This is a genomic window from Halomonas sp. V046 (assembly GCF_052645355.1).
Genome location: NZ_JBQXYF010000001.1, coordinates 1 through 461373 on the forward strand (window position 1 = coordinate 1; position 461373 = coordinate 461373).

At 64.5% G+C, this 461373-nt stretch carries 381 protein-coding genes, 9 tRNA genes, 1 pseudogene and 1 riboswitch; of the genes and pseudogenes, 156 read left to right on the forward strand and 235 right to left on the reverse strand.

Features of this window, described 5'->3' with window-relative positions:
- From ACUN9Y_RS00005 to kdgD, 7 genes are all read right to left on the reverse strand, one after another.
- A partial coding sequence (locus tag ACUN9Y_RS00005) for an aldehyde dehydrogenase family protein (RefSeq protein ID WP_445458621.1) occupies positions 1-418 on the reverse strand: 418 nt, incomplete at its 3' end.
- A gap of 154 nt (positions 419-572) precedes the next feature.
- Positions 573-1898 (reverse strand): enolase C-terminal domain-like protein, encoded by a 1326-nt coding sequence (locus ACUN9Y_RS00010; protein WP_445458622.1) that lies wholly within the window; start codon positions 1896-1898, stop codon positions 573-575.
- A 36-nt stretch (positions 1899-1934) separates the two neighbouring features.
- Entirely contained in the window at positions 1935-3494 is a 1560-nt protein-coding gene (gene garD, locus ACUN9Y_RS00015) for a galactarate dehydratase (RefSeq protein ID WP_445458623.1), read from the reverse strand.
- Entirely contained in the window at positions 3484-5049 is a 1566-nt protein-coding gene (locus tag ACUN9Y_RS00020; protein ID WP_445458624.1) for a tripartite tricarboxylate transporter permease, read from the reverse strand. Before ACUN9Y_RS00020 ends, garD begins: the two co-directional genes overlap by 11 nt.
- A gap of 12 nt (positions 5050-5061) precedes the next feature.
- A complete protein-coding gene (locus ACUN9Y_RS00025; protein WP_445458625.1) occupies positions 5062-5505 on the reverse strand; it encodes a tripartite tricarboxylate transporter TctB family protein in 444 nt (147 codons plus the stop codon).
- Between the two features lie 127 nt (positions 5506-5632).
- Positions 5633-6688 carry an ABC transporter substrate-binding protein gene (locus ACUN9Y_RS00030; protein ID WP_445458626.1) on the reverse strand — a complete coding sequence of 352 codons (1056 nt, stop codon included), beginning with the start codon at positions 6686-6688 and terminating at the stop codon, positions 5633-5635.
- A 61-nt stretch (positions 6689-6749) separates the two neighbouring features.
- Positions 6750-7688 (reverse strand): 5-dehydro-4-deoxyglucarate dehydratase, encoded by a 939-nt coding sequence (gene kdgD / locus ACUN9Y_RS00035; RefSeq protein WP_445458627.1) that lies wholly within the window; start codon positions 7686-7688, stop codon positions 6750-6752.
- Between the two features lie 259 nt (positions 7689-7947).
- Between kdgD and ACUN9Y_RS00040 the strand changes: the two genes are divergently transcribed.
- Entirely contained in the window at positions 7948-8907 is a 960-nt protein-coding gene (locus ACUN9Y_RS00040) for an AEC family transporter (protein ID WP_445458628.1), read from the forward strand.
- A 231-nt stretch (positions 8908-9138) separates the two neighbouring features.
- Here the strand turns inward: ACUN9Y_RS00040 and ACUN9Y_RS00045 are convergent, their stop codons facing one another.
- The 16 genes from ACUN9Y_RS00045 to ACUN9Y_RS00120 all read right to left on the reverse strand — a co-directional run bounded on the left by ACUN9Y_RS00045 (position 9139) and on the right by ACUN9Y_RS00120 (position 28082).
- Positions 9139-9459, reverse strand: a complete 321-nt coding sequence (locus ACUN9Y_RS00045) for an antibiotic biosynthesis monooxygenase family protein (RefSeq protein WP_445458629.1) — start codon at positions 9457-9459, stop codon at positions 9139-9141.
- A 51-nt stretch (positions 9460-9510) separates the two neighbouring features.
- Positions 9511-9999: a phosphohistidine phosphatase SixA gene (gene sixA / locus ACUN9Y_RS00050; RefSeq protein WP_445458630.1), complete on the reverse strand. Its 489-nt coding sequence runs from the start codon at positions 9997-9999 to the stop codon at positions 9511-9513.
- Entirely contained in the window at positions 9992-11059 is a 1068-nt protein-coding gene (locus tag ACUN9Y_RS00055) for an NAD(P)H-dependent glycerol-3-phosphate dehydrogenase (protein WP_445458631.1), read from the reverse strand. The genes sixA and ACUN9Y_RS00055 overlap by 8 nt, the downstream gene beginning before the upstream one ends.
- A gap of 94 nt (positions 11060-11153) precedes the next feature.
- Positions 11154-12596, reverse strand: a complete 1443-nt coding sequence (locus tag ACUN9Y_RS00060) for an NAD(P)(+) transhydrogenase (Re/Si-specific) subunit beta (RefSeq protein WP_445458632.1) — start codon at positions 12594-12596, stop codon at positions 11154-11156.
- Positions 12597-12612: 16 nt separating this feature from the next.
- Positions 12613-14184: a Re/Si-specific NAD(P)(+) transhydrogenase subunit alpha gene (locus tag ACUN9Y_RS00065; protein ID WP_445458633.1), complete on the reverse strand. Its 1572-nt coding sequence runs from the start codon at positions 14182-14184 to the stop codon at positions 12613-12615.
- Between the two features lie 436 nt (positions 14185-14620).
- Positions 14621-15916, reverse strand: a complete 1296-nt coding sequence (locus ACUN9Y_RS00070) for an adenylosuccinate synthase (protein ID WP_445458634.1) — start codon at positions 15914-15916, stop codon at positions 14621-14623.
- 166 nt (positions 15917-16082) lie between these two features.
- The gene (locus tag ACUN9Y_RS00075) at positions 16083-17285 is read right to left on the reverse strand and encodes an ATP phosphoribosyltransferase regulatory subunit (protein WP_445458635.1); all 1203 of its coding nucleotides are present in this window, start codon (positions 17283-17285) and stop codon (positions 16083-16085) included.
- Positions 17286-17646: 361 nt separating this feature from the next.
- Complete coding sequence (hflC, locus tag ACUN9Y_RS00080; RefSeq protein ID WP_445458636.1) at positions 17647-18531, reverse strand: protease modulator HflC; 885 nt, start codon at positions 18529-18531, stop codon at positions 17647-17649.
- On the reverse strand, positions 18532-19758 hold the full coding sequence (gene hflK / locus ACUN9Y_RS00085; protein ID WP_445458637.1) for an FtsH protease activity modulator HflK: 1227 nt from the start codon (positions 19756-19758) through the stop codon (positions 18532-18534).
- A 112-nt stretch (positions 19759-19870) separates the two neighbouring features.
- On the reverse strand, positions 19871-21187 hold the full coding sequence (gene hflX, locus ACUN9Y_RS00090) for a ribosome rescue GTPase HflX (protein WP_445458638.1): 1317 nt from the start codon (positions 21185-21187) through the stop codon (positions 19871-19873).
- Between the two features lie 16 nt (positions 21188-21203).
- On the reverse strand, positions 21204-21449 hold the full coding sequence (hfq, locus tag ACUN9Y_RS00095; RefSeq protein ID WP_445458639.1) for an RNA chaperone Hfq: 246 nt from the start codon (positions 21447-21449) through the stop codon (positions 21204-21206).
- A 126-nt stretch (positions 21450-21575) separates the two neighbouring features.
- Complete coding sequence (miaA, locus tag ACUN9Y_RS00100) at positions 21576-22517, reverse strand: tRNA (adenosine(37)-N6)-dimethylallyltransferase MiaA (RefSeq protein ID WP_445458640.1); 942 nt, start codon at positions 22515-22517, stop codon at positions 21576-21578.
- Position 22518: 1 nt separating this feature from the next.
- On the reverse strand, positions 22519-24570 hold the full coding sequence (gene mutL / locus ACUN9Y_RS00105) for a DNA mismatch repair endonuclease MutL (RefSeq protein ID WP_445458641.1): 2052 nt from the start codon (positions 24568-24570) through the stop codon (positions 22519-22521).
- Complete coding sequence (locus ACUN9Y_RS00110; protein WP_445459072.1) at positions 24567-25991, reverse strand: N-acetylmuramoyl-L-alanine amidase; 1425 nt, start codon at positions 25989-25991, stop codon at positions 24567-24569. Before ACUN9Y_RS00110 ends, mutL begins: the two co-directional genes overlap by 4 nt.
- A 35-nt stretch (positions 25992-26026) precedes the next feature.
- Entirely contained in the window at positions 26027-26518 is a 492-nt protein-coding gene (gene tsaE / locus ACUN9Y_RS00115; protein WP_445458642.1) for a tRNA (adenosine(37)-N6)-threonylcarbamoyltransferase complex ATPase subunit type 1 TsaE, read from the reverse strand.
- Positions 26499-28082: an NAD(P)H-hydrate dehydratase gene (locus ACUN9Y_RS00120; protein WP_445458643.1), complete on the reverse strand. Its 1584-nt coding sequence runs from the start codon at positions 28080-28082 to the stop codon at positions 26499-26501. The genes tsaE and ACUN9Y_RS00120 overlap by 20 nt, the downstream gene beginning before the upstream one ends.
- Positions 28083-28188: 106 nt before the next feature.
- On the opposite strand from ACUN9Y_RS00120, the gene queG reads away from it, so the two are divergent.
- A complete protein-coding gene (queG, locus tag ACUN9Y_RS00125) occupies positions 28189-29313 on the forward strand; it encodes a tRNA epoxyqueuosine(34) reductase QueG (RefSeq protein ID WP_445458644.1) in 1125 nt (374 codons plus the stop codon).
- A gap of 41 nt (positions 29314-29354) precedes the next feature.
- Here queG and orn read toward each other — a convergent pair whose 3' ends face one another.
- Complete coding sequence (gene orn / locus ACUN9Y_RS00130; RefSeq protein ID WP_445458645.1) at positions 29355-29942, reverse strand: oligoribonuclease; 588 nt, start codon at positions 29940-29942, stop codon at positions 29355-29357.
- A gap of 111 nt (positions 29943-30053) precedes the next feature.
- Here orn and rsgA point away from each other — a divergent pair, with 111 nt between their 5' ends.
- From rsgA to asd, 3 genes are all read left to right on the forward strand, one after another.
- Positions 30054-31094 carry a small ribosomal subunit biogenesis GTPase RsgA gene (rsgA, locus tag ACUN9Y_RS00135; RefSeq protein WP_445458646.1) on the forward strand — a complete coding sequence of 347 codons (1041 nt, stop codon included), beginning with the start codon at positions 30054-30056 and terminating at the stop codon, positions 31092-31094.
- Positions 31095-31134: 40 nt separating this feature from the next.
- Complete coding sequence (locus ACUN9Y_RS00140; protein WP_445458647.1) at positions 31135-31965, forward strand: sulfurtransferase; 831 nt, start codon at positions 31135-31137, stop codon at positions 31963-31965.
- A 176-nt stretch (positions 31966-32141) separates the two neighbouring features.
- The gene (gene asd / locus ACUN9Y_RS00145; protein WP_445458648.1) at positions 32142-33014 is read left to right on the forward strand and encodes an archaetidylserine decarboxylase; all 873 of its coding nucleotides are present in this window, start codon (positions 32142-32144) and stop codon (positions 33012-33014) included.
- A 242-nt stretch (positions 33015-33256) separates the two neighbouring features.
- On the opposite strand, the gene epmA is transcribed toward asd, so the two are convergent.
- Both epmA and efp read right to left on the reverse strand, forming a co-directional pair.
- Positions 33257-34243, reverse strand: a complete 987-nt coding sequence (epmA, locus tag ACUN9Y_RS00150; RefSeq protein ID WP_445458649.1) for an EF-P lysine aminoacylase EpmA — start codon at positions 34241-34243, stop codon at positions 33257-33259.
- A 168-nt stretch (positions 34244-34411) separates the two neighbouring features.
- Positions 34412-34978, reverse strand: a complete 567-nt coding sequence (efp, locus tag ACUN9Y_RS00155) for an elongation factor P (protein ID WP_445458650.1) — start codon at positions 34976-34978, stop codon at positions 34412-34414.
- 193 nt (positions 34979-35171) lie between these two features.
- Here efp and epmB point away from each other — a divergent pair, with 193 nt between their 5' ends.
- Positions 35172-36347 carry an EF-P beta-lysylation protein EpmB gene (gene epmB / locus ACUN9Y_RS00160; protein WP_445458651.1) on the forward strand — a complete coding sequence of 392 codons (1176 nt, stop codon included), beginning with the start codon at positions 35172-35174 and terminating at the stop codon, positions 36345-36347.
- A 208-nt stretch (positions 36348-36555) separates the two neighbouring features.
- On the opposite strand, the gene leuA is transcribed toward epmB, so the two are convergent.
- The gene (leuA, locus tag ACUN9Y_RS00165) at positions 36556-38259 is read right to left on the reverse strand and encodes a 2-isopropylmalate synthase (RefSeq protein WP_445458652.1); all 1704 of its coding nucleotides are present in this window, start codon (positions 38257-38259) and stop codon (positions 36556-36558) included.
- 699 nt (positions 38260-38958) lie between these two features.
- Between leuA and ACUN9Y_RS00170 the strand changes: the two genes are divergently transcribed.
- Positions 38959-40344 carry a glycerophosphodiester phosphodiesterase family protein gene (locus ACUN9Y_RS00170; RefSeq protein ID WP_445458653.1) on the forward strand — a complete coding sequence of 462 codons (1386 nt, stop codon included), beginning with the start codon at positions 38959-38961 and terminating at the stop codon, positions 40342-40344.
- A gap of 277 nt (positions 40345-40621) precedes the next feature.
- Here the strand turns inward: ACUN9Y_RS00170 and ACUN9Y_RS00175 are convergent, their stop codons facing one another.
- The 6 genes from ACUN9Y_RS00175 to pgi form a co-directional block, all read right to left on the reverse strand.
- A complete protein-coding gene (locus ACUN9Y_RS00175; protein WP_445458654.1) occupies positions 40622-42007 on the reverse strand; it encodes an MFS transporter in 1386 nt (461 codons plus the stop codon).
- Positions 42008-42639: 632 nt separating this feature from the next.
- Positions 42640-43875 carry a phosphoserine phosphatase SerB gene (serB, locus tag ACUN9Y_RS00180; RefSeq protein ID WP_445458655.1) on the reverse strand — a complete coding sequence of 412 codons (1236 nt, stop codon included), beginning with the start codon at positions 43873-43875 and terminating at the stop codon, positions 42640-42642.
- 228 nt (positions 43876-44103) lie between these two features.
- On the reverse strand, positions 44104-46359 hold the full coding sequence (parC, locus tag ACUN9Y_RS00185; protein ID WP_445458656.1) for a DNA topoisomerase IV subunit A: 2256 nt from the start codon (positions 46357-46359) through the stop codon (positions 44104-44106).
- 376 nt (positions 46360-46735) lie between these two features.
- The gene (parE, locus tag ACUN9Y_RS00190) at positions 46736-48616 is read right to left on the reverse strand and encodes a DNA topoisomerase IV subunit B (RefSeq protein ID WP_445458657.1); all 1881 of its coding nucleotides are present in this window, start codon (positions 48614-48616) and stop codon (positions 46736-46738) included.
- Positions 48617-48885: 269 nt separating this feature from the next.
- Complete coding sequence (locus tag ACUN9Y_RS00195) at positions 48886-49521, reverse strand: YqiA/YcfP family alpha/beta fold hydrolase (protein ID WP_445458658.1); 636 nt, start codon at positions 49519-49521, stop codon at positions 48886-48888.
- Positions 49522-49709: 188 nt separating this feature from the next.
- Complete coding sequence (pgi, locus tag ACUN9Y_RS00200) at positions 49710-51380, reverse strand: glucose-6-phosphate isomerase (RefSeq protein ID WP_445458659.1); 1671 nt, start codon at positions 51378-51380, stop codon at positions 49710-49712.
- A gap of 87 nt (positions 51381-51467) precedes the next feature.
- Between pgi and cmoA the strand changes: the two genes are divergently transcribed.
- Both cmoA and cmoB read left to right on the forward strand, forming a co-directional pair.
- Positions 51468-52229, forward strand: a complete 762-nt coding sequence (gene cmoA / locus ACUN9Y_RS00205) for a carboxy-S-adenosyl-L-methionine synthase CmoA (protein ID WP_445458660.1) — start codon at positions 51468-51470, stop codon at positions 52227-52229.
- Positions 52226-53233, forward strand: coding sequence for a tRNA 5-methoxyuridine(34)/uridine 5-oxyacetic acid(34) synthase CmoB (cmoB, locus tag ACUN9Y_RS00210; protein WP_445458661.1), 1008 nt, complete (start codon positions 52226-52228; stop codon positions 53231-53233). The genes cmoA and cmoB overlap by 4 nt, the downstream gene beginning before the upstream one ends.
- A gap of 358 nt (positions 53234-53591) precedes the next feature.
- On the opposite strand, the gene ACUN9Y_RS00215 is transcribed toward cmoB, so the two are convergent.
- The 9 genes from ACUN9Y_RS00215 to ACUN9Y_RS00255 form a co-directional block, all read right to left on the reverse strand.
- Complete coding sequence (locus tag ACUN9Y_RS00215; protein ID WP_445458662.1) at positions 53592-53837, reverse strand: Rho-binding antiterminator; 246 nt, start codon at positions 53835-53837, stop codon at positions 53592-53594.
- 382 nt (positions 53838-54219) lie between these two features.
- Positions 54220-55647 carry a sulfate adenylyltransferase subunit CysN gene (gene cysN, locus ACUN9Y_RS00220; protein ID WP_445458663.1) on the reverse strand — a complete coding sequence of 476 codons (1428 nt, stop codon included), beginning with the start codon at positions 55645-55647 and terminating at the stop codon, positions 54220-54222.
- The gene (cysD, locus tag ACUN9Y_RS00225) at positions 55648-56610 is read right to left on the reverse strand and encodes a sulfate adenylyltransferase subunit CysD (RefSeq protein WP_445458664.1); all 963 of its coding nucleotides are present in this window, start codon (positions 56608-56610) and stop codon (positions 55648-55650) included.
- Positions 56611-56745: 135 nt separating this feature from the next.
- Entirely contained in the window at positions 56746-57480 is a 735-nt protein-coding gene (locus ACUN9Y_RS00230; RefSeq protein ID WP_445458665.1) for a metallophosphoesterase, read from the reverse strand.
- Positions 57481-57819: 339 nt separating this feature from the next.
- Complete coding sequence (locus tag ACUN9Y_RS00235) at positions 57820-58284, reverse strand: DUF1249 domain-containing protein (RefSeq protein ID WP_445458666.1); 465 nt, start codon at positions 58282-58284, stop codon at positions 57820-57822.
- Between the two features lies 1 nt (position 58285).
- The gene (locus ACUN9Y_RS00240; protein ID WP_445458667.1) at positions 58286-58912 is read right to left on the reverse strand and encodes an NUDIX domain-containing protein; all 627 of its coding nucleotides are present in this window, start codon (positions 58910-58912) and stop codon (positions 58286-58288) included.
- A 184-nt stretch (positions 58913-59096) separates the two neighbouring features.
- Complete coding sequence (locus tag ACUN9Y_RS00245) at positions 59097-59609, reverse strand: RES family NAD+ phosphorylase (RefSeq protein WP_445458668.1); 513 nt, start codon at positions 59607-59609, stop codon at positions 59097-59099.
- The gene (gene parS, locus ACUN9Y_RS00250) at positions 59609-60079 is read right to left on the reverse strand and encodes a type II RES/Xre toxin-antitoxin system antitoxin (protein ID WP_445458669.1); all 471 of its coding nucleotides are present in this window, start codon (positions 60077-60079) and stop codon (positions 59609-59611) included. The genes ACUN9Y_RS00245 and parS overlap by 1 nt, the downstream gene beginning before the upstream one ends.
- Before the next feature lie 168 nt (positions 60080-60247).
- Positions 60248-60907 carry a hypothetical protein gene (locus tag ACUN9Y_RS00255; RefSeq protein ID WP_445458670.1) on the reverse strand — a complete coding sequence of 220 codons (660 nt, stop codon included), beginning with the start codon at positions 60905-60907 and terminating at the stop codon, positions 60248-60250.
- A 410-nt stretch (positions 60908-61317) separates the two neighbouring features.
- On the opposite strand from ACUN9Y_RS00255, the gene greB reads away from it, so the two are divergent.
- The gene (greB, locus tag ACUN9Y_RS00260) at positions 61318-61863 is read left to right on the forward strand and encodes a transcription elongation factor GreB (RefSeq protein WP_445458671.1); all 546 of its coding nucleotides are present in this window, start codon (positions 61318-61320) and stop codon (positions 61861-61863) included.
- A 112-nt stretch (positions 61864-61975) separates the two neighbouring features.
- Here the strand turns inward: greB and ACUN9Y_RS00265 are convergent, their stop codons facing one another.
- Positions 61976-62992, reverse strand: a complete 1017-nt coding sequence (locus ACUN9Y_RS00265; RefSeq protein ID WP_445458672.1) for a methyltransferase — start codon at positions 62990-62992, stop codon at positions 61976-61978.
- Positions 62989-63936: a methyltransferase domain-containing protein gene (locus tag ACUN9Y_RS00270; protein WP_445459073.1), complete on the reverse strand. Its 948-nt coding sequence runs from the start codon at positions 63934-63936 to the stop codon at positions 62989-62991. Before ACUN9Y_RS00270 ends, ACUN9Y_RS00265 begins: the two co-directional genes overlap by 4 nt.
- A 192-nt stretch (positions 63937-64128) precedes the next feature.
- Between ACUN9Y_RS00270 and ACUN9Y_RS00275 the strand changes: the two genes are divergently transcribed.
- From ACUN9Y_RS00275 to ACUN9Y_RS00300, 6 genes are all read left to right on the forward strand, one after another.
- Positions 64129-64205: transfer RNA gene (locus ACUN9Y_RS00275), tRNA-Arg, on the forward strand.
- A 920-nt stretch (positions 64206-65125) separates the two neighbouring features.
- Positions 65126-66850: a hypothetical protein gene (locus ACUN9Y_RS00280; RefSeq protein WP_445458673.1), complete on the forward strand. Its 1725-nt coding sequence runs from the start codon at positions 65126-65128 to the stop codon at positions 66848-66850.
- Positions 66847-68544, forward strand: coding sequence for a hypothetical protein (locus ACUN9Y_RS00285; RefSeq protein ID WP_445458674.1), 1698 nt, complete (start codon positions 66847-66849; stop codon positions 68542-68544). The genes ACUN9Y_RS00280 and ACUN9Y_RS00285 overlap by 4 nt, the downstream gene beginning before the upstream one ends.
- A 290-nt stretch (positions 68545-68834) precedes the next feature.
- Positions 68835-69473 carry a hypothetical protein gene (locus ACUN9Y_RS00290; protein ID WP_445458675.1) on the forward strand — a complete coding sequence of 213 codons (639 nt, stop codon included), beginning with the start codon at positions 68835-68837 and terminating at the stop codon, positions 69471-69473.
- Between the two features lie 1090 nt (positions 69474-70563).
- On the forward strand, positions 70564-71148 hold the full coding sequence (locus tag ACUN9Y_RS00295; RefSeq protein ID WP_445458676.1) for a helix-turn-helix domain-containing protein: 585 nt from the start codon (positions 70564-70566) through the stop codon (positions 71146-71148).
- The gene (locus ACUN9Y_RS00300) at positions 71138-72370 is read left to right on the forward strand and encodes a type II toxin-antitoxin system HipA family toxin (RefSeq protein WP_445458677.1); all 1233 of its coding nucleotides are present in this window, start codon (positions 71138-71140) and stop codon (positions 72368-72370) included. The genes ACUN9Y_RS00295 and ACUN9Y_RS00300 overlap by 11 nt, the downstream gene beginning before the upstream one ends.
- 504 nt (positions 72371-72874) lie before the next feature.
- Here the strand turns inward: ACUN9Y_RS00300 and ACUN9Y_RS00305 are convergent.
- From ACUN9Y_RS00305 to ACUN9Y_RS00315, 3 genes are all read right to left on the reverse strand, one after another.
- The gene (locus tag ACUN9Y_RS00305) at positions 72875-73297 is read right to left on the reverse strand and encodes a DUF3617 domain-containing protein (RefSeq protein WP_445458678.1); all 423 of its coding nucleotides are present in this window, start codon (positions 73295-73297) and stop codon (positions 72875-72877) included.
- A 408-nt stretch (positions 73298-73705) separates the two neighbouring features.
- Positions 73706-74086 (reverse strand): YkvA family protein, encoded by a 381-nt coding sequence (locus ACUN9Y_RS00310; protein WP_445458679.1) that lies wholly within the window; start codon positions 74084-74086, stop codon positions 73706-73708.
- Between the two features lie 122 nt (positions 74087-74208).
- Positions 74209-75186 carry a LysR family transcriptional regulator gene (locus ACUN9Y_RS00315; protein ID WP_445458680.1) on the reverse strand — a complete coding sequence of 326 codons (978 nt, stop codon included), beginning with the start codon at positions 75184-75186 and terminating at the stop codon, positions 74209-74211.
- Between the two features lie 180 nt (positions 75187-75366).
- Here ACUN9Y_RS00315 and ACUN9Y_RS00320 point away from each other — a divergent pair, with 180 nt between their 5' ends.
- The 32 genes from ACUN9Y_RS00320 (at position 75367) to ACUN9Y_RS00475 (ending at position 114287) form a co-directional block, all read left to right on the forward strand.
- A complete protein-coding gene (locus ACUN9Y_RS00320; RefSeq protein ID WP_445458681.1) occupies positions 75367-76701 on the forward strand; it encodes an efflux RND transporter periplasmic adaptor subunit in 1335 nt (444 codons plus the stop codon).
- Complete coding sequence (locus ACUN9Y_RS00325) at positions 76698-79880, forward strand: efflux RND transporter permease subunit (RefSeq protein ID WP_445458682.1); 3183 nt, start codon at positions 76698-76700, stop codon at positions 79878-79880. Before ACUN9Y_RS00320 ends, ACUN9Y_RS00325 begins: the two co-directional genes overlap by 4 nt.
- A 424-nt stretch (positions 79881-80304) precedes the next feature.
- Positions 80305-81270, forward strand: a complete 966-nt coding sequence (locus tag ACUN9Y_RS00330) for a zinc-binding metallopeptidase family protein (RefSeq protein ID WP_445458683.1) — start codon at positions 80305-80307, stop codon at positions 81268-81270.
- Between the two features lie 238 nt (positions 81271-81508).
- Positions 81509-82273 (forward strand): SDR family NAD(P)-dependent oxidoreductase, encoded by a 765-nt coding sequence (locus tag ACUN9Y_RS00335; RefSeq protein WP_445458684.1) that lies wholly within the window; start codon positions 81509-81511, stop codon positions 82271-82273.
- Between the two features lie 553 nt (positions 82274-82826).
- Positions 82827-83687, forward strand: coding sequence for an ABC transporter substrate-binding protein (locus ACUN9Y_RS00340; RefSeq protein ID WP_445458685.1), 861 nt, complete (start codon positions 82827-82829; stop codon positions 83685-83687).
- Between the two features lie 60 nt (positions 83688-83747).
- Positions 83748-84416: an amino acid ABC transporter permease gene (locus ACUN9Y_RS00345; RefSeq protein WP_445458686.1), complete on the forward strand. Its 669-nt coding sequence runs from the start codon at positions 83748-83750 to the stop codon at positions 84414-84416.
- 16 nt (positions 84417-84432) lie between these two features.
- On the forward strand, positions 84433-85173 hold the full coding sequence (locus ACUN9Y_RS00350; RefSeq protein WP_445458687.1) for an amino acid ABC transporter ATP-binding protein: 741 nt from the start codon (positions 84433-84435) through the stop codon (positions 85171-85173).
- A gap of 5 nt (positions 85174-85178) precedes the next feature.
- Positions 85179-85847 (forward strand): amino acid ABC transporter permease, encoded by a 669-nt coding sequence (locus tag ACUN9Y_RS00355; protein ID WP_445458688.1) that lies wholly within the window; start codon positions 85179-85181, stop codon positions 85845-85847.
- 108 nt (positions 85848-85955) lie between these two features.
- Positions 85956-86729 (forward strand): GntR family transcriptional regulator, encoded by a 774-nt coding sequence (locus ACUN9Y_RS00360; protein WP_445458689.1) that lies wholly within the window; start codon positions 85956-85958, stop codon positions 86727-86729.
- A gap of 353 nt (positions 86730-87082) precedes the next feature.
- A complete protein-coding gene (locus ACUN9Y_RS00365; protein WP_445458690.1) occupies positions 87083-87400 on the forward strand; it encodes a non-heme iron oxygenase ferredoxin subunit in 318 nt (105 codons plus the stop codon).
- A 3-nt stretch (positions 87401-87403) separates the two neighbouring features.
- Positions 87404-87706 carry a recombinase-like helix-turn-helix domain-containing protein gene (locus ACUN9Y_RS00370; RefSeq protein WP_445458691.1) on the forward strand — a complete coding sequence of 101 codons (303 nt, stop codon included), beginning with the start codon at positions 87404-87406 and terminating at the stop codon, positions 87704-87706.
- Positions 87707-87755: 49 nt separating this feature from the next.
- Positions 87756-88787: a Rieske 2Fe-2S domain-containing protein gene (locus tag ACUN9Y_RS00375; RefSeq protein ID WP_445458692.1), complete on the forward strand. Its 1032-nt coding sequence runs from the start codon at positions 87756-87758 to the stop codon at positions 88785-88787.
- Position 88788: 1 nt separating this feature from the next.
- Positions 88789-89541: an SDR family oxidoreductase gene (locus ACUN9Y_RS00380; RefSeq protein WP_445458693.1), complete on the forward strand. Its 753-nt coding sequence runs from the start codon at positions 88789-88791 to the stop codon at positions 89539-89541.
- A 12-nt stretch (positions 89542-89553) separates the two neighbouring features.
- Positions 89554-90759 (forward strand): NAD(P)/FAD-dependent oxidoreductase, encoded by a 1206-nt coding sequence (locus ACUN9Y_RS00385; protein WP_445458694.1) that lies wholly within the window; start codon positions 89554-89556, stop codon positions 90757-90759.
- 61 nt (positions 90760-90820) lie between these two features.
- Positions 90821-92095, forward strand: a complete 1275-nt coding sequence (locus ACUN9Y_RS00390) for an MFS transporter (RefSeq protein ID WP_445458695.1) — start codon at positions 90821-90823, stop codon at positions 92093-92095.
- Positions 92096-92509: 414 nt separating this feature from the next.
- Positions 92510-93313: an IclR family transcriptional regulator gene (locus ACUN9Y_RS00395; protein WP_445458696.1), complete on the forward strand. Its 804-nt coding sequence runs from the start codon at positions 92510-92512 to the stop codon at positions 93311-93313.
- Positions 93314-93556: 243 nt separating this feature from the next.
- On the forward strand, positions 93557-94405 hold the full coding sequence (locus tag ACUN9Y_RS00400) for a VOC family protein (RefSeq protein WP_445458697.1): 849 nt from the start codon (positions 93557-93559) through the stop codon (positions 94403-94405).
- A gap of 246 nt (positions 94406-94651) precedes the next feature.
- The gene (locus tag ACUN9Y_RS00405) at positions 94652-95176 is read left to right on the forward strand and encodes a cupin domain-containing protein (protein ID WP_445458698.1); all 525 of its coding nucleotides are present in this window, start codon (positions 94652-94654) and stop codon (positions 95174-95176) included.
- A gap of 11 nt (positions 95177-95187) precedes the next feature.
- A complete protein-coding gene (locus ACUN9Y_RS00410) occupies positions 95188-96033 on the forward strand; it encodes an alpha/beta fold hydrolase (RefSeq protein WP_445458699.1) in 846 nt (281 codons plus the stop codon).
- Positions 96034-96063: 30 nt separating this feature from the next.
- Entirely contained in the window at positions 96064-96858 is a 795-nt protein-coding gene (locus tag ACUN9Y_RS00415; RefSeq protein WP_445458700.1) for an SDR family oxidoreductase, read from the forward strand.
- 17 nt (positions 96859-96875) lie between these two features.
- Positions 96876-97688, forward strand: coding sequence for an aspartate dehydrogenase (locus ACUN9Y_RS00420; protein ID WP_445458701.1), 813 nt, complete (start codon positions 96876-96878; stop codon positions 97686-97688).
- Positions 97689-97702: 14 nt separating this feature from the next.
- Entirely contained in the window at positions 97703-99169 is a 1467-nt protein-coding gene (locus tag ACUN9Y_RS00425; protein WP_445458702.1) for an aldehyde dehydrogenase, read from the forward strand.
- Positions 99170-99196: 27 nt separating this feature from the next.
- A complete protein-coding gene (locus tag ACUN9Y_RS00430; RefSeq protein WP_445458703.1) occupies positions 99197-100831 on the forward strand; it encodes a thiamine pyrophosphate-binding protein in 1635 nt (544 codons plus the stop codon).
- A gap of 791 nt (positions 100832-101622) precedes the next feature.
- Positions 101623-103308 (forward strand): arylsulfatase, encoded by a 1686-nt coding sequence (locus ACUN9Y_RS00435; RefSeq protein WP_445458704.1) that lies wholly within the window; start codon positions 101623-101625, stop codon positions 103306-103308.
- Between the two features lie 101 nt (positions 103309-103409).
- The gene (locus tag ACUN9Y_RS00440) at positions 103410-104390 is read left to right on the forward strand and encodes an HAD family hydrolase (protein WP_445458705.1); all 981 of its coding nucleotides are present in this window, start codon (positions 103410-103412) and stop codon (positions 104388-104390) included.
- On the forward strand, positions 104387-105364 hold the full coding sequence (locus ACUN9Y_RS00445) for an AAA family ATPase (RefSeq protein WP_445458706.1): 978 nt from the start codon (positions 104387-104389) through the stop codon (positions 105362-105364). Before ACUN9Y_RS00440 ends, ACUN9Y_RS00445 begins: the two co-directional genes overlap by 4 nt.
- A gap of 276 nt (positions 105365-105640) precedes the next feature.
- The gene (locus ACUN9Y_RS00450; RefSeq protein WP_445458707.1) at positions 105641-106657 is read left to right on the forward strand and encodes a DUF58 domain-containing protein; all 1017 of its coding nucleotides are present in this window, start codon (positions 105641-105643) and stop codon (positions 106655-106657) included.
- Entirely contained in the window at positions 106650-107213 is a 564-nt protein-coding gene (locus tag ACUN9Y_RS00455) for a DUF4381 domain-containing protein (protein WP_445458708.1), read from the forward strand. The genes ACUN9Y_RS00450 and ACUN9Y_RS00455 overlap by 8 nt, the downstream gene beginning before the upstream one ends.
- The gene (locus ACUN9Y_RS00460) at positions 107210-108232 is read left to right on the forward strand and encodes a VWA domain-containing protein (RefSeq protein ID WP_445458709.1); all 1023 of its coding nucleotides are present in this window, start codon (positions 107210-107212) and stop codon (positions 108230-108232) included. Before ACUN9Y_RS00455 ends, ACUN9Y_RS00460 begins: the two co-directional genes overlap by 4 nt.
- The gene (locus tag ACUN9Y_RS00465) at positions 108229-109833 is read left to right on the forward strand and encodes a VWA domain-containing protein (protein ID WP_445458710.1); all 1605 of its coding nucleotides are present in this window, start codon (positions 108229-108231) and stop codon (positions 109831-109833) included. The genes ACUN9Y_RS00460 and ACUN9Y_RS00465 overlap by 4 nt, the downstream gene beginning before the upstream one ends.
- Positions 109830-111701, forward strand: coding sequence for a hypothetical protein (locus ACUN9Y_RS00470; protein ID WP_445458711.1), 1872 nt, complete (start codon positions 109830-109832; stop codon positions 111699-111701). The genes ACUN9Y_RS00465 and ACUN9Y_RS00470 overlap by 4 nt, the downstream gene beginning before the upstream one ends.
- Before the next feature lie 162 nt (positions 111702-111863).
- On the forward strand, positions 111864-114287 hold the full coding sequence (locus tag ACUN9Y_RS00475; RefSeq protein WP_445458712.1) for a tetratricopeptide repeat protein: 2424 nt from the start codon (positions 111864-111866) through the stop codon (positions 114285-114287).
- Between the two features lie 495 nt (positions 114288-114782).
- On the opposite strand, the gene ACUN9Y_RS00480 is transcribed toward ACUN9Y_RS00475, so the two are convergent.
- On the reverse strand, positions 114783-116717 hold the full coding sequence (locus tag ACUN9Y_RS00480) for a sensor domain-containing diguanylate cyclase (protein ID WP_445458713.1): 1935 nt from the start codon (positions 116715-116717) through the stop codon (positions 114783-114785).
- A gap of 247 nt (positions 116718-116964) precedes the next feature.
- Between ACUN9Y_RS00480 and ACUN9Y_RS00485 the strand changes: the two genes are divergently transcribed.
- Positions 116965-118416: a catalase gene (locus ACUN9Y_RS00485; RefSeq protein ID WP_445458714.1), complete on the forward strand. Its 1452-nt coding sequence runs from the start codon at positions 116965-116967 to the stop codon at positions 118414-118416.
- Positions 118417-118544: 128 nt separating this feature from the next.
- On the opposite strand, the gene ACUN9Y_RS00490 is transcribed toward ACUN9Y_RS00485, so the two are convergent.
- The 8 genes from ACUN9Y_RS00490 to ACUN9Y_RS00525 form a co-directional block, all read right to left on the reverse strand.
- A complete protein-coding gene (locus ACUN9Y_RS00490) occupies positions 118545-119693 on the reverse strand; it encodes a hypothetical protein (RefSeq protein ID WP_445458715.1) in 1149 nt (382 codons plus the stop codon).
- A gap of 102 nt (positions 119694-119795) precedes the next feature.
- Positions 119796-120956 (reverse strand): porin, encoded by a 1161-nt coding sequence (locus ACUN9Y_RS00495; RefSeq protein ID WP_445458716.1) that lies wholly within the window; start codon positions 120954-120956, stop codon positions 119796-119798.
- Between the two features lie 438 nt (positions 120957-121394).
- A complete protein-coding gene (locus tag ACUN9Y_RS00500; RefSeq protein WP_445458717.1) occupies positions 121395-122840 on the reverse strand; it encodes a ProQ/FINO family protein in 1446 nt (481 codons plus the stop codon).
- Between the two features lie 171 nt (positions 122841-123011).
- Positions 123012-123554 carry a dihydrofolate reductase gene (locus ACUN9Y_RS00505; RefSeq protein ID WP_445458718.1) on the reverse strand — a complete coding sequence of 181 codons (543 nt, stop codon included), beginning with the start codon at positions 123552-123554 and terminating at the stop codon, positions 123012-123014.
- Entirely contained in the window at positions 123551-124387 is an 837-nt protein-coding gene (locus ACUN9Y_RS00510; protein ID WP_445458719.1) for a thymidylate synthase, read from the reverse strand. The genes ACUN9Y_RS00505 and ACUN9Y_RS00510 overlap by 4 nt, the downstream gene beginning before the upstream one ends.
- A 96-nt stretch (positions 124388-124483) precedes the next feature.
- Positions 124484-125275, reverse strand: coding sequence for a prolipoprotein diacylglyceryl transferase (gene lgt, locus ACUN9Y_RS00515; protein WP_445458720.1), 792 nt, complete (start codon positions 125273-125275; stop codon positions 124484-124486).
- 217 nt (positions 125276-125492) lie between these two features.
- Positions 125493-126281, reverse strand: a complete 789-nt coding sequence (locus ACUN9Y_RS00520; RefSeq protein WP_445458721.1) for a sulfite exporter TauE/SafE family protein — start codon at positions 126279-126281, stop codon at positions 125493-125495.
- Positions 126281-127384: a response regulator gene (locus tag ACUN9Y_RS00525; protein WP_445458722.1), complete on the reverse strand. Its 1104-nt coding sequence runs from the start codon at positions 127382-127384 to the stop codon at positions 126281-126283. The genes ACUN9Y_RS00520 and ACUN9Y_RS00525 overlap by 1 nt, the downstream gene beginning before the upstream one ends.
- Positions 127385-127539: 155 nt before the next feature.
- Between ACUN9Y_RS00525 and ACUN9Y_RS00530 the strand changes: the two genes are divergently transcribed.
- The gene (locus ACUN9Y_RS00530; RefSeq protein ID WP_445458723.1) at positions 127540-128385 is read left to right on the forward strand and encodes an NRDE family protein; all 846 of its coding nucleotides are present in this window, start codon (positions 127540-127542) and stop codon (positions 128383-128385) included.
- On the opposite strand, the gene ptsP is transcribed toward ACUN9Y_RS00530, so the two are convergent.
- A complete protein-coding gene (gene ptsP / locus ACUN9Y_RS00535) occupies positions 128382-130646 on the reverse strand; it encodes a phosphoenolpyruvate--protein phosphotransferase (protein WP_445458724.1) in 2265 nt (754 codons plus the stop codon). The genes ACUN9Y_RS00530 and ptsP overlap by 4 nt on opposite strands.
- A 126-nt stretch (positions 130647-130772) precedes the next feature.
- Complete coding sequence (locus tag ACUN9Y_RS00540; RefSeq protein WP_445458725.1) at positions 130773-131264, reverse strand: RNA pyrophosphohydrolase; 492 nt, start codon at positions 131262-131264, stop codon at positions 130773-130775.
- A gap of 195 nt (positions 131265-131459) precedes the next feature.
- Between ACUN9Y_RS00540 and ACUN9Y_RS00545 the strand changes: the two genes are divergently transcribed.
- Positions 131460-132116, forward strand: coding sequence for an HAD family hydrolase (locus ACUN9Y_RS00545; protein ID WP_445458726.1), 657 nt, complete (start codon positions 131460-131462; stop codon positions 132114-132116).
- A 259-nt stretch (positions 132117-132375) separates the two neighbouring features.
- On the opposite strand, the gene ACUN9Y_RS00550 is transcribed toward ACUN9Y_RS00545, so the two are convergent.
- The 10 genes from ACUN9Y_RS00550 to yrfG form a co-directional block, all read right to left on the reverse strand.
- Positions 132376-133350 (reverse strand): malate dehydrogenase, encoded by a 975-nt coding sequence (locus ACUN9Y_RS00550; RefSeq protein ID WP_445458727.1) that lies wholly within the window; start codon positions 133348-133350, stop codon positions 132376-132378.
- Positions 133351-133522: 172 nt separating this feature from the next.
- Positions 133523-134005: a sigma D regulator gene (gene rsd, locus ACUN9Y_RS00555; protein ID WP_445458728.1), complete on the reverse strand. Its 483-nt coding sequence runs from the start codon at positions 134003-134005 to the stop codon at positions 133523-133525.
- A 97-nt stretch (positions 134006-134102) separates the two neighbouring features.
- Positions 134103-134627 (reverse strand): disulfide bond formation protein B, encoded by a 525-nt coding sequence (locus ACUN9Y_RS00560; RefSeq protein WP_445458729.1) that lies wholly within the window; start codon positions 134625-134627, stop codon positions 134103-134105.
- Positions 134627-136258: a glutamate--cysteine ligase gene (gshA, locus tag ACUN9Y_RS00565; RefSeq protein WP_445458730.1), complete on the reverse strand. Its 1632-nt coding sequence runs from the start codon at positions 136256-136258 to the stop codon at positions 134627-134629. Before gshA ends, ACUN9Y_RS00560 begins: the two co-directional genes overlap by 1 nt.
- Before the next feature lie 104 nt (positions 136259-136362).
- A complete protein-coding gene (locus ACUN9Y_RS00570; protein WP_445458731.1) occupies positions 136363-138732 on the reverse strand; it encodes a Tex family protein in 2370 nt (789 codons plus the stop codon).
- Positions 138733-138787: 55 nt separating this feature from the next.
- Positions 138788-139285, reverse strand: a complete 498-nt coding sequence (msrB, locus tag ACUN9Y_RS00575; RefSeq protein ID WP_445458732.1) for a peptide-methionine (R)-S-oxide reductase MsrB — start codon at positions 139283-139285, stop codon at positions 138788-138790.
- A 210-nt stretch (positions 139286-139495) separates the two neighbouring features.
- Positions 139496-141064, reverse strand: coding sequence for a phosphoenolpyruvate carboxykinase (locus ACUN9Y_RS00580; protein WP_445458733.1), 1569 nt, complete (start codon positions 141062-141064; stop codon positions 139496-139498).
- Positions 141065-141371: 307 nt separating this feature from the next.
- Positions 141372-142247, reverse strand: coding sequence for an Hsp33 family molecular chaperone HslO (hslO, locus tag ACUN9Y_RS00585; RefSeq protein ID WP_445458734.1), 876 nt, complete (start codon positions 142245-142247; stop codon positions 141372-141374).
- Between the two features lie 76 nt (positions 142248-142323).
- Positions 142324-142710 carry an RNA-binding S4 domain-containing protein gene (locus ACUN9Y_RS00590; RefSeq protein ID WP_445458735.1) on the reverse strand — a complete coding sequence of 129 codons (387 nt, stop codon included), beginning with the start codon at positions 142708-142710 and terminating at the stop codon, positions 142324-142326.
- Positions 142703-143377 (reverse strand): GMP/IMP nucleotidase, encoded by a 675-nt coding sequence (gene yrfG / locus ACUN9Y_RS00595; protein WP_445458736.1) that lies wholly within the window; start codon positions 143375-143377, stop codon positions 142703-142705. Before yrfG ends, ACUN9Y_RS00590 begins: the two co-directional genes overlap by 8 nt.
- Before the next feature lie 96 nt (positions 143378-143473).
- Between yrfG and nudE the strand changes: the two genes are divergently transcribed.
- On the forward strand, positions 143474-144058 hold the full coding sequence (nudE, locus tag ACUN9Y_RS00600; protein WP_445458737.1) for an ADP compounds hydrolase NudE: 585 nt from the start codon (positions 143474-143476) through the stop codon (positions 144056-144058).
- A gap of 275 nt (positions 144059-144333) precedes the next feature.
- On the opposite strand, the gene ACUN9Y_RS00605 is transcribed toward nudE, so the two are convergent.
- The 15 genes from ACUN9Y_RS00605 to ACUN9Y_RS00675 all read right to left on the reverse strand — a co-directional run bounded on the left by ACUN9Y_RS00605 (position 144334) and on the right by ACUN9Y_RS00675 (position 161250).
- Positions 144334-145428 (reverse strand): oxidoreductase, encoded by a 1095-nt coding sequence (locus tag ACUN9Y_RS00605; protein ID WP_445458738.1) that lies wholly within the window; start codon positions 145426-145428, stop codon positions 144334-144336.
- 98 nt (positions 145429-145526) lie between these two features.
- Positions 145527-147371 carry a dihydroxy-acid dehydratase gene (gene ilvD / locus ACUN9Y_RS00610; RefSeq protein ID WP_445458739.1) on the reverse strand — a complete coding sequence of 615 codons (1845 nt, stop codon included), beginning with the start codon at positions 147369-147371 and terminating at the stop codon, positions 145527-145529.
- A 160-nt stretch (positions 147372-147531) separates the two neighbouring features.
- Positions 147532-148182, reverse strand: a complete 651-nt coding sequence (locus ACUN9Y_RS00615) for an ATP-binding cassette domain-containing protein (RefSeq protein ID WP_445458740.1) — start codon at positions 148180-148182, stop codon at positions 147532-147534.
- A 7-nt stretch (positions 148183-148189) separates the two neighbouring features.
- Positions 148190-149944, reverse strand: coding sequence for a thiamine/thiamine pyrophosphate ABC transporter permease (thiP, locus tag ACUN9Y_RS00620; protein WP_445458741.1), 1755 nt, complete (start codon positions 149942-149944; stop codon positions 148190-148192).
- Positions 149920-150969, reverse strand: coding sequence for a thiamine ABC transporter substrate binding subunit (gene thiB / locus ACUN9Y_RS00625; RefSeq protein ID WP_445458742.1), 1050 nt, complete (start codon positions 150967-150969; stop codon positions 149920-149922). The genes thiP and thiB overlap by 25 nt, the downstream gene beginning before the upstream one ends.
- Positions 150970-151135: 166 nt before the next feature.
- Positions 151136-153574, reverse strand: a complete 2439-nt coding sequence (lon, locus tag ACUN9Y_RS00630) for an endopeptidase La (RefSeq protein ID WP_445458743.1) — start codon at positions 153572-153574, stop codon at positions 151136-151138.
- A 335-nt stretch (positions 153575-153909) separates the two neighbouring features.
- Positions 153910-155166 carry a DUF945 family protein gene (locus ACUN9Y_RS00635; RefSeq protein WP_445458744.1) on the reverse strand — a complete coding sequence of 419 codons (1257 nt, stop codon included), beginning with the start codon at positions 155164-155166 and terminating at the stop codon, positions 153910-153912.
- A gap of 81 nt (positions 155167-155247) precedes the next feature.
- Positions 155248-155721 (reverse strand): phosphatidylglycerophosphatase A family protein, encoded by a 474-nt coding sequence (locus tag ACUN9Y_RS00640; RefSeq protein WP_445458745.1) that lies wholly within the window; start codon positions 155719-155721, stop codon positions 155248-155250.
- On the reverse strand, positions 155718-156671 hold the full coding sequence (thiL, locus tag ACUN9Y_RS00645) for a thiamine-phosphate kinase (protein WP_445458746.1): 954 nt from the start codon (positions 156669-156671) through the stop codon (positions 155718-155720). Before thiL ends, ACUN9Y_RS00640 begins: the two co-directional genes overlap by 4 nt.
- A gap of 13 nt (positions 156672-156684) precedes the next feature.
- Complete coding sequence (nusB, locus tag ACUN9Y_RS00650) at positions 156685-157188, reverse strand: transcription antitermination factor NusB (RefSeq protein WP_445458747.1); 504 nt, start codon at positions 157186-157188, stop codon at positions 156685-156687.
- Positions 157185-157694 (reverse strand): 6,7-dimethyl-8-ribityllumazine synthase, encoded by a 510-nt coding sequence (ribH, locus tag ACUN9Y_RS00655; protein ID WP_445458748.1) that lies wholly within the window; start codon positions 157692-157694, stop codon positions 157185-157187. The genes nusB and ribH overlap by 4 nt, the downstream gene beginning before the upstream one ends.
- Before the next feature lie 106 nt (positions 157695-157800).
- Positions 157801-158970: a bifunctional 3,4-dihydroxy-2-butanone-4-phosphate synthase/GTP cyclohydrolase II gene (ribBA, locus tag ACUN9Y_RS00660; protein ID WP_445458749.1), complete on the reverse strand. Its 1170-nt coding sequence runs from the start codon at positions 158968-158970 to the stop codon at positions 157801-157803.
- Between the two features lie 301 nt (positions 158971-159271).
- Entirely contained in the window at positions 159272-160447 is a 1176-nt protein-coding gene (gene ribD, locus ACUN9Y_RS00665) for a bifunctional diaminohydroxyphosphoribosylaminopyrimidine deaminase/5-amino-6-(5-phosphoribosylamino)uracil reductase RibD (RefSeq protein WP_445458750.1), read from the reverse strand.
- Entirely contained in the window at positions 160444-160974 is a 531-nt protein-coding gene (nrdR, locus tag ACUN9Y_RS00670) for a transcriptional regulator NrdR (RefSeq protein WP_445458751.1), read from the reverse strand. Before nrdR ends, ribD begins: the two co-directional genes overlap by 4 nt.
- Positions 160975-161058: 84 nt before the next feature.
- The gene (locus tag ACUN9Y_RS00675; protein WP_445458752.1) at positions 161059-161250 is read right to left on the reverse strand and encodes a hypothetical protein; all 192 of its coding nucleotides are present in this window, start codon (positions 161248-161250) and stop codon (positions 161059-161061) included.
- Here ACUN9Y_RS00675 and ACUN9Y_RS00680 point away from each other — a divergent pair.
- Positions 161249-163063 carry a sugar phosphorylase gene (locus ACUN9Y_RS00680; RefSeq protein WP_445458753.1) on the forward strand — a complete coding sequence of 605 codons (1815 nt, stop codon included), beginning with the start codon at positions 161249-161251 and terminating at the stop codon, positions 163061-163063. The two genes, ACUN9Y_RS00675 and ACUN9Y_RS00680, sit on opposite strands and share 2 nt — an antisense overlap.
- A gap of 476 nt (positions 163064-163539) precedes the next feature.
- On the forward strand, positions 163540-164349 hold the full coding sequence (dsbG, locus tag ACUN9Y_RS00685; RefSeq protein ID WP_445458754.1) for a thiol:disulfide interchange protein DsbG: 810 nt from the start codon (positions 163540-163542) through the stop codon (positions 164347-164349).
- A 184-nt stretch (positions 164350-164533) separates the two neighbouring features.
- Here the strand turns inward: dsbG and ACUN9Y_RS00690 are convergent, their stop codons facing one another.
- On the reverse strand, positions 164534-165754 hold the full coding sequence (locus tag ACUN9Y_RS00690; protein ID WP_445458755.1) for a glycosyl transferase: 1221 nt from the start codon (positions 165752-165754) through the stop codon (positions 164534-164536).
- The gene (locus ACUN9Y_RS00695) at positions 165751-166626 is read right to left on the reverse strand and encodes an HAD-IIB family hydrolase (protein WP_445458756.1); all 876 of its coding nucleotides are present in this window, start codon (positions 166624-166626) and stop codon (positions 165751-165753) included. Before ACUN9Y_RS00695 ends, ACUN9Y_RS00690 begins: the two co-directional genes overlap by 4 nt.
- On the opposite strand from ACUN9Y_RS00695, the gene ACUN9Y_RS00700 reads away from it, so the two are divergent.
- On the forward strand, positions 166610-166762 hold the full coding sequence (locus tag ACUN9Y_RS00700; protein ID WP_445458757.1) for a hypothetical protein: 153 nt from the start codon (positions 166610-166612) through the stop codon (positions 166760-166762). The genes ACUN9Y_RS00695 and ACUN9Y_RS00700 overlap by 17 nt on opposite strands.
- A gap of 243 nt (positions 166763-167005) precedes the next feature.
- Here the strand turns inward: ACUN9Y_RS00700 and glyA (ACUN9Y_RS00705) are convergent, their stop codons facing one another.
- The 5 genes from glyA (ACUN9Y_RS00705) to ACUN9Y_RS00725 form a co-directional block, all read right to left on the reverse strand.
- A complete protein-coding gene (gene glyA / locus ACUN9Y_RS00705) occupies positions 167006-168271 on the reverse strand; it encodes a serine hydroxymethyltransferase (RefSeq protein ID WP_445458758.1) in 1266 nt (421 codons plus the stop codon).
- Between the two features lie 149 nt (positions 168272-168420).
- Positions 168421-169797, reverse strand: a complete 1377-nt coding sequence (locus tag ACUN9Y_RS00710; RefSeq protein WP_445458759.1) for a hypothetical protein — start codon at positions 169795-169797, stop codon at positions 168421-168423.
- A gap of 228 nt (positions 169798-170025) precedes the next feature.
- The gene (locus tag ACUN9Y_RS00715) at positions 170026-171483 is read right to left on the reverse strand and encodes a hypothetical protein (RefSeq protein ID WP_445458760.1); all 1458 of its coding nucleotides are present in this window, start codon (positions 171481-171483) and stop codon (positions 170026-170028) included.
- Between the two features lie 203 nt (positions 171484-171686).
- Positions 171687-174260 carry an ABC transporter permease gene (locus ACUN9Y_RS00720; protein WP_445458761.1) on the reverse strand — a complete coding sequence of 858 codons (2574 nt, stop codon included), beginning with the start codon at positions 174258-174260 and terminating at the stop codon, positions 171687-171689.
- Positions 174257-174973 (reverse strand): ABC transporter ATP-binding protein, encoded by a 717-nt coding sequence (locus ACUN9Y_RS00725; protein WP_445458762.1) that lies wholly within the window; start codon positions 174971-174973, stop codon positions 174257-174259. The genes ACUN9Y_RS00720 and ACUN9Y_RS00725 overlap by 4 nt, the downstream gene beginning before the upstream one ends.
- Before the next feature lie 190 nt (positions 174974-175163).
- On the opposite strand from ACUN9Y_RS00725, the gene ACUN9Y_RS00730 reads away from it, so the two are divergent.
- Entirely contained in the window at positions 175164-175757 is a 594-nt protein-coding gene (locus ACUN9Y_RS00730) for an arylesterase (protein ID WP_445459074.1), read from the forward strand.
- On the opposite strand, the gene ACUN9Y_RS00735 is transcribed toward ACUN9Y_RS00730, so the two are convergent.
- Together ACUN9Y_RS00735 and ACUN9Y_RS00740 are read right to left on the reverse strand one after the other, a co-directional pair.
- Entirely contained in the window at positions 175736-176632 is an 897-nt protein-coding gene (locus tag ACUN9Y_RS00735) for a DMT family transporter (protein WP_445458763.1), read from the reverse strand. The genes ACUN9Y_RS00730 and ACUN9Y_RS00735 overlap by 22 nt on opposite strands.
- A gap of 158 nt (positions 176633-176790) precedes the next feature.
- Positions 176791-177060: a SelT/SelW/SelH family protein gene (locus ACUN9Y_RS00740; protein ID WP_445458764.1), complete on the reverse strand. Its 270-nt coding sequence runs from the start codon at positions 177058-177060 to the stop codon at positions 176791-176793.
- Between the two features lie 71 nt (positions 177061-177131).
- On the opposite strand from ACUN9Y_RS00740, the gene ACUN9Y_RS00745 reads away from it, so the two are divergent.
- The 5 genes from ACUN9Y_RS00745 (at position 177132) to ACUN9Y_RS00765 (ending at position 183304) form a co-directional block, all read left to right on the forward strand.
- Positions 177132-178436, forward strand: a complete 1305-nt coding sequence (locus ACUN9Y_RS00745) for an MFS transporter (RefSeq protein ID WP_445458765.1) — start codon at positions 177132-177134, stop codon at positions 178434-178436.
- A 261-nt stretch (positions 178437-178697) separates the two neighbouring features.
- Positions 178698-179126: a PAS domain-containing protein gene (locus ACUN9Y_RS00750; RefSeq protein WP_445458766.1), complete on the forward strand. Its 429-nt coding sequence runs from the start codon at positions 178698-178700 to the stop codon at positions 179124-179126.
- Between the two features lie 222 nt (positions 179127-179348).
- Complete coding sequence (locus tag ACUN9Y_RS00755; protein ID WP_445458767.1) at positions 179349-179561, forward strand: PA3496 family putative envelope integrity protein; 213 nt, start codon at positions 179349-179351, stop codon at positions 179559-179561.
- Positions 179562-179757: 196 nt separating this feature from the next.
- Positions 179758-181419, forward strand: a complete 1662-nt coding sequence (ettA, locus tag ACUN9Y_RS00760; protein ID WP_445458768.1) for an energy-dependent translational throttle protein EttA — start codon at positions 179758-179760, stop codon at positions 181417-181419.
- 562 nt (positions 181420-181981) lie between these two features.
- The gene (locus ACUN9Y_RS00765) at positions 181982-183304 is read left to right on the forward strand and encodes a DUF2254 domain-containing protein (protein WP_445458769.1); all 1323 of its coding nucleotides are present in this window, start codon (positions 181982-181984) and stop codon (positions 183302-183304) included.
- A 41-nt stretch (positions 183305-183345) separates the two neighbouring features.
- On the opposite strand, the gene lpxL is transcribed toward ACUN9Y_RS00765, so the two are convergent.
- From lpxL to ACUN9Y_RS00865, 20 genes are all read right to left on the reverse strand, one after another.
- A complete protein-coding gene (gene lpxL / locus ACUN9Y_RS00770; RefSeq protein WP_445458770.1) occupies positions 183346-184257 on the reverse strand; it encodes an LpxL/LpxP family Kdo(2)-lipid IV(A) lauroyl/palmitoleoyl acyltransferase in 912 nt (303 codons plus the stop codon).
- Positions 184258-184415: 158 nt separating this feature from the next.
- A complete protein-coding gene (alr, locus tag ACUN9Y_RS00775) occupies positions 184416-185537 on the reverse strand; it encodes an alanine racemase (protein WP_445458771.1) in 1122 nt (373 codons plus the stop codon).
- A gap of 327 nt (positions 185538-185864) precedes the next feature.
- Entirely contained in the window at positions 185865-186860 is a 996-nt protein-coding gene (gene rpoS, locus ACUN9Y_RS00780; protein WP_445459075.1) for an RNA polymerase sigma factor RpoS, read from the reverse strand.
- A gap of 156 nt (positions 186861-187016) precedes the next feature.
- On the reverse strand, positions 187017-188180 hold the full coding sequence (locus ACUN9Y_RS00785) for a peptidoglycan DD-metalloendopeptidase family protein (RefSeq protein ID WP_445458772.1): 1164 nt from the start codon (positions 188178-188180) through the stop codon (positions 187017-187019).
- The gene (locus ACUN9Y_RS00790) at positions 188173-189153 is read right to left on the reverse strand and encodes a DUF368 domain-containing protein (protein WP_445458773.1); all 981 of its coding nucleotides are present in this window, start codon (positions 189151-189153) and stop codon (positions 188173-188175) included. The genes ACUN9Y_RS00785 and ACUN9Y_RS00790 overlap by 8 nt, the downstream gene beginning before the upstream one ends.
- Positions 189150-189815: a protein-L-isoaspartate(D-aspartate) O-methyltransferase gene (locus tag ACUN9Y_RS00795; RefSeq protein WP_445458774.1), complete on the reverse strand. Its 666-nt coding sequence runs from the start codon at positions 189813-189815 to the stop codon at positions 189150-189152. The genes ACUN9Y_RS00790 and ACUN9Y_RS00795 overlap by 4 nt, the downstream gene beginning before the upstream one ends.
- Complete coding sequence (surE, locus tag ACUN9Y_RS00800) at positions 189802-190548, reverse strand: 5'/3'-nucleotidase SurE (protein ID WP_445458775.1); 747 nt, start codon at positions 190546-190548, stop codon at positions 189802-189804. The genes ACUN9Y_RS00795 and surE overlap by 14 nt, the downstream gene beginning before the upstream one ends.
- A complete protein-coding gene (truD, locus tag ACUN9Y_RS00805; RefSeq protein WP_445458776.1) occupies positions 190545-191639 on the reverse strand; it encodes a tRNA pseudouridine(13) synthase TruD in 1095 nt (364 codons plus the stop codon). Before truD ends, surE begins: the two co-directional genes overlap by 4 nt.
- A complete protein-coding gene (gene ispF / locus ACUN9Y_RS00810) occupies positions 191632-192117 on the reverse strand; it encodes a 2-C-methyl-D-erythritol 2,4-cyclodiphosphate synthase (protein ID WP_445459076.1) in 486 nt (161 codons plus the stop codon). The genes truD and ispF overlap by 8 nt, the downstream gene beginning before the upstream one ends.
- An 11-nt stretch (positions 192118-192128) precedes the next feature.
- Positions 192129-192875, reverse strand: coding sequence for a 2-C-methyl-D-erythritol 4-phosphate cytidylyltransferase (ispD, locus tag ACUN9Y_RS00815; RefSeq protein WP_445458777.1), 747 nt, complete (start codon positions 192873-192875; stop codon positions 192129-192131).
- On the reverse strand, positions 192872-193201 hold the full coding sequence (ftsB, locus tag ACUN9Y_RS00820; protein ID WP_445458778.1) for a cell division protein FtsB: 330 nt from the start codon (positions 193199-193201) through the stop codon (positions 192872-192874). The genes ispD and ftsB overlap by 4 nt, the downstream gene beginning before the upstream one ends.
- A gap of 381 nt (positions 193202-193582) precedes the next feature.
- A complete protein-coding gene (locus ACUN9Y_RS00825; RefSeq protein WP_445458779.1) occupies positions 193583-194674 on the reverse strand; it encodes a transporter in 1092 nt (363 codons plus the stop codon).
- Between the two features lie 137 nt (positions 194675-194811).
- Positions 194812-195606 carry a hypothetical protein gene (locus tag ACUN9Y_RS00830; RefSeq protein WP_445458780.1) on the reverse strand — a complete coding sequence of 265 codons (795 nt, stop codon included), beginning with the start codon at positions 195604-195606 and terminating at the stop codon, positions 194812-194814.
- 60 nt (positions 195607-195666) lie between these two features.
- Positions 195667-196371 (reverse strand): C39 family peptidase, encoded by a 705-nt coding sequence (locus ACUN9Y_RS00835; RefSeq protein WP_445458781.1) that lies wholly within the window; start codon positions 196369-196371, stop codon positions 195667-195669.
- Between the two features lie 87 nt (positions 196372-196458).
- Complete coding sequence (locus tag ACUN9Y_RS00840; RefSeq protein ID WP_445458782.1) at positions 196459-197676, reverse strand: hypothetical protein; 1218 nt, start codon at positions 197674-197676, stop codon at positions 196459-196461.
- Positions 197677-197734: 58 nt separating this feature from the next.
- On the reverse strand, positions 197735-198376 hold the full coding sequence (locus ACUN9Y_RS00845) for a hypothetical protein (protein ID WP_445458783.1): 642 nt from the start codon (positions 198374-198376) through the stop codon (positions 197735-197737).
- A 2-nt stretch (positions 198377-198378) separates the two neighbouring features.
- Positions 198379-198861: a hypothetical protein gene (locus tag ACUN9Y_RS00850; protein WP_445458784.1), complete on the reverse strand. Its 483-nt coding sequence runs from the start codon at positions 198859-198861 to the stop codon at positions 198379-198381.
- Positions 198862-198953: 92 nt separating this feature from the next.
- Entirely contained in the window at positions 198954-199433 is a 480-nt protein-coding gene (locus ACUN9Y_RS00855) for a hypothetical protein (protein WP_445458785.1), read from the reverse strand.
- A gap of 865 nt (positions 199434-200298) precedes the next feature.
- Positions 200299-201687, reverse strand: coding sequence for a sigma-54 interaction domain-containing protein (locus ACUN9Y_RS00860; RefSeq protein ID WP_445458786.1), 1389 nt, complete (start codon positions 201685-201687; stop codon positions 200299-200301).
- A gap of 113 nt (positions 201688-201800) precedes the next feature.
- On the reverse strand, positions 201801-202940 hold the full coding sequence (locus ACUN9Y_RS00865) for a GNAT family N-acetyltransferase (protein WP_445458787.1): 1140 nt from the start codon (positions 202938-202940) through the stop codon (positions 201801-201803).
- Between ACUN9Y_RS00865 and ACUN9Y_RS00870 the strand changes: the two genes are divergently transcribed.
- The 6 genes from ACUN9Y_RS00870 (at position 202939) to ACUN9Y_RS00895 (ending at position 209255) form a co-directional block, all read left to right on the forward strand.
- Positions 202939-203064, forward strand: coding sequence for a hypothetical protein (locus tag ACUN9Y_RS00870; RefSeq protein ID WP_445458788.1), 126 nt, complete (start codon positions 202939-202941; stop codon positions 203062-203064). The two genes, ACUN9Y_RS00865 and ACUN9Y_RS00870, sit on opposite strands and share 2 nt — an antisense overlap.
- A gap of 189 nt (positions 203065-203253) precedes the next feature.
- The gene (gene edd / locus ACUN9Y_RS00875; RefSeq protein WP_445458789.1) at positions 203254-205143 is read left to right on the forward strand and encodes a phosphogluconate dehydratase; all 1890 of its coding nucleotides are present in this window, start codon (positions 203254-203256) and stop codon (positions 205141-205143) included.
- 6 nt (positions 205144-205149) lie between these two features.
- Positions 205150-206121 (forward strand): glucokinase, encoded by a 972-nt coding sequence (gene glk, locus ACUN9Y_RS00880; protein ID WP_445458790.1) that lies wholly within the window; start codon positions 205150-205152, stop codon positions 206119-206121.
- Positions 206118-207065, forward strand: coding sequence for a D-hexose-6-phosphate mutarotase (locus tag ACUN9Y_RS00885; protein ID WP_445458791.1), 948 nt, complete (start codon positions 206118-206120; stop codon positions 207063-207065). The genes glk and ACUN9Y_RS00885 overlap by 4 nt, the downstream gene beginning before the upstream one ends.
- A gap of 24 nt (positions 207066-207089) precedes the next feature.
- On the forward strand, positions 207090-208043 hold the full coding sequence (locus tag ACUN9Y_RS00890; protein WP_445458792.1) for a carbohydrate kinase family protein: 954 nt from the start codon (positions 207090-207092) through the stop codon (positions 208041-208043).
- A gap of 183 nt (positions 208044-208226) precedes the next feature.
- Positions 208227-209255 carry an Rpn family recombination-promoting nuclease/putative transposase gene (locus tag ACUN9Y_RS00895; protein WP_445458793.1) on the forward strand — a complete coding sequence of 343 codons (1029 nt, stop codon included), beginning with the start codon at positions 208227-208229 and terminating at the stop codon, positions 209253-209255.
- A 368-nt stretch (positions 209256-209623) separates the two neighbouring features.
- On the opposite strand, the gene ACUN9Y_RS00900 is transcribed toward ACUN9Y_RS00895, so the two are convergent.
- From ACUN9Y_RS00900 to zwf, 3 genes are read right to left on the reverse strand one after another with little or no spacing between them, the layout of a single operon-like run.
- Entirely contained in the window at positions 209624-210286 is a 663-nt protein-coding gene (locus ACUN9Y_RS00900; RefSeq protein ID WP_445458794.1) for a bifunctional 4-hydroxy-2-oxoglutarate aldolase/2-dehydro-3-deoxy-phosphogluconate aldolase, read from the reverse strand.
- Between the two features lie 18 nt (positions 210287-210304).
- The gene (pgl, locus tag ACUN9Y_RS00905; RefSeq protein WP_445458795.1) at positions 210305-210982 is read right to left on the reverse strand and encodes a 6-phosphogluconolactonase; all 678 of its coding nucleotides are present in this window, start codon (positions 210980-210982) and stop codon (positions 210305-210307) included.
- A 1-nt stretch (position 210983) separates the two neighbouring features.
- On the reverse strand, positions 210984-212483 hold the full coding sequence (zwf, locus tag ACUN9Y_RS00910; protein WP_445458796.1) for a glucose-6-phosphate dehydrogenase: 1500 nt from the start codon (positions 212481-212483) through the stop codon (positions 210984-210986).
- Positions 212484-212759: 276 nt separating this feature from the next.
- Here zwf and ACUN9Y_RS00915 point away from each other — a divergent pair, with 276 nt between their 5' ends.
- The 4 genes from ACUN9Y_RS00915 (at position 212760) to ACUN9Y_RS00930 (ending at position 216977) form a co-directional block, all read left to right on the forward strand.
- The gene (locus ACUN9Y_RS00915; RefSeq protein WP_445458797.1) at positions 212760-213617 is read left to right on the forward strand and encodes a MurR/RpiR family transcriptional regulator; all 858 of its coding nucleotides are present in this window, start codon (positions 212760-212762) and stop codon (positions 213615-213617) included.
- A 224-nt stretch (positions 213618-213841) separates the two neighbouring features.
- Positions 213842-214699, forward strand: coding sequence for a putative selenate ABC transporter substrate-binding protein (locus ACUN9Y_RS00920; protein ID WP_445458798.1), 858 nt, complete (start codon positions 213842-213844; stop codon positions 214697-214699).
- Positions 214699-215475 (forward strand): ATP-binding cassette domain-containing protein, encoded by a 777-nt coding sequence (locus ACUN9Y_RS00925; protein WP_445458799.1) that lies wholly within the window; start codon positions 214699-214701, stop codon positions 215473-215475. The genes ACUN9Y_RS00920 and ACUN9Y_RS00925 overlap by 1 nt, the downstream gene beginning before the upstream one ends.
- Complete coding sequence (locus ACUN9Y_RS00930; RefSeq protein WP_445458800.1) at positions 215472-216977, forward strand: ABC transporter permease subunit; 1506 nt, start codon at positions 215472-215474, stop codon at positions 216975-216977. Before ACUN9Y_RS00925 ends, ACUN9Y_RS00930 begins: the two co-directional genes overlap by 4 nt.
- A 133-nt stretch (positions 216978-217110) precedes the next feature.
- Here the strand turns inward: ACUN9Y_RS00930 and ACUN9Y_RS00935 are convergent, their stop codons facing one another.
- Positions 217111-217473, reverse strand: a complete 363-nt coding sequence (locus ACUN9Y_RS00935; protein ID WP_445459077.1) for a RidA family protein — start codon at positions 217471-217473, stop codon at positions 217111-217113.
- Between the two features lie 291 nt (positions 217474-217764).
- On the opposite strand from ACUN9Y_RS00935, the gene ACUN9Y_RS00940 reads away from it, so the two are divergent.
- The 4 genes from ACUN9Y_RS00940 (at position 217765) to ACUN9Y_RS00955 (ending at position 220497) form a co-directional block, all read left to right on the forward strand.
- On the forward strand, positions 217765-218043 hold the full coding sequence (locus tag ACUN9Y_RS00940) for a BufA1 family periplasmic bufferin-type metallophore (RefSeq protein ID WP_445458801.1): 279 nt from the start codon (positions 217765-217767) through the stop codon (positions 218041-218043).
- 242 nt (positions 218044-218285) lie between these two features.
- Positions 218286-219209, forward strand: a complete 924-nt coding sequence (bufB, locus tag ACUN9Y_RS00945; protein WP_445458802.1) for an MNIO family bufferin maturase — start codon at positions 218286-218288, stop codon at positions 219207-219209.
- Entirely contained in the window at positions 219206-220000 is a 795-nt protein-coding gene (locus ACUN9Y_RS00950) for an HvfC/BufC family peptide modification chaperone (RefSeq protein WP_445458803.1), read from the forward strand. Before bufB ends, ACUN9Y_RS00950 begins: the two co-directional genes overlap by 4 nt.
- Positions 219997-220497: a DoxX family protein gene (locus ACUN9Y_RS00955; RefSeq protein ID WP_445458804.1), complete on the forward strand. Its 501-nt coding sequence runs from the start codon at positions 219997-219999 to the stop codon at positions 220495-220497. The genes ACUN9Y_RS00950 and ACUN9Y_RS00955 overlap by 4 nt, the downstream gene beginning before the upstream one ends.
- 196 nt (positions 220498-220693) lie before the next feature.
- Here ACUN9Y_RS00955 and ACUN9Y_RS00960 read toward each other — a convergent pair whose 3' ends face one another.
- Entirely contained in the window at positions 220694-221548 is an 855-nt protein-coding gene (locus ACUN9Y_RS00960) for a universal stress protein (RefSeq protein WP_445458805.1), read from the reverse strand.
- A 149-nt stretch (positions 221549-221697) separates the two neighbouring features.
- On the reverse strand, positions 221698-223188 hold the full coding sequence (locus ACUN9Y_RS00965; RefSeq protein WP_445458806.1) for a SulP family inorganic anion transporter: 1491 nt from the start codon (positions 223186-223188) through the stop codon (positions 221698-221700).
- A 736-nt stretch (positions 223189-223924) separates the two neighbouring features.
- Between ACUN9Y_RS00965 and ACUN9Y_RS00970 the strand changes: the two genes are divergently transcribed.
- The 8 genes from ACUN9Y_RS00970 to ACUN9Y_RS01005 all read left to right on the forward strand — a co-directional run bounded on the left by ACUN9Y_RS00970 (position 223925) and on the right by ACUN9Y_RS01005 (position 230925).
- Positions 223925-224815, forward strand: coding sequence for an aminoglycoside phosphotransferase family protein (locus ACUN9Y_RS00970; RefSeq protein WP_445458807.1), 891 nt, complete (start codon positions 223925-223927; stop codon positions 224813-224815).
- Between the two features lie 81 nt (positions 224816-224896).
- Entirely contained in the window at positions 224897-226129 is a 1233-nt protein-coding gene (locus tag ACUN9Y_RS00975) for an ABC transporter substrate-binding protein (RefSeq protein WP_445458808.1), read from the forward strand.
- On the forward strand, positions 226122-227837 hold the full coding sequence (locus ACUN9Y_RS00980; RefSeq protein ID WP_445458809.1) for an ABC transporter permease: 1716 nt from the start codon (positions 226122-226124) through the stop codon (positions 227835-227837). Before ACUN9Y_RS00975 ends, ACUN9Y_RS00980 begins: the two co-directional genes overlap by 8 nt.
- Positions 227838-227862: 25 nt before the next feature.
- Positions 227863-228606 (forward strand): ATP-binding cassette domain-containing protein, encoded by a 744-nt coding sequence (locus tag ACUN9Y_RS00985; protein WP_445458810.1) that lies wholly within the window; start codon positions 227863-227865, stop codon positions 228604-228606.
- 94 nt (positions 228607-228700) lie between these two features.
- Positions 228701-229396 carry a TIGR04283 family arsenosugar biosynthesis glycosyltransferase gene (locus tag ACUN9Y_RS00990; protein WP_445459078.1) on the forward strand — a complete coding sequence of 232 codons (696 nt, stop codon included), beginning with the start codon at positions 228701-228703 and terminating at the stop codon, positions 229394-229396.
- Between the two features lie 43 nt (positions 229397-229439).
- Complete coding sequence (locus tag ACUN9Y_RS00995) at positions 229440-230117, forward strand: TIGR04282 family arsenosugar biosynthesis glycosyltransferase (protein ID WP_445458811.1); 678 nt, start codon at positions 229440-229442, stop codon at positions 230115-230117.
- Positions 230114-230695: a sigma-70 family RNA polymerase sigma factor gene (locus ACUN9Y_RS01000; RefSeq protein WP_445458812.1), complete on the forward strand. Its 582-nt coding sequence runs from the start codon at positions 230114-230116 to the stop codon at positions 230693-230695. Before ACUN9Y_RS00995 ends, ACUN9Y_RS01000 begins: the two co-directional genes overlap by 4 nt.
- A complete protein-coding gene (locus tag ACUN9Y_RS01005) occupies positions 230692-230925 on the forward strand; it encodes a zf-HC2 domain-containing protein (RefSeq protein WP_445458813.1) in 234 nt (77 codons plus the stop codon). Before ACUN9Y_RS01000 ends, ACUN9Y_RS01005 begins: the two co-directional genes overlap by 4 nt.
- Before the next feature lie 386 nt (positions 230926-231311).
- Here the strand turns inward: ACUN9Y_RS01005 and ACUN9Y_RS01010 are convergent, their stop codons facing one another.
- Positions 231312-231791, reverse strand: a complete 480-nt coding sequence (locus ACUN9Y_RS01010; protein ID WP_445458814.1) for a DUF302 domain-containing protein — start codon at positions 231789-231791, stop codon at positions 231312-231314.
- A 294-nt stretch (positions 231792-232085) separates the two neighbouring features.
- Between ACUN9Y_RS01010 and ACUN9Y_RS01015 the strand changes: the two genes are divergently transcribed.
- Entirely contained in the window at positions 232086-232757 is a 672-nt protein-coding gene (locus tag ACUN9Y_RS01015; RefSeq protein WP_445458815.1) for a DUF3047 domain-containing protein, read from the forward strand.
- A gap of 227 nt (positions 232758-232984) precedes the next feature.
- Here ACUN9Y_RS01015 and ACUN9Y_RS01020 read toward each other — a convergent pair whose 3' ends face one another.
- The 9 genes from ACUN9Y_RS01020 to ACUN9Y_RS01060 all read right to left on the reverse strand — a co-directional run bounded on the left by ACUN9Y_RS01020 (position 232985) and on the right by ACUN9Y_RS01060 (position 244424).
- Complete coding sequence (locus ACUN9Y_RS01020) at positions 232985-233665, reverse strand: haloacid dehalogenase type II (RefSeq protein WP_445458816.1); 681 nt, start codon at positions 233663-233665, stop codon at positions 232985-232987.
- 94 nt (positions 233666-233759) lie between these two features.
- On the reverse strand, positions 233760-234683 hold the full coding sequence (gene purU, locus ACUN9Y_RS01025) for a formyltetrahydrofolate deformylase (RefSeq protein WP_445458817.1): 924 nt from the start codon (positions 234681-234683) through the stop codon (positions 233760-233762).
- Positions 234680-235363 (reverse strand): sarcosine oxidase subunit gamma, encoded by a 684-nt coding sequence (locus tag ACUN9Y_RS01030; protein WP_445458818.1) that lies wholly within the window; start codon positions 235361-235363, stop codon positions 234680-234682. The genes purU and ACUN9Y_RS01030 overlap by 4 nt, the downstream gene beginning before the upstream one ends.
- Positions 235356-238394: a sarcosine oxidase subunit alpha family protein gene (locus ACUN9Y_RS01035; RefSeq protein ID WP_445458819.1), complete on the reverse strand. Its 3039-nt coding sequence runs from the start codon at positions 238392-238394 to the stop codon at positions 235356-235358. The genes ACUN9Y_RS01030 and ACUN9Y_RS01035 overlap by 8 nt, the downstream gene beginning before the upstream one ends.
- Positions 238391-238741 (reverse strand): sarcosine oxidase subunit delta, encoded by a 351-nt coding sequence (locus ACUN9Y_RS01040; RefSeq protein WP_445458820.1) that lies wholly within the window; start codon positions 238739-238741, stop codon positions 238391-238393. Before ACUN9Y_RS01040 ends, ACUN9Y_RS01035 begins: the two co-directional genes overlap by 4 nt.
- 33 nt (positions 238742-238774) lie before the next feature.
- Positions 238775-240025 carry a sarcosine oxidase subunit beta family protein gene (locus ACUN9Y_RS01045; protein ID WP_445458821.1) on the reverse strand — a complete coding sequence of 417 codons (1251 nt, stop codon included), beginning with the start codon at positions 240023-240025 and terminating at the stop codon, positions 238775-238777.
- A 164-nt stretch (positions 240026-240189) separates the two neighbouring features.
- Complete coding sequence (glyA, locus tag ACUN9Y_RS01050) at positions 240190-241536, reverse strand: serine hydroxymethyltransferase (protein WP_445458822.1); 1347 nt, start codon at positions 241534-241536, stop codon at positions 240190-240192.
- Positions 241537-242139: 603 nt separating this feature from the next.
- The gene (locus ACUN9Y_RS01055) at positions 242140-243213 is read right to left on the reverse strand and encodes a GlxA family transcriptional regulator (protein ID WP_445458823.1); all 1074 of its coding nucleotides are present in this window, start codon (positions 243211-243213) and stop codon (positions 242140-242142) included.
- Between the two features lie 104 nt (positions 243214-243317).
- Positions 243318-244424, reverse strand: coding sequence for an FAD-binding oxidoreductase (locus ACUN9Y_RS01060; RefSeq protein ID WP_445458824.1), 1107 nt, complete (start codon positions 244422-244424; stop codon positions 243318-243320).
- Positions 244425-244815: 391 nt separating this feature from the next.
- On the opposite strand from ACUN9Y_RS01060, the gene ACUN9Y_RS01065 reads away from it, so the two are divergent.
- The gene (locus ACUN9Y_RS01065) at positions 244816-246099 is read left to right on the forward strand and encodes an aromatic ring-hydroxylating oxygenase subunit alpha (RefSeq protein WP_445458825.1); all 1284 of its coding nucleotides are present in this window, start codon (positions 244816-244818) and stop codon (positions 246097-246099) included.
- An 89-nt stretch (positions 246100-246188) separates the two neighbouring features.
- Here ACUN9Y_RS01065 and ACUN9Y_RS01070 read toward each other — a convergent pair whose 3' ends face one another.
- The 7 genes from ACUN9Y_RS01070 to fdhA all read right to left on the reverse strand — a co-directional run bounded on the left by ACUN9Y_RS01070 (position 246189) and on the right by fdhA (position 259936).
- A complete protein-coding gene (locus ACUN9Y_RS01070; protein ID WP_445458826.1) occupies positions 246189-249590 on the reverse strand; it encodes a putative bifunctional diguanylate cyclase/phosphodiesterase in 3402 nt (1133 codons plus the stop codon).
- Between the two features lie 612 nt (positions 249591-250202).
- Entirely contained in the window at positions 250203-251564 is a 1362-nt protein-coding gene (locus ACUN9Y_RS01075; RefSeq protein ID WP_445458827.1) for a GntP family permease, read from the reverse strand.
- A 167-nt stretch (positions 251565-251731) separates the two neighbouring features.
- Positions 251732-252880, reverse strand: a complete 1149-nt coding sequence (locus ACUN9Y_RS01080; protein ID WP_445458828.1) for a sugar diacid recognition domain-containing protein — start codon at positions 252878-252880, stop codon at positions 251732-251734.
- Between the two features lie 444 nt (positions 252881-253324).
- On the reverse strand, positions 253325-253573 hold the full coding sequence (locus tag ACUN9Y_RS01085) for a hypothetical protein (RefSeq protein WP_445458829.1): 249 nt from the start codon (positions 253571-253573) through the stop codon (positions 253325-253327).
- A 166-nt stretch (positions 253574-253739) separates the two neighbouring features.
- Complete coding sequence (gene fdhF / locus ACUN9Y_RS01090; protein ID WP_445458830.1) at positions 253740-256769, reverse strand: formate dehydrogenase subunit alpha; 3030 nt, start codon at positions 256767-256769, stop codon at positions 253740-253742.
- Positions 256766-258538, reverse strand: coding sequence for an NADH-ubiquinone oxidoreductase-F iron-sulfur binding region domain-containing protein (locus ACUN9Y_RS01095; protein ID WP_445458831.1), 1773 nt, complete (start codon positions 258536-258538; stop codon positions 256766-256768). The genes fdhF and ACUN9Y_RS01095 overlap by 4 nt, the downstream gene beginning before the upstream one ends.
- A 204-nt stretch (positions 258539-258742) precedes the next feature.
- Positions 258743-259936 (reverse strand): formaldehyde dehydrogenase, glutathione-independent, encoded by a 1194-nt coding sequence (fdhA, locus tag ACUN9Y_RS01100; RefSeq protein WP_445458832.1) that lies wholly within the window; start codon positions 259934-259936, stop codon positions 258743-258745.
- A 397-nt stretch (positions 259937-260333) separates the two neighbouring features.
- Between fdhA and ACUN9Y_RS01105 the strand changes: the two genes are divergently transcribed.
- Entirely contained in the window at positions 260334-261905 is a 1572-nt protein-coding gene (locus ACUN9Y_RS01105; protein WP_445458833.1) for a BCCT family transporter, read from the forward strand.
- 184 nt (positions 261906-262089) lie between these two features.
- On the opposite strand, the gene ACUN9Y_RS01110 is transcribed toward ACUN9Y_RS01105, so the two are convergent.
- The 10 genes from ACUN9Y_RS01110 to ACUN9Y_RS01155 all read right to left on the reverse strand — a co-directional run bounded on the left by ACUN9Y_RS01110 (position 262090) and on the right by ACUN9Y_RS01155 (position 275581).
- Positions 262090-262983: an electron transfer flavoprotein subunit beta gene (locus ACUN9Y_RS01110; protein WP_445458834.1), complete on the reverse strand. Its 894-nt coding sequence runs from the start codon at positions 262981-262983 to the stop codon at positions 262090-262092.
- Positions 262973-264481, reverse strand: a complete 1509-nt coding sequence (locus ACUN9Y_RS01115) for an FAD-binding protein (protein WP_445458835.1) — start codon at positions 264479-264481, stop codon at positions 262973-262975. Before ACUN9Y_RS01115 ends, ACUN9Y_RS01110 begins: the two co-directional genes overlap by 11 nt.
- A complete protein-coding gene (locus tag ACUN9Y_RS01120; RefSeq protein WP_445458836.1) occupies positions 264478-266505 on the reverse strand; it encodes a (Fe-S)-binding protein in 2028 nt (675 codons plus the stop codon). The genes ACUN9Y_RS01115 and ACUN9Y_RS01120 overlap by 4 nt, the downstream gene beginning before the upstream one ends.
- A 158-nt stretch (positions 266506-266663) precedes the next feature.
- The gene (gene dgcA, locus ACUN9Y_RS01125; protein WP_445458837.1) at positions 266664-268739 is read right to left on the reverse strand and encodes a dimethylglycine demethylation protein DgcA; all 2076 of its coding nucleotides are present in this window, start codon (positions 268737-268739) and stop codon (positions 266664-266666) included.
- A gap of 24 nt (positions 268740-268763) precedes the next feature.
- The gene (locus tag ACUN9Y_RS01130) at positions 268764-269324 is read right to left on the reverse strand and encodes a DUF5943 domain-containing protein (RefSeq protein ID WP_445458838.1); all 561 of its coding nucleotides are present in this window, start codon (positions 269322-269324) and stop codon (positions 268764-268766) included.
- Positions 269325-269406: 82 nt separating this feature from the next.
- Entirely contained in the window at positions 269407-270450 is a 1044-nt protein-coding gene (locus tag ACUN9Y_RS01135) for a dipeptidase (protein ID WP_445458839.1), read from the reverse strand.
- 406 nt (positions 270451-270856) lie between these two features.
- Positions 270857-271555: a monofunctional biosynthetic peptidoglycan transglycosylase gene (gene mtgA, locus ACUN9Y_RS01140; protein WP_445458840.1), complete on the reverse strand. Its 699-nt coding sequence runs from the start codon at positions 271553-271555 to the stop codon at positions 270857-270859.
- A gap of 191 nt (positions 271556-271746) precedes the next feature.
- Positions 271747-272883, reverse strand: a complete 1137-nt coding sequence (locus ACUN9Y_RS01145) for a GlxA family transcriptional regulator (RefSeq protein ID WP_445458841.1) — start codon at positions 272881-272883, stop codon at positions 271747-271749.
- 519 nt (positions 272884-273402) lie between these two features.
- On the reverse strand, positions 273403-274260 hold the full coding sequence (gene fghA, locus ACUN9Y_RS01150; protein WP_445458842.1) for an S-formylglutathione hydrolase: 858 nt from the start codon (positions 274258-274260) through the stop codon (positions 273403-273405).
- Between the two features lie 211 nt (positions 274261-274471).
- Positions 274472-275581, reverse strand: a complete 1110-nt coding sequence (locus ACUN9Y_RS01155) for an S-(hydroxymethyl)glutathione dehydrogenase/class III alcohol dehydrogenase (RefSeq protein WP_445458843.1) — start codon at positions 275579-275581, stop codon at positions 274472-274474.
- A gap of 126 nt (positions 275582-275707) precedes the next feature.
- On the opposite strand from ACUN9Y_RS01155, the gene ACUN9Y_RS01160 reads away from it, so the two are divergent.
- Positions 275708-276634, forward strand: coding sequence for a LysR family transcriptional regulator (locus tag ACUN9Y_RS01160; protein WP_445458844.1), 927 nt, complete (start codon positions 275708-275710; stop codon positions 276632-276634).
- A gap of 281 nt (positions 276635-276915) precedes the next feature.
- On the opposite strand, the gene ACUN9Y_RS01165 is transcribed toward ACUN9Y_RS01160, so the two are convergent.
- Positions 276916-277410, reverse strand: a complete 495-nt coding sequence (locus ACUN9Y_RS01165) for an RrF2 family transcriptional regulator (protein WP_445458845.1) — start codon at positions 277408-277410, stop codon at positions 276916-276918.
- 84 nt (positions 277411-277494) lie between these two features.
- Here ACUN9Y_RS01165 and ACUN9Y_RS01170 point away from each other — a divergent pair, with 84 nt between their 5' ends.
- The gene (locus ACUN9Y_RS01170; RefSeq protein ID WP_445458846.1) at positions 277495-277956 is read left to right on the forward strand and encodes a carboxymuconolactone decarboxylase family protein; all 462 of its coding nucleotides are present in this window, start codon (positions 277495-277497) and stop codon (positions 277954-277956) included.
- A gap of 96 nt (positions 277957-278052) precedes the next feature.
- Here ACUN9Y_RS01170 and ACUN9Y_RS01175 read toward each other — a convergent pair whose 3' ends face one another.
- The 6 genes from ACUN9Y_RS01175 to ACUN9Y_RS01200 all read right to left on the reverse strand — a co-directional run bounded on the left by ACUN9Y_RS01175 (position 278053) and on the right by ACUN9Y_RS01200 (position 284876).
- Positions 278053-279039 carry a branched-chain amino acid ABC transporter permease gene (locus ACUN9Y_RS01175; RefSeq protein WP_445458847.1) on the reverse strand — a complete coding sequence of 329 codons (987 nt, stop codon included), beginning with the start codon at positions 279037-279039 and terminating at the stop codon, positions 278053-278055.
- A gap of 1 nt (position 279040) precedes the next feature.
- Positions 279041-279928, reverse strand: coding sequence for a branched-chain amino acid ABC transporter permease (locus ACUN9Y_RS01180; RefSeq protein WP_445458848.1), 888 nt, complete (start codon positions 279926-279928; stop codon positions 279041-279043).
- 159 nt (positions 279929-280087) lie between these two features.
- Positions 280088-281353 carry an ABC transporter substrate-binding protein gene (locus ACUN9Y_RS01185; RefSeq protein ID WP_445458849.1) on the reverse strand — a complete coding sequence of 422 codons (1266 nt, stop codon included), beginning with the start codon at positions 281351-281353 and terminating at the stop codon, positions 280088-280090.
- Between the two features lie 88 nt (positions 281354-281441).
- Complete coding sequence (locus ACUN9Y_RS01190; protein WP_445458850.1) at positions 281442-282194, reverse strand: ABC transporter ATP-binding protein; 753 nt, start codon at positions 282192-282194, stop codon at positions 281442-281444.
- Positions 282191-283012, reverse strand: a complete 822-nt coding sequence (locus tag ACUN9Y_RS01195) for an ABC transporter ATP-binding protein (RefSeq protein WP_445458851.1) — start codon at positions 283010-283012, stop codon at positions 282191-282193. Before ACUN9Y_RS01195 ends, ACUN9Y_RS01190 begins: the two co-directional genes overlap by 4 nt.
- Positions 283013-283496: 484 nt before the next feature.
- Positions 283497-284876, reverse strand: coding sequence for an L-serine ammonia-lyase (locus ACUN9Y_RS01200; RefSeq protein WP_445458852.1), 1380 nt, complete (start codon positions 284874-284876; stop codon positions 283497-283499).
- Positions 284877-285101: 225 nt separating this feature from the next.
- Here ACUN9Y_RS01200 and ACUN9Y_RS01205 point away from each other — a divergent pair, with 225 nt between their 5' ends.
- Together ACUN9Y_RS01205 and ACUN9Y_RS01210 are read left to right on the forward strand one after the other, a co-directional pair.
- Entirely contained in the window at positions 285102-286022 is a 921-nt protein-coding gene (locus tag ACUN9Y_RS01205) for a LysR substrate-binding domain-containing protein (protein ID WP_445458853.1), read from the forward strand.
- Positions 286023-286217: 195 nt separating this feature from the next.
- A complete protein-coding gene (locus ACUN9Y_RS01210; RefSeq protein WP_445458854.1) occupies positions 286218-286859 on the forward strand; it encodes a hypothetical protein in 642 nt (213 codons plus the stop codon).
- Positions 286860-287230: 371 nt separating this feature from the next.
- Here ACUN9Y_RS01210 and rpoD read toward each other — a convergent pair whose 3' ends face one another.
- The 3 genes from rpoD to rpsU all read right to left on the reverse strand — a co-directional run bounded on the left by rpoD (position 287231) and on the right by rpsU (position 291675).
- Positions 287231-289066 (reverse strand): RNA polymerase sigma factor RpoD, encoded by a 1836-nt coding sequence (gene rpoD / locus ACUN9Y_RS01215; protein ID WP_445458855.1) that lies wholly within the window; start codon positions 289064-289066, stop codon positions 287231-287233.
- 379 nt (positions 289067-289445) lie between these two features.
- On the reverse strand, positions 289446-291311 hold the full coding sequence (dnaG, locus tag ACUN9Y_RS01220; RefSeq protein WP_445458856.1) for a DNA primase: 1866 nt from the start codon (positions 291309-291311) through the stop codon (positions 289446-289448).
- Between the two features lie 148 nt (positions 291312-291459).
- Entirely contained in the window at positions 291460-291675 is a 216-nt protein-coding gene (rpsU, locus tag ACUN9Y_RS01225) for a 30S ribosomal protein S21 (protein ID WP_013333229.1), read from the reverse strand.
- Positions 291676-292055: 380 nt separating this feature from the next.
- On the opposite strand from rpsU, the gene tsaD reads away from it, so the two are divergent.
- Complete coding sequence (gene tsaD, locus ACUN9Y_RS01230) at positions 292056-293093, forward strand: tRNA (adenosine(37)-N6)-threonylcarbamoyltransferase complex transferase subunit TsaD (protein WP_445458857.1); 1038 nt, start codon at positions 292056-292058, stop codon at positions 293091-293093.
- A 3-nt stretch (positions 293094-293096) separates the two neighbouring features.
- Here tsaD and ACUN9Y_RS01235 read toward each other — a convergent pair whose 3' ends face one another.
- Positions 293097-293684, reverse strand: coding sequence for a glycerol-3-phosphate acyltransferase (locus ACUN9Y_RS01235; RefSeq protein ID WP_445458858.1), 588 nt, complete (start codon positions 293682-293684; stop codon positions 293097-293099).
- A 146-nt stretch (positions 293685-293830) separates the two neighbouring features.
- Between ACUN9Y_RS01235 and folB the strand changes: the two genes are divergently transcribed.
- Positions 293831-294196 (forward strand): dihydroneopterin aldolase, encoded by a 366-nt coding sequence (gene folB / locus ACUN9Y_RS01240; RefSeq protein ID WP_445458859.1) that lies wholly within the window; start codon positions 293831-293833, stop codon positions 294194-294196.
- The gene (gene folK / locus ACUN9Y_RS01245) at positions 294196-294759 is read left to right on the forward strand and encodes a 2-amino-4-hydroxy-6-hydroxymethyldihydropteridine diphosphokinase (protein WP_445458860.1); all 564 of its coding nucleotides are present in this window, start codon (positions 294196-294198) and stop codon (positions 294757-294759) included. Before folB ends, folK begins: the two co-directional genes overlap by 1 nt.
- 79 nt (positions 294760-294838) lie before the next feature.
- On the opposite strand, the gene ACUN9Y_RS01250 is transcribed toward folK, so the two are convergent.
- The 8 genes from ACUN9Y_RS01250 to ACUN9Y_RS01285 all read right to left on the reverse strand — a co-directional run bounded on the left by ACUN9Y_RS01250 (position 294839) and on the right by ACUN9Y_RS01285 (position 302969).
- Positions 294839-296032, reverse strand: a complete 1194-nt coding sequence (locus tag ACUN9Y_RS01250) for a polynucleotide adenylyltransferase (protein ID WP_445458861.1) — start codon at positions 296030-296032, stop codon at positions 294839-294841.
- 3 nt (positions 296033-296035) lie between these two features.
- Positions 296036-296365 carry a thiosulfate sulfurtransferase GlpE gene (gene glpE, locus ACUN9Y_RS01255; protein ID WP_445458862.1) on the reverse strand — a complete coding sequence of 110 codons (330 nt, stop codon included), beginning with the start codon at positions 296363-296365 and terminating at the stop codon, positions 296036-296038.
- Positions 296366-296444: 79 nt separating this feature from the next.
- Entirely contained in the window at positions 296445-297275 is an 831-nt protein-coding gene (locus ACUN9Y_RS01260; protein ID WP_445458863.1) for a symmetrical bis(5'-nucleosyl)-tetraphosphatase, read from the reverse strand.
- A gap of 30 nt (positions 297276-297305) precedes the next feature.
- On the reverse strand, positions 297306-297692 hold the full coding sequence (gene apaG / locus ACUN9Y_RS01265) for a Co2+/Mg2+ efflux protein ApaG (protein ID WP_445458864.1): 387 nt from the start codon (positions 297690-297692) through the stop codon (positions 297306-297308).
- Complete coding sequence (gene rsmA / locus ACUN9Y_RS01270) at positions 297689-298516, reverse strand: 16S rRNA (adenine(1518)-N(6)/adenine(1519)-N(6))-dimethyltransferase RsmA (RefSeq protein WP_445458865.1); 828 nt, start codon at positions 298514-298516, stop codon at positions 297689-297691. The genes apaG and rsmA overlap by 4 nt, the downstream gene beginning before the upstream one ends.
- Before the next feature lie 191 nt (positions 298517-298707).
- Positions 298708-299745, reverse strand: a complete 1038-nt coding sequence (gene pdxA / locus ACUN9Y_RS01275; protein ID WP_445458866.1) for a 4-hydroxythreonine-4-phosphate dehydrogenase PdxA — start codon at positions 299743-299745, stop codon at positions 298708-298710.
- Between the two features lie 3 nt (positions 299746-299748).
- A complete protein-coding gene (locus tag ACUN9Y_RS01280) occupies positions 299749-300390 on the reverse strand; it encodes a SurA N-terminal domain-containing protein (protein WP_445458867.1) in 642 nt (213 codons plus the stop codon).
- 113 nt (positions 300391-300503) lie between these two features.
- Entirely contained in the window at positions 300504-302969 is a 2466-nt protein-coding gene (locus ACUN9Y_RS01285; protein WP_445458868.1) for an LPS-assembly protein LptD, read from the reverse strand.
- Between the two features lie 218 nt (positions 302970-303187).
- Here ACUN9Y_RS01285 and ACUN9Y_RS01290 point away from each other — a divergent pair, with 218 nt between their 5' ends.
- The 3 genes from ACUN9Y_RS01290 to ACUN9Y_RS01300 all read left to right on the forward strand — a co-directional run bounded on the left by ACUN9Y_RS01290 (position 303188) and on the right by ACUN9Y_RS01300 (position 305538).
- Positions 303188-304234, forward strand: coding sequence for an aminoglycoside phosphotransferase family protein (locus tag ACUN9Y_RS01290; protein WP_445458869.1), 1047 nt, complete (start codon positions 303188-303190; stop codon positions 304232-304234).
- Complete coding sequence (gene murU, locus ACUN9Y_RS01295) at positions 304231-304917, forward strand: N-acetylmuramate alpha-1-phosphate uridylyltransferase MurU (RefSeq protein WP_445458870.1); 687 nt, start codon at positions 304231-304233, stop codon at positions 304915-304917. Before ACUN9Y_RS01290 ends, murU begins: the two co-directional genes overlap by 4 nt.
- Before the next feature lie 201 nt (positions 304918-305118).
- Complete coding sequence (locus tag ACUN9Y_RS01300; protein WP_445458871.1) at positions 305119-305538, forward strand: OsmC family protein; 420 nt, start codon at positions 305119-305121, stop codon at positions 305536-305538.
- Between the two features lie 177 nt (positions 305539-305715).
- Here the strand turns inward: ACUN9Y_RS01300 and coq7 are convergent, their stop codons facing one another.
- Positions 305716-306360 carry a 2-polyprenyl-3-methyl-6-methoxy-1,4-benzoquinone monooxygenase gene (coq7, locus tag ACUN9Y_RS01305; protein WP_445458872.1) on the reverse strand — a complete coding sequence of 215 codons (645 nt, stop codon included), beginning with the start codon at positions 306358-306360 and terminating at the stop codon, positions 305716-305718.
- A 354-nt stretch (positions 306361-306714) separates the two neighbouring features.
- Complete coding sequence (locus tag ACUN9Y_RS01310; RefSeq protein ID WP_445458873.1) at positions 306715-307056, reverse strand: histidine triad nucleotide-binding protein; 342 nt, start codon at positions 307054-307056, stop codon at positions 306715-306717.
- Positions 307057-307301: 245 nt separating this feature from the next.
- Here ACUN9Y_RS01310 and ACUN9Y_RS01315 point away from each other — a divergent pair, with 245 nt between their 5' ends.
- Positions 307302-308588: a cation:proton antiporter gene (locus tag ACUN9Y_RS01315; protein ID WP_445458874.1), complete on the forward strand. Its 1287-nt coding sequence runs from the start codon at positions 307302-307304 to the stop codon at positions 308586-308588.
- Here the strand turns inward: ACUN9Y_RS01315 and ACUN9Y_RS01320 are convergent.
- Together ACUN9Y_RS01320 and ACUN9Y_RS01325 are read right to left on the reverse strand one after the other, a co-directional pair.
- The gene (locus ACUN9Y_RS01320; RefSeq protein WP_445458875.1) at positions 308579-308884 is read right to left on the reverse strand and encodes a hypothetical protein; all 306 of its coding nucleotides are present in this window, start codon (positions 308882-308884) and stop codon (positions 308579-308581) included. The genes ACUN9Y_RS01315 and ACUN9Y_RS01320 overlap by 10 nt on opposite strands.
- Before the next feature lie 142 nt (positions 308885-309026).
- A complete protein-coding gene (locus tag ACUN9Y_RS01325) occupies positions 309027-310463 on the reverse strand; it encodes an aminotransferase-like domain-containing protein (protein WP_445458876.1) in 1437 nt (478 codons plus the stop codon).
- A 116-nt stretch (positions 310464-310579) separates the two neighbouring features.
- On the opposite strand from ACUN9Y_RS01325, the gene ACUN9Y_RS01330 reads away from it, so the two are divergent.
- Positions 310580-311440 (forward strand): DMT family transporter, encoded by an 861-nt coding sequence (locus ACUN9Y_RS01330; RefSeq protein ID WP_445458877.1) that lies wholly within the window; start codon positions 310580-310582, stop codon positions 311438-311440.
- A 73-nt stretch (positions 311441-311513) separates the two neighbouring features.
- Here the strand turns inward: ACUN9Y_RS01330 and ACUN9Y_RS01335 are convergent, their stop codons facing one another.
- The 4 genes from ACUN9Y_RS01335 to phaR form a co-directional block, all read right to left on the reverse strand.
- The gene (locus tag ACUN9Y_RS01335; protein WP_445458878.1) at positions 311514-312386 is read right to left on the reverse strand and encodes a phosphoribulokinase; all 873 of its coding nucleotides are present in this window, start codon (positions 312384-312386) and stop codon (positions 311514-311516) included.
- Positions 312386-312820, reverse strand: a complete 435-nt coding sequence (locus ACUN9Y_RS01340; protein ID WP_445458879.1) for an acyl-CoA thioesterase — start codon at positions 312818-312820, stop codon at positions 312386-312388. The genes ACUN9Y_RS01335 and ACUN9Y_RS01340 overlap by 1 nt, the downstream gene beginning before the upstream one ends.
- Before the next feature lie 47 nt (positions 312821-312867).
- Complete coding sequence (purD, locus tag ACUN9Y_RS01345; RefSeq protein WP_445458880.1) at positions 312868-314151, reverse strand: phosphoribosylamine--glycine ligase; 1284 nt, start codon at positions 314149-314151, stop codon at positions 312868-312870.
- Positions 314152-314234: 83 nt separating this feature from the next.
- Positions 314235-314690: a polyhydroxyalkanoate synthesis repressor PhaR gene (phaR, locus tag ACUN9Y_RS01350; protein ID WP_445458881.1), complete on the reverse strand. Its 456-nt coding sequence runs from the start codon at positions 314688-314690 to the stop codon at positions 314235-314237.
- 100 nt (positions 314691-314790) lie between these two features.
- On the opposite strand from phaR, the gene ACUN9Y_RS01355 reads away from it, so the two are divergent.
- Positions 314791-315504, forward strand: coding sequence for a 16S rRNA (uracil(1498)-N(3))-methyltransferase (locus ACUN9Y_RS01355; protein ID WP_445458882.1), 714 nt, complete (start codon positions 314791-314793; stop codon positions 315502-315504).
- A 39-nt stretch (positions 315505-315543) separates the two neighbouring features.
- On the opposite strand, the gene rloA3 is transcribed toward ACUN9Y_RS01355, so the two are convergent.
- Positions 315544-316188 (reverse strand): retropepsin-like aspartic peptidase RloA3, encoded by a 645-nt coding sequence (gene rloA3 / locus ACUN9Y_RS01360; protein ID WP_445458883.1) that lies wholly within the window; start codon positions 316186-316188, stop codon positions 315544-315546.
- 63 nt (positions 316189-316251) lie between these two features.
- Entirely contained in the window at positions 316252-317538 is a 1287-nt protein-coding gene (locus ACUN9Y_RS01365) for a lytic murein transglycosylase (RefSeq protein WP_445458884.1), read from the reverse strand.
- A 569-nt stretch (positions 317539-318107) separates the two neighbouring features.
- On the opposite strand from ACUN9Y_RS01365, the gene ACUN9Y_RS01370 reads away from it, so the two are divergent.
- From ACUN9Y_RS01370 to ACUN9Y_RS01395, 6 genes are read left to right on the forward strand one after another with little or no spacing between them, the layout of a single operon-like run.
- A complete protein-coding gene (locus tag ACUN9Y_RS01370) occupies positions 318108-320981 on the forward strand; it encodes a monovalent cation/H+ antiporter subunit A (protein WP_445458885.1) in 2874 nt (957 codons plus the stop codon).
- Position 320982: 1 nt separating this feature from the next.
- Positions 320983-321327 (forward strand): Na+/H+ antiporter subunit C, encoded by a 345-nt coding sequence (locus tag ACUN9Y_RS01375; protein ID WP_445458886.1) that lies wholly within the window; start codon positions 320983-320985, stop codon positions 321325-321327.
- The gene (locus ACUN9Y_RS01380) at positions 321324-322835 is read left to right on the forward strand and encodes a monovalent cation/H+ antiporter subunit D (RefSeq protein WP_445459079.1); all 1512 of its coding nucleotides are present in this window, start codon (positions 321324-321326) and stop codon (positions 322833-322835) included. Before ACUN9Y_RS01375 ends, ACUN9Y_RS01380 begins: the two co-directional genes overlap by 4 nt.
- Positions 322832-323329, forward strand: coding sequence for a Na+/H+ antiporter subunit E (locus ACUN9Y_RS01385; RefSeq protein WP_445458887.1), 498 nt, complete (start codon positions 322832-322834; stop codon positions 323327-323329). The genes ACUN9Y_RS01380 and ACUN9Y_RS01385 overlap by 4 nt, the downstream gene beginning before the upstream one ends.
- Positions 323323-323592, forward strand: a complete 270-nt coding sequence (locus tag ACUN9Y_RS01390; protein WP_445458888.1) for a K+/H+ antiporter subunit F — start codon at positions 323323-323325, stop codon at positions 323590-323592. The genes ACUN9Y_RS01385 and ACUN9Y_RS01390 overlap by 7 nt, the downstream gene beginning before the upstream one ends.
- 12 nt (positions 323593-323604) lie before the next feature.
- On the forward strand, positions 323605-323991 hold the full coding sequence (locus ACUN9Y_RS01395) for a Na+/H+ antiporter subunit G (protein WP_445458889.1): 387 nt from the start codon (positions 323605-323607) through the stop codon (positions 323989-323991).
- A gap of 190 nt (positions 323992-324181) precedes the next feature.
- Here ACUN9Y_RS01395 and hemH read toward each other — a convergent pair whose 3' ends face one another.
- From hemH to rnr, 10 genes are all read right to left on the reverse strand, one after another.
- Positions 324182-325273, reverse strand: coding sequence for a ferrochelatase (gene hemH, locus ACUN9Y_RS01400; RefSeq protein WP_445458890.1), 1092 nt, complete (start codon positions 325271-325273; stop codon positions 324182-324184).
- A gap of 443 nt (positions 325274-325716) precedes the next feature.
- Positions 325717-326019: a DUF6482 family protein gene (locus tag ACUN9Y_RS01405; protein ID WP_445458891.1), complete on the reverse strand. Its 303-nt coding sequence runs from the start codon at positions 326017-326019 to the stop codon at positions 325717-325719.
- 573 nt (positions 326020-326592) lie between these two features.
- Positions 326593-326886 (reverse strand): hypothetical protein, encoded by a 294-nt coding sequence (locus tag ACUN9Y_RS01410; protein WP_445458892.1) that lies wholly within the window; start codon positions 326884-326886, stop codon positions 326593-326595.
- A gap of 204 nt (positions 326887-327090) precedes the next feature.
- Positions 327091-328479, reverse strand: a complete 1389-nt coding sequence (gene dnaB, locus ACUN9Y_RS01415; protein ID WP_445458893.1) for a replicative DNA helicase — start codon at positions 328477-328479, stop codon at positions 327091-327093.
- Between the two features lie 145 nt (positions 328480-328624).
- On the reverse strand, positions 328625-329071 hold the full coding sequence (gene rplI / locus ACUN9Y_RS01420) for a 50S ribosomal protein L9 (RefSeq protein WP_445458894.1): 447 nt from the start codon (positions 329069-329071) through the stop codon (positions 328625-328627).
- 15 nt (positions 329072-329086) lie between these two features.
- A complete protein-coding gene (locus tag ACUN9Y_RS01425) occupies positions 329087-329938 on the reverse strand; it encodes a hypothetical protein (protein WP_445458895.1) in 852 nt (283 codons plus the stop codon).
- Positions 329939-329949: 11 nt separating this feature from the next.
- Positions 329950-330177: a 30S ribosomal protein S18 gene (gene rpsR / locus ACUN9Y_RS01430; protein WP_013333281.1), complete on the reverse strand. Its 228-nt coding sequence runs from the start codon at positions 330175-330177 to the stop codon at positions 329950-329952.
- A 46-nt stretch (positions 330178-330223) separates the two neighbouring features.
- Positions 330224-330595, reverse strand: coding sequence for a 30S ribosomal protein S6 (gene rpsF, locus ACUN9Y_RS01435; protein ID WP_445458896.1), 372 nt, complete (start codon positions 330593-330595; stop codon positions 330224-330226).
- A gap of 143 nt (positions 330596-330738) precedes the next feature.
- Positions 330739-331464 (reverse strand): 23S rRNA (guanosine(2251)-2'-O)-methyltransferase RlmB, encoded by a 726-nt coding sequence (rlmB, locus tag ACUN9Y_RS01440; RefSeq protein ID WP_445459080.1) that lies wholly within the window; start codon positions 331462-331464, stop codon positions 330739-330741.
- 195 nt (positions 331465-331659) lie between these two features.
- Complete coding sequence (rnr, locus tag ACUN9Y_RS01445) at positions 331660-334080, reverse strand: ribonuclease R (protein WP_445458897.1); 2421 nt, start codon at positions 334078-334080, stop codon at positions 331660-331662.
- Between the two features lie 241 nt (positions 334081-334321).
- Between rnr and ACUN9Y_RS01450 the strand changes: the two genes are divergently transcribed.
- The 3 genes from ACUN9Y_RS01450 (at position 334322) to ACUN9Y_RS01460 (ending at position 334748) form a co-directional block, all read left to right on the forward strand.
- Positions 334322-334408: transfer RNA gene (locus ACUN9Y_RS01450), tRNA-Leu, on the forward strand.
- Positions 334409-334479: 71 nt separating this feature from the next.
- Positions 334480-334566 (forward strand) — tRNA-Leu (locus tag ACUN9Y_RS01455).
- Positions 334567-334661: 95 nt separating this feature from the next.
- A tRNA-Leu gene (locus ACUN9Y_RS01460) sits at positions 334662-334748 on the forward strand.
- A gap of 339 nt (positions 334749-335087) precedes the next feature.
- On the opposite strand, the gene ACUN9Y_RS01465 is transcribed toward ACUN9Y_RS01460, so the two are convergent.
- Complete coding sequence (locus ACUN9Y_RS01465) at positions 335088-335948, reverse strand: DNA/RNA non-specific endonuclease (RefSeq protein ID WP_445458898.1); 861 nt, start codon at positions 335946-335948, stop codon at positions 335088-335090.
- Between the two features lie 49 nt (positions 335949-335997).
- A complete protein-coding gene (locus ACUN9Y_RS01470; protein ID WP_163577463.1) occupies positions 335998-336273 on the reverse strand; it encodes an Lrp/AsnC family transcriptional regulator in 276 nt (91 codons plus the stop codon).
- Between the two features lie 498 nt (positions 336274-336771).
- On the opposite strand from ACUN9Y_RS01470, the gene ACUN9Y_RS01475 reads away from it, so the two are divergent.
- On the forward strand, positions 336772-337086 hold the full coding sequence (locus ACUN9Y_RS01475) for a high-potential iron-sulfur protein (protein ID WP_445458899.1): 315 nt from the start codon (positions 336772-336774) through the stop codon (positions 337084-337086).
- A gap of 200 nt (positions 337087-337286) precedes the next feature.
- Here the strand turns inward: ACUN9Y_RS01475 and ACUN9Y_RS01480 are convergent, their stop codons facing one another.
- From ACUN9Y_RS01480 to ACUN9Y_RS01525, 10 genes are all read right to left on the reverse strand, one after another.
- Positions 337287-338873, reverse strand: a complete 1587-nt coding sequence (locus ACUN9Y_RS01480) for a SpoVR family protein (RefSeq protein ID WP_445458900.1) — start codon at positions 338871-338873, stop codon at positions 337287-337289.
- 138 nt (positions 338874-339011) lie between these two features.
- Complete coding sequence (locus tag ACUN9Y_RS01485) at positions 339012-340295, reverse strand: YeaH/YhbH family protein (RefSeq protein ID WP_445458901.1); 1284 nt, start codon at positions 340293-340295, stop codon at positions 339012-339014.
- Positions 340296-340370: 75 nt separating this feature from the next.
- The gene (locus ACUN9Y_RS01490; RefSeq protein ID WP_445458902.1) at positions 340371-342293 is read right to left on the reverse strand and encodes a PrkA family serine protein kinase; all 1923 of its coding nucleotides are present in this window, start codon (positions 342291-342293) and stop codon (positions 340371-340373) included.
- 384 nt (positions 342294-342677) lie between these two features.
- Positions 342678-344690 (reverse strand): oxidoreductase, encoded by a 2013-nt coding sequence (locus ACUN9Y_RS01495; RefSeq protein WP_445458903.1) that lies wholly within the window; start codon positions 344688-344690, stop codon positions 342678-342680.
- A 508-nt stretch (positions 344691-345198) separates the two neighbouring features.
- Positions 345199-345275 (reverse strand) — tRNA-Asp (locus ACUN9Y_RS01500).
- A gap of 3 nt (positions 345276-345278) precedes the next feature.
- Positions 345279-345355, reverse strand: a tRNA-Val gene (locus ACUN9Y_RS01505).
- Positions 345356-345423: 68 nt separating this feature from the next.
- A tRNA-Asp gene (locus ACUN9Y_RS01510) sits at positions 345424-345500 on the reverse strand.
- Between the two features lie 28 nt (positions 345501-345528).
- Positions 345529-345605 (reverse strand) — tRNA-Asp (locus ACUN9Y_RS01515).
- A 43-nt stretch (positions 345606-345648) separates the two neighbouring features.
- Positions 345649-345724, reverse strand: a tRNA-Val gene (locus ACUN9Y_RS01520).
- Between the two features lie 246 nt (positions 345725-345970).
- Complete coding sequence (locus tag ACUN9Y_RS01525; protein ID WP_445458904.1) at positions 345971-346699, reverse strand: alpha/beta family hydrolase; 729 nt, start codon at positions 346697-346699, stop codon at positions 345971-345973.
- A gap of 167 nt (positions 346700-346866) precedes the next feature.
- Here ACUN9Y_RS01525 and ccoN point away from each other — a divergent pair, with 167 nt between their 5' ends.
- From ccoN to fnr, 10 genes and pseudogenes are all read left to right on the forward strand, one after another.
- Positions 346867-348291, forward strand: a complete 1425-nt coding sequence (gene ccoN / locus ACUN9Y_RS01530) for a cytochrome-c oxidase, cbb3-type subunit I (RefSeq protein ID WP_445458905.1) — start codon at positions 346867-346869, stop codon at positions 348289-348291.
- A gap of 22 nt (positions 348292-348313) precedes the next feature.
- Positions 348314-348931 carry a cytochrome-c oxidase, cbb3-type subunit II gene (gene ccoO / locus ACUN9Y_RS01535; RefSeq protein ID WP_445458906.1) on the forward strand — a complete coding sequence of 206 codons (618 nt, stop codon included), beginning with the start codon at positions 348314-348316 and terminating at the stop codon, positions 348929-348931.
- A 2-nt stretch (positions 348932-348933) separates the two neighbouring features.
- Complete coding sequence (locus tag ACUN9Y_RS01540; protein ID WP_445458907.1) at positions 348934-349146, forward strand: cbb3-type cytochrome oxidase subunit 3; 213 nt, start codon at positions 348934-348936, stop codon at positions 349144-349146.
- Positions 349143-350075, forward strand: coding sequence for a cytochrome-c oxidase, cbb3-type subunit III (gene ccoP / locus ACUN9Y_RS01545; protein WP_445458908.1), 933 nt, complete (start codon positions 349143-349145; stop codon positions 350073-350075). Before ACUN9Y_RS01540 ends, ccoP begins: the two co-directional genes overlap by 4 nt.
- Before the next feature lie 232 nt (positions 350076-350307).
- A complete protein-coding gene (gene ccoG / locus ACUN9Y_RS01550) occupies positions 350308-351735 on the forward strand; it encodes a cytochrome c oxidase accessory protein CcoG (protein WP_445458909.1) in 1428 nt (475 codons plus the stop codon).
- On the forward strand, positions 351732-352247 hold the full coding sequence (locus ACUN9Y_RS01555; protein ID WP_445458910.1) for a FixH family protein: 516 nt from the start codon (positions 351732-351734) through the stop codon (positions 352245-352247). Before ccoG ends, ACUN9Y_RS01555 begins: the two co-directional genes overlap by 4 nt.
- Positions 352248-352252: 5 nt before the next feature.
- Positions 352253-354709: a heavy metal translocating P-type ATPase gene (locus ACUN9Y_RS01560; protein ID WP_445458911.1), complete on the forward strand. Its 2457-nt coding sequence runs from the start codon at positions 352253-352255 to the stop codon at positions 354707-354709.
- Positions 354706-354858: pseudogene (gene ccoS / locus ACUN9Y_RS01565) on the forward strand (cbb3-type cytochrome oxidase assembly protein CcoS); the annotation flags it as partial. The gene ACUN9Y_RS01560 and the pseudogene ccoS, both read left to right, overlap by 4 nt.
- A gap of 190 nt (positions 354859-355048) precedes the next feature.
- Positions 355049-355735 carry a sulfite exporter TauE/SafE family protein gene (locus tag ACUN9Y_RS01570; protein WP_445458912.1) on the forward strand — a complete coding sequence of 229 codons (687 nt, stop codon included), beginning with the start codon at positions 355049-355051 and terminating at the stop codon, positions 355733-355735.
- A gap of 191 nt (positions 355736-355926) precedes the next feature.
- Complete coding sequence (gene fnr / locus ACUN9Y_RS01575; protein ID WP_445458913.1) at positions 355927-356631, forward strand: fumarate/nitrate reduction transcriptional regulator Fnr; 705 nt, start codon at positions 355927-355929, stop codon at positions 356629-356631.
- Positions 356632-356844: 213 nt separating this feature from the next.
- Here fnr and ttcA read toward each other — a convergent pair whose 3' ends face one another.
- The 6 genes from ttcA to ACUN9Y_RS01605 form a co-directional block, all read right to left on the reverse strand.
- Entirely contained in the window at positions 356845-357711 is an 867-nt protein-coding gene (ttcA, locus tag ACUN9Y_RS01580) for a tRNA 2-thiocytidine(32) synthetase TtcA (RefSeq protein ID WP_445459081.1), read from the reverse strand.
- Positions 357712-357910: 199 nt separating this feature from the next.
- Positions 357911-358150, reverse strand: coding sequence for a hypothetical protein (locus ACUN9Y_RS01585; RefSeq protein WP_445458914.1), 240 nt, complete (start codon positions 358148-358150; stop codon positions 357911-357913).
- A gap of 182 nt (positions 358151-358332) precedes the next feature.
- Entirely contained in the window at positions 358333-359010 is a 678-nt protein-coding gene (locus ACUN9Y_RS01590) for a 3'-5' exonuclease (RefSeq protein WP_445458915.1), read from the reverse strand.
- A complete protein-coding gene (locus ACUN9Y_RS01595; RefSeq protein ID WP_445458916.1) occupies positions 359007-360839 on the reverse strand; it encodes a putative nucleotidyltransferase substrate binding domain-containing protein in 1833 nt (610 codons plus the stop codon). The genes ACUN9Y_RS01590 and ACUN9Y_RS01595 overlap by 4 nt, the downstream gene beginning before the upstream one ends.
- A gap of 69 nt (positions 360840-360908) precedes the next feature.
- Positions 360909-362690, reverse strand: coding sequence for a sodium:solute symporter family protein (locus ACUN9Y_RS01600; RefSeq protein WP_445459082.1), 1782 nt, complete (start codon positions 362688-362690; stop codon positions 360909-360911).
- A gap of 38 nt (positions 362691-362728) precedes the next feature.
- Complete coding sequence (locus ACUN9Y_RS01605) at positions 362729-362986, reverse strand: DUF4212 domain-containing protein (RefSeq protein ID WP_445458917.1); 258 nt, start codon at positions 362984-362986, stop codon at positions 362729-362731.
- Positions 362987-363383: 397 nt separating this feature from the next.
- On the opposite strand from ACUN9Y_RS01605, the gene ACUN9Y_RS01610 reads away from it, so the two are divergent.
- Complete coding sequence (locus ACUN9Y_RS01610; RefSeq protein WP_445458918.1) at positions 363384-367325, forward strand: hybrid sensor histidine kinase/response regulator; 3942 nt, start codon at positions 363384-363386, stop codon at positions 367323-367325.
- A 230-nt stretch (positions 367326-367555) separates the two neighbouring features.
- Positions 367556-368833, forward strand: a complete 1278-nt coding sequence (locus ACUN9Y_RS01615; protein ID WP_445458919.1) for an Nramp family divalent metal transporter — start codon at positions 367556-367558, stop codon at positions 368831-368833.
- A 544-nt stretch (positions 368834-369377) separates the two neighbouring features.
- Here ACUN9Y_RS01615 and ACUN9Y_RS01620 read toward each other — a convergent pair.
- Both ACUN9Y_RS01620 and ACUN9Y_RS01625 read right to left on the reverse strand, forming a co-directional pair.
- Positions 369378-370934, reverse strand: a complete 1557-nt coding sequence (locus ACUN9Y_RS01620) for a protein adenylyltransferase SelO (RefSeq protein ID WP_445458920.1) — start codon at positions 370932-370934, stop codon at positions 369378-369380.
- Positions 370935-371158: 224 nt separating this feature from the next.
- Complete coding sequence (locus tag ACUN9Y_RS01625) at positions 371159-371842, reverse strand: GntR family transcriptional regulator (RefSeq protein WP_445458921.1); 684 nt, start codon at positions 371840-371842, stop codon at positions 371159-371161.
- Positions 371843-372348: 506 nt separating this feature from the next.
- Here ACUN9Y_RS01625 and ACUN9Y_RS01630 point away from each other — a divergent pair.
- From ACUN9Y_RS01630 to ACUN9Y_RS01685, 12 genes are all read left to right on the forward strand, one after another.
- Positions 372349-373344: a TRAP transporter substrate-binding protein gene (locus ACUN9Y_RS01630; protein ID WP_445458922.1), complete on the forward strand. Its 996-nt coding sequence runs from the start codon at positions 372349-372351 to the stop codon at positions 373342-373344.
- 110 nt (positions 373345-373454) lie between these two features.
- Entirely contained in the window at positions 373455-373994 is a 540-nt protein-coding gene (locus tag ACUN9Y_RS01635; protein WP_445458923.1) for a TRAP transporter small permease subunit, read from the forward strand.
- Positions 373994-375343 carry a TRAP transporter large permease gene (locus ACUN9Y_RS01640; RefSeq protein WP_445458924.1) on the forward strand — a complete coding sequence of 450 codons (1350 nt, stop codon included), beginning with the start codon at positions 373994-373996 and terminating at the stop codon, positions 375341-375343. The genes ACUN9Y_RS01635 and ACUN9Y_RS01640 overlap by 1 nt, the downstream gene beginning before the upstream one ends.
- 57 nt (positions 375344-375400) lie before the next feature.
- Positions 375401-376756 carry a malonyl-CoA decarboxylase gene (locus tag ACUN9Y_RS01645; protein ID WP_445458925.1) on the forward strand — a complete coding sequence of 452 codons (1356 nt, stop codon included), beginning with the start codon at positions 375401-375403 and terminating at the stop codon, positions 376754-376756.
- 276 nt (positions 376757-377032) lie between these two features.
- Positions 377033-378565 carry a malonate--CoA ligase gene (locus ACUN9Y_RS01650; RefSeq protein WP_445458926.1) on the forward strand — a complete coding sequence of 511 codons (1533 nt, stop codon included), beginning with the start codon at positions 377033-377035 and terminating at the stop codon, positions 378563-378565.
- Positions 378566-379007: 442 nt separating this feature from the next.
- Entirely contained in the window at positions 379008-380021 is a 1014-nt protein-coding gene (locus ACUN9Y_RS01655) for an AraC family transcriptional regulator ligand-binding domain-containing protein (protein WP_445458927.1), read from the forward strand.
- Between the two features lie 129 nt (positions 380022-380150).
- Positions 380151-382079, forward strand: coding sequence for a GMC oxidoreductase (locus ACUN9Y_RS01660; protein WP_445458928.1), 1929 nt, complete (start codon positions 380151-380153; stop codon positions 382077-382079).
- A complete protein-coding gene (locus ACUN9Y_RS01665) occupies positions 382076-383515 on the forward strand; it encodes a coniferyl aldehyde dehydrogenase (protein WP_445458929.1) in 1440 nt (479 codons plus the stop codon). Before ACUN9Y_RS01660 ends, ACUN9Y_RS01665 begins: the two co-directional genes overlap by 4 nt.
- A gap of 45 nt (positions 383516-383560) precedes the next feature.
- Positions 383561-385486, forward strand: coding sequence for an acyl-CoA synthetase (locus ACUN9Y_RS01670; RefSeq protein WP_445458930.1), 1926 nt, complete (start codon positions 383561-383563; stop codon positions 385484-385486).
- 381 nt (positions 385487-385867) lie between these two features.
- Positions 385868-387826: a DUF1302 domain-containing protein gene (locus ACUN9Y_RS01675; RefSeq protein ID WP_445458931.1), complete on the forward strand. Its 1959-nt coding sequence runs from the start codon at positions 385868-385870 to the stop codon at positions 387824-387826.
- Between the two features lie 55 nt (positions 387827-387881).
- Positions 387882-390017 carry an alkyl/aryl-sulfatase gene (locus ACUN9Y_RS01680; protein WP_445458932.1) on the forward strand — a complete coding sequence of 712 codons (2136 nt, stop codon included), beginning with the start codon at positions 387882-387884 and terminating at the stop codon, positions 390015-390017.
- A 106-nt stretch (positions 390018-390123) separates the two neighbouring features.
- The gene (locus tag ACUN9Y_RS01685; protein ID WP_445458933.1) at positions 390124-390999 is read left to right on the forward strand and encodes an SDR family NAD(P)-dependent oxidoreductase; all 876 of its coding nucleotides are present in this window, start codon (positions 390124-390126) and stop codon (positions 390997-390999) included.
- Between the two features lie 129 nt (positions 391000-391128).
- Here ACUN9Y_RS01685 and ACUN9Y_RS01690 read toward each other — a convergent pair whose 3' ends face one another.
- Complete coding sequence (locus ACUN9Y_RS01690; RefSeq protein WP_445458934.1) at positions 391129-392457, reverse strand: DUF2252 domain-containing protein; 1329 nt, start codon at positions 392455-392457, stop codon at positions 391129-391131.
- Positions 392458-392642: 185 nt separating this feature from the next.
- On the opposite strand from ACUN9Y_RS01690, the gene ACUN9Y_RS01695 reads away from it, so the two are divergent.
- The 5 genes from ACUN9Y_RS01695 (at position 392643) to recD (ending at position 404761) form a co-directional block, all read left to right on the forward strand.
- Positions 392643-394106, forward strand: a complete 1464-nt coding sequence (locus ACUN9Y_RS01695; protein WP_445458935.1) for an AlkA N-terminal domain-containing protein — start codon at positions 392643-392645, stop codon at positions 394104-394106.
- Positions 394084-394608, forward strand: a complete 525-nt coding sequence (locus ACUN9Y_RS01700) for a methylated-DNA--[protein]-cysteine S-methyltransferase (RefSeq protein ID WP_445458936.1) — start codon at positions 394084-394086, stop codon at positions 394606-394608. Before ACUN9Y_RS01695 ends, ACUN9Y_RS01700 begins: the two co-directional genes overlap by 23 nt.
- Before the next feature lie 108 nt (positions 394609-394716).
- Positions 394717-398490 carry an exodeoxyribonuclease V subunit gamma gene (gene recC, locus ACUN9Y_RS01705; RefSeq protein WP_445458937.1) on the forward strand — a complete coding sequence of 1258 codons (3774 nt, stop codon included), beginning with the start codon at positions 394717-394719 and terminating at the stop codon, positions 398488-398490.
- Positions 398487-402530, forward strand: a complete 4044-nt coding sequence (gene recB / locus ACUN9Y_RS01710; RefSeq protein WP_445458938.1) for an exodeoxyribonuclease V subunit beta — start codon at positions 398487-398489, stop codon at positions 402528-402530. The genes recC and recB overlap by 4 nt, the downstream gene beginning before the upstream one ends.
- Positions 402531-402658: 128 nt before the next feature.
- Positions 402659-404761: an exodeoxyribonuclease V subunit alpha gene (recD, locus tag ACUN9Y_RS01715; protein WP_445459083.1), complete on the forward strand. Its 2103-nt coding sequence runs from the start codon at positions 402659-402661 to the stop codon at positions 404759-404761.
- An 11-nt stretch (positions 404762-404772) separates the two neighbouring features.
- Here recD and ACUN9Y_RS01720 read toward each other — a convergent pair whose 3' ends face one another.
- Positions 404773-405132 (reverse strand): DUF427 domain-containing protein, encoded by a 360-nt coding sequence (locus tag ACUN9Y_RS01720; protein WP_445458939.1) that lies wholly within the window; start codon positions 405130-405132, stop codon positions 404773-404775.
- A 271-nt stretch (positions 405133-405403) separates the two neighbouring features.
- Between ACUN9Y_RS01720 and ACUN9Y_RS01725 the strand changes: the two genes are divergently transcribed.
- The 3 genes from ACUN9Y_RS01725 to chrA all read left to right on the forward strand — a co-directional run bounded on the left by ACUN9Y_RS01725 (position 405404) and on the right by chrA (position 407982).
- Positions 405404-405550 carry a hypothetical protein gene (locus ACUN9Y_RS01725; protein WP_445458940.1) on the forward strand — a complete coding sequence of 49 codons (147 nt, stop codon included), beginning with the start codon at positions 405404-405406 and terminating at the stop codon, positions 405548-405550.
- 395 nt (positions 405551-405945) lie between these two features.
- A complete protein-coding gene (locus tag ACUN9Y_RS01730; protein WP_445458941.1) occupies positions 405946-406674 on the forward strand; it encodes a hypothetical protein in 729 nt (242 codons plus the stop codon).
- Between the two features lie 93 nt (positions 406675-406767).
- Positions 406768-407982 (forward strand): chromate efflux transporter, encoded by a 1215-nt coding sequence (chrA, locus tag ACUN9Y_RS01735; protein WP_445458942.1) that lies wholly within the window; start codon positions 406768-406770, stop codon positions 407980-407982.
- Between the two features lie 162 nt (positions 407983-408144).
- Here the strand turns inward: chrA and ACUN9Y_RS01740 are convergent, their stop codons facing one another.
- The gene (locus ACUN9Y_RS01740) at positions 408145-408855 is read right to left on the reverse strand and encodes a DUF3581 family protein (RefSeq protein ID WP_445458943.1); all 711 of its coding nucleotides are present in this window, start codon (positions 408853-408855) and stop codon (positions 408145-408147) included.
- A gap of 254 nt (positions 408856-409109) precedes the next feature.
- Here ACUN9Y_RS01740 and nhaD point away from each other — a divergent pair, with 254 nt between their 5' ends.
- The 5 genes from nhaD to ACUN9Y_RS01765 all read left to right on the forward strand — a co-directional run bounded on the left by nhaD (position 409110) and on the right by ACUN9Y_RS01765 (position 416460).
- The gene (nhaD, locus tag ACUN9Y_RS01745) at positions 409110-410591 is read left to right on the forward strand and encodes a sodium:proton antiporter NhaD (RefSeq protein WP_445458944.1); all 1482 of its coding nucleotides are present in this window, start codon (positions 409110-409112) and stop codon (positions 410589-410591) included.
- Positions 410592-410921: 330 nt separating this feature from the next.
- Positions 410922-411380, forward strand: coding sequence for a hypothetical protein (locus ACUN9Y_RS01750; RefSeq protein ID WP_445458945.1), 459 nt, complete (start codon positions 410922-410924; stop codon positions 411378-411380).
- Between the two features lie 73 nt (positions 411381-411453).
- Complete coding sequence (locus ACUN9Y_RS01755) at positions 411454-412563, forward strand: hypothetical protein (protein WP_445458946.1); 1110 nt, start codon at positions 411454-411456, stop codon at positions 412561-412563.
- A complete protein-coding gene (locus ACUN9Y_RS01760) occupies positions 412563-415436 on the forward strand; it encodes an EAL domain-containing protein (RefSeq protein ID WP_445458947.1) in 2874 nt (957 codons plus the stop codon). The genes ACUN9Y_RS01755 and ACUN9Y_RS01760 overlap by 1 nt, the downstream gene beginning before the upstream one ends.
- 208 nt (positions 415437-415644) lie before the next feature.
- Entirely contained in the window at positions 415645-416460 is an 816-nt protein-coding gene (locus ACUN9Y_RS01765; RefSeq protein WP_445458948.1) for a PEP-CTERM/exosortase system-associated acyltransferase, read from the forward strand.
- A gap of 10 nt (positions 416461-416470) precedes the next feature.
- On the opposite strand, the gene ACUN9Y_RS01770 is transcribed toward ACUN9Y_RS01765, so the two are convergent.
- From ACUN9Y_RS01770 to nanR, 3 genes are all read right to left on the reverse strand, one after another.
- Positions 416471-417721 (reverse strand): DUF3541 domain-containing protein, encoded by a 1251-nt coding sequence (locus tag ACUN9Y_RS01770; RefSeq protein WP_445458949.1) that lies wholly within the window; start codon positions 417719-417721, stop codon positions 416471-416473.
- Positions 417721-418506 (reverse strand): trimeric intracellular cation channel family protein, encoded by a 786-nt coding sequence (locus tag ACUN9Y_RS01775; protein WP_445458950.1) that lies wholly within the window; start codon positions 418504-418506, stop codon positions 417721-417723. Before ACUN9Y_RS01775 ends, ACUN9Y_RS01770 begins: the two co-directional genes overlap by 1 nt.
- Before the next feature lie 81 nt (positions 418507-418587).
- Complete coding sequence (gene nanR / locus ACUN9Y_RS01780; RefSeq protein ID WP_445458951.1) at positions 418588-419295, reverse strand: transcriptional regulator NanR; 708 nt, start codon at positions 419293-419295, stop codon at positions 418588-418590.
- Between the two features lie 426 nt (positions 419296-419721).
- On the opposite strand from nanR, the gene ACUN9Y_RS01785 reads away from it, so the two are divergent.
- The 3 genes from ACUN9Y_RS01785 (at position 419722) to ACUN9Y_RS01795 (ending at position 423304) form a co-directional block, all read left to right on the forward strand.
- A complete protein-coding gene (locus tag ACUN9Y_RS01785; RefSeq protein ID WP_445458952.1) occupies positions 419722-420564 on the forward strand; it encodes a phosphogluconate dehydrogenase C-terminal domain-containing protein in 843 nt (280 codons plus the stop codon).
- A gap of 122 nt (positions 420565-420686) precedes the next feature.
- Positions 420687-421955 carry a ribulose-bisphosphate carboxylase large subunit family protein gene (locus ACUN9Y_RS01790; RefSeq protein WP_445458953.1) on the forward strand — a complete coding sequence of 423 codons (1269 nt, stop codon included), beginning with the start codon at positions 420687-420689 and terminating at the stop codon, positions 421953-421955.
- On the forward strand, positions 421952-423304 hold the full coding sequence (locus ACUN9Y_RS01795) for a four-carbon acid sugar kinase family protein (protein WP_445458954.1): 1353 nt from the start codon (positions 421952-421954) through the stop codon (positions 423302-423304). The genes ACUN9Y_RS01790 and ACUN9Y_RS01795 overlap by 4 nt, the downstream gene beginning before the upstream one ends.
- 17 nt (positions 423305-423321) lie before the next feature.
- Here the strand turns inward: ACUN9Y_RS01795 and ACUN9Y_RS01800 are convergent, their stop codons facing one another.
- The 14 genes from ACUN9Y_RS01800 to ltnD all read right to left on the reverse strand — a co-directional run bounded on the left by ACUN9Y_RS01800 (position 423322) and on the right by ltnD (position 438877).
- Positions 423322-424020: a nucleotidyltransferase family protein gene (locus tag ACUN9Y_RS01800; protein WP_445458955.1), complete on the reverse strand. Its 699-nt coding sequence runs from the start codon at positions 424018-424020 to the stop codon at positions 423322-423324.
- Complete coding sequence (locus ACUN9Y_RS01805; protein WP_445458956.1) at positions 424017-425018, reverse strand: XdhC family protein; 1002 nt, start codon at positions 425016-425018, stop codon at positions 424017-424019. Before ACUN9Y_RS01805 ends, ACUN9Y_RS01800 begins: the two co-directional genes overlap by 4 nt.
- Before the next feature lie 272 nt (positions 425019-425290).
- Entirely contained in the window at positions 425291-426520 is a 1230-nt protein-coding gene (locus tag ACUN9Y_RS01810) for a mandelate racemase/muconate lactonizing enzyme family protein (protein WP_445458957.1), read from the reverse strand.
- 106 nt (positions 426521-426626) lie between these two features.
- Positions 426627-427595, reverse strand: a complete 969-nt coding sequence (locus ACUN9Y_RS01815; RefSeq protein WP_445458958.1) for an NAD(P)-dependent oxidoreductase — start codon at positions 427593-427595, stop codon at positions 426627-426629.
- A gap of 83 nt (positions 427596-427678) precedes the next feature.
- The gene (locus ACUN9Y_RS01820) at positions 427679-428755 is read right to left on the reverse strand and encodes a tartrate dehydrogenase (protein WP_445458959.1); all 1077 of its coding nucleotides are present in this window, start codon (positions 428753-428755) and stop codon (positions 427679-427681) included.
- Positions 428756-428951: 196 nt separating this feature from the next.
- Complete coding sequence (locus ACUN9Y_RS01825; RefSeq protein ID WP_445458960.1) at positions 428952-430412, reverse strand: aldehyde dehydrogenase family protein; 1461 nt, start codon at positions 430410-430412, stop codon at positions 428952-428954.
- Between the two features lie 37 nt (positions 430413-430449).
- Positions 430450-431724: a TRAP transporter large permease gene (locus ACUN9Y_RS01830; protein WP_445458961.1), complete on the reverse strand. Its 1275-nt coding sequence runs from the start codon at positions 431722-431724 to the stop codon at positions 430450-430452.
- Positions 431721-432371: a TRAP transporter small permease gene (locus ACUN9Y_RS01835; protein ID WP_445458962.1), complete on the reverse strand. Its 651-nt coding sequence runs from the start codon at positions 432369-432371 to the stop codon at positions 431721-431723. Before ACUN9Y_RS01835 ends, ACUN9Y_RS01830 begins: the two co-directional genes overlap by 4 nt.
- A 172-nt stretch (positions 432372-432543) precedes the next feature.
- The gene (locus ACUN9Y_RS01840) at positions 432544-433560 is read right to left on the reverse strand and encodes a TRAP transporter substrate-binding protein (protein ID WP_445459084.1); all 1017 of its coding nucleotides are present in this window, start codon (positions 433558-433560) and stop codon (positions 432544-432546) included.
- A 150-nt stretch (positions 433561-433710) separates the two neighbouring features.
- Entirely contained in the window at positions 433711-434673 is a 963-nt protein-coding gene (gene denD / locus ACUN9Y_RS01845) for a D-erythronate dehydrogenase (protein WP_445458963.1), read from the reverse strand.
- A 105-nt stretch (positions 434674-434778) separates the two neighbouring features.
- Positions 434779-435570: a 2-oxo-tetronate isomerase gene (gene otnI, locus ACUN9Y_RS01850; protein ID WP_445458964.1), complete on the reverse strand. Its 792-nt coding sequence runs from the start codon at positions 435568-435570 to the stop codon at positions 434779-434781.
- A 315-nt stretch (positions 435571-435885) separates the two neighbouring features.
- Positions 435886-436542, reverse strand: a complete 657-nt coding sequence (otnC, locus tag ACUN9Y_RS01855) for a 3-oxo-tetronate 4-phosphate decarboxylase (RefSeq protein WP_445458965.1) — start codon at positions 436540-436542, stop codon at positions 435886-435888.
- Positions 436539-437849, reverse strand: coding sequence for a 3-oxo-tetronate kinase (gene otnK / locus ACUN9Y_RS01860; RefSeq protein WP_445458966.1), 1311 nt, complete (start codon positions 437847-437849; stop codon positions 436539-436541). The genes otnC and otnK overlap by 4 nt, the downstream gene beginning before the upstream one ends.
- Entirely contained in the window at positions 437846-438877 is a 1032-nt protein-coding gene (gene ltnD / locus ACUN9Y_RS01865) for an L-threonate dehydrogenase (protein ID WP_445458967.1), read from the reverse strand. The genes otnK and ltnD overlap by 4 nt, the downstream gene beginning before the upstream one ends.
- Positions 438878-439244: 367 nt before the next feature.
- Here ltnD and ACUN9Y_RS01870 point away from each other — a divergent pair, with 367 nt between their 5' ends.
- Positions 439245-440288: a LacI family DNA-binding transcriptional regulator gene (locus tag ACUN9Y_RS01870; RefSeq protein WP_445458968.1), complete on the forward strand. Its 1044-nt coding sequence runs from the start codon at positions 439245-439247 to the stop codon at positions 440286-440288.
- Positions 440289-440460: 172 nt separating this feature from the next.
- A riboswitch (FMN riboswitch) is annotated at positions 440461-440645 on the forward strand.
- Between the two features lie 86 nt (positions 440646-440731).
- Positions 440732-441238 (forward strand): 6,7-dimethyl-8-ribityllumazine synthase, encoded by a 507-nt coding sequence (locus ACUN9Y_RS01875; RefSeq protein WP_445458969.1) that lies wholly within the window; start codon positions 440732-440734, stop codon positions 441236-441238.
- 294 nt (positions 441239-441532) lie between these two features.
- On the opposite strand, the gene ACUN9Y_RS01880 is transcribed toward ACUN9Y_RS01875, so the two are convergent.
- From ACUN9Y_RS01880 to zapE, 4 genes are all read right to left on the reverse strand, one after another.
- Positions 441533-441736, reverse strand: a complete 204-nt coding sequence (locus ACUN9Y_RS01880) for a CsbD family protein (RefSeq protein ID WP_445458970.1) — start codon at positions 441734-441736, stop codon at positions 441533-441535.
- 380 nt (positions 441737-442116) lie between these two features.
- Positions 442117-444084: a PhoX family protein gene (locus ACUN9Y_RS01885; protein ID WP_445458971.1), complete on the reverse strand. Its 1968-nt coding sequence runs from the start codon at positions 444082-444084 to the stop codon at positions 442117-442119.
- Between the two features lie 285 nt (positions 444085-444369).
- A complete protein-coding gene (locus tag ACUN9Y_RS01890) occupies positions 444370-444846 on the reverse strand; it encodes a GNAT family N-acetyltransferase (protein WP_445458972.1) in 477 nt (158 codons plus the stop codon).
- Positions 444847-444906: 60 nt separating this feature from the next.
- Positions 444907-446073, reverse strand: coding sequence for a cell division protein ZapE (gene zapE, locus ACUN9Y_RS01895; protein WP_445458973.1), 1167 nt, complete (start codon positions 446071-446073; stop codon positions 444907-444909).
- 347 nt (positions 446074-446420) lie between these two features.
- Here zapE and ACUN9Y_RS01900 point away from each other — a divergent pair, with 347 nt between their 5' ends.
- The gene (locus tag ACUN9Y_RS01900) at positions 446421-446900 is read left to right on the forward strand and encodes a DUF2946 family protein (protein ID WP_445458974.1); all 480 of its coding nucleotides are present in this window, start codon (positions 446421-446423) and stop codon (positions 446898-446900) included.
- Positions 446901-447040: 140 nt separating this feature from the next.
- The gene (locus ACUN9Y_RS01905) at positions 447041-448402 is read left to right on the forward strand and encodes a PepSY-associated TM helix domain-containing protein (protein WP_445458975.1); all 1362 of its coding nucleotides are present in this window, start codon (positions 447041-447043) and stop codon (positions 448400-448402) included.
- 233 nt (positions 448403-448635) lie between these two features.
- On the opposite strand, the gene ACUN9Y_RS01910 is transcribed toward ACUN9Y_RS01905, so the two are convergent.
- A complete protein-coding gene (locus ACUN9Y_RS01910) occupies positions 448636-450930 on the reverse strand; it encodes an autotransporter outer membrane beta-barrel domain-containing protein (RefSeq protein ID WP_445458976.1) in 2295 nt (764 codons plus the stop codon).
- Between the two features lie 684 nt (positions 450931-451614).
- Between ACUN9Y_RS01910 and ACUN9Y_RS01915 the strand changes: the two genes are divergently transcribed.
- Complete coding sequence (locus tag ACUN9Y_RS01915; protein WP_445458977.1) at positions 451615-452292, forward strand: hypothetical protein; 678 nt, start codon at positions 451615-451617, stop codon at positions 452290-452292.
- A gap of 538 nt (positions 452293-452830) precedes the next feature.
- Here ACUN9Y_RS01915 and ACUN9Y_RS01920 read toward each other — a convergent pair.
- Positions 452831-453760 carry a DUF808 domain-containing protein gene (locus ACUN9Y_RS01920; protein WP_445458978.1) on the reverse strand — a complete coding sequence of 310 codons (930 nt, stop codon included), beginning with the start codon at positions 453758-453760 and terminating at the stop codon, positions 452831-452833.
- Between the two features lie 156 nt (positions 453761-453916).
- Between ACUN9Y_RS01920 and ACUN9Y_RS01925 the strand changes: the two genes are divergently transcribed.
- Together ACUN9Y_RS01925 and ACUN9Y_RS01930 are read left to right on the forward strand one after the other, a co-directional pair.
- Positions 453917-454213, forward strand: a complete 297-nt coding sequence (locus tag ACUN9Y_RS01925; RefSeq protein WP_445458979.1) for a hypothetical protein — start codon at positions 453917-453919, stop codon at positions 454211-454213.
- A 71-nt stretch (positions 454214-454284) separates the two neighbouring features.
- Complete coding sequence (locus ACUN9Y_RS01930) at positions 454285-454920, forward strand: glutathione S-transferase family protein (RefSeq protein ID WP_445458980.1); 636 nt, start codon at positions 454285-454287, stop codon at positions 454918-454920.
- Between the two features lie 183 nt (positions 454921-455103).
- Here ACUN9Y_RS01930 and astB read toward each other — a convergent pair whose 3' ends face one another.
- Genes astB through ACUN9Y_RS01955 form a run of 5 tightly spaced genes read right to left on the reverse strand, consistent with a single transcriptional unit; the run spans position 455104 to position 461309 of the window.
- Complete coding sequence (astB, locus tag ACUN9Y_RS01935) at positions 455104-456468, reverse strand: N-succinylarginine dihydrolase (protein ID WP_445458981.1); 1365 nt, start codon at positions 456466-456468, stop codon at positions 455104-455106.
- Positions 456465-457934, reverse strand: a complete 1470-nt coding sequence (astD, locus tag ACUN9Y_RS01940; RefSeq protein WP_445458982.1) for a succinylglutamate-semialdehyde dehydrogenase — start codon at positions 457932-457934, stop codon at positions 456465-456467. Before astD ends, astB begins: the two co-directional genes overlap by 4 nt.
- Entirely contained in the window at positions 457934-458977 is a 1044-nt protein-coding gene (gene astA, locus ACUN9Y_RS01945) for an arginine N-succinyltransferase (protein ID WP_445458983.1), read from the reverse strand. The genes astD and astA overlap by 1 nt, the downstream gene beginning before the upstream one ends.
- Positions 458977-460047 (reverse strand): arginine N-succinyltransferase, encoded by a 1071-nt coding sequence (locus tag ACUN9Y_RS01950; protein ID WP_445458984.1) that lies wholly within the window; start codon positions 460045-460047, stop codon positions 458977-458979. The genes astA and ACUN9Y_RS01950 overlap by 1 nt, the downstream gene beginning before the upstream one ends.
- A 47-nt stretch (positions 460048-460094) precedes the next feature.
- Positions 460095-461309, reverse strand: a complete 1215-nt coding sequence (locus tag ACUN9Y_RS01955; RefSeq protein ID WP_445458985.1) for an aspartate aminotransferase family protein — start codon at positions 461307-461309, stop codon at positions 460095-460097.
- Positions 461310-461373 lie beyond the last annotated feature (64 nt).

Sequence of the window (461373 nt, forward strand, 5' to 3'; positions counted from 1 at the left end):
CGCGGGGCATCGGCTGGCGCTCCGGCAGGGCCGGGTCGATGCGCACGTCGAGCCATTCACCGGCGCGGACAACGCCGGCGAACAGGCGCAGCTGGCCACAGGTGCGCCCACGCTCGCCTTCCAGGCGTGCCCGGGGCAGACCGGATTCCTGCATGGCACGGGTGATCAGGTCATCGCCGATGGCCTCGATGTTGTCGGCCACGGTCTCGAGAAACCGCGCGCGCTCCTCGAGGCTTGTCTCGCGGTAGCCGTCGAAGGCGGCCCAGGCGAGTTCGCAGGCACGCTCGACCTCGGCCTTGCCGCCGGCAGGATACCCGGGCTCGAGCCGGTCGCCGGTGGACGGATCGATCCCGTGGATGGCGGAACCCTGGGCCAGGACGGCCTGGCTACCGATCAGTTGCTTGCCTTCCAGTGTCATCATGCGTCTCCTTCGAGAATGCGACGCCACCGAACCGGCGGCATCGAACAAAAAACCGTGATGCGTCGCGCCTGACTCCTTGGATGCCTTTACGCTCAAGGGTTCACCCGGTCGGCACATTTTCTCTGCGAATCTTGCGTCAACGCGACGGGCGTCAGCGAACCAGGGCCGGACGCTTGGGATCGAACTCCCAGCCCTTGATCAGGTACTGCATGGCCATGGCGTCATTGCGTTGGGTGACGTCCAGGCCCTTGTACTTGCGATGGGCTTCCATCAGCTTGTCGTCGTCGATTTCCACCCCGAGCCCGGGCGTCGTGGGCACCGTCAGCTTGCCGCCCCGGATCTGAAATGGCGCCTTGGTGATGCGCTGGCCGTCCTGCCAGATCCAGTGCGTGTCGATGGCGGTGATCTCCCCCGGGCAGGCCGCGGCGACGTGGGTCATCATGGCCAGCGAGACATCGAAGTGATTGTTGCTGTGGGACCCCCAGGTCATGCCCCACTCATTGCACAGCTCGCCCACCGCGACGGCGCCCTGCATGGTCCAGAAATGACAATCGGCCAGCGGGATATCCACGGCATCGAGTGCAACGGCGAGCTTCAGCTGCTTGTAATCGGTGGCGATCATGTTGGTCGCCGTGGCGAGCCCCGTGCGCTTCTTGAACTCGGCCATGGTCTCACGACCGGAGTAACCGCCCTCCTGACCGCAGGGGTCTTCAGCGTAGCTCAACAGGCCCTTGATCGGCTCCAGCACCCTGACCGCTTCCTCCAGGCCCCAAGCACCGTTGGGGTCCAGCGTCAGCCGGGCCTCGGGGAACGCCTCGTGGAGCGCACGAATACAGTCAGCCTCCTCCTCACCCCGCAGCACACCGCCCTTGAGCTTGAAGTCCTTGAAGCCGTAGCGCTCATAGGCGGCCTTGGCCAGATTGGCTACGGCGTCAGGCGTCATCGCCTCGCGATAGCGCACCTCGTCCCAGGCATCGACCGGATCGCTCGCTCGCGGATAAGGGAGATCGGTCTTGTCCGGGTCGCCGAGCAAGAACAGGTAGCCAAGCGCTTCGACCTCATCGCGCTGGCGACCGTACTGGCCGAGGAGATCGGCCACCGGCATGCCAAGGGCCTGGCCGAAGAGATCGAACAGGGCCGACTCGATGGCGGTGACAACGTGCACCGCAACGCGCAGGTCAAAGGTCTGACGACCGCGCTCCTCCGGACCGTTACGCGACAGCACCTGGCGGGCCTGGCTCAATACCTTCTTGACCTCATGGACCCTTGCACCCTCGATCAGCGAGCGGCACTGCTCTAGCCCCTTGAGAATGCCTTCGCTGGAGGGGATTTCGCCGACGCCGCGGTTACCGGATTCGTCTTCCAGTACCAGCACACAGCGAATGAACCAGGGCGCGTGACCGCCACTTAAATTGAGCAGAAAGCCGTCTTCGCCGGCGACCGGTACGATGTTCATCTTGGTGATTCTGGGAAACATGCCATTGGCCTCGTGAAAAGTGTCGTATCGCCGAGCTCAGGTGACCGGCGCCGGATTGAAAAGGACCAGATCGTTGTAGAGGCCAAGGCGCTCCGCCGCGACTCGCTCGCGGCCGCTGGCGACCTCCAGGATCAGATGAAACAGCTCCCACCCCACGTCTTCGATGCTGGCCTCGCCGGTGGCAATGCGTCCGGCGTCCAGGTCGATCAGATCGAACCAGCGCCGTCCGAGGGTCGAATTGCTCGAGACCTTGATCACCGGGGCCATGGACAGGTTGTAAGGCGTGCCGCGACCGGTGGTGAAGACCTGCAGATTCATGCCGGCGGCAAGCTGCAGGGTGCCGCAGATGAAGTCACTGGCCGGCGTGGCGGCGAAGGTCAGGCCGCGCTTGCGCAGTCGCTCGCCAGGGCCGATGACGTCGACAATCGGCGAGTTACCGGACTTGATCACCGACCCCAGCGCCTTCTCGACCACATTGCTCAGGCCGCCCTTCTTGTTGCCGGGTGACGGATTGGCGCTGCGGTCGGCCTGGCCCTGGGCCAGATAGTCGTCGTACCAGGCCATCTGGTCGATCAAGGCCTGGCCGACCTCGCGATCCACCGCCCTCGGCGTCAACAGATGGATGGCATCGCGAACCTCGGTGACCTCGGAAAACATCACGCTCCCCCCGGCCCTGACGATCAGGTCCGTGGCAAAGCCCACCGCGGGGTTGGCGGTCACCCCAGAGAAGGCGTCGCTGCCGCCGCACTGCATGCCGACAACCAGCTCGGCGACCGGGCAGGTTTCGCGCCGGCGCCGGTCAAGCCGCGCCAGGTGGCGCTCCGCCATGGCCAGAATGCCATCGACCATGTCGCCGAACCCTTCGAAGCTCTCATCCTGAAGGCTGAGCACGTTGGCGTCGGGGTCGGCGGCCTCGGTGTTTTCGTAGATTTTGACCGGACGATCATCGATCAGCGTCGATGGCTGAAGCTTCTCGCAGCCGAGCCCGATCACCATCACTTCATTGCCGAAGTTGGGATTCAGGGCGATGTTCTTCAGGGTACGAATCGGTACCACCGCGGCGGGTGCATTGATCGCCACCCCGCAGCCATAGGAATGGTTGAGGCCGACCACATCATCGACGTGGGGGAAGCGCGGCAGCAGTTCACGCTTGATCCGCTGAACCACGTAGTCGACGGTGCCGGCCACGCACTGAACGCTGGTGGTGATACCGAGCACGTTCTTGGTCCCGACGCTGCCATCGGGGTTGCGAAACCCTTCGAAGGTGTAGCCTTCCAGAGGCTCGATATCGGCCACCCCACGGGTGGCCAACGGCAGTTCACCGAGGGCCGGGGCGATCGGCAGGCGCACATTGGTTTCGTTCACATGCCCGCCGCAGGCAATCGCCGCCACGGCCGTGCCGATCACCTCGCCGTAGCGAATCACGCGGTCACCTTCGTCCAGGTCGGTCAGTGCGACCTTATGGCCCTGGGGAATCGCCATCCTGGTGGTGACGTTGCCGTCGATCGCAACGCCTTCGGCGAGTCCGCCGTGCTGGACCACGATGGCGACATTGTCGCTGGGGTGTACGCGAATCACGCGAGCATTAGCCGTCATGGGTGTCGTGACCTTTTCCTGTAGCGGTTTGCGTGCTGCCGGTGACCTGGGTCAGCTCCATCTTCTGTTTGGCGCGGGACTTGAGACCCACCACGATCGAGAACGCCACCGAGGCCGCGATCAGTCCCCAGAGCACCATCGCAATCGGGCTCTTGGTGAAGAAAATCGAGTAGGTACCGAAGGATTCCAGGCTCTTGACGAAGTAGACCTCCGCCGAGCCGCCGAGGATGAAGCCGATGATCAGCGGCGCCACTTCGAGCCCGATCTTCTGGATGACATAGCCCAGCACACCGAAGATCAGCAGGGTCCAGACGTCGAACATGATGCCGTAGTTGATCGCGTAGGCGCCGACAACACACATCATCACGATGATCGGGAAGAGAATGTATTTCGGTACCAATACGACCTTGGCGATGTGCTTGATGGCGTAGAACATCAAGAAGAACATCACGACGTTGGCCACCACCAGCGCGGTCATCATGACGTACCAGGTCTCGGGGTTTTCCGGGATAAACAGTGGCCCCACCTGGATGCCTTGCAGGGTGAAGGCACCGATCAGCACGGCGGTGGTCGAGTCGCCGGGAATGCCGAGGGACAGCAGCGGAATCAGGGCGCCACCGGTCAAGGCGTTGTTGGCCGACTCCGAGGCGATCAAGCCCTGGGGCGCGCCTTTGCCCATCTCGCTTGAATCCCGCGACAGGTTCTTTTCCTGGGTATAGGCCAGCACCGAGGCGGCGCTACCCCCGACGCCCGGCAACATGCCGACGAAGGTGCCGATGAATGAGGAACGCAGCAGGTTGGTCAACCGCCCCTTGAAGATGCCAAGGGAGAAACCGCCCTCCTTGCCGATCTTGATCTTCTGCCCGGAAAGACCGCTCTTCACCCCCTGTTCTGCCTCGAGCAGGATGGTCGAGATGCCAAAGATGCCGATCAACACCGGCAGCAGCGAGAAGCCCTCGAACAGGTACGGCTCCATAAAATCGAACATCAAGCGGCTCTTGCCGTTGCCGCCATCGGACAGACTATAAGTGCCGATCAGGCTCAGCCAGATGCCGATCACGCCGCTGAAGATACCCACCAGCATATTGTTGGACATGGACGCGATGACCGTCAGCGCCAGCAAGATGATCAGAAACTTCTCGACGTAGGAGAACTTGATGGAAAACTCGGCCAGCATCGGTGCGAACAGAAACAGCACCAGGGCACTGATCAGCCCCCCGACCAGAGAGGCCACCACGCAGGTTTTCAGCGCCCGCTCCCCTTCGCCCCGCTGGGCCATCGGGTAGCCATCGAAGGTGGTGGTGATGGACGACGGGGTACCGGGAATATTGAGCAGCACAGCGGGCACCATGCCGCCGGAAATCCCCCCGACATAGAGGCCAAGCAGCAACGCCAGGCCATGGTTGAGGCCAAGGGCGTAGGTCAACGGCAAGCACACGGCCACGGCCATGGTGGCGGTCATGCCGGGAATGGCGCCGAAGATGATCCCGACCAGCGCACCGAGGGAGGCCAGCAGGAAGAAGGTGATATCGAGTAACGACAGGATGTCGAGCATGACGTGGCTCCGCTACGGCAGGGTGATGTAGAACAGCTTGGCCAGGATCACCCAGGCCAGAGTGGGGGCCACCACCGCATTGATGGCGGCGGTGATGACCTTGCGCCGGGTTCGGGTATGCATATAGGCAAGGGACATCAGAAACAGGAACACCATGGAGACAAACAGGAACCCATAGCCGGTGTAGGGAAACAGGTCGCCGACGACGGTCATCAAGTAGAAGTAGGCCGCGATCAGCGCCAGAGTGCCGAAGAAACGCCACCCATCCATGGACTCGCCGATGATCGGAAGACACTTCTCACCACGTCTTACGGCGGCGAAGAAAGGCACCACACGCAGCACCAGAACCAGGGCAAACAGAATCGCGAGAACCCAATGAATGATGGTGGGGAAGAACAAATGAGAGGTCTCGAAATCAATCGAGACGGACAGTGGAGAAGTTGGTCCAGATTCCATAGCGGCTCCGATGAAGGCTTTCGTTCAATGCGAGCCTTTCTTTAGCGTAGTGATGCGGGGACACAAGTCGGCGCCATTGCCGTGCAATGACGCCGCCTATGGACAGGCGCAGTGGTGCCGGTCCGCCTTACTGCTGAAGGTCGGTGATAATGCCTTCGTAACGCTCGGCCTTGTCACGCAGGTGGGCTTCGGCCTCGTCGGAGGGCATGAAGTCCGGAATGAAGAACGAGGTCTTCTGGGCTTCCTGAATCTCACCCTCGGCGTAGATCTCTTCTAGCGTTGCATCGATCTGTTCGACGATGGCGGGATCCATGTCCTTGTTGTAGAGGAAGAAGAACTCCTTATCGAAGGCGAAGTTCTCGCCCTCACCCATGGTCACCTCGACGTTGGGCTCGACGAACTCGAGCAGCGCCTCGCGATCGGTCTGGCCAAGACCAGCCTCGTTGGCCTGCTGAAGCGTCTCGTGGCGGGCGGTCAGCCAGACGAAACGCATGGCCTTCTGGTCGTCTTCCGGCAGGCGGGTGTACTGCTCGTTGGCCTGCACCGAACCATTGATCAGATCCGCCTGATCATCGAACAACAGCTGGTTCTTGTCCGCCTGGGAGCCGGTATTGACCGCCACCAGGTTGTCTTCCATCCCTGGGTGTTCGATGCGAATGGCATTCTTCAGCGCCGTATAGCCGATTTCCGACACCCCGCCTGGCTGGATCGCGACCCGCACGGTCTCGCCACCGCCGACGGCTTCGATGATGGCATCGAGCGTCTGGTAGGGAGAGTCCTTGGGCACCAGATAGGCGTTGCCGGGATTGATGGCGATGGTCGGACCGATGATGTAGTTCTCGAACGGATCCTTGTATCCCTCGACCCCGTAGAGATTCCCCAGAAACGACTGGTCGTGGAAAATCATCAGGGTGTTGCCCCGGGGGTCGCGATCCAACGCCCGGTAGGCGGCGCTGACGCCGACCGCATCGACCTTCATGTTGAGATCGAGCTTCTCGGCCAGGGCGTCGACGACGATGCTGGAGTTCTGGTAGGTATCACCGCCGGTGGAGCTCGACCCGATGACCACGCGGACATTGCCGCGTAGCGGACCGTCCGCGGCCATTGCCACGCCGCTGCCGATGGCCAGGGAAGCCATGACGACGGAAGCGCCGAGCCCAAGGGAGAATTTGGACATGTTCATGAGATCACCTCGTTGCGTCTCTTGTTGTTGGCTTGTCATGCTCGGGGGGAGCGACTCGCGACTAGAACGTCTTGGCGCGCTCGATGATCGCTTCCAGTTGCTGGCGCTCTTCAGGCGTGGGCATCTCGAGCGGCGCTCGCACATCACCGGATGGGCGACCGACGATGGCGGTACCGGCCTTGATCAGGCTGACCGCGTAACCGGCCTTGTGGTCACGCAGGGCGACGAAGGGCAGGAAGAAGTCGCGGGAAATGCGACGCACGGTCTCGCTGTCGCCGGCACGCAGGGCCTTGTAGAAGGTCACCGCCATGTCCGGCACGAAGTTGAAGACCGCGCTCGAATAGGTGTTCACCCCCACGGCCAGATAGGCCTCGGCGATGACTTCGGCGGTCGGCACGCCGCCGACGTAGGCCAGGCGATCGCCCACGGACTTGATGATCCGGTTGAGCGCCTGCATGTCGCCCTTGCCGTCCTTGAGTCCAACGAGGTTGGGGCAAGCATCGGCCAGGCGCTGCACGGAGGCGGCGTTCATCACACCGTTGCCGCGGTTGTAATAGATCACGCTGATCGAGGTGGAGTCACAGATCTGGCGGGCATAATCGACCAGTCCATCCTGGGGGCACTCGGTCAGGTACGGCGGCATCAGCAGGATGCCGTCGGCCCCCTCCTCCTCGGCGATCTTCGCGAACTCGGCGCCGGTGGCGACGCTCAGGCCGGCGCTGGCGATCACCGGCAGCTTGCCGTTGACGGTCTTCACCGCCAGACGAACGATCTGACGAAACTCCTCGAGAGACAGGCTGAAGAACTCCCCGGTACCACCGGCCACGAACACCGCGGAGATTTCATGGCTGACAAACCACGCCAGACGATCGCGATAACTGTCGGCGTCGAATCGCCCCTGGGCGTCGAAATCGGTAACCGGGAAGGACAGCAGGCCGTCACTGATCGCGTCTTTGACTTGTTGGTGGGAAAAGCTCACTAGGGCATCCTCAATCGTCATGGGCATATCGGAGAGCGGCGCCACGAATGCTGGCTTTGGCACCACCGCAACGTCATACATCATACAAACTATGAACTACAAACTAGCCGTCCGCCTCCTGACTGGCAAGAGTCACTGTGGTAGATTTAGACCAAAGTTCAACCACGAACCGCGAGACTCGCTATCGAGGCCAAGGCGCCCGACCGCGGGGCTGCGTGTCATTGCCTGATGCCTTGGCGCCGTTGCCCCAGGGCCCGCCTAGTCACTCCCAGGACGCAGCATGTCACTGATCGACATCTTTCTCGCCACCCTCGACGTCACCCTCCCCGTCTTCGCCATGGTGTTCATCGGCATCGGCCTGAAGCGTCTGGGCTGGATCGACCAGAGCTTCGTCAACACGGCATCGCGGCTGGTGTTTCGTGGCACCCTGCCGACCCTGATCTTCCTCAGCATCATCGGCGCCGATCTTGGCACCACCTTCAATCCATGGCTGCTCGGCTTCTTCGCCCTCGCCACCCTGGCAAGCTTTCTCGCCAGCTGGGGTTGGGCGATCCTGCGCGTCGGGCGCCCGCGCCGAGGCGTCTATGTTCAGGGCGCCTTTCGCGGCAACTGCGGTATCGTCGGCCTGGCCCTGGCGGCCGGCATGTACGGTGACGCAGGCGTCTCGACCGGGGGGTTGCTGCTGGGAGTGGTCATCCTGACCTACAACGTGTTCTCGGTGATCGCCCTCGCCGCCTACCAGCCCACCGACGGCGCCACCAAGGGACCGGACTGGGCCGGCATCTTCCGTCATATCCTGAAAAACCCGCTGATTCTTTCCGTGTTCGCCGCCTTGCCGGTGGCGCTTCTCGACCTTGATCTGCCCGGCTGGCTCGATACCTCGGGCCACTATTTCGCCTCGCTGACCCTGCCCCTGGCACTGATCTGCATCGGCGCAACGCTTTCCACCCGGGCGTTGCGCCAGAGCTATCGCACCGCGCTGAGCGCCAGCATCGCCAAGATGGTCGTGTTACCGCTGGCCGCTACCACCGCGGCCTGGCTCGCCGGCTTCGAGGGCCGCGAGCTCGGCGTGCTGTTTCTGTTCTTTGCCAGTCCGACAGCCGCCGCGGCCTTCGTCATGGCCAAGGCCATGGGCAGCGACGAAACCCTGACCGCCAATATCATCGCCCTGACCACCCTGATGGCGAGCATCACGGTCACCGCCGGCGTCTTCATTCTGCGCGTGGCGGGGCTGATCTAGGACGCTCTCGCCCCTGCCCCCCGTGCGCTATCGCGACCGAGACATGGCCGTCGCATGACCGTGACATGACCTGGCCCGCATGGCGCGGGGGTCTGTTCTGCCGCAGACAGGGTCTGAGACAGGGTCTGAGACAGGGTCTGAGACAGGGTCTGGGCGAGCATTGCGCTGGCCCTGTCAGCGGACATCCAGGCGCCCCATGGCGTTGGCAGGTAGTGGCAATCCCCGCGCGAATCAGCCCTGGCCCCGGGCCTCGGTACCCTCGACGATCTCGAACTGCTCGATGCCGCCGCCCTCGGCGGTGGCCTCAGGCGGCAACGGATTGGCATGGGCGCGCTTGAAGTCATCGCTACCGACCCAGCCGCGAAAGGCCGCCTGGCTTTGCCATTCGGTCTCCACCACGTAGGGCGCCTGATTGCCCATCGGGCGCAGCACGCGCATGGCGACAAACCCCGGCTGCTTGTCGATCTGTCCGGCCCGGGCGCGGAAGCGGGCCTCGAACTCGTCCTCGAAGCCCGGGTTCACGTAGATGCGGTTGTTGACGATAAAGCCCATGGCGATGTCCTTTTGATGATTGGCAGGAGCTCGAGTGCTCCAATGCGGGCCTCAGGCCAGCGACGACGGTGTGGTCATGCCGTTGAGCCGTGCGCACCCTGCCGCCCGGACCTCGGCCGACAGCTCGGCGATGGCCGCCGTGGCAAAGCCAACGCCGGCATCGCTTCGCCCCTCCACCAGCAGCCCGGTCAGCGCCGCCACCAGCGGCATATGGCTGACCAGCATCATCGGCCGATCGTCCGCTTCGCCGAGCAGCCAGTCGACCACCGCTTCGGGCGGGTCGTCCGGCGTGATCAGTGCCAGGGTGTCGATATCCACCGTCGTCGGGAGCGCCTCGGCCACCAGCGCCGCGGTCTGCTGGGCCCTGGCGTAGGGGCTCGCCACCAGACGCAGCCTGGCAAGCTCAAGGTCGGATCGCGAAGCCAGCCAGCGGCCCATCGCACGGGCCTCCGCCTCGCCCCGCTCGCTGAGCCTGCGGTCGGGGTCCGGGTAGCCGTGGACGGCCTGCCCGTGGCGCATGATCAAAAGGGGTTCAGCCACCTTTAGCCTCCGTATCGCGTTGGTCCTGCTTGACGTCTTCGCGGGGCAAGACGAACTCGACGTCGCTACTCTGCTCGTTTTGCATCAAGAGTTTGGCCATGTCTCGGGCCGGTACGCCACGAAACAGCACCTGGAACAGGCCCTCAGCCAGCGGCATGTAGACGCCGTCTTCGCGCGCCTTGGCGCGCACCAGCTTGACCGTATTGACGCCTTCGGCGACCTGGCCCAGGGCGTCCACGGCCTCCTTGAGACTCTTGCCCTCGCCGAGGGCCTGCCCCACGCGATAGTTGCGCGACAGCTGGGAGGAGCAGGTGACGATAAGATCGCCGACCCCGGCCAAACCAAGGAAGGTCATCGGGTTGGCCCCCCGGGCCACCGCGAAGCGACTCATCTCGGCCAGCGCCCGCGTCATCAGCATACTGCGCGTATTTTCGCCCATGCCGAGTGCCGCGGCCATGCCGGCGGCGATGGCATAGATATTCTTGAGTGCCCCACCAAGCTCCACGCCATAGCGGTCGTTGCTGGCGTACACGCGAAAGTAATCGCACCCCAATGCCGCCTGCACGCGGGAGCGGGTATCGGCATCCGTGCTCGCGATCACCGTGGCGGTAAGCTGCTTGTCGGCCACCTCACCGGCAAGGTTCGGCCCCGACAGCACGCCGACGTGGGAGAAGCCGGTCTCATCCTCGAGGATCTGGCTCATCAGCTTGAAGCCCTCTTCCTCGATGCCCTTGGTGGTGCTGACCAATACCTGATCGGCCGTCAGCCACGGCCGCGCCTGGCGCACCACATCGGCGAAGGCCTTGGAGGGAATGGCCACCAGCACCAGGGTGGCGCCGGTCAGCACCCAGTCGAGCCGATTGGAGGCGGTCACCGCGGGGTTGATGGCATAGTCAGGCAGATAGCGCGGGTTGCGATGATCGCGATTGATGCTCTCCACCAGGTCCTCGTCACGCATCCACTGGCGCACCTCGTACCCGTTGTCCGCAGCGATGCTGGCCAGCGCCGTGCCGAAGCTACCGCCGCCCAGTACCGCCACCGTCATACGCTCGTCGATCATGGTCGCCCCGATAGGAAGAAGTGTTGGTCTTGGATTGTAACGAAAAACGCCCCTCGAAAGGGGCGTTGGCAGCATCAGTGCGTGTTACCTGCGATCAATCGATCATCGGCAGCAGGCTGTCGATGGTCGAGCGGGCATCGCCATAGAACATCCGCGTGTTGTCCTTGAAGAACAGCGGATTCTCGATGCCGGAGTAGCCTGTCCCCTGGCCACGCTTGCACACGAACACCTGCTTGGCCTCCCACACCTTCAGCACCGGCATGCCGGCGATCGGGCTGTTGGGGTCTTCCTGGGCCGCCGGGTTCACGATGTCGTTGGAGCCGATCACGATGACCACGTCGGTGGAGGGGAAGTCGTCGTTGATCTCGTCCATCTCCAGCACGATGTCGTAAGGCACCTTGGCCTCGGCCAGCAGCACGTTCATGTGGCCCGGCAGACGTCCGGCGACCGGGTGAATACCGAAGCGCACTTCCTTGCCGGCGGCGCGCAGCTTGCGGACCAGCTCGCTGACCGCGTTCTGGGCCTGGGCCACCGCCATGCCATAGCCCGGCACGATGATCACGCTATCGGCGTCGTTCAGGGCGCTGGAGACACCGCCTACGTCGATGGCGACCTGCTCGCCCTCGATTTCCGCCGCCGGCCCCTTGGTGCCACCGAAGCCACCGAGGATGACATTGACGAACTTGCGGTTCATCGCCCGGCACATGATGTACGAGAGGATGGCACCGGAGGAGCCAACCAGGGCGCCGGTCACGATCAGCAGATCATTGGACAGCGTGAAGCCGATGGCGGCAGCGGCCCACCCCGAGTAGCTGTTGAGCATCGACACCACCACCGGCATGTCGGCGCCGCCGATGCCCATGATCAGGTGCCAGCCGATGAAGAACGCCAGTACGGCGATCAGCAGCAGCGTCCAGAAGCCGGCGCCATTGAGGTAAGCGATGGCCAACACCAGGGTCAGCAGTGCGGCCCCGGCGTTGAGCCAGTGCCCGCCCGGGAACTGCTTGGGCTTGCCGTCGAGCTTGCCCGACAGCTTGCCGAAGGCGATCACCGAGCCGGTGAAGGTCACCGCACCGATGAACACGCCGAGCACCACTTCGACCTGAAGAAACGTCAGCTCGGCCGGCGTCTTGTGGGCCAGGGTCGCGGCGAAGGCCGACAGCCCTTCCAGCGACTCGCCGGCAGCACGCATGGCCGCCACACGGGCACGCTCAAGCTCGGCATTCCAACCGACGAACACCGCCGCCAGGCCGACGAAGGAGTGCAGCGCCGCGACCAGCTGCGGCATCTGGGTCATCTCGACCTTCTTCGCCACGTAGGCACCGATGCCGGCACCGATGGCCATCAGCGGAATCATCAGCCAATAGTTGCCGATACCCGGGCCGAACATGATGAACAGCACCGCCAGCGCCATGCCGGCGATTCCGTACCACACGGCACGCTTGGCCTTTTCCTGGTTGCTCAGCCCCCCCAGGGAGAGGATGAACAGCACACTCGCCGCGATCGCCGCGGCGGTTACGAATTGTTGTCCTAGCATTTCGTCTCTCCGCGGTTCAGGACTTCTGGAACATGGCCAGCATCCGGCGTGTCACCAGGAAGCCACCCACGACATTGATGGACGCAATCAGCACCGAAAGCCCGGCGAGTAATGCGACCAACCAGTTACCCGAACCGACCTGGAGGACGGCACCGAGGATGATGATGCCGGAAATGGCATTGGTGACCGCCATCAGCGGCGTGTGCAGCGAGTGACTGACGTTCCAGATCACCTGGAAGCCAATGAAGCACGCCAGCACGAAGACGATGAAGTGCTGCATGAAGGACGCCGGAGCGACCATGCCGAGCAGCAGCATCACGACACCCCCGGCCGCCAGCATGCCGACCTGGCTCTTGGTCTGGGCAACGAAGGCGGCATGTTCAGCGGCCTTTCTCTCCTCGGGCGTCGGCTCCTTCTCCTTGGGTTTGGGCTTCGCCGCGGCGATGGCCTTGACCTTGGGCGGAGGCGGCGGAAAGGTGATGTCGCCCTGGTGGGTCACGGTGGAACCGCGAATCACATCGTCTTCCATGTTGTGATCGATCTTGCCGTCTTTCTCGGGGGTCAGATCGGTCAGCATGTGACGGATGTTGGTGGCGTAGAGCAGCGACGACTGGGTCGCCATGCGCGACGGGAAGTCGGTGTAACCGACAATCACCACGCCGTTATCGCTGACGACGCGCTCGTTGGGCACGGTCAGGTCGCAGTTCCCGCCCTTCTCGGCGGCCAGGTCGATTACCACCGAGCCCGGCTTCATGGCCGCGACCATGTCCTCGAGCCACAGCTTGGGCGACGGACGTCCCGGAATCAGCGCGGTGGTGATGACGATGTCGACTTCCGGCGCCTGGGCGCGGAACAGCTCGAGCTGCTTTTCGCGAAACTCGGGGCTCGAGGGCGCGGCATAGCCGCCTGTCTCGGCGCCGTCCTGACTATCCTCGAAGTCGAGAAACAGGAACTCGGCACCCATCGACTCGATCTGCTCGGCCACCTCTGGGCGCACGTCGAACGCACGCACCACGGCGCCTAGGCTAGTCGCGGTGCCGATGGCGGCCAGACCAGCAACGCCCGCACCGACCACCAGCACCTTGGCCGGCGGCACCTTGCCCGCGGCGGTGACCTGCCCGGTAAAGAAGCGGCCAAACTGGTTGCCGGCCTCGATGACCGCACGGTAGCCCGCGATGTTGGCGGTGGACGACAGCGCGTCCATCTTCTGGGCACGGGAAATCCGCGGCACCATGTCCATGGCGATGACGGATGCGCCCTTGGCCTTGCAGCGCTCGAGCATGTCCTCGTTCTGCGCAGGCCAGAAGAAGCTGATCAGGGTCTGGCCCTCGCGCAGGCGGTCGGCCTCCTGCTCGCTTGGCTCGCGGACCTTGATCACCACGTCGGCGTCGGTGAACACGGCATCGGCGTCCGCTACCACGGTAACGCCCGCCGCTTCATAGGCCTGATCGGTAAACCCGGCTCGCTCACCGGCGCCGGTCTCGATCAGACACTCATGGCCCAACTTCTGAATGTGTCCGGCACTCTCGGGAGTCAAGGCGACGCGCGCCTCTCCCTCGAACCGTTCCCTTGGTGCTCCAATTTTCACTATGGATCTCCCATATGGCCAACGTTAATGCGATTGCTTGTTATGTTTTCTTATTGTCATTGCTACCAGTGTTACCTTTTGCGGGGTATCTGCACAAGAGGTAAGCACGAGTTTTTGGTGCACCGCAGCGTAGCGGCAAACGCCTGAATCCATTAAGAGATTGCTGACAATCACAGGGTGTAACCTTATGCCTTAACGAGCCTGGCACCCGCCCTTGAGGCGTTCGTGGCGTGATCACACCATCGAAGATTAGGCAAAGCGCCACGCCGGCGCCCCATGTCTCGGCGCTGGCAGGGAAAAATGAGCAAAACAGTGTCTCGTGATGCTTTTGACCAAACAGGAAAAAGCCGGCATGAATGCCGGCCTTTGCAGGGTACGAGCAGCGCTCTTCTCGACGGCGGATGTCGCGCTTCGACATCCGCCGTCGGGCCTTGATTCAGTCGCCGAAGGGATTGCGCAGCACGATCGTCTCGTTACGGTCGGGGCCGGTCGAGATGATGTCGATCGGGGTGCCGACCTGCTCTTCGAGGAAGCTGATATAGGCGCGGGCATTGGCCGGCAGTCCGTCGACCTGCTTGACGCCGAGGGTCGATTCGCTCCAACCCGGCAGGTCCTGATAGAGCGGTTCAACGGCCTCGTAACCTTCCGAGTCGACCGGCGTATCGAGTACCTCACCGTCCTTGCTGCGATAGCCGACACAGACGCGGATGTTCTCTAGACCATCGAGCACATCGAGCTTGGTCAGGCAGATGCCGGACACCGAGTTGATCTGCACCGCGTGGCGCAGGGCCACGGCATCAAACCAGCCACAACGACGGGCACGCCCGGTGGTGGCACCGAACTCATGGCCCTTCTCGGCCAGATGACGGCCATGCTCATCGAACAGCTCCGTCGGGAACGGACCGGAACCGACACGAGTGGTGTAGGCCTTGGTGATGCCAAGCACGTAGTCCAGATACAGCGGACCCACGCCGGAGCCGGTTGCGGTGCCGCCGGCGGTGGTGTTGGAGCTGGTCACGAACGGATAGGTACCGTGGTCGATATCCAGCAGCGAGCCCTGGGCGCCCTCGAACAGGATGTTCTCGCCGTTCTTGCGCAGGTCATGGACCAGCCCCACGGTGTCGGCGACCATCGGCCGCAGCTCTTCGGCCATCTGCATGGCGCCGTCGAGCACCTCCTGAAAATCGACAGCCGGCTCGCCGTGGTACTGGGTCAGCACGAAGTTGTGATAGTCCAGCACCTCGCCGAGCTTGGACGCAAACCGCTCGCGATGGAGCATGTCGCCCAGACGCAGGCCACGACGCGCGACCTTGTCCTCGTAGGCCGGGCCGATGCCGCGACCGGTGGTACCGATCTTGGCGACACCACGGGCCTTCTCGCGGGCCTGGTCCAGGCGGACATGGTAATCGAGGATCAGCGGGCAGGCTGGCGACAGACGCAGGCGCTGACGCACCGGCACGCCCTTGCCTTCGAGCTCGCGAATTTCCTTGATCAGCGCTTCCGGCGACAGCACCACGCCGTTACCGATGACGCAGGTCTTGTCGTCACGCAGCACGCCGGAAGGAATCAGGTGCAGGACGGTCTTTTCACCGTCGATGACCAGGGTGTGGCCGGCGTTGTGCCCGCCCTGGAAACGCACCACCGCGGAAGCGGACTCGGTGAGCAGATCGACGACCTTGCCCTTGCCCTCATCGCCCCATTGGGTACCCAGTACGACTACGTTCTTGCCCATTGCTTTCTCGTCTCTCGTTGTTGCGCCGTGGCGCCCCTGAAGTGATTGCGCCACGGCGCCCCATCAGATACCGACGCCAGACTCAGGCGCCCCGAGCATCGACGGCGATTGAGCCGCCCATGCGCTTGAATGTCAGTTGTCTCTTCGCGGAACGGTGTTTCGAGTGTCAGGCCGACCGCGAGGCTGTGTCCAGTGTCTCGAGGGTCCAACCGCCATCCCCGTGCACCAGGCGTTCGCAGCAGCGATGGGCCTCGGCGTCGGTGCGTTGGCCCGGAAGCGCCTGAACCACACGACGGCCCTCGACCCGCAGTGCCTGGATGGCCTCCTGCAGCCCCTCGTTGCCGTCGTTTACCGGCGCCCAGATCCCGTCGACGGAAGGCTCTCTTGGCGCCAGCGTGGCCAGCAGCTTGAGGTCCATGGAAAACCCGGTGGCCGGCCGAGCGCGACCGAAGGCGCGACCGGTATCGTCGTAGCGGCCACCCTTGGCCAAGGCCTGACCATAGCCCGGCACAAAGGCCGCGAACATCATGCCGGTGTGGTACTGATACCCACGCAGTTCGGCAAGATCGAAGTAGCAGGCGACATGCGGGTGCTCTGCCGTGACACCGCGATGCAGCTCGCACAGCTTGTCGAGTGCGTCATTGACCGCTTGGGGGGCCTCGCTGAAGGCTTCCCGAGCCGCCTCGAGCACGTCGGGCCCGCCGTGTAGCTCACCGAGGGCACGGAACATGCCGGCCAGGGTCGGATCGGATACCGAACGTTCCACTTCGGCATCGAGTTGACCCGGCGACTTCAGTGCCAAGGCGGCCGACATCGCCTGCTGGGCATCGCGATCGAGTCCCGCGGCCTGAATCAGGCTGCGATAGATCTCGACATGGCCAAGCGCCAGGTGAATCTCGTCGGCACCTGCCGCGCCGAGACTCGCCAGGGCCAGACGCAGGATCTCGAGATCCGCGGCCAGGCTCGCGTGGCCAAACAGCTCCACCCCGACCTGAACCGGACTGCGGCCGCCCTGGTGCTGATCGGCCTTGGCCCGCAGCACGTTGGTGCAATAGCACAGCCGTACCGGCCCCTCACGCTTGAGCGAATGCGCGTCCATGCGAGCCACCTGCGGGGTGACATCGGCACTGACGCCCATCATGCGTCCGCTGAGCTGGTCGGTAAGCTTGAAGGTCTGCAGGTCCAGGTCGGTACCGGTGCCCGTCAGCAAGGAGTCGAGAAACTCCACCGGCGGCGGCATTACCTGGTCGTACCCCCAGACGTGAAAGAGATCGAGCAGCGCCCGGCGCAGCTCTTCCATGCGACTGGCCTGAGGCGGTAGCACCTCATCCATGCCGTCCGGCAAGAGCCAGCGATCAGCGATGGTCATGTCGGTCATCCTGCTTGAACAGTGGGCCTGGTCCACACGCGCACGCGAAGCCTCGCGCACTGAGGAGTCCCTGTCGGGAGATCCGGCGTGCAGGCGATGAGCGGAAGTATTCGGCCACAAAAAAACCGGGCCACGCCCGGTTGACGGATTCTATCACGTTTAGCGCCGGGATGAACCCCACGAAAGAGCACAATGCAGCTTCACGAGTGGCGTTACCCGGCAAAAGGCCCCAGAGCAAGCTCTGAGGCCCTTTGTTGGCGCTCCTTGAGCCCTGTCAGGCCTTGAGGCAGACCAGCCTCTCAGCCTTCCAAGCCCTTGGACTTCGAGCCCCCTGGAAGACCAAGGGAGCTCGCCAAGCGCCTTAGCCCTCCGGCCGCTCCGGGCTCTTCAAGTAGCGGAAGAAGTCGCTGGAGGGATCCAGCACCATCATGTTGCCCTGCTCCGCGCTGAACGTCTCGCGGTAAGCATTGAGGCTGCGCCAGAAGGAGAAGAATTCGGCATCCTGCTGGTAGGCCTCGGAGAAGATCGCGGCGGCTTCGGCATCGCCTTCACCGCGCAGCGTCTCGGAGCGCTCGTTGGCCTGGGCCAGCAGCACCTGACGGCGACGGTCGGCGTTGGCACGAATACGCTCGGACTCTTCCTGACCCTGGGCACGCCACTCGCGGGCTTCACGCTCACGCTCGGAACGCATGCGCTCGTAGACCGCCGAGGAGACGTCCTCGGGCAGATCGATACGCTTGACCCGGATGTCGAGAATGGCGACACCGAGCTCATCACGCATCAACGAATCGAGATCGCTGGTCGGACCGGTCATCAGGTCATCACGCTTCTCGGAGATGATCTGCTTCAGATTGAGCTGACCAAACTCGTTACGCAGGCTCTCGTCGACCCGCGGCTGAATCAGCCTCACGGCCATCAGCTCGTCGCCGGCCGTCGCCTCGTAGTAACGGGTGGGGTTGACCACCTGCCACTTGACGTAGGAGTCCACGATCACCGCCTTCTGCTCGAGGGTCAGGTAGCGGCTGGCATCGGTATCCAGCGTCAGCACCCGGGTATCGAACTTGCGGATGGTCTGGGTCACCGGCACCTTGACGTGCAGGCCGGGCTGAATATTTTCCTCGATGATCTCACCGAAGCGCAGCTTCACCGCGCGCTCGGTTTCATCGACCACATAGAGGCTATTGCTGGCAAGCCAAGCCACGGCGGCCAGGCCGCCGACGATGAGCAGGGATCGGTTATTGATCATTTAGCGTCCCTCCCGCTGGATGCCGGTGTCGCGGCCACTGCGACTGCTGTTGCTCGACGTACTGGACTCGGCGCGGATGCGATCGAGCACCTGCGGATCGAGCTGACTGCTGTCCGCCTCGCCGGCGGAGGCGCTGCCACTCGGCTTGAGCCGGTCCAGCGGCAACACCATCAGCGGGCTCTGCTCGCTGACATCGACCAGCACCTTGTTGGTCTGACCGAGCACCTCGGAAATGGCATCGAGGTACAGACGCTCACGCATCACGTCGGGAGAATTGCGATACTGGGTCAGCAGCGCGCTGAAGCGGTTGGCTTGACCACGCGCCTCGGCGACCACGGACTCACGGTAGCCCTGCCCCTGCTCGACCACTCGCTGGGCCTGACCCTGGGCCGCCGGGATGATCGCATTGGCGTAGGCCATGGCCTGGTTGATCGTGCGCTGACGATCCTCGCGCGCCCGGATGACGTCATCGAACGCATCCTGCACCGCATCGGGGGGCGAGGTGGATTCGACGTTCAGCGTCTGCAGGCGGATACCGGTGCCATAGTTGTCCAGGTACGACTGCAGGCGACTGGCGACCGAGGAACCGAGGATTTCACGGCCGGACGTCAGGATATCGATCATGTCGGTGCCGCCAACGACGTGGCGCAGGGCCGAGTCGAGGGCATTCTCCAGCGACAGCTCAGGATCGCGCACATTGAGGACATAGCCTTGCGGATCGGCGACCTGATACTGAGCCGAAATTTCCACCGAGACGATGTTCTCATCCTGGGTCAGCATCGACTGGGTCTGGCTCACCGAGCGCACCCGGGTCACGTTGACCATGCGCACGTCGTCGATCAGCGGCGGGTTCCACTGCAGACCCGGCGTGACGACTTCCTGGAACTTGCCGAAACGCAGCACCACGCCACGCTCGGACTGGTCGACCAGATAGAAGCCGCTGGCCGCCCACACCGCGAGGGCGATGATGATCAACAGCCCCGGCAGGGTAAAGGCGTTGCGCGACTTGCCGCCGCCGCTCTTGCCGCCATTGCCGTTGCCACCGCGCTTGCCACGGCCGCCCAGCATGCTGTTGAGCTTGTCCTGAAACTTCTTCAGGGCCTCATCAAGGTCCGGCGGCCCCTGGTTGTCTCCGCCGCGGTTGCCGCCGCCGTTTCCCCCACGTCGGCCCCCACCACCACTCCAGGGATCGTGCTGGTTGCCGCCACCAGGCTCATTCCAGGCCATACGTCGTCTCCACTCTGTGCATCCGCCGCGACGCTTGCGACGGGCATCGGTTGCGATCCGTGTCGGCGCCGCCTCGGGGCGACGCTGTGTCGACCCGATTTTCGGGTCGTCGTCAGGCTTCCCAGACGTCGCGTTCCTTGAGCGACTCGGGAAGGTAGTCGTTGGCACGCTCGCCGAGGCGAGCCATCAGCTGATTGAAGTCACGCCGCGGCAGGCGAACTTCCAGGCAGGTATGCCCGGCATCATCGAAGCGTTCATCGCGAACCGCGCCCAGTTCGTGCAACGCGGCGCGCAGCTTGCCCTGCTCCGGTGCCAAGGTCAGATCGAAGTCGATGACATCGTCGGCCAGCCGCTCCGACAAGGCCTGAGACAGTAGATCCAGCCCGAGTCCTTTCTGGGCCGACAACCACACCGTGTCCGGCACGCCGTGTTCATCGCGTTCGATGCGCGGCGCGCTGTCGAACAGATCGATCTTGTTCATTACCTTGAGGCTCGGCACCTCATCGGCACCGATTTCCGCCAGCACGGTATCCACCTGGGTGACATTGAGCTCGCGATCCGGATCCGCGGCATCGATGACGTGCACCAGCAAGCTCGCTTCCGCCGCCTCCTGGAGCGTGGCACGGAAGGCCTCGACCAGCTTGTGCGGCAGGTGGCGAATGAACCCGACCGTGTCGGCCAGCACCACTGGCCCCACGTCCGTTACCTCGAGCCGCCTCAGCGTTGGGTCGAGAGTAGCGAAGAGCTGGTCCGCCGCATAGACCTCGGCCGCGGTCAAACTGTTGAACAGCGTTGATTTGCCGGCGTTGGTGTACCCCACCAGGGACACACTGGGAATCTCGGCGCGAGAGCGAGCGCGGCGATTCTGGCTGCGCTGACTGCGCACCTTGTCCAGGCGCTTGTGGATGGCCTTGATGCGAGCACGCAACAGACGACGGTCCGTCTCGAGCTGAGTCTCGCCGGGACCACGCAGGCCGATCCCCCCCTTCTGGCGCTCGAGGTGGGTCCACCCCCGCACCAGGCGAGTCGACATGTACTCGAGTTGGGCCAGCTCCACCTGCAGCTTGCCCTCGTGAGTACGGGCGCGCTGGGCGAAGATATCGAGGATCAGGCCGGTACGATCGAGCACGCGACACTTCAGCGCCTGCTCGACGTTGCGTTCCTGGGAAGGACTAAGCGCATGGTTGAAGATCACCAGTTCTGCCTGGTGCACCGCCAGCGCCTCGCGGACTTCCTCGAGCTTGCCCGACCCCACATAGGTCCTGGAGTCGGGGCGCTGGCGAGACCCGGTGATCAGGGTGGCAGGCTCGGCACCAGCCGAGCGCACCAGCTCCAGAAACTCGCCGGGATCTTCGCGCTCCTTCTCGTCCTGAAAGTCGAGATGGACGAGTACCGCCGTTTCACCGGCGTCGGGACGTTCAAAAAACAATCAATACCTCACGCAATTAGATTTCCGGCTGCGCGGCGGGGTCTTGAGCCGGGAGGCGCACGTTACGCGACGGCACCACCGTGGAGATGGCGTGCTTATAGACCATCTGGCTGACCGTGTTGCGCAGCAAAATGACGAACTGGTCGAAGGACTCGATCTGACCCTGCAGCTTGATGCCGTTGACCAGGAAGATGGATACCGGAATGCGCTCCTTGCGCAGGATGTTCAGGTACGGATCTTGAAGGGACTGCCCTTTGGACATGTTGCTCTCCCTGAGTGTCTTAGGGGTTGAAGTTATGCCGATGCTCGCCTCTGCCGTTGGGAAGCGGCGAGCATCGAGGATTCGGCGGGGCCCGGTCAGTCGGCCACACGAACTCGATATCTTACGCTATGTCCCGGATTTGCGCACCAGTTTCCAGATTCGCTCGGCGGGATCCCCGACCAGGGGGTCGACCCAATTCAGCCGCGGCCAACTGCGCATCCAGGTCAGCTGACGCTTGGCCAGCTGACGCGTTGCCACCACTGAGCGAAAGCGTAGTTGCTCTCTATCGAACTCGCCGTCCAGATACGCCCAGGCCTGACGATAGCCGACGCTCTTCATCGACGGCAACGTCGGTGACAGGTCACCGCGCGCCCTCAACGACGCCACTTCCTCGAGGAAACCGGCGTCCAGCATCGCCCCGAACCGCTTCGCTATTCTCTCATGTAGCACGGAGCGATTCGCCGGCGCGAGACCTATGGACAGCGTGCGGAAGGGAAAGGTTTCAGGACGCTGCTCACGCCACAGTTGCGACAGCGATTTGCCACTGACCTCATACACCTCCAGCGCCCGTAGCAGACGCTGAGGATCGTTGGGATGAATCCGTGCGGCGGACTCCGGGTCGACCCGGGCCAGCCGCTCATGCAGCCCCTTGAGCCCATGACGCTCGACGTCTTGCTCAAGGGCGGCCCGCACGTCGGGGCTCGCCGACGGCAGGTTGGCGACGCCTTCCATCAGGCGCTTGAAGTACATCATGGTGCCCCCCACCAGCAGCGGCACCCTGCCTTGCGCGGCGATCTCATGCATCTGGGCCAGCGCGTCGTCTCGAAACTCCGCCGCCGAATAGGGCTCGGCGGGATCCCGAATATCGATCAGCCGATGCGGCGCCCGCGCAAGCTCTTCTGGTGATGGCTTGGCGCTGCCGATGTCCATGCCGCGATAGACCATGGCCGAGTCGACGCTGATGATCTCGCCATCGAGGGCGTCTCGGGCGGCAATGGCCAGATCGGTCTTGCCCGCCGCGGTGGGGCCCATCAACACAATCGCCAGGGGCCGAGAATCGACGCCCATGTCACTGGCCTCGCAGGAACAGTCGATCGAGCTCGCGCAGGCTCATCTGGGTCCAGGTCGGACGACCGTGATTGCACTGACCACTGCGCTCGGTATGTTCCATATCACGCAGCAGGGCATTCATCTCGGCGACGGTCAGCAGGCGATTGGCACGCACGCTACCGTGGCAGGCCATCGACGCCAGCAGTTCATTGATATGCGCCTCGATGCGGTCGGAGCGGCCATAGCGCTCCAGATCCGCCAGCATCTCACGCACCAGCGGCTCCACGTCGGCATCGGCCAAGAGGGTCGGCACCTGGCGCACCAGCAAGGTTTCGGGGCCGGCGGCATCGAGCTCCACGCCGAGCCGTGAAAATGCCTCGTGCTCCGCCTCGGCGGTCTCGACCTCGGCCGGGCTCGCCGCCAGCGATACCGGTACCAGCAGCGGCTGGGCATCCAGGGCTCCGCCATGAACCTGGTGCTTCATGCGTTCGTAGACGATCCGCTCATGGGCGGCGTGCATGTCGACCAGCACCAGCCCGTGAGCATTCTGGGCGAGGATATAGATGCCATGCAGCTGGGCGATGGCGAACCCCAGCGGCGGCGCCTGAGTGGCGTCTTCCGCGGGCATCGGCGCCGCGCTGGGCGTGCCCTCGGCCAAGGCGCCGGCGCCACCCTCGACGCCGACCATGGTCCGCGGCAAGGGGCGCACGCGCTCGCTCTGCGCCACTCCGGCGGCGTAACCGCCAGCACCAGGGGCTGCCGGCTGTGGGGTAAGCAGGCTCTCTTCATGCTCCGGGTGCAACTGGCGATAGCCATCCATGAAGGCCCGCACGCGGTCCGGCGTGACATTGGTGCCGCCCTCGTCTCGGCGCGCATGCAGCGCCATGGGCTGCTGCTGCCAGGCGCCAGGCGCGGGCTGGCCACTGGCGGGGCGCGGCTCACGAATCTCGCCGGTCTCGGGGTCGACGTCGAGGCCCTCGTGGTCGTCGTGGCTGGCGGCGGACTCGGCCTGGCCGGCGCGCGCCTCACCGAGAGCCCGGTGCAGACTGGAGAACAGGAAGTCATGAACCATGCGCCCATCGCGAAAGCGCACTTCATGCTTGGTCGGGTGCACGTTGACGTCCACCACCGTAGGGTCGACATCCAGGTACAGGACAAACACCGGATGACGACCGTGGAACAGCACGTCGCGATACGCCTGACGGACGGCATGAGCCACCAGGCGGTCGCGCACCACCCGCCCGTTGACGAAGAAATACTGCTGATCGGCCTGGGCACGCGAGTAGGTCGGCAAGCCCACCCAGCCCCACAGGCGCAGCCCCCCGGCCGCGATATCAAGCGTCAGGGCGCTGTCGAGAAAGCCCTTCCCCAGCAGCGACTTGAGGCGCCTTTCTCGGGTCTCTTCGTCGTCTGCCACGGGCAACTGATGGAGCGTCTTTTGATTGTGGCGCAGCACCCAGCCGATATCGAAGCGCGACAGCGCCTGGCGCCGGAAGGCCTCCTCGACATGGCCAAACTCGGTCTTCTCGGTGCGCAGGAACTTGCGCCGAGCCGGGGTGTTGAAGAACAGGTCGCGCACGATGACCGAGGTCCCCCTCGGGTGCGGCGCTGGCGTGACCCGGGGCTCCATGCGGCGCCCTTCCGCCACGACTCGCCAGCCCCCGCGCGGGTCGTTTTCGACGTTGGAGGTCAGCTCGAGCCGTGACACCGAGCTGATCGAGGCCAGCGCCTCGCCGCGAAAACCGAGGCTCGCCACCCCCTCGAGCTCGTCCAGCGAGGCGATCTTGCTGGTGGCGTGACGCGATAGCGACAGCGGCAGGTCGTCCTCGCCGATGCCCGAGCCATCATCGCGCACCCGGATCAGTCGCGTGCCGCCCGATTCAATCTCGAGCTCGATGCGTGTACTGCCGGCATCGATGGCGTTCTCCACCAGTTCCTTGACCACCGAGGCCGGCCGCTCGACCACTTCACCGGCGGCGATCTGGTTGGCGAGTCTCGGATCGAGGATCTGGATGCGGCGCCGTGTCGCCGTCGGGCCTGGGGTTGAGGTCGGGGTATCGGTCTCGTTCATGAGCTCGGAATCCTCAGCACCTGTCCGACGCGGATCACATCGCCAGACAATTCGTTGACCTGCTTGAGCTGGGTCAGCGGTACACTATGCCGCGCGGCGATGGCAGACAGGGTGTCACCGGGCTGAATACGGTACTCGTTGGACGCGGTGTTGCGCCCCTGATCACGCTGCCAGGCCAGCAGGCTCGCCGGAGGCGGATTCCGCTCGAAGTGGGCGCGCACACCGCCAAACACCGCGCTCATCATCCGGTCCTGATAGCCACCATCGCGCAGACGCCGCTCTTCCTCCGGGTTGGAGATGAAGCCGGTCTCCACCAACAGCGACGGAATGTCCGGCGACTTCAGCACCACGAAGCCGGCCTGCTCCACGCGCGGCTTGTGCAGGTCGTTCAAGCGACCGATCCGATCGAGCACCTCGCCACCGATGGTCAAGGAGTCATTCAGGGTCGCGGTCATGGTCAGGTCCAGCAACACGCCACGCAGCACCTGGTCCTTGTCGTCAAGCGACAGGTTGCCATCGACGCCGCCGATCAGATCGGAACGGTTCTCGCTGGCGGCCAGCCACTTGGCCGTCTCGGAGGTTGCACCGCGTTGGGACAGGGCGAACACCGAGCTACCGTGGGGCCGCGGGCTGTTGAAGGCGTCGGCATGAATCGAGACGAAGAAGTCGGCCTTCTGCTCCCGCGCGATGATAGTGCGCTGACGCAGGCCCACATAATAGTCGCCGTCGCGAATCATCACCGCCTTGAAACCGGCAGTGGCGTTGATCTGGCGCGCCAGGCGATCGGCCATCTGCAGCACCACATCCTTCTCGCGGGTGCCGCTCGGGCCCAGGGCGCCAGGATCCTCGCCGCCGTGGCCCGCGTCCACCGCGATGATGATGTCGCGCTTGGGATGGGGCTGGGCCGCATCCACCACCGGCGCCGCCTCGACCGGGTCTCGACCTTCGGCCACGGCCACGGTCTTGGCCCGCTCGGCGGCGATTTCCTGCTCGCGAATCATCGCCTCGATGGGATCGATAGGATCCTCCACGGCGCTCTCGCCGGGATACTCGAGATCGACCACGAAGCGATCACCGTATTGGGCGTTCGGCGCCAGCGAAAAATGCCGCGGCTCCACCGCCCGGCTCAGCTCCAGTACCACGCGCAGATCATCGCCTTCGCGCACGCCGGTGCGCACCGAGCTGATGGCGCTGCCCGAGAGGTCCATGCTCGAGGGCGAGGCCTTGAGCTCGGTGTCTGCCAGATCGATGACCAGACGACGGGGATTGTCGAGCTGGAAGACCGAAGCAGACGCCGGCGACGACAGGTCGAACACCAGCCGGGAGTGGTCCGGCGCCGCCCACAGGCGAATATTGTCGACGTTTCCCGCTAGGGCCAGCGGGCTAACGAGCACACCGCCTGCCAGCGTCACGACGGTCATCAGGAAAAAGCCGGCCAGACGGCCAAGACGCTGACTCATGCGTCGCCCTCCGCGGCCAGTCCGTGAGCGCCGAGCGAAGTTGCGACCCGCGCCAGTACCCGGTCACCGCGGGGCGTGTGCGCCTCAAGGCTGGCCTCGCGGCCGCCATCCCGGTGGGCCAGGGAAACGCGAACATCGGGCTCGGGCAACCAGCCTTCGCCACGCTCGGCCCATTCGATCAGGCACAGGCAATCCTCGGCGAGCAGGTCACGACCGCCGATGAACTCGAGCTCCTCGGCATCCCCGAGGCGGTACAGATCGAAATGGTAGAGCCTGACGGCATCGAGCTCGTAGGGCTCGACCAGCGTGTACGTGGGGCTCTTCACTGCGCCTTGATACCCGTAGGCACGCAGCACGCCCCTGGCGAGCGTAGTCTTGCCGGCACCCAGTTCGCCGGCGAGGTAGACGCGCCCGCGCCCCTCGAGCGCCCGCCCCAGGCACTCCCCCAGTGCGACCTGGCGGTCTTCGTCATCGAGTCGCAGCAGCATTATCCTCGCCTATCGTCGGATTGACCAAAATTCGAGCACAGGATGCCAGATCGCTCGCGAGCAGGCCACGTTCACCGCCCTGACGTGCCGCCATGTCGCCGGCCAAGGCATGCACCAGAACGCCGGTCTGCGCGGCCTGCTCCAGTGCCAGCCCCTGGGCCACCAAGGCACCGATGATGCCGGCCAGGGCGTCACCCATGCCGCCGCTGGCCATGCCCGGGTTACCGAATGGACACAGCGCCAGACCGCTCGGGCCGCAGATCAAGGAACCCGCGCCCTTCAATACGACCGTGCCACCATAACGCTGCTGCAGCGCCTTGGCCGCCGCCGGCCGGTCGCTCTCGACCTCGCCGACGCTAAGCTCCAGCAGCCGCGCCGCCTCGCCCGGGTGTGGCGTAAGGATCCAGTCGTCGCGACGCTCGCCGGCGAAGCGACTCGCCATCAGGTTGAGCGCATCGGCATCGACCACCAGCGGCACCCCGAGCCCCATGACCGCCTGGAAGATCCCCTGCCCCCAACTGTCCTGGCCAAGCCCCGGGCCGACCACGGCCACACTGAGCTGGGCCACTCGGTCATCGAGCTGGGTCGCGCCGACCACGCCCTTGACCATCACCTCAGGACAGCGGATCAGGCTCGCGGTGACGTGCTCCGGCGCGGTGACCAGCAGCACCTTGCCGGCTCCTGTGCGAGCGCAGCTTTGCGCCGCCAACAGCGCGGCGCCGCCCGTCCCCGCCCCCCCGCCGAAAATGCCGGCAAACCCGGCCGCGCCCTTGTGTGCATCCCGCTCCCGGGGCGGCAGGCCCTGCTTCAGCAGCTCAGGCGCCAAGCGCCAGGCACAGGGCTCAAGATCGGTGTGGACCAGGGCGTTGACCCCCAGCGATTCCACCACCACCTCGCCGGCCAAGGCCGCACCGCGGCCGGTGTGCAGCCCGAGCTTGTCGGCGATAAAGGTAACCGTGACGTTGGCGCGCACGGCCGGGCCACGTGCGGCCCCGCCGTCGGCGCAGACGCCGGAGGGGATGTCGATGGCCAGCACCGGACGTTCAGCGCCATTGATCGCGGCGATGGCGCTAGCGTAATCGGGGCGCACATCGCCGTGAAAGCCGGTACCGAGCAGTGCATCGACGATCACATCACCTTCGAGCCCGACGCCTTCCTGCCAGTCCAGCCAGGCGACGCCGGCGGCGTCGGCAAGCTCGGCGGCGCGCAGGGCCTCGCCGGTCAGCTTTTCTCTTGGCGGCACCGAAAGGCGCTGCACGCGCCTGCCCTCACGGGCGGCCAACGCCGCCAGAACATGGCCGTCGCCACCGTTGTTGCCACCGCCACACAGCACCGTCAGGCACTTGGTCGCCGGCCAGCGTGCCTTGAACCAGCGCCAGGCCGTGCCCGAGGCACGGTGCATCAACGCGAAGCCGTCCTGTTCCTCGGCAATCGCTCGGCGATCGAGTTCGCGTACCTGGCCGGCGCGGTACAGGGGCGTCTGGCCGGGTTTCGCCTCACTCGGCGTTGTCCCCACTGGCTTGGAGGGGTTGACGTGGGGTTGGGGGCTGGACGGGGCGCTCATGCGGTATTCCCTCCTGGCGGGATGCTTTACCATGGTGTGACGTTCCTCCCTGAAGTCTAAGGCCTTCTTCTCTCGCGCCTAAGACGCGATGGCCCACGTGCAAGGTATGTCCTCTTTTATGTCTGGTCAGTCTGCCGTTACCGACGCCTCCCCGGCCGCCGATCTGAACGCCCTGGCGACGCTGATCAAGACCTGGGGCCGAGAGCTCGGCTTCCAGCAGGTCGGCATCACCGACGTCGACCTGGCCGACGACGAAGCCCGCCTCAACCGCTGGCTCGAGGCCGGCTATCATGGCGAGATGGGCTTCATGGCCAAGCATGGCACGAAGCGCACCCGCCCGGCGGAGCTGGAGCCCGGCACCCTGCGCGTCATCAGCGTGAGGCTCGACTACCTGCCCCCCGAAGTCGAAACCACCAAGGTACTCGGTCAGCCGGCCAGGGCCTACGTCTCACGCTATGCCACCGGTCGCGACTACCACAAGCTGATGCGCAAGCGCCTGCAGAGTCTGGCCAAGCGCATCGAGGCCAAGGTCGGCCCGATCGGCTACCGCGCCTTCGTCGACTCCGCCCCGGTCATGGAGCGGGCCCTCGCGCGCAAGGCCGGCCTCGGCTGGTTCGGCAAGAATGCCATGCTACTCAACCCCAAGGCCGGTTCGCTGTTCTTTCTCGGTGAGCTGTACACCGACCTGCCGCTGCCGGTGGACGAGCCCTTCGTGGCGGAGCATTGCGGAAGCTGCAGTAGCTGTCGCAGCGCCTGCCCCACCGGCGCCATCGTGGAGGACAAGGTCGTCGATGCCCGCGCCTGCATCTCGTATCTCACCATCGAGCTCCACGATGCCATTCCCGAGCACTACCGCGAGGCCATGGGCAACCGGGTGTTCGGCTGCGACGACTGCCAACTGGTGTGTCCCTTCACCCGTTTCACCCGGGTCAGCGATGAGCCAGACTTCGCGCCACGTCACGACCTCGACCGCGCCAGCCTGTTGTCCCTGTTTGCCTGGGGCGAGGAGGAATTCCTCGAGCGCACCGCCGGCAGTCCGATCCGCCGCATCGGCTACGAGCGTTGGCTGCGCAACCTCGCCGTGGGGCTTGGCAATGCCCCCTGGAGCCAGGCGGTGGAAGCCGCCCTGCTCGTGCGCCTGGCCTATCCCTCGGACCTCGTGCGTGAACACGTGCGTTGGGCCCTCGACCGCCAGCGCTTGCGTCGCGAGCAGCGCATCGTCACCGGCTGACGACTGATGCCGGGCACGCCTTCTGCGCCTGCCCTCGCCACTCACCCTGTCGCGGCGTCGTCCTCGGCCACACGCAGGAAGGTCTTGCGATAGTGGGCAAGCTCGGCAATCGACTCCTTGATATCGTCCATCGCCAGGTGCACGTTGCGCTTGGAAAATCCGCTCAGCGCCTCCGGGTTCCAGCGCTTGGCCAGTTCCTTGACGCTGGACACGTCCAGGTTGCGGTAATGAAAGAAGCCATAGAGCTCCGCCATCTCCCGCTCGAGGAAGCGACGATCCTGATGGATCGAGTTGCCGCACATCGGCGATGAGCCTGGGGTGACGTAGGTCGCCAGAAACTCGAGCGTACGCCGTTCGGCCTCGCGCGTGTCGATGGCGCTCTTGCGCACGCGCTCAACGAGCCCCGACTCCCCGTGGGTACGGGTGTTCCACTCGTCCATGCCGGCGATCAAGGCAGCGTCCTGGTGAACCGCCATCACCGGGCCTTCGGCCACCACCTCGAGGTTGGCGTCGGTGACCAGGGTCGCGACCTCGATGATGCGTTCACGATCGGGATCAAGCCCGGTCATCTCAAGATCGATCCACACCAGCAGATCGTTGCGCGGAGTCACATTGGGGGTGTCGGTCATCTGGGGGTCCTCGGCGAAAGGGAAGCCATCGACCGGCAGGCGACGGTGTCTCACGACACTGCCCCCCGGGATGGGTACAATGCGGCTCATTGTACCGACCAACGGGTAGGCATGAGCAAACGCAATCTGAGCCGCCAGCAGCGCTGGCGCATCGAGAAGATCCAGGCCGAGCGCGCCAAGCGCGCCGAGAAACGCCAGGGTGACGATGACGACAAGCTCGCCGCCGGCGAATACGGCGCCGAACGCGATGGCCGAGTGATCGCTCACTTCGGCCGCACCCTGGACGTCGCCGAGCACGCCGGCGAGACGCCTGTGCGCTGCCACCTGCGCGCCAATCTCGAGGGGCTGGTCACCGGCGACCGAGTGATCTGGCGCCAAGGCGAGGACGGCAGCGGCGTGGTGGTGGCTCGTGGCCAGCGCGACAACGTCCTCGAGCGGCCAGACATGCGCGGTCTGCTAAGGCCGGTGGCGGCCAATATCGACCAGATCCTGATCGTCTTTGCGGTAGAGCCGGAGCCTCACGCCGGGCTCATCGACCGCTATCTGGTGGCCGCCGAATCCACCGGCATTCAGCCGGTTCTCGTGCTCAACAAGACCGACCTGCTTCCCGATGAAGGCGGCGAACTGCGCGACCTGCTGGCGCGCTACGAAGGCCTCGGCTACCCGGTGGTGGCGACCACCACCGCCAGCGATGACGGTCTCAGGGCGCTGTACACCCAATTGGCCGGGCGCACGTCGGTGTTCGTCGGCCAGAGCGGCGTCGGCAAGTCGTCGCTGATCGATCTGCTGCTGCCCGACGAGAGCCTGCGGATCGGCGACCTGTCGGTGGACTCGCGCAAGGGCCGCCACACCACGACCACCGCCCAGCTCTACCGCCTGCCGCCGCCGAGCACCGAGATCGAGGCCGGCGAGTTGATCGACTCCCCCGGCATCCGCGAGTTTGGACTCACTCACCTGGACGAGCAGAGCGTGACCGACGGGTTCATCGAGTTCCGCCCCTTCCTCGGACGGTGTCGATTCCGCGACTGCCGCCACCGCCAGGAGCCCGGCTGCGCCCTGCTCGAGGCCGTTGACCAGGGCCAGGTGCATCCCCAGCGCTTTGCCAGTTATCGTCGAATCGTCGATAGTCTGGATAATGACGGTACGCGCTAAGCGCCGACCGAGCACCGCTTGAGCCCGAGGAGGACGAGAGATGAGTTCCGAAGATAACCTGCTGCCCCTGATCGTCGAGCCGCAAGGACTGGCCGACTTGCTCGGCCATGAGGACATTCTCGTCATCGATGTGCCGCTCAAGGCACAGAGCTATACCGATGGCCACGTGCCGGGGGCGATCTTCCTCGACCATCGCCGTCTGTTGAAGGGCGATGGGCCGGTGCCCAATGAACTACCGGAGCTCGACGAGCTGTCCGAGCTGTTCTCGTCGCTTGGCCTGACCCGGGATACCCACGTGGTGGCCTACGATGATGAAGGCGGCGGCTGGGCCGGGCGCCTATTGTGGACCCTGGAGCTGATCGGCCACGGCCGCTATTCGTACTTGAACGGTGGCATCCACGCCTGGCGCGACGATGGCCAACCACTATCCCGCGATGACGTGACGCCAACTCCAAGCGACTATCGGGCCGAGATTCTCAACCCCCGCGTCGCCATCGACCGGCTGGAGCTCACCGAGCGCCTGGGCGGCGAGCACTTCGCCATCTGGGACGCACGCTCAGCCGACGAGTTCGACGGCAAGAAAGGCGACAACCAGCACCTTGGGCACCTTCCGGGCGCGGTCAACATGGAGTGGACCCTGGCCATGGATCGTGAGCGCTCGCTTCGCCTGCGCGACTACGCCGAGCTTATTACCGAGCTTCAGGCCATGGGCATCACGCCGGATATGGAAGTGGTCACTCACTGCCAGAGCCATCATCGCAGCGGCTTCACCTGGCTGGTCGGCAAGGCGCTCGGGTTCGACAACATTCGCGCCTACCCCGGCTCGTGGAAGGAATGGGGCAACCGCGACGACACGCCGATCGAGGCCTGAATGAGCACCGCGGTGTCGCGCTATCGCGGCGACCGTCAGGCCCGACGCCGTGATGGTTTAGCCGCCCCAGCGCCCGAGGCCGCGGTCGCTTGCATCAACACCCGTGCAATATCTCCACCTCCGGGAGAGACGCCAGGCGTCTCTCCCCATCCTTTTCTCTTGCAGCGAGACTGCCCGTGTCATCTGCCAAGCTGTTTGCCCTGATCCAGTACCCCCTGCCCCACCATCTGATTTCACGCCTGGTCGGGCGCCTCGCCGAGTGTCGTGTGACCTGGCTGAAGAATGCGCTGATCAAGGCGTTCATTCGCCAGTTCAAGGTCGACATGAGTCAGGCGGTGGAGACTGACTACCGCGTCTACCCCACCTTCAACGCCTTCTTCACCCGGGCCCTGGAAGCCGACGCTCGGCCGTTGGAAGATGGCTTGCTGTGCCCCGCCGACGGCACCCTGTCCCAATGGGGCGACATCGACCGCGGGCAGTTGATTCAGGCCAAGGGCCACCGCTTCAGCGTCAGCGATCTGCTCGGCGGCGATCCGTTGAAGGCCACCGAGTACGCCAGCGGCAGCTTCGCCACGGTCTACCTGTCGCCCAAGGACTACCACCGGGTGCACATGCCCCTGGCCGGTACCCTGACCGAGATGGTGTACGTGCCCGGGCGCATCTTCTCGGTCAATAGCGCCACCGCCGAGCAGGTACCCAACCTGTTCGCCCGCAACGAGCGCCTGGTGTGTCACTTCGATACCGAGCACGGCCCCATGGTGATGGTGCTGGTGGGTGCGATGATCGTCGCCGCCATCGAAACGGTCTGGTCGGGCCAGGTCACCCCCTTGTCGGGCAAGGTCGAGCGGATTCGCTTTAACACCCCGGTGCACCTCGACAAGGGCCAGGAGATGGGCCGCTTCAAGCTCGGCTCCACCGTGGTCATGGCCTTCACCCAGCGCGTCAATTTCGATGCCATCGACAACGCGCCGGGCGACGCCGCGGCGGTCCGCATGGGCCAACGCCTCGGTGCCGAGCCCGGCCAGGAAAGCGTTACGGACCAGGTGTAACCCGCACCAGGTTGGCGCGACGCGACGCAATAAGAGTGCCACGGCTGGTGCATCGCGCATCAGCCCGTGCGCTACCGGCCCCAGGCAGCATGTCAGCCAACGACGGCGAGTAGCGTGTCAGCCAACGACGACGGGTAGCGTGTCAGCCACCGGCTCCAGGTAGCGTGTCAACCAACGACGGCGGGTAGCGTGCCCGCCACCGGCTACGGATAGCATGTCAGCAGCCGACTCCAGGTAGCATATCAACAGCGTGGCGTAGAAAAGGCCATCACCTCTTCCACCCGAGCCTTGCCGAGCGCCAGCTGAATCAGGCGATCGAGCCCCAGTGCCACACCGCTGCCTTCCGGCATGCCCTCCTCAAGTGCGGCCAGCAGCCGCTCGTCGATGCCGACCTCGCCGAGTCCAAGGGCGTGTCGGGCCGCGTTGTCCGCGCTGAAGCGGGCACGTTGCTCGCCTGGGTCGGTCAGCTCGTCGTAACCGTTGGCAAGCTCGACCCCGGCCAGATAGACCTCGAAGCGCGAGGCCACCCAGGCTCCGTCTCTCGGGTCCCGATGGCGCCGTGCCAGCGCCGCCTGGCTGGCCGGGTAGTCCAGCACCACCTCGACGCCGTCCTGGCCAAGGGTCGGCTCGATCACCAGCCCCATCAGCAGATCCAGGCACTCATCCCGCGGGGCCTCGTGCATGGCGATCCCGCCACGTTCGCTGGCCTCTCGGCGCAGCGTGTCGAGGTCAACGCAGAACGGGTCGATGCCCAGGTGTTCGATAAACAGGTCCCGATAGGCGCGGCGACGCGGCGTGCCGGGCTCTCGGCCCAGCACGGCGTGGATCAGGGCCAGCGTCTCGTCGATCAGGGCATCGAGGCTCCAGCCCGGCCGATACCACTCGAGCATGGTGAATTCAATGTTGTGGCGCCCCCCCACCTCGCCGTCGCGAAAGCTGCGGGCAAGCTGAAAGATCGACCCCGCGCCCGCGGCAAGCAGCCGCTTCATGGCAAACTCGGGCGAGGTCTGCAGCCACAGCCGCTCGCGTCCGGCCGGTGTCACCGCCGTGCACGCCAGCGACGCCAGATGCACATCGGTGCTGCCGCCATGGCCCAGTACCGGCGTCTCGACCTCCAGCACATCGCGCTGGAAAAAGAACTCACGCACCCGATGGGTTAGCGCCGCTCGGCGGCGCAGGGTCTCGATGGTCGCCGTCGGGCGCCAGTCATGTGAAGGCGTCGTGTGCATGTCGCTCACCGTCGTTGTCGTCGTCCCGACCATCCAGCGCGGTCCCTCGCCGCGGCCGGGCGTGGCGGTCATGGGGGTAAGACGCACAAAGGCCACGCGCTGGCGTGGCCTTTGTCGTCGCTGTGGCTCAAACAGTCGCCGCCTCGGCTCGGCGAGGCGACCACGGCATCAAGCGCGGGACACGTAGTCGCCGGAGCGGGTGTCGATCTTGAGCACTTCGCCCTGGTTGATAAACAGCGGCACGCGAACCACGGCACCCGAGGACAGGGTCGCGGGCTTGGAGCCCCCCTGAGCGGTGTCGCCCTTCAGGCCCGGATCGGTCTCGACGACCTCGAGCTCGATGAAGTTCGGCGGCGTCACCGAAATGGCGTTGTCGTTCCACAGCGTCACGGTGTAGGCAACTTGCTCCTTGAGCCACTTGTCGCTGTCGCCCAGCGCCTTCTTCTCGACGGCATACTGCTCGAAGGAACCGTCGGTCTTCATGAAGTGCCACATGTCGCCGTCGGTGTAGACGTATTCCATCTCCAGATCCATCACGTCGGCGCCCTCGAGGGAATCGCCAGACTTGAAGGTACGCTCCCAGACGCGTCCGGTCATGAGGTTGCGCAGCTTGACCCGGCTGAAGGCCTGGCCCTTGCCCGGCTTTACCAATTCATTCTCGACGATGGCGCAGGGATCGCCGTCCAGCATGACCTTCAGACCGCCCTTGAATTCATTGGTAGAATAGTTCGCCATAAGATCTCTTCCTGACATCGCGCCCGTCCCGGCGTCGGGTCGGGAGGGCTTTCATTACATTTGGCGAGGGCAAGACCCTCACCCGCATCGATAGGTGGCACGCATGATAACCCGAAGCCCCGCGCTTTTGCAGCGAAAGCCCGCGACGGCCACTGGGACGGCGGACACCGAAAAGGCCCTGGCCAGTGACAGCATGACGACCGTAAAGACCGAAACAACCACGCCGGAACAACCAAGCCGCGAGAGGCCGGCCACGGCACGTATCATCCCCAGCGTGCCAGCGACCGGCCCGATAGAACACGCCGACGGCGTGCCAGCGACCGGCCCAATAGAGCGCACCAACAGCGTGCCAGCGACGTCCCCGATAGAACACGCCGACGGCGTGCCAGCGCCCGGCGCCTGGCAACGCCAATTGGCGGGCGCCATTCGTGATCCACGGGCGCTCTGCCAGCGCCTCGAGCTTGACCCGCGCTGGTGGCCAGGCGCCGAGCGGGGGCATGAACTGTTCGAAGTCCGCGTGCCCGAAGCCTTCGCCGCGCGCATGCGCCCGGGCGACCCCTTCGACCCGCTGCTGCGCCAGGTCTTGCCCCTCGCAGACGAAGGCGCGCCGACGCCCGGCTACGTCAGCGACCCGCTGGGCGAAGCCGATCACACCCAGCGCCCCGGCCTGATTCACAAGTATCGTGGCCGCGTACTGTTGATCACGAGCCCCGCCTGTGCGGTGAACTGTCGCTACTGCTTTCGCCGCCACTTTCCCTATGCCGACAACGCGCCCTCACGCCCCCAGTGGGACGCGACCCTGGACTACCTGCGCGACGATACCTCGATCCGCGAGGCCATCCTGTCCGGTGGAGACCCTCTGGCGGCCAGCGACAGACAGCTTGGGTGGCTGGTGAGCCGCCTCGACGCCATTCCTCACCTGACTCGGCTGCGCCTGCACACGCGCCTGCCGGTGGTGATCCCCGACCGGGTCGACGGCGCGCTGCTTAAGTGGCTCTCCGCCAGCCGCCTGAAGAAGGTCGTGGTGCTGCACATCAATCACCCCAACGAGATCGACCAGGCGGTGATCCGGGCCTGTCAGCGGCTATCCCGCGCCGGCGTTACGCTGCTCAACCAGAGCGTGATCCTTGCCGGCGTCAACGACAGCGTGGATACCCTGGAGGCGCTGTCGGAGCGATTGTTCGAAGCCGGCATCCTGCCCTACTACCTGCACGCCTTCGACCCGGTCGCGGGCGCCGCCCACTTCGATGTCAGCGACGCCAGGGCCCGCGCACTACTCGACGAACTGCGCACCCGACTGCCGGGCTTTTTGGTGCCGACACTGGCCCGGGAAGTACCGGGTGAGGCGAGCAAGACCCCCCTGCTCTGACGCGAGCCGTCTGGCGCCCTTCAGGCGTTATCCGCGTGACGTGGCCGGCCATCGGTCAGCCGACGTCTGCGTCGAGCATTACGTCAACAACGCAAAAAGCCCCCTGCAACAGGCGTTGCAGGGGGCTCGGGCACGCCGGGCGTGTGTTCCGCTTTCCGCGTCCGACGTCAGGCCGGCCGCTCACGCCAAGGGACGCGGCGCAGTCGGATCACACCGTCTCGGCAGTCACGTTCGGCGCCGACACTTCGGTGGACAAGTTGCGGTTGATCGCGCTCATCACGCCCTTGATCGAGGCGCTGGTGATGCTCTCGTCGCTACCCACGCCAAACACCGCTTCACCGCCGATTCGCACTTCCACGTAGGCAATGGCCTCGGCGTCGGCGCCTTGGCCGCGGGAATGCTCGTGGTAATCGATGATCTCGACGTCGTGGCCCTCGGCGGCGAGCGCCTTGACGAAGGCCGCCAGCGGGCCGTTGCCCTGGCCGCTGATGGTCTGCCGCTGGCCGTCCTTGGCGATACAGGCCTCGAGTGTCACGGTCGGGCTATCGGGCTCGGACGACAGACGATGGCTGACCAGGGTGAAGGGCTCGGTCTTGGCCAGGTACTCGTCGACGAAGGCCTGGTAGATCATGGCCGAGGTAATCTCCTTGCCAAGACGGTCGGCCACCTCCTGCACCACCTGACTGAACTCCATGGACAACCGGCGCGGCAGCTCGATGCCATGCTCCTGTTCGAGCAGATAGCAGATACCGCCCTTGCCCGACTGGCTGTTGACGCGAATCACCGCCTCGTAACTGCGGCCCACGTCCATCGGATCGATGGGCAGGTACGGCACCGCCCAGACCGCATCGGGGTCGGCCTGGCGAACGGCCATGCCCTTCTTGATCGCGTCCTGGTGGGAGCCGGAGAAGGCGGTGAACACCAGATCACCGACGTAGGGATGGCGCGGGTGGACCGGCAGTTGATTGCAGTACTCGACTTCCCGCATCACCGGGGTGATGTTGGAGAAATCCAGTGCCGGGTTCACGCCCTGGGTATAGAGGTTCATGGCCAGGGTGACGATGTCGACGTTGCCGGTTCGCTCGCCGTTGCCGAACAGGGTGCCTTCGACGCGGTCGGCGCCGGCCATCACCGTCAACTCGGCCGCGGCCACGCCGGTGCCGCGGTCATTGTGCGGATGCACGCTGACGATCAGGTGATCACGATGACTGATATGGCGGCAGAACCATTCGACCTGATCGGCGTAGTTGTTCGGCGTCGCGCACTCGACGGTCGCCGGCAGGTTGACGATCATCTTGTCGTCCGCGGTGGCGCCGTAGGTCGCCATGACCGCATCGACGATCTCTACCGCGAAATCCATCTCGGTGGTCGTGAACAACTCCGGCGAGTACTGAAAGGTCCAGTTGGTCTCGGTCGCGGCATCCATCTGCGCACGAATCTGGGCGGTGGCGTCGGTCGCGATCTTGATGCACTGCTCACGATCGACGTTGAACACCACCTTGCGAAACACCGGATCGGTGGCGTTATAGACGTGGACGATGGCGTTCTTGGCGCCCTTGAGAGACTCGAAGGTGCGCTCGATCAAATGCGGACGGGCCTGGGTCAGCACCTGAATGGTGACGTCATCGGGAACCTTGTCGTCCTCGATGAGGCTACGCACGAAGTCGAAGTCGGTCTGAGACGCCGACGGAAAACCAACCTCGATTTGCTTGAAACCGATCTTGAGCAGCAGGTCGAAGAATCGCTGCTTGCGCTCCTGATCCATCGGATCGATCAACGCCTGATTGCCGTCGCGCAGGTCGACGCTGCACCACTGCGGCGGCGTCTCGATGCGACGGCTCGGCCATTGGCGGTCGGGCAGGTCAACGGCGACGAAGGGGCGGTACTTGGCGGATGGATCATTGAGCATCATGGCGGCGGTCTCCGAGGGTCGTGTTCAGCGTTGCAATAGGGTCGTTGATCTTGTCTGTTGCCGAGGCGCGGCGGGTCATGCGCCACGCTCCGGCGTAAACGGCGACGCCCCGCATGCCGAATGGCATGCGGGGCGTAATAAGTCGTCGTGATGCTGCGCGTCGAGCGGCCATACGGCGAGCGGCCATGGTCGGTCGAGCCACCGGGTGCCCGGCTTCCCGTTTGATGACACCACACGCACGCTGGGCGTCGAAGCGGCAGCCTCGAGACGCTTCACCGGTGGCGGCGACAGGGGGGACCATCATGATAGGGCACTGTGTGGCGGATGACATTTCTACTTACCTCGACGAAGACCTGACAGGTGGGGATGCGACGTGCGGCATCTCCCGGCGCGCTTAGAAGCGGGCTAGTAGTCGTAGGTCTAGGGCGAGCAAGCGAGACGTCATTTTCATGCCCCTAGAAAATCAGGACTGGCCCGCGATGTCAACTCCACTGCGTCGACGGCGCTGTCATATTGCTGTCCTCAGGAGCGTCTAGTCTGAAGAAGTTCGGCTCTTGAGTCAGGTTCTCGAGCCAGGATCTCGAATCCGCGTTTGGCGCTATAGCCCTGGCCAGTCAGCGGCGACCTGAGCATCGGACGCTCCGAACACCATATCAATGGATCACGACAACATCTGAAATCAAGCCAAGGGAGATCGTCATGCTGGAACTCATCCGCGCTGTCGCAGCGCCTTGCGGCCTTGAACCATCGAGTCGATTGGCGACCAGGCCATCTACACTCATCGGACGCATCCTCGCAGTGCCAGCCTTGTCGCTGCTCGTCTCTACCCTGGCACTGAGCCAGGCGCCGACCGCAGCCGCCGCGGATACACCGCCCGAGGCCTCGACATCCGGCATGCCGGTAAGCCTAGGCCCGCGTCCGTACTTTCTAGTCGATGACATGGATGAGGACAATGCGCAGTCGGCGGACCTCAAGGCACGCCTTGAGCAGTGCGCCGCGAACCGCACGAGCTTCGAGCGCAGCGACTTCTCCATCGGTCACCGTGGCGCTCCCATGATGTTCCCTGAGCACACCCGGGAGGCCTACCTCGCCGGGGCGAGAATGGGCGCCGGCGTGCTCGAGTGCGATGTGGCGTTCACCGCCGACAAGGAACTGGTCTGCCGGCATTCCCAGTGTGACCTGCACGGCACGACCAATATTCTACAAACGCCGCTGGCCGAACAGTGCGCCGTGCCACCGGAGTACGACGACAACGGCAAGCTGACCAACGCCGCCGACGTCCAATGCTGCACCAGCGACATCACCCTGGCCCAGTTCAAGACCCTCGAAGGGCGCATGGATGGCGTCAATCCCGAGGCCGATACCCTGGAGGGCTACCTGGCTGGCAACCCGGCCTGGCGCACCGAGCTCTACGCCGACCGTGGCACCCTGATGAGCCACGCCGAGAGCATCGAACTGTTCAAGTCCCTGGGCGTCAAGATGACGCCGGAGCTCAAGACGCCCAGCGTCGACATGCCCTTCGACGGCATGAGCCAGCAAGACTACGCCCAGAAGATGATCGACGAGTACAGCGCCGCCGGAGTCGGCCCCGACGACGTCTATCCCCAGTCGTTCCTGCTCGATGACGTGCGCTACTGGATCGACAACACCGAGTTTGGCGACCAGGCCGTGTATCTCGATGACCGAGACCTCAAGCCCGAATTCGATGTCAGTGACCCGGCGACCTGGTCACCGTCGATGCAAGAACTCGCCGATCAAGGGGTCAAGATCCTGGCGCCCCCGATGTGGATGCTGCTGGCCGAAGGCGACGATCCCGAACGCCCCATCGTGCCATCGGTCTACGCCGAACAGGCCAAAGCGGCAGGTCTCGAGCTGATCGCCTGGTCCTTCGAACGCTCCGCGCCGCTGGTCGACGATGGCGCCTGGTATCACCAGACCATCGATGGTGTGGTCAATAACGACGGCGACAAGATGGTGGCGCTGGACGTGATGGCCCGTGACGTAGGCGTCAAGGCGGTGTTCTCGGACTGGCCGGCGTCGGTATCCTTCTACGCCAACTGCATGGCCGAGGAACTCGATCTCTGATCCCCCTCCACCGCCAGACACACGAAAACGACCGGGAGGATAACCTCCCGGCCTGAACGCCATCCGTGGCGTTGGCGCCCCTAACGCCATTCCGAGGACTTTAGTCTAGCGGCAGTCGGGCCGCGCTCCCCTCCCCCATCCGCGGTAGGACGAGCGGCGTGCTTGAGGGGTAGCCACACATCGCCAGGGTCGAGAGACGGCCGTCGCCAGGCAGCAAAAAAAGCAGGAGACGAGTCTCCTGCTTGCCTGGCAACGGACGCGATCTCGGGCGACGCCTCTACCCTTGCTTGAGCACCAGCGGCCGAGTGGCCTCGCCCCCCTCGTCATCGATATCGACCACCTTCTTGGCATTCCACACCGTGAGTGCGAGAAACAGCGAGACGACGCTCGCGCCAAGCCAGAAGTACTGGGCCTGGGTGAAGTCGTAGACGCTGGCACCGGCCGAGGAGTCAACGCTGATCAAGGCCGCGGAAATCACCTCCTGGGCCGATACGGCAATGTAGGCGAACAGGCCAATGAAGCCCTTCACCGCGCCCACCGCGTTCTTGGGCATCAGATCGCAGGCGGTCAGCCCGGCCAGAAACACCACGAGCCCGCCCATGGCAAACCCGATCAGCCCCAGGGCCACGGCATCCACCAGGCGATGGGTTGGGCCGAAGAACATCAGGCACAGGCCGGCGATGTTGGCCAGTCCATAGAGCAGGGTCGGAATGTGGCGATTGGAGCCGAACAGCTTATCGGACACGATGCCCGACAGCACTGCCCCGAACAGCCCCGCAATCGGATACGTGGACATGGCAAAGCCCGCATCCAGCAGCGAGTAGCCCTTCTCTTCCTGGAGATACAGCACCGCCCAGGAAGACATGGCGTAGCGGGTGGTGTACATCGCCGCACAGGCCAGGGCGATCAACCACACCGTGCGTTGCCGGATCACGAACATCTGGGCACGACGAGTGGCCTGGGGATCATTCTGGTTCTTGATTTCCGGCTCTTCATCGAATGCGCTGGCGGCATCCGGCAAGCCATAGGTCTGAGGGCGGTCCTTCAACAGGAAGTACATGCCGATAGCGGCGGCAATGGCGGCCAGTCCTGCACCGATAAAGCCGGCACGCCAGCCAAGGTAACTGACCAGTACCGTGGTCAATATCCAGGTGATCCCTTCACCGATATTGCGCGATGCCCCCCAGATCGAATAGCGGCTACCGCGCTGGCTCGGTGAGAACCACTGGAACAGCGACACGCAGGATGGTGCCGACCCCACCGACTGAAACCAGCCGTTGAGACCCCAGAGTAGAACGAAGAAGAACGCCGCGGTATTGAAGCCCATCACGATGGCGGCGATGCCGGACATCAGCAGCGAGAAGGACATGAACCGGCCGATATTGGCGTAATCCGACAGCACCCCGTTGGAGAATTTTCCAATCGCATAGGTGAAGTAGAAGGCCGACCCCATCAGTCCGAGCTCCTCGAGGGTCACGATGCCCGCATCCAACATCGGTTTCTTTACCACCCCGAGGCTCAACCGAACCACATAGAACACGGCATAACCAAATACCAAGCCAATAAACACTTGCCACTGATAGCGCTTGAAGCGACTGCGCATCGTGTCTTTCGATTCCATTTCCAGCGGGAGATCCGGCCGCGTCTTGAAGGTACCTAGCACCATTAGCTCCTGATATTTTTAGTAGTTGTGGAAATACCCAATCTATCGATCTAGCGTTATTTTTCTCTTCGTATGGCGTTGAGAACGACAGCAAACGCGACGACGAAACCTACGCGAATCGCACAAACAAAGGCATCACCCGCCAGAGGATGGCCGGAGATTCAAAGAGGTATTCCACATGAGCCAATAGCCAATGCATGGGGCGCATGAGGACAAGCGCCCTACCCATCGGAGGTACAAGGAAAGTGAGTGTCAACGGTGACTCACCCGGCCAATCGGGCCTGCCGACTAGCGTTGACGCACAGACGAAGGCGCCTCACCTACCCCCATTTAGCCACGGCAGCACCATGCCAGCCTCATGTCAGCCCCATGCCAGCCTCATGTCAGCACCATGTCAGCCCCATGGCCGAACCCCGATCAGGGAGCGCAGCACGATGACTTTCTCGCGAAAATGACCGCTTCTGCCCTCGAGAGCCGTAAGCCCACAGCAGAGGGTGAGCCCACCACCAAGGGAAAACGAGCGGCAGACAGACAAACGGGGCGGGAACGAATACTCGTTCCCGCCCCGTTATCAGAGCTGCGTAGCCGATATCACCTCGCTACTCGGCCGACCTTCGGAGGTAGAGTGACGGCTAGGCGTGTGGCGCCTCGGCCTCTCGATCGCCGCCGTCCAGGTCGGCCTGGCGATAGCCGATCAGATACAGCACCGCATCCAGGCCCAGGGTCGAGATGCTCTGGCGCGCCTGACTGCGGACCAGCGGCTTGGCCCGGAAGGCGATACCTAGGCCTGCCGCGGCGAGCATCTTGAGATCATTGGCCCCATCGCCCACCGCGATGGTCTGCTCCATGCTGAAGCCTTCACGGCGGGCAATCTCGTGCAGCAGGCCGGCCTTGCGATCGGCATCGACGATGGGCTCGCGCACCTCGCCGGTGACCTTGCCATTCTCGATGACCAACTCGTTGGCATGGATCTCATCGAATCCGAGGCGCTGCTGAAGATATCGCGCGAAATAAGTAAAGCCGCCCGAGAGAATCGCCGTGCGATAGCCCAGCCGCTTGAGGTGGCGCATCAGGCGTTCGACGCCGTCCATGAGCGGCAACTCGTCGGCGATTTCGGCCAGCACCGATTCATCGAGCCCCTTCAGTTTGGCCATGCGCTCGCGAAAACTCTGCTGGAAATCGAGTTCGCCGCGCATGGCCCGCTCAGTGACCTCGGCCACTTCATCGTAGACCCCATGGCGGCGGGCCAGCTCATCGATGACTTCGGCCTGGATCAGGGTCGAATCCATGTCGAAGCACACCAGGCGGCGATGGGTGCGCCAGATCGAGTCTTCCTGCAGGGCGATATCCACCCCGTGGGCCGCCCCGAGGGCCAGCGCCTTCTCGCGCAGGGCCTCGACATCGACCTCATCGCCGCGCAGCCAGCATTCCACGCAGCTGCCCTGGGCCGGCGCCTCGCCATCCAGCGGCTCACGGCCGGACAGCCGGTGCATCAGCTCCACGGTCAAACCGTGCGCGGCGGTCAGTCCACCGACCTCGGCCAGAATACCCGCCGGCAGGCGCGGCGCCAGCAGGGTCATGATCAGCCGCGGCCGGCTGGCCTGAACGCTCCAGCGATGATACTCCTCGGCACCAATCTGGATCGCCTGCACATCGAGGCCAAGCTCGGCACCGGTCGCTCCGAGTGCGCCTTCGAGGTCTGCCTCATGATCCAAGGCCACCAGGGCCTCCAGAGAGACGATGCCGAAGGTCACGCTCTGGTTGATATCGAGAAGCCGCGCACCGCTTTTGGCCAGCGCTCGCCCGAGCCCTGCCAGTTGACCGGGGCGCGCCTGACCGGAGGCGCGCATCAGGATACGACGTGTCATGAATGTCCCTTGTGATCGCTATGCTGGCGGCCGCAGGCGTCGAATCGTGCAAGCGAAACGTTCCGCCTGACGGCAGCCGGTCGTGTGGGGGCTTTCTACAAGCCTGGCCGCGGGCGCCTCTACAAGCCCAGCCGCGAGGGCTCTCTACAAGCCCGGCCGCGGGCGCCTCTACAAGCCCAGCCGCGGGGGCTTCTACAGGCCCAGCCGCGGGGGCGTTATCAGTGCGTGCTACGTCTCGAGTGTCTCGAGCCGATCCACTTTCTGCAGGCCGCGGGGCAGCTTGCTGCCGCGTCGCCCCCTGTCGCCCCGATAATAGTCTAATTCGTCGCCCTTGAGCGTGACCTTGCGCTTGCCGGCGTGGACCACCAGCGAGTGGCCCGGTGCCAGCACCACCACGCCACGCACGAATTCTTCGCGGCGGGCAGCCCGAGCGCCGGGAATATCGATCATCTTGTTGCCCTTGCCCTTGGACATCTCCGGCAGCTGTTCCAGCGGGAACACCAGCAGGCGGCCTTCATTGGAGACCGCCGCCACGGTCAGGCCTTCGCCGTCGGGCAGTTCCACCGGTGCCATCACGTTGCAGCCTTTCGGCAGGCTCAGCACGCCTTTACCGGAGCGATTCTTGCCGGTCAGATCCTCGAGCCTGGCGATAAAGCCATAACCGCCATCGGAGGCGAGCAAGAAGCGCGTCGTCGGGGCGGCCAGCATCACCCCGGTCATGCTGGCGCCGGCGACCACATTGGCCTTGCCGGTCACCGGCTCACCCTGGCCCCTGGCGCTCGGCAGTTGATGGGCCGGTAACGTATAGGCGCGCCCGGTATCGTCGAGCAGCACCAGTGGCTGGTTGGTCTTGCCGCGGACCGCCAGGTGGAAGCGGTCGCCGGCCTTGTAGGACAGCCCGTTGGGGTCGATATCATGGCCCTTGGCGGCACGGATCCAGCCCTTCTCGGAGAGCACCACCGTCACCGGGTCTGCGCCCACCAACTCGACCTCCGACAGTGCCTTGGACTCCTGACGCACAACGATCGGTGAGCGGCGGTCGTCACCGTACTCTTCGGCCGCTTCACGCAGTTCCTTCTCGATCAGGTTGGTCATCGCGGCGGCGCTGCCCAGCAGCTTCTCGAGGCGCTTGCGCTCTGCCTCGAGTTCATCCTGCTCGGTGCGAATCTTCATCTCTTCGAGCTTGGCCAGGTGGCGCAGGCGCAGCTCAAGGATCGCCTCGGCCTGGCGATCGGACAGGCCGAAGGCCGCGATAAGCGCGCGCTTCGGCTCGTCCTCCTCGCGGATGATGCGGATCACCTCGTCGATATTGAGATAGGCGATCAGCAGGCCTTCGAGCAGGTGCAGGCGGTCCTGAACCTTGCTCAGGCGATGCTCCAGCCGTCGGCGCACGGTGGTGCGGCGGAACTCCAGCCACTCGCTGAGCATGTCAGGCAGCGGCATCACCCGGGGACGACCGTCAAGGCCGATCACGTTCAGGTTGATGCGCACGTTCTTCTCAAGATCGGTGGTGGCGAACAGGTGCGCCATCAACGCCTCGATATCGACCCGATTGGAGCGCGGCTCGATGACCAGGCGCGTCGGCTCTTCGTGGGTCGACTCATCACGCAGGTCTGCCACCATGGGCAGCTTCTTGGCCTGCATCTGGGCGGCGATCTGCTCCAGCACCTTGGCACCACTGACCTGGTAAGGCAGCGCGGTGATCACCACCTGCGCCTCTTCCATCACATAACGCCCACGCAGCTTCACCGAGCCCCGCCCGCTCTCGTAGACCTTCCTGAGCTCGGCGGCCGGGGTGATGATCTCGGCCAGGGTCGGGAAGTCCGGCCCCGGCAGATACTCCATCAAATCGACGGTGGTGGCACCGGGGTTGCGCAGCACATGGCAGGTCGCCTCGACCACTTCGCGCACGTTGTGCGGCGGAATATCCGTCGCCATGCCCACGGCGATACCGGTGCCGCCATTGAGCAGCACATGGGGCAAGCGCGCTGGCAACACCACCGGCTCGTTCATGGTGCCGTCGAAGTTCGGCGTCCAGTCGACGGTGCCCTGCCCTAGCTCGGACAGCAGTACCTCGGCGAACCGGGACAAGCGCGCCTCGGTGTAACGCATGGCGGCAAAGGACTTGGGATCGTCGGGACTCCCCCAGTTGCCCTGTCCATCGACCAGCGGATAGCGATAGCTGAACGGCTGAGCCATGAGCACCATGGCCTCATAGCAGGCGCTGTCGCCGTGGGGATGGAACTTACCCAAGACGTCACCGACGGTACGCGCCGACTTCTTGTACTTGGCATTGGCATTCAGCGCCAACTCGCGCATGGCGTAGATGATGCGCCGCTGGACCGGCTTCATGCCGTCACCGATATGTGGCAGCGCTCGATCGAGGATGACGTACATCGAATAGTCGAGATACGCCTTTTCGGTGTACTCGCGAAGGGACAGGCGTTCGACGTCGCCCTCCGCCACCGGAATATCTATGGTCATAGGTTCTCTCTTTCCCGCCCCGCCACCAGGGACGGAGATCACGATCTCTTGAAAGCAGCCGGAAGCGACAAGCCGACAGCGTGAACAAGCCCTGCGCCTCTCTGCCGTTGCCGCCCCGTTGGGCGTGGCGACGTCCCGGGCTTTCTCTCATCAGACATCCACCAGACATCCACCAGACACCCACCGGCGACGCGGTTAACGCTCGTGGCCGAGGCGCCTTAAGGTTCCTGTCGCGCCGTCGCCGAGCGGCTGCCCGCATCTGGCTTTGCGCATCTGGCTTTCTGCGTCGGGCTTTGCGCATCTGGCTTTCTGTACCTGGCTTTCCGCATCTGACCCAGGTTGAAGGCGCGCTTCGGCCTCACCGCGCCTACCGCGTTTATATCTCGATGTCCGCCAGGTTGCCGTAGTCTTCGAGCCAGCTCTTGCGGTCGCTGGCTCGCTTCTTGGCCAGCAGCATGTCCATCATTTCCATGGTGCCGTCGTCCTGTTCCCGGGTCAGCTGCACCAGGCGCCGGGTCTCCACCGCCATGGTCGTTTCGCGTAACTGCAGCGGGCTCATCTCGCCCAGGCCCTTGAAGCGCTGCACGTTCGGCGTGCCTCGCTTGCCTTCGAGCTGACGCAGGATCGCGGCCTTCTCGCTCTCATCGAGGGCATAGTGCACCTCCTTGCCGAGATCGATGCGGTACAGCGGCGGCATGGCGACGAACACGTGACCAGCGTCGACCAGTGCCGGGAAGTGGCGCACGAACAACGCGCACAGCAGGGTCGCGATGTGCAGGCCGTCGGAGTCGGCATCGGCGAGGATGCAGATCTTGTGGTAGCGCAGCTTGGTCAGGTCTTCGCTGACCGGATCCATGCCTACCGCCACGGCGATATCGTGGACTTCCTGGCTGCCGTAGATGTCATGAGAGTCGACTTCCCAGGTGTTCAGGATCTTGCCGCGCAGCGGCAGAATCGCCTGGGATTCGCGGTTGCGAGCCTGCTTGGCACTGCCGCCGGCCGAGTCCCCCTCGACCAGAAACAGCTCGCTGAGCGCCGGGTCCTGGCCGCTGCAGTCGGCCAGCTTGCCGGGCAAAGCCGGCCCCGACGTGACCTTCTTGCGTGCGACTTTCTTCGAGCTCTTCTGACGCCGCTGGGCGGCGCTGATCACGAGTTCGGCCAACGCCTCGGCCTGGTCGACATGATGGTTCAGCCACAGCGAGAAGGCGTCCTTGACCACCGCGGAGACGAAGCCCGCCACGGTGCGTGACGACAACCGCTCCTTGGTCTGACCGGCGAATTGGGGATCGAGCATCTTCACCGACAGCACGTAGGCGACGCGTTCCCACAGGTCTTCTGCGGTGAGCTTGACCCCGCGGGGCAACAGGCTGCGGTATTCACAGAACTCCCGCAGTGCGTCCAGCATGCCCGAGCGCAAGCCATTGACGTGGGTGCCACCCTGGGCCGTGGGAATCAGGTTGACGTAGCTTTCCATCAGCGAGTCGCCGCCTTCCGGCAGCCACTGAATGGCCCAGTCCACGGCCTGCTCATCGTCGGCGAAGTGGCCAACGAAGGGATGGGCCGGCAGTACCTCATAGCCGTCGGTGGTCTGCGCCAGGTAGTCGCGCAGGCCGTCTTCGAACTGCCACGCGCTTTCGGTGCCATCGGTCTCGACCAGCACCACCTTGAGCCCGGGGCACAGTACCGCCTTGGCCCGCAGCAAGTGCTTGAGCCGCGGCACCGACAGGCTGGGGCTGTCGAAATAGCTGAGATCCGGCCAGAACCGCACCAACGTGCCCTTGGCCCGCTTGGGCGCCGAACCGATCACCGCCAGCGGCGATACGGTATCGCCATGCTCGAAGGCCATGCCATGGCGATCACCGTCCCGAGCCACCTCGACCTCGAGACGCCGAGACAGCGCGTTGACCACCGACACGCCGACGCCGTGCAGTCCGCCGGAGAAGCGGTAACTCGACGACGAGAACTTCCCGCCGGCATGCAGTCGCGTCATGATCAGCTCGATGCCCGACACGCCGTGCTCCGGGTGAACATCGATGGGCATGCCACGGCCGTTGTCTTCCACTTCGACACCGCCGTCTTCGCGCAGACGCACGGCAATCTCGCTGGCGTGCCCGGCCAACGCTTCATCGACACTGTTGTCGATGACTTCCTGAACCAGGTGGTTGGGGCGCGAGGTGTCGGTGTACATGCCCGGGCGCTTGCGCACCGGATCGAGTCCCGAGAGCACCTCAATCGAACTGGCACTGTATTGGGTCATGCGAGATCCATCATCGTGATAGCAAAGGTCATGGTGGAGGGCATCCAGGTGGCTGAGATCATGATGGCGTGGCGCCTGCGCTCCGATCGCTCATCGAAGGCGTATCGCCGGCCTGCTGGTACGAACTGCCCCGCGCGTAGCCGACGTCCAGCGCAGCGCACAATGGCGGCAAGCAAGACAAGGGCCTGCCTGAACGCTGCCAGGATGGCCTGCGCCTGGCCCACGCCTGGCCTTGGAAGGCCCTGCTAGGCCAGCGCTTGGAGCGCGATTCAAGCGCCGGGGACGACGGGCGCAATGCGCCCCGGCGCGAGGCGGTAGCCGGCGAAAGCCAGCACCGCCGGCAGGTAGTCGGCCAAGGCCGCGAAGCCATGCTCGCCGCCCGGGTGCAGGATCATCTTCGCGCCCCGGTAGGCGGCGAAGGTATCTGGGCTACTCAACGTCTCATCCTGCGTTACCAGCAGCACCAGATAGCGCCAGGGCGACACCGTCTCGGGTGTCATGGCCGCGATCTGGTCACGGTGCGCCGGCTCTATGGCAAAGCTCTCGCCGGTATAGTCGTTGATGAAGCGCTGACCCAACATGGTGTCGACCAATCCCGCAGGGCGCACCGCCGGGTTGATCAGCACCGCCTTGAGGTCGTGGCGTTCGGCCAGCACCGTGGCCAGAAAACCGCCCATGGAGCTGCCCACAACGACCGGCCGTGGCCCCAGTTGCGCAAGCGCCGCCTCGGCAACCGACAAACCATCGTTGGCCCTGGAGGCGAGATCCGGGGTTCGACAGGCAAGCCCCAGGTCGTCACAGGCGGCCTTCACCAGCCGCGCCTTGGGCGATGCCCCAGCGCTGTTGAACCCATGCAAATAAAGCACACCGCTAGCCGCGGCGCCTGCTGCACTTTCGCTCAGCATACCGGAAACCCTGTATATTTTACCAGCATCCGTCCCCTTCTCCGCGCTTGTCGCAGCGAACCTCGTCGCTGCCTCCCCGCCGGGCAAGGCCCGAGCTCGGCGCGAGGCATCGGTCGAGCGCCGTTGACGCTCCCGCGAGCTTACCCCAGGCATGTTGGTCGATGGATACGCAGGGGCCTGGCCCGGCCTTACTGGTCAGACGTCCGCCAGGCCGCCTCGATCAAGCCTCGGGTCGAGGCATCCATCGCTTCTACCCCTTCGCGCTTCTCGATGATGTCACGGGTCTCGTTGGCAATCTTCTTGCCCAGTTCAACGCCCCACTGATCGAACGGGTTGATGCCCCAGATGGTCGCCTGGACGAAGACCTTGTGTTCATAGAGGGCGATCAGCGCGCCCAGGGTGGCGGGCGTCAGGCGCTCCAGCAACAGCGTCGTCGATGGCTGGTTGCCGCGGTAGCGCATGTGCCCCGGCCGCGGGCCTTCGTCGTCGATGGCGTCATCGCCGAGCATCAGCACCCGGGATTGGGCGAAGCAATTGGCCAGGGTCAGGCGATGTTGGCTCATCAGGTGCGCCCGCGTCGCCGAATCCGTCACGTCGTCATAGCGCGACAATGGCGCGATGAAATCACACTCCACCGCCTGGGTGCCCTGGTGCAGCAACTGATAGAAGGCGTGCTGGGCATTGGGACCGAGTTGCCCCCACAGCACCGGACAGGTCGAGTACTCGACCGCCTCTCCCTTGTTGGTCACGGACTTGCCGTTGGATTCCATCTCGAGCTGCTCGAGATAGGCGGCGAAGTACTCCAGGCGGCCGTCGTAGGGCAGAATGGAATGGGCGCGGATATCGAGGAAGTTGTTGTTCCAGATGCCGGCTAGCGCCAGCATCACCGGCAGATTGTCGGCGAGCGGCGCGGTCTGGAAGTGACGATCCATGGCGTGAGCACCGGCGAGCAATTCGCGAAAGCCGTCCATGCCGATGACCAGGGCGATGGGCAGGCCAATGCCGCCCCACAGCGAATAGCGACCGCCGACCCACTCCCAGAACTCGAGCTGATGATCGCTTGAGATGCCCCATTCGGCCATCTTGTCGGGACTGGCCGAGATGCCGATGAAGTGCTGACGCATCACCAGGCTTCTGTCGACTCCTTCTTCCCGCGATACCCCGTTGAGCCGCGCCAGCAGCCAGTCCCGTGCCGTGGTCGCGTTGGACAGGGTATCGATGGTGGTGAAGGACTTGGAGGACAGCACGAACAGCGTCGTTTCCGGGTTGAAGCGGGCCAGGTACTCCGCCAGCTGAGAGCCATCCATGGTCGAGGCGAAATGGACCTCGACCGGGTGACTGGCGTCGGGACGACGGTCGACCAGAGCATTGGTCACCATCAGCGGCCCCAGGTCGGAGCCGCCGACGCCCAGGTTGACCACATCCCGAATCGGCTTGCCGGTGGCGCCCCGCCATTGCCCGGACAAAAAGCGCTCCACCATGGCGTCCATCCGGGCAAGCGTTGCGTGAACGCCTGGCACCAGGTCTTCTCCTTCGACCACCAGCGAGGCGTCCTCGGGTAGCCGCAGGGCCGTATGCAGCGCCGGACGATCCTCGCTGATATTGACCTTCTCCCCGGCGAGCAGGCGGCGAATCGCCTCGGGGACCTCGGCCTGCTCGGCGAGCTCCAGGAGCCGATCGACGGTGTCCTGTTCCCAGCGCTGCTTCGAGAGATCCAGTGTCAGACCGGCCGCTTCACGCCGAAACGTTTGAAAACGATCCGGTGCATCGTGAAACATCTCACGCAGATGACGTTTCCCGACCTCTTCGGCGTGGGCCTTGAGCGCCGACCAAGCCGACGTCCGATTGATCTCTGACATTCATCCTCTCCTTGACGAGCTGTCGTGCAGCCGCGTGTCTTGACGCGTAGAATATGCTCCTTTCCAGCTCCAAGACACCGTCGACCCATGAGTGACGCATCTTACCGTGACGCCATCTTTTCCACACCCCTGGACAAGGTGGCGCGCTTTTCGTTCGACGAGCAGGTCGTCGCCTGCTTCCCCGACATGATCCGGCGCTCGGTGCCGGGCTACGGCCAGATACTGGCCATGCTCGGCCTCATCGCCCGCCGTCACCTGCGCCATGGCGCCCACGTCTATGACCTGGGGTGCTCTCTCGGCGCGGGCGGACTGGCCCTCGCCGGGCACCTGCCGCGCGATGCCTTCCGGCTGACCGGGGTCGATCTGTCGCCGGCCATGGTCAAGCGCGCCCGCGAGACCCTGGCCGAGGAATACCCCGATCATGACATCGAGATCATAGAGGGCGATATCCGCACCCTCGACTACCGCGCCTCGGGCATGATCGTGCTCAACTTCACCCTGCAGTTTCTCGATCCGGGGGAGCGCGAGGCACTGCTCGTGCGCCTCTACGAGGCGTTGGAGCCCGGCGGCGTCCTGGTGCTTTCGGAGAAGATCAAGGCTGGCGATGAGCAGGACAACGCCTGGCTCGTCGAGCGCTATCACGACTTCAAGCGCGCCAACGGCTACAGCGACCTGGAGATCAGCCAGAAGCGCAACGCGCTGGAGAACGTGCTGGTTCCCGATCGCCTGGATGACCACCACCGACGTCTTGCCGCTGCCGGCTTCTCGCGCTCGCTGACCTGGTTCCAGTACATGAACTTCGCCTCGATGGTCGCCTTCAAGGATCCTGACGCGGAGATGACGCCGTGAGCGTGCCGGATCATCAACGCGCCCTGTACCGCGCCTTCCTCGAGCAGTCCTTCCAGCACGAAGCCATGGGCAAGTGGCTGGCCCGCTTGCCCGAGCAATTTGCCCAGGGCCTGGACCGCAAGCGCCATGGCGACCTGCCCGGCTGGGAAAAGGCCGTCGCCAAGCTTCCGGCCCTGCCAGACCGCCGCTGCGTGCGGCTCGACGCGGACAGCGTCACGGTCGACGTCGAGCTCGACGACAGCCGCTCGCGCCAGTGCGAGAACCTGCTCAAGGCGCTGATGCCCTGGCGCAAGGGGCCCTACCGCCTGGCCGGCATCGCCATCGATACCGAATGGCGATCCGATTGGAAGTGGCAGCGCGTCGCGCCCCACCTGGCACCGCTGAAGGGACGCCGAGTGCTCGACGTTGGCGGCGGCAATGGCTATCACGCCTGGCGCATGAGCGGGGCCGGCGCCGAGTTCGTGCTGGTCATCGACCCCTCGCCACGCTTCTACTGGCAGTTTCAGGCGGTGAAGCACTTCATCGGCGCTGCCGATCAGGGCCGAACGCATTTTCTGCCCGTCGGCATCGAGGATATGCCGGAGAGCCTTGGCTTCTTCGATACCGCCTTCTCCATGGGCGTGCTCTACCACCGCCCGTCACCGCTTGAGCACCTCGCTCAGCTCCGCGACACCCTGCGCCCGGGGGGCGAGTTGGTGCTGGAAACACTCGTGGTGGCGGGTGACGACACCACCGTGCTGCTGCCAGGCGATCGTTACGCGGCGATGCCCAACGTCTACTTCTTGCCCTCTTCCGCCGCGCTCAAGGGCTGGCTGGAGCGCTCGGGCTTCTGCGACGTCAAGGTAGTGGACGAGGCCATCACGTCGTTGGACGAGCAGCGCGCCACCGAGTGGATGACGTTTCAGTCGTTGGCGGACTTTCTCGACCCCGCAGACCCAAACCTTACCCGCGAAGGCTATCCGGCACCAAGACGCGCCGTGCTGGTCGCCACCCGGGCGGGCTAAGGCCGTCGCGCCGGTCAGCGTGGCGCTCTATAGGTCAGCGTGGCGCCCGATAGATCAGCATGGCGCCCGATAGATCAGCGTGGCGCCCGATAGATCAGCGTGGCGCCCGATAGATCAGCATGGCGCCCGATAGATCAGCGTGGCGCCCGATAGATCAGCGTGGCGCCCGATAGATCAGCATGGCGCCCGATAGATCAGCATGGCGCCCGATAGGTCAGCGTAGCGCCCGATAGATCAGCGCTGTTCCCTGCCCCGTTCCCTGACACTTCAGGCCGCGCAAACGACGCTGCCCCAGGGCCCAGTACAGGCCATGGGGCAGCGCTTGCCAGGCAGTGATGTCAGCTATGCCAGCGGTCGATCAGACGAAGTCCAGCACCATGAAGTACGGGTTGTCGATCAACACTTCCATCCGGGTAATCTCGTCCAGCACCACCACCTTGTCGCCGCGCTCGGTCTTGAGCGACAGACACTCTTCGCGCTGTTCGTTGAAGTCGGTATCCAGGGCCTCCCCGTGCCTCTCGGCGCCGCCTCGCAAGGACAGCTTTACCGGGAAGTGGTAAAGGCAGGCTATTTCGATATTGTCGTAAAGATGGCATGCAATCATGGTCAGACCTCCTTGCACAGCCGAAGGGCAGATGCCGCCTCTGTGACGACGCAAGCACCGCATCCTGCCTTTGGTTTAGATCAGAGACCAGCGGATCACCAAGTGCCTGCCCGATAAGGATAAATGCCATCCGTGATCGCTTAGGCCTTGCCGTGTCACGGGACTGAACCCGGCGCGAAATGGACAAGCCAAAAGTGGCAGGGAAGTCCATGGCAAGGGCCTGTTCCACCGGGCTTTTGGCGCTATCGGGGCGACTCATCGCGCAACGGCCAGCGCGTCCCGGGTCGCCCCGACCGTCCGGAGGCGACCGACCAAGAGCCGCAAAAAAGCGGACCCCGGTGGTGCACCGGGATCCGCTGATAGGAGGGTACTGCCGGGACCGTCAGCCCTTGAGCAGCTCGCGCAGGTCCTTGGCTTCCCAGTGCGGGAAGTACTTTCTCACCAAGGCGTTGAGCTCGATTTCGAAGCCGGCCCAATCGACTTCTCCCACGGCGCTGGCATCGGCTTCGGCGACGCCACGGATCATGCCGGCACCGACGGTGACGTTGGTCAGGCGGTCGATGACGATAAAGCTGCCGGTACCAGGGATGCGGGCGTAGTCATCGATGGCCACGTCCGCCGTCAGCGAGACCTTGCACCGCGCAATGGCATTCAACTCGAGCCGCTCGGCGCCATGCTTCTCCAGCGTGTTGACGTCGACCTGATACAGAATCTCCTCCACACGCCCGGCCACAGAACGCCCGGCCAGGCGGATATCGACCTGGCGACCCGGCTCCAGCGGCGTTTCGTGCATCCACACGATATCGGCCTCGAATGCGCTGGACAGAGCAATGTCGGCGTCTTCGGCCACCAGCCAGTCACCGCGCGAGATGTCGATCTCATCGGCGAGCGTCACGGTGATCGCCTGGCCCGGATAGGCTTCATCGAGATCGCCGTCGAAGGTCACGATGCGATCGACGCGACTGACCTTGTTCGATGGCAACACCTTGATCGCCTGACCGGCACGCAGGATGCCCGCCTCGAGGGTGCCGGCGTAACCGCGAAAATCCAGGTTGGGGCGATTGACGTACTGCACCGGCAGGCGCAGGTCGGTCAGGTTCTGATCGCGGCTGACCTCGACGGTCTCGAGCAGCTCGAGCAGGGTCTCCCCCTGGTGCCAGCCGAGCCTATCGCTGCGATCGACCACGTTATCGCCCTTGAGCGCGGACAGCGGCACGAAACGGATGTCCTCGGCGGAGAGCTGCGTGGCAAACGCCCGATACTCGGCGACGATCTCGTTGAAGCGCTCTTGTGAGTACTCGACCAGGTCCATCTTGTTGACCGCGATGACCAGGTGCTGGATGCCCAGCAGGTCGGCGATGAAGCTGTGGCGCCGGGTCTGGGTCTGCACGCCATAGCGCGCATCGATCAGGATGACCGCGAGCCCCGCGGTGGAGGCGCCGGTGGCCATGTTGCGCGTGTACTGCTCATGCCCCGGGGTGTCGGCGATGATGAACTTGCGCTTGTCGGTCGAGAAGAAGCGGTAGGCCACGTCGATGGTGATGCCCTGCTCACGCTCTGACTGCAGGCCATCGACCAGCAGCGCCAGGTCGACCTCTTCCCCGGTGGTGCCCTGGGTCTTGGACGCCTGGGTGATGGCGGCGAGCTGATCATCGAAGATCATCTTGGAGTCGTGCAGCAGGCGCCCGATCAGGGTCGACTTGCCGTCATCGACACTGCCGCAGGTGATAAAGCGCAGCAGATCCTTGTTCTCGTGCTCGTGGAGATACTGCTCGATATTGTCGGCGATCAGCGTTGATTGATGAGCCATTTAGAAGTATCCCTCGCGCTTTTTCTTCTCCATGGAGCCGGCCTGATCGTGATCGATGGCGCGGCCCGAGCGTTCGCTGGTGCGGGTCAGCAGCATTTCCTGGATGATGTCCGGCAGGGTGGCGGCCTTGGACTCCACCGCGCCGGTCAGCGGGTAGCAGCCCAGGGTCCTGAAGCGCACCGACTTCAATTCCGGCGTCTCGCCTTCGTCAAGCGGCAAGCGCTCGTCGTCGACCATGATCTGCATCCCGTCACGCTCGACCACCGGGCGCGGGGCGGAGAAGTACAGCGGCACAATGTCGATGTTTTCCAGATAGATGTACTGCCAGATATCCAGCTCGGTCCAGTTGGACAGCGGGAAGGCACGAATCGATTCGCCCTTGTTGACCCGAGCGTTGTACAGGTTCCACAGCTCCGGACGCTGGTTCTTCGGGTCCCAGCGGTGGTGCTTGTCACGGAACGAGAACACGCGTTCCTTGGCACGACTGGCTTCCTCGTCGCGACGGGCGCCACCGAAGGCGGCATCGAAGCCGTACTTGTCCAGGGCCTGCTTCAGGGCCTGGGTCTTCATCACGTCGGTATAGCCGCTGGAGCCATGATCGAAGGGGTTGATGTTGGCCGCTCGCCCTTCTTCGTTGGTATGCACGATCAGCTCCATGCCCGCTTCCGCGGCCATACGATCGCGAAACTCGATCATTTCCCGAAACTTCCAGGTGGTGTCCACGTGGAGCAGCGGAAACGGTGGCGACCCTGGATAGAAAGCCTTGCGCGCCAGGTGCAGCATCACCGAGGAATCCTTGCCGATGGAGTACATCATCACCGGATTGGCGAACTCGGCGGCCACCTCACGAATGATGTGGATGGACTCGGCCTCGAGCTGCTTGAGGTGCGTCAGGCGCTTCGGCGTCAGTGTCGCGCCGGCCTGAGCGGCTCCCTCGCGGGAAGGTGCATGAAGACTGGTCATGGCCCGGATACCTCGCATGACGTGGGCGAAAATGGCATGCGAGGGAGAATACCGCGGGGCGAATAATAACGTAAAAGAATTAATATCTATCTTTTTAGAACGAAAAACACTTCTTCCACCGCGAGAGCGCTAGCCTCACACCTCGACGCGTTCGACCCAGGACTGAAAGCCGCCGCGACTCAGGTCGAGCACGCGAAAGCCCGGCCGCGAGGCCTCGTCCAGGGCAAAGGTGTCGCTGCCGGGCAAGAACTGATCCGACGTCGACGGCGTGGCGAAGACCTGGATCTCGCCGTTTTCACCGGCATATCGCCCATGAAAGGCCTGGTGTACGTGCCCACACAGCACCAGCTTGACCTGGGCAAAGCGCTCGACAATAGCCCAGAAGGCGTCGCCATCGACGAGCCCTAGCTCATCGATCCAGGCCGTGCCCACCGCCATCGGCGGGTGATGCATGACGATCGCCGTGGGCCGCTCATCGCGGTCAAGCCGCTCGGCAAGCTCAAACCGTTGCGCCTCGCCCACCTCGCCATGGGCCTCGCCGACGACGCGGGTATCGAGCTGCAGCAGACGCCAGGTGCCGGCATCCAGCTCCGGGAGCACCTCACGCTGCACCGCCATCGTCTCCGGAGCGTCATGATTACCGGGAATCCAGAACCATGGGCAGTCCAGCGTCGCCAGCGTATCCGCCGCCAGGGCATAGGAGGCATCGGTCTCGTCCTGGCTGATATCGCCGGTCACCAGCACCAGATCCGGACGCACCGCACTCGCCGCCGCCACCACGGCGGCAAACTGGCGGGCCGGCACACCGCGGCGAGAGCGAGCCAGGGGATCGGCGTAGAGGTGAGTGTCGGTGATCTGAACAACACGCATGGTCGTCGCTCTCCTTGAGACGATCGTGGAAGGGCTTTCGCCAGGATACAACGGACAATGGGAAGATGCCGATCGGGCCGACCGGGCCGACCGAACAAGCAGCGAGATCCGTCTCGAGCCTTGGGGGTAGCGTCTGCGGCTGCCGGTCGACGTGGGTCATCGAGAGTGGCTGTCGATACCGATTATCGAAAGTGGCTGTCGAGGCGGGTTATCGAGACTGGCGGTCGACACGGGTTATCGAGAGTGGCTGTCGAGAGTGGCTGACCAAACCCCGCCTATCACGCAGGGCCCGGAGCCGCCTGTCGCGCACGGCGATGGCCGGCGCTGCCGACCGGCCGCTCAGGGCAGCTCCGGAAGATCCAGCGAGTGGCCATGGGCCAGGCCATGATCGAGCCATTCGCCGAGAAAGCGGTTGAGCTGCAGTTTCTCGTCGGGCTGGTGCATATGGGCGTTGGGGTAGCGGTAGCGGCCATCGAAATGGCGCTTACGCTGAAAATCGGTCACCTCGGCCATGCGCACGTCGTGATAGAGGTGCACCCGCATGCGCGGCGTATCGATCACGCCATCGAGAATGCCGCTCTGGGACACGGCGATGATGCTGGTGTACGGCGCCTGCTCGATCAGCTGCAGGCTCAGCGCCCCTAAGCGGTGGCCACCGCTGACCAGTTCGACCTCGCGAGTGTCTCCCGCCTCCAGATCACCAAGCAGCCGCACCAGGCGCACGTAGTTGGCCGTGCACTCTCCCTGCAGTGTCCTCAAGTCGGTGACATAGGCACTGCGATTCGCTACGCGATGATTCGACACGCTACCTCCTTGCTCTCAACGAGGCCCGTTCGGCGGCCAGCCAGTGAAGGCCGATCAGGCACATGGCGTTATCGAGTCGTCCGGCGCCGAGGAGTTCCCAGACCTGAACAAACGGCAATACATGGACACGAATATCTTCGTGCTCCTCGTCGAGCCCGTGCACCCCGCCGAGACCGCCACTGTCGATCAGTCCACAAAACAGGGTGACACGTTCATCACAGGCACCCGGACTAGGATAGTAGGTATGCAGCAAGATGAGGTCCCCGACCTCGCAACCGGCCTCCTCGAGTGCCTCGCGACGGGCAACGTCCTCCAGCGACTCGTCCTTGTCGACGAGCCCGGCGACGCACTCGAGTTTCCACGGCGTATGCGCATCGTTCAGGGCGCCGGCGCGAATCTGCTCCACCAACACCACCTTGTCCTGCTCGGGGTCGTACAGCAATACCCCCACGGCATCGTGACGGTGGTGAACCTCGCGCACCACCTCGCCGCTCCAGCCGCCTTCGAACTGGCGATGACGCAGGGTCACCTTGTCGAGGCGAAAGAAGCCCTCGTAGAGGTATTCCCGGGACATCACCTCGACATCATCGACGGTGAAAGGGGCATTGAGGCTGGGCGAATCCGTCATGACAAGGCTCCTTGGCAGATCGCCCCATTATCCGGGTCTGGCCCCGCCCTGCCAAGGAGCCCTACCAAGGAGCCTTGCCAGAGTGTGGGCACAGCGCGGACGCAGCGCCGGGCGCCAGGAGCCGTGGCTCGGCGTCTCGTCGAGAATGATCGTGCCGGGGCATTCGGGAGCGGAAAGCGGAAAACTACGGCCAGAGGCCTCGGGCCTGCGGCGGATTGAGGCGAGTGTCGAGGGCAAAAGGCTCCTGGATCACCACCTCATAGAGCCCTTCGGCAGCGGCCGGGTTCATCACGATGTTGCGACTGTGGCGTGAGACCGTCGAGGGAACAATGATGAAGGGGTGCTCATCTAGCAGCCGATCTCCGTAGCTCTGCTGCCCTTGCCCGGGTGATCCCGGGACCAGCCAATTGGGGTTGGGCAACGACTGCGCGGCCACCTCATGTGCCAGTGACGGGGCGAGGATGCGGACGCAAAGAAGGACGTGCGCGATGTTATCCAGGGCCTTGAAACCTTTGTGGGCCGCCACCTCTAGAATCGCGGTGGAAGGGTCAAGCGCTCCGTAGACCGCGGCTCGCCCTTTCGAATTCCAGCGCCCACCACCTTGCTCTGCGCCAAAACCGCTGTCCCAGGTTTCGACATGACGTTTTCGATCCAGGCGCCACAAGCACAGAGCGCTGCGCAGGCAGGCGTCGCACATCAGGTGTAGACCCCGTAATCCAGTCGCGTCAGAAAGTTGTCGACGAGCTCGAAACCGACCTGAGTGGTGATCAGGTCGATGGGCTTGCGGCGCTCCAGCCCCATGGCCGGCGTGCTCATCCAACGCTGCGCTTCCTGGGGATCGCCAAACACGTTTTCCGCCTTGGTGAGGATCTCGGCGAATCGCCAGGTGCGGCTGCTTTGCTCCGCGGTGAGTGGTTCTGGGGACTTGACTCGCCGGTACAGGGTACGCTCGGACATGCCAAGCACCTTGCTGACGACCTTCTTGTCACGCAGCAGATCGACCGACTCGACAAAATGAATCACGTCTTGCGAGGCCAGCCCTTCCTCGATCATCTCGTGGATTTCGAAGGGTGACCGTGTCTGGCCGTCCCGGTACCCCACCAGCCGCTGGTAGGTCCGCTCCAAGATGTCTGGTTGCCGATCTGCCGAGTTATCCGTTGAGGTCATCACGTCGTCCCCCGCATTGCCATATGGCGCTATTATAATGCCACATGGCAGTACCGCCAACCTGGGGCATTCGCCGAGAGGTCGTGTCAGCAAGAGGCCTCGGCAGACAAAGGCCTCGGCAGACAAAGGCCTCTCTGGCGCGCCCCCGGGCTTTTCACTACACCAACACTAGAGATCGGAGAGCAGGCTCTGCGCCTCGCGCTTGAGCGCCTGATCGGACGCCTCGCGCCCGGCGCGCAGCGGGCCCTGCAGGGCGAGCTCGGCGTGCCTTTTCGCCTCCTGGTCGCGGCCCTCGTCGGCAAGATAGGCGGCGTAGTAGAAATTCACATCGACGCCGTCGGGGCGGATCGCCAGCGCCTTCTCGAACATTTCCTCGGCCACGTCGTCGTCGCCGAAGGCCACCGGCCACCCCGGTGCACGGTCATAGAGGGCGCCGAGCGTGACATAGGCCGAGCCGTCGAGCCCGGACGAATCCAGTGCCACCGCACGCTCCAGCGCCCGGCGAGCGGCCTTGGCGTTGTCCAGCGCGCCGAGCCCGCCCTTGGCCTTGGCCAGCGAGGCCTGAATGATGCCCTGCCACACCAGCGGCTCGCTGACGTTGGGGCTGGCCTGCACCAGTGCATCGGCTTCGCTCGCCAGCGACTCGAGGGCCTGCTCGCGCTGTCCGCTTGGCGTTGCCGTCGTGATGGTTTCCCAGCGACTGCGAAGCTCATCGACGCTGGATGCGGCCAGCGCTAGCGTCGAGGCCAGCGCAAGCGTCGAAGCAGCAATGAGGGGGAGAAGACGAAAGGAGCGTCCGGGTGAGCGGCTATCGCAACGGCGTGTCATGGCATTCTCCGAGGGCGTGCGTGGGATTGTTATCGTTGCGGCGTCTCCAGGACCTTACGTGGCCCTGGGGTGCCACGGCGGCGGCACGCACCATTCACCGCCACCTGAAATGTAACGAACGTTTGAATGATTGACCAGTACGGCCAAGGTCTAGCCGTGATCGAGGCCCGACCGCCCCACCTTCTCGAACGGCCCGCTTGTTCGCAGAAGGCCGCCAAGGCACTCTTGGTCGAACCCAAGCCCTGGCCAAGCCAAGCGACGTGACTAAGCCCAGCGCCGTGCCTAAGCCCAGCGACATGACTAAGCCCAGCGACGTGACTAAGCCCGGCGACCAAGCCCGGCGCAGACGCATCCCGGCCCCTATCGCCCGCCGGGACTTAGGGCCAATACCAGCCAACGAAGGGAGTGCCATGAAAGGCCGCAACATGACCCGCTGGCGCGATCCTGCCAAGGACCCGCGCCAGGAACCCAAGAGCAACCTGATCACCCTGGAGGGCGCCGAGCGCCTGCGCGGCATTCTCGACCACCTGTCCCGGGTCAAGCGCCCCGCGCTCTCGACCAAGGTCGGCGAGGCCGCCGCCCTTGGTGATCGCAGCGAGAACGCCGACTACACCTACAACAAGAAGGAGTTGAACCGCGTCATCGGGCGTATCCGCTACCTGACCAAACGCCTGGACGAGCTACAGGTGATCGATCGACTTCCGGCGGATACCGACAAGGTGTTCTTCGGCGCCTTCGTGACCCTCGAAGATGAACACGGCGAGGAGATGGCCGTGCGCCTGGTGGGCCACGACGAGACCGACACCGCCAAGCGCTGGATCAGCGTGGATGCACCGCTGGCCAAGGTGCTGCTCGGCAAGTCGCTGGACGACGAAGTAACGGTGGCGGCCCCGGGCGGCGACACGACCTGGCTGATCACCGAGATTCACTACCGCACGCCGGGCCAGAAAGACTGACGCCCTGCTCGCTATGCACGATCAGGGCGTTGGGCGTCTATTGTGAGTGATGTCAGCGCATCGGACTGTTGAAACGTCAGCCGAGAAACTGGCCGAAACACTAGCCGAAACGCTAAGTCCGGCGCGCCGAGTAGACCCGGAAACGACCGTCATCGGCCACAATCTCGAAGCCGCCAAAGGCACGCTCCAGCGGATCGGCGTAGGGCAGGAAGGCATTGGCCACCAGGATCAGTCGACCGCCGGGCACCAGGTGGCTCGGCGCCTCTTCGATCAGCCGAGCGGCGGGGCCATAGTCGATGCTGCGCTCCTGGTGAAACGGCGGGTTGCTGACGATGGCGTCGAAACGCCGCTCGCCCAGGGCCGAGTAGACGTCGCTCTCCAGCGCCTCGCCCTCAAGCTCGTTCGCCGCAAGGGTTCGCCGAGTCGCTTGTACCGCGAAGGCGCTCACGTCCGCGGCGCAGACGTGCCGCCCTTGCCGTGCCAGCCAGGCGCTCAGCACGCCGTCGCCGCAGCCCATGTCCAATACCTGCCCCTTCGGCTGTTGTGCGGGCAGATGCGATGGCAACTGACCCAACAGCAGGCGCGTACCCTCATCGAGCTTGCCGTGACCGAACACCCCCGGGTGACTCGCCAGGCTCAAGCCTTCGGCCTCGAAGTGCGTCCAGACGGCCTCCGGGTCCAACGCCAGACGCGCCGTGCGGGTCTCGAACAGCGAACAACGCCGGGCGCTATCGAGCTTGCGACAGCCAAGCCCCAGCGCCGCGAGCACCTTGAGCACGCGCTTGATGCCGCCCTGATTCTCTCCCACCAACTGCAGCCTGGTGCCCTCCGGCAGCCTGGCGCAGAGCCACAGCAGCCACCACTCGCCGAGGGCATGTGCCTTGGGCCAGAACAGCACCGCACCGGGCACCGGCGACGAAGCCGCCTCGTCAATGCCCTCGCCATCGAAGGGCGAAAGCGCCGGCCGGCCACGCTCGTGCCAGGCCCGACGCACGGCGAAATCACCACTCACCAGACACCCCTGGCCGCCTTCCAGCCAGCCATCGCGGGGCGGCCCCACCCACCACCAGCCACGATAGTCGGCGTCCTGGCGCTCCAGCAGTTGGCCGACCGGCGTCTCGGCGCTCATGGCGACTCCTCCTCAGCGGTACTCTCGACAACGTTATCGACGACGCTCTCAGTGACGTTATCGGCGACGCTCTCAGTGACGTTATCGGCGACACTACCGGCGACACTGTCAGCGGCACTAGCGTCATCCGAGGACGCCGGACGTCGCAAGGTGTAGAGCAGGTAGCGGCCCAGCCGCCAATGCGGGTCCGTGCGACAGTAGCGGTGTTCAAGCTCGATCAAGCGTTCAAGCTCGCCCTGCTCCGCCGGCGGATGACGCAGGTAATCATGAAAGACGCGAATCCCGGCGACGCCCTCGAGGGTAAGCCCCAGGGACTCGGCCCAGGTGGCCACGTCGGCGTGGGTCACCGGGGAAATAGGCGTCAGGCGCTGCCGCTGCCCCTTGCCCTCGAGGCGGTCGGCCAAGGCCTTTTCCAGGTTGCCCTTGACCACATTGGACAGGCGCAGCGCATCGCGGTTGAACACCATCAGCGACAACTGCCCACCCGGGGCGACCAGAGACGCCAGCGCCTCGAGTCCGCCACGCGGATCGCCCAGCCACTCGAGCACCGCGTGGCAGACCACCAGGGGCCAGGGACCAGGGGCTCGGCTTGCCAGCGACTGAAGCGGCGCCTGAACGAAACGTGGCGCACCGCTGCCGATCTTTCCATCCACCGTGACATCCGCCAGGTCTTCACGGGCGCGCTCGAGCATATCGGCGGAAGGCTCGGCCAGGGTCACGTCATGTCCACGGGCCAGAAACCAGCGAGCCTGCTGGCCGAGCCCCGCGCCCACATCGAGTACCGGCTGCCCGGCAAGATCGAGCATTTCCGGCAACAGCCGATCGAGCAACGACAGGCGCAGTTCACCGCGCAGGTGACCGTACAGCGACGCCGAAAACTTGTCAGCCAGGCCATCGAAGTGACGATCGCCATGGGCAGACAGCGGCGACGCCGCCGTGGCCATGGTCGGAGTGCCAAGTGAAGCGCTAAACGGCGTGGTATCGCGCCGGGAGGGAGTATCGGGCATGCAGGCAGTCGAGTCCGCGGTAAAAGCTCTAGGTGTGCGCATTCTACCGAGGATTTGGCCTCATCACACCGCCACCGAAGAGAGGCGGGTTTATCTCGACGCGTCAGACGCTTATAATGCGCGCCGCACGCCCTCTTAGCTCAGCAGGATAGAGCAGCCGCCTCCTAAGCGGCAGGTCGCAGGTTCGAATCCTGCAGAGGGCGCCATCGACGCCCTTCCCACCTCTTCTCTCTTCTCTCTTCTCTCGTTCCCGCTGCGATCGAGCCCGCGCTGCGCCATCACTGCGTGTCGAGCACATCACGCACGCTCTGCGGTTGGCTTAGCCCAACCTCATCGGCCTAGATCGGCATCGACACCTGCACGCAACTCAACAGGGCATTCTTCCGGCATCTTAATCGGGAAGAGAACCAGCAGGTCAAACATGACATTGAGCGGAGACAGTTCGCCGCTATCGGTGCCCTCTTCCTCAAACTGCTACCGCTACCTCACGGGAGCAACGAGCATCAAGCAGAGATCCCAGCGCTGAACTGTGAAATACCGCGAGAGGCCATCCAAAACAACAGGGTGACAGCGAGACACCTGAAGGAGCTGGAGGCAACTCTGGCAAGCGCTTCAGCCTAAGGGCAGTTACACAAGCGCCCAACCCATCAACCCGCCATACGGCGGGGTTGATCCGTTTTGAGCCCTATCTAATGCGCTGCCCTGGGCGTCTTCGAGTGTTGCCCCCCCCCTACCCCCGTCCGCCACCCTGGCGCGCTGTCGACACCCCGCCCCCCCTGCGCGCTAAACCTGTCGGTTTTAATGCAGTCATGCACTTGGCTCAAAGTCCCGCCGATACTGGGCTCCATAGGGGGTAGAAGGTCCTCACTATTCATGCGAATCCATGCGAATTTATGCTGAGTATGCAAGGCGTTGGTCTAACGTCAGTGGCGTATTGGGGGAATCTATGCCACGTTCGCAATAGTATGGTCTTGGAAAGGCCTGACTGGTCCGGAGGCTGCTTATGACCCAAAGCCGACATGCTGGTAGGTCCAGTGGGCACGTCGATTCGTGTTATGCAGCTGGCGGGATGATTAGTTTGCCACCGTGCTAGCCGCGAACAACAGCCTTCTAAGGTGATTAATCAGTGAAAACTACCCCCTCTATTCACAAGCAACTGGAATACGCTGATCGTCGTGGTGAATTGATTCCATGTCTTCTTTCGCTTGAGAGTCATATTCGCAGACAGGAATACGGCCCAGTATTATGTAAGCTTCATAATTTAGGGAAAATTTCGCTGGTGTCAGATCATAACCTGGCCGTTATTGAGGACCTAGATCACAACGAGTTTTGGTCGATTGTGCATTTATTTGATCAGGCGATCCCCGAACTGGATTGTTCGTTTCGAGACGTACTGAGGTTGGTCCACACTCTAGCTAGTAAAGCTGGACCTGACGGCGCGGCAGGGATGCCAAATATTTCGCTGGTTAAATGGTGCAAAGCCAATACTGAAAAGGCTAAGCTGATCGTCGATGGGGCTATATCTCTCGATAAATTATGCCTTTCACATTGTGTTTTTGCGGTTCAAGCCCTTGGGAGCATAGAGCTTGCCTTCGAGTTGCTAGGGCACTCCGATAAAGCTGTTGTCGCTGTGGGGCTGCGTTCTCTTGGGAGGCTTGAGGTAAGCAGTGAAACAATTGCCAAACGCGTCATAGACGAGTGCTGCAAAGTCATCGCTATTGAAAAAGATCAGAACGTAAGATCTTCCGCTATCGAAACTACGTTCAACACCTGGGAAAAACTTGGTTCGTTTGAGCCATACCGACAACAGGAGTTCATTGAAGCGATTATCGATGAAAAGGGCGATAGCGAATTAGTTCAGTTATCAGCTGCTTTATTCTATCATTCAAAGGGCGTTGGGGCTGAGAGTATCGATATTATTTTGCAGGTTCTCGCTGGAGAAGTTTCAAATCCACAGGCAACCCTTCATTGGCTGGACCATGCCTTACATGCAAAAGACGAAGGATGGGATCTAAATAAAGTCATAGAAGTATTCGCCACTCAAATTCCGAAGCTGGAAAACTCAATCGAACCGAGTCAGCTTTACAATTTTTGCCAGTGGATATGGAGTAGCCCTGACAATGCAGCTCAACTTTTTTCTAGTTGGCTTGTTAGCGGTCAGTTTGATTTATGCAAGTTTCTCGCGGATATGGTTGGAGAAGGCGGCAATAAAAACAACATTGTTGAAATTTCTAGGGCCAGGTTGCCGAATGATTTGAATGATCAGATTTTCTTGGCACGAAAGTGCGTTGGCTTTCTATGGCTTCATGAAATTACCGCCGCGTCCATTCTCTTGAGCATCGTAAAAAGCGGGAAGAAATTAGCGAGAGAAGAGGCCGAAGAATTATTATATAATCCTCTGCTTCTTAGCTATAATGGTGATCTTCGAAGTTTCCTTAACGAACGAAGAAAAAAACCATCAAAGCGCATCTCTGGTTGTATTAAACGTCTTATAGAAAAGCATGATATTTACCTAGAAGGTCTTAAATCAACGGAACACCTGGTCGAGTTTCGTCCCACTATTGAGCAACGACGTGCCGCAGCAATTCAGGATCGTGAGTGCAATAAAGAAATTCAAAAACAAGCACATGAGAGATCTTTAATTTGCCAGTTAGTTCCTCGCCAAACCCTCCTTTACGGGAAGAAAAGCTTTTCCCTAATAAGCGGGGAGAATGGCAAGAAAGTACCCAGTGTCACGCCATTGTCAGAGTTTTTCTATAGTGCTGAGTTTCCACGACTTGCTGTGATTGACCCAGTGGGCTTTAACGAGATGCTCACAATATTTCGAATTGAGCAAAAGGTTTCGCAATGAGGATCATTCTGAAAGAGTACCTCGCTTCGCTTAAGGAGCGTGGAGATCTAGATAAATCTGTTTTGCCCAACCTACTCTCTGAAATCGGACTGCGCGTACTGAACACGCCAATGATAGGGACTAGGCAGAATGGTGTGGACATAGCAGCTGTTGGAAAAATAAAAGGTGAGGATAAGCAGAGATATCTATACCTATTCTGTATCAAGGCGGGAAACATTTCTCGTAGCGACTGGTCAACGGGAGTTCAGGCTGTCCGCCCGGAATTGGATGAAATTAGAGACATTTATCTGCGGAGCAACGTGGCTCGAGAGCACGCAGATCTTCCGATTAAAATCTGCCTGTGCTGCGGAGGAGAGCTAGAGGAAACAGCTCTTATGAACTGGGCAGGATACACTGCCCGGTATACGACGGACAAGATAAGCTACGAAGAGTGGAATGGATATCGACTAGCCGATCTCATGATGCGTTGCCTCTTGGCCCGTGAGCTTTTAGAAGAAGAACCACGTCGTAACTTCCAAAAAGCAGTGGCAATGGTCAATGAGCCTAGTGTTTGTTATGAGTACACGCGCGCCTTTCTCGGAAACCTTCTACTAGAAGAGCACTCATCTCAGAAAGATCAACTTCTTCGCTTGCGCCAGTCGTTTATCTGCTTACATGCAGTGATATCTTGGGCGATTGAGGCGAATAACTTAGAAAGCACATACAGGGTTTCCGAACTTGGTATGCTGTTCTGCTGGAATTTAATTCGGAAGCGAGAGCCAAAGAAAAGGCCAACCAAACATGAAGAGACCTTGGCGTTTATTTTTGATCAGTTCTTAAAGCTGTATCTGACAAAATCGGAGATGTACTTGGAAAAAACGGCATATGCCCATGGCGGGACGCCGCACGCACTCTCTGTAGCTGTACGCTCACGGGAGTCAGTTGATGTTAATTTGGCAATGTTTGAGCTCTTGGGCAGATTGGCTACGCGTGGAATTTGGACTGATCTATTATCAAAACGTTTACCAGATGGCGATCCAGATTTCTTGAAATCTTTGACAGAGAGTACTAACCGAACATTGGATACATTGGTTTCGATGATCAATTCTAATCCGACTCTCAGTTCGCCGATTCGAGATGACCACATGATTGAAATTTCGTTAGTTATGTATCTTGCTCAGTTAACGCAGTCAGAGTCTCGCTTTCTGCCATGGTTGAAATTCATTTCTCACCGAACAACTTTCGCTCTTATCACAAACTCTCGGTATCCCACATGTCTGAGAGACTACGTTGATCTTCTAGCGCATCCGGAAAGTGCGGATCAATCGTACCTTGATGAAGCATGTGTGGGCAGTATTTTATATCCCTATATCTATTTTTGGATGCTGTACGTAGCCGATGAGAGAGAGACGAAAGAATTCACTGAACGTCTAAATCAGAAGATACCAAACTGTACCCATCAAGCATGGTTTCCAGACGAGGATTCCGATGATTTAATGTGGTTTGGTGAGACGCATCACGGCATTTGTGTTACCGATTTATCGCCTCATAATGGCCATGAAGCATTGATGGAAACATTAAACAAAGCTATAGAAACTTGCACTGCCATAAGTAATGTTAGTGCAATTAGGACTGGCTTAATTCCTATGTTCTTGACTGCGTGCAGACATTACCGATTGCCTATTCCGCCAAACTTCTGGTTTCTTCGCAAGTAGATTGAATAAAACCGCTAGTTTTTAATGGTTACTGGAAACAACAAGATACTTTCCAGCTACACAGGCTAAAAATGCATAACAAGTGGTTAGAGATAACGTCTACGGCGAACCTAAACCAAGCGTAAATCAGGCTTTTCTGAACGACCATGCTTGGCCGGATGTCAAACTTTATACCATGCTGATGGACCTGGCGTGGTAGCTGATGGCCGAATCAGCGGGGTAGTAGGGGGTGTACGCCCTATCTATCCTACTCATCGCTACTTTGCATTTTATTTAAGGATTTATATGTTATGAAAGACAGTTCAAAGGGAAGGTTCCTTCGCCGGTACACTGAGCTACCGTTTCTGATCGACTTTCTCGAATCAAAAAACATCACACTTCTCAATCCGAAGTATTGGGATGATCGTAATGACTCATATTATTTGCAACAATATGGAGTAGCTACTGGGCTTAGCTCAATCTATTCACTGTGCCTTACTGAAACTAACGAAACTTATCATCACTGGAGGGTTTTTTCACATGGAGCCAGTGGCGTTTGCATCGAGTTTCATAAAGGAATGTTTTTGGATCGTGTGAGGCAAGTGGAAGGCTTAAGAGCAGAACCAGTAATATACAGAACGTTAGATGATATGCGTTCAAAGCCGCCAGAAACCGAGGAACTGCCATTTATTAAGCGTCATGCCTTTGGCGATGAAATGGAGTATCGTCTTTTTGTTGCTCGCACCAATCACGAGACGATCACACTCAAGATTCCAGTTGGCCTCGACACAGTCAGTCGAATCATGTTAAGCCCTTGGCTCCCCAAGGAAGTCGCAAATCAGGTTAAGTCGGCCCTTCGAGCCATAAGAGGATGCAGTAAGATAAAGATCTACAGATCAACTTTGGTAGAGAATGAAGCTTGGAAAAGGTTTGCAAAAAATGAAATATAAAAATACGTGGAAAGAAACGTTGGACCCCATTCGCACTTTTTCTTCGATAAGGCTCTACCCTGCGTCCAATGCACCTGAGCATAGCGCTGTATCAGAATCTCCTTAAAGGCAGACTTTGGCCGAAAGTGGGCAGAGGGCGTTCCATTCGCTGCGAAGGCATGGATGCACAGCCATGTGTTGCGGGAAGATGGTATAGCTAATGGTATAATAAAATCCCAAACAAACAAGAAAAGCTATTTATAACAGATAGTTAATTAAGCTTATCGAATCCTGCAGAGGGCGCCATCGACGCCCTTCCCACCTCCTCTCCCGTTCCCTCCGAGCCCGCGTCGCGCCATCACTACGTGCCGAGCCCACATCAAGTGCACGCTCTGCGGTTGGCTTAGCCCAACGTCATCGGTCTCTTCGCGTCTCTCATCCGTGCTCGCTCCGGGAATACGTTGTCTGGCATGACGTTGACAAGGCCAGCAGGGGCAACGCGACCGGCGATGAGATGCCGTCTGATCCCAGGTGCCGACGAGCCTGACCGGCATCCCTTCCCTTTTTGTAACGCCAGCTACGCCCATGACGAAGCAACATACCCGGTACACCGGCACCTACCACGTGGAGCTCCGCAACAACGCTGAGCGTGGCGCCCTCTACCCTTGTGCTGTATGTGGCAAGGCCTGCCCACGGCTTTGCCAACACGACCAGGCGACATCTGAACGGCTTCCGGCACCACTGTCATCGACCCGCCCGCGTGCCCCGCACCTTCGCGGCTTGCAGCCAGCCATTGTCGACACCATCGCCGGGGCCGCCGAACAGGCCGCCCCGGCCCGGTAGGTTCCGGTACGCTGCCCGCGCTATGACGCGGGCGGTTTGGCGCCATGGTCATTGCGCGCTCGATATTCTCGAGTGCCCCAGGATGTTGCGGCTGGCCCTGACCGTCCCCCTCACAGGGCACTCGCTACTGGCAGGTGTTGATCCATTAAAATAGATCAATATTGTGTTTTGATCTATCATGATAGATCAATGACTATTGAATCTCATCGCGCAGATTGATCTGCTTTAGCAGATCAAAACTAGCAAATGATATAGAAAAGCAGATCAAATGAGCTATAGGACGGAAGAACTGACCGCACGACTCAAGGCCGCACGAGAAGCGAAAGGGCTCAGCCAGCGGGAACTGAGCGCTCTCGCCGGTGTGCCGCAGTCGCACATCTCGAAAATAGAAAATAATGCCGTTGACCTGCGCGTCTCAAGCCTTTCTTCCATCGCCCACGCGCTGGACCTGGAGTTGATGCTCGTTCCCCGCAAGGCTCTTCCAGCTGTCCAGTCAATCACCCGCAGCGTCGCCAGCACGCCGGTCATCAATGCGGCAACACGGCGGGAACTCGACCGCATCCGCGAGATGGTCGATGCCCTCGCATCCCATGCATCTGGTGCGAACGTCGAAAATCTCCAGCGCCGCATCCGCGAGATCACCCGAATCCAGAGCCAAATTGACCCTGAAATTCTAAAAAAGGTAAGGCGCACCATCGAGTCTATCGAGTCCTCGAGCAGCGATGAGGCCGTCAACAGGGCTGCCGAGAACATCCGCTCTTTGCGCAACCAACTCGCCCATCGCGCGGCGTCCCAGGAAGTGGCGCGCTCGCCAAGACCGGCCTATCGGCTGGAGGAGGAGGATGATGGCTAATGTCTCTGTCCTTGACGTCCTGCTCTATGGGGAAGCCATCGGCACTCTCACCAATGTCGGTGGAGACCGAACGATTTTCGCCTTCAACGACGCCTATATCGACAACCCTGACAGACCGACCCTGGGACTGGCCTTCAAGGATGAGTTCGGCGCATTACTGACGGACTTCCGCGCCTACCAGAAGCGCGTGATGCCCTTTTTCTCGAACCTTCTGCCTGAAGGCCATCTGCGCAAGTACCTTGCGGAGAATGCGGGCGTAAATCCCGAGCGCGAGTTGTATCTACTGTGGGCGCTTGGTCGCGATCTGCCCGGCGCGGTCACGATCAAACCCGCTGATGGCGAAGCATGGCCGCCGGTTAGCGGTGAGAGTACCGATGCCGGTGACGCCGTGGGTGATCGCCGCGAGAACGCCTTGCGGTTCTCGCTCGCAGGGGTGCAGCTCAAATTCTCGGCGGTTCTCGCACCGACGGGCGGCCTGACGATTCCGGCATCTGGCGTAGGTGGCTCATGGATCGTGAAATTCCCATCGCGCGAGTTCGATGGCGTCCCCGAAAACGAGTTCTCGATGATGACACTCGCGCGCCTCACCGGCATAGACGTCCCCCCCATCGATCTTGTCGACATCGGCAGCATCAAGAATCTGCCCGAAGGAATCGACGAGATCGGCCAAAGCGCCTTCATTATCGAACGGTTCGACAGGCTGGCTGACGGCAGCGCCGTCCATATCGAGGATTTTGCGCAGGTCTTCGATGTCTATCCCGAGCATAAATACAGAACCGCAACCTTGCGTAATATTGCGCAGGTACTTGCCGCCGAGACCACTGACGCTGATATCGCCGAGTTCATCCGGCGGCTGGTGTTCTGCGTTCTGACCGGAAACGGCGATATGCATATCAAGAACTGGTCGCTCATCTATCCCGACCGGCGAAATGCGGCTCTCGCTCCGGCCTACGATCTTGTCTCGACCATCCCCTATATCCCCAACGACGATATGGGACTCAGAATCAGCCGGGCCCGCGCGTTTTCCGAACTGACCAATGACGAGCTTGGGCATTTAGCAGCCAAAGCGGCCATTCCCGAAAGGCTTGTTCTGGATACGGCGCACGAGACTGTCGCACGCTTCCGCCAGCACTGGCAGGCCGAAAAGCACAACCTTCCGATGACAAGGCAAGTCCGTGAGGCGATCGAGACCCATATAGAGAAGCTCCCGATAGCGCAATAGAAGGCTGCCACGAACAAGCGCGAAGCCATCGAAAGGTTCTTCGTCGTTGGCTGTGGAATTTGCCCTCAGCGCTGGGCCAGCATAGTGCCTCTACGACGATAGGAGACATGGGCTGTCTATCAGAGTAGCGGTATATTGACAGTGCCCACCTGTCAAAAATCATTAAAAATCAAATCATTATTTTATCGAATCCTGCAGAGGGCACCATTTATGTCCTGTGTAATACTGCTCCGCTATCGGAGCCTGATTATCCGGCGCCTCGCCCTGATCGTCGTCCGCAAGCTGGCGCGACCGCCTGTGGAGTATCCTCCTGCCACAGAAGTCCTGTACGCCTCCGCGCTCCGAAGCTTCATCAGGTGGATCAGCCGTTAGAAGCGGCATCAACACGTCTTCCAAGTGCCTTGACAGGCTCCGCCAACTGTCTCTCTCAGGGTAGAAATAGAAAGCCCGCCGCAGTGCCGGGCTTTCTTATGCACCAGTTACGGTGCCAGCAAGGTGTTTCGCCTAGCCTTCGCAGTTCTCACCGATCCACTGGCCTTCCTGCTGAATGGTTACCTGCTGACCGTTGTCCATCTTGATCGCGGTAGTGAAGTGCTCATCGCTGTGCAGGGTGATATCGGCATCGAAGGTGGTTGTGCGAGCGGCGGAGGGGCAGGATGCCTGCGCATCAATGACATCGCCGTCGCGGCTGATATTGATGTCCTCACAGCCGGATGCCGTCCAGTCCTTGCGCATCGTCGCCGCCATGTCATCGGATTCTTCCGCGGTCATGCACTGCGTCTCTGTCGTCTCCTGGGTCATCTGCTCAGGTAGCTGTTCGCCTGTCAGGCTCTGGGTGATTTCCCACTGTCCAGGCTTGAGGTCGTTGGCCCAGGCGCTGGTGGAGGCCGCGATCAATAAAGAGGCAAGTAAAAGGTGTCGTGACATGAATCCTTCCCGTCGTCGAATGAAATGAGACCGAAGTATCGGCGACGCAAGCCTATATCAGCGAGATATAGAGCGACAATGACTCTGGCCGATCAGCATAGTTGACGTCGGATACAATAAGCGTCTGCCACGATCAAGCGCGAAGCCCTTTCCGCCACCCGTGGCTTCCAGAGGCGCCGATGAACGGGTGCAGGAGTAGAGAAAATCGTGAGGTCGTCGCCGATTACCGGTCACGTTCAGCGCGCGCGACGGACCCATCATCCGCGATCCGAGGCCTCGACATACCACCACGAAGAAGGTGGCATTGCTGTGTCTGTGAAGAACCTCGGCCAGACACGTGGAAGTCTCGTTTCCCTGGTCGACGAGGGCAAGGCCGTCGGTAGGGTGGTCACGGAGATCGAGAGCCGATCAGGGAAACCAGCGCTTGAGCGTGATGCTGGCCTTCTGCTTGTGCTCGTCCTTCACGTAGCTGGCGACGGTCATCAGGGCGACGGCCAACATGCCCATGTCGTCGGTGTAACCGATCAATGGCGTCAGATCTGGCAGGGCATCCAGCGGCGAGATGAAGTAGCCCAGCGCGCCATAGATGGTGGTCTTGGCCCATACCGGGGTGTCCTTGTCGCGGGCGGCGTAGTAGAGCATGAGCGCCCGAGACAGCGTCGCTTCACCGGCGACCCTGGCGTAGCGGCCGATCTTGGTCCAGAAACGCTCGTCAGAGTAATGGTCGCGATGCTCGCCGAGCTCTTCACCGGCGAGGATCACTTCCTGGGAGGGCATCTCGTGGTTCATGTCACACTCCGATTCGATAAGTGAAATCCGGGCCCCTACCCCGCCTGGGCCACCACAACGGCCAATGCCCGAGGGTGGCGCCAACCCACCTGACCAAGGGGTCGCCTTGTCTGTCCGGCCCCTCACGAGGCCAGCGGCACTCCATCATACTTGGCCTGGCCCTTGCCATACATCTGACCGAAGCCGGGAATGTGGGTTTCCCATTTCGGCGGCGTGCCGATGATGTCCATCAGAATATCGATGAAGCGCCGGGTTCTGAGCGGCATGTCCCGGTGCGGGTAGAGCAAGGTGATGGTGCCGAAGTCCTCAAGCGGCAAGTCGGTCATGATCGGCACGATGCGCCCGTCACTGACCTCGTCGTAGATCGCAAACGCCGGCAGCACGCCGATGCCCATGCCGTCCATCACCCCGCGCTTGATGATTTCTACCTCGCTGGTGCGAATCTGACTGTTCAGAACGAGCCGTTGCTCGTGCCCATTGGCGTCACGGTACGGCAGAAAGTCCAGCTGAGTCTGCTGCGTCAACCAGGTCAGCGCCGGCAGCCGAGACAGGGTCGCAAGATCCTTGGGTTCGCCGTGGCGCTCGATGAACTCCGGGCTCGCTCCGATCAACAGCGGGTTCGGTGCCAGGGGCGCGGCGATCAGGTTCGAGTCTTCCAGATCCCCCACCCGCAAGGCCAGGTCATAGCCGTCGCCGATCACGTCGACCCGGCGCTCCTCCAGCTGCAGGTCGACCTCCACGTCGGGATAGAGGCGGCGAAAGCGGCGCAGCGCCTCGAAGCCGATACAGCGCCCGAGGATCCCCGGCGCACTGATTCTTAGCCGCCCGGTGGGACGCTCTTGCAGGTTCTCGGCCAGCGCCTGGGTGTTGTACATCCACTCCCTGAGCGAGCGGCCTTGATCGAGCATGGCAAGGCCGGCGTCGGTCAATGACAGCGAGCGCGTCGAGCGATTCAATAGCCGCACCCCCAGGTCCTGCTCGAGCCGGGCGATGTGCTTGGAGACCACCGATCGATCCATCTCGCGGCGCTTGGCCGCTTCGGAAAAGCTGCCAAGCTCGGCGACATCGACCAGCAGTAGTAAACGACTCGGGGTATCCACGGCTGTCTCTTGCCTCTTTGGTTCGTCGCTATTTTTCCGTCGCAGAGACCACCGAGGGGCGCAGTGACGGTTCGCGCACGCTTGCGTGCATTTCAGGCAACAATAATGTGCGACCAACCGGTCTAATACAACCCTCATTGAATGCTTACACTGGCGATCCTCACTTTCAGGAGTCGCCTGATGCAACACAGAAGCCCCCAGGGCGGCGGCGCCATGCGGTCGCCCGCCTCGGCCTCATCCTCCTCGCTGCGCCCGTCACATCTTGCTCGTCGTGGCCTGTTGCTGCTTGCCCCCGCCTCCCTCGCGCTGCTGCTTGGCGGTTGTGAGCCAAGCCAAGGCGAGACCGCAACCGCCGCTGCCGCCTCGGCGCCGCCCACGGTAGAAGTCGTCGAGGCGGTGCGCCAGCCGATCGCCACCTGGTACCAGTACACCACGCGCCTGGAGGCCCCCGAGCGAGTCACCCTGCGCCCGCGGGTCAGCGGGCAGGTGGCCGAGGTGCTGTTCGCGGAAGGCTCTCGGGTGGAGAAAGGCCAGCCGCTGGTGCGCCTGGATACGGCGCCTTTCGAGGCAAGGGTGCGTGAACTCGACGCCGAACTCGCCCGCGGCAAGGCGGAACAGGCCCGCGCCAACGGCGAATCCCGACGCGCCAGCCAGCTGGTCGGCCGCAACCTGATGGCGCGAGAAGAAGCCGAGGCCAGACACGCCAATGCCCAGGCGCAAGGCGCCCAGGTGGCGTCGCTGCAGGCGCAGCTCGATAGCGCCCGGCTAGACCTTGACTACGCGGTGGTCACGTCGCCGATCAGCGGCCAGGTATCGAGCGCTCAACTGACCGCAGGCAACGTCGTCAGCGCGGGGCAAAGCGTATTGACTACCCTGGTCAGCACCGACGCGGTGGACGCTTACTTCGACATCGACGAGCGCACCTGGAATCGCCACTTTGCCGGGGTCAGCGCCGCAAGCGGCTGGCCGGTGGAGCTGCAGCTGGCGGGCCAGGATGACTTTCCCTTCGAGGCGAGTCTCGACTTCATCGACAACCAGGTCGATCAAGATACCGGCACCCTGCGCGTAAGGGCGCGGTTCAGCGCCCAGAATCCATCGCTGCGCCCCGGCGCCTTCGCCCGCGTCCGGCTCGCCGCGGCCCGCCAGACCGACGGCGTGCTGGTACCCGACCGCACCATCGGCACCGATCTCGATGCCCAGTTCGTGCTCATCGCCGCCGAAGACGGCACCCTCGCCTACCGCACGATCACCACCGGCAGCCGCTTCGGTGCCTGGCGCGAAGTGACCTCAGGCCTCGATGGTGGCGAGCGCGTCGTTGCCGCGGGGCCGTCGAAGTTCGGCCCGGGCATGGCGGTGACGCCCCAGTCCGTCGACGGCCCCGACCGGGCGCCCCTCGAGCAACTGCGCGAGCGCACCGATCGCCTGGCCGAGCGGTTGCCGGCCCGCGCGGCCGAATCTCCGGCCTCGCTTGCCGCCGATGGCGGCCAGAGCGCCACCGCTCGGGAGCGCACATGAACCTGTCGAGCTTCTTCATCCGCCGTCCGGTGTTCGCCACGGTGCTGTCGATCCTGATCGTCGTGGCGGGGGCCTTGGCGCTGTTCAAGCTGCCGATCTCGGAGTATCCCGAAGTCGTGCCGCCAACGGTGGTGGTCAAGGCCAACTACCCCGGCGCCAACCCCGAAGTCATCGCCAAGACCGTCGCCACCCCCCTGGAGCAGGAAATCACCGGGGTGGAAGGCATGCTCTACATGGACTCCCAGTCCACCGCCGACGGCAACCTGACGCTGACGGTGACATTCGGGCTCGGCACCGACCTGGACAAGGCCCAGGTCAATGTGCAGAACCGCGTGGCCCGCGCCACGCCGCGTCTGCCCCAGGAAGTGCAAGCACTCGGCGTCACCACCGAGAAGTCATCACCCAACCTGACCATGGTGGTGCACCTCACCTCCCCCGATGGACGCTATGATCAGCTGTGGCTGTCCAACTATGCCCGCCTCAACCTGCAGGACGATATCGCGCGCCTCGATGGCGTCGGCGACGCTCAGCTGTTCGGTGCCGGCGAGTACGCCATGCGCGTGTGGCTCGACCCCGCGGCCATTGCCTCTCGCGGGTTGAGCGCCAGCGACGTGGTGACGGCGCTGCGCGCTCAAAACCAACAGGTTGCCGCCGGCAGTCTGGGCGCCCAGCCGGCCCCCAATGAAAGCCAGTTCCAGCGTCTTCTGAACGTGAAGGGCCGACTGTCATCGCCGGAGGAATTTCGCAACGTCGTGATCCGCGTCGATGACTCTGGGCGTATCACTCGCCTGGGTGATGTGGCCCGGGTGGAGCTCGGCGCCGATCAGTACGCGCTGCGCGCCCAGCTCGATGGCAAGGATGCCGTGGCCATGCCGGTGTTCCAGCGCCCCGGCTCCAATGCCATCGCCCTGTCCGACTCGGTGCGCGCCTACATGAACGAGGCCCAGAGCGACTTTCCCGACGGCGTCAGCTACGACATCGTCTACGATCCGACGGTGTTCGTGCGTGGCTCCATTGAGGCGGTGATCCACACCCTGCTCGAAGCGATCCTGCTGGTGGTCGTGGTCGTGGTGCTGTTCCTGCAGACCTGGCGGGCGTCGCTGATTCCGCTCATCGCGGTGCCGGTGTCGTTGATCGGCACCTTCGCCGCGATGCAGATGATCGGCGTCTCGATCAATACGCTGTCGCTGTTCGGCCTGGTACTGGCCATCGGTATCGTCGTCGACGATGCCATCGTCGTGGTCGAGAACGTCGAGCGCAACATCGAGCTCGGCCACTCGCCGGTTGAAGCGACCCATATCGCCATGCGCGAGGTCAGCGGGCCGATCATCGCCATCGCCCTGGTGCTGACGGCGGTCTTCGTGCCGACCGCCTTTATCAGCGGCCTGACCGGGCAGTTCTACCAGCAGTTTGCCCTGACCATCACGATCTCGACGCTGATCTCGGCCTTCAACTCGCTGACGCTATCGCCGGCGCTCGCGGCGCTACTGTTAAAACCCCATGGCGCCAAGCCGGATCTGCTCACTCGCGTCGTCGATGCGCTGTTCGGGCGCTGGCTGTTCGCCCCTTTCAACCGCGCCTTCGCCACCCTGTCGCGCGGCTACACCGGCCTGATTCGCCGCCTGATGCGCTTCGGACTGATCGTCGGCCTTGGCTATCTGGCGCTGCTCGGGCTGACCGGCAAGCTGTTTGACGAGGTGCCGGGGGGATTCATTCCGTCACAGGACAAGCAGTACCTGGTGGCCATGGCTCAGTTGCCGGATGCGGCGAGCCTCGACCGCACCAGCGACGTCGTCAGCGAAATGCAGGAAATCGCCCTGCAGACGCCCGGCGTCGCCCACACCGTCGCCTTCCCGGGACTGTCGGTGAACGGCTTCGTCAATGCCTCCAACTCCGGCATCGTGTTCACTACGCTTGAGGACTTCGAGCAGCGCCGCTCGCCGGCACTGTCGGCGAGCGCCATCGCGGCCAAGCTCAACGCCGAATTCGGCCAGATCGACGAAGCCTACGTGGCGGTCTTTCCGCCACCGCCCATCCTCGGGCTCGGCACCACCGGCGGCTTCAAACTGCAGCTTGAAGACCGCGGCAACGTCGGCTTTACCGGGCTCTTCGACGCCACCCAGCAGGTCGTCACTGCGGCCAACCAGGACCCGCGCCTGGCCGGCGTCTATTCGAGCTTTCGCATTCAGGTGCCGCAGTTCGATGTCGACGTGGACCGCGAGCAGGCCATGATCATGAACGTGTCCCTCGACGCCGTGTTCGACACCCTGCAGATCTACCTGGGCTCGTTGTACGTCAACGACATCAACCGTTTCGGCCGTACCTATCAGGTGCGTGCCCAGGCCGACGCCGAGTATCGCCTCGATGCCCAGGCAATCTCCCAGCTCAAGGTGCGCAGCAACGACGGCCGCATGATTCCGCTCGGCAGCTTCGTCGAGATCAGCCCGGCCACGGGACCGGACAGGGTCATGCACTACAACACCTTCGTCAGCGCCGACATCAACGGCTCGCCGGCGCCAGGCTACTCGAGCGACCAGGCCAAGCAGGCCATCGAGGAGGTGCTGGCGGCTACCCTGCCCTCGGGCGTGGGCTATGAATGGACCGAAGTGACCTACCAGCAGGTGCTGGCGGGCAACACCATGATCTACGTCTTTCCGCTGGTGGTGCTGCTGGTCTTCCTGGTGCTCGCCGCCCAGTACGAGAGTTGGTCGCTGCCGTTCTCGATCATCCTGATCGTGCCCATGACGCTGCTCTCGGCCATGGCCGGCGTATGGCTCACCGGCGGCGACAACAACATCTTCACCCGAATTGGCCTGATCGTGCTGGTGGCGCTGGCCTGCAAGAACGCGATCCTGCTGGTCGAGTTCGCCCGTGAACAGCAAAACGCCGGGCACTCACGCCTGGAGGCGGTGCTCACCGCCTGCCGCCTGCGACTACGCCCGATCCTGATGACCTCGGTGGCCTTCACCGCCGGTGTTATCCCGCTGATGCTGGCCACCGGCGCCGGCAGCGAGATGCGCCAAGCCATGGGCGTGGCGGTGTTCTACGGCATGATCGGCGTCACCGTCTTCGGCCTGCTGCTGACGCCGCTGTTCTACGTCGGCGTAAGGCGTGTGGTCGAGCGTCGCGCGCGAGGCGCCAGCGAGGAGCCAACGCCCGCCATCGAACACAGCTCCTGACCCTGCTGTCATCCCGGCAGCTTGCCTTGGGCCCCGGACTCGCGCCGGGGTCTTTTTTTTGGCTCGAGCGGTGTGGCACCGCGAGACGCGCCTGACCGAGTCGCGGATTCGACGCCCCCTGCCGAGTGCCCTCCGCAACGCCCCCTTCGACGCCCCCTGCGACGCCCTGTGCGACGCCCCCCGCGACGCCCTGCCGAGCGCCCGGCGCCGACGATGTCCGACACGCCCACGCGGCGCTACGGGCGAGGCGGCGCCCCCGCGTCGAGACGACGCCGTGCACAGACACCCACGATGACGCCCAGGCCTGGCACATCGACGGAAACCCGCATAGATTGGGAGTGCGCCATCACCAACGGCTGACATCGCTACTGCCCCGTACCGCGACAATCCGCTATATCCCTGTCCACTATCGGAGCTTTTCCGTATGCGCGTCTTCTCCAATCCGGTCGGTGCCGGCTCGCTGTGGTTCGATAACCTGACCACCGCCGATGGCACCCCGGTCGCCTATGACCCCCAGGCACGCGCCTTCCTGCCGATGCCGCCCTTCTGCGCCAATCGCGAGGTCATCGGCTGCAACTGGATCGCACCGAGTCAGGGTGCCTTCTGCCAGTCCTGCGCCATGACAGCGCTTGCCCCGGATCCCTCGCTACCCAACGCAATGCTGAATTGGGCACAGACCGAAGCGGCCAAGCGCTGGGCCCTGGACAATCTCGGGCGCTGGCACTGGTTTCGCCCCGAAGACCCCGGCACCCGCCCGGTCTTTCATCTGCTCGCCGAGGGCGCGACGCCGGTTCCCATGGGCCACATCAATGGGGTGATCACCATCAGCGTCACCGAGGCAGACCCGGTGCTGCGCGTGAGCCGTCGACAGGCACTGGACGAGCCCTATCGCACCATGATCGGCCACATGCGCCATGAAATCGCCCATATGCTGTGGTGGCGCCTGAGCCTGCGCCACGATTTTCTCGATGCCTTCCGTGCCATGTTCGGCGATGAACAAGCGAATTACACCAGCGCCCTGCAGGCCCACTACACCAACGGCCCGCCACCCGACTGGAAGAACAACTTCCTGACCACCTACGCCTCCGCTCACCCACACGAGGACTGGGCCGAGACCTGCGCCCACCTGCTCCACCTGACCGATATCGCCGACAGTTTCGTTGCCGCCGGACTCTCGTCGCCGGAGCTACCCGACAGAAACTGGGATCCCTACTCCGAAACCAATGCCGAGCGTCTGATCACGGTCGCGGCCTCCCTGACGATCGGGGTCAACCACATCAATCGCTCGATGGGGCTTTCGGACCTCTATCCCTTTGTGCTGTCGGAGCCCGCTCGGCGCAAGCTCGCCTTCGTTCATGACTGGCTACGCCGTGGGGCCCAAGGGCGCTGACCGTGCGCTGATCGTTTGCCCCGCGCCGCGGACCACCGGCGGCGTGACGCCCACGACTCCCCCGCTGACGATGCGTTAGGTGGCGTGTCGTCGGAGCCCGCTCCGTCCAGAGCGGGTCCTGGCCATCCCCCTCATGGTGCCGTCAGCCGCTTGCCGGTATCGGCCAAGCCTCCAATAACCTGACGGCCAAGCCACAGGCACAGACGACGCTTACTTCTATCGATGCAGGAGCCCCGGCATGAGCGTACTGACAACCTTCGATCTAAGCGGCAAGACGGCCGTCGTGACCGGCGCCCGGCGCGGCATCGGCGCCGCAATGGCCCTTGGTCTGGCCCAGGCCGGCGCCGACATCATCGGCGTCAGCGCCAACATGGCCGCGGATGGCGGTGACATTGGCGAGCGCATCGGTGCGCTCGGTCGCCGGTTCCGTGGCATCGCCTGCGATTTTTCGGATCGGACCGCCGTTCACCGGCTCGCCGAGCAGTTGCGGGCGACCCAAGTGGATATCCTGATCAACAACGCCGGCACCATCGCGCGAGCCCCCGCCACCGAGCACGCCGATGAGCTGTGGGACCGAGTGATCGACGTCAATCTGTCGTCCCAGTTCGTGCTAACCCGAGAAATCGGCAAGCAGATGGTGGCCTGTGGCAGCGGCAAGATCATCTTCACCGCTTCGCTGCTGTCCTTCCAGGGCGGCATCACGGTACCCGGCTACGCTGCCAGCAAGGGCGGCATCGCCCAGCTGACCAAGGCCTTCGCCAACGAGTGGGCGGCCAAGGGTGTCAACGTCAATGCCATCGCCCCCGGTTACATCGCCACCGACAATACCGAGGCCCTGCGCAATGACCCCGACCGCTCGCGGGACATTCTCGCGCGTATTCCGGCGGGTCGCTGGGGCAGTGCCGAGGACTTCATGGGTCCGGTGGTCTTCCTCGCGTCTCAAGCATCGGACTACCTGCACGGCACCGTGATGACCGTCGATGGCGGCTGGATGGGCCGCTGACGGCGGCCAAGGCGGCTTATCACCCGCAAGCTGAACGCCTGGCGAACAAGCGAATTTTCGCGACCATGCCATGACCTGCGCCAGCGTGACTCCTGGCGCTATCCTATCCCGAGATCTTGCCACCTTGTCGACATGACACTTCCGTCTTGGCAAACCCCTTCTCCCACCACTGTGCGCCACGATGAGTCTGTTTCGATGGCACTTTTACATCAATTTTGCGGGCATAGATTGCTGTTCTTTCTCACCGACCAGCGATGAGAAAGAACGTGTTTTCGTCCAACAATTTAAAAGTCATCCAATTGGGACCCGTCGTTTCCTGCCCCATCCGGCCTTGCCCCACCCGGCCTTGGGTTTTTCTGAAAACAGGAAATTCCCGCACATAATTTACTGAACACGGCGTCAACAAGAAAAAACCGCGCAGATGAATCGCATCACGCCATGCCAACGGCCGTCCGAGTGACTCGCCGGGTATCCGGGCAGTTTGACACCCTCAATTCCGAGACTTCATATTGAACAGGCTAACAATAATCTCCCCTCTACCTGCGAGACGATCATGAACAAGAAAACCCCATCGCTGATCGGCCCCCTTGCCTTCGCGGCCGCTACTCTGGTTGGCGCCAGCCTGACCTCTTCCGCTTTCGCTCAAGACCCCTACACCGTCGGCATCGAAGCCTCCTTCCCACCCTGGGCATACGTCGAGAGCGGCGAGTTCAAGGGCATTGCCATCGATGCGATGAGCGCCATCGCCGAAGAGCAAGGCTTCGACATCGAATTCCAGGATATGCCCTTTCCCTCGTTGATTCCGGCCCTCGCCGCGGAGAAGATCGATATCCTGGCGACCGGCCTCACCGTGACCGAGGAGCGCGCCGAAGCCATCGACTTCAGCATTCCCTGGTGGGAAACCAATGATGTCGTTCTGGTGCCCGAGGATTCCGATGCCAACGTCTTCACCGCGGTCTGCTGTGGGGCCAAGGTCGGCGTTCAGGGTGGCTCTTCACAGCAGGCATGGATGGAAGAAAACGTCATCAACAACAGTGACCTGGACGTCGAACTCTCCAAGTACGATAGCTATGTCACCGCGGTAGACGACATGGCGATTGGCCGCATCTCCGCGGTCATCGTCGATGACACCTCGGCGCAGGAGTACATCAACGCGGGCCGCCCGATCAAGATGGCCGGCAAGATCTTCATTCGCGCACCGCTGGCGCTGGCCGTGTCCAAGGATGATCCCCAGGGGATTCTGGCGGACCTGAACCAGGGCATCTTGGCCATTTACGAGTCCGGTCAATGGCAGGAGATCGTCGACAGCTATATTCCTGGCGTAACGGCACCGGCCATCCCCGGGTACATGCCTGACTTCGTCGGCACCTACCAACAGCCTGTCGCCGGTCTCCCCGACCTCGGCAACGAATAAGTCGATAGCACGACAGGCGCTTCCCGGTCCGGTGGCGCCTGTCACGTCAGGACAGACGGCATGGATATCTACGACGTTCTACTCCGCGATTTCCCCTTTCTTCTCAAGGGGCTGGGAGTCGCCATCGTGCTACTGGCGGCGCTCTTGGCGATCGGATTTGTGCTGGGCATGTGCATCTGCCTATTGCAACTCTACGGTCCTCGAACACGCCTCGTTCAATGGCCACTGGTGGTCTACGAGCGGGTGTTTCGTGGCATTCCCATCATCATCATGTTGTTCATCTTCTTTTACGGTCTGGCGGGCATCTACGACATTTCGGCCTTCGCCGCCGCGGTACTCGCGATGGGCCTGCGCTCGGCCGCCTATCAGTCGCAGATCTTTCGCAGCGCGTTTCAGTCCATCCCCAGCGGCCAGATGATGGCCTCCCGAGCCATGGGCATGTCCAAGGCCAAGGCCATTCGCTACATCCTGTTTCCACAGGCCGCCCGCCACGCCATCGGCCCCTGGACCAACGAGTTCTCGTCACAGATCAAGGAGACCTCGCTGGCCTATGTCATCGGCGTCGTCGAGCTCACCCGCCAGGCGCACTACATCATCACCAGCACCCAGGGCAATGTGCTGATCGTATTCGCCGTGGTGGCCCTGCTCTATTTCATTCTCAATAGAGCGGGCAACAGTGCGCTCTATGCCTTCGAGCGCAAGCTGGCGGTGCCGGGCTTCGAAAAATAACCAGAGAGATTCAGGTATGGCCGACGATCTTATCCTGGACGTCCAGGACGTGAAGAAAAGCTATAACGGGCTCGAGGTCTTGAAGGGCATCGGCTTTTCCCTGCGCAAGGGAGAAACCAAGGTGCTTATCGGCCCTTCGGGCTCTGGCAAGAGCACGCTACTGCGCTGTATCAACCATCTCACCCATCCCGATGCCGGCAAGATCACCCTCAAGGGCGAAGAAGTGGTGGATAGCAACATCGACGCCATGAGAGCGCGAATCGGCTTCGTGTTTCAGGACTTCAACCTGTTCTCGCACCTGACGGTGCTCGACAACGTGCGCATCTGCCAGGTGAAGGTCAACGGTATCGACCCGGCCACCGCGACGACACGCTCCCATCAGGAGCTTGAGCGAGTGGGCCTGGCCGACAAGGCCGAGGCTTACCCGGCGGAGCTCTCCGGCGGCCAGCAACAGCGCGTCTCCATCGCCCGAGCACTGGCGATGGACCCGGACGTCCTGCTGTTCGATGAACCCACCTCGGCGCTGGACCCGGAGCTGACCGGTGAAGTGGTACGCGTGATGCAGCAGCTCGCCAGCGAAGGCATGACCATGGTGGTGGTCACTCATGAGATGAGCTTCGCGCGCCAGGCGGCGGATGAAATCATCTTCATGGAACACGGTTACATCGTCGAGCAGGGCTCGCCTGATGCCTTGTTCAGCGGTGCCACGAACGAGCGGACTCGCGCCTTTCTCAATGTCATCGCGGAGCATGGGTGAGCGCTATGCTGGATTTTTTGAACTTTGGCATTCAATGGCTACCCGAGCTGATCAAGGGCATCCCCATCACCCTGGGGCTGTGGGTGATAGCGATCACGCTGGGCTTCTTCCTCGGCCTGGTGCTGTGCTGGGCACGGGTCTACGGCAATCGCCTGTGCTATTGGGTCAGTACCGTCTACATCGAGCTGTTTCGCGGTACGCCGATGCTGGTGCAAATGTTCTTCATCTACCTGGGGCTGCCCCACATCGGCATCGTCTTCGACGCCTTCACTTCTGCCGTGATCGCCATCACCCTGAACAGTGCCGCCTACCAGGCGGAGTACTTTCGCGGCTCGGTCCTGTCGGTGCCCAAGGGTCAACTGGTGGCGGCCAGGGCCTGTGGCATGAGCAAGTGGCAGGCCATCCGCCACATCATGCTGCCCCAGGCCCTGCGCCGAGTGATTCCCCAGTGGTCCAACGAGGCCATCATCGAGCTCAAGTTCACCTCGATTGCCTACACCATCGGGGTGGTGGAAATCACCGCGATCGCCCAGGACATTGGTTCGCGAACCCTGGACTTCTTCCACGTCTTTCTGTGGGCGGGGATCCTCTACCTGATCCTCACCTCCTGTGTCGCCAGCCTGCTCGGCTGGGTCGAACGCAGAACCTATGTGCCCGGCGTGACGACCCAATAGCGTCCCCCATCGGCACGACGCGCCAGGGACGACGGTGACCCTTATGGTTCACCGTCAACCCTGCTAGCATTCCTGCTACTGAATTGCCTTTCACTCGAAGGAAGTGCCGTGCACCTTCTGTTGGCCGAGCGCGTCGCGCGACACCTGGAACGTTCCCCCAAGTCCCCCAAGTACCTTTGCTTGCGTGATGCGATCATCGAGATGATTGTCGAGGGTCACTTGCGAGAAGGAACGCGTATTCCTACCGAACAAGCGCTGACCGATGCCTTGCCACTGAGCCTTGGTACCGTGCAAAAAGCCCTGCGTGAGCTGGTCGAAAGCGGCGAGCTTTATCGCCGCCGCCGTCTCGGCACCTTCGTCGCCGGTGGCGACCATCGCCGCGAGATCACCACGCCCGCCTTCCACTTCTTGCGCCCCGACGGGGCCCGCGTGCGCATGGTCTTCATGCGCCTGCTGAAACGGAAAAAAGTCGCTCGCCAGGGCACCTGGAGCAAGGTGTTGGGCGCCAGCCCGGAAGGCTACCTGCACTTGGTACGCCTGGACCGCATAGACGGTGCCTTCACCTGCCACACCGAAATCTACCTGCGCCATGACATGGCGTCTTTTCTACTCGACGCGCCCACAGAGGACCTGGAGCACGAGAGCATCCTGCCCCTGCTCGAGGCCCGGGGTCGGGTGACCCTCAGCCACGCAGACAACCGGCTCAGCCGGGTTCGTCTCCCCCGAGCCATGGCCAAAGTCATGCTGGGCGATGACACCGATGCCTCGGGGCTAAGACTCGAGACGCTCTATCGTCTGGCGGATGACACCACGCTGGCCTGGCAGGTCATGCATATTCCCGACAGCGACTACCGTCTGTCCCTACGCACCGGCCTGCGCTAAGCACAGCCGCGCCCGGTTGCGGCGCCTGTCGTGGCCACGTCGATGCTCCTCCGCCCGCGTGCTATCGCCTAGTGCCCCCAGGTTTTCACCGCCACCCGTGGTACTGCCGTCACCAGCGACGTCACCCGCCGTTGACGCATGACCGAAGGCGTCCGCCTCTCGCCTGACCCTCCCCTGCCCGTCGCACCCCCGTGACGCCGCCTGTCGGCGGGACACCTGTTCGCTACGACGCAACGCCAATACTATATAGTATTTGACAGGCCCGAACGCGGGCTTATACTGCGGCTTAACGGATCACATAAAAAACATAGTTCCATATATGAACCACCTCACCGACCGATGAGGACAACAACATGAGCTGGACCACCGTCTGCGGGACCGATCAGGTAAAGGAAGACTTTCCCTTCTCCGCAAAACTCAACGACAAGCAAATCGGCGTCTATCTCCTCGATGGCGAGTACTACGCCCTCGAGGACGTATGCCCCCACGCCTATGCCTTGCTGTCTCAAGGCTTCGTCGAGGATGGCGAGGTCGAATGCCCGTTGCACGAAGCCACTTTCGATATCAAGACCGGCCGCTGCACCCGCGAGCCGGCTGACCGCGACCTGCATGTCTACCCGGTGCGCATCGTGGAGCGTGAAGTACAGCTTCAAATAAACGAGGAGAACTGAACCATGGCTCAGAACGACTACAACCCTCAGTTGAAGAACTGGCAGCGCCTGATTCCCTCTAGCGAACCCGGCCAAGGCAGCATCGAAGCGCCGGGCGGCTTCGCCAACCCCGTCTGGCAAACCCGGTCGAGCGCACCAGGCGCCTTCGAACTGGCCCTGGTTGAGGCCCTTCAGGAAGTATTCGCCGGTGGCGCCGCCGAGCTCGATGCCGTCGTCGAGGGCCTCAATGCCCAACGCTGCCAGGACCGCCATGGCAAAGCCTGGACGGAGCAAACCTTCTTGCAGGAAATGGCCGTCCTCGGCTAACGGACCGTCGCCACTCTGTTCACCCCACCATCAACAACGAGGACGAGTCATGAGCAGTGCCCCTTCCATCGACACCTCCGTTCAGGACTATTTGGACTCCGGTCTGCGCTCACTCTGGTATCCCGTCGCCGCTAGCTGGGAAGTGGGCAGCGACCCCATGGGCATCACCCGCCTGGGCGAAAATCTGGCCCTGTGGCGAGACCGCGATGGCACCTTGCACGCCATCGAAGACCGCTGCCCTCACCGCGGCGCGCGACTGTCCAGAGGCTGGAACCTCGGCGATCGGCTGGCGTGCTGGTACCACGGCGTCGAGGTCAATGGCCAAGGCGAGGTGTGCGATGTCCCAGCCATCAGCAAGAGCCCACTGGTGGGCCAGGCCTGTGTCCGCCACTATCCGATCAAGGAGGCCCACGGCGCCATTTTCGTCTACTTCGCGACGACGCCCGATGAACAGCCGTGTGAGCTTGAACTGCCAGAGCAACTGACAGACGTCGAGAGCTACGGGCAGTTTCTGTGCACCGCGACCTGGAAGTGCAACTACCAGTACGCCATCGACAACGTCATGGATCCGATGCACGGCACCTACCTGCACTCCGACTCGCACTCCATGGCCGAAGGTGACCGTCAGGCAGAGATGGAACTCGAGCCCACGGAAAGCGGCTTCATCTTCAAGAAAACCGGTCAGACCGGCGTCAACTTCGACTGGGTGGAATACGGCAATAGCGGAGCCCTATGGCTACGCCTGTCGATCCCCTACCAGCAGCGCTTCGGGCCAGGTGGCCCCTTCTGGATCGTCGGCATGGCGGTCCCCGAGGACAAGGACAACACCCGAGTCTTCTTCTGGCGGATTCGCAAGGTCAGCGGCTGGCAGCTCCAGGTGTGGCGCTTCATGTACCGCACCAAGCTCGAGCAGTTGCATTGGGACGTGCTGGAGCAGGACCGCATCATCCTCGAAAGCATGGCACCGGATGCCCGCCATCACGAGAATCTCTATCAGCACGATGTCGGGCTGTCTCGGCTGCGCCGCGTCATGCTGAAACAGGCCAAGAAACAGCTGGCCGAGCGCCAGCAGGCGGCCTGAGATGCCTAACATGCTTTGCGGCAAACGCATCCTGATTACCGGCGCCGCCCGCGGACTGGGGCGCAGCATCGCCGAAGCCGCGGCGGCAGAAGGCGCGCGACTGGTCCTCAGTGACATCCGCCAGGACGAGCTGAGCACGACCGCCGAGACGCTGCGTCAGCGCGGGTGTGAGGTAGAGACGCACGTCATCGACCAGTCCGATCCTGACGCCATCTCCTCCGGCATGGCCGCCATCGCCGACAACGGCAACCTTCACGGCCTGGTCAACAACGCCGCGATCGCGACCGGCGTCGGCGGCCTGGACCTGATGGAACATGACATGGCGCTGTGGGACCGGGTGATGGCGGTCAACGTGCGCGGTCCATGGCTGATGACGCGCGCCGCTGTACCGCTGATGCCGTCAGGCGATGGACGGGTGATCAACGTGGCGTCCGATACCGCACTGTGGGGCGCACCGAAACTGATGGCCTACGTCGCCAGCAAGGGCGCCGTGATCGCGATGACGCGCGCCATGGCACGGGAACTGGGGCAGCGCGATATTCGCGTCAACGCCGTCGCCCCGGGTCTGACGCACTGCGAAGCCACCGCCTATGTTCCTCAGGAGCGCTACCGCTTCTATGCCCAGGGGCGAGCCCTGAAACGCGAACAGCAGCCCGACGACGTGGACGGCACCATCCTCTACCTGCTCTCGGATTGGGCAAAGTTCGTGACCGGTCAGGTCATTCCGGTCAACGGCGGCTTCGTCTTCAACTAAGGACTGTGCGACATGACAAGCGATATCCAGCGCATCGTCGTCATCGGCGGTGGCCAGGCAGGCGGTCACGCCTGCAAGACGCTCCGAGCAGCAGGATTCGACGGCCACCTGGTGGTGATCGCCGAAGAGCCCCACGACTTCTACGAACGCCCGCCCCTGTCCAAGGCGTCAATTACCGCGGATGCGCCGCTACCGAGGCTCTTTTCCGCCAGCAGCCTGGCCGAACTCGACATCGACTGGCGACGTCCGCAACGCGCCATCGCCATCGACAGAGCCGCGCAACATGTCGTGCTCGATGACGCAACCCGACTACCGTACGATCGCCTGTTGATCGCCACCGGTAGCCGGCCCCGGTTGCCTGTCGCCGAATGGGCGAGCCTCGACCGCGTCATGACACTGCGCTCATGGAACGATGCCTGTCTGCTCAAAGAGCGTCTGGCCAATAGCCGCCGCGTCGGCGTTATCGGCGGCGGCTGGATCGGTCTGGAAGTGGCTTCCAGCGCGCGCCAACTCGGCCTCCAGGTCGACGTCTTCGAGCGCGACCCGGCACTCTGTGGTCGCAGCGTGGGGACCGAAGTCGCCCAGGCCATCCGCGAGCTCCACGAGCACAATGGCGTGGGCCTCTCGCTGGCTCACCGAGACATTCGGCTCAGCGAAGAGCGCGACGGTAGGGTCACGATCAAAGCCAACGGCAAGGCACCGGAACCCTACGATCTCGTCGTGGTGGGCACCGGCGTGGAAATCAATCTGGAGCTGGCTCGGGATGCGGGGCTCAAGACCGAGTACGGCATCGTCGTCGACGCGGCCGGACACACCTCGGACCCGCGCGTTTTCGCCGCCGGCGACGTGGCTCAGCACCCGCATCTGGGCCTGTGTCTACAGTCGTGGGCCTACGCACAGAACCAGGCCCGAGTCGTGGCCTCTGCAATGCTCGGTGAAAAGGCCCATTACGACGAGCCGGCCTGGCTGTGGTCCGACCAGCACGGCGTCAACATCCAGATTCTCGGCGTGCCCTCCGGGGCCACGCATGGCGTCATTCGACACGCCCCAGAGGGCCCCATCTTCTTCTATCTCGATGCGGACCATCGCCTGGTCCAGATGGTTGCCTTCGACCAGCCGCGCGCGATCAAGCTCGGCAAACGCTGGCTGGCGAGCCAGCGAGTCCTCGACCCCAACGCCCTGGCGGATCCCGACTTCGAATTGATGAGTTTGCGCTGATCAACACCTCTAGCGCGTGGCCCTTGCAGCTCCCTGACCGATAAAATAACAAGGTGATGAGATGTCCAATACCGCCGCTCCGTCCCAGCCGACCGGGGCCTACCACGATGCCAGACCAGCCGTTAGCGTGAAGCGCTGGCTGGTTCCACTGGCGCTACTGGCCTGCGTGATACTGTCTTTCTTCGACAAGATCAGTATCGCCGTGCTGATTTCGAGCCCCGAGTTTCAAGCCGACCTCGGCCTGACCGGCGAGTCGACGAAGCTGGGCTTGCTGATGACCTGTTTCTTGCTGTCCTACGGCGCATCATCGATGTTTCTGGGCTTTCTCGGGGACATCTTCAGCCCCAAGAGCTGCCTCTACGCCATGCTGCTGGTCACCGCTCTCCTGATGGCGGTGATGGGCTTCGTCGATGACTTCGGCGTTCTGTTGACGCTGCGCGTGCTTCTGGGCATCGCCGAGGGACCGATGTTTGCGGTGGCCTATACCATCGTCAAGCGACTCTTTCCTCCGCACGAGCAGGCACGGGCGACCATGCTGTGGCTGCTGGGCACCCCGATCGGTGCGACGCTCGGCTTTCCATTCACCATCTGGGTGGTCGATCAGTTCGGCTGGCGCACCAGCTTCTTCGCTATCGCCCTGATGACCATTCCAGTGGTGCTGCTGGTCTATCTGGTGTTCCGCAAGGTCGATGTCACTACCCGCTCCCCAGCCCTGCAGCACACCGATCGTACCCATGTACCGCTGGCGACCCACCGCGCCGCCACGACGACCTTGCTCAAGCGTTGGTCGTTCTGGTCAATCTGCTTGTTCAATGTCGCCTTCCTTGCCTACCTGTGGGGCCTGAACAGCTGGTTGCCGACCTATCTGGTGCAGGACAAGGGCATCGACCTGGACCAGGCGGGCATCTTCTCGTCGTTGCCGTTTCTCGCCATGCTCCTCGGTGAAGTAGTCGGCGCCATCGCCTCGGATCGCCTCGACCGACGTGCCCTGACGTGCTCGATCTCGATGCTGGGGGCCGGCATGGGACTGGCATTGGTGCTGACCATCGACGGCTCGAACTGGGCCATGATCGCCGCCATGTCGTTCAGTGCCGCCATGTGGGGCGTAGGCGCACCGAACGTCTTCGCGCTGCTGGCCAAGGCAACACCTTCCGACGTCAGCGCCACGGCAGGCGGCATTTTCAATGGCCTGGGCAACTTCTCCGGCGCGCTGGTTCCGGTGCTGATCGGCATGCTGATTGCGTCCACCGGCAACATGACGGCCGGCTTGATGTTCATGATGGCCATGGCCTTCGTCGGCGCCGCGGTGTTGCTGCCCTTGGCAAAGCGTTATTGAACCATGTCATCGCAAAGTTAGCGTTGGCACGGGCAATGTGACCACCGCCTAGGCGCCACGAAAGAGAGATTTATTCACTACCGCTAACACGACTACCCGAGCAAGAACCGGGGAGAGAGCCCTAGCGAGAAGCGAGCCGCCATACGTCATCCTGCCCCCCTTTGGGGCGGGCAGGCGGCGACTCGAGTGACTATAATATATTCTTTTAATTCAGCAGGTTATAAAAAGAAGAGCGCCAAAAAGTCAATTGACAGAGGGGATGAACCCGCACTACGATCAAGGCGTACCACATAATAAATTATGTTTCATATATTAAGTTTACGACATAAACCATCTCTCGAGCCGACGCTCCCAAGTGCTACCCGGCGACGCAAGGTGCAAACGATACGCAGAGACCAGGAGGCAATGAATCGAATGGATAAGGACGCACGAAGATACTTGATTCCAGGGCTTGAACGCGGACTGATCATTCTCCAGGAACTGAGCCGACAGCACCGGGAAATGAGTTTTGCCGAGATCGTCAAGGTGGTGGATATACCCAAGGCCACGGCCTATCGCGCCATCCAGACCCTGGAGTACATGGGCTTCGTTCGCCGTCATCCGACCAGCGGCCTTTACTCACTCGGGGTCAGCGTCTTGCAACTGGGGTTTGAGTACGTTGCGTCCCTGGACGTCGTGCAGGTCGGGCAACCAGTTCTCGAGTCGCTGCGAGACAAGACGGGATGTTCAAGCCATATCGCTATCCGCGACGGAAGCGACGTCATCTATGTCGCACGCGTCAGTGCCGTCAATGCCGCTATTCGGCGCGTTAGCGTCGGTACGCGCCTGCCGGTGCATCGCACGTCGCTGGGCAGAATGTTGCTCGCCCAGGAAAGTCGGCAGACCTTCGAGGCGCTGTATCCCGCCCTGCAGTTGCCCGACAACGAACCCGGCTCTCCGGCAGATCGTGAAAGCCTCTGGAAGATGGTCCAGAAAGATCGTACCCGTGGATACGTCATCGGGGAGTCGTTCTTCCAGCTCGGCATTTCATCGATTGTCTACCCCCTGTTCAACCATGAAGGGCAGACAGAGGGCGTGGTCAGCATCATGGTGCCGGTACACCAGATCCCGGAGAGTGACCGCGACAGGTTACGCCAGGACGTGGCCGACGCCGCGGCGTCAATTTCGAGCCTGCTGGGCTACCAGGGAGCGTTAGAAGGCCGCCACACCATGGGATAACCATGATGTCGAACACGAGCCGAATCCTCGCCTAACGCCGAGTCCGGCTCTCCCCAGGACACGACAGCTATCGCGGTGCTTCGCCCATCGCGAATGAGCCGCTTTGTGTCCAAAAAATGTCACGACCGATAGCCAAAAGGTCACGTTAAGCGAGAGTGCACTATGAATATCGTGGGTATTGAGAAACTTGAATTTGGTACTGAAGACGTCGCGACGGGCAAACGGTTCGCCCAGGATTTCGGCTTGACGAAGATCGGCGACGGCGACGGCCAATCCACCTTCGAAACACTCAACGGTGCTCAGTTAGTGATCCGTTCGAGCGACGATCCCGAGCTCCCCGAGGCCTTCGAAGACGGCTCCACTCTGCGCCGCATGACCTGGGGTGCCGCGAGCGCCGGTGACCTGGATGTGCTGCGCGACCGACTCGGCGACCAGCCAAACTATGTCGATTTCGGTGATGCGCTCGAATGCCGCGACCCCAACGGGTTGACGATCCGTGTTTGCGTCACTCGTCTGCGCGACGTCGAGCTCGCCGTGACGCCCATCAACCAGTACGGCGACATGCGCCGCATCGATGAGCCCAGCCCCGTCTACGACCGAGCCACACCGGTCGGCGTCGGTCACACCGTCTTCTTCGTCGACGACCTAGAGGCCAGCGAGCGCTTCTACCGCGACCTGCTCGGCTTCTCTGTGTCCGACCGCTATACCGATCGTGCGGTATTTTTACGTATGCAGGTACGCGGCGGCCACCACAACCTGTTCCTGCTCAAGCTGCCGCACCGTGGCGCCGGACTCAATCACGTGGCCTTCACCGTGCGCGACATCCACGAGGTGATCGGCGGTGGCCTTGCCATGAACCGCCAACAATGGAGCACCTTTCTCGGCCCGGGCCGCCACCCGATTTCCTCGGCCTACTTCTGGTACGTCAACAGCCCGCTCGGCGGTGCCTTCGAGTACTACACCAACGAAGACTTCCTCACCGAAGCCTGGACCCCACGTGAGATGCGCCATTCACTGGAATCGTTCACCGAGTGGGCCGTCGAGGGAGGAATCGATGCCGACACTCGGCGCCAGAAAAGTGCGCAGACTTGAGGACCACATCGACATGGCATGGGCATCGATATCGATGCCCGTAAGCCGCACCGAGAGTCCATAACACCGCGCAGATACCAAGCGACAACGACATGCGATAACTGCATGCAACAACTCAAGCCAGCCGAGCACCTCACGGTGGCAGGCTAGGGGAGCCTTTGTCCAGAACACTGGCCTCGCGGTCGAGGGGTAATGCGTACCAAGGCTCTCACCACCACGACGCAAGATATGTTGAGGAGATAGATCATGTCACAACAGTTCGCGACCTGGAAGAAACCCGATGACCTGGCCTTCGATCAATGGATCGAGTCACGTATTGCGCGCTTCAAGGGCCGAAAATATGACTGGAATGCGCTGAAGTTCCAAGCCGACTTCGACCCTAAATACCGCCGCGCGCAGATGCGTTACATCGGCACTGGTGCCACCGGAGTCAGTAGCGATACCAACACCATCCCCGCCGAGCACTTCACCTTCTCCACCATGGTGCTGCCATCACGCTGCGAGGGGCCCCTCCACGTCCATGACGACGTCGAGGAGGTGTTCTTCGTGCTCAAGGGACGCATTCGACTGTTCATCCAGGACGGTGATAACTACACCGAAACGGTGCTGGAAGAACGCGATGTCATCTCCGTTCCGCCGGGAATCTACCGCGGCCTGCTGAACGAAAGCGAGGAAGAGGCCCTGATGTGCGTGATGCTGGGCACGCCCAAGCCGCAGATCCCGACCTACCCCGACGATCACCCGCTGGCCAAGGTCAAGCGCGACGGATGAGTGAACCGGCCATGACATCCCACCCGACGCCCGCCGACATCCTAACGCCCAACGCCGAGGCCCTCGCGGCAGGCCGCCAGGCCTACCGCGAGAGCGGTGAGGGTCCCACCATCGTACTGCTGCATGGCATCAGCTCCGGCGCCGCGTCCTGGGAGCCCCTAGCCAGGCACCTTCCCGGCTACCACCTGCTGGCCTGGGATGCCCCGGGCTACACCGACAGCCAGCCTCTGGCCAGTTCTCGACCGCTCGCCGCGGACTATGCCGCGCGCCTCGATGACTGGCTAACGGCAGTCGGTGTCCAGCGCTGCGTGATGGTTGGCCACTCCCTTGGCGCCATGATGGCCAGCGCCTTCGCGGCGAGATGCCCCGAACGACTGGCCGGGATGATCCTGGCCGACCCGGCGCTGGGCTATCGCCATGCCAACGCCGGCAAACGCGATGAGGTGTATCGCAGCCGCTGGACGCTGCTTGCCGGCCAAGGCCACGACGCCTACGCCGCCGCCCGGGCACCGCGACTGCTCCGCGACGACGCCAGTGACGACGCCATCGCCCGCGTCCGCGATGGCATGCGCCGCCTGAATGTCGACGGCTTCGCCCAGGCCAGCTGGATGTTGGCCAACGACAGCCTCGAAGGCTATGTCGGTGACGGCTGGGGCGTTCCTGCCGCGGTGCTGTGCGGTGACCAGGATGCGATCACGCCGCCGCAGGCCTGCCGTGACCTGGCGGCACGCCAGGGCCTGACCTATCACGCCATCCCCCGGGCCGGGCACGCAAGCTACATCGATGCGCCGGATGCCTTCGCTCGCGCCCTCGATGCCTTGGCCCGGCCATGGCTGGCGACACTGCCCCGTGGCTGACCCCAAGCCGACACACGAGAGGAAGATGTCATGAGTTTCATGATCGAAGATCGGGTCGCCGTCGTGACCGGCGGCTCCTCGGGAATTGGCTTTCAAACGGCGCGTCTGCTGCTGAGTCAAGGCGCGAGGGTCGCGCTGTGCGGCCGCAATCGTGACCGGCTAACGCAAGCCGACAGCAAGCTGCGCGCCGAGTTTCCACACGCCCAACTGCTGGCCGACAGCTGCGACGTGCTCGACGAAGCCTCCTGCCTCACCTTCGCCGATGCCGTGCGCCAACGCTTCGGTGCTGCCGACATGCTGATCGCCAATGCCGGCCAAGGGTATGTGGCGCACCTCGATGCAACGCCCAAGGACGCCTGGCTGTCCGAGACCGAGTTGAAACTGTTCGGCGTGCTCAACCCGCTGAGCGCCTTCCGCGCTCAGCTGGCAGCCTCGGACATCGGCTCGCTGACCTGCGTCAACTCACTGCTGGCGGTACAGCCAGAACCCCACATGATCGCCACGTCTGCGGCTCGTGCCGCCCTGCTGAACCTGACCCACTCGCTCTCCCACGAGCTGATCGCCGAGGGCATCCGCGTCAACTCCATCCTGCTCGGCATGGTCGAGTCCGGCCAATGGCACCGGCGCTTTACGCAGCGCGAGGATCCGTCTCAGAGCTGGGATGACTGGATCGGGGTCATCGCCAGCAAGCGTGGGATTCCCATGGGCCGCCTGGGACGTCCCGAGGAACCCGCTCGCGCCCTGGTCTTTCTCGCCTCCCCCATGGCCTCTTTCACCACCGGCGCCGCCCTGGATGTCTCCGGTGGCTTCAATCGCCACCTGTGACACCGCGGAGAATCCTGATGACACAACCACAAAGACGAACAAAACGGCTGCTGATGATTGGCTATGGCGCCATGGGCGCCGAGGTCCACCGACTCCTCCCTGAGGCCATGACGCTAGCCTGGGTCATCGTCCCTGAAGCACTTGGCGCGGAGGCTCGCCGTCGCCTGGGTGCCGACGTCGAGGTGCTGACCAGCATCGATCAATGCACCGATACGCCAGACCTGGTGGTGGAATGCGCCGGACAGCAAGGCCTCGCCGAGCACGGCGAAGGCGTCCTGCGCCGCGGGCTGACCCTCGCCATCGTTGCCACCGGTGCCCTGGCCGATGACACGCTCTACGACCGCCTCGCCGCCGCCGCAGAGGCAGGCGGCGGACGCCTGCAATTGCTGTCCGGCGCGATCGCAGGCCTGGACGGGCTCGCCGCCGCGCGTGAAGGGGGACTGGACAGCGTCACCTATGAGGCCTGCAAGGCACCGCGCAGCTGGCAAGGCAGCCACGCCGAATCGCTGATCGATCTCGACGCCGTCCGTCACAAGACCGTGTTCTTCGAGGGTGACGCTGGCGACGCGGCGCGCCTGTTTCCCGCCAACGCCAACGTCGCCGCCACCGTCGCGCTGGCGGGCCTTGGCATGCGTGGCACCCGGGTGAAGCTGACCGTTGACCCGGCCACTCGCCGCAACACGCACCTTATTCATGCCAAGGGGCGCTTCGGCGAGTTCCGTATCGAGCTCAATGGGCACCCCCTGGAAGGCAATCCCAAAACATCGACCCTCGCCGCCCTGTCGGTGGTACGCGCTTGTCGTCAAGCGCTGGAATCGGTCTCGTTCTAACAGAGGTGCTCGAGATGTTGCACAAGATTTTTATTGCCGGTGAGTGGCGCAAAGGCCGCGGCGAGCCGATGGTCTCGCGCTTTCCCGCCGATGGTTCGGTCAATGCCGAGCTCAACGCCGCCAGCCGCGATGACGTCGAGGATGCCGTCGCCGGCGCCGACGCCGCCTGGCGTGCATCGAGCTGGCGCGATCGTGTGCCCCACGAGCGCGCCGACATCCTCTATCGCGTCAGCGATCTGATCACCGCACGAGCCCCGGAGCTTGCGGCTCTGCAGACCCGCGACAACGGCAAGCCGCTGACCGAGGCGCGGGGGCTGGTGGCAAGCGCCGCCGCGACCGCGCGCTACTTCGCCGCCGCCTGCGAGACCCTGGAAGGCGAATCGCCCACCCAGCGCAGCCGGGACTTTTTGAGCCTGAGTCAGTACGAGCCCCTCGGCGTCATCGCGGCCATCACCCCATGGAACTCGCCGATTGCCAGCGACATGCAGAAGATCGCTCCGGCGCTGGCAGGCGGCAACGCCGTGGTGCTGAAGCCCGCCGAGGCGACCCCGCTGATCTCGCTCAAGCTCGCCGAGCTGTTCGAGGAAGCCGGGCTGCCGAAGGGACTGCTCAGTGTCCTTCCCGGACGCGGCAGCATCATTGGTGACGCCCTCGCTCGCCACCCCAAGGTGCGCAAGATTTCGTTTACCGGCGGCACCAGCACCGGCCGCCACCTGGCGCATATCGCCGCGGACAAGCTGATCGCCACCTCCCTCGAGCTCGGCGGCAAGTCGCCCACCATCATCTGCGCAGACGCCGACCTCGACCAGGCCGTCAAAGGGGTGGCCTACGGCATCTTCAGCTCCGCGGGTCAGGCGTGCATCGCGGGCTCGCGCCTGTTCATCCACCGCAGCCTCTACGACCAGGCCATGCAACGCCTAATCGCTATCACTGGCGCTCTACGCATCGGCCACCCCGAGACACCCGGCATCCACCTGGGGCCGCTGATCAACAACAAGCATCGCGATGGTGTCGCCGCCTACGTCGATCGCGCCCGCCAGGAAGGCGGCCGAGTCCTGACCGGCGGTGAAGTTCCCACCGCCGGGGAGCTTGCCCGCGGCAGCTTCTACCCACCGACCCTGATCGACGGCCTGCCCCACACGAGCGCGGTCTGTCAGGAGGAGATCTTCGGCCCCGTGCTCATCGCCCTGCCCTACGCCGATGACGACGAGCTGATCGGCCTGGCCAACGACAACCGCTACGGCCTGGCGGCCGGCATCTGGACGCGCGACTACCGCCATGCGCTGCAGCTGGCCGGCAAGCTCGAAGCGGGCACCGTATGGATCAACACCTACAAGAAGTTCTCCATCTCGACACCCTTCGGCGGCGCCAAGGATAGCGGTCTGGGACGCGAGAAAGGGCGCCAGAGCATCCACGCCTACATGCAGCAGAAGAGCCTGTACCTGGGCCTGGATGCGACGCCCATCAGCTGGTGCGACTGAGACCACATGGCTACAGAGGACAACAAGATGACCACCATTACCGTCGGCGAAGCCGTCGCCCGCACCCTGGAAACCTACTCGGTCCGTGCCGTGTATGGCGTGATATCGATCCACAACCTACCGATCGCCGATGCGATCGGCCAACGCCAACGCCTTCGCTTCGTGCCCGCCCGCGGTGAAGCGGGCGCCGTGACCATGGCCGATGGCCATACCCGCTTGGGAAGCCTCGGGGTCGCCTTGACCAGCACCGGTGCAGGCGCCGGCAACGCAGTCGGCGCCATGCTCGAGGCGCTCAACGCAGGAACCCCCCTGCTACATATCACCGGACAGGTCGAGAAGGCCTATCTGGATCGCGACGCCGGCTTCATTCATGAAACCCGCGATCAACTGGGCTTTCTCAAGGCCTGTTCCAAGCACGCCTACCGGGCCTGCACCCCAGAGCAGGTCGTGCCCCTATTGCATCGCGCGATTGCCGATGCGATGACGCTGCCACGCGGTCCGGTGAGCCTCGAGATCCCTATCGATATACAAGCCAGCCAGGTGGCGTGGGTGGATATCGCCGCGACCGAGCCGGCAACGCCAAGGCCTGTGAGCGACGCCGAGGTGGACGCATTGGCCGAGGCGGTGCTCGCGGCCAAGCGGCCCATGCTGTGGGTCGGCGGCGGCTGTCTAGAGGCGCAAGACGCCGTTCGACGCCTGGCCGATATTGGCCTTGCAGTGGTGTCCAGCACCCATGCACGTGGCCTCTTGCCGGACTCGCATCCACGCAGCCTGCGCGCCTTCCACAGCGCCCCGGCGGTCGAGGAACTGTACGCCCAGAGTGACATGATGCTGGTCGCCGGCTCGCGACTGCGCAGCAACGAAACCCGCACCTATTCCCTGACATTCCCGCACCCGCTGGTGCAGATCGACATCGACCCCGCGGCAGCGAATCGCAACTATCAGGCAGACACCTTTCTCTGCGCCGAGTGTGGTGACGTGCTGTCGCGCCTCGCCGACCGCCTGACGGGCAGATTCGTTGCCGATGCCGACTTCGATCACGCCATCACCCGCGCCGTTCAAGACGCCGAGAAGGCCCTGCGCAAACAAGTCGGCGAGTACGCGAGACTCTGCGATGCCATCCGCACCGCCCTGCCCGAGGAGGGGGTCTTCGTGCGCGATATCACCGTATCCGGAAGTACCTGGGGAAGTCGTCTGCTGCCGGCGCAGCGTCCGCTGACCAACATCCATTCCTTGGCCGGTGCCATCGGCCAGGGTCTGGCCACCGGCATCGGCTGCGCCATCGGCGCAGAGGGACGCAAGGTAGTCACCATCGTGGGCGATGGTGGCCTTATGTTGATGATCGGCGAACTGGCAACGCTGGCTCAGGAAGACCTCGACATGACCCTGGTAGTCATGAACGACGGGGGCTACGGCGTCATGCGCGGCATTCAGGACAAGTACTTCGAGGGTCGCCAGTACTACAACGACTTGCATACGCCCGACTTCCAGGCGCTGGCCAAATCCCTTGGCATGAGCACCTGGAGCATCCGCCATGGCGATGACTTCGAGACGGTGATCGGCGAGGCGGTAGCCTATCGCGGACCGGCGGTCGTCGAGGTCGACATGACGAGCGTCGGGCCTCTCGAGTTCGCCGGGCCGCCTCAGAAGTCGCTCTACTAAAATCGGGCCCGCCGACCGGTGCCGCGAACCGACCGCCTGGCGCAAGCCTACGCGCCCGCGGCAACGCGCTCTACCGCCCCGAACGCCAACGTCCCTTCGTCCCTGCCGCAGGTGATTCGCCTGCGGCGGGAAGTGGCTCGCTCCGCATTCGACAGCAACGTTCGGATACCCAACCGGCCCGTCACCCTCGCCCCTCTGGCTTCACAAGCGGCCATCTGTGTCAGTCTGGCAGGGGCTGGTGACTCCAATGCCGCGATTTCGATGCGAAGCAACACCGTCACCGGGTACGCCAAGGTCTTCCCTGCATCAAGTCAGAACGCTCCTGAGTCAGGTGACGATATCCCGCCGGTCCACCATGGTCCCCCATCCATCCACCATCGAGTTCACTTTCGCCTCCATTGCCTACATCACTGGGGTGACATCACCGCGCTGGACCAGGAGACGGGCTGCCGTCTTGTCAGTCTGCCCGACTGAGTCGAGCACAGCCGCCATGTCCCCGTGGCTCACGCACCCGATTGCTCCGACAACCAATGGAGGGAAATCTCGTCCGCACCGGGCAGCGCAAAAGAGTTAGGTGACAATTTTTTCTCTCTTTCGTTCTCATTACAATAAAATGTTAAAAAACAATGGCATGGTTGAATTTTTAGCGACAATCGGGGGAAAAACACGACCTCATCTGCCGCCTATCCGCTTGTTGCGGCATAGATTCAATCTACACTCCTTGGTCAGGAGGCCAGTCGCCTCCCTCATCGCTCATGTTCGGTTGACTCGCACTAGTCAGGGAGGCTCGCGTGCCACAACTCACCCATTCCCCCGCATTCGCCTATAGATGGCCCGCCTGCGTAGCGGCGACCTTCGCCTTGGCGTTATCGACCCCGGTGCTCGCTCAGGATTCGAGCAGCAGCACCAGCAGTGGTACTGCCAGCACATCGGATAACGCCAATGCTGCATCCGGTGACAGTCAGAATGCTCAGGGCAACCCGCAGACCGACAAGCCCAACATTCTGGTGCTGTGGGGCGACGATATCGGGCAGTCGAACATTTCTGCCTACACCCACGGCCTGGTCGGCTACGAGACGCCCAATATCGACCGCATCGCCGACGAAGGCATGATGTTCACCGACTATTACGGCGAGCAGTCCTGCACCGCGGGTCGCTCATCGTTCATCACCGGTCAGAGCGTGTTTCGTACCGGTCTATCCAAGGTCGGCATGCCAGGTGCCGAGCAAGGTATCAGTGAGAAGGACCCGACCATCGCCGGCCTGCTCAAGGCGGAAGGCTACGCCACCGGTCAATTCGGCAAGAACCATTTGGGCGATCGCGATGAGCACTTGCCGACCAACCACGGCTTCGATGAATTCTTCGGCAACCTCTATCACCTGAACGCTGAAGAAGAACCCGAGAACGAGGACTACCCGGGTGACATGGTGCTGGCCGACGGTCGGACCTTCCAGGAGGCCTACGGCCCCCGTGGCGTGATCAAGTCCAGCGCCGACGGTGAGATCGAGGATACCGGCCCGCTGACCAAGAAACGCATGGAAACCATCGACGAGGAATCCTCCGCCGCGGCGCTGGACTTCATCGACCGCAAGACGGCGGAAGGCACGCCTTGGTTCGTATGGTGGAACGCCACCCGCATGCACTTCCGTACCCACGTCAAGGACGAGCTGCGCGGCATTTCGGGCCAGAACGAGTACGCCGATGGCATGGTCGAGCACGACATGCACGTCGGCCAGTTCCTCGACAAGCTCGATGAACTTGGCATCGCCGATAACACCATCGTGTTCTACTCCACCGACAACGGCCCGCACATGAACAGCTGGCCGGACGCCGGTATGACGCCGTTCCGCGGTGAGAAGAACACCAACTGGGAAGGTGGTTGGCGGGTGCCGGCCATGGTGCGCTGGCCGGGTGAAATCGAGGAAGCCAGCATCTCCAACCAGATCATGCACCACATGGACTGGATGCCGACGCTGCTCGCCGCCGCCGGCAACGACACCATCAAGGAAGATCTGCTCGAGGGCGGTGTCGAAGCCATCGGCCGCGACTACAACGTGCACCTGGATGGCTACAATTTCTTGAGCTATCTGACCGGCCAGACCGAGGAGACGCCGCGCCACGAGGTGTTCTACTTCTCGGATGACGGCGACCTGACCGCGCTGCGCTATGACGACTGGAAGCTCGTCTTCATGGAGCAGCGCGCGCCCGGCACGCTGCTGGTATGGTCCAACCCTTTCACGCCGCTACGCGTGCCGCTGATCTTCAACCTGCGTCGCGATCCCTACGAGCGTGCCCAGATCACCTCCAACACCTACTATGACTGGGTGCTGGACCATGCCTACCTGCTGGTCCCCGCGCAAAGCTACGTCGCGCGATTCCTGGAAACCTTCAAGGAGTTCCCGCCGCGCATGGAAGCCGCGAGCTTCAGCCTGGATCAGGTCATGGAGACGCTGCAGCAGCCTGCCACCATTCAGTAAGCCTGGTGATGCATCGGCCGCTCCCCTCGGGAGCGGCCTTTTGCGTTGTTCTATCCCTTTCTACGAGACGCACCACCGGTGTCTTTCGAGGATAAGAGTCGATGAAAGCGACCACTCCCCCCCTACTGCTGACGTCTGTCTGCCTGGGCCTGTTGGCGCCCCTGGCAATGGCCGACCCCTTGCCGTCCTGGAACCAGGGCGACAACAAGTCCACGATCATCGATTTCGTGGAAAGCACGACGACGCCCGGCCACGACGACTTCGTGCCCCGCGAGGCCCGTATTGCGGTGTTCGACAATGACGGCACCCTGTGGTCGGAACAGCCGATCTACTTCCAGCTGCAGTACACACTGGACCGCACCGCCGAAGCGCCCGACGAAGCGCTCGATACACCCCTCAAACGCGCCGCCGCCGAGGGCGATATCGAGACGGTGCTCGCCGGAGGCTCCCAGGGCCTCGACGAACTGCTGTCGGTCACCCACAGCGATATTTCCATCGTCGACTACCAGGCCGACGTGCGTGATTGGCTCGAGAATGCTCGTCATCCCGCCACCGGCCGTGCCTACACCAACATGGTCTACCAGCCGATGCTGGAGCTGTTGAGCTATCTGCGCGATGAGGGCTATCAGACCTATATCGTGTCTGGTGGCGGGCTTCACTTCATGCGCACCTTCGCCAGCGACAGCTACGGCATCGCACCGCAGAACATCATCGGCTCCACCGCCGAAGTGGAGTGGACCGACGACGGCGACACGCCGGTGATGATGAAGCGTTCCGGCACCCTCTGGTACGACGACGGCCCGGCCAAACCGATCGCCATCGAGCGCCATATCGGCGTAAGGCCCGTGATCGCGGTGGGCAATTCCGACGGCGACGTACCCATGCTGACCTGGACCACGGCTGGCGATGGCCCGCACCTCGGGCTGCTGGTTCACCATACCGACGGCGAGCGCGAAGTGGCTTACGACCGCGACAGCGCTATCGGCGGGCTCGACCAGGGGCTGGACCTGGCCGACGCCAAGGGCTGGCAGTTGATCGACATGGCCAATGATTGGCTGACGCTCTATCCGGAGGCGCCATGAGCGTACGCGATGACATCCAGGCCCTTGAAGCCGCCATCGGCGAATCGATCATCGGTCAGCGCGAGGTCATTCGGCGCCTGCTGATCGGCCTGCTAGCCGGCGGCAACCTGTTGATCGAGGGCCTGCCTGGCCTGGCCAAGACACGTGCCATCAAGGCCATGTCACGCCATCTGGAGGCCGACTTCAGCCGTATCCAGTTCACACCGGACCTATTGCCCTCGGACGTCACTGGCAGCGAGGTCTATCACCAAGGCGAGGAAGGCTCGGTGTTTCGCTTCCATCCGGGACCACTGTTCGCCAACCTGGTGCTGGCCGATGAGATCAACCGCGCACCGGCCAAGGTCCAGTCGGCGCTGCTCGAGGCGATGGAGGAGCACCAGGTGACGGTCGCCGGCACCACCCACAAGATGCCGAAGCTGTTCATGGTGTTGGCGACCCAGAACCCCATCGAGCAGGAAGGCACCTATCCGCTGCCGGAAGCCCAGATGGACCGCTTTCTGATGCACGTCGTGATCACCTACCCGAGCGTCGAAGAAGAGGTCGAGGTCATACGACTGGTGCGCAAAGAGGAAGCCGAAGCTCAGGACGACAGGCCTGCAGCCAGCCCCGTGCAGATTCCCCAGAGCGCCATCTTCGCGGCGCGGCGCGAGATCGCGGGGCTTCACGTGGCGGAGCCGATGGAGCGCTATATGGCCGATTTGGTCTGCGCCACCCGGGCACCTGAAGCGCTGTCAGACGATCTGTCCCGCTGGCTCGAACTCGGTGCCAGCCCCCGCGCCTCGCTCGCCCTCGACCGCTGCTCACGGGCTCATGCCTGGCTCGCCGGGCGCGATTACGTAGACCCCGAAGACGTCCAGGCGATAGCCCACGATGCCCTGCGCCACCGCGTTGGGCTGACCTTCGAGGCCCAGGGTGAAGGGCTCAGCGCCGACGATGTGGTCGATGAACTGTTGCGCTGCGTGGCCTTGCCCTGACGCCGCTGTGCCAGCGCCCTGCCGGCGACGGATCCAGGCTCGCCGAGTCGCGCCCGCAGACCGCCGTCGTTGGCGGGCCAAACTTGGCCGCGTCAGCGCCCGAATGGCCACGGCGCCCGAATGGCCATGGCACCCGAATGGCCATGGCGCCCGAATGGCCATGGCGCCCGAATGGCCATGGCGCCCGAATGGCCACGGCGGATAGCGGCGTGCGCCGAGGCGTCTCGCCCAGCCCCTCGCCCCGGCTTCTACGCGCTGACTTAAGGAGAGAGTCCAATGCGCCTGTTCACTGCCCATAGGCGAACCACCGACACGGGGCCATCCTCGGGGACTCGCGATACTCGAGTGCACGTCGACCTTGCGCACCTGCGCGGCCTGGAAGCCCAGGGCGAACGGCTACGCCTGCTGCCTCGCCAGCCAGCGAGAAGCGTGCTCAACGGCCGCCACGGCTCACGCCTGCGCGGGCGCGGCCTGGACTTCCTGGAATTGCGCGGCTATCTGCCATCCGACGATGTCCGAAGCATCGACTGGCGCGTTACCGCGCGCACCGGGGTGCCTCATGTCCGCGTCTTCACCGAGGAGCGTGATCGCCCGGTGCTGGTGGTCGTGGATCAGCGCATGTCGATGTTCTTCGGCTCTCGACTCGCCATGAAATCCGTGACCGCCGCCGAAGTGGCGGCGCTGATCGCCTACGCGGTGCTGGCCCAGAACGATCGGATTGGCGCCATCATCGTCGAGGACGAGCGCCTCACCGAGGTTCGCCCCAAGCGCTCTCGAGCGACCCTTACGCGGTTTCTGACCCAGCTGGCGAACGCCAATCAGCGCTTGCATGCCGAGGCCGAACCAGTGGCGCCGACGTCACTCGATGCGGTGCTGACGGCAGTGACCCGGCTCGCTCGACGCGATCACCTCGTCATCGTGATCAGCGACTTCGATGTCATTGGCCCGCACAGCGAGCGCCTGCTCGCCGGCCTATCGCGGCACAACGATGTGCTGCTGGCACCGGTCAGCGATCCGCTCAGTGAAACCCTGCCCAAGGACCTGCGCCGAATCGTCTCCGATGGTCGACTGCAGGCCACGCTGGACACCTCCGATGCGGCGGTGCGCCAGGGTCTGGAGAGCGTCGCCAGCCAACGCCGCGCCATTCTCGATGGCTGGCAGCGCCGCTTCGGGCTGTCGCTGGTGCCCCTGACGGCAGGGGAAGACAGTCTCGATCAGTTGCGCCGCCTATTGGGCCTGGGACGCCGCCGCGGCCTGCCGCCCCGCCGCCAACCGGGGGGCACCCATGAGTAGTGACGCCGCGGCTGCGCTGGCCCAAACGCCAACCGCCGATGACGCAAGCCTTCCCCCCGCGACCCTGGCCCAGCTGCTGGACCAGATGTCGCCGGCCCCGACACCGGCCGACATTGCGTGGCTGCCACAGACCTGGGGCTGGGCACTGCTTGGCCTGGCCTTACTGTTGCTGGCCATGTGGCTTGGCCTGCGTGCCCGACGTCGATATCGCGCCAGGGCCTATCGCCGCCAGGCGCTCGCCGAGGTCAATGCCTGTCTGCGAAATGGTGCCGGCGTGACCGCCCTCGCCGAGATTCTTCGGCGTACCGCCCTTGTCGCCTATCCTCGTCACCGGGTGGCGAGCCTTCACGGCGATGCCTGGCGGCATTTTCTCGATAGCGAAGTGCCAATGCCACGCCAGAAAGGTTTCACCGGCCCCCTCGGCGAACTGCTGGTCGGCTCGCCCTATCACTCGGGAAGCCCAGAGGCCACCGCGGTGACTGATCTCGCGGTCCTGGTGAAGGACTGGATTCAGCGCCACCCGGGGCCGACATCGTCACGGGGAGCCAACGCATGATCGAGCTAGCCCTTCCTTTGGCCCTGCTGCTCGTGCCCTTGCCCCTGCTGGTGCTGTGGCTGGTGCCGGCCCACCGCGAGCACCTGATCGCCCTGCGCCTGCCGTTCTTTCAGCGCCTGGTGGAGGCCGCCGGCGTCAAGGCGGCGAGTGGCGCCGAGGTCCCCCGCCGCCGGCGCCTCCTGCTCATCGCCGGCGCCCTGGTATGGGTGCTGATCGTGCTCGCGCTAGCCCACCCTCAGCGGGTCAGCGAGCCCATTACGCAAGACAGCGCCGCCCGGGACCTGATTCTGGCCGTCGATATTTCCGGCTCCATGGACGAGAAGGATTTTCCCGGCACCGATAGCGAGCCCGAGCAGCGCCTGGCCGGCGTGAAATCGGTGATCGCCGACTTCCTCAAGCAGCGTGAAGGCGAGCGTCTCGCGCTGATCGTGTTCGGCACCCGGGCCTTCGTCCAGGCGCCGCTCACCGAAGATCTGGACACCCTGGAAGCGCTATTGGCGCAGACCGAGGTGGGCATGGCAGGCCCCCACACGGCACTGGGCGATGCCATTGGCCTGGCCATTCGTCAGTTCGATGCCAGCGATATCGAGCAGCGCCTGTTGATTCTGCTCAGTGATGGCGCCGATACCGGCAGCCGCATGAGCCCGATCAACGCCGCGGGCATCGCCGCCGACCGTGGCGTACGCATCGTCACCATCGCGGTGGGGGACCCGCAGGGCAGCGGCGAGAACCGCGTCGACGTGGAGACCCTCGAGGCGATTGCCAACACCACCGATGGCGCCTTCTTTACCGCCGCCGATCAACAGGCCCTGGACGCCGTCTACGACCAGATCGATGACCTGGCACCGCGCAAGACCGAGTCCCTCAGTTATCGACAGCGCGAGTCCCTCGCCCATTGGCCGCTGGGAGCCGCCGTGGTCCTGGCACTGGGTCTGTTGTTGGCCGTCACCTGGCGCAGTCGCCACCCCGGTGCGAACACGACAGCGCCCCCCACGCCGCCCAGGAGAAGCGTTCGATGACCGCCTGGATCGAGACCCTCGACGCTTTTCATCTGCTGCGTCCGCTGTGGTGCCTGTGCCTGCCGCTCATTGCCCTGCTGTGGTGGTGGCGGCGGCGCACCACCAACGAGAAGAGTGACTCACGCCATATCGCCCCTCATCTGGAGCGGGCCATGCGTATCGGTGCGAGCATGCGTCGCTGGCTCGCACCCATCGACACCCTGGCGCTGATGCTGGTGCTATTGGTGTTGGCGGCGGCAGGCCCGACCTGGAGCCGTGTGCCCACCCCCCTCGTGACCCAGACCGCCCCCTTGGTGGTCGTCCTCGAAGTGACCCCGTCGATGGATGCCAAGGATGTCCCCCCGAGCCGTCTGGAACGCGCCAAGCACAAGATCGGCGATCTTCTCGACCGTCGCAGCGGGGCCGCCACGGCCTTGGTAGCTTACGCCGGCAGCGCCCACCAGGTGGTGCCACTGACCGACGATCCCGGACTGATCGGGCCCTATCTGGCGGGGCTAACCAGCGACATCATGCCGCCAGCCAACGACGTCATCGGCGACGCTGCCGAATCGGCGCTCGACAAGGCAACGGCCCTGCTGGCCAAGTCCCCCACCTCAGGCGCCATCCTGTTTGTCACCGACGGCCTCTCGCCCCAGAGCGACACGGCCTTCAATGCACGCGACACCGGGCCGACCCTGGCCTTCCTGACCATGACACCCGACACCGGTGCGGCACCGGGAATCGCCAACGTCGACGATGCCGACAGCGTCACGGTCACCGCGGACGATGCCGATATCCGACGCCTCGAAGGCATCTTCGCCGCGGCCTACCGGCGCGCCCTGCTAGGCGACGATAGCCTGGCCTGGGAAGACCGCGGCCTATGGCTGGCCTGGCCCGCGGCCTTGCTCGCCTTACTCTGGTTCCGACGTGGCTGGCGCCTGGCCAGCCCCTGGATGATGGCCCTGGCCGTGACGGGACTGGGACTCGGCGCCGGCGTGACGTCCGGCCCTGCCGACGCCCAGTCCACGTCCTCTCGCGCCGAACCGGTCACCCGCGAGAGCTCGCCCGTACGGAGTTGGCTGGCGAACGCCTTTCTGACCCCCGACCAGCAGGGCCGCTGGTGGATCGAGCGACGCGACTACGGCCGCGCCGCCGAGCATTTCGACAACGTCGCCTGGCGCGGCTATGCGCTCTTCCGGGATGGCCAGTACGGCGCCGCCGCCGAGATGCTGGCTGGCCTCGACGACCCCGATGCCGCCTTCACCCAAGGCCTGGCGCTGATCCGAGACCGCCAGTACCGCCCCGCCATCGACGCCTTCGAACGCGTCCTCAAGCTCGACCCGGACTATCCCGAAGGCGAGCGTAACCTGGCCTTGGCGCAGGACATCCTGACCCATGTAGAAGATGCCAGGGAACAGTCCGATACCGGCGAGGACCGCGGCGAAGGCGCCGACGGCGTCGTCTTCGACAATGAATCGGCGCGGGGTGAAGAGACGCGACAGGTGGCCGAGGACGGCGACGGCATCGTCACGGCCGAGCAGTGGATGTCGACCCTCGATACCAGCACCGGCGACTTTCTGCGCCAGCGCTTCGCCGTCGAAGCCCGGGAGGATGATCAATGAGACCACGATGGTTGACGTCCAGGACCGGCATCAGCACTGCCTGTGCTCGCCTTGAGGCGGCCTGGCTGCGCAACATACTGATCAAGGGGCTGGAGGCGGGACTGGTGCTGGGCACGGCCCTGGCCGCCAGCATCGCGATGGCGGCCGAACCGCCCCGAGTCAGCGTGGAGCTCACGCCGGACAGCGTTGCCCCTGGAGAAACGGCGATCCTGCGACTGCGCGTCCTGGTGCCAACCTACATGCCCGAGCCGGTCGAGTTTCCATCGCTGGATAGCGCCAACCTTCGCGTCAGCCTTCCCGAGCGTTCGACGGGCCCCGCCACCCAACGCATCGACGGTGAGACCTGGTCGGGTGTCACCCGGGCCTATCGGCTGACGCCGCTGGCCCCCGGCAGTTTTACCCTCGGCGGAGAGCTGCGTGTCACCTACGTCGATCCACAGACATCGACACCGCTAACCACGCCCGTTACCGTCCCGACGGCGACGCTGACGGCTACGCTTCCCGAGGCAGCCCGAGGCCTGACGCCCTATGTGGCCGCCAGCGACATCACCCTTGAGCAGCGTCTCGAGGTGGTCCGTGCCGAACCATCACCGAAGGATGCCGAGGCATCCGGCGACGACGCAGCCGGCCAGAACAACGCCGACGACAGCGCCGACGACAGCGACAACGCCGACGACAGCGCCGACGACAGCGACAGCGCCGGCGAGTCGCCGGCCGACGCCTCATCGCCGCAACGCCTCGCCCTCGCCCCCGGCGACAGCGTGACGCGACATGTCACGGCCACCCTCGAGGGCGGTAGCGCCGTATTGCTACCCGCCTTGACCGATGCTGCCGCCCTTCAGGCATCCCCCCCGGGCCTCGGGGTCTATCCTCAGACGCCGCGTATAGAAGAAAGCCAGAACGGCGGCCGACGCGAAGAATCGGTGACCTACGTGGTCGAAGGCGCCGTCGATGGTAGCCTGCCGGCCATCGCCATCGACTGGTTCGACCCGACGACGCAAGGCCTCGAGCACGCCGAACTGCCGGCGATTAGCCTGACCGCCAAAGGACCCGCCGCGGCCGCCGATCTATCGCCGCGCCGTTTGCTGCCATGGCTTGGGGCGGCGTTACTGCTGGTCGCGGCGCTCGCCCTGGTGACATGGCAACGGCGCCCCCTCAAGCGGCGACTCGACACCATGCGCCGCGCCCGGCGTCGGCGCGACGACATCAGCGGACGCAGCGCCCTGAGCCAGCTACGACGGGCCGTCGAGCAACGCGATATCGGCGCAGCGCGACAGGCCTGGCAGCGCCTCCAGGCCAGCACCGCATCGCTGCAGCCCGAGCACCGGGCGGATATCGACAGCCTGCTGCTGACTCTGGGTCGATTGCACTACGGCACCTCGTCCGCTGCCGATCCAGCCGATTCCGCGGCACCGGCACCCGACGCTCCCCTGAGGCCAAGCCATTCTGCCGCCGCCGATGGTTCGGTCATCGATAGCCCTGCCATCGATAGCCCTGCCATCGATAGCCCTGTCGCCAATAGCCCTGCCATCGATAGTCCTGTCGCCAATAGCCCTGGCATCGATAGTCCTGTCGCCAATAGCGCTGGCATCGATAGCCCTGGCATCGATAGCCCTGCCATCGATAGTCCTGTCGCCAATAGCCCTGGCATCGATAGTCCTGTCGCCAATAGCGCTGGCATCAATAGCGCTGGCACCGACGCCTCTGCTGCCACCACGACCGCTACCTCAACTCGTGACGCTGGCCAGACCATCGACAGCGTCTGGCACTCGCTGGCCCGGCGCTTGCCGAATCATCGCAGCCTTCGTACCACCACCACGCCCCCAACGCTGCCCGCGCTCAATCCGCACAAGTTGGGTAAGCTATGAGCCTTCGCCCGGCGCGTTTTTCTCGACACCCGTTCTCTCAGATTCATCGGCAAAGGAACCTGCATGCGTTGTCTGAATCGCCCCCAGAAAGATTCCCCGTTCACGGCTTGGCGAGTGCGTCTGCGGCGATCAGTCTCCGCTCCCACGGCGCTCGGATTGGCGTTGTTGGCGCTCCTGGGTGCCCCCACCGTCAGCGCCAGCGATGGCACGGCAACGCCCCGGATCACGCCGCAGAACGCGGCGCATGGCGCGCTACCGGCGCTTGCCGACGATGCCAGGGGCTACGCGCCTGATGGCAGTTGCGTAAGCTGTCACCAGACCGAAGCCAGTGCCTGGCAGGATTCGGATCATGGCTGGGCCATGCGCGACGCGACCCCCGACAACGTCCTTGGCAACTTCGATGACGCCGTCTTCGCGGACGGTGACGTCAAGGCCCGTTTCGACCGTGACGGCGACACCTTCATCGCCACGGTCCAGGGCCCGGATGACCCCGCTCGCCGCATGGAGATCGCCTATACCTTCGGCGTACGTCCTCTCCAGCAGTATCTGGTGGCCATGCCAGGAGGACGCCTGCAGGCCCTTACCATCGCCTGGGACTCGCGCCCGGCCGACGACGGTGGACAACGCTGGTTCTCGCTTTACCCGGGAGAAGCCTTTGCCCCGGACGATCCGCTGCACTACACCGGCCGCTACCAGAACTGGAACGCGATGTGTGCCGACTGCCACTCGACCAACCTGGACAAGGGCTACGAGGCCGAAACAGACACCTTCGCCACCACCTGGCACGAGCAGAGCGTCGGCTGCCAGAGCTGCCACGGCCCCAGTCAACGCCACCTCGACTGGGCCGAGAGCCTGGACGGCGACGGCTATGCCAGCGCCACCACACCGGCGAACGCCCCTGACGAGCCCCCCAATGTGGATCAGCCAGGCGCGTACGAAAAAATGGCCCCCTCCGTCGAGCTCCACGACATCGGCGCAACCGATATGGGTCTGCCCCTGGACCTGGGCGCCATGAACGGTCCAGAACTGGTCGAGCAGTGCGCCACCTGCCACAGCCGTCGCCAGATGCTCGGGGCCGGGCCGAGTCACGGCCAGCCGCTGACCGATGTGGCCCTGGCCAGCCCGCTGAGCGAAGGGCTCTACCACGCCGACGGTCAGATCCAGGGCGAGGTCTACGTCTATGGCTCCTTCACTCAAAGCGCCATGTATCAAAACGGCGTGACGTGCACCGACTGCCACGACCCGCACAGCGCCCGGGTCAAGATTCAGGGCAACGGCCTATGCACCCAGTGCCATAACCCGGCACCACCGAGCCGTTTTCCCGGCATCACGCCGGCGAACTACGATAGCGTCGAACATCACCATCATGCGCCTGACAGCGAAGGCGCCCAGTGCGTCAGCTGCCATATGCCCGAAACCACCTACATGCAGGTCGACCCACGGCGGGACCATAGCTTCCGCGTGCCGCGCCCGGATCTCAGCGCCGCCACGGGCAGCCCAAATGCCTGCGCAAGCTGTCACCAGAACGACAGCGACGAGCACCACGCGGCGACCGTCAATCAGTGGTTCGGCGAGCTGTCCCGGGCCAACCAGGAAGCCGCCGGAGAGCGCTCGCCACACTTCGGGGTCACCTTCCAGGCGGCGCGCCAGGGGGATCCCGCCGCCCTGGAGGGGCTGATCGAGATCGCCACCGATGCCGCCAGGCCCGACATCGTTCGCGCCACCGCCGTGGATGAACTGGCCAGCTATGGCACCGCCGCCTTGCCGACCCTGGAGGACGCCTTGCACGATGAATCGGCTCGGGTCCGGGCGGCCGCGGCGCCGGTCTTCGCCCAGGCCCCGGAAGGCGCACGTGTCGAGCGCCTGCTGCCGCTGGTCGAGGACCCGCGCCTGGCGGTACGCGATGAGGCGGTGAAGGCGCTGGCCGGAACGTCTCTGATGGTCATGCCAGAAGACCAACGCGAGACCTTCCTCGCCGCCCGGCGTGACTACGAGCAGAGGCTTCGGGACAACGCCGACCTGCCGGGCAACCGGCTCAACCTGGCGGTGCTGCTGGAACGCACAGCGCGGGAAGACGAAGCCGTCGAGCAGTATCGCCAGGCCCTCGTCATGGACCCTTACTTCCTGCCGGCCAGGGCCAACCTGGTAACGCTGCTGAGTCGCACCGACGACACCGAGCAAGCGGAACAGACGCTTCGCGATGGCCTGGCCCTGGACGCCATGCCGACGCCGGATCGCGGCCACCTTGCCTACCTGCTGGCCCTGTCACTGGCGGAACAAGGACGCACGCAAGCGTCGGTCGAATGGCTCGAGAAGTCCGCCCAGTGGCGTCCAGACCACGTCCGTACCCACTACAACCTCGGCCTGGTGCTCGACCGCCTGGGGCGCAAGGATGAGGCCATGGCCGCGCTAGAAACGGGTCTCGAGGTGGCGCCTCGGGACCCTGACCTGCTCTACGCGCTGGTGTACCTGTACGCGACGGCCGGGCGCATTCCCCAGGCGCTCGACGCCCTGGCCACCCTCAGGCAGGTACGCCCGGATGATCCGCGCCTGGGCCGGTTGGAGGCCCAGTTGCGGGGGCAGTAGATCGCCCAGCTACGGGGGCGGTAGATCGCCCAGCTACGGGGGCGGTAGATCGCCCAGCTACGGGGGCGGTAAATAGCCCAGCTACGGGGGCGGTAGATCGCCCAGCTACGGGGGCGGTAAATGGCCCAACTGCGGGGGCAGTAGATCGCCCAGCTACGGGGGCGGTAGATCGCCCAGTTGCGGGGGCGGTAGATCGCCCAGTTGCGGGGGCGGTAGATCGCCCAGTTGCGGGGGCGGTAGATCGCCCAGCTACGGGGGCAGTAAATCGCCCAGCTACGGGGGCGGTAAATGGCCGATCCACAGCGCCCCGTGCGGCGGGGCCCAAGCCTCGCCACGCTCTAGCGGCACCGGCGAGTCGCGAGCGAAACACCCTGGCCAAGCTCTTTGGCGACGCCAAGGCCCTGCTGGACACCCACGAGCGGTAGACGAGCCACCGGGCGGATCAGCGGCGCGCAGAGCGATAGCGAGCGGGGGGACGGTACCAAGGGGACGTTACTAGGGGGCGTGGGGGTCGTCCTCATCGTCCTCATCGACGACAAGGCAATTGCGGCCCTTCTGCTTGGCCAGGTAACTGGCGGCATCGGCACGTTCAATCAACTGAGCGATATCCGAGTCGCCGTCACGGAACTCCGTAAGCCCCAGGCTCGGTGTCACGCGATAGATCTGGCCATCACGTTCGACGCAGGCATCGTGCACCGCCGCAAGCAGCTTTTCCGCGATCGCCCGAGCCTGGCTCAACGAGCAACTCGGCAACAGCACGGCGAACTCATCCCCACCCGGCCGGGCCACGTGGTCACTGTTGCGCACCGCACCGGCCACTCGAATGGCAATCTGACGCAGCATCTCATCGCCGAGCAGATGACCGCCACGGTCGTTGATTGGCTTGAATCGGTCCAGGTCAAACAGAATCAAGGCCGATGCGGTATGCGTCTTACGCCATTCGGCCAGCGCCTCGTTCAGCCGGCGCTCGAAACCGCGTCGGTTGAGCAGGCCGGTCAACGGATCATGCTCAGCCTCCCATTGGCGTATCGCCTCCTGCTGTCGGCGCGCGGTGATGTCCTTCACCGTGCCGACGAACCCGATCACCTCGCCATCAGAGGCCACTTGGCTTGCGTGCACCTCCAGCCACAAAAGCTCGCCGTCACCGCGCCAGTAACGGTACTGGCGCAGGAAGTCCTGACCGCTGACCATGCTGTAGCGCCAGAGCTCCATCGCCGCCTGCTGGTCGTCGGCATGCACATGATTGATCCAGTTACGCTCCTGGCGCGCTTCACTGCCACGCCCGGTCAGTTCGCTCAAGGCGGCGTTGACGAAGACAATATGGCCCTGGGTATTGGTCACGAACATGCCAAGCGGTGAAGACGACAGAACCGCGTCGAGAAACGCCTGCCGCTCACGCGACGCCGACAGCGCCTTGCTGCGCTCCAGGTCCACTTCGTTGAAGACGCTGGCCACCTGGGTCAGTTCCCTCATCTCGGTATCCAGTACCACGCGACGCCGTTTTCCCTTGCCCACTTCGGCGATCTGCGACTGTAGCTGATAGAGTGGCCGGAGCATCAGCCATACCAGCCAAGCCAGCAGTGGCAACAACAACAGGGCCAGGGTAACGCCCATCCACCCCAAACGCTGCACCAGACTCTTGAGCGGCGCCAGGACCTGGCCCTCAGGCAGGAAGACGCCAATCACCCAGTCGGCCGGCCACACCTGGCGAAAGGCCTGGTAGGCCATCCTGCCGTCAACCAGCGCCCCATAGCGTTCGCCTTCCCAACCGTCCGCGGCCCGGTCCAGATCGGGATTGAACGACACGTCTTCGATCTTGCGCATGATCCACTTGCGCTCGGGGTGATACAGCACTTGCCGAGACGAGGTGAAGACCGCAGCAAACCCCTCATCGCCGAGCCGGATGCGGCTAAGGCCACGGAAGATCCCACCGGAGTTGACGTTGACGACGCCGGCCAAGGCACCCTGAAAGTCACCCGTGGCATCCACCACAGGCACCACCAGCAGCACCAGGGGCGTACCGGAGGCGCGTCCGACAATCGGCTCACTGACGTAAGGACGCTTCACCTCGCGCACGAACGAAAAATACTCGCGGTCGGAGATATCCAGGCCTTCACGTCCGGGCGTGATCGGCCAGTCCGCCGCGACCCGACCGTCGCGCCGAAAGGCGACCAGACCATCGAAGAGTTCGAGCAAGGGGGCGTGGGCACGGAGGTCGCGGCGCGAGACTTCGGACCACCTCTGTTGCAGTACAGCGTCGGTGCTCAACCGCTCAAGCGCGGCAAGTCGCACGTCGATCTCCTCGGCCACTTCATCGGCAATGAGTTGCGCCTCGTAACGCAGATGAGAAAAGTTCACCTCTCGAACCAGGTCCTGACCGGCCAACCAGCCACCGCCAAGCAGAAGCGCCACGACCGCAAGCCAGCTCATCGCCAACCCGATCATCATGCGCGATTGTAGAGAGAGTACCGACAGAACCCTACGCTTCAAAGACAACTTGGGTACACCTCTACCGTTCGTCCACGAGATCGCTGATTGTCACAGTATCAGAAATCATGAATGGGGGGTGCCTCATTGCCACTGTGCTATCGACGGCATAGCAATGAACGATTATTCCCTGCCGAGTTCCACCGATATGGTAAGGCCTCAGAATGCAACTGACCGCGAGGGAGCCCGCATGCAAGACCACAAGACGATGACAACGAGTGCCGGTGCGCCAGTAGGAGACAACCAGAACAGCTTGAGCGCTGGCCCACGGGGCCCCGTGCTGTTGGAAGACTACCAACTGATCGAGAAGCTCGCCCACCAGAACCGCGAACGGATCCCAGAGCGTGTCGTCCACGCAAAGGGATGGGGCGCCCACGGCACCCTGACCATCACCCACGATATCAGCCGCTATTCCAAGGCCAAGGTCTTCGCCAAGGTCGGTCAGCAGGTGCCGATGCTGGCGCGTTTCTCCACCGTTGCCGGTGAGCTGGGTGCCGCCGATGCCGAGCGCGATGTGCGAGGCTTCTCGCTGAAGTTCTACACCGACGAAGGCAACTGGGACATGGTCGGCAACAACACCCCGGTGTTCTTCATCCGCGACCCGTCCAAGTTTCCTGATTTCATCCACACCCAGAAACGTCATCCCCGTACCAACCTGCGCTCCGCCACCGCCGCCTGGGACTACTGGTCGCTGTCACCGGAATCGCTGCACCAGGTCACCATCCTCATGTCTGACCGCGGCTTGCCGACCGATGTCCGCCATATCAACGGCTACGGTTCCCATACCTATTCGCTGATCAACGCCGACAACGAGCGTGTCTGGTGCAAGTTCCACTTCAAGACCGTCCAGGGGCACAAGCACTTCACCGACGCCGAGGCCGCGGAAATCGTCGGCAGGAGCCGCGAGTCGACCCAGGAGGACCTGTATGGGGCCATCGAGAACGGCGACTTCCCGCGCTGGAATTTCTTCATCCAGGTCATGACCGAAGACCAGGCCAGGCAGGCCCCGTTCAACCCCTTCGACCTGACCAAGGTCTGGCCCCACGGCGACTATCCCTTGATCGAAGTCGGCCAGATTGAACTCAACCGCAACCCAGCCAACTACTTCGCCGAAGTCGAGCAGGCCGCGTTCTCGCCGGCCAACAAGGTACCGGGTATCGGCTTTTCGCCAGACAAGGTGCTTCAGGGTCGTCTGTTTTCCTACCCGGATGCCCACCGCTATCGCCTCGGCACCCACTACGAGGCCCTGCCGGTGAACCGCCCGACCTGTCCGGTGGCGCATTACCACAAGGATGGTCCGATGCGTTTCTTCGACAACGGCGAGGACAACCCCGACGCCTACTACGAGCCCAACTCCTTCGGCGGCCCCAAGGAAGATCCTTCCGTCGTGGAACCGCCGTTGCCGCTGGAAGGCGATGCCTGGCGCCACAACCACCGCGACGGCAACGACGACTACGCCCAGCCCCGGGCGCTGTTCGAGCTGATGAACAGCGAACAGCAGGGCCGACTGTTCGGCAACATCGCTCGCCATATGCAGGGCGTGCCCAGCCACATCAAGGAGCGTCAGCTCGGCCACTTCGAGAAGTGCCACCCGGACTACGCGGCCGGCGTCCGGGAAGCCATCGCTCGTATCGGTGACTGATACGCCCCGATGACGCGAGGCTCGGCCTTGCCAACCGATCCGCCGCGCATCCGCCGCCAATCGGCAAGATGACGACAGCAAACGAAACGGGCCCCGAGGGGCCCGTTCTGCGTTCTATCGTCGTACGATCAGGGCTCCAGCACGACCTTCAACTCGTAGTTGTTCGGACCATCCTGCGCATTACCAAACTTCTGACCAGAAACACGAATACGATAATGCCCTGGCTCGAGTTGCGTCGTCATGTCGACGTTGCCGTTGAAGCCCTGAGCCGCCTCTTCGGCGACGATGCTACCGCTTTCGTTCGCGACTTCCAGGGTAAGGCGGTAGGTATCTTCGTCGCCGGGCGGGAAGGTCGAGGTCGTGATCCTTACGCGACTCGGCTCGGCAACATTGAAGGTCAGCACCTCGCCACGGGCGCGAATCTTGACGTCGGTCTTGATGCTCTGGACCTGACGCTCTTCGGGCTCTTCACTACGACTAGCCGCTCCCGTCGTGCTGGAGGCCGACGCAGAGGAGTCACCTGAGCTTGCGATAGCAGCGCCAGCGCCAGCCGCTCCGACCGCCGCCGCAGTGCCCGCAGCGGATGATGAGGCGCCCGCGGTGGATGAAGCGCCCACAGCGCCACTGCCGCTCGCCGCCGTCCCGGCGGCAGACGCGCTAGCGGCCTGGGTCGAAGCCGCGGCGCTTGCCTGGGATCCAGAGCCCAGGGTAACTGCCACGTCGTTGCTGGTAACGAAGGCACTGCTGTTACCTTCGCGATCGCTACCGGTGAACTGCAGGCCGACACCATCGTCCACTGCAATTTCGTTACCCTGACCATCGAGCCCCACCACGGCGATGCTATAACCGTCTCCGGCACGGCCACGGCGGCCGAAGCGGGTGGCCTTGACCTGCAGTTCGTAGTCCCCGGGCGTCAGGCGCTTCTCGAGCTCCAGCCCCTGCTCGAGGCCGTAGCCCTTGCCGCGTGCGATGACGTTTCCGGCATCGTCCATCAATGCCGCCTCGATCTGGTAGTTCTGTTCATAGCCGGCGCTGACATGGCTGACGAAGCGATAAACGCCTTCTTCCTCAACCGTGAAGTCATGGGCGTGAGGAGATCCAAACGGAAAGGTCTGGCTGCGGGCGTCGCTTTCCGGCTTGAAGAAGCCGGTCAGGTCGAGCTGGCGGTTCTCCTCGCGAAAACGTTCCGTCATGGCACTGTCAGATGCCAGAACGGTCGAACTGCCGAAGGCAACACCAAGCGCCAGCAACGCCGCGGGTAGGGTGACGTCTTTCATGGATCCTCACATGCTTGCCGATAAGAGTGCAGAAAAAAAGCCGATCCCGGAGGATCGGCTTTCGTTTATAGCGTTCCAACGCTAGGGGGTCAAACCTGTTGCTTAGAACAGGTAGGTCAGACCCACGGCATAGCCGTCACCCTGATCGTTGTCACGGTCACGCCATGCACCTTCCACGTAGGTGTACATTGCGTCGGAGATGTTGTACGTCACGCCGCCGACCACTTCGTTGAAGTTGTCGTCGTCGTTCTCGTCATCGTTGGCAGAGTCGAAGTCGCTGAAGCCGCTGCCGCCGAAGTCGATGTACTGGTAGGAACCGTACACGTCGCCCATGCCGTTGCCGTAGCCGTAACGAGCACCGATGGCGTAGTAGTCGGCATCCTTCAGGAAGTCGTTGTCGGACTCGAAACGCTCATACTTAACAGCAACGCGCAGGCTGTCCCACTGGTACTGAGCGGTCACACCGTACTGGTCGCCCAGATCTTCGTCATCGATGGTGACGTTCTGCTGAGTAGTCGTCACTTCACCAGTCACCGCATCAACTGACGTGGTGTTGAAGGAAACGGACTGATCTTCGATGTCGTAGATGCCCAGGTCGTCGTAGACACCGGCGATGGAGAAGCCACCGATGGTGTACTTCAGACCACCGAACGCGGAGGCTTCGCCGCCGTCGCTCAGGTTCTCACTCTCGGCGTCACCCTTGTACTGGGTACCGAGGGCGAACTGGAAGCCGCCCCAGACCGGAGAGGTGTAGGTGATCTTGTCGCCTTCCGGATCGCCGGCAACAACGCTTGCGTCGTCGGCATCTTCACCCGGCGCACCCTTGAAGGTGTTGGAGTCGGAAACGTCGAAGTATTCGTTGTTGGAGATCGGATCCTGGATCCAGTCGTCCAGCAGCGAGTCATAAGAACCGATGCGCGCGTCACCGAAGTTGCCCTTCAAGCCGATGTAGGCGGTGTCGCCTGCATCACGGCCAGCAACCTTCATTTCGTCGGCCTTGAAGTCGTCGATTTCGATCTTGGCGTAACCGATCAGGCCGTTGTAGATGACGTGCTCAGCGGCGAAACCGAAAGTCGAGCCGTTATCGGCGATCTCATCACGGCTGTGACCGTCTGAGTCTTTGACTCCGGCGTAAACCAGCTGAACGTTGCCGTAGATGTCGAGCTTGGTGCCGTCTTGGTTGTAGACGGTAGCGGCCTGGGCGCCAACGGCGGTAAAGGCGGCAGCACCAGCGATGGCAGTCGCTAACAGTGTCTTTTTCATTGCTGAGTTCCTTTTGACTAGCTTGCTGTTTCGATCGTTGCTGCCGGTGGCAGCCTTGGCTTGCCGGTCTTTGCCGACTCGTTTTTAGCCTCCGGCTCCCTCGCGGGAGGGTGAGGCGGCGAGCCTGACAGCGGCGAAGCCTTGTTATAGTCCAATGCTCGCAAGGGCAACCATATACCGGGATGGGGGGGAGCGCAACAAGAAAAAAACACTGTTTTCCTTCGCCCTGCCTCCGCCATTGACGCCGATCCCTGCGGCAGCACTGCATACGCCGGGTCCATGGGCCGAGTCTGCGAACAGTGCTAGGTAACACTGATTGGTGCAGCACAGCCCCTTCCCCTAAACGCAGAGCGAATACATCATGCCCCGCTGATGTGACGCTTTCAAGTCACGCCAGTTGAACCTCGCGCCCGGCGGTCAACGGGGAGCCCCTTCGCGTCAGCGATCGTTGTGGCGCGCCATCAACTCATCCAGCTTGCGCTGCAGGCGCTGCTCTTCGGGTTCCCCGTCTGCCGCAGGAGGCCGACCGTCACTACCCGAGGACAGCAACGAGGCGTCATGAGGGGAAGCCTGGGGCGGTTCCTGCCGGCCAGGCGCGATAGCGGTCGCGCCGGGACCTGGCCGTGGCGGCGCTGCGCCCTTGCCATGCTCGCCCTTGCGGGCCTGGCTACCACGCTTGGCCGCGTGCCCGGTGCTGCGCTGACGCTCGGCCTGGAGGCGATCAAGCTTGCGCTTGGCATGATCCGCCGCCTGGGCGTCGACCACGCCGTCGAGTTGCCCACCAAGATCGATACGCTCCGCCCCTTCCCTGACCGACTTCAGATAGCGCGGCAGGTTGACGTAGCAGGCCAGGGCACGGCGTACCAGCTTCTCGGGCCAGGGCTCTCGGCTGGCCAGGTCTTCGTGGATGCCGACCTTCAGCGGACGCGTGTGCCCCTTGAAGAAGGTGCTGGCGTAACGCTCATACCACTCGGTCAGCAATGCCTGGGGCGACGGCGCCTTGTCGATCGCCAGGTCGCCCTGGCACGACGCCTCGGCGGGGGCGGCAGGTGGCGATGTAGGCTCGGGGGAAAGCGGATCCGCGGTTAGCCCCTGCCGCGCAGCTACGGGCCTCGCGCCTGCAGCCCCAGCTCCGCCCTGCTCGCCCTCCCCGGATGACGCGCCTGGTACCGACGCCGGGGAGCCCTCGTCGATGGCGTCCGGCCGTCCAGGATGGCCATCGCTCTGCGGCCGGGCTGCCTCGCCCTCGTCGCCATGACGTGGGCGATGCTGCATCAAGGCCGCCAAGCCCTGGGCGCGGCGCGCAGGCCGTGAGAACACCTGGGTGGACGGCGACTGTCCCGCATTCTCTCGCACGGTGCGCTCACGCAGATGCGAGTTGTAGGCTTCGAGCTCACGGTTCTGCTCGTCCAGCTCGCGGTTCTCTTCGGTCAGCTCACTGTTCTCCTCGAACAGAGTCAGACGCTGTCGCTCGGAAGCCTCGAGACGCTGCGCGAGATCCGCAAGACGCTGAGCGTCTGCCTGGCGAGCCTGCTCGAGGCGCTCGTCAACCATCTGCTCCTGGGATCTCTGGAGCGCATCGCGAGCCTCGCTCTCGGCCTGGAGCCGCGCGCGGTGATCGTCGAGCGCTGCCTCGAGCTCCCGTACCCTCTGGTCACGCTGGTCGCAGCGCTCGGATAATTGCTCCTGGCGACGCTCGGCGTGTATCACACGCGCGTCGCTCTCGGCGAGGCTCGCCTGGAGGGCATCGCGCTGGCGGGTCAGGTCGTCGAGCAATGCTCGCTGATCGTGTTCACGCTGGCGACCCTCACGCAGTCCGGCCAGCAGCGTCGCTGCGCGATGTTCGAGCGCGTCCAGCGAATGCTCGGCGTGTGTCTCGGTCACGTCGTCTCCCTCCAGACTCTCCGGAACATGCGAAGGGGCGCTAGCGCCCACCTCAATGATTGTGGTTATCGAAACAGTCTGTGCCAGCCCTGGCTCCCTGACAATTGTCGCCAGGCGGCGACGTGGCCGCGGGGACACTCCACGAGCTGGCCTGGCCCTGACCGATCTACCTCAGCGCCGTTCGTAGCGCACGAAACGATAGTTTGGCTGCCCGTCCGTCGGACTACCGGGCTGGCTCTGGGTCTCCTGCCACTGGTCGCCATCGACATCGGGAAAGTGGGCGTCGCCCTCGAGCTCGATGTCCACCTCGGTGAGGTACAGCCGGGACGCCTGTGCCATCACCTGGGCATAGATCTCGGCGCCGCCCATGACCATGATCTCCTCGGCGGCATCGATGGTCGCCTGCTGATCCGCCAGCGCCAGGGCCGCGTTCAGATCATGGCACACGCGCACCCCTTCATGGTGGAAGCCGCGGTCCCGCGTGACGACGATATTGAGCCGATTGGGCAGCGGACGCCCGATCGACTCGAAGGTCTTGCGCCCCATCACCAATGGCTTGGCCTGGGTCATGTGCTTGAAGAACTTCAAGTCTTCCGGCAGGTACCAGGGCAGTTTGTTGTCCACCCCGATGACCCGGTTGCGTGACATGGCGGCGATCATGGCGATGGGGACAAAGGTATCGAGATCGAGAATATCCGTGGTGGCGTGGCTCATACCGCCACCTCCGCCTTGATGTGGGGGTGCGGCTCGTAGTCGGCGATCTCGATATGCTCGAAGCGAAAGTCAAACAGGTCGCTCACGCCCGGATCGAGCACCAACTGCGGAGCTGCACGCGGGCTGCGTGACAGCTGCAGTTCGGCCTGGTCGAGATGGTTGAGATAGAGGTGGGCATCGCCCAGGGTGTGAATGAAGTCCCCCGGCTCGAGCCCAGCCACCTGCGCGATCATCCGCGTCAGCAACGCGTAGCTGGCAATGTTGAACGGCACCCCGAGAAAGATATCGGCGCTGCGTTGATACAACTGACAAGACAGCTTGCCCTCGGCCACATAGAACTGAAACAGGCAGTGGCAAGGCGGCAAGGCCATCTCGTCCACCAGGGCCGGGTTCCAGGCCGACACGATAAGGCGCCGCGACTGAGGGTTGGTCGTTAACTGCTCCAGGAGCTTCTCGATCTGATCCACGTGGCCACCGCGGGGGTCCGGCCAACTGCGCCACTGGTAGCCATAGACCGGGCCGAGGTCACCGTTGTCATCGGCCCACTCATCCCAGATACGCACGCCGTTGTCCTTGAGGTAGGCGATATTGGTATCGCCTCTCAAAAACCATAACAGTTCGTGAATGATGGAGCGTAGATGGAGCTTCTTGGTGGTAACGAGCGGAAAGCCGCGCGCCAGATCGAAACGCATCTGGTGGCCGAACACCGAGCGGGTGCCGACACCGGTGCGATCGCTACGCTCGACACCGTGCTCGAGCACCTCGCGCATCAGGTTGAGATAGGGTTGCTCGAGGGCTGGCAAGTCAGGCGAGCGAGAGGCATCTAGGGACATCGGCGTAACTCAGGCGTAGTAAGGCGGAAATCAGGAAAAGGAGTTTACCTGCCGGGCGCCCCCGGAGGCCAGCCGAGGGCGCCCAGGCACGCCGCCTCAGCGGGTGACGGCGTCCACCGGCTGGCGCCGCGACCAGGCCATCAGCAACAGGCCAAAGGCGATCATCGGCAGGGTCAACACCATGCCCATGGTGACCCAGCCGAAGGCGATAAACCCAAGCTGGGGGTCCGGCTGACGGACGAACTCGACGGCGAAGCGAAACGCTCCGTAGCCGAGCAGAAACAGCCCCGACACCAACCCGCGCCGGCGCGGCGTGGCGGAGACCCACCACAGCAGTGCAAACAGCACGACACCTTCCAGCAATGCCTCGTACAGCGACGACGGGTGGCGCGCCTGGCCGGCGTAGCCCGGAAACGGCATGCCCCAGGGCAGATCGGTCACGCGACCGGGCAATTCATGGTTGATGAAGTTACCGATGCGGCCGGCGCCAAGGCCAATGGGCACCAGCGGGGCGACGAAATCGGTCAGGGTAAAGAAAGCCAACTGCTTGCGCCGGGCGAAAAGCCAAGCCGCCAACAATACGCCCACCAGGCCACCGTGAAAGCTCATGCCGCCGTCCCAGACCTTGACGATCCACAACGGGTCGGCGAGCCACTGATCGAGGCCGTAAAACAGCGCGTAGCCAAGGCGCCCGCCCGCCACCACGCCGATGGCGCAGAAGAACAGCAGATCGCCGATGTCGTCCCGAGTCAGACCGATACGGCTGGCACGGCGACAGCCTAGCCACCAGGCGGCAACGAAGCCGACGACATACATCAGGCCGTACCAGTGAACCTGGAGAGGCCCCAGCGAGATGGCAACGGGGTCGATATCAGGATAAGGCAGCATAGTCAGGCAAGTTCCCTTGGGGTCAGAGTCATCAGTAACAGCAAACGCAAAGCCGCAGACGGCATCGCCGAACGGCGCACACGAGGCGATCCCAGGCTAGGACAGGCGGTGGCGCAAAGGGTTTCCTCCCGGAGGCGGCCGGCGCCCCCGCCAGCGTGGCCACGCCGGGCCGGTCGCACCACGACTGAGGCGCTGCTGCGGTGCACCCCTGCAGCACCTAGAGCAGAAACCCGACACCGACCACCGTCAACAGCAGCGCAAAGGATAGCTTGAGCACGCGAGCCGGCAGCCGATGGGCCAGGCGCACTCCGAGGCGAGCACAAGGCACGCTGGTGATCACGATACCGGCCAATGCCGGAAGCATCACGAAGCCCAGGGCGCCCGCCGGCAGGCGCGGATCCTGCCAGCCGGTAATGGTGAAGGTGACCGCCCCCACCAGCGCAATGGGCAGGCCACAGGCCGCGGAAGTGCCCACGGCCTGGGTCATGGAGGCGCCACAACGGATCAACCAGGGCACACTCAAGGTCCCGCCACCGATGCCGAACAGCGCAGACACGCCTCCGATGACGCCGCCGGCGGCAACCATCGTCGTTCGGCGTGGTGAAATCCGCCCGGCCTTCGGCGAGCGCCCGAACACCAACTTGGCGGCCACCGCCAGCAGAAAGACGCCGAACAAGGTCCCCAGATGCCCGGCCGACAGCGCCCCGGCCACGAACACACCCGCTACAGCTCCGGCAATCAGACCAGGGAGCAGGGCCGCCAGCCACGGACGAGACACACTGCCACGACGATAATGCCCCCAGGCCGAGGAAGCGCCCGTCACCACGATGGTGGCAAGCGACGTGCCTACCGCCAGGTGCATGGCGATTTCCGGCGAGACCCCCTGAACCGTGAAGACCGCCATCAGACTCGGCACGATGATCAGGCCACCGCCTACCCCATAGAGCCCCGCCATGCTTCCCGCGACGGCGCCCAGTGCCAGATAGGCCAGTACCGACGTGAGCATCAGGCGCCTCGGTGGCCAGGGCCGGCGCGCTCGGGCAGCCAGGTATCGAGAATCTTGAGCAGCGCCTGGGGGCGGTAGGGCTTGGCCAGAAAGTCATCCATCCCCGCCTGGCGAAAGCGTGCCTGGTCCTGCTCACTGGCATTCGCCGTGAGCGCTACCACCGTCGCTCGGCGCTGGCGCGGCCCTGCCGCCTCGAGCGCCCGCAAGCGACGGCAGGCTTCGACGCCGTCGATATCCGGCAACACGATGTCCATCAACACCAGGTCCACGGCGACATCGGCCAGCACCTCCAGCGCCTCCTTGCCGCTGGTTGCCGTGACCACGCCTAGCCCCTCGCGTTCGAGCACTTCACGCGCCAGCATCAGGTTGACCGGCCCATCGTCGACGATCAGCACCTTTGGCCCGGCGACATCCGATGCCTCGACGCTGTCGCCCAGGTTCTCGAGTAGCAGGTGCAGATCGGAGAGGTGCGCGGTCAGCTCTTCCCGGTCGGTCAACGCCACCGTTTCGGGGATCCGCTCGAGCGCGACCATCACCGGCCCCAGAATCCGTGCGACATGAGCAAGATAGCTCGACTTCAAGCGCGACTCTTCCCGGGCTCGGGTCAACGAGGTCGTCAACCGCGCCAACTCCTGGCGTAACACGCGACGATCATCGGAGAACTGCTGCTCGCTGTCGGCGAAGGATGCACGATGCTGATCCGAATGATCGATCAGGCTGTCCATCGCATCGACCAGCTGTGCCACACGACTGAGCAGCGTACTGTCTTCGCTGGCAGGAGGGCTCAGATCGGCCTCCTCCAGGCGCCGCGACAGCTGTCCTTCGATACGTTCCAGAAGCCCGTCGATGTCACGCTGCACGTTGCCGAGGCGATGTTTGAGAAGCATCAGGAAGACCAGCGCGTTGAGCGTGCTTCCGCCCAGCAATCCGAGCAACAGCCACAGCGTCGTACTCCAGTTCGCCGCCTCAGGCATCAGCCAGCGAAGACTCGCTCCCAGCACCAGACACAATGCCAGCAGCACAAACTGCGCCACCGCCACCGGCCATAGGATGGGAATGACCAACCTATGCCAAAAGCGATCCTTGCTCGCGTCAACCACCATGTTCATTCCTGTTGAACGGAAGTGCGAAGAGTGTACGTCGACAGGCTTAGCCTGTCATGGGGCCAGTCTAACTCGGTCTGCCGACATTTTTCGGGGTGCCTTGCCCAGCGCCGATGGCACTTTCCACGCCCCGCCACACAGGCTAGTCTGCAGCGATGTGCCTGATTGCCTTTCATTTCGCCCCGGGTAGCAACACGCCACTCACCCTGGTCGCCAATCGCGATGAGTTCCACGCCAGACCGGCGGCCCCCCTGGCCAGCTGGGAGGACGCCCCCTGGCTGGTCGGGGGGCGTGACCTCGAGGCGGGAGGCACCTGGCTGGCCGTGCATCGCCGCGGCCGCTTCGCCGCCGTGACCAACGTCCGCGATCCACGCCTGGCCCCGCCGTCCGGGGCCCCTAGCCGGGGCGCCCTGGTCCGCGAAGCCCTGGAAACGGATGACCTGGACGGCTGGCTTGAGCGTCAACGCCAGGGCGATGCCCTGGGCTACGCCGGATTCAATCTGCTCGTCGGCGATGCCAGCGCCATCTGGCACCTGGAACGCCAGTACGGCGGTAGTCGGCTGTCCGCCGTGGGCGCCGGGCTACATGGACTATCCAATGCCTCCCTCGACACGCCCTGGCCGAAGTTGTGCCGAGTGACCGATGCCCTGGCGGCAGACCTCAAGGCTCGCGCCCCGGACATGCCTCGCACACGGGCTCGTTTCCACGATGCCCAGCAAACCGCCGACAGGTACCTGCCCGACACCGGCCTCCCCCTCGATCAGGAAAGGCGCCTGTCGGCGGCCTTCATCATTGGCGATGAGTACGGCACTCGTGCTACCACCCATCTGACCCTGCGTGCCGATGCCGGTGACGCCCACTTTTGCCTGCTGGAGCAACGCTTCGGCCCCTGGGGGCGTCCCACGGGGGAGACTCGCCTGCGGGTCCCGGTCGCGGGGTCGACGGCACAGGCACCGGACACCAGCGAGAACGGCGACCGCCCGGACGTCACCCGCTCTTAGTCACGCGGCGGCAACAGGTGCGACAGCTGCCACTCAGTCAAGCGTTCGGCCAGATGACGGCGCACCGAGAGAGAGGTTTCCAGCGCCAACGTTTCGGCAACCAGGCGTGAGGCATCCTCGAAGCTGACCCGACGAATCGCCGCCCGCACCCGGGGCAGACTCGGGCCATTCATCGACAACACCTCGAATCCCATGCCCATCAGCAGCAAGGCCCCGGCCGGGTCACCGGCGAGCTCGCCACACACCGAGGTCGGCATGCCCAGGCGCCGGGACTCTGCGGCCAACCCCGACAACGCCGACAGCACCGCCGGATGACAGGCATCATAGAGATCGGCGACACGCGGATTGTTGCGATCGACCGCCAGCATGTATTGGGTCAGGTCGTTGCTGCCCACCGAAAAGAAATCGGCACGCTGGGATAGCGCCTCCAGTTGATAGAGCGTGGCAGGCACTTCGAGCATGACGCCGATTCGAGGCCGCTGCACCTCGGCGCCTTCTTCGCCGAGTTCGATGATGGCCCGGTCGATCAGCTTCAGGGTGTCATCGACCTCATCGACATTGGTGACCATGGGCAGCAGCAGTTGCAGGTTGTCCAGCCCTTGTGAAGCACGCAACATGGCACGCAGCTGCACCATGAACACTTCGGGGTGGTCCAGGGTGACACGGATGCCGCGCCAGCCAAGGAAGGGGTTGGCCTCGTCGATGGGGAAGTAAGGCAGATCCTTGTCACCGCCAATGTCCAGGGTCCGCATCACCACCGGCAGCGGCGAGAAGCTCTCCAACTGATCGCGATACATCCGCGTCTGCTCTTGCTCGCCGGGGAAGCGCTCGCTGATCATGAACGGGACCTCGGTACGATAGAGACCGACCCCGGCGATGCGCGGCTTCAGCGACGCCACGGTATCCACCGCAAGCCCGGTGTTCACCATCAGGCTCATGGCGTGCCCATCCGGGGTGACGCTCGGCAAGTGCTGTTCGTTTTCCAGCACCGCCGCCAAGGCCCGTTCTTCATCGATCAGGCTCTGATAATGGCTGACGAGCTCAGGCCCCGGACGCACGAAGATGCGGCCACGATGGGCATCGAGCACCAGGGTGGCGCCACCCAGCCGAGGCAGCGGTAGATCGACCATTCCGGATACCAGCGGTATGCCCATGGCGCGAGCGATGATGGCGACGTGAGAGTTGCTCGAGCCACGCACGGAGATAAGCCCACCGAGGCGTTCCCTCGGCACTTCGCCAAGCAGCGCCACGCTGATCTCGTCGCCGATCAGGATGGTCCCCTGGGGATACTCGTCCGGCCGCTGCGGCGGCTCCTCCTCCTGCAGGTGCGCCAGCACCCGGCGCCCAAGATCGCGCACATCGGCGGCTCGCTCGCGCAGATAGTCATCATCGACCCGTTCGAGATACTGCACATGGCGGCGCACCACGTCGGCAAGCGCCCCGGGCGCCCATTGGCCCTCACGGATACGCTTCTCGACCTCCTGGGACAAGGCGGCCTCGCCGAGCATCTGCTGGTAGACCTCGAACAGCGCCAGTTCCTGGGCCGAAATCCGATTGGCCAGGCGTTCGCCGGCCGCCCGGATCTCTTCCTTGACCCGGCCGATGGCGTCCTTGAGGCGACCGATCTCGTACTCTACATCGGTGGGCACCAGATCCGGCACGCTATCGAGATCCGCCGGTGGTGCCAGCACTACCGCTTCGCCGATAGCCATGCCGGGCGACGCCGCCACGCCGACGAACATGGCCTGGCCGCCGGGCAGCGCCGGCCGAGTCAGGTTCCCCGTAGCGATGGCATGGGCGAGCACGCCGGCAAGCTGCGCCGCCATGGTCACCAGGAACGCTTCGTCGGATTCGTCGTAGCGTCGTTGTTCTACCTGCTGCACCACCAGCACCCCGAGCATGCGCCGCTGGTGAATGATGGGCACACCGAGAAAGCTCGAGTAGCGCTCTTCCCCGGTCGCCTCGAAGTAGCGAAAACTCGGATGGGACCGCGCATCCTCCAGGTTGAGCGGCTCCTCGCGGCGGGCGACCGTTCCCACCAGCCCCTCGCCTACCGGCAGGGCGACTCGCCCCACCGCCTCGCTGCGCAGGCCAATGGTCTCCATCAACACCATGGAGTGCTGCTCGGCGTCATACAGATAGAACGAGCAGACATCGGTGTGCATCGCCTTGCGAATCCGGCGCACCATGGTCGCCAGCGCCGCGTCCAGGTTGCGCGCGCCATTGACCTCCTGAATGATTCTTCGAAGCACCTCGAGCATGGTCAGAAGCGTGTCCTCATGTCTTGGATTGGCCCTTGTGCTGGCCCATTTGCCACCACCCAAGCCGATGCGGTGACGTTAGCCCTGGCTGTCACAGGACCCCAGGTTCCTCGACCGGGCTCGCTATCATCCATTCTCCGAGGCCAGGGTCTGGGCGCGCGGCAACAGTTCACGCAGGGCACGTCGATACACCTCTCGCTTGAACGGCACCACCTGACCCAATGGGTACCAGTAGCTGACCCAACGCCACCCATCGAACTCGGGCTTGGGCGTGCCGTCCACGCAGATGCGCGTCTCCTGGCAACGAATCCTGAGCAGAAACCATTTCTGTTTCTGCCCGATGCACACCGGGCGGGAGTGCGTGCGAACCATGCGTCGTGGCAAGCGATAGCGCAGCCATCCACGGGTGCAGGCGAGGACTTCCACGTCATCGGCGGTCAAGCCGATTTCCTCGTGCAGTTCTCGGAACAGTGCCTGCTGGGGCGTCTCGTCTGACTTGATGCCTCCCTGGGGAAACTGCCACGCATTCTGCCCTACCCGACGCGCCCAAAGCAGTTGCCCCAGGTCGTTGACGATGATGATGCCAACATTGGGGCGAAAGCCGTCTGCGTCGATCACGGGCTTCACCTTATGAATCCAGTATTGCAGCCATTCTTCCACAAGGCCGCAAAGCGCATCAATACGACATCTCGAACCCTAACGGGGCTTCTGCCATAATCGCCTCCTTTGTCACCCTCCCGGACCTCTGAGCCAGACGACGCAGATCGCCGGCCACCGGGGGATGGACACCATGCCTATGCGAAGGGGAACACCGTGAGCCTGGCCATTTTTGACCTGGACAACACCCTGCTGTCGACAGACAGCGATCACGCCTGGGGCGAGTTCCTGCTGGAACAGGGCGCCGTCGATGAAGTGTCCTACCGCGAAGCCAATGATCGCTTCAAGGCCGACTACGATGCCGGACGGCTCGACATGATGGCCTTTCTGGCGGTGGCGCTGAAGCCGCTTTCGGACAACAGTCCCGAACAGCTGGCCGCCTGGCACCAGCAGTTCATGGCCAGCAAGATCGAGCCGCATATCCTGCCCCGGGCCGAGGAGTTGATCGCTCGCCATCGCTCTCGCGGCGACACCCTGCTGATCATCACCGCCACCAATCGGTTCATCACCGCCCCCATCGCCGAGCGTTTGGGCATCGATGACCTGATCGCGGTGGACCCTGAGATGATCGACGGACGCTACACCGGCCGTGTCGATGGCATTCCGAGCTTCCAGGAAGGCAAGGTGACTCGCCTCAACGCCTGGCTCGAGGATCGAGACGAAACGCTGGACGGTGCCTGGTTTTACAGCGACTCGCAAAATGACCTGCCGCTGCTCGAGCTGGTCGATCACCCGGTGGCCGTGGACCCCGACCCGGCCCTGCGCGAGGTGGCCGAGTCGCGCAGCTGGAAGATCATCTCGCTGCGCGATTGATTCATCACCCCAGGGCGGCCGACGCCTGCGGCGTGCCGGTCGCAGGCCACTGTCACAAGCCCTGTCTCAAGCCCTGTCTCAAGCCCTGTCTCAAGCCCTGTCGCAAGAGCTAGCCATAAAGGGCGAGCAGACCGTTCGATATAGGGCCACCGACAACGACAAGCGCCCCATCGGCCGAGCCGATGGGGCGCCTTGCTGTCGGTCTCCGACAACCGGGCAGGCAGGCACCCTGCGGCGCCGCCTCGACCCGGTTCGCGGGTTAGCCCAACAGATGCTCAACGGCGGCGCGTTCTTCACGCAGCTCGTCTTCGGTGGCCTTCATGCGGTCTTTGCTGAACGCGTCGACCTCGAGGCCCTGAACGATCTCGTACTTGCCGTTCTTGCACACCACCGGGTAGGAGAACATGATCCCCGGCTCGACACCGTAGCTGCCGTCGGAGGGAATCCCCATGCTGACGATCCCGTCGCTACCCAGCGCCCAGTCGTGCATGTGATCGATGGCGGCAGAGGCTGCGGAGGCGGCAGAAGAGGCGCCACGAGCCTTGATGATCGCCGCGCCGCGCTGCTGCACGGTGGGGATGAAGTCATTCTCGTACCAGTCGCGATCGACCAGGTCGAAGGCCGCCTTGCCGTCGACCTTGCAGTGGGCCAGATCCGGATACTGGGTAGCGCTGTGGTTGCCCCACACGATCATGCTGTCGACGTCGGTGACGTGCTTGCCGGCCTTTTGCGCGAGCTGAGTCTTGGCCCGGTTGTGGTCCAGACGCATCATCGCGGTGAACTGACCCGGGTTGATGTCCGGCGCATTGCAGGACGCGATCAGGGCGTTGGTGTTGGCCGGGTTGCCGACCACCAGTACGCGAATGTCACGGCTGGCGTGATCATTGATGGCCTTGCCCTGGACGGAGAAGATCGCGGCGTTGGCTTCGAGCAGATCCTTGCGCTCCATGCCCGGTCCACGCGGACGCGCGCCGACCAGCAGGCCGAAGTCGGCGTCCTTGAAGGCGACGTTGGGATCGTCGGTGGCGATGATCTCCTGGACCAGCGGGAAGGCACAGTCGTTGAGCTCCATCACTACCCCGTTGAGGGCTTCCATCGCCGGAGTGATCTCGAGCAGCTGCAGAATGACCGGCTGATCCGGACCCAGCATGTCGCCGGCGGCGATGCGAAAGGCGAGGGAATAGCTGATCTGACCGGCTGCACCGGTGATGGTAATACGTACGGGATCTTTCATCATGGCTCCTTCGGGTTGTCGCCGTGAGGGACGCCCGGGGTGCGGGAGGGGCCATGCCGCCAGTCCCCCACTCCACCGCAGGCTTTTTCAGGACGCGAGAAATCTTATGCCTGCAGTGCACAAAACTCAATTGGGCGATGAACGCAAAGGCACACGCGCCCGGTGTCGAGCCTCATGACACTCCCGTGGCCGGCGTGTGTTCGGCGTGAAGGCGCTGGATCAGATGATCCTCGAGGCTAAAGCGTTCCGTGAGTCCCTTTTTCAGCCGTTCGAGCCAGGCCGGGAGGCGTGTCAGGTTCTGCGCGCAGCTGCCTGTCGAGGCATAGTCTTCATCGAACGACAGCACCAGCTCAGTGGACATTTCCAGTCGCTCCAACAGGCGATCGGCCAATACCAGAGCCTCGCTGTCATCGAAGGCTCGTGCCTCCTCTCGCAGCTGAGGGTAGACCTCGAAGTGGCCAGCGCTGATGTAATCCATCAGCGTTTCACTGAACCCGTCGATGCGCTCCTTGGTGACGGCCTCGAGCTCGGCGTCGCAGGACGCCTCGAGCTCACTCCATACCTCGAGCAGGCGTTGGCGTTGTTCCAGCCAACGATCGATCAATTGGTGAACGCCGCCCCAGCGTTCCCGGGCAGTCTTGCAGTCTTCCAGCATGGGGGCCTCCATTGCGATCCCCGTCCACGGGGTCTGTGCCGATGTTCAGACTCTCCCTTGGGAGGCCCGCTGTCAACGCGTTCGACAGATCCAGAGTTCAGCCGATCCAACGATAGCCTGTACCGACCCGGCGCCCGCTAAGGCACATCCCCACGGGGACCACCAGCACCACCAGGAAGCCGATCAGCGTCCAGCCGGGCAACGACAGCCCCAGCAGCCTGGCTCCGACCTCGGCACACTCCCCCGAGCCGGAGAGTACCGACCCAATCACCTTCTGCAACGGCAACACCTCGACCATGTAGTCGAGCCCCGGCCCACAGCTTGGCACCTGGTCGGCGGGCAACGACTGCAACCACAGATGACGGGCCGCGACGGCGATCCCCGCGATCACGGCGAGGCCCGCGAGCACACCATAGATCACCGCGCCCACCCGCCCCTTGGGCGCATGGACGGCGGCCAACGCGAACACCAGGCCAGCCGCGATCACCGCGACCCGCTGAAACACGCACAGCGGGCAGGGCTCAAGCCCGACGATGTGCTCGAGGCCCAGGGCGACAGCCATCATCATCACGCACAGGGCCAGGCCGGCCAGGCTCCAGTGGCGCAGGCTCCAATCACTCATCAGGGTCGTTCTCCGCGGTCTAAAGGGGTCAGGACTCGCGACTCTCGGGCACGCTCGAAGTAGTCGCTGAGAAAGGTCGAAAAATCACAGGTATCGGCCTGTTCGATATCGCTCTGCTGCTGGTGCGACGTTGCGACCAGCTGGTCAAGTTGCGCTTCCCTTGAGGCGTTCATCGGCGTCGCCAAGAGCGCCTCGGCCTGCTCCCGGGCGATCGCGACCATGGCGTCGGCGAAGTCCTCGCCGGTGCGCTCAAGGCGCGCCTCGAGCCGGCCCGCCGGGGTCAGGGACGGGGCATCGAGGCGCGGCGCGACCGCGGCCACCGCTTCGCCGTGGGGCGAGCCGTCTTCGAGCTGATCGAGCAGCGCCGCCACCTCGCCGAGTTCGGCGAAGATGTCCTGCGCCCACTCGCCGAGACCCACGGCCTGGCAATGGCGACTCAACTTGAGCTCGGGGTCCCTGCCACGCTCCACGACCAGACGACGGTTGTCATCCAGGCGATCGCACTCTTCGTCGGAGATCCAGGGACTCTCGGACAGCAGACACCACATCAGGAAGGTGTCGATAAAACGCGTCTGGGTGGCGTCGATGCCGAGCGTCGCGAAGGGGTCGATATCCAGGCAACGCACCTCGATGTATTCCACGCCACGAGCCTCCAGGGCCTGACTCGGCGTCTCGTCGTGACGGGCCACCCGCTTGGGGCGAATATCGCTGTAATACTCGTTCTCGATCTGCAAGATATTGGCATTGAGCTGGCGCCAGCTATCGCCGTCGCGCACCCCAAAGGCTTCGTAGTCCGGCCAGCTCGTCGAAATGGCGTGGCGCAGCGTGTTGACGTAGTTCGACAGCGAGTTGAAGCAGATCTTGAGCTGATCCTGGACCTTGTTCTGGTACCCCAGGTCCGACATCCGCAGGCTGGTCGCGTACGACGACAGCAAGGTGCGCTGGCCATGGGGCCTGACGCCCTTGGGCACGCGGCCGTCGGGCAGGAAGCTGGTATCGAGCGCCGGCGAGGCGCCGAACAGATACAACAGCAGCCAGCTGTGACGACGAAAGTTGCGGATAAGATCGAAGTAGCGCGCAGAGCGGTACTCGCCCATGGGCGTGTCTTCGCGCTCGTCCAGGGTCTTGAGCAGTGTCCACAGGTCATCCGGCAGGGACACGTTGTAGTGGACCCCGGCAATGGACTGCATGATGCGTCCGTAGCGCGCATCGAGCCCACGCCGATAGACATGTTTCATGGTGCCAACGTTGGAGCTGCCGTAGTCGGCGATGGGCACGCTGTCGTTGCCATTGAGCTTCGACGGCATGCTGGCCGGCCAGATCAATTCGCCATCCAGCTGGCGATAGGTGAATCGATGCAGGTCGCCAAGAAACTGCAACGCCTCCTCCGGTCGGTTGTACACCGGCGTGATGTACTCGAGCAGCGACTCGGAATAGTCGGTGGTGATATGCGGGTGGGTCAGCTTGGACCCCAACCCTCGAGGGTGCGCCGTCGCCGCGATGGCGCCCGCGCCGTCGACCCGCAGCCCCTCTTTTTCGATGCCGCGCCGCAGGCGACCGAAGCGCCTTGCGGCAGCCGGGCCACGCAGGCGCTCGAGGCGCGATGAAAGCGTAGTGGACAAGATGAACACCCCTTGTCTGGGAAGGGCCCAGGGGCCAGCTTCAGGTGACAGTGGCAACACGGGCGCCGACGCGCCCGGAAAGTCGTCAGATTATGGCGTTCCAAGGGAATGATTCAAGAACGACCCTGTTTCGCCTTGAGCAAGGCGGCGCCAAGAGCACCGACCGGCGCGGCCGGTTCATCGCGCTTGGCGCCCCGCGCCCGAGCATGACCACGCTCGCCTTTGGCACCGTCGCGCGCCCCCTTGCCGGAGCGTTCGGCGCCCTCGCGACGCCCTCGCGACGCGACCTCGTCGGGGCTATCGTCCATGCGCATCGAGAGACCGACACGGGCCCGCTCGAGATCCACGTTCATGACCTTGACCTTGACGATATCACCCGCCTTGACGACGCTGCGCGGGTCCTCGACGAAGCGATCGGACAGCGCCGAGATGTGCACAAGGCCATCCTGATGGACGCCGATATCGACGAAGGCACCGAAGTGGGTCACGTTGGTGACCGTCCCTTCGAGCACCATCCCCGGCTCCAGATCCTTGAGCGTCTCGACGCCCTCACGAAACTCGGCGGCACGGAACTCCGGACGCGGATCGCGGCCCGGCTTGTCCAGCTCGCTGATGATATCGGTGACGGTCGGCACCCCGAAGCGCTCATCGGCAAACTCGGTCGGCTTGAGGCTCTTCAGGGTGGCGCTATCGCCGATCAGCCCAGATAGCTCGCGGCCACTGCGACTCGCGATGCGCTCGACCAACGGATAGGCCTCCGGGTGCACGGCACTGGCATCCAACGGATTATCGCCGTTCATGATGCGCAGAAAGCCCGCGCACTGCTCGTAGGTCTTGGGGCCGAGGCGCGACACCGCCAGCAGGTCACGTCGGTTGCCGAAGGCGCCCTGTGTATTGCGCTGCGCCACGATGTTCTCGGCAAGCCCGGGGTTGAGACCGGCGACCCGAGAGAGCAACGCGGAAGAGGCGGTATTCAGATCGACCCCCACCGCGTTGACGCAGTCTTCGATGACCTTTTCCAGGCTACGCGACAGCTGCACCTGGGACACATCGTGCTGGTACTGGCCGACGCCGATGGACTTGGGCTCGATCTTGACCAGCTCCGCCAGCGGATCCTGCAGCCGGCGAGCGATCGAGACCGCGCCACGAATGGTCACGTCGAGCTCCGGCAACTCCTTCGAGGCGTACTCCGAGGCCGAATAGACCGAGGCGCCAGCCTCGGACACCATGACCTTGGACAGACGCCGATCCCCCAGCGCCTTGAGCAGCTCACCGGCGAGCCTGTCGGTCTCGCGGCTAGCCGTCCCATTGCCCACCGCGACCAGCTCCACGTCGTGCTGCTTCACCAGCCGCGCCAACTCCGCCAGCGAGGCATCCCACTGGTTGCGCGGGGCGTGGGGGAAGATCGTGCCCTGGGCCAGGAACTGGCCGGTGGCGTCGACCACGGCAAGCTTGCACCCGGTACGCAGGCCCGGATCGATGGCAAGCGTCGCCCGGGGACCGGCGGGCGCGGCCAGCAACAGGTCCTTGAGGTTGGCGGCGAAGACGTCGATAGCCTCGCCCTCGGCGCGCTCGCGCAGGCGCCCCATCAGCTCGGTCTCGAGGTGGGTGTAGAGCTTGACCCGCCAGGTCCAACGCACCACCTCGGCCAGCCAGCGATCGGCGGCGCGCCCCTGGTCGCTGACACCAACGTGGCGAGCGATGGCCACCTGCGCCGGGTGAATCGGCGCGTCGTCTTCGCCAGGCAAGCGCAGCGTCAGGGCAAGCACGCCCTCGTTACGCCCACGGAACATGGCGAGCGCCCGGTGCGACGGCGCCTTGGCCAGGCGCTCGTCGTGCTCGAAATAGTCCGAGAACTTGGCCCCCTCGCGCTCCTTGCCGGCAATCAGCCGGCTCGACAGCTCGCCTTCGCTCCACAGCCGCTCGCGCAGGGCCCCGACCAGCTCGGGGTCCTCGGCAAAGCGCTCCATCAGGATCTGCTTGGCACCGTCCAGTGCCGCCTTGGCGTCGTCGATGGCCGGCGTGTCGCCGTCGGCTTCGCGCAGGTAGCCCGCGGCTTCACGCTCGGGGTCAAGCGTGGGGTCAGCAAGCAAGGCATTTGCCAGCGGCTCGAGCCCTGCTTCACGGGCGATCTGGGCCTTGGTGCGACGCTTCTTGCGGTAGGGCAGGTAAAGGTCTTCGAGGCGCTGCTTGGTCTCGGCGCCCCGAATGCTGGCGGCGAGGGCATCGGTCAGCTTGCCTTGCTCGTCGATGGCGGCAAGCACGGCGTCGCGCCGCTCTTCGAGCTCGCGCAGGTAACCGAGGCGCTCCTCGAGGGTGCGCAACTGAATATCATCTAGCCCGCCGGTGACTTCCTTGCGGTAGCGGGCGATGAACGGAACGGTGGCGCCGCCGTCGAGCAGTTCGACGGTGGCCGCCACCTGGGTCGTCTTGACCGCCAGCTCGTCGGCCAGGCGGGCAATGATCTTGGCATGTGCGTCCATGAAATCCTTGGCATTTCGACGTCAATGGGTGGCGCCAAGGTACCATAAACGGCGCTTAGGCGGGGACGAACTTCAGCGCCACGCCATTGTTACACCAGCGCAGGCCGGTGGGCTCGGGACCGTCCTCGAAGACATGCCCCTGATGCCCGCCACAGCGCGCACAGTGATACTCGGTACGCGGCCACAGGATCTTGTAGTCGACCTCGCTCAACAGATGCCCCTCGACGTGCTCGAAGAAGCTCGGCCAGCCGGTCCCCGAATCGTATTTCATGGCGCTGGTGAAGAGCAGCAGATCACAGCCGGCACAGCGAAACTCGCCTTCGCGCTTTTCCTGATCCAGAGGACTGGAACCGGCGGGCTCCGTGCCGGCATCGCGCAGCACGTCGTACTGAGCGGGAGTCAACCGCTCACGCCACTCGTCGTCACTCAACTCCAGCGGCTCCACATCGGCACCGCGGGTCAGCTCGACCTTGGGACGAGCGTTGGCGACCATGGGCACCGCGGTGGCCAGGCCCCCGAGGCCGATGAGCCCAAGAAAATTGCGTCGCTTCATGGCTATTCTCCTGCGAATTGAGTGTCGCTCAGTCGCGACCGATGGCGCCCGCCTTACATTTACGTCAGCCTTTCAGGCATAAAAAAGAGGAGAAAGCACAGAGCTTTCTCCTCCTTATCGACCCCAGCGAGGCATCAGGGTTCGCTTAACGACCTCTCGCCCGAGGCAACCGCCAAATCGTGCCCCGACAGGATCCGAGCCAGGGGCCCGTTAGACCAGACTGGGCCCGGCCTTGACGATGGCTTCGTTGATGCCTTCGAACTTCTTGAAGTTCTCCACGAACTTTTCGGCTAGTTCGCCACGCTTGCGGTCATAGGCGCCTTGATCTTCCCAGGTCTTGCTCGGATCCAGCAGGCTCGAGTCGACGCCGGGCACGGCCAACGGCACCGCCAGGTTGAGACCTTCGATGGTATGGGTCGCAACGTCGCGCAACGCGCCGGTCTGAATAGCGTGGATGATCGCCCGGGTAGTCGGGATCGAGAAACGAGAGCCGCCTTGCCCATAGGAGCCGCCGGTCCAGCCGGTGTTGACCAGATACACCTGGGCGTCCTTCTCGGCCACGCGCTTGATCAAGAGATCCGCATACTCGCGCGCGGGGCGCGGGAAGAAAGGCGCACCGAAGCAGGTGGAGAAGGTCGACTCCAGGCCACTTGACGAGCCCATTTCGGTGGAGCCCACCTTGGCGGTGTAACCGGACAGGAAGTGATAGGCCGCGGCTTCCTTGGACAGCACCGACACCGGCGGTAGTACGCCGGACATGTCGCAGGTCAGGAAGACGATGGCATTGGGCTCACCGGCACGATTTTCCGGCACACGCTTGGCCACATGCTCCAGCGGATAGGCCGCCCGGGAATTCTGAGTCAGGCTGTCATCGGCGTAGTCGGCCTCGCGTCGGTCATCGAGCACCACGTTCTCGAGCACGGTGCCGAACTTGATCGCGTTCCAGATCACCGGTTCGTTCTTTTCCGACAGATCGATGCACTTGGCATAGCAGCCGCCTTCGATGTTGAACACGGTGCCGACGCCCCAACCGTGCTCGTCATCACCGATCAAGAAACGGCTCGGATCGGCGGAGAGCGTGGTCTTGCCCGTACCAGAAAGGCCGAAGAACAGCGTGGTTTCGCCATCTTCCCCGACGTTGGCGCTGCAGTGCATCGGCAGCACGTCGGCGGCAGGCAGCAGGAAGTTCTGGACCGAGAACATGGCCTTCTTCATTTCACCGGCATAGCGCATGCCGGCGATCAGCACCCGTCGAGCGGCGAAGTTGATGATCACGCAGCCGTCGGAGTTGGTGCCGTCGCGGCCCGGCTCGCAGGTGAAGAACGGGGCATTGAGAATCGTCCACTCGTCCTTGGACGAGGGGTTGTAGCCTTCCGGGCGCACGAACATTGTGCGTCCGAAGAGGTTGTGCCAGGCGGTTTCGGTCGTGACCCGCACCGGCTGGTAATGATCCGGATCACTGCCCACATGAAGCTCGGACACGTAGCGCGTCGTGGCCGTCAGGTAGTCTTCCACGCGGGCCCAGAGGGCATCGAAACGCTCGGCGTCGAAGGGGCGATTGACACTGCCCCAGTCGATCTGACCGCTGGTGGAAGGCTCGTCGACGATGTAGCGATCCTTGGGGGAACGGCCGGTACGCTCGCCGGTATTCACCACCAGGGCGCCGTGCGCCGCCAAGCGACCTTCCCCCGCGGCCACGGCCCGCTCGATGAGCTCGGCGGTGCTTAAATTGACGTGAACGGCGGGAGCTTGCTGGGGCGCGGCTTGGGTCGTGGTCATGTCGTTTCCTGGGCCTTGCGGCCACTCTCTCTCGTTGTCCGGGCGTCCTCGACGCGTGGAGATCTCGCCGCTGCCGTCCGTGCGGTTCGACCGTCTTATCAACATCGACGACGCGGGCAGAGATCGCAGCGGATTATGGCAAAAAACACAACGACAGGAAACGCTCTCGTTCGCCGACGATCATGTAGTTTTACTACTACAAAACGATGTTTTCAGCGCCATTCTTGTTCTTTCACTACAAGGTGGCGCCCTCTGCCCTCCACGCCCCGGGGCAAACCACGGCGGCCTTCCCCGCCCCCGAGCCGGCTCAATGCAGCGTGGGGCTGCCTCCCTCGGGGTCGTCGATCAGCGCCTCGACCTCGACCGGGGTGAAATGGAATCGGGTATGGCAGAAATGACACTGGGTCTCGACCGCGCCTTGTTCGGCGAGAATATCGCGAAGTTCGTCCGCACCGAGGGACGAAAGCGCCCCGGCAATGCGCGCTCGGGAACAGGAACAACCAAAACGCAGGGCCTTGGGATCAAACACCCGCACGCTTTCCTCGTGGAACAGGCGCGTCAGCAGGGTCGCCGCCTCGAGGCTAGTCAGTTCGTCGGCGGATAATGTCGAGGCGAGATGGGCGGCACGCTCCCAGGCGTCGTCGTCCTGGTTGAGCGACTCATCGGGCAGGCGCTGGAGCAGCAAGCCCCCGGCATGTACCCCGTCGGCGGCGAGCCACAGCCGCGTCGGTAGTTGCTCCGACTGGGTAAAATAGGCCTCCAGGCACTCCGCCAGGCTAGCGTGCTCGATGGCCACCACCCCTTGGTAACGGCGCCCTTCCTTGGGATCGAGGGTAATCACGATCTGGCCGTCGCCGATCAGATCACGGAAGGTCGCGTCGCTGCCCGGCAAGGCCACCCCTTCGGCGACGCGAGCGATGGCACGCAACTCCCCACCAGGATTCGACTCGGCCATCAGCAGCGACACGCCGGCGCTTCCGCGCACTTCGAGACTCAAGGTCCCGTCGAGCTTGACCGTATCGGTGAGCAGCGCCACGGCGGCCAGCAGCTCGCCGAGCTGGCGATTGATGGCGGCGGGGTATTCGTGCCGCTTGAGCACTTCGGCGTAGGCCTGCTCGAGTCGGGTGATCTCGCCACGAACGTTGGTATTATCGAGGATAAAGCGCTGAATCTGATCGGTCATGGGTCTTCCGGTTCGGTATCTCGCGCTCGAGAAACGGTCCCTCGAGCGCAACAGGATGGACGGCAGGCGCGATAGGCTATTCGCCCTGCTCGCGCTGAAAGCGAGTGATCTGACGCCGAGCCCGCTTGTCGGGGCGCTTGAACGGGTGCTGGAAGGCCTGGTTGGCCTGACGCCGGGCCTCGGCCTCGGCCTCGCGACGCACCTGACTCTCGGCGGTCTCCTGGTACAAGGCTCTGGCCTCGGGGGCACCGCGGCGCTGCTCGCTGACGGCCAGGACCTCGACCTCCCAGATATCCCAGCCCTGGGGAGCACGTACCAGCATGCCAGGGCTCAGCGACTTGCTGGTCTTGGCCCTGGCGCCATCGACCTCGACCTTGCCGCCTTCGATGGCCTTCTTGGCCAACGCCCGGGTCTTGAAGAAGCGCGCGGCCCACAGCCACTTGTCCAGACGCACGCTATCCATGGCGCCCCTCCGTTACCGGCGACGGCAAGATATCGGCGAAGCGGTCCAGTGCCACGAAGCCGGTGAGTTCTCGCTCAGGACGCTGACTATCGGGCTTCAAGATGCCCAGCAGGTGACGTATGCCATACGCCCTGGCGCTTTCCAGTACCCGCGGGTTGTCATCGATAAACAGGGTACGCTCGGGGTCGAAGGGTTCGATCTCGTTGAGCGCATGCCAGAACGCTTGCTCTTCCTTGGCTTCGCCGACGTCTGCCGACGACACGATGGCGTCCAGGTAGTCATCGAGCCCGGTGACCGGCAGCTTGAGCGCCAGGCTCTCGCGATCGGCGTTGGTCGCCAGCACCACTCGAGGATGGGCCTGCTTGAGCCAGGTCAAAAAATCCAGGGCGTCGCCGCGCAGGCCGATCAGGTGCTGCACCTCTCGCTTGAGCGCGACGATATCGACGTCTAGCTCACGGCTCCAGTACGCCAGGCTGTACCAGTTCAGGGTGCCCTGCTCGGCGATGATGCGTGCCCGCACCACCTCCTGGGTCGCCTCGTCGAGCTTGTGCAACTCAGCGTAGCGGCGCGGCAGATGGTCGAGCCAGAAATGGCTGTCGAAGTGCAGATCCAGCAGGGTACCGTCCATATCCAACAGGACGGTGTCGATGGCAGGCCAATCGATCATCGGGTCTCCGGGTGACTCTGGCGATGGAGGAACGTGGTAGTGTAACCAATCGCCCTGAGTCACGCATTTCCTCTCCCTTTTCGACGCGGAGTCGCCATGGACGCCCCCTCTCCCGACAAGCCACGAATCCTGTCTCATCGTCGCGTCGCCAAGAGCCGCCTGTTCCAGGTCGAGGAGCTCGAGCTACGCTTCTCCAACGGCGCCGAGCGTACCTTCGAACGCCTCAGCGGCAATGGGCCTGGCATCGGTGCGGTGATGATCGTGGCGATGCCCGACCCGGACCATGTGCTGCTGATTCGCGAGTACGCCGCGGGTTTCGAAGACTATGTGCTGACCCTGCCCAAGGGCATCGTCGATCCCGGCGAGGATATCGTCACCGCCGCCAATCGCGAGTTGATGGAAGAATGCGGCGTGGGCGCCAATCGCATCGAGCCCCTGACCGAATTGTCCCTCGCCCCCAATTACATGAGCCATCGCATCCAGGTGCTGCTGGCGAGCGACCTGTATGACCATCGCCTGGAGGGCGATGAGCCCGAGCCGCTGGTGGTGGAAACCCACGCCATCGATAGTCTCCCGGCGCTGCTCGCCCGGGCAGACTTCCACGAGGCCCGCGCCATTGCCGCGCTGTACATCGCCCGAGACCGGCTCAAGGGCGACCAGCCATCCACGGCGCTATGGTAGCGAGCAGCGGTTGATCGCCCGGATCGGCGCGGCGGATCGCCAGCCAGCCCGCCCTGAGACTCGGCGCCCGGCAATGTCGCCCTGGGCCCGATAGAAAAAAAGCACCAAGACCCGACACGAAAACAGCACCAGGGCCGCGGTTCGCGCCCCTGGTGCTGTTTTCCGGCCGACGGTCTCTCAGGCCGCGGGGCCATGTCACGGTAGTGTCGTGGCGTCTAGCAGGGCCTGCCCGCAAACGCCCGGCCGTCCAACAGGCCAGCACCGCTCACCTGCGGCTAGTGACGCGCCCCATGCAGCCGACGCAGGGCACCGTTACCTTCTTTCAAGCGCACCCAGCGTCCCTGGCGATAGCTGTCCAGGCCAGCCTCGAGCAGCACCATGATGTCGACGGCGGCCTCACCGGTCACCGGCGCCGGATCGCCATGGATCAGGGTCTCGGCGATACCGGTATAAAACGCCATGTAGTTGCCCGGCACCGACGGTTGTTCGTAGCGCGTCAGTGTCGGCGCTTCGGCGCTCCCCTCGTTGACGATGAGGTGACCAGGCTCGGGGTCAATGCCCCAGTCATCGCTCGGCGTCTGACCTTCCTTGAGCCAGTCTTCCTGGGGATCGAGGCCAAAGATGGTAAAGCTACCCTCGGTGCCGTGCACCGCGAAGCGCGGGCTCGGCTCGGCCACGAGCGTGCTCGCCTGGAGGGTCACCCGCATGCGCTCGTACTCGAGGATGGCGAGAAAATCGTCGTCGACCTCGGCGCCGTCCCGGGCACTGGCAAGCTCCAGCAGAATGGCTCGCGGCATGCCGAACAATTCGCGGGCCTGATCGAGCAGGTGCGGCCCCAGGTCGTACCAGATGCCCCCCCCCGGCGTATGGGATTCGCGCCAGCGCGGCTTGACTGCCGGCCGATAGCGATCGAAGCGCGACGTCAGCGAGACCACCCGCCCAAGTCGCCCGTCATCGAGCAGCTTGCGCAGGGTCAGGAAGTCGCTGTCCCAGCGCCGGTTATGGAAGACGCTCAGCAGCAGCTCCGAGCGATCGGCCTGGACCCTGAGCTGACGCGCCTCCGACAGGGACACCGTCATCGGCTTGTCGATGACGACATGCTTGCCGGCCGCCAACGCGGCCTTGGCCATGGGAAAATGGAACTCATTGGGGGTGGCAATCACCACCAGGTCGATATGGCGGCGCTCGAGCAGCTCGTTCAACTTGCCCACCACCTCGACCTCGGGCCAATCGGCTTGGACGCGGTCTGGGCTTGAGCTGACCACGGCGGCCAACTCCAACCACGGCGCCGCCTGGATCAGCGGCGCATGGAACGTCTTGGCGGCCATTCCGTAGCCCACCAGGCCCACATTCAGGGTCTGTGTCTTCATATCGCGTTCCGTCTGTCTGCGCTAAATCGAGCAGCCCCACCCCGCATCCGCAAGGTGGGGCCATTTCCTACCTCCCCAGCATGACGAACCAACTGGAATTAATCGAGTTTATCCAGATCACGAACGGCGCCCATATCGGCCGATGTGGCCAGTAACGCATAGGCCTTGAGCGCCGGGGTGACCTTGCGCAGGCGCTGGATGCTCGGCTTCCAGGCGTCACGACCGCGCTCTTGCTGGCGGACACGCCGCGCGGCAAGCTCGGCCTCGTCCAGCAGCACGTCGATGCGCCGGTTGGGAATATCGATACGAATCATGTCGCCCTGCTCCACCAGGCCGATGGCGCCGCCGGCGGCAGCCTCTGGCGACACGTGGCCGATCGACAGTCCCGAGGTACCGCCCGAGAAGCGGCCATCCGTCAACAGCGCGCAGGCCTTCCCGAGGCCCTTGGACTTGAGGTAGGAGGTCGGGTAGAGCATCTCTTGCATGCCCGGTCCACCCTTGGGCCCTTCGTAGCGAATCACCACGACATCGCCTTCCTTCACCAGGCCTTCCAGAATGTGCTCTACCGCCTGATCCTGGGACTCGACCACGTGGGCGGGGCCTTCGAAGACCAGGATGCTGTCATCGACACCCGCGGTCTTCACCACGCAGCCCTTCTCGGCGATGTTGCCGGTCAGCACGGCGAGACCACCCTCGGTGGAAAAGGCATGCGCGTAGTCGCGGATACATCCGGTGGCGCGATCGCCGTCGAGGCTTGGCCAACGCGCACTCTGGGAAAATGCGGTCTGTGTCGGAATGCCGCCGGGGCCGGCGCGGAAGAAGCTGACCACCTCAGGGCTCGGATTGCGCATGATGTCCCACTCGTCCAGCGCCGCCCTGAGCGTATCGCCATACACGGTGGGCACCGACGTATCGAGCACGCCGGCGCGATCGAGCTCACCGAGAATCGCCATGATGCCGCCGGCGCGATGCACGTCCTCGATGTGGTACTTCTGGGTATTCGGCGCGACCTTGCACAGCTGCGGAACTTCCCGCGACAGCCGGTCGATATCGGTCATGGTGAAGTCGACGCCGGCTTCCTGGGCGGCCGCCAAGAGGTGCAGGATGGTGTTGGTGGAGCCGCCCATGGCGATGTCCAGGGTCATGGCGTTCTTGAACGCCGCCTTGGAGCCGATGGCGCGCGGCGCCAGATGAGCCTCGTCTCCCTCGTAGAAGCGCTTGGCCAGCTCGACGATGCGCTCACCGGCGTTCTCGAACAGCCGCCGACGGTCGGAGTGGGTCGCCAACACGGTGCCGTTGCCCGGCAGCGCCAGGCCCAGCGCCTCGGTCAGACAGTTCATCGAGTTAGCGGTGAACATCCCCGAGCAGCTGCCACAGGTCGGGCAGGCACTGCGCTCGACCTCGTTAAGCAGCTCCTCGTCCACCGAGTCATCGGCGGCCATGACCATGGCGTCGACCAGGTCCAGGCCATGGTCCAGCAGCTTGGTCTTGCCGGCCTCCATCGGCCCGCCCGACACGAAGATCACCGGCACGTTCAGGCGCATTGCCGCCATCAACATGCCGGGCGTGATCTTGTCGCAGTTGGAAATGCACACCAGCGCATCGGCGCAGTGGGCATTGACCATGTACTCGACGCTATCGGCAATCAGATCACGACTCGGCAGCGAATAGAGCATGCCGTCGTGGCCCATGGCGATGCCGTCGTCCACGGCGATGGTATTGAATTCCTTGGCAACGCCACCGGCTTTCTCGATTTCACGGGCGACCAGCTGGCCCATGTCCTTCAAGTGAACATGACCCGGCACAAACTGGGTGAACGAGTTGGCCACGGCGATGATCGGCTTGTGAAAGTCGTCATCCTTCATGCCGGTGGCGCGCCACAGGGCGCGAGCGCCGGCCATATTGCGACCGGCGGTGGTAGTGCGGGAGCGATACTCGGGCATGGAAACCTCATCATTTTCTGTCCACCCGTGTTATCGACCGTCCTGCGTCGTGTCGGGTGGTGTCGCGTGTCCAGGCCTTCGATTCTGTCATGCACGGGCATCTCTGACCAGCACCGGGCCCGCACCAGGACCCACACTAGCCGCGGTCGTAAAACGCGACTCAGACGGCCACGAGACGGCCCTCGGCCAGACGCAGGCGACGATCCGCCAGGGCCTCGACGTCTTCGCGATCATGACTGATCAGCACCACGGCGACGCCACGCGTCTGCTGACGACGAACCAGGGCCCACAGGGCTTCGCGATTGGCCCGATCGAGCCCGGTAAAGGGCTCGTCGAGCAACAGCAGACGCGTCTCGCGCAGCAACGCCCTGAGCAGCGCCACCCGCTGGCGCTGCCCGCCAGACAGCTCACTCGGCAAACGCTCCGTGAACCCCGCCAGGCCGACCTCGCCGAGCCCCGTCTCGATGGCGCGGCGCTGGGCATCGGTGAGGCGCAGGTCGGCGGCCAGGCCAAGGCCGACATTGGCCCACACCGGCAGATGGTCGAACAGGTTGTGATCCTGGAACAGCGTGGTGATGGCCCTGTCCCAGGGCGGCAGCCCGATCAGATCGTGCCCGTCCCACCTCAGTCGACCGCCGGAGGGCGCAAGGAACCCCGCCAGCAGATTCAGCAACGTGCTCTTGCCCGCGCCGGAAGGCCCATCGATGGCCAGGCACAGGCCCGGCGCGAGGCTGAAATCGAAGCAAAAATCCGGTGTCTGACCGGGCTCGCAGCGGTCGTAGTGGAAGCTCAGGGCATCGCAGGTCAGCATAGTGGTCTCATCGCAGGCGGGAGGCGGCAACGCTTGGCGCTGCGTGGTGCGCACCGCGCCAGGCATAGCGCGGCAATCGGCGCGTCAGGCCGAGCAGCAAGGCGAAGACGGCGACCACCAGGATCAGCAGCAGCAGCGCCGTGGCGGCGGCACCCTGCCAACGGTAGCCGCCGAGCTGCTGATAGAGCAGCATCGGCAGCGTCGGGGCCGACGGCGAGCCGAACAGGGCGATGACGCTGAAATCCCCCAACGACAGTGTCATCGCATAGGCCAGCGCCAGCGCCGCTGGCCGACGCAGTCGCGGCCAGACCAGCCAGCGCGCCCGCGACAGCCCGTGCACGCCGAGCTGATCGGCGATACGTCGCTGGGCCGTGGCGAGCCCCAGCACCGCACTACGCAGCACCTGCAGGGCAAACGGTAATGCCATCATGGCATTGACCACGATGACCAGCACATAGCCCTCGACATCTCCGCCAAGACTCGGACGCAACAGCAAGAACAGGCCCGTGCCCATGACCATCGCCGGCAGTATCAGGATCAGCTGACCGCTGCCCTCGAGAAAGGCGCTGGCCGAGGTGTGCCCGCGCTCGGCCAGTGCCGCACACCCACTGAGCAGAGCGGTGGCCAACAGCACCGCAGCAAGTCCTGCCGCCGCGGCCATCGCCAGACTGCGAGCGGCCGCCGCCCACACCCGAGCATCGCCCACCAGTCCCGGCAGTCCGGCGAGCCCTGCCGTGACCACGGCGATCAGGGGCGGCAACAACAATGCGGCCAACGCCAGCAGCACGGCGGCATCCGTCAGGCGCCGAAGCCCGACGGCGTCGCGCCGAAACCCGGGACCCAGGGATCGCTCGCTGGCCGACCCCGCAAGCCTCGGCATTCCGCCGGCGGCCAGCGCCAGCGCCCACAGGCCGAGGCAGACAACCAACTGCGTCAGCGCCAGCAGCGCGGCCAGGGCCAGATCGTTGTCGTACTTGATTGCCTGGTACAGCGCGACCTCCAGGGTGCTGCTGCCGGGCCCGCCGCCCAGGGTCATGACGATGGCAAAGCTTGAGAAACACAGTGTGAAGACCAGCGCCGCCAGGCGCGGCAGCAAACGCCGCAGGCACGGCCACTCGACCAGTCGCCAGATCGCCCGGCGGCCGAGGCCGAACTGCGCCACCAGCCGCCAGTGGGTCGTCGGGACGGATTCGAGCGCCTGGAGCATCAGCCGCGCCGAGAGCGGCAGATTGAAGAACACGTGGGCCAGCACGATACCGGATAGCCCGTAGAGATAGTCCGGCGACTGATTCGCCTGGCCCAGCGGCAACGCCTGCACCAGCGGCGCCGCCCAGCCCTGTCGGCCATGCACCGCGACCAGGCCGAACAGCGCCAGCAGGCTTGGAATCACCAGCGACAGCTCCATCGCCCGCAGCAGCAGCGTGCGCCCGACAAAGCGCGGTCGCCGAGCCAGGGCCACGGCAACGGCCACGCCGAGCCCGAGTGATGCCAGTGTCGACAGCGTCGCCTGCCAGGCGGAGAAACGCACAATCGCCAGCAAATACGGCTCCTGCCACAGCCTCGCAACGTCCCACCGGGGCGCCTGCCATAGCAGCGCGCCCAGGCTACCAAGCCCGAGCGCCAGGACCAGCCCGGCGGCCACGATGGCCGCCGGCAGCCCCAGTCGATTGGCCCGTGGCCCCCGCCACCAGGGTCGCGCCGAGACGCCGATGCGCATGGAGTCGGGCGTGCCTTCGGTCATCGGCTGCTGGCGTTGAGCCACTCACGAATCCAGTCGCGACGGTGCTCGCCGACCTCCTCGGGAGTGAAGGTAAAGCTGTCCGGCTCGATCAGGCGGTCGAAGACCGGCGGCAGGTCATCGCCAAGATCGATCGCCGGGTACATCACGTTGCCCAGGGGAATATGGCGCTGAAAATCCGGCGTCAGGATAAAGGCCAGAAAATCTCGTGCCAGGTCGAGCTCATCGCTGCCGGCCACGGCGGCCGCGGTCTCGACCTGCAGGTAGTGGCCTTCGCTGAACTCCGCGGCCTGGTAGCGATCGGTGTCCTCCACCGCCATGTGGTAGGCCGGTGACGTGCTGTAGGAAAGTACCAACGGTGCCTCGCCGTTCATGAACAGCGAAAAATAGGCCTGACTCCAGCCGCTGGCCACGGTCAGGATATGCGGCGAGAGCCGCTCCCAGGCCTCGTCCGCACGATCCCCGTAGACATGCTTGATCCACAGCAGCAGGCCGAGCCCCGGCACGCTGGTACGCGGGTCGCTGATGATTACCTTGAGATCCTCCGGGGCAGCGAGCAGTTCTTCGAAGCTGGTCGGCGGCTCGGGCAACGCCTGGCGGTCATAGACGAAGGCGAAGCGCCCCCAGTCATAGGGCAGGAAGGTGTCATCCTGCCAATCGATGGGCAGGGTCAGCGCCGCGGTATCCACCTGGTGCGGCGCGAGCAGGTCGAGTTCGCGGGCATCATGGATCAGGTTCATGTCCAGGCCAAGCACCACGTCGGCCTCGGTGGACGCCCCTTCCAGGCGCAGGCGCTGGAGGATATCGACGCCGCCGCCGAGGGCCACAAAGCGCACGTCGCACCCACAGCGTGCCTCGAAGGCCTGCTCGACGCCGGGGCCAGGCCCCCACTCGGCGACGAAGGATTCATAGGTGTAGACGGTGAGCTCGGGGCGTTCGGCTTGATCGGCCAAAAGCGGCGACCAGGCGCCGACGCAGCCGAGCGCGACGATAAACGAAAGGCCCGACGACAACCGCGCCGGCCGGGCCCGAAAGAAGATGGAATGCATCGGCGAGACTCGACGTTGAGAATTCGCCCAGCTTACCGCAAGGGTTGGCGCAAGGCACAGACGCAGGCCGCACGTCAGAGACGCTAACCCGCCCCGGCTGCGGGGGGCATAGACAGCCCCGGCCGCGGGGGGCATAGACAGCCGCCTTCCCCCCCGATCGCCCGGGCTACCCGAAGACGACCTTGGCCACGTCGGCATAGCGCGAAGCGAAGTGCACCGTCATGCCTTCCTTCAGGTAGTCCGGTAGCTCGTCGTAGTCGCGCCGATTGGCCTCGGGCAGCACCAGCTCGAACAGTTCGCTGCGCCGCGCCGCGATGACCTTCTCCCGGATGCCGCCGACCGGCAGCACATGGCCGGTCAGGGTCAGCTCGCCGGTCATCGCCAGACGGCGATCGATGGCCTGGTGCCTGGCCAGTGACAGCAGCGCCGTGGTCATGGTCACGCCGGCGGAGGGTCCGTCCTTGGGCGTGGCGCCCTCGGGCACATGAACGTGAACGAACGACTTGTCGAAGAAATCGGCGTCGGCGCCATACTCCGCCAGGTGCCCCTGGACGTAGCTGTAGGCGATATTGGCCGATTCCTTCATCACGTCACCGAGTTGGCCGGTGAGCTTGAAGCCGCGGTCGAGCCCATGCACCTTGCCGGCCTCGATGGACAGCGTCGCCCCGCCCATGGAGGTCCAGGCAAGCCCAGTGACAACGCCCTGGCCCTTCATCACCTGATCCTTGCGGAACAGCGGTGCACCGAGAAAATCCTCGAGGTTCTTCACCGACACCTTGACGCTGCCCTGCCCGCTTTCGAGCAATTTCACCGCGGCCTTGCGCACGATGCGGTGCAGCTGCTTCTCCAGCTGACGCACGCCGGCCTCGCGGGCGTAGCCCTCGATCACCTGGCGCAGGGCGGCATCGGTCAGGTTGATGCGTTTCTTCGGAATCCTGTCGCGTTTCAACAGCTTCGGCCACAGGTGGTGCTTGGCGATGGCCTGCTTCTCCTCGGCGATATAGCCCGACAGGCGAATCTGCTCCATGCGGTCGAGCAGCGCCGGAGGAATCGAGTCCAGGGTATTGGCGGTGCACACGAACAGCACCTTGGACAAGTCCAGGCGCACGTCCAGATAGTGATCGAGGAAGTCGACGTTTTGCTCGGGGTCCAGCACCTCGAGCAGGGCCGAGGCCGGATCGCCCTGAAACGACTGGCCCATCTTGTCGATCTCATCGAGCATGATCACCGGATTCTCGACGTCGACCTCCTTGAGCGCCTGCACCAGCTTGCCTGGCATGGCGCCGACGTAGGTACGACGGTGGCCCTTGATCTCGGCCTCGTCGCGCATGCCGCCCACCGAGAAGCGATAGAACTCGCGGCCCAACGCCTCGGCAATGGAGCGTCCAATCGAGGTCTTGCCGACCCCGGGCGGGCCGACCAGCAGTACGATCGAGCCTCCCACAGCGCCCTTGAAGGTGCCTTCGGCAAGGAACTCGACGATGCGCTCCTTGACGTCGTCGAGGCCATCATGGTCGCGATCCAGTACCGTACGGGCATGGCCGAGATCGAGCTGGTCCTGACTGGTCTGCCCCCAGGGCATGGCGGTCAGCCAGTCCAGATAGTTGCGCGTGGTGCCGTATTCCGGTGATCCGGTCTCGAGTACCGCGAGCTTGTCGAGCTCATCGTCGATGCGCTCCATCACCCGCTCCGGCACCACCTTGCCCTCCAGACGCGCGCGGAAGGTATCGACGTCATTCTCGCGGTCGTCCTTGGAGATGCCGAGCTCCCGCTGAATGACCTTGAGCTGTTCGCGCAGGAAAAACTCGCGCTGACGCTCCTGCATCTGGGCGTTGACCTGCTCGCTGATCTCGCTCTGCAGCTTGGCCACGTCGATTTCCTTGCGCAGCAGCGGCAGCACCTTCTGCATCCGCTCCATCACCGGTAGGGTCTCGAGCACATCCTGAAGCTCTTCGCCCTTGGCCGAGGTGATGGCCGCAGCGAAATCGGTCAATGGGCCCGGCTCGTGCGGACTGAACCGGTTCAGGTAATGCTTGAGCTCTTCGCCATACAGCGGGTTGATCGGCAACAGTTCCTTGATGCCATTGATCATCGCCATGGCGTAGGCGCGAGTCTCATCGTCCTCGGCGTTGACCGGCTCGCGCGGGTAGCTGACTTCGACCAGATACGGCGGCGTCTTCGACAACCAACGCTGGATCTTGAAACGCCTGACGCCCTGAGCGATGAACTGAATCTGCTGATCCTCGCCCTCGAGCTTGTGCGCCCTGACCGCGGTACCGGTCTCGGGAAAGTCGTTGAGCGACAGCTCCTCGACGCCGGCGTCACCGACAAACGCTAGCCCGACCATGTGGTGGGGCGTGTTACCGACCCGTTCGACGGTCTCTTCCCAGCGCTCGCGATTGATCACCAGCGGCTGCACCTGGGCAGGAAAGAACGGACGATTATGAATCGGCAGCAGGTACAGACGCTCGGGCAGCGACGCATTGGCCGGCACCAACGCATGCTTGTCACCCTCATCGGCAGCGAGATTCAGCGGCTTGCCTTCTTCGTCGGACAGCTCGATCCAGTCAAGCCCCTCTGCGGAGGGATCACGATCATCGCTCATGCGTACCTCATCCTGATGGCTGGGCAATCTGCCCTTTCTGATCACAGGGATGTGGGCGAAGGGCGACGAGTTCAAGTCATGATGCGGGAAACGGTGGCGAAACCGGCGCCCTGGCACCGCCCATCGGCGGGGTCCCTGACGTCTTCCGGGTGGTCGCGACCGGGGCGGTTCATGGACGGAGCCGATCACGGACGGGCGTTCGACGTCTTCGAAACGACCAGTCACCGCTCGCGATCCTGACGCGAGGGCCTCGCCGTTACCAGGCACCGAACCGTGCGGCTGAGCCCCTTGCGCTCACCGGCACGGCGGAGCACGCCGCACCAGGCCAGGCGTTGTCAGCGGTCGAACAACGGCGGCAACGGGCGCCCATTGATGCGTATCCGGCCCTTGACCACATCCACGCTCATCGAGCGCGTATCCAGGGGTTGACCGAGCCATAGCGCGACCACCGCCGGCACGTCCTGCCATTCGAAGTCGCCGTCCAGGCGCTGACGAAACCGCTCGCGCATCGCCGGATCGGCCAGCGCCATGGGGCTCAGCTCCTCGAGCCGACGTGCATCGAAGATCAAGGCACCCTCCCCTTTGACCGCCAGGCCCAACATGGGGCTGGCGAGATCGACCTGACGCAGATCCAGCCGCGGCGAGTCCTTGAGCAGCGCGACCAGGGCGCGATCGAGGCTCGAGTTCGATTCGGCGTCGGCGGGCGACACCGTGCCCAGTGCCGTCTTGCGCTGCAAGATGGCGATCAGCTCACGCAGGGCGGTGGCGTTGATCCGCGACAGGTCCAGGGTCGCGGTGCCATCCAGCAGCATTTGCTCGCCAGAGCGCACTTCGCCCACCGTCATCTGGCTCTGCAAACGCAGCTCGCTGTCATCGAGCAGGGTGCGGGTCTCGACCACCAACGCTTCACCATCGAGATCGACCCGCGGGTGTCTCAGGCTCAACTGCTCGATGGTCAGCTTATCGTGCTGGGTAAAGTGCAGTGCGCCGGGGGTATAGGCGTAGCGGCTCTCGAGCATCGACGGCCCGACCTCAAGCAGCGCGTCACCGTCTTTCAGGCGCCATGGGGCGAGCCAGATTCGGGTGCGCCAGTCGCCATAGACGCCGTCGAAGGCAATCCGGCCTCCCTCGAAGCGCAATGATCGCGGTGACTGGCGTGGTGGCGTCTGGCTGATGACGAAGGGGGCGAGCCTTAGCTCTCCCTTGAGGGTGCCGCCGAGGGTCCGGTAGTGGGCTTCCCAGCGCGGTGGCGCCGAGGGCAGGGAATCGCCGAACAGGCGTCGATCCTGCTCACCGACATGCAGGCTCAATTGCCCGATGACGCTGGTATCGAGCACGCCGTGGCGAGCTTCGTAGGGCAGTGCCAGGTGCCAGCTATGGCCTAGCAGCGGCGACAGATGGATGGTGCCACTGGAGCTCAGCCAGCCGGGCGCCACGTTGCTGCGGGTGACGCGCAGATCACCGCGAGCCTGCAGGTCGGCCAGGGCACGCGCGAGTTCGCGCTCGAACAGCAGACTGGCGACGTACTGCGCCGCTGCCCAGGCAATGGCGAGCACCACCACCACAGGGACGATCCAGCGTTCCTTGCGCATTCGCTTCTCCCTAACGGCCTTCCCGAGAACATCCACTCGGGTCGACAACCATCGCAGTACCGCCGGCACAGGTACGTCTTGTCAGTGTAGCCAGAACCACAGGTGCATCGTACACCAAGCGAAAATCCCGGCCAGGATGTCATCGATCATGATGCCGAACCCACCGGCCACACGCCGGTCCGCCCAGCGAATCGGCCAAGGCTTGATGACATCGAAGACGCGAAACACCACGAACCCCCACAGCGCCGCCTCCCACGAAAAGGGCACGGCCGCCATGGTCAACCAATAGCCGACAAATTCGTCCCAGACGATGCCGGAATGGTCGTGAACGCCCAGGTCACGAGAGGTCTTGTCGCACAGCCACACGCCCCAGACGAAGGTGATGGCGATCATTACCATGTACCAGCCCAGCGTCAACTCGGACAGCAGCCAGTAGAACGGAATGGCCGCCAGGGTGCCGAAGGTGCCCGGGGCGAAGGGAGCGGCGCCACTGCCGAGGCCAAAGGCCAGGAAATGGGTGGGGCGTCGCCAGACGCTTGCTGGGGCTCGATTCACGCATTGCCTCCGGAAAAGTGCTGCCAGCCGACCTGAGACGGCAAGTCGACACCGTCGATTCCCGCACCCTCGACCAGGCGGCCGATGACGGTCAGGGCGAGCCCCTGTTCGGCCAGCAGCGCCTGCGCCCGGGCGACGCGTGCCGGCGCCAGGGCCACCAGCAGTTCATAGTCGTCACCTCCGCCGAGCGCGGCGTCACGCGCGGCGGATTGCCCCAGGCGCGCCACCAGCCCTTCGGCCAAGGGCAGCGCCTCGACGTCGAGTTCGGCGCCCAGGCCACTGGCCGTCACCAGGTGTTCGAGGTCCGCCAACAGGCCATCGGAAATGTCGATCGCCGCCGACGCCAGCCCCGCCAGGCTCTGCCCCGCCGCGAGCCGCGGCCAGGGCAGCAGGTAACGCGCCAGCAGGGGATCGTCGAGGCACCGCTGGCCTTGTTGCCAGGCCTTGAGGCCGCCTGCTCCGCCGCCGAGACTGCCGGTCACGGCGAGAATGTCTCCGGCCTTCGCGCCGTCGCGCCTGAGACAGGCCGCAGGGTCCACTTCGCCCATGACCGTCACGCTGATCGCACACTCGCCGCCTGTCACGTCGCCCCCGACCAGGCTAACGCCGGTCTCCGCACACAAGGCGTGAAAGCCACGCGCAAATTCGGCGACCCAGTCTCCATCGGCCTCGGGCAGCGACAGCGACATCAGACACCACCTCGCCCGGGCGCCCATCGCGGCCAAATCGCTCAGGCTTACCGCCAAGGCCCGGTGGCCAACCGCCGCCGCCGGCGCATCGCCGGGAAAATGGCGCCCCTGGACCGAGGTGTCGACGCTGACGGCCAAGCGCTTGCCCGGACTCGGTTGCACCAGGCAGGCGTCATCGCCCACGCCGAGGATGACATCGGCCTCGACGTGGGGGCTCTGGGGGGCGAGCCAGCGGGAGATGAGTTCGAATTCTCCGTGCATGGGAGCGCGGCCCTCAGCGGCGACGGGCGCTGACCTCGGCACCACGCAGCTTCAAGGCCAGCTTGTCGAGAATGCTGTTGATGTACTTATGGCCGTCGGTGGCACCGAAGGACTTGGCAAGCTCTACGCCTTCGTTGATCACGGCGCGGTATGGGACTTCGAGACGACGCGACAGCTCATAGGTGCCCAGACGCAGGATGGCGAGCTCGATGGGGTCGATATCCTCGAGACGACGATCCAGTAACGGCGAGATCGAGGCGTCGAGATCGGCCTTGTAGCGGGCGACGTTGTGCAAGAGCTCGTGGAACAGGGCCAGGTCGGCGATCTCCATGACCTTGAGCCAGTTCTCGTGAACCTCCAGGTCATCATCCGGCACGAGGCTTCGAAACTCGGCTTCCACCGCCGTGATCGACTTGCCGGTCATCTGCCACTGGTAGAGCCCTTGGACCGCGAGTTCCCGGGCGGCGCGGCGAGACTGCTGGGCCTTGGATGGCGCGCGCTCCTGATCGCGACTCATGACGATGCCTCCTGATCGTCGCTGTCATCGCCGTCATCAAAGCAGCGCAGCAGCGAGACCATCTCCATGGCGGCCATGGCAGCCTCGGTGCCCTTGTTGCCGGCCTTGGTGCCGGCACGCTCGATGGCCTGCTCGATGGAATTGACCGTCAGGACGCCGTTGGCGACCGGAGTGTCGAACTCGAGCTGCAGTCGCGACATCGCCGAATTGCACTCTCCCGCCACGTGCTCGAAATGCGGTGTGCCGCCCCGAATCACCGCGCCGAGCGCAATGACGGCATCGGGGCGCGCGACCTGAAGCACTCGCTTGATCGCCAGGGGCAGCTCCCAGGCACCGGGGACGTGGACGATATCGATGGCCTGACCATCGACACCATGACGCACCAGGCTATCCACCGCGCCTTCGACGAGGCTATCCACCACATGATGGTTGAAACGCCCCACCACGATGACGTAGCGGCCTTCGACGTCGACGAAGCTGCCTTCGACTTGGGAAATCGGTTGCATGATCTGTCTTCCTGAAAATGCCGGCGATCTCGCCGGCCACGGTGGCTCGGCCACCCTTGCGCATCGGTCAGCGAAAACGGCCTCGCCGCTTTCGCTATGAATAGGTTCAGTCGCCTTCGCCGTGGCTAGGGTCGAGGCTGGCACCGCCTGGGGATACCAGATCGACGACCTCAAGATCGAACCCGGACAGCGCCGAAAACTTCCACGGCGAGCTCAGCAGGCGCATCTTGCCGACGCCCAGCTCGCGCAGGATCTGCGAGCCCGTGCCGATCGTCAGGTAATTGCCCGCGCCATCGGACTCACTGCCTCGCGGTGTCCGGCGACGGTCGAGAAACACCTGCAGCAGGTCGTTGAGATCCTGGCGTGGGCCCGCGTCGTCGAGCAGCACGAAGACTCCGTGCTCGGCGGCCGCAACTTCCTCCACGGCCTGGTGAGCTCGCCAGTGGGTGTCATCGCCCTTGACCAGGCACATCAGGTCACGCACCTCGTTACCGAGGTGCACGCGTACCGTCGTCTCGACATCCCGGCTCGGCGCGCCCTTGACCAGCGCGAGATGATGCGCCTGCTGGATGCTGTCGCGGAACACGTGCAGGGTCAACTCGCCGAAGGCGGTCGCCACCGACAGGCTCTCGACCTCCTCCACCGTCTGCTCGTTGTGAATCCGGTAGTGGATCAGGTCGGCGATGGTGCCCATCTTGATGCCATGGGCCTTGGCGAAGCGCTCGAGCTCGGGACGCCGAGCCATGCTGCCGTCGTCGTTCATCACCTCGCAGATCACGCCGCTCGGATCGAGGCCAGCCAGCGCCGCCAGATCACAGGCCGCCTCGGTATGGCCGGCGCGACGCAACACGCCACCGGGCTCGGCCATCAGCGGGAAGATGTGGCCCGGCTGAACGATATCTTCGGCCTTGGCATCGCGAGCACTGGCGGCCTGCACGGTCCGCGCACGATCGGCCGCCGAGATCCCGGTGGTGACGCCTTCGGTGGCCTCGATCGACAGGGTAAACTTGGTGCCGTAACCGGATCCGTTGTTCTGCACCATCAGCGGCAGACGCAACTGTTCGCAGCGCTGGCGCGTCATCGGCATGCAGATCAGGCCACGGGCATGGACCGCCATGAAGTTGATATGCCGGGCCTCGACCTTCTCGGCGGCCATGATGATATCGCCTTCGTTCTCACGGTCTTCGTCATCCATCAGGATGACCATGCGCCCCTGGCGAATGTCTTCGATCAACTCGGCGACAGGGGCAAGGCCCCCACTGGAGGAGTGCGACATGAAGTCTCCCTTGAAGTCAGCATGGCGGGTGTCGTCATGAAACGACGCCGGCGTCGCCCCTGGGCGTCGGTCGCCATAAACGGCGTCAGGGTACCGTGGCAGGCCGCTTGGCGCCAGTGACGCGAGTCTGCGACGACAAGGCACGGCCCAGCGCAACGGTAAGCGTTGACTCCACCCGCCGCGCCAGCGCCGCTGCCAGGCCATCACCGTCGCCCATGGACCGAGCCTCTTATTGGCATATTCTTGGCGTGCTCTTGGCGTGATGCCACCGGCGCCGCTCGATCCCGGGGCGGCTAGCGTTTCAAGGGGCAGGCGCTTGCTCGCCGACCCGCGAGTTGGCGCCACAGCGCGTAAGCGCCGGGCGTGCGCGAATGCGCCAGTCTCGGCCAAGGGCGCGAATGTCGAGAATCTCCAGCGGGCGCTGCTGTTCCATACGCTCGATGCCCGGCAAGCCGAACAGCGGACGAGCCTCACTGCCGAGCAGGGTTGGCGCCATGTAGAGGCGCAGCTCGTCCACCAGGCACGCATCCATCATCGCCCCCGCCAGCGTCGCCCCGGCCTCGACCAGCAGCTCGTTGCACTGCTCGTGCTCGGCGAGCCAGTCGGTCAGCAGCAACAGATCGACGCGACCATCATCTCCTGCAGGAAGCTCCAGCACTTCGGCGCCGGCCCGCTCGAGCCTGTCGCGCTTGTCTGCCTGCCGACCGTCGAGGGTCACGACCAGCGTGCGTCCGGGTTCGCTCAGGCAGGCCGCCGCCAATGGCAGGCGCAGGCGACTGTCGACCACCACTCGCAGCGGCTGTCGGCTGGCGATGGTATCGGCGTCTTCCAGCCCCAATTGGTCCGCGCGCACGGTGAGCCGCGAGTTGTCGAAGATGATCGAATCGACCCCGGTCAAGATGGCGCAGCTCTCGGCGCGTAGACGCTGAACATCGCGCCGCGCCTCGGGGCCGGTGATCCACTGAGATTCCCCGGAGGCCATGGCGGTGCGGCCATCGAGGCTCATGGCCATCTTGACGCGCACCCGTGGCCGTCCGCGCGCCATGCGCGACACGAATCCCGCGTTCAACGCCACGGCATCGGCCTCAAGAGGCCCGACCTCGACGCTGATTCCCGCCGCTTTCAGGCGCCGGATGCCCTCGCCGGCCACCCGTGGGTTGGGGTCCTGCATCGCCACCACCACGCGCGCGACGCCGGACTCGATCAGGGCATCACAGCAGGGACCGGTGCGGCCCTGGTGCGAACACGGCTCGAGGGTCACGTAGGCCGTCGCGCCCTGGGCCGACCGCCCGGCCTGGCGCAGGGCATTGACCTCCGCATGGGGCTCGCCGGCACGTCGATGAAAGCCCTCGCCGACGACCTCGTCACCCTTGACCAGCACGCAGCCAACGCGAGGATTGGGCATGGTGGTGTAGCGGCCAGACTCGGCCAGGTGTAACGCGCGCGCCATGAAGGCTGCGCCACTGGCGACGCTCATCGGGTCTCTCCTTTCCTGGATGCCGGCCGGGAAGCGGGCCCGGTGCCGTTCGTCGCCTCGGAGGCCTCGGCGCCAGGCTCCTGAGCGAGCCGGTCGATTTCGGCGCGAAACTCATCGATGTCCTGGAAGCGTCGATAGACCGAGGCGAAGCGGATATAAGCGACCTGATCGAGACGGGCCAAGGCCCCCATCACTTCCTCGCCGACATCGCGGGCGTGCACCTCGCGCTCGCCGCGGGCGCGCAAGCTTTGGCGGATTCGTTCCACGGCGGCCTCGATCGACTCGGCGCTGACGGGGCGCTTCTCGAGCGCCCGCAGCATGCCGGCACGCAACTTGGCCTCGTCGAACACCTCCCGGGAGCCGTCAGACTTGATGATACGTGGCATCACCAGTTCGGCGGTCTCGTAGGTGGTGAACCGCTCACCGCAGCCGGCACACTGGCGCCGCCGTCGCACCTGGTCGCCTTCGGCCACCAGGCGGGAATCGGTCACTCGGGTGTCGTTGGCGCCGCAGAATGGGCAATGCATAGTGGGGTCCCGGGGTCGGCGAGATGTCGCCATAGTGTAACGGTTGAGGGCCCTAACGCCCAGATGTATGCCCCTGTCGATAGGTCACGGCAAGCGAACCTGGCACGTCTTGTGCTTGAGCTGTGCTTGAGTGGTGCTTGAGTGGGCAATCGGCCCCGTGTAGGCCTGGCCCAACACCACGACAAGGGCCTGGCGTGCCGGAGGCAACGCCACCATCGCCGCTTGGCCACGCCCGCTCCCCAGAGCCGCTTGCCCTAGCCACCGGAGAACCGCCATGGCCCGTCCTCATCCCGTGTTCCAGCCCCTGACCGAGGCCGCCTTTCAGGCCCGTGCCAAGGCCCTGATCGCGCTGCTCTACGGCGCCCGAACGGATGAGGTCATGCGTCGCCTGAATCGCCTCGTCAATGCCCATCGCACCGATTTTCCGCCCCACGACGGTGCGGCCCACCCCGAGCTCTGGAGCCAACGTGACCAATGGTTGATCCTGTACGGAGACTCGCTGCTCGAAGCGGATCGAGCGCCCTTGGCGGTGCTCGACGACTTCCTGCAATCGCGGCTCGGGGAGGTCATCAGCGGCGTCCATGTCCTGCCGTTCTTTCCCTGGAGCAGTGATGACGGCTTTTCGGTGATCCATTACCGCGAGGTCAACCCGGCCCTCGGCGACTGGAGCGACATTCGTCGCCTCGCCGGTCATCGCGATCTGATGGTCGACCTCGTGCTCAACCACGTCTCACGGGAATCGCTATGGTTCGCCGACTACCTCGGCGGCAACCTGCCCGGACGCGACTTCTTCGTCGAGATGGATCCCGCCACCGACCTGTCCGCCGTGGTCCGACCGCGCTCCTCGCCACTGCTGGTGCCTGTCTCGACCCGGCGCGGCGTTCGCCATCTGTGGGCGACCTTCTCGGAAGACCAGATCGACCTGAACTTCGCCAATCCCGACGTGCTGCTCGAGTTCGTCGGCATCCTGCTGTTCTACCTTGAGCAGGGTGCGCGAATCATTCGCCTCGACGCCATTGCCTATCTGTGGAAGCGTCCCGGAACCCCCTGCATCCACCTGCCACAGACCCACGCCATCGTGCGCCTGCTGCGGGCCCTGGTCGACCACCTGGCCCCCGGCACGCTGATCATCACCGAGACCAACGTGCCCCATGAGGAGAACATCAGCTACTTCGGCCTCGAGCGTCTCGCCGATGCCACGCAGGCGTCGTCATCGCCGCAGCCCGACGAGGCCCACCTGGTCTATCAGTTCCCGCTGCCCCCGCTGCTGCTGCATACCCTGACCAGCGGTGAGGCCGGAACTCTCGCCCGTTGGCTCGAGAGCCTGCCGGACCTGCCCCCCGGCTGCAGCTACCTGAATTTCACGGCAAGCCATGACGGTATCGGCGTCCGCCCACTGGAAGGCTGGCTCGCAAGCCATGACATCGAGGCATTGATGGCGCTGATGCAGCGTTTCGGTGGTTTCGTCAGCATGCGCAGCCGCGCCGATGGCAGCGACAGCCCCTACGAGCTCAATATCACCTGGTTCGACGCCATGAGCGGCACCCGCAAGGGGCCCGATCCGTGGCAGGTCGAACGCTTCCTGCTGAGCCAACACCTGATGCTCGCGCTCAAGGGTATACCGGCCATCTATCTGCATTGCCTGACCGCGACCCAGAACGACCACGACGGCGTGGAGCACAGCGGCCGCTTGCGCTCGATCAATCGCAAGCGCTGGCAGCGCAATGACCTCGAGGAGTTGCTGGATAGCCGCCATACCTCGACCCGGGACGTCTTCCTCGCCTTGACCCGTCGCCTGGCCATCCGCCGCGACGAACCCTGCTTTCATCCCGACGCCGGCCAGCGCGTGCTCGCCAGCCCCCCGAGCCTGCTGATCCTCGAGCGCGGCCCACTGGACGACGGTCGGCGCCTGCTGGCGATCCACAACGTCACCGACCAGCGCCAGCCCCTGGCCTTCCCCGGCATCGACAACGACGACTGGCAGGATCGCGTGGCAGGAGGCGCCTGGCAGCGCCAGGACAGCCTCGGCCCCTATCGCACGCTGTGGCTGGTCAGCCCGGGCGGTGGCAGCCACGGTGCCGTCAGCTGAGCAAGCGCGGCTGGCGAGCCCTGATGAGACGCGCCGCTGGCGCCATCAGGTAAACGGCCTTGTGGGGCGACATCGCGTTCCAGCGCCGGGCGACATCGAGGCAGGCGCCCGCCGACCTGACCTGGCCCGAACCGACCCGACCCGACCTGGCCTGACCTGGCCTGGCCCGACCCGACCTGGCCTGACCTGGGCAAATGGATCACGCAACGCCCTGTCGCCGCCGGCCCCATCGGCCATTCGCGCCCTGAGCCCGTCAGCCCTCGCAGAAAGATTCCTGTCAGACTCACGAACCCTGTGCCACGTCCCCTGTCATAGTGGCTGTGTGTTGGCGCGGCGCCAGGCACTCGGCGCCGCCGCGCGTCCGGGGCCAACCTGCCAGGCACCACCACATCGACGCCGAAACCGCTTATTGTTCGCCCTTGGCAGGGTCCGGGAATCCACCCCCCGGCCCACCAGCGCGCCCAGGAGATCGCCCCATGCCCCGTCCGCTCGATCGCGCCCCGTCGCCCCGCCTGCCTCGCACCCGCCGCCGACCGCCCCCCTGGGCCATCGCCTTCGCGGCCTTCGGCCTGGTGCCAGCCGGAGCGGCGCTGGCAGCAGGCCATCCGGCCCCTATCGAAGCCCTGGAGCGCGAAGGACTCGAGGTGTTCGGCGAGTTCGACGCCCCAGGCGACCTCACCGGCTACGCCGCCAGCCACCAGGGCCAGCCGATGACCGTGTTCGTTACCGCCGATGGCCAGCACGCCATCGTCGGCAACCTGATCGATGGCGAAGCCAATAACCTGTCGACGGCGCCGCTGGAGCGTCTGGTCCAGGGCCCCCAGGATGCGCGTACCTGGCAGGAGCTTGGCGACAGCGCCTGGATCGCCGATGGCGACGCCGACGCCGAACGCATCGTCTACGTGTTCACCGACCCCAACTGCCCCTACTGTCGTCGACTGTGGCAGGAGAGCCGCCCCTGGGTGGAGGCCGGCCGCGTCCAGCTGCGCCACGTCATGGTCGGTATCCTCGATCCGCAGAGCCCCCGCCAAGCGATCTCCATGCTCGCCGCCGACGACCCTTCGGCGGTACTCGCAGCCCACGAGTCCGGGACGCCTGTCACGGTGATGGACAAGCTACCCCGCCACCTCGAGGAACAGTTGCAGGGCAATCATCAGCTATTTCGCGGCTTCGGCATGATCGCGACTCCCGGTGTGGTCTATCGCCGCGATGGCCAGCTCGAGATGACCCAGGGCCTGCCCGAGCCTGACCAGCTCGATGTGATCATGGGCTCTCCGCGCCCCTGAGCGTTGCCTCCCTGTTGAGCGCCCTTGCGAGCGTGGCATCGTTGCGCGCTTGCACCTCCGGTCGACGAGAGCGTTCGTCGACCGGAGGTGCAAGGGCCCAATACCGCTATCGCGAGTCACCACGAGCCTTCGCCGCCGGCACCACACGCCTCCCATCACGTCACGTCACGTCAGGCGCCGGGCGTCAGACGTCGCCGGTGTTATCCGCTTCAACGGCGGCATGCAGCCGCTCGGGAAGATCCGGCACCGCGGCCCTGACCCGATTCCAGCTCGGGATGAAGGGCTTTTCCCTGGGGTTGTCGAGAAAGGCATTGCCGGCTTCGATCAGGTTGGTCGCAAACAGCTCGACGGCCTGCTCCTCGGCATGTCGATCCAAGGACAGCCCATTCATTACCGCGTCATGGTCATAGGCCTCGATCAGGTCCAGGGCCAGCCGATAGTACGTCGCCTTGAGGGTGCGAAAGCCCTCGGCTGAAAACTCGACCCCCTGGGTCGCAAGCTTGCGGTACAAGGCCTTGGCAATATCCAGGCTCATGCGATTGAGGCCGGTCGCCGCGTCATCCGCAGACACCGGCTGATGCTTGTGGTCGTAGGCGTCGGCGATGTCCACCTGGCAAAGACGGTTGGTGGAGTGATCACGATGAACCTCCGACAGCACGCCGATCTCGAGTCCCCAGTCGGCGGGAATACGGATGCCGTCCAGCACCTCGGTGCGCATGGAGAACTCCCCGGACAAGGGGTAGCGATAGCTGTCCAGGTAGTCGAGATAAGGCAAGGGGCCATGGATCATCTTCAGCGCCCTGAGCAGCGGCGTGACCATCAGCCGTGACACCCGGCCATTGAGCTTGCCCTCGGCAATGCGCGGGTAGTAGCCCTTGCAGAAGGCGTAGTTGAAACGCGGATGGGCCACCGGGTACATCAAGCGCGCCAGCAACCCGCGGTCATAGGTCAGGATGTCGCAATCGTGCAGCGCCACCGCGGCGGTACGCCCCGAGGCCTGGACGTAGCCCGCGCAGTACCAGACGTTGCGTCCTTTGCCCGGCTGCTGGGGTGACAGGCCCAAGGCGCCCAACTCCTCGTCGAGGGCGCTAAGACGGGGGCCGTCATTCCACAGGATGCGGTGATGCTGCGGCAGGCGAGCGAAGAACTCCCGGGCGTAGCGAAACTGATCGCGATCGGCACGATCCAGCCCGATCACGATTTCCGACAGATACGGCACCTTGGCCAACGCCTCGATGATAGGATCCAGCGCCTCGCCCTCGAGCTCGGAGAACAGTGACGGCAGAATCAGCCCGAGGGGCCTGCGCCGGGAGAATCGAACAAGATCGGCTTCGAGCTCCTCCAGCGGGCGCCGGGTCAGATTATGAAAGTCGGTGATGATCCCATTCTGGTGAAAGTCGCTCATGCCTCGCTCTCCCTTGGCTCCCTTGGCTCCCTTCCCTCCCTGGCCGCCGGCTCGCCCCAGCAATGGGCAAGCCCCTCGGCCCAGCCGCGAGGACCACTGGCCTGGCTGCGATAGAGCGCCGCCTGGCGCGGTTGCACCGTGAGTCGATGCTCGCCACGAATCACCACAGCCTGATCGACGGCCTCCAGCATGCCGATGTCGTTGGGGCCATCGCCGAGGGCCAGGGTCGCGGGCGCCGTCCCGCGCAACGCTTCGAAGCGCCCTACCAGCCATGTCACGGCCCTGCCCTTGTCCACGTCGCCCAGCACGTGCCAGAAGCGCCCGCCCTGGGTCATACGCAACCCATCCCCAGCGAGCCCATCACGAAAACGCTCGAGAAGCGCCTCGTCGGCTTCCCACACCAAAGGCTCACTGCCTTCGCGCAGACGAGCCAGGCGGGCCTGTTGATCATCGAGACCGGTGAAGGCCACCACGTCTTCCAGCGCCATCTCGCTCATGGTCAGAAACGACGTCGACAGGCGTTCGCGCCAGATGCCGATGCGTCGTCGAATCAGACCGATATCGACCCCCAGGGTCTTGATCACCAGCCCGTCAGGGCCCGGTGACTCGCGCTTGGCATGACACCAGGAGGGCGGCAGTGCGATTACCGCACCGTTCTCGGCAATGAAGGGCGTATCGCCGAGTCCCAGCTCCAGGCGCAGAGGCAGCAGTTCGCTGCGGGTCTTGCTGGTCACCGGCACAACGGCGACTCCGGCCGCCTTGAGCGTCGTCAGCCAAGCCGCCGCCGGTGCCCAGTCGTAGCTATCGTGATCGAGGAGCGACCCGTCCAGGTCGGTGAATACCAGGCGTGGCCGAGTGCAGGGACGCAGCACCGCCGCCACACCCGTGGATGGCGAAGTGGATGGCGAAGCGGATGGCGAAGTGGGCGCCGATGACGGCGGCGACGAAGAAGCGGAACAAGACGGCATGGCGAAACCTGCTGACATCGCGGGGAATACGTCGATGTAGCAGGCACCGTGCCAGTCGGGCGAAAACTGAAGGGCTTACAAGCACTCCCGGCATGACGCCACGGCCAGATGAGGCCGCCAACACCACCTGCACCGAGAACAAACACCAACGCCTCATTCTGGCGCACCAAAATGAGGCGTTGGCTTAGGCCCGAAGGCCGAGGCTACACGTTAAACGCGCCTCTCACCGCTGCGACCCGACGACGCGCGCCTTCAACCGCCAGCGGCACGCCGCCAGCCAGGCTTATCGATACACCGGCAGTCGCGCGCAGACGGTTTCGACCTTGGCCTTGACGTCGGCCTCGACGGCGCCGGTGTCTTCACCCTTAGCCATCGCGTCCAGGATGTCGCAGATCCAACCGGCCAGTTCGCTGCATTCGCCCTCACCGAAGCCACGAGTGGTCACGGCAGGCGTGCCGATACGCAGGCCAGAGGTGACGAACGGGCTCTGGGGATCCCCCGGCACGGCATTCTTGTTGACGGTGATGTGAGCACGGCCAAGGGCGGCGTCCGCGTCCTTGCCGGTCAGGCCCTGCTTGATCAGCGACAGCAGGAACAGATGATCTTCGGTGCCGCCGGAAACGATATCGAAACCGCGTTCGATGAACACCGATGCCATCGCCTTGGCATTCTTGACGACCTGCTGCTGATAGGTCTTGAAGCCGGGTTCCATGGCTTCCTTGAAGCAGATCGCCTTGGCCGCGATGACATGCTCCAACGGACCACCCTGGCCGCCTGGGAAGACCGCAGACTGCAGCTTCTTCTCGATGTCGGCGTCGTTTTCAGACGACAGGATCAAGCCGCCACGCGGGCCGCGCAGGGTCTTGTGGGTAGTCGTGGTGACCACGTGGGCATGGGGCAGCGGCGTCGGATAGACACCCGCGGCAACCAGACCGGCAACGTGGGCCATGTCGACCAGCAAGTAGGCGCCCACGTCATCGGCGATCTCACGGAACTTGGCCCAGTCGATGATCTGGGAATAGGCCGAGAAGCCGGCGATGATCATCTTCGGCTTATGCTCGCGGGCGAGCTTGGCGACCTCGTTATAGTCGATACGGCCCGACTCGTCGATGCCGTACTGCACGGCATTGTAGTGCTTGCCGGAGAAGTTCGGGCGGGCACCGTGGGTCAGGTGGCCACCGGCGTCGAGGCTCATGCCAAGCACGGTATCGCCGGGCTTGACCAGCGCCTGAAACACCGCACCGTTGGCCTGGGAGCCGGAGTGAGGCTGCACGTTGGCGTAGGTCGCGCCGAACAGTGCCTTGGCATAGTCGATGGCCAGCTGCTCGACCACGTCGACATGCTCGCAGCCGCCATAGTAGCGCTTGCCGGGATAGCCTTCCGCGTACTTGTTGGTCAGCTGGCTGCCCTGGGCCTCCATGACCCGCGGGCTGGCGTAGTTCTCGGAGGCAATCAGCTCGATATGGGCCTCCTGACGCGCGACTTCCTTGTGCATCGCATCGAACAGGGCATCATCGAAACCGGCAATCTGCATATCACGACTGAACATCGGCGGCATAACCTCGCAACTGGGGGGAACGTCGGGGGTAAAGAGAGGGCGCCATCATAGCGCAGCCCATGAAGGCTTTCACATGAAAGACCGTCATGGGCTGTCGCATCATTTCTCATGTTGGCTTAAGCCAGATTGAAACGTCGGCCTTACTCGACGTCGACCTGCATGGACAGCGCCTCGGGCAAACCGAGCGGATCCTGGGCGAGCTTCTGGAACTCGGCACTGGGCGGCAGGTTCACGTGCACGGACATCTCGCTGGCCTCGCCGGCCATCATGCTGACGATGCCAGACAGCACCTCACCGATCTTCGGCCCCATCATGATGCCGAAGCCTTCGGCCTGGGTGCGCGCCTGCTCGAGAAACTCGCCTTCGGACATCCCTTGAGTCGCGGCCACGACCGGCGCGATACGCGCGAAGACACCCAGGTCGCTCAGCGTGGTAGACAACTCGCCCCCCAGGGTATTCAGCTCGGTCCAGTCGTCGATGCCGGCGAAGTACTCGGCCGGATCCTGGCCCTTGGGCAGTTGCACCGGCACATCGGAATCGAAGGCGAAGCGGAAGGCGTCGGCGGCGGTCATCGAAAAACGGCTGCCCATCTGTCCGTTGGCCCCATCGGCCTCCCAGGTGCCATCCATGTCGGCATCGAGGCTCAGTTGGCCACTGCCGCCGGTCAACACATTGCTGACCAGGCGCAGGTTGGTGCGCTCCTCTGCCGGCGCAAGCTCAATCATCTTGGCCAGGTCCAGGTTCAACGCTTCCATCGAGCCACTGTACTCGCCGTCTTCCATGTTGCCGTCGGCCACCAGATGGCCCAGGGTCGCCACCAGTTTTTCGGTCGCGATATCCAGGTCGGAGAACTCCAGTGCGTCCATGGTCGGCGAGTCGGTATCCATCCCCGTCAGCCCGGAGAGGCTCAGGCTCGGCAGCGAGAAGGTGCCGGCGCCCAGGTCACCGAGGTTGTCGCCGCTGCCGGTCAGCCCGCTCAGCGTCAGACTGCCGATGGCCTCATCGCTCAGATCAGTGGCACTGAGGCTCTGCAATTCGATACGCCCGCCCTCGACCCCAAAGGGCAAATCGCTGTTGGCCATGCCGGCGACCTGATCCAGCACCAGGCCCTCGAGGCTGAGCCCCTCTAGCGGGTTCTCGACGCTGTAGGACAGGTCGCCGAGATCCAGCACAGCCTGGCCGGGGGAGTCGAATACCAGCCGCTCGACCTTGACGTTGGTGCCCTCCTCGATCATCGACACTCCCTCGAGAATCACCTCATCGGGATCGTCGTAATCGCCTTCCACGATATAGCGCGCGACGGTCATTTTCTCGCCCGCCGTCCCGCTGAAACTCAACTCCTCGGCGGTGGTGCTCCCCCCCAGCAAGGCGTCCGAAACATCACCGATGGTCAGCTCGCCTTCCCCCGCCAGCGCCCCACGCAAATCGGCTTCGAGTTGCTCGGCATCGGCATGGGCCAGCCCCGGAAGCAGCGAAAGCCCGAGTGCAGCCATCGCCGTACGTGTCGTGATTGTCATGATTCCTCTCACCTCCCTGGTGAATGTTGGATCCGGCCTGCGCCGAACATCCTGCCGGCTCGACATCATCAGTCCGAGCCAAGCCCTGTTGACTAGGGTCCCAAGCATGTCACAGCGCAACGTCGCGGCACAGACTCTAAGCGACTCGCTCGCACTCCGGTCGGCCGAACCGCCCGCTAGTCCCTCGGTCGACCGGCCTGTCAGCGGCCTCGACAGTTATGTGCTAATTCAGGATAGCGGCAAGCGTGCCGCCAGTCGCCGGCTGATCTCCTCGAGCACCATCAGTCGCGCGCGACGCTTGTCGTTGGCATCGATCAGCGTCCACTCGGCGGCGTCGGTGTGGGTCTGCGCGAACATCTCATCGATGGCCTCACGGTAGTCATCCCAGCGCTCGCGGTTGCGCCAGTCCTCATCGGTCAACTTGTGGCGCTTGTAGGGCGTCTCGGCGCGGGATTCGAAGCGCTTGAGCTGTTCGTCCTTGTCGATGGCCAGAAACAGCTTCACCACCACCGCGCCATGGGCCAGCAAGCCCCCCTCGAAGTGACGGATCTCGGCGTAGCCGCGACGCCAGTCGCTCTCCGCAGCGAACGCTTCCACGCGCTCGACGAGTACTCGGCCGTACCAGGAACGATCGAACACGGCGACTCGGCCATCGCGGGGAAGACGCTGCCAGAAACGCCACTGCCAAGGGTATCGAGCTTCTTCATCGCTGGGGGCGGCTATCTGATGAACCCGGTAGACTCGGGCATCGAGAGCCGAGGTCAGGCGGTGGATACTGCCGCCCTTGCCCGCCGCGTCATGGCCTTCGAATACCACCACCAGGGGGATGCCCTGATGAACGGCGGCCCGAGCCAGGCCCGCGAGGCGGGCCTGAGCATCGGCCAGGCGCTGGCGATATTCGGCTTTCTTGAGCCGCTTGGCGGTGGGGCGAGACCTCGGCAGGCTCGGCGCCTTGGTGGACCGCGGGGTAACGGGTCGACTCACACCACAGGAGGCGGCCGTGGCGGGTAGCTCCTGGAACGAGGCCACGCTGGCCTTGCGGCCCTCGAGCAGGGCGATCAAGCCGTCGGCCACCGGGGTCAGCAGGTCGCGCCCCGGATCACCGCCAAGACACACCCACGGGCTCGCCACGCTGTCGGTGTGATGACGCAGCTCCCGGGCCAGGCGGTCGATCACGCCGTGCTGGCTATGGCGTCGCCACTTGTCGTCACTGACCTGCCAACGGGTGGCGGGATCACGAGACAAGGCCTCGAGGTGGTCGCGCTGAACGTCGGCGTCGATCTCAAGCCACAGCTTGATCAGCCGAACGCCATCGGCGGCAAGTTCGGCCTCGAAGGCGCAGATCTCGGCCAACCGGTCACGCCAGGCGCCATCGCCCAGGCGCCGCTCGGCGCGAGCCATCAGCGCGTCGCCCACCCAGCCATGGACGAAGATGCCCATCCGCCCTTTCGCCGGCAGGCGCCGCCAGTAGCGCCACCAGTAAGGACGACACCTTTCTGCGTCACCAGGCACCAGCGCATGGACCTCGGTCAGGCGGTTCTCCAGCCAGTGATTGAGGCGGTTGATCAGCTCACCCTTGCCGGTGCCCGCGTGGCCTGCCACCAGCAGGACCACCGACTGGTCGGCTTCCTCGGCCAGTGCCAGTTGCGCCGTCAGCAGCCGGTAGCGCCGCTCGTCTTCGGTCATCTTCGCTTCTCCTGTGCCCTTCTGAAGCCCGTGGCCACCCTGGCAACGCGTCGCGTCCGTGCCTCACAGCACGCGTCCAGGACTCGGGACACCTTGACCTGCATTGTCGGCGCCGACCAGTCCGGCACTAGGCTCGATCGAGCGGCTCGGCCACCACAGCGGCGATACCCGGGCCCGGCCGGCGTCACGGGACGCCGACGCCGCTAGGCTTCTCCCAACAGGCCAAGGCTCGCCGCCGGCGCCTGGCGGCGAAGGCCTCGCGACAAGCCATGACCCACTAGCCCCAGCAGTAGCGCCGCGGCAGTCGGCAACAGTAGCCATAGCGAGGGGTGCAGCCGCGCCGGCAGGTCCAGCCAGGCCAGGTACAGTGCCGCCGTGGCGAGCTCGGCCAACAGCGCCGCCAGCAGGCCGCTGGCGAAACCCAGCACGGCAAACTCCGCCCACTGAATACGCGACATCAGGCGATTGCCGGCGCCAAACACCCGCAACAGCCCGCTCTCGTGGGCACGCACCGGCTGGCTCGCGATCAGCGCGGCATAAAGCACGCTGACGCCGGCCAGCAAGACGAACACCAGCACCAGCTCCACCGCTCGGGTGACTTGGCCCAGCACGTCTCGGACCTGACCCAGCAGGGCCTCGACATCCAGCAGCGTGACACCAGGAAACTGGCTCACCAGCTCACCGAGACGCGAACGCCCGTCCGGATCCAGGTAGAAGGCGGTAATGAAGCTGTGGCCGTAGCGCTCCAGCACCCCAGACGGAAAGATCACGTAGAAGTTGGGCCGGAAGCTCTCCCAATCCAGGTCGCGCAGGCTAGTGATGGTGGCTGTGAGCTCGTCGGCTCCGATGGTGAATGTCAGCCGATCACCAAGCGCGAGCCCGAGGCGCTCGGCCAACTCTCGCTCCAGGGAGATCGGCGGCGACGCATCGGCATCGATGGTGGCATACAGGCCACCGGCCTCGGCGGCCTGAGCGAACCACTCCCCGGCCACCACACGATTACCGCTCGGCAGCGTGTCGCGCCAGGTCAAGTTGAGCTCGCGGCGCAGCGCATTGGCTCCGCGGGCCTCCTGCGGCACCGCCTCGCGCGGTGGTTCTCCGTTGATCGCCGTGATTCGTCCTCGGACCATGGGATAGAGCGCGCTGCGAGCCTCGGCGATTTCCGTCAGACGGTTCTCGAAGGCATCACGCTCGCCTGGCTGGATATTGATCGCGAAGTGATTCGGCGTGTCCTCGGGCAACTGGGCCTGCCAGGTCGTCAGCAGGTCGCCGCGCACCAGGGTGATCATGGCCATGGCAAAAAAGGTGACGGCAAAGGCCAGTAGCTGCCCCAGACTCGCACTGCGGCGCCTGGCAAGCTGGCGTGAGCCGAGCGCGAGGGCGTTGCGCCAGCCCTGGGGGTCGCCACCCGCCAGGCGGGCGGCCAGTCGCAGCACGGCGTCCAGTATCAGGCCGCCGAGCCACCACAGCGCCGCCAGGGCGACCAGCCCGCCCAGCAGCAGGCCGACGGCGAGCCACAGATCGCCCGAATACAGCCACATCAGGGCGCCGAAAGACGCCGTCGCCACCGCTATCATCAGCCACCCCGAGGCCGGCAACGGGTCCAACTCGCGGCGCAGCACCTTGAGCGCCTGAACGCGTTTAAGCCGCAACAGGCTAGGGCCGGCGAAGCCGCCCAGCACCGCCAGCGCGGTGAGAATGCCGAGCCACAGGGGCAGCCATCCGGGCGCCGGCAACTCGAGCGGCAGAAAACGGGCCATCACAGCCAGCAGCAGCGCTTGACCGACGAGGCCGAGCACGGCGCCGATGATCGATGCCACCACCGCGATCGCCGCCAATTGCAGGCCAAACACCCGCAACAGCGTCGCCTGGGAGGCACCGAAACAGCGCATCAGCGCGGCGGTATCCAGGTGGCGCTCGACGTAGCGTCGCGTGGCCATGGCCACCGCCACGCCGGCCAATAGCACGGCCACCAGCCCGGCCAGGCTCAGGTAGGTCTCGGCACGTTCCAGGGCGCTGCCGAGACGGGGGCGGTCGCGGCGTACATCGCGCACTTCCACCCCGTCACTGCGCAACCCATCGACCAGTGGCGTCACCGCCTCGACGGCCGCTGGCGGCCCCGCGGCCAGGATCTCGAACTCGACCCGGGAGCCCGGCTGGATCAGCCCGGTGGCCGGTAGGTCCTCGACGTGCATCATGACCCTTGGGTTGAAGCTGCCAAAGCCCGCCGACTGGTCGGCCTCGCGCTCGATCCAGGCGCCGACGGTAAACTCCCCCGCCCCGAGCGTCAGCACATCGCCAAGCGCAATATCGAGCAGGCGCGCCAGGCGTGGGGCGAGCCACACCTCACCGGGCGGGGGCCCCGCGGGGACCGCTTCGGTGCCTGTGCCGCGATCGATGCGCGACGCACCGTAGTGCGGGTAGGCGTCGTCCACCGCCTTGATGCTGACCGGCTGAAAGGCGCCGTCACGGCTCGCCATGGAGACCAGATCGACCTGATCGCTGAGACGCATGCCCGCCTGCTCGAGCTGCTGACGCAAGCTGGACCCGAAGGGCTCGGACTGCTCGAGTACCAGGTCGCCACCAAGCATCTGCGTGGCCTGGCGGGTCAGGCCACGCTCCAGGCGGTCGAGAAAGAAGCCCATCATGGTCGAAGCCGCCACCGCCAGTGTCAGCGCGATCACCAGCGCCCGCACATCGCCGGCCCGCAGGTCACGTCTCAGGCTACGTGTGGCGAGCATCAGGTTGGCTCGCCAGGACGATACGGCCAGGCTCATGCGCCCACCTCCTCGGCGCTCATCGGCGCCAGGCCTCCCTCGGTCAAGCGCAGACAGCGATCACAGCGTCGCGCCAGGGCGTGATCGTGGGTCACCAGCACCAGTGTCGTGCCCTCGGAACGGTTGAGGTCGAACAGGGTCTGAATGATGCGCTCGCCGGTATCGGGGTCGAGATTACCGGTGGGCTCATCGGCAAACACGAGCTCAGGAGCGGTGACGAAGGCTCGGGCCAGGGCGACACGCTGCTGCTCGCCACCGGAGAGTTGCTTGGGCAAGTGATCGAAGCGTTCGCCGAGCCCGACCCGGGTCAGCCAGTCCCTGGCGCGCTGGGTCTGGCCGGTGAGGGTCGACACCTCCATCGGCAGCAGCACGTTCTCCAGGGCGGTCAGGGTCGGCAGGAGCTGAAAATTCTGAAAGACGAAACCGACCCGGCCGCTGCGAAGGGCCGCGCGGCCATCCTCGTCCAGCGCCGCCAGGGATTGGCCAAACAGCCTGAGTTCGCCCTCGCTGGGCGCATCCAGGCCCGCGAGCAATCCCAGCAAGGTAGACTTGCCGGCGCCGCTCTGGCCGAGGATGGCGACACTCTCGCCAGGGTATACGGCAAGCTCCAGCTCGCTCAGGATAACGAGTTCACGGCTGCCGCTAGCGACCCGCTTGCCAAGCCCGTGGGCATGAAGAATCGGTGCAGATGAGCATTCAGGAGGCATTGGCATGACAGACGATTTCCCTGGCAGGTGGATCAAGCGACACGGTAGGGGCGGCCGACGCATCGGGTTGGTCATGTGGATCGCCCTGTTGCTGGGCGGTTTCTCCGGCATGGCGTTGGCACAAGCGGACGCCCAGGCCTCGGCCCCGGTGAACCGCCAGGCCCCGAGCAACGACTCGACGCCCGTCGTGCTGGTGATGGGAGATAGCCTGAGCGCGGCCTACGGCATCGAGCGCGACGCCGGTTGGGTTAGCCTGCTCGCCGATCGACTCGACGACAAGGCCCGAGTGGTCAACGCCAGCATCAGTGGCGAGACCACCAGCGGCGGCGCGACGCGGCTCCCTGAGCTACTCCGACAGCACGCCCCGGACATCGTTCTGCTTGAGCTCGGCGGCAACGATGGCCTGCGTGGACTGCCGCCCACACAGATGCAAGCCAACCTGAACGCCATGATCGAGGCGAGCCAGGCGACGGGCGCCCGGGTCCTGATGCTCGGCATCGACATCCCGCCCAACTACGGCCCCGCCTATCGCGAAGCCTTCACCGGTGTCTTCGACACCCTGGCCGAGCGCCACGACGTGCCGATGGTGCCCTTTCTTCTGGAAGGCGTCGCCCTGGATCCGGCGCTGATGCAGGACGATGGCATCCACCCCACCGCCGAGGCCCAGCCGCGCCTGCTCGACAACGTCTGGCCGCGGCTCGAGCCGCTGCTGAACGCCCCCCGGGCCGAGGCTGCTCACACCACCAGCCCGGGCGCCGCCGCGGTGCCTCAGCGGGCCGCCTCATCCTGAGGCGGCGGCGCCGTCTGCCACTGCTGCAGGCCAAGCCCGGCGAGGATCAATGCCAAGCCAACCAGGGTCGAGAGGAGTATCGGCTCGCCGACCACCAGATACAGCAACATCAGCGAGATCGGCGGCGAGAGGAAAATCAGGATCGACACCTTGGCCGTGCGCGACACTCGCTGCACGGCCAACTGCCACAGCACGAAGGCAATCCCCATCTCGAAGAGCCCGACATAGACACCCGCCCCCAGCGCCACGCCGCCGTGCCATTGGAAGCCCGGCCCGAACAGCAGCAAGGCCGTCAACACCGGTACGCCGACGCTGAAGTTCTGCCACTGGGCAACCATCGGCGAGCGCCGGTCACGGGCATTGAGGAGCCAGTAAAGAGCCCAGATCAGTGTCGAGACCAGCGCCAGACCAACGCCGAGAGGATCGGCGAAGGCCACCTCGAAGACCTTCCCTCGGGTGGCGATCACCCACACCCCCGCGTAAGCCACCAACCCGGCCACGATGTCCATGCGCGTCAAGCGCTGCCCCAGGATCGGCACCGCCAACAGGGCCATGGCCAACGCCCAGGTGTAATTCAGCGCCATGGCCTCCTGGCCCGGCAGGCGATCATAGGCCGCGAACAGCACCAGATAGTACGCCACCGGGTTCATCAACCCGGCCCACAACGCCGTGGACCACCCCCGACGCAGCGCCTCGCTCACCTGGCCGCGCTGTACCACCAGCGCCCCCATCAGTACCCAGGACACCAGCGCCGCGATCCACATCAGTTCCAGTGGGCTCATATGGCTCAGCGCCACCTTGAAGGCGGTGGCCACGGTGGACCATAGCGCCACCGCCCCAAGACCGAAGGCCATGGCCTGTCTATCGGTATTCATCTCACATCCTTGTGCTGGAATGGGTGCGGGGGAGCGAACCGACATTCGCCGGATGCCGCAGGCGGGCTCCAGCGGCGGGTCGGATCAAGTCGCCTGGCGGCAGGCAGGGAGCGCCAGGGAGTGCTTGCCTTGTGAAGGCTTTTGCCGCGAGTGCGCGCTCAACGATCCACGTGGCCGAGATCGCGCTGGGGCTCGACGCGGTCGCGGACGCGCTGTTTCAGCGTCTTGACGTCCGGAAAGCCTCCGTCCTGCTTGCGCTCCCAGATCACTTCGCCATCGATGAGAATCTCGAAACGCCCGCCCTGGGAGGGGACCAGGGAGACCTCCTCGAGGGTCTCGCCGAAGGTCGAGAGCAACTCTTGAGCGTACCAGCCGCTGCGCAGCAACCATTGGCATTGGGTACAGTAGACAATTCGTACGCGTGACACCGTCAATCTCCTGTCATGGAAATAATGCGTGCAGCCCGCGATCATACCAGCCAGGACACAGGAGAGGACCCTTGATCCCACAGACCAAGCTCTACGAATGGCTTACCGGCGACGAGGACAGTCGCCTGTGCAAGGACATTCCCGAAAGTGCCTGCCATGAGCAGCCGCGCAACTTCTTTCTCCATCTGGTGGCGGCACTCGGCAACAAGCTGGCCGATGAACTCTCCAGCGCGCGATTGGTGCTGCCGTGGTTGCTCGGGGTGATGGGGGCTCCGACCTGGATGGTCGGTCTGCTGGTACCGATTCGCGAAGCAGGAGCCCTGCTGCCGCAACTGTTCGTGGCCGGGTTCATTCGCCTCAAGCCCGAACGCAAATGGGTCTGGGTGCTCGGAGGAATCCTCCAGGCGGCGGCGGCTGTCTGCCTTGCCCTGCTGGCGCTGGCCGGCCATGGCGGTAGTGGCGGTGCCCTTGTCCTGCTGGCGCTGGTTGCGCTATCGCTCGCCCGCGGGCTGTCGTCCATCGCCACCAAGGATGTCATGGGCAAGACCATCGCCAAGCAGCGTCGCGGCACCCTGATGGGCTGGAGCGGCAGCGTTGCCGGCGCCGTGACCCTGGCCGCCGGCGCTGTCCTGCTGCTGTTCGATGATCGCCCCGGTGAACTCGCCCTGGCGGTGCTGCTGCTGGTTGCCGCACTCGGTTGGGCACTGAATGCACTATGCGCCGCCGCCATCATCGAGGAGCCCGGCGCCACCGGTGGTGGTGCCAACGCCTGGGATTCGGTCAAGACCGGCCTTGCCTTGATGCGCGATGACGCCAATTTCCGTCACTTCAACATTACCCGCGCACTGCTACTGTCCAGCGCCTTGGCGCTACCGTACGTGGCGCTGATGGGTCAGCAGCGCACTGGCACCGAGCTCGGCGGCCTGGGGCTGTTAATCGTGGTTTCCGGGCTCGCAGGAATGGTGGCAAGCCCAATCTGGGGCAAGCGCTCCGATGTCTCGAGCAAGACCGTCATGCGCGATGGCGCCGTCGGCACCGCGGTCTGCTGCCTGCTGGGAGCCTCGCTAAGCTGGTGGCCCGAGTCGGTTGCCACGACGGTGTGGCCCTATGCCCTGATCTACGCGTTACTGGTCATCGTCCACTCCGGCGTCCGCCTGGGGCGAAAGACGTACATCATCGACATGGCCGGCAGCGACAATCGCGCCCTGTATGTGGCGCTATCCAACACCATTACCGGCATCCTGATGCTCGCCGTCGGTGGCGTTGTCGGGGCGCTCGCCCAGTGGCTCGGGGCCGACGGGCTGTTGCTGGTGCTGGCTGCCATCGCCGCCCTCGCCGCCGCTACCGCACGGCGCCTACCCGAGGTCGAAGACTAGCGCAGCATGTCCCAGTCCGAGCCTGGTGCCTACGCGTGAGCGGTCGGCATGCAGAACGGGCAAGGATGCGCCTTCCTCGCGGGTCACGGGAAGGGTGAAATGCCGGGACGATTGATTTAAACGAGGCGTCTGGCCATCCTAAGGCACAAATCCGCCGCTGCTAGTCCCGACGTCTGCTCACACCCGGCAGAGACTACCGACACCATGTGCCGAGGGGCGACGCCCTCGGCGGCGGATCAAGGCCAAGCGATAGGACATCCGATGAAACGACCGCCCATGATCAGCCCCGAACTGCTCGAACGCATCGTCGATGCCTCCGAAGATGGCATCGTGGTGGCCGAAAAGGAAGGGGACGAACACATCCTGATCTACGTGAATCAGGGCTTCGAGCGCCTGACCGGCTACAGCGCCGATGAGATCCTCTACCGCGACTGCCGTTTTCTCCAGAACGACGATACCGATCAGCCCGAACTCGACCGCGTCCGCCAGGCCCTCAAGGAACAGCGCTCCTGCCAGGAGATCCTGCGCAACTACAAGAAGGACGGGACGCTGTTCTACAACGAGCTGTCGCTGACCCCGATGTTCGACGAGCAGGACAGCCTGACGTATTTCATCGGCGTACAGAAAGACGTTACCGACAGAGTCGTGGCGCTGGCGCAGCTCGAGCGCCTCCGCCCGACAGGCGACTAGCGACCGGCCGCCGGTCGTGCCTTGTCCTGGCCGGTACCATTCGGCTCGGCCAGGAAGGCGAAAAAATCACCCGCGACATCTTGCACTTTGCCCTCAGCGAGCTTATACAGCCAACAAGGATCCTGTGCGGTCCTGTTGGCGCTTTTCGCCCACCAGAATGGGCAATAAGTGAGTGTGACGTGCCGCTCGAATCCGAGTGGCCTGGCCATGGGAGATCCCCGCATGAGCCGTGATACCCTTCTCGATGATGCCTATCTCGACCTCTCCGACCAGGAGGCGGTCAACGACGAAGACTACAGTCGCAACAGTCGCCCCACGAGTCGTGCCGACACCCTGCGCGCTCGACGACGCGTCGAGGCCCTGCTCGAAGAGCGCCGCCTGCAGCAAGCCATCGACGATGGCTGGGGCGACGACGAGGAAGAAGAGGAAGAATAGCCACCGCCGGAACCCGTCGCTCGACCCAACGTTGGCTCTGCTCGGCCCATCATCGGCGCTGAGAGCAGAGCCGATCGATCACGCTTCCTGGCACCGGGCCTAACGCCCCCGGCTGGCCTTTCCCGCCTCCGGGCTCTATCATCGTGGGCCACGCAAGTCACTAACCCCGCGAACCCTCAACAACTGGCGAGTTTCCATGGCGCAATACGTCTACACCATGAACCGGGTGGGCAAGGTCGTGCCCCCCAAGAAGCAGATCCTCAAGGACATCTCCTTGTCCTTCTTCCCGGGCGCGAAGATCGGCGTACTCGGCCTCAACGGCGCCGGGAAGTCGACCCTGCTGCGCATCATGGCTGGCCTTGACACCGAGATCGAGGGTGAAGCCCGCCCGATGCCCGGCATCAACGTGGGCTACCTGCCCCAGGAACCGGAACTCGACGACACCAAGAACGTACGCGAGACGGTCGAAGAGGCCCTGGGTGCGATCAAGGAGGCCCAGGCCAAGCTCGACGCCGTCTACATCGCCTACGCCGAGCCGGATGCCGACTTCGATGCCCTGGCGGCCGAACAGGCGCGTCTTGAAAACATCATCGAGGCCGCCGACGCCCACAACCTCGAGCGCAAGCTGGAAGTCGCTGCCGATGCGCTGCGCCTGCCGCCCTGGGATGCCTGCGTCGGCAACCTTTCCGGTGGCGAGCGCCGCCGCGTAGCGCTGTGCCGTCTGCTGCTGTCGAGCCCCGACATGCTGCTGCTGGACGAGCCCACCAACCACCTGGATGCCGAATCGGTGGCCTGGCTCGAGCGCTTTCTCCACGACTACAACGGCACCGTGGTGGCAATCACCCACGACCGCTACTTCCTCGACAACGTCGCCGGCTGGATCCTCGAGCTCGACCGCGGCCAGGGCATTCCCTTCGAGGGCAACTACTCCCAGTGGCTCGAGGCCAAGGAGAACCGACTGGAGCGCGAAGCCAAGCAGGAGGCCTCACGCCAGAAGGCGATCAAGCAGGAACTCGAGTGGGTGCGCTCCAACGCCAAGGGCCGCCAGGCCAAGAGCAAGGCGCGTCTCAACCGCTTCGAGGAAATGCAGTCCGGCGATTTCCAGAAGCGCAACGAGACCAATGAGATCTACATTCCGCCGGGACCGCGTCTGGGTGACAAGGTCATCGAGTTCCACGGCGTCTCCAAGCGCTTCGACGACAAGCTGTTGTATGAAGACCTGGACTTCAGCGTGCCCCAGGGCGCGATTGTCGGGATCGTCGGCGGCAACGGCGCCGGCAAGTCGACCCTGTTCAAGCTGGTCCAGGGCACCGAAGCGCCGGACAGCGGCGAGGTGGTCAAGGGCGAGACGGTGGATATCGCCTACGTCGAACAGCTGCGCGACGCCCTCGATGACAAGCAGACCGTGTGGGAAGCCGTGTCCGACGGACAGGACATGCTCAACATCAACGGCTATGAGGTGTCATCGCGAGCCTACGTGGGCCGCTTCAACTTCAAGGGTAACGATCAGCAGAAGTTCCTGCGCGATCTGTCCGGCGGCGAGCGCGGCAGGTTGCAGTTGGCCCAGACGCTGAAGAAAGGCGCCAACGTGCTGCTGCTCGATGAGCCCTCCAATGACCTGGACATCGAGACCCTGCGCGCCCTGGAAGAAGCCCTGCTGGCCTTCCCCGGCTGTGCCATGGTGATCTCCCACGACCGGTGGTTCCTCGACCGCATCGCCACCCATATCCTGGCCTTCGAAGGCGAGTCCAGGGTGGAGTTCTTCGAGGGCAACTACACCGAGTATGAGGCGGACCACAAGAAGCGCGTCGGTGACGACACACCGCATCGGATGAAGTACAAGCGTATCGACGCCTGATCTTGGCGACAGCGGCTCGGCCCCGTGAACACCTGGCCGAGCCGGCCGAAAGCGCACGACACAGCGCCATCGCTCCCTCGGGGCGATGGCGCTGTCGTCTGGGGTGGTGCGTCGCTCGCTGCCGACGCTTCGATGCCTGCGCACGCTTCCCCCTGTGCCTGCGGGCCCGCTTCAACGCCGCTGGCCGCCGCCGGCCCCACCTTGTCTCTCTTGTCTCGCCTGGCCACGCCAGGCACCCGAACTCGCCGGATCCGCCTGCCACGAGGCAGCCTGGGCATTCGGGTGCCGCCTCTCCTCATGCGCAATGCGGCGGAACGTCTTGCCAACGGCACGCAGGCACGCGACCTGTGCGGTGTCGCGCAGACTGATCCCTGCCGGCGTTTACTGCCTGGCTTGCAGGAAGCTGCAGAACACCGCATAAGACAGAGAGCGCCTGGCGTCTCATCCCGATTGGCCGCCAAGGCCGTTTGCCCAATCGTCGTGACCGCTCTCTCGGGTACCACGCCACGTGTCGTGAATCGTGTATCGATGTGCGTCTACCGACCATGCCAAGGATGAACCGATGTCATCGCTGACCTTCCACCCGGTAAGACTGGCGCGAGCCTTCTACAACAGCATCGCCTACCTGCCGACGCTGGCGGCCATTGGCTACGGCCTGCTCGGCCTTATGGCGCTGATGCCCCCCATGACCGACGACATCTTGCCGGAGGCGATCAGACGCCTAAGCCTGGCCTCGCCAGGCAACACCCAGGCCCTGCTCGGCGCCCTGCTCGGCGGCATGATCTCACTGGTGGTGTTCAGCTTTTCCACGGTCATGTCGGTGCTGTCCCAGGCCGGTGGAAACTTCTCCCACAAGCTCGTCTTCGGCCTGGTCTCCGAGCGCGCCAACCAGTGGGTCCTGGGGCACTATCTGGGCACGATCCTGTTCATCCTGATGCTGCTGATCGTGCCCGATGTCGGTGAAGGCGAGGCCGCGTGGCGCTCCTTCGCCGTCTACGCTGCCTGCGCCATGGTCATTCATAGCCTGGCGCTGTTCGTCTACTTCATTCACAACACCTCTCAGTCCATCCAGATCGATGCCGTGGTAACGGGGTTGCACGACACGACCAAGAAGACCATGGAGCGCATGCGCGACAAGCAAGATGATGCCTGGCGCTTTCTTCCTTCGGCGCCTCCCATGGATGCCAAGCTCCACGTGCTTAACGCCAACTACCCAGGCTATCTGCAGAACGCGGATCTGCCCAAGCTCGCCGCCCTGGCCGAGCGCATAGGCGGCGTCATTCACCTGCACTTTCGTTTCGGCGACTACGTCGTCGAGGGCCTGCCGATCATCAGCCTGGAATGCGACGACGCCCCTAACGAGGAGTGGTGCAGTGAAGTGCTATCGACGCTGACTTACCTCGACGGCGAATCGATCGACGAACACTTTGTCCATGGCATGACCCAGTTGATGGAAGTCGCCATCAAGGCGCTGTCACCCGGTATCAACGACCCGGGCACCGCAAGACTGTGCCTGCACAGGATTACCGACCTGCTCTGTCTCTACGTGCAGTGGCAGCCGGCCAATACCCTGGTCGACGCCGACGGCCGCCGCCGAGTGACCTGGAAGGTGGAACGCTTCGACAGCCTGCTGCACCGCCTGTTCATCCCGCTGCTGAGCTACGGCGCCGATGACCAGAGCACCCTGCTGGGCCTATTGAAGGCGATCAAGACCATCTCGCTGTTCGCCGACGATACCAGCCTCGGCAACGTACAAGCCATGGCCGATCGCATCGTCGACGCCCTGGCCGATTCCGCCACCCACGTCATGGACCGTCAGTTCATCGGCGAGAGACTTAAAGCGGGACAGCACCGACTAGAGCTGCCGGCCGGGCTCCGGCCGTAAGGTTCCCGCGATCCGTTGAGCGCCGCGCTCGTGGCGACCGCCTAATAGATCTTCTCCGCCCCCTCAGGACGGGTCTTGAAGCGCCGGTGCAGCCACAGGTACTGCTCTGGATGGCGGCGAATGGCCTTTTCGATCACGGCATTGACGCGTGCCGCATCTTCCACTTCGTCACCGCTGGGAAAGCCATCCAGCGCCGGCAGATACTCCAGGGAATAGGTGCGGTTATCGGGATTACGATGGAAGATCAGCGGCATCACCGGGGCGCCGGTCATGCGGGCGATCTTGGCCGTGAGTTTTATCGTCGCGGCCTCGACGCCAAAGAAGGGCGCAAAGACGCTGACATCACGACCGAAGTCCTGGTCCGGCGAGTACCAGACATGGTGGCCGGACTTGATTCGCCGTACCACGCCTCGCAGGTCATGACGATCGATGGCGGTGCCGAAGATGCCGTTGCGGGCGCGGGTCATGAAACGCTCGAACAAGGCGTTGTTGTGCGGCCGGTAAACCACGTCCGCGGGGAAGAACAGCGAATGCAGTGCACCGCCAAGATCCAGCGTCGAGAAATGGATGCCGATGATCAAGGCCCCCTTGCCCGCGTCTTCAACCCGCGCCATGTGCTCCTGGCCCTTGAAGGTCACACGGTGACGGAGGTGCTCGGGATCGCGGCACCAGCCGGTAGCGGTCTCGAGGATGCCGATACCGTTAGAGACGAAGGCCTCGCGCACCAGGCGAGCCTGGGCATCGCCATCGAGCTCGGGAAAGCACAACCGAATGTTGGTCTCGGTGATGAACCGGCGACGCTTGGCGAAACGCCAGGCGAATAGCCCGATGCCCTTGCCGATGGCGAGTTTGACCCGCCACGGCAGCCAGGCGCCGACGCGCATGGCGCCGATGGCGATCCAGGTCGGCCAGTAACGAGGATGAACGAAGGTAGGTGTAGCGGCTTGGGGCATGCGATCTCTCGGTGATCGAAGGAACACGACAGCAGTAACGGCGCAGCCTGCTGCCACGACCGCCAATCAACGTGATCGCCATTGTAGCGTCTGAGCCACCTCGGCAGCACCCCGCCGGACGGCTATCGCACAAGCGTTGCCCCCGGGACGATTCGCCCCTAGTCCACCGGACTAGAGGCGGAGCCACCGACATAACGCCTGGGCACCCTTGGCAACACGCCGGTCAACAGGGTGTAGCTGATGGTGTCACAATAACGTGCCACGTCATCGACGCTGAGCAACGCTCCGTGGCGACTGACGCCCCACAACACCACTTCACTGCCGATGCCGGCCTCGGGCAGGTCGGTGAGATCCACCGTCATCATGTCCATCGAGACCTTTCCGGCGATTACGCTGGGCTTGCCATCGACCAGCACCGGCGTACCGTCAACGGCATGTCGATCGTAACCATCGCCATAGCCACAGGCCACGACCCCGATTCGGCTCGGACCTGCGGTGGTGAAACGCCCGCCGTAGCCAACCGGTTCTCCTGGGGAAAGCTCACGCACGGCAATGATTTCACTGGTCAAGCTCATCACCGGATGCAACCGACGACTCGCTTCACAGGACAGCTCCAACGGATCGCTACCGTAGAGCATCACGCCTGGGCGGTTATAGTCGCCGTGCGCTTCAGGGTGCGCCAGTACGGCGGGTGAGTTAGCCAGGCAAGTCGGCGCACCTAGCCGCTCGGCTAGCGCCATGACGAGCCTGTGCTGGCGAGAAAAATAGCCGATGTCCGCCAGGTCGGCGGTGGCAAAGTGACTCATCAGATGGAGGTCGGTGACACACCTAGGCTGCGCCGCCAGCCGCTGCCAGGCCACCTCGGCCGCTGCCGGGGAGTAGCCGAGGCGGTGCATGCCCGAATCCACCTTGAGCCAGGTCGGTATGGGACGACGGGGCGTGAACGCCAGGACCGCTTCCAATTGCCAGTCGCTGTGCAGGGTCATGGATAGCCCGAGCGCATCGACCTGGGGCAGTTCGTCGGCGCTGAAGATGCCTTCAAGCAATACGATAGGTGTCGCGATACCGGCGTCTCTCAAGGTGACCGCCTCCTCGATGGCCGCCACGGCGAAGGCCGGCACGAGGTCCTCTAGCGCCTTGGCGCAGGCCACGGCACCATGGCCGTAGGCGTCGGCCTTGAGCACCGCCACGCTACGGCTTCCCGGCGCCAGCTCCTGGGCCAGGCGGTAGTTGTGACGCAGCGCGTCGAGGTCGATGTGGGCGATCAGCGGGCGAGCCATGGAATCTCCGTCTTCAGAGCGATCGGGGCCTGATAGGTGAGACAACATTATCCGCAAAGCATCGAAGGAAATCATGGGACTAATCGCCAAGTTAACCCGATGATAAAGCATATTCCATGGAAAAAGAGCCAATATAGCAGTTGAAACGACTACCAAGATGCGACGTTATCAGACGTCGGCCTTGCCGCTGTCATCGGCCAGGGTGCCAGGCAACAAAACACGACCGCACGAGGCGAAGCCTGGTGCGGTCGATGCCGAGACGATCACCAGACCCGGCGATCATCAGCGGTGCGTGAGGGGCACGTTTTCCGGTGCCGCCTGCCTGCCCTATTCGAAGATGGCGTCCAGGGACAGGCCCTGCTTGTCAAGCATACGGCGCAGCTTCTTCAACGCTTCCACCTGAATCTGGCGCACCCGCTCCCGGGTCAACCCGATTTCCTCGCCGACCTGTTCCAGGGTTGCGGCTTCGTGCCCGCGCAGTCCGAAGCGGCGCACGACCACTTCGCACTGCTTTTCGGTCAACTCGGCCAGCCAGTGATCCACGTGGGCCTTGACGTCGCCATCGACCAGGGTCGACTCCGGGCCCTGCTCGTTGTCGTCGGCAAGGGTCTCGATCAACGGCTTGTCACTTTCGCCGCCCATCGGATAATCCACCGACGATACTCGCTCGTTCAAGCCCATCATCTTCTTGACCGTTTCCACCGGCTTGTCGAGATGCTCGGCGATTTCCTCGGCGGTGGCCTCGTGGTCGAGTTTCTGGGTCAACTCGCGGGCCGCGCGCAGGTAGATGTTGAGTTCCTTGACCACATGAATCGGCAACCGAATGGTGCGCGTCTGGTTCATCAGCGCCCGCTCGATGGTCTGGCGAATCCACCAGGTGGCATAGGTGGAAAAGCGAAACCCCCGTTCGGGGTCGAACTTCTCCACCGCCCGGATCAGGCCCAGGTTGCCCTCTTCGATCAGGTCGAGCAGGGTCAGTCCACGATTGAGGTAGCGCCTGGCGATCTTGACCACCAGACGCAGGTTGGACTCGATCATGCGCGACCGGCCCATCGGGTCTCCCTTGCGGGCCAGGCGCCCGAAGTGAACCTCTTGTTCCGGCGTCAAAAGCGGCGAGAAACCGATCTCATTGAGATAGATCTGGGTGGCATCGAGACTCTGACGCGAATAGCGATCCTCGCGTCCGAGCGCCTTTTCGAAGGCATCGTCATCGCCCCCGGACTGTTCCTCGTCGGCGGCGTCCCCCGCCACCTCTTCGACGGCGTCATCATCGGCTTCATCCACCGTTTCGAGATTCACATCCTGAAGATCCCGTTCAAGCATGCTCATCGTATGGCTACCCCGTGGTTGCGACCCGGCGCTATCGTCACACCCAACGATCAACGCCCAAGATTATTATTGTGTGACGCTTATCTTCCGAGCCTCTTTTCCGAGCCTCTGTTCCGGTCCCCTGTCGCGAGGACCGTCATCCTTGTCTTCTCAACGGGAAGGTAGGTACTTCGTCGGATCCTGCGGCTGGCCATCCTTGCGCACTTCGAAGTGGAGCCGCACATCTTCGGCATCGGTATCGCCCATGGTGGCGATCTGCTGACCGGCCTCGACGACGTCGTTTTCCTGCACCTTCAGGCTGTCGTTGTGGGCGTAGGCGCTGAGGTACTGATCGTTGTGCTTGAGCAAGATAAGCTTGCCATAGCCGCGAACCCCACTGCCGGCATAGACCACGATCCCAGGCCCCGCTGCCTTGACAGGTTGCCCCTTTTGTCCGCCGATATCAATGCCGGCGGTGATGCTCGATCCCTCGCCGAAATTACCCACCACCTGACCATTGGTGGGCCACTGCCAGGGGACCTCAGCGACCGGGGTATACGTACGCGTAGCACCGCCGGACGGCTCTTGTGAGGCCGATGAGGCCGCCGCCGTGGCGCTGGTCTCACCGGCCACCGCCGTCTCACCGCTGCCGGCATCGCTCTGTGCCGTATCGCTACTCGCGGCTCGCTCCTGGGCTTCCCGCTCGGCCGCCGCGGCGACCTCTTCTTGCGCTTGCAACCGCTCCCGCTCGGCCACATCCGCGGCACTCAAGTCGCCTTCCGCGCCCGGGCTGTCATAGTCATAGACGGGGCCAGGCGTCGACGGGTCGGCCACCTGGGCCGCACTCTCCGCCGCCTGGGCCTGAACCTGTGTGCCGTTGGTCGCTGACACCGTCTCGGTCTCGCCATTGGGCAACAGCCACTCGAGATCCTCAGAGCCCCCGACCGTGCCTGCCGCTACGGCGCCCCCCGCAGCGGCACTGGCACCGCCAAGCGGGGTCGCCACCGCGCCGGTCTGGGGATTGGTGCCCTGGTTGGCGGCAACCTGGGCGACGCCGCCAGCCTGAGCGCCCGGTGCCAGGGCCAGCGACTGCCCGACATCGATGCGATAGGGCGGTGAGATATTGTTCAAACGCGCCAGTTCACGGAAGTCCATGTTGTGGCGCCAGGCGATGCCATACAGCGTATCTCCGGCCACCACGGTGTACTGAGCGGGTACCTCGGCGGCGCGCGCAGAAGACAGGTCCTGAACCTGCACCGGTGGCGTCTGGGCCTGTTGATTGACACAGCCGACCAGAGCCAGGGTCAGGCTGGAGATAAAGACTGTCTTATACATCAGAGCGGTTCTCCTTGTCGGCACGGGAGGTCGGGGCGCCGGTCATGTCGTTGGGAGTATCGCCGATCCTGGCGATCATCAGCACCAATAGCATGCCGACCACGGCCAGGGCGGTCACTCCCCACAGTTGTGCTGAATCGCCGGTAACGGCGGCAAAATCCCAGGGGGACAGATAACGGTGGTCCAGCGGAATCACCTGGCCTTCGGAGCCGAGCTGATAACGCGTCAGTTCACGCCAGGGCCATAGTACCGGCAGCGAGCCGACGATGAACCCGACCAACAGTTGCAAGGTGGCGGTGTGGTGACGGCTAAGCAACCAGGACAGCAAGCGCGAAAACGAGAACAGGCCAATCAGACAGCCCAGCGCAAACAGCGCCAGCAATGGCACGTCGAATCCCCGGATCCCCTGCATCACGACATCGTAGAGTCCCATGGACAACAACAGGAAGCTACCGGAGACCCCGGGCAGCAGCATGGCGCTGATTGCGATGGCACCGCCCACCACCAGCACCAGCGCGGGGTTGCCCAGGCCGTTGATCAGCGGCATCAGCGCCGGCAAGCCCTGGGCCAACGCCAATCCCAGCCCGAGCGGCAAGATGTGCCACCAACGCCAGTCCATCGGGTGGCGTCCGACCACCAGGGCAGAGGCTGCCACCAGGCCAAAGAAGAAGCCGTTGAGCAACAGCGGATGCGCGTCCAGCAGCCATACCACCAGGTGGGCCACGGTGATCAGGCTGACGGCGATTCCGGCCAGCAAAGGAAGCAGGAAGCGCAGGTTCAAATGCGTGGCCAGCCCCGCCACCCCCCCTTGGCGCAAGGCAACGAAGGCACTCGGACCGAACCGCTTGATGGTGTGAATCAGTTCTTCATAGATGCCGGTGATAAAGGCAATGGTGCCCCCGGAGACGCCGGGTACCGCATCGGCGGCCCCCATGCCGGCGCCTCTGAGAAAGATGGCAAGATGACGCTTCAACGAATGACTCCTTCCAGCAGCGGCACGAAACGTACGGGCTCGAGCCGCTCATGATCAAATTGGTCGCCGCTACGGCGCACTCGGGTCAACCACTGGGTACCGTCAAAGGCCTCCAGCGGTGCAATCAATACGCCGCCATCGGCCAGTTGCGATAACAGTGGCTCGGGAAGTTCGCTGGCACAAGCGGTCAAGAGAATCGCATCGAAGGGCGCGGCCTCCGGCCAACCATGGCCGCCATCGGCCAGCCTCAGGCGCGCATTGTGGGCCTTCAGCAAACGCAGGCGACGCCCCGCCAGGCAGTGTAAGGCATTGATTCGCTCCACCGACCAGAGTTCCTCAAAGAGGCGCGCCAGGATCAAGGTCTGATAGCCGGAGCCGGTGCCGATCTCGAGCACGCGGCTCGGCGCCTGTTGGTGCAACAGCTCGCTCATGCGCGCCACGATCCACGGTTGCGAGAGCGTCTGGCCATGGCCGATGGGCAGCGCGGTATCCTCGTAGGCACGGTGTGACAGGGCCTCGTCGAGAAACAGGTGACGCGGCTCCCGCGCCATGATTTCCAACACTCGGCTGTCGCGAATGCCTTGCTCCGAGAGCCGGATTACCATGCGGTCTCGGGTACGCTGAGAGGTCATGCCGACCCCGCGGATATCAGGTGAGCGCATCCAGCCAATCCTGCACGTCATCGCGGGCTGCATGGCGAGTCAGGTCGGTCTGCAGCGGGGTGATCGAAACGTGGCCTGACTCCACGGCGGCGAAATCCGTATCCGGACCGTCATCGGCATTGTCGCCTACCGGGGCGATCCAGTAGCGCACTCGGCCACGCGGGTCGCGGGTCTCGATGGGGCGCGCCGCCGGACCACGAAAGCCGAGGCGGGTGACGCGAAAACCCTCGATCTCCTCCCACGGCAGGTCCGGCACATTGACGTTGAGCAGGGTCCGGGGCGGCAGCGAGAGCTGGTCGAGCGCCCCGACCAGACTCGCCGCGACCCGGCCAGCCGTGTCGAAATAGCGCGTGCCGACCAGCGACATGGCGATCGCGATCATGCCCAGGTTACGTCCTTCCATGGCGGCGGCGACGGTGCCCGAATAAAGCACATCATCGCCCAGGTTACCGCCATGATTGATGCCGGAGATCACCAGGTCCGGCGACTCGTCTCCGATCCCGTTGACGCCCAGGTAGACGCAATCCGCGGGGGTGCCATCGACGCTGTAGAAGCCACTGTCCAGTGCCGTCAACGACAACGGGCGAGACAGCGTCAGCGAGTTGCTGGCGCCGCTGCGGTCGCGATCCGGTGCCACCACCCTGAGCCGCGCATGGGGCAGCAGCGCATCGTGAAGCGCTCGAAGCCCGGGGGCATTGACGCCATCGTCATTGGAAAGCAGCAGTCGTCTCATGACACTCCTCGATCATGCGTCGCGATAGTCGAGCGGAATTCAAGGCTCGGGTGGCTCATCAACTCGCGCAGCACCGCGGTGGCAAAGGCACCACTTGGCAGCACGAAGGACACCCAGGCCTGACCCGGCTCGCGACGGAGGTGGGTCTGGGTCAAGCGCACCCGCAGAGCACGCCGGGCGGCCTTGACCCCGGCACGCTCGAGTCCCCGACACAACGCGGGTGTGCGCGAGAGCACCGCCTGTTCGAGCTCGGCGGCCGCAGCACCGGCCCGGGAGCCCCCCAGGCCCCACAGCACCGCCGTGGGATGAATATCGCCCTCGGCGAGTCGGCTAGCGACGGCGCTATCGGCCGTCTCGACAGCGAACAGGCTCTGGGTGCCGTCGAGCATCATCACATCGCCGCCAAGCGGCTCGAGCCATTCGCCACGCGCCAGGCGTTCACCGAGCTGGGCATTGAACAGGTAGCTGCGCGCCGCGGACAGCAGCATGCCTTCACGATCATCACGCTTGCGCCAGCCCTTCTCCAACACCTCGCGGGCACGCACCAGGTTGCGTCCCCCATCACCGAAGCGCTGGGGGCCAAAGTAGTTCGGCACCCCTTGCTGTATCAGTCGCGACCAGCGCTGTTCGAACCGGTCGTCATCGACTGCGGTCCCGCTCAGACGCAGTGTAAAGCGGTTGCCCCGGTGCACACCGCGCTTGAGCTTGCGTGGATGACGCTGGCTAGACAGCGCCACGATGCCGCGTTGTGCCAGCATCTCGACCAGCCCCTGGGGCGCCTCGCGGCCAGGCAGGTGCACCGAAAACCACTGCCGGGTGACGGCCAGGCGATCCTTCATCCCGGCGTAGCCGATATCCCGCGAACCCACCTCGCACAGGCGCGCCAGTTCCCGCGCCACCATAACGGTGGTGGCATCACGCTTCTCGATCCACAGCCACAGGTGTTCTCCGTGGCCTTCCGGCGCAAACCCGAGGCACTCCTCCACCTCGAAGTCGTCGGCACAGGCGCGATACCCGCCCTCCGGCGGCGGACCAAACTCCGCGTCGAGATGACGCGGCCAGGCCGGTGGCCAGGGAATCTCGTCACGCATCGGCATCTCCACGCAGCAGCAGCACCACGGCCTCGGCGGCGATGCCCTCGCCGCGGCCGGTGAAGCCCAGGCGTTCCGTCGTGGTCGCCTTGACGTTGACCGCTCCGAGCGCCACGCCAAGATCGGCGGCGAGGTGCTCACGCATGGGCGCGAGGTACGGCGCCATCTTCGGCGCCTGTGCCATCAGGGTAGCGTCGAGGTTGCCGACGCGGTAGCCGGCCTTGTCGACCTCGCGCATCACGCGACGCAGCAGGTCGCGACTGTCGGCTCCTTGGTAAGTCGCATCGGTATCGGGAAAATGGTGGCCAATATCGCCCAGCGCACAAGCGCCGAGCAGGGCGTCACTCACCGCATGCAGCAGTACGTCTCCGTCGGAATGGGCCACGAAGCCATGATCGAAAGGTAGGCGCACGCCACCGATCATTAGGTGATCGCCGTCGCCGAAGCGATGAACATCGAAACCGTGGCCGATACGCAGGGGCAGTGCCGTCATGATCTGGTGGATTCCTGAAGCCGAGTCGAGACCGCCCGCGCCGTCAATATCAGTTCGGCCAGGGACAGGTCTTCGGGGTGGGTAATCTTGATGTTATCGCGGCGCCCCGTAACCAGCAGCGGCGCAAGCCCTAGCGCCTCCACCGCGGAGGCCTCGTCGGTGACGCGCTCGGCACCGAGACCGCCGGAAGACAGCGCCTGACTCAGCGCCTGGCGCAGCAGGCCATAGCGAAACCCCTGAGGCGTCTGGGCATGCCATAGCCCACGCCGCTCCTGGGTCGAAGCCACTCGGCCGTGCCCGTCATCACGCTTCATGGTGTCGGCCACAGGGGCGGCCAGCAAGGCTCCGGCCTCATGGCCCGCGGCCGCCTCGGCCAATCGCCGGAGGTCCTCCGGCGTCACACAGGGCCTGGCAACGTCGTGGACCAACACCAGATCCTGCGCCGAGGCCTCGGCGGCGATGGCGTCGAGTGCCTGGTTGACGCTGTGGACACGCTCCTCCCCCCCGGCAACCCGCCGCCACCGGGCAAACGGCACCACGGCCGAATCGAAGGTCTCGTCGTCTTCACCAAGGCACAGGCACAACTCCGCGCCGGGGAAGGCCAGATGGAGTGTCGCCAGGGTCTGTGCCATCACCGTACTATCGCCAAGGGGCAAGTACTGCTTGGCGACGGCTGAGCCCATGCGCCGGCCGCTACCGGCGGCAGGCACGATCAGCCACAGGCGCTGCACGTCCGGTGTCATGGCCCACTCCCCGCAGCGGAGGGCGGATTGACCGCCGGCGGAGTGTCGACCTCCACACCCGGCACCCAGAAGAACTGCTCATCGGTGCGCACCATGCCCACGTCGCTGCGCGCCCGCTCCTCGATGGCATCGAGGCCGTTCTTCAGGTCGACCACCTCGGCGGCGAGTCGCGCATTCCGGTCTCTCAGCGGCTTGTTCTCCCCTTCCAGCGCCTCGACCCGGCCACTGACCTCCTGCATTTCCGTTACGCCGCCCTGCCCCAGCCACAACCGATACTGCAGCAGGGCGAGCAGCGACAGGAGCACTATCGCCAACCACTTGAGCATCCCAAGGCACCGTCGAAAATCCGAATCGAGGCGTAGTATGCCATCGTCGGCCCGCCAGGGGCGAACGCCGCGGCGTGTCGCGTGACAAAGTGGCCCGCCAGCGCCCACGGGTCTCGACAGATCGCGTCGGAGCCCAACGCGACGGCTGAACCGGGAGCTTTTCTCGGTCATTGCCGCAAAGCCATCGCACAACCATCACGTAACCATTAAAAAGCCACGCCCAACAACCGAAGCGCAGCGAGGCGCCCGGAAACCAGGAAAAGCCATCGAAGCCCAGCACGTCACGGCCGCTATCACGGCGGTTCTGATGGCCTTCAACGCAACGACCGGCGTCTTGAACGCCGGCCGAGTCAGCACCATATGATTGTGATCAAGCGGTGATCAGAGTTGGAAAGGCATGCGGAAGGTCAGGCTGATATCGGAGGCATCATCGGTCATCCCAATCCCCAGGTTGGTGACCACCGATGTGGAATCGGTCATGGCGTAGGTACCGCCAATATTGAACACGCCAATGTTGGCGTCGCTGCCGACAACCTCGTTGGAGCCGCCGCCGTCCGGGGTGATCTCGGTCTTGCGGATGTACTCGTGGGAATACGACAGGGCCAGGCTCAAGCGCTCATTCAACGCAAAGGCCGTACCGAAGCCGGCGCTGATGCTGTCGCCAAGGTCCACGTCTGCTTCCTGGTCACCGCTGCCCGCAGAGATATCATCGAAGCTTTCCTCGATGTTGTAGGTGTACCCAAGATTGGCAAACACGATGGCCGGATCCAGGGTCTTCAGCACCGAGACACCCGCGGTGACGCCCCAGACACCGTTACCGGTAGGCAGCTCCTCGGGAAGATTCAGGTTGCTGTTGTCCGGATCGGTGCGAATGCCGATGCCGTACGGGTCCTTGCCGGTGGGCGCCCTGACCCCCAGGCTGACGACCACGTCCGGGCGCTCCAGCGTTTCAGGCAGAAGACGATAAGAGAGTGACGCCGAAATGTCGCCGAGCGCCGACTCATCGACGTCGTCTTCCGTGTTCTGCTCGGTGGAAGTATCGCCGCCGATCGATTGAAAGGTCGTCGTCCGATAGACGAAAGGCACGTTGACACTGGCCTCGAGGCGGTCGGTGAAACCGTAGCGAGTATTAATGTCGATGGTGGTGATATGAGTCTCGACGTTGTCGAGGTTCAATTCGCCGAGAAAGATAGCATCCAATGCCAGAAACCCGCGTAGCGCGAGGCTATCACGGTCGGAATAGGTATAGGTTATGCCTGGTTCGATCGTGAGGCGATCCGAGAACAGCGCATGCTCTTCACGGAAGATATCTTGAACGCTACGGCTTGGTTCGGCATCACGAATTGCCTGCTCCTGCTCGGCGCCGACGGTCTGGCCCTGTTGCGCCAAGGCTGCCCCTGAAGCGCAGACGCATCCAGCGATGGCAACGCCCACCAAGGGTGGGCGAACTCTACGGTTGAAGACGGTATCCACGTCGTTCTCCTTGTCCCCGACTCATTCATTATTTGCCTTATCGAGCGTCTTCTGCGCCCTGGGTCAACAACCCACTGACACTCCAGCACAAGTGTAGTCAAACGATGCACATACGGCTGAATTTCTTCCCTTTATGATCAACGCAAGGCCGCCGCCGCTCGAATCCCGGACAACAACCCCGGCATATCACCGCCCGGCACATTACGGTCACCCACGTAAAGTTGTAGCCGAGTCAGGTTACGCACCTGCTGAAGGCTACTTGTCAGCTGAATCGACTGTTGCAGTCCTCGCCCAGGCACGATGGCCTGCCTGACGCTGCCCATGCCGGGAATATCGATGGCGACCCGCATGTCGCTGCCATGTGCCGCCACCGACAACTGTGTTCCGGCCACCGATCGCGTCGCCGCTCCTCCGGCCCCGCCGCGGGATCCTCCGATACTGCCGGCGTCCAGCACATCGATCTGCAAGTCGTTGGCCGCCGAATTGAAGTCACCACCGGCCTGGATCGACTGGACGACCCCTGACACGTTGGCGACGCCGGCGTTGGACACCGTCGCCCCGTTGCCCCCCTCACCCGACAACTGCGTCGCCTGGCTGCCCGCTTGACGAAACACCGTCAGTGTTGGCTCGAACTTCAGCGTCGGGGCCTGGCCTCTTAGGTCACCGTTGACCCGAGCGCCGGCGCGCAGCGTCTCCCCGGCGGCCGTGCGCCACTCGCTCATCATCTGTACGCCAAAGAACATCAGGCGTCCCTTGGCCACGAAACGCCCACGCATTCCTCCCAATTCTTCGTCACTGACCTGGCGCGCGTTGGAGAATCCCTCGAAGCGCTTGAAGTCAGTGGTGGCGGCCATCGCCGCCGGCGAGGCCAGCCCCATGGCCAGCGCTACCAGCGCGGCCCGGCTAAGCCCTTTACGGCATTGTCCCAACATGATCATGCCCTCGGATCGACGTGCGTCCTCAACCATTGCCGTTCTTGTCGTACTCGACGGCTAGAAAAGCTCCGCATGGCGGAAGCCAAAGTCGACCAGCTGTTCGCGTGATACCGGAGAAAAGACGTCTTGCATGCGATGCGCCGAGATTGGCTGGCGCGGCGACAGCAAGGCGGAATAACGGTCGTAACCGTCCCCCACTACCGCGAAGATGATGTTGTTCCAGGCGGCCAGGAAGTCGTCCCGGGTCATCACCCGGTTGCCAAGTGCCGGATCGCCGACATAGACGCGATCGCCACTGGCCTTCTTCATGACCACGAAGTGTTTGTAGCCCTGCAGATCCAGCAGGACGATAACCGGAATCGAGATCTCATCCAGGGTCTCGGCATCGACTTGATAGCCGCGCCCGCGCAGACCTAGCGTCTCGACGTAGTTCTTGAGATCCAACAGCGAAAAGCCGCGCTCCTTGACGACCTCCACATCGGATACCTCCAGCATGCCCGCCAACACCTCGTTTTCCGTGGTATCGGGGAATTGATAGGCATACTTCAGCAGTGTCGCCAGGGAGGCGGCACCACAGGAAAAATCGGTGTGCTGTTCGACCAGATTCTCGTAGCGGCGCTCGCGGATCGACATGACATCCTTGTTGATCACCGTGCCGGGTACCACGCCGCCCAGACGAATGGTCGCCGCCGGCGATTGCACGGAGGCGATGGCAATGCCAAGGGCGAAGGCGCTGGCGACTAGCCGGGATGAGAACAACATGATGACGCTCCCCACGAGGTCGATAGGACGGTAGAAAGGCCCGGCCCACATGACGTGGGCCGGGCAGGTCAGACAGTGGCGCCCAGATTACTGCTCGCCACCGCCGCCGCCGGAAGTGCCGCCACCCATGCTGGAGGCCATGGACAGCGAGTTGCGCTGCATGTTGCCACTACCAGCGGCGATGTTGACGCCGATGTTACCCACGGCATTGGCCAGGGCGTTGCCACTCAGAGAGGCATTGTTGGTCTGATAGACCAGCTGCTGGTTGAAGGAATGGCTGCGACCAGAAGCGGTGCCCTTGAGGCCGATCACACCCGCTTCGACGAAGCCCAGGCCTCCGGAGAAAGTGCCCTCTTCAGAACCCGTTTCGTCGAATACGAAGGCACCCTCACCATTGGGTCCGGCCTGGGCACCCTGTGCATCGCTATCCACATCGATATGGCCAGTATTCGATCCGCCCGTATGCTCCTGGCCATTCCAGGTGTCGAGATAGACATTACCAACTTGATCGGAGATGCCAGCCGTTTCACCTTCATAGCTGCCCGACTGATAGCCAAGACCACCGCCGACGTAGCCACCACCCAAGGTGATATTCTCCTTGTAGACCGAGCCACTGCGCAGGGTCACGACCTGGCCGGCGCTGGTGGTGTTGTTGCCGTAGCTCGCCTGCACACCGGCAGAGGTGGCATCGGCCGAACCGCTGGCGGTATTGACCGAGGCAGCCAGGCTATTGTGCTGGGCGTTGCCGACACCGGCAGCGATGTTGACGCCGATGTTACCGCTGGCATCGCGCAGGGCATTGCCGTTCATGCGGGCATTGTTCGGGCTACCCATCACGGTGGTGGCATTGTTGGACGACGACTGGACCGAGAAGGATGCTGCCTGACCGAACACGGTCGAGGCGTCGGATGAAGCCAGGGCGGCGTCGTTGGCCTGCTGGTTGCCGTCACCGGCGGCCACGTTGGCGCCGATGTTACCCGCAGCGCCCTGCAGGGCGTTGTCACCAATATTGGCGTTGTTCTTGGTCAGCGTCTGATCGGCCACGTTGCCGTTGCTCAGCTGCTTGCTGTCCACGGTGGCGCCAGAGTAGTTGGGATCACGCACCAGGGCACCGCCATAGACGTTAATCCGCTTGTTGGTGTGCGCATCGTTTTCGATATGCACGTCGATGTCGTTATCGAAGGTGGAGTTGATTTCGGAATCGGTATCGAAGCTGTTTCCGCCATAGCCCCCCGCCAATGCAAGCGGAGTCACCATCAGTGCAGAGATTGCCAGAGCGAGCGGAGCTTTTTTGAAAGTTTTCATGATCGTTCTCCTGAAGAATCCAAACTGCCGATTGCTACGATTGCTGCTTTTTTTGACGTCAGTCGCTCAGCTGGTTGAACCGAAAGCTGTTGCGAGTGGCGTTCCCCGTGCCGGCTGACTGGTTGACCTGGATAACGCCCCGGGCGCCGCTGAACGCTGTCTCTTCGATCTCGAGCGTTCGTAGGACGTCATCCGAGCCTCCACCGCCTGAACCATTCAGCCCCTGCCTGCTGGCCAGCACCTGTTGTAGCGAGGTATCGCTGAGGTCGCTGACGCTGATTCCTTGAGTAATGCCGAAGGCATTGCTCTGAAGATTGCCAAGCCCCGCCGCCTGGTTGACCGACATCCACCCAGAGGCCTGTCGAAAGGCGCGATCCTGGATGACGGTGTCGGCCTGCATGCCGGCGATGCCTTGATCGATTCGTGCCTGCTGTATCAGGTCATTGTTGCTGGTCGCCGAGGGTCCGGTGGCCAGCGTGCCGCTATTGGACTGCAGGTTGCTGGTGCCCGCCGCCATGTTCGTGCTGGCGACGCCGCTGACATTGCCCAAGGCGTTGCCACCGATGACGGTGCTGTTTCTCAAGCTTCCCAAGTCCTGACCGGCGGCCGGATCGGGACTCGCCATGACCAGGCCAAGGGAGGCGATGAACAGCAACCCTTGAAGCTTGGTGGGCCGTGTCCGTTGTCCGAGAGATCTCATGCTCAGCGCCTCCCACCGGTCAAGGGAGCCAAGGCCCCGGTGATGGTGCTGGCGATTCCGGAGGTCGCACCGATGACCCCGCCTCCCGCCGCGCCACCGCCAATCGAACCGGCAACGCGATTGGACTGGACGTTGCCGCCCGTGCCCAGGGAGCTACCGGTCCCGAGGGAACGATGAAGCTGAGCCATGCTGCCGCCTACGCCACTCGAGATGCCCGCCGCCTGGGTGTCATTCAGCATTACCGCGGTAATGCCGCTGGTCTGGTTGCCCAACTGCGCTGTCGTGGCTTGCGCCATGCGGCTGCTCTGCATCAGGTCGGCGCGGGCCCTGATCGGGCCGCTATCGCGGTTCACCTGGCCAAATGGCGCCGGCTCGACCTCGCGTATCACCACGATCTCGCCGGGGCGTACGCCGGGGCGAAGGTCCGCCCCCTGGGCCTGGTCGGTCCCCACACCGATCAGGCCGCCCAGCACTACCATCGCCACCAGCCCCCCCCTGTACGACCAGCGTGCGACGGCCGTTCCGCTCCCCTGCCCTGTTACCCCTGATGCATTTCCCCGGATGTTACCCATGACGATCACCTGTCCCGTTGCGTAGTGACGTTGACGCGCTGGATATTGTTCAAGCCATTGGAAAGACGATGGTCGCCATCTCTGCCACCGCCGCCCCCGGCGCCACGTCCCGGCCGCTCGTCCCACAGAATCACTCCATCGGAAGCGATGCTGGTCTCGGGCACATAGCGACCGCGGATATTCTCAAGCGACCTGTCTTCCACGAGCCGCAATGAGTCTGTCCCTCGCTCGAACACGAGGCCGATATCGCTGGCACTGCTGTCGGCCTGAGCCACGCCCACCACTCCGCTGGCCACGCCACACAACATGGCAATCGCAACCGCTTGTCTGGCCTGTCGAGTTGGATGGTTCATGGCGGCGTCTCCGCTGAGGGTGTCGGTCCCACTTGCAATGACTAGAGCAATCGCCGTGCCAACTTGTAATTCATTGTTTTTAATTGATTTTATTTTTTGATGCCGACGTAAAATGTAAAGCTGATGAAACAACGCCCCGCTGCACACCGCCCGCCTCGATCAACAAAAGTCATTTTTATATTACAAATCAACTGCTTACGCGAAAAGTAACATCGGCGATACAGGCGCGATGACGGTTTCCGCAGAACGAACCGACGGCGCCCTGGCCCGTCCTCGCGGGTACGGCCACAGCCCTCGCCAACCGGGCCTTCAGCACCAGAATGCTGAAAAAGTTTCATCACCTGTGCCCCCGCGACTCGCGGATGTAACACCGATCAGCCGCCACCAACAGCGATCACGACGCGAGCTCGGAAAGGCGTCGATGGGCGCCTTGCCATGACCGACACATTCTTATTAACAATCTGTTTTTAAATGATTTTAAGAACACCGCCGATAAAATTCGCCGAGCAGGAGTGCGGTTGTATCAACGATGTAACACTTTACCGTTTCGACTATCGCAAGCCGCCGGGGAGCCCGAGACAGCCAGGCCCAGGGGCCGACCAGCACCCGACGCGTCGAACCCGACCGGCCGAATGCCTAGGACGAGATACGCGCCCGTCGGTCGTCTCATTGATCGGCCTACTGGTCGGCCCATTAGCAATCGTCCTATTAGCAGTCGACCTATTAGTAGTCGGACTATTAGTAGTCGGCCTATTGAATAGCCGACCACAGCCCCACAGGGATTGGGGCATGGCAGAAGGGCAGCGAATGCCCAACGTGAAGGGTTAGGACAGAAAAGCGAGCGCCGATAACCGGCCCCCAAGCGGGACCCTAGGCCCAGCGCCAGGAAGCGGAAACCAGGGGGTCATCAAGCGACAGAGTCGAGGCCCCCCGCACCGATAACCCAAAAAAAGACCCGCCTTGGCGGGTCTTGGGTACGGCGTCGCACAGAAGCACGTCAGCAGAAAGCGGCCTCTTCCGGCGGCGAGCGAGAGATTCCATGCTTGTCGAGAAGGCGGTAGATCGTTACCCGGGACACACCCAACTCCTTGGCTGCGGCATTGACCCGATACTTGTTGCGTCCGAGCGCTGCCAACAGGGCGTCACGTTCGGCCTCTTCGCGCACTTCTTCGAGGGTCATCTGATGACGATGCAAGCCGCGTCGTTCGATGCCGAGATCCTCCGGCTGGATCAGCCTGTTCTCGCACATGACCATGGCTCGGCGCACCCGATTGATCAACTCGCGCACATTGCCCGGCCAGTGGTAGCGCTGCATCACGGTCAAGGCTTCGCGAGAAAAACCTTTGAGACACGAGGCCTTCTCACTGGAAAAGCGCTCGAAGAAGAAGCGTGCCAGGATCTCGATATCATCGGGGTGTTCACGCAACGCCGGCACCTGTACCTGCAACACGTTCAGGCGATGATAAAGATCCTCACGAAACCGGCCGGCCTGTACGGCCTTGTCCAGGTCGACGTGGGTGGCCGCCAACACACGCACGTCAACGGGAATGTCTTCGAGCCCGCCGACCCGCTGAATGCAGCGTGTTTCGAGAAAACGCAGCAGGTTGACCTGGAGTTCGAGGGGCAGATCGCCAATCTCATCAAGGAATAACGTGCCACCGTCGGCCGCCTCGATGCGCCCCACCTTGCGCTGGGTCGCGCCGGTAAAGGCCCCCTTTTCATGGCCGAAAAGCTCCGACTGAATCAAATGTTCCGGCAAGGCCCCGCAGTTGATGGCATGAAACGCTCGCTGGGAGCGTTCCGAGCGCTCGTGGATGGCCTGGGCCGTCAGCTCCTTGCCAGTCCCTGACTCACCGCTGATGAATACCGACGCATCGACCTTGCCGACCTTGCGAATAGTGTTGAACAACGACCACATCGCCGGCGTCGTGCCAACAAACTCGTATTCGTTGTCTTCTTCGCCGGTGGCCGATGCCAGCGCCTGCTGCTCGCGATCCAGTTGCTGCAATCGGGACAGCTCGGCGGCATGGTCGAGCAGTATGGTCAGGCGCGCGATATCCACCGACGCCGGAACTAGGGCATGGCTCAGATGGACGATGATGCGCCGCTTGTCGGGGTCCGCCATGGTCTCGTCCGACCCTACCACCACCCAAGGCCTGGCGCTTCGCAGGATCAGCGGCTCGAGCTGGCGCAGGTCCACCACCGACAAGTCGTCCAGCACGACGAGCCCGACCCGGCAGGGGTCGCTGTCACGCAGGCGACACTCCGACAACGGACTCTCCAAGCGTTGGGTCCGCCAACCATTGGACACCAAGGCCTCGCGCAATTGGCCACTACTGCCCTCGGGTTCGCCGATCCACCAACAACAACGCTCCATTCGCTCCATGTCCCCGCCTCTGAACGTATCCCCTCTAGGATGGGGGCAATCATCACCGCAGACGTCACTATTCACCCCGTCGGCATGAGACCCGTTAACGTTATGAGCATAGCATCGACTCCTTAACTACTCCGAAACGGCAGTCCACGCAGTGCCCCCGTCGCGTAGGCCCCAACGCCTGCGGATTCTTCTCGACAGAATCGTGCCACGGCATCTCGCAGACGCGGATCGGCAATATGATGGAGCGAGGTCAGCCGCCGAGGCGCAAACCCTCGCGCCACCTTATGCTCACCCTGCGTCCCCGGGTCGAAGAGCGTTAAGCCGTGCTCCAGGCAATGTTCGATCCCCTGGTAATAGCAGGTCTCGAAATGCAGGCAGTCGGCCATGACCTCGCTACCCCAGTAGCGACCATAAAGCGATCGAGCCCCCTGTAGGCAAAGCGCGGCAGCCACAGGCCGTCCTTCGACCAAAGCCTGAATCAGCACAAGACTATCAGGCATCTCGGCCAATAGCCGCTGGAAGAACGCTTCATCGAGATACCCTTGCCGACCGCGTTCCAGGTAGGTGATGCGGTAACAACCAAAGAAATGCGTCATATCGTCCACGCCGATCTCACCGCCCATCAGCCGCCGCAACACAATGCCCTGCTCTCCCACCCGGCGGCGCTCACGCCGGACCTCCTTGCGCCGCCGCGACGTCATCGCGGCCAGGTATCCCTCGAAGTCGCCGAATCCCTGGTCTCGCCACTGGAATTGCACCCCATGGCGCGCCACCAGCTCGGGGCGAGCCTCTCGCCAGGCCGCCACCTCGTCGTCTTCGGCGAACAGGAGGTGCCAGCTGGATAACCGCTCATCCAGCTCCCAGGTCCTTGCGATCGCCCGCCGAGCGGCCACCGGGTCAAGCTCGTCGGCCAGCAACAGACGCGGCCCCGGCACTGGGGTGAAGGGAATCGCACTCAGGCCCTTGGGATAGTAGTCACCGCCGGCTCGCTCCCAGGCATCCGCCCAGCCCCAGTCGAACACGTACTCACCGTAGGAATGTCCTTTCAGGTAATAGGGAAGCGCGCCGACCAGGCGTTCGCCACACCACAGGGTCTGGTGTCGCGGCAACCACCCCGTCTCGCTGCCGACCGCGCCACTCGCCTCCAGCGCCAGCAGAAATTCATGACGCAAGAAGGGATAGTCGTCGCCCACCAAGGCGTTCCAGGCGGCTTTCGGCACGCTGGCGATGGACTCCACGGCGACCAACCGGGGCTGTGACATGACGACTCCTACTTTGCATGATGACGCCACCGGCGCCTGTGTCGACGAATCGGGTGATGGCGACGACGCATCAGACAGGAGCCTGGTGCGGCCATACCGTCACGGCTTTCCGATCATCGCCTAGGGTGCCAGACTTTACCCTGGGGTGCCGGTCTGGCCACAGTGGCGAGGCCAGACGGTGCGAAAAGCCCGCTTCGACAACCCGTAAAAAAACTACAAATTCGACCAAAGAAGGCGAACAGCCCGGAGGAATCTCGCTCACTATTTGGTAAACTTACGCATCTAACCCGAACTTAATCGTCTGAGGTTGACCATGGCTAGCCAGCAAGCTCCTTCGCTCGATCCGACCGTTGCCCGCGTTACCGACCGTATCCGCGAACGCTCTGTGCAGCGCAGAGCGCTCTACGTCGAGCGCATGGAAGCACAACACCGCCGCGGCGTTCATCGTGGCGAACTGTCCTGCGGCAACCTGGCTCACGGTTTCGCCGCCTGCGGCGGCGAGGATAAAAATCAGCTTAAGCTGATGAACAGTGCCAACCTAGGCATCATCTCGGCCTACAACGACATGCTTTCGGCCCATCAGCCATTCGAGAACTACCCCGACACCATTCGCGCGGCGGCTCGTGCCATGGGCTCTACCGCTCAGTTCGCTGGGGGGGTACCCGCGATGTGCGACGGAGTCACCCAGGGCCAACCAGGGATGGAACTGTCGCTGTTCTCCCGTGACGTCATCGCCATGGCCACCGCCGTCGGGTTGTCTCACAACATGTTCGATGCGGCGCTCTACCTCGGTGTCTGCGACAAGATCGTACCGGGACTGTTCATCGGTGCGGCACGCTTTGGCCACCTGCCGGCCTTGTTCATCCCGGCGGGTCCGATGCCAAGCGGTCTTCCCAACAAGGAAAAGGCCCGAGTGAGACAGCTCTTCGCCGAAGGCAAGGTCGGTCGCGACGAGTTGCTGGAAGCGGAATCCGAGTCCTACCACAGCCCGGGCACCTGTACCTTCTACGGCACCGCCAACTCCAACCAGTTGATGATGGAGTTCATGGGGTTGCACCTGCCCGGCACCTCTTTCGTCAACCCCAATACCGAGATGCGCGAGGCGCTGACGCGTTTCGCCACGGAACAGGCCGTGCGCAACACCGAGGCCGGCGGTGACTACCGACCCTTCTATCGCCAAATCGACGAGCGCGCCATCGTCAACGCCATGGTCGGGCTGCTGGCCTCAGGCGGCTCCACCAACCATACCCTGCATCTGGTGGCCATGGCCGCCGCCGCCGGCATCACCATCAATTGGGACGACTTCACGGATCTTTCTGCCGCGGTACCGAGCCTGACCCGTGTCTACCCCAACGGCCAGGCCGATATCAATCACTTCCAGGCCGCCGGCGGCATGAGCCTGCTGATCCGCGAGCTGCTGGCCGCGGGCCTCATTCACGGCGACATCCCCACGGTGTTCGGCACCGACATGACGGCTTACACCCAGGAGCCCTTCCTCGAGGATGGCAAGGTTGTCTGGCGTGAAGGCCCCGACGAGAGTCTGGATCCGGATGTGCTGCGCTCCGTGGCCAACGCCTTCGCCCCGACCGGCGGCCTGACGGTGCTCGATGGCAACCTCGGCCGCGGGGTGATCAAGGTCTCGGCGGTGGAACCCGAACATCGGGTGGTCGAGGCACCGATCAAGATATTCGAGGACCAGAACGAGCTGAAGGCGGCATTCGATGCCGGAGACCTGGACCGCGACGTCATCGTGGTGGTGCGCTTCCAGGGCCCGAAGGCCAACGGCATGCCTGAGCTGCATAAGCTGACACCCTACCTGGGCGTGCTTCAGGACCGCGGCTATCATGTGGCGTTGGTCACCGATGGCCGCATGTCCGGCGCCTCAGGCAAGGTACCGGCGGCGATCCATATCACCCCGGAAGCCATCGACGGCGGCCCACTGGCCAAGCTCGTCGATGGTGACCTGGTTCGCCTGGACGCCGACACGGGCGAGCTCAAGGTACTAGTCGACGCCGCCTCCTGGGCCGAACGTCCCAAGCGCGTCGCCGAACTCGACCACTACCACGTAGGGCTCGGTCGCGAACTGTTCGGCGGCTTCCGTCACCTGGCGATGCGTGCCGAAGAAGGGGCCGGCGTTTTCGGTGGCTTCGAGGCCGACGACCTGGCGCGTCAGCAGGGCCAGATCCACGACGAGGACGCCTAGTCGCCCATGAACCGTCCAGCCCTGATCGGCGACATCGGGGGCACCAACGCGCGCTTCGCGCTCGTGGTCCCCGGAGAGGTATCGCCCCGAGAGATCCAGACTCTGCCCTGCGCCGACTACCCAGGCGTGGTCGACGCCGCCCGCGCCTACCTCGAGGGTGTCGGTGCCAGCGGCGACAAGGCCCCGAAGGAAGCCTGCCTGGCCTTCGCCTGCCCCGTGCATGGCGAGCGGGTCACGATGACCAACAACCACTGGGACTTCACCAAGACACAGGCGCGAGAGGCCCTGGGCCTCGACCTGTTCAAGGTCGTGAACGATTTCATGGCCCAGGCCCTTGGCGTGCCCCATGTCGACGAGGCTGACCTGATGACGGTGCAGCATGGCGACGACATCGGCCACGCCACACGGCTGGTGATCGGCCCAGGAACCGGTCTCGGCGTGGCCGGTGTCTTCCCCGCACGGCGTGCCTGGATTCCGCTCCCGACCGAAGGCGGCCATGTCAGCTATGCCCCGACGGACGCCCAGGAACTGGCCATCTACGAGCGCTTCCATCAGCGCTACGGCAGGGTCAGCGTCGAGCGTGTCCTGTGTGGCCAGGGGCTGCTCGACCTTTACCGTATCCTGGCCGAGATCGAGGGCCACCCGGCGCCGGCCGCGAGCCCCGCCGAGGTCACGCAGGCGGCCAACAGAGGCGACCCTCTGGGGCGTGATACCATCCTGCGGTTTCTCAAGATTCTCGGCGACGTTGCCGGCGATGCGGCCCTCACCATGGGCGCTCGGGGTGGCGTGTACCTATGCGGAGGCATCGTGCCCCGGCTGATCGACTGGTTGCCGCACAGCGGCTTCCTCAACGCCTTCAGTGCCAAGGGACGAATGCGGCCGTACAACGAAGCCATCGCCATCCATGTGGTCACCGCGCCTTGGACGGGGCTGCTGGGCGCCGCCGAGGCCCTCCACAACGAAGAGGTCGAACCATGATTCCCGCATCGCTCAAGGCATTGATCGACGCCACCAACGGCCACGGCTATGTTGCCTGGGCCGGCCGCGACGTCTGGGTGGCCAATGAAGATTGGGGCCAGCTGGCCGTTTCGCTGCAGGGTGCCCAGGTGCTGCACTATTTACCCGCGGCCGACGCTACGGCCGAAGCGGCGCACGAGAATGACGCGGCTGGCGTCGACAGCGGCGCCGAGGACCCGCTGGTGCCCGGTGGTTGGCTGTGGGTGACGCCAACCCCCCAGGATACCCCTGGCGCCATTCGCGGCGGCATTCCGCTGTGCTGGCCGTGGTTCGCCGATGAAAATACCGCGGACGAGACCCCCGACCGCTCCGGTCCTATGCACGGCCCCGTGCGCAAGGCCAACTGGCATCTCGACGCGGTGGATGAGCACGAAGACGGCATCGAGCTGCACTTGTCACTGCCCGAGCGGCTGCACAGCCAGTTGCATCCGCGAGCGGTGATACAGGCCAATGCCCAGCGCTTGCACGTCGAGTTGATCACGGAACACCGCGGCGAAACTCCGGTGAAGATGACCTGTGCCCTGCATAGCTACCTGGCCGTGAGTCAGGTCTTCGAAAGCCGCGTCGAAGGCCTCGCCGGGGCGCGCTACCTGGACAAGCTCAAGGGCTTCGCCGAGAGCGAACAGCAGGGGGAACTCGGCGTGCGTCAAGGCGTGGACCGGATCTATCACTCCAACGCTGAAGTCGTGCTCGACGACGGACGGCGCCGCCTGCGCATTGCTCGCCAGAACAGCGACTCCGTCGTGGTCTGGAACCCCGGCGAAACGCCAAATCCCGATACACCGCTGGCTGCTGCACGACGCTTCCTGTGCGTCGAGTCGGCCAACACCCGCCTCGACCCCGTGTGGGTAGTTCCAGGCGCTCAGCACATGCTAGGCACCACGCTATCGCTCTCGAGCCAGTGAGCCCACGGACAAGGAGACCGCGTCATGACGCCCATTATTGCCTTCGGTGAAGCCCTGGTCGACATGCTGTCAAGCCACCTCGGGGAGGATCACGATGGCCCCGAGACCTTCACACCCTACGCCGGCGGCGCACCGGCCAATGTGGCCGTCGCCTGCGCACGGCTGGGAATGACGAGCCGGTTCCTGGGTATGCTAGGCGACGATCACTTCGGCGATTTTCTGGCCCGCGAGCTCACCGCTCACGGTGTCGATGTGACCGGCGTCGTGCGCACCCAAAAGGCCCGAACCGCGCTGGCTTTCGTATCTCGGGACGCCAGTGGTGAGCGCACCTTCGACTTCTACCGTCCACCGGCTGCGGACTTGCTTTACCGCACAGAGCACCTCCCTGCCGGTGTATTTGCCGACCCTGCCATCGTTCACCTCTGCAGCAACAGCCTGACCGAGCCAGATATCGCCGAGACAACCCTGGCCATTACCGAAATGGCGCAACGCTCGGGCAGCCTGATCAGCGTCGATGCCAACCTGCGCCACAACTTGTGGCCGGGCCACCGGATCGACGTGGGCCTGGTCACTCGCCTGATAGACCAGGCCGACCTCATCAAGCTGTCCGCCGAAGAACTCGATGCCCTGCGCGGGGATCACCCCCGCAACGATTGGCTGGCCGAACGACTGGTCGCAGGCGCTCGCCTGATCGTCGTCACCGACGGCCCTGCAGAGGTTACCGCTCATACCACCAATGGTGCGGTAACGATGACACCGCCACCGGTAAAGGCCATCGATACCACGGCGGGAGGCGACGCCTTTATCGGTGGCCTGCTTGCGGCACTCAGCGGCCACGATTGGCAGCAGGAAGGCTGGCAGTACGATGCAGCCTTTATCGACAGGGCCCTGACACTGGCTTGCCGCTGCGGCGCCCATGCCGTGACGCGGCCCGGCGCCTACGCCGCTCTGCCCCGGCGTGACGATGTGATCGATTAGACGGGCCACGCCTGTCTCGGCGACCACACACCCCCAGCACACCGACACCAGACCAATCAACAACGGCGCCCTGTAGCGCCGTTGTTGATTAAGTGTGCTCAAGCACCTCGCCGGCGGAACCCTTCTCGTTACCACGACTCAATCCTCTGCCCCATGCCCCCGAGTGCCAGGTAAAGGAACACCATGAGCCCTCCACATGAACATGATCTCAGCTACAAGCTGTTGTTCAGCGAACCGAGGGTCGTCAGCGACCTGCTCACAGGCTTCGTCAAAGAGGACTGGATCGAGCAACTGGACCTCGACTCTCTGGAAAAGGTCAGCAGCACCTTCGTCACCGATGATCTACGCGATCGAGAAGACGATGTGATCTGGCGAGTGCGCTTTGGCGACGAGTGGCTGTACGTCTACCTGCTGATCGAATTCCAAAGCACGATCGACCGATTCATGGCGCTGAGAATCATGACCTATGTCGGCCTGCTCTATCAGGACCTGGTCAGGCAGAAGGCCCTCACCATGGACGGCAAACTTCCTCCAGTGCTGCCGATCGTACTCTACAATGGTGAAACACGTTGGAACGCGTCGCTCAATATCTCGGAGCTTGTCCTAGCGGTGCCAGGGGGGCTGGAACAGTACCGACCGGACCTACGCTACCTGCTGCTGGATGAGGGGGCGATCGTAGCCAGCGAGCAGTGGTCCCAGGAAGCCCAGAACGTGGTATCCGCCATCTTCTTGTTGGAACACCACCGCAGCCCACAGGATGCCATCGACCTGATTGGATTGTTGGTAGACTGGCTGAAGGCGCCACAGCAGACCCAACTCAGACGGCACTTCGTCCTCTGGATCAAGCGTGTCCTGCTGCCGAACTGGGCGCCCAGTGATGAACGAAGCTCCTGGCAGGCGCTCAACGACTTAAGCGAGGTGCATAGCATGTTGTCGGAACGTGCCAAGCGATGGCCAGAACACTGGAAACAACAGGGTCTTGAGGCAGGGCGCCAGGAGGGCCTGACGAAAGGCCTCGAGGAGGGCCGCCAGGAGGGCCGCCAGGAGGGCCGCCAGGAGGGCCGCCAGGAGGGGTTGCAGGAAGCGCAGCGAGAAATCGCTCGGAAAATGTTGCAACGAACAGACATGGACGATCAGACCATCGCGGAACTGTCGGGGCTAGACGTCGAACTCGTCGGCCAATTGCGGGAAGACCTGGAACGCTCTTCCTGACCCCTTCTCGAAGGGAGTGCCAGTCGTAGCCTCGCTATACGCGACGGGCGCTCGCAGCACCATCAGCAGGCTCACCAAGGCCCCACCCGCTCACACTGCCAGGCGCCCCTTTCTCGACATCTCTACGCCCCCTCCGGCGCACGCCGCCAGTCACGGCGCACCAAAAAAATCCGGCCAAGAGGCCGGATCAAGGACAGCACCAGCTGTCGAGAGAGCACATGGAAGACGACAAGCGCCGTTCAGGTGCAAAGAGCTCTGGCAAAGAGTTCTGGGCAACGCGCCATGATCACGGCCGAGCCACGCTACCCGGCGGTTGAGCGCCACCCCGCGTCACACGCCATCACGTCGCGGGGTAGCGCCGATGCCGTTCAATGATGAAAACGGTCGGCGGCCTCCTTGGCCAGGGCGCGAATGGCGTCCCAGTCACCGGCGTCGACCAGCGAAGCCGGGGTGAGCCAGGAGCCTCCGACACACATCACACTAGGCAACGCCAGGTAGTCGGCCGCGTTGTCCAGGCCGATGCCCCCGGTGGGGCAGAAGCGTGCCTCGCTGATCGGGCCGGCGAAGGCCTTGAGCGCCTTGACACCGCCGCTGGCCTCGGCCGGGAAAAACTTGAAGCGCCGGTAACCGTACTGCCAGCCGGTCATTAACTCGGAAACGGTAGCCACGCCCGGCAGCATCGGCACCGGGCTCTCGACACCGTAACGATACAGCGCTTCAGTCGCGCCTGGGGTCACCACGAAGTCGGCACCGGCCTGCTCCACCAGACGATACTGGGCCGGCGTCAGCACGGTCCCCGCAGCGATGCTGGCCTGCGGAAGCTCCTTCTTGAGCCGAGCGATAGCCTCAATGGCGCAGTCAGTGCGTAGCGTCACCTCAAGCACACTCAGCCCCCCCTCCACAAGCGCTCGCCCCATTGGCACGGCATCTTCGATGCGCTTGATGGTGATGACCGGGATCACCTCGGCCTTGAGGCAAATGCTGTCGAGTTCCGTGGTGCGGGTGGACGGCAGTTGTTTGTCGATGGTCATGTGCATCACTCCAGAAAATTAGGGGGCCCAGTAAATAGCCAGCGGGCAGCTGAGAAAGGCACGAATGGGCAGCCTGCGAACGTCGTCGCCGGTCATGGCACGCCCCAGAACATCGCGCTTGTCTTCGCCGGTGATATGCAGCACGTGGCGTCTAGCGTGGTGCAGGCGTTCGGCACTCAGGGTGATACGTGCCTGGGGCTGGCTCGGCGTGCGCACGGCTACCACGGCCGCGTCACTGGCCAGGGCCAGATCCAGCTCACGACTGTCGGGGAACAGCGAGGCGGTGTGGCCGTCTGCGCCCATGCCCAGGATGACCACACTCGCCGGCCACGCCAGCCCGTCGAGGCGCGCGCCAACCTCATCGATGCCCTGCTCCGGAGTCCCGTCAGAGGTCGTCAGAGACACAAAGGTTGCTGCCTTGGCCGCCCCCACCAGCAAGTGCTCGCGCACCAGGCGGGCGTTGGAGTCCTCGGCATCAGACGCTACCCAGCGCTCATCGGCCAGAGTCACGTCGATGCGCGACCAAGGCAGATCCTGGGCGGCCAAGGCCGCGAAGAACGGCACCGGGGTAGAGCCGCCCGATACGATCAACAGCACGCGATCCTGGCCTGCGAGGTCATGCCGCAAGGCCTCGCCGACAGACTCAGCAAGCTGCTGCGCCAGCTGCTCGCGGGGCTTCGATATGATCTGACTCATGTCAATAGTCCTCGTACCAGCTACGGCCGTCCTGGGTAATCATGGCGATCGACGCCACCGGCCCCCAGGAGCCAGCGGGATAGCGACGCGGAGGCTCGTCACGATCCTCCCAGGCACCGATCAGCGCATCACACCACTGCCAGGCGTGCTCTACCTCGTCGCGACGCACGAACAGGTACTGCTGCCCTTTCATCACCTCCAGCAGCAAGCGCTCGTAGGCATCGGGAATCCGCGCCTTGGGAAAGGCGCTGTTGAAGTCCAGATGCAGCGGTCCCCGACGCAGGCGCATGCCCTTGTCCAGGCCGCTGTCCTTGGTCAGCACCTCGAGGCGAATGCCTTCTTCCGGCTGTAACCGGATGATCAATTTGTTGGCCGCCAGGGAGCGTTGATCGGGGTCGAAGATATAGTGCGGCTGTTGACGGAAATGGATCACAATCTGGGACAACTTTTCGGGCATCCGCTTGCCGGTACGCAAGTAGAAAGGCACCCCCGCCCAGCGCCAGTTGGACACTTCGGTCTTCATGGCGACGAAGGTCTCGGTGTGACTTTGCGTATTGGCACCCTCTTCATCCAGATAGCCCGGTACGCCGGCGCCATCGGTGGTCCCAGCGGTGTACTGTCCGCGCACCACATCGCGCCCAAGCATGTCATCGGTGAATGGCTTGAGCGCCTTCAACACCTTGACCTTTTCATCGCGGATGGCATCGGCATCCAGATTGGCTGGCGGGTCCATGGCGATCAGGCAGACCAGCTGCAGCAAATGATTCTGCACCATGTCACGCAGTTGACCGGCGTTGTCGAAGTAACCCCAGCGCCCTTCGATACCGACCTTCTCGGCCACCGTGATCTCCACATGGGAGATGTGATTCTGATTCCATTGGGTGCCGAACAGCGGATTGGCAAACCGCAGCGCGATCAGGTTCTGGACAGTTTCCTTACCAAGGTAATGATCGATGCGATAGACTCGCGACTCGGGAAACACATCGCCCACCGCGTCGTTGATGCTTTTCGACGACTCCAGGTCATAGCCGATCGGCTTCTCCACCACCACACGACTCTGCTCATCGAGGCTGCCACTACCCTGCAAATGTCGACAGATGTCGCCATAGAGACTCGCGCCCACGGCGAGATAGACCACTAGCGGGCGGCTACCCTTGGCGCCCTCCCGCCACTCGCGAATGGCGCTGTAGCCATCGGCCGCGGTGAAGTCCACCGTCACAAAGGACAGACGGGCGAGAAAACGCTTTACCACCTTGGCATCGAGTTCATCGGCTTTGACGCGAGTCTTCAGCGCGGCCTCGACCCGATCACGAAAGTCGGTTGCACTGATATCCTGCCGGGCCAACCCCAACACACGAGTGTCGTCATGCAGCAACCCTTCCCGATCGAGTTGATAGAGCGCGGGAAACAGCTTGCGCTGCGACAGGTCACCGAGAGCCCCGAACAGCGCCAGGTCGATGTCGGTGCGCTCCGCGCCAGTGGATCGGGTGCGTTGAGTCATAACCGTCCTCGCTAGATGGAGAGAAAAGCGCCGTCAGTGGATCCTGGGCAGCGTCTTTCTAAGTTTACAAAAAAATAGTGGCCTTGGAACTGCCAGAGCAATCTATTTTTTGTAAACTTACACAAAAAATGACGACTCGGCGCTTATACATTGGACGTAGATAAACAGAAGGCTACGATAGCCACCACACGTTAGTAAAATCACTACATTGCCCGGGCGGCCCAGCCAGCGTTGAGCCTCCCGTCTCCAGCATCGCTTCACAAGGGAGTCTTCGACATGGTCCGTCACGACCTTATTGACCGTATTCGTCGCCGCCTCGACGAACTCAATCGCTCTGAGCGCAAGGTCGCGGACGTGATCCTGGCAGACCCCGATGCGGCGACCGGCATGAGTATTGCCAGTTTGGCTCAAGCCGCCTCGGTCAGCGAGCCTACCGTCAACCGCTTCTGTCGCAACTTCGAGGCCAAGGGCTACCCGGACTTCAAGATCCAGCTGGCCCAGAGCCTGGCCGGCGGCACCCCCTATGTCAGCCGTGCCGTCGAGCCCGACGACAGCGCCGACGCCTATACCGGCAAGATCTTTGGTGCCACGATTGCAGCACTCGACCTGGCTCAGCGGGAGGTCGACCCCGAGCGGATCGACCGAGTGGTCGACTACCTGATCCAGGCCAAGCAGATCCACTTCTTCGGCCTCGGGGCCTCCGGCGCGGTGGCCCAGGATGCGCAGCACAAGTTTTTCCGCTTCAACCTGCCCGTGACGGCCTATATCGATGTCTTGATGCAACGCATGGTCGCCGCCGCCTGCCACACCGGCGATGTCGTGGTGGTGCTGTCATACACCGGACGTACCCGGGAGCTAGTCGATATTGCCGCCCTAGCACGAGAAAATGGTGCCGTTGTCCTGGGTATTACCGCACCTGACTCGCCGCTCTCCCAGCAATGTACCGAGACCCTCGAGATCAGCGCACCGGAAGATACCGACTACTACATGCCAATGACGTCGCGCATGGTGCAATTGGCGTTGATCGATGTCCTGGCCACCGGGGTCACCCTGCGCCGTGGCGAAGACTTCCTTCACCACCTGAAAAAGATCAAGGATAGCCTGCGCGACACCCGCTACCCCCTGACCGACTGATGCGACATTCGACCGCCGCCGTCGCTGGCACGCCACCAGCGACAGCCGGCGAATCGTGCCCATCGCCCGGCGCGCCCTCGGACTTGCTTGAGTCCGCGTCAAGCACAACAATATGCGCTACCCTCACCCCTGCTTCCTCGATGGCGCTGACTCAACACGCTCTGACGACCGAGCAGCAGGCTCGACCTCGTCGAATACGCACGACTATCAACAAGGATTGCCCCATGCGCTGGACGCTTGCCACCGTCGCCGTGCTGACCACCATCAGCGCGCCCTCCTTCGCCGACACCTTTCGCTTTACCGCGATTCCTGACGAGGACCAATCCCGCCTGGTCGAGCGCTTCTCCCGGGTCGCCGACTACCTGGCAGACGAGCTCGGCGTGGAGGTCGAGTACGTGCCGGTCAAATCCTACGGTGCCGCGGTCACCGCATTTCGTAACGACCAGGTCCAGCTGGCCTGGTTCGGCGGACTATCCGGCGTTCAAGCTCGGCGCCTGGTCCCCGACTCCGTCGCCCTGGCCCAAGGGGCCGAGGACGCCGAGTTCACCAGCTACTTCATCGCTCACGACAGCACCGGCCTTGCACCGAACGAGGATGAGCTACCGGACGCGGTGCAGGACATGACCTTCACCTTCGGCGCCAAGACCTCTACCTCCGGACGCCTAATGCCGGAGCACTTCCTGCGCCAACGCTTTGGCGAAGCACCCGACGATATCTTTTCCCGTGTCGGCTTCTCCGGCGATCACACCCGCACCATCGCCCTGGTCGAAGCCGGCACCTATGATCTCGGTGCGGTCAACTACAGCGTATGGGATGCCGCCGTCGAGGAAGGTCGCGTCGATACCGACAAGGTTCAGGTGGTCTGGACCACTCCGAGCTACCCGGACTACCAATGGACCCTGCGTGGCGATGCCGACGAACGCTTCGGCGATGGTTTCACCGCCAACCTGCGCCAAGCCCTGCTCGACATGGAGGATCCGCAACTGTTGGAAAGCTTCCCCCGTTCGGGCTTTATTCCCGCCGACAACGCCATGTACGCCCCCATCGAGGACGTCGCCGAAGACCTCGGCCTGGTGCGCTAATGTCTGAAGCCCCGCTGGCGTGTTTCGAGGCCGAGGACCTGGGCCATGGCGAGCATCGAGTACTCAGCGCGGTCACTCTATCGCTGCTCCCGGGCCAACGAGTCGCGCTGCTCGGAGCCAGCGGGGTCGGCAAGTCGACCCTGCTGGCGGCCCTGCGTCAGCGCCTTGGGGCTCTTGGCGCCTGGTGTCCTCAGCATCACGGCCTGGTCCCCCAGCTGGCGGTTTACCACAACGTCTACATGGGCCGCCTCGAGCATCACTCGGCCCTGGCCAACCTGTGGAACCTGGCGCGGCCGCTGAAGGGTCCCTGGAATGACGTCGCCGGGCTATGCGACGAGCTCGGCCTGACGGGTCTGATGCGTCGCCCGGTGGGCCGGCTCTCCGGCGGCCAACGCCAGCGCGTCGCCATCGCTCGAGCTTTCTATCAACAGCGTGAAGTGTTTCTCGGCGACGAGCCAGTCGCTAGCGTCGATCCCCACCAGGCGTTGGCCCTGCTCGAGCGCATCGATACTCGTCATGCCGGGTCGGTGATCGCCCTGCACCAGCGCGAATTGGCTCTCAGTCACTGCGACCGGGTCTGGGGGCTCGCCGACGGGCGCGTCGTCATCGATGCGCCGAGCCACGAGCTGTCTCTTGCCGATCTGGACGCCCTCTACCCCAGCGCCGAAGGCCGGAGCCGGTCGCTGCCGCCGAGCGACGGGCCAGTGTCAGCGGATGCGGATGGCGTCACCCGGCCTCTCGAGGCGACCCTGCCCTGCTCGCGAGGGAGACAATGAGCAGCGCCCCACCTCGACCCTACTTGCTCATCGGCGACTCGATCGGCCTGCGCTTGGCCCGCCACACTCTCACCCTGATTGCCTTGGCCGTGCTGCTGGCACCGCTGGCGGATCTCGCGGTGCTCACCCGAGACCCTTGGGCCGAGCTCGGTCGCATCGCCAAGGGCTTGGCGCTTCCCGACATCGGCGCCGTCGAGGACCCCTTCACCGCCATCGGCTTGACCATCGGCGTCGCGCTGTGGGGAACCGCTGCTGGCGTGATCCTGGGCTTTCCCCTGGCGCTGGTGTTCTCGCGCTCGCGCCTGGTCCGGGCCGGCTGCGCTTTCGTTCGCGCCATCCATGAGCTGTTCTGGGCGTTGCTGTTTCTTCAGGTTTTCGGGCTTTCGGCGGTGACGGCACTCGCGGCCTTGGCGATTCCCTACGCCGGCATCTTCGCCAAGGTTTACGCGGAAATCTTCGAACAGATCCCCGACGCAGCACGCAATGCTCTGCCACAGGGCGTCGGGCGCCTGTCTCGATTCGCCTATACCGTGCTCCCCCTGGCGCTCGGGCAACTCGCGGCCTATACCCGCTACCGCTTCGAGTGCGGCCTGCGGGCAAGTGTGCTGCTGGGGTTCGTCGGCCTGCCGACCCTGGGCTTCCAGCTCGAGACCGCGTTCCGCGAAGGACGTTACGCCGAGGCCGGGGCTCTGCTGTGGCTCTTCTACTTATTGATCGCCAGCCTGCCGCTATGGGCGCATCGCCGAATGCTACCGCTATTGGCGCTAGGCTCGATCTTTCTGCTCGGCCCATGGCCCGACATCGATGCGGGGCTCGTAACGCGTTTCGTGACTCAGGATATCTGGCCCCGAGCGCTACTGGAGGGAGATGCCAGCGGCCTGGCGGCCTGGTTTCAGGCCATCCCCGAACTGCTTCCGGCGATCGGCAACACGCTCTTGCTCGGCCTGCTCGGCAGCGTCGGGGCGCTACTGGTGGCGCTCATTCTGTGGCCATTGGCGTCACGCCACTTTGGCACCGTCGCAAGCCGCCTGGCCGGCACAGGGCTGCTGATCTTCCTCCGCTCCACCCCCGAACTGCTACTGGCGTTCGTATTCCTGCTCCTGCTTGGCCCTTCACTGCTGCCTGCCTGGATCGCTCTGGCGCTTCACAACGGCGCCCTGATCGCCTTTCTTGTCGCTCGCCATGCCGACAACCTGCGCCCTGGCATGCCGAGCGCCTCGGCCAGTGGCCGTCTCGCCTATGAGCTCTTGCCCAGGGTCTATCCCGCCATGCTCGCCCTGCTCTACTACCGCGCAGAAGTCATTCTGCGCGAGACGGCGCTGCTCGGCATGCTCGGTATCGCAACACTCGGATACGTGATCGACGACTACTTCCAGACCCTGATGTTCGACGTGGCCTTCTTCCTGCTGCTCGTCACTGCCGGCCTCAACATTGTCGTCGACGCCCTGGCACGACGGCTCAGGCCCAGCGAGCCCCCGATGGACGACCCCTGCCTGCGCTAGAGGCCGAGGCGACGCCCTTCCCACGACGGAAACGCCGACCCGTTTCCGGGTCGGCGTTTCTATTGTGCGATACGGCGGTGACGCCAGGGTCTGCCGTGTCGAAAACGGCGTCGTACGGTGGACGCTTTGCGCGTCAGGCGGCCGGGATGACCGCGGTCACGCTAATCTCGACCAGCAGTTCCTCGGACGGCATCGGCGCGCACACGCAGGCACGTGCCGGTGCGTGCCCTTGCGGCATCCACGCATCCCATACCGCATTCATCGCCGCGACATCCCCACCATTCTTGAGATAAAGGGTGGCGCTAAGCAGGTGCTCGCGATCGCTGCCGATCTCTTCGAGCAGTGCATCGACCCGAGATAGCATGCTCTCGGTCTGCGTGGTGATGTCGCCACTGCGTGCCTCCGGCCCTGCGACCTGGCCGCAAAGATAGGCCACGCCCTGATGAATCACCGCTCGGCTCATGCGGGTCTTGGTGTCGTGACGCTGGATCATCAGCTGTGTCTCCGATGGCTTCCCAAAAAATTGACCGAGGTCAACTCTTGAAAAAAAAGTTTATTTAACTAAATTTGTGATAAAAAACAGAATTAATTACTGACAAAATCCGCAACCAGCCATTCCATCAGCCTTCATTCCGTCAACTCTCCAACATCATACCCTACAAACCCAATGGGTTGGGCCGCACCACCGGCCACCTCTGGTGTCAGGAACCCGGCGTTGCGTCGACTACGCTGTGACTGCCTCGGCGACGGGGTGACGTCGTGCTTCCATTCATATGAGGAAAATAACATGAAACGATCCATGATCATGGCCGCCGTGCTGACCACCGCCATGGCTCAAGCCGGGGTGATCGCCACGGCCCAGGCGGCAGAAGGCGACATGGAAAAGTGCTACGGCGTTTCCCTTGCCGGCGAGAACGACTGTAAGGCTGGTCCTGGTACCACCTGCGCCGGCACCTCGACAGTGGACTACCAAGGCAATGCCTGGACTCTGGTTCCCGAAGGCACCTGCACCAGCGTCGAGACCCCCCATGGCAACGGCAGCCTGAGCGAGATCGAACGCCCGTAAGCGAAGCGACCGGTCGCACCCCCCATCGCCCGCCCCGGCGGGCGGTGGACCCCGAGCCAGCGGCGGAACCTGTCCACCGGCACACGAGGCCGACCAAGTCACCGACCAAGCAATCGGCCGCACGCCCCGCGACGAGACCGACTCGAGCCGATGACGGCGACCGAATCTCAAGGCGCACTCAGCCCATCGCCCCGCCGTGAGCCGACGAGTCACGCGAGCCAGGTCCATCCCGAGAGTCGACCATGAACCGAGCCCTGAACCCGATCGTGTTTCCCCCTTCCTCCCCGGCACCCGTACGGCCCAGGCTAGCCGAAGGCGCTGTCGGCATCGGACTCAAGCATCGCCATGCGCAAGCATTGATCGAGGCCACCACAGCACCCGACTTCCTCGAGCTCCACGCCGAGAATTACATGGACGCCGGCGGGCCGGTGCAGGACAGACTCACGGAGCTGGCAAGACGCTACCCCTTGTCCGTGCACGGCGTCGGCCTGTCACTCGGCAGCGCCCAAGGGCTCGACGACGCCCACCTCGAACGCCTGGCCCGACTCGTCGATTCGCTAGCGCCGGCGCTGGTGTCAGAGCATCTGGCCTGGAGCCGGCTCGACGGGCATAGCTACAACGACCTGTTGCCGGTGCCCCTGACGCGAGAGTCATTGGACGTGTTGACCCGGAACATCGATCGCGTGCAACAACGCCTCGGACGACGACTGCTGGTGGAGAACCCGAGCCTCTACGTTCGCCTGACCGGCAATACCCTCGACGAAGCCGACTTTCTCAACCTGCTGGTGGAACGCACCGACTGTGGCCTGCTGTTCGACATCAACAACGCCTTCATCAGCGCCCACAACATGGACCGCGATCTCGACGATTACCTGCGTTGGGTCCCTTGGCATGCGGTGGGCCAATGGCATCTGGCCGGCCATAGCCTCGACGAGGCGACAACGCCACCGCTGTACATCGATGATCATGGCGGACCGGTGGCAGACCCCGTCTGGACGCTCTACGAGAGCGCCATCCTGCGCTGCCCCGCCCTGCCCACCCTGATCGAATGGGACAACAATGTGCCCGAACTACCGCGCTGGCTCGACGAGGTCCAGCGTGCCCGGGCGGTGCGTCGCAACGTGCTCGCCCAGCGCCTCGACACGCCATCGGAGGACCGGTCATGAGCAGCCTGGCCCAATGGCAGCAACGCTTCGTCGCCGCCATGCACAGCCCCGGCGAGGCCGATGCGGACCTCGGTCAGCGCTCGGGACTCGACGTCTACCGCAACAATATCCGCCACAGCCTGATCGAGGCTCTGGGCGTTGCCTATCCGCATACCCGCACACTGCTCGGCGAACGCTACTTCGATGCGCTCGCCAGCCAACATGTCGCCCAGTGCCTGCCGTCTGATCCGCGTCTGCAGCGCTACGGAGCTGGATTTTCCGAGCGCATCGATGCCATGCCGGGGCTCGCCGAGTATCGCTATGTGGCCGATATCTGCCGCCTGGAACGCGCCCGTCTGGACATCAGCCACGCCGCCGACGCCGAGGCCCTGGAGGCCAACCGCTTAGGGCTCGCGCAAGACCCCGAAGCCCTTAGCATCAGGCCTCACCCCGCCAGTCGCTGCGTGGCCTGTGACCACGATGTCGGGGAGCTGTGGTCGAGCCTGGAACAGCCAAGCGGCGAGACACCCCGCCTGGGTGACGCGGGTCCCGGCCACTGGTTACTGGTGCGTCGCCGGTCGCGGGTATCCGTCACTCGCATCGACTCGGCCTGTGCCGCGCTGTACCAAACGCTCACCGGCGACCTCGCTCTCGGCGATGCCCTCGACAAGGTCATGGGGGATCCGGCCGCCGCCGGCGGCAACATCGGGCAAGCGCTCGGCACCCTGCTTGGGCTGGGGGCTCTCATCGACGCCACGCCGCCTAGCACTGCCCCCACCCCTGACGCCTGCCCCTCGGAGACACGAACATGAACGCCCTGACTCGCCTGCTCGATGGCTACTTCACCGTGTTGACGTCGCGCCTGGAACGGCTATCCCTCGACGTCGTCCTGACGCTGATGCGCTTGGTACTCGGCACGGTCTTCTTCATGTCTGCGCTGACCAAGATCGACGGCTTCGGCCTCGCTGACAGTACGTTCTTTCTGTTCGAACACGAATACGCCCTGCCGCTGATCTCACCGGTGCTCGCCGCCTACCTCGCGACCCTGGCGGAATTCTCGCTATCGCTACTGCTATGGGCAGGGCTGGCGACGCGGCTGGCGGCCTTCGGCCTGACGCTGATGACCCTGGTGATCCAGACCTTCGTCTACCCCGAGGCCTGGGTCACCCATGGTCTGTGGGCGGCGAGCCTGCTGACATTGGTACTACGTGGCCCTGGCCGCCTGTCCCTGGACCAGTTGCTGGTGATGTGGCGGCGACGTGAGCGGCCTGAATCAGACACCGACGCACGGCGCCCGCTGCACACCTGACACGCCGCGCCCGGCGGCGCGTTCGACAACGCGACAGAACGGCCGTCGCGCCAGCCAGCCTAGCGCCCTCGCGAGGCCACCCGCCATCGACGCTTCAGAGCGTCCGTCAACGTGCCACAAGAACGAGAGAGGGCCGACCGATAGTACCTATCGATCGGCCCTCTGTGTTGCAACCGGAGCATTGCACCCGAGTGGGTCAACGCAATAACAGTACCGGAATATTCGAGCGACGCAGCACGCTGGTAGTGGTGCTGCCTACCAGAAGGTGGCGGATGCGTGAATGGCCGTAGGCGCCCATCACTACCATGTCAATCGCGTGGGTTTGGCTGTGATCACGCAGCACGTCCTCGACCTCCCCCGCGCGGATATCGCCCTCGGCTTCATGGCCGGCCTCGCGCAGAGTGTCGAGTGCCCACTCAAGCTGGCTACGATGGTCACCGGTGTCCGCCCCTGCCATCACCACATGACAGGCAATCCCTTGAAACAATGGGCTCTTCGCCAGCAGCTCGACGCCACTACGCGTGGTCTTGCTGCCGTCGAAAGCAATCATCACCCGCTCGGGACGCACGAATTCCCCCGCCACCATCAGTATCGGTCGATGCATGCCGCGCACCACCCGCTCAAGATTGGACCCCAAGTGCTCACTGGCCCGGTGAGCGGTCTCACCGCGCTTGCCGATGACCAGCAAACGGATGTCTTGTTCGAGTTCCAGCAGCGTCTCGACCAGCGTGCCATTGCGCTGGCGACAGGCAGGCGCCTCCGCGCCGTCTACCCGGGTCCGGTCGACCGCCGCCTTGAGCATCAAGCGGCCCTGCTCCTGAGCAATCTTGGCCCGCCGTTCATCGAGGCTCGCAAGCTCCTCGAGCAAATGCTCGCGGGAGCCTAGACCAATGGTGCCGGAAAGATCGGCTTCCGCGGTCTGTGGATGGTTGTCCACCACGTGCAGGAAAGTCAGAGGCGCCGCCAGGGCAGCGCTTGCCCAGGCCGCGTAGTCACAGACCCCTTCGGAAAACTGCGAGCCGTCGATGGCGGCCATCACCTGTTCTGTCATCGGTTCGTCCTGAAGCTGGCGTGTGAAGTATCGTCACCTGGTGCGAGTCTAGCGTCGCGGCACATTCTCCGCGACGCCGACTTCCGTTCTACACCATCGGCACGGGGCGCGTCACACCGGCGCCGCTCGCCATTTTATCGTTGCTCGGCTCAGTGGCCGCCCATCAGCTTATCCACTGCCGCAGGATCGTCGTGAATGGCAAAGCGGTCGACGATGGTGGCGCTCGCCTCGTTGAGCCCGATCAGCTCCACCGCCGTCCCCTCGCGGCGGAACTTGATCACCGCCATGTCCAACGCCTGAACGGCGGTAATGTCCCAGAAATGGGTTCGAGACAGATCGATCACCACCCTGGGCACACTGTCCTTGAAGTCGAAGGCTTCCGAGAAGCGCTTGGAGGAGGCGAAGAATACCTGGCCGATCACCCGGTAACGACGCCCCTGCCCCTCGTCCAGATCATCACTGGCCACGTAGAGGAAGTTGCCGACCTTGTTGGCGAAGAACAAGGCCGCCAGCAACACCCCGACGAAGACGCCGATGGCCAGGTTGTGCGTCGCGACCACGACCGCGACGGTGGTGACCATGACGATGTTCGACGACAGCGGATGCTTCTTGAGGTCGCGCAACGAGCTCCAGCTAAAGGTACCGATGGACACCATGATCATCACCGCCACCAGGGCGGCCATGGGAATCTGCGATACCCAGTCGGACAGAAACACCACCATCAGCAACAGGAAGATGCCCGCCAGAAAGGTGGAGAGACGCCCGCGGCCGCCGGATTTGATGTTGATCACCGACTGTCCGATCATCGCGCAGCCTGCCATGCCACCAAGCAGACCGGTACCGATGTTGGCCAGGCCCTGGCCCTTGCACTCGCGGTTCTTGTCGCTGCCGGTGTCGGTCAGGTCATCGACGATGGTGGCCGTCATCATTGACTCGAGCAGACCCACCACGGTCAACATCACCGCGTAGGGGAAAATGATCGCCAGCGTCTCCATATTCAGCGGCACCTCCGGCCACAGGAACACCGGCAGGGTATCGGGTAGCTCGCCCATATCCCCCACCGAACGGATATCCAGGCCGGTGGCCAGATATACGCCGGTCAGCACCAGGATGCACACCAGCGGCGACGGCAGGCTCTTGCCGATCAGCGGGATCAACGGGAACAGGTAGATGATCCCGAGACCAGCGGCCGTCATGGCATAGACGTGCCAGGTGACGTTGGTCAGCTCCGGCAGCTGAGCCATGAAGATCAGGATCGCCAGGGCATTGACGAAACCGGTGACCACCGAACGTGAGACGAATCGCATCAGGTCGGCCAGGCGCAGATACCCCGCCAGGATCTGGAACACCCCGGTGAGCAGCGTCGCCGCCAGCAGATATTGCAGACCATGCTCTTTCACCAGGGTCACCATCAACAGCGCCATGGCACCGGTAGCGGCAGAAATCATGCCGGGGCGGCCGCCGGCGAAGGCGATGATCACCGCCATGGAAAACGAGGCATACAGGCCGATCTTGGGGTCGACCCCGGCGATGATCGAGAAGGCGATGGCTTCGGGAATCAGCGCCAGGGCAACGACGATGCCGGACAGCACGTCGCCCTTGATGTTGGAAAACCAGTCTTGCTTGATGGATCGGTACATGCAGCGGTCCATGGAAGTAGTGGGTACGAAGTCGAAGGCGGCGCGGCTCGAACGGGCACACGCAGAACGACGCGCCGGAGAGTCACCGGGCGTTTCAGACGGCGAAGTGCCGTCGACGAGGCGGGCGCTAGGGCGGAGTCATCAGCCCAAACGGGAAAGCAGGCATGGCATCCTCGTGGTTTACCGCCCCGACCGCCATCGGCATCTGGCCGCCATCCACCGCGGTGGGGCAACAGCAGAGCGCCTGGCCAGCGTCGAGGACTGTCCGAGTTCAAGGGTACGACTTACAGGAAGCCGCAAAGTCTAGCAGAAACCACCCCCATGTGCATGAGGCACGTCGACACCAGGGCGCCCCGCACAGGAACCGGACCTCGGCCCTGCAACGCACACACCTGCCCGGCCAGCGACGATGATAGTTGATTGCTCGCGTTTGGAACCCGGCCCAAGGCGTTTACAATAGGAAACACTAAACTCTGTAAGCCTGGCCGGACTCGTCCGACTCAAGGCTACCTCGTCACAGGAATGCGACATGACTCACTGCGCTCAAAAGCCGCCAACGGACGACGGCGAGGGTCCTCCTCTAGAGGCGTTGCGCGTAGCTCTCACCCGGTCGGGCCTGACGGAAGGATTCGACCATCTCGTCCCCATGGCCGATACCGGCCTGGCGCACTGGCACGTCCTTGTCCGGCGTCCCGGCCAGTCCGACTGCGTCGCTCGAATGCCAAAACAGAGTCAGATGGACCTCCCCGCCGCCGACAACCTGGCGTACCAGAGGGCCTGCTTCGAGCGCGCCCAGCCGAGCGGACACACGCCGAAGCTGTACCGCACCCTGCCCTGCGATGACGCACTACCTCGAGGCGCCTTGCTGGTCGAGGCCATAGAGGGGCGCCCGGCCCAACTGCCCGACGACCTGCCGGCCATCGCACGTGCACTGGCGGCCCTGCACCGTCTGCCACTGCCGGCCGACAACCGGCGTGCGCCCCTCGTCAGCCCCGTGGATCCGTGGCACGCCATGCTCGCCGAAGTCCGCGGCCAGGCGCGATATCTGCGCGATGCTAGCCTGGCCCCGCAAAGCCGTCGGTGCATAGACGCAGCGCTCGCGGCGCTGCCCGACAGCCTGCCGGCAGCCACCACCGATGCCGCACGCTGCCTAATCAGCTTCGACGCTCATCCGGGGAACTTCCTGATCGAGCCCGGCGGCCGTGCCGTGCTGGTCGATCTCGAAAAGTGTCGCTACGGCTTGCCCGGGTTCGATCTCGCTCACCTGAGCCTGTATACCTCCACCAGCTGGGACGTGCAGTCGCGTGCGGTGCTGTTCCGTGAAGACATCGAAGCGCTGTATGACCGCTGGCGGCTCCTGATGGGCGATGCGGCATCTCCCCACGACTGGCCGACGCTGATCGCCTGCCGCCGTGCAATGTGGCTATGGTCGGTGACCTGGTGCGCCAAGTGGCGCGCCAACCGGTCCCGCAGCGCCGATCGCAGCCACCAGGGCGAAGACTGGTCGTCGAGCCTCAGCGAACGCACCCTGATTGCCCACGTCCAGGATCGCGTTGATCACTACCTCTCGCTGCCCATTCTCGAGCGTGTGACACGCGAACTGAACGAATTGTCCCATGGGGAATGAGCCGCACACCCAGGCAGCCTCGTCTGTCGCACCGCTGCACACCATCTTGGGCTTCTTCCCCGCTCTCACAAGGACTATCGCATGACACCGCTTCGCCTCCTGAATCGACGGCCCTACGCACTGTTGGCCGCCCTGGCGTTGACCGCAACGACGCAAGTGGCCAGGGCCATCGAGCTACCCCAGGACTGGGGGTCCATTGAAGGACAAGCCCAGGGCCAGACGCTGTACTGGAATACCTGGGGTGGCGATGCGAACGTCAATCGCTATATCGACTGGGTCGGCGAGCGTCTGGCAGCGGATTACGCCATCGATCTGGTCCAGGTCAAGCTGGATGACACCGCGGCGGCGGTATCTCGCGTGCTGGCCGAAAAGTCCGCGGGCAACACCGATCAAGGCGCCATCGACCTGATCTGGATCAACGGCGAGAACTTCGCCGCCATGAAGGACAACGGCCTGCTGTACGGCCCGTTCGCCCCGCGCCTGCCTAACTTCGCCCTGACCTCCCCAGAGACCAACCCGGAGATGACCACCGATTTCACGGTGCCCACCGAAGGCTACGAGGCGCCCTGGGGCAAGGCACAGCTGACGTTCTACTACGACAGTGACAAAGTCGTGACGCCCCCCGGGAGCCTCACTGAACTGCTCAGTTGGGCCGCGGCCCATCCGGGACGCTTCACCTATCCTCTGGTGCCCGATTTCCACGGTTCGACCTTTCTCAAACAGGCCCTTATCGAGCTAGCGGAGGATCCCTCAGTGTTGTCGCGCCCGGCGGCAGAGACCAACAGCGAGGCCGTGATGGCGCCGCTGTGGGAGTATCTCGACCGACTGCACCCGCTTCTGTGGCGCGAAGGCAAGCATTTTCCGGCCAGCGGCCCCGCGATGAAAAGCCTGATGGGTGACGGCGAACTCTCCCTGGCCTTTACCTTCAATCCGTCCGAACCCGCCGCTGCGGTGGCCGACTTTCAGCTGCCGCCTTCCACGCGTAGCTATATCCTCGATGCCGGCACCATCGGCAATGTCCACTTCGTGGCGATGCCTTTCAATGCCAGCCACAAGGCCGCGGCCATGGTCACCGCCAATTTCCTGCTGTCCCCCGAGGCGCAGATTCGCAAGCAACGTCTCGACGTCTGGGGCGATCCCAGCGTGCTGGATCCCGCCCGCCTGAGCGACGAGCAGCGCGCGGCGCTGACGCCAACCGATGATCAACCGGCCCGGGTAGCCCCCGACGCGCTCCAACGCACCCTGCCCGAACCTCATCCGAGCTGGATAGATGCGGTGGAGGCAGGCTGGCTGGAGCGCTACGGCAGTGCCTGAGAACGCGGTCCATCGCTCTGCCTTCAGCCGGCTGACGGCAACCGCTCCGCTCTTGACGGTGCTGCTACTGGTGGTTCCGGTGCTTGCCGGGCTCGCCGGTGCCCTGGGCCCCGCCTTCGGTTGGCTGCCGGCGCTAGGCGGCAGTGAGCTTACCCTCGCCCACTGGCAAGCGCTGGCCGATACGCCAGGTATTGTCGACATGATCCGCCTGAGTCTCGTCACCGGCCTCATCAGCACTGCCCTGGCACTTGGCATCGTACTGATGTTCCTCGCGGCCTACGGCGAGACCCGGCTCTTTCGCCTGGTGCGGCGACTGCTCTCGCCCCTGCTCGCAGTACCCCACGCCGCCGCCGCCATCGGCCTGGCCTTCCTTCTTGCCCCCTCGGGCCTGGCCCTGCGGATCGCCTCACCGGCACTGACCGGCCTGACGACGCCACCGGATTACCTGTTTCCAGGCGACCCCTGGGGGCTATCGCTGATCGCAGGACTCGTCCTCAAGGAGGTCCCGTTCCTGCTACTGATGAGTTTGGCGGCACTGCCCCAGTGCCAGGCCGAACAGCGCCGACAAGTCGCGCGCTCGCTCGGCTACGCCCCGGTCAGTGCCTTCCTCAAGGCGGTACTACCGGCGCTCTATCCGCTGATCCGGCTGCCGGTCTACGCGGTGATCGCCTTCGCCTCTTCCACGGTGGACGTGGCCATGATCCTCGGCCCCTCGACGCCCCCGCCCCTCGCGGTCGCGGTTGTTCACTGGCTCAACGATCCCGACCTGTCACGACGCTTCCTGGCGTCGGCGGCGGCCCTGACGCAATTCACGGTCACGGCCCTCGCCCTGGCCTGCTGGTGGCTTCTCGAATGCCTGCTGCGACGACTGCTGGCAGCTCGGCTGATCGATGGCAGGCGCCGCGTCGGCCAGAGCTGCGGACGCTGGCTCGGAGGCGCCTCTACCCTGCTCAGTATCGCCCTGCTTGGCGCGAGCCTCGCCGGGCTACTGCTGTGGTCGGTGGCCGCCTACTGGCCTTTCCCTTCCGCCTGGCCACAGCCACTGACATTGTCCACCTGGCAGCGCGCCACGCCGGACCTGGCCGCACCATTATGGGATACGCTAAGCCTTGCACTGAGCGCCACCCTGGTCTCCCTATGCCTGGTCATCGGCTGTCTGGAAAGCGAAACCCTGAACCACAGAAAAATGGGCCTTGGGGCGGCGCTGGTGCTGTACTTGCCACTCCTGGTGCCCCCCGTGGCTTTCCTCTACGGTCTGGTTCAGCTTCAGGCCCAACTCGGCTCCGCGCCCGGCTGGCTGGCGGTCATGCTGGGCCATTGTCTGTTTGTCATGCCCTATGTCTTTCTGTCGCTGGCCGAAAGCTACCGCCGCATGGACCCACGCTGGTCCCAGGTCGCCGCCTCGCTGGGATGCTCCGACTTCGCCATTTTCTGGCGTGTTCGCCTGCCGATGCTGCTAGCCCCCATCGCCGTCGCGGCGGCGGTGGGGCTCGCGGTCAGCGTAGGGCAGTACCTCCCGACGCTACTGCTCGGGGCAGGCCGGCTGTCCACCCTGACCACCGAGGCCGTGACACTGGCCAGTGGCGGCGACAGACGCTTGACGGCGGTCTTTGCCCTCGCTCAGTTGATGCTGCCCGCCCTCGGGTTCGCCCTCGCTCTCGGCCTGCCGCGTCTGCTTCATCGGCACAGACGCGCCCTGCTGCCATGACCGCCTCTGACCGGAGCCCTATCCCATGATCGACCCTCGCGGTCTCTCGTTGCCGAGCCACGCCCAGCCGCTGATTCTCGAGCATCTGGACATCCGTCTGGAAAACCGGGTTCTCGTCACTCTGGACACCCGCGTGCGCCCCGGGGAAATCGTCACCGTGATGGGCCCGTCCGGGGTCGGAAAATCGACGCTGCTGGCGTACGCCGCAGGCTTTCTCGCCCCCGCTTTCACGGCCACCGGCAGTGTCCGCCTCGGGCAGCGCGAACTGACGGGACTTCCCGCCGAAGCCCGCCGCCTGGGGCTACTGTTCCAGGACCCGCTGCTCTTCCCGCACCTGAACGTCGGTGCCAACCTGGCCTTCGGCATGCCCGCTGGCGGCAAGCGTCGTGAACGTCGTACGCACGTCGCGGCGGCGCTGGAGGACATTGGCCTTACCGGCTTCGCCGACCGCGATCCCGCAACGCTGTCCGGTGGGCAGCGGGCCCGGGTGGCGCTGATGAGGGTATTGCTGTCACGCCCCCAGGCCATGCTACTGGACGAGCCTTTTTCCAAGCTCGATACGGCGCGACGCCACGAGATGCGCGACTTGGTATTCGGCCGCATCCGCCACACCGGCCTGCCGGCGCTGATGGTGACTCATGATCGCGCCGATGCAGAGGCCGCGGGTGGCCCCGTGATCGAACTGAGCGATGCCCCAACCGGCGCCAGACACGCGCACGACCACGGCGAGCCAACACCCGGCCGGGAGACCTCTCGTGCCTGCCGTTGAGCCAACTCCTCCGCCCACGCAGTCACCAGTCGAGCAGCGCAAGCTCGCCCCCTCGTCAGGCGCCCACCCCCATGAAGTCGATTCGCCAGCGACTGTGCCACGCCTGTCGGCGCCAGCATTATCGATCGTGATTCCCGCGCTCAATGAGGCGGCCGGTATCGAGACGTGTCTTGCGGCGTTGGCCCCCCTGCGAAAGGCAGGAGTGGAGCTGATTGTGGTCGATGGCGGCAGCGATGATGACACCCTGGCCCGCGCCACTCCCCTCGTCGACCTGGCGCTCTGCAGCCCACCGGGTCGCGCTCGGCAGATGAACCTGGGCGCCCGTGCGGCACGCTCGTCCAGGCTCTTGTTTCTACACGCCGACACGCGTCTTCCCGACGCCGCCACGGCTAGCGTCCTCAACGCTCTCGAGGCGTCCTGCTGGGGCCGTTTCGACGTCACCATCGAAGGGCGGCACCGCTGGCTGCCGATGATCGCTGCGGCCATGAACCTGCGCTCACGCCTGACCGGCATCGCCACCGGCGATCAGGCGATGTTCCTGCGCCGTTCGACCTTCGAGCGCATCGGCGGCTTCCCCGATCAACCCTTGATGGAAGACATCGAGATGTCGCGCCGCCTCAAGCGACAGGGACGACCCGCATGCTTGTCGCAGCGCGTCATCACCGATGGTCGACGCTGGGATACCGAGGGCGCGCTGCGTACCCTGTTCAAGATGTGGGGGATGCGCCTGGGGTACGCCTTCGGCGCGTCTCCCCACCGGCTTGCCAAGGCCTACCGCCAGGTGCGCTGAGCCTCGCTGCCGCCCTTTGCCTACTCCGCCCACGAGGACGACGATGCCCCGTCCCATCAGCGCCTCCCGCGCCAAGCCAAACCGCCATCCCTTGCCACCTGGCGACTTTCCGATGGCTATTCTGGCCAAGGCTCCGCTGCCTGGCCAGGCCAAGACCCGGCTGATTCCGGCACTCGGCGCCCAAGGCGCCGCCGATCTGCATGCGCGCCTGGTCCGGCGCACGGTCGCCACCGCCCTGGAAGCCACCCGTGCAGAAAACATCACCCTGTGGACGGCACTCGACCACGTGCACCCTCTCTTCATCGAGCTTGCCGGGCGCTACGGCATCCGTCTCGCGCCTCAGCCAGAGGGCTCTCTCGGCGACCGCATGCATCATGCATTGTCCTGTATGCGCCGTCCGGGCCTGCTTATCGGCACGGACTGCCCGGTTCTCAGTAGGAACTTGCTGATTACTTGCCACAATCGCTTATGCCAAGTAGAGGGTGTCTTTCTTCCGGCGGAGGATGGCGGCTATGCTCTGGTCGGAGTACGTCGCACAGCGGCGCGACTGTTCTCCGGCATCCACTGGGGCAGTTCGCGCGTAATGGCACAGACCAGAGCCCGTGTTGCGGAACTCGGATGGACAATCGACTGCCCAACCATGGTCTGGGACCTCGATCGGGCCGAGGACCTCAGGCGCCTAGCCGACATGGATGCCCTCTCCCAGGAGAACACGTTGTGACCGCCGACACCCTCAAAGATCGCCACGCAAAGCTAGCCGCCGTTCGTCCACGCCTGTTGTCGTTTGCCAGGATGCACCTTCGTGACCATGCCGCCGCCGAAGACGCGGTACAGGAAGCGATGATCGCGGCCATCGAAAAGAACGACAGCTTTTCCGGTCGTTCCGGATACGAGACATGGGTCTTTGGTATTCTGAAGTACAAGCTGCTGGATCAGATGCGTCAGCAGAAGCGCCACGGCAAATGGGAACCGTTCGACGAAGAACAGAGCGACGAGGCGCTGGATCGCATGTTCATGCAGAATGGCCATTGGACGGCGGATGCTCAGCCCAAGGCCTGGAGCGATCCGGACCAGGCCTTCGAGAACGAACACTTCTGGAAAGTGTTCGATGCCTGCATGCTGTCGTTGCCCGACAACGTGGCTCGCGTGTTCTCCCTGAGAGAGTTGATGGGCCTTTCCACCGAAGATATTTGTAAGGAAGTGGGCATCAAGGAAAACAACGCTTGGGTAATCTTGCACCGAGCGCGCCTGAAACTCCGTGCATGTATCGAAAAAGGCTGGAAGGAGGATGCCGCATGATGATGTGCAAGGCCGCGACACGGCTGATGTCCAAGCAGCTCGACGCACCGCTCACGACACGAGAGCGCGTAGCGCTGCGATTTCACCTGATGCTGTGTTCCGCGTGTCGCCACTGCGATCGACAGTTCGGCATGCTGCATGGTCTGGGAGAGCGTTTTCCCTCATCGCCCGGCGACGAGGCGCCGGCCACCGCCAACGACGACGCGGGTAGCGACAAGGCAAAGCACTAGGGCGCCGAAATCCGGCGCCCGAACGAGACAGACAGCCCACCGAATGAGGACGAGTGAGAAAAGCCGCGTCCAACGAGGCACCTCTGCGCCCCGCCTCCCGGCGTTGGCTCGGTTGCTCGCGCCGCCCCAGCCCGTCGAAACAAGCCCGTCGAAACAAGCCCGTCGAAACAAGCCCGTCGAAACAAGCCCGGCGGGGCAACGCTGGGGCAGGCCCACTCGACAGCTTCACACCAGCACCATTTCGAGGCTCGGCGCTGGTGTGAAGCTGTCTATTCGCGTCTCTCTACGCGCTATCTCCTGGGGCTATCTCCAAGCGCCATCTTGCCTCCAAGCGCCATCTTGCCTCCGAGCGCCATCTCACTTCTCGACTCTATCGCTGTCCGCCACTAGCGGTCACCGGCGGCTTCCAGCGCCAGCCCGGACAAGACCTCCGCGATCTTGTCGATGGGCAAGTCACAGGCCTCCAGTCCATGACGTGTCGCCAGATAGTGGGGATCGTTCCACTGGATCAGTACGCCGCCGTCATGCTCCCGAATGAGCATTTTTTGGGGCAGGTCGAGCGCCACACTGCCTTGGCACTGCATCAGTTTGGTGCCCACCTCGGGCTTGCCGAAGATGAACGTTCGGGTTGGCGGCAGGTCAAGCTCGACGCCGGCAGCATTGGCCGCATGATCGACCACCGCCATCAGGCCCATGCCGCGCTTTTCGAGCCCCGCACGCAGACGTGTGTCGACATCCTCCAGCGGCGCCTTGCTGGTGGTACTCGCGATGCCGTGCTCATTGATCTCGACGCCCTCGTCGGCGGTAACCCCGCTGGCACTTAGCGTCATGCCCAAGGCCAGGGCCGCGCTGATCAGTTGACGCATGGTAGATCTCCTTTCGCTGAGGCGGGCAGAACCCTCAGGATGGTCGAGGGACCGGCACGCCGCAAGCCATCTCCCACCGGAAAGCCGTGCCACAGCGGTGTAAGGATCAACGCGCCTGATTCGACACATTTTCCGAGACCGCTTGCCCATGCCATGGGTAGTCTTGCCCCCGCATGGAGGCGCGCCGCCCCCCGATGCACCCACCAAGACCGCGCCCAACCAACCAAGAGACCGCCGCCACGCCGAGACGCGCTTCTTCGCAACTCGATCGCCACCCCGCCAAGGGAGACTCCAATGCCCCTCCTCTCATGCCGCCTGCCCTGGTTGCTGGTCGGAACCGTTGCCATGGCCATTGGCGGCAACGCCAGCGCCCAAGACATCAGCTTCACCCCCCGAACCATGCTCGAGTGGCCGACCAAGTCCTTTTCCGGCGACACCGAATACCGCCTGACCCAGGTGGATGGCTTGAGCGTTCTCGAGGCCCGCGCCAACGGTCAGGCATCGGCCAAGTACCTGGAACGAGACATCGACTTGAATGCCACGCCGTATCTGCGGTGGTGCTGGCAGGTGTCCAACATCCACCACGGTCTCGACGAAACCACCAAACCAGGCGATGACTACCCCGCCAGGGTGTATGTGGCGCGCAAGACCGGCCTGCTGCCATGGCAGGTGGAGTCGGTTAACTACGTCTGGTCATCGTCCCGGGCGGAGGGCGCCACCTGGCCGAACGCCTTCACCGAGCGCGCCGTGCTGATGGCGGTGGAAAGCGGCGATACCAAGGTTGGCCAGTGGGTGGGAGAGGTACGTAACGTGCGCGAGGACTACCGGCGCCTGTTCGGTGCGTCCCCCGACAGCATCGACGGCATCGCCCTGATGAGCGACGGTGACAACGCCGGCGTGGACGCCACCGCCCGCTTCAGCCGTATAGAGCTTTCGGCCTCTTCGGCGGCGCCGTCCTGTCCTTAGCACGTAGAGCTTAAATCCTAGCACCTAGCATCTGTCGGGCTTTTCTGGACGGGCGGCCAGACGAAGGCGCCGACAGCCAACTTCTGACGGCCTGATATCGGCATCCAACGGCCACGCAACCACAGCAACCTGCGGGCTCTGCAGGTCCTTGCCCGAGGCTGCGGGCGACGCCATCAGCTGGCGCCTTGCACCGGCGTTCGCGGCGCCGACCTGGCCACCGCCACGCCTTAGATCAACCGATCGGCCAGGGCATCCAGGTCCGCCACGGTAAGGTCCGGCTCGATGCCCCAGGGATCAAAGGGCGCGTCGAGGCTGCGCCGAATCCAGGCCGCATGCAGCCCCGCGTGGCGCGCCCCGATCACATCGAAGGCATTGGATGAAACGAGCCAGGTATCCCCTGGCTCCACGTCTAGACGCGAGCGCAGATGGGCATAGACCGCGGGGTCCGGCTTGAAGCGCTTGACCTCCTCGGCGCTGACAACCTCGCTGAAGCGGTCTCGGATGTCCGCCTGGTCGAGCAGCCCCTCCACCGCCTCACGACTGCCGTTGGAGAACGCCACGCAGGTAATGCCGGCCTCGCCAAAGCGCTTGAGCGCCTGGCTCACCTCGGCGAATGCAGGAAGCCTGGCGTAGGTCCCCATCAGGTGGTCCTTGTCGGCCTCCGACAGCCCCGTCTGCTGGGCACGATCGGTGAACTCGAGCGCTGCACGGGTGCATTCACTGAAATCCACGTAGGCCCCCATCAGCCCTCGGCGAAAGCTGTACTCGAGCTGTTTATCACGCCAGCGCCGGGAAAACTCCAGGGCGAGATCCGCCTTGTCGCCGGAGAGTCGTGCCTCCAACTCGGCCACCACACCGTGGGTATCGATCAGGGTGCCATAGACATCAAAGGCCAATACCGTTGCCATCGGGATGCTCTCCTGCTGTGACGAAAAATTGCTGCACCGATGCCTTCAGCATGGGGCTAGTCCAGCAGGGTTTCAATCACCAGTGGCACCGGCGTCAACGCTGAAACACCACCGTGCGCGAGCCATTGAGAAACACCCGCCGCTGCACATGCAGCGACACCGCCCGCGCCAGGGTCAGGCACTCGATGTCACGCCCACGGGCGACCAGATCGTCGGCACTGTCGGCATGGCTGACGGGCTCGACGCCTTGGGTAATGATCGGCCCCTCGTCGAGATCATCGTTGATGTAGTGGGCGGTGGCGCCGACCAGCTTGACGCCCTTGTCGAAGGCCTGATGATACGGCTTGGCCCCCTTGAACCCAGGCAACAAGGAGTGGTGGATATTGATCGCCCGACCGCTAAGGCGCTCACACATCGCACTGGACAGTACCTGCATGTACCGCGCCAGAATCACGAGCTCAGCGCCACTGTCCTCGACGATCCGCCATACCTGAGCCTCCTGCTGAGCCTTGGTGTCCGGGGTGATCGGCAAGTGGTGATACGCCAACCCGTGCCATTCGGCCAGGGGCTCGAGATCCGGATGGTTGGAGACCACCGCACGAATCTCGATGGGTAGCTGCCCGGTGCGGTAGCGATACAGCAGATCATTGAGACAGTGATCTGCCTTCGACACCATGATCACCACCGGCGTCAGACGCCCGGGCGGGCTAAGCTCGAAGCTCATGGCAAACTCCCGCGCCCGCTCGCCGAAGCCGGCCTCGAACTCCGCCGCCACCAGCGTGCACCCCGCGCCGGCATCGGCCCCCGGCGGGGGCCGAAACTCGGTGCGAATGAAAAACTGCCCAGACGTCTGATCGTCGAAGGACTGCTGCTCGGTGATGTAGCAGCCCTGTTCGCGCAGAAAGCGCGTGACCACATCCACGGTGCCGACTCTGCCAGGGCACTGGGCGGTGAGGGTCCAGACGTCACTGGCGTGCCTGGCAGCGGTGCGCGACGGCCCTTGTGACGAAGGCGTCATCGCTGATCTCCCCGCTCGACGCCGATGGCGAACTCTTCCCCGGCATCCAGCAGCCAACGGTAGACGTAGTCGGCGAAGCTGCGCCTGACCACCAGCTCCCAGCGCGTATCGTCGGGGCGGCGCAGAATCACCGTGGCCTTGGCGAAGACCGTGGTCACCCCCTTGCCCGGCGGAAAGGCGCGAGGATGGACGTCATAGACGACCGACTTCATCAGCAGCTCACCGAGGGCCTCCTCATCGCCGGCAAGCTCGATCAGGGTCTGGCCGCCGGTCACGCAGCTGATCGCCGCGCTTGCCGCCCCCAGCGCCCGGCGCAGCGCCGTCTCGACCTCGAAGGCACGCCCCTCCGGCACGATGAGAAGCCACTCGTCAGGCGATAGCCACTGCACACTCAGGGCCATGCTGGCCTCACCGTCCTCGGCCGTCAGCATCTGCTGGGGACGCGCCGGCAGCCCCACGCCGAACACCTCTCGCAGGGCTTCGTCGAGCACGATGGCGCCGCCACGCAGGACCAAATGGTCAAGGTCGACGCGCTCGCGCAGCGTCACTCGACTCTTGGCGCTCGGCGCAGGCACCGTGCTATTGGCATAGGACCAGGCCAGCGGCGACTCGACGCCAATGGCATCGCCGGGCTGGGCGTCGTAGACGTTGGCCAGGCCAGTGTTCGGGGCATCAGACATTCTGGCGCTCTCCCTTAGGGTCGACGAAGATGGTGGCGGTGACTTCGGCCTCGATGACGCTGCCATCGACCTGGGGCAGGTAGACGGTCTCGCCCTGGCGCCGATGCCCGCCCTTGACCACGGCCAAGGCAAAACCAGCGCCCAAGGTGGGGCTGTAATAGCTCGAGGTGACATGGCCCGCCATGGGCATCGGGATCGACGGCGTCGGATCGAGCACGATCTGGGCGCCCTCCTCGAGCACCACCGCCGGGTCCTTGGGCCTGAGGCCCACCAGCTGCTTGCGATCCGCCCTGGCGGTATCGGGGCGTGTCAGGGCCCGCTTGCCGATCCATGAGAACGGCTTGTCGTAGCCCACCGCCCACTGCATGCCGAGATCCTCCGGCGTGACCGAGCCGTCGGTGTCCTGACCGGCGATGATGAAGCCCTTCTCGGCCCTCAAGACGTGCATGGTCTCGGTGCCATAGGGTGTCAGGTCATACTTCTCGCCGTGCTCGAACAGCGCCCGCCACACGTGCATCGCGGCGTTCGCCTGGACGTTGATCTCATAGGCCAGCTCGCCGGTGAAGGAGATCCGAAACACGCGTGCCGGAACGCCTGCGACCTTGCCCTCGCGCCAGTCCATGAAGCGGAAGGCGTCGCGCCCCAGGTCGATATCGGTGAGTTCCGCCAGCAGGTCCCGAGCCTTGGGGCCGGTCACCGTCATGGTCGCCCACTGATCGGTCACCGAGGTGAAGGTGACATCGAGCTCCGGCCACTCGGTCTGGTGCCATAGCTCCAACCACTCAAGCACCGCGGCGGCGCCGCCGGTGGACGTGGTCATCAAGAAATGGTTCTGGGCAAGGCAGCTGGTCGTGCCATCGTCCATGACCATGCCGTCGTCCTTGCACATCAGACCATAACGTACTCGCCCTACCTCGAGCTTGGCCCACTTGTTGGTGTAGACCCGACCGAGGAACTCCCGCGTATCCGGCCCCTGAATATCGATCTTGCCCAGGGTCGAGGCATCCAGGATACCGACGCCCTCGCGCACCGCCAGGCACTCCCGGGCGACGGCCTCGTGCAGCGTCTCGCGCTTGCCACCGACCTCGCGGGGGAAGTACCAAGGACGCTTCCACTGCCCGACATCCTCGAATTCGGCGCCACGCGTCACGTGCCACTCGTGCAGAGCGGTATAACGCTCGGGATCGAACAGCGCGCCACAGTGACGGCCGACGATGGCGCCGAAGGTCACCGGCGTATAGTTCGGCCGGAACACCGTGGTGCCGACTTCCGGGATCGTGCGACCCAGACACCGAGCGGCGATGGCCATCCCATTGATATTACCGAGCTTTCCCTGATCGGTACCGAAGCCCATGGCGGTATAGCGTTTGACGTGCTCGATCGACTCGAAGCCCTCTCGGGTCGCCAGCTCAATGGCCGCCGCCGTGACATCGTTTTGCAGATCGACAAACTGCTTCGGCGCGCGCAGCGTCGGCTTGTCATGGGGCACCTGGTAGAGCGCCAGTGCCTCCCCTTCCACACGATGAGCGGCCTGAGGCAGCGCTAGCGCGTCGGCCGCGAAGCCCGTTTCCGTTGCCGCCCGGATCCCGGCCTCGGCCCCGGCGGTCAAGACATCGGCCAGCGCATAGACCCCCATCGCACCACCGGCGGCCAGCATGCCCTTGGGCAGTGTCGGCACGAAGCCCAGCAGGTCGTCACGCCACTCGGGGCGCGAGCCGGTGTGGGAGGCCAGGTGGATGACCGGGCTGAAGCCGCCACAGGAAGCGATAGTGTCACACTCAAGCGCGTCGGCATCGCCGACCACCTTGAAGCCCGGCACATCGATCGTGGCCACCCGAGCGCCGCTCACACGGTTGTCGCCCTTGGCCTCGATCACCGCCGCGCCTTCGATGATGCGCACGCCACGCTCGCGCACCTGTTCGACGAGGTCGCCACCCGGCGAGCGCCTGGCGTCGGCGATGGCGACCACCTCGCGGCCGGCATCCAGCCAGTCCAGCGCGGCTCGGTAGCCGTCGTCATGGCTCGTCGATACCACCAGCCGCGAGCCCGGTACCACACCGTAGCGGCGGATATAGCTCGACACGGCATCACACAGCATATTGCCCGGCACGTCGTTACCGGCGTAGACCAGCGGGCGCTGATGGGCCCCCGTCGCCAGCACCACGCGACCGGCACGCACACGGTGCAGGCGTGAACGAACCTGGCGACGGCCATTCTTGTGCGGCGCCGTCTCGCCCAGGTGCTCGGTACGACGCTCGTGCAAGGTGACGAAGTTGTGATCGTGATAGCCGTTGGCCGTCGTGCGCGCCAGCACCAGGACATCGGGGTTGGCGCGAAGCTCTTCGAGCACGGCCTTGGCCCACTCGGCCGCCGGCGCCTCGTCCAGGGTCTCGCGCGTGTCCAGCAGCGAGCCACCCATCTCTTCCTGCTCATCGCACAGGATCACCCGAGCACCGGAGCGCGAGGCACCCAGGGCCGCGGCGAGTCCCGCCGGGCCGGCACCCACCACCAGCACATCACAGTGGCGATTCATGTGATCGTAGCTATCCGGGTCGCGCTCCGCCGGGCTGCGCCCGAGACCGGCACTCTTGCGGATGTAATGCTCGTAGGTCCGCCACATGGACGCCGGCGCCATGAAGGTCTTGTAATAGAACCCTGGCGGCATCAGCTTGCCACCGAGCTTGCCGACGAGCCCCATCAGGTCGCGCTGGACGTTGGGCCAGCCATTGGTCGAGCGCGCACTCAGGCCATCGAACAGCGCCTGCTGGGTAGCGCGTACATTGGGCACCTGGCCGCCTTCGGTCGCGCCGAGCTGGACCACGGCATTGGGCTCTTCGGCGCCGGCGGCGACGATGCCACGGGCACGTGAATACTTGAAGCTGCGGTTGACCACGTCGACGCCATTGGCGAGCAGCGCCGAGGCCAACGTATCGCCGTGATAGCCCTGATAGCGCTTGCCATTGAAGGTGAACGACAGGCGCCGAGAGCGATCGATGCGCCCGCCCTGGTTCAGACGGTTGGGCTGTCTCATGCGCGCACCTCCTCGGGGCACCGGCTATCGACGCCAGCGGCGCCGGCCGCCGGCGCCTCGCTGCCGGCGGCGGTCACCCGCGGTGACTCGCCGATCTTGTAGGTTTCGAGAATCTCGTAGGTCTGGGTATTGCGGGTCATGTTGAAGAACTTGCGACAGCCCACGGCGTGCACCCACAGCTCGTGGTGGATGCCGCGGGGGTTGTCACGAAAGAACAGATAGTCCCCCCAGGCCTCGTCCGAGCAGGATTCGGGGTCGGCCGGGCGCACGATGTGGGCCTGGCCCTTGGGATGGAACTCCTCTTCCTCGCGCAGCTCTTCGCAGTGCGGGCAGAAAATATGAAACATGGCGGTATTCCTCGCGCAGTCGGTGGTCCCGAATCAGTGGGCAACGCCCGCGGCGCCGTGCTCATCGATCAAGGCCCCGCTATGGAAGCGATCGATGGCGAACGGCGCGGCCAGCGGATGCATCTCGCCCTTGGCAAGGCTCGCGGCGAAGGCATGGCCGGAGCCCGGGGTCGCCTTGAAGCCGCCGGTGCCCCAACCGCAGTTGAAGTAGAGCCCCTTGACCGCCGTCTTCGACAGGATCGGGCAGGCATCGGGGCAGGTATCGACGATACCGCCCCACTGCCGGTTCATGCGTACCCGAGAGAAGATCGGGAACATCTCGACGATGGCCTGAAGGGTATGCTCGACGGTCGGGTAACTGCCGCGCTGGCCGTAGCCGTTGTAGCCATCGATGCCGGCACCGATGACCAGATCACCCTTGTCGGACTGGCTGATATAGCCGTGCACGTGGTTGGACATCACCACGGTATCGAGCACCGGCTTGAGCGGCTCGGAGACCAGCGCCTGGAGCGGATGCGACTCCAGTGGCAGCTTGATGCCGGCCATCCTGGCCAGCACGCCAGAATTGCCAGCGGCCACGCAGCCCACGGTCTTGGCCTCGATGTCGCCGCGATTGGTGTGAACGCCGAGGATCCGGCCATCGCGGATCTTGAAGCCGGTGACCTCGGTCTGCTGCAAGATATCGACCCCATGGGCGTCGGCCCCGCGGGCAAAGCCCCAGGCCACGGCATCGTGGCGAGCGACACCGGCTCTCGGCTGCCAGGACGCGCCGAGCACCGGATAACGAGCGTGTTTCGAACAGTCCATGATCGGCACCAGCTTCTGCACCCCGGCGGCGTCCAGCACCTCGCCATCGATGCCATTGAGGCGATTGGCATTGACCCGCCGCTGGATATCGCGCATGTCCTGCAGGGTATGGCCGAGGTTCAACACGCCGCGCTGGGAGAACATGACGTTGTAGTTGAGATCCTGCGACAACCCCTCCCACAGCTTCATGGAATGCTCGTAGAGCGCCGCGGCCTCGTCCCACAGGTAGTTCGAGCGCACGATGGTCGTATTGCGTGCGGTGTTGCCGCCGCCGAGCCAGCCCTTTTCGATCACCGCGACGTTCTTGACCCCGAACTCCTTGGCCAGGTAATAGGCCGTCGCCAGACCGTGGCCTCCGCCGCCGACGATGATCACGTCATAGGCCTTCTTCGGCTCGGGGCTGCGCCATTGGCGCTGCCAGTTTTCGTGATGGCTGAGCGCATGCTTGGCCAGGGCAAACCCGGAATAGCGTTGCATAGTGATCTCCTTAAGCGTCGGCCGGCGGCGGCAGACGCCGGCCGGGTCATGTGTATCGGACCATCTGTATCGGACCATGTGTATCGGGCCAGGTGGATCGACTCGTGCGTCTCGAGGCCGAGTACTGGCCCAGTGATCTTGGGGCAGGGTTACCGGGCGTGGCCTCAGGCCGAAACGCTCTCGTCGACATCCGCTGGCTCGGCGGCCGGATACACCGGATGACGCGCGCACAGCTCGCCGACATGGCCACGGACTTCGGCTTCGATGGCCTCGGTGGACTCGCCCCGAGCCAGCACATCGAGGATGTCGCAGATCCAGCCGGCCAGCGCCACACAGTCGTCGCGGTCGAAGCCGCGGGTGGTCACCGCCGGGGTGCCGATGCGCAGCCCCGAGGTCACAAAGGGGCTCTGGGGATCCCCCGGCACGGCATTCTTGTTGACCGTGATATGAGCCCGCCCGAGTGCCGCATCGGCATCCTTGCCTGTCACGCCCTGAGCGATCAGCGACAGCAGAAACAGGTGATCCTCGGTGCCGCCGGAGACCACATCGAACCCCCGCTCCATGACCACCTCGGCCATGGCCTTGGCGTTGGCGACAACCCGCTCCTGATAGCGCACGAAGTCCTGGCTCATGGCCTCGCGGAAGGCCACCGCCTTGGCCGCGATCACGTGCATCAACGGGCCGCCCTGCTGACCCGGAAAGACCGCGCCATTGAGCTTCTTGTACAGCGTTTCGTCACCGCTGGCCGACAGGATCAGCCCGCCGCGCGGGCCACGCAGCGTCTTGTGGGTGGTGGTGGTCACCACATGGGCATGGGGCAGTGGGCTCGGATACAGCCCCGCGGCTACCAGGCCCGCCACGTGGGCCATATCGACCAGCAGCCAGGCGCCGACGGCATCGGCGATGGTGCGAAAGCGGCGCCAGTCGACGATCTGGGAATAGGCGGAAAAGCCGGCCACGATCATCTTGGGACGATGTTCCTTGGCCAGGCGCTCGACCTCGGCGTAGTCGATCTGGCCGCTGGCCTCATCGATGCCGTACTGCACGGCGTGGTAGTGCTTGCCGGAGAAATTCGGCGCCGCGCCGTGCGTCAGGTGGCCGCCGTGGGCCAGGCTCATGCCGAGTACGGTGTCGCCGGGCGAGACCAGCGCCATGAAGGCGGCGGCGTTGGCCTGGGCGCCGGAGTGGGGCTGGACGTTGGCGTAGTCGGCGCCGAACAGCGCACAGGCGCGATCCATGGCCAGCTGCTCGACCACATCGACATGCTCGCAGCCGCCGTAGTAACGCTTGCCGGGATAGCCTTCGGCGTACTTGTTGGTCAACTGAGTGCCCTGGGCCTGCATCACCGCGAGGCTGGCGTAATTCTCCGAGGCGATCAGCTCGACATGGGCTTGCTGACGAACGACCTCATCGGCAACGGCGGCAGCGACCTGGGGGTCGAGCCGGCCAAGGTGAGAATCGGCCAGGCGAGAATCTGCCAGACGAGAATAGGCAAGGCGAGATGTGGTCATTGTTGTGGTCTCCGTGGCGGACAGGTTCACGTTAAAAACATTGTCGGTTTGCGACATTCTGGAAACGACACTTACATCCGCAGGCGAGACATTCTCGTCGAAGTGCGCTGTAAAAATCGGCCATGCCATCGCCCCCATGGGTCGGAATGCATCACAGGATTCAAGCAAACGGCGACCGACAGACAGACGCAAGGCCACCGTGTCACAGTCGCGACCCCGACAGGCACCGACTCCCGACAGTGATACACGCCTGCGCGCCCTCCAACTTGAACAGATGCGCCATCTTTGTTGGACAACCGAAGCGGTCATCAGCAACCCATTGAAATCGAAGTGAATGACCAAGGACACAGGAACGCTCGTGCGCCAGCCTGCGACGACATCAGCCCTGAAAGGCGTCAGCCCGCGAAGACTACGACCCGGCCAACCGTTGGCGCCGCTGTACGATTGACGCCTCCGTCGCCGGCCACGCTGAGCAAGGCAGCGCGAAACAGCAGCCCAAGGCGGACCGCCAAACGCCCAGGAAGCGAGGCGAGAAGGAAGCGAGGCGAGCAAGAAGGCGCTGGCCGTTGCGACGACGATGCCCGCACCCTGGGCAACGCCGCATCAGGGCGCGCCGATCGCCTCGATATGCAGAAAGAACGGATCGACCAGCTGGTCGCGGGTGGCCTCGGGATCGCGGCGCACCTGGGAAGGACTGCGCCCGAAGCAGGCGCGGAAGTGGCGGGAGAAGTGGGCGGTATCGGCGAATCCACACTGCTCGCCGATCTCGGTGACGCTGCGCTCGGTGTAGTGCAACAGCCAGAGTCCGTAGCGCAGTCGCAGATCCCGGGCGAACTTCTGCGGCCCCACCCCAAGTGCGGCCTGAAACTTGCGTTCGAGCCCACGCCGCGAGGCCCCGACCCGGGCGGCCAGGTCATCCACCGAAATAGCCTCGCCAAGATGCTGCTCGAGCACGCCGATCGCCTTGCGCACCAAGCGATCCTCCACCCGCTCGAACACCACCGGCTGAGGCTGGGCCTGGTCTCCTCGCCGCCGCTCGTCGATCAGCATGATATGCAGGCTCTTGCGCGCCCAGGCCCGCCCCAGGTGGCGTTCGACGAGATAGGCGGCCAGGTCCGCAGTGGCGGCGCCTCCGGCGCAGGTTAGGCGATCACCATCGTCGACAAACAGGCGATCGGCCACCGGCTGCATGGCGGGAAAGCGCCGGGCCAGATCGCCATGGTGATACCAACTGATGCAGCAGCGGCGTCCGTCCATGAGCCCCGCCTGGATCAGCGAGAAGACCCCGGTGCAGACACCCACCAGGGGCACGCCGAGCCCGGCGGCCCGGCGCAGGTAGTCGATAGCCGCCAGGTCCGCGGCCCCGGGCTCGTGGAGCACACCGCCGATCACCACCAGGTAGTCGAACTCGACAGGGTCGCGAAAGGTCTCACAGGGCGTGATGGCGGCACCGCAGCTCGACACGGCATCGACGCCTTGATCGGTCATAAAGCGCCAACGACAGCGCAGTTGGCGACTACGATCCCCCTCGTCGGCGGCGAGCCTCAGACAGTCGACGAAGGCGGCAAAGGGCAACAGGGTAAAGCGAGGCAGCAGTACGAAGCCGACCGACAACGCCGTCGCCGGGTCTGGAGTCTGTCCGTGAGGGGGAGCAAGGCGTCTTGGTCGAGTGGGCATGGCGACTTCGCAACGGTGATCGTCTGGCACCAGACTATCGGAACCATCGCCGCGCGTCCTCGTCTTCCCGGCCCTGCCGCCAGGACCGGGAGCCGCCACCCGGGTCAGAAATCCACCACCACATCACCCACCGGCCGGCTGCAACAGGACAAGATATAGCCCTCCTCGATGTCTTCCTCGGTGATGCCTCCGTTGTGTTCCATATCGACCCGCCCCGAGGTCAGGGGGACACGGCAGGTCCCGCAGATTCCCATGCCACAGGCCTTGGGGATATGCAGTCCCAGTTTGGCCGCGGCGGCGTGCACGGTTTCACCGGGCTGGATACGCACGCTTTTGCCGGTGGAGGTGAACTCCACGCTGTGCATGTCCGCGGCGACCAGCTCGTCGGCCGCCGCTTCGGCCTGCTCCACCAGGTCCTCGACATCCTCACGCACTTCGCGAGGCGTCGCACCAAAGGACTCTTCATGATAGCGATCCATGTCGAAGCCACGGCGATCCAGGAGGCGCTTGACGGCATCCATGTAGGGCGTCGGCCCACAGCAGAATATCTCACGCTCGAGAAAGTCCGGCACCATCAGCTCAAGCATCGGTTCGGAGAGAAATCCGCGAAACCCGGCCCAGGCCTGATTCAGCTCGTGATCCCGCTCGCAGACGATATGCAGCCGGAATTCGGGAATGCGCGAGAAGATATGTTCGAGTTCCCGATGAAAGATGATGTCCCGAGGCGTGCGGGCACTGTGGATAAACTCCAGGTCCACGCTGGCATTGGTATCGAAGAACCAGCGAGTCATCGACATCAGCGGCGTGATGCCCACGCCACCGGAGAGCATCAGCACCTTGTCGGCGGGAAAGTCGATGGCATTGAAGTTGCCCACCGGACCATGAACCGCCAGCTCATGACCGACATCGAGATTGTCATGCAGCCAATTGGACACCTTGCCACCGGGGACGCGCTTGACCGAGATGGAAAAGCTGTACGGGACAGAAGGCGAGCTCGAGATGGTGTAGGAGCGCAGAACCTGTTCGCCCTGAACCTCGAGCTCCAGAGTCACGAATTGTCCAGGCTTGAAAAAGAACAGCACCGGCTGTTCGGCCATGAAACAGAAGGTACGAACATCCCAGGTTTCCTGAATCACCTTGACGCAACGCACCAGATGACGGCCGTTGGTCCAGGTCTGTGTGGTCACCGGATTAAGAAAGTTCAAGGACATGGTGGCGGTGCTCGTCGGCTGATCGGCAAAAGACCCCGGTGCAGTGGAGCCATCTTGCACGCATTCTGCCCAGGCTAACGGGACCACCACTTTTCTGATCGCGACATCAGCATGCCCGAATTCCCCGCTTCGGGGCATCGTTGGCGAATCGGCGTCGTAACGGCGCCATCGGATGTCGCCGACGGAATGCTCCTCGACAGCACCATCGCTCACACTCCGGCCCATAACCTCGGCAATGCGATGTCCCACGCGGTGACGGGATCACGACGTTGCCTGGCCCCACGTGCTCGCCTCGACGAGCACGTGCCTGACGAGGCGCCGAGATGTCTCGGCGATTTCCCGACACCGCCACGGCCGTGAACGGCCAGGCCCCGATGCAAGGATGTGAGCCATGGATGTCATTTCAGCTGCCGATCTGGACGACCCGCTGGGCGAGGCCCGCGCCGCGACCCTTGACATGCTGTCCCGCCACCCGCGAGGGCTTTCGCTGCCGCAGCCCTTTTACAACGATGACCGCCTGTTTCGCCTCGACATGCAAGGCATCTTCGAACGCGAGTGGGTCTTCGTCGGCATGAGCTGTGAGGTCCCCGCCAAGGGCAATTTCATGACCCTCACCATCGGCGACAATCCACTGGTGATCGTGCGTGGCGATGGCGGCATCCTCCACGCCTTTCACAATGTCTGTCGTCACCGCGGTTCGCGCCTGTGTGCGACAGAGCGTGGCAAGGTGGCCAAGCTGGTCTGCCCCTACCATCAGTGGACCTACGAGCTCGATGGACGGCTGCTGTTCGCCGGCAGTGACATGGGCCAGGACTTCGACCTGAAAGCCCACGGCCTCAAGTCCGTGGCGCTGACCGAGGCCGGTGGTTTCCTGTTCGTTTGCCTGGCCGAGCAGCCCCCCTCCTGCGACGAACTCAAGGCAAGCTTCGCGCATTACCTGGCTCCCTACGACATGGAAAACCTCAAGGTGGCGGTCAGCTCCACCATCGAGGAATCTGCCAACTGGAAGCTCGTCATCGAGAACAATCGCGAGTGCTACCACTGCAACGGCGCCCACCCGGAGCTGCTCAACTCGCTGCAGGAGTTCGACGACACCGACGACCCTCGTGCCACACCGGCCTACCGCGAACTGGTCGCCCGCAAGCAGGCCGACTGGGAGGCAATGAATGTTCCCTGGCAGTTGACCCGACTAGGAAAGCGCAACCGGCTGACCCGAACGCCGCTGCTCGATGGTACCGTCTCCATGACGATGGATGGCAAACCCGCCTGCCAGAAGCTGATGGGGCGCCTGACCAGCGCCGACATGGGGTCACTGCGCATTCTGCACCTGCCCAACTCCTGGAATCACTTCATGGGGGATCATGCGGTGGTATTCCGAGTGCTGCCGTTAGGCCCCCAGCGCACCGTCGTCACCACCAAGTGGCTGGTGCACAAGGACGCCGTGGAAGGCGTCGACTACCATCCCGAGCAGATGCGTAGAGTATGGGACGCCACCAATGAGCAGGACCGTCGCCTGGCCGAGGAGAATCAGCGCGGCATCAACTCGCTGGCCTATGAACCGGGTCCCTACTCCATGACCTACGAGTTCGGCGTTATCGACTTCATCGACTGGTACCGCGAAACGCTGGCGGCAAGCCTCGGCGCCAGCCCGTCGCTGCGCCTGGCTCAGGGCTAGCAGCCAACGCTGCCCCTGCTTGCCACGACCACGACGAACCAATGGCGAGACCGCCCTCGCCTTCGCCCAATACGGACAACAGGCCCGCGTCACCCGCGGGCCATTCTTGCCTGGTGGAGATAGCGCCAGTAGTCGCCGAACGGCATCGGTCCAGCGAAGAAGAACCCCTGGAATGCGTCGCACCCAAGTTGCCGCAGGTAGTCGTATTGAGCCTGGGTCTCCACGCCCTCGGCCAGCACGACAAGATCGAGCTCCCGCGCCAAAGCCACTACGCTTCGACAGACCGCCGCATCGCGATCGCTCGAGGTCACATCCTCGACGAAGGCCCGATCGATCTTGATCTTCTGCACCGGCAGCGCCTTGAGATAATCGAGATTCGAAAACCCCGTCCCAAAGTCATCGATCGCGGTGGACACCCCCAGCCGGGCCAGCGCATTCAGGGTCGCCACGGCGCCAGACGTATCGCTCAGCAGAACCCCTTCGGTGAGCTCCAGCTCCAGCCAGCGCGGCGATAGCCGCACCTCTTGCAACGTCATCATCAGCGATGACACGAAGTCGGTGCGATGAAACTGCATGGGTGACAGGTTGACCGCGACCCTGCCCGGCATCAGCCCCTGCTTCGCCAATCGCCGCGTGTCGTGGCAGGCACGCCACAGCACCCAGCGGCCCAGCTCCACGATCTGGCCGGTCTGTTCGGCAAGCGGAATGAAGTCCGCCGGCGAGACCCAGCCAAGCTCCGGATGCTGCCAGCGCAACAGTGCTTCCGCGCCATTGACGCTGCCATCACGGCCCACGAGCGGCTGGTAGAAGAGCTCCAGGCGCTGCTGGTCCAACGCCACCTGCAGTGCATTGCGCAGGGTGACACGGCGATGTACCTGGCCATCCAGATCTTCGGTAAAGCAGTGGTAGGTGTTGCGTCCTCGCTGCTTGGCCTGATACATCGCAAGGTCCGCCCGTTGAATCAGACGCTCGGGATCCTCGACGGCGCTGCCCTTCAACAGAGCGATACCGATGCTGGCGGTCACATGCAGCTGACGACCATCGATCCAATGGGGCGCTACCAGGGCACTGAGCATTCGCTGAGCCACGACCTTGGCCTTCTCTTCGCCGCCGATGTCGACCAGCAACAGGACGAACTCGTCGCCACCCATTCGCGCCAGGGTATCGGATGCCCGAAGCCCCACCGACAAGCGCCGTGTCACGCTGACCAACAGACGATCGCCGACCTCGTGGCCGAGGGTATCATTGATCGGCTTGAACTCGTCCAGGTCGATGAAGAGCACCGCCAGGCTACCACCGCGCCGCTTGGCCAGGGCAAAATCGTGGGCGAGGCGGTCCGACAGCAGCAGTCGATTGGGCAGGCCGGTCAACGCATCATGGGTCGCCTGGTGGGCCAGTTGCTGCTCCTGGAGCTTGCGCTCGGTGATGTCGTCCATGATGCCAACGAAATGACTGACGGCTTGCCCATGCTTGTGCACCGGGGAAAGCACGATCTGGCACCAGAAACTCGACCCGTCCTTGCGCGTGGCGTTCACCGTCACCGCCCGGGCCTCGCCGCTGAGCAACGCCTCACACAGCCAGCGAGGCTCCTCGGCCACCGCCTGCTGAGCCGCGATCACCGACAGCGGCTGCCCGATCAGGTCATCTCGGTCGTGGCCGGTGATTCGGCAGAAGGCCTCATTGACGAACACGATGGGGCGATCATCGGGTGCCATGTGGACGATCACCACGCCGTTGCTGCACTCCGCCAGGCTCCGTTCCATGAGCGTCAACTGAGACTGGGCAAACTCCCGAGAGGTGACGTCGCGGAAGATGGCAAACACCCCGGTCACCCTGTCATCGATGATGACCGGCTCCAGGATCACCTCAAAACACAGCAACGCCGCGCTACCAGCCCCTGAACGTATCGACAGCGAGCGAGTCTTCCCGGCCAGCGCCTCTTGAATGGCAAGGGCCAGTTCGTCGGAAACATCGGCACGCAGCAAGCACACGACCACACTGGTGTAATGACGCCCGAGAAACCCCCGACGCCGGCCCCCTAGCCGCGCCAGCATCGTGGCATTGATATCGACGACGATTCCCGACAGCGACAGCGTGAGGATGGCGGATGGACTGTGATCGAAGAGCGACCGATAACGCTGTTCTCTGACCGCCAGCGCCTGGGCATGGCGCTGGCGCAGGCCGGCAAGGGCGATCCAGATCATCAACTGGTAGCTGACGAACAGGCCCAGCCCGCCCAGAATCAGCGGCAGCAATCTCTCTGGCGTCCCGAACGCAGGGCTCATCGGCCGGGCCTTCAAGGTCAAGGCGGGACCATCGATGAGCTGAACCCGAAAGGCACGCGTCATGCTGCTGGCCATTCCATCGGACGCGCCGCTGCGGCCAAACGCGGCAACTTCCTGATCCGCGACCGACACCGTCAGCGCCATGCCGATGTCTAGTTGATCGACCAGGTGAGAGACCATCTCCACCAGGTCAATCAACATCGCCAGGCGGATCCCAGAGGCGTCATCCGACGGGAACACCACCAGTGCCAGAGCCGCATCATCAGGGCCAAGCAGATGCCAGTGAAGACCCGGGGCCATCTCCTGGCGAATCGACTGCAGAGACACTGCCGGTGGGAGCAGCGCTCGATGCTGACGGCGCTCATCGACATCCCTCACCCACCGTTGCCAGGTGATGCCGCCGTGATCGTCGACTCCGCCGAGCGCCACGACCCCTGGCATGCGGGCAAGGTCAAGACGCGCCGGCGCCGCCGTCGACCAGTCATCTCTCAAGCGGACTTGCCACTGGCTGATGCCGTCAGCGAGCTGGGACAGCAGCGCGTCAACGTCTCCCCGCTGGGCACGCTCGAACAGCAGGCTACTGGCCATCCAGGCGAACACGCTAAGCAGACAGCCGACGATGCCCACCGTTCGCGCCAACGACGGCACCTCGCGGAATGCTTCACTGCGCAGGCCCGCGACCAGTGACGTCGCCCCCCCGTAGACCACCAGCGCCGCGCCACCCACTGGCCGCATTTCCTGAGTGATCCGCCACACCGGGTCGCGCACGACGCCGGGCAGCAAGTGCGCGGATAACGACAATAGACCGGCCACCAGGCAAAGCCCGCCAAGCACCCGCCACTGACGACGGAAACGCCGACTTCCCACTTCTTCGGTCAAGCACCGGGCCGACAGCAACAGCAGGACGCTGGTGAGCATGGGCAGGATATCGTCGGTCGCCTCTTCGCCCCGCCAGGCGACTGTCCCGGCAGCCCCCAGGTGATAGAGCCCGAACAGCGCGACGGCGAGTGCCACCAGGCGACGAAGCCGAGGTCTATCATGCACGGTCAATACGATGCCAACCGTCACCAGCAATGCCGCGATGGCACCGGGGCGCGTCAAGGTCAACGCATCGGGGATGACGCGAGGAAAGCTGCCCTGAAGCAGCAGGGTGTTGAACGCCATCAGAGTGCCGCTGACCAGCAGTATCAGCAGCAGCGACGGCAAGGCCGCTCCGCACTGTTGCCTCGGTACCACCGGCGAGTATCGGCTTTTGCCTGTCCTCTCCGCGGAGCGAGGCTTAGCAAGGCGGCGCCACCCGACCACCAGGACGACCAGAGCCAGGATCAACGACAAGAGAAAAGCGTGGGCATCCAGCGTGGGTACCTGCTGACAGAGAAGGTGAGTCGGCGAGAACTTCTGACTTCCCTACTCATACTGGTCAGCCGGTAGTGCAAAGGCATCGCGACATTGCCTAAAAATCCGTAGGAAATTTGCCTTTACTGTGCCAATAAAGAAATTCTGATTCGGCGATTGCAGCGGCCGGCGTATCGGCTACGCTCCTGCGTGGCGGGACCGCCGCCAGCCGAAGGCATTGCCCCCGACCTGGAGCCCTTGCGGATGACGCGGCACGATTTCGACGAACAGGCTCCTGCGGAACGCGAGGAGAGAGGTAGAGAGGTAGAGAGGTAGAGAGGTAGAGAGGTAGAGAGGTAGAGAGGTAGAGAGGTAGAGAGGTAGAGAGGTAGAGAGAAAAAAAAGACCGCTGACGGCCCATCGCCGAATCGATGCCCTCGAGGCGAGAACCCGAGTACCGGGTTCCCGCCTCGACTCACGGGTTCAGAGCAGGAACAGCGACAGCAGATAGACGAACGCCATCCCCGTGACACCCTGGATCAGCGTGGCCAGCGTCTGGGCACGGTAGGCCAGACCAACACTCATGCGGCTGAACTGCGACACCACCCAGAAGAAGCTGTCATTGGCATGGGACACCGTCATGGCACCGGCACCGATCGCCATGACCGTCAACACCCGACCCATTTCGCTATCGAGGCCAAGATCACCCAGCAACGGTGCCACCAGGGCAGAGGTCGTCACCAGCGCCACGGTCGAAGACCCTTGCGCGGTTTTCAGCGCAGCCGACACGATGAAGGGCATGAAGATACCCACCCCAAGGGCCGACAGCGTGGTGCCGAGATACTCGCCCAAGGGTGTGGCCTTGAGTACGGCACCAAACGCACCGCCGGCACCGGTGATCAGCAGTATCGGCGCGGCGGCGACGATGCCGTCGCTGATGCGCTGGCTGAACTCTTCGATCTTGCTGTCGCTCTTGAGCAACAGCGTCGACAGCAACAGACCGATGACCAGAGCAGTCAGCGGCTGGCCGAGGAAGCTCAGTACGGTGAGCACGCTGCCTTCGCCGAAGGGTGCCGCAGGCAGCCGAGCGACCGAACCGATACAGATCAGCAGAATCGGGATGAAGATCGGCGCAAACGCCTGGGCCGGGCTCGGCAGCTTGCCGTAGCTTGCCTTGAGCGCCTGCCAGTCCTGGTGAAGGCCATCGTCTTCCAGCGCCGGGTTTTCGACGTCCGGCTCGACCTTGGCAAACCGGCTGGCCCAGAACATGCCCGCCGCCGCCGCCACCGCCGCGACCACGACGCCGACGCCGATGACCAGCCCAAGATTCGACTCGAGACCGAGATTGCCGGCGGCGGCAATCGGCCCGGGCGTCGGCGGGACGAAGGTATGGGTGGCATACAAGCCCGTGGCCAAGGCCACACTCATGGCGATGGGCGACGTGGAAAGCTTCTTGGCCAGCGACTCCTTGAGCGAATTGAGAATCACGAAGCCGGAATCACAGAACACCGGAATCGAGACGATGTAGCCGATGATCGACATGGTCAGCGTCGGGAAACGATCGCCGAGCTTGGCGATGATGACGTCGGCCATGGTAATGGCCGCACCGCTCTTCTCCAGAATGATGCCGATAATGGTGCCGAGAACTATCACCAGGCCGATGTAGCCGAGAATGCCGCCGAAGCCGGAGGTGATGGTGCCGACCACCGAGTCCAGCGGTAGCCCGTAGGCGAACGCGGCGATGAAGGCCGACGCCAGCAAGGCGAGGAAAGGGTGGACTTTGAACTTGCTGGTGGCGATCACGATAAACACGATCACCGCCAGCAGTATCAGGATAAGGCTCATGATGACTCCTGTTGGCGTTATAGGGTTAACCCGGAGCAACCCACGCGGACCGCTGGCGCGATGGTGTCGAAAATTGCTCGTCGCCGAGTATGACGACTCCCTGAACCACATGCTCTATGACAGCGCACAAATGCCCGCGCCCCACCAGGGTCGCTTTTTGTGCAGAGTCACAAGGCGGATCGAACCGATAGTTGAAGGCCCAGATACAACTCCACCAGACCGGTGAAGTGATGGGGCGAGATGCCGGCAATATCGTGGATCTTGTCCAGTCGATAGCGCAGGGTATTGCGGTGCACATGCAGCGCCTGGGCACACTGGGTCAGGTTTCCCTGATGCTCATAGAGCGCCTGCAGTGTCTTCAACAGGCGCCCGGATGGATCTTGATCGCGCAGCGTATCGATGGACTTGCGCAGCTGCCCGCCCTGCCAGCTATCCTCCAGTGGCGTCAGCAAGACCGGCAAGCGTAATTCCTCGAACAGATACTTGTGACGATCGGGAAACTGCAGCTTGCCGGTCGCAAGCACCTGCTGGGCGCTCTGAAAGGACAGGTGCATATGGCCTGCACCGCTAAAGAACTGCCCGAGTGCGACCTTGACCTGGTCGATGCCCTTGTCGGCCAGCCGGTTCATCAGGGCATCGATACGCAACCCCTCTCGTTCACCGCTCCAGGCCTGATGCTGAGAACAGCACGGCTTCAGCACCACGATCTGGTTGGTGGAGACCATAGCCACCAGATTGTCGCGGCTCGGAAATTCGAGCAATTCGATGACATCCTGCATATCCGTGAGGTTGAGCATCGGGTTCTGCTTGCCCAGCTCAATCAGCACGGCGACCCGCGGCTCCTCGAGACTCACGCCGAGCCTTCCGGCCCAGCCGCCGAGCTGATCCTCGCTCAGTTCATGATTGATCCAGGCGAGAATAAAACCTTCCTTATGGCGCTTGTTCCACTGCAGGCGATCCATCAACGAGGCTTGCTCAACGACCATTTCAGAGGTCATCTTGACCAGGGCGGCGGCCTGGCGAACCTCGTCGGGATCGCCGGTGACGCCGATCACCCCCACCGTCTGGTTATGACATTTGAGCAGCAGATTGATGCCGGCCTTCACCCCACGCAGTGCCGAGTCACTGTCCTGGGTAATCTCAACTTCGGTTTGGCGCTTCAAGGCCAGCACCGCGCCATCATGCAAACGCCCCAGGCGCTGGCGATCGCCACTGGCGATGATCACCCCCTGGATATCCATCACATTGATGTTGGCGTCGAGAATGCCCTGGGTCTTGTCAACGATCTGCTGGGCCAGTTCGGCGTCCAGAATCATGCGTATTTCCTTTCAGTCACCCCAGCTGACGGAGAATGGAACCAGGCGAAAGACCGGCCGTCTAGCCCGCTGCGCCATCGCCCGCGTACGCCGCCGAGTCGGCCCCGGCGGTGATCCACGAGTCGCGCCACCCGGCGGCAAGGCAATGCGCTGCCTTGAACACAGTGTCTTTCATGCCTCATTGCTGGAAGCGACACAATATATCGTTAGGGATAGCCCCTGTCGCCAGGCCTGGCGAACACCGGAGCAAGACCGGAACCACGGGAAACGGGGGGCGAAAAGCGAAAGCGGGCAAGAACAGCTAGGGTCGAAACGGCATAGTTTACCGAGCGCAGCGCGAAGCCGCCACGCGGTCGACGTTGCTACGAGGCCGAGACACCTGAGGAGCGGCCCGGCGGCGACTCGCTGGCCGGCCACTCGCCGGCCAGCGAGCGAACAGCGAGACTAGCGACGCAGCGCCGAGAGCGCGCTTAAATGATCCTGGATGGCGCGATGTACGGACGGCAGCAGAATATCGCTCTTGGCCAACAACTCGACCACCAAGCCATCGAGCCCCGGCACGCCCACCTCGCGATCCTTGAGCCGCGCCATGCGGGCACAGGTATCCGGGCCGGCATCCGCCGGGAGACGCACCCCCAGGGCCAGCAGGCGATCACGAAAATCGTCACCGTCGATCAATTCGACAATCATCATGGCGTTGCCCTCCAGCCACCTTGCAGGTTGAACTTCCCAGCATAAACCACCCGCGGCGTGGGGCGCTCACCCACCCTGCCCCCGTTTCCCCGGGTCACAAGCACCGGGACGCAAGCACCGGGACGCAAGCACCGAGCGGGCAGCGAGTCCCGAGTGAGGTACGGCACTAGCCGCTAGGCGCCTCTGCCGGCGCAAGCCGGCAGGCCGCGTACTTGAACTCCGGGATCTTGCCATAGGGGTCGAGCGCCGGATTGGTCAGCAGGTTCACCGCCGCCTCGACGTAGCAGAACGGCACGAACACCATGCCGTCCGGCATGCCCTCGTCGACCCGGGCCACCAGGGTGATCGACCCTCGACGGGTAGTGATGCTAAGCCGTTCGCCGGGAGCCATGCCCAGGCGCTTGAGCTCCCCGGGCGACAGGCTCGCCACCGCCTCGGGCTCGAGCGCGTCCAGCACCCTGGCGCGTCGGGTCATGGAGCCGGTGTGCCAGTGTTCCAGCTGGCGCCCGGTGGACAGCACCGTCGGGTAGTCACCATCGATGGGCTCATCGGGCGCCAGCGGCAGCGCCGGGGAAAACGTCGCCTTGCCGCTGGCGGTGGGAAAGGCGTCGGCGAACACCACGTCATCGCCCGGTGCATCCTTCGCCGAACACGGATAGGTGACGGCGCCTTCCCGTTCCAGGCGTGCCCAGTCGATGTTGGCAAGTGAGGCCATGCCTTGCTGCATCTCGGCGAAGACGTCCCTTGGGTGGTCGTAGTCCCAGTCCAGACCCAGTCGACGGGCCAGTTGCTGGATGATCCACCAGTCTGCCCGGGTGTCGCCGGGCAGCGGCACGGCCTGACGGCCGAGCTGCACGGTACGATTGGTATTGGTCACGCTGCCGTCTTTTTCCGGCCAGCTCGAGGCCGGCAGGATGACGTCGGCAAACTGGGCCGTCTCGGTGACGAACAAATCCTGCACCACCAGGTGCTCAAGGCTCGCCAGGGCGCCTCGGGCATGATCGAGATCCGGGTCGGACATGGCCGGGTTCTCACCCAGGATATACATCCCGCGGATCTGGCCCGCATGGATAGCCTCCATGATCTCCACCACCGTCAGGCCCGGCGTGGGGTCGAGCTCAGCGCCCCACAGCTCCTCGAAGGCCGAGCGCACCTGGGCGTCGGACACCGGCTGATAGTCGGGCAGAAACATCGGAATCAGCCCCGCGTCGGACGCTCCCTGGACGTTGTTCTGACCACGCAGCGGATGCAGGCCAGTGCCGGGACGACCGGTGTGGCCACAGGCAAGGGCCAGGGAGATCAGGCAGCGAGCATTGTCGGTGCCGTGGGTGTGCTGGGAAATTCCCATGCCCCAGAAGATCATCGCGCGCTCGGCCTGGGCGTACTCCCGAGCCGCACAGCGAATCTCGTCCGCGGGTACGCCACAGGCATCGGCCATGGCCTCCGGGGTCTGCCCACGAACCTGGGCCTTCAAGCGCTCGAAGCCCTCGGTGTGCGCGCCAATGTAGTCACGGTCGTAGAGCCCTTCCTCGACGATGACATTGAGCATGGCATTGAACAGCGAGACATCCGCTCCCGGCGTGAACCGCAGCACGCGATGGGCATGCGCGCCCATGGCCTGGCCGCGGGGGTCGATGATGATAAAGCGAGTCCCACGCTTGGCAGCCTGCTTGAAGAAGGTCGCCGCCACTGGGTGGTTCACCGCCGGGTTGCAGCCGGTGAGGATCACCACATCGGCCTCGAGCGCTTGCAGGAAGGATGCCGTCACCGCGCCGGAGCCAATGCACTCCATCAGCGCGGCCACGGAGCTTGCATGGCACAGCCGCGTACAGTGATCGACGTGATTGGAGCCGAAGCCGATGCGCACGAGCTTCTGAAACAGCCAGGCCTCCTCATTGGAACACTTGGCGCTACCGAAGCCGGCCAGGGCATTAGGGCCATGCTCACGCTTGAGACGCTTGAGCCCATCGGCGGCGATATCCAGCGCTTCTTCCCAGCTGGCCTCGCGAAAGTGGCTCAGCGGCCTGGCCGGGTCGAAGTCGGGATCGAGCCCCTTGGGCACTCCCTCGCGGCGCACCAGGGGACGCATCAGCCGCGCGGGATGACGCGGATAGTCAAAGCCGAAACGGCCCTTGACACACAGACGGCCCTGGTTGGCCGGACCATCGCGTCCTTCGACGAAGGCAATCGCATCGTCCTTGACATGGTAGGTAAGCTGGCAGCCTACGCCGCAATAGGGACACACCGAGTCGACTCGCCGGTCGGCCACCTGGCTATCGCCGCATCCTGCCTCATCGACAAGGCTCGCCGGCATCAGCGCACCGGTGGGGCAGGCCTGAACGCACTCACCGCAAGCCACGCACGTGCTCGCGCCCATGGGATCGTCAAAATCGAACACTATCTTGCTCGCCACGCCGCGATGGGCCATGCCGATCACATCGTTGACCTGGACCTCGCGGCAGGCCCTGACGCACAAGGTGCAGTTGATGCAGGCATCGAGGTTGACGCGCATGGCGGTATGGCTGGCATCGTGCCCCGGTGCCACCGCCTCGAGACTCGCCGATGACGGGGCTGGCGTGGGCGTGGCGGTGGGTAAGCGCTCACCGGGGAGGTCATCATCGCCGGCCCTTGGCGGGGCAAGGCTCTCCTTCGACGGCCGCTGACCGTCGCTGCCGCCCTCCGGCAAACGCTCGACCGGGGCGTGGTGAACGCTGACGCCCCGGCGCCGCGGATAGCGGGCTCGAGCCCGCGTCGCATCGACGCCGAGAAGATCGGCCATGGCCCACAGGTGGCTCGCGCGGTCGGGACTCTGTTCACGGCTCGGCTGATCGGCCAGCAACAGCTCCATCACCCCTTCCCGGGCGACCCGTGCCCGTTCGGAGCTCGCGCTTTTCACCACCATATCGGGCCTGGCTTCGCGCAGGCAGCTCGCCGCCAGGACGCGTTCGCCATCGATCTCGACCATGCAGGCGCGGCAGTTGCCGTCGGAACGATAGCCCGCGGCATCCTTGAAGCACAGGTGCGGGATGGTCTCTCCGGCGCGCCTGGCCACTTGCCAGATCGTCTCGCCCCGGTAAGCACTCACTCGCTCGCCGTCCAGCGTGATATCGAACCGAGCGTGCCGGGGATCACCGCCGTCTTCACCGCGACCGTTGCCGGCCTGGCGGACGCCTGACGTTTCGCCTCGCGTGCTCATGAGCGGCCCTCCTCTGCACCTGGGCGCGCCGCCCTGGCGTCGGTAATAATCACGTTCTGGCGCGCCAGCTCATCGCGAAAGTCGCGCAAAAGTCCCTGCACCGGGTTGGGGGCCGCCTGGCCCAGGCCACAGATCGAAGCGTCCTGCATCAGCTGCGATAGCCGCTGGAGATCCTCGGCCACCCAGGTGTCCCCTTCGAGCAGCGACAGCATCTTCTCGCTGCCGACGCGACAGGGCGTGCACTGGCCACAGGACTCGTCGGCGAAGAACGCCATCAGGTTGGTGGCCAACCCACGCAGATCGTCGTGATCGGAGACCACGATGACCGCCGCCGAACCGATGAAGCAGCCCTCGGCCTGGAGGGTATCGAAGTCGAGGGGAATGTCGGCCTTGGCGGCTGGGAGAATACCGCCCGAGGCGCCCCCGGGCAGATAGGCCACCAAGCGGTGCCCTTCCTGCATGCCGCCACCGTACTCGTCGACGAGTTCCTTGAGGGTGATCCCCGCCGGCGCCAGGTAGACGCCCGGGCGGCGCACCCGGCCGGATAGCGAGAAGCTGCGCAAGCCGCTGCGACCGTGGCGCCCGTGACCGGCGAAGGACTCGGCGCCATCGCGCCACAGGGCCGGAATCCAGTACAACGTCTCGACGTTGTTGACCAGCGTCGGGCGACCGAAGAGGCCCTTCTGAGCAACAAAGGGAGGGCGATGGCGAGGCTTGCCGGGCTTGCCTTCCAGAGACTCGATCATGGCCGACTCTTCGCCGCAGATATAGGCCCCGGCGCCCCGGCGCAGCACCAGCTGGCCAGGCGCAGCGAGGCCTTCACGTTCCAGCTCATCGATGGCCTGGCGCAATACGCGGTGCAAGCCCGGATACTCATCGCGCAGATAGATGTAGACCGCCTCGGCATCCACCGCCCAGGCCCCGATCAGGGCGCCCTCAAGCATCTGATGGGGCGCGCGCTCCAGATAATAGCGGTCCTTGAAGGTGCCGGGCTCACCTTCATCGGCGTTCACCGCACACAGCCGCGGGCCCGGCTCTGCCGCCACCACCTGCCACTTCTTGAAGGTCGGAAAGCCCGCGCCACCGAGCCCGCGAAGCCCCGAGCGCTCGAGCAACGAAGTCAGCTCTTCGAGGCTGACCTGGCCGGCGCGACAGGCGCTCAGTAGCTGATAGCCGCCCTCGTGACGGTAGTCCGAAAGGCCCTGCCAGAGGATGGCTTCGGGGTGGGTCTGGTCGGTATCCACCAGCACCTCGACGGCCTCCGGCGTCGCATGGCCCAGATGATGATGCCCGACTTCGACCACCGGGGCCTGGTCACAGCGCCCCATGCACGGCGCCCGCAGTACGCGGACACGTGCGGCGTCCATCCCGGCCTCCAGTTCGGCTTTCAGCCGTTCGGCCCCGGCCATTTGACACGATAACGAGTCACACACCCGCAAGGTCAGCGCCGGCGGCAGCGGGTCGCCGTCATGGATAACGTCGAAATGAGCGTAGAAGGTAGCGGTTTCGTAGACCGCCGCCATCGGCAGTCCCATATAGGTCGCCAGCGCTCGCAAGCGCTCGAGGGTCAAGTGACCCGCGGCGTCTTGAAGGACGTGCAGATGCTCGATCAGCAGGTCACGCCGACGCAGCGTATCGTCGTCTCGCTCGTCGCCGAGCAGCCCCCTGACAGTGGCGAGGACCTCGGGATCAGGCTGGCGACCACGCAGGGTCGCGCGGGTGCGACGCGGCTTGGCGTCGGCGCTGGGTGTCACGGTCTGAACGGTCATCGAAGACTCTTCTATTGGCTATTCTTGTCGGTCACGGCTCTTGTCCATCGCTGCTGGTATCAGTCGCTGCGCCAGGTGCCGATGACGGATGCGGACGTCCGTGCAATCACTCATGCTGGCACCGCGACGCCGGCGCCGCAACGCGGCCGGGCCTCGATGCTGACATCGAGGCCCGATTCGGCATTGCCTTGACGCCCTGCCCGATCAGGCGGCAACACTACCGTGGGGATCGATGACAAACTTGCGCGCGGCGCCGCCGTCGAAGGCGGCATAGCCTTGCGGGGCCTCATCCAGCGAAATGACCTGAACGTTGACCGCCTTGGCCAACTGAACCTTGTCGAACAGGATCGCCTGCATCAGTTGGCGGTGATACTTCATCACCGGGCACTGCCCCGTGTGAAACGAGTGGGACTTGGCCCAGCCCAGGCCAAAGCGCATCGATAGATTGCCGTGTCGGGCGGCATCGCTTTCAGCGCCCGGGTCCTCGGTGACATAGAGCCCGGGAATACCAATCTGGCCACCCGCACGAGTGATGTCCATGCAGGCATTGAGCACCGTTGCCGGCTGCTCATGGCCGTGGTTGTGGCCGTGACAGCGCGCCTCGAAACCCACCGCATCGACCGCACAATCGACCTCGCGGTCACCGGTAATCGCCTCCAGCATGTCCGCCATCGGCGTGTCCTGCCGAAGGTCAACGGTCTCGCAGCCGAAGCTCGCCGCCTGCTCGAGCCGAGCATCGATCATGTCGCCGACGATGACGCAGGCGGCGCCGAGCAAGTGAGCCGAGGCCGCCGCCGCTAGCCCCACGGGCCCTGCGCCGCCGATATACACCGTGCTGCCCGGGCCGACCCCGGCGCTGACGCAGCCGTGAAACCCGGTCGGAAAGATGTCGGAGAGCAGCGTCAGGTCCTGGATCTTGGCCATGGCCGCGTCACGGTCGGGGAACTTCAGCAGATTGAAATCGGCGTAGGGAACCATGACGTATTCGGTCTGCCCACCCACCCAGCCGCCCATATCCACATAGCCGTAAGCGGCCCCGGGGCGCGATGGATTGACGTTGAGGCAGATCCCCGTCCGCCCTTCCTTGCAGTTGCGGCAGCGCCCACAGGCGATGTTGAACGGCACCGAGACGATATCGCCGACGGCGAGGAACTCGACATCACGGCCACACTCGATCACCTCGCCGGTGATTTCATGCCCCAGTACCAGCCCCTCGGGTGCCGTGGTGCGACCGCGCACCATGTGCTGGTCGCTGCCACAGATATTGGTGGTGATGACCTTGAGGATCACCCCGTGCTCGCACTTGCGCCGCCCGAGCGCGAGCTCGGGAAAGGCAATCGACTGGACCTCGACCTTGCCGGGGCCCATGTAGACCACACCGCGATTGGCATCGCTCATCGTGACCGTCTCCTTTGGCGTGCTGACCATTGGCATCCTGAGGACGCTCAATTGCTGGTCCTGTTGGTTAGGACGGGCGTCTCGGCGTGGGTCGCCGACCGAGAACGCCTTGCCGATCCGGTACCGAGAGCGCTCGCCCCCGGACGCCACGACCGCCCCACGAGCGTAGCGCGTCATCCCGGCCCCACTGTTCCGTGAGAGTCATCGGCATACCTATTCGAGACATCGACCGGGCGATACCGAAGCGAATGGGGGACGCAGGTAGCTGGAGGTCGCTCTGGTGACAGTGACCGCTGCTGGGTAGCCGAAGAATAAGCCGGCGCCGCCGCCATCGACGCGATGGCCGGCGCCTTCCTCCCATGACAACAGCCAACAACATCGCCACGAGGACCGTTCGATGACTCGACCCAAGGACCCGGTCATGACCCCGGGACAAGACAATACCCAGCGCTGGGGGCTGGACTTTCATTATCCTGTGTTTCCGCTCTCCGCCCTGGCGATACTCGCCTTCATTATCTATGCCCTGGTGTTTCCGGTGGCGGCCAGCGCCCAACTGGTGGGGGCTCGAGGTTGGGCCATCGAACACTTCGACTGGCTGTTCATGATCGCGGGCAACCTTTTCGTGGTGGTGTGTCTGATCCTGGTGGTATTGCCGCTGGGTCGCATTCGCCTCGGTGGACGCAGCGCCCGTCCGGAGCACTCGACGCTGTCCTGGTTCAGCATGCTGTTCGCCGCCGGCATGGGCATCGGCCTGATGTTCTGGAGCGTCGCGGAGCCCGTGGCCTACTACAGCGACTGGTACGGCACCCCGCTGAACGTTGCCGCCGAGACGCCAGAAGCGGCCCGAGCGGCCATCGGTGCCACCCTGTTTCATTGGGGGCTTCACCCTTGGGCGATCTACGCCGTGGTCGGCCTGTCGCTGGCGTTCTTCGCCTACAACCGTGGCCTACCACTGACGCTGCGCTCGGCTTTCACCCCCTTGTTCGGGGCTCGGGTACGGGGCTGGCCGGGGCATGTGATCGACATTCTCGCGGTGCTGGCGACCATCTTCGGTCTGGCGACTTCCCTCGGCCTCGGCGCCACCCAGGCCGCCTCGGGCCTTCACTACCTGTTCGATGTTCCCAACACCCTCGGCACCCAGCTCGCGATCATCATCGTGGTGACGCTGGTTGCCCTGTTCTCGGTCTGGCGAGGCATCGACGGCGGCGTCAAGCTGTTCTCGAACATCAACATGGTCCTGGCCCTGATCCTGCTGGTGTTCGTCATCGTGGCCGGCTCCCTGACCCTGTTCGCCGCCAACCTGGGCGAGGCGGCATTGGCCTATGCGTCCTACCTGCTACCGCTGTCGAACTGGATCGGTCGCGAGGATGCCACCTGGTACCACGGCTGGACGGTGTTCTACTGGGCCTGGTGGATCTCCTGGTCACCCTTCGTCGGCATGTTCATCGCGCGGATCTCGCGCGGGCGCACGGTGCGCGAATTCGTGATCGCGGTGCTGATGGTGCCGACCCTGGTCAGCCTGGTGTGGATGGCAGCCTTCGGCGGCAACGCGCTGAGCCAGGCCGAACTCGGCGTGGGGGCCCTGGCCGACGGCATCAGCGACGTCTCCCTGGCCATGTTCCAGATGCTCGAACAGTTGCCCTTCACCACCCTGACCTCGACCTGCGCCATCGTCCTGGTACTGGTGTTCTTCATCACCTCATCGGACTCGGGCTCGCTGGTGATCGACACCATCACCGCGGGCGGCAAGACCGATGCGCCCAAGACCCAGCGGGTATTCTGGGCGACGCTGGAGGGCATGATCGCGGCGATTCTGCTCTATGGCGGCGGTGATGCCGCGCTCTCGGCGATCCAGGCCGGCGCCGTGGCGGCGGGCCTGCCCTTCACCCTGGTGCTGCTGGTGATGGTGGTGTCCCTGCTCAAGGGCCTCGTCGAAGAAAGCCGCGCTCCTGGGCTCGCCAGCGCCTGATCGACGCCACGCCCGGTGGCCGAAAGCGCCAAGACCGCGCCCGCGATGCAGGGTTTTCCCTGCTCGCGGGCGCGGTCCTGGGCGGGTCCTCGGTGGTCAAGAGCTGCAGCGACGCCGGTAGCGAGAACGCGACGCCGGTAGCGAGAACGCGGCGCTGCTCGCGAGACTGCGCCGCCCAGGCCGGCTAACGCAGCACGCCTTCTTCTCTGAGCAGGGCCAGGATGGCCTCGGCGCCCTGTTCGGGCGTCACGTCGGTCAGCACCTTGCCGGTCCCGCCCTGAGCCTTGGCCGCCGCGGCCTTGAAGCGATCGCGCGCGCTGGTCGCGGTGACGATCTTGAGGCGCTTGGGACGCACCTTGGCCGCCGTCAGCGGCCACTCGGTGACGGCCTCATCGACCCTCGCCTCGCCACCGGCGGGTCGCCTGTCGATATGTCCCCTCCGAGCCGGGCCGAAGGCGCTCTGGCGCGGCGTCGGCGCCGCCGAATCGACGGCGATCACGGCGGGCAGCGCTACCCGCAGGCGGCGACGCTGGCCCCGGGGCAGCGCCTGAAGCACGGTGGCCTGCCAGCCTCCCTCGCCAGGCTCCAGCGCCTCGATCGCGGCCACGCCGGACACCATCGTCCATCCCAGCGCCTCGGCCAGGGCGAAGGGCAGCACGCCCGATCCCTCTCCCTGCTCCGCCCTGGTGCCACACAGCACCAGCCGCGGACCGGCCGCTTTGTCACCCCCGGCCTCATTGCCCCTTAGATGATCGAGCAACACCGGCAAGGCATCGACGTCCTCGCGGGCTTCCAGCAGCGATAACCGTTCGAGTCCCATGCCGAGATAATCACGCAGGGCGGCGTCGGTCTCGTCGCTCGACGCCCCCACATGGCAGGCGGCGATATCGACCTCGCCAACGCCTCGCTGTGAGCGCTGCGCCAGCGCCATTTCCAGGGCACGGGCATCGAGATCGGCGCGCCGTGCTCGCTCGGTGACGCCATGGCGCCCGACCGACACCAGCACGCCAATCTCGAGCCTTGCACCGGCGCTGCGTGAACCGGCCTCTCCTGGACCGCGGGTTCGTTCAAGCGACATGTCGAGCCTCCTTGGATAGTGCATCGGGACGCTGGCGCCCCTGTTCGACCTGGTCGGCGGCCTCGCCGTCAACGTCGCCATTTAACTCACCGCCACCGCCCGTGCCTTGTTCATTGACGGCCACCTTGGCGGCCACCTGGGCGGCCACCAGCGCCGCGATCACGGCACCGGCGTCCGCGATCACCGCCAGGTCGGCACGCTTGACCATGTCACAGCCCGGGTCGGCGTTGATCGCCACCACACGATCGCAGCGCTGGATGCCTTGCAGGTGCTGAATGGCACCGCTGATGCCCACCGCCACATAGACTCGGGCGCTGACGAAGGTGCCGGTGGCCCCGACCTGGCGATGTCGCGGCATATGGCCATCGTCCACCGCCACCCGGGAGGCGCCTTCGGTGGCACCCAGCGCCTCGGCGGCACGATGAAAGCCCGGCCAGTCCTTCACGCCATTGCCGGCAGAGAGGATAAACTCGGCCTCGCCGAGGCCGATGGCGGCGGGGTCCACCGCCACGGCACCGAGATCCTCGAGCCCGCGCCGAGCCACAGGAAAGGCGCCTTGCGGCGCCAGCTGTGCCGACAACGAACCGGCCGCGTGGCGCGTTGCCACCACCGGCTCGGCGCACTCGGCCAGTGCCAGGGCCACTCTGGGTAGCGGACGCCGACGTTCCTGGCGTCCAGAACCGCTGCGGCATAGGCACATCCAGCCCGACTCGGCCGCATCATCGGTATCGATACGCCACAGGCCGGTGGCCGGACGCTCGCCGATTCGTACCGCCAGCCGCCGCCCCAGGTCGCCGCCACCTATTCCCGCGTCCGGCAGCAGCCAGTGGCGTGGTGCGAGTGTGGCCTCCAGCGCCAGCAGCGCCGCGAGCCGGGCCTCCGGGGCATAGCCTGCGGGCACCGGCAGACGAATTACCCGATCCGCGCCGGCCTCGTCGAGGCCATCAATCCCGACATGCTGCGCCCCTGCCCCATCCACGCCAGCGTCTTTACCGACACCGGCCAGCGGATCGTCGGCCCCTGCCTGTGCATCGAACACCACGGCAAGCACCGCCCCTGGGGCTTCGCTTAAACGGTCCGCCACGCACCTTGCCAACCCCAGCAGGTCACGGTCATGGTCGGTCAAACGACCGCCGGCGGTGTCCGGCACCACGGCGACCCAGAACGCCGGCGCCTCGATCTCGACGCGGCGGCGCGAGTCCTGCGCCGCCCCCGTCCGCCCAGCCTGACCGCCACCGGCCCGACCCTGGCCGTCCTGAACGCCGCTACGATCGATACGCTTGCATCCATTGGGCCCGACGAAGCCGATGGCGTGGGGGTTGCGGCGTATCAGCCCGTGGGGCCCCATCCATTCGCTTACCGCGCCACCCGTTCCCGACAGCCGACTCAGCGCCGTCAGATGCTCCGGATGCAGTCGATTGCGCGCCATCCACTCGAGGCGCGGGTCACGCCTTGGCAGCCGAGAGTCCCGTCCGGTTTCCGTCACGATGTCACTCATTGACTGACCTCCTCGCACATGGCGGGCGATGGCGCGACAGAAGGTCCCGGTTCCGGCGCCTCCATCACCAAGGCGTTCGCTACCAGTTCGGCGATGTCGCGCACCTCGGCGCTGGCGTCGACCACCCCTTCGAGCATGGCGGTGCACTGTGGACAGCCCACCGCGACAAGCTCGGCGCCGGTCTCGGCCACATCGGCCATGCGCATATCGGGAATCCGGCGCTCGCCAGGCACGTCGGTGATCGGTGCCCCGCCGCCACCCCCGCAGCAGCGTGAGCGAAAACCGGAGCGCTGCATGTCCTTGAGCGTGATGCCAAGCGCCGCCAGCACCCGCCGCGGAGCTTCGTACTCGCCGTTGTAGCGGCCCAGATAGCATGGATCGTGATAGGTCACGCTACCGCCTTTCCAGGCGCTCAGACGCAGCCGGTCGGCGACCAGCAACTCATCGATGAAGGTGCTGTGATGGCGCACGCGGTACTCGCCCCCCAGGGCGCCGTACTCGTTGCCGATCACGTGAAAACTGTGGGGATCGCAGGTCACGATGGTCTGGAAGCGATAGCGTGCCAGGGTCGCGATATTGGCCTTGGCCAGGCGCTGGAAGGTCGCCTCGTCCCCCAGGCGACGGGCCACGTCACCGCTGTCGCGCTCTTCATCGCCGAGCACGGCAAAATCCACGTCGGCCGCTCTTAGCACCTTGACCAGGGCCCGGAGGGTGCACTGGTTGCGCATGTCAAAGGCCCCATCGCCAAGCCATAGCAGCACGTCCACTTGCCCAAGGTCGCGCATCACCGGCAGGTTCAGGTCGGCGGCCCAGTGCATTCGTGAGCCCGGTGCGAACCCACCCGGGTTGTCGGTGGCGATCAGGTTGTCGAGCACCTCGGCGCCCTTGCCCGGGGTCTGGCCCCGCTCCAGGGTCAGGTACCGGCGCATGTCGACGATCGCATCGACATGCTCGATCATCATCGGACACTCCTCGACGCAGGCGCGACAGGTGGTGCAGGACCACAGCGTCTCGGCGTCCAGCAAGGCCCCGCCCGCCTCCACCACGATAGGGCCCTTGGGCTCGCCGCGATGCTCGCCGACCGGTTTGCCGGGATACGCCGAGCCGGCGTAGCCCGCGTCGCTGGCGCCGGTCATGCCGAGCACCATGTCCTGAATCAGCTTCTTGGGATTGAGCGGCTGGCCGGCGGCGAAGGCCGGACACACCGCCTCGCAGCGCCCGCACTGCACGCAGGCATCGAAGCCCAGGCGTTGGTTCCAGGTGAAGTCTTCCGGCGTCGCAACGCCGAGCGATGGCGCCCCCACGCCAGCGTCCAGGTCGAGATCCAGCGCCTTGAGTGCGGTGGAGCGGGGAGTCTTGCCGGCCCGCTCGCTGGCCTTGGTCGAGAAGCGCTCACTGCGGCGATGGAAGGCCAGATGCAAGGCGCCGGCAAAAGCGTGCTTCATCGGCCCACCCCAGGTCATGCCGAACACGAGTTCCGCCATGCCCAGCGTCAACCCCACCAGCAGTATCGCCGCCAGCAGCCACCCCAGCACGCCGGACACCAACCCTTGAGGCAACAGATTCAGTGTCGTCAGACTGAGCACGAAGACGCTGGCGGAGAACACCTGCAGGCTCCTGGGCAGGCGCATCCATGGCCCGCGCGAGAGCCGCGCCGGCGGGTGGCGACGCCGGCGGGCGACCAGGCGTGCGCCGATGAACATGGCCGCGCTTGCCGCCAGCATCAGCACGCCGAGCACCGCCTCCAGCGCCGTCGGCAGCGGCAACAGGACGATCACGCTCATCAGCACCATGGCGGCAACGAAGCCCCCGGCGGTGGCGACATGAGTATTGGCAAAGGCCTTGTCCCGGGCCACCACATGGTGGAGATCGACCAGGTAGCGGCGCGGCATGGCGGCGAGGCCGGCGATCATGGCGACCTTCGCAGGCCGCCCGCGGCGCCAGAGGGCGGCGCGCCGCAGCCCTCCCACCAGGGCAAGGGCCAGCAGCGACAGAATCAACATGGGGAGGATGGTGCTGAGCATCGACAGGTCCCTCCACAACGTCCCGGGACCAAGCCCGGGGCGTTGGATAAGAGCCGCACGGTAAGCGCGCAGCGGCGCGCCCCGGCACCCGCGACATACCATCGACGGGGGCCGTGGGCGGCACGCACCGCGTTGGGCTTACGGCGTACCGCTGGGGTTCAAACGTCCTTGCACAGGCGCAGGGCGTCGTAGATGGCGGCGTGGGTATTGCGCGGCGCCGTGCAGTCGCCGAGGCGAAACAGCACGAAGCCGCCCGATCCCATCAGCTCAAGGCACGGCTGCGCCTTGGCGGCGTACAGCGCCTCGGTATCGATCTGACCACGGTTGCGCGACTCGCCCTTCAGCGCCAGGTACAGCGCCTCGTCCGGCCTGACGCCGTTTTCGACCACGACCTGATCGACCACGCGCTCCTCCTGAACGCCGGTGTACTCGTTCTCGAGCACCGCCACCAGGCTCTCGCCCTCGCGGTAGACCCGATGCAGCATCAGGTCCGAGGTCATGATCACCTCTTTTTCGTAGAGGCTGCGGTAGTAGGTCGGAAAGGTCGTACCGCCCACCGCCGCGCCGGGCTTGATATCGTCGGTGACGATCTCGACCTTGGCGCCCTTGTCGGCCAGATAGTCCGCCGCGGAGACCCCGGAAAACTCGCAGATGGCATCGAACACGAGCACGTTCTTGCCCGGCGCCACGCGACCGGACAGCACGTCCCAGGTGCTCACCACCAGGCTCTTGGCGGGGTCGGGATCGTAGCCCCAATCGGGATACTGAGTCAGAAACGGCTGCCCCCCGGTGGCCAGTACCACAAGCTCCGGGCGCAGGTCCTGGATCGTGGCGACATCGGCATGGGTGCCGAGGCGCAGATCGACCTTGAGCCGGGCAAGCTCGAGCTGGTACCAGCGCGTGATGCCGGCGATCTGGTCGCGGCTTGGCGCCCGGGCCGCCAGGCTGATCTGCCCGCCGAGGGCCTCGGCGACCTCGAACAGCGTCACGTCATGGCCACGCTCGGCCAGCACCCGCGCCGCCTCCATGCCACCCGGCCCTCCACCGACCACCACCGCGCGGCGCTTGGGGCCGTCGCTAGGGCTGAGCTCATGGGGCAGGCCCATGTACTCCCGCGACGTCGCCGCATTCTGGATACACAGCACGTCCAGTCCCTGGTACTGACGGTCGATGCAGTAGTTGGCGCCGACGCACTGCTTGATCTGGTCGATCTGGCCCATCTTGATCTTGGCGATCAGATGAGGATCGGCGATATGCGCCCGGGTCATCCCCACCAGATCGACGTAGCCGCCCTCGAGGATACGATTGGCCTGGGTCGGGTCCTTGATGTTCTGGGCGTGGATCACCGGCACGCTGACCACGTCCTTGATGCCCGCGGCCAGGTGCAGAAATGGCTCCGGTGGGTAGGACATGTTGGGAATGACGTTGGCCAGCGAGTTGTGGGTATCGCAGCCCGAGCCGATGACGCCGAAGAAGTCCACCTGGCCGGTGGCATCGTAGTAGGCGGCGATGGCCTTCATGTCATCATGATTCAGGCCATCGGGGTGAAACTCGTCGCCGCAGATGCGCATGCCGACGACGAAGTCGTCGCCGACCTCGGCCCGAACCGCCTTGAGCACCTCGAGGCCGAAGCGCATGCGGTTCTCGAAGCTGCCACCCCACTCGTCCTCGCGCTTGTTGACCCGCGGGCTCCAGAACTGATCGATCAGGTGCTGGTGCACGGCGGACAGCTCGACCCCATCGAGCCCCCCTTCCTTGGCTCGCCGGGCGGCCTGCGCGAAGTCGCCGACGATGCGCCAGATCTCCTCGTCCTCGATGGTCTTGCAGGTCGAACGGTGGACCGGCTCACGGATGCCTGACGGCGACATCAGCGTCGGCCAGTCGAAGCCGTCCCAGCGCGAGCGTCGGCCCATGTGGGTGATCTGGATCATGATCTTGCCGCCGTGGCGGTGCACCGCGTCGGCCAGGTTCTGAAAGTGCGGGATGATGCGGTCGGTGGACAGGTTCACCGAGCTCCACCAGGCCTGGGGGCTGTCGATGGAGACCACCGAGGAGCCGCCGCAGATGCACAGACCACAGCCGCCCTTGGCCTTCTCCTCGTAGTACTTGACGTAGCGCTCGGTGGTCATGCCGCCATCGGTGGCGTAGACCTCGGCGTGGGCGGTGCTGACCACCCGATTGCGGATGGTCTGGCTGCCGATCTGGATCGGCTCGAAAATCGCGTCGAAGGCCATGATGGGACTCCTCGGTCGAAAAGGTCAGGCCCCAGGGGCCGGCGAATCGCTGGCGCGCAGCGGGTGCACCTCGAAACGGCCAACATCGCAGCCGGCCTCGGCCCCGCTCTGAGTCTGGCGCGCCGCGGTGCGAAGGCTCGACCCCTGCGCGGCGAGAATCTGGTCCACGGCACCGGCGAACCAGCCGGTGAACATGTATTCGACCTTGCGCCCAACCTTGCCCAGCTGATAGACGAAGGCACTGTGCTCCAGGCGCACGCTGGCGGTGCCGGCCTCGAGGTCGATCGCCTCGGTGATAAAGCGCCCCCAGCCGCGCTGGGACAGCCGCGTCATGTAATGCTCGAAGACCGCCGCCCCCTCGAGGCCGTGCAACTCGGCCTCCTTCTCGCACCAGTGCCAGGCGCTCTTGTAGCCGGCGTGGTAGAGGATCTCGGCGTAGGCATCCGCGCCCAGCGCCTCTTCCACCGCGACATGGTTGTTGATGAAGAAGTGGCGCGGCACGTACAGCATCGGCAAGGCATCGGTGGTCCAGACGCCGGTCTCGACGTCCACTTCGATGGGCAGTTCAGGGGCCATCTTGGTCACGGTGTTACCCTCAAGATCGTTATTATTGATTCGGCCTGGCGCTTGGTGTCCTGCGCCGGTTCGCTAGCGGTCGGCACGCGGCCTACTCGCCCCACACATCCTTGAGTACCCGCACCCAGTTCTCACCCATGATCTTGCGCACCTGGCTCTCGCTCATGCCGCGCCTCAAAAGCGCCTCGGTGAGGTTGCCGAACTCGCCGATGGTGCGAATGCCCTTGGGGTTGATGATCTCGCCAAAGCGGGTCAGGCGGCGGGCGTAGCCCTTGTCGTGGGTCAGCCATTCGAAGAAGCCCTGGTCCTGGCCCTGGGTGAAGTCGGTGCCGATGCCGATGGCGTCCTCGCCGACGATATTCATCACGTACTCGATGGCCTCGACGTAGTCGTCCACCGTGGCGTTGACCCCGGCGCGCAGGAAGGGGGTGAACATGGTCACGCCGACGAAGCCGCCGTGATCGGCGATGAACTTGAGCTCCTCGTCGGACTTGTTGCGCGGGTGTTCCTTGAGCCCCGACGGCAGGCAGTGGGAGTAGCACACGGGCTTGGCCGACTCGAGAATCACCTCGCGAGAGGTGTTGGAGCCGACGTGGGACAGATCGCACATCACCCCGACCCGATTCATCTCGGCGACGATTTCGCGGCCGAATCCGGACAGGCCGCCATCGCGCTCATAGCAGCCGGTGCCGACCAGGTTCTGGGTGTTGTAGCAAAGCTGCACGATGCCGACGCCCAGGCGCTTGAAGATCTCGACATAGCCGATCTGATCCTCGAAGGCGTGGGCATTCTGAAAGCCGTAGATGATGCCGGTCTTGCCCTCCTGCTTGGCGCGGCGAATATCCGCCGTGGTGCGCACGGGGAGCACCAGCTCACTGCAGTCGTCCATCAGGGCATTGCACGACACGATATTGTCCACCGTGGCCTGAAAGCCTTCCCACACCGACACCGTGCAGTTGGCCGCGGTCAGACCGCCGAGGCGCATGTCCTCGAGCAGTTCCCGGCTCCACTTGGCGATGACCAGGCCATCGATCACCGTGGCCTCCCGGTGCAGCGCACCGGCATCGACCGACGAGGTCTCGGTGGCAACGGCGGGGGCGTGGCTCGTCGCGCGGCTATCCAGAGTCGTACTCATCGCAATCCTCCTGTCGGCTGGCTGGGCCCTCGAGCCGGTCGGAGCTGACGCCAGCTCCGCCCTGTCGTGGGTATGCCGGCAGCATAGCCCCGGGCCCCGGGGCCCCGACGCCTGATTGCGACGGTGAGAATTCCAAAAGCGTCATCGCCTGCCTGAGGGCGACATCCCGACCTGTCGTCACCTCCCAAGCCTCGCCGTACGTGCCGGATCACGCGCCCCTTGAAGACCGCCTGATCCCACGGTCCTGGGTCAACGGTCCTGGCCCAAAAATCTTGGCGAAAAACCTTGGCCAACGAACCTGGCCCAGCGCGCCGTGACCAGACAGCCAAGGGCCCCGCCGGAAGGATTCCGTGCGGGGCCCAGGAAGAACGCGTGCCCTGGATATCTCCGGGGCTATCGACCGCGCTTAAAGCCGCTCGAGATAGCCGCGTCCGAGATTATTCATCTGACGCTGGATCCAGGCCGCCCGGTTGGCGGTCCGCGGCCCCGGGTTCGACGCACTGCGCTCACGCGGGTTGGGCAACACCGCCGCCAGGCGAGCCGCCTGACTGGCGCTCAGTTGGTCGGCGCCGACACCAAAGTAATGACGACTGGCGGCTTCCAGGCCAAACACCCCCGAGTCGAACTCGACGATATTGAGGTACACCTCGAGGATGCGCTCCTTGGGCCACAGCACCTCGAGCAGCACGGTGAACCAGGCCTCGAAGCCCTTGCGCACCCAATCGCGCCCGGTCCACAGAAACAGGTTCTTGGCAGTCTGCTGGGTAATGGTGCTCGCGCCTCTCAGCGAGCCACCGTTCATGCCCTGCTCGATGGCACGCCTAAGCTCGGTGAAATCGAAACCGTAATGGTCGGGGAAGCGCTGATCTTCGGCGGCGATCACGGCAAGTTTGGCGTTATCCGAGAGCTCATCCCAGGGGCGCCAGCGCTGCTGAATATCGAGTGACTCCCCGGAAAACCAGGACCCCACCTCGCGCTCCAGCATCACCGTCGAGCCGAACACCGGCAAGAAACGAAACACCAAGACGAGCAATACGGAAAGCGCAACGAAGCCCAGCGCCAGCCGAACGAGCCAGCCAAGCGCGGGGCGCCACCAGTCAGTCATGAAGGGGTCCAGGCCAAAGAGTTCGTCGCAGTATACCAAGGCCAGAGCGACTTGCCGTCGGCGAGAGCGAGTTCTGCCCGGTGGCGGGTCCACGCTCTCGCGACGGCCAGTGCTTCAGCGGCGCTACCCTGACGCTGGCCTGACGCTGGCGTAGGTCGGCTCGCCGCGGGCCCGATCGAGGGCGGCCATGGCTAGTGCTTCAGCGGCGCCACCCTGAAGCTGCCGTAGGTCGGCTCGCCGCGGGCCCGATCGAGGGCCGCCATGGCCCGGGAGACAGGCTCGCCCCCCTGGCCGGTCGCCAACAACGGCACCGGCGGCAGGTTCGCCACCCCCGACACCGGCGCGAAGGCGCTCCAGCCCAGGCGTTCTTCCCTCGGCGGCCGGCCGAAGGTTTCGCGATAACACTTGGAAAAGTGGGGCGTCGAGACGAAGCCACAGGCGGAGGCGATATCGATGATCGACAAGGATGTCTGCTTGAGCAACTGGCGTGCCCGGTTAAGACGCAGCCTCATGTAATAGCGCGATGGCGAACAATGCAGATTGCGCTGAAACAGCCGCTCGAGCTGGCGGCGCGACAGGCTGACGAAACGGGCCAGCTCATCCAGGTCGATGGGCTCTTCCAGGTTGGCCTCCATCAGCGCGACGATTTCTTGCAGGCGTGGTTGCGTGGTGCCCAATACATGCTTGAGGGGCACCCGCTGCTGATCCTGCTCGCCACGCACCCGATCGCAGACGAACATGTCGGAGATGCCGGCGGCCAGCTCGCGGCCATGATCGCGACCGATCAGGGTGAGCATCATGTCGAGCGGCGCCGTCCCCCCCGAGGCGGTGGCACGGTCACGATCGATGGCGAACAGACGCGAGGTCAATGCGATGCACGGATACGCCTCCTGCAGGGCAGCCTGGCACTCCCAGTGGGTGCTGACCTCGTAGCCATCGAGCAACCCGGCACGGGCCAGCGCCCAGGCCCCGGTGCACACCGAGCCAAAGCGACGCAGCTGGCGAGCTTGGGACCTCAACCAGCTGACATGCCCGGCTTCCACCGTTCGCGTCGGGCCAACGCCGCCACAGACGATGACCATGTCCAGCGACAGGGGCACGTTGATAGCGGTATCCGGTGTCACCGTCAGGCCGTCACTGGCCTGGACTGGGCTGCCATCCAGGCTCAAGGTGAACCAACGATAGAGCTCCTGGCCCGAGAGCTGATTGGCCATGCGCAGGGGCTCGATGGCGGATGCCAGCGAGATGAGGGTAAAGCTGTCGAGCAACAGAAACCCCAGCGTCTGGGGGCAGGCACCGGCAGGCGGCGCCGAACGGCTCACGGTCATGGTCACCTCCCACGGGCACCCTGGACGTGAACGCCGATGTCTCTGGCGCTGGACGGTCCTGGCAGCCTGGGCATTATTATCGTTGTCGGTAAGGCTCGCGTGGCGCTAGCACCACTGGTTTACCCGTTTTCCTTCGTCACTGTTCCGGCACTTGCTTTACACCACCTTGCGCCCCTTCTCGACATCTTCGGTGGCGCTGCGGGGCGATGGCGGCGAACGTTCCTTGACACTCGACGACGGCGCCACAGAGTTGCCTCCGTTGGGACGAAGAGTCGTCGCACCGTCCTAGCAAGATAAAACGCCTGTCGTGATCAGACATCACAAAAATGCCTATCGGCAAGGCACTCGCCAGTGGTTTGCGACAATGATGTCGCCAAGAGGCATGCAGGTGTCGCTTCCGAGGCACCGAGCGGCGTGATTCAAGCAACGATTTACGACATATCGCACCACGCCGTCCGCCACCGCCCTGGCAGAGCGGTGGTGGGTTGGCCCCGGCATCAGCGCTTGGCGTAAAGAGCATCAGCGCTTGGCGTAAAGACGTTCGGCGTGATAACGCAGGTGGTCCTCGATGAAGCTCGCGATGAAGAAATAGCTGTGGTCATAGCCTGGCTGCCGGCGCAGTGTCAGCGGATGATCGTGCTCCTTGCACACGGCTTCCAGGCGCTCGGGGGTGAGCTGTTCGTCGAGAAAATCATCGGCATCGCCCTGGTCGATGAACAGCGGCTGACGGGAGGCGCCACGCGCCACCAACTCGCAGGCATCGTACTGGGTCCAGGCACTGGAATCGTCGCCCAGATAGGCCGAGAACGCCTTGCGCCCCCAAGGGCACTGGGTTGGATTGACGATGGGCGCAAAAGCCGATACCGAACGGTAGTGCCCAGGGCGGCGCAGCGCCAGAATCAATGCACCGTGGCCCCCCATGGAATGCCCGCTGATGGCCTCTCGACCGTTCAGGGGAAAATGCTGGCGCGCCACCGACGGCAGCTCTTCCGCCACATAGTCATACATGCGGTAATGCGCACGCCAGGGCTCCTGGGTGGCATTGACGTAGAATCCTGCCCCGGAGCCAAGATCGTAGCTATCGTGCTCACCGGGCAGGTCGCTGCCACGAGGACTGGTGTCGGGGCACAGGATGGCCACCCCCAGCTCTGCCGCCAGGCGGTGCGCGCCGGCCTTCTGCATGAAGTTCTCGTCGCTGCAGGTCAATCCCGAGAGCCACCACAACAGCGGCACCTTCTGGGTCTCGGCCTGGGGCGGAAGGTAGATGGCGAAAGTCATTTCGCAGTCCAGCGCCCGAGAGCGATGGCGGTAGCGCTTGTGCCAGCCACCGAAGCTGCGATTGGCGCTGACCAGCTCCAGATGTTCGGTCATGGTCATGGACGGCTCTCCCTGATCAAAGAACACCGACGGCCGGTCGTCGAGACCGACCGCCGGTCCTCGGGACACCACGGGCATCCCAGAGGTATAAATTGCCACACCCACGACGAAAGCCCCAGCGGCCTGGTGTCACCAGGCCCAGGGCCAGCGTCTTGAAGCGCCGCGGGCAAGCGCCATGAAGGCAGAAAGACGCCCGCCCGGCGGCCTCTTCTCAGTAGTGCAGGACGGTGCGAATGCTCTCGCCATTGTGCAGCAGCTCGAACGCCTCGTTGATCTTCTCGAACGGCATGTTGTGGGTGATGAAGTCGTCGATGTTGATCTCACCGTTCATGTAGCGTTCCACGTAGCCCGGGAGTTGACTGCGCCCCTTTACCCCACCGAAGGCGCTGCCCTTCCAGACTCGGCCGGTGACCAGCTGGAACGGTCGCGTTGCGATCTCCTCGCCGGCGCCGGCCACGCCGATCACGATCGATTCGCCCCAGCCCTTGTGGCAGCACTCCAGCGCCGAGCGCATGACGTTGACATTGCCGATGCACTCGAAGGAATAGTCGACGCCACCGTCGGTCAGATCGACGATCACCTGCTGAATCGAGTCGCTGTAGTCCTTGGGGTTGACGAACTCCGTGGCGCCGAACTGTCGGGCCAGCTCGAACTTGTCGGCATTGACGTCGATGGCGATGATGCGGCTGGCCTTGGCCATCACCGCCCCCTGGATCACCGCCAGGCCAATCGCCCCGAGGCCAAAGACGGCGACCGTGGCCCCCGGCTCGACCTTGGCGGTGTTGAGCACCGCACCGATGCCCGTCGTCACCCCGCAGCCCAACAGGCAGATCTTGTCCAGCGGGGCGTCCTTGGACACCTTGGCCAGCGAGACCTCGGGCACCACGGTGTACTCGCTGAAGGTAGACGTTCCCATGTAGTGATGCAGGGGCTTGCCGTCCAGGGAGAAGCGACTGGTGCCGTCCGGCATCAGGCCCTTGCCCTGGGTTTCACGCACCCGGCTGCACAGGTTGGTCTTGCCCGACCGACAGAACTTGCACTCGCCACACTCGGCGGTATACAGCGGAATGACGTGATCGCCGGGCACGAGGCTGGTGACGCCCTCGCCCACTTGCTGGACGACGCCGGCTCCCTCGTGGCCCAGCACCGAGGGAAACAGGCCCTCGGGGTCGGCGCCAGACAGCGTGAAAGCATCGGTATGGCAGACGCTGGTGGCGACCATCCTCACCAGCACTTCTCCGGCTCTGGGACCTTCGACGTCGATCTCGGTCAATGTCAGGGGCTTGCCCGCTTCCAGGGCAATGGCGGCGCGAGACTTCATGGGATTCTCCTATCGAGAGGGAAACGCTGCGATGGGCTCAGTGTAGCCAGCATGCCGAGCTGGGATAAACCGCAGCAAAGGCATAACATTGTTGCCACATGGCAATAATCAAGCGAGGTCGGTCCCATGCATCACTGGGCAGGCATAGAAGCCTTCGTCGAGGTCGTCCGCCTGGGTTCCTTCGCCAGCGCGGCACGCAGGCTATCGGTATCGAGCTCCCACGTCAGCCGCCAGGTCAGTGCCCTGGAGCGCACACTCGATACGCCGCTGCTGTACCGCACCACGCGGCGCATCCGCCTGACCGAGGCCGGCCGGCTGTACTACCAGCAGTGCCACGCCCTGGTCGACGGCTTCCGTGACGCCGAGTCGGCATTGCGCGACTTCGAGGCCAAGCCCCAGGGCGAACTGGCGCTGACCTGCGCCACCGCCTTCGGTGAGCGCTACGTGGCACCGCTGATCAATGATCTGTTGGTCCGATACCCGAAGCTCCGGACCCGCCTTCACTTCACCAATCGCCAGGTGGACCTGATCGATGAGGGCTACGATATCGGGATTCGCATGGGTGCCCTGGAGGACAGCTCGATGATCGCGCGTCGCCTGTGTGAGCGGCGCGAGTACATCGTCGGTTCGCCCAGCTACTTCCAGCGCCACCCGCAGCCCCACGCACTATCCGAACTGACGCATCACCGCTGCCTGCATGGCACCCGCGACCGCTGGCGCTTCGCCGTGGAAGGCGTGCGCCGTGACGTCACCGTCAGCGGCCCGTGGCAGGGAAATTCGGGCCCCGCCTTGCTCGATGCCACGCTCAAGGGTCTAGGCCTGGCCCAGTTGCCGGACTACTACGTCGAGGAATATCTCGCCTCGGGGGCCTTGATCACGGTGCTCGATGCCTATCGTCACAGCGACACCGGCGTCTGGGCGGTGACCCCCCATCACCGCCACCGCTCGCCCAAGGTTCGCCTGGTGATCGACCATCTGGTCCAGCACCTGCCCAGGCACCTGCCCAGCCGCTCCGCCGAGATTCCCATGGCCATTTCGAATGCCTCAGCATGACACCCGGGGGATGTCGATACGACTACCTGGGCCGCCCCGCGCAACGTCCCACCCAGCATCGGCGTGGATCACTGGCAGGGCCAGGCGGGCCGTCTGCAGCCATCACGCCTCCTGCGCTGTTCGTCTGGGGGGCGCCTGGAGGGGCAGCCTGAGGTCGTAGCCCGAGGCGGCAACCTACCCCCCCGCTCACGGGACCGTCCGATCTCCACGCACAAAAGGCCGAGGCGAGCCACGCCACGACCGAACCACCGCCACCCGTGGCCTCGGATCACGCGCAGGGGTTAGCGCTGGGCCTGGTCCACGAAGCCGAGAACCGCACGCTTGGTGTCCTCATCGATCAGGGCTTCGCCATCGGCCACCAGATCCGCAACGGTTTGCGCACGCAGGGCATCGCGCCACGCGGCCTCTGCCGTCATCATCCGGGTCTTGATAAAACAATCGGTCCGGTACGCGCAGGCATCAGTCGGCGCGCCCGGTCTCCTACGCCGAATCTCGCGGCAGACGAAAGCCGGCCCCGGGCCGTCTATCGCCTCGACGATATCGAGCAGACTCATCGCGTCGGGCGAACGCGCCAAGCGGTACCCACCGCGCGGTCCGGGCCGCGCCTCCACAAGGCCTGCGGCGGCGAGCGCACGCAGGTGCTTGAGCAGGTAAGTTTCCGACACCCCATGCAACTCAGCCAGGCTTTTTCCCGGCAGCACCTTGCCCCCGGGTAGCCCCGCCAACACCAGCGCGCAATGCAGCGCCGCTTCGACACCATCACTCAGTCGTCTCACCGCCCCTCCTTGATGACTTGTCCACGCCATATCATGGATATATATTATCCATGATTTGCCGACCCCTCGAAACAGGAGTTCTCCATGGAAGCCCGAATGAACATCGCCGAGCTCACGCCAGCGCTCTACCAGGCCGTGGCATTGCTCGACGCAGCAGTGAACAAGTCTGGCCTCGACAAGTCGCTACTGCACCTCGTCAAGATACGAGCGTCCCAGATCAACGGCTGCGCCTACTGCGTCGATAGGCACGTCGACGAAGCGTTGAGCGAAGGGCTCGCCCCCCAGAAGTTGCATCTCCTGGCCACCTGGCGAGAGTCGCCACTGTTCAGCGAGGCCGAGCGGGCGGCACTCGGCTGGACCGAGAGCGTCACGCGCATCGCCGAAAGCGGAATTCCCGATGGGGCATTCGACGCCGCCGATGCGGTCTTCTCGGACACCCAGATAGCACAGCTCACCATGGCCGTCAGCACGATCAACCTGCTCAATCGACTGGCCGTTGCCTCGCGGATGCAGCACTCGGTTCGCCCGGTTCAGACCGCTGGGTGAGGGCACCCGATAGCGGCTGCATGGCGCACGAGGAGATGCACGAAAAAAGCGGGCGCCCGAAAGACTCGAGACGCCCGCCGGCCAACCTTGCCGATCCTACTTGAAGTTTTTCTGCACCATCTTCTGGATCTCGCCGACGATGCCGCTTCTAAAGCTCAGCACGCAGATGACGAAGATCGCCCCGAGGATCACGCTGACCCAGTTGCCCAATGGCGACTGGGCCAACTGGGTCTGCAGACTGACCACCAGCCCCCCCCCGACCAATGGACCGAACAGGGTGCCGACGCCCCCCAGCAACGTCATCAGAATGACCTCCCCCGACATGTGCCAGTGGGCATCGGTCAGCGAGGCCAGCTGGAACACCACGGTCTTGGTCGACCCTGCGAGCCCGGCGAGTCCGGCCGAGATGACGAAGGCCACTAGCTTGTAGGCATCGACGTTGTAGCCTAGTGACACCGCCCGAGGTTCGTTCTCGCGAATCGCCTTGAGCACCTGACCGAAGGGCGAGTGCACGGTACGCTGGATGATGGAGAAGCCGATCACGAAGACCGCGAGCACGAAGTAGTACATGGCCAGGTTGCTCGACAGATCGACGAGGCCGAACAGCCGCCCGCGCGGCACCCCGTGAAGGCCATCTTCACCGCCGGTAAACGGCGCCTGAATGAAGAAGAAGAACACCATCTGGGCCAGCGCCAGCGTCACCATGGCGAAGTAGATGCCCTGGCGGCGAATCGATAGAGCGCCGAACAGGGTGCCGAGCACCACGGCGGCGAAGGTGCCGGTCACGATCCCCATCTCCGGCGTCATGCCCGGGTAGCTGGAAAGCAGGAAGCCGGTGACGTATCCCCCGGTGGCCAGAAACGCGGCATGGCCAAACGACAGCAGCCCGGCAAACCCCAGCAGCAGGTTGAAGGCGCAGGCGAACAGCGCGAAGCACAGGACCTTCATCAAAAACACCGGATAGGCGACGAAAGGCGCCACCAGGCCCACGGCCAACAGCACCAGCAGCAGCGCACCGTGGCGACGGCGAGCGCTGCGTGCACGACGCTCGACGGGAGTCAACGTACGAGTTGTGGTTGTCATCTCATGCCTCCTTGCCGAACAGTCCCGCAGGACGCAGCATCAACACCATTATCATCACCACGAAGATCACGGTGTTGGCGGCTTCCGGGTAATAGACCTTGGTCAGCCCTTCCACCAGGCCCATGCCGAGACCGGTGAGGATGGCACCGAGGATCGAGCCCATGCCCCCAATCACCACCACCGCGAAGACCACGATCAGAAGACTCGAGCCCATGGTCGGCGAGACCGGGTAGAGCGGTGCGGCCAGCACCCCGGCGAAGGCGGCCAGCGCCACGCCGAAGCCATAGGTCAAGGTGATGAGAAGCGGCACGTTGACGCCGAACGCCTGCATCAGCGCGGGATTTTCGGTACCGGCCCGCAGGTAGGCGCCGAGTCGAGTCCGCTCGATGATGAACCAGGTCCCCAGGCACACGACCAATGCCGCCACCAGTACCCAAGCTCGATAGGTCGGCAGGAACATGAACGGCAGCTTGATCCCCCCTTGCAACACCTCCGGCGTCGGGTAGCTCGCCCCGGAGACGCCGAACAGGTTGATCAGGCTACCCTCGAAGATCAGCGCCAGACCAAAGGTCAGCAGCAGACCGTAAAGATGATCGAGCCCGGCGATGCGCCGCAGCACGAAGCGCTCGATCAGCATCCCGAAGCCTCCGACCACGAGCGGCACCACCAGCAGCGCCAACCAGTAGTTGATCCCTAGATACTGCAACCCCAGCAGCGCGGCGAAGGCTCCGAGCATGTACTGGGCGCCATGGGCGAAATTGACGATCTTCAGTAGACCGAAGATCACCGCGAGCCCCAGGCTCAACAAGGCATAGAAGGCGCCGTTGATCAGGCCCAGCATCAGCTGGCCCATGAATACCGCCAGCGGCACCCCGAAAATCATTGTCATGGCAGTCGTTCCTCAGCGGATCCTGGCCCCGTCGCCGGCACGCCCTGGCCTCACCGGCGGTGAAACGGCCTTACCCTGGCCAGGGCAAGCGAGATGGGGCGGCGGAGCCTTGGTGCTGTCTTGGCCGACCCGCGGCGCCAAGCGCCGCGGGAAGACGAATCAGTTGACGAGCTTGCACTCGCTCTCCGACAGCGGCCGATAGGCCTCTTCGGCGGGGATGGTGGCCTTGATCTCATACAGGTCCCACTCTCCCTCCGAGGCCGACGGCGCCTTGACCTCGGCCAGGTACATGTCATGTACCATGCGCCCATCCTCGCGAATGCGACCGTTGCGAGCGAAGAAGTCCTCAACCGGGGTCTCGACCATCTGCGCCTTGACCGCCATGGGGTCATCGGTCCCTGCCGCTTCCAGGGCATTGAGGTAGTGTGTGGTACTGGAATAGATGCCGGCCTGAACCATGGTGGGCATCTTGCCGACGCGCTCGAAGTAACGCTCGGCCCATTCCCGCGACTGCTCGTCCATGTCCCAGTACCAACCGGTGGTCAGCAACAGGCCCTGAGTGGTCTCCAGACCCATGGCGTGAACATCGTTCAAGAAGATCAGCAGACCCGCCAACTGCTGACCGCTCTGGGTCAGGCCAAACTGGCTGGCGGTCTTGATCGCATTGACAGTATCGGAGCCGGCATTGGCCAGGCCGACGATCTTGGCCCCGGAGCCCTGGGCCTGGAGGATGTACGACGAGAAATCATTGGTCGGGAACGGGTGGCGCACACGATCGACGATGGTGCCGCCATTGTCGGTGACGACCTTCTCGACGTCGGCCTCCAGCGCATGGCCGAAAGCATAATCGGCGGTCAGCATGAACCAGCTATCGCCACCCTGCTCCACCACCGCCTTGGCGGTGCCGTTGGCCAGCGGATAGGTGTCGTAGACCCAGTGGATATGGTTCGGGGTGCAGTGTTCGTTGGTAATGCTCGACGCCGCGGAGCCCGAGATGATAGCAAGCCCGTTGGCTTCTTCCAGCACCTTGGTCACGGCGATGGAGACCGACGACGCCACCATGCCCGCGACCAGGTCGACGTTTTCCTGATCGACCCAACCGCGCACGGTATTGGCGCCGACATCGGCACTGTTGCGATCGTCGGCACTGAAGACCTCGATGGGCGCTCCCGCCACTTCGCCGCCGAAGTCCTCCACCGCCATCTTCAAGGCCTCGAGTCCGCCGGGACCGGCGAGATCGCGATAGGTACCGGACATGTCTGCCAGGTATCCGATGCGAACCTCGCCGTCGCTGATGCCCTCCTGAGCCAGGGCCGGTGCGGCGACCAGCGCGGACGAGGCGAGCGTGCAAGCGCCGACCGCCGCGGCCAGCCGAGTCCGGGTCAGGACACGCGCGCGAGTGGAATGCTGGGAAGTGACGTTCATGGCGTTCTCCAGGCCCCGCAGGGCATTTGTTGTTATGCGATGGATGAGGGGTGCCAAGGGACAACGAGCCGCCTGGCGCTCGCCGGTGCTAAACACCGAGCAAGGCATTCAGGTGGTCCCGACGGGCATCGAGATCCGCGGCCTCGATGGTGTCGATGATGCGACCGTGCTCCATCACGAAGTGGCGGTCGGCCAGAGGGGCGGCGAAGCGGAAGTTCTGCTCCACCAGCACGATGGTCATGCCCAGCGACTTGAGGCGCAGCAATACCTCGGCGAGCTTGTCGTTGATGACCGGCGCCAGACCCTCGGTGATCTCGTCGAGCAGCAGAATATCGGCGCCGGTGCGCAGGATCCTCGCCATTGCCAACATCTGCTGTTCGCCACCGGACAGCCGGGTGCCCTGGCTGCGACGACGCTCAAACAGGTTGGGGAACATGGCGTAGATCGCGTCGAGGCTCATGCCGCCGGAACGCACCGTGGGCGGCAGCAACAGGTTCTCTTCGACATCGAGGCTGGCAAAGATGCCGCGCTCCTCCGGGCAGTAGCCAACCCCGAGGCGCGGAATGTGATGGGGCTTCATGGCCAGGGTCTCCTGACCGTCGATGACGATGGAGCCACTGCGATGCCCGACCATGTTCATGATCGCCTTGAGCGTGGTGCTGCGACCGGCACCATTGCGCCCCAGCAGCGTCACCAGTTCGCCGCGTTTCACCTCGAGATCGACGCCGTGCAGAATATGCGACTCGCCATAGAAGGCGTGCAGATCGGTCACCCTGAGCATGTCATCGGCGGGCGCCGGGCGAACCGCCCTCGCCGCCTGGGGAGATACGCTCTCACTCATGCCTCGGCCTCCTGGCTGTGGTCACGACCGTGGTCGGCAGGCGGTGGGTGCCCACCATGATCATCATCGGCGGCGCTGCCCATGTAGGCTTCGCGGACCGCGGGATCCGCCGAGACCGCCGCATAGTCCCCCTCGGCCAGCACCGCCCCACGGGCAAGTACGGTGATGCGGTCACATAGACGGCTGACCACGCTCAAGTTGTGTTCGACCATCAGCACGGTGCGCCCTTGGGAGACCCGCCGGATCAACTCGACGATGCGATCGACATCTTCGGCGCCCATGCCTTGTGTCGGCTCATCAAGCAGCATCACGGTAGGGTCCAGTGCCAGGGTGGTCGCCACTTCCAGAGCACGCTTGCGCCCGTACGGTAGCTCGACGGTCATGGTATCGGCAGCGTCCGCCAGCCCCACCTGATCAAGCAGCTCCATCGCCCGTGCGTTCAAGTGATCCAACGAGCTGACGGGCTTCCAGAAGTGGAACGAGGTACCGAGTTTGCGCTGCAGCGCGACGCGCACGTTCTCGAGCGCGGTCATGTGCCCGAAGACCGCCGAGATCTGGAACGATCGCACCAGGCCCAGCCGAGCGATCTCGTTGGCCCGCATCCGGGTGATCGGCTTGCCACGGTAGAGAATCTCGCCGCGAGTAGGCGGCAGAAACTTGGTCAAGAGGTTGAAGACGGTGGTCTTGCCGGCGCCATTGGGGCCGATCAGGGCATGGATGTGGCCCTCGCTGACCTTGAGATCGACGCTATCGACGGCGGTGAAGCCGCGAAACTCCTTGGTCAGCCCGCGCGTCTCGAGCACGTACTCCTGAGTCATGTGCCGTCCTCGGAACCGCCGGGGCGATTCCCTTGTTGTTGTGGTTGTGCCTTCGTCGTCGCCGCGTGGTGGTCGTGGCGCGAGGGCCGGCGGGGGCCCTGGGCCTAGCTCGGCCGTGCCGAGCCCTCGACAGTGCGATGGCGGTGCGGCCGATGCCGGTCTCCCACAGCCGATCCCGTCTTGTTATTGTCAGGAATCTCTTCGCCATCTCTGGGCAATTCGCCACTGTCATGCTGCCAGCAGATCGACTAACTCTCGCTTTACGTTTACGTAAGCTAGAGGACAAAAAACCCACTGACAACTGCCAAGTTGGCGAACTCGACCAATGGCGTAGAACCAGGATTTCAATAGGTTGCTTAGCAATACAACGCAAACGACCCAGTCCCTGACGGGCACTGGGTCGCTTGGTGTGGGGCGGTGATCGCTGGCGACATACCGGGAACGGCACCGGAATCGGCGCGCCCGAGTCTTGCCGAGTGGCGGGTCAACACTCGATGGCGTTGACGGCGAGTCCGCCGCGGGAGGTTTCCTTGTACTTGTCCTGCATGTCGGCGCCGGTATCGCGCATGGTCCGAATCGCCTTGTCCAACGAGATGAAATGCTCACCGTCACCGCGGCACGCCATCAAAGCGGCGTTGATCGCCTTCACCGAGGCGATGGCATTACGCTCGATACAGGGCACCTGAACCAGACCGCCGACCGGGTCGCAGGTCAGCCCAAGGTTATGTTCAAGGCCGATCTCGGCGGCATTTTCCACCTGGGGTACGCTGGCCCCCATGACCTCGGCCAGTCCCGCCGCGGCCATCGCACAGGCCGAACCGACTTCGCCCTGACAACCGACCTCGGCACCGGAAATAGAGGCGTTCTTCTTGCACAGGATGCCGACGGCCCCGGCGGTCAGCAGGAAGTTGACCACGTCTTTCTCGCAGGCGCCGGGCTGAAATTTCATGTAATAGTGCAGCACCGCCGGAATGATGCCGGCTGCGCCATTGGTCGGTGCGGTGACCATGCGACCACCGGCAGCATTCTCCTCATTGACCGCCAGCGCATAGACATTGACCCAGTCCATGGCCGAAAAGGTCGAGGCGATCAAGCCCTTGTCATCGGACATGGAGGCCAGCCGACGATACAAGGCGGCGGCACGACGCCGGACTTCGAGCCCGCCCGGCAGGATGCCCTCGGCCTCGACCCCGCGCTCGACGCAGGCGCACATGGCTTGCCAGATATCCCACAGCCCCTCTCGCACCTCCGCCTCGGAGCGCCAGGCCTTCTCGTTTTCCAGCATCAGTTCGCTGATCGACAGACCGTGCAGACGGCACAGAGCCATCAGCTCGGCACCGCTGTTAAAGTCATAAGGCAAGGCGGTGGTGTCGGCATCGAGCTCCCCGCTGCGCGCCTGGGCCTCGTCGACGACGAAGCCGCCACCCACCGAGTAGTAGGTCTCGCGCGTCAACTCGTCACCGTGCCCCTTGGCGATCAGGGTCATGGCATTAGGGTGGTAGGGCAGGCTCTCGTCGTGCCACTGGAGGTCTCGCGCCCAGACAAAAGGCACCGCGATGCGGCCATCGAGCAGCAGCACCTGGCTCTCGAGCAACTCCTCGATGCAGGGACCAACGACGGCCGGATCGATGCGATCGGGGCGCTCGCCGAGCAGGCCCATCACCGTTGCACGATCGGTGCCATGTCCCTTGCCGGTGGCGGACAGCGACCCGTACAGATGGATTTCGATACCAGCGACCCGCTCCAGCAGATCATCATGGCGCAGCGCTTCGACGAAATCATAGGCGGCGCGCATGGGTCCCACGGTATGGGAACTGGACGGCCCGATGCCGATCTTGAAGAGGTCGAAGACGCTGATGGCCATGGAATCCTCGCGAGTCGAAGAAGCACAAAAAAGGGAGGCGCCTGGGTCGCTGGGAGGTAAAACAAAGCACAACGGGTCAATTTGACTAAACCCCTTCTCTCACGCCCAGGCGTTTGTCACTATGCTGGTCGTGATGACCCCGGGCGACAAGGGAGAATATCTCTCCTTCACTATAGCTCAGCTAAACCAAGCGGCCTTTCCTCTCTTTCCACCAAGCGATATGCCATGAGCCGATACCTCAACGCCCAGACCCACGCCTGGCTGAAGGGCTTTGCCGTCAGCGCCCGCCACCTGTCGTTCACCCGGGCCGCGGAAGAGCTTCACGTCACCACCGGGGCGGTCAGCCAGCAGATCAAGCAGCTCGAGGATCGCCTCGGGTTCAAGCTGTTCAGGCGCCTACCGCGCCGCCTGGAGCTGACCGACGAGGGTCGACGCCTGGCAGCGGTGGTAGAAGAGGCCTATCAATCGGTCGGGCTCGAGGTGCGCCGCCTACGCAGTGGTGTGATGAGCGGCGTGATCCGCTTGCGCTCGGTACCATCATTTCTCAACAAGTGGCTGATGCCGCGGCTGCCCCGCCTCCAGGCCCGCTTCCCCGATATCGAGCTCCATGTAACGGCGGAAGACAGCAACATCTCTCTGCGCGACGGCGACTTCGACCTGGCCATCGACCTCAACGACGGTCACTACCCGGGCCTTGCCATCACCCCGCTGATGGAAGAACGCATCTTTCCGGTGTGCTCGCCGGGGCTGCTCAAGGGGCGCCCACCCCTGCGCCGTCCCGGGGATCTCGCCTGGTACCCGCTGCTGCATGACGTGACAGCCTGGCGCGGGAGCCTTGACTACGGCGAGTGGCACCACTACCTGTCGGCCATCGGCGCGCCGTCGATCAACCTGGAGCGTGGCTATACATTCAATCGCAACCACCTGACCATGGAAGCCGCCATCGCCGGCATGGGGGTCGCGATCGCACGCGAGACACTGATCACCAGCGAGCTCGACACCGGCGCACTGATCGCCCCCTTTCGCGCCCGGGTAGATACCGGTAAACACTACGGCATCGTTCACGCGCCAGGCGCCCTGGACGACCGTCGGGTGCGTGCGGTGCACGACTGGATCGCCGAAGAAGTAGGGCGTGGCGCGCGCTGAAAGAAGGGCTGGCGGCCGAGAACGGAGCCGACGCGGCCTCACCTTCTTCCTCCCCGGCAACGCATCTTCGTCGGCATCGGGCATGAACATTACCTCTTCGCGCAATCGGTCAAATACCCCGGGAAATCCCGGACACGGATAGGCATCAGAAGGTATAATCGAGCGCTGATAAACGCCTTCCGGAGATTGAGAAGGATGCTCAATACCCCTTCGCAGCCCCCCCCCGCCATCAGCTTTCGCGCCACCTGCGTTCGCGCCCTGATCTACCTGTTGACGATCGGCGCCATCATGCAGGGTGTACTGCTGGAAACCACAGCCCCGGCGGCATTTCGGTTTACCGAAATCGGCTTCACCGAGTCGATGCAATCGCTTCTTCTCGCGCTGTCCTGTGGCCTTCTGATCTACGCCCGCCACGGACTCGGCGGATTGCCCCACGTGACATTGCTGATGATTGGCCTGCTCGGCGCGGCCCTGATCCGTGAACAGGATGCCTTCCTGGACGCCTATGTGTTCGATGGCGCCTGGCAAACCTTGGTCACCCTGCTGCTGTTACCGATTCTCTATGCGGTGATCCGGCGGCGCCAGGCGTTCGTGCGCGAGTTCGAAGGCTTCGTCGAAAGCTTTTCCTTCGGCCTGTTCGCCGCGGGTTTCCTGGGCACCTTCGCCTTCTCACGTCTGTATGGCCGGGGCGAGATGTGGGAGACCCTGCTGGCCGAAAGCTACGTTCGCGTCTTCAAGGATGCGGCGGAGGAAGTCACCGAACTGTTCGGTTACACCCTGCTGTTCTTCGCCATGGTGGAACTGGTGCTGTGGGTGCGCCGGCGCGCCCGGGGCTGAGCCGCTCTCACCGGCCCAGCACGTCAGCCCGGCCGCAAGAAACCGTCCCGCGAGAAACGCGACACAAAAAAACCTGACCAGGGGGCACCCGCAAGGAACCAGAGCACTCGGCTGCGCTCCCTGCTCTACCCCTCGCCGGCTCCCCTCGCTACCTCGTGCCACCGGGGTTCGTGCGCGCCTCTCGCTCGCCCCCCATGCTCCCCCAAGGCACTTCCGTGGGAACACCGAGAACCTTGACGGCACTGAGCCCAGACACGACAACGCCCGCTGAATGACCAGCGGGCGTTGTCATGGTACGTCGTCTTGTTTGCCGCATGAACCCGGCGATGAGCCTCGGCGGCGTCGCGACTCGTCGAGGCTACTCGTCGAGGCTACTCGTCAAGGAACGAGCGCAGCGGCTCCGAACGGGTCGGATGACGCAGCTTGCGTAGCGCCTTGGCCTCGATCTGACGAATGCGCTCGCGGGTGACATCGAACTGCTTGCCGACTTCCTCGAGGGTGTGGTCGGTGTTCATGTCGATGCCGAAGCGCATGCGCAGCACCTTGGCCTCGCGCGCCGTCAGGCCGCCCAGCACATTGCGCGTCGCCTCGATCAGGCCCTCGCCGGTGGCCGAGTCGATCGGCAGCACCATGGTGGCATCTTCGATGAAGTCACCCAGGTGAGAGTCATCGTCGTCACCGATGGGCGTCTCCATGGAGATCGGCTCCTTGGCGATCTTGAGCACCTTGCGCACCTTGTCCTCGGGCATCTCGAGACGCTCACCGAGCTCTTCCGGCGTCGGCTCGCGCCCCATCTCCTGAAGCATCTGCCGCGATACGCGGTTGAGCTTGTTGATGGTCTCGATCATGTGCACCGGGATACGGATGGTACGCGCCTGGTCGGCGATCGAGCGAGTGATCGCCTGACGAATCCACCAGGTGGCATAGGTCGAGAACTTGTAGCCGCGACGATACTCGAACTTGTCCACCGCCTTCATCAGACCGATATTGCCCTCCTGAATCAGGTCCAGGAACTGCAGGCCGCGGTTGGTGTACTTCTTGGCGATCGAGATCACCAGACGCAGGTTGGCCTCGACCATTTCCTTCTTGGCCCGGCGCGCCTTGGCCTCACCGATGGACAGCTTACGGTTGACTTCCTTGATCTCGCCGACCACCAGCCGAATCATTTCTTCTTCGAAGGCGATCTTGCGCTGGGCACGCTGCACGTCGGACCGCAACTCCTGAACGCGATCGGCGTAGCGAGCGTTGCCGGCGACAAAGTCATCGAGCCAGTCAAGACGCGATTCGTTGCCGGGAAACGCCTTGATGAAGGTCTTGCGCGGCACCTTGGCCTTCTTGACCAGCAACTGCATCACGGCCTTTTCCTGAGCCCGCACCTGCTCGACGCTGATCCGAACCTGACCGACCAAGCGCTCGAAGTGCTTGGGGACGAGCTTGATCGGTGAGAACAGCTCGGCCAGGCGCGCCAGCTCCTCCTTGGCCTCGGGTGACTTGCGACCGTGAGCGGCGATGGCAGCATCGGCAGCGGCGCTCTGCTCGCGAATCTGCTCGAAGCGCGCACGCGCCTCCTCCGGATCGGGCCCGCCACCGGAATCGTCTTCTTCTTCGTCGTCTTCATCGCCCTCGGCGGCGCTGGCCTCTTCATCGACCTCGGGGACTTCGGCCTCGGCAACACCGGGGATACCTTCGTCAGGATCGATGAATCCGGAGAACAAGTCCGACAGACGGCCAGGGGCTTCTTCGTCCTGGGTCGCATCGTAGGCGGCAAGGATGGAGTCGACGGCACCGGGCAGATACGCCAGCGCGGTCATGACCTCGCGGGTGCCCTCCTCGATGCGCTTGGCGATCTCGATCTCACCCTCACGGGTCAGAAGTTCCACGGTGCCCATCTCGCGCATGTACATGCGCACGGGGTCCGTGGTGCGACCGACATCGCTCTCCACCGCGGCCAGCGCGGCGACCGCTTCTTCGGCGGCGGATTCATCGGTTGAGTGATCCGACATCATCAGGGTATCTTCGTCAGGAGCCTCTTCGACGACGCTGATACCCATGTCATTGATCATGCCGATGATATCTTCCACCTGATCGGGGTCGGCAATATCCTCGGGAAGGTGGTCGTTGACCTCGGCATAGGTCAGGTAACCCTGTTCCTTGCCGCGCGCGATCAACTCCTTCAGACGCGACTGCTGCTGCGCATTTCCAGCCATAGAAACCCTATCTCGACGAAGAAGAATGAAGCACCTGAAAATTAAGGCGAAGAAAACTCGATAAGCCGAACAGTATAGCGGGTATGTGCCTATTTCTGCCAGCCGAGTGTATTTGCGCGGTCATTCAGGTGTGTTAGGTTGTCAGGTTGCGCCCTCGCCGGACGCATGCCTCTTAGATGGTGATGGTAGGAAAGAATTCAACCCTACCGCCAGCACTACCTCTAAATTGTCGCCGTCCTGGCCAACAAACTTACCCTTTCGGGGTGCGTCTCCACGCAGATTCTTGTCGCCCGTCCGTTGGGGTGGCCGTCCGTTGTCGTAACACGCCGTCTTGGACGCCCCCTCGCAGCCCGGCGGGCCCATTCTCGCCCCGACCGAGCTAGCCGCGAATTTCGGTCAACAGCGCCATCAGACGCTCGCGCTCTTCCCGCGACAGGCGCTGCCCGCCGCGTTCCTTGGCCAGCAGAGCATCCATCTCGTCCTGAGGCGAACGACGACGCTGGTGACGGCGAAAGTACTCGACCAGCCCATCCAGTTCCGCCGCCCGGGCCGCGGGCGGGATCAACAGCTCGCGCTTGGCCAGGTACGCCAGCCGCTCCCCATCCTGGCTGCCGTGAAAGTGCATCAACAGCACCTGGGCACTGGCATAGCGCCCCGCCCTGAGCAGGGCGATCACCTCGCGGCACAGCCGGGCGTCGTCGCCGCCCTGACACCACTCGTCCTCCGCCGGCAAGCGCTCCACCAGGCGCGGCTCGTGTACCAGTAACTGCAGGGTGCGCCCCATCAAGTCGAGGGCCCCGGAGCGGCGTCGCCTGCCCGCGGTCGGCGGCGCACCGGACGCCTGGCGCGCATCACCCTGACCCTGCCCGTGAAAATAGTCGGCCTCGGCATCCGCAGGCACCGCCCCCACATCCGGCTCGAGGAACTCGGCCTCGGGCTCATGGCGCGTCAACAGCGCCTCGAAGCGCGCCTGGTCGACGCCGGTGCGGCGCGAAAGCTCAGTCAACATCAGTGACTTGAGCACCCCCTCCGGCAGCTTGTCGACGGCCGCCAGCACCTGGCTGGCGTAACGCTCCCTGGCTTCGAGTTGCGCTAAATCGCGCCCCTGGGCGGCATGATCGAACAGAAACTCCGACAACGGGCTGGCGCAAGTGATGCGGTCCTCGAAGGCCTCGGCCCCCTCTCGACGCACCAGCGTATCCGGGTCCTCGCCGTCGGGCAGAAACAGAAAGCGCGCCTGGCGGCCGTCGATCATCTGCGGCAACACCGTCTCCAGCGCCCTGGCCGCGGCCTTGCGGCCGGCATTGTCGCCGTCGAAACAGAACACCACCTCACCCACCAGGCGGAACAGCCGGGTCAGGTGGTCCTCGGTGGTGGCGGTACCCAGTGTCGCCACCGCGTTGCGAATACCGAACTGCGCCAGCGCCACCACGTCCATGTAGCCCTCGACGATGACCAGTCGCTCCAACCGATGACTGGCCTGGCGCGCCTCAAAAAGCCCGTAGAGCTCACGCCCCTTGTGAAACACCGGCGTCTCGGGCGAGTTCAGGTACTTGGGCTTGGCATCGCCCATGACCCGACCACCGAAGCCCAGGGTGCGCCCGCGGATATCGCGAATCGGAAACACCACACGGTCGCGAAAGCGGTCATAGGTGCGTCCGCTGTCTTCATGGCTGACCAGCAGGCCGTACTCCACCTGAACGGCCTCGCTCACGCCCTGGCTTGCCAGGTGGCGCTTGAGCGCCTCCCACTGGCCCGGCGCATAGCCGATGCCGAAGGTCTGCTGGACCTCGCCGGACAACCCTCGTCGCTCCAGGTACTCGCGCGCCGCCTGCCCCTCGGGCATCTTCAGCCGCTCACGGAAGAAACTGGCCGACATCTCCAGCAGGTTGACGCCTTCCTTGCGCTTCTTTTCCCGCGCCTGGGCGCGAGGATCATCGGCCCCTTCCCGGGGCACCTCCAGTCCGAGCCTCGACGCCAGCTGCTCCACCGCCTCGGGGAAACGCAGCTTGTCGTACTCCATCAAGAAGCGCAGCGCGTTGCCATGGGCCCCACAGCCGAAGCAGTGATAGAACTGCTTGTCGGCACTCACGGTGAACGAGGGGCTCTTCTCCTGGTGAAATGGGCACAGTCCGGAGTGGTTGCGTCCGGCCTTTTTCAGCTTGACGCGCTCCCCCACCACTTCGATGACATCGACGCGGGCCAGGAGATCATCGATAAAGCGCTGCGGAATCTGACCGGCCATCCGGAAAACACCTCACACGACGAACGAACGGAGAAGACGGCGGGCACGTCGAAAAAACAGAAGAGACAAAAACAAGCGGCCACCAAATGGCGGCCGCTTGGCGTCCTCCTGAACCGAGGCTGGCAAGCCATCTCGGCTCAAGTACGGATCAATAGAGCCGTTCGAAACGCTTGCGCTCGCGCTGGAGCTTCTTGGCGTGACGCTTGACAGCGGCAGCGGCCTTGCGCTTGCGCTCTGCGGTCGGCTTCTCGTACTGCTCACGACGACGAACCTCAGACAGAACGCCGGCTTTTTCACAGGAACGCTTGAAGCGACGCAGTGCGACGTCAAACGGCTCGTTATCACGTACTTTGACAGAAGGCATTAAGCACTCACCTACCTTGGGTAACTTGAGTTCGGTTTGTACGTACCCCTTCAAGGCCAATACCCCAACGCAGACAACCCCTGGGAAGACCCGGTGTCGGCTGCGGATGGGGAACATGAGACCCTGGGCGCACGACCCAGTCTTACAGCGCACAATATTCTAGACGTCGATCGAGCGCCATGCAAATCGTTTCCGCAATCGGCTTGCACAGCGCGCTCCATCGCCGTCCCCTATCGCCCCTTCGTATCGCCCCTCCCTCGCCTCTCCCTATCGCCCCTCCCGACACCGACACCGGCGCCGCCACCTGCCCCCGGGGGACCTGCCATGGGCGAGCGAAAGCGCGTAGAATAGCGGGCTTTCCCGCTTCACCGAGCCAACCCATGCGCGTACTAGGCATCGAGACCTCCTGCGACGAGACCGGCGTCGCCCTGTTCGACACCGAGCGCGGCCTGCTGGCCGACGCCCTGCACAGTCAGATCGCCATGCACGCCGACTACGGCGGCGTGGTGCCAGAACTGGCCTCCCGCGACCACACTCGTCGCTTGCTGCCGCTGATCAGCGAGGTGCTGGCCGAGGCCCAGATGAGCCGTCGCGACATCGACGCCATCGCCTACACCGCAGGCCCAGGGCTCGTCGGCGCCCTGATGGTAGGCGCCAGCACCGCCCACGGCATGGCGCGGGCGCTGAACGTTCCGGTGCTGGGCGTTCATCACATGGAGGGACACCTGTTGGCCCCCATGCTGGAGGACGAGCCGCCGGCCTTCCCCTTCGTCGCCTTGCTAGTCTCCGGCGGCCATACCCAGCTGGTTCGCGTCGACGCCATCGGTGCCTACGCGCTGCTCGGAGAATCGGTGGACGATGCCGCCGGCGAAGCCTTCGACAAGGCCGCCAAGATGCTCGGCCTCGATTACCCCGGAGGCCCGAGGGTCGCCGCCCTGGCCGAACACGGCGACCCGACGCGGCTGCGCTTTCCTAGGCCGATGACCGACCGGCCCGGGCTCGACTTCAGTTTTTCCGGCCTCAAGACGCATACCCTGACCGCGGTGCGCAAGCTCGAGCAGGCCGGTCAGCTCGATGACCAGGCCAGGGCCGATGTCGCTCGCGCCTTCGAGGAAGCGGTGGCCGATACCCTCGCCATCAAGTGCCGACGAGCACTGCAACAGACCGGCCTCAAGCGCCTGGTCGTTGCCGGCGGCGTCAGCGCCAATACCCGCCTGCGGGCCAAGCTCGAACAAGAAACCGCCAAGCAAGGCGCCAGGGTCTACTACCCTCGGGGCCGGTTCTGCACCGACAACGGCGCCATGATCGCCTACGCCGGCGCCCAGCGCTTGCAGGCCGGCGAGCGCGACCCGCTGGGGCAGATGAAAGCGGTACCGCGCTGGCCGATGGATCAGCTGGCCGAGCCGCGCCGCGGCTAGCCCTTACAGCCGCGGCTCTTCGCCCCGCTGCAGACGACCGATATTGATCGCATGGCGGGCCAGCACCAGCAGGGCAAAGATCAGCACCACCACGGCGAACTCCGGCGCGAGCCATAGGCTGACCAGGGGCGCCAGGGTGGCGCTGGCGAGCGATGCCACGGCAGCGGTATGTACCCGCCAGGCAAGCAACGCCCAGACCACCGCCGAGACCAGGGCAACGCCAGGCGTCAGCAACAGCATCACGCCGAAGGCGCTGGCCACCGCCTTGCCGCCGCGAAAACGGTACCAGGCCGGATAGCAGTGCCCCAGCAGCACCCCGAGCCCGATCACACCGAGCCCCCAGGGGGGCATGCCCAGCACCATCCCCAGCCCCAGTACCGGCCACCCCTTCGCCGCGTCGATGCCCAGCGTAGCGAACGCCGGGCGCACGCCGTGCAGGCGCAGGACATTGGAGAACCCCGGATTGCAGGAGCCGGTCAGGCGCGGGTCCGGCAACCCGGACAGCCGGCACACCGTCATGGCGCCGAGCCAGGTACCGCTAAGGTACCCCAGCGCCGCCAGCGGCAGTATCACGTCCAGGTGTTGACCCACGGGGCATCCTCAAGCCTTTGCGAAACTTTAGTTTGCCAGTACGCGCAGCGGGAGGACAGCCGAAACCTGTCGCCGACGCCGGGGCTCGGTTACAATCGAGCGCCTCGACTTCCATGCCACACCGCCGAACCGCCAGGGAATCCGCGATGGACCAGGTACTCATCGAAGCGCTCGAGGTGGACACCGTCATCGGCGTCTACGCTTGGGAGCGCACCATTACGCAACGCCTGTCGCTGGACCTGTGTCTGGCGACGGACATCCGCGCCGCCGCCAGCGACGACGATCTGAGCAAGACGCTGGACTACGATGCCATCAGCCGGCGCATCGGCGACTACGCCGCCAGCCACGACTTCGCCCTGGTGGAAACCTTCGCCGAACGCCTGGCGGCGATGCTGCGCGCCGAGTTTTCGATCCCCTGGCTGCGCCTGACCGTGCGCAAGCCCGGCGCCGTGCCCAATGCCCGCGCGGTCGGCGTCACCATCGAACGCGGCCAGGTACCGGAGGCCGACTGATGGCACTGGTGACCCTGAGTCTCGGCAGCAACATCGAACGCGATCGGCATATCCGTGCCTGCCTAGATGCGCTCTCGGCGACCTTCGGCGAGGTAGCGATTTCGCGTGTGTTCGAAAGCGAGCCGGTCGGCTTCGAGGATGGACGCAACTTCTACAACCTGGTCGTGGCGTTCGCCAGCGACTGGCCGGTCGAGGAACTGCAGGCCTGGTGCAAGCGCCTGGAATTCGCCAACGGCCGGCGCAAGCACAGCCCCAAGTTCAGCCCACGCACACTCGATGTGGATATCCTGACGGTGGGAGCCGCGACCGGGGTGCACGGCGGTGTGGCACTGCCGCGGGATGAGATCCTGCACCACGCCTTCGTCCTCTGGCCACTGGCCGACATCCTGCCCGACGCCCGCCACCCGGTGGATGGCCGTCGCTACACCGAGTTGTGGCAGGCGTTCGATGCCGACGCTCAAGCGCTGTGGCCGGTGGACTTCGACTGGCACGGACTGCGCCTGCCCCACACCGCCCCCTGCGTTCACACGACTGAACTCGCGCGACTGAACTCGCGCGACTGAGCCACCCAACGCCCCTGCCACGCACTCGGGAGCGCGGGCCGTCATCGCGACCGGCCCTGGGGGCAGACGCCTCGACGCCTTACGCCAGAGCCGTCTCGATGGCACGGTAGCGGCGCCGGGACAGTTCACGCCCCAAGGCGCCGCCTTGAAAGCCCTCACCGACCAGGTCGCGCGGCTCAACGCCGAGTGCCGCCTTGAAAGCCCTGTCGGCATCGTCGGCCAATGACGGCGAATCCTGGTGGAGAATTGCCACAAGCGGCGCCACACGCTCGCCGCGACGCCAGCCATCGATCGCCTCGAACCACGCCATCAGCGCCGCTACCTCTCGATCGGTGCCGCGATCTGTGCCGCGATCTCCCTCTCCCTGCACCACCAACCGCAGCTCCCGAGTGCGGGCGAGCTGCTCGCCGCTCTCGCGGTAGCGCTTGGGCAACTTCAAACGCTCGGCGAGGGCCGCTCGCGCCTCGCCCCCCAGCGCCTCGACCAGGCGCCCCCAGCGCCAGCGTGGCGACGGCGCCATGGCCTCGGGCAGCTGCGTCATGCGGGTTAGCGCCCCACACGCCGCACGAGGCGCCGACGCGTCGTCGACGGACGCCTCGCGCTGGCCGCTGGACAGCTCCGGCATCAGTACCCGTAGCGCGCCACACGCCTCGAGGGCCTGAAAATAGACCGCCGGCGACGGCTCGCCCAGCGCCTTCTCGGTCTCGGTCCAGACCCGCTCGGCGACCAGGTGCGCCAGTTCACCGCTGGCGGCCAGCTCCGCCATCAGTGCCCAGGTCTCCTCGGCGATGGTAAATCCGAGCTCGTGGTATCGCGCAAGGAAACGGGCGGTGCGCAGCACCCGCAGCGGGTCCTCGACGAAGGCCGAGCTGACATGCCTAAGGCGCCTGGCCTGGAGGTCGGCGAGCCCACCGAAAGGATCACACAAGCGACCGTCGGTGGATTCTGCCATCGCGTTGATGGTCAGATCACGGCGCTCGAGGTCCTCTTCCAGGGTAACGTCGGGACTCGCGTGCACCACGAACCCGGTATAGCCATGCCCGGACTTTCGCTCGGTGCGTGCCAGAGCATATTCTTCATGGGACTCCGGGTGCAGAAACACCGGGAAGTCACGCCCCACCGGGCGAAAGCCTCGACGCCGCATGTCCTCTGCGGTGGCGCCGACCACGACCCAGTCCGTGTCCTTCACCGGCCAACCAAGCCGCGCATCGCGCACGGCGCCACCGACCCGATAGACCTCGAGGCCGGCGCAAGCGTCCTGTTGCTCCGACACGACTCAGGTCACCGCCACGCGGGATGGCAGGCGATGCTGCCAGGTGGTGAATCCACCATCCAGACTATAGACATCCGTGTAGCCTTGGGACGCCAGCCACGTGGCCGCCTGCTGACTCGAATGGCCGTGGTAGCAGACCACCACCAGAGGCCGCTGCCGCGGCACTTGTTCCAGTAGACCGGTGGCACTGTCGTTATCGAGGTGACGGCTGCCGGGAATATGCCCCTGAGCAAAGCTCTGTGGATCGCGAATATCGACCAGCGTCACCTCACTGTGATCGTCGAGCCAGCGTTCGAGGGTGTCGATGTCCAGATGCGAAAACGCGGGTGTCATGGGTTCCCCTGTCAATTGGAAGCGAGAAAGGTGGCAAGGCAAGGCGGTGGTCGGCAAGCGACAACGACGCCCGGCGTGTTCAGCGCGCCTCGCAGGGCGGGGCGGCCTGACGACTCGGCACGCTGATGCGCTCGCCGCTGTCGAGGTTCAAGGCGGTGAGTCTGCCGCCCCAGACACAGCCGGTATCCAGGGCCTCGGCATCGACCCGACTTCCCGGCGTCGTGCCATTCAGCGCCGCCCAGTGGCCAAACACCAGGCGCGCGGTATCGCCGCGGGGATACTGAAACCAGGGCGCGAAGCCATCGGGGGCGAGGTCCAGCCCCTCCTTGGCGTCGAAATCGAGCCGCCCGTCGGCGTCGATAAAGCGCATCCGGGTAACGGTATTGACGATCGCCCTCAGGCGATCATTGCCACGCTGATCCGGCTTGAAGCGCCGCGGCCGGTTGCCGTACATGGCCTCGAGAAAGGCGCCGGCGTTTTCCGCCCCCAGGGCCTGCTCGACCTCCTGCGCCAGCGTCTCGGCCTGCGCCAGGGACCACTGCGGAGGCAGCCCCGCATGGGTCATCACCGTATCGCCATCACGCAACGCTAGCGGCTGACTCTGCAACCAGTCCAGCAACGCCTCACGGTCCGGCGCCGCAAGAATCGCCGACAGCGTGTCCTTGTGCTTGAGCGAGGCACCACCACGTGCCACGGCCAACAAGTGCAGATCGTGATTGCCGAGCACCACACGAACCGCAGCGCCCAGGTCCTTGACGCTGCGCAGGCAGTCCAGCGAGCCCGGCCCGCGGTTGACGAGATCCCCCGCCAACCACAGTCGGTCGCGACGCGGATCGAAGCTCAGGCACTCGAGCAGGTCGATGAATTCGGCGTGGCATCCTTGGAGATCGCCGATGGCGTAGGTGGTCATGCAAGCTCCATGGCCTGACGCTGGGTGGCGTCAGTGAATCTGATTGGGTGTCGCCAGTCGAAACACCTCGATGGCCACTTCGAAGGGACGTTGGCTGGCGGTATCGACACAGGTATAAGCGCCCTCCATGAACCCGACCGGGCCATCGAGGATGGCGCGGCTGGTGTAACGGAACGTCTGACCCGGGCCGATCATCGGCTGCTTGCCGACCACTCCCTTACCACGCACCTCCTGCACCTGGCCACTGGTCTGGGTGATCTTCCAGTAACGCGCCATCAGCTGCACGTTACGCTCCGAGTGGTTATGCACGGTGACGGTGTAGCTGAAGACGTAGCGCTCTTCCGATGGAGACGATTCGTCGTCCTGATAGGCGGGCTGAACATCGACGCGCAGGTCGGGGGACGTCACGACGTTCATTCGCTGGCTCCTGCGGGACTCGCGTCCGCCGCATGGATGGCATTGGCAATCGTCACGAACTCCTCCACGCTCAGGGTCTGAGGGCGCCGGCTCGGATCGATACCGAGGGCGTCCAGGGCGTCTGCTTCGATGCGCCCCTTGAGGTTGTTGCGCAGCGTCTTGCGCCGCTGGCCAAAGGCCGATCGTACCACGTCGAACAACAGCGCCTCATCGTCGGCCTGGCAGGTCCGCTGCGCCCGAGGCGTCAGTCGCACGATGGCCGAGTCCACCTTGGGCTGCGGCACAAAGGCCTCGGGCGGCACCACAAACAGCGACTCGACATCACAGAAGTACTGGGCCAGCACCGACAAGCGTCCGCGTTCACTGCCACCGGGCGGTGCGGCCAAACGATCGACCACTTCCTTCTGCAGCATGAAGTGCATATCGAGAACCGCGTCACCCGCCCGCAACAGGTGCGAGATCAGCGGCGTCGAGATGTTATAGGGCAGATTGCCGACCACTCTCAGCGGCTGACCGTCGCCACGCAGAGCGACGAAATCCATCTTCAGCGCATCGCCTTCGTGGATCACGAAGTCTGGCTGATCGAAGAATTGGACGCGCAGGCCGGGAATCAGGTCCCGATCGAGCTCGATGACCTCGAGACGGCCGGCGGTGTCGACCAGCAACGGCTCGGTCAGGGCACCCTGGCCGGGGCCGATCTCGACGACACGGTCGCCAGGACGGGCCCCGATGGACCGAACGATGCGCGAGATGATGCCAAGGTCACGCAGGAAATTTTGACCGAAGCGCTTGCGAGCCCGGTGCGCGGTGGGACGGGATGACATTGAGTGGTCCTTTCGATTTGTCTCGTGCAGGATCGATGAATCAGCGCTGCGCGGGCGAGAAGGGAATGGCGTCGACGATCCCGGGGCACGCCAACATCAAGCGCAACGCCGGCGCGACACAGATCCCTGTCGCTACGCTGAGTCGCGATGGCCACGCCGCGTAGCCGCCCCGGCACGCCGCAGCTGGCCGCTCAGTCGAGCCGTCCGCGCACGGCCATGTCGGATGCCAGCGCCAGGGCCACCGCCAGGCTGCCGGGATCGGCACGGCCACGGCCGGCCAGATCCAGAGCGGTACCGTGATCCACCGAGGTGCGCGCCAGCGGCAGGCCCAGGGTGATATTGGCCCCCCGACCGAACCCCGAGTACTTGAGCACCGGGAGCCCTTGGTCATGGTACATGGCAAGCACCGCGTCGACGCCGTCAAGATGACGCGGGGTGAACAGGGTATCCGCAGGGAGCGGCCCGTCAAGGATAAAGCCCTCGGCGATCAATCTCGCGAGCACCGGCTCGATGATCTCTATCTCTTCACGCCCCAGGTGGCCGCCCTCTCCCGCATGAGGGTTCAACCCACACACCGCGATGCGCGGCGCCGTCAGGCCAAACCAGCGCCGCAGCTCGGCATCGAGAATCCGCAGCACCCGCTCGAGGCGTTCGGGAGTGATCGCGGCGGCAACCTCGGATAACGCCAGGTGAGTGGTCGCAAGCGCGACCCGAAGCGGCGTCTCGACGCCCCTCACGCGGCCGTGCAAGGCACTGTCGGTGGCCAGCATCATGACCACCTCATCGGCACCGCATAGATCTCGCAGGTACTCGGTGTGGCCGGTGAAGTTAAGGTGCCCCGCGTCGCGGATCACGCCCTTGTGCAGCGGCGCCGTGACCATCGCCGAGGCGCGTCCGTCGAGGCACGCCGCCACGGCCAGGTCCAGAGTCGCGAGCACGTAGTCGGCATTGGCCGGCGCCAGCACACCGGGCTGGCTAGGCACCGCCAGGGCCACTGGCCACACGGGCAGTCGCCCGAGCCTCGGCGCCGGCGGCACCTCGCCTGGCGTGAGTTCCACGACCTCGACGTCTACGCCGATGGTCGCGGCGCGAGCGCGCAGCATGCCAGGGTCACCCACCGCCACCCAGTCCAGGGCATGGCTCGCCGCCAGCATCACCACGAGCTCCGGGCCAATACCGGCCGGCTCGCCGGTGGTGACCACCAGGGGCGAAGGCGAGGCTTGCGCCATGGACTAGCCCTGGTCGAGGCGGTTGTCGACGAAGGCCTCGCCGCGAATTTCCTGGACCCACTTCTCCAACTCGTCCCCCGCCTTGCGCTGGAAGATCGCCTGGCGCGCCTGGTCCCGCGTCGCGCCGGCGCCTTCCTGCTCGAGGAAACGGTCAACCTCGGCCTCGGAGATATTCACCCGGCTCGACACCTGGGCCTGCTGAACCTTCATGATCAGCATCTCGCGGCGCACCTGCTCGCGCACCACGCCCAGGCTCAGCCCCTGGCCTTCGAGGGCGTCGGCGAACTGCTCGACGCTCATGTCCTGCTGGCTCGCCACCGCCCGTACCTGACGATTGAGCTCGGTGTCATCGACGCTCAGGTTCATCTTTTCGGCCAGCTGGATCTCGATCTCCTCGACGATCATGCGGTCGAGAATCTGCTCGCGCAGGACCTGCTCGGGCGGCAGATCCATGCCGTTGGCACTCAGACGGCCTTGAGCCTGGGCGATCCGGTCATCGAGCTGGGTGGCCATGATGGCGTCATCGTTCACCACCGCGACGATACGGTCGAGCGGTTCGCGATAGCCGTCTTGAGCCTCGGCCACCAGGGCGGTGACGCCCAGGCATGCAGCCAGCGCCAGGCTGGCAAAGTGTCGGCTACGCATAGTGTGTTTCCTCTGTACGGCGATAGGCATTGTCACAATGACCGGGCAATCCCGGTGAGGGACGGCCGAGGCGATCAAGCGCCTCGGCCGGAATCCATGGTCCGCGGCGCGGCTCAGTTCAGCGCGGTGGGACGATACCCCGGCACCGCCGACTCGAAGTAGGTGTCGGACTCTCCACCGAAGCCACCCAAGCCCTTGAGCACGAAGCGCAGGAAGACGCCACGATCGGTGGTGTCATCCTCGACGTTGTTCGCGGTGTCCTCGTCTTCGATCCACTCGCGCCACACCAGCTGCACACCATAGCAGCAGTCGTTCCACTGCACACCCGCCATCTGGTCGAGGGCACGGTCGTTGGTGTTGTCATACAGCAGGCGACCGATGACATCGACGCTGTCGGTGGCCTTGTAGGCAAACGAGACGTCGTACTCTTCCTGGTTGTAGTTACGCAGATCATCGGCGTCGTCGGCGTTGTCAAAGCCTTCGATCTGCCAGCGGTAGCCAAAGTTCACCACGTGCCCCGCGTCGGCGCGGTACTGGACGCCAAGGCCGGTGCTCTCGGTACGACTCTTCTCGTCGTCGTACAGCCACTGCCAGCGAGTGCTCCAGTTGTCGGTGATGGACCAGTTGATCCGCGTGACCCAGGGCGAGCGGTCCCGCGTCGCCTCGTAGTAGTCGAACGAGTCCTCGTTGGCCGGCAGGGTGTCGGGATCGCCGTTGATGTCGACGTTGCGATCTTCGAAGTAGGCAGACTGGCCAATACCGATGGACAGCCGCTCGCGCCCGCTGTCGTCCTCCAGGAAACGATTGTCGACACCGTAGGAGAGACGGTTCAAGTCACCGATCCGATCGCCACCGGAAAACCGGTAGGGTGACCACAGCTGATTCCAGGAAAACGCCAGTTCCGAGGTATCGAAGTCCGGGAATTCGACCTGATCGCGCTCGGGCACATAGGCGTAGTTCAGCCGCGGCTCGAGGGTCTGGCGGAAGTCGTCGCCACCGAGGGCGAAGTCACGCTCGAAGACCAGCCCGGCATCGACGCTGGTGATCGGCAACGTCATGCTCGGGCTCTCGCTGCGATCGGTGTTGCGCTCCTGGTAATCCAGATCGTATTCGGTGTGGTTGAGCACCACCCGAGGCTCGAAGAAGCCCCAACTCGGATCGAGGCGCAGGCCAAGCGCCGGGGCCAGCGTCACCCGCGCCCCGTTGGCGGCTTCGGTTAGCGGCACGCGGCGCTGACCACCGTCGAAATCGTAAAGCCCGTTTTCGTCGCCTTCGATGTCGCGCCAGAAGTAAGTGGCGTTGGAGTTCCACTCCTGGTAGAGCCCGGTGTCCTGCGACCAGCGACCGTTGGCGGTCAGACTCGGCAGGCGATAGAACGGCTTGTCGCCTTCGTCGACGGGATCGTCGAGCAACTGATAGCCCTGGGCCTTGGCCTGTAGATTCCAGGTGCTGCCGCGATAGTCGATCTGCGCCAGGCGCGCCATGCTGTCGACGCTGGCCTCGCCGAAGGTGCGGCCGAAGTCATCGAAGTAGGCGCCGTCGCTGGCGGCCCCGTAACGCAGGGTGTAGGGCACCCGCGCACTGAAGCGGCCATAGTGGCTGTAATCGAAGTACCAGCGCTCGTCGCCATCCTCCAGCTCGGTGGTGGAATCGTCATCTCCGGCACTCTTGTCGTCCCCCAGATAGGCACCCTCGAGGATGCCGCGATCGGTGGGCAACAGGTAGCGGAATTCGGCGCCGAGCAGAAGGCCGCTCTCGGAGACATAGCGCGGCGTGATCGTGGCGTCGTAGTTCGGCGCCAGGTTCAAGTAATAGGGCTGGGCATAGTCGAAGGCCCCGTTGGAGACGCCGAGCGTAGGCCACAGAAAGCCGCTCTGGCGACGCTCATCGATAGGAAAGCGCACCCAGGGCCAGTAGAACACCGGCACATCGCCCACTTCCAGGCGTGCATGCTTGGCGGTACCGAAGCCCTGATTGCGATCGAGCAGGATATCGTTGCCCACCAGGCGCCAGGTGCTGTCCCCGGGATCACAGGTCGTGAAGCTGGCTTCGCGCAGGCGAAAGACGTTATCGCTGACGCGCTCAAGCTGAGCCGCATCGCCACGCAGGCGCTGCTCGTGGGCCACGTAATGGGCCGACTCGATAGTGGCCTGATCGCTATTGAGCGATACTGCGGCGGAATCGCCGCGCACCAGCAGATTGTTGTCGCGCAGCTCCAGCGGGCCACTGACGTTGGCCACATCGCGCTCGGCGGGCACCTGCACTCGCGGCGCGGCAAGCTGGGTATCGCCGCGGCGCAGCAATACCTCGCCCTCGAGGATCGTCTCGCCATCGGTGCCGTAATTGGCGGTGTTCGATTCGCTGTTGACCTGGCCATCGATGGCCGGCGCCGGCAAGCGGTATTCGGGCTGCACGTAATAGCCGCGGCACACTTCACCGCGGGGACGGTCCTCGCCCCAGGGGCGCCAGTCCAATTGGTTGGCCGGCAGCGCCTGCGGCGGTGCCGCCCACAGGGGCGCGTTGAGCAGACTAGTGGTGGCGAGGCCCGCCAGGGCCGTCCATGCGTATCGCTTGGCCATGTTGCACGCTGTCCTCGACGGGGTGAATCGGTATTATACAGGCCGCGGACGACCTGTAACGCCGAGCCTTCCCGAAAGGAGTCTCGCGCCAAAGTCGCCGCCAATCAACGAACAGCATGCGGTGAGGTGGTGAGACCGTCAACCGCACCGGCTCACTAAGGCCGATCCGCGCATCGCCCCGGCCACCAAATCGCCCAGCCCCAGGAGTCCAGCACATCATGTCAACGGCCGACGCCTCCCAGCGATTCGAGCAATTACGCGCTTGGGTCGCCGCCCGCCACGGGCGCGACGCCCTGGCCCTGTCGCTAGAGCTGGCCGCCGGAGACGCCAGCTTTCGCCGGTACTATCGGCTGCGTCTTGGCGACGAGGCACCACGCATGCTGATGGACGCGCCTCCTCCCCAGGAGGATACCCGTCCCTTCACGGCCATTGCTCGGGACTGGCGAGGGGTCGGCCTGCCGGTGCCGTTGCTCCACGCCGTCGACCCCGAGGCGGGCTTCATCGAGCTCGAGGACCTGGGCGATGCCCCCTTGCACCTGGCCCTTGGCCGCGCCGACGAGCCCGCCACCCTGGCCCACTTCGAGCAGGCGCTAGCGTTAATCGATGACCTTCAACGGCGGGCGGATCCGAGCCATTTGCCGCCCTACGACGAGGCCACTCTCGCTCGCGAGCTGGACTTGTTTCCCGACTGGTGCCTCGGCGCCTGGCTCGACATGACGCCGCCGGCAGAGTGGCCGGCGCTGCGCCGCGAGTTGATCGACACGGCGCTGGACCAGCGAGTGGTCGCCGTCCACCGCGACTATGACGCCATGAACCTGATGCAACATGACGACCGGCTCTACCTGATCGATTTCCAGGATGCCCTGGCGGGGCCCATCAGCTACGACCTGATCTCACTGATCCACGGCCGCTATTGCCGCTTTTCGGCGGCCCAGCGAGCGACCTGGATCGCCGACTTCTGGCGCCGCGCCCGGGCCGACGGCCGCCTTGGATCGACGCCGTCACTTGAGGCCTTCAGCCAGCAGGTCAACGCCATGGCCGCCCAGCGTGCGCTCAAGGTCCTGGGCATCTTCTGCCGTCTGACCCTGCGCGACGAGCGCTCGGGCTATCTCGAACGCCTGCCCCACTTCCTGGCCCATCTCCACGACGCCCTCGATGAGATACCCGGCCATGAGTCCTTCAAGGCCTGGTTATGGACGACCCTGGAGCCCGCGCTCATGGCGAAGGTTCCGGGCACCACCACGCCTGCGGGAGAAGCGTCATGAAGGCGATGATTCTCGCCGCCGGCCTCGGCAAGCGCATGCGTCCGCTGACCGACCACTGCCCCAAGCCCCTGTTGCCCGTGGCCGGCCGGCCACTGATCGAACACCATCTGCAGCATCTGGCCCGGGCCGGCTTTCACGACGTGGTCATCAACGTGAGTTATCGCGCCGAGCAGATCATCGCCGCCCTCGGTGACGGCTCGCGTTTCGGCTTGCGCCTGTCCTTCAGCCAGGAATCGACGCCGCTGGAGACCGCCGGTGGCATTGCCAAGGCTCGCCCGCTGCTCGGCGACGATCCCTTCGTGCTGATCAATGGCGATATCTGGTGCGATCTGGATGTTGCTGGCCTTCCTGACCTCGGGTCCGACCTCGCTCATCTGGTCCTGGTCGACAATCCTGAACAGCATCGCCAGGGCGACTTCCATCTGGATGACGCCGGACGCATCGACGACACAGGGGACCCCAGGCTCACCTACGCCGGCATCGCGGTACTCTCGCCGAGCCTGGTCGACGACCTGCCCGAACCCTGCTACCCCTTGGCCCCGCTGCTACGCACCGCCATGGCCACAGGCCGCGTCGGCGGCAGTCACTACCGTGGGAACTGGGTCGATGTGGGCACACCAGACAGACTGCGAGAGCTCGATGCCAGGTTACGCACCGAACGCCAACGGCTCCCGCGCGGCTGAGCATGTCAGCCACAACTGTTATGCTGCTCCCCGTTTTCGAGCCCCGACCAAGGCAGCAACGAACGGGGCCGGTCAGTGCTCCCGTGCACGGCCGCCCACACCACCCTGATGCCAGCCACTGACGCCAGGCCCGCGCCATCGCCGCAGGTGTGCCGACGCCGGTGTCGCAACCTCAGCTACTTCCAGATCAAGGAGAGCGCCATGAAAGCCAGCGTAAAATGGACCGACGGTCGCCAGTTCGTCGCCGAGTCGGGCAGCGGCCACGCGGTGATTATCGACGGTCCGCCGGACCACGGCGGCCGCAATACCGGCCCGCGTCCCATGGAAATGCTGCTCATGGGCATGGGTGCCTGCACCTCTTTCGACGTTCTCGAGATCCTCGAGAAGTCCCGCGCCCCGGTCGACGATTGTGTGGCGAGCCTGGAGGCAGAACGCGCCGATGCGGTCCCGAGCGTGTTCACCAAGATCCACGTCCACTTCACCGTGACCGGCAGGGGACTCAAAGAAAAGCAGGTCGAGCGAGCGGTGGCACTGTCTGCCGACAAGTACTGCAGCGCCTCGATCATGCTCGCCCAGGGCGGCGTGGAGGTCACCCACTCGTATACGATCGTGGAAAGCTAGCAGCGGGTCGGTGAAACTGCCGTAAAGGTCACACCAAGACCCCTCGCCCGGCCGGCCCGAGCGAGGGGTCTTGGTGAGGCGGTCTGACCGCCTCCAGGAGAGGAGCGGTCGGCGTCGCCATCGGTGACGGCAGCCCTGTCGCCTGGCACTACCGGCCGGCGACAGGGCTGCGCGGTTTCACCACCGATAGACCGTCTTGGTCATCACCCTGGACATCAGCGTCATACCGGCCTTGAGCGGGGCCGGGAAGCGAGCGCCACCGGCTTCCAGGGCCTGCTGGGCGTGATGGGCTTCGTCGATGGCCATCTGCCGGAGTACCGCGCGGGAACGTCTGTCGCCACCGGGCAGAGTCTCGATATGCTCGTCCAGGTGCTTGCCGACCTGCTCTTCGGTGGCGGCAACGAAACCGAGGCTGACACGGTCGCCCACGGCCCCGGCGAGGGCGCCCATGCCGAACGACGCGGCGAAAAACACGGGGTTGAGTCGACTCGGGTGAGCCTTGAGCTCGGTCAGGCGATCCTCGCACCAGGCCAGATGGTCGATCTCTTCCTGGGCCGCTTCTTCCATCTGGCCACGCACGTCGGGCAGCTTGGCGGTCAGTCCCTGGCCCTGGTACAGCGCCTGGGCGCAAACTTCGCCGGTATGGTTGATTCGCATCAGGCCAGCCGCGTGGTGACGCTCATCGAGACTCATCTCGCCGTCCACCACCGCGTCGGTGGCCGGGGATGGGCGCGAGGCACTGGCGGCACCCGGAACCAGGGTTCGCAGCACATTGTCGAACTGGTGAATCACGCGATCGGTGCCCGAGAGGGAGCGGGGCATGGCACTCTCCTTGAAGATATGGCGTCTATTCTACCTCAGCCAGGCGGCCTCTCAAGCCTTCCCCCTGGCGTCGCCAACCGGCGTTCATGACGGGTGCACGAAGGGCGGAGTCTTGCCCCCGCGAGCTTGTCGTGAGCAGGTGCCGAAGGGGGGCCTGGTCGCATCGGCCTCAGCCACTGGCCGCCCTCGCCCCGTCAGAACCCGCGGCCCGGGACGCACAGCCCGAGATGCACAGCGTCCATGCATGCCGCCCGCAAACGACCGGCGCCGCCTGCGTGAATGGGCAGGCGGCGCCGTAAATGCACAGATGCGTCGTACGCTCGGGATGCCGGAAGAAACTCCGTCGTGCGCCAGCTAGCCAGCCGGCCAAGTGAAGCGACGACCGCCCATCACGTGCATATGGATATGATAGACCGTCTGGCCACCATCTTCATTGCAATTCATCACCACGCGATAGCCGTCGTCGGCGAATCCCTTGTCTTTCGCGACCTTGGCCGCCGTCAAGGGCAGCCGCCCCACCACTGTCTGGTCCTCCTCGGTGAGGTCATTGAGCGTCGCGATGTGCTTCTTGGGAATCACCAGCAGATGGGTCGGGGCCTTCGGGTCGATATCATTGAAGGCCAGCACCTGATCGTCTTCATAGACGATGTCGGCGGGAATCTCACGATTGATGATCTTGCAGAACAGGCAATCCATGGCGGGCTCCGAGAAGGACGACAGGCGTCGGTAAGTGGTCACCCTTCCGAGGTTACCCGGCGCCGGCGCCGGTGTCAGTCCCCTGCGACGCCCTGTCCTGACCTCACCCGCGCCTTTCTGCGTTTGTATGCGTATTCAGCCTTCCCGCGCGAGGTTCTCCTGCAGCGGTCCCGGCACTCACCCAAGCCATGCTACAACCTTATGATACAACCAGAAGGTCACTATTCTCCGGCAAGGAACCCCCCATGCACGACGCCCCCTATCTGCTGATACTCCTGGTCATCGTGGCCTTCGCTCTGGTGTCTCGCCGAATCGGCAACTCGCTGCTCAGCCTGCCCATGATCTTCATGGCCGCCGGCATCGCACTCAGCGTGCTGACGCCGGGGCTGGTGCCCATGGAAATGCAGCAGCACCTGACCCAGACCATCGCCGAGATCACCTTGATCATCGTGCTTTTCGCCGACGCTTCGGTGGTCAAGTTCAAGACGCTGAAGCGCGACGTGGCGATTCCGGCCCGCATGCTGCTCATCGGCATGCCGCTGACCATCATCGCCGGCACCCTGCTGGCCAAGTGGGTGTCACCGGAAGCCGCCTGGGGCACTGCCATGCTGGTGGCCGCCATTCTGACCCCCACCGATGCCGCCCTCGGCCAGGCCGTCGTCTCGAGCCCCAGTGTGCCAGAGCGGATCCGCCAGTCGATCAACGTCGAAAGCGGCCTCAACGATGGCCTGGCGGTACCGGTCATCCTCGCGGCGGCACTGCTGGCGGCTGCCGCCACCGGCACCGCCGTCGAGGGCGCACCGGAGAACCTCTGGCTGTTCGCCCTGACCCAGCTGACCCTTGGCCCGGCGGTGGGCGTGGGCTTGGGCTGGGGCTTCGCGCGCCTGCTCGACCGCGCCATCGACAATCAGTCCATCACCACGGTGTACCAGGGCATTCTGTTTCTCGCGGTGGCGTTTCTGACCTATCTGGTCGCGGAAAGCGTGGGGGGCAACGGCTTTATCGCCGTATTCCTTGGCGGGCTGACCTTCGGCAATTGCCTGCGCAACGACACCACTTTCATCGAGGAATTCATGGAAAGCGAAGGCCAGCTGCTGACCATCGCCACCTTCACTATCTTCGGCGCGGTCATGGTTCCCCTGGCGCTCGACCACGCCTCCTGGAAGACCGTGGTGCTGGCGCTGCTATACCTGTCGGTGATTCGCATGGTACCGATCTGGCTATCGCTCACAGGCCTGGGCCTGTCCCGCTATGAGAAGTTCTTTCTTGGCTGGTTCGGGCCTCGGGGCCTGGCGAGCATCCTGTTCGCCCTGCTCATCTACGATGAATATCCGATTCCCGGCAGCGACGAGATCCTGGCCTGCGTCGTGCTCACGGTGATGATCTCCGTGGTCCTGCACGGCGTCAGCGCCCAGCCGATGGCTCAGCGCTTCTTGCACCGCGCCGCTGGCGAACTGCCAGACGCTCCCCGGTCGTCTTCACCTACAGCCAAGCCGCTGGCGCAGGACGACGACGGATCCCATCACCCGTGACCCAGCACCAAGGGAGCTATCCGGCCCAGCACCACGCGAGCTATCCGGCCCAGCACCACGCGAGCTATCCGGCCCAGCACCACGCGAGCTATCCGGCCCAGCACCACGCGAGCTATCTGGCCCAGCACCAAGCGAGCTATCTGGCCCAGCACCACGCGAGCTATCCGGCCCAGCACCACGCGAGCTATCCGGCCCAGCACCACGCGAGCTATCCGGCCCAGCACCACGCGAGCTATCCGGCCCAGCACCACGCGAGCTATCCGGCCCAGCACCACGCGAGTTATCTGGCCCAGCACCAAGCGAGACATTGGGCCCAGCAGAAGACGAACGGCGAGACGTTGGGCCGGCCCCAGGCGCTTGCAGGCGCTGCCCGGCGTCTTCCCCGCCCGGGCTGTCACGCAAACAAGCCCGCGCCCCGCCTCGAATCATGGGCGCGGGTCAGCGGGCTCGAAGCAGCGACGTGGCGCTGCGCTCCATCGCCCTCTCCAGCACCGCAAAAACCTTCGGCGCGAGGGACTGCGCCACGTTGAAGCGCAGGTAGCCACTGGCCGCCCCGGACACGCTGAAGGCATCACCCGGTGCGAGGACCACGCCCTCGCCAAGGGCTTCACGCGCCACGCTAGCGGCCTCCAGCCCGGCCGGCAGACGGCACCAAAGGAACATGCCGGCCCGAGGCTCGGTCCACGCCACAAGTCCGGCGGCGGATAGCTTGTCACCCACGCATCCCATCGCATCGGCTAGGCGCGTGCGCAAACCACCGAGGTGTTTGCGATAAGCGCCATCCTCCAGCAGGTCGAGAACCAGCTGTGCCGAAAATCCACCTCCACCAAAGGAGGTGGCGAGCTTCAGATCGACCAGCTCATCGATCCAGTCCGGGCGCGCGGCGATGAAACCACAGCGTACGGATGCCGACAGCGTCTTCGAAAAGCTGCCGATATGCAGCACCCGATCCAGGCCATCGAGGGCGGCCAGCCGTGGCGCGGGCTCCCGCTCGAGATCGGCGAAGATATCGTCTTCGATGATCAGCATGTCGTGAGCTTCGGCGAGGCGCAGTATGCGGTGCGCCGTCGCCGGAGCCAGGGTCGCCCCGGTCGGGTTATGCAGCGCCGAATTGGTGATATAGAGCCGCGGAGCCTGCTCCTTGACGGCCTGCTCGAAGCGTTCCATATCGGGGCCGGTCGCGGTGTAGGGAACCCCGATCACCGTCGCTCGATGCGCACGCAGCATGGCATGAAAGTTGAAGTAGCACGGATCGTCGACCAGCACCGTCGCTCCCGGCTCAATCAGAAACCGGCACAGCAAGTCGATGGCCTGGGTGCCGGACTCGGTCAGCATTAGCTGCGCCGGCGAGGCCTCGATCCCACGCTCGGCCAGCCGTCGGGACAAGCGCTGACGCAGGGGCTCCAGCCCCAACGGCGAGGCGTATTCGGTCAGGCAGGCGTGGTCACCCTGGGCCCGTGCCAGGCGTCGTAGCGAACGGCGTATATCGGCTTGCGGCATCCATGACTCCGGCAGCCAGCCACAGCCTGGCTTGAGCACTCCCGGCGCGGCTTCCAGCGCTTGCCGGGTGATCCACAGAGGGTCGACCTCACGATCGAGCCTCGGCCCCCTCTGGGCCACCGAGAACGGCAGAAGGTGTTCGGCGACATAGAAGCCAGAGCCCCGTTTCGCGAGGATGACGCCATCGGCCACCAGCCGATCGTAGGCCTCCACCACCGTCGACCTGGAGACGTTCAGCGTCTGGGCCAGGGCTCGAATGGACGGCAGCCTGGCGCCGGACGCGGTCCGGCGACCGCTGATCTCGCGCTGCACTGCCGACATCACCTGCGCGACGAGAGTGTCGCCCTGGCCTCGGTAAATCTCCTGGGGCTTCATGTGTACCGCTCCTTCGCCCAATACAGTTTGTCGAAATTGTCATGGACTGTCTCTGGAGGCAATAGCCGCGGACCACCACACTCGACCGACACAAGGACTTACCTCGGGAGCAACACATGCACGACAGACAGAGTGGCTGGGCCAGTGGCTTCATCGGCATCGCGATCTTCAGTGGGTCATTGCCGGCAACCCGTGTCGCGGTCACGGACTTCGACCCGACCTTTCTGACCTTCGCACGGGCCGCCATCGCCGGCGTGCTGGCACTGGTGCTGCTGGTCGGTATCCCCCAGCGACGCCCGTCACGACCGGACCTGCCCTCACTGGGGATCGTGGCCATCTGCGTGGTGGTTGGATTTCCCCTGCTGACGGCACTCGCCCTGGAGCACATCACTTCGGCACATTCGTTGGTGTTCATCGGGCTACTGCCCTTGGCCACGGCCACCTTCGGCGTGCTGCGCGGGGGGGATCGCCCCAGCCTCGGATTCTGGCTTTTCTCCCTGGCGGGGAGCGCCCTGGTCGCGGGCTTTGCCCTGACGCAGGACCTGTCGGCCTCCTGGACCGGCGACGCCTTGATGCTGGCGGCCATCGTCGCTTGCGGGCTGGGCTACGCCGAAGGGGGACGCCTGGCACGCACGCTGGGGGGGTGGCAGGTCATTTCCTGGGCGCTGGTTCTGTCTTTGCCGCTGATGCTGCCGCTGGCCATCCTCAGCCGTCCGACCACCTGGGACAACATCGCGCCATCGGCCTGGCTAGCGCTTGCCTACGTGTCACTCTTCAGCATGCTGATCGGCTTCGTGTTCTGGTACCGAGGCCTGTCTCGGGGCGGTATCGCCGCCGTCGGCCAGCTCCAGTTGCTGCAACCGTTTCTTGGCCTTGCGCTAGCCGCAACGCTACTCGGCGAATCGGTCAGCGCGGCCATGGCCGGCGTCAGCCTTGCGGTCGTCGTATGTGTGGCCGGCGCCAAGCGATTCGCGTGATGCTTCGGTCCGGTGCATGACAACGCCTGGCACTCCGCCGCCAGGCGTTGTCATGATGCGAAACCACAGCGCGTCAGCGGAAGCGGCGCTGCGCCAGCAGGTGGCGCACCAGGGGACCAAGGATCAGCTCCATGGCAAGCGATAGGCGTGAACCGGGCACCACCAGGGTGTGGGGACGGCTCATGAAGGCGTCCTGGATCATCGCCAGCAGGTAGGGGAAGTCCACGGTCGCGGGATCACGAAAGCGAATCACCACGAAGGACTCAGCGTCGGTGGGGATATCCTGCACCTCGAAGGGATTGGAGGTATCCACCGTCGGAACACGCTGAAAGTTGATATGGGTGCGGGAAAACTGCGGCAGAATATAGCGCACGTAGTCATCCATGCGCCCCAGGATAGTGTCGAGCACGGCCTCCTGGGTGTAGCCCCGGGCATGCATGTCGCGATCGATCTTCTGGATCCACTCGAGGTTCATGGTCGGCGCGACACCGACCAGCAGATCGACGTGGCGCGCAATATCCTGATCGCTGGTCACCAGGCCGCCGTGCAGCCCCTCGTAGAACAGCAGGTCCGTGCCGGTCGGCAACGGCTGCCATTCGGTGAAGGTGCCGACCTGGTAGCCAGCCTCGATCATCTTCTTGTCTTCGGCATGGATATAGTGACGATAGGTGCCGGTGCCGCTGTCACCATACTCCTGGAACAGCTCGCCCAACTGGTCGAGCAGGTTGGCCTCCACCGCAAAATGCGACAGCTCGTCCTTGCGTTCTGGCTCTTCTCGAAAGATCCGCGCCAACTCCTGGCGGGTATAACGATGGAAGGCGTCGCCATCGACGAAGGCGGCATGCACGTCCTCCCGGGCAAACATGCGCTCGAAGGTGCGCTTGACCGTGGTCGTGCCAGCGCCAGAAGAGCCTGTCACGGCGATCACCGGATACTCGCGGGACATCAGCTTGGCCCCAGCAAGGCGTCGCGCACCGACGTCGGCACCACCACCGGGCGCCCAGTGGCGGGATCAACCAGCATCAGATTGAGCCGTGCGGTGGCCACCACGCGTTCATCACGCTCGCGCCGCATGCGCTGATAGACCGTAATCGTCTTGCGTCCCGGCTCGAGAAACGCGGTATCCACGACCAAGGCATCGGGCCAACGAGCCTCCGCCTGGTACTGAACCGCCAGATCGGCCGCCACACTCGGATAGCCGCCCAGCTCGGCTTCGCTCAGGCCACAGGCGGCCAGCGCCGCGACCCGAGCCTCATGCAGCAGGGACACCAGAGCATCATGGCCGAGATGACGGCCGTAGTTCATGTCGGTAATACGCACCGTCATCGGGTGACGATGCACCACGGCCGCCTGTGGAAATTCGAGTCTCACGCGTTCCATGCTCGCTCCTTTTTGATTGTTGTCAGGCAAGCCGAGCCAGCCGCGATTCAGGACTGGCGCGCCATGGCCCGGTGGGCGATATCGCTGCGGCAGAAGCCTCCCCGAAAGTCGACGGCATCGACACCACGATAGACGCGCTCCCGCGCCGCTCCCAGGTCATCCCCCAGTGCCGTTACGCACAGCACGCGACCGCCCGATGTCACCAGGCTGCCGTTGGCGTCTTGGGTGCCGGCGTGGAAGACCTTGCAGCCGAGGGCGTCGGCGGCCTCGATGCCGGAAATGGGATCGCCCTTGCGGTAGCTCCCCGGATAGCCTTCGGCGGCCATGACCACGCCGATGGCCGGCCGCGGGTCCCACTCGCACCCATGACCGGCAAGTTCACCCCGCGCGCCGGCCAGGCACAGTTCGGCCAGGTCGCTGGCCAGGCGCATCATGATCGGCTGGGTCTCGGGATCGCCGAAGCGACAGTTGTATTCGATGACCTTGGGCTTGCCGGCGGCATCGATCATCAGGCCCGCGTACAAGAAACCGGTATAGGGGTGCCCCTCGGCCGCCATGCCAGCCACCGTCGGCCGAATGACCTGATCCATGATCCGCTGGTGCACCTCGGCGGTAACCACCGGAGCGGGCGAATAGGCGCCCATACCCCCGGTATTGGGGCCGGTGTCGCCCTCGCCGACGCGCTTGTGGTCCTGGCTGGTCGCCATGGGCACCACGGTCGCGCCATCGACCATCACGATAAAGCTGGCTTCCTCGCCGTCGAGGAACTCCTCGATCACGACCCGTGCCCCGGCATCACCGAAGGCGTTGTCTTCGAGCATGTCGCGGACCGCCGCTTCGGCGTCGGCCTCTGTCATGGCGACGATCACGCCCTTGCCAGCGGCCAGTCCATCGGCCTTGATGACGATAGGAGCGCCCTTGTCGGCCAGGTAGGCCAGAGCGGGCGCCACGGCCGTGAAGGTCTGGTAATCGGCACTGGGAATATCGTGGCGGGCGAGAAAGTCCTTGGTAAAGGACTTGGAACCCTCGAGTTGAGCGGCCCCCGCCGTCGGGCCGAAGATATCGAGACCCGCCGCGCGGAAGCGGTCAACCACGCCCTCCACCAACGGCGCCTCGGGGCCGACGATGGTCAGCGCGACCTGTTCTCGACGGGCGAACGCCACCAGCCCATCGAGGTCAGAAACCGCGATATCGACGTTGGTCAGTTGCGCCTCTCGTGCGGTGCCGGCATTGCCCGGGGCGACGAATACCGCCTCCACGCGAGGGGATTGGGCGACCTTCCAGGCCAAGGCATGTTCGCGGCCACCGCCGCCGATGATCAGGACCTTCATCCGCTGCACTACCTTTGACTGTCAAAACGAGGCGGCATTATGGCAGAAAACAAGGCAGAAAACGCGGCGCTAGTGCGATCCAATCACGACTCGTCGTCGTCGTCCTTGGTCTGACCTGCCTGGCTGATCGTGTTCTGCCAGAAGCGCATGTTTTCCTCGGCCAGCTCACGCATGAACTCCATCGGCGAGTGACGCATGGCCTGCTGCCATTGATCCTGCATCTTCTTCTGCTGCTCCATCATCAGCCGCGTGCCCTGTTCCAGGTACCGCGCCAAGGGCAACGGCTGGGACATGGCGTAGACCCGAATCAGCTGCTCCAGCAGGTCGTTGGAAAACACCTCGGCGTCGCTATCGGCCTGTTCCTGCTCGATAATGATCGACAGCAGGATGGTGCGAGTCAGATCCTCACCGCTCTTGGCGTCCTCGACACGAAACGGGGTCTCCTCGAGAATCAGGCCGCGGAGATCTTCGAGGGTCACATAGCGGCTCTGTTCGGTATCATAGAGCCTGCGGTTGGCATACTTGCGAATCACGCGCACGGCACTGCTCCTTGTTGAATTGAGGAAACCAGAGTCCTCAAAGGGTCCATTGTGCACCGCGACACGGCCCTTGCAAGACAATCCCGTATCACGAGGCCCCATGAATTTAATATTGCTCGCCCGCGAAGACGTCGTGGCGCCGACCCTGGCCCGCGTTCGAGACCCCCGACGACTCGACCACCTCCGCCAGGTCCACCGGGCGCGAGTCGGCGATATCATGACGCTGGGAATCGAGGATGGCCCACTGGGCCGAGGGGAACTGCTGTCACTGTCCGATGACGAGGCCCGCTTCGACGTATCGGCGCTCGACCAGCCTTCTCCGGCCGCCCTGCCGGTGCACTTGGTGCTAGCGCTTCCGCGGCCTCGAATGCTGGCCAGAAGCATAGAGCATGCCACCGCCTTGGGCGTGAAGCACATCACGTTGCTGCACAGCCGAAGAGTCGAAAAGAGCTACTGGCAGTCTCCGGAACTGGAGCCCGCCAAGATTCATCGGCACCTGGTCCTGGGGTTAGAACAGGCACGCGATACCCACCTGCCAAGGGTCGATACCGCACGCGGCTTCCGTCCCTTCGTCGAGGATCGACTGCCCAGCCTGCTGGAGGGCCGCCGCGGCCTGCTGGCCCACCCCGGCATGTCCGCCGCCTGCCCCCGGGGCATCGACGACGCCGTTGTGCTATTGATCGGGCCCGAGGGTGGGTTCATCGACTGGGAAGTCGACAGGATGCTGGCGGCCGGCTGCGAGGGGATCCATCTTGGCGAACGCATTCTGAGGGTGGAAACGGCGGTGACAGCCCTGCTGGCACGGCTGTTCTAAACGCACCGCAGAGCCGCAGTGACGGTCCCTCGGCTCCCGTCAAGTGTCGTCCGATTCACCACTGTCGTCAGGATCCTCCTGGCGATCGGACTGGTTGGTGCCATATTCCCCTTCTCCCTCATGCTTGATCACCGGCGACTGCTCGTTGCAGGAAGGTTCGATCAAGAAAGTCTCGTTGACATCGAGCAACCCCAGCTCTCCGATGGTGCGGCGTCCCAGCAGCAACGGATAGTTCATTTCCTCGCGGTTGCGCAGGCTGAACTGCTCCTCGTGGATGGTATCGCCCATGCATATCTTGAGCAGCACCACGAGGCGCTCATCGCGGCCGCCGGCACCGCGCACCGTCATGTCACGATACAAAGGGCGCTCGAGTTCCTTGCGGAAGGTCTCGCCGTTGTCCTCGTTCTCGAGCTCCAGGGCGAAACGTACCCAGGGCTCGTCGTCACGCTCGAACCTTTCGATGTCGCGAGCGTCCAGCGACGACGTCAGGGCACCGCTGTCGAGCTTGGCCTTGACCTCCACGTCCCAGGGCTCGAGGGTGGCCTTCTCGACCCAGCCGAAAACATCCTTGGCAGCAGCGTCGTCATCGGCTTGCAAAGCAGGGCTCGCCATCAGAGGTGCGACCGCCAACCCGAGCAGCGCCAAGCGCCGCGGCAACGGCAGTCGAGAGGAGAAATGCATCATTCCACTTTCCTTGAAACGGGGTCGCGGCAAGCCGCCGCGACAATCAATAGAGGGGCTGCGCCCTTAGCGCCCGAGTCGTTCGAGCAACGACCGCGTCGCAAAGCCATCGGGCACCAGGCCCTGGTCACGCTGCCAGGCCCTCAGCCCTTGACGGGTATTGGGACCGAGAATTCCATCCGGTGTTCCCACGTCATAGCCGAGCGCCGATAAACGTGCCTGCATTTCTTCGACCTGACGACGGGCCAGTGGCTGTTCCTCCCGCGGCCATCCCCCCTGAATGCCCGGCCGCCCGGCGATGCGATCGCTCAGCGACGCCACGGCCAAGGCATAGCTGGTCGCGTTGTTGTAACGCAGGATGGTGCGGAAGTTGGGGCCGACCAGGAAGGCGGGGCCGCGTGCCCCCGCGGGGGTAATGACCGACGCTTCATCGAAGGCAGGCAGGCGTCCAGCGTCCAGCCCCGTCACCCCTTGTTCGGCCCAGGCGGCGCTGGAGCGACGGGTATCCAGCTCGGTCTGGGCATAGTCGAAGCCACTCGGCAGCGAGACTTCCATCCCCCAGGGTTGGCCTTCGCGCCAGCCCGACTGTTCGAGGTAGTTGGCGGTGGAGGCCATGACATCAGGAATGCTGGCCCAGATGTCGCGATGGCCATCGCCATCGCCATCGCGGGCGTAGGCGACGAAACTCGACGGAATGAACTGGGTGTGCCCCATGGCCCCGGCCCAGGAACCTTTCATGCGTTGGGGCGTGATGTCACCGGCGTCGATGATCTGCAGCGCCGCCAGCAATTCACCGCGGGCAAAATCACGCCGGCGTCCATCATAGGCCAGGGTCGCCAGTGCCTCCAGAGTCGAGAAATCCCCGAAATTGCTGCCATAGTTGCTTTCGATGCCCCAGATCGCCGTCACGACTTCGGCCGGCACACCGTATTGGGCCTCGGCACTGCTGGCCGCCTGACGATTCGCCGCGAGCTTGTCGCGCCCCTGGGTGACCCGGGCGTTCGACACCGCTGTATCGAGGTACTCCCAGATCGGACGCACGAACTCGGGCTGGGAGCCATCGAGTTCGATGACCCGAGGCCTGAAGCGCAGACCATCCAGCGCCCGATTCACGGTGCCTTGACTGATGCCCTGGGCGAGCGCATCGGCGCGAAAATCGGCCAACCACTCCTCGAAGGAACGTGGCTCGGCCACCACCCCCGTCGATGACGAGGCGTCCTCGGGGGACACCCCCTGTTCCGACGGTACCGGCTGGCTAGTGTCGGCACCGGCAGCGTCCGGTGCGGCGGCGGTACTCTGGCAGCCCAGCAAGGGCAGCAGCAGGATGGCGGGTAGTAGAACGCGAGTCAGCATGACGATGGCGGTCCTTGGCAATCGATGTGCCCAGATGATGACCTACCTGACGCCATCGCACCAGACACGGAACCGCGATTCGGGCTCAGGCGATTGCGCAACATCGCCAAGGCCCCCGGCCGCCGCTTCCGCTGATTGGCTGGCCCGCCCGGCCACGGCGGCGCAACGACCCTCGCCGTTTTGTCGTCGCCACCGGCGTCGCGCAAACCTGGGGCCCCGAGTCACAGCGCGTTGCGCGACATCGCCAGTCGCTACGCACGGGCAAGAGCCTGCGTTGACCCGACGCAGCGGCGGCAACGCTGTGGTCGAACTAGCCGCTTCCCGGAAAGCGATCCGGTGACGACAACCCGCGTCACCGTACATATATCGTACAATGTTTGTTCAATACCGCCGGTCGCAAGCGTTAAATCCGGATGAGGGGGCGAGAGCGATTCGTTTCGGGTAAAGTGTGCCGGCGACCATGGGAGAGCCTACCGGTCCTTCGCTCGCCACGCGAAGCGCCTGAGACCGGGATTCCAGGGCCCTCGTGACGTTGACCGCATTCAAGGATTGTGCAGGATGACCGAACGATGACACTGCTATGGATACCCCTGTTGCCGTTGCTAGGTGTGCTAGTGCCGGCATTTACCGCCTCCAGAGGTCGCTTCGTGTGCACCCTGGCTACCGCGTTGCTACCGGCATTGGCTCTGGCCATGACGCTGCAGCACCTTCCTGCATTGATGGACGGCGAGGTGGTACGCGCCTCTCTCGACTGGGCCCCGCAGATGGGCCTCGACCTGGCCTTTCGCCTGGATGGATTGTCGCTGCTGTTCAACCTGCTGATCCTCGGCATTGGCCTGCTGATCCTGCTCTACGCCCACTTCTACCTCAGCGCCAAGGAGAATGTCGGCCGCTTCTACGCCTTTCTGATCCTGTTCATGGCCTCCATGGTCGGCATCGTGATGGCCGACAACCTGCTTGTGCTGTGGATGTTCTGGGAGTTGACGTCGCTGTCGTCGTTTCTGCTGATCGGCTTCTGGTCGCACCGCTCCGAGGCGCGCAAGGGCGCGCGCATGGCCATGACGATCACCGGCGCCGGCGGCCTGGCGCTACTGGCAGGGCTGATCCTGCTCGGTGATATTGTCGGCAGCTACGACATGCAGACCGTGCTCGAAAGCGGCGAGATCATCCGGGCCGATCCGCGCTACCCCCTGATGCTGGTGCTGGTATTGCTCGGCGCCTTCACCAAGTCGGCCCAGTTCCCCTTTCATTTCTGGCTGCCCCACGCCATGGCGGCACCGACCCCGGTCTCGGCCTACCTGCACTCCGCGACCATGGTCAAAGCCGGCATTTTTCTCATGGCGCGGCTCCACCCGGCGCTGGCCGGCAGCGAACTATGGTCGGCACTGGTCGCCGTGATCGGCATCGTCACCATGGTCTACGCCGCCTGGTTCGCCCTGGTCGAGGCCGACCTCAAGGGCATCCTGGCGTTTTCGACCGTCAGTCATCTGGGGCTGATCACCGTACTTCTCGGTATCGGCAGCCCCATGGCCGTGCTCGCCGCCCTGTTTCACATTCTCAACCACGCGACCTTCAAGGCGGCGCTGTTCATGTGCTCGGGGATCATCGACCACGAGGCCGGCACCCGAGACCTGTCGCGGCTCGGCAAACTGGCCAAGGCGATGCCCGTCACCGCGCTGGTGATGAGCGTGGCCGGCGCCGCCATGGCCGGGGTACCGCTCTTCAACGGCTTCATCTCCAAGGAAATGTTCTTTACCGAGACCTTGGGCACTCACACCCTCGGCGGCCTGAGCCTGCTGCTGCCCGTGCTGGCGACCATCGGCGGCGTGCTGTCCGTGGGATATTCGGTGCGCCTGATTCATGCGGTATTCTTTGCCGAGCCACGCCATGCCCCCCCCAAGGCCCCCCACGAGCCCCCGCATCTGATGCGGCTGCCCGCCGAACTGCTGGCGATCCTGTGCGTGGCGATTGGCCTGTTCCCCGCCATCATGGCCACCTGGGTCATGGCACCGGCGGTGCAGGCGGTCCTGCTACGCCCGCTGGAGTTCCACCTGGCCCTGTGGCACGGCTTCAACCTGCCTCTGGCGATGAGCGCGGTTGCGCTCGGTGCCGGCCTGCTGCTCTACGTCCTGCACCGCCACTTAAGGCGCTTCATTCGCGACTTCCCCCCGCGCGATGCCAGTCGCATCTTCGAGGCCGCCGTCCAGTGCGTCGGCGACAAGGCGGAGGCCATCACCGCCTTCCTCGACAACGCTTCGCTGCAGCGTTTCATGACGCTGCTGCTGAGCATGGCCCTGATCATGGGCGCGATCGGGCTGGCCCACATGAGCGGCTTGACCGGCGCCTCGGGCAACCAGCCGCTGGACGGCATCCTGATCCTCGGCGCGGTACTGCTGATCTTCTCTGGTGTCGGAACGGTATTGACCCACCGCCACCGCCTGATTTCGCTGCTGATGCTGTCGGTGGTCGGGCTTCTGGTCTCGCTGACCTTCGCCCGCTTCTCCGCCCCGGACCTCGCGCTGACCCAGCTGTCGGTGGAAGTGGTGACGATGATCCTGCTGATGCTGGCGCTGTTCTTCCTGCCCCAGAAGACCCCGCGGGAGTCGACGCCAGGACGCGCCCTGCGCGATCTTATTCTGTCCTGCGGCCTCGGCGTGGTGTTCGCCGCCTTAAACTACGCAGTGTTGACGCGTGAGACCGCGAGCATCTCGACATTCTTCCTCGACAACAGCGTCCCCGGCGGCGGCGGTCACAACGTCGTCAACGTCATCCTGGTCGACTTCCGTGGCTTCGATACGCTTGGCGAGATCACCGTCCTGGCCATCGCCGGCCTCGCCATCTTCAAGCTGCTCAATCGCCTGCGCCTGTTCATGCCGCATAGCGACAGCGAAGGCCGCGTGTGGTCGCCGGACCGCTACCCGATGATTCTGACCAGCGTGTCTCAGGTAGTGCTGCCACTCGCGCTACTGGTGTCGGTGTTCATCTTCCTGCGCGGCCACAACCTGCCGGGAGGTGGATTCATCGCCGGTCTGATCACCGCGGTGGGGCTGATCCTGATCTACATGGCCAGAGGGGTGGCCTGGACGCAAAGGCGCCTCGACTTCCCCTACCAGCCCGTGGCCATTATCGGCGTCGGCATCGCCGCACTGACCGGTTTCGGCAGCTGGCTGTTCGGCTACCCGTTTTTGACGTCCGCCTACGGCCACTTCAAGATTCCGCTGGTCGGTGAGATCGAGCTGGCGACGGCGATGCTGTTTGACCTGGGCGTCTACCTGGCGGTGGTCGGCGCAACCCTGATGATCCTGGCCAACCTGGGCAAGGTCACCACCCCTCATCGTCCGGCGAAGGAAGATCACGGCGGTAGCGAGCGCGGACTGCACCGCACCGACGAGAAAAACGACGCCGGGCCCAGCGCATCGCCCGACGCCAAGGAGACCGTGTGATATGGAAATGCTGTATGCCATCACCACCGGAGTGCTAAGCGCCAGTGGCTTGTACCTCACGCTGCGCGGGCGGACCTTTCCGGTCGTCGTCGGCCTTACCCTGCTGTCCTATGCGGTCAACCTGTTCCTGTTCTCCATGGGCGGGCTGTCGACCGACGCGGCAACCATCATCGAAGGCAGTGGCCCCTATGCCGATCCGCTGCCCCAGGCACTGGTGCTGACGGCTATCGTCATCGGCTTCGCCATGACCGCCTTCGCCGTCATCCTGGCGATGCGCGCCCGCGGCGACATGGGCAACGACCACGTCGACGGCCGCACGGCCGAGGACAGGGAGGAACGCCGCTGATGTCGCATCTGATTGTCCTGCCGGTCGTGCTGCCGCTGGCCTCGGCGGTGTTGCTGCTGCTCACCCGCTTCGGCAACCCACGCCTCAAGCGAGCCCTTGGCCTGGTGTCGACCCTGGCCCTGCTGGGCATCAGCTTCGCCCTGCTCGTGGAGGCGTCGACCGACACGGTTCAGTATTACGCCCTCGGCGACTGGCAGCCGCCGTTCGGCATCGTGCTGGTACTCGATCGCCTGTCGGCACTGATGCTTCTGGTCACCGCATTACTGGCGGTCGGCTGCGTGTTCTTCGCCTGCGGTGGCGATGACGAGAAGGGCAGCAACTTCCACGGCCTCCTGCAACTCCAGTTGATGGGCATCAACGGCGCGTTTCTGACCGGCGACCTGTTCAACCTGTTCGTGTTCTTCGAGGTCCTGCTGTTAGCGTCCTATGCGCTGCTGCTTCACGGTGGCGGCAAGGCGCGGATTCAGTCGGCGGTGCACTACGTGGTGCTCAACCTCGCGGGCTCGGCGTTGTTCCTGATCGCCGTTGGCCTGCTCTACGGTGCCACCGGCACACTGAACATGGCCGACATGGCCCGTGAAGTGTCCCAACTGGATCCAGAACGCCATGGTCTGGTGGTGGCGGGTGCGCTACTGCTACTGGTGGTGTTCGGGCTGAAGGCCGCGATTCTGCCACTGTATTTCTGGCTGCCCAGAGCCTATTCCAGCGCCCCGGCACCGGTGGCGGCATTGTTTGCAGTCATGACCAAGGTCGGTGTCTACGCCATTCTGCGTGTCTACTGGCTAATCTTCGGCGAGCAGGCAGGCGGTCTCGCGGCCCTCGAACAGCCCTGGGTCTGGTGGCTATCGCTTGCCACTCTGGCGATTGCCGGCATCGGCGTACTAGCGGCACGCGACCTGAAGCTGCTGGTCGCCTACCTGGTACTGGTCTCGGTGGGGACCCTGCTGGCGGGCGTCGGCATGCGCTCGGCCGAGGCGGTAGCCGGGCTGTTGTTTTATCTGGTCCACACCACGCTCATCACCGGCGGACTCTTCCTTCTCGCCGAGATGATCGGTGTGCAGCGCGGCAAGGCCGGCACGCGCCTGGTCAAGGGCCGCACGCCGAAGAACGCCACGGCCCTGGGGCTGCTGTTCATCGTTGGCGCCATGGCCGTCGCCGGGCTGCCTCCGCTGTCCGGAGCGTTCGGCAAGATCATGCTGCTCGGCGCGGCCGATAGCGGCGAGCGCGTGTGGTTCTGGCCGCTGCTGCTCGGCACCGGACTGTGCGCCCTAATCGCCCTCTCCCGGGCCGGCTCGACGCTGTTCTGGCGCAGCCAGGAAAGTGATGCGAGCTCCGAGCGGCTGTCGCCGTGGCATTGGGCCGGGGTCACCTGGCTGGTCGCTGCCGCGCCGTTGCTGGCCATTCTGGCGGGCCCGCTGAGCGGCTACACCACCGCCGCCGCCGAGCAGCTGACCGACCCCGACGCCATCATCCAGACCCTGCTGCCCGCCGCCGAGGACGCCTCATGAACAAGCCTCGCTCCTTACTGCCGACTCCCTTCCTGTCAGGGCTGCTGCTGATTGTCTGGCTATTGCTGGTCAACGATACAAGCCTCGGCCACCTGCTGCTCGGCGCCTTCCTGGCACTGACCATTCCGCTGCTGACCTACCCGTTCTGGGAGGTTCAGCCACGGGTCAGAAAGCCGTTCAAGCTGTTGCGTTTCTTCTTCCGGGTGGTCGGCGACATCATCGTCGCCAACCTTCAGGTCGCCTGGATCATCATCAACCCCTGGCGCCGCACCCGACCTCACTTCGTCGAGTATCCGCTGATGCTCGAGGAACGCTTTACCATCACCGTTCTCGCCAGCACCATCACCCTGACCCCGGGAACGGTCTCGGCCAACCTGCGCATGGATGGCAAGACGTTGCTGATCCACGCCCTCGACGTCGCGGACGAGCAGACCCTGATCCGTACCATCCGCGAACGCTACGAGCAGCCGCTGAAGGAGATCTTCGAATGCTAGACGTCGCCCTCGTCATTAGTCTGACCCTGGTGGGCCTGGCACTGCTGCTGAACCTGTTTCGCCTGACCATTGGCCCGGACATGCCAGACCGCATCCTGGCGCTGGATACCATGTACGTGAACTCCATCGCGCTGATCGTGCTGATGGGGCTGTGGCTCAATACCAAGACCTACTTCGAGGCGGCGCTGTTGATTGCACTGCTGGGCTTTATCAGTACCGTGGCGGTGTGCAAGTACCTGCTGCGTGGCGACATCATCGAGTAGCGGGGGGCAACCATGATCTATGTGATTCTCGAGGGCGTGATCTCTGCGCTGTTGATCGCCGGCGGCCTGTTCGCCTTTATCGGCTCGCTGGGCATGGCCCACCTGCGGGACTTCTTCATGCGCCTGCATGGCCCGACCAAGGCCACCACCCTCGGCATCGGCTGCATCCTGATCGCCTCGGTGCTGTACTTCAGCATCATCTCCGACGGCATCCATCTGCAGGAGCTGCTGATCACCCTGTTTCTGTTCATCACCGCCCCGGTCAGCGCCCACCTGCTGGCCAAGACCGGCCTGCACCAGCGCCTGAAACATCTCGACAAGACCCGCGGCAAGCCGTTGGAATTCCGCGAAGAGGAGCTCGGTGACAAGCCCGTTCCGCATCCCGGTCCGGACACCTGAATTCACTGCCTACTGCGCTGCGGTCAGGGCGTGATGCACCGGAAGATTACCAAGGCCACACCACAAGGGCCGCCCCTACGGGCGGCCCTTGTGGTGTAAAAAGAGACGGCGCCTGGTCCTCCGACGACGGCCGCGTTCAGCGCCAAGCCGGTGACCTGCTGCCCGATCGCGAGGCACGCCGTTCAAGGCATCACCAGCCCGCGAGCTCATTGCGCGCGATATTGGCAAGCGCCGCGATATGGTCATCGCGGTCATTGAGACAGGGAATGTAGGTGAATCGCTCGCCCCCGGCGGCCATGAAGCTATCACGAATCTCTTCTTCGATTTCCTCCAGCGTCTCGATACAGTCGGCGGCGAAGGCCGGCGAAATCACGGCGATGTGGCGGTGTCCTGCGCGGGCGAGATCAGCGACCTTGTCTACAGTGGCCGGTCCGACCCACTCCGCCGGACCAAACTTCGACTGAAAGGTGGTGACGATTTCATCATCGGCAAGTCCCAGGCGTTCCTTGAGCAGCCGCGTCGTCTTTTGGCACTGGCAATAGTAAGGGTCGCCATCGGTGAGAAAGCGCTTGGGTACGCCATGGTAGGAGGCCACCAGCACCGAGGGGCGTTCTTCGCGCTCGTAGACCTCACGCACCGACGCCGCCAAGGCCCGTTGAAAACCAGCATCGGCAAAGTACGCCGGCACGGTGCGGATTGACGGCTGCCACTTGAGCTTCATCAGGGTACGAAACACCTGGTCACAGGCCGTAGCGGTGGTGGGCGAGCCGTACTGCGGGTACAGCGGGAAGAACACAATACGCTGACACCCCTTGGCCTGCAGTCGGCGCACTGCGCCTTCGATCGAGGGGTTGCCATAGCGCATGCCAAAGGCCACCTCGACGCGATCGCCGTATGTCTCGTGCAGGTCCGCGGCTAGCTTCTCACTCTGCTGACGGGTGATGGTCAGCAGCGGACTCTCGTCGCGCTCGGTGTTCCAAATACCTCGGTAGGCCTTGCCGGACGCGAAGGGACGTCGACTCAGAATGACCAGCTGCAGCAGCGGCTGCCATAACCAGCGCGGATAATCGACCACCCGACGGTCCGACAGAAACTCACTCAAGTAACGCCGCACCGACCGGTAGTCGGTCGCGTCCGGCGTACCCAGGTTGACCACCAGTACCCCGACCTTCGCCGTCGCCACTTCCGGGTGATCGCTCGGCGCGTGGCTCGGCTGGTGGCGGTGCTCGATCGTTGAAGGGGGCGTGGCAGGCGAGGTGGCGTCGAAGTCACGATGGGCCATGGTCGAAGCATCCTTGAAAAAATCGCTCAAAGCGTACCACTGTCCGGGCAATAGCGCCGAATAGAGTTATCTTATGCCCCTCATTTGACCAATGATTGGCGAACTCATGTCCGGAACATTGCGCCGGGTCACGAGTAACCCACCGAGTCAGGCGCCGCCTCGCGGCCCGGATTCCGCGTCTTTTTCGACGACCTGCGTCGCCAGGGTCACGCCAACCAGCGACGCCGAGCCCGCCATGGTCAGGTGCTATCCGGTGACTCAGGTGGGCGTGGCGCGTGGGTACGTGACAAGCCCCGAGACACCGGAGTCGCCAGCCAGGAGAAAAGGCGCCAGGGCACGCTAACCACACGGGGCAGCGCAGAAGGAAGGGTAGGCGAAGGGATGACAGGCGCCGTCATTTCACCCCAGGCGGCGCAAGCGAACTCAACAAGCCAGGCGCCGGATCAGAAGACCAGCGGCATGCGGGAGGCCAGCGCCTCCTGGTAGTGGGCGTCTCGACCAACGACTTCATCCTGGGCCACGTGCTGAACCAAGTACGCACGGTGGATTCCGGCCCGCTTGAGTTCCAGGTAGACGTCGTCGAGGGAGCGGAACAGCACCGGTTTGCCGCGCCGGCAAAGCAGATGGCGCCGTCCCTCCACATCCTCGAGTTCGACCTGGTGGATACGACTGCCAGCATGACTGATCACGCGTATTTCGAAGTTATCGTGATGGCCGACAAAGGCCTTTAAATCATTGAATTCCATTGTATCTCTCGCCTCTTTCATGCGTTTTTCTGAGTTCTGATCTGGTCGTACTTCGGTTTGGCCGACGCGCCACGCCGTCCTGGACGCGCCACCCGACGCAGCGGGACACCCTCGACGAGCGTCTCGATGCGGAGTGTCGCTGGCTCACCGGCGCCGTTTCACCCCCGCCTCTTGGCGTCGCGCCCTGCGTCGCTCGGCTGGCGATGCCATTCCTGCGGGGTGTGTCAGCGGCACCAGGACGACGCGGCAACGCCCCCCCACGGCGCATGGGCTCCGCTCCTGATAGGATCATCGCACAGCCTGGCAGCCCAAGGTGACAGAACGATGACGCAAATGAGCGCTATCCGACCCAGGTCAGACACGCGGGTTCCCACCTTAGCGCAAGCGAGGCCGGCTCGACGGCCAAAAGGAAGCCAAGGCAAAGAGTGAGACCAAATTCGTCGATAGTGTGCCGAAGGCTTAGCAGGCGCTGCGCCCCCTCCCTTGTCCCTGTCCCTCAAGAGCCCAGACAAAAAAAGGCGCTCCGCGCAGCGGAACGCCCTTGTGCCAGTGGCATGACATCACATCACCAGGTCACTGATACTCGGAGGGATCGATGGCCTTGCCCAGGGAGTTGCGGTCGATCCAATTGCCGGCCTTCGTTTCCTTGTAGCGAAACACCACCTTGTCGCCCACCTTGACGGGCACCTCAGAGTCTTCGGTCTGGTAGCTGTAATCCACACCTTCCACCACCAGGTGGTAGCGATAGAGGTCCGGCATGCCCAGCCATTCCTTGAACGGCCCCTCGCGCTCGAGAGAGCTCAGCTCGCCACGCCCCTCGAGTTTCGGGGTGCGTTGTCGATTACCACGTCGGAATCCGCCTGCCATATGGGCCTCCAGTCAGGGGAAGGGATTGGGGAAAACAAGGGACGGCATTATACGGCCCCGGTCGCCAGGCTCAAGGCCGTCGGTGCGGCGACTCAGCCGCACCACCACCTCGCCTGTCTCGCTGTCCGGCGAAAGCGCGGGTCGAACTCGGGGCCGGGCGGCGCAACAGGCAGCGTGACGGGCTGGTTGTGTAAACCCACCGGATCATTCACCGAAGGTGTCACCGTAGCTATCCGGCGCCAGGTCCTCGAACCGAGTGTACTTGCCGATGAACGCCATGTGCACCGCGCCGATGGGGCCGTTACGCTGCTTGCCAATGATGAATTCCGCCAGCCCCTTGTTGTCGGGGTTATCCGGATTGTAGACCTCATCACGATAGACGAAGCCGATCAGGTCGGCGTCCTGCTCGATGGCGCCGGATTCCCGCAGGTCCGACATCACCGGACGCTTGTTGGGTCGCTGCTCCAGAGAGCGGTTGAGCTGTGACAGCGCCACCACCGGGCAGCCAAACTCCTTGGCCAGCCCCTTGAGCGAACGCGAAATCTCCGAGATCTCCCCGGTGCGGTTCTCGGAAAATCCGGGAATCTGCATCAGCTGCAGATAGTCGATCATGATCAGGGCGATATTGCCGTGCTCGCGGACGATTCGGCGAATCCGCGAACGCATCTCGTTGGGCGACAGCGCCGCGGTGTCATCGATAAATAGCTGCTTGTCCTTGAGCAGGTTCACCGCCGAGGTCAGCCGCGGCCAATCTTCATCTTCCAGCTGACCGCTACGCACCCGGGTCTGGTCGATCCGCCCCAATGACGACAGCACCCTGAGCATCAAGGATTCCGCGGGCATTTCCATGGAAAACACCACCACCGGCTTGTCGCTGGACACCACCGCATGCTCGACCAGATTCATGGCGAAGGTGGTCTTGCCCATCGATGGACGACCAGCGACGATCACCAGATCCGACGGTTGCAGGCCCGAAGTCATGTCGTCCAGGTCCCGAAAGCCGGTCGATAGCCCGGTCATCTGGCCCTGCATGTTAAACAGCTCATCGATCCGATCGACGGCCTTGGTCAACAGCTCGCTCATGCCGATGGGGCCACCGGTCTTGGGCCTGTCCTCGCTGATCTGAAAGACCAGCCGCTCGGCCTCATTGACCAGTTCGTCGGAGTTGCGACCGTTGGGATTGAAGGCCCCCTCGGCGATCTGATTCGAGGCCTGGATCAGCTTCCTGAACGTCGCTCGCTCACGCACGATATCGCCGTAGGCGCGAATATTGCTCGCCGATGGCGTGTTGCGTGCCAACTCCGCCAGATACGCCAGCCCCCCCACGGTATCGAGCTGATCGCGTCCCTCGAGGGCTTCGGACAGCGTCACCACGTCCAGCGGGTGACTGCCTTCCGCCAGGGCGATCATGGCGTTGAAGATCAGGCGGTGCTCGTAGCGATAAAAGTCATCGGCGACCAGACGCTCGGCCACCCCATCCCAGGCTTGATTGTCGAGCATCAAGCCCCCGAGCACCGATTGCTCGGCCTCCAGGGAATGCGGCGGCACCTTCAGCGCAGCGGTTTCCTGATCGACTTGTCGGGCGTCACTCATTCACTCACCTCGGATTCTCGGGCAGGCGTATTCTACCCGAAGGCCCGCGCCTGCCACACCTGAAGCACGGGTCGGCAGCGAAAACGCAGACGCAAAAAAGGCGCGGGAAGACTCCCGCGCCCTTCACGTCCGGTGACTGTGTGCCTTATTCGGCGACAACAACCACGCGAACCGCAGCGTCGACTTCGGCATGCAGGTGCAGGACGATGTCGTACTCACCGGTCTGGCGAATCGGACCTTCCGGCATGCGAACTTCGCTCTTGGCGACTTCGATACCAGCGCTGGAGATAGCGTCGGCCAGGTCACGCGGACCGATGGAGCCGAACAGCTTACCTTCGTCACCAGACTTGGCGACCAGAGACAGCTCGATGTCGTTGAGCTGCTCGGCGCGCGCTTCGGCTTCGGCCTTGCGCTCGGCGGCCTGAGCTTCAAGCTCGGCACGCTGGGCTTCAAAGGCAGCGATGTTGTCCTTGGTGGCCGGCACGGCGAGACCGTAAGGCACCAGGTAGTTGCGGCCGTATCCAGGCTTGACGGTGACCTTGTCACCGAGACCGCCCAGCTTGCCAATGTTGTCGAGCAGAATGACTTCCATCTCGTAAACCTCTTGTCAGTCGTTGTGGGCCAGTCGACCGCGGAAGTCCGCGAAGGTGTCGATCAGAGCCACAAACAGCACGATGAGTATCATGGGCCAGGTGGTAATCAGCAGCACATAGAACGCTACCAGCCACAACCCGTTCATCCCTTTACGTCCAACTACACCATGCGTTAATCCAATGCCTGCCATCAGCAGCGGGATCCAGACCAGCATGCCGACACTCGGCAGGCCAAGCAGGGTCCCGAAGGCCACCAGCGCGACCACGATCAGTAGCTCGCGACGGCTCAGGCGCAATGCGTGGAACTCTTCCCGGAACCCGCCCGGATTATAGAGCCCCGCCTGCCAACTGCGCCCCAGCGCCAGACAGGCCACCGCGGTGAGCATCACGACCAGGCCGGTGACGCCACTGATGACCAGTTCCGCGAGCTGCGTGGCATCCACGCCACTGGCGGCCAGTTCGTCGAGCATGGCGGCCACGTCGGTCGAACTCTGGCGCAGCTGCTCCAGCATCATGGCGGTGTCTGCCTTGGGCAGGAACACGCCGATCTGGATCATCGCCGCACCGGCCAGAACGCCCACGATGAGCGCCTCGCTCCAGCGCGTCCGAGCTCGCAACACGATCGCCATCAGTACCGTGAGCAAGGTGGTGGTCAGGGGGATCGGATCGCCCTGAGTCCACCACCAGCCCGCCGGCACCGCCGCGGCAACGATGACCGGCAGCGCCGGGGCCATGCCCCGCCGCAGGGTCACCAGGGTCGCGATCGCCGCACCGAACCAGAACAACCACGGGATCAATGACGCCACCAGAGCCACCAACGCGGCTTGCGGTGTGCCTTTCATCGACCATCGGGCGACGGGCAGCATCGGCTAACGCCTTACTGGTGGCTGTCGGTGTAGGGCAGCAGAGCCAGGTAACGCGCGCGCTTGATCGCGGTAGACAGCTGGCGCTGATAACGGGCCTTGGTACCAGTGATGCGGCTAGGAACGATCTTGCCGGTCTCGGTGACGTAGGCCTTGAGCGTGTCCAGATCCTTGTAATCGATCTGCTTCACGCCTTCAGCGGTGAAACGGCAAAACTTACGGCGACGGAAAAAGCGTGCCATGTATAAGACTCCTTAATACGTGCGATGCAGGGCGTGGATGCCGAGCTTAGGCGGATTCAGCGGTGCGCGGCTTTTCTTCGCGACGAGCACGCTTGTCTTCCACCGGCTTCATCATCGGAGACGCTTCGGTGATGGCTTCCTTGCAGCGCACCACCAGGCTGCGAATGATGGCGTCGTTGAAACGGAAGATATTCTCGATTTCCTCGAGAGTCTCACCGCTGCACTCGACGTTCATCAGCACGTAGTGAGCCTTGTGAATCTTGTTGATCGGGTAAGCCAGGTGACGGCGGCCCCAATCCTCGAGACGGTGAACGGTACCGGCATTTTCGGTGACGATGCTGGTATAACGCTCGACCATGGCCGGAACCTGCTCACTCTGGTCCGGGTGGACCATGAAGACGATCTCGTAGTGACGCATGGATTCTCCTTTCGGTTTGGCAGCTTCCACGGGACTGGGTTCAACCCGTCACCAGGGAAGCAAGGAGTGATAGTAAAAAAACCTGTGCCCGCACAGGATGCACGGGCGCAGGTATTCTATAGAGTGCAGAGATGGGGTGCAAGCTAGGCGCTGGAAACGCGCTGGCGCACGGCTTCAAACAGACAGATACCGGTCGCCACCGACACGTTCAGGCTCGACACCTGACCCGCCATCGGCAGCTTGATCAGGGTATCGCAGGCCTCTCGGGTCAAGCGTCGCATGCCCTTGCCTTCGGCGCCCATGACCAGTGCCGTCGGGCCGCTGAAGTCGGCCTGGTAAAGGCTCACCTCGGCCTCGCCGGCGGTGCCGGTGATCCAGACCCCGAGGGCCTTCAGCTTGTCCATCGCCCGGACCAGATTGGTGACTTGATACACCGGCACGCTCTCGGCCGCACCACAGGCGACCTTGCGCACCGTGGCATTCAGCGGTGCGGCGCGGTCCTTGGGCACGATGACGCCATGCACCCCGGCAGCATCGGCGCTGCGCAGGCAAGCCCCGACGTTGTGCACGTCGGTGACGCCGTCAAGAATCAACAGCAACGGGGGAGTGTCCAGCGGCCAGGCCTTCAGCTTGTGCCACAACGACTCCTCGCTTTCCGGCGTCAAGGGCGGACAGAAGGCCACGATGCCCTGGTGGGACGCGCCATGGGAGAGCGCATCGAGCTCCTCACGGGCCACGCTCTTCAGCCGCGCACCCCGCCCGCGCGCAACGTCGACCAGCTCCGTCAGGCGGCGCTCGGCGTCGCCTTCCTGGACCCACAGCTCCCTGGGCGACTCACCACGCTCGAGCAGCGCTCGCACCGCATGCACGCCGAACACGCCGTCCAGCCCCCCAGGCACCGCCGGAGACGGAGAAACAGGCCGGCGCCGCTCGCCCCTGGGGCGGCCGGCACTGCGATCCGACGCCGACATGCCCTCCTTCGCCGCCCGGCTCCCCGGCTTGCCGGAACCGGCACCAGGCTTGCCGCCCTGCCGAGCGCCCTTCTTCGGGTTCGCCATGATCGCTTACCTGTTGTCCTGACGAGCGCCACGGCGCGGGCCGCGACGGCGACGACCGCCCTTGCGCTGGGTGTCCTTGCCGGACTTGTCATCCTTCTTCGGCGCCGGCCCAGTTGCGGCCTGATCGGCCCCTTTCTTCGCTGCATCGCCCGAGCGACGCTTGCGCGGCGCACGCCGAGGGCGCGGCTTGTCGTCGCCCATGTCGAAGTCGATCTTGCGCTCGTCCAAATCGACTCGAGCCACCTGCACCGTGACGCCATCGCCGAGGCGGTAGCTGGTACCGGTGCGCTCGCCCTTGAGACGATGCTTCTCGGCCTCGTAGTGGTAGTAGTCCGACGGCAGCGAGGTGACATGCACCAGGCCTTCGACGTAGACCTCATCCAGCCGCACGAAGATGCCGAACCCGGTCACGGATGCGATCGTGCCATCGTAGACCTCGCCAAGTTTGTCGGACATGAACTCGCACTTGAGCCAGTCTTCCACGTCGCGGGTGGCATCGTCGGCGCGGCGCTCCGTCATCGAGCTGTGCTCACCGAGCTCGAGCATCTGCTCGAAGGTGTACGGGCACCACTTGCTCGGCGGCTCGACCGGCGCGCCCTCGGCCCGCAGGACAGTATTGGTCTGACGCGGCCCGCGAATCACCGAACGGATGGCACGGTGGACCAGCAGGTCGGGATAACGCCGGATCGGCGAAGTGAAGTGCGCATAAGCCTGATAGGCCAGGCCGAAGTGGCCTTCGTTGTGCGGCGAGTACACCGCCTGACTCATGGAACGCAGCATCACCGTCTGGATGATATCGGCGTCATCACGACCCTTGATCGCTTCGGCCAGGTCACGATAGTCCTGGGGCGTCGGCGCATCGCCGCCGCCGACCGAGAGGCCAAGCTCGTTGAGGAACAGGCGCAGCTTGTCCAGGCGCTCCGGCGACGGGCGCTCATGGATCCGATACAGCGCCGGCAGGTCGTGCTTGTCGAGAAAGCGCGCCGTGGCGACGTTGGCCGCCAACATGCACTCCTCGATGATCTTGTGGGCATCGTTGCGCGAGCGCGGGACGATCTTCTCGATCTTGCGCTCGTCGTTGAACACGATGGCCGTTTCGGTGGTCTCGAAGTCGATGGCACCGCGCTCGGTGCGCGCCTGACGCAGAAGTTCATACAGGCTATTGAGGTTCTTCAGCGACGGCACCAGCGCCTTGTACTCTTCACGCAGTGCATCGCCCTGCTCACCTTCGTCCTGGAGGATCGCCGCTACCTTGTTATAGGTCAGGCGGGCGTGTGAGCGGAAGACCGCCTCATAGAAGCGATAGCGGCTGATCACACCGGTCTTGGAGATGTTCATCTCGCAGACCAGGGCCAGGCGATCGACACCCGGATTCAGCGAGCAGAGCCCGTTGGACAGAAGCTCCGGCAGCATCGGCACCACTTGGCCAGGGAAATACACCGAGTTGCCCCGGGTGATGGCTTCCTGATCCAGCGGGCTACCTGGACGCACGTAGTGCGACACGTCGGCGATGGCGACCAGAAGCTTCCAGCTACCCGACTTGGTCTTGTAGGCGCAGACGGCATCATCGAAGTCCTTGGCGGACTCATCGTCGATGGTCACCAGCGGCTGGTCACGCAGGTCGATACGGTGCGCCTTGTCGGCCTCTTCCACCTCGGCTGACATGCTCGCGATCTGGTCGACCACCTCCGGCGGAAACTGATCCGGAATCTCGTAGCTACGCAGCGCGATGTCGATCTCCATGCCGGGGTCCATGCGCTCCCCCAGCACCTCGATGACCTCGCCCACCGGCTGCACGCGGGTCTCGGGCTGCTTGACGATGCGCGCCGAGATGACCTGCCCATCCTGGGCACCGCCACAGGCACTGTGAGGGATGATCACTTCCTGAGTGACGCGATTGTTCTCCGGGATCAGGATCCCGAACTCCGGCGTATTCTGGCGATAGACGCCGACGATGGTCTGGGTGTTGCGTGCCAGCACCTCGACGACGGTGGCCTCATCACGGCCGCGCCGGTCACGCCCGCTGACGCGCACCAGGACGTGGTCCCCATGGAACACCCGGCGCATCTGTCGCGGCGGCATGACCAGATCAGGCTTCTTGCCATCATCACGCAGCAGGAAGCCGAACCCGTCTCGATGGCCCAGCACCTTGCCCTTGATCAGGTCGAGCTTGTCGATCAGTGCATAGGCGCTGCGCCGGTTGCGCAGCACCTGGCCGTCGCGCTCCATGGCGGCCAGGCGTCGACGCACGGCCTCGCGCAGATCCTCGTCATCGAGGCCCAACTCATCGCTCATGGCCTCATGGGTGATCGGCGCACCGACCTCCTCCAGGCGCTGAAGAAGGTAATCCCGGGAGGGGGCAGGGTTGTCATACTTGTGGGCTTCGCGGCTGGCTTGGGCGTCGCTTTCGAGCGTCCAGTGAGTCATGCGGTGAGCATCCTTGGCAGGGTCAGTGACGGCAACTGGGCGCCGGCACCCAGGCGCGAGCGTGCGGTCTTTTCATTCGATTCACTTGTCATCCGCGCAGTATAGCGCCGGGTAGAGCCGCACCCAACCATAAGAAGGCCCAGATACAGCGGAATTCGGCCCGATAGAGCAAAAAACTTCGGCGGAACCTCGCCAGGAGGGCTTGCAATATGGCGGCGTTTCGGTAACATACGCGCCACTTGCCCAGATGGCGGAATTGGTAGACGCGCTAGCTTCAGGTGCTAGTGTCCTTATGGACGTGGAGGTTCAAGTCCTCTTCTGGGCACCATTGACCCCCCCCCGGGGTCAGCGACGATGGAAGCATCGTTACGCTCTTTGTCAGATCGCAGTGTCGTGTTCGCCCAGGTGGCGGAATTGGTAGACGCGCTAGCTTCAGGTGCTAGTGTCCTTATGGACGTGGAGGTTCAAGTCCTCTCCTGGGCACCAATCGTCAGGCTCCGGCTTGATGACGATCACGATACGCTCGGCTGGTTGACTCGGCCAAGGCGACAACTGACAAGACATTGCAGCACGCATGACACGCCCAGGTGGCGGAATTGGTAGACGCGCTAGCTTCAGGTGCTAGTGTCCTTATGGACGTGGAGGTTCAAGTCCTCTCCTGGGCACCAATCGTGTGATGTGACTGCAGGCCTGCTCAAGGCACCCGGACGATAACGACCGCCCCGGCGGCCGATCGGACCGACCCGAAAACCGCGCATCGACGCGGTTTTTTTGTGTCTGTCTTTTGGCGATGCTGCTTGACGATACGGCAGACGCATCGCCCTCCTGCATCGCACCAGGACTCCCACCGCCGATGCCGACTCCCACCGCGCTTCTGCACGACGACCCGCACGACAACCCGCACGACAACCCGCACGGCAAGAAGAGCCCTCAGCGTTTCTCGTCGTCAGCGCCTCCCGGCCCATTCGCCGACGCCCCCTTCGCCCTGCCCGGACGCCAGGCAAGCGCTAGAAGCGGCCCGGTAGATTGGCCACCTGGGATAACTGCCAGTTGCCGACGCCGGCGGAAGCCTCCCAAGCCGGCGCTGCAGATGCGGACAGGCGCGGCAGGAAATTCAGACCGGTGCGTGCCTCGACCTCATCGATACTGACCAGAAAGCGATCCAGGGGCTCATCGCCGCTCACGTCCTGCGGCATGATGAAGGCCAGGGCTCGCGGGGTGTCACCCGGCACCACGATAATCTTGTAGAACGCGTCTGGAACCTCGACGAATCCGACTCGATCGAGCAGGCTGGCCACCGACAGCTCAGCGTAGATGGGGCCGGTAATCACCTGCAACTGACCGAATCGCGGCAAGAAGCGATCCATGACCACCTCTTCGAGGCGCTGCCACAACTGGCGATTGAGATTCGGCTTCTGGGGCAGCATGTTGCTCATGAGAAAGCTGTCTCTCTGGGCGTCGACTCCCCCCATCGATGCCATGGCATAGTTCGGGGCGAGATGCCCGCGATCATAACCACTGCCGGAATAGCTGCTGGTGGAAATCGGCCACAGGGTCCGCCAATCGCCCTGAAACGACGGCCGCGGCCCGATATTCCTCTCGTTTACCGCGGTCAGTTCGTAGCTGGACCAAAGCGCCCCGACGCGGATATCCGACCAACCCAGTAGATAGCCGTCGTTGCGCAACACGCGACTGAAGGCAAGCACACCGGGCTCGTTCCATTCCGTCACCCCCATCCAGCTCATGCGATCGCGATAGCCCTGCTCGGTGGAGTGCCAAAGCAGCGCACCACCGACGACCATGACCAGGGTGATCAAGAAATGGCGAGGCCGCGGCAGCACCCGCGACAGCGAGAGGTCCAGGCTCATTCGTCGTGGCCGTTGGTCGCGGCCCGGGCAAGGCTGGCAAGCATTCGCATCACCACCCGAGAGAGAACATCGTCTCGAGATCGTGGCGCGAGTGCACCTGCATGGCGTTCAGTGTTTCGGTGTCGGAGATGCCTTCCACCGCGTTCAGTCGCTCGGTGACCAGCTCCGCCAGGCTCTCGAAATCCCGCGTGCGAGCTATCGCCACCAGGTCGTAACGCCCGCAGGTCGAGTAGACCTCACTGATGCCATCAACGTCGGCCAGGCGCTCGGCGACCGCCTTGACCTGGCCCTTGTCGGTGTTTATCAGGATCACCGCATTCTGCATGGTCACACTCCTTCAATGGATCGCCTTGGGTCGGCCCTGGCGGGCGGAAACCAGCTGTCGGGAAATCGCCATACCTCGCGCGGCGCAAGCCCCGGATGGCGTCCCCGCCTGGTTAAGGGGCCCTGTGCATCGCAGTATATCAGCGACCCCCCTCCGGCAGCACCCGGGCGGCGACCGGCCTGGCGTTAGCCATTGCCCGCAGCACCCGCCGGGGCGATCGACACCCGCCGGGACATGCATGGCCTGTCACGGTCGCGACACTCCAGGCTCAGTCTGGCCGGTTGATGGCCAACGCCAGCCGCGATAGTTCGCGCGACGGATTGACGCATTTCGCGTCTCGCTATTCGCCTTCGCTCCCACGCTTGGCTAATCTGAGAGCCTGGCTACTCGATAGTGGCCAGCGGGTGCACGCCACCCTCATAACCAAAAGTCTGGGCAGTGACCCAGACTCAAGACCGACCATGACCAATCAGCAACGACAACCGATGAGGAGTGCCCATGGCCACGAACAGCCGTCGTGACTTTTTGCGCAACAGCCTGTTTGCCGTCGCCGCCCTGCCCCTGGGGGCCGGCGTCCTGTCTCGCACCGCGCTTGCACAAGACTTGCCGCGGCTCGAGATGGACAACGCTCAGGCCCAGGCGCTGGGCTATGTGGAAACCGCCAGCGAAGCCAGCGGCAACGCCGCCTACGAAGAAGGCGAACACTGCGCCAACTGCATGTTCTTCAATGCCGAAACCGAAGGCTGCCAACTGTTCCCCCAGAACAGCGTCGCCCCCGAAGGATGGTGCCAGTCCTGGACGGCCAAAGCCTGAGCCCTCGGCGCTTGCGCCAGTGCTTGCGTCATCATGAAAATGCCCGCGCCATTGACTGGCGCGGGCATTCTTCGGCCCCGGCGTCGTGACAATGCTCGTCGTGGCGCCACCGTGCAACACCGCAAAGCCTCGGCAGCCCCGGCCTCACCGCACAGGCGCCACCATCGACCGGCTGAACCTCGACGAGCCTGTCGTCAGCTTCAGGCGCCGCTCTCTTCGGCATCGGGCAGCGGCCAATGATAGCGACGCACGACGTCATCTCCCTCGATGGACTCAAGCCTCACCGGGAACCCCCACAATTGATGCAGATGGCGGATCACCGGATAGACGCTGCGCGCCAGTGGTCGTCGCTGGTCCTGCACATGCCGCAGCGTCAACGAACGATCACCGCGGATATCCGCCTCGTAGACCTGAATGTTAGGCTCCCTGAGCGATAGCGCATACTGAGCGGACAGCGCCTCGCGCACCCGGCGATAGCCGCGTTCATCATGAATGGCGGCCACCTCGAGCATCTCTTCCTGGTCGTCGTCGACGATCTGAAACAGCTTCAGATCGCGAATGACCTTGGGCGACAGGAACTGCTGGATAAACGATTCATCCTTGAAGTTGCGCATGGCAAAGTTGAGCGTTTCACGCCAATCGCTGCCGGCGATATCGGGAAACCACTCGCGATCTTCGTCCTCAGGGCTCTCGCAGATCCGCCTCAAGTCGGTAAAGATGGCGAACCCGAGCGCATAGGGATTGATGCCGTTGTAATAGGGACTATCGAAGGCCGGCTGACTGACCACGGCGGTGTGGGATTGCAGGAACTCAAGCATCAGCCCTTCATCGACCGCCCCTTCGTCGAACAGGCGATTCATCAGGGTGTAGTGCCAGAACGTCGCCCAGCCTTCGTTCATGACCTGGGTCTGACGCTGCGGGTAAAAGTACTGGGCAAGCTTGCGCACGATCCGCACCACCTCTCGCTGCCAGGGCGCCAGCAGCGGTGCATTCTTCTCGATGAAGTAGAGTAGGTTCTCCTGGGGCTCCGGCGGGTAGCGTCCCCCTTCGTGAAGACCAAGCGGGTCGTTGTCGTCCGCATCACCCGCGCCCAGGGTGGGCGCTCCGGGCATGCCCGTGGGAATCGTCCGCCATAGGGTGTTGACCTGGGTCTGGAGGTACTCTTCACGCTCCGCCTGACGGCGCGACTCCTCTTCCGGCGAGACCGGCGAGGGGCGCTTGTAGCGATCGACGCCGTAGTTCTGCAGCGCATGGCAGGCATCGAGTAGCTGCTCCACCGCCTGAACGCCGTGACGCTCCTCGCACTGGGTCAGATACTTCCTGGCGAATACCAGGTAATCGACGATGGAAGACGCGTCGGTCCAGGTGCGAAACAGGTAGTTGCCCTTGAAGAAAGAGTTGTGGCCATAGCAGGCATGGGCCATGACCAACACCTGCATCATCAGGGTGTTCTCTTCCATCAGGTAGGCGATACAGGGATCGGAGTTGATCACCAGTTCGTAAGCCAGCCCCATCTGTCCGCGGCGATAGGCCTGCTCGACGGCCAGGAACTGCTTGCCGAAGGACCAGTGATGGTAACCCACCGGCATGCCTACGCTGGCATAGGCGTCCATCATCTGCTCGGTGGTGATGACTTCGATCTGGTTCGGATAGGTGTCGAGGCGGTACTCATCGGCGAGCCTCGAGATTTCAACCTCGAACTCGGTGAGTGTCTCGAAGTTCCAGTCCGAGCCCGTCGCAATGGGCTTGCTGCGCCGGCTACTGCTGCTCACGGACATGCGGTTCATGGCCTTCCCTCCTGTCGCGTCCGGCGGTCTCGACGAGCCCGCCGTATCCGGCACCAGCGACTCTCGCGTGCTCGCCAGGCGGTTCCTGGCCTGGCCTTGCCGACGAGGCTGACGCCGTGCCTCCTAGCGCGTCCTGGCCTACGCGGATTCACGCCGCTTGAACAGCGCACGGAACACCGGGTAGATGTCGCCCGGCTCCACGATCTGGCGCATGGCAAACCGATCGGGGTATTCCGCCTCGACCCGTTCGTACTCCTCCCACAGCGCCTGATGGGCGTGGGGAGTGATCTCCACGTAGGTGAAGTATTGCAGCCGCGACATCAGTGAATTGGATAACAGCTCTCGGCAGTTGACCGAGTCATCGTCCCAGTTATCCCCATCAGATGCCTGAGCCACATAGAGGTTCCACTGGGCTGGGGGGTAACGCTTGTCGATGATCTCGTCGACCAGCGTCAATGCACTCGAGACGATGGTCCCCCCGGTCTCGCGGGAGTAGAAGAACTCCTCCTCATCGACTTCCTTGGCGGCGGTATGGTGGCGGACGAAAACCAGCTCCACGCGCTCGTAGCTGCGCTCAAGGAATAGATACAGCAGCAGGAAAAAACGCTTGGCGATGTCCTTGTGGGCCTGGGTCATGGAGCCAGACACGTCCATGACGCAGAACATCACCGCCTTGCTCGACGGCTGGGGTTGATTGATCAGATGGTTGTAGCGCAGATCATAGGTGTCGATGAACGGCACCGCCTCGAGACGCTTCTCGAGGCGCTCGATCTCGGCCTTGAGTTCCTGAACACGAGCGGGATTGCGCAGCACCGGATCCTTGCGCTCCTCCAGGGCCAATGCCTCCTGGGCTTCACGCAGGGCCCGACGGATCGGGGCGCGCATGGCGATGCGCCTGGCCTGGGCCTCGCGCATGGAGCGCACGATATTGATCCGCGCCGGCACTCCGTCCCGCGATACCCCGGCACGTACCGGGCGCACCTCTTCGACATCGACCAGCGGCTTGCGCTCGAGGTGTGGCAGCTCCAACCCATCGAAGACGAACTCGAGAAACTCCTCCCGGGTCAGAGTAAAGGCGAACTCATCCACCCCCTCGCCCTGGTTGGACGCACCGCCTTCGCCACTGCCATCGCCGCCGCCGGAGCCGCCGGGCCGCCTCAGGCGATCGCCTTCTTCGAATTCGCGGTTGCCGGGAGCGATGATCGAGCGCCGCCCGCCGGAACCGTGCTGGAACACCGGCTCGGAGATGTCGCGACTGGGGATGGAAATCTTCTCACCGCGCTCCATATCGGTGATCGAGCGACGATTGACGGCCTCCTCCACCGACCGCTTGATATGGGTCCGATAGCGGTCGAGGAAGCGCTGACGATTGACCGCGCTCTTGTGCTTGGCGTTGGCACGACGATCGATGAAATAGGTCATCGGGTCCTCCTGGGCGCCCAGTGTGGGTCACGGGGCGACACCATGTCGCCCCGCGCGGTCACGACCGATACGTCACTACTGTGACTTGCGCACCCTCAGGTACCACTCGGAGAGCAGCCTTACCTGTTTCTCGGTATAGCCACGCTCAACCATGCGAGCGACGAAGTCCTGATGTTTCTTCAGATCCGACGAGGATGCCTTGGCATTGAATGAAATGACCGGGAGCAGCTCCTCGGTGTTGGCAAACATCTTGTGCTCGATGACCCCGCGCAGCTTCTCGTAGGACTGCCATCCCGGATTCATGCCGTTGTTCTGAGCACGAGCGCGAAGGACGAAGTTGACCACTTCGTGACGGAAATCCTTGGGATTGGAGATCCCCGCCGGCTTCTCGATCTTCTCGAGCTCGTCGTTGAGCGACTGGCGATTGAACAGCTCGCCGGTCTCGGGATCGCGATACTCCTGATCTTGAATCCAGAAGTCGGCGTAGGTCACGTAACGATCGAAGATGTTCTGACCATATTCGGAGTAAGACTCGAGATACGCGGTCTGAATTTCCTTGCCGATAAAGTCCACGTAGCGCGGTGCGAGGTATTCCTTGATGTAGCGCAGGTAGCGCTCGAAGGCTTCCTTGGGCAACTGTTCCTGCTCCAGGCGCTGTTCGAGCACATACAGCAGGTGCACCGGGTTCGCCGCCACCTCATGGTTGTCGAAGTTGAAGACCTTGGACAGAATCTTGAAGGCGAAGCGGGTCGAGAGCCCGTCCATGCCTTCGTCGACACCGGCACCATCCCGATACTCCTGGATCGACTTGGCCTTGGGGTCGGTATCCTTGAGGTTTTCCCCGTCGTAGACGCGCATCTTGGAATAGACGCTGGAATTTTCCGGTTCCTTGAGCCGCGACAGCACCGAAAATTGTGCCAGCATGCGTAGCGTGTCCGGTGCACAAGGGGCATGATTCAGCGTCGAATGCTCGAGCAGCTTGCGGTAGATGTTGATCTCTTCCGAGACTCGCAGGCAGTACGGCACCTTGACGATATAGACCCGATCGAGGAAGGCCTCGTTGTTGCGATTGTTGCGGAAAGCCTGCCACTCGCTCTCGTTGGAGTGCGCCAGCACCACGCCATCGAAGGGAATCGCGCCCATGCCTTCGGTCGGGTTGTAATTGCCTTCCTGCGTCGCCGTCAGTAGCGGATGCAGCACCTTGATCGGCGCCTTGAACATCTCGACGAATTCCATCAAGCCCTGGTTGGCCCGACACAGTCCACCGGAGAAGCTATAGGCATCGGGATCGTCCTGGGAATAGAGCTCCAGCTGGCGAATATCGACCTTACCCACCAGCGACGAAATATCCTGGTTGTTCTCATCGCCCGGCTCGGTCTTGGAGATGGCGATCTGGTTGAGTCGCGAGGGATACAGACGCACGACGCGAAACTCGGAGATATCGCCGCCGGCCTCCTTGAGGCGCTTGGCCGCCCAAGGCGACATCACCGAGCGCAGGCAACGCTGGGGAATGCCGAACTCCTTCTCGAGCAGCTCACCATCCTCTTCGGGTGAAAATAACCCGAGGGGCGACTCATGCACCGGTGAGCCCTTTATCGCATAGAAGGGAATGCGCTCCATCAGCAGCTTGAGCCGCTCGGCCAGCGACGACTTGCCGCCTCCCACCGGCCCCAGCAGATACAGAATCTGCTTTTTCTCCTCGAGACCCTGGGCCGCGTGCCGGAAGTAGGCCACGATCTGCTCGATCGCCTCCTCCATGCCATGGAACTCGCTGAAGGCCGGGTAGCGCCGGATAACCTTGTTGGAAAAGATTCGCGCCAGCCTCGAGTCCTTGGCGGTATCAATCACCTCGGGCTCACCGATGGCTTCCAGCATGCGCTCAGAGGCGCTGGCGTAAGCGGAAGGGTCTTGACGGCAGAGCTCGAGGTATTCCTGCAGGGACATTTCCTCCTGCTGAACGCGAGCGAAACGGTTCTGCACGTGGTCGAAGATACTCATCGATGCCTCCTCATATGCCCGGAACCCGGCCGGTGCGCTCCAGGGGAGCGAGCCCTCACCGTTCACCGAGTGGGTAAAGTCAGCGTAGAACAGTATTAGCCATCTGCGATGGGCCCTCGTTCAACGCTGATCGTCCTTACCTATAAGAACTCATGCCACAAGAAGCGTTTCCTTGACCAGCGAAAATTCGACTTATGGGGGAGGCGTTTGTCACGCAATGAGGTATGACGGGACGTAGCGCCGTCCCGGCGCCAATCGCACAACCCGGACGCGCACAGGACAGCGCTTGGTGACAACGTGTAAAGAACGTAACCAAAAGTTCGTTTTGGCACAATATTTCCCCACCAATCCCCTCAACAGGAATATTGACGCGCCGTCATCGCGCTACAGCGAGGCCGCCAGGCGCATACCCTGATCGATCGCGCGCTTGGCATCGAGTTCTGCCGCTTCATCGGCGCCGCCGATGATGTCGACACGGATCCCAGATGCCTGTAGCGGCGCGATCAGGTCGACCACCGACTCCTGCCCCGCACACACCACAACGCTATCCACCTCGAGCAGGCGTTGCTCGCCCCCTACGCTTAGATGCAGGCCCTGCTCATCGATCCGCTGGTAGTCACACCCCGCCAGGGCCTCGACGCCACGGTGACGAAGCGACGCACGATGCACCCAGCCGGTAGACGTCCCCAGCCCCTTGCCAGGCTTGGAGCTCTTGCGCTGAAGCAAATAGACTCGACGCGGCGTAACGGGACGCTGAGGAACCTTCAGGCCACCTGGCTCGCTGACCGACAGGTCTACCCCCCACTCATCGCACCACGCGGCGACGGCGTCATCCGCCGGCGCGGTGTGGGTCAACAGTTCGGCGACATCGAAACCGATACCGCCGGCCCCGATGATCGCCACCCGCTGACCGACTCGCTCGGGCGCCATGATCGCCTCGGCGTAGCTCAACACACTAGGCAGGTCCGCTCCCGGCAGGTCCAGCGCTCGAGGGCGCACCCCCGTCGCCAGCACCACGCGATCGAAGGCCTTGAGCGCCTGGACGTCAGCCCTGGTATTCAAGCGCACCTCCACGCCGGCCTTGTCGAGCATGACGCGGAAATAGCGCAAGGTTTCATCAAACTCTTCCTTGCCCGGAATCCTGCGGGCGAAATTGAACTGCCCACCGAGCGCGGCCTGGGCCTCGAACAGGGTGACAAGGTGGCCACGCTCGGCAGCGGCCACGGCAGTGGCAAGCCCTGCAGGCCCCCCACCGACCACCGCCACCCGCCGCGGAGAGTCTGTCGGCAACAACCTAAGCTCGGTCTCATGGCAGGCACGGGGATTGACCAGACACGACGTCAGTTTGCCCTGAAAGGTGTGGTCGAGGCAGGCCTGATTGCAGGCGATGCAGGTATTGATTTCGTCGCTGTGCCCATCACGCGCCTTGGTCAACCAGGCCGCATCGGCCAGAAAGGGCCGAGCCATGGAGACCATGTCCGCGTGATCATCGGCGAGGACCCTCTCGGCCACCTCGGGCATATTGATGCGATTGGTGGTGATCAACGGAATCGACACCGCCTGCTTCATGCGTCGCGACACCTCGGTGAAGGCCGCCCGGGGCACGCTGGTCACAATGGTGGGCACCCGAGCCTCGTGCCAGCCAATACCGGTATTCAGCACATCGGCACCGGCCGCTTCGGCCTCACGCCCAAGCGCCAGAATTTCCTCCGCCGTACTCCCGTCCTCCACCAGGTCGATCATCGACAGCCGGAAGATGACGAGAAACTCCGACCCCACCGCCTCTCTCACCCGACGCAGTATCTCCAGGGGAAAGCGGATGCGATGGTGAAAACTGCCGCCCCAACGATCATCGCGATGGTTGGTGCGCCGACAGACGAACTGATTGATCAGGTAGCCCTCGGAGCCCATCACCTCAACGCCATCGTACCCCGCCGACTGTGCCAACCTGGCGCAGCGCACATAGTCGTCGATCTGACCCTCGACCTCGGCATCGCTCAACTCTCGCGGCGTGAAGGGATTGATCGGCGCCTGGATCGGTGACGGCGCCACCAGGTCCGGCGAATAGGCATAGCGCCCGGCATGCAGGATCTGCAGGCACAAGCGCCCCCCCTCACGATGTACCGCCTCGACCACTCCGCGGTGCGCCGCGACCTGACTTTCCTCCATCAAGGTGGCAGCACCCTGAAAGACGGCCCCCTCAGGATTCGGCGCGATACCACCGGTCACGATCAAGGCGACACCCTGCCGAGCACGCTCGGCATAGAAGGCGGCCAGACGCTCGAAACCGTTCGGCGCCTCTTCCAGATTGGTGTGCATGGACCCCATCAATACACGATTAGGCAGCGTCAGGTGCCCCAGGGTCAGAGAGCTGAACAGGCGAGGATAGGCGGACACGGTGGCCTCCAGGGGTGCTAGGCGGACGATTTGTCATTGTCAGGCTCGGCGGCGCTCTGCGATAGCCTCTCTGGGAAAGCTTCTCCGGGAAAGCTTCTCCCAGGGAAACGGACACCGCGACAGCATCCGCACCGAGCGATTTTCAAACAACTGTATGATAGCAAGCACCAAGGCGCCACCCCTAATCCCACCTCCCCCTATCCAGGCGTGACAAAGGCATCGTAATCGGTAGCGGCAATAGCGAGCTAGAACTAGAACTAGAATCAGAAAGACAACGACAGAATGGGGAGACACAAGGCAAGGCAAGGCAAGGCAAGGAGAGTACTACGAGCGGCCCCGGGCGAGATAAAGAGCCACCTACGAGCGGCCCCGGGCGAGATAAAGAGCCACCTACGAGCGGCCCCGGGCGAGATAAAAAGCCACCCCAACAACGAAAAGACCCCGATGCCTGAGCATCGGGGTCTGAATTCGTGCCGGATACTTCCGGACAGAGCAGGCAACAGCGAAATGGCGGACCGGACGGGACTCGAACCCGCGACCTCCGGCGTGACAGGCCGGCATTCTAACCAACTGAACTACCGGTCCGCGTGGTGGGTGATACCGGATTCGAACCAGTGACCCCCAGCATGTGAGGCTGGTGCTCTAACCAACTGAGCTAATCACCCACGTACCGCGCTGTTCTGCGTGCGACGCTCAAGAGCGGCGACTTGATCTTGCCATTATCGTGCCATCATGGCGGACCGGACGGGACTCGAACCCGCGACCTCCGGCGTGACAGGCCGGCATTCTAACCAACTGAACTACCGGTCCACAAGATGACAAATTCGAGAAGCGACGTTGGCGGACCGGACGGGACTCGAACCCGCGACCTCCGGCGTGACAGGCCGGCATTCTAACCAACTGAACTACCGGTCCGCATGCGTCATTCTCTACGTAGCCAACCCCTCGCTTGAGACGTTGGTGGGTGGTACAGGGTTCGAACCTGTGACCCCCAGCTTGTAAGGCTGGTGCTCTCCCAGCTGAGCTAACCACCCCTGGGTACGTGGCGCTGCATTCTACAGGCCCAGCCTCCAAAGTCAACGCGTATTTTGAAATCCGTTGTTCTCGGGCTCGCCAAGATTTCGCCGTCATTCATTGACTTGGGCGCACATGATCGGACGCGGCTGTTTCCAACGCCCGTTTTAACACGAGCGAATCCCGCGCCCCACGCGACGCTCCGCTCGCCACTCCCTGCCCAAGCTGGCGTCAACGAGTGGCGGCTCCCGGTCCAGTGGTTCGCGCTACGCCGCGCCGACCGCCGAGTGTTCGGTCATGAAGCGAGCCACGGTCACGGCCGCCTGCTCAATCAAGTCCGCCTGGTGTCGCCCGCTCGAGCGCTTCGGCGACCAGTCGTGATCCCCTCCCTCGAGCCAGTGGACTCGGCTCGAGGCGGCCAGCGTATAGCCTTCGACCTCATCGCGGCGACCAAAGGGGTCACGGGTCCCCTGCAGCACCAGCGTCGGGCAAGCAAGATCGGACCAGTGATCCAGGCGCAGGCTCTGCGGTTTCGCGGGGGGATGAAACGGATAGCCGGCGAGTACCAGCCCGGGCGCGCCATCTTCGGCGGCCAAGAGGCTCGCGACGCGCCCCCCCATTGATTTCCCGGCAAGCCACAGTGGCGGTAGCGATGGATGCGACATGTGGTCGCGCCATAGGCGCAATTCCTCGACCAATCCCGCCACTTTCGGGGGAGGGCGGCGGCGTCCCTCGGCCTTCATTCGCTGCATGTATGCGAACTCCACCGAGAGCGTCTGGACGCCGTGGCGGGCCAGCGCATCGCGCAGCGCCTGGAGAAACGCTGAATCGTGTCCAGCGCCGGCGCCATGGGCCATCAACAGAGAGCCACAGCGAGCTTCGCCATGAATCCACAGCGGCCCGACACCGGTCACCGAGTAGCCACCGTTGGCTGCGCAAGCGCGGGCCTCGATGAGTTCGGCAGGCCCAATAACGGACAAAGCTAAATTCGACACCAAGTACCCCTTCAAGTTCTCCAAAAGCGACCAAGATTGGTTCAGGTTAGGCCTGGGGTGGGCTAGAATCCGGTGAGGTTGTTGACCTGCATCATAAAGCGACAGTCGCCGGCGAGGCACTATGGCCGGGGGATATCCCCCCTCTAGCGTTCGATGGGAACCTGATCATGAGCACAGCATTTGAACACCCGACCTATAACTACAAGGTGGTCCGGCAGTTCGCGATCATGACGGTGGTATGGGGCATCGTGGGCATGGCCCTAGGTGTTACTCTGGCTGCCCAGCTGGTCTGGCCGGAACTCAATCTTGGCTTGCCCTGGACAAGCTTCGGTCGGTTGAGGCCCCTGCATACCAATGCCGTCATCTTCGCCTTCGGCGGATCGGCCTTGTTCGCCACCTCCTACTACGTCGTCCAACGCACCTGCCAGGTCCGGCTGATCTCCGACAAGCTCGCCGCCTTTACCTTCTGGGGCTACCAAGCGGTGATCCTGTGTGCCGTCGTCACCCTGCCCCTGGGTCTCACCGAGGTCAAGGAATACGCTGAGCTCGAGTGGCCGATCGACATCCTGCTAGCCGTGGTCTGGGTCACCTACGCCGGTGTCTTCCTGGGCACGATCAAGGTCCGCAAGACCTCCCACATCTATGTGGCCAACTGGTTCTTCGCCGCCTTCATTCTCACCGTCGCCGTTCTGCATATCGTCAACAGCGCCGCACTTCCTGTCACCGCCACCTACTCCATTTCGATCTACTCAGGTGCCATCGACGCCATGGTCCAGTGGTGGTATGGCCACAACGCCGTGGGCTTCTTCCTCACCGCTGGCTTTCTCGGCATGATGTATTACTTCGTGCCCAAGCAGGCCGAACGCCCGGTGTATTCCTACCGCCTGTCCATCGTGCATTTCTGGGCACTGATCATGGTCTACATGTGGGCCGGCCCGCACCACCTGCATTATACGGCCCTGCCCAACTGGGCCCAGTCGCTGGGCATGGTGATGTCGATCATCCTGCTGGCACCGTCCTGGGGCGGCATGATCAACGGCATGATGACCCTGTCCGGCGCCTGGCATAAGCTGCGCACCGACCCGACCCTGCGCTTTCTGGTCGTGGCCCTGTCGTTCTACGGCATGTCGACCTTCGAAGGTCCGATGATGGCGGTCAAGACCGTCAATGCCCTGTCGCACTACACGGACTGGACCATCGGTCATGTCCACGCCGGTGCCCTCGGCTGGGTGGCGATGATCACCATCGGCTCTCTCTATCACCTGATTCCACGCCTGTACGGGCGCACCGAGATGTTCTCCGTGAAGCTCGTGGCGGTGCACTTCTGGCTCGCCACCATCGGCACCGTGCTGTACATCGCGGCGATGTGGGTCAACGGCATCCTGCAGGGCCTGATGTGGCGCGCGATCAATGCCGACGGCACCCTGATGTACACCTTCGTGGAGTCCGTCGAAGCCAGCGGGCCAGGGTACATCGTGCGTCTGATCGGCGGCCTGTTCTGGGTCGTCGGCATGATCATCATGGCGGTCAACGTGACGATGACCGTCAAGGGTGACGCCAAGGACCACGCACCGCTTGCGCAGTCCGCTTGAGCCAACAGGGAACGAGAGACCCATGAGACACGAGATCATTGAAAAGAACGTTGGCCTGATGGCGGTGCTGGTGCTGGTGGTGATCAGCTTTGGCGGGCTCGCCGAGGTCGTGCCATTGTTCTTCCAGAAGCAGACCACCGAGCCTGTCGAGGGGCTCAAGCCGTTGACCGCACTACAGCTGGAAGGCCGCGACATCTATCGTCGTGAGGGTTGCGTCGGCTGCCATTCGCAGATGATTCGTCCTTTCCGCGCCGAGACCGAGCGCTACGGCCACTACAGCGTGGCCGGCGAGTCCGTCTACGAACACAATTTCCTGTGGGGCTCCAAGCGCACCGGCCCGGACTTGGCCCGCGTCGGCGGCCGCTACAGCGACGACTGGCACCGCGCCCACCTCCACAACCCGCGCGATGTCGTCCCCGAGTCGGTGATGCCGGCCTATCCGTGGCTGTTCGAGGACACCCTCGACGGCGAGGACACCCCGGCCAAGATGCGGACCCTGCGCACGCTCGGCGTGCCCTATACCGATGAGCAGATCGCGTCCGCCACGACAGACGTGCGTGGCGAGCAGGAGATCACCGCCCTGATCGCCTACCTGCAGCAGCTCGGCACCGTGCTGCCCAACTCGGCGAGTACCCCGTAACCATGGATATCGGAACCTTTCGCGGCATTCTCACCGGCATTCTGCTGCTCGCGTTCCTGGGCCTGGTGGCCTGGGCCTACTCGAAGCGGCGCAAGCCTGAGTTCGATGAGGCAGCCAACCTGCCCTTCGCCGACGACGAACAACAACCGACCCGTGACTCAACGGCGCGACCGAGCGCCGAATCCCGTCAGGACAGGGGAGAGAAGAACACATGAATACGCTTTGGGGTGACTCCCTCTCCGGCTTCTGGAGTGCCTGGATCATCGTCATCACGCTGGGCACCATCGGCTTCGCGTTCTGGCTGCTCTATGCCAACCGCAAGACCGACAAGCGCCCGGACCAGGACGGCAATGTCGCGACCACCGGGCACGCCGCCGACGGTATCGAGGAGTATGACAACCCGTTGCCACGCTGGTGGTTTCAGCTCTATGTGGCCACCGTCATCTTCTCGCTCGGGTATCTGGTGCTGTATCCGGGCCTTGGCAACTTCGCCGGTGTCCTCGGCTGGACCCAGGAAGGCCAATGGGCAGAAGAAGTGGCTCAGGCCGACGAACGCTTTGCCCCGATCTTCGAGCAATATGAAGCCGTGCCGATCCCCGAGCTTGCCAAGGACGGCGATGCCATGCAGGTGGCCGAGCGCATCTTCCTGAACAACTGTGCCATCTGCCACGGCTCCAACGCCAAGGGCGGCTACGGGTTCCCCAACCTGACCGACGGTGATTGGCTCTATGGCGGCGAGCCGGATCATATCGTCGCCACGCTCAACCAGGGCCGCAACGGCCTGATGCCGTCCTGGCAGCAACTCGGTGCCGAGAACATCGAGAACGTCACCCAGCACGTGCTCTCGCTTTCTGGCCAGTCCGATGACGCCGAACGCGCCGACAAGGGGGCCGCGGTCTTCACCTCGGTCTGTGCGGCTTGCCATACCCCACAGGGAACCGGCAACCAGGCCCTGGGCGCACCGAACCTGACCGACGACACCTGGCTCTACCAGGCGCCGGGGCAAAGCGTGGCGGACTCGGTGCGCCAGACGCTGCGCAACGGCCGCAACGGCCATATGCCGGCCCAGGCCGCCTATATCGGTGAAGAGCGCGTTCACCTGGTGGCGGCCTACGTTTACAGCCTGAGCCGGCAGGGCGACTGACCCGAGCCTCGACCGAGGGCGCATCGGCGGCGGGCGACGCGGCTTCCTTCACGTGTCGCCACCGGCCATCGCCGGGCGGTGAACCACCGAATGGTGGCCACGCCGCCGCCGCCCGACCCTCCAGTCGAGGGTATACTGCACGAGTGCGACCGCGAGTCGCACCCGTCTCCCCACCCTTTGCAGATCGCTACACTGGGCCTTCTTCGGCCCCGCGCCGCGAATCGAGCCTGCCATGAGCGACAAGATCCCCACTCGCGATGTCACCGACACCAGCGTCCAGCACCATGACGCGGTCGAGACCGTCAGCCAGAGCATGTACGAGAGCCGCCGCCACATCTATGTGCGAGAGATCAAAGGCCTCTTTCAACGTCTCAGGCGGGCCTCGAACTGGGCGCTGATGCTCGGTTTCCTGCTGCTGCCGTGGATCCCGTGGGGCGACCGACCGGCGGTCTGGTTCGACCTGCCGGGACGCGAGTTCCATATCTTCGCCGCAACCTTCTACCCCCAGGAATTCATCCTGCTGTCGTGGCTCTTGATCATCTGCGCCTTCGGTCTGTTCTTCATCACCGTATTCGCCGGCCGAGTGTGGTGTGGCTACACCTGCCCGCAAAGCGTCTGGACCTTTCTGTACATCTGGGTCGAGCACCGCATCGAGGGGCCTCGTCACCGCCGTATCAAGCTCGACAAGGGCGGCTGGGACGCCGACAAGCTATGGCGCAAGAGTGCCAAGCATGCGCTGTGGCTGATCATCGCCCTGGCCACCGGCGTCACCTTCGTCGGCTACTTCACCCCGATCCGCGAACTGGTGCCGCAACTCGCGGTGCTGGAGGCCGGCGGCTGGTCCTACTTCTGGGTCGGCTTCTTCGTCGTGTTCACCTACCTCAACGCCGGCTGGCTGCGCGAACAAGTCTGTCTCTACATGTGTCCGTACGCTCGTTTCCAGGCGGTGATGTTCGACCGCGACACCCTGATCGTCTCCTACGACTACCATCGTGGCGAACCCCGTGGGGCGCGCAAGCGCAGCGTCGACCCGGCGGCCGCAGGGATCGGCGATTGCATCGACTGCGATCTGTGCGTTCAGGTCTGCCCCACCGGCATCGATATCCGCGACGGCCTCCAGTACCAGTGCATCAGTTGCGCCGCCTGTATCGACGCCTGTGATAGCGTAATGGACAAGATGGGCTATCCGCGGGGCCTGGTCCGTTACACCACCGAGCACGCCCTCGAAGGCAACAAGACCCATGTGCTGAGGCCACGCCTGATCGGCTATCTGGTCGCCTTGCTGGCGATGATCGGCCTGTTCGTCTGGACCATCGCCGATCGCACGCCACTGGATCTCGACGTGGAGCGCGACCGGGCCCGTCTGTTTCAGACGTTAAGTGACGGGCGTATCGCCAATTCCTACTCGCTCAATGTGCGCAACCTGGACAACAAGGACCACACCTACCGACTCGAAGTCGAGGGTATCGATGGTCTGCAAGGCGACACCGACGCCATCAGTGTGCCGGCAGGCGAATCACGCAGCCGAGTGATGACGCTGTCGGTGGATCCCGCGCGCCTCACCGAGCGCAGCTACGACATCGTCGTCCGCGCGCGTGCCGAGGATGACCCGACGCTGGTCATCGAGCGTGACAGCCGCTTTATTGGAGTGCCCAAATGACGCCATCCGACCACCACGAAATTGCGCCCTGGTACAAGCAGTTCTGGCCGTGGTTTCTGATTGCCCTGCTGGCCTCTTCGGTGATGTTCAGCCTGACGTACCTCGCACTCTCGATTCGCTTTTTCGATGGCTCGGTGCCGGATGACTATTACAAGGAAGGCCTGGCCATCAACGCCCAGCTGGAAAAGCAGCAGCGCGCCGAGGCACTTGGCCTCGCGGCCAGCCTGCGCGTCGATGGTCTCACCGGCGACATCAACGTCGACCTGCGGGGCGGTGAGTACCCCGACCAGCTGGTGCTTGCCTTGATCTTCCCCACCGACGGCGACCGCGACCGCCGCCTGACGTTGAGCCACACCCGCGATGGCCACTACGTCGGCAACCTGGAAAAGGCACTGAACTACCGCTGGTACCTGCAACTGCAACCCTCGGTGGGCAACGATGCCGCCTGGCGCCTGACCGGCGAAGCCGAGTTTCCCAGCGACTCGGCGATTGCTCTAACGCCGGGCCTGTAGCCGGCATGACGATGACGTCGTGCTATCACTGCGGCGCTACGGTCGACATCGCGGCCCCCTGGTCGATCACCGTCGATGGCGAGCGCCGGGGGCTGTGTTGCCCCGGGTGCGAGGCTGTGGCTCACGCCATCGTCGACGCTGGCCTCGACAGTTACTACCGCTTTCGCAGCGCCCTGCCCGAGCGCCCTTCGACCTCCCAGGCCCAGCAGGATAGCTGGCGAGTGTTCGATGACCCGGGTCTCCAGGCGCGTTTCGTCAAGACCGAGGACAACGGCATCCAGCGCGCCACCCTGGCGGTGGATGGCATCACCTGTGCCGCCTGTGCCTGGCTGATCGAGCATCACCTCAACGCCCTCGACGGCATCGTCTCGAGTGCCGTCAACCTCTCCCAGCATCGCGTCCAGATTCGTTGGGACCCGACGGCACTGGCCCTGTCACGGCTGCTCGCCGAGATGGCCGCCATCGGCTACCCCTCCCAGCCCTACGAGCCGGACCAGGCCCAGATCCGCCTACAGCAAGAGTCCCGCATGATGGTGCGCCGCCTGATCGTCGCCGCGGTCGGCATGATGCAGGTATTGATGTTTTCGATCCCCCATTACGTCGCGACACCCGGCGATTTAAGCGCCGACTTCGAGCGTCTGTTCGCCTGGCTCGCCCTGGCCCTGACCACCCCAGTGGTGCTGTTTTCCGCGCAACCATTCTTTCGCGGCGCCTGGAGGGATGTGCGAAGCCGCGTGCTGGGCATGGACGTGCCGGTGGCCTTGGCCATCGGCGGTGCCTATCTCGCCAGCATCTGGGCCGTCGTTTCCGACGGCGGCGACATGTACTTCGACTCGGTGAGCATGTTCACCTTTTTTCTGCTGTTCGGGCGCTACATCGAAGCCCAGGCCAGAGCCCACCACGGGCGCAGCGGCAATGCCCTCTCGGGGGCCCTGCCAGCGGCGGCAGTGCGCCTGGATGGCGACGACCAGGAGCAGGTCGTGCCAGCCGACCAACTGCGCCCCGGCGACCGGATTCGGGTACGTCCAGGGCAGCAGGTTCCCGCCGATGGCATCGTGACCTCGGGCATCGCCAGCCTCGACGAGTCCATGCTCAGCGGCGAATCCTTGCCCGTGACCCGGCGCCAGGGCGATGACGTCTGCGCCGGCAGCCTGGCGGTCGACAGCCCGCTGGAGCTCGAGGTCACGCGAGTCGGCGAGGCGACCCGAGTCGCGAGTATCGTCGATCTTACCGATCGCGCCTTCGCCAGCCGGCCGCGTATCGCCCGCCTGGCCGAGCGCATCGCCCACCGCTTCGTGATCAACCTGCTACTGGTCACCGCGGCGGTCGCGCTAGCCTGGACCTTCATCGACCCGGCCCGCAGCCTCTGGGTGACCCTATCGGTGCTCGTCGTCACCTGTCCCTGTGCCCTGGCCCTGGCGACGCCAACCGCGCTGACGGCAGCCCACGGACGCTTGCGCCGAGCCGGCGTGCTGGTCACCCGGGCCGATGCCCTGGAGACCCTGGCCGGCCTCGACCGGCTGGTATTCGACAAGACCGGCACCCTGACCCGCGGCGACATCCACCTTGCCGAGACACGGCTTGCAGCGGCGACGAGACACACCGCCGGCGAGCTCACGGCGGTGGCCGCAGCACTTGAAGCGGCCTCGGAGCACCCCATCGCCCGGGCCTTCGCGACGCATCGCGACACGAGCGTCAGCGCCCAGGATATCCGTAACCATCCTGGCCGCGGTATCGGAGGGCGCTGTCAGGGCGCCCTGTGGCGGCTCGGCCGCGCCGACTTCGCCCTCGGCGAGGACGCGGCACTCGACGCCCCCGGCACCGGCCTGTGGCTCTTGCTCACCCGCGACGGCCACCCCATGGCCTGGTTCCGCCTCGATGACCGTGTCCGCGACGACGCTGCCGCGACCCTGGCGGCGCTGACGGCGCGCGGCCTGGCCGTGGAAATGCTGTCCGGTGACAGCCAGGCCAACGCCGCCACCATGGCCAGCCAATTGAACTTGACCACCTGGCGCGGCAACGCCTCGCCGGAAGACAAGCTGGCCCATCTTCAAGCGGCCCAGGCCAGAGGAGAGTGTGTCGCCATGGTCGGCGACGGCATCAACGACATTCCGGTCCTCGCAGGCGCCGACCTGGCCATCACGCTGGCGGGTGCCAGTGACCTGACACGAACCCGAGCCGACATTATCTTGCTCGGTGATAACCTCCAGCGTATCGTCGAGGCCATCGAAGTCGCCGAGCTCACTCGCCGCATCATCCGCCAGAACCTCAGCTGGTCGGTGCTCTACAATGTCATCGCTCTACCCTTGGCGGCCCTGGGGTTCGTCCCCCCCTGGGCCGCGGCGCTGGGCATGTCCGCGAGCTCGCTTCTGGTGGTCGGCAACGCCCTTCGCCTGACGCGTTGGCGGGCCTCAGCAGCGGCGCAAGCGCCTCTCACTTCACCCATATCGACGTCGCCATGAGCATCCTCTACCTGTTGATCCCGTTATCGCTGATGCTGCTGGGCCTGGCCGTCTGGGCTTTCTTCTGGGCCGTCAGGCACGACCAGTTCGAGGACCTCGAGGGGCCGGCCTATCGTATCCTGTTCGATGATGACGAAACGGATCGGCCGGCGAACAAGCCCCCCGAGAAGGCGGCGGCCGGGGAACGAGGCGGCAACCCGCCAGGCAGCGACACCGCTCACCGCGACAGTGCTGGCGACGGTGCTGGCGAGGCGCCCCCGGCGAGCGTCGAGGGATGCCGCGACGGCCCCGTAAAGGAAGCCGACGGCAACCGCAACGGCACACAACGGTGATCATCTGATGGACCCCACCGGCCTCGCGCTGCCACCGCTAACCGCGGCCTTCGTCTTCGGCCTGCTTGGCGGCGCCCACTGCATCGGCATGTGCGGCGGCATCATGAGCGCCCTGACCTTCGCCGTACCGCCGAGTCTGCGCCATCCTGCGAGACTCGGAGCGCTGGTAATGGGCTATAATGCGGGTCGAATACTCAGCTACACACTGGCTGGCAGCCTCGCCGCCAGCCTCGGCTCGCTGGTCACCCTGGCACCAGGCATGCGTACGGCACTGCAACTGATCGCCGCGGTCATGCTGGCCCTGATGGCACTGTACATTGCCGATCTGTGGAAGGGGCTGCGCCGCGTCGAGGGACTGGGCCGCGCTCTATGGAGGTACCTGGAGCCGGTGGGGCGAGGACTGTTGCCGGTGGTACGAGTGCCCCAGGCCGTGGCGCTCGGCGCCGTCTGGGGTTGGCTACCCTGTGGCCTGGTCTACTCCATGCTGGCCTGGAGCATGGCGAGTGCCGACCCGGGTCGAGGGGCGGCCCTGATGGCGGCCTTCGGCCTCGGCACCCTGCCCGCGTTGGTGGCCACCGGGCTTGCCGCACGGCAGCTGCAAGGCCTGGTTCGGCATCGCGCAACGCGCCTGATGGCGGCGGCGATGATCCTGAGCTTCGCCACGTGGCAGGCGGCCGGTGCACTAGGATTTTAATTCATGTAGATTACGTAAACTCCTATGGCAAAAGAGGTATTCAGCACTTTTGCATGACTTCTCGGTGTAGAATACTGTCTTTCTCGTGCTGGCCTCGGCCACCTAGGCCCCGACGGCGCGCGATCCTCATCGATCGCTGACTCACAGGAGTGGCGAATCTGTCTATCGGCCCAAGATCGAAGGCGACCTTGATGCATGAAACCCGCTGCGAGTCGTGCAGTCTCAGCTCTCTCTGCCTGCCCCTGTCTCTCGAGTCCGCCGAGATGGAGCGCTTCGACTCCATCATCCGCCGTCACCCACCGGTCAAGAAGGGCACCCGGCTGATCGAACAGGGCGACCGGTTCACCAGTGTCTATGCGGTGCGCTCGGGCAGCCTCAAGCAGATCACCACCGAGGGCAGCGGTGAGGCTCAGTTGACCAACTTCTTCCTGCCCAGTGAACTGGTGGGGCTCGACGGTATCGATGACGACCGTTATCCCGGCAGCGTGGTCGCGCTCGAGACCACCACCGTGTGCGAGATCCCCTTCGACCGCCTCGATGCGCTAACCCAGACGCTGCCAGAGCTTCGTGCACAGCTGTTCCGCACCCTCAGCAAGGAGCTGCGCCACGACCGCCGCATGATGCAGCTGCTATCCCGCAAGACCGCCGATCAACGTCTGGCCTGTTTCTTTCTCGGCCTCTCGGACCGCTTCCGCCGCCGTGGCTATTCGCCGTTCAGCTTCCGCCTGTCGATGTCCCGCGCCGATATCGGCAACCACCTGGGGCTGGCGGTGGAGACGGTCAGCCGCATCCTCGGGCGTTTCCAGCAGCAGGACCTGGTCGAGGTCTCGGGACGCGAAGTCAATATCCTCGACATCACCGCGCTGTCCCGACTCGCCGATACCGAGGCCAGCTGACGCCAGCGTTCGGGCGATGCCGCGGTCTCGTGCGCATCGTGGGCTGGGCTGGGCTGGGCTGGGCTGACAGTGTGCCGTAGGGGCGAGCCAGGCCTGATGCCGCCCAGACTCGAGGACGATTGTCCCAGGGCCTCGCCGAGCCGGCCCGTCGCGGGCCGAGCCACACCGCCCGAGCCACAAGCGCCACACCGCCCGAGCCACAAGCGGTCGCTGTCAGCCAGCGTCCACCACGTCGATGCGATTGGCTGTGCGCTCGGCCTGGACCCGCTCGAGGCCTTCGAAGTCGAACAACTCACGATCGGCCAACTGAGACGGGGCGACGTTAGTTACCGCCTTGAACATGCTCTCCAAGCGACCGGGATGCTTGACCTCCCACTCCGCCAGCATTTCCTTGACCACCTGGCGCTGCAGGTTGGGCTGGGAGCCGCACAGATTGCAGGGAATGATCGGAAACGCCATGCGACGAGAAAATTCCTCGATATCTGCCTCGCGGCAGTAGGCCAACGGCCGGATGACCATGTTCTTGCCATCGTCGGACAATAGCTTCGGTGGCATGGACTTGAGCGTGCCGCCGAAGAACATGTTGAGAAACAGCGTCTCGAGGATGTCCTCGCGATGGTGGCCCAGAGCGATCTTGGTGGCGCCGATCTCCTCGGCGAAGCCGTAGAGCGAACCGCGACGCAGGCGTGAGCACAGCGCACAGGTGGTCTTCCCCTCCGGGGTCTTCTCCTTCACCACCGAATAGGTGTCCTTCTCGAGGATGTGGTAGTCCACGCCGAGGCGATCCAGATACTCGGGTAACACATGCTCGGGAAAGCCCGGCTGCTTCTGATCCAGATTGACCGCGACCAGCGAGAAATTGACCGGTGCATTGCGCTGCAGATTGCGCAGGATCTCAAGCATGGTATAGCTGTCCTTGCCGCCGGACAGGCATACCATGACCTTGTCGCCTTCCTTGATCATGCCGTAGTCGATAATGGCATTGCCGGTCTGGCGCCGAAGGCGCTTGCGTAGCTTGTCGAGCTCGCGCTTGTCTGTGGCGGCCGGCGCCTCACCGGTTGTTACCCGGTCCGCGGCCATGGGGTCGAACATCTCGGCCACCGAGGACGCAGCGGCCGGGGCGGAAGACAGGGCTGAGGACAGGGCTGAGGACATGGGCACAAGAATCACGGCTGAGAAAATGAAGGGTCAACATTCTATCATCGGCCAAGGTCAGAGGCGAAGGCGTCAGCGCCCGCTCCCCCCCACAGGACCGTGCCAACAGGCTTGAGCCATCGACTCAGATCGCGCCCAGCACCAGCAGGTACCTCACCACGACACCCAGCAGCAGAGTCACGATGCCAATGCGTTGCCAGGCGTACTCGCGGCGGGTCAGCGTCAATCGCTTCTCCCAGAACTTTATCATCCCTGCCAGATCGCGGGTCCGGCGCACATAGCCAAGGTAGGCCACCATCACCATGGCCATGCCCACTACCAGCAATACCGGCTCAACAACCGAAAAAAAGTCGTGCACGCTCATCGAAAATTCGCTCCCTGGGTACGAGGCTGTTGGGTCAGGCATGTGCCTGGTCAGACATGAATCGATCGCCGCAGCGGCTGCGTCGGTCCCGAGTCGGGCTCTGGGGCTCGTCGGTCACAGGACGCGGCGCTCGGGGCGCCGTGCGAGCCGCTCGCCCATCACCTCGGCTTGCGCCCTTGCCCTCAAGCGTTCTTGGCCACCAGCGCGCCACTGGCCAGGCGCAGATGCATCAGGGCCGTGGTCACCGCGTCGCCGAGTGCGCTATGCCGTCCTATTACCGGCACGCCGAGACGTTCGGCAAGCGTCTCGAATCCCGGCTGCAGTTCCAGTTCCGGGTGGCTACGCCGCATCAAGCGTCGATACTGCTGGGCCACATCGATGGTCGCGTTGGGTAACGCGAAGCCGAACCGCGGCTTCAGATAGCGATCGAGAACCGCCAGGTCGAAGCCAATGCACCACCCCACCAACGGTCGGTTGCCGATGAAATCGAGCAGGCGAGCCAGTGCCTGCTCGACTTCGATGCCATCCTCCAGGTCGACGCCGCGCAGGCCATGAATCCGGATCGAGTCACCGCTGAGGCTATCCGGGCGGACCAGGCGCAGGTCTAGCGACTCACTGGTCAGCACGCGATCATCGCGGATACGCACCGCGGCGATGGATACCAGCTCCGCTGTCTTGGTATCGAGCCCGGTGGTTTCGCAGTCAAGCGACACCAGCTCATCTCCGGTGTAGGGATTGAACAGCCAGCCGTAGTCGCCATCGGCTTGACGGCGACGGTCGGCAACACGTCGTAGCGCTCGCAGCATGGGGTGCCCTCCTAGTCGTGACAGCCATCCTTGGGTGGCCGAATCTGCGCTCATGCGTACTCCAGGTGGTAGCGCTGCGACAGCCGCGCCTTGAAATCCTTGACGATATGCAGCGCTTCTCTGAGCAAGTCCCGCTCCAGGGACGACAGCGCCTGAACGACCACCCGCGTCGAGGCGTCCACTGCCCTGCCATCGGCATCACGCGTGGCGAGTTGAGCGCGCAGGCGCAGCTCACTGAAAAACACCAGCGCCTCGCCGAGGTCCTCGGCGATCTGGGCCTCAAGGCGACCGTCGGCGACCAGGGCATCGAGGCGGTCGAGGGTCGAGGTGGCACGAATTCCGCGCTCCAGCGCCAGGGTTCTCACCCCATGAACGATGGGAAAGATGCCGCCCTTCTTGATGTCTATGCCATGGGCGGGCTTCTTCAGCGACCCGAACATCGTCAACGGCGTCGAGAACTGCAACACCCCCCGGGCGAAATGGGTCAGCAATAGCTCATTACCCCGGGTTTCCTCGATCAGAGTATCGCGTAGACGCCCCATCAGGCTTGCGTCTCCGGCCACCGCGCAGCCATCGAGCAGGATGGCAAGGCGCATGAGGCTGTCCGCATCGAGACGCTCTACCATGCGTCGAATGCGCCGGCGCCACTGCGCCAAGGTGCCGACCCACTCGGGATTACAGACCATGATGTTGCCCGGACAGCGGGGATAGCCAAGGTCCATCAGGACCTCGGAGAAGCGCGCCATGTCCGCACCTAGCGTGGGCCATTCCTCTGCCGTGGTGGCATCGGCAAGGATCAGCGCGTTGTCCTGGTCGGTCTTGAGAATCTGCTCGCCGCGGCCTTCGCTCCCCATCACCATCAAACAGCCCGACTGCCTGTGCTCGGCACCAATGACGAAGTCCCAGGCCTTGTGCATGATGCGGGCGTTGAGCGCCGCCAGCATGCCCATGGCAAAGCGCAGGCGCACGCCCTGGACCATCAACGCCTCGACCAGCTCCGGCGTTCTGCAACTGGCCTCGCTCAGCGCCGCCAGGCTTGCCGCCTGCTCGACCTGCAGGCTGACCACATAACTGCGGCTCGAAAAGAAGCTCAGCACATCGGTCAGCTCGACCACACCGACCAGACGCTCGCCGTCCATGACCACCACTCGGGCGACCTTGTGCCGGGTCATCTCAATCAACGCCTCGAACAGGTACTGCTCGCGGCCCACCGCCACCAGGCGCAAGTGGGCGATCTCGACCACCGGGCTCGACTGCGCCCGGCCCTCGATGACCAGGGCATCGAGCAGATCGGTCTTGGTGACCATGCCCAGGCTTTCACCCTGTGCCACCAACAGGCTATCGGCCTGGCTGTCCTTGAGGGTATGCACGGCCTCGGAAATGGTGCTCGCCTCGCTCACCACCAGGGGCTCGCGCATGCACTCGGTGACCCGAGCCAACATGAACCCGGCGAGCGTCACGCCGCCGTCGCAGCGACGCTCGGCCAACAGACGCGACTTGTCGGCCAGGCGGCGCTGAAAGTAGTCGGCGAAGGCCGGCGCGGACTCGCACAGTGACAGGAACAGCGCGCGTGGCATCAGGTAGCACAGGCTCTCCTGCTCAGCCACGAAGCGATAACGGCTAGTCCCGTTGAGCACGCTGATGGCACCAAACAGATCGCCGTCGGTGTAGTGGCCGATACGGGCGTCGGCCTCGCCTTGACTGGGGTCCAGCTCGGCGACTTCGCCCTTGTGAATCACAAAGACGAACTCGCCGGGCTGTCCGGCATCGAGAATGATCTCGTCGCGAGAAAAGTAGGTCATATCGAGACCTGCCCGCACCCGCTGCCGCTGGGCCTCATCCAGCAGCGCAAAAGGCGGATTCGTCAGTTCAAGATCGACCATGGGGTTTCCTCTGACTGCGCCCCCGGCAAGGCCGGGGGCGGCGTCTTCCGCTGGAGAATGACAACCCGGTTAGTGGGCGGTGGCCTCACCGGCACCACGCGGGACGCGCACGCTCTCGACCAGCTCCTGAATTTCCTCGGGCGGTGCCTTGGTGGCACGCGAGACCACGTAGGCGATGATGAAGTGGAAGATCATGCCGAGGGTTCCGATGCCTTCCGGCGAGATGCCAAACCACCAGATCGACGGATCGGGATTGATGAACTTGGTGTAGACGATGTAGGTGAAGGTGAAGGTCAAGCCGGTCACCATGCCGACGATCGCGCCCTCACGGTTCATGCGCTTGTCGAAGATGCCAAGCAAGATGGCAGGGAAGAACGACGAGGCGGCAAGACCGAAGGCGAAGGCCACCACCTGAGCCACGAACCCTGGTGGATTGATACCGAAGTAGCCTGCCACGACCACCGCGACCGCCGCCGCCGAGCGCGCAGCAAGCAGCTCGCCCTTCTCACTCAGGTTGGGGTTGATCTGCTTCTTGATCAGGTCGTGGGAAATCGCCGCCGATATCACCAGCAGCAAGCCCGCCGCAGTGGACAGTGCTGCCGCCACGCCACCGGCCGCCATCAGGGCCACCACCCAAGCAGGCAGACCGCCGATCTCGGGGTTGGCCAACACGATGATGTCGCGGTCGATATAGACCTCGGCATCACCCTCGACGGGGGCGTTGGTCACGACGCGCTCGCCATGCTCACCGACCGAGCCGTCTTCGGCAAACTCCGGCTTGCCTTCGAACGGTGCCTTGGGCCCCATCTGAACGGCGCCATCACCGTTCTTGTCGAGCCAGCCGATCAGGCCGACGGTTTCCCAGCTCTTGAACCAGCTCGGCATTTCCTCGTAGGCGGTATTGTTCACCGTGTCGATGATGTTGGTGCGGGCGAAGACGCCGACCGCCGGTGCGGTGGTATACAGCAGAGCGATGAAGATCAGCGCCCAGCCGGCACTGATGCGCGCATCACGCACCCGCGGCACGGTGAAGAAGCGCACGATCACGTGGGGAAGGCCGGCGGTACCGCACATCAGCGCAGCGGTGATGAAGAACACATTGATCATCGGCTGACTGCCGTCGGTGTAAGGCGTGATGCCCAACTCCTCGAGCAGGCCATCGAGACGATCGAGGATGTATTGACCACTGTCGTTGCCGGCCGCATCGACGAAGGTCGCACCGAGGCCGGTCTGCGGCAGCACGTGGCCGGTCATCATGATCGACAGGAACACGGCAGGCACGATGAAGGCGGTGATCAGCACGCAGTACTGTGCCACCTGGGTATAGGTAATCCCCTTCATGCCGCCGAGTACCGCGTAGAAGAACACGATGACCATGCCGATCACGACGCCGACATTCACGTCGACCTCTAGGAAGCGAGCGAAGACGATACCGGTGCCGCGCATCTGACCGGCGACATAGGTAAAGGAGACGAAAATAACGCAGATGACCGCCACGGTCCGGGCCACATTGGAGTAATACCGATCGCCAATGAAGTCCGGCACGGTGAACTTGCCGAATTTGCGCAGGTAGGGGGCCAGCAACATCGCCAGCATGACATAGCCACCCGTCCAGCCCATCAGGTAGACAGAGGCGTCGTAGCCGAGGTAGGCGATCAGGCCAGCCATGGAGATGAATGACGCCGCCGACATCCAGTCCGCGGCAGTGGCCATGCCGTTAGCCGCCGGGTGGACGCCGCCACCGGCGACATAGAAGTCCTTGGTCGAGCCGGCCCGCGACCAGATCGCGATGCCGATGTAGAGCGCAAAGGAGGCGCCTACAAAGATATAGGTGAGTAGCTGAACATCCATAGGGTCGGTTCCCATTCGTTGACGTTGTTGTTAATGGCTTATTGTTCGTGAACGTCGAATTCTTCATCGAGACGGTTCATCTTCCAGGCGTAGAAGACGATCAGCACGATGAAGGTGTAGATGGACCCCTGCTGAGCGAACCAGAAGCCGAGCTTGAAGCCAAAGAAGCGGATGTTGTTCAACACATCCACCAGCAGAATGCCGAAACCATAGGAAACGATGAACCATACGGTCAAACAACCGAGGATCACCCTGATATTTCGTTTCCAGTAGGCCTGTGCGCTCTTGTCTAGCATAAGGCTACCCTCCCAAAGATGATTTTGATCGCCAATTACCGTTTCGTGGACGGCAGTAAGCTCGTCGAGAAGACTAGTCAAAACACCGAGTTAGAAGAACGAGAACTTTAGTCGAAACCGCTGACAATGGCGCAGAATGATAAATTTTAACCATTAATTTCATTGTGTTATGAAAACAAACCATACATTAACCCTTGGTCTATGCAGACAAAGGTTCAATGCACGTTAGTCGAAAAGACGGGCATTTCCGGGAGAATGATAAAGTTCTGAAGTAAGACCTATATTCGACAAAAGGCAAAAACACCCGCCGGAAAAGTCGCCCACGGTTGTGCTCCCTCACCCCTGCCGGTCACGGCGTGAATGGCCTAGAATGGCCGCTGATATCGAGGAGGTGCCCATGTTTGCCGGTTGGCTGTTGATCCTGGTTTCCCTAGCCTACATCGCTGTGCTGTTCGCCATCGCCTGGCGCGGGGACCGTCGTGCCAGGCACCACGGCGCCAGCCACCGCCGGCCACTGGTCTACAGTCTGGCGCTGGCGATCTACTGCACCTCCTGGACCTTTCACGGGGCCGTGGGCCAGGCCGCCACCTCCGGCTGGTCGTTTGCCAGCATCTTCGTCGGCCCGGTACTGACCCTGCTGCTGTTCTGGCCAGTGCTGGCCAAGATGGTACGGGTGGCCAAGCACCAGAACGTCACCTCCATCGCCGACTTCATCGCCTCGCGCTACGGCAAGACCCAGTCCCTGGCCGCCTTCGCAAGCCTGGTGGCCCTGATCGGCACCCTGCCCTACATCGCCCTGCAGCTGAAGGCGGTATCGACTTCCTTCGACGTTCTCACCTCGGCCTCCGATATCACCCGGGCACCGCTGATTGGCGACACCGCCTTCTATGTGGCCATTGTCATGGCCATCTTCGCCATCCTGTTCGGCACCCGACACACGGATGCCACCGAGCATCACGAGGGCCTGATTCACGCCGTGGCCTTCGAGTCGCTGGTCAAGCTGCTGGCGTTTCTGGCGCTCGGGGCCTACGTGACCTGGGGCATGTTCGACGGCCTCGGAGACCTCTTGTCCCGGGCCGACACCCAACTCGAGCTGCAACGTCAGCTGGCGCAGCAGGATTTCGGCCAGAGTTTCTGGGCCCAGACCCTACTGGCCATGCTGGCGATACTGTGCCTGCCGCGCCAGTTTCATGTCATCGTGGTCGAGAACACCCACCGCGACGACGCCGCGCGCGCGCGCTGGCTGTTTCCGCTGTATCTGGTGGTGTTTGCGTTCTTCGTGCTCCCCCTGGCGGCCGCCGGCCTGACCGTCTTCGCCGGCACCGACGTGGCGCCGGACACCTACGTACTGTCGCTGCCGATGGCCGCCAACCAGCCTTGGCTGACCCTGTTGACCTTCATTGGCGGTTTCTCGGCCGCCACCGGCATGGTCATCGTGGCGGCGGTGGCGGTCTCGATCATGGTGTCCAACGAGATCGTGATTCCCGCGCTGTTCCGGCTACGCTGGTTCGACACCAAGGCCCGGGACTATGGCCGCCTGGTGCTGCGCGCCCGGCGTATCACCATCGCCGTGATCCTGGCCATGGCCTACGGTTTCTATCAATTGATCGGCGAGTTCACCTCGCTGGCCTCCATCGGCATGCTGTCGTTCGCCGCCGCCGCCCAGTTCGCCCCGGCGCTGATCGGTGGCCTGTACTGGAAGCGTGGCAACCGCCTCGGCGTCATCGTCGGTATGAACGCGGGCTTCGCCATCTGGGCCTACACCTTGCTGGTACCGGCGATGATCAATGCCGGCGTGTTGCCGGCCACCTGGCTGATCGGAGGGCCCTACGGCATCGCCTGGCTGTCGCCGACGTCGCTGTTTGGCCTGCACATCGGTGACAGTTTCACCCACGGCGTGATGCTGTCACTCGGCGTCAATCTGGTCGCCTACATCTTCGTCTCTCAGGTCACGCCGCAGCGGGTCGTCGAGCGCATTCAGGCGTCGCTGTTCGTCGATAGCGTCGAGACCCGTCAGACCTCGGTCAACCGTCCCTGGACCGGCGCCACCACGCTGGGCGACCTTAAGGTGCTGTGCCAGCGCTTCCTAAGCGCCGGTCAGGTCGACCGCGCCTTCGGCGACTATGCCCGGCGCAATGGCAAGGCGCTGGAGGACAACATGCGCGCCTCCATCGACGTGATTCAATTCACCGAGCGTTTTCTGGCCTCGGTGCTCGGTGCGTCCTCGGCCCGCATCGTGGTCAATTCGGCGCTACAGGGCCGCGGCATCGGCATCTCCGACGTCATCTCCATCGTCGACGAAGCCTCCCAGGTGCTCGAGTTCAACCGTGCGCTGCTCCAGGCCACCATCGAGAACATCAACCAGGGCATCAGCGTGGTCGACCAGAACCTGCGCCTGGTGGTGTGGAACCAACGCTACCTGGAGCTGTTCCGCTTCCCCGACCACCTGATCCGCGTCGGCGCCCCCATCGATCGCATCTTCCGCTACAACGCCCACAACGGCGAATATGGCCCCGGCGACCCCGAAGAGCACGTGCAGCTATTGCTGGACAATATCCGCGAGGGACAGCCCCATCGCTATGTGCGCTACCGCCAGGACGGCAGCGTGCTGGACGTCCAGGGCAACCCCATGCCCGGCGGCGGCTTCGTCTACAGCTATCAGGACATCACCCAACAGAAGCGTACCGAAGAGGCGCTCATCCGCTCGGAAAACAACATCCGTATCTATACCGACAACGTGCCGGCCCTGATCGCCTACTTCGATCGTGACTGTCGCTACCTGTTTACCAATAGGGCCTATGAACAGGCCTTCGACATCGATCGCAACGAGGTCATCGGCAAGCGTATCGATCAGGTCCTGACGGCCAACCGCACCGAGGAGCGCACCCCCTGGATCGACCGCACCCTGGCGGGCGAGCGGGTCAGTTTCGAGGTATCGCTGAGGCTCTCCGGCGAAGGCGTGCGCTATATGCTGGTGACCTATACGCCCCACTTTGGCGACAGCGGCGCGATTCTCGGCTTCTTCGCCCTGTACCAGGACATCACCGAGCGCCGGCGCGCCGAAATCGCCCTGAAGGAAACCAACGAGACCCTGGAGGAACGGGTTCGCGAGCGCACCCAGGCGTTGTCGGAGGCCAACGCCGCCCTGCGTCAGGAGAACCGGGTCCGCGCCGAGGCAGAGCTGGCCCTGCGCCAGGCCAAGCAAGTCGCCGAGGACGCCAATGCCTCCAAGACGCGTTTTCTGGCGGCGGCCAGCCACGACCTGCTGCAGCCACTCAATGCCGCCAGGCTGTTCACTTCGGCCCTGTCCCAGGACATGGGAGCCGAGGACATGAAGCGCACCATCGGCCATATCGACAGCTCACTGCAGTCCGCCGAGGAGCTGCTCAGCACCCTGCTCGATATCTCCAAGCTCGACGCCGGCGCTCTGACCCCGCGCCGTAGTCACTTCGCCCTGATCGATATCCTGCGGCCGCTGCACGCTCAGTTCGCCGTCATGGCCGAGGATCGCGGCCTCGATCTGACCCTGGTGGCCTCCCGCGCCTGGGTCGACAGCGACAGCCAGATGCTCCGTCGGATCATCCAGAACTTCCTCTCCAATGCCCTGCGCTACACCCAGGATGGGCGGGTCGTGTTCGGCGTGCGACGCCATGGCGAGCGGCTGCTGATCGAGGTGTGGGACAGCGGCCCGGGCATTCCCAAGGCCAAGCAGAGCGAGATTTTCCAGGAATTCCGGCGCCTCGATCAGGCCTCGCGTCATAAGGAAAGTGAGAAGGGGCTCGGCCTTGGCTTGTCGATCGCCGATCGCATGAGCCGCGTGCTGGATCACCCGATCCAGGTACGGTCCTGGGTCGGAGTGGGGACGGTCTTCTCGGTCAGCGTACCGCGGGTCGCACCGCGCGCCGACACTCCGCAAGACCTGAACAAGCCAGCGAGGCGGGTCGGCAACAAGCTCGCCGGCAAGCGACTGTTGTGCATCGACAATGAGTCGCTGATTCTCGAAGGCATGAAGGCGATGCTCTCGGGGTGGGGCTGTGAGGTGTTCACCGCCACCTCCATTGGCGGGGCGAAGTCGGTGTTGCGCCACCTCGACGAGGACCCGGATGCGATCCTCGCCGACTACCACCTGGATAACGAGGTCACCGGCGTGATGGCGCTCGAGGCGCTCGCCGAGCGCTTCAGCGGCGCCGTGCCCGGCATCGTCATCACCGCCGATCGCACCGAGGAAGTCGCCGAAGAGGTCCGCCGCAGCGGCTACCAGCTGCTGTTGAAGCCGGTGCGACCGGCGGCCCTGCGCGCACTGCTGACCCGTACTCTGCAGGCGAGCCAGGCGCCATAGCCCCCGTCCTCAACCTGCCAGGCCGGCACAAGGTCGCCTCGCGTTCGCGGCCAAGGCCGGCGCAAGCGCCGCCCTGGCGCGCCGGGGCGGCGCTTGCGTGCGCTGTGGGTGCTACGACAGCGGCCCCCACCCGTCCCGAAGCAACACAGTCAGGGCGGCATTGTGACTGGCAATGTGACACCCTAGATAATAGCCTTATCTATACTTTTTAGCCTAAGGTGTTGCGCACCATGTTCGGCTCCCTCTCCGACCGTTCCGTACGCCTGCAGGCCACCGATGTCTTGAGTGGCAAGCGCCGTCGTCTGGGCTGGCTACCGTTTCTTGGCCCGGCGATGATCGCCGCGGTGGCCTACATCGATCCGGGCAACTTCGCCACCAATATCGAAGCCGGCTCACGCTACGGCTATGCCCTGTTGTGGGTCATCCTGAGCGCCAACCTGTGCGCCATGCTGATTCAGTCGATGTCCGCGCGCCTCGGGCTTGCCACCGGCAACAACCTTGCCGAGGTGATTCGTCAGCGCTTCCCTCGACCGCTGGTCTGGGCCTACTGGGTGCAGGCCGAAGTAGTGGCCATCGCCACTGACCTGGCCGAATTCCTCGGCGCCGCCCTGGCCTTCCACCTGCTGTTCGGCCTGAGCCTGATGGAAGGCGCCCTGCTTACCGGCGTCATCACCTACCTGGCGCTGACCCTGCAACGCTTCGGCTTCCGCCTGCTGGAGGTGCTGATCACCGCGATGATCGTGGCGGTTGCCGCCGGCTTCGTGCTCGAACTGATCTTGGCCAGGCCCCCCGCCGGCCCCATATTCAAGGGCTTGTTTACTCCGGTGTTCCCGGACGCCTATGCGGTCTACCTGGCCGCCGGCATGCTCGGGGCGACGGTCATGCCCCATGTGATCTACCTTCACTCGGCGCTGTCGCAGCATCGTGTGGTGGTGGACGACGAGCACCAGAGGCGCCGCCTGATGAGCTACTATCGCCTCGACGTGGTCATCGGCATGGCGCTCGCCGGGCTGGTCAACCTCGGCATCCTGGCGCTGGCCGCGGCGGCATTTCATGATCAAGGGCGCAGCGATGTGGCGACCATCAGCGACAGTTATCAGCTCTTGAGTCCGATGATCGGGCACGATCTGGCCAGCGTCACCTTCGGCCTGGTGCTGCTGATGGCGGGGTTGTCCTCATCGATCGTCGGTACCCTGTCGGGGCAAGTGGTCATGCAGGGCTTCATCAATGTCCGCATCCCGCTATGGCTGCGGCGCCTGGTGACCATGGCGCCGGCCATCGCCGTGATCATGCTCGGAGTCTCCGAGCAGAAGGCCTTGGTCGCAAGTCAGGTGATACTCAGCTTCGGCATCCCGTTCGCCCTGATGCCGCTGGTGTGGTTCACCGCCGACCGCACGCTCATGGGCAATCTGGTCAGTGGCCGCCTGCTGACCTGGGTCGGCGCCCTGATCTGCGCCATCATCATCGCCCTGAATGCCTTCGTCCTCGTTGCCACCGTGTTCGGCTGACACGCGAGGCACGCCCCTTATTCTGCGGCGTCATCATCGCCCTGTATGCCTTCGTCCTCGTTGCCACCGTGTTCGGCTGACAGGCGAGGCACGCCCCTTATTCTGCGGCGTCATCATCGCCCTGAAGGCCTTCGTTCTCGTTGCCACCGTGTTCGGCTGACACGCGAGACGCGCCCCTTATTCTGAGGCGTCATCATCGCCCTGTATGCCTTCGTCCTCGTTGCCACCGTATTCGGCTGACACGCGAGGCACGCCCCTGATCTGCGGCGTCATCATCGCCCTGAAGGCCTTCGTTCTCGTTGCCACCGTGTTCGGCTGACACGCGAGGCACGCCCCTGATCTGCGGCGTCATCATCGCCCTGAAGGCCTTCGTTCTCGTTGCCACCGTGTTCGGCTGACACGCGAGACGCGCCCCTTATTCTGCGGCGTCGAGCGGGACCGAGCGTCCTGTCGCCGAAGCCATTCGACGTGGCAACACCGCATCGACCGGCGCCGCCGACCGACGCGGCCTGCGGCCAACACCAGGCGCGCATCGGCTCTCGTCTCAGGTCCCGCAAAAGGTGCGTAACACGCGCTGGTCACGCGCCGGCGGCGCGATCAAGGCGTCATCGTCAGGCGTCTCGAAGGGCCGAGTGACCGCCGCGAGCAGGTGCTCAAACGGCGCCAGGTCATCGTCATCAATGGCGGCGCGAATCACTCGCTCGACCTGGTGATTGCGCGGGATCACCGCGGGATTGGCCGCTTCGAGCCGCGTCGCCAGTTCGGCGCTGCTGGCCGACTCCCGTGCCAGGCGTTCGCGCCAGCGCGGCAACCAGGCGTTCAGCATCTGGCTGCGCTCGAAGCCCTGTCGCAAGGCCGCCTCGCCGCTTCCTTGCGTCGGCTCGGCCTGCTCGCCCGGTTCGCCCGGTTCGCCCGGTTCGCCCGGTTCGCCCGGTTCACCGTCATGCAGGACCAGCGCCAGGCGCCGGAAGCTCAGGGTAAAGTCGGCACTGCCCTGATCCATGGCATCGAGCAGCGCCTCGCCGAGGGCGAGATCGGCGCCTGGGCTGGGCTCATGGGTCTGGCAAAGACCGAGCTTGGCCCGCAGCACTCGCGCCCACTGCCACTCATGGCGCTCGCTGAAGGCCTCGATGGCTCGGGTCGCCTGCTCGACGGCTCGCTCCTGATCGGCATCGATCAGCGGCAATAACGTCTCTGCCAGCCGCGCCAGGTTCCACTGGGCAATGGCCGGCTGGTTGTCCCAGGCGTAGCGGCCACGCTCGTCGATGGAGCTGAAGACCGTGGCCGGATGAAAATTGTCCATGAAGGCACAGGGACCGTAGTCGATGGTTTCCCCGGACAGCGCACAATTGTCGGTGTTCATCACCCCATGGATGAACCCGAGGCCCTTCCATTGGGCAATCAGCGCCGCCTGTCGGCCCACCACGGCCTCGAGCAAGGCCAAGGGTCGCTCGGACTCGGGCAGCTCGCCGAGGTCTGGATAGTGGCGCTCGATGGCGAGGGCCACCAGCGTCTCAAGCGCCTCCTTATCGCCCCGGGCGGCAAAGTACTGAAAGGTACCGACGCGCAGGTGGCTGGTCGCGACCCGGGTCAGCACCGCCCCGGGTTCTGGCAGCTGACGAAAGACGCTCTCTCCGGTGGCAACCGCGGCCAGCGCCCGGGTGGTCGGCACGCCGAGAGCGTGCATGGCCTCGGAGACCAGGTACTCCCTCAACACCGGCCCGATCGGCGCACGCCCATCACCGCCGCGCGAGAACGGTGTCCGCCCAGCGCCCTTGAGCTGCACCTCGCGCAATCCCCCGTCGGCGTGGGGTAGTTCACCGAGCAGCAACGCCCGGCCATCGCCCAACTGCGCCACGAAGTTGCCAAACTGATGGCCGGCATAGGCCGCGGCCACCGGGCGCACGTCGTCCGGCAAGCGGTTGCCGGACAGCACCTCGGCGGCCTTGAGCGGATCGAAGGCCGCGGCGTCGAACCCCAGCGCCTGTGCCAGGGAGTGATTGAACACGATGAGGCTCGGCTCGGTCACCGGAGTGGGGGCGCTCTCGGCGCGCATGCGATCCGGCAGCGCTGCGTAGTGATGGGAAAAGCTCGGGAACATGTCGGCCTCGGCAGGCTAGAAGGAAAGTCTCCTCTACGGTCGCGCCGCTGGCCATGCCGCGTCAAGCCTATCCAGCGGGGCTCCCGGACAGCCCACGGACCGCGCGCCCACGATGAACGGCAAAAGACGACCGGTAACGGTATAAGACGATCAAGAATGGCTTCCAAGAGACCGCCGCTACCTTGGCGCCGGGACCCCGGACCCGAGCGGCAACACCCCCAGTCTCAGGCGTTGGCCTCTTCCCCACGCCGCTCGAGCTCGCGGACGCTGGAGACGAAATCGCTGAATCGCTCGCCCTGAATCAGCACATGCTCGCGCAGCACCCGCTCGGCGCTCTCGGCATCGCCGGCCTCGATGGCGGCGAGAATCTCGGCATGTTCGTCGAGTGAGCTCTGGACCCGCCGCCTGACCTGCAGCTGCAGGCGTCGATAGGGCTTCAGACGCTGCTTGAGCGAGCGCGCCTCGTCGGCCAGAAAAGCGTTGTGGCTCGCCGCGTAGATCTCGCTGTGAAAGCCCTCGTTCTCGTAGTAATACTCATCGCTGTCACCGGCCTGGGCAGCCTCACGGCAGCGCGCATAGGCCTTTCGCAGCGCGCCCAGTTCGGCATCGGTGATGCGCCGGGCGGCCAAACGGCCGCACATGCCTTCGAGCTCGGCCATGACCTCGAACATCTCGATCAACCGGTCCAGCCCCACCCGGGCAACGAAGGTGCCCTTCTTGGGAGACACCGTGACCAGGCCACTGGCCACCAGCTGATGAATGGCCTCACGCACAGGCGTGCGCGAGACGCCGTAAGTCTTGCTCAGCGCCTCGGGGTCGAGCCGCTCTCCCGGTGCTCGCCGGCCGTTGATGATGTCGTCTTCCAGCGAATCGCGCAGACGCTGGGTGTTGGACGGTTTGCTGCTCATCGGCTGCTCTCCCTGGTCTGGGCGTGATCTGCCACAGCCACCGCTGTTGTCATGTGTTACGAAACCCTCGCCGCCCGCATGCGCTGCGAACGCCTGCTCCACCTCGTCCCTCAATGCCGACAACTATGCCACAACCCGCGCCGCCACGGCGGCGTCTGACCACGCCTCCCGAGCCACCCGCCTTCGGCAAGCCCTCCCATCGAGTCTGCCCGGCAAGGCAGTGGCGGAGCCTCTCGTGCGCCTTACCGGCGCTGCGATACACAGGATCCAGGCCCGAGCACCACCTTGGTCTAAGCCGGCAGAATTGACACTGGTATACACAAGAGCTATTGAAGTATACATCAGCTTAGCTGATGAATATCGAAGAGCAACATGGATGATGCTGTTAAGCGATGTGTTGAAGGATGTGCGAAGCGATGCCGCCGCGATCATCACATCGAACAACAGGCGTTAGCCGATCTAACACGGGCCACCGTGACAACAACAAATGCAACAGGAGTCGCCACATGAAACGCCAAGCTCTTACTCTGGCCATCGCCACCTGCGCGCTGTCTGCCTCCTCCTTCGCCAGCGCCGAGACGGTGCTGCGCGTCTCCCACCAGTTTCCCGGTGGGCAGGGCGACGTACGCGATGAGATGGTTCAGTTGATGGCCAAGGAAGTGGAGGCGGCGGATGTCGACCTCAAGCTGCAGGTCTATCCAGGCCAATCGCTGTTCAAGGCCCAGGAGCAGTGGGGCGCCTTGGTGCGCGGGCGCCTGGACATGACCTCGCTACCGCTGGACTACGCCAGCGGCCGCCACCCGGAGTTTTCAGCCACGCTGATGCCCGGGCTGGTGCGCAGCCACGAGCGCGCCCAGCGCCTCAACGACTCCGAGTTCATGGGCATGATCAAGGACGTGATCGAAGACGCCGGCGCCCGGGTGCTGGCCGATGCCTGGCTCGCCGGTGGCTTCGCCTCCAGCAAGCAGTGCATCACCTCGCCGGATACCGTCAAGGGCCAGACCATGCGCGCTGCTGGTCCGGCCTTCGATGAGATGCTGGCCACCGCCGGCGCCTCGATCTCCTCGATGCCCTCATCGGAAATCTACACCGCCATGCAGACCGGCGTGTTGGACGGCGCCAACACGTCCTCGGGATCCTTCGTGTCCTATCGCATCTACGAGCAGGTATCGTGCCTGACGGCTCCCGGCGAAAACGCCCTGTGGTTCATGTATGAGCCGATCCTGATCTCAGAGCAAAGCTGGCAGGGCCTCACCGAAGAGCAGCAGCAGGCGCTCACCGCAGCCGGCGAGAAGGCCGAGGCGTACTTCGCCGGCGAAGCCGCCGAGCTCGACCAGAAGATGGCGGACGTGTTCGCCGAAAACGGCGTCGAGGTGGTGCAGATGTCACCAGAGGACTACCAGGCCTGGCTCGACGTGGCCCAGGAAAGTGCCTACAAGAGCTTCGCCGAGAACGTGGAAAACGGCCAAGCGCTGATCGACGCCGCACTCAGCGTCGAGTAGGCGCCGCACAGCCGGGTCGGGGCGGCGCATCGTCGCCCCAACGTCCACGCAAATCGCCAGGCAATGGCGATCGTCCTCTGCGCGGCATTCGCGCTACCCACGGAGGCCCCATGTCTCATTCCCCCCCCAGCCAGGACGCGCCACGAGCGCAGCGCAACGAAGCCAGCGGTCTGGTCGGCGGCTTCTGCCGCACCATGGACCGGCTATCGATCGGCGCCGCGGTAATCGCCGGTGCGCTGCTCGTGCTCGGCGTACTGGCTGTCTGCCATATGATCTTCACCCGCTACGCGCTGGGCCAGAGCACCACCTGGCAGACCGAGTTCGCCATCTTCTCTATCACCGGCGCCATGTTGCTCGGTTCGCCCTATGTGCTCATGACCGGCGGCCAGGTCGCGGTCACGGTGCTGCCCGACGCCCTGACCGGAAAGGCCCGCTGGCTCATGAACCTGGTAGCCTCCCTGGTCGGCCTGGCCTTCTGCGTGGCCCTGGCCTACGGCGCCTGGCTGTACCTGCTCGAGGCCTGGCACGGCGGCTGGACCACCGGAACGGTATGGAACCCACCGCTCTGGCCCGCGCTCGCCCCGATGGCCATCGGCACCACGCTGCTCGCCGTGCAGTACGTGGCCGAAATTCTTCAAGGAGCGCGCTGATGGACCCCGTCACCAGTGGCATCCTTATCGTCTCCGCCCTGTTCGTGTTGATGGCCATCGGCACGCCCATCGCCTTTGCCCTGGGCGGTGTCTCCCTGGCCGCCCTGGTCATGGACCGAGGCATCAGCGAACTAACCTATTTCGGCGAGACCTTCTTCGGCAGCCTGGCCTCATTTGGCTTCGTCGCCATTCCGATGTTCATCCTGATGGGCGCAGCGGTGGCCTCCTCCCCCACCGGCCGCGATCTATACCGCTCGCTGGACCTGTGGCTCGGCAAGGTGCCCGGAGGGTTGGCGATCTCCAATATCGGCGCCTGTTCGATCTTCGCCGCCCTATCGGGTTCGTCACCGGCCACCAGCGCCGCCATCGGCAAGCTCGGCATCCCCGAGATGCGCAAGCGCGGCTACCCAGATGGCGTGGCGGCAGGCTGTGTGGCCGCGGGTGGCACCCTCGGCATCCTGATCCCACCGTCGGTCACCATGATCGTCTACGGCATCTCCACCGAGACCTCCATCGGCCGCCTGTTCATTGCCGGCGCCCTGCCCGGCATCATGCTGGCGCTGTTGTTCATGGCCTGGACGCTGATCGCCTGCCAGATGGCCGGCGGCTATCACGCGCCCAATCCGGTGGCCGAAGCCGCCGCCCGGCTCAAGGACAACGTCAAGGACAACGTCGAAAACAACCTCAAGGCGCTGGTCCGAGTACTGCCGTTTCTCGTGGTCGTCAGCGGCATCCTGTTCGCCCTCTACGGCGGCGTGGCAACGCCCTCGGAAGCCGCCGGCGCCGGCGCCTTCCTGTGCCTGGCGTTGGCCATCATCGTCTACCGCATGTGGCAGGTGAAACCGCTGACCGTCATCATGCGCGACGCTCTGCGCGAGAGCGTGATGATCATGCTGATTATCGCCTGCGCCGAGATCTTCGCCTATGCGCTGTCGTCGTTGTTCATTACCCAGACCGTGGCCGAATCCATCGCGGCGCTCGAGGTCAATCGCTGGGTCCTGATGGGCATCATCAACGTCTTCTTGCTGGTCGCCGGGTTCTTCCTGCCTCCGGTGGCGGTGATCGTGATGACGGCGCCGATTCTGCTGCCGATCATCCTGGCGGCGAACTTCGATCCCTACTGGTTTGCGGTGATCCTGACGATCAACCTGGAGATCGGCCTGATCACCCCACCGGTCGGCCTGAACCTGTTCATCATCAAGGGCATCGCCCCGGACATCGCCCTGCGCGACATCCTGCTCGGCAGCCTGCCCTACGCCCTGTGCATGGTGCTGGGTATCGTGCTGCTGTGCTTCTTTCCCGGCATCGCCACCTGGCTGCCGGACCTGATCATGGATAGCGCCGGATGATCCCGGCCCGATGCCACCAGGGGCAGGTCCCCGCCCGACGCCCAGGAGCCGCTGAGCATGAACATGAGCTTTCTTCAGGAACTTTTCAGCAACATTACCCAGCGCGACGCGCTATTGCGGCGCCGAACGGGAAGCCCACCGATCGACCACGGCCAGGTGGTCAAGGCCTGTCGGGCGCTGCTCGCCAGCGATGGCGAGGCGTCCAGCATCAGCCTGGCAAGCCGTGCCCTGGACTGCTACGCCGGCCTCTCCGAGGACGAGAAGACACGCTTCTTTCACTGCCTGACCGAGGACTTTGCCGCCGATCCCGAGGCCATCGACAGCGCCTACCAGACCTACCGAGCGACCCGCGGCAATGGTGAGTTGCAGGTCCTGTTCGACACCTGTGAGCCCGAGCGCCAGGAGCTGCTGCGGCGGCTGAACCTGACCGCTGGAGGCACCTACGAGCTGGTGCGCATGCGCGAGGATCTGCTGTCGCGATTGCGGGACGACCCCGAGCTCACCGCCCTCGATGCCGACTTCGCCCACCTGTTCACGTCCTGGTTCAACCGCGGATTTCTGGTCCTCAAACGCATCGACTGGAACACCCCGGCGGCGGTGCTGGAGAAAATCATCCGCTACGAAGCGGTCCACGAGATCTGTGACTGGAACGACCTGCGCCGGCGGCTCGACGCCCGAGACCGGCGCTGCTTTGCGTTCTTTCACCCGGCGATCGGCGACGAACCGCTGATCTTCGTCGAGGTCGCACTGACCAAGGGCCTGCCGGAACGCATCCAGCCGATCCTGGACGCCGACCACCAACCCATCGAGGATCTCGAGGCTGACAGCGCCGCCTTCTTCGGCATCAGCAACTGTCAGACCGGGCTGCGCGGCATCTCCTTCGGTAACTTCCTGATCAAGCAGGTCGTCCAGGAGCTCAAGCACGAGCTGCCTGGGCTCAAGAACTTCGTCACGCTATCCCCGGTGCCAGGCTTTCGCGCCTGGCTCGACGCCGAGCGCTCCACGGCCGATAGCCGCCTCGACGAGGAGTCACGTCAGACACTGACCGCGCTGGACCGCGACGGCTGGTCCCACGACGCCGAGCGAGCCAAGACCCTGGGCGAGGTGATCAAACCCCTGGCGGCCCACTACCTGACCGTCGAGAAGGGTCGTCGCGGTGGGCCGCTTAATCCGGTGGCCCGCTTTCACCTGGGCAACGGTGCCGAACTCCACCGCATCAACTGGCTCGGCGACACCTCACGCAAGGGACTCGCTGGCGCCGCCGGGCTGATGGTCAATTATCTCTACGTCCCCGACGACATCGAACGCAACCACGAGCAGTTCACCACCGACGGCAAGGTGGCCTGCTCGTCCAGCGTGCGCGACCTTCGCCGACGCGCCCGCAAGCACCTCAAGGAAGATCCCGTCACATGACCGATCATCTATTGGCAAGCTTTGCGCGGCGTATGCGTGACCCCACGTCAAGGAAGATCCCGTCACATGACCAATCACCTATTGACGAACTTTGCGCGGCGCATGCGTGACCACACTTCAAGGGAGACCCCGTCACATGACCGATCACCTATTGACGAGCTTTGCGCGGCGCATGCGTGACCCCACGTCAAGGAAGATCCCGTCACATGACCGATCACCTATTGACGAGCTTTGCGCGGCGCATGCGTGACCACACTTCAAGGGAGACCCCGTCACATGAACGATAACCTGTTCGCGACCTTTGCGCGGCGCATGCACGAGCGTGCCGACGCCCCCTTTATCACCACCCGCGAAGGGCGCGACTACTCCTACCGCGAGGCGCTCGACCAGGCCGCGAGCCTGGCCGGTGCCCTCAAGGAGCTCGGCGTCGTCCCTGGCGACCGGGTTGCGGTCCAGGTCGACAAGAGCCCCGAGGCGATCCTGCTGTATCTTGCCTGCCTCAAGGTCGGCGGCGTGTATCTGCCGCTCAACACCGGCTATACGCCGGATGAAATCGCCTACTTCCTGGGCGACGCCGAGCCGCGCCTGTTCGTCTGCCGTCCGGCGGCAATTGATGCCGCCGAAAAGGTCGCCGCCGCCTCGGGCGGCGCCCGCGTCGTGACCCTGGGCAGCGACGCCGATGGCAGCCTGATGGCCACCGCCGCTGCCGCCACGCCGCTCGCACAGGCCGTCGAGCGCAGCGCCGATGACCTGGCCGCGATCCTCTACACATCGGGCACCACGGGGCGCTCCAAGGGCGCCATGCTCAGCCACCACAACCTGGGCTCGAATGCCGCATCGCTGGTGAAAGCCTGGCGGTTCAGCGAGAACGACCGCCTCATTCATGCCCTACCGATCTTCCACACCCACGGCCTGTTCGTGGCCTGCAACGTGGTGCTACTGTCCGGTGCCTCGATGCGCTTCTTGACGAAATTCGACGCCGACGTGATCTTCGATGAGCTGCCCCAGGGCACCACCATGATGGGAGTGCCGACCTTCTACACCCGGCTGCTCAAGGATTCCCGCCTGACCCGGGAGGCCTGCGCGACGATGCGCCTGTTCACGTCCGGTTCGGCGCCACTCACCGCCGAGACCCATCAGGACTTCGAAGCGGCCACCGGCCACGCCATCCTCGAGCGCTACGGCATGACCGAAACCAACATGAACACCTCCAACCCCTATGACGGCGATCGTATCGCCGGCACCGTGGGCACGCCCCTGCCGGGGGTGGAAGTGCGCATCACCGACCGCGAAGGCAAGAATCACGAGCCGCTGCCCCAGGGCGACATCGGCATGCTCGAAGTCCGTGGTCCCAACGTCTTCAAGGGCTACTGGCGAATGCCGGAGAAGACCGCTGAGGAGCTGCTCGATGACGGCTTCTTCATCACGGGGGACCTGGCAATCATCGACGAACGCGGATACGTGCAGATCGTCGGCCGCGACAAGGACCTGGTGATCTCCGGCGGTTACAACGTCTATCCCAAGGAAATCGAAGGCCACATCGATGAGCTCGACGGCGTGGTCGAATCGGCGGTCATCGGCCTGCCGCACCCGGATTTCGGCGAAGGCGTCACCGCCGTCGTGGTCCCCGAGCCAGACGCCAGCCTCGACGAGGCTAGCATCATCGCCGCCATCAGCGACAAGCTGGCCAAGTACAAGCAGCCCAAGCGCGTGTTCTTCACCGACAACCTGCCGCGCAACACCATGGGCAAGGTGCAGAAGAACCAGCTGCGCGAGCGCTACAAGGAGACCTACCAGGCGAGCCGATAGCTAAGCCAATAATTGAACCAATCGCTAAGCCGATAGCTAAGCCGATAGCTAAGCCGATAGCTAAGCCAATAGCTAAGCCAATAGCTAAGCCAATAACTGAACCAATAGCTAAGCCAGTAGCTAAGCCAATAGCTAAGCCAATAACTGAACCAATAGCTAAGCCGATAGCCGAGCCCCGCTGACGTCACCGCTGTCGTCGCGCCATTGTTCACACCCGCCACTGGCCCATATCATCCCCATCCACGGCGCCCCCCGGGGCGCCGTTTTCGTACAACACCAAGTCACGCGCCTACCCCATCGGTCCAGTCACCGAGGTCCGTCGACGGCGGGTATACTGATGTGACGGGCACCGTCGACGATCCAATCGTCGCCAGCGTCGACACCGCTCCTTACCATTCACGACGTTCCGCCCCCGGGTCCCAAGATCACGAGGAGATCGTGCATGCAGCCAATGGTTCGCGCCGCCGCACTGACGGGCTATTCCGCCCTGCTGGCGGAGTATCGCGTCGATGGCGAACGAGTGCTGGCCGATCTCGGTCTGCCGGTGGATTATCTCGATCGCCCCGACCGACTGATCCCGGTCACCACCAAGATCGACCTGCTGGAACTCGGCGCCATGGCCAGCGGCTGCCAGCACTTCGGTCTCCTGCTTGGCCGACATCAGAACATTTCAATGCTCGGCATGGTGGGGCTACTTATTCAGCAATGCGCCACCATGCGCGAGGCGCTGACCACCGTCGCAGAAGAGATCGGCCGTCACGTCCAGGGCCTGGACGTGCGTCTCGAAGAGGCCGGGGACCAGGCCGTCTATCACTTCACCTATCGCGTCCCGGGGCAGACACTGCTTTCGCGTCAGCACAATGACAATACGCTGATGGGTGCGTTCAACATCATCACCTTCCTCTACGGCGAACCGCTCACCTTCCGTGCCGCCTACCTCGTCGGCGACGCCCCGCGTGACATCGAGCCTTACACCCGCCTGCTGCACACCGCGCTGCGCTTTCATCATGACGACAACGCCCTGGTCTTCGATCGAGCCTGCCTGGATCATTCCATCGCCGGCGGAAGCCCAGCACTCCGGCGCCTGATCAATTCGCTGATGCGCCACCACCAGTGGGGGGATATCGAAGACAAGGTGTTATGGATCATTTCCAACCTGCTGCCACTGGACCAGGTCACCCTCGATGCAGTCGCCGGTGCCCTGGCGGTGCCGCCACGCACCTTACAGGACCGCCTGGCCCACCGCGGGCTGAGCTTTCAGCAGCTACTCGACCGTGGCCGCATGAATTCTGCCCGAACCTACATGCTCGACACCGACTTGAGCCTGAGCGAGATCGCCGAGCTGGTCGGCTACAGCCAGCTAAGCGCCCTGACCCGCAGTTTCAAACGCGTCATGGGCGAAAGTCCCGCCCAATGGCGACGAAAGCATAAGACGGAAAGTGCCAATATTGCGTGATGTGTCAAAAATCATGCGCGATCGGTCAACTCCGCTGCCTCAGGGTCCTTTACTCTGACGCTACATCATCAGGCACGACCCGAGCCGCCTTTGACCGCACCAGGACTTAACAACGACAGGTGACACGCCATGGCCACAGACTACGACCGAACCCAAGACACGACGATCGACGACGGTCACGCCCGCAACAACAGGGCCGTCGGCGATGACCGCGCCGCTTCCCCGCACAACGCATTCGACTACGACCAGATCGTCATCGGCTCAGGCTTCGGCGGCGCTTGCAGTGCCCTGCGCCTGAGCGAAAAAGGGCATCGGGTGCTGGTGCTTGAGAAGGGCCGACGCTGGAAGGACGAGGAATTCTCTTCAAATTCCTGGAATCTGAAGAAGTTTCTGTGGGCGCCCGCCATCGGCCTGACCGGCAACCTGCAGGTGACGCTGACGCAAAAGATCACCGCTCTTCACGGGGTCGGCGTGGGTGGCGGCTCCCTGGTCTATGCCAATGTGCACCTGATTCCCAAGGACGAAGTCTTCGGCGTCGAGGCCTGGACACGGGTCCATCCGGACTGGAAGGCTCGCCTGCTGCCCTACTACGGCCTGGCTCAGCGCATGATCGGCGTCACCCGCAACCAGTACGAGAACGCCGCCGACGAGGCACTGCGGGAAACCGCGCGTCGAATGGGACGCGAAGACACCTACCAGACGGTCAATACCGGGGTGCTGTTCCCGGAGACGCCCGGTGACGTCAGTGGCGGCGAGCGCGGCGACCCCTACTTCAGCGGTAGCGGCCCCGAGCGCAACAGCTGCCGCTACTGCGGCGGCTGCACCATGGGCTGTCGCCACAACGCCAAGAACACCCTGACCAAGAACTACCTGTGGTTCGCCGAACGCAACGGCGTGGAAATCCGCGCCGAAAGCGAGGTGACGCGCATCGAGCCCCTGCCCGATGCCGAGGGCAAGCGCGATGGCTCCGCCGGCTACGAGGTCACGGTGCGATCCTCCACGGCGCATCTGTTCAAGAAACCCTATCGCATCAGGACCCGGGGCGTGGTGGTATCCGCCGGCGTCTTCGGCAGCATTCCGATGCTGCTCAAGGCCCGAGACGTCGACAAGACGCTGCCGGCCATTTCCTCCCAACTCGGCCGCCAGATCCGCACCAACTCCGAGACCCTGATCGTCAATACCGCCAAGTTTTCCAACAAAACTGGCGTGCCAGAAGACATCTGCGAAGGCCCGACCATCACCTCGATGTTCGATCCCGATGACGAAACCCGCATCGAGATCAATCGCTTCCCGCGCTACGGCGATGCCACCTTCGCCCTGCAGAGCGCCGTTCCGCTGACCGATGCCCAGGGCGGCATTCCACGACCGGTGAGCATGTTGATCAACATCCTGCGCCAGCCGCTAACGACGCTGCGCATGCTCAATCCGATAGGCAAGGCACGACACTCGATCATCTTTCTGGTCATGCAGACCCGTGACACCTTCGTCCACGTCAACACCAAGCGACCTTGGTATGCCCTCTTCCGGCCGACCTGGTCGGTGTACCAGGACAAGGACGATCGCGCGCTGTCGAACTACTTTCCGATTGCCCACGAGGCCGCCCGTCACTACGTCGAGGCCGCCGGCGGCGGCGATGCCGGCAACGTCGCCACCGAGGTGCTGACCGGCGCCCCCAGTACCGCTCACCTCATGGGCGGTGTCGCCATCGGCACCGACGCCGACAACGGCGTGGTAGATGAACGCGGCCAGGTGTTCGGCTACCACAACTTGCGCGTCATCGATGGCTCGCTGATTCCCGGCAACCTGGGCGTCAATCCCTCTCTGACCATTCTCGCCCTGAGCGAGTACGCCTGGTCGAAGGAACCCGTGTTCGACGAGGGCCGCGCCGAGGCCATCACGCCGGTGTCCTTCAGCGAACCGCTGCCGGGAATGACGTCACACCTGACCGGCAGCGGTGACCTCCACGCCGCCATCGTCACCGATCGCGCCAACGACGGGGCAGGGCATCCCCTCGACGCCTCGTCGGCGTCCCCATCTGCCCCTGGAGTCAACGCATGAACGCTCTGCTCACGCCATCCACCGACCGCTTCGAATGCCTCAGTGCGCAGCTGGACGGCCTACGCCGAGCCCACCTGGCCGCCCCGATGCCGAATGCTAAAGAGCGCATCGAGAGCCTCAAGGCGCTGTCGCGCATGATGCAGGACCACCAGCAGGCCATCGTGCAGGCGATCTGTGATGACTTCGGCAACCGTTCCAACCAGGAAACCCTGTTCTGCGAATTCGTCGTGGTTCTCGGCGATATCAAGGATGCGATCAAGCACCTGAAAGGATGGATGAAACCCCAGCGCCGCAAGGTCGACCTGACGCTGTACCCGGGCGCGGTCAATCGCGTCATTCCACAGCCACTGGGCGTGGTCGGCGTTATCGTGCCCTGGAACTTCCCACTCAACCTGAGCATCGCGCCCCTGGTCGGCATCTTCGCCGCCGGTAACCGCGCCATGGTCAAGATGTCGGATCGCTCGCGACGCCTGACGCGCCTGCTGGCCGAGATCAGCCCCCAGTACCTGCCCGAAGACAAGCTCGTCTTCATCGAAGACGACGGCGAGGTGGGACCGCACTTCTCGCGCCTGCCCTTCGATCATCTGCTGTTCACCGGATCCACCGCCACCGGACGCAAGGTGATGGCCAGTGCCGCCGACAACCTGACCCCAGTGACCCTGGAGCTCGGCGGCAAGTCCCCCGCCATCATCGCCCCGGATTTCGACCTGTCCATCGCCGCCAGCCGTCTGATGTTCTGGAAACTCCTCAATGCCGGCCAGATATGCACCACGGTGGACTACCTGTTTGTGCCCGAGTCAAGCGTCGAGCCGTTCGTCGCCCTCGCCCGCCGCCTGGCGACCCAGCGCTATCCGGACCTTACCAGCGCCGATTACACCTCGATCATCGATGAGGTGGCCTACCAGCGCCTGTGGGACACCGTCGACGATGCCAAGGCCAAAGGCGCCAGGGTGGTGTTCTTGACCGACGACGAGCGCGGCGACGCCGCCACCCGCAAGTTTCCCCCGCTGCTGCTGCTCGATGTCAGCGACGACATGGTGGTGATGCAGCGAGAGATCTTCGGCCCCGTGCTGCCGATCAAGACCTATCGCGACCGCGAGGAGGTCATCGAGTACGTCAATCGCGGCCCTCGTCCGCTGGCGCTCTACCCGTTCACCCGGGACGCCGAGACCCGCGATGCCTACATCTCTCGCATCCTGTCCGGCGGCGTATCGGTGAATCACTGCCTGCTTCACGTCGGCCAGCATGACATGCCCTTCGGCGGCGTCGGCGCCAGCGGCATGGGCCACTACCACGGCCGCGATGGGTTCATGAACTTCTCCAAGCTGCGCCCGGTGTATCGCCAAGGCGTCATCGACACCATGAAGCTGCTGACACCGCCCTACACCACCACCACCGACAAGGTGCTGGCCGTGATGCAGTGGATTGCACGCTAGGTGCTGGACGTATCCCCCGATTCGCCCTTTTTCAGGAGAGTTTGCATGGTCGACGTCCTCCTCGACACTATCGCCAGATTCCCACGGATTCGTGACGCCGAGAGCCTGCGCACCATCGAAGCCACCCCCTGGGAAGCGCTGGCGCTGCCCACAAGCACGACGGCTCTGATCGAGGCATCGGCCGCGCGCTTCCCCGAGCGCATCGCCCTGCGTTTCCTGTTCGAAGGGCGATCCGAGGAAGATGGCATCGCCTATCGCTACCAGGACCTGTGGCAACGCATCATCCAGGCCGCCAACGCCTTCCATGGGCTGGGTATCGGCCCCCAGGACGTGGTGTCGTTTCTGCTCCCGAGCCTGCCCCAGACCCAGGTCACGCTGTGGGGGGCCGAGGCCGCCGGCATCGTCAATCCGATCAACCCGCTGCTCGAACCCGAACATATCGCCGCCATCATGAACGCCGCCGGCACCCGAGTCCTGGTCGCCCTGGCGCCCTTCCCGGGCAGCGACATCTGGGACAAGGTCGAGGGCCTCATCGAGCAGGTGCCAAGCCTCGAGCGCGTGCTCTACGTCGATGCGACGCGTTTCATGACCGTCGAACAGGCCGCCAGCGTGCGTAAGGCGCAGCCGCTGCCGAGCCATGACTGGTGCGAAGACTTCGACGACCTGCTCGACCGAGCCCCCGACGACGCCATGACCAGCGGTCGGCGCATCGCACCTGACGATATCGCCTCGCTCTTTCACACCGGAGGCACCACCGGAACCCCCAAGCTCGCGCCTCACAGCCACGCCAACGAGGTGGCCAACGCGGCGATGATGCAGATGCTGTTTCGCCACGACGAACGGGCGGTGATTCTCTGTGGCCTGCCGCTGTTCCACGTCAACGCGGTGCTGATCACGGGCCTTCTGCCGCTGCTTATCGGCGCCGAAATCCTGCTGGCAACGCCCGCTGGGTTCCGCACGCCGGCGCTGATGGAGAACTTCTGGAGGGTCGTCGAGCACCACCGGGTCAGCTTCTTCAGCGGGGTGCCGGCGATCTTTTCCCGCCTGCTCGAGCTGCCCGTCGACGAGGCCGACATCTCCTCGCTCAAAAGCGCACTGAGTGGCGGGGCTCCCCTGCCGCGAGCCGTGCACAGCCACTTCGAGGAACTCGCCGGGCTGCCGCTGATCGAGGGGTTTGGCATGACCGAAGGCACCTGCGGCAGCATGGCCAACCCGCTGGAGGGCGAGCGCCGCACCGGCTCGGTGGGCCTGCCGCTGCCTTACACCGGCGCCCGCGTCGTGATGCTCGATGACGCCGGGCAACGGGTGCGCGATTGCGAGATCGACGAGATTGGCAGCCTGATCATTCGTGGTCCCAACGTCTTCGCGGGGTACACCGACAAGGCCAAGAACCGCGGCATCTGGGTCGATGGTGACTGGTTCAACACCGGCGATCTGGCCCGCCGCGACGCCGACGGCTATCTGTGGCTGACCGGTCGCTCCAAGGACCTGATCATCCGTGGCGGCCACAATATCGACCCTCTGATGATCGAGGACGCGCTCTATCGCCACCCGGCCGTGCAGATGGCGGCCGCAGTCGGGAAGCCCTGCGACCGGGTGGGCGAGCTGCCGGTGGCCTATGTCAGCCTGCAGCCCGGTCGCACGGTCGGTGTCGAGGAGCTCAAGGCCCACTGCCGCGCGCATATCGCCGAGCAGGCGGCGCTGCCAAAGGATATCTGGATCCTCGACGCCATTCCGCTGACCGCGGTGGGCAAGGTGTTCAAACCCGCCCTGAGGCAGGACGCGGTCAAGCGCGTCTACCGTGCCAGCGCAGAGTCGATTCTCGGCCCGAACTCCGTGCGGGTCGACGTCGAACAGGACCCCAAGCTCGGCCTGGTCGCGGTCCTGACGGTGGGCGAGGCCAAGCCGGCCGACCTCGAAACGCTCAAGGCACACCTCGCCGCCTTTCCGGTGCCCTGCCGCTGGCAGTGACGGCGACCGCTACTCTAGCCCGTCACCCTGGCCCGTCACGTTAGCAGGGGCCAGGGGCGAGAGGGGCGAGAGGGGCAAGACGCCGATGCGGCTGGGCCGATGTGAGCCGACCTGGGCCGATGTGAGCCGACCTGGGCCAATATGAGCCGATGTGAGCCACCGACCGACGACGAGCAAAACGAGCGACCGAACGGACGAGCGACCGAACAGAAAAGCGACACAGGAGAACGAGCAGACAGCAACACTCGGCGCCGCCGTCCGATACTTACGACAACGACAACGACAACGACAACGACATGAGCCTGAAACGATAGGCCCCAGCCACACCGGCAGGCGACATCGTCCCTTGCCGGATGGACGAAAACAATAAGGGACTACGCCATGACACCGCCCCGCCTCGCGCACGCTTGCCCTGCGCGCCGATACCTTCGTGCCCGATCACCCGGTCCCGGCGCCAAGACCGCCAAGACCGCGCCCTCCTGCCGTGCGCTATCGGCCACGGCCACCTGCCTGTTGCCGGCCTATCTCGCGCTTGGCGCGCCCACCGCCCTGGCGTTGGAGTTTGAGACCGGAGAGGTCAAGGCGACGCTCTCGGGCTCGCTGACCGCCGGCGCCATCTGGAGCGCCGAATCCGCCGATCGCGACGACCTGTTTCAAGGCAACGCCGCCACCGCCGATCCTGGCGCCAGCGGCTACAACCCGACCGGCGGCCGCGATATCGACGACGGACGGGCCAACTACTCAGAGCGTGAGCTGACCTCGACCCCGATCATCTTCACCACGCAGCTCGACCTCGAGTATCGCAACTTCGGCGCCCGCATCGCCGGAAAGGCCTGGTACGACGCCTACCAGGAAAACCACGAGGTGCCTTTCGGCAGCCTGGCCAATGGCTACGAGCGCAACGAGCCTCTCGATGATCACAACTACCACCGCCTATCGCGTTTCAAGGGCACCACCTTTACCGAGGCCTATGTCTACGGCACCTTCGACATCGCCGATCATGACCTCAGGCTGACCCTGGGCGATCAGTACCTGCCCTGGGGCGAGAGCAAGTTCTTCATCAACGGCATCAACACCATCAACCCCTACCGCCCGGCGGCCCTGCGCATGCCCGGCGACAACCTGCGCCTGGCGACGACGCTGCTGTCCGCCGAGTTCGCCTTGAACAGGCGTTGGCAGGTGGGCGCCTTCTACCAACTCGACTGGGACAAATCGGTGCTGGATGGCTGTGGCACCGCCTTCAGTTCCTATGACTACATCGCCGATGGCTGCAGCGGCGCCGTGCCCAAGGGACCCAATGATCGCGTCGCCTACGCCAACAATCTGTACGTCGACCGAGGCCCGGATAACACCCCCCACGACGCCGGCCAGTTCGGCGTCTCGCTGACCTATGCACCAAGCGACGACACCGCCGTCTCGGCCTACGCCATGAATATCCATTCCCGGCGCCCCTACGCCAGCGTGATCTCCGACAGCTACACCGAGGCCAATGATGTCGGCCTGTCACCGGGCTGGCGGCCGCCGACGGACTCAAGCTACGACCGCGACCGCAACATGCGCTACTTCGCCGACTATCCCGAAGATATCCAGGTCTTCGGGCTAGGCCTTCACACCAAATTCGGTCAGGCGACCCAGGTCTTCGGCGAATACAGCTTCCGTCACGACCAACCCTTGCAGTTGGCCACCTCGGACCTGATCGCCGCCTTTATCGCCGACCCCGAATTTCTGTCCAACGTCATCGGCGAGGACATCACTCTGGCCCAGGATGCCGCGGCAACGGCACCCGCCGGCACCTTCCGCGGCTATGACCGCTACGACGTGTCCCAGTTGACACTCGGCGCCATCCAGCCCGTGCCCGGCGTGCTCGGATCGAAGGCTCTGGTGCTGGTCGGGGAAGTCGGCATGAAGTACGTCCATGACCTGCCGAGCCTGGATGACCGCCGCTACACCAAAGGCGATCAATTCGGCACCGACCTGTCCCAGGGCAGCCAGGCCGGCTGCGAGCTCGCCGCCGCCAACCCCGAGTATCGCGACCGTGGCTGTTCGGGGGATGGCTACGCCAGCGACTTCTCCTGGGGCTATCGGCTCCGCGGTCAACTGATTTACCCGAACGTCATGCCGGGTCTGACGCTGTCGCCCTACGCCCTGTTCGGCCACGACGTCTCGGGCTGGTCCTACGACCTCAACTTCGTCGAGGACCGCCTGCTGGGAAGCCTCGGCCTCAAGGCCGACTACCTGGATCGCTACCACGCCGAAGTGACCTGGTCGGGCACGGGCAACTCCCCCTACGCCGATACCGACTTTGACTTCATCACCGCCAGCGTCGGCGTGAGCTTCTAGCCATGACATCCCCCGGGACGCCCCCCACAACCACAATGACCACCGAGGAAACCCCATGACCCGTCTGCCCTTCGCCGCGTCACTGCTCACCGTCGCCATTGGCCTGGCCGGCGCCACCGCGCCGAGCCATGCCAACGCCCAATCTCCGTCTCAACCGCCCTCCCAGCACCAGGATCGGGGTGCCGCGGACATCATTGCCCCGAAACCCGCCACCGATGCTACCCGCGCCGCCAACGCGGCGGTGCACGATGAACTGGACTTCTCCGATCGCGCCGACTTCGACGACGCCAGTCGCGGGCTGATCAAGGCCACCCCGGACCTGGTGATCGAAGGCGCCGACGGCCACGTGGTGTGGGACGTCGCGGTCTACCAGGACTTTCTCAAGGGTGATGCACCGGACACGGTCAACCCGAGCCTGTGGCGCCAGGCCCAGCTCAACAATACCCCGGGGCTCTACGAGGTCACCGACGGCATCTATCAGGTGCGTGGCTTCGACCTGACCACCATGAGCGTGATCCGCGGCGACAGCGGCTGGATCGTCATCGACCCCATGACCATGACCGAACCCGCCGAAGCCGCCATGGCCCTGGTCAACGCCGAGCTCGGCGAGCGCCCGGTCAGTGCGGTCATCTACACTCACTCCCACCCGGATCATTTCGGTGGGGTGAAGGGGGTTATTTCCCAGCAGCAGGTGGACGCGGGCGAGGTGCGGGTCATCGCCCCTGCGCATTTCATGGAGCACGTCGCCAGCGAAATGGTCCTGCTTGGCAATACCATGAGCCGGCGCTCGCAGTACATGCACGCCATGGGATTGCCTCGCGGGCCACGCCAGCAGGTCGACAACGGACTGGGCAAGGGCGTCGCCCGGGGCACCTTCACCCTGATCGAACCCACCGAGGACGTCACCCGAACCGGGCAGACGATGACCGTGGACGGCGTCGATATCGAGTTCCAGCTCACGCCCTCGGCCGAGGCCGACGCCGAGATGATGTTCTACTTCCCCGAGCAGCGCGCGCTGATGGGCGCCGAAAACGTCAATGCCGCGCTGCATAACATTCTCACCCCGCGCGGCGCCCAGGTCCGCGATGCCCTCGGTTGGTCGAAGGCACTGGATGAGACCCTGGCGCTGTTCGGCGACCGCTCGGACCTGATCTTTACCTCCCACTACTGGCCGCGCTGGGGCCAGGAAAACGTTCGCGATACGATCGAAAAGCAGCGTGACATGCTCAAGTACCTCCACGACCAGACCTTGCGCTTGGCCAACTTGGGCTACAAGCGCGATGAGATCGCCGAGGCCATCGAGGTGCCGCCGAGTCTGGCCAACGAGTGGTTCAATCGCGGTTACTACGGCACCATCGAACACAATGCGAAGGGCATCTACCAGCGCTATCTGGGGTTCTGGAGCGGCAATCCGGCGACACTCGATCCGCTGCCGCCGCGCCAGTCGGGCGAGCGCTACGTCGACGCTCTCGGTGGCGCCGCGGCCGTGCTGGCCAAGGGCCGAGACGCCTTCGACGCCGGCGACTATCGCTGGGCGGCGATGCTGTTGGATCACCTGGTCATGTCCCAGCCCGAGAACCGCGAGGCGCTCGAGCTGCAGGCCGATATCTTCGAACAGCTCGGCTATCAGACCGAATCCGGGCCCTGGCGCAACATCTACCTGAACGGTACCCGGGAGCTGAGAAACGGCATCGATACCGCCAACGCCGTGACCACGGCATCACCGGACATGCTCAGGGCCCTGCCCATCGAACAGGTCTTCGATTTATTGGCGGTGCGCCTGAACGGCCCTGCCGCCGACGGCGTGCGACTCACTATCGACTGGCACTTCTCCGGCGCCAGGGCAAGCGACATGCGCCTGACCCTGGCCAACTCGGTGCTGCGCTATCGCCAGCTCACCGACACCGCGGGTGCCGCCGGCGATACCAGTGATACCACAGGCGATGCCAGCGACCGCGTCCCCGTTCCGGCCGACCTGAGCCTGACCCTGGATCGTGACGTGCTCGATCGGGTCCTGCTGCGCCAGACCAGTCTCGGCACCGAGATCGCGGCCGGCAACGTCGGCACCGACGGCGACGTCCAGGTGCTGGCCCGCCTGTTCTCGCTGATGGACGACTTCTCGCCCACCTTTCCCATCGTCACCTCCGCGGTCCCCGCCCCGGCGGCGACCCGCGCCAGCAGCGGTGAATGATGTTCGCTGCCCGGGCCCCGAGTCCGGGCAGCGCTTCGACGCACCGCACCAGATCACGACTCTCCCGCGCGCCGCGACGCGCGGCAACAACTGAGGAGGCTGCACCATGTTCACCGACAAACACGTGGTCATCACCGGCGGCTCGTCCGGGCTCGGCTTGAGCCTGGCCGAGCGCCTGGTCGATGACGGCGCCATTGTCACCCTGGTGGCACGCGATACGACGCGACTGGAGGCCGCCAAGGCGCGACTGCTGGACGGCACGCCCGACGCCCGCGTCCATCTCGCCGCGCTCGATATTACCGACGAGGCCGAGACCGCTCGCGTTCTGGCCGCCCTCGGCGAAGCCCGCGGCGGCATCGACGCCCTGATCAACAGCGCCGGCATCCTGCGCGAGGGCTACTTCGAGGCCCTGGAGACCCGGGACTTTCGCGAGGTGATGGAGATCAACTTCTTCGGCCTGCTCAACGCCACCCGCGCGGCACTCCCCTTTCTCAAGAGTTCCCGCGGGCGCCTGATCAACATCGCCTCGGTGGCGGGCCTCACCGGCGTCTTCGGCTACACCCCATACTGCAGCGCCAAGCACGCCCTGGTCGGCCTGAGCGAATCGCTGCGCTACGAACTCAGCCCCCAGGGCGTGCGCGTGCAGCTGGTCTGCCCGGGCGAATTCGACTCGCCGATGGTCGATGCTCTGGAGGCCAACCGGACGCCGGAAAATCGCGCCCAGACCCTGACCATCCCCAAGGCCACGGTGGAAGCCATCGCGCGTGACACCCTGGCGGGGCTTGCCAAGGACGATTTCCTGATCGTTCCTGGGCGCCGCACGCGCCTCGCCGTCTTCGGCATGCGCCACCTGCCGGGGCTGACCCGAACGATGATGGATCGCGTCCTGGCCAAGGCCTACCGCCACCAGGACCCGTCAGGAGCGGCTCACTCGCCCCAGCCGGCGACGGCGCCGCCGGCGTCTGACAAGCATCCGCGATGAGCGGGCCTCGCCCCTGGCTGACCAGGCGACGCCCCTGGCTCAGTCCAGACCGTGCCGCATGGTTGACCAGGCAACGCCCCTGGCTTAGGCCAGACCGTGCCGCATGGTTGACCAGGCCCCGCCCCTGGCTTAGGCCAGGCCGCGTGCCTCAACGAACGTCCGGTAGTCCTGGGCGACACACTCGGCGTAGCTCACGGCCAGGGTAGTCACCAGCTCGATGGCATGGTCCATGCGTCCGTCGACCCGCTTGGCGACCGCACGAGCAAAGCGTGATGGATCGTCCGGGTGCAGGGCGCGTGCGCCGCGCAGGTGTTCGCGGGCCAGTATCCGGCCCCACTGCTTGACCACCTGCCGGTACTGCTTGCCACCGGCGACCTTGTGGCTCGGAAAATCGGTCTTGTACGGCGAGCGCTCGCGCACCGAAAATACCTTGTCGTCCTGGGCCTTGCCGGCACCTTTCAGGTGCAGCCAGCCCAGGTAGATGTCGGGATGCTCGGCGATGGCTCGAAAGGCCGCCGCGTGGCGCGCGCCCTCGTGGGGGAAGGTCATGTGCCAGGCACGTTTCTCCTGGCCGTTCATCAGCGCCGCGCCGGCCGGCCCCGGCTGATGCTTGACGTCGAGAATGACATCATCGTGTTCATGGTCCTTGCCGCCCTCGATCAGGACATAGAACCGATCGAGTCCAAGCGAGCCGGTGCCCGCCGCCAGGCGTCGGGCGGTGTCCTTGATACGAAAGTGGGCGTCCTTAGCCTCCTCACGCTCTCCGGTGAGGGTCTGGCGGTACGCCTCATTGATCGCCTTGCGCAATTGGCTGTCCAGATGCGCCGGCAAGTTGGCGAGCTTGCCCGGGCGCTTCAGGCGCCGGCCGTGCTCGGTCATCTCGGTCCACTTGGCGAGCATCCTGGCGCGACTCTCCTTGCGCTCGACCTTGTCCATGAACGGCTTGAGCGGCCCCTTGGCGGTCTCGACGCTGACCGACTCGGGCACCTCGCCACGCAGGTGAGCGCCGACCTCGGCGTGGTAGCTTTGCACCAGGTGCTTGAGCGCGCGGCGAATGCCCTTGTGCGACAGCCCGACGCTTTCCTGGGCGTCGAGCACGACGCTGATGGCCAGCCGCCACAGGTCATACTGGTAGTCGCCGATCAGGGCATCGTCGAAGTCGTCCATGCCGTAGCGGACGCGATCATCGTGGTGGCCGTAGGCGCCGAAGTTATAGGCGTGGGCGTCGCCTTGCAGCCAGGTCTGGGTCTCGGGCAGGCCGCCAAACAGCGCGAAGCGCCAGTCATGCCAGACATCGGCCCAGTAAAGGTGATTGGTGCCACGAAAGAACCCATAGGGCGACTCGGCCAGTTTGTGGTACTTGGCGGCGCGGTCGTCGGCGTCAAGTCCCGCGTTGGCGGCGTCGATGGCATCCAGCAGCTGCTGCGGACGATTATGCCGAGTCAAGGGGAGCGACATGACGGTCTCCGGTAGCGGGCAGCGCCCGTCGGTGTTCAGGACAAGAGCAGCATCCAGTGCCGATTGTGGCCAGTCCGACACGGGAACGGGCCTACACTGTGCAAAGCGACGCACGGGGCCCTGGGCAAGGCAGCGAGCCCCGGCTCCCCCAGCATAACGTCCTTTGGCCCGTCAGGGAGGCCCCCATGGCCACCACCGAACACACCGCCACCAGCGCGCCCCCGGGGCTTGCCCCCGAGCAGTGCCGCCGGGCCCGCCTGGCCAGGGACCCGCGCTTCGACGGGCGCTTCTTCGTCGCCGTGCGCACGACCGGCATCTACTGTCGCCCGATCTGTCCGGCGACGCCGCCGCTGGAGAAAAACGTACGCTATTTTGCCACGTCCCTCGCCGCCGCCGAGGCCGGCTTTCGCCCCTGCCTGCGCTGTCGCCCGGACAGCGCCCCGGACTCGCCGGCCTGGCGCGGCACCGACACGACGCTGACCCGAGCCCTCAAGCTGATCGAGGAAGGGGCACTGAGTGACGGCTCCGTGGTCGCGCTGTGTGAACGCCTTGGCATCGGCGAGCGTCATTTGCGCGGCCTGTTTCAACGCCGCTTCGGCGTGTCGCCCAAGGCCTACGCCCAGCACCGCCAGTGCCTGTTCGCCAAGCAGCTCCTGCACCAGACGCACCTGCCGATCACCGAGATCGCCTACGCCAGTGGCTTCGCCAGCATTCGTCGTTTCAACGACGCCTTTCATCGGCGCATCGGTCTCGCGCCCCGGGAGATCCGCCGCCGCGATCGCAAGGCCAAGACCGACGCCAAGACCGACGCCGACGCCGGACTGACCCTGACCCTGTCGTACCGGCCGCCATACGCCTGGGCCCACCTGCGCGACTATCTGGCTCGGCGCGCCATCGAGGGGCTCGAGTGGGTCACCGATGACGCCTTCGGTCGCCACCTGCGCTGGGGCTCGGCGACCGGGCGCTTCGCCGCTCACCACCTGCCCGATCGCCATGCCTTTCGCGTCGAGCTGTGGCTCAGTGAGCCCCGCCTGCTGGCGCCGGTCGTCGCCAATCTGCGCCGAGTGCTGGACCTGGACGCCGATAGCGACGTCATCGCTGCGCACCTCAAGGACGCGATTCCGACGCTATCGCCGGTGGCGGGGCTGCGCCTACCCGGGCTATGGTCGCCGTTCGAGGCCGCGGTGCGTGCCGTGCTCGGCCAGCAGGTGACATTGGGCTCGGCGCGGCGCCTGACCCAGACCCTGGTCGATGCACTCGGTGCCCCGGCCGCGGGCGGTGGTCGCCACTTTCCCGAGGCCGCCGCCATCGCCGCGAGCGACCTGGCGTTTCTCGGCATGCCGGACAGTCGTCGACAGACCCTGCGCCGGCTGGCGGCCGCTCAGGTGGCGACTCACGGCCACGGTCCCCTGGGCCAGGACACCCCTCGGGAAGGCGATGACGGCGTGAAAGGGATGGGGCCCTGGACGCTTGGCTACGCCAGCCTGCGCGGCCGCTCGGCCCCGGATATCTGGTTGGCCGGCGATGCCGGCATCCGCCGTGCCCTGAAGCGATCACCCGACATCGACCCCGAGCGCGCCGCGCCCTGGCGCAGCTATCTGATGCTTACCCTATGGAGTCTCGATCATGACCAGCACCCAGACACCTGACCGCGATACCAAGGCGGGCCTGGACATCTATCACCCTCCGCAATCGGCAGCCCTTGGCGCACTGCGCATCGAAGCCAGCGCCACAGGGATCACCCGACTCGACTTCATCGAGGCGCGCGACGCCGATGAAGTCCCCCGCCCCAACGCCTGGACCGAGGCCTGCCGTGCCCAGCTCGACGAGTACTTCGGCGGCGATCGGCGCGACTTCGACCTGCCCCTCGATGCCCAGGGCACCGACTTTCAGCGCCAGGTGTGGCAGGCCCTGACCACGATTCCCTTCGGCGAGACGCGAAGCTACGCCGAGATCGCCGAGGGCCTGGGTCGCAAGGGCGCCCAGCGCGCCGTGGGTGCCGCCAACGGACGCAACCCGATCTCCATCATCGTGCCCTGCCACCGAGTGATCGGCAGCAATGGCCGCCTGACCGGCTACGCCGGCGGTATCGGGCGCAAGCAGTGGCTGCTCGCCTTCGAGGCCCAGGAGGTCCCCTTGGCACTGTGCTGACGGCCAGGAGGGCGTGCCATCGATCGGCGTCTCGGCGCTGGCCTCGCTTTGCCCAGGCGGCGTTTTGCGGCACCATGCCGAACACCGCTCAACCGTCAGGGATGGATCATGTCGCACACCTTCGCCTGCGCCGGCGAGCTCACGCCCGGCTTTATGGTCATCCACGGCAATCACCTCGAGGCCCTGCGTGACCTGGCGGTGAACTGGATGCAGCGCCATCCCCTCGCGCCGCTGGAAAACGAGGTAGTGCTGGTGCAGAGCAACGGCATCAGCCAGTGGCTGAAGCTGGCGCTGGCCGCCGACCCAAAGGCCGGTGGCAGCGGCATCGCGGCGGCCCTCGATGTCACCCTGCCGGCGCGCTTTCTATGGCAGGCCTATCGCGGCCTTCTCACCCGGCTCGATGGCCATGACTCGGTCCCGCCGACCTCCCCCTTCGACAAGTCTCGCCTGACCTGGCGCCTGATGCGTCTGCTGCCTCGGCTGTGCGCCGATGAAGCCTTCGCCCCCCTGGCGCGCTTCCTCGACGACGACACCGACCAGCGCAAGCACCACCAGTTGGCCGAGCGCCTGGCCGACCTGTTCGATCAGTACCAGGTCTATCGCGGCGATTGGCTCAGCGCCTGGGCCGAGGGTCAGGATGTGCTGATCGACGCCCGCGGCAACGCCAACCCGCTGCCCGACGACCAGCGCTGGCAGGCGATCCTGTGGCGCGAACTGCGCGCCGATATCGGCACGGCCGGGATCGCCTCGAGTCGCGCTGGCGTTCACCAACGCTTCGTCGATGCCTGTCGTCGTCTGCCTCCGGGCACACCGGTGGCGGGACTGCCGAGACGGGTGATCGTGTTTGGCATCTCGTCGCTGCCCGGCCAGACCCTGGAGGCGCTGGCGGCGCTGGCACGCCACTGCCAGGTGGTGCTGTGCGTGCACAACCCCTGCGAGTTCTACTGGGCCGATATCATCGAACACCGCGACCTGCTGCGCGCCGAGCGACGGCGCCAGCGCCGTCGCCCGGGGATGCCGGCGAACCTCGATGATGCCCAGATGCACCTGCACGCACAGCCGCTGCTGGCGGCCTGGGGCAAGCAGGGCCGAGACTATCTTCGCCTGCTCGACGAATTCGATGAGCGCGACCGCTACGCCGCCCTGTTCGAGGGCGAGGCCCTGCGCATCGACCTGTTCGAACCTCATGCCAGAGCCGACGGCAGCCAGGGCTTGCTGCACCAACTGCAAGACGACATTCGCGCGCTGCGCCCGCTCGACGAGACCCGCGTCCACTGGCCGGCGCTGGACGACGACGATCGCTCGCTGGCCTTTCACGTCGCCCACTCACCGCTGCGGGAGGTCGAAATCCTCCACGACCAGCTGCTCGCCGCCTTCGCCGAGGACCCGAGCCTGAGCCCCCGAGACGTGCTGGTGATGGTGCCCGACATCGACGCCTACGCCGCCCAGGTCGCGGCCGTCTTCGGGCGCCTCGACGCAGGCGACCCACGTTTTATTCCCTACACCATTTCCGATCAGGCCAACCGCCATCGCCAGCCCCTGGCCATCGCCGTGGAAACCCTGATGCGCCTGCCGGAGCTGCGCCTGTCGGTCAGCGACCTGCTCGACCTGCTTGACGTTCCGGCCCTGCGCGCTCGTTTCGGCTTGAGCGAAGACGACCTGCCGGTCCTGGCCCGCTGGATCGAAGGCGCCGGCATTCGCTGGGGACTCAGCGCCGACCAGCGCGAGAGTCTGGCGCTGCCCGGCGGCATGAGTCAGAACACCTGGGCCTTCGGCCTCAAGCGCCTACTGCTGGGCTATGCGGTAGGGGATGCGGTAGGGGATGCGGCAGGGAATGCCGTAGGGAATGCGGTAGGGAATGCGGTAGAAAACGCCGTAGACAACACGGCAGGTAATACCGGCGACCCACAGGCGGGACATCACGGCGACAGCGGTCGCCCAGACACAGGCGGTGGCATCGGGCCGGACGAGGAGCACTGGCACGATATCGCCCCCTTCGGCGATATCGGTGGCCTGGAGGCGGCCCTGGCCGGCCCCCTGGTGCGTCTGATCGAGACCCTCGAACATCACTGGCAGGCGCTGTCACGGCCCGCCGATGTCGCCACCTGGTGCCTGCGCCTGCGCCGGCTGCTCGGCGATTGCCTGGCCCCCCAGGATGACGCCGACACCCTGCTCGCCAGTCGTCTGGATCAGGCGCTGGATAGCTGGCAGGAGGCCGCCTCCGACGCCGACTTCGACGACCCCATCCCGCTGGCGGTGGTGCGCGAGCAGTGGCTCACCGCGCTGGATGACGACGGCATGTCCCAGCGCTTTCTGGCCGGGGCGGTCAACGTCGCCACCCTGATGCCGATGCGGGCGATTCCGTTTCGCCATGTGTGGCTGCTCGGCATGAACGACGGCGACTACCCGCGCACCCAGGTACCCCAGGACTTCGACCTCATGGGCCATGACTACCGCCCGGGGGACCGCTCGCGCCGGGAGGACGACCGCTACCTGTTTCTCGAGGCACTGCTGTCGGCCCGGGAGCGCCTCTCGATCAGCTGGGTCGGACGCAGCATTCATGACAACAGCGAGCGTCCCCCGTCGGTGCTGCTCGGCCAGCTACGCGACCACCTGGCGCGCGGCTGGCACCTTGGCGGCAATACGCCTGACGCGCCGGGGCCGCGCCAGGCCGGCGAGGCATTGCTGGCTCACCTGACCACCGACCACCCCTTGACGCCGTTCAGCCCTCGCTACTTCGGCGCGGACCCACACCTTTTCACCTACGCCGAGGAATGGCGCCGGGTCCACGACCTCCGCGACGACACGCACCCGCCATCCGCCGACAGCGCCGACGGCGCCATGCTCTCGCCACGGGAGACCACCGCGCCTCTCACCGCGGCGCAGCTCGCCGGCCTGCTCGGTGACCCGGTGCGGGTGTTTTTCCAGCAGCGTCTCGGCGTCTATCTGGAACTGCCCGAGGCCTCGCGGCTCGATCACGAGCCCTTCGCCCTCGACGGTCTCGGCCACTGGCAGTTGCAGGACGAGCTGATCCGTGACCAGCGCCGTGCGGTGGAACGCGGCGAGTCAAGGGAGGCCGCCATGGCCGCCTCCCTTGAGCGCTTCACCCGGGAGGGAAGACTCGCCATGGGCGGCTTCGCCGAGCGCATGCAGAGTGCCCTGATCGAGCCCATGGATGAACTGTTCGCGCTCTACCACGAGGCCAGAACGCGTTGGCCCCGTGCCATCGAGACACCGATCCCCTTCACCCTGAACCTCGCCGGACTCGAGGTCGAGGGGGCCCTCGACGAGCTGCACGAGGATGAGTGTGGCCAGCGCTGCCGAGTGGTGATGCTGTCGTCCTCCCTGGTCCGCGGACGCGAGAAACGCTATCACTGGCGACACTGGCTCCGCCCCTGGATCACCCACCTCATCGCCCAGGTGGTCCTCGGCCCGACCACCACCCGGCTGTTGTCCCGCGCCGGACACGGCCACCTGGCCCCGATCGAGAGCGATCAGGCGATGGCCTGGCTCGAGGACATCGCCCGCACCTGGCACGCGGCCATGCGCCAGCCCCTGCCGCTGGCGCGGGAGACGGGCTTCGCCTGGCTGCGCAAGGGCGGCAGCCTGAGCGCGATGCAGCGACTTCTCGCCGGTGCGCCAGAGGACGGCGACGAGGCCGCCCGCCACGAGGCCCTCAAGGTGCTGCTCGGCAGCGACTACCTCATCGGGGAGCACGCCCAGAACCCGTACCTGGCGCGGCACTGGCCGGCGCCCCGCACGCTGCTCGACGTCGACGGCCTGGCCTTCGCCGAGCTGGCCGAGACGCTCTACGCGCCGCTGTCCGCCGCGGCGAGCTCCGGTGCTCCGCCTGCCACCCTCGACCAGGGAGACCGGACATGAGCGCCGATGCCCCCGCCACGCCGCCTCTCTCCCAGGCCCAAGCACAAGCACAGGCCCCCGCCCCTGCTCAAGCTCAAGCCCCGACGTCACTGGACCCGATCACCTTGGCGCTGGACGGCAACCGCCTGATCGAGGCCAGCGCCGGCACCGGCAAGACCTTCACCATCGCCCTGCTCTACGTGCGCCTGGTGCTTGGGCCACGCGATGACGATGACCCCCTGGCCTTCGCCCGGGCGCTGATGCCGCCGGAGATTCTGGTGGTGACCTTCACCAACGCCGCCACCCTGGAGCTAAGAGACCGTATTCGCTCGCGCCTGGTCGAGGCCGCGGAGGCCTTCCAGAACGCCGCCGACGGCGACCCTGACGATCCCTTGATCCGGCTACGCAACGAGTGGCCGGCGGCGCGGTGGCCGGTGTGTGGCAGGCGCTTGCAGCTCGCCGCCGAATGGATGGACGAGGCCGCCATCTCGACCATCCATGCCTGGTGTCACCGCATGCTCGGCGAGCACGCCTTCGACAGCGGCAGCCTGTTCTCGCTGACCCTCGAGACCGATCAGAGCGAGCTCGAGCTCGAGGTGGCACGCGACTACTGGCGCAGCTTCCTGTATCAGCTCGACCCCGAACGCCTGGGCCAGGTCACCCGCTACTGGGACACGCCACAGGCGCTGCACAAGGCGCTACGCGGACTGCGTGCCCACGCCGACCGCCTCCCGCCGGCACCGCCACCGGCCGAATCGCTGGCCGCGGTGGAGGTCGAGGTGGCCGAGCGACTCGAGACCCTGAAAGCGCCGTTTCAAGCGGGCCTTGACGAGCTCGCCCAGGCGCTCGAAGACGCCGCCGCCCGCAAGGCCTTTGCGGGCCAGAAGTTCAACGCCAGATCCCGGGCGACCTGGCTGGGCGCCTTGCGCGACTGGGCCGAGGACCCCGGTCAGGAGAGCCCCGCACTAACCGACGCCGCCTACAAGCGCCTCACCCCGGACGGGCTCGCCGAGATCTGGAAGGACGGCGCCCCGCCTTGCTCGCCGGTACTCGAGGCCATGGCGTCGCTGCGCGAGGACCTCGCGACGCTGCCGAGCGCCTATACGGTGCTGGTGCGCCACGGCGTGCACTGGATGCGCGAGCGCCTGGAGCAGGCCCAGCTTCGGCGCGCCGAGATCGGCCCCGATGATCTGCTCACCCATCTCGATCGCGCCCTGTCCCAGGACCAGGGCGAGCGCCTGGCGAGCCGCATTCGCCGCCAGTTCCCGGTGGCCATGATCGATGAGTTCCAGGATACCGACCCGATCCAGTATCGCCTCTTCGACCGGGTCTACCGGTTGAGTCGCGAGTCCCGGGGCGACCAGGACGCACCGACCCAGGACGCGCCGACCCAGGACGAGACCGGCGCGCCGAGCGAAGGCCCTTCAGCGGTGCTGCTGATCGGCGATCCCAAGCAGGCGATCTACGCCTTTCGCGGCGCCGACATCTACACCTACCTGCGTGCCCGGCGCGATACCGCCGGGCGCCATGTCACCCTCGCCACCAACTTCCGCTCGAGCCAGGCCATGGTCGCCGCGGTGAACCGCTGCTTCGGCCAGGCCGAAGCCTTGCCCGAGGGCGCCTTCCTGTTCCGCCAGGGCAACGACAACCCGCTGCCGTTCACGGCGGTGGCCGCAAAGGGCCGCGCACAAACCCTGACCGACGACGGGCGCCCCTTGCCCGCGCTATGTCTGTGGCAACTGGGGGACGATGCCCCCCTGTCCAAGCTCGCCTACCGCGAGCAGATGGCCGAGCGCTGCGCGACGCATATGGTGGCGCTGTTGACGGGTGCCCGAGAGGGTCGCATCGGCTTCACCCGAGGCGCCGAGACCACACCGCTCGGCCCGGGGGATCTTGCGGTGCTGGTCGAGAGCGGCGTCGAGGCCCGCGCGATCCGCCAGGCCCTGGCCCAACGCGGCGTCAAGAGCGTCTACCTGTCGGATAAGGACGGCGTCTTCGAGACCCCGGCCGCGGTCGAAGTCGAGACCTGGCTACGGGCGGTCGCCCACCCCGACGATGGCGCCGCCCTGCGCGGGGCCTTGGCGACCCCGAGCCTGGCCCTGTCTCTTGAAGAACTCGACGCCCTTGGCGGGGCCGAGGGCGGCGATGACCTGGCCTGGGAGCGGCGAGTCCTCCAGTTTCGCGACTACCGCCGCCTGTGGCAGCGTCAGGGCGTGCTGCCGATGCTGCGGCGCCTGATGCACGACTTCCAGGTCCCGGCGCGACTCCTGGCCGGCGCTCAGCAAGGCGGCGATGGCGAGCGTCACCTCACCGACCTGCTGCACCTGGGCGAGTTGCTGCAACTGGCCAGTCAAGAACTCGATGGCGAGCATGCCCTGATCCGCCATCTGGCCGAAACGCGCCAGGAAGGTCCGACCCAGGACGACCGCCACCGCCTGCACCTGGAAAGCGACGCCGACCTGGTGCAGGTCGTGACGATCCACAAGTCGAAAGGCCTGGAGTACCCGCTGGTGTTCTTGCCCTTCATCGCCAGCCACCGTGCCACCAAGGCCGGGGACGTACCGCTGTGGTGGCAGGACGGCGACGTGCGCCGTCTGGCGCTGGAGGCCGACGCCGATATCGTCGAACGCGCCGACCGCGAGCGCCTGGCCGAAGACCTGCGCAAGCTCTATGTGGCCCTCACCCGAGCCCGCCACGCCACCTGGGTCGGCCTCGCCCCCCTCGAGAACCTCGAGCGCAGTGCCATCGGCTATCTGCTGTCCGGCGGCGCGCCTCTGGGGCCCGAGGGCCTGGCATCGGCCGTCGCGGCGATGGCCGACGGCCAGGCCGCCATCGACGCCTGTCCGGCGCCGTTGCCCAATCCCCAATGCCTGCCCCCGGCTCCCCGCACCGCGGCCCTGGCACCGGCACGGCGCGCCTTGCGCTCGCCCCGGGAGCACTGGTGGATAGCGAGCTATTCGGCGCTGACCCTGGGACCGATGCGCCAGCCCAGCACGACACGCCAACAGGCGATCGCGTTCTCCACCGACGGCCAGGACGACGACGCGGCCCGCGCGAGCGGCGCCGAAACGCCCCAGGGCCATGGAGGCGGCGGCGAGCAAAGCGGCACCGGCGGCGCAGCACCGACGTCTCGTGAACCGACCTCGGCCCAGGAGGCCACCGCCCGGGAGCTGCGCCAGGAGCCCAGCGACGGCGTCACTCGCCCTCTCCAGACCGGTCAGGGCGGCGCCCTGCACCGCTTTCCGAGGGGCCCCGCCGCCGGCACCTTCCTCCACGGCCTGCTCGAATGGGCCGGGGAGCAGGGGTTCGGCGAAGCGAGCGATCCCGAGCGCCTGGACGACATGCTCAAGGCCCGCACCCGGCTGCGCGGCTGGGGTGGCTGGGTGCCCGAGCTATCGCGCTGGCTGACCGCACTGATGACCACGCCGCTTCCCGTGCCTCTGCCCTTGCCCCCGCCCCTGCCCCTGCCTGGCACTGCGGCGGCGCCCACCACGCCGCGCCCGCCTCACCGCACTGGCCACGCCGAGTCTGGTGCCGCCGCGACCCTACGCCTGGCCGATCTGGTCGGCTACCGGGTCGAGCTTGAATTCTGGCTGGCGAGTCGCAGCGTCGATGCCCGTCGCCTCGATGACCTGGTCAGCGCCCACCTGCTCCCCGGGCATCCGCGACCGAGCCTTCAGGCCGACAGCTTGAACGGCATGCTCAAGGGCTACATCGACCTGGTGGCCGAGCATGACGGGCGTTACTACGTGCTCGACTGGAAATCGAACCACCTGGGCGACGGCGACGAGGCCTACACCGAGTCCGCCATGCGCGATGCGGTGCTGGCCAAGCGCTATGACATCCAGTACGCGCTCTACTTGCTGGCGCTGCACCGCCTGCTCCGCGCTCGACTGCCCGACTACGCCCCCGAACGTCACCTGGGCGGCGCGCTCTATGTCTTTCTGCGTGGCACCGAGGCCGCCAGTCGAGGCGTCCACGGCGACCGCCCGAGCCCGGCCTTCATCGACGCCCTGGACGCTCTGTTTCGCGGCGATCCCACACCGGCGGAGACTCCATGACCCCCGACCGTTCTTTCGACCGTTCTTTCGACCGTTCTCTGGATGACCGCGCCTTGGATGACGACAGCGAAGCGCTCTGGCGCCTGGACCAGGCGCCAGAGCGCGCCCTGACCGATGCCGCCGTCCTGATGACGCTATTCGATCTCTGGGTGGCCCGGGGCTGGCTGCGCGAACTCGATCGTGCCTTCGCCGCCTTCTTGCACCAGCAGTGCCCCGACGCCAACCCCGCCCTGCTGCTGGCGGCGGCCCTGGCCAGCCACCAGCTTGGCCGTGGCCATGTCTGTCTCGACCTGGCGCGTACCCTGGCCGCCCCGGATCTGGCGCTGTCGCTGCCACCGGAAGGCGACAGCCTGGAGGACCCGCCGCCGCTGCCGAGTCGGGTGCTCGGCGGCCTCGACGCCGCGACCTGGTCGAAGGCCATTGAGCATCCTGAGCTGTGCTCCCATGGGCCAGGCATGACGCCGCTGGTGATCCGCCGCGACGACAGCGGCACACGGCTCTATCTACGCCGTTACTGGCGCCATGAATCCAGCATTCGTGCCCGGATCAGGGCGCGCCTGGGCACTCCGCCAGCGGACCCGCACCGCCTTGTCGCCCCTCTGGAGCGGCTGTTTCCTGCAGCGGAAGGGCTCGACTGGCAGCGCCAGGCCTGCGCCCTGGCAGCGCGCTCACCGTTCGCGGTCATCACCGGTGGCCCCGGCACCGGCAAGACCACCACCGTGGTCAAGCTGCTCGCCCTGCTGCAGACCCTGGCCCTGGCCGACACGGGCCAGGCCCTTCGCATCCGTCTCGCCGCGCCCACGGGCAAGGCCGCGGCGCGGCTCAATGAATCGATCGCGGGCCAGGTCGAGCGCCTGTCCCTCGACGGCCTGGGGGAGGATGCCCAGACCCTGCGCGCGGCCATCCCCACCGCGGTGGTCACGCTGCACCGGCTGCTGGGGTCGCGCCCGGATACCCGGCGCTTGCGCCATCATGCCGACAACCCGCTGGCACTGGACGTGCTGGTGGTGGACGAGGCGTCGATGGTCGACGTGGAGATGATGGCGGCACTGCTCGAAGCCCTGCCGGCCCGGGCGCGCCTGGTGCTGCTCGGCGACAAGGACCAGCTAGCCTCCGTCGAGGCCGGCGCGGTGCTGGGGGATCTGTGTGCGCGAGCCGAAGGCGGCCACTACCGGATCGAGACCGCCGACTGGCTGGCATCGGCCACCTCACAGCGGCTGCCCGCCGAGGTAATCGATGCCGCCGGCCACGACCTGGATCAGGCCATCGCCATGCTCAGGGTCAGCCACCGTTTCGACGCCGACAGCGGCATCGGCCAACTCGCCGCGGCGGTCAATGCCGCCTCAGGCGCGCCATCGCTGCGCGGCGTGCTGCGCCGTGGCTACGCCGACCTGTCACTCCTGGATATGACAGACGTCCGACCTCACCCGCAAGGATCAGCTTCAAGGTCAGATTCAGGTTCAGATTTAGGGCCGGCGCCCATCGACCGGCGGCTGGAGCGCCTGGTCAGCGATGGTCTGGCAGGCAACTTTCCTCGTGCCGCGGCGCCGGCCTGCGAGAGCCGCCCGACCGGCTATCGCCACTACCTGGCGACGATGAGCGAGCGGCGCCCCGCGCCGAGCGCAGACGCCGGCCAATGGGACGAGTGGGCCCGAGCCGTTCTCGGCGCCCACGGCCACTTCCAGCTGCTGTGTGCGCTGCGCCGGGGCCCCTGGGGGGTAGAAGGGCTCAATCTGCGCGTCCGTCAGGCCCTGGTACGCGGCGGCTGGCTCGATGCCAATGCCGCGACGCTGACGGAGGATGCCTGGTACGAGGGACGCCCGGTACTGGTGACGCGCAATGACTACGGCCTGGGGTTGATGAACGGCGATATCGGCATCGCCCTGTCGCTGCCCCACCCGGAGCATGCCGGGCGCACTAGCCTGAGGGTCGCCTTCCCCGCCGGTGACGGCACCTCGCGCATCCGCTGGGTGCTGCCCTCGCGACTGCGCCGGGTGGAGACGGTGTTTGCGATGACGGTGCACAAGTCTCAAGGCTCGGAGTTTCTCCACACCGCCCTGGTGCTGCCCAGCGCACCGAATCCCATCCTGACCCGGGAACTTGTCTACACCGGCATCACCCGGGCACGGCACTGGCTGACCCTGGTCGAGACCGGCAGGGGCATTCTCGACCAGGCGGTCAAGCATCGTGTGGCCCGGGTCAGCGGCCTGGGCTGGTCGGCGCGGGGATGATCGGCGCCGGCTCAGGACTCGACACAGGCCTGGGCGACGCGTGGATCGAACACCAGGCGCCCGCGAATCGCCGCGGCGCCATCCAGCGGGTGCTCGTAGGTCCACACCGCGTCGGGGTAGGTCACACCGTCGTCCAGCACGATGCTGAAATAGCTGGCATCGCCCTTGAACGGACAGTGGGTACTGGTCTCGCTCGCTACCAGACGACTCATGTCGACGTCCTCCCGGGGCAGGTACAGTCGCGGCGGGTAGTTCGCCTCGCAAAGCTCCATCGCGTGCAGGGTATCCGCCAACTGGACGCCATCGACATCGATGCGCACTCGGCTGGTCAGCGGATAGACCGACATCCTTTCCGATCGTGTTTCATCCATCTGAAATATCCTTGGTAGCGACTGCTCTGCAAAGACTAGCACCCTCTTCGCCCATCTCAGCGGCTAGAGTATGCCGCTTCTATCATCCTCGCGCTGATGAACGGCCACCTGACCCAGGAAGACTCTCGCCGACGGCTGCTCCAACTGCACCAGAAAGTCATCGAACGCGCCCGCTGGATCACCCGCGGCGCCTCGAGTTATCGGCGTGATTTTCCGATGTGCGCAGCCAGGTGCTCCTATACATGCTCAGCAGGAGCACCGTGACTAGCGGATGCTTGCGGCCGACGATGTCGCCGCCGGGGGGCGGCGCGTGCACATCGGCCAGGGCCTGCACAATATCGGCAACGAGGCGCTACACGCCTGCGTGATGCACCGCGCCAGCCAACCTAACCCGGTCAATCTGATCGGCGCCGTGTGAATCATCGAAGGACTCGGGCGCAAGATGGCCGTCGATTGGGTCGGGCGAGCCGAGGGCTGCCTCGGGCTAACGACGGCGACCACCTTTCATGCACTATCACGGCGACAACAGGCCCCACTCCCCCCAGGGTCCTGGCAGCCTCAATCAGCAATTTCTCATGCATGCCTTTTTCACCGAGTTCCTGCACGAGCGTCTACTGCGACTGCGCCCCCCCGCCCGACACCCATGGCCCAGAGAAAAAACACGATGACTGAACTTCACCACTATTGGACGCTAATGTAGACTTTTTAATTCGTGTTCGCGGATCGACACGAATCTTCCTGGCCAGAACACCGACAAGAACTCCAATCCGGCCAGCTCCAGCGCCTCACGCGCCTTCCGCAAGGGAACCCAAAATGAGTCTCTCGGCCCGTACGACCTTAACGCTAGCACTACCGCTACTGGCAATGACCTGCACCAGCGCCTCGGCCCAGACGAATGCCACCGCACTGAATTGGCAGGCAGCGCCGCTCTATCAAACACTCAATCTGACCTCGGGCTTTCAACCGGATCCCTACCGGGTCCAGCTCAGCGCCGGAGGTGGCACCTCGGCCAGCGTGGCCGGCGCCAACTGCACAGGCTTCGTCAACGCCGAGGCGCCGGACATCGACCTGAACTACACCGCCGGCGGCTACCCCTTGGTCATCTCGGCAGAGGCCAACGCCGATACCACCCTGGTGGTCTATGATCCCAACGGCGTCTGGCACTGCAACGACGACTTCTCTGCCTCGAGCGCGGGCAATCCCGGCCTGACCTTCCTGTCACCGAGCAGCGGCAACTACAACATCTGGGTCGGCACCTTCGAGGCCGAGACCAACCTGGCCCAGGCCAGCCTGGTGATTTCGGAGCAGGTACCAAGCGGCACCAGTGCAGGTGCAGGCGCAGGCGCATCCAGCGCCGGTGGGTACATCGGCGGCGACATCCAGTGGGGCGACGACGGTAGCCAATGGAGCCACGACGGCGAGTGCGATGATCCGCGCTTCTCCGGCCCCGGCGTTGCTGTGCCCAACATCGATGCCGACCGCTACCACGATGCCAGCGACTGCCGCACGCTCTACGAGCAGGGGCAGATCTACCTGCAATAGACGGTCCCTCCCATCCTGGCCAGGCGGCCATGTCATCAGGCTGTCACTCGACTGCGCCAGCCTGATGACGCATTCACGACGGTCGACTCGCCCATGCCAGCCTCCTCCCGCTCGTCGCTTAGCGAGATTTTCCGAACCTTCCTCGGCCTGGGGCTGACGTCCTTCGGCGGACCGGCGGCCCATCTGGGCTATTTTCGCAGCGCCTTCGTCGAGCGACGCGGCTGGCTCAGCGAGCGCGCCTACGCCGACCTCGTGGTGCTGTGCCAGTTTCTGCCCGGCCCCGCCAGCAGCCAGGTGGGGCTGGCCATCGGCCTGATTCGCGGCGGCCTGCCGGGAGCCTTGGCCGCGTGGCTGGCCTTCACCCTGCCCTCGGCCTTGCTGCTCATCGCCTTTGCGCTCGGTGCCTCGGCCCTGGAAGGTCCCCTGGGTCAGGCGCTGATGCAGGGATTGAAACTGGTCGCCGTCGTCATCGTCGCCCACGCCGTGCAGGGCATGGCGCGCACCCTGTGCCCGGATCGCCGGCGCGCCGCCATAGCCGTCGGTGCCATCGCGCTCGTGGCGACACTTGGGGGGGTCGCAGGCCAGGTAGCGACAATCCTCGCTGGGGCCTTGGCCGGCGCCGTGCTGTGTCGCAACGCGGCTACCTGCGACAGCGCTAGCCGTGCCGACAGCCTGAGTTCAAGCGTCTCGCGGATGCTTTCCGGGCTTTTTCTGGCCCTGTTTGTCGCTGGCCTGGTGGGGTTGCCGCTGTTGCGTCAACTGGACGCCGGACTATGGTTGGCGGTGATCGATGCCTTCTATCGCGCCGGTGCCCTGGTGTTCGGCGGGGGACATGTCGTGCTGCCGTTGCTGCAGGCCGAGGTCGTCGCGCCGGGATGGGTGTCCGAAGACGCATTTCTCAGCGGCTACGGGGCCGCCCAGGCCGTGCCCGGGCCCTTGTTCACCCTGGCGGCCTACCTTGGCATGGTCGCCGGAGATGGCAATGTGCTGATCGCCCTGCTGGCACTGGTGGCCGTCTTCTTGCCTGGCGCACTGTTGGTGCTAGGCCTGTTGCCGATGTGGGATCGGCTTCGCCAACGCACGGGACTCACCGCCATGATGGCCGGGGCCAACGCGGCCGTGGTGGGGCTGCTGGCGGCCGCCCTGTTTGATCCAATATGGCTGTCCACGGTGACAAGCCTTGGGGATTTCACCCTCGTCGTGGCCGGATTCGTGGCCTTGGCCCGCTGGGGCTGGTCGCCCCTGGCGGTGGTGCTGGCGTGCCTCGGCGTGAGCCTGGCTCGTCACTGGCTCGGTGGAGGGCTGTGAGCCACACCCCCCCGTCCAACCACGCCCCTGTTCCTATTCCTGCTTCGGTTCCTGTCCCTGCTCCTGCCACACGGCGGGCACACCAGGCCCTGACCCCCGACGCCTGCTGACGCAAGCCGCCTGAGGAGCCGCCCGCCGAGGCCGATGCGCTCCCCAGGCCGCTCAGGCCTCGGCGTCCTCGGCCTTCAGGCGGTAAAACTCACTGACGATATCGTCCATGGCCTCGGCGTCGTAATTGCACAGCCCACTGACGACAAGCTTCTTGGAGCCGGTGCCCAGCGGCTGGCCGGCCCCATCGATGCGGAATTCGAGGCTGACATCGCCACGCTTGCCGATCACCTCGAGGGACGAATCCTCGAGGGCCAGAGACGGCGTCTCGGCGTCGAGACGATCCAGCGAGAACCCCATGCTGTCGTAGATGACCAGGGGGCGCCGGGGATTGAACATTACCCCGTGCTGTTCCATCAACGGCTTCAGGTAGTGGGGGAAGTTCTTGCCGGAGAAGGCCACGTAGCAGCGCGTGAAGGCCTCGATCACCTCGACGTCATGGGTCGTCTCGCCGCTACGATGGACCTGCAGATAGCACTTGCCATCGTCATCGTAAACGCCGATACCGCCCTGCTCGTCCTCACGGAAAAGCAAGGGCCGGTCGGCGCCGACCATGGCCAGAAAGCGAAAGCTCATCCGTGTCGACAGGCCGAACCGCGCCAGCACCAGGGCAAACAGCAGGTCCCCCGGAACGCAGAAGCGGCGCGCCCCTGGCGTATGAATGGGGTTGAAGTCGCCGGCGATGCGCTTGGCAAAACGGCTGGCCTGGTCGGCGGAGATGACAGTGCGGTCATCGACAAGGCAATGGAAGTCGTCGAGAAACATGTGGCTGGCGCCTGGCTGGGTCATTGGCGAAGCGGGCAGTGGTGCCCCAAGCACGAATGATGCCACAGAACGCCGAAGAGTGAGCAACCTCCCGGCCAGTGACCCTTCGACGCAGGTCTTTCCGCTCGCACGCGCCCCCTACCAAAGACTCAGACAACCCCGCCGTTCGCCGCATATTGCAGCGCAAAACGCTGTGCTAGGCTCGGGATCGCTTACTCACCCTATTCCTCCACTAGATTCGGGACACCGTCGTCATGCAGATAACTGACAACACGACACGTCGGAGCCGTTCCTCGCGCCACCGCATGGCGCTCACCCTGCTCGCAGGCTTGGCCCTGTTCATCGTCACATCCCCCACGCATGCCGTCACCGGCGACATGGACCTGACCGGTTCTTTCGTCGGGTTTCTGGCGGTCGCCATCTTCGTGCTGGCCTATGCCCTGGTCATGGCCGAAGAAAAGCTCCACATGCGCAAGTCCAAGCCGGTGCTGGTCGCCGCCGGCATCATCTGGGGTCTTATCGGCTGGACGTACGTCCAAGCCGGCCTGCCCGATGCGGCAGAGTCGGCCTTTCACGAGACCCTGCTGGAATTCTCGGAGCTGATGCTGTTCTTGCTGGTGGCGATGACCTACATCAATGCCATGGACGAGCGTCGCGTCTTCGATGCCCTGCGTTCGTGGATGGTGCAGAAAGGATTCAGCTATCGCACCCTGTTCTGGCTGACCGGGGTCATGGCGTTTTTGATTTCCCCCATCGCCGACAACCTGACCACGGCCCTGCTGATGTGTGCCGTCGTTACCAAGGTCGCCGAAGGTGACAAGAAATTCATTAACCTGTGCTGTATCAACATTGTGGTGGCGGCGAACGCGGGCGGCGCCTTCAGCCCGTTCGGCGATATCACCACGCTGATGGTCTGGCAGGCCGGCCTGATCGAATTCCAGGAGTTCTTCTCGCTGCTGATCCCCTCCGCCATCAACTTCATCGTACCCGCCGTGGTGATGAGTTGCTTCATTCACAACCGCACCCCGGATAGCCTCGAGGAAGCCGTGGAAATGAAGCGTGGCGCGCGACGCATCATCGGCCTGTTCCTGCTGACGGTTGCCACCGCCGTGGCTTGCCACACCTTGCTCCATCTGCCTCCGGTGCTGGGGATGATGACCGGTCTCGGGTATCTGCAGTTCTTCGGCTTCTACCTGCGCAAGAGCCTGCCCAAGTCCCTGGACCGCAAGCGCACCCAGTACACCCAGCGCGGCGAATGGAAGAAGCTTGAGCAGCTCGGCAGCGTGGTGCCGTTCGACGTGTTCAACCGCGTCGCCCGAGCGGAGTGGGATACCCTGCTGTTCTTCTACGGCGTCGTCATGTGCGTCGGCGGGCTCGGATTCATGGGCTATCTGGGGCTCTTATCTGACGTCATGTACTCCCAGTGGGATGCCACCTGGGCCAATATCGCCCTCGGCATCATCTCCGCCGTGGTCGACAACATCCCGGTCATGTTCGCGGTACTGACCATGGAACCCAGCATGTCCCACGGACACTGGTTGCTGATCACCCTGACCGCGGGCGTCGGCGGCAGCCTGCTGTCGATCGGCTCCGCCGCCGGTGTCGCCTTGATGGGCCAAGCCCGTGGCTACTACACCTTCATGGGCCACCTGCGCTGGGCGCCGGTGATTGCGCTTGGCTACGCCGCCAGCGTCGCGGCCCACCTGTGGATCAATCAGGCCAGCTTCGCCCTCTAGCGCCAACGGGCCGACGTAACGCCATGCACCGGTAGCGTGCCGAGCTATCGGTGCATGCGTTGACCGCGCATCACGACTTTTTCGCACACCGCTCTCACCTTAGGATAAGCTTGTTAGTGCATACCCCATACGCATTCTCATCGTGCAGGGGAGCAACTTCTGTCGCATCACCAGAACAATGTCCCCGGAGCAGCGACTAGTGGGGCAAGCGCAGAAGCCATCAGGGAATTGGCAGAGAGTTGGGATCGTTATGACGGTTAAGATGCCATGCGCGGCGGCAATAGCCTGCCTTCTGGCGCTGGGCGATCGTGTCGGCGGAGGCAGGCACTGATGCGCCGTGCGCCTCTGAAACTGGTCCTGATGCTGGGCCTGACGCTGCTCCTCGACGGCCTCGGCTTCGCCTGCGCGCAGGCCCAGTCCGGCAACGACCGCGACATCCTGATCATCGCCAACCCTGGTGTGGTCACCCAGCGCCTCGAACGCGATACCGCCCGCGCCATCTTCGCCATGCGCCAGCGTACCTGGCCCGACGGCCAGGCCGCCCAGGTCTTCGTGCTATCCAACTCCCATCCGGTCCATGCCGCTTTCGTCAAGGAACGGCTCTCAGTCTATCCCCACCAGCTACAACTCGCCTGGGATCGCATGGTGTTCTCCGGCACTGGACAGGCGCCGAACCGGGTGCGCAACCAACAGCAGATGCGTGATGCTGTCGCTACCACGCCAGGAGCCATCGGCTACATCGAACGGGAGTATGTGGATGAGCGTGTCCAAGTCATCACCATGGAATAGGCCAGGCCTGGGCGCGACGGCAACGGTTGCGTTGCTGTCGATCCCCGCCGGCTCAGCCGTGGCTGAAAACGGCATGCTGGATACCCTGCAGGTGCACGGCTTTCTCAGCCAGGCATTGGTCATCACCGATCACAATAACTTCTTCGGCCAGAGCTCCGATGACGGCGGTAGCTGGGACTACACAGAGCTCGGCGTCAATGCCTCGCTACGCCCTCACGAAAACGTCCTGCTTGCCGCTCAGGTCCTCAGCCGACGCGCCGGTGAAGGTGACGATGGCAGCCCAGAACTCGACTACGGCGTGGTCGACTGGCAGATGGTCTCCGACCAGCAGCGCACCCTGGGCGTGCAGGTGGGGCGGTTCAAGAACCCCTTCGGCTTCTACAACCAAACCCGAGACGTGGCATTTACCCGGCCCAGCATCCTGCTGCCGCAGTCCATCTATTTCGACCGTACGCGCTCACTCGGCCTCGCCGGGGACGGCCTGAGTCTGTATCACGAGGAACGCCTGGACGGCGGGTTGCTGCGCACTCAGCTAGGCTTCGGCAAGGCGCGTATCGAGGATGATGTGGAAACCGCCATTGGCCTGGGCCAGGCTCCCGGCTCCCTGGACGCCGACACTTCGGCGGTGGGCCAGGTGCGCTACGAGCACGATGGCGGTCGCGTCATCGTGGCTGTCAGTGCCGCCACGGCCAATGCCGAGTATGACTCCCCGGACCAAGGGCCTGGCGACGGCGAGTTCAACTTTACCCCCTGGGTGCTTTCCGCTCAGTACAACGCCGAATTGTGGAGCCTTACCGCCGAATATGCGCTACGCGATATCTCGCTGACCGGGTTCGATGCCTTCCCCGACCAGGACACCACCGGGGAAAGCTGGTACGTGCAGTATACGCGCCGTATCGGCGACGACTGGCAGTGGCTGCTACGCTACGACAGCCTCGTCAACGATCGCGATGATCGCAACGGCAACGCCTACGAACGCTCCGGTCGTGGCCCCAGCTATTCGCAGTTCGCCGATGACATGACCGTGGGCCTGCAGTGGACACCGCACCCCAGCATCATGCTGGCAGGCGAGTACCACCGGGTCGACGGCACCGGCTGGCTGCCCGCCGAAGACAACCCCGACCCACAGGACACCGAGCGGCGTTGGGACATGTGGTTGTTCCAGCTGTCACTGAGGTTTTGATGCCAACACGCTCCAGGGAGTTCGCGTCATTCAACGGCCAGCGCCACCGCCTGAGCCTTACCTGGCGTGTGGTCGCGCTGTCCAGCCTCTTGCTGGTCGCCTTATCGGTACTGTTCACCTACCTCTCTCACAGCAACCTGACCAAGCAGTTCAATGCCACGCGCCAGGAACAGCTCGAACGTCAGCAGCGTGAACTACGCTTCGCCCTGAGCCGGGCCGAGGATGGCCTGCGTCAACTCGCTGGCCTGGTATCGGCAACCCCTGACCTTGGCACGGCGTTGGAAGCCAACGCACGCTCTGCGCTGTCCGATGCCTTGACCGCGCAGTGGCCGGCACTGCAACTGGAGTCGGGCATCGAGGAAATCCGCGTCTACAACGCGGTCGGCGAGGAGCGCCTGGTTCTCGGCAGTGCCGAATCGAGCGATGCCACTCCCACGTACCGCCGCTGGGTCGAGCAGGTGATCCGCACCGAACGCCCGCTATCCCCGTTACGCTGTCACCCCGAGTGTCGTCAGTTTGCTGTGGTTCCGGTACTCGGCGAGGGGGGCAGCGTCGGCACCGTGATTCTGGCCAGGTCACTCGCCGATGTCACTCGCCAGGCACGCGAAATTTCCACCAGTGAAGTGGCCCTGGTCGTCGCCGATGACTCACATAATGCCGAGACAGGCGTACCCCCCCGTGCCTTGGGCGCCTGGGGGGCGAACCTCATCGCCGTCACCAACCAGGCCATCACGTTGCCGGTGCTGCGCCAGGCGGCCGCGTTGAGCCCACTGACGAAGCTCGAGTCCGAGCCGCTGCGCATCGAGCATGATGGCCGACAGCTGGAGATCAACGCACTGGCGATATCGGTTGGCGATGCCGTCCACGAAACCGCGCACTTCCTGCTCGTGTCCGATATCACCGCCCAGATCAATGCGATTCGTCTGGATACCCGTACCCAGATGATGGCCAGCCTGTTTGGCTGGCTGTCTGCCGAACTCCTGCTGCTGGCCATCCTGCTCAAGCCCATGGCGAGACTCCGGCGCGTCGCCGCGGTCCTGCCGCCGCTGGCGAGAGGCGGGTTCGATGAGGCACGTGAAGCCCTGCCAACCCAGACCCGGCGGCTGCCCGACGAGATCGACGTACTCGAAAGCTCGACGCTGGCACTGGCCGACCAGTTGGAGCTACTTCAGCACCAGGTCGACTCACGTGGCGAGGAGTTGGCCCAGCGCGTCGACGAACTGGCGCGCGAGCGAGACTTCGTCAGCAATCTGCTCGACACCGCCCAGGTCTTCATCCTGACCCTGGACGATGACGGCCGCATCGACATGGTCAATGCCCACACCCTGGCAGTACTGGAAAGCCCGGCGAAGGCGCTGCTCGGGCGTCGCTTCAACGACGTCTTCGAAGGCGAAGGGCAGCTGACGACCTGGGGCGAATCCGGGGCCAGTCACGAGGAACGCCTGCTCACCTCCAGCGACGGCGAAGCACGCACCATTATCTGGTACCACAGTCCGCTGCCAGCGGGCCCCACGGCGTCTCAGGCGAGAATCTCCGTCGGCCTCGATATCACCGAACGCAAGACCGCAGAGGCGCGTCTGACCTGGCTCGCCGAACGCGATCCCTTGACCGAACTGTACAATCGGCGCTTCTTTCAGGACGCCCTCAACAAGGCCCTGATGCGCGGCGACCAAGGCGTGGTCCTGCTGCTGGACCTGGACCAGTTCAAGGAGGTCAATGAGCTGAGCGGGCACCACGCGGGGGATCGCATGCTGTCTTCCGTCGCCCGCCTGCTGCAGCAGGAGTTTGGCCACCGCGGCATCATCGCCCGACTCGGTGGGGACGAGTTCGCCCTGCTGCTGGTCGGGGTCGGCAGCGACCAGGCGATCCGCCTGTCACAGCACATCAACCAGTTGCTCGAAAGCCTTGGCTTCATCGCCGAAGGGCGCCGGCACCGTGTCTCGGCCAGCGTCGGCATCGTTCAGTTTCCGACCCACGGCACGACTCCGGCCGATCTCATGGCCAGCGCCGATGTGGCCATGTACAAGGCCAAGGCCAGCCACCTTCAGCGCTGGCATCTGCTGTCGACCCTGGAAAATGCCCGTGACGAGCTCAACGAACGAGTCTATTGGGTCGAGCGCATTCGCCGCGCACTGGCCGAGGACGATTTCGTGCTGATGGTACAACCCATCGTGCGCCTGGAAGACCGCGATACCCGTCACTACGAAGTGTTGCTGCGCATGCGCGACGACGACGGCAGCCTGATCTCTCCGGTGCGTTTCATTCCGGTGGCGGAGCACAGCGGTCAGATCGTGGCTATCGATCGCTGGGTATTACACCACAGCGTCAAGGCGCTGGGGCGTCTGAGCGATATCAGCCTGGCGGTGAACCTGTCGGGGCAGTCGCTGCACGACGAAGGCCTCAAGCAGTACCTGGCCGACGAACTCGCCGCCGGCGAGGCCGACCCCCACCACCTGATCCTCGAAGTCACCGAGACCGCCGCCGTGACCGATTTTTCGACGGCCCGCGGCGTGCTCCAAAGCGTGCGTGATCTTGGCTGTCGTACCGCCCTGGATGACTTCGGCGTCGGTTTCAGCAGTTTCCACTACCTCGGTCAGTTGCCCGTGGACTACATCAAGATCGACGGCTCCTTTATCCGCAGCCTGGCGGTGAGCCCCGACAGTCGGGTGATCGTGAAGGCGGTAGCGGATATCGCCGCCGGCTTCGGCAAGCAGGCCATTGCCGAGTTCGTTGACCAAGAAGCGCTGATCCCCCTGCTGGCCTCTTATGGCATTACCTACGGCCAGGGCTTTCACCTCGGCCGACCGGTTCCTGCAGAAGACATCTTTGGCTTCGACCCGATCACCCTGGAAGCGGAGGTACCTAGAAAGTGATATCGAATGCGCCTATTGTACAGTAAACGACACCATGGCGTTGGCTACGGTGTCCAGGCGCGAGGAGCGCAACGGTAGACAGTAGTTGTGCAAGAAGCCCTCGAGTCGTCACCACCAGCTGACGACTCGAGGGCCTTGACAACAGATCCTGGCACCCCGGTGAAGGTGCCATTGATGGATAATACTCGTGCCCCAAGGATGCCAGAGCATGCCTGCAGACGTCATCGATGAAATGCCGCGCCACCAGGTCAGGCAGTCGCTATTGACAAGCTTCGCAGAGGACTTTCGGTTTCAGCTCGCGATCACACCTCGCGACCGCGATCGGGTTCATGCACTGCGTCACGAAGTCTTTCTCAAGGAACTGCAGTACCGCATGGAGGAGGATCCGGGGCGTCACCTGGAGCGTGATGACTTCGATGGTCATTCCCTGCACTGCTTGATCGAACACCGCGACAGCGGCCTGGCCGCCGGCTGTCTGCGCCTGGTGTTGCCCCGCCCGGGAAGCGACGATTGTCTGCCCGTGGTCTGCCAGTCCTCGGCCACTTTCACTCAGCCAGAGCTGCACCCCTTGCACCTGCCACGCAAGGACATCTGTGAAGTGTCGCGACTGGCCATCGCGCGGCCTTTCAGACTACGGCCAGGACGCACGCCCGACACCGAATTCGAGGTGCCGACAGAGACGCTCTTCAGCCCTCAGCAACAGCGTACCTTTCCGCTGATCGTCACCGGCCTTTTCCTTTGCACCTATGCGTTGGTCAGTCTCACCCGGCGACGCCATGTCTATGCCTTGATGGAGCCACGCCTACCGCGCCTGCTGGCATTATCCGGGTTTCACTTCCAGAAAGTCAGCGAGACCTTGCACTACCATGGTGTGCGCAACGCCTTCTATATCGACCATCGCCGCGCCGAACAGGAGATGCACGCGGATCTCGAGCCCCTGTATCAGCACATCAAGGATTCGTTGGCGCCCGATCTCGCCGGCATTCAGTTGCCCACCATCGCCAGAGTGGCCACGCTGGGATAGCGAGGAGCCGTCACTGCGACCGCCCCTGCGCGGTTCGCGGGGCCGCCTGTCCATGGCTCTCGGCGGCAGGGGGGGCCGCGCCCAGGGCGGAAAAATGGGTACCCAGATCCGGCCCTGGTGTCACACGCCCCTGCCATCCCAGGGTCATGATGGCCAAGACGTTACGATGCTCGCCATCGGCAAGATCCACCCCGCCATCGACGCTCGGCACGATACCGACGGCGGGATCTCGTGCCGCCATCAGGTCGGCGCGAATAGCATCCACCAACGGGTGTTCTTCACGCCCCGCCAGCTGCAGCGACAACGCCACTTCGGCCAGGATGTCTTCCTTCACCGCACCGATCATCTTCCCTTCCTGGGATTCGAGCGCCTCCAACGCCCAGCCCACCTGGGCATCGGTCACCGGTTGCTGATAATAGCGGCTGGCGGCAATCACCACATGGGTCAGCCCGTACAGCCAGTTGCGATATTCGGCATCGTCCAGCGCGACGATGCGTCCAGGAGGGTAAAGCGCCTGAAACGCCGTATAGACCTCGCGGCGCAGATCGATAATGCCAAGTTGGTGAAGGAAGGCCACCTGGTTGGCCACCTGGGCCGCGTAGATGGACAACACCTCGGGGTCGGTCAGAAACCCCCGCCAGTCCACCGCCGCCAGCGAGTCGAACAGGCGCTGGCGCTCGGCGGCGTCGAGGTGGCCAAGCAGATTGTGGTACTCGGCCTGAGCCAGGCGAAACAACACGCCCCGCGGCATCATCATGTCGACCCGGCTGGTCAGCATGGCCTTGCGGCGACGATCCTTCGCCGTCTGTTCCGAATAATCATCGAGCAGTTCGGCGTTGCGCGCGGCAAGCGTCGCGGGGTCGGCCACGACCTTGGCATCGCTGGCCAGCCGGGCGAGCAGACGCTCGCCGTAGTCGCGATTCAGCGCCAGATAGCGCGGATCGCCGGTCAGACGCCATAGGCGCTGCGCATAGTGGCGCTGCTTGTCGTCTGGCAAGGACGCCAGGGACTGCTCGTAGACCGCGCGCAGCGCCAGACTGGCTTGCTGGAAGCGTTGTTCATCGATGCTACCAAAGCGTTGCGGGGGCGTCGGCTCCGTGACGGTGACGACATGGGCTGGGACAGCCACCGAGTCTGTCGCCGTGTCAGTGCCCGACTGCGGCCTCGCATCCGCGAAGGCCGTGCCGGCAACCAGCCATAGCGCGGCGAGCACCCACGGCGTGGCGTGGCGCCCTGGTAAACGGTCCTTGCCTGTGGCCATCAGTCCTCCTCCTGGCCCCGGAGCCGACGACGACGCGCCTTACCCGGCGATATCATCCGCACCCTGACCTTGTGTCGAGGACGCTCTCGCGTGGCGCCCTCGGAGGTGTGTCCGGTCTCGCCGCCATCACTCGACGGTGACGCCGCCGACGGCTCAGCGGCCGGAGAGATCACCACCCAGGCGAAGACCGGCAGCGCCAGATGCCAGCGGATCGCCGCCAAGCGCAGGCCCAGGGTCGTGGCCAGTGACAGCGTGACGCCGAGATAGGCGGCGTCCCATGCCGTCATCACAACGTAGACGATGCCACCGGCTATCGCCGCCGTGGCGTAGACCTCACGACACAGCACCATGGGCACGCGGCGCGCCAGCACATCCCGGATCATGCCGCCGGCAACGCCGGTGAACAAGCCCATCAACACCGCAACCACCCCCGGTGCACCGAGCAGCAGCGCCTTGTTGGCACCGATCACCACGAACAGCGCCAGACCGAAAGCATCGGCCACCGGCAGAATGATGCGATTGAGGCGATGGATGTAGTGGAAGCCCACCAGACAGACCATCACCGTGGCCAGCACCACCCAGAGATAGGCCGGGTCGGTCACCCAGAACACCGGACGCACGCCGAGAACCAGGTCGCGCAGCGTGCCACCGCCGATCGCGGTGACCGCGGCCAGTACCAGCATCCCGATGGGGTCCATGCGAGAGCGACACGCCAACAGCACCCCCGAAAGAGCGAAGACCACGGTCCCGGCCAGATCGAGCCAATACACCAGTGCGTTATCCACGATTCGTCCTGCTTAGCGTTAGCGTTGTCGGTATCGCGTCTTTCATTATCGCCGTGGGAGTGGGACGGGCGGGCCCTTGTCTCACGCCGGCCGGTAGACGCCGCGAGCCCGGTTCAGATGAAGTTGCATCTCGCGCACCGCCGCTGCCTCGTCCTTGGTCCTCAGTGCCGCCAAGATGCGTTCGTGCTCATCGAGGGTCAGGCTTTCACTGCCCTTCCAGTGCACCAGAGAGCCGTGGAACCGCGCCAGCCAGTCGAGCATGGCACGACTGACGGCGACAAAGATCGGGTTGCCCGCGGTCTCGGCGATCGCGACATGGAACGCCATGTCCGCGGCGATGAAGGCGGTGATGTCGTGGTTCAAGGCCTCGCGCTGACGCGCGATCAATGCCTCCAGCTGGGAAAGGCGAGCCTCATCGATCTGCCGGGCGGCTCGCGCCACCATGCCCAGCTCGAAAAATGCCCGCGCCTCCTTGAGGTGGTCGAGCGACGCAGGCTCAGTGGCCAACAGATGCATGGCGCTCAGCTCTATCTGGGCGAGCATGCCATCGGCGCTGGGCGCGATGACCTTGGGCCGCTGACCGTGGTGAATCGCCACCATCCCGAGGCGCTCCAGCGCCTGCATCGCCTCACGGATCGCCGGCCGTCCGACGCCGAAGGTTTCCATCAGCACTCGCTCCGAGGGCAGCGTGTCCCCCGGCGCATAGTCGCCTGCGAGCAACTGTTGATAGAGCCGATCGAAGACCTCGTCGGCCAACTTGCGTCGGGGAATCTTCAGGGAATCACTCATCGAGAACCTGCCTGTCGAGATGTCCGCAGGATACCGCGGGGAAAGGAAAAGCGGGGGAAAATCCCACCACCCGGGCGCTGTCTACCACCAAGGTCTCATTTGACACCACCGCCAACTTATCGTGTCATCATACCAGTTGACGAGAATCTGGCGAACCCTGGCGAACCCTGGCGTGCTCGGGCCAGCCGGACCGGCCTCGTCGGTAGCGCGAACGCCACCGGCGGCGGCGAGGGTCTGCACAGCGCCGCGGCGAGTGATAAAGAAAGCGCCGCGGCGAGTGATAAAGAAAGCGCCGCGGCGAGTGATAAATACAGCGCCGCGGCAAGCGACGAAAGCATCGGCGCCGGCCTCTGGCCGTGCTACCCGCCGCCATGGCCTGCCAGCCCACGAAAGCGAACGTCCCTTCCCCTACCGCGGAGACTTTTCATGACCACGATTGCCCTGATCGGTGCCGGTGGCAAGATGGGCACCCGCCTATCGCGCAACCTGGCCCAGTCCGACTACCAGGTGCGCCACGTCGAGGTATCTGACGCCGGTCGCCAACGCCTTAAAGACGAACTGAACATCGACTGCATCGCCAACGGCGAAGACGCGGTCCAGGGCGCGGACGCGGTCATCCTGGCGGTGCCGGACACCCTGATCCAGAAGATATCCCATGCCCTGTCACCGCATATCGCCCCGGGCACCATGGTGATCTGTCTGGATGCCGCCGCCCCCTTCGCCGGCCACCTGCCGAGTCGCACTGACCTGGTCTATTTCGTTACCCACCCCTGCCACCCGCCGATCTTCAATGACGAAACCACCCTCGAGGCCAAGCGTGACTATTTTGGCGGCAGCCACGCCACCCAGCATATCGTCAGCGCGTTGATGCAGGTGGATGCCGATCGGCACGAGGCCATGTTCGATCAGGGCGAGGCCATCGCGAAGGCGATCTACGCCCCCGTGGGGCGCACCCATCGGGTCAGCGTCGAACAGATGGCATTGCTCGAGCCGGGGCTGTCCGAGACGGTCTGCGCCACCTTGCTATCGGTCATGCGCGAGGCCATGGACGAGGTCGTGGCCCGCGGTGTATCCGAGCAGTGCGCTCGGGACTTCCTGCTCGGCCATATGAACATCCTCGGCGCGGTCATCTTCGACGAGCAGCCAGGCGCCTTTTCGGATGCCTGCAACAAGGCCATCGAGAACGGCAAGCCGATGCTGATGCGCGATGACTGGAAGAAGGTGTTCGAACCCGATGCCATCGCCGACAGCATTCGTCGCATCACCTGATAACGCCGCAGCGCCTGCGTCCAGCTCCTCTCGGGGCCCCGGCCGAACCGGTTGGCGACGCGGTGACACCTCGAGTATCGCTACCACGCGGTGAGCCAAGACAAGGCGACCCAGGAGGCTCCATGAGTGATCGCATCACAGCACGCTATCTGATCGAGACGCCCTTCGACCTGGAGGCGGCCTGTGCGGTGATGGCCGGTGAACAGTCCTGCGGCACCTTCACACGGCTCGCTGCGGAAACCGATGAACTGCGCGCGGCCCACGCCGCTCGGGTCGAGTCCATCGATCCTCTGGACAGCGCAAGCTCCCCCGCCCTGCCCATGCCGACGCGCCCCCAGCCAGCGGGCACGCAGTATCGTCGCGCCCTGGTCACGCTATCCTGGCCGGTGGACAACCTCGGGGCATCACTACCGACCCTAGTGGCGACGGTCGCCGGCAACCTCTATGAGCTTAAAGAGTTTTCCGGCCTGCGGCTGATGGACCTTGAGCTGCCGCGAGCCTTCGCCGACGCCTATCCGGGCCCCCAGTTCGGCATCGAGGGAACCCGGCGACTGACCGGCATCGCCCAGGGGCCCTTGATCGGCACCATCATCAAGCCGAGCGTCGGACTCTCGCCCAGCGCCACCGCCGCCGTGGTGCAGGATTTGCTCGATGGCGGCGTCGATTTCATCAAGGACGACGAACTCCAGGCCAACGGCCCGCACAATCCGCTCAAGGCCAGGGTCGATGCGGTGATGCCGCTGGTGCACAAGCATCAGCAACGCACCGGGCGCAAGGTGATGGTGGCCTTCAACATCACCGGCGACATCGATGAAATGCGGGAACACCATGACTACGTGGCGGCCGCCGGGGGCACCTGCGTGATGGTCGCCCTCAATGCCGTGGGCCTCGCGGGCGTGGTCCACTTGCGCCGCCACAGCACCCTGGCCATTCACGGCCACCGCGCCGGGTGGGGCATGCTCAGTCGCGCCCCCCTGCTCGGCATGGACTTTTCCGCCTACCAGACCCTATGGCGCACGGCGGGCGTCGACCATCTTCACGTCAACGGCCTGGGCAACAAGTTTTCAGAAGCCGACGCCAGCGTGATTCGCAGTGCCCAGGCCTGCCTGGCGCCGCTGTTCCCGCCGGATGGCCCGGCCCACCGCGTCATGCCGGTGTTCTCCTCGAACCAGACCGCCTGCCAGGCGCTGGACACCGTCGAATCCCTCGGTGGTGTCAGCGATCTCATCGTCACCGCCGGGGGCGGCATCATGGCCCACCCCGACGGTATCGCCGCCGGCGTGCGTAGCCTGCGCCAGGCCTACGACGCTGCCGCCCAGGGCGTCAGTCTGCGCGCCTACGCCGAGCACCATCCGGAACTGGCCGCGGCCCTGAAGACCTTCTGTCCATGAGTGACCTTCTGCCCATGAGCGACCTGCTGCTGAGCTACTATGGCGATGATCTGACCGGCTCCACCGATGCCCTCGAGGCCCTGGAGAGTCGCGGTGTGCCAAGCGTGCTGTTCACCCGCCTCCCCACCGCTGCCCAGCGCGCGCGTTTTCAGGACCGACGCGCCCTCGGCCTGGCCGGCACCAGTCGCAGCGAGTCCAATGCCTGGATGCAGCGCGAGCTGACGCACGCCTTGACGTGGCTCAAGGCCCAGGGCGCCCCCTTGAGCCACTACAAGACCTGCTCGACGTTCGACAGTGCACCGGATACCGGCAGTATCGGCTGCGCCCTGGAGATCGGGCGCGAAGTGTTCGCCCGCGCCTCGGTGCCTATCGTGGTGGGCGTCCCGCAGATGCGCCGCTACACGGTGTTCGGCGAACTCTATGCCGCCTACCGTGGCGATATCTACCGCATCGATCGCCATCCGGTGATGGCCCGCCATCCGGTCACGCCCATGCGCGAAGCGGACCTGAGACGCCATCTAGCGGCACAGACGTCGTTAACCGTCGGCTTGATCGACCCCCCGACACTGGCCGCGGACGATGTCGACGAGCGGGTAACGCAGTGTCTCGCGGACCACCCCGCGGTGCTCTTCGACGTCCTCGATAGCGCCCATCAAGCCGAGGTCGGACGCCAGCTTTGGCGCACGAGGCCCCAGGGCGGAGGCTTGATCGTCGGCTCATCCGGGGTCGAATACGCCCTGCTTGGCGAATGGCAACGCCAGGGCATCATCGGCGAGGCACCGAGTTTTTCGCCCGTCGCGCCGGTGGAGCGCATCGCGGTGGTCTCGGGCAGCGTCTCGAGCACCACCGAACGCCAGATCCGCTGGGCCGAGGCACACGGATTCGTCCGGCTGGCCCTGGACGCCGAGAGGCTCCTCGACGACGCCAGCCGCGAGACGTTGCTGGAGGACGTTCGCGAGCAGGCGCAGACTGCCCTGGCGAAGGGCCACAGCGTCATCGTCCACACCGCCCTCGGCCCGGCGTCCCATCAGGCGACACTGGCAAGCGAAAAAGCCCGCCACACCATCGGCAAGACCCTGGGCGAACTGCTCGGTGAACTGATCCGCGACCACGCTCTGAGCCGAGCCTGCGTCGCCGGCGGCGACACCTCGAGCCATGCCATCGCGGCGCTGAACATCCACGCCCTGACGGTGCGCCAGCCCCTGCCGGACACGCCGGGTTCACCGCTGTGCACCGCCTACAGCGACGACCCCGCCTTCGATGGCCTGAACATCGCCTTCAAGGGCGGCCAGATCGGCGAGGATGATTTTTTTGGCAGGATACGACACGGCCAAGCGCTACCCACCTGACGCTCGCCCTGGCGGTTTCACGCGCGTGTGATGGGCTCGTCCAGATCCATCACGACCCCGGGATCGTCGACCGCAAGCGTTCGACAGGCTTTCGGGTTGGCCTTCAACACCTCCCTGGCGCCGTCATCGCCGCTGAGTGAGCAAAGCGCAGGCCACAGGTCTCGGCCGAAGATCACCGGATGGCCTGGCTGGCCTTGGTAAATCGGCCGCAGGATGGTGTCGCGTCGGGCTTGTCTTGTCAGCTGCTGACAGGTGCTGGCCCCGATCCAGGGCATATCGCCGAGCCAGACCGCGGCGGCTGCCAGGGTGCGATGGTCTGGCGAGGCCGATAGCCAACGGAAGGCGTCGGCCAGGCTATCGCCGAGGCCGCCCTCGGATGCCGAGGTCGTTATCCAGTGACAGGACGCGGCGGCGGCGGCGACCCCGTCCCTCGCCTCGCCTTCCCCGCTCGCATCACCCAAGCCAGCGCCCAAGCCGGCGTCCAGCCTCAGTCCGAGCCGTCCTGGACTCTCGCCCCGGCGCAGCACCAACAAGCACTGCACCGATAAAGCCCGCGCCGCCGCGAGGCTTGCCCCCAACAGCGTCTGGGTCCCCGCCAGCCGAACCAGGCGCTTGTCGTCGGGGCCGAAGCGCCGAGAGCACCCCGCCGCCATCACCAGCGTGATCAAGGACGCCGACGCCTCGTCCTCGGGGGCCTCGTCGCACCGCTCGCTCATACTTCCTCGCGCGTTTTTCCTCGGCGCACCCTGACCACGTCGGCCATGACCGCGAGCGCGATCTCCGCCGGGGTCTTGCTGCCGAGATTCAGGCCGATAGGCATGTGCAGGCGGGCGATCTCGGCGCCAGTCAGGCCGCCGCTGCGAGCCAAGCGCTCGGCGCGGGCACGGGAGGTCTTGAGTGACCCCATCGCGCCGATGTAGAACGCCGCCCCCTTCACGGCCTCGATCATGGTCAGGTCGTCGAGTCGCGGATCATGGGTCAGGGCCACGATCGCCGTGGCGGCGTGACAGCCACCCTCGGCGATAAAGCGTGACGGCAGCAGTGCGACCTTCTCCACCCCCGCCAGATCGGCGCCCTCGAAGACGCCTTCTCTGGGATCACAGACGATCACTTCGAAGCCGAGGCCGACGGCAAACCCGGCACAGGCTTCGGCCACCGGCGACATGCCGGCGATCAAAAGCCGTGCCACCGGACCGACCCGCAGCAAGACCTCGGTGTGCTCACCCGTCGCCGTATCACGAGCGAAGGCGACTCGCTCCCCCAGGCCATCATCGTCTTTCAGCGTCACCGAACCGCCATCCAGCGGCACTCGGCGACGCAGCGGGAGATGCCCTTCCAGCGCCTTGGCAAGCGCTTCCAGGTGAGTCTCGCTGTCGGCGCCCGGATCGAAACGCTCGACCAGCACATCCAGTACTCCGCCGCAGGGCAGCGACGGCGCGGGAACATCCCCACCTTCGCCGTAGCGCACTCGGTGAAGGCGCACCCCGAGCGCGTCACCGAAGCCACCCGCCGCCAGGCGCTCGAGAAAATCCTCCTCGACGCAGCCGCCTGACAGCGAGCCGATATGCCGTCCATCCCGGGTCGCGGCAAGCCAGGCACCGGGCTCCCGCGGCGACGAACCGAAGGTAGAGAGCACCGTGGCCAGCCAGACCGTCGAGCCCCCACGCGACCAGGACAAGGCTTGCCGTATCACGCTCAGGTCGAGATGCTGCATGGTGTCTCCAACAAGGTTTGGACCGCCTCAACGGGCGATCATCGCAGTCCGAGCTCCAACCATCAAAGCACGATGGCCCGGGCAAGGCCCTGGCGAGTGTCGAAACTGCGCAGAGAACCCGGGCCAAACGCCCGCCGACTCAGCGGCCGACGGCTGTCGAGCAACCTCCAACGGCAGCGAATCGTCGCGTACGCGTCGTCCCCCCGGAGGCAAGGCGACTCGCCGACAGCGGCGCCCGGAGATGAGCGCGTCGCCTGGGGACAGGGCCGGCGTCAGCCACGCAGCTGACTGACCCGAACGCTCAGCGCATCGCTGCCGGCCGCGAGCAGGCGCTCATCGAGCGTTACCCCAAGCCCCGGCTTACCGCTGACACGGATTCGGCCGTGCTCGATCACCGGCAGCCCCTCGACGCAGTCGCCGTACCAGCCGTAGTAGAAGGCCCGGGTGATCTCCTGTTCGGCCACATTGGGTAACGCCATGGCCAGGTGGGTCGAAACCGCAAGCGTCACCGGTCCCGAGCAGTCGTGAAAGGCAATCGGCCGAGCCTGGGCTTCGGCCAGGGCCGCCGCCTTGCGCGCAAAGGTCACCCCGCCGCCCCAGGTAACATCGATGATCGGTGTGTGAACCCGGCCGACGTCGATAAGATCGCGCAGTTGGCCGAGCCCGCCCAGGGTCTCGCCGCCGGCGATGGCAACGCCGGTATCGGCGCCGAGCTCGGCGAGTTCGCGTGGTCGATCCATCCAGATGGGGTCCTCCACCCAGTCGGGCTCCAGCGGCGCCAGCGCTCGGCAGATGGTGCGGGCGGTGGTCAGACTCCATAGCCCATGCAGCTCGGCCTTGATGCGCATACGATCGCCGTGCACCCGACGGATCTCCTCGAACGGCCAGAGGGCCCTCTTAAGGTCGGCCGTCGAGATATCGACGCCGTCTCGAGCGCCATCGGCGAAGTCGAAGGGCCAGATCTTCATCGACGAGATGCCCATGTCGAGCAGCTCGGCGGCAAGCTCGGCCGGACGCGTCAGGAAGGCGTCCAGGTCTTCAAAGCGCGGCGCCTCACTCTCGCTCGGCCCACCGCCCTCGCCAAGACCGAAGTTGCCCGGACGCACGTCGGCAGACTTCGACACGTAGTCGGGCCCGGCGCAGGTGTTGTAGACCCTGACGCTGTCGCGGCTCGCGCCACCCAACAGGTCATGCAGCGGCATGCCAGCGCGCTGCCCGGCGAGATCCCACAGCGCCACGTCCACGGCGGACAGCGCCCGGATCTCGGCGCTGGTGCCGGTGAAACCGACGTAAGGGCGCATCTTGCGGTGCAGCGCCTCGATGCGCGTCGCGTCCTCGCCCAGCAGCAGGTCGGCGAGGCGGCCATGCACATCGGCCTCGATGGCGTCACAGCCGAACCAGCTCTCACCGAGGCCGATCAGGCCATCATCGGTATGCACCCTGACCCAGATCAGCGACGGCTTGGCGGCGGGCCGCAACGTCTCCAGCGTGACGATCTTCATCGCGAGTCTCCTAGCGTACTTGCCGCGGTCCTTGCGGCATGCCGCCGCTTCTCGGTGCCGCCTGAACGGGCAGCGTATCTCGTCTTTTCACCTCGGGCGGCTCCGTTCAGGCCCCTTCCTTGAGCAGTGTGACGAGCTCCGGTACCAGGCGCTCGCCGTGGCCCTGGTCATTGACCTGGCGATACAGCGAGGCCACCGCGTCGGCCACGTCCTTCGCGGCGTCGAGATCCCCTGCCATGGCCTGGTAGTAGCCCACATCCTTGAGCGAGTTGGCCAGGCTGAAACGAAAGCCGGACGGATCATCGCAGGCGATAAAAGGACGCAGGCGTTCCAGTACCACCCCGCCGCCGCCGCCATTGCCCAGCACCTCGAGCAGCACCGCATCATCGATCTCGGCGCGTCGCGAGGCGGCCACCGCCTCGGCGAGCACCGCGGTGAAACCCAGCGAGACGAAGTTGTGCAGAAGCTTGAGCGTATGCCCCGAGCCCACCGGGCCGCCATGAGTGATGTGCTCCGAGAAACTCGCCAGCAGCGGGCGCACGGCATCAAACAGCGCCTCGGGAGCCCCGACGATCAGATTCAAGCGGCCTTCGGCGGCCTCCTTGGGCGTGCGCGTCATGGCCGCATCCATGAAGCGCCCGCCGGCCGCAGCGACCCGTTCGGCGATGCCCCGGGTGGAGCTGGGGATGGCAGTGGAGCAGTCGATGATGACCTTGGCGTCGCCGATGGTCTCTTTACCGTCGCCGATGCCCTCTTTACCGTCGCCGATGCCCTCTTTACCGTCGCCGATGCCCTCCCTGCCATCGCCGATACCCTCGATCACCCCACCCTCGTCGAACAACACGCTCTCGACCTGAGGGGTACCGGTGACGCACAGGATGACGACCTCGGCCGCCGTTGCCACGTCACGCGGGCGCGCCACGGCGGTGGCCCCCTTGGCGCGAAGGTCGTCGGTCGGCTGGTTGCCGGGATGGTCGAGGAAGGTCAATCGGTGGCCGGCACGCAGCAGGCTAGTCGCGATGCCGTGGCCCATCAGGCCGACCCCGATCAGGCCGACGTGGACATGCTTGCTCATGGTCTCAGTCCTTTGTTGTAAAAAAGCCAATCGCGCAGGCTTCGGGATGCGCTGGCGATAATCGAAGCAGCGCCGGAGCCAACCTAGCCCGCCATCAGGGCGTCGCGAATGGCGTCGCCAAGCCCCGCGGTGGTGCCGCGGCCCTTCATGTCCGGCGTCAGCACCTCCTTGTCGCCCGTCGCCAGCACTCGCTCGATGGCGCCAAGCAGCGCCTCGGCGGCGGCCTTCTCGCCCAGATGCTCAAGCATCATGGCGCCGCACCAGATCTGGCCCACGGGGTTGGCGATGCCCTGGCCGGCGATATCCGGGGCACTGCCGTGAACCGGCTCGAACAGACTCGGAAATTCGCCGCCAGGATTGATATTGGCCGAGGGCGCGATGCCGATGGTACCGGTGCAGGCTGGCCCCAGATCAGACAGGATGTCGCCGAACAGGTTGCTCGCCACCACCACGTCGAAGCGATCGGGGTTGAGCACGAAGTGGGCGGTGAGAATATCGATGTGATACTGATCCATCGCCACCTCTGGGAACTGCGCCGCCATGGCTGCCGAGCGTTCGTTCCAGTAGGGCATGGAGATCGACAGCCCGTTTGACTTGGTGGCCGAGGTCAAGCGCTTGCGTGGGCGGCTCATGGCAAGTTCAAACGCGTACTTCAGTACCCGGTCGACGCCGACTCGTGTCATCAGGGTTTCCTGCAACACGACCTCGCGCTCGGTGCCCTCGAAGGCTCGGCCACCGAGTCGCGAGTACTCGCCTTCGGTGTTTTCGCGCACCACCAGAAAGTCGATGTCGCCGGGCTCACGCCCCTTGAGTGGGCAATCGACGCCCGGCATCAGCCGGCAGGGGCGCAGGTTGATGTACTGGTCGAACGCGCGGCGAAACTTGAGCAGCGAGCCCCAGGCCGACACATGATCGGGCACGGTGTCCGGCCAGCCCACCGCGCCGAAGTAGATCGCGTCGAAGGGGGATAGAATCTCGAACCAGTCATCCGGCAACATGTCGCCGTGTTCGACATAATAGGCGCAGCTGGCGAAGTCGAAGGCCTCGAAGGACAGGTCGATGTCGAAGCGCTGCGCCACCGCCTTGAGCGCCTTGAGGCCTTCCGGCACCACCTCAAGGCCGATGCCGTCACCGGCGAGTACCGCGATACGATAGGTCATGCTCTGCTCCCGACGGCCAAACCGTCTTCTGGCCTCACCAAGGCGAGACCGTGCTGTCCGATCGAAGGCCTACCGAGACAAGGCCTTCTCGTTGTAGATCCGTGCACCGACCGGGCGTCACTGCACGGCGGTGAGGCGATGGCGGTGCGAGGCCCCGGCGTGGCCGACGCCGCGCTGGCGTACCGGGGCCTCGACGTCAGTCGTGACGAATGGCCACGGTCTTGATGCGGGTATAGCTTCGCAGGCCTTCGAAGCCCTTCTCGCGACCGTGTCCGGAGCGCCCGACGCCGCCGAAGGGCAGCTCGACGCCACCGGCGGCGCCGTAGTTGTTGACGAACACCTGCCCCGAGCGAATGGCCTTGGCCAGGCGCAACTGGCGCCCACCGTCTTTCGTCCAGACCCCGGCACACAGGCCAAAGTCGGTGGCATTGGCCAGGCGGATGGCGTCGGCCTCATCCTCGAAGGCCTGAACCGCCAGCACCGGACCAAACAGCTCCTCGCGGCTGACCGCATGGCCTTCGGGGATTTCGGTCAGAAGGTGCGGCACCACGAAGTGACCGCCCTGGGGCGCGCCCTCGGCGAGGCGGCCCTTGGCGGCGATGCGGATACCGTCGTGGACCGCGGCGTCGATCAGACCCATGACCTTGTCGCGCTGACGGGCATTGATCAGCGGCCCGCAGTCGGGGTCGCGCTCGCCGGCATCGCAGGACAGCGCCTCGAAGCGTGCCGCCAGCGCCAGCACCACCTCGTCGTGAATACTGCGCTCGACCAGCAGGCGACTGCCCGCCGAACAGGTCTGGCCGGCGTTCTGGATGATCCCCTTCACCACCGCGGCGAGTGCCGCCTCGCGATCGGCGTCGGCGAATACGATCTGCGGTGACTTGCCACCAAGCTCCATGGTCACCGGCACGTGGTGCTGAGCCGCGGCCTGGGTGACGTGAGTGCCGGTCTCCGGCGAGCCGGTGAAGGACAGATGATCGATGCCGGGATGCGAGGCCAATGCCGCCCCCGCCTCGCGGCCGAGACCCGGTACGACGTTCAAGGCCCCTTCCGGCAGTCCCGCGTGGACCGCCAGGGAACACAGGCGCAATACGCTAAGACAGGCGTCTTCGGCGGGCTTGAGCACCACCGTGTTACCGGCCGCCAACGCCGCCGCGACACAGCGCCCGAAGATCTGCGCGGGGTAGTTCCAGGGAATGATCTGGGCACAGACGCCGAAGGGCTCGCGCAGGGTCATCACCGCATAGTCGCCGTCATAGGGAATGGTCTCGCCGTGCAGCTTGTCGGCGGCCCCGCCGTAGAAGCGAAAGTAGCGAGCGCAGGCGGCGATATCGCCCTTGGCCTGGGTCATGGGCTTGCCGGTATCGCGACACTCGAGCTCCGCCAGCACGTCTCGGTCGGCCTCGATGGCGGCGGCGAAGGCCAGTAACCACTCGCTGCGCGCCCTCGCGGTGAAGGTGGACCAGGCCCCGAGCTCGCCGCTGAAGGCGGCTCGGGCCGCCGTCACCGCGGCGTCGACATGCTCGGCCTGGCCGCGGGCGATGCGAGCGATACGCTGCCCCGAGGCGGGACTCATTACCTCGAGGGTCTCGCCGCTGTCCTGCCACTTGCCGCCGATCAGCACACCCTCGGGCGGCACCAGGGACAACTCACTCATGTCACTTCTCCTGCACGGGTCGAAAGAGGCTGGCGACTCAGTAGAGCAAGTCGACCAGGCCCAGGGAAATCCAGGGCAAATAGGTAATCGCGATCAGGCAGGCCAGCACCACCAGCACGAAACGGGCGAGCCAGGGAATCAACTGATCGATGGACAGCTTGGCCACCGCACAGGCGGCAAACAGGTTGACCCCAAGCGGCGGGGTGAACATGCCCAGGGCCAGGTTGACCACCACGATCAGGCCGAAGTGCACCGGATCGATGCCGTACTGCACCGCGATAGGCGTGAAGATCGGTGCCAGCACCAGAATCGCCGCCGATGTCTCGACGAACATGCCGATGATCAACAGCATCACGTTGACCGCCAGCAGGAAGGTCACGGGGCTCTCGAAGATCTGGGTGACCCAGCCGGCCACCTCTCGGGGCAATCCCGACCGACTGATGAGAAAGCTGAACAGCGCCGCCGCCGAGATGATCAGCATCACCGTGGCCGTGGAAATCACGCTCTGGCGCAGAATCGGCAGCAGCTCACCGAGCGGCAGCTCCCGGTAGACGAGCCCGCCGACGATCAGCGCATAGAACACCGCCACCGCCGAGGCCTCGGTGGGCGTGAACACCCCGCCATAGATGCCGCCGATGACGACCACCGGCATGAACAGCGCCGCCCAGGCACGCCGAAAGGCCACCGGGAAGCTCTCGCGGTCGTCGCGGTCACGCAGGCCATAGCCGCGCACCTTGCAGAACAGGTACAGGAACAGCAGCAACGCGCTGCCGATCAGAAGCCCCGGCCCGATCCCGGCAATGAACAACCGCCCGATCGAGGTGTCGGTGCTGACGCCATAGAGAATCAACGGGATCGACGGCGGAATCAGCACCCCAAGCTCCGCCGACGAGGCCTGGATCGAGGCCGCTAGCGGCCGCGGATAGTCATGGGCGACCATGGCCGGAATCAGGATCGAGCCGATGGCGAAGGTGGTCGCGACGCTAGAGCCCGAGACGGCCGCGAACATCATGCAGGTCAGCACGCAGGTCATGGCGAGCCCCCCCTGCAGGCCACCGACGATGGACTTGGCCAGATCCACCAGGCGCTGCGAGATGCCGCCGGCGGCCATCAGGTTGCCGGCGAGGATGAAGAACGGAATCGCCATCAGCGGGAAGTTGTCGATGCCGACGAACATCTGCTGCGGCACCATCAGCAGCGGAAAACGGGTGAAAAACTCGATACCGATGATCGATGCCAGCAGGATCGACACCGCGATGGGCACGCCGAGGGCGAACAGAATGACCAGTGACAGGCCAATGGCGGCGTTCATGGGCGCTCTCCCTTGTTGGCACGACCCGCTGACGGCGGCGCGCCAGCCCGGACACCGGGATCGGCCCCTGTCGGATCATCTTTACGGGCCCTGGGGGCAGGCGTCTCGTCCTGCGCCTGAGCGGCACCATCCCCGGTGACGGGAGCTTCGGCGTCCACCACACCGATGGTTTCACGACCGCACAGCTGAGCCGTCAGACGGGTCACCACCGACAGCAGCGAGAAGGCGGCACCAATGGGGATGGCGGCGTAGATCCAGGCGATGGTGATGCCGACGCCGGACAGGGTCTGGCTGCGTACCCGCAGCGTCATCTGGGTGCCGTAGATCACCAGCACCAGCAGCACGATGACGCAGCACGTCGCGACGAAGACTTCCAGCGCCTTGAGGCCACGCTGGGGCACGATCTTGTAGATCACCTCGACGGCCATCATGTAGCCGCCACGGAACGTCGCCGCCGCGCCCATGAATACGCACCAGATCATGGTCGAACGTGCCATCACCTCCGACCAGGTCGATGGCGCATCGAAGACAAACCGGGTCAGCACCTGGTAGAAGCCCAGGCTCACCGAGGCGATCAGCATCGCCACGGCCACCCACAACGCCAACTGCGAGATGCCTCGCTCCAGGCGCAGAAAAGCATCGAGCATGGTAGATATCCTCCTGGTCGGTGCCGCACGCGTCGCTACGCCGGCGACAGCCTGTCGGCACCCTGCATCACACTCCCGCGCCAGGCCCGCCGGCCGCGGGCCACCGGCTTGAGACAAGCCGGCCCGTGGGCCGCGGCCGCTGAACCGGGCTCAGCGCGGGAGTCGCGGGCGATCAGGCTCCGCCGCAGTCGCTGGCGCGGATGCGATCCAGCATCTCGCTGCCATACTCGTCGGTGTAGACCGAATAGGAGGGCTCGACCGCCTGTTGGAACTGCGACTTGTCGATATCCTCGACCACGGTCATGCCCTTGGCCTTGAGCTCCTCGACGCCCTCGGTCTCGAGCCGAGAGACCATGGCACGGGTGGCCTCGGCACCCGCCTGAGCGGCTTGTGTAAACCACTCCCGCTGCTCATCCGAGAGGCCGTCCCACAGGATCGGGGAGGCCAGCATGATGGCCGGCGAATAGACGTGACCGGTCAGCGACAGGCGATCCTGCACTTCCCACAGGTTGCCGGTGAGAATCACCGAGATCGGATTCTCCTGCCCGTCCACGGTACCTTGCTGCAGAGCGGTGAAGAGCTCGGGGAAGGCCATCGGCGTCGGGTGCACGCCCATCTCGTTGAACGCCGCCATGTGCATCTCGTTTTCCATGGTGCGGATCTTGAGGCCGGCGGCGTCTTCTGGCGTCTTGATATCCCGCTGGCTGTTGGTCATGTGACGAAAGCCATTCTCGGTCCAGGCGAGTCCCACCAGATCGTGCTCGCCGATCATGTCGAGCAGGTCCTGGCCGATCTCGCCGTCGAGCACGCAGCGGGCCTCGGCGTAGTCCTTGAACAGAAACGGCAGGTCGAGCACGTAGGTCTGGGGCACGAAGTTGCCAAGCGGCCCGGTCGAGGTGATCACCGCGTCGATGGTGCCAATCTGCAGGCCCTCGATCATGGCCCGCTCGCCGCCGAGGGCACCGGAGGGTTGCTCCGCCACGCTGAACTCGCCGTCGGACAGCTCCTCAAGCTTGGCCTTGAAGGCATCGACGCCCGCGGAATAGTGCGAGCTGTCGGAGGTGGTATGGCCGACCGTGATGGTCTGGGCCGCGAGCGCGGACACAGACAGCCCGGACAGGGCGATACCGGCGACCCCCGCGGTCAGGGTGGCGCGGATGGCGGCGGGGAGGACTTGGCGTGCAAACATCGTCATTGTTGTTTCCTCTTGGTCGGGATGACGCTTTTCGGGTCGTTACGCTATTGTCACCAGGTGCTTTCGAGGCCCAGACGCTGGGCCGGTGTGCTGCTTGCTGCGGGCGCGTGCGGTGCAGGCGCGCCTGAGTGTCGGGCAGGGGCGCTAGTGAGGATCGGCCACAAAGCCCGCCACGATGTCGTCGAAGCTGTCGTCACCCTTGAAGCCAAGCCGGTCGGCCTTGGCGGTGGAGAACCGCCCCGGCCAGCTGGCGACGATGGCGGTCACCGCGGCACCGGGTTCGAAGCGCACACGATCGACGGCCGCGTCGCCGGCCCGGCGACGCAGCGCTTCAAGCATCTCGGCGACGCTGACGGTGATGCCCGGCAGCATGAAGCAGCGCGAGGCGCCTAGCTCGCCCGCATCCACCTCGGCGCCGTGGATCAAGGCCTCGACGACCTTGCCCGGCGACATCACGAACAGTTCAAGCTCGGTGGGTACCGGGCAGACGGCGCCTTCGCCGGCCAGCGGTTCGCGCAGGATGCTGGAGGCGAAGCTCGAAGCCGCGGCGTTGGGCCGCCCCGGACGTATGACGATGGTCGGCAGGCGCAGCACCCGCCCGTCGATGAGGCCCCGACGACTGAAGTCGTTGATCAGCAGCTCGCACATGGCCTTCTGGGTACCGTAGGAGCTTTGCGGGGTCAGCGCCGTCATGTCGGTAAGCACCTCGGGGAGCTCTCCGCCGTAGACCGCCACCGAGCTCGCCATCAGCACCCGGGTCTGGCCAAGGCCGCGGCTGCGACACCCGTCCAATAACGCCCGAGTGGCATCGAAATTGACCGCGAGCCCAAGCTCCAGGTCCGCCTCGGCGGCGGAACTCACCACCGCCGCGAGGTGATAAATGACGTCGGGGCGACCGTCGAGCAACGCGTTCCATGCCCCCGCCTGAGTCAGGTCGCGAGAGGTGGTCACCACGGCGATGTCGCCTGCATCGATGGCGGGCGGTGCACTCTGGTCCACCAGGGTCAGTCGCGTGATGGTACGACCATCGAGCGTGCCCCGCGCTACCAGCGCCTGGGTGAGACGCTGGCCGAGAAACCCGGCGGCACCGGTGATCAGAATATGCATGTCGTGCTCCCGCTAAGCGCTTGTCGTCGTTGCTGTCATTGTTGCTGTCGTCGTTGCTGTCATTGCCGAGATCGCTGACGTGATCGCTGACGTGATCGGCCCCGTTCAGCCGATACCGTAGGCATTGGCCCAGCCGAGGCCGGCGCGGGTCTCACCCGCGGGACGGTACTCGCAGCCTACCCAGCCGTCGTAGCCCAGCTCATCGAGACGCGTGAGCACCGCGCCATAGTTGACCTCGCCCCGGTCCGGCTCGTGACGCTGCGGCACCCCTGCAATCTGCACATGCCCGATGTGGGCGAATTGGGCTTCCAGGGTGCGGATCAGGTCGCCCTCGACGATCTGGCAGTGGTACAGGTCGAACTGCACCTTGAGATTGTCCGCCCCGACACGCTCGACGATAGCGCGAGCCTGGGCCTGGCCGCTCAGGAAGAAGCCCGGCATGTCGCGCCCGTTGATCGGCTCGATCAGCAGGGTCTTGCCGGCCTTGGCGCACGCCGCGGCGGCGAACTGAAGGTTGCGAATATAGGTATCCTGGTGGGCCTGAATCGTGGCCGCATCGGCACCGCCTGGCAGCAGGCCCGCCATGGCATGCAGCCGCGGGCAGTCGAGCCGGGCGGCGTAGGACAGCGCCAGGTCGACGCTTTGACGAAACTCTTCCTCGCGCCCCGGCAAGCAGGCCAGGCCGCGCTCGCCTGCCTCCCAGTCCCCGGGGGGTAGATTGAACAGCGCCTGGCTCAGATCGTGGGCATCGAGACGGCGGCGCAGCTCGTCGGCCTCGAACGCATAGGGAAACAGGTACTCGACGGCGCGAAAGCCAGCCGACGCCGCGGCCTCGAAGCGATCAAGAAACGCGTGTTCGGTGAACATCATGCTGAGATTGGCAGCCAATCGAATCATGCTGAGTCCTATGTTCTAAAACGCTGGTGGCTTACTTAGGGCGCCCGATGCCGCGCCAGGTGCTCTAAGGCGCCCGATGCCGCGCCAGTTGCTCGAGGGCGCCCGACGCCGCGCCAGGTGCTCTAAGGCGCCCGATGCCGCGCCAGCTGCTCGAAGGCGCCCGATGCCGCGCCAGTTGCTCGAGGGCGCCCGACGCCGCGCCATCTGTCTAGGACGCCCGAATCCGCGTCAGCTGTTCGAGGGCGCCCGAATCCGCGCCAGCTGCTCGAGGGCGCCCGATGCCGCGCCAATTGCTCGAGGGCGCCCGATGCCGCATCAGTCCCGGGGGAACCGCGCTTCCAGCTCGGCGACCTGTTCCGGCGTCAGTCCCCTGGGGTTTTCGCCGCGCAGCAGCAAGAATAGCTTGGCGGTTTCCTCGAGTTCCTCCGTGGCATACACCGCCGCCTCGAGGGATTTCCCCGCGACCACCGGGCCGTGGTTGGCCAGCAACACGGCGCTGTGCTTGCCCGCCAGGCCCCTCACCGCGTCGCCGAGACTCGGATCCCCCGGCACGTGATACGGCACCAGAGGTAGCTTGCCCACGCGCATTACATAGTAGGCGGTGAGCGGTGGAATGCAGTCATGGCAATCGACATCCGGCAGGCACGATACCGCCACCGAGTGGGTCGAATGGAGGTGAACGATGGCACCGGACTGGGGGCGCTCGGCGTACATCGCCATGTGCAGAAAGCTCTCCTTGGTCGGCTTGTCGCCGTCCTGCCACTGCCCCTCGGCGGACAACCGCGAGATGCGCGCGGGGTCGAGCCGTCCCAGGCACGCGTTGGTCGGCGTCATCAGCCAGCCACCGTCCTCGAGGCGCACGCTGATGTTGCCACTGGAGCCCATGGTCAGGCCGCGATCGAACAGCGACTGGCCGTAGACCGCGATCTGCTCACGCAGAGCGTTGTCGCGATGAGTAGGCGCCCGAGTCATGGCGCCACCTCCGCCAGCACATCGAAGCCCCGGGTGAAGATGTCGACGCCGCCGAAGTTCCCTGACTTGAGTGCCAGCGAAAGGATGCGTCCCTCGACCCTCGCCTGGGTCCAGGGCACCCCGGCATCGATCTGGCCACCGATGCGCAGCTGGCCGAGGTCCAGCGCTGACACCACGGCGCCGGAGGTCTCGCCACCGGCGACCAGAAGCCGACCGATGCCTTCGCCGACCAACGTCGTCGCCAGTATCGCCATGGCCCGTTCGACCAGCTCCCCCGCCCTGGCAACACCGAGCCGCTGCTGGGCGGCCTGGACCCGCTGCGGGGCGGCGCTGGCGTAGACCAGCACCGGCTCATCAGGCGTGTCCTCGCGGTGCTGACGCACAAAGGCGAGCGCAGCCTCGATCGGCGCATCGCCGTCGGCGAGCTCCAGCGGGTCGAGGGCCACGCCCGGATGGCGCTCGAGAAAGTGCTCCACCTGGGCCAGGGTCGCCCGAGAGCAACTGCCGGAAAGGACCAGCGGGCCGCCTTCGGCCACCTCGAGGCGGGCGGCATCAGCATTGGGCTCAAGCCAGCCAAGGCGACGATACTCGCCGGGCAAGGCCTGGCCGAGTCCCGAGCCGCCGGTCACCAGCTCAAGCTCGACACAGGCCCCGGCCAGGACCTCGAGATCGTCATCGTTCAAGGTATCGCAGATCACATGGCGTACGCCGTCGGCGCCGAGCCGATGCAAGTGTTCTTGGGCCTGCGCCACACCGCCGCGGATCACGCGATCGTCGAGCAACCCCACCTGGTGCGGCGTCTGGCGCGCCAGCACCCGCACCAGGTCCGCATCGTGCATTGGGTTGAGCGGGTGATCCTGCATGCCGCTGTCGTTGAGCAGCCGATCCCCCACAAACAGGTGTCCTTGATAGACCGTGCGTCCCGTCGTCGGGAACGACGGCACCATCACCGTCTGGGCACCACCGAGCCGATCGAGCAATGCATCCGCCACCGGGCCGATGTTGCCCGCATCGGTGGAATCGAAGGTGGAGCAATACTTGAAGAAGATCTGGCGAGCGGCCTCGCCGTGCCGGTTGCCCCCCTTGAGCCAATCGAGCGCGGCCAGGCTGTCGGCCAGGGCTTCGTCGACCGGACAGGTGCGTGACTTCAATGCCACCACCACCGCATCCACATCGTCCGGCACCGGCGTATCGGCATCCGGCGCCCCCAGCACTTGCACCGTGCGCATGCCGGAGCGGACCAGATTGTTGGCCAGGTCCGTGGCGCCGGTAAAGTCGTCGGCGATGGCGCCCAGTATCAGGCTCATGTGTATTCCTCATCATTGGCACCGCCCGCGGCGTGGACGCTGTCATGGGCGGCCGGTAAGGTCAGGCCAGCGAGGGCCGCGTAGACCTTCACCACGGCGGCGTCATCCTCGCGCCCGAGCCCCATGCCACTGGCGGCGGTAAATTGTTGCAAGGCGCTGGCCGCGACCGGCATGGCCAGCTTCTTGTGGCGCCCCGTGTCGTGAACGATATTGAGATCCTTGACGAAGATGTCCACCGCCGAGAGCGGCGTGTAGTCCCCCTTCAGAATGTGGGGAACGCGGTTCTCGAACATCCAGGAGTTGCCCGCCGACTGGGTGATCACCTCGTAGAGCTTGGTTGGCTCGATGCCCATCGAAAGCCCGAGCGCCATGGCCTCGGCGGCGGCGGCAATGTGCACACCGGCCAGGTGCTGATTGACCAGCTTGACGCTGGAGCCGGGCCCCGGCACGTCCCCCAGCCGGTGCACCGTCGCCGCCATGGCCGCCAGCGCAGGCTCCGCCTTGGCGAAGGCCTCGGGCCTGCCCGAGGCCATCACCGACAGTTCACCGCGGCTGGCCTTGGCCGCCCCACCACTGATCGGCGCATCCAGCATGTCCACCCCCGCCTGGGCCAGGCGCTGGCCGAGCGCCTCGGCGAAGGCCGGCGCCACCGTGGCGCATTGAATCACCAGGGCCCCGGGCCCTAACCGATCGACCAACGATCCCATCGCCGTGTCGGCGCCCCCCTGCGCCTGCCCGGAGGCAGGCTCGAACAGCACCGCCTCGACCTGGGCCGCGTTGACCACCACTACCAGAACCACATCACACTGCTCACCGAGCACCTGGGGGGTCGCGACGCAGCGCCCGCCGACGGCCTCAAACTCGGCTCGTGCGTGCTCGGACAGGTCACAGCCCACCACATCGAGCCCGGCCACCTTCAGCGAACAGGCCACACCCATCCCCATGGCCCCCAGGCCAATCACACCGATGGCGCGTGCCTCGTGCTCTACGTCGCCGACGATCTTGCCATTGCCGGTTGATGGGGCCATGAAGCCGTCTCCTGTGATCTGGGATAAGGGCCTGCACGGCCCGGGACCGCCGGCCACCAATGCGTGAACAGGAGGCCGCCGCCCAAACGCCAGCCGCCGCAACGTGGAATGCCTGGCATGTCGCCTGATCGCCATGTTAGCGCTAACATTTAGAGTGTATTACTTTTAGTTCAGCGACGAATGAGGTGCAAGCGGTGGCGGCCTGGCCACGACCAATGTCTAATCATCGCGTGCCTGCGACCTCAGCGTGGTGTGAAGACCGGGCGGTGGCGTACCCACCGACGCCTGCCGACTGCACCGACGGCGCCGGCGTCTACGATGAGACCAGGCGGCCCCTTGGCCGCCACGATGATACGAGGACAGGTCCATGAGCGATCACCCGCCCCACGAACGCCGACGGCGCAAAGGACTACAGAGCCCGACCCTGAGTGACGTGGCGAAGGAAGCCGGAGTGTCGTCGATCACGGTCTCGCGAGCCCTGAGCAACCCCGACAGCGTGCGCGACTGCACCCGTGAGCGCGTGGAGGCGGCCATCGAACGCGTTGGCTACGTGCGCAACATGGTGGCGGGAAGCCTGGCCTCGGCGAGTTCTCACTTTATTCCGGTCATCGTGCCGTCGCTGTCCAATGTCGTCTTCATCGAGGTCATCCAAGGCCTGCAATCGACCTTCGAGAGTCACGGCTACCAGATCTTGCTGGGCAATACCGACTACAGCATGAAGCGCGAGGAAGAGCTGATCCGAACCTTCCTCGGCTGGTCGCCCACGGCGCTGGTGACCACCGGGCTCCGGCATCAACCGAGCCTTGCGGCGCTGCTGCGACGCTACCGGCGTCCGCTGGTCGAGATCATGGAGCTCGCCGCCCCGGGTGAGGCGCTGGATCTGAACGTGGGCATGTCCCACTACGGTGCCGGGCGTTGCATGGCCGAGCACCTGATCGCCCAGGGCTATCGCCAGGTGGTCTTTGCCGGCACCCAGATGGACGGCAACTATCGGGCACGACAGCGCTACGATGGCCACCGTGACCGGCTCGAGCGAGCCGACATGGAGGCCCCGCTGCTGGCCTGGGAATCCCCCAGCCACTTCGATGTCGGCGCCCGCGCCCTGGACGCCGTGCTCGACCGCTACCCACGTTGCGATGCCATTCATTTCGCCGACGACGTCATGGCCTGCGGCGCCCTCCTCCACGCCAGCCGGGAGGGGCTGCGCGTGCCCCAGGATATCGCCATCGCCGGCTTCACGGGCCTGCCCTTCGGTCAATCCTTGACCCCCCGCCTGACCACTGTCGCCTCCCCACGTGAAGCCATCGGCCGGCTCGCCGCCACCCAGATCATCGACCGACTCGAGGGGCGCGAACCGCAACGTCGTCGTATCGACGTCGGCTTCGAACTGATTCGCGGCGAGAGCGCCTGACGCCGCCGCGACACGGCCCTCGCCGCGATGAGCTGGTCGCCAACACTCTGCGCTGGCGGTAGAATGGTCGCGTCGCGCCACCGGCTGCGCCGCACAGGCGCGGCAGCTGCCGCGACGGCTTCACAAGGCGTCACCGTTGGTCCGGCACGATCCCGGCAACGGTGGCACGATTACAAGTTCTCAGGGCGGGGTGAAAGTCCCCACCGGCGGTGATGATCGGGGCCAAGCGTCCATGATCCAAGCCCGCGAGCGCCCTGCCTTGCCTGACAAGCCCAGAGCGGCCAGGCGATGCGGGGGTCAGCAGATTCGGTGAGACTCCGAAGCCGACGGTGATAGTCCGGATGAAAGAGAACGGCATCGACGACGCGACCTTCCCACGGGAAGGCCCGGCGCGACTCCGCTTGCCCTGATTCTGGTTAGGCGTTTCGCCAACGAGGACAACCATGAATCAGCTCGAACCCCAGCAGCACCCGCACGCCATCACCCCGGCCGCACAGCCCCGCATCGCCTTCTTGCAGGCCAGCTGGCACCACGACATCGTCGGCCAGGCCAGGGAGGCCTTCATCGCCACCCTGGCCGAGAAACACGCCATCGCGGCCGACCGCGTCGAGGTGTTCAGCGTCGCCGGTGCCTACGAGATTCCGCTACAGGCCAAGATGCTGGCCAAGAGCGGGCGCTTCGACGCCATCATCGGCGCCGGTTTCGTGGTCGATGGCGGCATCTACCGCCACGATTTCGTCGCCCAAGCGGTGATCGACGGCATGATGAAGGTCCAGCTCGACACCGAAGTGCCGGTGCTGTCGGTGGTCCTGACCCCGCACCACTTCCACGAGCATGCGACACACACCGCGTTCTACCACGAGCACTTCGTGACCAAGGGCCGCGAGGCAGCGGATGCCTGCGTACAGACGCTCGAAAACCAGCGCAAGCTGCGCCAACTGTTCGTCTGACGCTTAAGAACCCGCGCAGGCTGCGCCGTCCAGGTCCACTGACGCTTAAGAACCAGCGCAGGCTGCGCCAGTTGTTCGGCTGACGCTGGGGCCGCGAGGCGGCACCGTCCAGGTCCACTGAGATTCGGGAGCATTCCCGGCAAGATCGCCCGCCAAGATCCCCCACCAAGACAGGCAAAACGAACAAGGCCCAGCGCCGCTGGGCCTTGTTCGAATCCTGTGGCCGGTGCCAGGCCAGCCACGATACGCTTGCCGTGCCGCTCCCAACACATCACGCCCGTCCCACCATCGGCCCTACAGATTGAGCCTGGCCTTCAACTGATCGAACTCCTTCTCCACCGCCTCCCGGCTCATGCCGAACTTCTGCTGGATAATGCCGATCAGCTTTTCGGTCTTGCCCTCCGCCTGCTTCACTTCATCGTCGGTCAGGTCTCCCCATTTTTCCTTCGCTGCCCCGGTGAACTCATTCCACTTTCCTTCGATGACCTTGGTATCCATAGCGACGACCTCCTTTGCCTCATCATTGATGAATGACACATACTCGTTAAGGAGGCTAGCCAGCCTTGCCAGAATTCGATAGGGGGACCGAGGTCTCCTGTCAGCATCGCTCGATATAGCACAGCCAGATATAGCACAGTCCAAATCCGCCCCCCTCTCGCCAAGGCGGCTATCGCGACCCGTCGACGGGCTCGCCTGACGCTGTCGCCCATCACCCGACACCATGGGCAGGCGAAGCCGTATCGCCCTTGCAACAGTGGTTTGCGCCGCCAGCGCCCTCTGCCTCCGGCGGCTAACGGGGCCGGCGTTTGGCAAGTCCCGCGTACGCGATGCCCGCCCGGGGCGGCGTCGACACCGGCCAGAGGCACGCCACGCCTCGCTCAACCGATGGTGCCGCCGGCGTGGCGCGTCACGACCACGATCGATGGCCGTGGTGGCACGGCGTCGTCGAAATCCGGCCAACGGGTCGCCGGGTCCTCGAAGGAAGCCGGCGTCGTGCGTCCGGGAAAGTCGGCGCTCTCGTCTTCTCCAGGGTGCTGTACCGAAAGAAACAACGCGGTGTCGTCCGGGGTGAAGCTTGGGCCACTCATCTCCGCCCCCATCGGTACGCGGAAGAACATCTTGCCGGTGCCGCGACGCTCACCGTCGGTCTCCAGTGCCCAGAGCCCGTCAACGGTGCCGCTCATGGTCCACTTCTCGCCCTGATCGGTCGTCACCCACAACCGCCCACGGGCATCCACCGCGCAGTTGTCTGGCGAGGCGAACCAGCCATTGGCGGTCGTGGCCGGGTTCCATTTGGCCCCCACCGCTTCGTTGGCGGGGTCGCCACACCGAACCAGCATGTCCCAGCGGCTCAGGGCAGCGCCGTGATCGCCGTCGGTGGCGATCTCGACGATCTGACCGAAGACGTTCTCGGCGCGGGGGTTGGCCGGGTTAAGCCGATCGGCGCTGCGCTGGTGATTGTTGCTGAGCATGACGTAGACCTTGCCGGTCGCCGGGTTGGCCTCGATGTCTTCGGGTCGGTCCATCGGCGTCGCGCCAAGGGCATCGGCGGCGAGGCGAGTATCGATCAGGACGTCGGCCTGGCTCGCGAAGCCGTTTTCCTCGGTCAAGGGGCCTTGCCCGTGCACCAGCGCCAGCCAGTGGACGCTGCCGTCTTCATCGAAGCGGGCGACGTATAGCGTGCCGTGATCGAGCAGATCACGATTGGCCTTCGCATTCACGACGTCGACCCGATCCCGGGTCACGAACTTGTAGACGTAGTCGAAACGTTGATCATCGCCCATGTACACCACCAGGCGTCCGTCATCGGCCACCACGTTGGCCGCCCCCTCGTGCTTCACCCGGCCGAGCGCCGTGCGTTTGATCGGCGTCGACGTTGGGTCATGGGGGTCGACTTCCACCACCCAGCCAAAGCGATTGGGCTCGTTGGGCTCCTCGTTGATATGAAAGCGCGGGTCGTAGAGGCCCCAGGCATTGGCCTCGGTGGGGGCACCATACCGCGCCAGCTTGTCCTTCTCGGGGTGTTGCTCGGCATCCCCCATGAAGTAGAAATTGAAATTTTCCTCGCAGGTCAACACGGTGCCCCAGGGCGTTACTCCCCCGGCGCAGTTATTCAGCGTGCCAAGCACCGTACGCCCATCCGGGTCGGCCTGGGTCTGCACCCGGGCATGTCCCGCCACCGGCCCCGCCAGAACCATAGGCGTACTGCGCGGTGTCAGGCGGCGGTTGTAGGGGCTGTCTCTGACGTAGTGCCAGAGCTCGCCGTCACGGCGCACCTCGACCACCGAAAGGCCATGGGCCGCCTTTTCGATTTCGACGATCTCGGCGCTCAGGTCGGAGTGATCGAACTCGTCTTTGGGCATCGGCAGGTTCGGGAACATCAACTCACGGCTGACGTACTCGTGGTTGACCATCAGCAGGCCGCGATCGTCGCGCCCGGCAAGGGCAACGAAGCCGATATAGTCGTTGTTGTAGCCGAACTGGCGCTCCTGGGCCTCGGCAGTCTGATGCTGGGGATCGAACTCGGGGGCGTCGGCAAATAGCGGATCGCCCCAGCGGATCAGCACATCGGCGCGGTGGCCGTCGGCGACGTGAATGGTCTCATCCAGGCCGTGGGTGATTTCGTCGAAGGCGAACCGGTCGCCGTCATCGGCCTGGGCCAGGCCCGCGCTCAACGGCCCCAGTCCAGCGAGGCCAGCGAGGCCGAGGGACGCGCCGCCTGCGCCCTTGAGAAAGCCTCGCCGCGATAGCCGTCGCTCGATGAGGATGGCCATCGGCGTGGCACGGGAAGGGTTGGTGGGGCGGTCTTCGTGGGCCTCGAAAAAGGCCGTGCGGGAGAAGCACATCGCGGTGTCCGGTGGTGCAGCAGACGGGGAATGCCAGCGCGGGGGCTCGGCAGGACCAGGGCAACGTCGCCTGGGCGACGACCTTGCGGGGACGACCGCCCGACGAGCCCTCTTTTCGTGATAGCAGTTCGGGCCCTCCTTCACCTTACCTCAGACGAGATAGCCCCTTCCTCGTCCAGGCAACCCGGCCGCCAATCGCCGTGCCAGCCACGCTGTCACCGCACGACGGATTCCGCCGGGCAGCGAGTCGCGGCGGCCTCCGCCCCCGGGCGCCTGGCGTGGCGCTCACTCGCCGCCCAGCTCACGCACCATGATGGTGACGCGCTCGCCGAGATAGTCGACGTCTTCATAGGCTCGCCAACCGAGCCGGGCATAGAGTGCCTGCTGATCCGGCGTGTAGAGATACAGCCGCGTAATGCCATGGTCACGAGCCTCGGCTTCGACGCGCTGGACCAGCGTCGACGCCAGCCCCTGACCGCGGCTTGCCTCGGGCACGAACACCGAGGCAAGCCATGGCGAGAGCTCGCGACGAATGCTCATGTCGTCCGGCGACAGGCTCGCGGTACCGAGTGGCTCTCCGTCGCGCATGGCCACGAACACCGAAGGCACCCCGGCCGCCCCGCAGTAGGCGGCCACGGCGTTGCACCAGCTTTCGCTATCGTGCTCGGGGTGCTGATGCCCCCACGCAGCGAAGGTCCAGCCGGCCACTGTGCGAAGATGGGGCGAGCCGGCGTCCAGCCGCTCCAGGGTCACGCGTTGCATGGGGACTCCTCTCCTTGAAAAGGTCGATGCGCCGTGCGCGCAAGGCCAACCGATGATGTGTCATACGCCCGGACGCCGTCCGAAGCGTTCCCACTGCATTTCCCGCAGTCGGCTCAGGGTACGACGAAACGCGAAGGCCAGGTAACCATTCGGATAGAGCGCCTCCATCGCCACCTCGGCTTCTATCACCAGTGGTACGCCGCGGTCATAGCACTCATCGACCAGCGCGATAAAGCGCCTGACGCTATCGTCTCTCGGCGCCAGCGGCGGCAGCTCTCGGTCGCCGGCCACCACGCGCTGGTACGCATCCTCGGTCCCCCGCGCGATGCGCGCCGGCTGCGACTCGCCGGCAAGACCGGGCACGCCATCAAGCAGCAAGGTATCGAAGCGGTCACACAGGCCAATAAAATCGAGGGTCGATAGCGGCGCCTCGCACAGGTCGGCGAAGTCGCACCAGATGACCTTGGCGCCGAGGCCGCGCACGGCGATGGTCCGGGCACCCAGGGTCAAGGCGGTATCGACGATGCCCGCGGGGGCGAGGCGACGGAAAAGCTCGGGCACCACGCTCGGCTCCCCGCTTCGGCGCACGAAATAACGCTGACGCGACACGCCAGGGTGCTCACGGTGGTCAAGATCACCGCCGAGATGGACCGTCTGCATATGCTGTTCCATGGCAGCGATCGCCGGCATAAACCGCTCGCGATTGAAGCCGTCGCGGTAGAGCTCCGAAGGCGGCTGATTCGAGGTCGTCAACACCACCAGGCCACGCACGAAGAGTCTCTCGAGCAGGCCTCCTAGCAGCATGGCGTCGGCAATATCCTCGACGTACAGCTCATCGAGACATAACACCCGAACCTCACCGACCAGCTCATCGGCAAGACGATTCAACGGATCTGCGCCGCCACCGAGCTGGAACTGGCGCCGGTGCACCCAGCGCATGAAGTGATGAAAATGCAGGCGCCGGGCGGGCACGGGACACCCGGCGGCAAACAGGTCCATCAGCCAGGTCTTGCCGCGGCCGACCTTGCCCCATAGGTAGACGCCGTTGGGACGACTGCCGTCGACCAGGGCCCGATGGCAGCCCTCCAGGGCATCGACCGCCTGGCGCTGCGCCGCGTCTTCCAATAGCACGCCTTCGGCCAGCGCCCGGCGATAGGCCTCGCCGGGGGATTCATGGGGCTCGCTCTGCGGGTGGCTAGAAGCCGATTCGCTGACACTGACAGTCATGGCCGAGGGCATCCGTGGCGATGGAGCCGACAAGCATCGCGAGGCCTGGCGTGTGAAGCAAGGGCCCGACGCAACAGACGAAGCCATCGTGGGCTGCACACGCCGTCCAAGGTGACCACGACAACCGGCCATGCGGCGTGCCTGGCCGACGTCCGACAGACGCCTCACGGGACCCACGGCCGGTTCGTCAGCGCCGAGGGCTACCCGCCAGGCACGTCACCCGCCCGACGTCGGTGCGGCATCACACCACGTCAATGGGCTATTGGAGGCATGTGCAAGGCATTAGCACTTGCCTATAGTGGTCGATCCTTTGCTTCGCGATACTCACCTCGCTGCCCGGCCCGACGATGACCTCTCACCTGCACCGACCTTCTCGACGCCTAGCTTGGCTGGCCTTGACCGCCATGCTGCTGGTGTTCGTCGGGCCCTTGATCGGTCAGCTGCAGCGTCTGCCATCGGCCGATGACATGAGGCGGGCTCACGCCGAGCTCGATCAAGCAGCGCCTTACGGGATGGCTCAGGCCGCGCATGCCCCACCCGCGAGTGCTCCCCCGCAAGCCCCTTCTGCCGAGCGGCACCGCCACCACCCGCAGGCGGATTCCGCCTCCGCGACGGCCCTCCAGGGCGGAAGTCACCACGACCTGGCCGCATGTGGCTACTGCGTGCTCTTTGCCCATGTGCCAGCCCAGGCCGTCGCGGTCCGACTGCCTGACAGCACACCGGTAGCCTCCCATCGCCTGCCTGCGGCGCCAGCACTGGCGGCGCCGGCGTCCTCCGCGTATCCCGCCTTCATCGCGCGAGCCCCTCCGGAAGCGTCCCGGGCCTGACCAGCCGGCCTCTCGGCCAGGTTGCCGGCCCCTTGTCATCCCCACACCCCGCAACCCCGAGCCCAGTGCCCCGACATCGCCCGCCTTGAGCGGGGATGGCCGGCACCATCGCCTCCCCATGACTGCGAGATGAGTTCTTCATGACAGACGCCGCCTCCTCCTTGGCGCCAGCGCTCAAGACGCTGATCATTCGCCTGCACTTCTACATCGGCCTGCTGGTCGGTCCCTTTATTCTCTTCGCCGCCCTTACCGGCACCCTGTACGCCCTGACTCCGGCTCTCGAACATGCGGTCTATCACGAAGCGCTGACGGCGACCAACGCGCCCGGCGCCGAGCGCGCTACCCTGGCCGAGCAGATCTCTGCCGCGCAGACGTATCGCGGTGATGATGCCGCTCCCAGCGCCGTACGCCCCGCCCCGGAGCTCGGCGCAACGACACGCATCATGTTTGCCGATCCGGCGCTTGACGCCGGCGAGCATCGCGCCATTTTCATCGACCCGACAACCCTTGAAGTGCACGGTGATCTGACGGTCTACGGCACCAGCGGCGTGCTGCCGCTGCGGCGCATCATCGATCAGACCCACCGCCAGCTACTGCAGGGCAACATCGGCAGGCTGTACAGCGAACTGGCGGCGTCATGGCTGTGGCTGGCTGCCCTCGGTGGCCTGGCGATATGGGCCTTCAGCGCTAGCCCCAGGGTGGACCCGACCAAACACACACGCAGCGCAAGGCGCCTGCGTACGCGGCGCCATCACAGCACCCTCGGACTGATCCTCCTGATCGGACTGCTGGCGCTGTCCGCCACCGGGATGACCTGGTCCCAATACGCCGGCGCCAACTTCTTCGCCGTGCTCAAGGCCGGTGGCTGGGGCACGCCCCGCGTCTCCCTGGCGCTCGACGGCCCACAAGTCCACGATCCCCACGCCGATCACAAGGCCGCCGGTCCCACCCAGAACGGCGTCGATAGCGCCGCCTTCGACCGCGTGCTCGCGGCGGCTCGCGGCGCCGGCCTCGATGCCGGCAAGATCGAGCTGATCGCCCCGGCTCCGGGGCAAGCGTGGAAGGTTCGCGAAGTCGATCGTAGCTGGCCCTCCCAGGTCGACGAGGTTGCCATCGATCCGGCGAGCTTTGCGCTGCTCGATCGGGTCCGCTTCTCGGACTACCCGCTGCCGGCCAAGCTCACTCGCTGGGGCATCGACGGCCACATGGGTATCCTGTTCGGCCTGCCTAACCAACTGCTGCTGGCGGCCCTTGGCATCGGCATCGTCGTGATGGTGTGCTGGGGCTACGCCATGTGGTGGCGCCGACGGCCTGCCGTGAGCAACGGCCAGACCCTGTGGCATGCCCTGCTACGTGTACCGCCGATGGGCCTTGCCATCACCGCCACCATCGCCCTGGGCCTCGGCTTCATCATGCCGGTCATGGGGGTCAGCCTGGCGCTGTTTCTGGTCATCGACGGCGTTCGCACCATCGCCGCGGCGCGACGCTCGGTGGCAGCGTAGTCCATCAACGAACCCACCGCCGGGGATAGGTAAAATGCAGACGTACAACCGGGAAAAGCAGGTAATGAGCCGGTGAACCGGAAAAAAGGGGCGGCCACACGGCCGCCCCCGTGAAGCCCTTTTCCGCCGCTCTTTGCGTCCCTCGTTCGACCGCTCTTTCCACCTCCCTGTCGCGAAAGCCTCTCGACCCCCGGCGTCTTGCTCCTTGCTGCGTGCTCCTTGCGTCCTGCTTCTTACCAGCTGTAGCGATAGCCCAGGTTCACGCCCCAGGGCTGTTCCAGCTCGTTGCCGTTGGCGTAGTCAGCATCGATAAAGAGCCGCGAGGCCGGAGTGACCCCAACGCTCATTCCCATGCCCACGTCCACGCGGTCACCCGGCAGCTCGACGTTGATGTCGTGGCCATTGACCTCGACCTCGCTGTCATCGGCCAGCTCGGCAATGTAGGACACCCGAGCATAGGGCTGCAGGTCGATGCCATTCTCCAGGGGAATGCGCTTGCCGCCCAGCACGCCCACGCGGGCCTGAACGCTATCGAGATCGTCGGCGTCGACGCTCAGACCATCGGACTGGCGGTACTCACTGCCCTCGATGCGGGCCACGGTCAACTGGGCCTGAGGCTCCAGGCGCCAGCCGCCGTCAAAGGCAAACTGACGGCCGGCCTCGACGCTTGCGCTGTAGCCCGTGGTGTCATCGTCGCCGCGCACGCGCCGGCCAAGGTTGTCGTTGAAGCGGATCTCGTTCTCGTAGTGGGTCACCCGCACCACGCCATCCACATAGATCCCATCGTCACGCAGGTAGGTGCCATAGACACCGGCGCCGGTACCATCGATATCCCCCTCGACGCCTTCGCCGAAGCTCTGATCGGCGTCGGTCGCCGCCATCAAGCCGCCGACGTACAGCGCACCGCCCTCCACATCGAAGGCCTTGTCGGCGCCCACGGTGGTGGACTGGACGTTCTGGCGATAGTCGCGGCTCGACAGGTTACTGACGCGATACTCCTGGGCCGTGCCACGCACCCACACGCCGCCCTGCCGGTTGCCCTGCGACACGTGCAGCTCACCCTGACGCTGAGCCAGCGTGTCGAGCTCGGCGCTTAACAAGGTGGCGTAGGCGCTGTGCATACCAACCGCCGCATTGGCGCCTTTACTCAGAGTATCCGGGCCCGGTGCTATGGGAGGAACCGGCACCATTGGGTCCGTCGGGTCCGTCGGGTCCGTCGGGTCCGTCGGGTCCGTCGGGTCCGTCGGGTCCGTCGGGGCGACAGGATCGACAGGATCGGCAGGATCGACAGGGTCGACAGGATCGACAGGGTCGACAGGGTCGGGGGGCAGGATAGCGGTATTGACCAGCAACCAGTCATCGCCCTGATGCTCGAGCTCATAGCGGAAGGTGCCCGCGTCGACGTGCTCACCGACTAGCCCAAACTGAGCGTCACCGCCGCCGGTCGCCACCAGTTCCAGGGCATTGCCACCACTAGCCACCGCCGCCCCCGCCCCCCCCCCCGCCAGCGCCAGCGCCAGCGTCCGAGCCTTGCGGCGACTACCAGGCTCGACCCCGGAATCCCCGACCAGCAGTTGATGGTCTCCCGTCGCCTGGCCCGCGACCGTCACATGGTCACCGGACAACGCCGCCACATCGGTATCGAACATGAATAGGGTGCTGCCGGTCAGGTCACCACCGATGGTCAACTCGTCCCCGGCCATCCCGTCCTGCATGTCGATGCTGCCACCGGCACTATCTAGCGACCCAGCGACGACGAAGTTACTGGCGCCTTGACCGACTGCACGACTTATCGACCCGTGGTTGCCGCCGCCAACCATCAGGCGGCTACCCTCGTTCGCCAACAGCAGGGTACCTTCAATTTGTGAACTGCCGACGACGCTTAGCGTGCCGGTACCGCTCACCACCACAGGCCCAGCGTCGTCAGCCATGACCAGAGAGGCATTACGCAGCGCCAGGGTACCCGCGTCCACGCCGACGTTGCGCCAGGCGCCATGAGTCTGCACGCCGGTCAGCGTCCAGGTAGACGCTTGGGTCTTGTGCAAGTCGTCGAATCCGCTGATGGCATTGGGCCGACCATTATCACCGATACGCGCCAGGTCGAGCTCGACGTCCTGGTCCCCGGACAGGATCAGGGTATCTTGGCTGCCGGTAGAAGAGGCGGCGATGGTGCCTCGATGCGCCGACGTACGGGAAAGAAAGAGCGACGAGCGGCCTTGCACCTGAGTCAGATCGATGGCTGTCCCTTCGCGGCCGGTTACCTGACCCTCGACGAAGACGCTGGCATCTCCCCCACTCTCGACGACGATGCCACGCTCGGCATTGATCGTTCCTTGGCTGGCGACAGACGTGGTCCCGTGCCCCTGATTGACGGCATGGATACCCGCCTCGGCCGCAGCGTCGTCGCTGGTGGTACCCGCGGTGATGTTACCGGCCGCGAAGATGCTGACCGTGCCATCGACGGCCGTCGTCGTAGCCTCGATGCCATGACCTCCGTCGGCACGGATGGCTCCCTGCGCGACGACCAACGCATCTCCTCCGTGCGATATCGCGCGAATGCCATGGCGACCCGACGACACATCGCCGAGTATAGTGACCTTGACATCGCTGACGGCCGATGAGGAAGAACTAGGCCCAGAGTATGCATAAACGCCATCGCCGTCGGCCCGCACATCACCGTCGGCCTGCACATCAAGACGGCCTCCTCGTGTCGAGTAAGCGGTTATACCGCGTCCGATGCCGCCGTCGACATCGGCGACGCGCAGCGTGATATTGCTCGGGTTCGTGGGCGAGAAGGCGTAGACCCCCCCGTAGTTGACGTTCCCTTGCAACTCACTTCCAGAACTGACTTTCCGTTGTGCAGAAATACGAATATCGCCGGCGGCGTTATTCCCATCGACAACGATGCCACCGGTCCCGCCCGAAACACTTTCGTGCGCGATGATCTGCCGTGCTCCTCCGACGTTGCTTGAACTGCGTATGCCGACCGCTGTCCGAGAGCTTACGCTCCCCGATGTTTCGATAGAGACCGCACCACCCGCGCCGGATACAAAGGGATCGATTGCCGAAAAAACCCCATCGTCAAAGGCGTCCACGTTTCCCTGGACATCGATGTTTATGCCATTGCCGTTCAACACGAAGATGCCTTTACCTTGAGTGCTTGTGACTCCCCCATCGATAACGGCGTGAACTTCTGAGGCCCCCCCGGAAACATGAACCCCGTCATATCGGGCCAGCACGTCTCCGCCGACGTTAACGTCCGCTCTATCGGTCGCCTCTTCCGACGCGCCAACCCAGATGCCCTGCCCCTGAGCAGCGCTGACATTACCGACCACCGATACAGAGACATCGCCTCCATTTGCCGCGGCATAAACACCGTCCCCTCGTCCGCTGAGGGTGACATTCCCTTCGACGGTGACATCGACACTGCCTTGGCCTTGCGAATCGGCGTTGACGACGGTGCCCGATCCGGATTGCACGTCGCCGTGGGACAAAACGACGATGTTCCCGTTGCCAATGGCGCCGATGGCTCCCTGCGTGACGCCACTAATCTTGCCGCGGGTCTCGAGGTAAATATCACCCTCGCCATGGTGCATGACATCGAGAGCGGTCCGATCACCGGTGATGGATCCTTCACCGCGCTGAACAAAGGATATCTCCCCTCTATCACCGATATCCTTTTGAATAGAAATGGCACTCTCATTCGCGTCATCGACCCGAATGGAAAATTCCTGGTCGGTCGTGACCGTAATCTCGGACGAACCGTTGATGGTCACCGGCGCATCACCGGCGGCAGCTACGTCGCCACTGCAGAGCCACGTCTTGCCATCAACGGTTTCGCAGCGTCCCGCCCAGGCAGGCGACAGAGAGAGCATCAAGGTTGCCAATGAAATAGGAGTTACGATGTATCGTTGCTTCATTGTCACGACACCTGTAGAACAACAACACTCACGCACAGACCAACGTCTATATCTATGCAGGTATTATCATTCTTTCAGCGCCAGAAAAATTGACTTAGATCATTGGCCACGACATCCCTTCTCTTCGCAGGCTCGAGGGGGTTTTTCCACGCATATAGCGGCGCCTCACCGACCCTCATCGTCTCAGTCGCAGGAGTATTCTGCGCGAATATCCAAGACAACCTGCGCCCTCAAGGCTCACGAGAGTAGCGCTTTACGCAGCGCAAACAGCGATGCCGAAGACGGTGCCTGGCTCACGCTGAGCGACGATGAAGCAAAAAATGGGGCAGCCCGAAAGGCTGCCCTCATCCAATAGTAACTCCCAGTGCGCATCGCTCACCGCCCCCGGATGTCAGCCGCAACCTTCACGGCTGATCGCGCCCCCCGCCGCCGATAAGCGGCGGCGCCAAAGCGCCAGGGCCACGACCGGAGGCTGCATCGACGCGACGCCGTCCTGAGCTCGGCCGCCTCAGTGTGACGCTCCCCGCATACGCTGCACGCCGGTAATGACGGCAACCAGCGCGGCCCCCACGGCCAGGCCGAACACGCCATTGAGCAACATCGGCACCAGCCCATGCACAATCGCGTCGAGGCCAGGAATCGCCATATCGATATCGGCCACGCCTTCGATCCAGTGGCCCACCACCGGGATACCGTGGGCCAGGATGCCGCCGCCAACCAGGAACATCGCCAGAGTGCCGAAGATCGACAGCCCCTTCATCAATAGCGGCGCCCCCTTGAGTAGTCCGCGACCGATGGCCTGGGATAGACCGCCTTCCTGCTGAGTCAGGTAGAGGCCCAGGTCATCGAGTTTCACCAGCCCCGCCACCAGCCCATAGACGCCGACGGTGATCAGCAGGCCGATCGATACCAGCACCGCGATCTGTTGGGACAGCGGCGCCTGGGCCACGGTGCCGAGGGCGATGACGATGATCTCCGCCGAGAGGATAAAGTCGGTACGGATCGCACCCTTGATCTTGTCACCCTCGAACGCCTTCATGTCGGCCGAGCCATCCTTCAGGGCCGCAAGTCGCTCGGCGTGTTCTTCGTCGACCTCACCTTTATGCAGAAACTTGTGGGCGAGCTTCTCGGCCCCCTCGAAACACAGATAGGCCCCCCCCAACATCAGCAGGACCGTGACCAGCCACGGCAAGAAGGCGCTGATGATCAGCGCCGCGGGAATCAAGATCACCTTGTTGATCAGCGAACCTTTGGCCACCGCCCACACCACGGGCAACTCGCGATTCGCGGCGACGCCGGTGACCTGCTGGGCATTGAGCGCCAGGTCATCGCCCAGCACGCCCGCGGTCTTCTTGGCGGCGACCTTGGTCATCACCGAGACGTCGTCGAGCAGTGTGGCAATATCGTCGATCAGGGTTAAGAGACTGCTTCCGGCCAAGGGACTCCCTCCGTGAGAAAACTAACAGGCGACGCCCACATGGTCGCCCCTGAGTTCAGCATAACTGCTCCGGTTCATGACTGCTGCTCCGAGCGTCGATCTCGCTCATCGTGCACAGCCAGCGTAGGCTGGACAAGGACACCGCGAGAGAGAGCCATGCCCAAGCTCAAGGAACTGATCGATCGCCTACCGGACGGCTACAGCGAAGTGATGTTCGCAGGCCGTCGCTACGGCGTCACCCGCCGGTCCTTCAACGCTGGCCGCTCGCTAAAGGTGTTCGCTGAGGAGCTCGGCGGCGACGACATCATCAGTCTGAATGCCTACCGGTTGGCGTCGGGATGGCGTCTCAACCCCTGCGAGATGAGCAGCGACAAGGTGCTAGACTTTCTCGAACGTCAGCGCCCTTTGCGGCATAACGGCACAGGCAGTCCTGAACGGCACAGACAGTCCTGAACGGAATGCTTGGTTCGGCACAAATCAAGGCATCATTTCTACCGCTTCCCCCCCTTGTTCGGGAGACTCGAATGGCATCGATCGATTTCTACACCCATCCGATGAGCCGCGGCCAGATCGCACGCTGGGCCCTCCACGAGACCGGAGCCGACTACGATGAGCACCTGATCGACTATGGCCCGGCGATGAAATCCGCCGACTATCTAGCGCTCAATCCCATGGGCAAGGTCCCGACCATCGTCCATGACGGCGCGGTGATCACCGAGTGTGCGGCTATTTGCCTCTATCTTGCACAGGCTTTTCCGGAGGCCGACCTGCTCCCTCGAACGGCCGCCGAACGCGCCGACTACCTGCGCTGGTCGTTCTTCGCCGCTGGTCCCCTCGAACAGGCCATCGTCAGCCAGTCAATGGGGTGGAATGCCGGCGGCGATTCTCAGCTGGAAGGACGCCTGGGGTTTGGCTCCTTCGAGCGCACCGTCGCCACGCTATCGGCGTGGTTTGCCGGGCACGACCATGTCTGTGGCGGGCGTTTCACCGCGGCCGACATCTATGTGGGCGCCCAGGTCGACTGGGGGCTTCAGTTCGGGACCATCGAAGAGACCCCCGCTCTTGTGGCCTACGCCCAACGACTACGTCAGCGCGATGCCTATCAGGCCGCCAAGGCCATCGATGCCGATCATATTGCCGCCATGGACGATGATCGCTGACGCGACTCGATGTGCTGCGCCCCCACGCCAGGAAGCAGCGCGAGAGTGCCGTGGCCGGCACACAAAAAACCCCGAAGGTTGGAGGTAGGTGTCCAACTTTCGGGGTGCAGTTCATAGCGGCGGGGTGCCCTCATGAGACGCTGAACCAGTCACGACTTCACGCCGGCCACCGGTGTTGACCACTCAGGCCATCTGAAACGGATAGACCGGACCGAGCTCGAGTATCCTGGTGAGGTCATCGAGGGCGGCGAGGGTTTCCTCGGCCAGACGCGGATCGGACAGGTCCTCGGGCGAGAGGCTATCGCGGTAGTGGCACTCTACCCAGGCCACCAGGTCGGCATACAGGGCATCGTCGAGCAGCACGCGACCACCGAGAGCCTCGCGCTCGACGCGGGATAGCACCACGCGCAGGCGCAGGCAGGCGGGGCCGCCGCCGTTGCGCATGCTCTGCTTGACGTCCTTGACCACCACCTCGGCAATCGGATTGTTGCCCGCCAGCAGGTGATCCTGGAGGCAGCGCCACACGGCCTCGCGCTCCTGACACTCGCCCGGCACCACCAACGTCATGCTGCCGTCGGGGTTGGTCAACAGCTGCGAGTTGAACAGATACGACGCCACGGCGTCTTCCAGGCTGACCGCCGCCAGCGGCACCCGCACCGGAATCAGCGGCGTTGCCATCTTGTCGCGCAGCGCGTCGAGCGTCGCCTGCTCATCGCGAAAGGCCAACTCGTGGTAGAGCAGCACGGGGCCATTGCCCACCGCGATGACGTCATTGTGAAAGACGCCGGCGTCGATGGCATCCGGATGCTGCTGGGCATAGACCACTTGAGCATCGTTCAGGCCATGCTGGCGGGCGATGGCTTGGCTCGCCTCGAGGGTCTGGCGGGCCGGAAAGCGTTGCGGCTCGATGCCGTCGCCACCGAAGGCCTGACGGCCATAGACGAACAGGTGCACGCCCGGTTCACCATGCTCGCCACACAGCCGCGTGTGGTTGGCCGCGCCTTCATCGGAAAACGCCGGCGTCGCCGGCAGCACCGGGTGGTGGGCGAAGTGGGCAGGGTCGGCGAAGATCGCCGCCAGCACACGCCCAGTGGTCTCGGGCTCCAGAAAACGATGGAAACTCGACTGCAGGTTGGCCGGGGTGAAGTGCGCCCTGCCATCGGCGGCATCCACGCTCGGCGTCACGGTGCCGGCATTGGCCGTCCACATGCTCGAGGCCGAGCACACCGCGCGCAGCAGTTGCGGGGCCTGCTCGGCGGCCTGGGCCAGCACGCTGGCGTTGTCGCCGCCAAAGCCGAGGGCTCTGAGCGCGCCGATATCCGGGCGCTGCTGGGGCGGCAGCACCCCTTGAGCGTAGCCGGCATCCTTGAGCGACTTCATCTTGGCCAGGCCCTGAAGCGCGGCCTCCTTGGGGCTGGAGACCAAGCCGCCGTGGGACATCGAGGCCACGTTGCCGTGGGCCAGGCCAGAGTAGTTGTGGGTCGGCCCGACCAGGCCATCGAAGTTCACCTCGCAAGCGTCGAGGGATGCTTGATCGGCGCCGCTCACAACGTCACCCCCGGCGGCAGCTTCTCGGGCAGGTTCAGGGCCTCGGACTCCACCGAGGCGACCGGGTAGGCGCAATAGTCCGCCGCGTAGTAGGCGCTGGGACGGTGGTTGCCGCTGTCGCCGACACCGCCGAACGGCGCATCGCCAGAGGCCCCCGTGGTCTGGCGGTTCCAGTTGACGATGCCGGCCCGGATGCGCAACAGAAAGTCGTCCCAATCGGCACGTTCGCCGCCGATGAGCCCGGCGGACAGGCCGTAGCGGGTGGCGTTGGCGAGCTCGATGGCCTGGTCCCAATCGCGGTAGCGGGTCACCTTCAGCAGCGGACCAAAGTGCTCTTCATCGGGCACCTCGATACCGGTGACGTCGACCAGTCCCGGGGTCAGCAGGCTGGTGCCTTCCTTAACCTGGCTCATGCGCGCCAGCACCTTGCCACCGCGCGCCTCCAGGTCGGCCTGGGCCGCGAGCAGGCCCTCCGCCGCGGCGACGCTGACCAGCCCGGCGTAGAACGGCGGCTCCTCGGCAAACGGCTCGGCCACGCGCAGGCGCTCGATGGCACGGGTCAGCGAGGCGATCAGGCTGTCGCCGGCGGCGCCCTCGGGCACCATCAGGCGCCGGGCGCAGGTGCAGCGCTGACCGCCTGACAGGAACGCCGATTGCAGGATGGTCAGCACGGCGGCGTCTTCATCCGGCACGTCCTTGACCACCAAGGGGTTATTGCCGCCAAGCTCCAGCGCCAGCACCTTGCCCATTTGACCGGCGAATTGCTTGTGCAGCAGCCCGCCGACCTTGGCGCTGCCGGTGAACAGCAGACCATCGATGCCGGCATCGGACGACAACGCCTGGCCAACCGGCGCCGCACCCTGGACGAGGTTGATCACCCCCGCCGGCAGGCCCGCCTCGACCCAGCACTTGAGGGTCAGGTCGGCGGTCAGCGGCGTCTGCTCGCTGGGCTTGAAGATGACCGTGTTGCCGGCCAGCAGTGCCGGCACAATATGCCCGTTGGGCAGATGACCGGGAAAGTTGTAGGGCCCGAATACCGCCATGACGCCATGCGGGCGGTGGCGCAACACGGCGCGGGCATCGCCCAGGTCGCGTTCGCGTTCACCGGTGCGCTCTTCCCGGGCGCGGATCGACAGCGCCACCTTGCCGATCATGGCACCGACCTCGGTGCGGGCTTCCCACAGCGGCTTGCCGGTCTCGTGGGCGATGCTCGCGGCAAGATCCTCGCGGTGGGCTTCGAGCACTTCGCGAAAGCGCTCGACCAGCGCCTGACGCTCGGCCAGCGGTGTCATCGCCCAGCCGGCGAAGGCGGCCCGGGCCGCGGCCACGGCATCCGCCACCTGGGCATCACTGGCCGCAGCACCCGACCACAGCGTTTCGCCGGTGATCGGATCGAGCTTGGTGAAGCGCTCGCTCGCGCCGTCCTGCCACTGGCCGTTGATCAGCAGTTGTTGGGTCGGTTGCATCACGCCTCCTCGTCGCTGTTCAGGATTCGCAGGGTATCGCCAGAGGCGACCTCGAGCCTGCGAGCCTCTTTCTCGTTGAGTGTCACCACGCCGTCGGCGTTCGGTCCGCGTCCCACCCAGGCGGCACGAAACCCTTCCATGCCGGTGGTGGCGGCCAGCCACTGGGGACGCTCGGCGTCTTCGACATCGGGATCGACCTCGACGCGAGCGTGACGCGACAGACGCACCCCCTTCACATCATCGATGTAGGCCTCGACGGTTGGACCACCATCGAAAATATCGATGAAGCCTTCCCAGCGCAGCCCCTGCTTCTTGAGCATCGCCAGCGCCGGCCGAGTGTGTTCGTGTACCTGGCCGATGCAGTCCCGCGCGGCCTCCGACAGAAACGGCGTATAGATCGGGAACTTCGGCATCAGCTCGCCGATGAAGCTCTTCTGGCCAAGGCCGGTAAGGCGGTCTGCTTCGTCGAAGTCCATCGGGAAGAAGTTGCTGCCCAGGCACTCCCAGAAGGCGCTGCGGCCGTTGTCGTCGAAGCGCCCGCGCATCTCGGCCAGCACCTTCTCGGGGAAGCGATCGCGAAACTCAGCCATGAATAGCCAGCGCATCATCGACAGCAGCGCTCCGTTACGCTCGTGGCGACGGTCGGCACCGCGAAATTCCGGGCGCAGAAACAACGAGGCCACCTCCGCATCACCGGTGTGGTCCGAGCTCAAGAACAGCGTGTCGATGGTGCGGTGCAGATCGAGCTGCTTGGAGGAGTGCGCCAGGGTCCCCACCCGATAGTGATAGAACGGAACCTCTCGCCCCACCTGGCCTTCGATGGCGCAGCAGCCGGCCAACTTGCCGCTGGTCTCGTCTTCCAGCACGAAGAAGTACAGGCGCTGATCCACCGGCGTCTTCTCACCGAAGGCGCTGGTCGCCGAGGCGATCTTCTCGGCCAGAAACTCGCGATTGTCCGGCAGCGAGGTAAAGCCCACACCGGTTTCCCGGGCCAGCGCCTGGAGTTCATCCAGATCGCCCGAGGCAATGGGTCGGATGCGCATTACAGCTCTCCCTCATCGTAGCCGGGGTCCAGGTCGGCATCTGCCAGGGCCAGGGGAGCGGCCAATACCGCGCGGCCTTCCTCGACACCCAGCAATTCGGCATGCTCGGGCGACAGCATCAACTGGCCGGTCGGCGACAGGGCGTAACGCGCCACGGTGCAGCAGAAGCCGTCCAGGCGCTGGTTGGCGATCATGGCGGGCTCAGCATCGGGCATGGCGTGCTCCGGGCGAATCCGCACCGGGTGCCAGGCGGCCCGCCGGAAGCTCTCGAGCCTGGCGCGGTCGGCCTTGATCACGGGGCCGGCATCGAACAGGTCGACATGGCGCGAGCGCAGAAAGCCCTCGGCCAGCATCTCGTTCATGGCACCCTCATGATCGGGGTGCTCGCGACCGATGGCGGCCCGGGCCTGGGGCGTCAACAGCGCCAGGTACAGAGGGAACTGCGGCATCACCTCGGCGATGAAGCTCTTCGAGCGAACCCCGGCGATGTAGTTGATCTCGTGATAGTCGCGCACGAAGAAGTGGCGACCGACACTGTTCCAGAACGGCGACTGGCCATCATCGTCCAGATAGCCGGGAAACGCCATCGCCAGGACCTCGGCGAAACGCTCAGGGTACTGACTGATGAACATCAGCCGCGCCCGACGCAGCAAGCTCTCGGCGCTGGTGCCCTTGTAGCGCGCATCGATCGAGAAGGCGCACAGCAGGCTCGCGTCGGAGACCTCGTGGGACAGCGCCAGGGTCTGCACCTCACGCCTCACGTTGAGCTGTTGCGAAGCGTGAATGAGGGTTTCCTGACGATAGGTGTAATAGGCCTCGTTGGCCCCGGCCAGGGCGCGAATGGTCGCGGTACCCACGACCTCGCCGCGCTCCAGATCCTCGAGCACGAAGGTGTAATGCTCATCGCCGGGCATGTCGGCGTCACCGCCAAAGGCCCGCTGGGAGCGCGCAATGCGCTCCTCCAGCCGGTCACGATGGGCCGGCAGATTGGTCAGGCGCGGCGTCGCGCTCCCCGCCAGCCGCTCCAGGGCCGGCAGGTCGCTTGGCCGCGTCGGGCGAACGACCAGCATGGGGTTGCCTCCTCGCAAGCTTCGCGGTTCCGACGTCACGGCGTGACTCACTGGCCAGCCACCAGGCGGGCCACGGCGCGCTCCAGACGTGCCAGACCTTCCTTGATATCGGCTTCGGGCACCACCAGCGACGGGGTCATGCGCAACACATTGGGCCCGGCGATCAACGCCATCAGGCCTTCCTCGATGGCCAGCGGCAGGATGTCCTTGGCGCGCCCTTCGTATTCCGGGGCCATCTCGGCACCGATCAACAGGCCTTTACCGCGGATCTCCTTGAACACCCCGTGCTTGCGGTTGATCTCTTCCAGATGTTCGCGGAAAAGGTCATGACGCTTGGCGACGCCGGCGAGCACCTCGGGGGTATCGATATGACAGACACCGGCGAGTGCCACGGCCGAGGCCAGGGCATTGCCGCCGTAGGTAGAGCCGTGGGTGCCGATGGCCATGGCCGGCGCGACGCGGTCGGTGGTCAGCATGGCGCCGACCGGGAAGCCACCCCCCAGGCCCTTGGCGCTGGTCAGGATATCCGGCGTCACGCCGTAGTCCATGTAGGAGTAGAACGAGCCGGTGCGGCCGACGCCGGTCTGGACCTCATCGAACACCAGCAGGGCATTGTGCTCGTCGCACAGCGCCCGCAGGCCTTCGAGAAACTCGGCGGTAGCCGGAATGATGCCACCTTCGCCCTGGATCGGTTCGACCATGACGGCACAGGTGGTGTCGCCGATCAGTTCACGCACGCTGTCCAGATTGTTGTACTCGGCGTGAACGATGCCGCCGGGGACCGGACCAAAGCCCTGGGAATACTTCGGCTGACCACCGACGCTCACGGTAAAGAAGGTACGCCCGTGAAATGACTTGCCGAAGGAGATGATGCGGTTCTTCTGCTCGCCGTAGTTGTCAAACGCCCAGCGCCGCGCTAGCTTCAGCGCTGCCTCGTTGGCCTCGCCGCCGGAGGAGCACAGGTAGACCTTGTCGGCGAAGGTCCGCTCGGTGAGCTCCCGGGCAAGCGCCAGGGCCGGCTCGTTGGTATAGACGTTGGACAGGTGCCAGAGCTTCTCGCCCTGAGTCTTGAGCGCCTCGACCATCACCGGATGACAGTGCCCCAGCGAGTTCACCGCGATGCCACCGGCGAAGTCGATGTACTCGCGACCGTCCTGATCCCACAGGCGGCTGCCTTCACCACGCACCGGGATGACCTTCTGGGGCGAGTAGTTGGGCACCATATGCTGGTCGAAGTCGGCGCGGGTCGGGGTATGGCTCATCGAAAATCTCCGTTTTTTACGGGGGCAGCAACCGCGCTTCCACGGTCGACGCTGTTGGCGGTCC

Coding starts and splice junctions, on each gene's coding strand:
- ACUN9Y_RS01925 (WP_445458979.1), top strand. CDS start 453,917: ATGCCCAAGCTCAAGGAACTGATCGATCGCCTACCGGACGGCTACAGC.
- ACUN9Y_RS00635 (WP_445458744.1), bottom strand. CDS start 155,166: ATGCGCAAGGAACGCTGGATCGTCCCTGTGGTGGTGGTGCTCGCCATT.
- ACUN9Y_RS01815 (WP_445458958.1), bottom strand. CDS start 427,595: ATGAGCAAGCATGTCCACGTCGGCCTGATCGGGGTCGGCCTGATGGGC.
- ACUN9Y_RS00870 (WP_445458788.1), top strand. CDS start 202,939: ATGACGACTCCTACTTTGCATGATGACGCCACCGGCGCCTGTGTCGAC.
- ACUN9Y_RS01880 (WP_445458970.1), bottom strand. CDS start 441,736: ATGGATACCAAGGTCATCGAAGGAAAGTGGAATGAGTTCACCGGGGCA.
- ACUN9Y_RS01615 (WP_445458919.1), top strand. CDS start 367,556: ATGTTCGGCTCCCTCTCCGACCGTTCCGTACGCCTGCAGGCCACCGAT.
- apaG (WP_445458864.1), bottom strand. CDS start 297,692: ATGAACGTCGTGACGTCCCCCGACCTGCGCGTCGATGTTCAGCCCGCC.
- ACUN9Y_RS00735 (WP_445458763.1), bottom strand. CDS start 176,632: ATGAATACCGATAGACAGGCCATGGCCTTCGGTCTTGGGGCGGTGGCG.
- lpxL (WP_445458770.1), bottom strand. CDS start 184,257: ATGCCCCAAGCCGCTACACCTACCTTCGTTCATCCTCGTTACTGGCCG.
- ACUN9Y_RS01035 (WP_445458819.1), bottom strand. CDS start 238,394: ATGAGACAGCCCAACCGTCTGAACCAGGGCGGGCGCATCGATCGCTCT.
- rpsR (WP_013333281.1), bottom strand. CDS start 330,177: ATGGCACGCTTTTTCCGTCGCCGTAAGTTTTGCCGTTTCACCGCTGAA.
- ACUN9Y_RS00325 (WP_445458682.1), top strand. CDS start 76,698: ATGAACCTGTCGAGCTTCTTCATCCGCCGTCCGGTGTTCGCCACGGTG.
- ACUN9Y_RS01480 (WP_445458900.1), bottom strand. CDS start 338,873: ATGAACCGCATGTCCGTGAGCAGCAGTAGCCGGCGCAGCAAGCCCATT.
- ACUN9Y_RS01390 (WP_445458888.1), top strand. CDS start 323,323: ATGCTAGACGTCGCCCTCGTCATTAGTCTGACCCTGGTGGGCCTGGCA.
- astA (WP_445458983.1), bottom strand. CDS start 458,977: ATGCGCATCCGACCCATTGCCTCGGGCGATCTGGATGAACTCCAGGCG.
- ACUN9Y_RS00445 (WP_445458706.1), top strand. CDS start 104,387: ATGAGCGTACGCGATGACATCCAGGCCCTTGAAGCCGCCATCGGCGAA.
- rnr (WP_445458897.1), bottom strand. CDS start 334,080: ATGACTCACTGGACGCTCGAAAGCGACGCCCAAGCCAGCCGCGAAGCC.
- ACUN9Y_RS01835 (WP_445458962.1), bottom strand. CDS start 432,371: ATGCTCGATGCTTTTCTGCGCCTGGAGCGAGGCATCTCGCAGTTGGCG.
- mtgA (WP_445458840.1), bottom strand. CDS start 271,555: ATGACTGACTGGTGGCGCCCCGCGCTTGGCTGGCTCGTTCGGCTGGCG.
- otnC (WP_445458965.1), bottom strand. CDS start 436,542: ATGACTCGGGCGCCTACTCATCGCGACAACGCTCTGCGTGAGCAGATC.
- ACUN9Y_RS01540 (WP_445458907.1), top strand. CDS start 348,934: ATGGATATCGGAACCTTTCGCGGCATTCTCACCGGCATTCTGCTGCTC.
- ACUN9Y_RS01010 (WP_445458814.1), bottom strand. CDS start 231,791: ATGCGTCAACTGATCAGCGCGGCCCTGGCCTTGGGCATGACGCTAAGT.
- ACUN9Y_RS01620 (WP_445458920.1), bottom strand. CDS start 370,934: ATGTTCCCGAGCTTTTCCCATCACTACGCAGCGCTGCCGGATCGCATG.
- ACUN9Y_RS00055 (WP_445458631.1), bottom strand. CDS start 11,059: ATGATCGACGAGCGTATGACGGTGGCGGTACTGGGCGGCGGTAGCTTC.
- dsbG (WP_445458754.1), top strand. CDS start 163,540: ATGCCCCGTCCGCTCGATCGCGCCCCGTCGCCCCGCCTGCCTCGCACC.
- hflC (WP_445458636.1), bottom strand. CDS start 18,531: ATGATCAATAACCGATCCCTGCTCATCGTCGGCGGCCTGGCCGCCGTG.
- ACUN9Y_RS00385 (WP_445458694.1), top strand. CDS start 89,554: ATGACAAGCGATATCCAGCGCATCGTCGTCATCGGCGGTGGCCAGGCA.
- ACUN9Y_RS00950 (WP_445458803.1), top strand. CDS start 219,206: ATGAGCAGCCTGGCCCAATGGCAGCAACGCTTCGTCGCCGCCATGCAC.
- ACUN9Y_RS00140 (WP_445458647.1), top strand. CDS start 31,135: ATGAGTTCCGAAGATAACCTGCTGCCCCTGATCGTCGAGCCGCAAGGA.
- folB (WP_445458859.1), top strand. CDS start 293,831: ATGGACCAGGTACTCATCGAAGCGCTCGAGGTGGACACCGTCATCGGC.
- ACUN9Y_RS00525 (WP_445458722.1), bottom strand. CDS start 127,384: ATGGTGGTTGACGCGAGCAAGGATCGCTTTTGGCATAGGTTGGTCATT.
- mutL (WP_445458641.1), bottom strand. CDS start 24,570: ATGAACGAGACCGATACCCCGACCTCAACCCCAGGCCCGACGGCGACA.
- hemH (WP_445458890.1), bottom strand. CDS start 325,273: ATGGCCCATCGTGACTTCGACGCCACCTCGCCTGCCACGCCCCCTTCA.
- ACUN9Y_RS01930 (WP_445458980.1), top strand. CDS start 454,285: ATGGCATCGATCGATTTCTACACCCATCCGATGAGCCGCGGCCAGATC.
- ACUN9Y_RS00995 (WP_445458811.1), top strand. CDS start 229,440: ATGCCCCGTCCCATCAGCGCCTCCCGCGCCAAGCCAAACCGCCATCCC.
- ACUN9Y_RS00830 (WP_445458780.1), bottom strand. CDS start 195,606: ATGTTGGGACAATGCCGTAAAGGGCTTAGCCGGGCCGCGCTGGTAGCG.
- ACUN9Y_RS01080 (WP_445458828.1), bottom strand. CDS start 252,880: ATGATTCTGGACGCCGAACTGGCCCAGCAGATCGTTGACAAGACCCAG.
- efp (WP_445458650.1), bottom strand. CDS start 34,978: ATGGCGAACTATTCTACCAATGAATTCAAGGGCGGTCTGAAGGTCATG.
- fdhF (WP_445458830.1), bottom strand. CDS start 256,769: ATGAGCACGCGAGGCGAAACGTCAGGCGTCCGCCAGGCCGGCAACGGT.
- ACUN9Y_RS01765 (WP_445458948.1), top strand. CDS start 415,645: ATGCCTGCAGACGTCATCGATGAAATGCCGCGCCACCAGGTCAGGCAG.
- ACUN9Y_RS00300 (WP_445458677.1), top strand. CDS start 71,138: ATGATGGCTAATGTCTCTGTCCTTGACGTCCTGCTCTATGGGGAAGCC.
- ACUN9Y_RS01900 (WP_445458974.1), top strand. CDS start 446,421: ATGACCTCTCACCTGCACCGACCTTCTCGACGCCTAGCTTGGCTGGCC.
- ACUN9Y_RS01570 (WP_445458912.1), top strand. CDS start 355,049: ATGGACCCCACCGGCCTCGCGCTGCCACCGCTAACCGCGGCCTTCGTC.
- murU (WP_445458870.1), top strand. CDS start 304,231: ATGAAGGCGATGATTCTCGCCGCCGGCCTCGGCAAGCGCATGCGTCCG.
- ACUN9Y_RS00110 (WP_445459072.1), bottom strand. CDS start 25,991: ATGACCGTCGTGACGCTGGCAGGCGGTGTGCTCGTTAGCCCGCTGGCC.
- ACUN9Y_RS00765 (WP_445458769.1), top strand. CDS start 181,982: ATGTCATCGCTGACCTTCCACCCGGTAAGACTGGCGCGAGCCTTCTAC.
- ACUN9Y_RS01555 (WP_445458910.1), top strand. CDS start 351,732: ATGACGCCATCCGACCACCACGAAATTGCGCCCTGGTACAAGCAGTTC.
- ACUN9Y_RS01655 (WP_445458927.1), top strand. CDS start 379,008: ATGCAGCCAATGGTTCGCGCCGCCGCACTGACGGGCTATTCCGCCCTG.
- ACUN9Y_RS01190 (WP_445458850.1), bottom strand. CDS start 282,194: ATGAGTGAGAGCGTATCTCCCCAGGCGGCGAGGGCGGTTCGCCCGGCG.
- ACUN9Y_RS00485 (WP_445458714.1), top strand. CDS start 116,965: ATGCAAGACCACAAGACGATGACAACGAGTGCCGGTGCGCCAGTAGGA.
- rsd (WP_445458728.1), bottom strand. CDS start 134,005: ATGCTGGAAGACTGCAAGACTGCCCGGGAACGCTGGGGCGGCGTTCAC.
- ACUN9Y_RS01155 (WP_445458843.1), bottom strand. CDS start 275,581: ATGAAGTCTCGCGCCGCCATTGCCCTGGAAGCGGGCAAGCCCCTGACA.
- ispD (WP_445458777.1), bottom strand. CDS start 192,875: ATGACACCGGACGTGCAGCGCCTGTGGCTGATCGTGCCTGCCGCCGGT.
- yrfG (WP_445458736.1), bottom strand. CDS start 143,377: ATGATCGATTGGCCTGCCATCGACACCGTCCTGTTGGATATGGACGGT.
- ccoP (WP_445458908.1), top strand. CDS start 349,143: ATGAATACGCTTTGGGGTGACTCCCTCTCCGGCTTCTGGAGTGCCTGG.
- ACUN9Y_RS00195 (WP_445458658.1), bottom strand. CDS start 49,521: ATGCTGAGCGAAAGTGCAGCAGGCGCCGCGGCTAGCGGTGTGCTTTAT.
- ACUN9Y_RS01660 (WP_445458928.1), top strand. CDS start 380,151: ATGGCCACAGACTACGACCGAACCCAAGACACGACGATCGACGACGGT.
- ACUN9Y_RS01175 (WP_445458847.1), bottom strand. CDS start 279,039: ATGACAACCACAACTCGTACGTTGACTCCCGTCGAGCGTCGTGCACGC.
- ACUN9Y_RS00380 (WP_445458693.1), top strand. CDS start 88,789: ATGCCTAACATGCTTTGCGGCAAACGCATCCTGATTACCGGCGCCGCC.
- ACUN9Y_RS00690 (WP_445458755.1), bottom strand. CDS start 165,754: ATGAGCGACTTTCACCAGAATGGGATCATCACCGACTTTCATAATCTG.
- surE (WP_445458775.1), bottom strand. CDS start 190,548: ATGAGACGACTGCTGCTTTCCAATGACGATGGCGTCAATGCCCCCGGG.
- ACUN9Y_RS01315 (WP_445458874.1), top strand. CDS start 307,302: ATGCACGACGCCCCCTATCTGCTGATACTCCTGGTCATCGTGGCCTTC.
- ACUN9Y_RS01040 (WP_445458820.1), bottom strand. CDS start 238,741: ATGTTTCATATTTTCTGCCCGCACTGCGAAGAGCTGCGCGAGGAAGAG.
- ACUN9Y_RS01600 (WP_445459082.1), bottom strand. CDS start 362,690: ATGGATGTTCAGCTACTCACCTATATCTTTGTAGGCGCCTCCTTTGCG.
- ACUN9Y_RS00350 (WP_445458687.1), top strand. CDS start 84,433: ATGGCCGACGATCTTATCCTGGACGTCCAGGACGTGAAGAAAAGCTAT.
- ACUN9Y_RS01120 (WP_445458836.1), bottom strand. CDS start 266,505: ATGCTCAGCACCATCCTCCCCATGTTGATTCTGTCGCTGCTGGCCCTT.
- ACUN9Y_RS01310 (WP_445458873.1), bottom strand. CDS start 307,056: ATGGATTGCCTGTTCTGCAAGATCATCAATCGTGAGATTCCCGCCGAC.
- recD (WP_445459083.1), top strand. CDS start 402,659: ATGACGCTATTCGATCTCTGGGTGGCCCGGGGCTGGCTGCGCGAACTC.
- ACUN9Y_RS00940 (WP_445458801.1), top strand. CDS start 217,765: ATGAAACGATCCATGATCATGGCCGCCGTGCTGACCACCGCCATGGCT.
- ACUN9Y_RS00960 (WP_445458805.1), bottom strand. CDS start 221,548: ATGACAGAACAGGTGATGGCCGCCATCGACGGCTCGCAGTTTTCCGAA.
- otnI (WP_445458964.1), bottom strand. CDS start 435,570: ATGATTCGATTGGCTGCCAATCTCAGCATGATGTTCACCGAACACGCG.
- ACUN9Y_RS00955 (WP_445458804.1), top strand. CDS start 219,997: ATGAACGCCCTGACTCGCCTGCTCGATGGCTACTTCACCGTGTTGACG.
- bufB (WP_445458802.1), top strand. CDS start 218,286: ATGAACCGAGCCCTGAACCCGATCGTGTTTCCCCCTTCCTCCCCGGCA.
- ACUN9Y_RS00520 (WP_445458721.1), bottom strand. CDS start 126,281: ATGCTCACGTCGGTACTGGCCTATCTGGCACTGGGCGCCGTCGCGGGA.
- nanR (WP_445458951.1), bottom strand. CDS start 419,295: ATGAGTGATTCCCTGAAGATTCCCCGACGCAAGTTGGCCGACGAGGTC.
- ACUN9Y_RS01105 (WP_445458833.1), top strand. CDS start 260,334: ATGACTCGACCCAAGGACCCGGTCATGACCCCGGGACAAGACAATACC.
- fnr (WP_445458913.1), top strand. CDS start 355,927: ATGCATGAAACCCGCTGCGAGTCGTGCAGTCTCAGCTCTCTCTGCCTG.
- thiB (WP_445458742.1), bottom strand. CDS start 150,969: ATGCATTCCATCTTCTTTCGGGCCCGGCCGGCGCGGTTGTCGTCGGGC.
- fdhA (WP_445458832.1), bottom strand. CDS start 259,936: ATGAGCGATGCCAATCGCGGTGTGGTCTACATGGGCCCCGGCAAGGTC.
- leuA (WP_445458652.1), bottom strand. CDS start 38,259: ATGATGCTCAATGATCCATCCGCCAAGTACCGCCCCTTCGTCGCCGTT.
- ribBA (WP_445458749.1), bottom strand. CDS start 158,970: ATGTCGCACTCCTCCAGTGGGGGCCTTGCCCCTGTCGCCGAGTTGATC.
- ACUN9Y_RS01810 (WP_445458957.1), bottom strand. CDS start 426,520: ATGAAGATCGTCACGCTGGAGACGTTGCGGCCCGCCGCCAAGCCGTCG.
- ACUN9Y_RS00510 (WP_445458719.1), bottom strand. CDS start 124,387: ATGTCCCTAGATGCCTCTCGCTCGCCTGACTTGCCAGCCCTCGAGCAA.
- ACUN9Y_RS00390 (WP_445458695.1), top strand. CDS start 90,821: ATGTCCAATACCGCCGCTCCGTCCCAGCCGACCGGGGCCTACCACGAT.
- ACUN9Y_RS00045 (WP_445458629.1), bottom strand. CDS start 9,459: ATGGGCTTTATCGTCAACAACCGCATCTACGTGAACCCGGGCTTCGAG.
- ACUN9Y_RS01365 (WP_445458884.1), bottom strand. CDS start 317,538: ATGCTGACTCGCGTTCTACTACCCGCCATCCTGCTGCTGCCCTTGCTG.
- ACUN9Y_RS01640 (WP_445458924.1), top strand. CDS start 373,994: ATGGACCCCGTCACCAGTGGCATCCTTATCGTCTCCGCCCTGTTCGTG.
- ACUN9Y_RS01330 (WP_445458877.1), top strand. CDS start 310,580: ATGCACGACAGACAGAGTGGCTGGGCCAGTGGCTTCATCGGCATCGCG.
- ACUN9Y_RS00615 (WP_445458740.1), bottom strand. CDS start 148,182: ATGCTGACCTGCGATGCCCTGAGCTTCCACTACGACCGCTGCGAGCCC.
- ACUN9Y_RS00680 (WP_445458753.1), top strand. CDS start 161,249: ATGGCCCGTCCTCATCCCGTGTTCCAGCCCCTGACCGAGGCCGCCTTT.
- nusB (WP_445458747.1), bottom strand. CDS start 157,188: ATGAGTCGCGATCAGGAGCGCGCGCCATCCAAGGCCCAGCAGTCTCGC.
- ACUN9Y_RS00430 (WP_445458703.1), top strand. CDS start 99,197: ATGACCACCATTACCGTCGGCGAAGCCGTCGCCCGCACCCTGGAAACC.
- miaA (WP_445458640.1), bottom strand. CDS start 22,517: ATGGGCGTCGATTCTCGGCCCCTGGCGATTGTGTTGATGGGCCCCACC.
- ribD (WP_445458750.1), bottom strand. CDS start 160,447: ATGAGCGTCGCCAGTGGCGCAGCCTTCATGGCGCGCGCGTTACACCTG.
- queG (WP_445458644.1), top strand. CDS start 28,189: ATGTCCTCTTTTATGTCTGGTCAGTCTGCCGTTACCGACGCCTCCCCG.
- ACUN9Y_RS01700 (WP_445458936.1), top strand. CDS start 394,084: ATGACCAGCACCCAGACACCTGACCGCGATACCAAGGCGGGCCTGGAC.
- rpoD (WP_445458855.1), bottom strand. CDS start 289,066: ATGGCTGGAAATGCGCAGCAGCAGTCGCGTCTGAAGGAGTTGATCGCG.
- ftsB (WP_445458778.1), bottom strand. CDS start 193,201: ATGCTCAAGTGGTTGGCGATAGTGCTCCTGTCGCTGCTCGCCCTGCTG.
- ACUN9Y_RS01180 (WP_445458848.1), bottom strand. CDS start 279,928: ATGACAATGATTTTCGGGGTGCCGCTGGCGGTATTCATGGGCCAGCTG.
- ACUN9Y_RS00265 (WP_445458672.1), bottom strand. CDS start 62,992: ATGAGCGCCGAGACGCCGGTCGGCCAACTGCTGGAGCGCCAGGACGCC.
- ACUN9Y_RS00420 (WP_445458701.1), top strand. CDS start 96,876: ATGACACAACCACAAAGACGAACAAAACGGCTGCTGATGATTGGCTAT.
- ACUN9Y_RS01955 (WP_445458985.1), bottom strand. CDS start 461,309: ATGAGCCATACCCCGACCCGCGCCGACTTCGACCAGCATATGGTGCCC.
- ACUN9Y_RS01260 (WP_445458863.1), bottom strand. CDS start 297,275: ATGACCACCTACGCCATCGGCGATCTCCAAGGATGCCACGCCGAATTC.
- greB (WP_445458671.1), top strand. CDS start 61,318: ATGAAAGGCCGCAACATGACCCGCTGGCGCGATCCTGCCAAGGACCCG.
- ccoO (WP_445458906.1), top strand. CDS start 348,314: ATGAGACACGAGATCATTGAAAAGAACGTTGGCCTGATGGCGGTGCTG.
- rpsF (WP_445458896.1), bottom strand. CDS start 330,595: ATGCGTCACTACGAGATCGTCTTCATGGTCCACCCGGACCAGAGTGAG.
- epmB (WP_445458651.1), top strand. CDS start 35,172: ATGACGACCGTAAAGACCGAAACAACCACGCCGGAACAACCAAGCCGC.
- ACUN9Y_RS01340 (WP_445458879.1), bottom strand. CDS start 312,820: ATGGAACGCGTGAGACTCGAATTTCCACAGGCGGCCGTGGTGCATCGT.
- ACUN9Y_RS00560 (WP_445458729.1), bottom strand. CDS start 134,627: ATGAGTGATTGGAGCCTGCGCCACTGGAGCCTGGCCGGCCTGGCCCTG.
- ACUN9Y_RS00550 (WP_445458727.1), bottom strand. CDS start 133,350: ATGAAAGATCCCGTACGTATTACCATCACCGGTGCAGCCGGTCAGATC.
- ACUN9Y_RS01690 (WP_445458934.1), bottom strand. CDS start 392,457: ATGTCGCTCCCCTTGACTCGGCATAATCGTCCGCAGCAGCTGCTGGAT.
- ACUN9Y_RS00355 (WP_445458688.1), top strand. CDS start 85,179: ATGCTGGATTTTTTGAACTTTGGCATTCAATGGCTACCCGAGCTGATC.
- ACUN9Y_RS01950 (WP_445458984.1), bottom strand. CDS start 460,047: ATGCTGGTCGTTCGCCCGACGCGGCCAAGCGACCTGCCGGCCCTGGAG.
- ACUN9Y_RS01750 (WP_445458945.1), top strand. CDS start 410,922: ATGCGCCGTGCGCCTCTGAAACTGGTCCTGATGCTGGGCCTGACGCTG.
- ACUN9Y_RS01095 (WP_445458831.1), bottom strand. CDS start 258,538: ATGACCGTTCAGACCGTGACACCCAGCGCCGACGCCAAGCCGCGTCGC.
- ACUN9Y_RS01475 (WP_445458899.1), top strand. CDS start 336,772: ATGGCCACGAACAGCCGTCGTGACTTTTTGCGCAACAGCCTGTTTGCC.
- lgt (WP_445458720.1), bottom strand. CDS start 125,275: ATGCTGCCTTATCCTGATATCGACCCCGTTGCCATCTCGCTGGGGCCT.
- ACUN9Y_RS01590 (WP_445458915.1), bottom strand. CDS start 359,010: ATGAGCGCAGATTCGGCCACCCAAGGATGGCTGTCACGACTAGGAGGG.
- ACUN9Y_RS01770 (WP_445458949.1), bottom strand. CDS start 417,721: ATGGCCACAGGCAAGGACCGTTTACCAGGGCGCCACGCCACGCCGTGG.
- ACUN9Y_RS00410 (WP_445458699.1), top strand. CDS start 95,188: ATGACATCCCACCCGACGCCCGCCGACATCCTAACGCCCAACGCCGAG.
- ACUN9Y_RS01470 (WP_163577463.1), bottom strand. CDS start 336,273: ATGCAGAATGCGGTGATCCTGATAAACACCGACAAGGGCCAGGTCAAG.
- rpoS (WP_445459075.1), bottom strand. CDS start 186,860: ATGCTTGAACGGGATCTTCAGGATGTGAATCTCGAAACGGTGGATGAA.
- ACUN9Y_RS00215 (WP_445458662.1), bottom strand. CDS start 53,837: ATGATTGCATGCCATCTTTACGACAATATCGAAATAGCCTGCCTTTAC.
- zwf (WP_445458796.1), bottom strand. CDS start 212,483: ATGACTCAACGCACCCGATCCACTGGCGCGGAGCGCACCGACATCGAC.
- ACUN9Y_RS01595 (WP_445458916.1), bottom strand. CDS start 360,839: ATGGTCGATCTTGAACTGACGAATCCGCCTTTTGCGCTGCTGGATGAG.
- glyA (WP_445458822.1), bottom strand. CDS start 241,536: ATGACCACATCTCGCCTTGCCTATTCTCGTCTGGCAGATTCTCGCCTG.
- ACUN9Y_RS00405 (WP_445458698.1), top strand. CDS start 94,652: ATGTCACAACAGTTCGCGACCTGGAAGAAACCCGATGACCTGGCCTTC.
- ACUN9Y_RS00010 (WP_445458622.1), bottom strand. CDS start 1,898: ATGTTTCCCAGAATCACCAAGATGAACATCGTACCGGTCGCCGGCGAA.
- dnaB (WP_445458893.1), bottom strand. CDS start 328,479: ATGAGTGACGCCCGACAAGTCGATCAGGAAACCGCTGCGCTGAAGGTG.
- ACUN9Y_RS01205 (WP_445458853.1), top strand. CDS start 285,102: ATGAGCCGATACCTCAACGCCCAGACCCACGCCTGGCTGAAGGGCTTT.
- ACUN9Y_RS01385 (WP_445458887.1), top strand. CDS start 322,832: ATGAACAAGCCTCGCTCCTTACTGCCGACTCCCTTCCTGTCAGGGCTG.
- ACUN9Y_RS00725 (WP_445458762.1), bottom strand. CDS start 174,973: ATGCCAATGCCTCCTGAATGCTCATCTGCACCGATTCTTCATGCCCAC.
- ACUN9Y_RS00795 (WP_445458774.1), bottom strand. CDS start 189,815: ATGCGCTCACCTGATATCCGCGGGGTCGGCATGACCTCTCAGCGTACC.
- ACUN9Y_RS00975 (WP_445458808.1), top strand. CDS start 224,897: ATGACACCGCTTCGCCTCCTGAATCGACGGCCCTACGCACTGTTGGCC.
- ACUN9Y_RS00720 (WP_445458761.1), bottom strand. CDS start 174,260: ATGAGCCTGGCCGTATCGTCCTGGCGAGCCAACCTGATGCTCGCCACA.
- ACUN9Y_RS01355 (WP_445458882.1), top strand. CDS start 314,791: ATGAATTTAATATTGCTCGCCCGCGAAGACGTCGTGGCGCCGACCCTG.
- ACUN9Y_RS01465 (WP_445458898.1), bottom strand. CDS start 335,948: ATGAGCCTGGACCTCTCGCTGTCGCGGGTGCTGCCGCGGCCTCGCCAT.
- ACUN9Y_RS00750 (WP_445458766.1), top strand. CDS start 178,698: ATGAAACGACCGCCCATGATCAGCCCCGAACTGCTCGAACGCATCGTC.
- cmoA (WP_445458660.1), top strand. CDS start 51,468: ATGAGTGACGCATCTTACCGTGACGCCATCTTTTCCACACCCCTGGAC.
- ACUN9Y_RS00470 (WP_445458711.1), top strand. CDS start 109,830: ATGAGACCACGATGGTTGACGTCCAGGACCGGCATCAGCACTGCCTGT.
- ACUN9Y_RS01185 (WP_445458849.1), bottom strand. CDS start 281,353: ATGAACGTCACTTCCCAGCATTCCACTCGCGCGCGTGTCCTGACCCGG.
- rsmA (WP_445458865.1), bottom strand. CDS start 298,516: ATGTCATCCCGTCCCACCGCGCACCGGGCTCGCAAGCGCTTCGGTCAA.
- ACUN9Y_RS00580 (WP_445458733.1), bottom strand. CDS start 141,064: ATGACCACGACCCAAGCCGCGCCCCAGCAAGCTCCCGCCGTTCACGTC.
- garD (WP_445458623.1), bottom strand. CDS start 3,494: ATGACGGCTAATGCTCGCGTGATTCGCGTACACCCCAGCGACAATGTC.
- ACUN9Y_RS01825 (WP_445458960.1), bottom strand. CDS start 430,412: ATGAGTGAGTTGTCCCTGGTGCCGCCCGAGGGTGTGCTGATCGGCGGC.
- ACUN9Y_RS01485 (WP_445458901.1), bottom strand. CDS start 340,295: ATGACCTATTTCATCGATCGTCGTGCCAACGCCAAGCACAAGAGCGCG.
- dnaG (WP_445458856.1), bottom strand. CDS start 291,311: ATGGCCGGTCAGATTCCGCAGCGCTTTATCGATGATCTCCTGGCCCGC.
- ACUN9Y_RS01280 (WP_445458867.1), bottom strand. CDS start 300,390: ATGCGTAGCCGACACTTTGCCAGCCTGGCGCTGGCTGCATGCCTGGGC.
- ACUN9Y_RS01885 (WP_445458971.1), bottom strand. CDS start 444,084: ATGTGCTTCTCCCGCACGGCCTTTTTCGAGGCCCACGAAGACCGCCCC.
- ACUN9Y_RS01335 (WP_445458878.1), bottom strand. CDS start 312,386: ATGTCCCGCGAGTATCCGGTGATCGCCGTGACAGGCTCTTCTGGCGCT.
- parS (WP_445458669.1), bottom strand. CDS start 60,079: ATGACCTCAACGGATAACTCGGCAGATCGGCAACCAGACATCTTGGAG.
- ACUN9Y_RS00335 (WP_445458684.1), top strand. CDS start 81,509: ATGAGCGTACTGACAACCTTCGATCTAAGCGGCAAGACGGCCGTCGTG.
- ACUN9Y_RS00240 (WP_445458667.1), bottom strand. CDS start 58,912: ATGACGGATTCGCCCAGCCTCAATGCCCCTTTCACCGTCGATGATGTC.
- thiL (WP_445458746.1), bottom strand. CDS start 156,671: ATGCACGGAGAATTCGAACTCATCTCCCGCTGGCTCGCCCCCCAGAGC.
- ACUN9Y_RS00840 (WP_445458782.1), bottom strand. CDS start 197,676: ATGAAAACTTTCAAAAAAGCTCCGCTCGCTCTGGCAATCTCTGCACTG.
- ACUN9Y_RS01720 (WP_445458939.1), bottom strand. CDS start 405,132: ATGGATGAAACACGATCGGAAAGGATGTCGGTCTATCCGCTGACCAGC.
- otnK (WP_445458966.1), bottom strand. CDS start 437,849: ATGAGCCTGATACTGGGCGCCATCGCCGACGACTTTACCGGCGCCACG.
- ACUN9Y_RS01560 (WP_445458911.1), top strand. CDS start 352,253: ATGACGATGACGTCGTGCTATCACTGCGGCGCTACGGTCGACATCGCG.
- ACUN9Y_RS01145 (WP_445458841.1), bottom strand. CDS start 272,883: ATGACCGTGAGCCGTTCGGCGCCGCCTGCCGGTGCCTGCCCCCAGACG.
- ACUN9Y_RS00450 (WP_445458707.1), top strand. CDS start 105,641: ATGCGCCTGTTCACTGCCCATAGGCGAACCACCGACACGGGGCCATCC.
- ACUN9Y_RS00730 (WP_445459074.1), top strand. CDS start 175,164: ATGGGAGATAGCCTGAGCGCGGCCTACGGCATCGAGCGCGACGCCGGT.
- cysD (WP_445458664.1), bottom strand. CDS start 56,610: ATGACCAGTCTTCATGCACCTTCCCGCGAGGGAGCCGCTCAGGCCGGC.
- ACUN9Y_RS00285 (WP_445458674.1), top strand. CDS start 66,847: ATGAGGATCATTCTGAAAGAGTACCTCGCTTCGCTTAAGGAGCGTGGA.
- ACUN9Y_RS01395 (WP_445458889.1), top strand. CDS start 323,605: ATGATCTATGTGATTCTCGAGGGCGTGATCTCTGCGCTGTTGATCGCC.
- purU (WP_445458817.1), bottom strand. CDS start 234,683: ATGACGCCTTCGTCACAAGGGCCGTCGCGCACCGCTGCCAGGCACGCC.
- rpsU (WP_013333229.1), bottom strand. CDS start 291,675: ATGCCTTCTGTCAAAGTACGTGATAACGAGCCGTTTGACGTCGCACTG.
- ACUN9Y_RS01300 (WP_445458871.1), top strand. CDS start 305,119: ATGAAAGCCAGCGTAAAATGGACCGACGGTCGCCAGTTCGTCGCCGAG.
- ACUN9Y_RS00040 (WP_445458628.1), top strand. CDS start 7,948: ATGTCACTGATCGACATCTTTCTCGCCACCCTCGACGTCACCCTCCCC.
- ACUN9Y_RS00375 (WP_445458692.1), top strand. CDS start 87,756: ATGAGCAGTGCCCCTTCCATCGACACCTCCGTTCAGGACTATTTGGAC.
- ACUN9Y_RS01670 (WP_445458930.1), top strand. CDS start 383,561: ATGGTCGACGTCCTCCTCGACACTATCGCCAGATTCCCACGGATTCGT.
- nudE (WP_445458737.1), top strand. CDS start 143,474: ATGGACGCCCCCTCTCCCGACAAGCCACGAATCCTGTCTCATCGTCGC.
- denD (WP_445458963.1), bottom strand. CDS start 434,673: ATGCATATTCTGATCACCGGTGCCGCCGGGTTTCTCGGCCAGCGTCTC.
- ACUN9Y_RS00675 (WP_445458752.1), bottom strand. CDS start 161,250: ATGGCGGTTCTCCGGTGGCTAGGGCAAGCGGCTCTGGGGAGCGGGCGT.
- ACUN9Y_RS00900 (WP_445458794.1), bottom strand. CDS start 210,286: ATGACCATCGACAAACAACTGCCGTCCACCCGCACCACGGAACTCGAC.
- ACUN9Y_RS00710 (WP_445458759.1), bottom strand. CDS start 169,797: ATGACAATCACGACACGTACGGCGATGGCTGCACTCGGGCTTTCGCTG.
- ACUN9Y_RS01490 (WP_445458902.1), bottom strand. CDS start 342,293: ATGAGTATCTTCGACCACGTGCAGAACCGTTTCGCTCGCGTTCAGCAG.
- ACUN9Y_RS00570 (WP_445458731.1), bottom strand. CDS start 138,732: ATGGACGCACATGCCAAGATCATTGCCCGCCTGGCCGACGAGCTGGCG.
- zapE (WP_445458973.1), bottom strand. CDS start 446,073: ATGACTGTCAGTGTCAGCGAATCGGCTTCTAGCCACCCGCAGAGCGAG.
- ACUN9Y_RS01635 (WP_445458923.1), top strand. CDS start 373,455: ATGTCTCATTCCCCCCCCAGCCAGGACGCGCCACGAGCGCAGCGCAAC.
- alr (WP_445458771.1), bottom strand. CDS start 185,537: ATGGCTCGCCCGCTGATCGCCCACATCGACCTCGACGCGCTGCGTCAC.
- ACUN9Y_RS01290 (WP_445458869.1), top strand. CDS start 303,188: ATGTCAACGGCCGACGCCTCCCAGCGATTCGAGCAATTACGCGCTTGG.
- ACUN9Y_RS00985 (WP_445458810.1), top strand. CDS start 227,863: ATGATCGACCCTCGCGGTCTCTCGTTGCCGAGCCACGCCCAGCCGCTG.
- ACUN9Y_RS01840 (WP_445459084.1), bottom strand. CDS start 433,560: ATGTTTGCACGCCAAGTCCTCCCCGCCGCCATCCGCGCCACCCTGACC.
- orn (WP_445458645.1), bottom strand. CDS start 29,942: ATGACCGACACCCCCAATGTGACTCCGCGCAACGATCTGCTGGTGTGG.
- ACUN9Y_RS00305 (WP_445458678.1), bottom strand. CDS start 73,297: ATGTCACGACACCTTTTACTTGCCTCTTTATTGATCGCGGCCTCCACC.
- ltnD (WP_445458967.1), bottom strand. CDS start 438,877: ATGGCCCCATCAACCGGCAATGGCAAGATCGTCGGCGACGTAGAGCAC.
- ACUN9Y_RS00930 (WP_445458800.1), top strand. CDS start 215,472: ATGAGCAGCGCCCCACCTCGACCCTACTTGCTCATCGGCGACTCGATC.
- ACUN9Y_RS01065 (WP_445458825.1), top strand. CDS start 244,816: ATGGATGTCATTTCAGCTGCCGATCTGGACGACCCGCTGGGCGAGGCC.
- chrA (WP_445458942.1), top strand. CDS start 406,768: ATGCCAGCCTCCTCCCGCTCGTCGCTTAGCGAGATTTTCCGAACCTTC.
- ACUN9Y_RS01680 (WP_445458932.1), top strand. CDS start 387,882: ATGACCCGTCTGCCCTTCGCCGCGTCACTGCTCACCGTCGCCATTGGC.
- epmA (WP_445458649.1), bottom strand. CDS start 34,243: ATGCACACGACGCCTTCACATGACTGGCGCCCGACGGCGACCATCGAG.
- ACUN9Y_RS01800 (WP_445458955.1), bottom strand. CDS start 424,020: ATGAGCGAGCGGTGCGACGAGGCCCCCGAGGACGAGGCGTCGGCGTCC.
- pgi (WP_445458659.1), bottom strand. CDS start 51,380: ATGTCAGAGATCAATCGGACGTCGGCTTGGTCGGCGCTCAAGGCCCAC.
- ACUN9Y_RS01820 (WP_445458959.1), bottom strand. CDS start 428,755: ATGACCTATCGTATCGCGGTACTCGCCGGTGACGGCATCGGCCTTGAG.
- ACUN9Y_RS01905 (WP_445458975.1), top strand. CDS start 447,041: ATGACAGACGCCGCCTCCTCCTTGGCGCCAGCGCTCAAGACGCTGATC.
- glk (WP_445458790.1), top strand. CDS start 205,150: ATGAACCGTCCAGCCCTGATCGGCGACATCGGGGGCACCAACGCGCGC.
- nhaD (WP_445458944.1), top strand. CDS start 409,110: ATGCAGATAACTGACAACACGACACGTCGGAGCCGTTCCTCGCGCCAC.
- edd (WP_445458789.1), top strand. CDS start 203,254: ATGGCTAGCCAGCAAGCTCCTTCGCTCGATCCGACCGTTGCCCGCGTT.
- recC (WP_445458937.1), top strand. CDS start 394,717: ATGTCGCACACCTTCGCCTGCGCCGGCGAGCTCACGCCCGGCTTTATG.
- ACUN9Y_RS01805 (WP_445458956.1), bottom strand. CDS start 425,018: ATGCAGCATCTCGACCTGAGCGTGATACGGCAAGCCTTGTCCTGGTCG.
- glyA (WP_445458758.1), bottom strand. CDS start 168,271: ATGTTCAGTCGTGATATGCAGATTGCCGGTTTCGATGATGCCCTGTTC.
- ACUN9Y_RS00340 (WP_445458685.1), top strand. CDS start 82,827: ATGAACAAGAAAACCCCATCGCTGATCGGCCCCCTTGCCTTCGCGGCC.
- tsaE (WP_445458642.1), bottom strand. CDS start 26,518: ATGCTGCTGCGACTCGATGACGAAGACCGCCAGGTCGCACTGGGGGAG.
- rloA3 (WP_445458883.1), bottom strand. CDS start 316,188: ATGATGCATTTCTCCTCTCGACTGCCGTTGCCGCGGCGCTTGGCGCTG.
- ACUN9Y_RS00230 (WP_445458665.1), bottom strand. CDS start 57,480: ATGCGTGTTGTTCAGATCACCGACACTCACCTCTACGCCGATCCCCTG.
- ACUN9Y_RS01015 (WP_445458815.1), top strand. CDS start 232,086: ATGCCCCTCCTCTCATGCCGCCTGCCCTGGTTGCTGGTCGGAACCGTT.
- ACUN9Y_RS00530 (WP_445458723.1), top strand. CDS start 127,540: ATGTGCCTGATTGCCTTTCATTTCGCCCCGGGTAGCAACACGCCACTC.
- ACUN9Y_RS01740 (WP_445458943.1), bottom strand. CDS start 408,855: ATGTTTCTCGACGACTTCCATTGCCTTGTCGATGACCGCACTGTCATC.
- ACUN9Y_RS00835 (WP_445458781.1), bottom strand. CDS start 196,371: ATGTTGTTCTCATCCCGGCTAGTCGCCAGCGCCTTCGCCCTTGGCATT.
- ACUN9Y_RS01610 (WP_445458918.1), top strand. CDS start 363,384: ATGTTTGCCGGTTGGCTGTTGATCCTGGTTTCCCTAGCCTACATCGCT.
- ACUN9Y_RS01210 (WP_445458854.1), top strand. CDS start 286,218: ATGCTCAATACCCCTTCGCAGCCCCCCCCCGCCATCAGCTTTCGCGCC.
- coq7 (WP_445458872.1), bottom strand. CDS start 306,360: ATGCCCCGCTCCCTCTCGGGCACCGATCGCGTGATTCACCAGTTCGAC.
- ACUN9Y_RS01200 (WP_445458852.1), bottom strand. CDS start 284,876: ATGGCCATCAGCGTCTTCGACCTCTTCAAGATCGGCATCGGGCCGTCC.
- ACUN9Y_RS00480 (WP_445458713.1), bottom strand. CDS start 116,717: ATGAGCTGGCTTGCGGTCGTGGCGCTTCTGCTTGGCGGTGGCTGGTTG.
- ACUN9Y_RS01730 (WP_445458941.1), top strand. CDS start 405,946: ATGAGTCTCTCGGCCCGTACGACCTTAACGCTAGCACTACCGCTACTG.
- ACUN9Y_RS01325 (WP_445458876.1), bottom strand. CDS start 310,463: ATGAAGCCCCAGGAGATTTACCGAGGCCAGGGCGACACTCTCGTCGCG.
- ACUN9Y_RS00330 (WP_445458683.1), top strand. CDS start 80,305: ATGCGCGTCTTCTCCAATCCGGTCGGTGCCGGCTCGCTGTGGTTCGAT.
- ACUN9Y_RS00120 (WP_445458643.1), bottom strand. CDS start 28,082: ATGAGCGCCCCGTCCAGCCCCCAACCCCACGTCAACCCCTCCAAGCCA.
- nrdR (WP_445458751.1), bottom strand. CDS start 160,974: ATGCATTGCCCATTCTGCGGCGCCAACGACACCCGAGTGACCGATTCC.
- ACUN9Y_RS01375 (WP_445458886.1), top strand. CDS start 320,983: ATGGAAATGCTGTATGCCATCACCACCGGAGTGCTAAGCGCCAGTGGC.
- ACUN9Y_RS00365 (WP_445458690.1), top strand. CDS start 87,083: ATGAGCTGGACCACCGTCTGCGGGACCGATCAGGTAAAGGAAGACTTT.
- ACUN9Y_RS00490 (WP_445458715.1), bottom strand. CDS start 119,693: ATGAAAGACGTCACCCTACCCGCGGCGTTGCTGGCGCTTGGTGTTGCC.
- ACUN9Y_RS01405 (WP_445458891.1), bottom strand. CDS start 326,019: ATGGAATTCAATGATTTAAAGGCCTTTGTCGGCCATCACGATAACTTC.
- ACUN9Y_RS00440 (WP_445458705.1), top strand. CDS start 103,410: ATGAAAGCGACCACTCCCCCCCTACTGCTGACGTCTGTCTGCCTGGGC.
- ACUN9Y_RS00075 (WP_445458635.1), bottom strand. CDS start 17,285: ATGACCATCGCTGATCGCTGGCTCTTGCCGGACGGCATGGATGAGGTG.
- ACUN9Y_RS01285 (WP_445458868.1), bottom strand. CDS start 302,969: ATGGCCAAGCGATACGCATGGACGGCCCTGGCGGGCCTCGCCACCACT.
- ACUN9Y_RS01760 (WP_445458947.1), top strand. CDS start 412,563: ATGCCAACACGCTCCAGGGAGTTCGCGTCATTCAACGGCCAGCGCCAC.
- ACUN9Y_RS00755 (WP_445458767.1), top strand. CDS start 179,349: ATGAGCCGTGATACCCTTCTCGATGATGCCTATCTCGACCTCTCCGAC.
- ACUN9Y_RS01160 (WP_445458844.1), top strand. CDS start 275,708: ATGCATCACTGGGCAGGCATAGAAGCCTTCGTCGAGGTCGTCCGCCTG.
- ACUN9Y_RS01060 (WP_445458824.1), bottom strand. CDS start 244,424: ATGTCCTTGAACTTTCTTAATCCGGTGACCACACAGACCTGGACCAAC.
- ACUN9Y_RS01645 (WP_445458925.1), top strand. CDS start 375,401: ATGAACATGAGCTTTCTTCAGGAACTTTTCAGCAACATTACCCAGCGC.
- pdxA (WP_445458866.1), bottom strand. CDS start 299,745: ATGGCGCAAGCCTCGCCTTCGCCCCTGGTGGTCACCACCGGCGAGCCG.
- tsaD (WP_445458857.1), top strand. CDS start 292,056: ATGCGCGTACTAGGCATCGAGACCTCCTGCGACGAGACCGGCGTCGCC.
- ACUN9Y_RS01045 (WP_445458821.1), bottom strand. CDS start 240,025: ATGCAACGCTATTCCGGGTTTGCCCTGGCCAAGCATGCGCTCAGCCAT.
- ACUN9Y_RS00970 (WP_445458807.1), top strand. CDS start 223,925: ATGGACCTCCCCGCCGCCGACAACCTGGCGTACCAGAGGGCCTGCTTC.
- ACUN9Y_RS00320 (WP_445458681.1), top strand. CDS start 75,367: ATGCAACACAGAAGCCCCCAGGGCGGCGGCGCCATGCGGTCGCCCGCC.
- hflK (WP_445458637.1), bottom strand. CDS start 19,758: ATGGCCTGGAATGAGCCTGGTGGCGGCAACCAGCACGATCCCTGGAGT.
- ACUN9Y_RS00785 (WP_445458772.1), bottom strand. CDS start 188,180: ATGTATAAGACAGTCTTTATCTCCAGCCTGACCCTGGCTCTGGTCGGC.
- ACUN9Y_RS00860 (WP_445458786.1), bottom strand. CDS start 201,687: ATGGAGCGAATGGAGCGTTGTTGTTGGTGGATCGGCGAACCCGAGGGC.
- ACUN9Y_RS01585 (WP_445458914.1), bottom strand. CDS start 358,150: ATGAGCGTGCACGACTTTTTTTCGGTTGTTGAGCCGGTATTGCTGGTA.
- ACUN9Y_RS01790 (WP_445458953.1), top strand. CDS start 420,687: ATGAGTGATCGCATCACAGCACGCTATCTGATCGAGACGCCCTTCGAC.
- ACUN9Y_RS00425 (WP_445458702.1), top strand. CDS start 97,703: ATGTTGCACAAGATTTTTATTGCCGGTGAGTGGCGCAAAGGCCGCGGC.
- ACUN9Y_RS00245 (WP_445458668.1), bottom strand. CDS start 59,609: ATGTGCGACGCCTGCCTGCGCAGCGCTCTGTGCTTGTGGCGCCTGGAT.
- glpE (WP_445458862.1), bottom strand. CDS start 296,365: ATGACACCCGCGTTTTCGCATCTGGACATCGACACCCTCGAACGCTGG.
- ACUN9Y_RS01075 (WP_445458827.1), bottom strand. CDS start 251,564: ATGAGCCTTATCCTGATACTGCTGGCGGTGATCGTGTTTATCGTGATC.
- ACUN9Y_RS01795 (WP_445458954.1), top strand. CDS start 421,952: ATGAGTGACCTTCTGCCCATGAGCGACCTGCTGCTGAGCTACTATGGC.
- ACUN9Y_RS01030 (WP_445458818.1), bottom strand. CDS start 235,363: ATGTCTGATGCCCCGAACACTGGCCTGGCCAACGTCTACGACGCCCAG.
- ACUN9Y_RS00925 (WP_445458799.1), top strand. CDS start 214,699: ATGTCTGAAGCCCCGCTGGCGTGTTTCGAGGCCGAGGACCTGGGCCAT.
- ettA (WP_445458768.1), top strand. CDS start 179,758: ATGGCGCAATACGTCTACACCATGAACCGGGTGGGCAAGGTCGTGCCC.
- ACUN9Y_RS01630 (WP_445458922.1), top strand. CDS start 372,349: ATGAAACGCCAAGCTCTTACTCTGGCCATCGCCACCTGCGCGCTGTCT.
- ACUN9Y_RS01685 (WP_445458933.1), top strand. CDS start 390,124: ATGTTCACCGACAAACACGTGGTCATCACCGGCGGCTCGTCCGGGCTC.
- ACUN9Y_RS00255 (WP_445458670.1), bottom strand. CDS start 60,907: ATGACACGCCGTTGCGATAGCCGCTCACCCGGACGCTCCTTTCGTCTT.
- ACUN9Y_RS00455 (WP_445458708.1), top strand. CDS start 106,650: ATGAGTAGTGACGCCGCGGCTGCGCTGGCCCAAACGCCAACCGCCGAT.
- kdgD (WP_445458627.1), bottom strand. CDS start 7,688: ATGACGATTGAGGATGCCCTAGTGAGCTTTTCCCACCAACAAGTCAAA.
- ACUN9Y_RS00505 (WP_445458718.1), bottom strand. CDS start 123,554: ATGAGCCACGCCACCACGGATATTCTCGATCTCGATACCTTTGTCCCC.
- ACUN9Y_RS01725 (WP_445458940.1), top strand. CDS start 405,404: ATGCTTGCGGCCGACGATGTCGCCGCCGGGGGGCGGCGCGTGCACATC.
- ACUN9Y_RS00895 (WP_445458793.1), top strand. CDS start 208,227: ATGAGCCCTCCACATGAACATGATCTCAGCTACAAGCTGTTGTTCAGC.
- ACUN9Y_RS00460 (WP_445458709.1), top strand. CDS start 107,210: ATGATCGAGCTAGCCCTTCCTTTGGCCCTGCTGCTCGTGCCCTTGCCC.
- ACUN9Y_RS00590 (WP_445458735.1), bottom strand. CDS start 142,710: ATGGATAGCGTGCGTCTGGACAAGTGGCTGTGGGCCGCGCGCTTCTTC.
- ACUN9Y_RS01675 (WP_445458931.1), top strand. CDS start 385,868: ATGACACCGCCCCGCCTCGCGCACGCTTGCCCTGCGCGCCGATACCTT.
- ACUN9Y_RS00885 (WP_445458791.1), top strand. CDS start 206,118: ATGATTCCCGCATCGCTCAAGGCATTGATCGACGCCACCAACGGCCAC.
- pgl (WP_445458795.1), bottom strand. CDS start 210,982: ATGAGTCAGATCATATCGAAGCCCCGCGAGCAGCTGGCGCAGCAGCTT.
- dgcA (WP_445458837.1), bottom strand. CDS start 268,739: ATGGCCTTCGACGCGATTTTCGAGCCGATCCAGATCGGCAGCCAGACC.
- fghA (WP_445458842.1), bottom strand. CDS start 274,260: ATGACCATGACCGAACATCTGGAGCTGGTCAGCGCCAATCGCAGCTTC.
- ACUN9Y_RS01195 (WP_445458851.1), bottom strand. CDS start 283,012: ATGACTCAGGAGTACGTGCTCGAGACGCGCGGGCTGACCAAGGAGTTT.
- parC (WP_445458656.1), bottom strand. CDS start 46,359: ATGACCATAGATATTCCGGTGGCGGAGGGCGACGTCGAACGCCTGTCC.
- ACUN9Y_RS01370 (WP_445458885.1), top strand. CDS start 318,108: ATGACACTGCTATGGATACCCCTGTTGCCGTTGCTAGGTGTGCTAGTG.
- ccoN (WP_445458905.1), top strand. CDS start 346,867: ATGAGCACAGCATTTGAACACCCGACCTATAACTACAAGGTGGTCCGG.
- recB (WP_445458938.1), top strand. CDS start 398,487: ATGAGCGCCGATGCCCCCGCCACGCCGCCTCTCTCCCAGGCCCAAGCA.
- msrB (WP_445458732.1), bottom strand. CDS start 139,285: ATGAAGCGACGCAATTTTCTTGGGCTCATCGGCCTCGGGGGCCTGGCC.
- hslO (WP_445458734.1), bottom strand. CDS start 142,247: ATGACCGATCAGATTCAGCGCTTTATCCTCGATAATACCAACGTTCGT.
- ACUN9Y_RS01695 (WP_445458935.1), top strand. CDS start 392,643: ATGGCCACCACCGAACACACCGCCACCAGCGCGCCCCCGGGGCTTGCC.
- ACUN9Y_RS00915 (WP_445458797.1), top strand. CDS start 212,760: ATGGTCCGTCACGACCTTATTGACCGTATTCGTCGCCGCCTCGACGAA.
- ACUN9Y_RS01135 (WP_445458839.1), bottom strand. CDS start 270,450: ATGAGTACGACTCTGGATAGCCGCGCGACGAGCCACGCCCCCGCCGTT.
- ttcA (WP_445459081.1), bottom strand. CDS start 357,711: ATGGCCGCGGACCGGGTAACAACCGGTGAGGCGCCGGCCGCCACAGAC.
- ACUN9Y_RS00070 (WP_445458634.1), bottom strand. CDS start 15,916: ATGGGCAAGAACGTAGTCGTACTGGGTACCCAATGGGGCGATGAGGGC.
- ACUN9Y_RS00345 (WP_445458686.1), top strand. CDS start 83,748: ATGGATATCTACGACGTTCTACTCCGCGATTTCCCCTTTCTTCTCAAG.
- ACUN9Y_RS00415 (WP_445458700.1), top strand. CDS start 96,064: ATGAGTTTCATGATCGAAGATCGGGTCGCCGTCGTGACCGGCGGCTCC.
- ACUN9Y_RS00025 (WP_445458625.1), bottom strand. CDS start 5,505: ATGGAATCTGGACCAACTTCTCCACTGTCCGTCTCGATTGATTTCGAG.
- parE (WP_445458657.1), bottom strand. CDS start 48,616: ATGACCCAATACAGTGCCAGTTCGATTGAGGTGCTCTCGGGACTCGAT.
- cysN (WP_445458663.1), bottom strand. CDS start 55,647: ATGGCTCATCAATCAACGCTGATCGCCGACAATATCGAGCAGTATCTC.
- ACUN9Y_RS01170 (WP_445458846.1), top strand. CDS start 277,495: ATGGAAGCCCGAATGAACATCGCCGAGCTCACGCCAGCGCTCTACCAG.
- rplI (WP_445458894.1), bottom strand. CDS start 329,071: ATGGAAGTCATTCTGCTCGACAACATTGGCAAGCTGGGCGGTCTCGGT.
- folK (WP_445458860.1), top strand. CDS start 294,196: ATGGCACTGGTGACCCTGAGTCTCGGCAGCAACATCGAACGCGATCGG.
- ACUN9Y_RS00465 (WP_445458710.1), top strand. CDS start 108,229: ATGACCGCCTGGATCGAGACCCTCGACGCTTTTCATCTGCTGCGTCCG.
- ccoG (WP_445458909.1), top strand. CDS start 350,308: ATGAGCGACAAGATCCCCACTCGCGATGTCACCGACACCAGCGTCCAG.
- ACUN9Y_RS01650 (WP_445458926.1), top strand. CDS start 377,033: ATGAACGATAACCTGTTCGCGACCTTTGCGCGGCGCATGCACGAGCGT.
- hfq (WP_445458639.1), bottom strand. CDS start 21,449: ATGTCCAAAGGGCAGTCCCTTCAAGATCCGTACCTGAACATCCTGCGC.
- ACUN9Y_RS01410 (WP_445458892.1), bottom strand. CDS start 326,886: ATGGCAGGCGGATTCCGACGTGGTAATCGACAACGCACCCCGAAACTC.
- ACUN9Y_RS01115 (WP_445458835.1), bottom strand. CDS start 264,481: ATGAGTGACATCGTGACGGAAACCGGACGGGACTCTCGGCTGCCAAGG.
- ACUN9Y_RS01425 (WP_445458895.1), bottom strand. CDS start 329,938: ATGCTGCCCGTCGCCCGATGGTCGATGAAAGGCACACCGCAAGCCGCG.
- ribH (WP_445458748.1), bottom strand. CDS start 157,694: ATGCAACCGATTTCCCAAGTCGAAGGCAGCTTCGTCGACGTCGAAGGC.
- ACUN9Y_RS00295 (WP_445458676.1), top strand. CDS start 70,564: ATGAGCTATAGGACGGAAGAACTGACCGCACGACTCAAGGCCGCACGA.
- ACUN9Y_RS01605 (WP_445458917.1), bottom strand. CDS start 362,986: ATGCTAGACAAGAGCGCACAGGCCTACTGGAAACGAAATATCAGGGTG.
- ACUN9Y_RS01870 (WP_445458968.1), top strand. CDS start 439,245: ATGAGCGATCACCCGCCCCACGAACGCCGACGGCGCAAAGGACTACAG.
- rsgA (WP_445458646.1), top strand. CDS start 30,054: ATGAGCAAACGCAATCTGAGCCGCCAGCAGCGCTGGCGCATCGAGAAG.
- ACUN9Y_RS01755 (WP_445458946.1), top strand. CDS start 411,454: ATGCTGGATACCCTGCAGGTGCACGGCTTTCTCAGCCAGGCATTGGTC.
- ACUN9Y_RS00920 (WP_445458798.1), top strand. CDS start 213,842: ATGCGCTGGACGCTTGCCACCGTCGCCGTGCTGACCACCATCAGCGCG.
- ACUN9Y_RS00845 (WP_445458783.1), bottom strand. CDS start 198,376: ATGAGATCTCTCGGACAACGGACACGGCCCACCAAGCTTCAAGGGTTG.
- ptsP (WP_445458724.1), bottom strand. CDS start 130,646: ATGCTCGAGGTGCTTCGAAGAATCATTCAGGAGGTCAATGGCGCGCGC.
- serB (WP_445458655.1), bottom strand. CDS start 43,875: ATGACACGTCGTATCCTGATGCGCGCCTCCGGTCAGGCGCGCCCCGGT.
- ACUN9Y_RS00605 (WP_445458738.1), bottom strand. CDS start 145,428: ATGAAGACACAGACCCTGAATGTGGGCCTGGTGGGCTACGGAATGGCC.
- ACUN9Y_RS01055 (WP_445458823.1), bottom strand. CDS start 243,213: ATGCCCACTCGACCAAGACGCCTTGCTCCCCCTCACGGACAGACTCCA.
- purD (WP_445458880.1), bottom strand. CDS start 314,151: ATGAAGGTCCTGATCATCGGCGGCGGTGGCCGCGAACATGCCTTGGCC.
- ACUN9Y_RS01915 (WP_445458977.1), top strand. CDS start 451,615: ATGAACCCCGTCATATCGGGCCAGCACGTCTCCGCCGACGTTAACGTC.
- ACUN9Y_RS00965 (WP_445458806.1), bottom strand. CDS start 223,188: ATGTACCGATCCATCAAGCAAGACTGGTTTTCCAACATCAAGGGCGAC.
- ACUN9Y_RS01830 (WP_445458961.1), bottom strand. CDS start 431,724: ATGAACGCCGCCATTGGCCTGTCACTGGTCATTCTGTTCGCCCTCGGC.
- ACUN9Y_RS01005 (WP_445458813.1), top strand. CDS start 230,692: ATGATGATGTGCAAGGCCGCGACACGGCTGATGTCCAAGCAGCTCGAC.
- ACUN9Y_RS01085 (WP_445458829.1), bottom strand. CDS start 253,573: ATGATGATTGTCGAATTGATCGACGGTGACGATTTTCGTGATCGCCTG.
- ACUN9Y_RS00170 (WP_445458653.1), top strand. CDS start 38,959: ATGCTGGAACTCATCCGCGCTGTCGCAGCGCCTTGCGGCCTTGAACCA.
- astD (WP_445458982.1), bottom strand. CDS start 457,934: ATGCAACCGACCCAACAACTGCTGATCAACGGCCAGTGGCAGGACGGC.
- ACUN9Y_RS00495 (WP_445458716.1), bottom strand. CDS start 120,956: ATGAAAAAGACACTGTTAGCGACTGCCATCGCTGGTGCTGCCGCCTTT.
- ACUN9Y_RS00395 (WP_445458696.1), top strand. CDS start 92,510: ATGGATAAGGACGCACGAAGATACTTGATTCCAGGGCTTGAACGCGGA.
- ACUN9Y_RS01890 (WP_445458972.1), bottom strand. CDS start 444,846: ATGCAACGCGTGACCCTGGAGCGGCTGGACGCCGGCTCGCCCCATCTT.
- ACUN9Y_RS01785 (WP_445458952.1), top strand. CDS start 419,722: ATGACCACGATTGCCCTGATCGGTGCCGGTGGCAAGATGGGCACCCGC.
- ACUN9Y_RS00715 (WP_445458760.1), bottom strand. CDS start 171,483: ATGACCGAAGACGAGCGGCGCTACCGGCTGCTGACGGCGCAACTGGCA.
- ACUN9Y_RS00060 (WP_445458632.1), bottom strand. CDS start 12,596: ATGCTAGGACAACAATTCGTAACCGCCGCGGCGATCGCGGCGAGTGTG.
- ACUN9Y_RS00370 (WP_445458691.1), top strand. CDS start 87,404: ATGGCTCAGAACGACTACAACCCTCAGTTGAAGAACTGGCAGCGCCTG.
- ACUN9Y_RS00890 (WP_445458792.1), top strand. CDS start 207,090: ATGACGCCCATTATTGCCTTCGGTGAAGCCCTGGTCGACATGCTGTCA.
- ACUN9Y_RS01625 (WP_445458921.1), bottom strand. CDS start 371,842: ATGAGCAGCAAACCGTCCAACACCCAGCGTCTGCGCGATTCGCTGGAA.
- ACUN9Y_RS01020 (WP_445458816.1), bottom strand. CDS start 233,665: ATGGCAACGGTATTGGCCTTTGATGTCTATGGCACCCTGATCGATACC.
- ACUN9Y_RS00290 (WP_445458675.1), top strand. CDS start 68,835: ATGAAAGACAGTTCAAAGGGAAGGTTCCTTCGCCGGTACACTGAGCTA.
- ACUN9Y_RS00865 (WP_445458787.1), bottom strand. CDS start 202,940: ATGTCACAGCCCCGGTTGGTCGCCGTGGAGTCCATCGCCAGCGTGCCG.
- ACUN9Y_RS00020 (WP_445458624.1), bottom strand. CDS start 5,049: ATGCTCGACATCCTGTCGTTACTCGATATCACCTTCTTCCTGCTGGCC.
- lon (WP_445458743.1), bottom strand. CDS start 153,574: ATGAGCGATGATCGTGATCCCTCCGCAGAGGGGCTTGACTGGATCGAG.
- ACUN9Y_RS01875 (WP_445458969.1), top strand. CDS start 440,732: ATGAATCAGCTCGAACCCCAGCAGCACCCGCACGCCATCACCCCGGCC.
- ACUN9Y_RS01110 (WP_445458834.1), bottom strand. CDS start 262,983: ATGTCGCTTGAACGAACCCGCGGTCCAGGAGAGGCCGGTTCACGCAGC.
- ACUN9Y_RS00270 (WP_445459073.1), bottom strand. CDS start 63,936: ATGGCCACGGCGGCGTCGCCGCTGTCTGCCCATGGCGATCGTCACTTC.
- truD (WP_445458776.1), bottom strand. CDS start 191,639: ATGCGTGACGAGATTCCCTGGCCACCGGCCTGGCCGCGTCATCTCGAC.
- ACUN9Y_RS00310 (WP_445458679.1), bottom strand. CDS start 74,086: ATGAACCACGAGATGCCCTCCCAGGAAGTGATCCTCGCCGGTGAAGAG.
- ACUN9Y_RS01665 (WP_445458929.1), top strand. CDS start 382,076: ATGAACGCTCTGCTCACGCCATCCACCGACCGCTTCGAATGCCTCAGT.
- ilvD (WP_445458739.1), bottom strand. CDS start 147,371: ATGCCCGAGTATCGCTCCCGCACTACCACCGCCGGTCGCAATATGGCC.
- ACUN9Y_RS00030 (WP_445458626.1), bottom strand. CDS start 6,688: ATGAACATGTCCAAATTCTCCCTTGGGCTCGGCGCTTCCGTCGTCATG.